The sequence below is a fragment of the Zongyangia acetica genome, from assembly GCF_038739695.1.
GTDB lineage: Bacteria > Bacillota > Clostridia > Oscillospirales > Ruminococcaceae > Zongyangia > Zongyangia gallinarum.
This window is the reverse complement of the sequence record NZ_JBBEWN010000001.1, coordinates 1-381,766: the sequence shown is the minus strand read 5'-3', so window position 1 is coordinate 381,766 and position 381,766 is coordinate 1. Positions and strand designations below refer to the sequence as shown.

Annotated in this window: 339 protein-coding genes, 11 tRNA genes, 4 pseudogenes, 2 riboswitches and 1 other annotated feature; of the genes and pseudogenes, 243 read left to right on the top strand and 111 right to left on the bottom strand. The window is 51.1% G+C overall.

Annotated elements, in window-relative coordinates; translation table 11 throughout:
* Positions 1-270, top strand: a 270-nt coding sequence (locus WGC32_RS01765) for a hypothetical protein (protein ID WP_342680483.1), incomplete at its 5' end; no start/stop codon positions are given.
* A 68-nt stretch (positions 271-338) separates the two neighbouring features.
* On the opposite strand, the gene WGC32_RS01760 is transcribed toward WGC32_RS01765, so the two are convergent.
* The 3 genes from WGC32_RS01760 to thrS all read right to left on the bottom strand — a co-directional run bounded on the left by WGC32_RS01760 (position 339) and on the right by thrS (position 3,173).
* The gene (locus WGC32_RS01760) at positions 339-758 is read right to left on the bottom strand and encodes a DUF5067 domain-containing protein (RefSeq protein WP_342680482.1); all 420 of its coding nucleotides are present in this window, start codon (positions 756-758) and stop codon (positions 339-341) included.
* Positions 759-962: 204 nt separating this feature from the next.
* Positions 963-1,038, bottom strand: a tRNA-Lys gene (locus tag WGC32_RS01755).
* A 191-nt stretch (positions 1,039-1,229) separates the two neighbouring features.
* Positions 1,230-3,173, bottom strand: a complete 1,944-nt coding sequence (thrS, locus tag WGC32_RS01750; RefSeq protein WP_342680481.1) for a threonine--tRNA ligase — start codon at positions 3,171-3,173, stop codon at positions 1,230-1,232.
* A gap of 774 nt (positions 3,174-3,947) precedes the next feature.
* On the opposite strand from thrS, the gene rny reads away from it, so the two are divergent.
* The 3 genes from rny to WGC32_RS01735 all read left to right on the top strand — a co-directional run bounded on the left by rny (position 3,948) and on the right by WGC32_RS01735 (position 6,723).
* Complete coding sequence (rny, locus tag WGC32_RS01745; protein ID WP_191482400.1) at positions 3,948-5,498, top strand: ribonuclease Y; 1,551 nt, start codon at positions 3,948-3,950, stop codon at positions 5,496-5,498.
* A 95-nt stretch (positions 5,499-5,593) separates the two neighbouring features.
* Positions 5,594-6,361 (top strand): TIGR00282 family metallophosphoesterase, encoded by a 768-nt coding sequence (locus WGC32_RS01740; protein ID WP_342680480.1) that lies wholly within the window; start codon positions 5,594-5,596, stop codon positions 6,359-6,361.
* Between the two features lie 101 nt (positions 6,362-6,462).
* Positions 6,463-6,723 (top strand): stage V sporulation protein S, encoded by a 261-nt coding sequence (locus WGC32_RS01735; RefSeq protein WP_191482402.1) that lies wholly within the window; start codon positions 6,463-6,465, stop codon positions 6,721-6,723.
* Positions 6,724-6,830: 107 nt separating this feature from the next.
* Here WGC32_RS01735 and WGC32_RS01730 read toward each other — a convergent pair whose 3' ends face one another.
* Complete coding sequence (locus WGC32_RS01730; RefSeq protein WP_191510385.1) at positions 6,831-7,736, bottom strand: hypothetical protein; 906 nt, start codon at positions 7,734-7,736, stop codon at positions 6,831-6,833.
* Positions 7,737-7,975: 239 nt separating this feature from the next.
* On the opposite strand from WGC32_RS01730, the gene WGC32_RS01725 reads away from it, so the two are divergent.
* Genes WGC32_RS01725 through recG form a run of 3 tightly spaced genes read left to right on the top strand, consistent with a single transcriptional unit; the run spans position 7,976 to position 12,111 of the window.
* Complete coding sequence (locus tag WGC32_RS01725) at positions 7,976-8,329, top strand: Asp23/Gls24 family envelope stress response protein (protein ID WP_191482404.1); 354 nt, start codon at positions 7,976-7,978, stop codon at positions 8,327-8,329.
* A gap of 48 nt (positions 8,330-8,377) precedes the next feature.
* The gene (locus WGC32_RS01720) at positions 8,378-10,027 is read left to right on the top strand and encodes a DAK2 domain-containing protein (protein ID WP_342680479.1); all 1,650 of its coding nucleotides are present in this window, start codon (positions 8,378-8,380) and stop codon (positions 10,025-10,027) included.
* A 59-nt stretch (positions 10,028-10,086) separates the two neighbouring features.
* Positions 10,087-12,111 carry an ATP-dependent DNA helicase RecG gene (gene recG, locus WGC32_RS01715; RefSeq protein ID WP_342680478.1) on the top strand — a complete coding sequence of 675 codons (2,025 nt, stop codon included), beginning with the start codon at positions 10,087-10,089 and terminating at the stop codon, positions 12,109-12,111.
* A gap of 50 nt (positions 12,112-12,161) precedes the next feature.
* On the opposite strand, the gene WGC32_RS01710 is transcribed toward recG, so the two are convergent.
* The 3 genes from WGC32_RS01710 to WGC32_RS01700 form a co-directional block, all read right to left on the bottom strand.
* Complete coding sequence (locus WGC32_RS01710) at positions 12,162-12,506, bottom strand: TIGR04076 family protein (protein WP_342680477.1); 345 nt, start codon at positions 12,504-12,506, stop codon at positions 12,162-12,164.
* 66 nt (positions 12,507-12,572) lie between these two features.
* On the bottom strand, positions 12,573-14,075 hold the full coding sequence (locus WGC32_RS01705; RefSeq protein ID WP_342680476.1) for a recombinase family protein: 1,503 nt from the start codon (positions 14,073-14,075) through the stop codon (positions 12,573-12,575).
* Between the two features lie 238 nt (positions 14,076-14,313).
* A complete protein-coding gene (locus WGC32_RS01700) occupies positions 14,314-14,718 on the bottom strand; it encodes a hypothetical protein (RefSeq protein WP_342680475.1) in 405 nt (134 codons plus the stop codon).
* Here WGC32_RS01700 and WGC32_RS01695 point away from each other — a divergent pair.
* From WGC32_RS01695 to WGC32_RS01650, 10 genes are all read left to right on the top strand, one after another.
* Positions 14,695-15,711 (top strand): DUF6076 domain-containing protein, encoded by a 1,017-nt coding sequence (locus WGC32_RS01695; RefSeq protein WP_342680474.1) that lies wholly within the window; start codon positions 14,695-14,697, stop codon positions 15,709-15,711. The two genes, WGC32_RS01700 and WGC32_RS01695, sit on opposite strands and share 24 nt — an antisense overlap.
* Before the next feature lie 317 nt (positions 15,712-16,028).
* A complete protein-coding gene (locus tag WGC32_RS01690) occupies positions 16,029-16,541 on the top strand; it encodes a hypothetical protein (RefSeq protein ID WP_342680473.1) in 513 nt (170 codons plus the stop codon).
* 19 nt (positions 16,542-16,560) lie between these two features.
* A complete protein-coding gene (locus WGC32_RS01685; protein ID WP_342680472.1) occupies positions 16,561-17,376 on the top strand; it encodes a class I SAM-dependent methyltransferase in 816 nt (271 codons plus the stop codon).
* A gap of 14 nt (positions 17,377-17,390) precedes the next feature.
* Positions 17,391-18,050 (top strand): L-2-amino-thiazoline-4-carboxylic acid hydrolase, encoded by a 660-nt coding sequence (locus WGC32_RS01680; protein WP_044993466.1) that lies wholly within the window; start codon positions 17,391-17,393, stop codon positions 18,048-18,050.
* A 15-nt stretch (positions 18,051-18,065) separates the two neighbouring features.
* Positions 18,066-19,010: an alpha/beta fold hydrolase gene (locus WGC32_RS01675; protein ID WP_342680471.1), complete on the top strand. Its 945-nt coding sequence runs from the start codon at positions 18,066-18,068 to the stop codon at positions 19,008-19,010.
* An 18-nt stretch (positions 19,011-19,028) separates the two neighbouring features.
* The gene (locus WGC32_RS01670) at positions 19,029-19,637 is read left to right on the top strand and encodes a TetR/AcrR family transcriptional regulator (protein ID WP_342680470.1); all 609 of its coding nucleotides are present in this window, start codon (positions 19,029-19,031) and stop codon (positions 19,635-19,637) included.
* 87 nt (positions 19,638-19,724) lie between these two features.
* The gene (locus WGC32_RS01665) at positions 19,725-21,887 is read left to right on the top strand and encodes an ATP-binding cassette domain-containing protein (RefSeq protein WP_342680469.1); all 2,163 of its coding nucleotides are present in this window, start codon (positions 19,725-19,727) and stop codon (positions 21,885-21,887) included.
* A 52-nt stretch (positions 21,888-21,939) separates the two neighbouring features.
* Positions 21,940-22,515 carry an MptD family putative ECF transporter S component gene (locus WGC32_RS01660; protein ID WP_342680468.1) on the top strand — a complete coding sequence of 192 codons (576 nt, stop codon included), beginning with the start codon at positions 21,940-21,942 and terminating at the stop codon, positions 22,513-22,515.
* A gap of 21 nt (positions 22,516-22,536) precedes the next feature.
* Positions 22,537-24,294 (top strand): ABC transporter ATP-binding protein, encoded by a 1,758-nt coding sequence (locus tag WGC32_RS01655; protein WP_342680467.1) that lies wholly within the window; start codon positions 22,537-22,539, stop codon positions 24,292-24,294.
* Positions 24,294-26,027, top strand: coding sequence for an ABC transporter ATP-binding protein (locus WGC32_RS01650; RefSeq protein WP_342680466.1), 1,734 nt, complete (start codon positions 24,294-24,296; stop codon positions 26,025-26,027). Before WGC32_RS01655 ends, WGC32_RS01650 begins: the two co-directional genes overlap by 1 nt.
* Before the next feature lie 102 nt (positions 26,028-26,129).
* Here WGC32_RS01650 and WGC32_RS15075 read toward each other — a convergent pair.
* The 7 genes and pseudogenes from WGC32_RS15075 to WGC32_RS01620 form a co-directional block, all read right to left on the bottom strand.
* Positions 26,130-26,558: pseudogene (locus WGC32_RS15075) on the bottom strand (L-2-amino-thiazoline-4-carboxylic acid hydrolase); the annotation flags it as partial.
* A 4-nt stretch (positions 26,559-26,562) separates the two neighbouring features.
* Positions 26,563-26,937 (bottom strand): class I SAM-dependent methyltransferase, encoded by a 375-nt coding sequence (locus WGC32_RS01645; RefSeq protein ID WP_342680465.1) that lies wholly within the window; start codon positions 26,935-26,937, stop codon positions 26,563-26,565.
* Positions 26,938-26,981: 44 nt separating this feature from the next.
* A complete protein-coding gene (locus WGC32_RS01640) occupies positions 26,982-27,887 on the bottom strand; it encodes an alpha/beta hydrolase (RefSeq protein WP_342680464.1) in 906 nt (301 codons plus the stop codon).
* Between the two features lie 12 nt (positions 27,888-27,899).
* Positions 27,900-28,505 carry a class I SAM-dependent methyltransferase gene (locus tag WGC32_RS01635; protein ID WP_342680463.1) on the bottom strand — a complete coding sequence of 202 codons (606 nt, stop codon included), beginning with the start codon at positions 28,503-28,505 and terminating at the stop codon, positions 27,900-27,902.
* 4 nt (positions 28,506-28,509) lie between these two features.
* Entirely contained in the window at positions 28,510-29,124 is a 615-nt protein-coding gene (locus WGC32_RS01630; protein ID WP_342680462.1) for a class I SAM-dependent methyltransferase, read from the bottom strand.
* Positions 29,125-29,234: 110 nt separating this feature from the next.
* Positions 29,235-29,813, bottom strand: a complete 579-nt coding sequence (locus tag WGC32_RS01625; protein WP_342680461.1) for a TetR/AcrR family transcriptional regulator — start codon at positions 29,811-29,813, stop codon at positions 29,235-29,237.
* A gap of 400 nt (positions 29,814-30,213) precedes the next feature.
* Entirely contained in the window at positions 30,214-30,900 is a 687-nt protein-coding gene (locus WGC32_RS01620; RefSeq protein WP_342680460.1) for a hypothetical protein, read from the bottom strand.
* Between the two features lie 53 nt (positions 30,901-30,953).
* Here WGC32_RS01620 and rhuM point away from each other — a divergent pair.
* Positions 30,954-31,259 (top strand): annotated as a pseudogene (rhuM, locus tag WGC32_RS01615) (RhuM family protein); the annotation flags it as partial.
* 48 nt (positions 31,260-31,307) lie between these two features.
* Here the strand turns inward: rhuM and WGC32_RS01610 are convergent.
* Together WGC32_RS01610 and WGC32_RS01605 are read right to left on the bottom strand one after the other, a co-directional pair.
* A complete protein-coding gene (locus WGC32_RS01610) occupies positions 31,308-31,679 on the bottom strand; it encodes a TnpV protein (protein WP_342680459.1) in 372 nt (123 codons plus the stop codon).
* Between the two features lie 183 nt (positions 31,680-31,862).
* On the bottom strand, positions 31,863-32,813 hold the full coding sequence (locus WGC32_RS01605; protein ID WP_278518009.1) for a helix-turn-helix domain-containing protein: 951 nt from the start codon (positions 32,811-32,813) through the stop codon (positions 31,863-31,865).
* A gap of 274 nt (positions 32,814-33,087) precedes the next feature.
* On the opposite strand from WGC32_RS01605, the gene WGC32_RS01600 reads away from it, so the two are divergent.
* The 7 genes from WGC32_RS01600 to WGC32_RS01570 are packed head-to-tail and all read left to right on the top strand — an operon-like array spanning position 33,088 to position 40,249.
* A complete protein-coding gene (locus tag WGC32_RS01600; RefSeq protein WP_342680458.1) occupies positions 33,088-34,896 on the top strand; it encodes an ABC transporter ATP-binding protein in 1,809 nt (602 codons plus the stop codon).
* 1 nt (position 34,897) lies between these two features.
* Entirely contained in the window at positions 34,898-36,658 is a 1,761-nt protein-coding gene (locus tag WGC32_RS01595; RefSeq protein ID WP_342680457.1) for an ABC transporter ATP-binding protein, read from the top strand.
* Positions 36,655-37,266, top strand: coding sequence for an MptD family putative ECF transporter S component (locus WGC32_RS01590; protein WP_342680456.1), 612 nt, complete (start codon positions 36,655-36,657; stop codon positions 37,264-37,266). Before WGC32_RS01595 ends, WGC32_RS01590 begins: the two co-directional genes overlap by 4 nt.
* A complete protein-coding gene (locus WGC32_RS01585; protein WP_342680455.1) occupies positions 37,266-37,997 on the top strand; it encodes an energy-coupling factor transporter transmembrane component T family protein in 732 nt (243 codons plus the stop codon). The genes WGC32_RS01590 and WGC32_RS01585 overlap by 1 nt, the downstream gene beginning before the upstream one ends.
* Positions 37,994-39,427: an ABC transporter ATP-binding protein gene (locus WGC32_RS01580; RefSeq protein WP_342680454.1), complete on the top strand. Its 1,434-nt coding sequence runs from the start codon at positions 37,994-37,996 to the stop codon at positions 39,425-39,427. The genes WGC32_RS01585 and WGC32_RS01580 overlap by 4 nt, the downstream gene beginning before the upstream one ends.
* Positions 39,428-39,443: 16 nt before the next feature.
* Positions 39,444-39,824, top strand: coding sequence for a metal-dependent transcriptional regulator (locus tag WGC32_RS01575; protein ID WP_342680453.1), 381 nt, complete (start codon positions 39,444-39,446; stop codon positions 39,822-39,824).
* Between the two features lie 5 nt (positions 39,825-39,829).
* The gene (locus WGC32_RS01570) at positions 39,830-40,249 is read left to right on the top strand and encodes a winged helix-turn-helix domain-containing protein (RefSeq protein ID WP_342680493.1); all 420 of its coding nucleotides are present in this window, start codon (positions 39,830-39,832) and stop codon (positions 40,247-40,249) included.
* Positions 40,250-40,379: 130 nt separating this feature from the next.
* Here the strand turns inward: WGC32_RS01570 and WGC32_RS01565 are convergent.
* Positions 40,380-40,456: transfer RNA gene (locus WGC32_RS01565), tRNA-Val, on the bottom strand.
* A 164-nt stretch (positions 40,457-40,620) separates the two neighbouring features.
* On the opposite strand from WGC32_RS01565, the gene WGC32_RS01560 reads away from it, so the two are divergent.
* The 7 genes from WGC32_RS01560 to WGC32_RS01530 all read left to right on the top strand — a co-directional run bounded on the left by WGC32_RS01560 (position 40,621) and on the right by WGC32_RS01530 (position 48,677).
* Entirely contained in the window at positions 40,621-41,313 is a 693-nt protein-coding gene (locus tag WGC32_RS01560; RefSeq protein ID WP_191509914.1) for a response regulator, read from the top strand.
* Positions 41,310-42,311: a sensor histidine kinase gene (locus WGC32_RS01555; RefSeq protein ID WP_342680452.1), complete on the top strand. Its 1,002-nt coding sequence runs from the start codon at positions 41,310-41,312 to the stop codon at positions 42,309-42,311. The genes WGC32_RS01560 and WGC32_RS01555 overlap by 4 nt, the downstream gene beginning before the upstream one ends.
* 104 nt (positions 42,312-42,415) lie before the next feature.
* Positions 42,416-43,099, top strand: coding sequence for an ATP-binding cassette domain-containing protein (locus WGC32_RS01550; protein ID WP_191482409.1), 684 nt, complete (start codon positions 42,416-42,418; stop codon positions 43,097-43,099).
* Positions 43,096-45,759, top strand: a complete 2,664-nt coding sequence (locus tag WGC32_RS01545; RefSeq protein WP_342680451.1) for an ABC transporter permease — start codon at positions 43,096-43,098, stop codon at positions 45,757-45,759. The genes WGC32_RS01550 and WGC32_RS01545 overlap by 4 nt, the downstream gene beginning before the upstream one ends.
* Positions 45,760-45,915: 156 nt before the next feature.
* Complete coding sequence (locus WGC32_RS01540) at positions 45,916-46,458, top strand: isochorismatase family protein (RefSeq protein ID WP_191482411.1); 543 nt, start codon at positions 45,916-45,918, stop codon at positions 46,456-46,458.
* Entirely contained in the window at positions 46,455-47,894 is a 1,440-nt protein-coding gene (locus WGC32_RS01535; protein ID WP_342680450.1) for a nicotinate phosphoribosyltransferase, read from the top strand. Before WGC32_RS01540 ends, WGC32_RS01535 begins: the two co-directional genes overlap by 4 nt.
* 126 nt (positions 47,895-48,020) lie before the next feature.
* Positions 48,021-48,677: an SGNH/GDSL hydrolase family protein gene (locus tag WGC32_RS01530; protein ID WP_342680449.1), complete on the top strand. Its 657-nt coding sequence runs from the start codon at positions 48,021-48,023 to the stop codon at positions 48,675-48,677.
* Positions 48,678-48,729: 52 nt separating this feature from the next.
* On the opposite strand, the gene WGC32_RS01525 is transcribed toward WGC32_RS01530, so the two are convergent.
* Genes WGC32_RS01525 through WGC32_RS01515 form a run of 3 tightly spaced genes read right to left on the bottom strand, consistent with a single transcriptional unit; the run spans position 48,730 to position 51,674 of the window.
* Positions 48,730-49,695 carry a carbohydrate kinase family protein gene (locus WGC32_RS01525; RefSeq protein ID WP_342680448.1) on the bottom strand — a complete coding sequence of 322 codons (966 nt, stop codon included), beginning with the start codon at positions 49,693-49,695 and terminating at the stop codon, positions 48,730-48,732.
* A gap of 30 nt (positions 49,696-49,725) precedes the next feature.
* A complete protein-coding gene (locus WGC32_RS01520) occupies positions 49,726-50,679 on the bottom strand; it encodes a carbohydrate kinase family protein (protein WP_342680447.1) in 954 nt (317 codons plus the stop codon).
* Between the two features lie 26 nt (positions 50,680-50,705).
* Positions 50,706-51,674, bottom strand: a complete 969-nt coding sequence (locus WGC32_RS01515) for a carbohydrate kinase family protein (RefSeq protein ID WP_342680446.1) — start codon at positions 51,672-51,674, stop codon at positions 50,706-50,708.
* A 310-nt stretch (positions 51,675-51,984) separates the two neighbouring features.
* Here WGC32_RS01515 and WGC32_RS01510 point away from each other — a divergent pair, with 310 nt between their 5' ends.
* The 16 genes and pseudogenes from WGC32_RS01510 (at position 51,985) to WGC32_RS01435 (ending at position 72,189) form a co-directional block, all read left to right on the top strand.
* Positions 51,985-52,482 carry a nitroreductase family protein gene (locus tag WGC32_RS01510; RefSeq protein WP_191482417.1) on the top strand — a complete coding sequence of 166 codons (498 nt, stop codon included), beginning with the start codon at positions 51,985-51,987 and terminating at the stop codon, positions 52,480-52,482.
* Between the two features lie 160 nt (positions 52,483-52,642).
* Positions 52,643-53,986 (top strand): hypothetical protein, encoded by a 1,344-nt coding sequence (locus WGC32_RS01505; protein ID WP_191482418.1) that lies wholly within the window; start codon positions 52,643-52,645, stop codon positions 53,984-53,986.
* 32 nt (positions 53,987-54,018) lie between these two features.
* Positions 54,019-54,711, top strand: coding sequence for a response regulator (locus WGC32_RS01500; RefSeq protein WP_191482419.1), 693 nt, complete (start codon positions 54,019-54,021; stop codon positions 54,709-54,711).
* A gap of 38 nt (positions 54,712-54,749) precedes the next feature.
* Positions 54,750-56,231, top strand: coding sequence for a sensor histidine kinase (locus WGC32_RS01495; protein WP_342680445.1), 1,482 nt, complete (start codon positions 54,750-54,752; stop codon positions 56,229-56,231).
* Between the two features lie 67 nt (positions 56,232-56,298).
* Positions 56,299-57,231 carry a DUF1385 domain-containing protein gene (locus tag WGC32_RS01490; RefSeq protein ID WP_342680444.1) on the top strand — a complete coding sequence of 311 codons (933 nt, stop codon included), beginning with the start codon at positions 56,299-56,301 and terminating at the stop codon, positions 57,229-57,231.
* Positions 57,232-57,252: 21 nt separating this feature from the next.
* Positions 57,253-58,113, top strand: a complete 861-nt coding sequence (gene prmC / locus WGC32_RS01485; RefSeq protein WP_342680443.1) for a peptide chain release factor N(5)-glutamine methyltransferase — start codon at positions 57,253-57,255, stop codon at positions 58,111-58,113.
* Positions 58,114-58,240: 127 nt separating this feature from the next.
* On the top strand, positions 58,241-59,371 hold the full coding sequence (recA, locus tag WGC32_RS01480; protein ID WP_342680442.1) for a recombinase RecA: 1,131 nt from the start codon (positions 58,241-58,243) through the stop codon (positions 59,369-59,371).
* A gap of 36 nt (positions 59,372-59,407) precedes the next feature.
* Positions 59,408-60,025: a RecX family transcriptional regulator gene (locus WGC32_RS01475; RefSeq protein WP_191482423.1), complete on the top strand. Its 618-nt coding sequence runs from the start codon at positions 59,408-59,410 to the stop codon at positions 60,023-60,025.
* A gap of 64 nt (positions 60,026-60,089) precedes the next feature.
* Positions 60,090-61,424 (top strand): 30S ribosomal protein S12 methylthiotransferase RimO, encoded by a 1,335-nt coding sequence (gene rimO / locus WGC32_RS01470; protein ID WP_342680441.1) that lies wholly within the window; start codon positions 60,090-60,092, stop codon positions 61,422-61,424.
* 16 nt (positions 61,425-61,440) lie between these two features.
* Complete coding sequence (pgsA, locus tag WGC32_RS01465) at positions 61,441-62,004, top strand: CDP-diacylglycerol--glycerol-3-phosphate 3-phosphatidyltransferase (protein WP_342680440.1); 564 nt, start codon at positions 61,441-61,443, stop codon at positions 62,002-62,004.
* 321 nt (positions 62,005-62,325) lie between these two features.
* A pseudogene (gene cysE, locus WGC32_RS01460) lies at positions 62,326-62,826 on the top strand (serine O-acetyltransferase); the annotation flags it as partial.
* A 213-nt stretch (positions 62,827-63,039) separates the two neighbouring features.
* Positions 63,040-64,434 (top strand): cysteine--tRNA ligase, encoded by a 1,395-nt coding sequence (gene cysS / locus WGC32_RS01455; protein ID WP_342680492.1) that lies wholly within the window; start codon positions 63,040-63,042, stop codon positions 64,432-64,434.
* A gap of 192 nt (positions 64,435-64,626) precedes the next feature.
* Complete coding sequence (locus WGC32_RS01450) at positions 64,627-65,718, top strand: hypothetical protein (protein ID WP_342680439.1); 1,092 nt, start codon at positions 64,627-64,629, stop codon at positions 65,716-65,718.
* Positions 65,719-65,872: 154 nt separating this feature from the next.
* Entirely contained in the window at positions 65,873-66,274 is a 402-nt protein-coding gene (locus WGC32_RS01445) for a PH domain-containing protein (RefSeq protein ID WP_342680438.1), read from the top strand.
* 110 nt (positions 66,275-66,384) lie between these two features.
* Positions 66,385-67,332 carry a hexose kinase gene (locus WGC32_RS01440; protein ID WP_191510004.1) on the top strand — a complete coding sequence of 316 codons (948 nt, stop codon included), beginning with the start codon at positions 66,385-66,387 and terminating at the stop codon, positions 67,330-67,332.
* A gap of 345 nt (positions 67,333-67,677) precedes the next feature.
* Positions 67,678-72,189, top strand: coding sequence for a GH32 C-terminal domain-containing protein (locus WGC32_RS01435; RefSeq protein WP_342680437.1), 4,512 nt, complete (start codon positions 67,678-67,680; stop codon positions 72,187-72,189).
* Positions 72,190-72,313: 124 nt separating this feature from the next.
* Here WGC32_RS01435 and WGC32_RS01430 read toward each other — a convergent pair.
* Positions 72,314-72,389: transfer RNA gene (locus WGC32_RS01430), tRNA-Val, on the bottom strand.
* A gap of 305 nt (positions 72,390-72,694) precedes the next feature.
* Here WGC32_RS01430 and ruvC point away from each other — a divergent pair.
* From ruvC to WGC32_RS01345, 17 genes are all read left to right on the top strand, one after another.
* Positions 72,695-73,198 (top strand): crossover junction endodeoxyribonuclease RuvC, encoded by a 504-nt coding sequence (gene ruvC / locus WGC32_RS01425; RefSeq protein ID WP_342680436.1) that lies wholly within the window; start codon positions 72,695-72,697, stop codon positions 73,196-73,198.
* 20 nt (positions 73,199-73,218) lie between these two features.
* Positions 73,219-73,818 (top strand): Holliday junction branch migration protein RuvA, encoded by a 600-nt coding sequence (gene ruvA / locus WGC32_RS01420; RefSeq protein ID WP_342680435.1) that lies wholly within the window; start codon positions 73,219-73,221, stop codon positions 73,816-73,818.
* A gap of 83 nt (positions 73,819-73,901) precedes the next feature.
* Positions 73,902-74,948 carry a Holliday junction branch migration DNA helicase RuvB gene (gene ruvB / locus WGC32_RS01415; RefSeq protein ID WP_191482432.1) on the top strand — a complete coding sequence of 349 codons (1,047 nt, stop codon included), beginning with the start codon at positions 73,902-73,904 and terminating at the stop codon, positions 74,946-74,948.
* A 17-nt stretch (positions 74,949-74,965) separates the two neighbouring features.
* Positions 74,966-76,315 carry a phosphoglucosamine mutase gene (gene glmM / locus WGC32_RS01410; protein ID WP_191482433.1) on the top strand — a complete coding sequence of 450 codons (1,350 nt, stop codon included), beginning with the start codon at positions 74,966-74,968 and terminating at the stop codon, positions 76,313-76,315.
* Complete coding sequence (locus tag WGC32_RS01405) at positions 76,316-77,182, top strand: class I SAM-dependent methyltransferase (protein ID WP_342680434.1); 867 nt, start codon at positions 76,316-76,318, stop codon at positions 77,180-77,182.
* Positions 77,183-77,241: 59 nt separating this feature from the next.
* Entirely contained in the window at positions 77,242-78,084 is an 843-nt protein-coding gene (locus WGC32_RS01400; RefSeq protein ID WP_462933606.1) for an energy-coupling factor transporter ATPase, read from the top strand.
* Between the two features lie 4 nt (positions 78,085-78,088).
* Entirely contained in the window at positions 78,089-78,973 is an 885-nt protein-coding gene (locus tag WGC32_RS01395; protein WP_191510002.1) for an energy-coupling factor transporter ATPase, read from the top strand.
* Positions 78,966-79,778: a CbiQ family ECF transporter T component gene (locus WGC32_RS01390; protein ID WP_191482436.1), complete on the top strand. Its 813-nt coding sequence runs from the start codon at positions 78,966-78,968 to the stop codon at positions 79,776-79,778. The genes WGC32_RS01395 and WGC32_RS01390 overlap by 8 nt, the downstream gene beginning before the upstream one ends.
* A gap of 11 nt (positions 79,779-79,789) precedes the next feature.
* On the top strand, positions 79,790-80,542 hold the full coding sequence (gene truA / locus WGC32_RS01385) for a tRNA pseudouridine(38-40) synthase TruA (protein ID WP_342680433.1): 753 nt from the start codon (positions 79,790-79,792) through the stop codon (positions 80,540-80,542).
* Positions 80,543-80,587: 45 nt separating this feature from the next.
* Entirely contained in the window at positions 80,588-81,742 is a 1,155-nt protein-coding gene (locus WGC32_RS01380) for a DUF5711 family protein (protein WP_342680432.1), read from the top strand.
* A gap of 163 nt (positions 81,743-81,905) precedes the next feature.
* Positions 81,906-82,598 carry a CvpA family protein gene (locus WGC32_RS01375; protein ID WP_342680431.1) on the top strand — a complete coding sequence of 231 codons (693 nt, stop codon included), beginning with the start codon at positions 81,906-81,908 and terminating at the stop codon, positions 82,596-82,598.
* Positions 82,599-82,697: 99 nt separating this feature from the next.
* The gene (locus WGC32_RS01370) at positions 82,698-84,971 is read left to right on the top strand and encodes an ATP-dependent Clp protease ATP-binding subunit (protein WP_342680430.1); all 2,274 of its coding nucleotides are present in this window, start codon (positions 82,698-82,700) and stop codon (positions 84,969-84,971) included.
* A gap of 118 nt (positions 84,972-85,089) precedes the next feature.
* A tRNA-Gly gene (locus WGC32_RS01365) sits at positions 85,090-85,163 on the top strand.
* 65 nt (positions 85,164-85,228) lie between these two features.
* Positions 85,229-85,305 (top strand) — tRNA-Arg (locus WGC32_RS01360).
* A 4-nt stretch (positions 85,306-85,309) separates the two neighbouring features.
* Positions 85,310-85,386 (top strand) — tRNA-His (locus WGC32_RS01355).
* A 62-nt stretch (positions 85,387-85,448) separates the two neighbouring features.
* Positions 85,449-85,524: transfer RNA gene (locus WGC32_RS01350), tRNA-Gln, on the top strand.
* A gap of 434 nt (positions 85,525-85,958) precedes the next feature.
* On the top strand, positions 85,959-86,732 hold the full coding sequence (locus WGC32_RS01345) for an AIM24 family protein (RefSeq protein ID WP_342680429.1): 774 nt from the start codon (positions 85,959-85,961) through the stop codon (positions 86,730-86,732).
* 124 nt (positions 86,733-86,856) lie between these two features.
* On the opposite strand, the gene WGC32_RS01340 is transcribed toward WGC32_RS01345, so the two are convergent.
* The gene (locus WGC32_RS01340) at positions 86,857-90,801 is read right to left on the bottom strand and encodes a GH32 C-terminal domain-containing protein (RefSeq protein WP_342680428.1); all 3,945 of its coding nucleotides are present in this window, start codon (positions 90,799-90,801) and stop codon (positions 86,857-86,859) included.
* Positions 90,802-91,045: 244 nt separating this feature from the next.
* Here WGC32_RS01340 and WGC32_RS01335 point away from each other — a divergent pair, with 244 nt between their 5' ends.
* The 3 genes from WGC32_RS01335 to feoB all read left to right on the top strand — a co-directional run bounded on the left by WGC32_RS01335 (position 91,046) and on the right by feoB (position 93,840).
* The gene (locus WGC32_RS01335) at positions 91,046-91,354 is read left to right on the top strand and encodes an MGMT family protein (protein WP_342680427.1); all 309 of its coding nucleotides are present in this window, start codon (positions 91,046-91,048) and stop codon (positions 91,352-91,354) included.
* A 219-nt stretch (positions 91,355-91,573) separates the two neighbouring features.
* On the top strand, positions 91,574-91,804 hold the full coding sequence (locus WGC32_RS01330; RefSeq protein ID WP_224771546.1) for a FeoA family protein: 231 nt from the start codon (positions 91,574-91,576) through the stop codon (positions 91,802-91,804).
* 11 nt (positions 91,805-91,815) lie between these two features.
* Entirely contained in the window at positions 91,816-93,840 is a 2,025-nt protein-coding gene (feoB, locus tag WGC32_RS01325; RefSeq protein WP_342680426.1) for a ferrous iron transport protein B, read from the top strand.
* 30 nt (positions 93,841-93,870) lie between these two features.
* Here the strand turns inward: feoB and WGC32_RS01320 are convergent, their stop codons facing one another.
* Positions 93,871-94,119, bottom strand: a complete 249-nt coding sequence (locus WGC32_RS01320) for an AbrB/MazE/SpoVT family DNA-binding domain-containing protein (RefSeq protein WP_342680425.1) — start codon at positions 94,117-94,119, stop codon at positions 93,871-93,873.
* 118 nt (positions 94,120-94,237) lie between these two features.
* Between WGC32_RS01320 and WGC32_RS01315 the strand changes: the two genes are divergently transcribed.
* Complete coding sequence (locus WGC32_RS01315) at positions 94,238-94,486, top strand: helix-turn-helix domain-containing protein (protein WP_191509671.1); 249 nt, start codon at positions 94,238-94,240, stop codon at positions 94,484-94,486.
* Positions 94,487-94,521: 35 nt separating this feature from the next.
* Here the strand turns inward: WGC32_RS01315 and WGC32_RS01310 are convergent, their stop codons facing one another.
* Positions 94,522-94,860: a hypothetical protein gene (locus tag WGC32_RS01310; protein ID WP_191481665.1), complete on the bottom strand. Its 339-nt coding sequence runs from the start codon at positions 94,858-94,860 to the stop codon at positions 94,522-94,524.
* 193 nt (positions 94,861-95,053) lie between these two features.
* On the opposite strand from WGC32_RS01310, the gene spoIVB reads away from it, so the two are divergent.
* The 29 genes from spoIVB to rpsU all read left to right on the top strand — a co-directional run bounded on the left by spoIVB (position 95,054) and on the right by rpsU (position 128,634).
* Positions 95,054-96,298 (top strand): SpoIVB peptidase, encoded by a 1,245-nt coding sequence (gene spoIVB / locus WGC32_RS01305; RefSeq protein ID WP_342680424.1) that lies wholly within the window; start codon positions 95,054-95,056, stop codon positions 96,296-96,298.
* Positions 96,299-96,445: 147 nt separating this feature from the next.
* Positions 96,446-97,228, top strand: a complete 783-nt coding sequence (spo0A, locus tag WGC32_RS01300; protein ID WP_342680423.1) for a sporulation transcription factor Spo0A — start codon at positions 96,446-96,448, stop codon at positions 97,226-97,228.
* 208 nt (positions 97,229-97,436) lie between these two features.
* On the top strand, positions 97,437-98,111 hold the full coding sequence (locus tag WGC32_RS01295) for a P-loop NTPase (protein WP_342680422.1): 675 nt from the start codon (positions 97,437-97,439) through the stop codon (positions 98,109-98,111).
* A 71-nt stretch (positions 98,112-98,182) separates the two neighbouring features.
* On the top strand, positions 98,183-98,389 hold the full coding sequence (locus WGC32_RS01290) for a 4Fe-4S binding protein (RefSeq protein ID WP_191481662.1): 207 nt from the start codon (positions 98,183-98,185) through the stop codon (positions 98,387-98,389).
* A gap of 9 nt (positions 98,390-98,398) precedes the next feature.
* Entirely contained in the window at positions 98,399-99,460 is a 1,062-nt protein-coding gene (locus WGC32_RS01285) for a 3-methyl-2-oxobutanoate dehydrogenase subunit VorB (protein WP_191481661.1), read from the top strand.
* Positions 99,460-100,212 carry a thiamine pyrophosphate-dependent enzyme gene (locus WGC32_RS01280; RefSeq protein ID WP_191481660.1) on the top strand — a complete coding sequence of 251 codons (753 nt, stop codon included), beginning with the start codon at positions 99,460-99,462 and terminating at the stop codon, positions 100,210-100,212. Before WGC32_RS01285 ends, WGC32_RS01280 begins: the two co-directional genes overlap by 1 nt.
* Positions 100,212-100,745, top strand: coding sequence for a 2-oxoacid:acceptor oxidoreductase family protein (locus tag WGC32_RS01275; protein WP_191481659.1), 534 nt, complete (start codon positions 100,212-100,214; stop codon positions 100,743-100,745). Before WGC32_RS01280 ends, WGC32_RS01275 begins: the two co-directional genes overlap by 1 nt.
* 125 nt (positions 100,746-100,870) lie before the next feature.
* On the top strand, positions 100,871-104,209 hold the full coding sequence (locus WGC32_RS01270; RefSeq protein WP_342680421.1) for a PD-(D/E)XK nuclease family protein: 3,339 nt from the start codon (positions 100,871-100,873) through the stop codon (positions 104,207-104,209).
* A gap of 3 nt (positions 104,210-104,212) precedes the next feature.
* Positions 104,213-107,731, top strand: a complete 3,519-nt coding sequence (addA, locus tag WGC32_RS01265; protein WP_342680420.1) for a helicase-exonuclease AddAB subunit AddA — start codon at positions 104,213-104,215, stop codon at positions 107,729-107,731.
* A 231-nt stretch (positions 107,732-107,962) separates the two neighbouring features.
* Positions 107,963-108,487 carry a translation initiation factor IF-3 gene (gene infC, locus WGC32_RS01260; protein WP_224771543.1) on the top strand — a complete coding sequence of 175 codons (525 nt, stop codon included), beginning with the start codon at positions 107,963-107,965 and terminating at the stop codon, positions 108,485-108,487.
* An 18-nt stretch (positions 108,488-108,505) separates the two neighbouring features.
* On the top strand, positions 108,506-108,703 hold the full coding sequence (gene rpmI, locus WGC32_RS01255) for a 50S ribosomal protein L35 (RefSeq protein WP_191481655.1): 198 nt from the start codon (positions 108,506-108,508) through the stop codon (positions 108,701-108,703).
* 101 nt (positions 108,704-108,804) lie between these two features.
* Positions 108,805-109,158, top strand: a complete 354-nt coding sequence (gene rplT, locus WGC32_RS01250; protein ID WP_191481654.1) for a 50S ribosomal protein L20 — start codon at positions 108,805-108,807, stop codon at positions 109,156-109,158.
* Between the two features lie 75 nt (positions 109,159-109,233).
* Positions 109,234-110,022, top strand: a complete 789-nt coding sequence (locus WGC32_RS01245) for a TrmH family RNA methyltransferase (protein ID WP_342680419.1) — start codon at positions 109,234-109,236, stop codon at positions 110,020-110,022.
* 38 nt (positions 110,023-110,060) lie between these two features.
* Entirely contained in the window at positions 110,061-111,326 is a 1,266-nt protein-coding gene (dprA, locus tag WGC32_RS01240) for a DNA-processing protein DprA (RefSeq protein ID WP_342680418.1), read from the top strand.
* An 89-nt stretch (positions 111,327-111,415) separates the two neighbouring features.
* A complete protein-coding gene (gene topA / locus WGC32_RS01235; protein WP_191481651.1) occupies positions 111,416-113,497 on the top strand; it encodes a type I DNA topoisomerase in 2,082 nt (693 codons plus the stop codon).
* Positions 113,497-114,825, top strand: a complete 1,329-nt coding sequence (trmFO, locus tag WGC32_RS01230; RefSeq protein ID WP_342680417.1) for a methylenetetrahydrofolate--tRNA-(uracil(54)-C(5))-methyltransferase (FADH(2)-oxidizing) TrmFO — start codon at positions 113,497-113,499, stop codon at positions 114,823-114,825. Before topA ends, trmFO begins: the two co-directional genes overlap by 1 nt.
* Before the next feature lie 92 nt (positions 114,826-114,917).
* On the top strand, positions 114,918-115,922 hold the full coding sequence (gene plsX / locus WGC32_RS01225) for a phosphate acyltransferase PlsX (RefSeq protein WP_342680416.1): 1,005 nt from the start codon (positions 114,918-114,920) through the stop codon (positions 115,920-115,922).
* 17 nt (positions 115,923-115,939) lie between these two features.
* Positions 115,940-116,620, top strand: coding sequence for a ribonuclease III (gene rnc / locus WGC32_RS01220; RefSeq protein WP_191481648.1), 681 nt, complete (start codon positions 115,940-115,942; stop codon positions 116,618-116,620).
* Positions 116,617-117,621, top strand: coding sequence for an elongator complex protein 3 (locus WGC32_RS01215; RefSeq protein WP_342680415.1), 1,005 nt, complete (start codon positions 116,617-116,619; stop codon positions 117,619-117,621). The genes rnc and WGC32_RS01215 overlap by 4 nt, the downstream gene beginning before the upstream one ends.
* A gap of 6 nt (positions 117,622-117,627) precedes the next feature.
* A complete protein-coding gene (gene smc / locus WGC32_RS01210; protein WP_342680414.1) occupies positions 117,628-121,203 on the top strand; it encodes a chromosome segregation protein SMC in 3,576 nt (1,191 codons plus the stop codon).
* A 22-nt stretch (positions 121,204-121,225) separates the two neighbouring features.
* Positions 121,226-122,146: a signal recognition particle-docking protein FtsY gene (ftsY, locus tag WGC32_RS01205; protein WP_191481645.1), complete on the top strand. Its 921-nt coding sequence runs from the start codon at positions 121,226-121,228 to the stop codon at positions 122,144-122,146.
* Positions 122,143-122,730: an XTP/dITP diphosphatase gene (locus WGC32_RS01200; protein WP_342680413.1), complete on the top strand. Its 588-nt coding sequence runs from the start codon at positions 122,143-122,145 to the stop codon at positions 122,728-122,730. The genes ftsY and WGC32_RS01200 overlap by 4 nt, the downstream gene beginning before the upstream one ends.
* A gap of 58 nt (positions 122,731-122,788) precedes the next feature.
* Positions 122,789-123,079 (top strand): YhbY family RNA-binding protein, encoded by a 291-nt coding sequence (locus tag WGC32_RS01195; protein ID WP_191481643.1) that lies wholly within the window; start codon positions 122,789-122,791, stop codon positions 123,077-123,079.
* 27 nt (positions 123,080-123,106) lie between these two features.
* Positions 123,107-123,712, top strand: a complete 606-nt coding sequence (gene nadD / locus WGC32_RS01190) for a nicotinate (nicotinamide) nucleotide adenylyltransferase (protein ID WP_191509684.1) — start codon at positions 123,107-123,109, stop codon at positions 123,710-123,712.
* Entirely contained in the window at positions 123,702-124,292 is a 591-nt protein-coding gene (gene yqeK / locus WGC32_RS01185) for a bis(5'-nucleosyl)-tetraphosphatase (symmetrical) YqeK (RefSeq protein WP_191481641.1), read from the top strand. Before nadD ends, yqeK begins: the two co-directional genes overlap by 11 nt.
* Entirely contained in the window at positions 124,289-125,458 is a 1,170-nt protein-coding gene (locus WGC32_RS01180; RefSeq protein ID WP_342680412.1) for an LCP family protein, read from the top strand. The genes yqeK and WGC32_RS01180 overlap by 4 nt, the downstream gene beginning before the upstream one ends.
* Before the next feature lie 25 nt (positions 125,459-125,483).
* Positions 125,484-125,840 (top strand): ribosome silencing factor, encoded by a 357-nt coding sequence (rsfS, locus tag WGC32_RS01175; RefSeq protein ID WP_191481639.1) that lies wholly within the window; start codon positions 125,484-125,486, stop codon positions 125,838-125,840.
* 81 nt (positions 125,841-125,921) lie between these two features.
* A complete protein-coding gene (leuS, locus tag WGC32_RS01170) occupies positions 125,922-128,327 on the top strand; it encodes a leucine--tRNA ligase (protein ID WP_342680411.1) in 2,406 nt (801 codons plus the stop codon).
* A 130-nt stretch (positions 128,328-128,457) separates the two neighbouring features.
* Positions 128,458-128,634 carry a 30S ribosomal protein S21 gene (gene rpsU, locus WGC32_RS01165; RefSeq protein ID WP_191481637.1) on the top strand — a complete coding sequence of 59 codons (177 nt, stop codon included), beginning with the start codon at positions 128,458-128,460 and terminating at the stop codon, positions 128,632-128,634.
* Between the two features lie 117 nt (positions 128,635-128,751).
* On the opposite strand, the gene WGC32_RS01160 is transcribed toward rpsU, so the two are convergent.
* The 5 genes from WGC32_RS01160 to WGC32_RS01140 form a co-directional block, all read right to left on the bottom strand.
* Positions 128,752-128,964, bottom strand: a complete 213-nt coding sequence (locus tag WGC32_RS01160; RefSeq protein ID WP_191481636.1) for a hypothetical protein — start codon at positions 128,962-128,964, stop codon at positions 128,752-128,754.
* Positions 128,965-129,008: 44 nt separating this feature from the next.
* Complete coding sequence (locus WGC32_RS01155) at positions 129,009-129,989, bottom strand: biotin--[acetyl-CoA-carboxylase] ligase (RefSeq protein WP_342680410.1); 981 nt, start codon at positions 129,987-129,989, stop codon at positions 129,009-129,011.
* A gap of 103 nt (positions 129,990-130,092) precedes the next feature.
* Positions 130,093-130,920, bottom strand: a complete 828-nt coding sequence (locus tag WGC32_RS01150) for a phosphatase PAP2 family protein (RefSeq protein ID WP_342680409.1) — start codon at positions 130,918-130,920, stop codon at positions 130,093-130,095.
* 84 nt (positions 130,921-131,004) lie between these two features.
* The gene (locus tag WGC32_RS01145) at positions 131,005-131,985 is read right to left on the bottom strand and encodes a hypothetical protein (RefSeq protein WP_342680408.1); all 981 of its coding nucleotides are present in this window, start codon (positions 131,983-131,985) and stop codon (positions 131,005-131,007) included.
* A gap of 163 nt (positions 131,986-132,148) precedes the next feature.
* The gene (locus WGC32_RS01140) at positions 132,149-133,012 is read right to left on the bottom strand and encodes an endonuclease/exonuclease/phosphatase family protein (protein ID WP_342680407.1); all 864 of its coding nucleotides are present in this window, start codon (positions 133,010-133,012) and stop codon (positions 132,149-132,151) included.
* A 358-nt stretch (positions 133,013-133,370) separates the two neighbouring features.
* Between WGC32_RS01140 and WGC32_RS01135 the strand changes: the two genes are divergently transcribed.
* From WGC32_RS01135 to WGC32_RS01120, 4 genes are all read left to right on the top strand, one after another.
* The gene (locus tag WGC32_RS01135) at positions 133,371-134,342 is read left to right on the top strand and encodes an aldo/keto reductase (RefSeq protein ID WP_342680406.1); all 972 of its coding nucleotides are present in this window, start codon (positions 133,371-133,373) and stop codon (positions 134,340-134,342) included.
* On the top strand, positions 134,332-134,949 hold the full coding sequence (locus WGC32_RS01130; protein ID WP_342680405.1) for a GNAT family N-acetyltransferase: 618 nt from the start codon (positions 134,332-134,334) through the stop codon (positions 134,947-134,949). Before WGC32_RS01135 ends, WGC32_RS01130 begins: the two co-directional genes overlap by 11 nt.
* 342 nt (positions 134,950-135,291) lie before the next feature.
* Positions 135,292-135,960: a response regulator transcription factor gene (locus WGC32_RS01125; RefSeq protein ID WP_342680404.1), complete on the top strand. Its 669-nt coding sequence runs from the start codon at positions 135,292-135,294 to the stop codon at positions 135,958-135,960.
* Positions 135,947-137,476 carry a HAMP domain-containing sensor histidine kinase gene (locus WGC32_RS01120; RefSeq protein WP_342680403.1) on the top strand — a complete coding sequence of 510 codons (1,530 nt, stop codon included), beginning with the start codon at positions 135,947-135,949 and terminating at the stop codon, positions 137,474-137,476. Before WGC32_RS01125 ends, WGC32_RS01120 begins: the two co-directional genes overlap by 14 nt.
* Before the next feature lie 33 nt (positions 137,477-137,509).
* Here WGC32_RS01120 and pflA read toward each other — a convergent pair whose 3' ends face one another.
* Positions 137,510-138,232, bottom strand: a complete 723-nt coding sequence (gene pflA, locus WGC32_RS01115) for a pyruvate formate-lyase-activating protein (RefSeq protein WP_342680402.1) — start codon at positions 138,230-138,232, stop codon at positions 137,510-137,512.
* A 3-nt stretch (positions 138,233-138,235) separates the two neighbouring features.
* Positions 138,236-140,467 carry a formate C-acetyltransferase gene (gene pflB / locus WGC32_RS01110; RefSeq protein WP_342680401.1) on the bottom strand — a complete coding sequence of 744 codons (2,232 nt, stop codon included), beginning with the start codon at positions 140,465-140,467 and terminating at the stop codon, positions 138,236-138,238.
* Between the two features lie 89 nt (positions 140,468-140,556).
* A riboswitch (ZMP/ZTP riboswitch) is annotated at positions 140,557-140,639 on the bottom strand.
* Between the two features lie 101 nt (positions 140,640-140,740).
* Here pflB and WGC32_RS01105 point away from each other — a divergent pair.
* The 7 genes from WGC32_RS01105 (at position 140,741) to WGC32_RS01075 (ending at position 147,713) form a co-directional block, all read left to right on the top strand.
* A complete protein-coding gene (locus WGC32_RS01105; protein ID WP_342680400.1) occupies positions 140,741-141,418 on the top strand; it encodes a lipase family protein in 678 nt (225 codons plus the stop codon).
* Positions 141,419-141,491: 73 nt separating this feature from the next.
* A complete protein-coding gene (locus WGC32_RS01100) occupies positions 141,492-142,382 on the top strand; it encodes an endonuclease Q family protein (protein WP_342680399.1) in 891 nt (296 codons plus the stop codon).
* Positions 142,358-144,706, top strand: a complete 2,349-nt coding sequence (locus WGC32_RS01095; protein WP_342680398.1) for a UvrD-helicase domain-containing protein — start codon at positions 142,358-142,360, stop codon at positions 144,704-144,706. Before WGC32_RS01100 ends, WGC32_RS01095 begins: the two co-directional genes overlap by 25 nt.
* Positions 144,707-144,827: 121 nt before the next feature.
* Positions 144,828-145,262, top strand: coding sequence for a Fur family transcriptional regulator (locus tag WGC32_RS01090; RefSeq protein ID WP_342680397.1), 435 nt, complete (start codon positions 144,828-144,830; stop codon positions 145,260-145,262).
* A complete protein-coding gene (locus tag WGC32_RS01085; RefSeq protein WP_342680396.1) occupies positions 145,252-146,184 on the top strand; it encodes a metal ABC transporter substrate-binding protein in 933 nt (310 codons plus the stop codon). Before WGC32_RS01090 ends, WGC32_RS01085 begins: the two co-directional genes overlap by 11 nt.
* The gene (locus tag WGC32_RS01080) at positions 146,185-146,892 is read left to right on the top strand and encodes a metal ABC transporter ATP-binding protein (protein ID WP_342680395.1); all 708 of its coding nucleotides are present in this window, start codon (positions 146,185-146,187) and stop codon (positions 146,890-146,892) included.
* The gene (locus WGC32_RS01075; RefSeq protein ID WP_342680394.1) at positions 146,889-147,713 is read left to right on the top strand and encodes a metal ABC transporter permease; all 825 of its coding nucleotides are present in this window, start codon (positions 146,889-146,891) and stop codon (positions 147,711-147,713) included. The genes WGC32_RS01080 and WGC32_RS01075 overlap by 4 nt, the downstream gene beginning before the upstream one ends.
* Positions 147,714-147,776: 63 nt before the next feature.
* Here WGC32_RS01075 and WGC32_RS01070 read toward each other — a convergent pair whose 3' ends face one another.
* Positions 147,777-148,325, bottom strand: a complete 549-nt coding sequence (locus WGC32_RS01070; RefSeq protein ID WP_342680393.1) for a hypothetical protein — start codon at positions 148,323-148,325, stop codon at positions 147,777-147,779.
* Between the two features lie 239 nt (positions 148,326-148,564).
* Between WGC32_RS01070 and WGC32_RS01065 the strand changes: the two genes are divergently transcribed.
* The 13 genes from WGC32_RS01065 (at position 148,565) to WGC32_RS01005 (ending at position 166,630) form a co-directional block, all read left to right on the top strand.
* Positions 148,565-149,083, top strand: a complete 519-nt coding sequence (locus WGC32_RS01065; protein WP_342680392.1) for a DUF4358 domain-containing protein — start codon at positions 148,565-148,567, stop codon at positions 149,081-149,083.
* A gap of 192 nt (positions 149,084-149,275) precedes the next feature.
* Positions 149,276-150,649: an MBOAT family protein gene (locus WGC32_RS01060; RefSeq protein WP_191481619.1), complete on the top strand. Its 1,374-nt coding sequence runs from the start codon at positions 149,276-149,278 to the stop codon at positions 150,647-150,649.
* Positions 150,650-150,669: 20 nt separating this feature from the next.
* Positions 150,670-151,827 (top strand): DHHW family protein, encoded by a 1,158-nt coding sequence (locus WGC32_RS01055; protein ID WP_342680391.1) that lies wholly within the window; start codon positions 150,670-150,672, stop codon positions 151,825-151,827.
* Between the two features lie 119 nt (positions 151,828-151,946).
* Entirely contained in the window at positions 151,947-153,872 is a 1,926-nt protein-coding gene (locus tag WGC32_RS01050; RefSeq protein ID WP_342680390.1) for an ABC-F family ATP-binding cassette domain-containing protein, read from the top strand.
* 34 nt (positions 153,873-153,906) lie between these two features.
* Positions 153,907-155,115, top strand: coding sequence for an AI-2E family transporter (locus WGC32_RS01045; protein WP_191509604.1), 1,209 nt, complete (start codon positions 153,907-153,909; stop codon positions 155,113-155,115).
* A 335-nt stretch (positions 155,116-155,450) separates the two neighbouring features.
* Positions 155,451-156,275, top strand: coding sequence for a tyrosine-type recombinase/integrase (locus tag WGC32_RS01040; RefSeq protein WP_342680389.1), 825 nt, complete (start codon positions 155,451-155,453; stop codon positions 156,273-156,275).
* A 505-nt stretch (positions 156,276-156,780) separates the two neighbouring features.
* Positions 156,781-157,305: a hypothetical protein gene (locus tag WGC32_RS01035; RefSeq protein WP_191509606.1), complete on the top strand. Its 525-nt coding sequence runs from the start codon at positions 156,781-156,783 to the stop codon at positions 157,303-157,305.
* Between the two features lie 13 nt (positions 157,306-157,318).
* Positions 157,319-157,903, top strand: coding sequence for a signal peptidase I (gene lepB, locus WGC32_RS01030; RefSeq protein WP_191481613.1), 585 nt, complete (start codon positions 157,319-157,321; stop codon positions 157,901-157,903).
* Between the two features lie 22 nt (positions 157,904-157,925).
* Entirely contained in the window at positions 157,926-162,572 is a 4,647-nt protein-coding gene (locus tag WGC32_RS01025) for a Cna B-type domain-containing protein (RefSeq protein WP_342680388.1), read from the top strand.
* 49 nt (positions 162,573-162,621) lie between these two features.
* The gene (locus tag WGC32_RS01020; RefSeq protein ID WP_342680387.1) at positions 162,622-164,166 is read left to right on the top strand and encodes a SpaH/EbpB family LPXTG-anchored major pilin; all 1,545 of its coding nucleotides are present in this window, start codon (positions 162,622-162,624) and stop codon (positions 164,164-164,166) included.
* Between the two features lie 71 nt (positions 164,167-164,237).
* On the top strand, positions 164,238-165,077 hold the full coding sequence (locus WGC32_RS01015; protein WP_342680386.1) for a class C sortase: 840 nt from the start codon (positions 164,238-164,240) through the stop codon (positions 165,075-165,077).
* 22 nt (positions 165,078-165,099) lie between these two features.
* A complete protein-coding gene (locus WGC32_RS01010) occupies positions 165,100-166,044 on the top strand; it encodes a Cna B-type domain-containing protein (protein WP_342680385.1) in 945 nt (314 codons plus the stop codon).
* A complete protein-coding gene (locus WGC32_RS01005; RefSeq protein WP_342680384.1) occupies positions 166,034-166,630 on the top strand; it encodes a sortase in 597 nt (198 codons plus the stop codon). Before WGC32_RS01010 ends, WGC32_RS01005 begins: the two co-directional genes overlap by 11 nt.
* Before the next feature lie 156 nt (positions 166,631-166,786).
* Here WGC32_RS01005 and WGC32_RS01000 read toward each other — a convergent pair whose 3' ends face one another.
* The 5 genes from WGC32_RS01000 to WGC32_RS00980 form a co-directional block, all read right to left on the bottom strand.
* Positions 166,787-167,290: a superoxide dismutase family protein gene (locus tag WGC32_RS01000; RefSeq protein WP_342680383.1), complete on the bottom strand. Its 504-nt coding sequence runs from the start codon at positions 167,288-167,290 to the stop codon at positions 166,787-166,789.
* Between the two features lie 92 nt (positions 167,291-167,382).
* Positions 167,383-169,221: an ABC transporter ATP-binding protein gene (locus WGC32_RS00995; RefSeq protein WP_342680382.1), complete on the bottom strand. Its 1,839-nt coding sequence runs from the start codon at positions 169,219-169,221 to the stop codon at positions 167,383-167,385.
* Complete coding sequence (locus WGC32_RS00990) at positions 169,196-170,950, bottom strand: ABC transporter ATP-binding protein (RefSeq protein ID WP_342680381.1); 1,755 nt, start codon at positions 170,948-170,950, stop codon at positions 169,196-169,198. The genes WGC32_RS00995 and WGC32_RS00990 overlap by 26 nt, the downstream gene beginning before the upstream one ends.
* On the bottom strand, positions 170,950-171,381 hold the full coding sequence (locus tag WGC32_RS00985) for a MarR family winged helix-turn-helix transcriptional regulator (RefSeq protein ID WP_342680380.1): 432 nt from the start codon (positions 171,379-171,381) through the stop codon (positions 170,950-170,952). The genes WGC32_RS00990 and WGC32_RS00985 overlap by 1 nt, the downstream gene beginning before the upstream one ends.
* Before the next feature lie 202 nt (positions 171,382-171,583).
* Entirely contained in the window at positions 171,584-176,164 is a 4,581-nt protein-coding gene (locus WGC32_RS00980) for a GH32 C-terminal domain-containing protein (protein ID WP_342680379.1), read from the bottom strand.
* Positions 176,165-176,619: 455 nt separating this feature from the next.
* Here WGC32_RS00980 and WGC32_RS00975 point away from each other — a divergent pair, with 455 nt between their 5' ends.
* From WGC32_RS00975 to WGC32_RS00965, 3 genes are all read left to right on the top strand, one after another.
* Entirely contained in the window at positions 176,620-178,515 is a 1,896-nt protein-coding gene (locus tag WGC32_RS00975) for a sensor domain-containing diguanylate cyclase (protein ID WP_342680378.1), read from the top strand.
* A gap of 482 nt (positions 178,516-178,997) precedes the next feature.
* Positions 178,998-182,966 (top strand): GH32 C-terminal domain-containing protein, encoded by a 3,969-nt coding sequence (locus WGC32_RS00970; protein ID WP_342680377.1) that lies wholly within the window; start codon positions 178,998-179,000, stop codon positions 182,964-182,966.
* Positions 182,861-184,150 (top strand): cadherin-like beta sandwich domain-containing protein, encoded by a 1,290-nt coding sequence (locus WGC32_RS00965; protein WP_342680376.1) that lies wholly within the window; start codon positions 182,861-182,863, stop codon positions 184,148-184,150. Before WGC32_RS00970 ends, WGC32_RS00965 begins: the two co-directional genes overlap by 106 nt.
* A gap of 171 nt (positions 184,151-184,321) precedes the next feature.
* On the opposite strand, the gene WGC32_RS00960 is transcribed toward WGC32_RS00965, so the two are convergent.
* Positions 184,322-184,395: transfer RNA gene (locus WGC32_RS00960), tRNA-Gly, on the bottom strand.
* Between the two features lie 190 nt (positions 184,396-184,585).
* On the opposite strand from WGC32_RS00960, the gene WGC32_RS00955 reads away from it, so the two are divergent.
* Together WGC32_RS00955 and WGC32_RS00950 are read left to right on the top strand one after the other, a co-directional pair.
* Positions 184,586-186,322, top strand: coding sequence for an ABC transporter ATP-binding protein (locus tag WGC32_RS00955; protein WP_342680375.1), 1,737 nt, complete (start codon positions 184,586-184,588; stop codon positions 186,320-186,322).
* On the top strand, positions 186,319-188,058 hold the full coding sequence (locus tag WGC32_RS00950) for an ABC transporter ATP-binding protein (protein WP_342680374.1): 1,740 nt from the start codon (positions 186,319-186,321) through the stop codon (positions 188,056-188,058). Before WGC32_RS00955 ends, WGC32_RS00950 begins: the two co-directional genes overlap by 4 nt.
* A 203-nt stretch (positions 188,059-188,261) precedes the next feature.
* On the opposite strand, the gene WGC32_RS00945 is transcribed toward WGC32_RS00950, so the two are convergent.
* The 4 genes from WGC32_RS00945 to WGC32_RS00930 all read right to left on the bottom strand — a co-directional run bounded on the left by WGC32_RS00945 (position 188,262) and on the right by WGC32_RS00930 (position 191,524).
* On the bottom strand, positions 188,262-188,642 hold the full coding sequence (locus WGC32_RS00945) for a zinc ribbon domain-containing protein (protein ID WP_342680373.1): 381 nt from the start codon (positions 188,640-188,642) through the stop codon (positions 188,262-188,264).
* Between the two features lie 307 nt (positions 188,643-188,949).
* Positions 188,950-189,025: transfer RNA gene (locus WGC32_RS00940), tRNA-Ala, on the bottom strand.
* A gap of 155 nt (positions 189,026-189,180) precedes the next feature.
* Positions 189,181-190,809 carry a hypothetical protein gene (locus WGC32_RS00935; protein WP_342680372.1) on the bottom strand — a complete coding sequence of 543 codons (1,629 nt, stop codon included), beginning with the start codon at positions 190,807-190,809 and terminating at the stop codon, positions 189,181-189,183.
* Entirely contained in the window at positions 190,796-191,524 is a 729-nt protein-coding gene (locus WGC32_RS00930) for an ABC transporter ATP-binding protein (protein ID WP_342680371.1), read from the bottom strand. The genes WGC32_RS00935 and WGC32_RS00930 overlap by 14 nt, the downstream gene beginning before the upstream one ends.
* 297 nt (positions 191,525-191,821) lie before the next feature.
* Between WGC32_RS00930 and WGC32_RS00925 the strand changes: the two genes are divergently transcribed.
* Together WGC32_RS00925 and WGC32_RS00920 are read left to right on the top strand one after the other, a co-directional pair.
* On the top strand, positions 191,822-193,282 hold the full coding sequence (locus tag WGC32_RS00925) for an NADP-dependent glyceraldehyde-3-phosphate dehydrogenase (RefSeq protein WP_342680370.1): 1,461 nt from the start codon (positions 191,822-191,824) through the stop codon (positions 193,280-193,282).
* A 126-nt stretch (positions 193,283-193,408) separates the two neighbouring features.
* The gene (locus WGC32_RS00920; RefSeq protein WP_224771615.1) at positions 193,409-193,819 is read left to right on the top strand and encodes a DUF1622 domain-containing protein; all 411 of its coding nucleotides are present in this window, start codon (positions 193,409-193,411) and stop codon (positions 193,817-193,819) included.
* A gap of 95 nt (positions 193,820-193,914) precedes the next feature.
* Here WGC32_RS00920 and WGC32_RS00915 read toward each other — a convergent pair whose 3' ends face one another.
* On the bottom strand, positions 193,915-194,703 hold the full coding sequence (locus WGC32_RS00915; protein ID WP_342680369.1) for an HAD-IIA family hydrolase: 789 nt from the start codon (positions 194,701-194,703) through the stop codon (positions 193,915-193,917).
* A 133-nt stretch (positions 194,704-194,836) separates the two neighbouring features.
* Between WGC32_RS00915 and WGC32_RS00910 the strand changes: the two genes are divergently transcribed.
* Together WGC32_RS00910 and WGC32_RS00905 are read left to right on the top strand one after the other, a co-directional pair.
* Entirely contained in the window at positions 194,837-196,942 is a 2,106-nt protein-coding gene (locus WGC32_RS00910; RefSeq protein ID WP_342680368.1) for an ATP-dependent helicase, read from the top strand.
* Between the two features lie 11 nt (positions 196,943-196,953).
* Positions 196,954-197,583 (top strand): trimeric intracellular cation channel family protein, encoded by a 630-nt coding sequence (locus WGC32_RS00905; RefSeq protein WP_224771614.1) that lies wholly within the window; start codon positions 196,954-196,956, stop codon positions 197,581-197,583.
* Here WGC32_RS00905 and WGC32_RS00900 read toward each other — a convergent pair.
* From WGC32_RS00900 to WGC32_RS00890, 3 genes are all read right to left on the bottom strand, one after another.
* A complete protein-coding gene (locus WGC32_RS00900) occupies positions 197,573-197,890 on the bottom strand; it encodes a hypothetical protein (RefSeq protein ID WP_342680367.1) in 318 nt (105 codons plus the stop codon). The two genes, WGC32_RS00905 and WGC32_RS00900, sit on opposite strands and share 11 nt — an antisense overlap.
* A 127-nt stretch (positions 197,891-198,017) precedes the next feature.
* Positions 198,018-198,653, bottom strand: coding sequence for an ImmA/IrrE family metallo-endopeptidase (locus WGC32_RS00895; protein WP_342680366.1), 636 nt, complete (start codon positions 198,651-198,653; stop codon positions 198,018-198,020).
* A 24-nt stretch (positions 198,654-198,677) separates the two neighbouring features.
* Entirely contained in the window at positions 198,678-199,193 is a 516-nt protein-coding gene (locus WGC32_RS00890; protein WP_342680365.1) for a helix-turn-helix domain-containing protein, read from the bottom strand.
* A gap of 160 nt (positions 199,194-199,353) precedes the next feature.
* Between WGC32_RS00890 and WGC32_RS00885 the strand changes: the two genes are divergently transcribed.
* Positions 199,354-199,584, top strand: coding sequence for a helix-turn-helix domain-containing protein (locus WGC32_RS00885; protein WP_342680364.1), 231 nt, complete (start codon positions 199,354-199,356; stop codon positions 199,582-199,584).
* Positions 199,585-199,724: 140 nt separating this feature from the next.
* Here WGC32_RS00885 and WGC32_RS00880 read toward each other — a convergent pair whose 3' ends face one another.
* Both WGC32_RS00880 and WGC32_RS00875 read right to left on the bottom strand, forming a co-directional pair.
* Positions 199,725-200,006, bottom strand: a complete 282-nt coding sequence (locus tag WGC32_RS00880) for a hypothetical protein (protein ID WP_342680363.1) — start codon at positions 200,004-200,006, stop codon at positions 199,725-199,727.
* 214 nt (positions 200,007-200,220) lie between these two features.
* On the bottom strand, positions 200,221-200,670 hold the full coding sequence (locus WGC32_RS00875; RefSeq protein ID WP_342680362.1) for a metal-dependent transcriptional regulator: 450 nt from the start codon (positions 200,668-200,670) through the stop codon (positions 200,221-200,223).
* Between the two features lie 157 nt (positions 200,671-200,827).
* On the opposite strand from WGC32_RS00875, the gene WGC32_RS00870 reads away from it, so the two are divergent.
* From WGC32_RS00870 to WGC32_RS00830, 9 genes and pseudogenes are all read left to right on the top strand, one after another.
* On the top strand, positions 200,828-201,067 hold the full coding sequence (locus WGC32_RS00870) for a FeoA domain-containing protein (RefSeq protein WP_191482746.1): 240 nt from the start codon (positions 200,828-200,830) through the stop codon (positions 201,065-201,067).
* Positions 201,068-201,137: 70 nt separating this feature from the next.
* A complete protein-coding gene (locus tag WGC32_RS00865) occupies positions 201,138-202,370 on the top strand; it encodes a FeoB small GTPase domain-containing protein (protein WP_342680361.1) in 1,233 nt (410 codons plus the stop codon).
* A gap of 214 nt (positions 202,371-202,584) precedes the next feature.
* Complete coding sequence (locus tag WGC32_RS00860; RefSeq protein WP_342680360.1) at positions 202,585-204,069, top strand: recombinase family protein; 1,485 nt, start codon at positions 202,585-202,587, stop codon at positions 204,067-204,069.
* A gap of 292 nt (positions 204,070-204,361) precedes the next feature.
* Complete coding sequence (locus tag WGC32_RS00855) at positions 204,362-205,318, top strand: tyrosine-type recombinase/integrase (protein ID WP_342680359.1); 957 nt, start codon at positions 204,362-204,364, stop codon at positions 205,316-205,318.
* Between the two features lie 177 nt (positions 205,319-205,495).
* Positions 205,496-209,518 carry a S8 family peptidase gene (locus WGC32_RS00850; protein WP_342680358.1) on the top strand — a complete coding sequence of 1,341 codons (4,023 nt, stop codon included), beginning with the start codon at positions 205,496-205,498 and terminating at the stop codon, positions 209,516-209,518.
* A 638-nt stretch (positions 209,519-210,156) separates the two neighbouring features.
* Complete coding sequence (locus WGC32_RS00845) at positions 210,157-210,789, top strand: hypothetical protein (protein WP_342680357.1); 633 nt, start codon at positions 210,157-210,159, stop codon at positions 210,787-210,789.
* A gap of 101 nt (positions 210,790-210,890) precedes the next feature.
* Positions 210,891-212,189: a type IV secretory system conjugative DNA transfer family protein gene (locus tag WGC32_RS00840; RefSeq protein ID WP_342680356.1), complete on the top strand. Its 1,299-nt coding sequence runs from the start codon at positions 210,891-210,893 to the stop codon at positions 212,187-212,189.
* A gap of 17 nt (positions 212,190-212,206) precedes the next feature.
* Positions 212,207-213,094 carry a M48 family metalloprotease gene (locus WGC32_RS00835; RefSeq protein WP_342680355.1) on the top strand — a complete coding sequence of 296 codons (888 nt, stop codon included), beginning with the start codon at positions 212,207-212,209 and terminating at the stop codon, positions 213,092-213,094.
* Between the two features lie 292 nt (positions 213,095-213,386).
* Positions 213,387-214,358 (top strand): annotated as a pseudogene (locus WGC32_RS00830) (nucleoside recognition domain-containing protein); the annotation flags it as partial.
* A gap of 170 nt (positions 214,359-214,528) precedes the next feature.
* Here WGC32_RS00830 and WGC32_RS00825 read toward each other — a convergent pair.
* From WGC32_RS00825 to deoC, 3 genes are all read right to left on the bottom strand, one after another.
* Positions 214,529-215,185, bottom strand: a complete 657-nt coding sequence (locus WGC32_RS00825; protein WP_342680354.1) for an Ltp family lipoprotein — start codon at positions 215,183-215,185, stop codon at positions 214,529-214,531.
* 794 nt (positions 215,186-215,979) lie between these two features.
* A complete protein-coding gene (gene xylB / locus WGC32_RS00820) occupies positions 215,980-217,500 on the bottom strand; it encodes a xylulokinase (RefSeq protein ID WP_342680353.1) in 1,521 nt (506 codons plus the stop codon).
* 21 nt (positions 217,501-217,521) lie between these two features.
* On the bottom strand, positions 217,522-218,214 hold the full coding sequence (gene deoC, locus WGC32_RS00815) for a deoxyribose-phosphate aldolase (RefSeq protein ID WP_342680352.1): 693 nt from the start codon (positions 218,212-218,214) through the stop codon (positions 217,522-217,524).
* A 341-nt stretch (positions 218,215-218,555) separates the two neighbouring features.
* Between deoC and WGC32_RS00810 the strand changes: the two genes are divergently transcribed.
* The 11 genes from WGC32_RS00810 to WGC32_RS00760 all read left to right on the top strand — a co-directional run bounded on the left by WGC32_RS00810 (position 218,556) and on the right by WGC32_RS00760 (position 230,500).
* The gene (locus WGC32_RS00810) at positions 218,556-219,314 is read left to right on the top strand and encodes a GntR family transcriptional regulator (protein WP_342680351.1); all 759 of its coding nucleotides are present in this window, start codon (positions 218,556-218,558) and stop codon (positions 219,312-219,314) included.
* Between the two features lie 344 nt (positions 219,315-219,658).
* Complete coding sequence (locus tag WGC32_RS00805) at positions 219,659-220,867, top strand: hypothetical protein (protein WP_191482148.1); 1,209 nt, start codon at positions 219,659-219,661, stop codon at positions 220,865-220,867.
* 34 nt (positions 220,868-220,901) lie between these two features.
* Positions 220,902-221,765, top strand: a complete 864-nt coding sequence (locus WGC32_RS00800; RefSeq protein WP_342680350.1) for a sugar phosphate isomerase/epimerase family protein — start codon at positions 220,902-220,904, stop codon at positions 221,763-221,765.
* 162 nt (positions 221,766-221,927) lie between these two features.
* A complete protein-coding gene (cls, locus tag WGC32_RS00795) occupies positions 221,928-223,463 on the top strand; it encodes a cardiolipin synthase (RefSeq protein ID WP_342680490.1) in 1,536 nt (511 codons plus the stop codon).
* A gap of 227 nt (positions 223,464-223,690) precedes the next feature.
* Positions 223,691-225,991, top strand: a complete 2,301-nt coding sequence (locus tag WGC32_RS00790) for an ATP-dependent helicase (protein ID WP_462933608.1) — start codon at positions 223,691-223,693, stop codon at positions 225,989-225,991.
* A 34-nt stretch (positions 225,992-226,025) separates the two neighbouring features.
* Complete coding sequence (gene thyX / locus WGC32_RS00785; protein WP_342680348.1) at positions 226,026-226,802, top strand: FAD-dependent thymidylate synthase; 777 nt, start codon at positions 226,026-226,028, stop codon at positions 226,800-226,802.
* 12 nt (positions 226,803-226,814) lie between these two features.
* Complete coding sequence (locus tag WGC32_RS00780; protein ID WP_342680347.1) at positions 226,815-227,492, top strand: dTMP kinase; 678 nt, start codon at positions 226,815-226,817, stop codon at positions 227,490-227,492.
* A complete protein-coding gene (locus WGC32_RS00775; RefSeq protein ID WP_191509820.1) occupies positions 227,486-228,376 on the top strand; it encodes a phosphatidylglycerol lysyltransferase domain-containing protein in 891 nt (296 codons plus the stop codon). Before WGC32_RS00780 ends, WGC32_RS00775 begins: the two co-directional genes overlap by 7 nt.
* Before the next feature lie 18 nt (positions 228,377-228,394).
* Positions 228,395-229,312 (top strand): GNAT family N-acetyltransferase, encoded by a 918-nt coding sequence (locus WGC32_RS00770; RefSeq protein ID WP_342680346.1) that lies wholly within the window; start codon positions 228,395-228,397, stop codon positions 229,310-229,312.
* A gap of 22 nt (positions 229,313-229,334) precedes the next feature.
* Complete coding sequence (locus WGC32_RS00765) at positions 229,335-229,874, top strand: DJ-1 family glyoxalase III (RefSeq protein ID WP_191482154.1); 540 nt, start codon at positions 229,335-229,337, stop codon at positions 229,872-229,874.
* A complete protein-coding gene (locus WGC32_RS00760; RefSeq protein ID WP_342680345.1) occupies positions 229,865-230,500 on the top strand; it encodes a 5-formyltetrahydrofolate cyclo-ligase in 636 nt (211 codons plus the stop codon). The genes WGC32_RS00765 and WGC32_RS00760 overlap by 10 nt, the downstream gene beginning before the upstream one ends.
* Positions 230,501-230,611: 111 nt before the next feature.
* On the opposite strand, the gene WGC32_RS00755 is transcribed toward WGC32_RS00760, so the two are convergent.
* Entirely contained in the window at positions 230,612-230,740 is a 129-nt protein-coding gene (locus WGC32_RS00755) for a hypothetical protein (RefSeq protein WP_342680344.1), read from the bottom strand.
* Positions 230,741-230,921: 181 nt separating this feature from the next.
* Here WGC32_RS00755 and mltG point away from each other — a divergent pair, with 181 nt between their 5' ends.
* The 4 genes from mltG (at position 230,922) to WGC32_RS00735 (ending at position 234,841) form a co-directional block, all read left to right on the top strand.
* The gene (mltG, locus tag WGC32_RS00750) at positions 230,922-232,421 is read left to right on the top strand and encodes an endolytic transglycosylase MltG (RefSeq protein WP_342680343.1); all 1,500 of its coding nucleotides are present in this window, start codon (positions 230,922-230,924) and stop codon (positions 232,419-232,421) included.
* 62 nt (positions 232,422-232,483) lie between these two features.
* Positions 232,484-233,716: a peptidase U32 family protein gene (locus tag WGC32_RS00745; protein WP_342680342.1), complete on the top strand. Its 1,233-nt coding sequence runs from the start codon at positions 232,484-232,486 to the stop codon at positions 233,714-233,716.
* Between the two features lie 218 nt (positions 233,717-233,934).
* Positions 233,935-234,366, top strand: coding sequence for a MarR family transcriptional regulator (locus WGC32_RS00740; protein ID WP_191509816.1), 432 nt, complete (start codon positions 233,935-233,937; stop codon positions 234,364-234,366).
* Between the two features lie 28 nt (positions 234,367-234,394).
* Positions 234,395-234,841: an RNHCP domain-containing protein gene (locus WGC32_RS00735; RefSeq protein WP_342680341.1), complete on the top strand. Its 447-nt coding sequence runs from the start codon at positions 234,395-234,397 to the stop codon at positions 234,839-234,841.
* A gap of 109 nt (positions 234,842-234,950) precedes the next feature.
* Here the strand turns inward: WGC32_RS00735 and WGC32_RS00730 are convergent, their stop codons facing one another.
* From WGC32_RS00730 to WGC32_RS00710, 5 genes are all read right to left on the bottom strand, one after another.
* Positions 234,951-235,343 carry a UbiA prenyltransferase family protein gene (locus WGC32_RS00730; RefSeq protein ID WP_191482160.1) on the bottom strand — a complete coding sequence of 131 codons (393 nt, stop codon included), beginning with the start codon at positions 235,341-235,343 and terminating at the stop codon, positions 234,951-234,953.
* Positions 235,344-235,404: 61 nt separating this feature from the next.
* Positions 235,405-237,222, bottom strand: a complete 1,818-nt coding sequence (gene ftsH, locus WGC32_RS00725) for an ATP-dependent zinc metalloprotease FtsH (protein WP_342680340.1) — start codon at positions 237,220-237,222, stop codon at positions 235,405-235,407.
* Positions 237,223-237,249: 27 nt separating this feature from the next.
* Positions 237,250-237,714, bottom strand: coding sequence for a MarR family winged helix-turn-helix transcriptional regulator (locus WGC32_RS00720; RefSeq protein WP_342680339.1), 465 nt, complete (start codon positions 237,712-237,714; stop codon positions 237,250-237,252).
* Positions 237,715-238,002: 288 nt separating this feature from the next.
* Positions 238,003-238,326 (bottom strand): hypothetical protein, encoded by a 324-nt coding sequence (locus WGC32_RS00715; RefSeq protein WP_342680338.1) that lies wholly within the window; start codon positions 238,324-238,326, stop codon positions 238,003-238,005.
* Positions 238,326-238,676, bottom strand: coding sequence for a hypothetical protein (locus tag WGC32_RS00710; RefSeq protein ID WP_342680337.1), 351 nt, complete (start codon positions 238,674-238,676; stop codon positions 238,326-238,328). Before WGC32_RS00710 ends, WGC32_RS00715 begins: the two co-directional genes overlap by 1 nt.
* Positions 238,677-238,756: 80 nt before the next feature.
* Between WGC32_RS00710 and WGC32_RS00705 the strand changes: the two genes are divergently transcribed.
* Entirely contained in the window at positions 238,757-238,963 is a 207-nt protein-coding gene (locus WGC32_RS00705) for a helix-turn-helix domain-containing protein (protein ID WP_342680336.1), read from the top strand.
* 148 nt (positions 238,964-239,111) lie between these two features.
* On the opposite strand, the gene WGC32_RS00700 is transcribed toward WGC32_RS00705, so the two are convergent.
* Positions 239,112-240,059 carry a 2-hydroxyacid dehydrogenase gene (locus WGC32_RS00700; RefSeq protein ID WP_342680335.1) on the bottom strand — a complete coding sequence of 316 codons (948 nt, stop codon included), beginning with the start codon at positions 240,057-240,059 and terminating at the stop codon, positions 239,112-239,114.
* Positions 240,060-240,241: 182 nt separating this feature from the next.
* Between WGC32_RS00700 and WGC32_RS00695 the strand changes: the two genes are divergently transcribed.
* Positions 240,242-240,442: a hypothetical protein gene (locus WGC32_RS00695; protein ID WP_342680334.1), complete on the top strand. Its 201-nt coding sequence runs from the start codon at positions 240,242-240,244 to the stop codon at positions 240,440-240,442.
* 10 nt (positions 240,443-240,452) lie between these two features.
* Here the strand turns inward: WGC32_RS00695 and WGC32_RS00690 are convergent, their stop codons facing one another.
* Positions 240,453-240,968: an HD domain-containing protein gene (locus WGC32_RS00690; protein ID WP_191509812.1), complete on the bottom strand. Its 516-nt coding sequence runs from the start codon at positions 240,966-240,968 to the stop codon at positions 240,453-240,455.
* Positions 240,969-241,213: 245 nt separating this feature from the next.
* Between WGC32_RS00690 and WGC32_RS00685 the strand changes: the two genes are divergently transcribed.
* Positions 241,214-242,545 carry a CNNM domain-containing protein gene (locus WGC32_RS00685; RefSeq protein ID WP_191482168.1) on the top strand — a complete coding sequence of 444 codons (1,332 nt, stop codon included), beginning with the start codon at positions 241,214-241,216 and terminating at the stop codon, positions 242,543-242,545.
* A 51-nt stretch (positions 242,546-242,596) separates the two neighbouring features.
* Here WGC32_RS00685 and WGC32_RS00680 read toward each other — a convergent pair whose 3' ends face one another.
* The 18 genes from WGC32_RS00680 to glmS all read right to left on the bottom strand — a co-directional run bounded on the left by WGC32_RS00680 (position 242,597) and on the right by glmS (position 261,859).
* On the bottom strand, positions 242,597-242,920 hold the full coding sequence (locus WGC32_RS00680) for an AzlD domain-containing protein (protein WP_191509811.1): 324 nt from the start codon (positions 242,918-242,920) through the stop codon (positions 242,597-242,599).
* A complete protein-coding gene (locus WGC32_RS00675; RefSeq protein ID WP_342680333.1) occupies positions 242,920-243,633 on the bottom strand; it encodes an AzlC family ABC transporter permease in 714 nt (237 codons plus the stop codon). Before WGC32_RS00675 ends, WGC32_RS00680 begins: the two co-directional genes overlap by 1 nt.
* Positions 243,634-243,646: 13 nt before the next feature.
* On the bottom strand, positions 243,647-244,771 hold the full coding sequence (mutY, locus tag WGC32_RS00670; RefSeq protein ID WP_342680332.1) for an A/G-specific adenine glycosylase: 1,125 nt from the start codon (positions 244,769-244,771) through the stop codon (positions 243,647-243,649).
* Entirely contained in the window at positions 244,768-245,340 is a 573-nt protein-coding gene (locus WGC32_RS00665) for an NUDIX hydrolase (protein WP_224771579.1), read from the bottom strand. Before WGC32_RS00665 ends, mutY begins: the two co-directional genes overlap by 4 nt.
* 172 nt (positions 245,341-245,512) lie before the next feature.
* Positions 245,513-246,748, bottom strand: coding sequence for a phenylacetate--CoA ligase family protein (locus tag WGC32_RS00660; RefSeq protein ID WP_342680331.1), 1,236 nt, complete (start codon positions 246,746-246,748; stop codon positions 245,513-245,515).
* A gap of 4 nt (positions 246,749-246,752) precedes the next feature.
* The gene (locus WGC32_RS00655) at positions 246,753-247,343 is read right to left on the bottom strand and encodes a 2-oxoacid:acceptor oxidoreductase family protein (protein ID WP_191482173.1); all 591 of its coding nucleotides are present in this window, start codon (positions 247,341-247,343) and stop codon (positions 246,753-246,755) included.
* Positions 247,340-249,151: an indolepyruvate ferredoxin oxidoreductase subunit alpha gene (gene iorA / locus WGC32_RS00650; RefSeq protein ID WP_342680330.1), complete on the bottom strand. Its 1,812-nt coding sequence runs from the start codon at positions 249,149-249,151 to the stop codon at positions 247,340-247,342. Before iorA (WGC32_RS00650) ends, WGC32_RS00655 begins: the two co-directional genes overlap by 4 nt.
* Before the next feature lie 176 nt (positions 249,152-249,327).
* Positions 249,328-250,227 carry a DMT family transporter gene (locus WGC32_RS00645; protein WP_342680329.1) on the bottom strand — a complete coding sequence of 300 codons (900 nt, stop codon included), beginning with the start codon at positions 250,225-250,227 and terminating at the stop codon, positions 249,328-249,330.
* 145 nt (positions 250,228-250,372) lie between these two features.
* Positions 250,373-251,512, bottom strand: a complete 1,140-nt coding sequence (locus WGC32_RS00640; RefSeq protein ID WP_342680328.1) for a bifunctional chorismate mutase/prephenate dehydratase — start codon at positions 251,510-251,512, stop codon at positions 250,373-250,375.
* A 3-nt stretch (positions 251,513-251,515) separates the two neighbouring features.
* On the bottom strand, positions 251,516-252,628 hold the full coding sequence (gene aroC / locus WGC32_RS00635; protein ID WP_342680327.1) for a chorismate synthase: 1,113 nt from the start codon (positions 252,626-252,628) through the stop codon (positions 251,516-251,518).
* Positions 252,612-253,865: a 3-phosphoshikimate 1-carboxyvinyltransferase gene (aroA, locus tag WGC32_RS00630; protein ID WP_342680326.1), complete on the bottom strand. Its 1,254-nt coding sequence runs from the start codon at positions 253,863-253,865 to the stop codon at positions 252,612-252,614. The genes aroC and aroA overlap by 17 nt, the downstream gene beginning before the upstream one ends.
* A 2-nt stretch (positions 253,866-253,867) precedes the next feature.
* On the bottom strand, positions 253,868-254,923 hold the full coding sequence (aroB, locus tag WGC32_RS00625) for a 3-dehydroquinate synthase (RefSeq protein ID WP_342680325.1): 1,056 nt from the start codon (positions 254,921-254,923) through the stop codon (positions 253,868-253,870).
* Positions 254,920-255,747 (bottom strand): prephenate dehydrogenase, encoded by an 828-nt coding sequence (locus tag WGC32_RS00620; protein ID WP_342680324.1) that lies wholly within the window; start codon positions 255,745-255,747, stop codon positions 254,920-254,922. The genes aroB and WGC32_RS00620 overlap by 4 nt, the downstream gene beginning before the upstream one ends.
* Positions 255,748-255,749: 2 nt before the next feature.
* Positions 255,750-256,763 carry a 3-deoxy-7-phosphoheptulonate synthase gene (aroF, locus tag WGC32_RS00615; protein WP_191482181.1) on the bottom strand — a complete coding sequence of 338 codons (1,014 nt, stop codon included), beginning with the start codon at positions 256,761-256,763 and terminating at the stop codon, positions 255,750-255,752.
* A gap of 346 nt (positions 256,764-257,109) precedes the next feature.
* On the bottom strand, positions 257,110-257,541 hold the full coding sequence (locus tag WGC32_RS00610) for a hypothetical protein (protein WP_342680323.1): 432 nt from the start codon (positions 257,539-257,541) through the stop codon (positions 257,110-257,112).
* Between the two features lie 3 nt (positions 257,542-257,544).
* Entirely contained in the window at positions 257,545-257,898 is a 354-nt protein-coding gene (locus WGC32_RS00605) for a PqqD family protein (protein ID WP_342680322.1), read from the bottom strand.
* Positions 257,899-257,947: 49 nt separating this feature from the next.
* Positions 257,948-259,903: an OPT family oligopeptide transporter gene (locus WGC32_RS00600; protein ID WP_342680321.1), complete on the bottom strand. Its 1,956-nt coding sequence runs from the start codon at positions 259,901-259,903 to the stop codon at positions 257,948-257,950.
* A 132-nt stretch (positions 259,904-260,035) separates the two neighbouring features.
* On the bottom strand, positions 260,036-261,859 hold the full coding sequence (glmS, locus tag WGC32_RS00595; RefSeq protein WP_191482185.1) for a glutamine--fructose-6-phosphate transaminase (isomerizing): 1,824 nt from the start codon (positions 261,857-261,859) through the stop codon (positions 260,036-260,038).
* Between the two features lie 95 nt (positions 261,860-261,954).
* Here glmS and WGC32_RS00590 point away from each other — a divergent pair, with 95 nt between their 5' ends.
* Entirely contained in the window at positions 261,955-262,338 is a 384-nt protein-coding gene (locus tag WGC32_RS00590; protein ID WP_342680320.1) for a hypothetical protein, read from the top strand.
* A gap of 94 nt (positions 262,339-262,432) precedes the next feature.
* Here the strand turns inward: WGC32_RS00590 and WGC32_RS00585 are convergent, their stop codons facing one another.
* The 4 genes from WGC32_RS00585 to WGC32_RS00570 form a co-directional block, all read right to left on the bottom strand.
* Positions 262,433-263,512 carry a prenyltransferase/squalene oxidase repeat-containing protein gene (locus WGC32_RS00585; protein ID WP_342680319.1) on the bottom strand — a complete coding sequence of 360 codons (1,080 nt, stop codon included), beginning with the start codon at positions 263,510-263,512 and terminating at the stop codon, positions 262,433-262,435.
* 64 nt (positions 263,513-263,576) lie between these two features.
* Positions 263,577-264,119 (bottom strand): hypothetical protein, encoded by a 543-nt coding sequence (locus WGC32_RS00580; RefSeq protein WP_191482187.1) that lies wholly within the window; start codon positions 264,117-264,119, stop codon positions 263,577-263,579.
* Positions 264,120-264,150: 31 nt separating this feature from the next.
* Positions 264,151-264,783, bottom strand: a complete 633-nt coding sequence (locus tag WGC32_RS00575) for a DnaJ domain-containing protein (protein ID WP_191482188.1) — start codon at positions 264,781-264,783, stop codon at positions 264,151-264,153.
* A complete protein-coding gene (locus WGC32_RS00570; protein ID WP_342680318.1) occupies positions 264,767-265,753 on the bottom strand; it encodes a DUF5685 family protein in 987 nt (328 codons plus the stop codon). Before WGC32_RS00570 ends, WGC32_RS00575 begins: the two co-directional genes overlap by 17 nt.
* Before the next feature lie 186 nt (positions 265,754-265,939).
* Here WGC32_RS00570 and WGC32_RS00565 point away from each other — a divergent pair, with 186 nt between their 5' ends.
* From WGC32_RS00565 to WGC32_RS00530, 8 genes are all read left to right on the top strand, one after another.
* Positions 265,940-266,518 (top strand): manganese efflux pump MntP, encoded by a 579-nt coding sequence (locus tag WGC32_RS00565; RefSeq protein WP_342680317.1) that lies wholly within the window; start codon positions 265,940-265,942, stop codon positions 266,516-266,518.
* Positions 266,519-266,740: 222 nt separating this feature from the next.
* Entirely contained in the window at positions 266,741-268,225 is a 1,485-nt protein-coding gene (locus tag WGC32_RS00560; RefSeq protein ID WP_342680316.1) for a sodium:solute symporter family protein, read from the top strand.
* Positions 268,226-268,409: 184 nt separating this feature from the next.
* Positions 268,410-269,723 carry a phenylacetate--CoA ligase family protein gene (locus WGC32_RS00555; protein WP_462933605.1) on the top strand — a complete coding sequence of 438 codons (1,314 nt, stop codon included), beginning with the start codon at positions 268,410-268,412 and terminating at the stop codon, positions 269,721-269,723.
* A gap of 1 nt (position 269,724) precedes the next feature.
* The gene (gene iorA, locus WGC32_RS00550) at positions 269,725-271,464 is read left to right on the top strand and encodes an indolepyruvate ferredoxin oxidoreductase subunit alpha (RefSeq protein WP_342680315.1); all 1,740 of its coding nucleotides are present in this window, start codon (positions 269,725-269,727) and stop codon (positions 271,462-271,464) included.
* 1 nt (position 271,465) lies between these two features.
* Positions 271,466-272,056: an indolepyruvate oxidoreductase subunit beta gene (locus WGC32_RS00545; protein WP_342680314.1), complete on the top strand. Its 591-nt coding sequence runs from the start codon at positions 271,466-271,468 to the stop codon at positions 272,054-272,056.
* A 91-nt stretch (positions 272,057-272,147) separates the two neighbouring features.
* Positions 272,148-272,570 (top strand): ACT domain-containing protein, encoded by a 423-nt coding sequence (locus WGC32_RS00540; protein WP_342680313.1) that lies wholly within the window; start codon positions 272,148-272,150, stop codon positions 272,568-272,570.
* 229 nt (positions 272,571-272,799) lie between these two features.
* Positions 272,800-272,985, top strand: coding sequence for a hypothetical protein (locus WGC32_RS00535; RefSeq protein ID WP_342680312.1), 186 nt, complete (start codon positions 272,800-272,802; stop codon positions 272,983-272,985).
* 4 nt (positions 272,986-272,989) lie between these two features.
* Complete coding sequence (locus WGC32_RS00530) at positions 272,990-273,385, top strand: TnpV protein (RefSeq protein WP_177940573.1); 396 nt, start codon at positions 272,990-272,992, stop codon at positions 273,383-273,385.
* Here the strand turns inward: WGC32_RS00530 and WGC32_RS00525 are convergent.
* Positions 273,286-273,531 (bottom strand): TetR-like C-terminal domain-containing protein, encoded by a 246-nt coding sequence (locus tag WGC32_RS00525; RefSeq protein WP_342680489.1) that lies wholly within the window; start codon positions 273,529-273,531, stop codon positions 273,286-273,288. The genes WGC32_RS00530 and WGC32_RS00525 overlap by 100 nt on opposite strands.
* A gap of 317 nt (positions 273,532-273,848) precedes the next feature.
* Between WGC32_RS00525 and WGC32_RS00520 the strand changes: the two genes are divergently transcribed.
* From WGC32_RS00520 to WGC32_RS00485, 8 genes are all read left to right on the top strand, one after another.
* Positions 273,849-276,587: a cation-translocating P-type ATPase gene (locus tag WGC32_RS00520; RefSeq protein ID WP_342680311.1), complete on the top strand. Its 2,739-nt coding sequence runs from the start codon at positions 273,849-273,851 to the stop codon at positions 276,585-276,587.
* A gap of 5 nt (positions 276,588-276,592) precedes the next feature.
* Positions 276,593-277,240: a potassium channel family protein gene (locus WGC32_RS00515; RefSeq protein ID WP_342680310.1), complete on the top strand. Its 648-nt coding sequence runs from the start codon at positions 276,593-276,595 to the stop codon at positions 277,238-277,240.
* Between the two features lie 21 nt (positions 277,241-277,261).
* Positions 277,262-277,933 (top strand): NAD-binding protein, encoded by a 672-nt coding sequence (locus tag WGC32_RS00510; RefSeq protein WP_177940576.1) that lies wholly within the window; start codon positions 277,262-277,264, stop codon positions 277,931-277,933.
* Positions 277,934-278,898: 965 nt separating this feature from the next.
* Entirely contained in the window at positions 278,899-279,201 is a 303-nt protein-coding gene (locus WGC32_RS00505; RefSeq protein WP_177940577.1) for a plasmid mobilization protein, read from the top strand.
* 25 nt (positions 279,202-279,226) lie between these two features.
* Positions 279,227-280,555, top strand: a complete 1,329-nt coding sequence (locus WGC32_RS00500) for a relaxase/mobilization nuclease domain-containing protein (RefSeq protein WP_342680309.1) — start codon at positions 279,227-279,229, stop codon at positions 280,553-280,555.
* A complete protein-coding gene (locus tag WGC32_RS00495; protein WP_177940579.1) occupies positions 280,552-281,436 on the top strand; it encodes a ParB/RepB/Spo0J family partition protein in 885 nt (294 codons plus the stop codon). The genes WGC32_RS00500 and WGC32_RS00495 overlap by 4 nt, the downstream gene beginning before the upstream one ends.
* 9 nt (positions 281,437-281,445) lie before the next feature.
* Positions 281,446-281,724 (top strand): hypothetical protein, encoded by a 279-nt coding sequence (locus WGC32_RS00490; protein ID WP_177940580.1) that lies wholly within the window; start codon positions 281,446-281,448, stop codon positions 281,722-281,724.
* 84 nt (positions 281,725-281,808) lie between these two features.
* Entirely contained in the window at positions 281,809-283,512 is a 1,704-nt protein-coding gene (locus WGC32_RS00485; protein ID WP_342680308.1) for a recombinase family protein, read from the top strand.
* A gap of 107 nt (positions 283,513-283,619) precedes the next feature.
* Here WGC32_RS00485 and WGC32_RS00480 read toward each other — a convergent pair whose 3' ends face one another.
* Together WGC32_RS00480 and WGC32_RS00475 are read right to left on the bottom strand one after the other, a co-directional pair.
* Positions 283,620-285,341, bottom strand: coding sequence for a B12-binding domain-containing radical SAM protein (locus WGC32_RS00480; RefSeq protein ID WP_342680307.1), 1,722 nt, complete (start codon positions 285,339-285,341; stop codon positions 283,620-283,622).
* Between the two features lie 44 nt (positions 285,342-285,385).
* The gene (locus WGC32_RS00475) at positions 285,386-285,958 is read right to left on the bottom strand and encodes an HDIG domain-containing metalloprotein (protein ID WP_191510524.1); all 573 of its coding nucleotides are present in this window, start codon (positions 285,956-285,958) and stop codon (positions 285,386-285,388) included.
* A gap of 152 nt (positions 285,959-286,110) precedes the next feature.
* Between WGC32_RS00475 and WGC32_RS00470 the strand changes: the two genes are divergently transcribed.
* Positions 286,111-286,932 carry a putative ABC transporter permease gene (locus tag WGC32_RS00470; RefSeq protein WP_342680306.1) on the top strand — a complete coding sequence of 274 codons (822 nt, stop codon included), beginning with the start codon at positions 286,111-286,113 and terminating at the stop codon, positions 286,930-286,932.
* A 101-nt stretch (positions 286,933-287,033) separates the two neighbouring features.
* Here WGC32_RS00470 and WGC32_RS00465 read toward each other — a convergent pair whose 3' ends face one another.
* Complete coding sequence (locus tag WGC32_RS00465; RefSeq protein ID WP_342680305.1) at positions 287,034-287,912, bottom strand: GDSL-type esterase/lipase family protein; 879 nt, start codon at positions 287,910-287,912, stop codon at positions 287,034-287,036.
* A gap of 242 nt (positions 287,913-288,154) precedes the next feature.
* Between WGC32_RS00465 and WGC32_RS00460 the strand changes: the two genes are divergently transcribed.
* Positions 288,155-288,766: a manganese efflux pump gene (locus WGC32_RS00460; RefSeq protein WP_342680488.1), complete on the top strand. Its 612-nt coding sequence runs from the start codon at positions 288,155-288,157 to the stop codon at positions 288,764-288,766.
* Positions 288,767-288,825: 59 nt separating this feature from the next.
* Here WGC32_RS00460 and WGC32_RS00455 read toward each other — a convergent pair whose 3' ends face one another.
* Positions 288,826-289,419: a DUF1836 domain-containing protein gene (locus tag WGC32_RS00455; RefSeq protein ID WP_342680304.1), complete on the bottom strand. Its 594-nt coding sequence runs from the start codon at positions 289,417-289,419 to the stop codon at positions 288,826-288,828.
* Positions 289,420-289,573: 154 nt separating this feature from the next.
* Between WGC32_RS00455 and trhA the strand changes: the two genes are divergently transcribed.
* A complete protein-coding gene (trhA, locus tag WGC32_RS00450) occupies positions 289,574-290,224 on the top strand; it encodes a PAQR family membrane homeostasis protein TrhA (protein WP_342680303.1) in 651 nt (216 codons plus the stop codon).
* A gap of 57 nt (positions 290,225-290,281) precedes the next feature.
* On the opposite strand, the gene WGC32_RS00445 is transcribed toward trhA, so the two are convergent.
* Complete coding sequence (locus tag WGC32_RS00445) at positions 290,282-291,052, bottom strand: YdcF family protein (RefSeq protein ID WP_342680302.1); 771 nt, start codon at positions 291,050-291,052, stop codon at positions 290,282-290,284.
* A 13-nt stretch (positions 291,053-291,065) separates the two neighbouring features.
* On the bottom strand, positions 291,066-291,401 hold the full coding sequence (locus WGC32_RS00440) for a hypothetical protein (protein WP_342680301.1): 336 nt from the start codon (positions 291,399-291,401) through the stop codon (positions 291,066-291,068).
* Positions 291,402-291,667: 266 nt separating this feature from the next.
* Between WGC32_RS00440 and WGC32_RS00435 the strand changes: the two genes are divergently transcribed.
* The 20 genes from WGC32_RS00435 to WGC32_RS00340 all read left to right on the top strand — a co-directional run bounded on the left by WGC32_RS00435 (position 291,668) and on the right by WGC32_RS00340 (position 314,936).
* Positions 291,668-292,144: a TspO/MBR family protein gene (locus tag WGC32_RS00435; protein ID WP_342680300.1), complete on the top strand. Its 477-nt coding sequence runs from the start codon at positions 291,668-291,670 to the stop codon at positions 292,142-292,144.
* A gap of 603 nt (positions 292,145-292,747) precedes the next feature.
* Positions 292,748-293,248: a 5-(carboxyamino)imidazole ribonucleotide mutase gene (purE, locus tag WGC32_RS00430; RefSeq protein ID WP_191481750.1), complete on the top strand. Its 501-nt coding sequence runs from the start codon at positions 292,748-292,750 to the stop codon at positions 293,246-293,248.
* 48 nt (positions 293,249-293,296) lie between these two features.
* On the top strand, positions 293,297-294,007 hold the full coding sequence (purC, locus tag WGC32_RS00425; RefSeq protein WP_191481751.1) for a phosphoribosylaminoimidazolesuccinocarboxamide synthase: 711 nt from the start codon (positions 293,297-293,299) through the stop codon (positions 294,005-294,007).
* 16 nt (positions 294,008-294,023) lie between these two features.
* A complete protein-coding gene (gene purF, locus WGC32_RS00420) occupies positions 294,024-295,466 on the top strand; it encodes an amidophosphoribosyltransferase (protein WP_462933604.1) in 1,443 nt (480 codons plus the stop codon).
* A 27-nt stretch (positions 295,467-295,493) separates the two neighbouring features.
* Entirely contained in the window at positions 295,494-296,525 is a 1,032-nt protein-coding gene (gene purM, locus WGC32_RS00415; protein WP_191481753.1) for a phosphoribosylformylglycinamidine cyclo-ligase, read from the top strand.
* Positions 296,526-296,599: 74 nt separating this feature from the next.
* Complete coding sequence (purN, locus tag WGC32_RS00410; RefSeq protein ID WP_342680298.1) at positions 296,600-297,226, top strand: phosphoribosylglycinamide formyltransferase; 627 nt, start codon at positions 296,600-296,602, stop codon at positions 297,224-297,226.
* On the top strand, positions 297,223-298,770 hold the full coding sequence (gene purH, locus WGC32_RS00405; protein WP_342680297.1) for a bifunctional phosphoribosylaminoimidazolecarboxamide formyltransferase/IMP cyclohydrolase: 1,548 nt from the start codon (positions 297,223-297,225) through the stop codon (positions 298,768-298,770). The genes purN and purH overlap by 4 nt, the downstream gene beginning before the upstream one ends.
* 111 nt (positions 298,771-298,881) lie before the next feature.
* The gene (purD, locus tag WGC32_RS00400) at positions 298,882-300,150 is read left to right on the top strand and encodes a phosphoribosylamine--glycine ligase (protein WP_342680487.1); all 1,269 of its coding nucleotides are present in this window, start codon (positions 298,882-298,884) and stop codon (positions 300,148-300,150) included.
* Between the two features lie 53 nt (positions 300,151-300,203).
* Positions 300,204-300,701: a flavodoxin family protein gene (locus WGC32_RS00395; RefSeq protein WP_342680296.1), complete on the top strand. Its 498-nt coding sequence runs from the start codon at positions 300,204-300,206 to the stop codon at positions 300,699-300,701.
* Complete coding sequence (locus WGC32_RS00390; protein ID WP_191481757.1) at positions 300,701-301,174, top strand: pyridoxamine 5'-phosphate oxidase family protein; 474 nt, start codon at positions 300,701-300,703, stop codon at positions 301,172-301,174. Before WGC32_RS00395 ends, WGC32_RS00390 begins: the two co-directional genes overlap by 1 nt.
* Positions 301,175-301,296: 122 nt before the next feature.
* Positions 301,297-302,901 carry a peptidoglycan D,D-transpeptidase FtsI family protein gene (locus WGC32_RS00385; protein WP_342680295.1) on the top strand — a complete coding sequence of 535 codons (1,605 nt, stop codon included), beginning with the start codon at positions 301,297-301,299 and terminating at the stop codon, positions 302,899-302,901.
* A gap of 127 nt (positions 302,902-303,028) precedes the next feature.
* Positions 303,029-303,904: a DegV family protein gene (locus tag WGC32_RS00380; protein ID WP_342680294.1), complete on the top strand. Its 876-nt coding sequence runs from the start codon at positions 303,029-303,031 to the stop codon at positions 303,902-303,904.
* A gap of 227 nt (positions 303,905-304,131) precedes the next feature.
* Complete coding sequence (locus WGC32_RS00375; protein ID WP_342680293.1) at positions 304,132-305,910, top strand: ABC-F family ATP-binding cassette domain-containing protein; 1,779 nt, start codon at positions 304,132-304,134, stop codon at positions 305,908-305,910.
* Positions 305,911-306,093: 183 nt separating this feature from the next.
* Entirely contained in the window at positions 306,094-307,353 is a 1,260-nt protein-coding gene (locus WGC32_RS00370; protein WP_342680292.1) for a glycosyltransferase family 2 protein, read from the top strand.
* A gap of 183 nt (positions 307,354-307,536) precedes the next feature.
* The gene (locus tag WGC32_RS00365; RefSeq protein WP_462933607.1) at positions 307,537-308,949 is read left to right on the top strand and encodes a DEAD/DEAH box helicase; all 1,413 of its coding nucleotides are present in this window, start codon (positions 307,537-307,539) and stop codon (positions 308,947-308,949) included.
* A 21-nt stretch (positions 308,950-308,970) separates the two neighbouring features.
* Positions 308,971-310,554, top strand: a complete 1,584-nt coding sequence (locus WGC32_RS00360; protein ID WP_342680290.1) for an ABC-F family ATP-binding cassette domain-containing protein — start codon at positions 308,971-308,973, stop codon at positions 310,552-310,554.
* 126 nt (positions 310,555-310,680) lie between these two features.
* A complete protein-coding gene (locus WGC32_RS00355; RefSeq protein WP_191510224.1) occupies positions 310,681-311,433 on the top strand; it encodes an alpha/beta fold hydrolase in 753 nt (250 codons plus the stop codon).
* Between the two features lie 69 nt (positions 311,434-311,502).
* Positions 311,503-312,252, top strand: coding sequence for a YebC/PmpR family DNA-binding transcriptional regulator (locus WGC32_RS00350; protein WP_191481764.1), 750 nt, complete (start codon positions 311,503-311,505; stop codon positions 312,250-312,252).
* Positions 312,253-312,554: 302 nt separating this feature from the next.
* On the top strand, positions 312,555-314,252 hold the full coding sequence (locus WGC32_RS00345; protein ID WP_342680289.1) for a PASTA domain-containing protein: 1,698 nt from the start codon (positions 312,555-312,557) through the stop codon (positions 314,250-314,252).
* A 45-nt stretch (positions 314,253-314,297) separates the two neighbouring features.
* Positions 314,298-314,936 (top strand): GntR family transcriptional regulator, encoded by a 639-nt coding sequence (locus tag WGC32_RS00340; RefSeq protein WP_191481766.1) that lies wholly within the window; start codon positions 314,298-314,300, stop codon positions 314,934-314,936.
* Between the two features lie 89 nt (positions 314,937-315,025).
* Here WGC32_RS00340 and rpsR read toward each other — a convergent pair whose 3' ends face one another.
* From rpsR to WGC32_RS00315, 5 genes are all read right to left on the bottom strand, one after another.
* Positions 315,026-315,268, bottom strand: a complete 243-nt coding sequence (gene rpsR / locus WGC32_RS00335; protein WP_191481767.1) for a 30S ribosomal protein S18 — start codon at positions 315,266-315,268, stop codon at positions 315,026-315,028.
* A 38-nt stretch (positions 315,269-315,306) separates the two neighbouring features.
* Positions 315,307-315,753: a single-stranded DNA-binding protein gene (locus WGC32_RS00330; protein ID WP_342680288.1), complete on the bottom strand. Its 447-nt coding sequence runs from the start codon at positions 315,751-315,753 to the stop codon at positions 315,307-315,309.
* Between the two features lie 14 nt (positions 315,754-315,767).
* Positions 315,768-316,061 (bottom strand): 30S ribosomal protein S6, encoded by a 294-nt coding sequence (gene rpsF, locus WGC32_RS00325; protein WP_191481769.1) that lies wholly within the window; start codon positions 316,059-316,061, stop codon positions 315,768-315,770.
* A 117-nt stretch (positions 316,062-316,178) separates the two neighbouring features.
* Entirely contained in the window at positions 316,179-317,048 is an 870-nt protein-coding gene (gene galU / locus WGC32_RS00320; RefSeq protein WP_191481770.1) for a UTP--glucose-1-phosphate uridylyltransferase GalU, read from the bottom strand.
* A 101-nt stretch (positions 317,049-317,149) separates the two neighbouring features.
* Positions 317,150-318,106 carry an RING finger protein gene (locus WGC32_RS00315; protein WP_342680287.1) on the bottom strand — a complete coding sequence of 319 codons (957 nt, stop codon included), beginning with the start codon at positions 318,104-318,106 and terminating at the stop codon, positions 317,150-317,152.
* A gap of 323 nt (positions 318,107-318,429) precedes the next feature.
* Between WGC32_RS00315 and prfB the strand changes: the two genes are divergently transcribed.
* Complete coding sequence (gene prfB, locus WGC32_RS00310; RefSeq protein ID WP_342680486.1) at positions 318,430-319,545, top strand: peptide chain release factor 2; 1,116 nt, start codon at positions 318,430-318,432, stop codon at positions 319,543-319,545.
* Positions 319,546-319,616: 71 nt separating this feature from the next.
* Here the strand turns inward: prfB and catA are convergent, their stop codons facing one another.
* From catA to WGC32_RS00295, 3 genes are all read right to left on the bottom strand, one after another.
* Positions 319,617-320,258, bottom strand: a complete 642-nt coding sequence (gene catA / locus WGC32_RS00305; RefSeq protein WP_342680286.1) for a type A chloramphenicol O-acetyltransferase — start codon at positions 320,256-320,258, stop codon at positions 319,617-319,619.
* Between the two features lie 69 nt (positions 320,259-320,327).
* Complete coding sequence (locus WGC32_RS00300; RefSeq protein ID WP_342680285.1) at positions 320,328-321,314, bottom strand: ATP-binding protein; 987 nt, start codon at positions 321,312-321,314, stop codon at positions 320,328-320,330.
* Positions 321,315-321,337: 23 nt separating this feature from the next.
* Complete coding sequence (locus WGC32_RS00295) at positions 321,338-322,345, bottom strand: DnaD domain protein (protein WP_342680284.1); 1,008 nt, start codon at positions 322,343-322,345, stop codon at positions 321,338-321,340.
* A gap of 190 nt (positions 322,346-322,535) precedes the next feature.
* On the opposite strand from WGC32_RS00295, the gene WGC32_RS00290 reads away from it, so the two are divergent.
* The 3 genes from WGC32_RS00290 to WGC32_RS00280 all read left to right on the top strand — a co-directional run bounded on the left by WGC32_RS00290 (position 322,536) and on the right by WGC32_RS00280 (position 324,048).
* Positions 322,536-322,611 (top strand) — tRNA-Gly (locus tag WGC32_RS00290).
* 203 nt (positions 322,612-322,814) lie between these two features.
* On the top strand, positions 322,815-323,660 hold the full coding sequence (locus WGC32_RS00285; protein ID WP_342680283.1) for a PHP domain-containing protein: 846 nt from the start codon (positions 322,815-322,817) through the stop codon (positions 323,658-323,660).
* Positions 323,661-323,790: 130 nt separating this feature from the next.
* Positions 323,791-324,048, top strand: coding sequence for a TIGR03905 family TSCPD domain-containing protein (locus tag WGC32_RS00280; RefSeq protein WP_342680282.1), 258 nt, complete (start codon positions 323,791-323,793; stop codon positions 324,046-324,048).
* Between the two features lie 20 nt (positions 324,049-324,068).
* Here the strand turns inward: WGC32_RS00280 and WGC32_RS00275 are convergent, their stop codons facing one another.
* On the bottom strand, positions 324,069-325,715 hold the full coding sequence (locus WGC32_RS00275) for a hypothetical protein (RefSeq protein ID WP_342680281.1): 1,647 nt from the start codon (positions 325,713-325,715) through the stop codon (positions 324,069-324,071).
* A 324-nt stretch (positions 325,716-326,039) separates the two neighbouring features.
* On the opposite strand from WGC32_RS00275, the gene cbiD reads away from it, so the two are divergent.
* The 23 genes from cbiD to WGC32_RS00160 all read left to right on the top strand — a co-directional run bounded on the left by cbiD (position 326,040) and on the right by WGC32_RS00160 (position 348,873).
* Positions 326,040-327,185 (top strand): cobalt-precorrin-5B (C(1))-methyltransferase CbiD, encoded by a 1,146-nt coding sequence (gene cbiD / locus WGC32_RS00270; protein WP_342680280.1) that lies wholly within the window; start codon positions 326,040-326,042, stop codon positions 327,183-327,185.
* Entirely contained in the window at positions 327,182-327,880 is a 699-nt protein-coding gene (gene cobI / locus WGC32_RS00265; RefSeq protein WP_342680279.1) for a precorrin-2 C(20)-methyltransferase, read from the top strand. The genes cbiD and cobI overlap by 4 nt, the downstream gene beginning before the upstream one ends.
* Positions 327,881-328,636: a precorrin-4 C(11)-methyltransferase gene (gene cobM, locus WGC32_RS00260; protein ID WP_191510157.1), complete on the top strand. Its 756-nt coding sequence runs from the start codon at positions 327,881-327,883 to the stop codon at positions 328,634-328,636.
* A complete protein-coding gene (locus WGC32_RS00255; protein WP_342680278.1) occupies positions 328,633-329,676 on the top strand; it encodes a cobalt-precorrin 5A hydrolase in 1,044 nt (347 codons plus the stop codon). Before cobM ends, WGC32_RS00255 begins: the two co-directional genes overlap by 4 nt.
* 4 nt (positions 329,677-329,680) lie before the next feature.
* A complete protein-coding gene (gene cobJ, locus WGC32_RS00250; protein ID WP_191481782.1) occupies positions 329,681-330,424 on the top strand; it encodes a precorrin-3B C(17)-methyltransferase in 744 nt (247 codons plus the stop codon).
* Between the two features lie 3 nt (positions 330,425-330,427).
* On the top strand, positions 330,428-331,192 hold the full coding sequence (gene cobK, locus WGC32_RS00245) for a precorrin-6A reductase (RefSeq protein ID WP_342680277.1): 765 nt from the start codon (positions 330,428-330,430) through the stop codon (positions 331,190-331,192).
* Entirely contained in the window at positions 331,189-332,406 is a 1,218-nt protein-coding gene (gene cbiE / locus WGC32_RS00240) for a precorrin-6y C5,15-methyltransferase (decarboxylating) subunit CbiE (protein ID WP_342680276.1), read from the top strand. Before cobK ends, cbiE begins: the two co-directional genes overlap by 4 nt.
* Positions 332,407-332,420: 14 nt before the next feature.
* On the top strand, positions 332,421-333,794 hold the full coding sequence (locus WGC32_RS00235; protein WP_342680275.1) for a cobyrinate a,c-diamide synthase: 1,374 nt from the start codon (positions 332,421-332,423) through the stop codon (positions 333,792-333,794).
* A complete protein-coding gene (gene cobT, locus WGC32_RS00230; protein ID WP_342680274.1) occupies positions 333,791-334,852 on the top strand; it encodes a nicotinate-nucleotide--dimethylbenzimidazole phosphoribosyltransferase in 1,062 nt (353 codons plus the stop codon). The genes WGC32_RS00235 and cobT overlap by 4 nt, the downstream gene beginning before the upstream one ends.
* Before the next feature lie 9 nt (positions 334,853-334,861).
* Positions 334,862-335,389: a bifunctional adenosylcobinamide kinase/adenosylcobinamide-phosphate guanylyltransferase gene (locus tag WGC32_RS00225; protein WP_342680273.1), complete on the top strand. Its 528-nt coding sequence runs from the start codon at positions 334,862-334,864 to the stop codon at positions 335,387-335,389.
* Positions 335,386-336,150, top strand: a complete 765-nt coding sequence (locus WGC32_RS00220; RefSeq protein ID WP_342680272.1) for an adenosylcobinamide-GDP ribazoletransferase — start codon at positions 335,386-335,388, stop codon at positions 336,148-336,150. Before WGC32_RS00225 ends, WGC32_RS00220 begins: the two co-directional genes overlap by 4 nt.
* Positions 336,151-336,163: 13 nt before the next feature.
* On the top strand, positions 336,164-336,556 hold the full coding sequence (locus tag WGC32_RS00215; RefSeq protein ID WP_342680271.1) for a bifunctional adenosylcobinamide kinase/adenosylcobinamide-phosphate guanylyltransferase: 393 nt from the start codon (positions 336,164-336,166) through the stop codon (positions 336,554-336,556).
* The gene (locus WGC32_RS00210) at positions 336,553-337,164 is read left to right on the top strand and encodes a histidine phosphatase family protein (RefSeq protein WP_342680270.1); all 612 of its coding nucleotides are present in this window, start codon (positions 336,553-336,555) and stop codon (positions 337,162-337,164) included. Before WGC32_RS00215 ends, WGC32_RS00210 begins: the two co-directional genes overlap by 4 nt.
* The gene (gene cbiB / locus WGC32_RS00205; protein ID WP_342680269.1) at positions 337,158-338,135 is read left to right on the top strand and encodes an adenosylcobinamide-phosphate synthase CbiB; all 978 of its coding nucleotides are present in this window, start codon (positions 337,158-337,160) and stop codon (positions 338,133-338,135) included. Before WGC32_RS00210 ends, cbiB begins: the two co-directional genes overlap by 7 nt.
* Positions 338,135-339,196: a threonine-phosphate decarboxylase CobD gene (gene cobD, locus WGC32_RS00200; RefSeq protein ID WP_342680268.1), complete on the top strand. Its 1,062-nt coding sequence runs from the start codon at positions 338,135-338,137 to the stop codon at positions 339,194-339,196. The genes cbiB and cobD overlap by 1 nt, the downstream gene beginning before the upstream one ends.
* A gap of 18 nt (positions 339,197-339,214) precedes the next feature.
* On the top strand, positions 339,215-340,303 hold the full coding sequence (locus tag WGC32_RS00195) for a hypothetical protein (RefSeq protein WP_342680267.1): 1,089 nt from the start codon (positions 339,215-339,217) through the stop codon (positions 340,301-340,303).
* A gap of 4 nt (positions 340,304-340,307) precedes the next feature.
* Entirely contained in the window at positions 340,308-341,816 is a 1,509-nt protein-coding gene (locus WGC32_RS00190) for a cobyric acid synthase (RefSeq protein WP_342680266.1), read from the top strand.
* On the top strand, positions 341,813-342,448 hold the full coding sequence (locus tag WGC32_RS00185; RefSeq protein ID WP_342680265.1) for a precorrin-8X methylmutase: 636 nt from the start codon (positions 341,813-341,815) through the stop codon (positions 342,446-342,448). Before WGC32_RS00190 ends, WGC32_RS00185 begins: the two co-directional genes overlap by 4 nt.
* 60 nt (positions 342,449-342,508) lie before the next feature.
* Positions 342,509-342,677, top strand: a riboswitch (cobalamin riboswitch).
* A 186-nt stretch (positions 342,678-342,863) separates the two neighbouring features.
* Positions 342,864-343,961: a FecCD family ABC transporter permease gene (locus WGC32_RS00180; protein ID WP_342680264.1), complete on the top strand. Its 1,098-nt coding sequence runs from the start codon at positions 342,864-342,866 to the stop codon at positions 343,959-343,961.
* The gene (locus WGC32_RS00175; RefSeq protein WP_342680263.1) at positions 343,961-344,734 is read left to right on the top strand and encodes an ABC transporter ATP-binding protein; all 774 of its coding nucleotides are present in this window, start codon (positions 343,961-343,963) and stop codon (positions 344,732-344,734) included. The genes WGC32_RS00180 and WGC32_RS00175 overlap by 1 nt, the downstream gene beginning before the upstream one ends.
* A gap of 32 nt (positions 344,735-344,766) precedes the next feature.
* Complete coding sequence (locus WGC32_RS00170; RefSeq protein ID WP_342680262.1) at positions 344,767-345,711, top strand: sirohydrochlorin cobaltochelatase; 945 nt, start codon at positions 344,767-344,769, stop codon at positions 345,709-345,711.
* 31 nt (positions 345,712-345,742) lie between these two features.
* Positions 345,743-347,221, top strand: a complete 1,479-nt coding sequence (locus WGC32_RS00165; protein ID WP_342680261.1) for an ABC transporter substrate-binding protein — start codon at positions 345,743-345,745, stop codon at positions 347,219-347,221.
* A 110-nt stretch (positions 347,222-347,331) separates the two neighbouring features.
* On the top strand, positions 347,332-348,873 hold the full coding sequence (locus WGC32_RS00160; protein ID WP_342680260.1) for an MATE family efflux transporter: 1,542 nt from the start codon (positions 347,332-347,334) through the stop codon (positions 348,871-348,873).
* Positions 348,874-348,996: 123 nt separating this feature from the next.
* On the opposite strand, the gene WGC32_RS00155 is transcribed toward WGC32_RS00160, so the two are convergent.
* The 3 genes from WGC32_RS00155 to WGC32_RS00145 form a co-directional block, all read right to left on the bottom strand.
* The gene (locus WGC32_RS00155) at positions 348,997-349,734 is read right to left on the bottom strand and encodes an N-acetylmuramoyl-L-alanine amidase (RefSeq protein ID WP_342680259.1); all 738 of its coding nucleotides are present in this window, start codon (positions 349,732-349,734) and stop codon (positions 348,997-348,999) included.
* A 147-nt stretch (positions 349,735-349,881) separates the two neighbouring features.
* On the bottom strand, positions 349,882-350,055 hold the full coding sequence (locus tag WGC32_RS00150) for a DUF1540 domain-containing protein (RefSeq protein WP_342680258.1): 174 nt from the start codon (positions 350,053-350,055) through the stop codon (positions 349,882-349,884).
* A gap of 142 nt (positions 350,056-350,197) precedes the next feature.
* A complete protein-coding gene (locus WGC32_RS00145) occupies positions 350,198-350,680 on the bottom strand; it encodes a hypothetical protein (RefSeq protein WP_342680257.1) in 483 nt (160 codons plus the stop codon).
* 177 nt (positions 350,681-350,857) lie between these two features.
* Between WGC32_RS00145 and WGC32_RS00140 the strand changes: the two genes are divergently transcribed.
* Positions 350,858-351,730, top strand: coding sequence for a glycoside hydrolase family 25 protein (locus WGC32_RS00140; protein ID WP_342680256.1), 873 nt, complete (start codon positions 350,858-350,860; stop codon positions 351,728-351,730).
* Between the two features lie 34 nt (positions 351,731-351,764).
* Here WGC32_RS00140 and WGC32_RS00135 read toward each other — a convergent pair whose 3' ends face one another.
* Positions 351,765-351,947, bottom strand: a complete 183-nt coding sequence (locus WGC32_RS00135) for a hypothetical protein (RefSeq protein ID WP_191481815.1) — start codon at positions 351,945-351,947, stop codon at positions 351,765-351,767.
* 198 nt (positions 351,948-352,145) lie between these two features.
* On the opposite strand from WGC32_RS00135, the gene WGC32_RS00130 reads away from it, so the two are divergent.
* Both WGC32_RS00130 and WGC32_RS00125 read left to right on the top strand, forming a co-directional pair.
* A tRNA-Pro gene (locus WGC32_RS00130) sits at positions 352,146-352,222 on the top strand.
* Between the two features lie 160 nt (positions 352,223-352,382).
* Positions 352,383-353,735 (top strand): DUF4417 domain-containing protein, encoded by a 1,353-nt coding sequence (locus WGC32_RS00125; RefSeq protein WP_342680255.1) that lies wholly within the window; start codon positions 352,383-352,385, stop codon positions 353,733-353,735.
* Positions 353,736-353,955: 220 nt separating this feature from the next.
* Here WGC32_RS00125 and WGC32_RS00120 read toward each other — a convergent pair whose 3' ends face one another.
* Positions 353,956-355,095 (bottom strand): AI-2E family transporter, encoded by a 1,140-nt coding sequence (locus tag WGC32_RS00120; protein ID WP_342680254.1) that lies wholly within the window; start codon positions 355,093-355,095, stop codon positions 353,956-353,958.
* Positions 355,096-355,580: 485 nt separating this feature from the next.
* Here WGC32_RS00120 and dhaS point away from each other — a divergent pair, with 485 nt between their 5' ends.
* Positions 355,581-356,168: a dihydroxyacetone kinase transcriptional activator DhaS gene (gene dhaS, locus WGC32_RS00115; RefSeq protein WP_342680253.1), complete on the top strand. Its 588-nt coding sequence runs from the start codon at positions 355,581-355,583 to the stop codon at positions 356,166-356,168.
* A gap of 101 nt (positions 356,169-356,269) precedes the next feature.
* Here dhaS and WGC32_RS00110 read toward each other — a convergent pair whose 3' ends face one another.
* The 4 genes from WGC32_RS00110 to WGC32_RS00095 all read right to left on the bottom strand — a co-directional run bounded on the left by WGC32_RS00110 (position 356,270) and on the right by WGC32_RS00095 (position 360,703).
* Complete coding sequence (locus WGC32_RS00110; protein ID WP_342680252.1) at positions 356,270-357,667, bottom strand: MATE family efflux transporter; 1,398 nt, start codon at positions 357,665-357,667, stop codon at positions 356,270-356,272.
* Positions 357,664-358,113, bottom strand: coding sequence for a MarR family winged helix-turn-helix transcriptional regulator (locus tag WGC32_RS00105; RefSeq protein WP_342680251.1), 450 nt, complete (start codon positions 358,111-358,113; stop codon positions 357,664-357,666). The genes WGC32_RS00110 and WGC32_RS00105 overlap by 4 nt, the downstream gene beginning before the upstream one ends.
* Before the next feature lie 326 nt (positions 358,114-358,439).
* Positions 358,440-359,405: a metallophosphoesterase gene (locus tag WGC32_RS00100; RefSeq protein ID WP_342680250.1), complete on the bottom strand. Its 966-nt coding sequence runs from the start codon at positions 359,403-359,405 to the stop codon at positions 358,440-358,442.
* 239 nt (positions 359,406-359,644) lie between these two features.
* The gene (locus WGC32_RS00095; RefSeq protein WP_342680249.1) at positions 359,645-360,703 is read right to left on the bottom strand and encodes a hypothetical protein; all 1,059 of its coding nucleotides are present in this window, start codon (positions 360,701-360,703) and stop codon (positions 359,645-359,647) included.
* A gap of 242 nt (positions 360,704-360,945) precedes the next feature.
* Between WGC32_RS00095 and WGC32_RS00090 the strand changes: the two genes are divergently transcribed.
* From WGC32_RS00090 to WGC32_RS00080, 3 genes are all read left to right on the top strand, one after another.
* Entirely contained in the window at positions 360,946-362,328 is a 1,383-nt protein-coding gene (locus tag WGC32_RS00090; protein WP_342680248.1) for a radical SAM protein, read from the top strand.
* A 229-nt stretch (positions 362,329-362,557) separates the two neighbouring features.
* Positions 362,558-364,048 carry a hypothetical protein gene (locus tag WGC32_RS00085; RefSeq protein WP_342680247.1) on the top strand — a complete coding sequence of 497 codons (1,491 nt, stop codon included), beginning with the start codon at positions 362,558-362,560 and terminating at the stop codon, positions 364,046-364,048.
* 89 nt (positions 364,049-364,137) lie between these two features.
* Positions 364,138-364,392 (top strand): hypothetical protein, encoded by a 255-nt coding sequence (locus WGC32_RS00080; protein WP_342680246.1) that lies wholly within the window; start codon positions 364,138-364,140, stop codon positions 364,390-364,392.
* Between the two features lie 45 nt (positions 364,393-364,437).
* On the opposite strand, the gene WGC32_RS00075 is transcribed toward WGC32_RS00080, so the two are convergent.
* Positions 364,438-365,367 (bottom strand): zinc dependent phospholipase C family protein, encoded by a 930-nt coding sequence (locus WGC32_RS00075; protein WP_342680245.1) that lies wholly within the window; start codon positions 365,365-365,367, stop codon positions 364,438-364,440.
* A gap of 240 nt (positions 365,368-365,607) precedes the next feature.
* Here WGC32_RS00075 and pap point away from each other — a divergent pair, with 240 nt between their 5' ends.
* Positions 365,608-367,098: a polyphosphate:AMP phosphotransferase gene (pap, locus tag WGC32_RS00070; RefSeq protein ID WP_191510378.1), complete on the top strand. Its 1,491-nt coding sequence runs from the start codon at positions 365,608-365,610 to the stop codon at positions 367,096-367,098.
* A gap of 36 nt (positions 367,099-367,134) precedes the next feature.
* Here pap and WGC32_RS00065 read toward each other — a convergent pair whose 3' ends face one another.
* Positions 367,135-368,799 (bottom strand): 2-isopropylmalate synthase, encoded by a 1,665-nt coding sequence (locus tag WGC32_RS00065; protein WP_342680244.1) that lies wholly within the window; start codon positions 368,797-368,799, stop codon positions 367,135-367,137.
* Between the two features lie 109 nt (positions 368,800-368,908).
* Positions 368,909-369,168: a binding site (T-box leader), on the bottom strand.
* A 54-nt stretch (positions 369,169-369,222) separates the two neighbouring features.
* Positions 369,223-369,879: an HAD family hydrolase gene (locus WGC32_RS00060; RefSeq protein WP_342680243.1), complete on the bottom strand. Its 657-nt coding sequence runs from the start codon at positions 369,877-369,879 to the stop codon at positions 369,223-369,225.
* Positions 369,880-370,032: 153 nt separating this feature from the next.
* On the opposite strand from WGC32_RS00060, the gene WGC32_RS00055 reads away from it, so the two are divergent.
* The 3 genes from WGC32_RS00055 (at position 370,033) to WGC32_RS00045 (ending at position 372,932) form a co-directional block, all read left to right on the top strand.
* Positions 370,033-370,617, top strand: coding sequence for a TIGR01440 family protein (locus tag WGC32_RS00055; RefSeq protein WP_462933603.1), 585 nt, complete (start codon positions 370,033-370,035; stop codon positions 370,615-370,617).
* Positions 370,618-370,903: 286 nt separating this feature from the next.
* Complete coding sequence (locus WGC32_RS00050) at positions 370,904-371,554, top strand: RICIN domain-containing protein (protein ID WP_191483090.1); 651 nt, start codon at positions 370,904-370,906, stop codon at positions 371,552-371,554.
* A 223-nt stretch (positions 371,555-371,777) separates the two neighbouring features.
* Complete coding sequence (locus WGC32_RS00045; RefSeq protein ID WP_191510381.1) at positions 371,778-372,932, top strand: iron-containing alcohol dehydrogenase; 1,155 nt, start codon at positions 371,778-371,780, stop codon at positions 372,930-372,932.
* Positions 372,933-372,979: 47 nt separating this feature from the next.
* Here WGC32_RS00045 and WGC32_RS00040 read toward each other — a convergent pair whose 3' ends face one another.
* The gene (locus WGC32_RS00040) at positions 372,980-373,615 is read right to left on the bottom strand and encodes a glycerol-3-phosphate acyltransferase (RefSeq protein WP_191483092.1); all 636 of its coding nucleotides are present in this window, start codon (positions 373,613-373,615) and stop codon (positions 372,980-372,982) included.
* Positions 373,616-373,625: 10 nt separating this feature from the next.
* Complete coding sequence (locus WGC32_RS00035) at positions 373,626-374,738, bottom strand: MGDG synthase family glycosyltransferase (protein ID WP_342680484.1); 1,113 nt, start codon at positions 374,736-374,738, stop codon at positions 373,626-373,628.
* A 136-nt stretch (positions 374,739-374,874) separates the two neighbouring features.
* Here WGC32_RS00035 and WGC32_RS00030 point away from each other — a divergent pair, with 136 nt between their 5' ends.
* The 6 genes from WGC32_RS00030 (at position 374,875) to WGC32_RS00005 (ending at position 381,554) form a co-directional block, all read left to right on the top strand.
* Complete coding sequence (locus WGC32_RS00030; RefSeq protein ID WP_342680242.1) at positions 374,875-376,509, top strand: PucR family transcriptional regulator; 1,635 nt, start codon at positions 374,875-374,877, stop codon at positions 376,507-376,509.
* A 175-nt stretch (positions 376,510-376,684) separates the two neighbouring features.
* Entirely contained in the window at positions 376,685-377,971 is a 1,287-nt protein-coding gene (locus WGC32_RS00025; RefSeq protein ID WP_342680241.1) for a cytosine permease, read from the top strand.
* 99 nt (positions 377,972-378,070) lie between these two features.
* Positions 378,071-378,892: a nitrilase-related carbon-nitrogen hydrolase gene (locus WGC32_RS00020; protein ID WP_191510502.1), complete on the top strand. Its 822-nt coding sequence runs from the start codon at positions 378,071-378,073 to the stop codon at positions 378,890-378,892.
* Positions 378,893-378,904: 12 nt separating this feature from the next.
* Positions 378,905-379,840, top strand: coding sequence for a DUF1177 domain-containing protein (locus WGC32_RS00015; protein WP_342680240.1), 936 nt, complete (start codon positions 378,905-378,907; stop codon positions 379,838-379,840).
* 86 nt (positions 379,841-379,926) lie between these two features.
* Positions 379,927-380,613 (top strand): AroM family protein, encoded by a 687-nt coding sequence (locus WGC32_RS00010; RefSeq protein WP_342680239.1) that lies wholly within the window; start codon positions 379,927-379,929, stop codon positions 380,611-380,613.
* Positions 380,610-381,554 (top strand): aminopeptidase, encoded by a 945-nt coding sequence (locus tag WGC32_RS00005; RefSeq protein WP_191483098.1) that lies wholly within the window; start codon positions 380,610-380,612, stop codon positions 381,552-381,554. Before WGC32_RS00010 ends, WGC32_RS00005 begins: the two co-directional genes overlap by 4 nt.
* Positions 381,555-381,766: the final 212 nt, after the last annotated feature.

Genomic DNA, 381,766 nt, shown 5'->3' with positions numbered 1-381,766 from the left:
GGAAAGATGGACGAGCAAGACCTGATCCAGAAGGCGAGAGAAAAGATCATGGAGATTGAGGCCCGTGCCAGGAGCAACACCCACCGCTTGGACGGCTTAGAAGCGTGGAAAGACGAAGCGGAGAGAAAACATGATGAATATGGCCAGAGGATCACCAAGACGGAGTCTGACGTGACCCATTTGACCAAGTCCATGTCGGCGCTGACCAAAGCCCTATGGGGTATTGCCAGCGCCATCCTGGTAGCCTGCGTTACATTCTTCATACGGTAATGAAAAAAGCCCTGTTCCCACCTCTGTAATAGAGGGAAGGAACAGGGCTTTCTTGTTTTCATAAAAAACTATAAGAGAAGTAGTTCTGGATCAAATTCTTTAGAAACATTTCCCCTAACGTAAGGCGGAGCGACGCTAAACTTAACAATCTCATCTTTTGTGTTGAGTTCAAAAGACATTTCCATAAGACAACTGGCACCGGGAGCAAGTGTTGTTGTTGTGTTTTCCTCATCTATATAGGTGCGTTTTAGCTCCTTTCCGCCTTGAGTGGCTTTGGTATGCAGATAGATTAGGTCTTGGTTTTCATCTGAAATATTAGTGATGTTGGTTCCTATGATAATAACGACTTGATCTAAAATGTTTTTCTCAATGCGAGCGGAACCAATGGAAATATCCAATCCACCCAGCTCTCCACTAGGCCCCTTTGAGCAAGAAGCAAGGCAAAGAATGCAGGATATCGCCAAAATAAGACTGATTATTTTCTTCATAAAAATCCCCTCCTTTTCCTTAAATTATACTAGTATTTGGATTTTAAATAAATGATTTGTCGAAATATTTGTGTAGAAAAAGGACAAGAAGATTTGTAGCGTATGACAAAATAAAAAGCAGGGACTTAATCCCTGCTAAAGATACAGCCGAACAAACCGTCGATAAAAATATAAACAACAGCATTGTTCGGACTGTGTGTGTTTTGGTGAGCCATCGGAGATTCGAACTCCGGACCCTTTGATTAAAAGTCAAATGCTCTGCCAGCTGAGCTAATGGCTCATCTCACCGCTATTCTGTTTTAGAACGCTTAATTATTATACCAATAAAAATTCCAAAAGTCAACACAAAATTTCAGTTTTTATTTTTATTTTTAAAGTGCCCAGAAAAGGGCATTCTTAGTATATACCGAAAAGAAAAAATAATAACAGGCCGGAAAAATTTCCGGCCTGTTATCGATAGAAATGCTTTTCTTATTTTGCTTTGGTCTCAATTTCCCGCTGCGCCATTTTAATGAAGATATCGGTGGGGATAGCGCCCAGGTCGCCTTCTTTTCTGGAACGGACAGAAACTGTACCGGCTTCCGCCTCCTTGTCGCCTACAATGAGCATGTAGGGAACCTTTTCCAGCTGTGCTTCCCGGATCTTGTAGCCGATTTTCTCGCTGCGTTCGTCTAACTCTACCCGCAGACCGGCAGCCCGCAGCTCCTTGAGGATCTCACGGCAGCGATCCAATTGCCGCTCACTGATCGGCAGGATTTTTGCCTGGACCGGAGAAAGCCACATGGGCAGAGCGCCTGCATATTTCTCCAGCAGCATGGCAATGGTCCGCTCATAGCAGCCTAAAGAAGTACGATGGATAATATAGGGATATTTCTGGGTATTATCTTTGTCGGTGTAGGTCATGTCGAACTGCTGCGCCAGCATCATATCGATCTGGATGGTGATGAGGGTATCCTCTTTGCCATGGACATTCTTGGTCTGAATATCCAACTTAGGACCGTAGAAGGCGGCTTCACCCTCAGCCTCGGTATAATCCAGCTCCAGATGATCCAGAATCTGACGCATAACAGACTGCGCCTCATTCCACATCTCGGGAGTTCCTTCGTATTTTTCACGATCGTTGGGATCCCATTTGGAGAAACGGTAGGTCAAATCATCGATAAGTCCCAGGTCGGTCATGACCTCTTTGACTAGTTTTAAGCAGTTTTTGAATTCTTCCTCCAACTGGTCAGGACGGACGATGAGATGGCCTTCAGAGATGGTGAACTGGCGCACACGGATAAGTCCGTGCATTTCTCCGGAGGCTTCATTGCGGAAGAGGGTGGAAGTTTCACCATAGCGCAGGGGCAGATCACGGTAAGAATGCTTCTCACTGAGGTAAATTTGGTACTGGAAGGGGCAGGTCATGGGACGCAGGGCATAAACCTCCTTGTCCTTTTCCTCGTCTCCCAGAACGAACATGCCGTCCTTATAGTGATCCCAGTGGCCGGAGAGCTTGTAAAGGTCAGATTTGGCCATATAGGGGGTTCTGGTCATAAGATAACCATATTCGTATTCTTCTTTATCTTGGATATAGCGGTTGAGGATTTGGAAGAGCTTGGCGCCTTTGGGCATCAGCAAGGGAAGTCCCTGGCCAATAATATCAGAAGTGGTAAAGTATTTCAGCTGGCGGCCAATAATGTTGTGATCCCTCTTTTTAGCCTCTTCTACAGCGGCCAGGTATTCTTCCAGTTGGCTTGCCTTGGGGAAGGCAGTGCCATAAACCCGGCAGAGCATGGGCAGATTGGAATCACCATGCCAATAGGCTCCGGTGGTGGAGGTCAATTTAAAGGCTTTGACCCGGGAGGTGTCCGGAAGATGGGGGCCTGCGCATAAGTCCACAAAGTCTCCCTGACGGAAAAAGCTGATGGGTTCCCCTTCAGAGGCGTGTTTTTCCACAAGCTCCACTTTATAGGGTTCGTTTGCTTGTTCCATCATCTTCTTGGCTTCGTCGGGGGAAAGCTCAAACCGCTCCAAAGGCAGAGCCTCCTTGACGATCTTTTTCATCTCCGCCTCGATTTTGACCAGATCTTCCTGAGAAAAGGGCTTTTCTACGTCGAAATCATAGTAAAAACCATTGTCAATGGCAGGACCGATGGCCAGTTTGGCTTCAGGGAAAAGGCGCTTGACCGCTTGTGCCAGGATGTGGGAAGCGGTGTGCCGGAAGGTCCATGCACCGTCTTTGTCATCGAAGGTAAGCAGTTCCAGCTTGCAGTCTTTGGTAAGAGGGGTGCGCAGGTCGGTGAGGACACCGTCTACATGGGCTGCGCAGCAGGCTTTGTAAAGGCCCGCGCCAAGACTTTTGGCAATTTCCATCGGCGTAATACCGGCGTCGAATTCTTTGACAACGTCGCCTTTGAGCATTACTTTGATCATTGTGATCCACTCCTTTTTCTATCTTTCCATGCATCATGATGTGTGAGGGTAACAAAAAAGCTTCATCCCAGTCTGAAATCTTCAGCAGGGATGAAGCTTGCGTATCATGTCGCGTCTCCACGGTTCCACCCAGTTTGCGCACCTTGCGGTACGCCACCTTAATTGAGCCGTAACGAGACTTCACGGCGCACTCGGAAAACCTGATGCGCATTCCAAGGGTGGTAATTTGCCCGCTCCCACTCAAAAGCGCTTGCAGCCGGTGACGCTCTCTCTCTCTGCCAGGGGAAATAGGGACAAACCTTCCTTATCAACATGTTGTTCTGTATATAGTTGTAATAAATTCTGAATAAAATAATATTAGCATGATCAAAAGCCAATGTCAACACTACAAATTTCTTGACATAGTGCCTGAGACGGATATAATATAAATATATAATGTATAAATTTGTACTTTTATACTTTTTGGTATTTTTTCCATACAAAAAGTGATATTTGTATCGTTTTTGTGTAGATTTTTTACGCAAAAAATAAAAGGTTTCCCGGTAGATCTCCGGGGACTTTCGGCGGATATGATCCGTAGAGAGTGGAGAACGTGTTTGCCTGTGAAGGATTTATCACAGGAGGAAGAAGAAGTCCGGCCGACGTATGATTCTTGGCGAGGCATGGCTGAAAAATTCACATGGTTCCGGTACTGCCCGGGAATTTGCAAACATTATACATTACAAAATTTTGATGATGAAAAATTTATTTGCAAAGGAGGTTCAATGTAGTTTCATGGATGTCATAACAATCATTGTATGCATTGTTGTTGCTGTTGTGGTTGGTGTTGCCGCCTTTTTCCTGGGCGTTACTTATAGACGCAAAGTTGCAGAAGCCGAGATCATGTCCGCGGAAGACGAGGCGAAACGGCTGGTTTCCGACGCGATAAAAGCAGCAGAAAGCAAGAAAAAAGAAGCTTTGGTGGAAGCCAAGGATGAGATTTACAAGATGCGTTCCGAGGCGGAAAAAGAGGTCAAGGACAGACGTTCAGAAGTCCAGCGTCAGGAGCGCCGTATCAATCAAAAGGAAGAAAACCTGGACCGGAAGCTGGAAAACTTCGAAAAAAAGGAAGAAGCCCTGCAGAAAAAGATCCAGGATGCCCAACATCGCCTGGAAGAGGCAGAAGAAGTCAAAAAGCGCCAGTTTGAAATGCTGGAGCGGATTTCTGGCTTCACTATTGAGCAGGCCAAAGAGTACCTGTTGCAGAACCTGGAAGACGAATTGGTACATGAGAAAGCTGTCCGCATTGATAATATGGAGTCTCAGCTTAAAGATGAGGCCGATCAAAAAGCGCGGGAAATTGTTTCCCTGGCCATTCAGCGTTGTGCAGCTGAGCATGTATCCGAGGCTACCGTGTCGGTAGTACCGCTGCCCAACGATGAGATGAAGGGCCGCATTATCGGCCGGGAAGGCCGCAATATCCGCGCTCTGGAAACCCTGACCGGCGTGGATCTCATTATCGACGATACTCCGGAAGCCATTACCCTTTCCAGTTTTGACCCGGTGCGGCGTGAAATCGCCCGCCTGTCTCTGGAAAAGCTTATTACAGACGGCCGCATTCATCCCACACGTATTGAGGAAATGGTGGAGAAATCCCGCAAGGAAGTGGAGGCCAAAATCAAACGGGACGGCGAACGTGCCGTTATGGAAACTGGCGTTCACAGCATCCATCCGGAGTTGGTCCGTTTGTTGGGCCGGATGCGTTACCGTACCAGCTATGGACAAAACGTGCTGGATCATTCTATTGAGGTTGCCTATATTGCCGGCATGATGGCGGCAGAGTTGGGGGCCGACGTGAATACAGCCCGACGTGCAGGACTGCTCCACGATATCGGAAAGGCGCTCAACCATGAGATGGAAGGCTCCCATGTGGATATCGGTGTGGACATCGCGAAGAAGTATAAGGAAAATAACGAGGTTATCCACGCTATCGCCGCCCATCATGGGGATGTGGAGGCCAAAACCATCGTGGCCTGCCTGGTACAGGCGGCTGATGCGATCAGCGCAGCCCGTCCTGGCGCGCGACGCGAGAATTTGGAAAATTATATCAAACGGCTTGAAAAACTAGAGGAAATCGCCAGCTCCTTTAACGGAGTTGAAAAATCCTATGCCATCCAGGCTGGCCGTGAGATTCGCATTATGGTCAAACCCGATGCTGTCAACGATGACCAGATGGTTCTGATGGCCCGGGAAATTGTGAAAAAGATTGAAAGTGAACTGGAATACCCTGGACAGATCAAGGTCAATGTGATCAGGGAAAACCGGGCAATCGAGTATGCGAAATAATTTGAGCAGGAAAGAGGGCCGGGTTTTCCAGCCCTCTTTTTATTTGACAATAAAGGCTGGGCTCGCAACCGGCATTCAAAAAGGTTGGGATAAACATGAGGATACTAGCGGTTGGTGATGTAGTCGGCAAAGCGGGCTGTGAGTTCTTCCGCTCCCAGATCAGCAGGTTGCGGCAGGAATATGCCTTGGATATGGTCATTGTCAATGGAGAGAATTCGGCGGAGGGAAATGGTATTACGACACCTTCGGCTAGATTTCTCTTTTCTTCCGGTGCTGATGTAATCACCACCGGAAACCATGCCCTGCGGCGCAAAGAGTGCTATGAAATTTATGAACGGCGGGACGGCGTAATCCGTCCGGCCAATTTCCACCCGGATGCCCCGGGAGAGGGCTACTACATTTTTGACGCTTTTCCTCATTCGGTGGCGGTCATCAACCTCTTGGGTCAGGTGTATATGGATGCGGTGGAGAGCCCTTTTGACTGCGTTGACAGGATTTTGGAGAAAATAGACACTCCCATTATTTTGGTGGATTTTCATGCAGAGGCCACGGCGGAGAAAATTGCCATGGCCTACCATTTAGACGGACGGGTGAGCGCTGTATTTGGCACCCATACCCATGTGCAGACAGCGGATGAGGCCATTTTCCCCAAAGGTACCGGCTATATTACCGACCTGGGGATGACCGGCCCGATTCACTCCGTTTTGGGTGTCAAACCCGAAATTGCGTTGTACAAAATGCGCACACATCTTCCCGTACGCTTCGAAAATGGAACTGATCCGTGCAAATTAGGCGGTGTAATTTTCGAAATTGATGAAAAAAACGGCAAAACAGACAAAATTTTTCGACTAAACATTCAATAATTAACGATTATTTCCTCGAACTCTTGCAATTTGCACGAAAATACGCTATTATTTAATTGCGGATTTGTATAACAGCTATAGCTACGGCAAGGGGGATTATTATGGAAATTCTTAAAGTTTCAGCAAGATCCATACCAAATTCAGTTGCAGGTGCGATAGCGGGTGTCATTCGTGAAAAAGGCGCGGTGGAAGTTCAGGCAGTTGGGGCTGGGGCTTCCAACCAGGCGGTCAAGGCGGTGGCAATTGCCAGGGGTTATTTGGCTCCCGCCGGAATCGATTTGATCTGTATTCCAGCTTTCGCCAATGTGGAAATTGATGGGGAAGAACGGACCGCCATGAAGCTTATTGTTGAGCCAAGGTAGGACGAAAGACCGAAAATCATCCTCTTGCAAGTGAAGAGAGCATCAAAAAAGAACAGAAAACAAGGGTGGGGAATCTTTGATTCCCCACCCTTATTTTATAAAACTTTTTATTGTTCTTTCATTTTTTCATTACGGATTGTCCGCATAGCGATGGCGACCTCCAGCGCCTCCTTGGCTTCCTGCAAGGCATCTGCCCCCAGTTTGACGCCAAAATAAAACTCCATCATGGCCAGCTGCTGCTGATAGAGCATCCCTTTGCCGCTGACAGTGGGAAGCCCCTGCCGTTTCGCTTCCTCCAGGAAATCGGTGGTGGGGTAGAGGACATCGGCCGCAATGCAGTTTTTAGGCAGGCGGGAGATAAAACCCAGGTGGGGGAACTGGCCCCAATGGGAGCCTCCTCCCAGACAGGTACATTGGACAGCCAGGGAGATTTCTGGGGCGACGGAGGAGAGAAACTCTTCGCTAAAGGGTCCAAAAGAGGTCTCCACACCGTAAATATTCCGGAGGGTGTCGGCGACATATTGTGCTTTTTCCAGGGTGCGGTTGACGATGGTAAACTTTTTAACCCCTCGGCTGCATAGGTCGGCGGCAATGGGGCCGGCGACCGCTCCGGCTCCGATAATCAATGCGTGCCGTCCGGAAATATCCCCCATCTCGTATTGAAGGGAGAGCCCCATTCCCGCTCCATCCAGCCCAACGCCGATAAGACGTCCATCGGCAATTTTGACGTGGTTGACACATTTAAAGGCACGGCTCGCCGGGTCGCATTCGTCCAGAAAGGGGATGATATCGGTTTTGTGGGGCATGGTCAGGTCAAAGCCTGCGGCATGGATAGTCTTGGCGGCTTTGACAAAATCGCCAAGGCCTCCTTTAGGTACGGGAACAGAAAGGTTGACAGCGTTGATATTGGCAAATTCATATAAGGCATTATGCAGATAGGTGGCACAGCATTGGTCCAACGGGTCTCCGATCTGGAACAAAATTTTGGTGTCCACATCGTATTTAAGACGCATGGTAAAACCTTCCTCTCTCATCAAGAATAATTTCTGCAAAAATCCTATATACAGAGCATACCTTCATTATAAGGCAGAATTTTTATAGGCACAAGGCGGAAAAAATAGATGAAATGGAAGAATTCTCCTGTGAGCAATTGATTTATCTGCAAAAAGTTGGTACAATATATAAGAATATTTCCGCAGTATTTTTATGAAAATTCCCCATCTGGAATCAAATGAAGTGAGGAGGGGCTTTTATGATCAAAATTGAGAATCATCTGGGAACCATTGAGATTTCCCAGGAGTTTATTGCCAATTTGGCAGGCAAAGCTGCTTCGGAATGCTTCGGCGTTGTGGGCATGGTCAACTCTACGCCATCCCAAGGGTTCCGCTCTCTGCTGAGCAAAAAAGACGCGCCGGACAAAGGAATTCGGATTCGCCAAAACGGCGGCAAATTGACCATTGATATGCATATCATCGTGACCTACGGACTGAATATTGCCGCGATTGTCAAAAGTATTGTCAATAAAGTCAGATATACTGTTGAGGATGCTACCGGATTGGATGTGCTCAAAGTCAACGTCTATGTCGACGGTATGAAGGCTGAATGACATTAGGGAGAGGAAATCGGACTGAATTTAAAGGGAGTGCTGATCACGGTGATAACAGGCCAGATATTTCGAGATGCATTGCTTTCGGCATCTAATCATATTGTCAATCAAAAACAGCAGGTGGATGAACTGAATGTATTTCCCGTGCCCGATGGGGACACAGGAACCAATATGTCCATGACCATCTCATCGGCAGCCAGGGAACTTGCGGTGATGGATCGTCCTGACGCCATTGGTGAGGTGGCCTCGGTGGCTTCTTCCGCCTTATTGCGGGGCGCGAGAGGGAACTCCGGCGTCATTTTGTCGCTGCTTTTCCGCGGCCTTTCCAAAGGTCTGCGCGGAAAGACGGAGGCCGACGGCCGGGATTTGGCCGCTGCGTTAGATCAGGGCGTCAAAGCGGCGTATAAAGCGGTGATGAAGCCAACGGAGGGAACCATTCTGACGGTGGCCCGGCTGGCTGCGGAACGGGCTGCCCAGGCGGCGGAGGAAAACGATGATCCGGTGTATGTATGGCAGGAAATATGTTCTGCGGCTGAGGACGCTCTGGCACAGACGCCGGAAATGCTTCCGGTATTGAAAAAAGCCGGTGTCGTGGATGCCGGCGGCCGGGGACTGGTGATCATCTTTGAGGGGATGATGAGCGTCTTCCGGGATGGCGTTATCATCCCTTCTAAGGAAGAGGAGAAAAAGACGTCCGCATCCAAGGCGGAAGCATCCAACGCCATTGGCGATTATGAAGGGGACATCACCTATACCTATTGTACAGAGTTTATCATCAGCAAAGAGAATCAGAATGAGCCTTTGGCGCTGCGGGCCTACCTGGAATCCATTGGCGATTGTGTGGTCGTAGTGGATGACGATGATATTATCAAAGTTCACGTCCACACCGACAATCCAGGAAAGGCATTGCAGCATGCCTTGGGCTATGGAATGCTTACCAATATTAAAATCGATAACATGCGTCTGCAATTTGCCGGCAAGAAGGCGGCCGCCAAAAAGGAACAGGAAGAGGACACCTATGTGGCGGTGGATCCTGATACTGAGTTTGGCTTTGTGGCGGTAGCGGTAGGAGATGGAGTCAGTCAGCTGTTTTCTGACCTAGGCGTCAATCAGGTGGTCAGCGGCGGCCAGACCATGAATCCCTCTACAGATGACATCCTCAAGGCCATCCATGCCACGCCGGCCAAGAATGTGTTTGTCCTGCCCAACAATAAAAATATTATCATGGCTGCGGAACAGACCATCAAGCTCGCAGATCGGAAGGTTTACGTGCTGCAGACCCGGACCATTCCTCAGGGTGTGGCCGCAATGCTGGCGTTTGACCCGGATTTGAATGTGTCAGACAACCAGATGACCATGATGAAGGCATACGAAAGGGTAGAGACAGGTCTGATTACCTTTGCGGCCCGGGATTCCGATTATGACGGCCACAATATCAAAAAGGGCGACCTGTTGGCTCTTGATAATGGAAAACTGGCCTTTACCGACAAGGATCTGAGCCATGCACTGATCAAACTGACCCGGGCCCTGCTCCATCGGGATTCCAGCTTTGTCACCCTCTACTACGGCGCTGATGTCTCCGATGAGCAAGCCGAGGAGGTGCTGGAAGCGCTGAAGGCCAAGCTTCCCGACGACATTGAGGTGACACTGATTAACGGCGGTCAGCCGGTGTATTACTACATGATTTCGGTGGAATAACCACTTTACCTATCAAAAGGAGGGGAAATCCCCTCCTTTTTTGCTCAAGGGGGGAAAGGATGCAACCGCATAAAGATATCCGCTATCTGAAGGGAGTGGGAGAAAAGCGGGCCAAGCTTTATGAGAAGCTGGGGATTACCGATCTTGCTACTCTGCTGGAACATTACCCACGATCCTATATCGATCTGACCCAGCCTGTCTCCATCGCTGGGGCGCCCCGAGAAGAGGCAGTTCCTGTCCGCGCCGCTGTAGTTTCCAAGACTGGGGAGCAGCGCATCCGCAGGGGCCTTTCCCTGTTCAAGGTGGTGGTCACCGATCACAGCAGCGACATGGTTATCACCTTTTTCAACACCAAGTTTACGGTGGAAGGGCTGAAAATCGGTGAGGAATACATTTTTTACGGCAAGGTAGAAGGGACTCTCACCAAGAGGACGATGGCCTCTCCCTTGATATTCCGCTTGGGAGAAGGGGAGGGCCTCATTCCCATCTATCCGCTGACCGAGGGGCTTTCCTCCAAACTTATCAGAGAAAATATCCGCCAGGCGCTGGATGAAACGAAAGGGATGCTGGAAGACCCTCTGACAAAAGACCTGCGGGAGAAATACCACCTTTGCCATAAATCCTACGCTGTCCAGAACATCCATTTTCCGCCAGACCGGGAGGCCATGGAGATTGCCAAAAACCGGCTGATCTTTGAGGAGCTTCTTTTTTGCCAGCTGGCCTTTCTGCAGGTGCGCAACCGCAACCGCAGGTTAAAGACCCGGCCCATGCAAGAGGTTTCTCTGGCGCCATTTTATGAGAGCCTGCCCTTCACCCTGACGGGAGCGCAGCGCCGGAGCATCGAAGAGGCCTGCCGGGATATGACCACAGGGGTGCCAATGAACCGGCTGGTCCAGGGAGACGTGGGCTCGGGCAAAACCATGGTAGCGGCGGCCTGCATCTATTTCGCGGCCAAAAACGGGGCTCAGTCGGCTTTGATGGCGCCGACAGAGATCCTGGCCCTCCAGCACTATGAGACCCTTGCTCCCGTACTGTCCGGCTTGGGGCTTGTGGCGGAGCTGCTCACCGGCTCCACCAAAGCGGCAAAACGCAGGGAGATTCAGGAGCAGCTCAAAGCAGGGGAAATCCACCTCTTGATCGGTACCCATGCCATCATCGAAGACACGGTGGAATTTCACCGGCTGGGACTGGTCATTACCGATGAGCAGCATCGGTTTGGCGTGGCCCAGCGGGTACGCCTTATGAATAAGGGGGATCATCCCCATGTACTGGTCATGTCCGCGACCCCCATTCCCCGGACACTGGCCCAGACGATCTACTGTGATCTGGATCTGTCCGTCATCGACGAACTGCCTCCAGGCCGGCAGAAGGTGCTGACCTATTGTATAGGTTCCGATAAGCGGATGCGGGCTTTTGGCTTCATCAAAAAACATCTGGATGCAGGGCGTCAAGCCTATATTGTATGTCCACTGGTGGAGGCCAACGGGGAAAGCGGGTTAAAACCAGCCACGGATTATGAAAAGCTTTTGGAGGAGCGCTATTTCAAAGGCTATCGGGTGGGGCTTCTCCATGGAAAGATGAAATCCAAGGAAAAAGAGGAGGCCATCACCCGGTTTAAAAACGGGGATATGCAGCTGCTGGTTTCTACTACTGTCGTGGAGGTGGGGGTGGATGTGCCCAATGCGGTGATTATGATGATCGAAAACGCAGAACGGTTCGGCCTGTCCCAGCTGCACCAGCTCCGCGGACGGGTGGGCCGCGGCAAAGATCAGTCTTACTGCATCCTGCTCAGTGACGCCAGGGGAGAGTTGACCCGCCGGCGGCTGGAAGTGATGTGCAAGACAAACGATGGCTTTGCCATTGCCAGGGAGGATCTGAATCTGAGAGGACCTGGCGATTTTTTCGGGGTGAGGCAGCATGGCCTTCCCACCCTAAAACTGGCCGACCTGCTCACCGACACCATAGTGCTTCAGAGAGCCCAGGAAGCCGCACGGGAAATCCTCTCTGCTGATCCAGACCTTTCCCTTCCGGAACATAAACCGCTGCTTTCCAAGGTGGAAAAGATGATGCGGGAAGTGGATTAAAAAGAAAAGCGCTTCGGATGACCGAAGCGCTTTTTTACTTTCCGATGGATTTACCGTACCGGCACATAGTCGATGGCGGATTCCTCATCCGTCGCCTCTAGCTTCATGATGACCGGACGCAGGCCGTCGTTACAGCTGCAGATGGCAACGCCAGGCTTTCTGATCCAGTCGCCGTAATAGAAAAGACCGTCTCCAGCGCCATGGGCCAGAGCGAATACATACTGATAGATGGCTTTCCAGGCCTCATCGCAAAAGCCGTCAGGCTTGGCGTAATCCGCATAAAAAATCTGGCCTTCCTTCATCATGGGACATGGGCCCAGCCCTTCCACGCCGTATTCCAGCGCCAACTGCTGATCCAAGGTGGTTTTGAGTATGGTGATCTTCACTTTCTTCATAAAAATTCCTCCCGCGGATGTCCAAAGATACCTGTGAATCCTATGGATAAGAAAAACACGCTTTCATCAAACGAGAAAGCGTGTTTTAACGCGGCAGATTGCCGCTGGTGGAGTACAGGACTTCAAATCCGAACCGAAAGCCGCAGAAACGTCCGCCAACGACACTGTTTGGGTTCCGTTTTTGTAATTGTAGGTGAAAACCAGCCGGTCGTCAAATACATAGATGCTGTTGAGAAAAATATCGATGATCTGCCGCTGGTATTCCTTGTTGCTTGGGTCGCCATATTTGAACCGGCTGATCCATTCGATAATGTCTTCCCGGCTGTATTTTGGCCTTTCCAGTTCTGCCTGTAAAATGCTGGCCTTCAAATCTTCCCGCAGCTTTTCCAGTTCCTCCAGCCGCTCTTTGGTACTGTTGGTCAGTATCCCTTGCTGAATGGCATTAAGCATATTCTCAATCCCACGGTTGGTGTCTGCAAGCTGTTTGCGCAGCAGAGGGAGAGTATTGTCCTCTGTGTTCTGCAATTCCACCAGCTTGTCCGCAATTTGGGCGATCAGTTCATCCTGAAAGACACGCTGTATTGTGTACTGTACAGCAATACACTCTATCCAGTCTTTCTTCACCGCTTTCTTGCGGCAGCCCAGCTTTCTCTTGGCTCCGCTGCATTTGTAATAGCGATAAATCGCACCTGTGTGGGATTTGCCGCTCTCGCCAATCATCATCCGCCCACAGTGGCCGCAAAACAGCTTGGTGGTCAACAGATATTCTTCCTCAGCCTTGGCCCTTGCCGGAGTCCTTTTGTTCTTTTCCACTCTCATCTGCACCCTTTCAAACAAATCCTTTGGGATAATACTCGGTACACCGTCAGGGATGATGATGTCTTTGTACCGATATTCTCCGATGTATTTCCGGTTACACAAGACACTGTGAAGGCTGTTGGGACGGAATGGCTTCTGTTTTTGCGTCAGGATATGCCGTTCATTCAGAGAAGTGATAATGCTGCGAACCGTTTCACCCTCTGCATATCTCTGGTAGATCTCCCGCACAATCGGGGCGGTCAATGGATCAATTCTGAGATGTTGGTCGTCGGTCAGTTGATAGCCGAGCGGAATCCCGCCGCCGTTGTTTTTTCCCTTCAACGCATTTTCCGTAAGGCCCCGGTTGATTTTCTGCGCCAGCTCCGCTGAATAGTATTCCGCCATTCCTTCCAACATAGATTCCAGAATAATGCCCTCCGGCCCATCGGATATGTTTTCCGTGGCAGATACCACCTTGACGCCGTTTCGTCGGAGCACGGCTTTGTAATGGGCGCTGTCGTAACGGTTACGGGCAAACCGATCCAGCTTCCACACCAGCACAGTGTCGAACAGTCCCTTTGCGCTGTCCTGCACCATCTTCTGAAATTCCGGGCGGTTGTCTGTTTTGGCCGACAGCGCCCGGTCAATGTAACTGCACAGAATCGTAATCCCGTTTTTATCGGCGTATTCTTTGCATTCCCGAAGCTGCCCTTCGATGCTTTCCTCCCGCTGATTGTCGCTGCTGTATCTGGCGTAAATCACCGCCTTCATCCACATCACCTCCGTTTGTCTGTTTTAAGGGGTTTGGGTTCTCCCAAGGTGCGTTTGGTGGATATCCAGACGCTATGCTTGCGAAACCAGTCACCGGCTGGAAAACCGTTTTCCCAGCACCACACACTACCACAACTGCTGCCAGAAAGCTATCACCAACCCATACAAATTCCGGCCTCAAATCTATCAAAAAAGTACCGGCTGGGAAAGAAAAACTCTCCCAGCCCGGCGGGAACTTTCAACTGTGCCGCTCCCTTTCTTCATGCCATTCTTTCAGCGTCTGTTTGCCTTGTTCGCTTTCAAAAAACGCCTGCATCTGGGGAAGCAATGTGCGGGCAAGGCTTTCCACCGCTGACTGTGGTATTGATCCTGCCTTATTTTCTAAAACTGCTCGATTACCGGACACCCCTCCTTTTCCGTAATACTCTTTTTCTTTCCCAGCTGGTAAGAGATTTGGGGTGGGAAGCGTCAGCTTGCCGCCCCCTGTAGTCCCCCTCCAAGTAGGAAAGATTGTATGCCGTAGTCTAACACGGGAAGCTTGCCATTTCAAGGTTTTTGCAGTATAATATAAGAAATCATAACTTGTAAAATTATAATTCCCATAAGAAAGAGAGAAGCCATGGAAGAATATCGCTTTGAACATAAAGAACCTTTGACTCAGCGAGTAGTCTTAGCGTTGAGAGTCAATACCAAACAGCTGAAGGAACATTTGTGGCTGGGAACAGAATACGAGGTAGGGACCGCTTTGCGTAGTTTGGATAAACCCTTGTATCTTGCCCAAACCCGCCCGCTGGGGGCGTTTTGGTGCGAGTTCGGGAAAAGCTCCGCCGAGGGCTGGACAGAAGCTGTTTGGGCCCTTTGTGAGGCACTGTCGGCGAGGAAAACGGTAGAGCGTGACGAGCAAGAGCAAAAGGCGGCAGAGCTTCTCTCCCGGCTGACCGTTGGAAATGCCGCCGCCCTGTATGCTGCCATTCAGATTTGGGAGATGTACCTGCGCTGCTGTCGAGGAAGGGACAAACATAAAGCGGAAGCAGCCCTGCGGGATTATGCGCAGCTGCTGATCTTGCCCTTTGGGGAATACTCGCCGGAGATGGCTAACTGGAAATGGGGAAAGACTGTCGTACCCGTGTGGAATGCTCGGGAAGACGCCAAGCTGGAGATTTGGTATCCCCATGGAGAAGTTCCCTTTGAATGTGCGGTGGTAAGCGGTTCCCTGCGGCCGGCTCTTATCTATTACCGACAGCGGATACTGGATGCCGGCATGGTCATGCGCACCTGCAACCAATGTGGGCGGGTGTTCTTCGCCCCGGATGCCCGCAGTAACTTGTGCAGTGAACGGTGCCGCAAGGCCAGTAAAAGGGCGGCAAGAAAGAGTTTTGACCGCAAATCCAAAGAGGCGGAGTATGAGCAGGCCTACAAGCGAGAGTATATGTTCTGGTACAACCGCGTCAAGAAGCTGGAAAAGAACCATGTCTCAAGGGAGCAATTGGAGAAAGCGCAAAGTGCGCTAAAACAATTCCGAAAGGAAGCTGGCCAGCGCAAAAAACAGATTCAGAACGGGGAGTTATCTACGGTACAATTTATGAACTGGATGATTGGGCAAGAGGCTATTATTCAGGAAATTTGCGGCGGGTAAGAGGAACAGACTATCCACATGGATAGCCTGTTCCCGTTTAAATGTATTGGATTTGGATGGTTGGATGGCCAGGTGGATAGCCATCCAGTCTGATTCTTTCCTTGCGTTACGGCACAAAATGGACGTGCAATCGGTCCAGGCTGTGCCGGTATAGAGTTCTCCTCTTTTTCGAATCCACATCTTGACCAGTTGCCTACGGCTAACTATAATAAAGAAAGAACTCCCCTCCCAGCGCAGTTAAGTGGGATGGCGGAATACTGGATACTAAGCGCATATTGGTTAGCGTATACTAACTTATAAGTGAAAGGGGGATGTATATGAACTGGATGCGCACCATCTTGGACGGGTTCGCCATGGCGGTCTATTTTAACCTGTTCGCCGCGGCGGTGGCGCTGTATAGGCCCCGGCTGATGTTTCCCTGCTATCCGCCCGCCATCATCAAGGCGGCAAAAGATCCGCCGACAAAGGCCGAAAACCGTTTTTACTGGCTTTGGATCTGCTTTGGGGAGTGGCTGCCCCTCCTTCTCTATGGTGCGGTCAGCACTGTGGAGGGCGAGACAACCGGCTTCTGGCGTTTGGCCCTGACGGGATATATCCAGTGGATGGTCGTCAATGTCTGTGATCTGCTTTTTCTGGACTTCTGGCTGATACAGAAAAAAGCAAAACGCCGTTTTATCATCTCAGGAACCGAAGGGCACCCAGGCTATGGGTTCAAAGCCTGGATGAAGGAATACGCTCTGCCGGAGCATCTGCTCCAGTGGCCGCTCTTGCTGTGCCCCCTCATGGCGGCGGCCCAGGCGGGATTGTGTCTGCTGCTGCAAAAAATTTGATAATAAGGAGATGGTTCAAATGAAGCAAAATCAAGTTCAGCAAAAAGAAATCCGCCTTGGGACGCATGGGGAACATTACGGGAGCTGGATGTCAAACCCTGTTTTCTATGTGATAGGCGCCCTTTTGGCGTTGTCTGTGGTACTGGCGGTACTGTCCTTTGCGGTGTTCCATATCACGGCGCTTGGTGTGGTGTTCGTGATTGCCGCAGTGATTCTGCTGGCGCTGCTCCTGTGGTGCGCCTGGATACGGCGGCAGTATGCCTTTGGGGGCGGCGGCATGATGGATCGGACCCACCTGGTTGTCCTCTCCCATCTTAATTTCGACGGCCAGGGCAGCCTCTTAGAGGTGGGCTGCGGCTCCGGGGCGCTGAGCATCCGGGCGGCGCTGACCTGGCCGGATGCTGAGGTCACCGGCATCGACTATTGGGGCGCGGCCTACGGCTACGGCCAGGCCATGTGCGAGAAAAACGCCGCAAGCGAGGGCGCGGCGGCCCGGTGCGTATTCAAGCATGGGGACGCGAACAAGCTGGATTTCCCTGATGAGAGTTTCGACGCCGTGGTGAGCAACTATGTCTACCACAATGTAATGGGTGCGGACAAGCAGGCTCTGCTGTTGGAGACCCTGCGGGTGCTGAAAAAAGGCGGCGTGTTCGCCCTCAACGATGAGATGAAGCCCCACATGTACGGGAACATGGAGGCCTTCGCCCAGGAACTGCGGGACATGGGATATGCGGATGTACGGCTCATCGACACGGCCCAGGAGGCTTTCGGTTCCCGCCGCCGGGCGGCCATGATGATGCTGGGCGACTCCCGGATGCTGGTGGGGCGGAAGTAAGACGGAGGTTTGTCATGAACTATACATATTGTGAAAGGCTGATGTGGGTTGCCATCGCTCCTGCCGCATTTCGGTATCTGGCAAGGCAGGAGTTGGGATGGGATATTTCTGCGTTGAAGCAGCTCTCTAAGCAGATTTACCGGCAAATGGTATCCCGTACCCCGGATATTGGCTCCATGATGGAAAACCCGTTGCGGGTCTGCCTGACTGGTGGAATTCTATGGCTGTCTATCTATAAGGCGGCAGAAGAAAAAATGAGTGAAAAGTGCTTTGAGGGCATGGTAAGTGCCAGTATGCGTTCTCCTCTGGTTGTGACCGCCTTCCGGGGCAAAGCCAAGACTGCATTTACATTGAAGGCTCAATATAAGCGAGCAGCGACTGCATCTTTGGCGGATGCAGATAGGAACCCCTTTCAGTGGAATGCCGAGGTCATCTTCGGCCGGGATGCAGAGGAATATACGATCCTTTACCACCAGTGCGGTCTGTGTGCCCTGGGCCGACAGGAGGGCCTTCCTCATCTGGTTCCCTATCTATGCGCTCTGGACACGATGTCCGTCGACTGGATGGGTGGGCGGCTCTACCGTACCAAAACGCTGGCTGCCGGCGGTGACTGCTGTGACTTTTATATCTGCAAAAAGGGTTCCCGTTGGGACAAAGAACGGCAGGGAAAATAGAAAAAGGAAGATTTGATGACGCTTGCAGAATTTCGCCGGACTTATCCCGCCGCCACCTTCACGGTCAGCAGCGGGAAACTCTTTACCTATCGCTACTATCAAAATCCCCAGGCCAAAGCCACGCTGGTCCTGCTCACGGGCGGCATTGGGCTGTCCGACCTGTTTTATAAGCACTTTGCCCGGTTCGCCAGGGATTTTTCGGTGCTGACCTTTGACTATCAGCTCCAGTTCGGGGACAACGGCGAGTTTGCCGATGCCGTGGCTGAACTACTCCGCCACCTGAAGGAAAAGGTCTGGCTGGTGGGACAGTCCCTGGGCGGCGTGGTGGCCCAGGTCATCGCCTCCCGCCACCCGGAAGTGGTGGAGGGGCTGGTCCTCTCCAACACCTGCTCGCTGTCCGGCAACATGAGCAAGGCCGGGTATCAGGATCTGATGAAGATAATCGAAAGCCAGCGGAAGTTCAAAAAATGGCTTGCCTTCCTGCCGTTTCCGCTCATCAAGCGGATGATGAGATGGGCGGTGATGAAAAAGAAAACCGATGGCTTTACAGCCCAGGAAAAGGCCGCTATGGAGGAACTGTGCGGCGCTATGATGGAACTGCTCACCAAGCCCTATGAACAGCACATGATCGACTTCCTCTGTGACGCAGAACACTACTTCGGCATGACCCGCGACGACTTTGCCCCGTGGGAGGGGCGGGTGCTGCTGATTTTGTCCGAGGACGACACCACCATCACCCCGGCCTGCCGGGAGGACCTGATCGCCCTGATGCCAAGTCCCACGGTGGTCACCGACCTGTGCGGCGGGCACCTGGCGCTGATGGTGCGGCTGGAACAGTATGCGGATCTGAGACGAGATTTGTCAAGGAGTGTTTTTGCAAAGCAGTGTGCAATTCGCATTGACAAGCAGCAAAAAGAACGCTATAATAATGTCGTTATCGATAATGATGTTATTATTTAGGCGCAGAGGAGTGAAGACATGGCCAATAGAGACCATTCCCTGGATGATGGGATCATTCAGGCTGCTTATTCGGAATTTCTTGCTTACGGCTTTCAGAAAGCCTCTCTGCACAAGATCGCCGAAAAAGCCGGTGTTACTACAGGGGCAATCTACACAAGATACAAGAATAAAGACGCGTTGTTTGCCAGTCTGCTTCAGGATTTTTTTGAGACGATGCAGGTTCTCTTTACCCCCGTCGCGGAAGAATACGAAAAAGCAAAGTGCAGCGCGCAGCCGGAGGATATCCTCCGCGCCATAAACGCCGAAGAACAGGTATATTTTCAACTGCTGACCGAGCACTGCAATGACTGCACTTTATTTTTCTGCCGCAGTGATGGCAGCTCCATGGAAACCGTGCTGCATAAACTAATGGATCAAAAAGCGGAACAAACGGTGGAATTCTTTTCGCATATCTATGGGAAAGCGCCAAATGCCGATGCGATCCGTCTTTTGATGGGCTCACAGTTCTGGCACTTCCGCCAGCTGCTGGATCAGCATATGGAGGAAGGCAGAATGCTTACCTGCTTACAGGCAGTCCTTGATTTCACCAACGCTGGCTGGCGGCAGCTATGCGATACCTTGCAATAAATCCGAAAAGTTAATTCGGACGGTCCATCCGTCCGTTTCTTACGACTGTTGGTTAGAGATGGCTAACTAATAAGAAAAGAGTTTGCGATGATAGATTTTGAATTTGAATTCCAATATGCGGAGGCAAAGCTGCCCATCCTCCGACAGGTCGGCGGCGGCATCCCGGCGGGACGCTGCGTGGTGCTCTGCGGAGGCAGCGGATGCGGAAAATCCACGCTGCTGCGGTGCATCAACGGACTGATACCGCAGTTTTATGAGGGAGAGCTAAAAGGCTTTTGCCGCCTGAACGGGCAGGACACCGCCGGGATGCGTATCGGCGAAATCGGCGAACTGGCCGCCTCGGTATTTCAGGATCCGCGAAGTCAGTTTTTTACCGTGAACAGTTCCAATGAAGTGGCCTTCGGTCTTGAAAATCACGGTCTGCCGCAAGATAAAATCCGACGGCGGGTAGATGAGGCCTTCCGGATCTTTCATCTGGAGCGGCTGAAGGATCGCAATGTCTACGAGTTGTCCAGCGGTGAACGGCAGCTCATCTCCATCTTGTCCGCGTGGGCAATGGACACAGATATTTTTCTGCTGGACGAACCCACGGCCAATCTGGACTTCGCAGCCACGCAGCAGTTAAAAGAGATTCTGCTTGCCCTGAAAAAGCAGGGCAAAACGCTGTTGCTCAGCGAGCACCGACTCTACTATCTTGCCGACATTGCCGACGAATTTTGGGTCATGGCAGACGGCGAGATCAAAGGAAAATATACTGCCGCAGAGACAAAGGCGTTCTCAGTGGAGCGGAGACAAACACTTTCTCTGCGCACGCTCGACCTTGCGGAGATCACCGTGCCGGAGAAAGAGCTGCTGCCGAAAACCGCGCCGACGGCGCTTGCCGTCTCAGATGTCCGCTATACATACGGCAGGAAGGCCGGAGATACCTTCTCTGGTGTCAGCTTTTCCGTCCATGAGCATGAGATCGTCGGCCTTGTGGGCGCAAACGGCTGCGGCAAAACGACTATCGGCAAGCTGATTGCAGGGCTTTACCGCCCCTCCGGCGGCAGGATAATGCTTTTCGGAAAGCCGCAAAATCCAGAGCAGCTGCAAAAGCAAGTGCTGTTCATCCTTCAGGAGGCGGAGTTCCAGTTCTTCACAGGCTCCGTCTTGCACGAGCTGCAATATGGACACAAGGTTACGCCGAAATTTGAGCAGAAGACGGATGCGCTTCTCAAACGCATGGATATGTGGGACTGCCGCGACCGGCATCCCTTCTCCCTCTCTGGCGGGCAGATGCAGCGTCTGACGCTGATGATGGCGTATTTATCCGACAAGCCAATCGTCATACTGGACGAGCCGACAGCAGGACAGGACGCGGAAAGTCTGGAGCGGTGCGCAGCGCTGATCCGGGAGATGCGGAAGGAAAAGACTGTTCTCATCATCACCCACGACCCTGAGCTAATTGCAGGTGCGTGTGACCGCTGCATTGGGCTGTCGGATGGGCATGCAGAAATAGAATTTCCCGTTCATTCGGAACGAGATTTGCAAGCGGTACGGCAATATATGGAGCGCTTCCATCTTTCCAATGCTCCTGCGAAAAAACAGCATAAAGAACGATTCCACCCGGCAACGAAGCTGCTTTACTGGCTGGCCCTGCTGGTCGTGATCTCCACATCCAACAACCACTTAGTTTATGCCGTATATACGGCACTGATCCTGCTGACCGCAGCGGACGGCTGGCTCGGAACGGCGCTGGCAGGCGGGATGAGCTTTGGGCTGCTGTGGGCGGCAAACGCTCTGCTGCCGGGCACGGTGTTTTCCTTTATGTTAGTGCTGTTCCCGCGCATCATCGCCATCGGCATTTCCATGCGGACGCTGATTGGACGAAATGAAGCCAGCCGCACCCTGGCAGCGCTGCGCAATCTGCACCTGCCGGAGCGATTTATCATGATCGTGGCAGTGATCTTCCGCTTTTTCCCGGTGCTGTCCGGGGATATGAAGCTGCTGCGGCAATCCATCCGCACCCGGGGCGTGTTCACATCGCCGCTTCAGAAGCTGCGAGCGCTGTCATCCTATATCGAAATACTGACCGTGCCGATGGCTTTGCGCGTTATCCGCATCGCCGAGACGCTGTCTGCCTCCGCCGAAACACGGGGCATCGACTTAACCCGCCGCAAAAGCAACTATCTGTCGCTTCGGTTTTCTGCGTGGGATGTTGTGTTCTGCGTCCTGCTGGCAGCATCGATCGCCGCCGGCCTTATCCTGTGATCGCCGTCTCTGCGACGTTCAACCATATTTCATTCAAAAAGGAGTCTTTACCATGAGTACTGCAAACCCCAATAAACTGAAAGTCAAGGACATCATCACCGTTGTCCTGCTGGCTCTGATCAATGTGGTCATTTTCTTCGCCAGCTCCGTCCTGTACGCAACGCCCATTACCATCATTCTGATGCCGGTATTTTTCGCCCTGCTGGAGGGCATCGTCTACTTCATCATCGGCACGAAGGTGAAAAAGCCCGGTGCGATCCTCATTTACAGCATTGTCCGCGCCATTATGGGCGGATACCTGCCGTACATCATCCTCTTTATTCTCTCCGGTGCCATTGCCGAGCTGCTGCTGTGGAAGATGGGCTACGGCAACGCGAAGGCGCTGACCGTCAGTTATGTCATCAATCAGGTGCTGGCCGCATTCGGCAGCACTATCATTCCCTACGCCATCGCAGCCAAGGCTATGACGGATCAGATGGTCACCGATGGCCGTCAGGACGCCATCCTTGCCGCATCCCAGATGCTGCAGTCCTGGGTGTCTGTGGCGCTGGTGGCCGGTGTGATCGTGGCGGCCTTTATCGGCGCAATGATCGGCAAGCGGATCGTGAAAAAGCATCTTGCTGCGTAATGCAGTCGAAAGGAGTTCACCATGAAAGAAATTGAGCCAAAGCGCTCCGCCGCCTCGTGGCTGGCAGAGCTGGCAAAAGGGCGGTACGGCGAGTACGCTTTGAGCGTCCTTACGGCGCTGCTGGGCGTCGCCTGCTCGCTTATTCCGTATTTCATCATCATTCGGCTCATCACCGCACTGGTAAACGGCACGGCGGAGCTGACGTACTGCCTGACGCTCTGCGCGTGGATGGCGGGCTTCTGGGTGCTGCGCTATGTGCTGCACAGCGTGTCCACCTCTCTCTCCCACCATGCGACGTTCCATGTGCTGGCCAATACCCGCGTCCGGCTGCTGGACAAGCTAGCGACGCTGCCGCTGGGTACGGTGCTGGATCGTTCCTCCGGCTCGTATAAGAACATCATCGTCGAGCGGGTCGATTCCATCGAAACCACCCTTGCCCACCTGCTGCCGGAGATGACCACCAACATCGTGGGGGCGCTGGCGGTACTGGTGCTGCTGTTCATGGAGGACTGGCGCATGGGCCTTTCCATGTTCATCGTCCTGCCGCTGGGCATTCTCTGCTTTATGTCCATGTTCAGCGGCTATCACGAGAAGTTTCAGCGCACGGTCACCGCGACAAAGACACTGAACGACACGGCTGTGGAATACATCAGCGGCATTGAGGTCATCAAGGCCTTCGGTCAGTCCAAAACCAGCTACGCAAAGTTTGTCTCTGCTGCAAAGGAAGGGGCAGACTGCTTCATCGACTGGATGCGGGGCAGCCTCTTCGGGCAGGTGGCGGGCATGGCGATATTTCCCTCTACGCTGCTTGGTATTTTACCGGTGGGCTGCCTTCTCTATATGCACGGCACACTGTCGGCGGAGACGTTTCTCGCGGTCATTGTTCTGTCCTTCGGCGTTATGCAGCCGCTGATCACCGCTTTTTCCTACACCGATGACATCGCGCAGGTGACGACCATCGTGGGTGAGGTGGCGGAGGTGCTGTCCGGCGAGGATATGCAGCGTCCGGAACGTGCGGAAAAGCTGCCTGCGGACAACGCCGTCGAGCTGAAAGATGTCCGCTTTGCCTATCACGACAAGGAGGTACTGCACGGAATCGATCTGCACATTGCCCCGGGGACGGTCAACGCATTGGTCGGGCCTTCCGGCAGTGGAAAATCCACCATCGCCCGGCTCATCGCCTCCCTTTGGGACGTGAAGGACGGCTCTATCGAGCTGGGCGGCGTGGACATCCGTACACTTCCGCTGGCAGAGTGCACGAAGCACATCGCCTATGTGTCGCAGGACAACTACCTCTTTGACCTTTCTGTCATGGACAATATCCGCATGGGCAGAAAGGGTGCGACCGATGCGGAGGTCATTGACGCCGCGAAGAAATGCGGCTGCCACGAGTTCATAATGGGGCTGGAGAACGGCTATCAGACCGTATGCGGTGCATCCGGCGGTCACCTGTCCGGCGGTGAGCGGCAGCGCATCTCCATTGCCCGTGCCATGCTGAAGGACGCGCCGATCGTCATTCTCGACGAGGCAACGTCCTATACAGACCCGGAAAACGAGGCGGTCATCCAGTCGGCACTGGGAAGGCTGGTGCGGGGCAAGACGCTGCTGGTCATTGCCCACCGGCTGTCCACCATTGCGGACGCCGATCAGATCATTGTTGTCAATCAAGGCAAGATCGAAGCCACCGGCACGCAGGCGGAGCTTCTTGCGTCCTGCCCCCTTTATCAAACCATGTGGGAGGCCCACATCAGCGTCAAAGACGACGGGGAGGTGGCGTAATGCTCAAGACACTGAAAAAATTTTTTGCCTTCTGCGGGGTGGACAACCGCAGGCTGTTTATAACATCTATCTGGCTGGGCGTGGTCAGCGCCATTTGCTCTGCCATGCGTATTCCGGCAGCCGCCATCGTCATTCAGGCGCTGCTGGAAAGGAACGTCACTATGGCAACTTTATGGACGAGCCTCGGCATTATCGTGATCTCATTGATCATTACGATTGCCATCAACATGAAGACTACCATGCTCCAGACCCGTGCGGGCTACCGCGCCTGCGCCAACAAACGCATCGAGATCGCCGAGCACCTGCGCTACCTGCCTATGGGCTGGTTCAATGACAACAGCCTCGGCGAGGTCACGTCCGTCACCACCAACACCATGGAAAACATGGCGAATGTGGCTACCCGCGTCGTCATGGTCACGACCCGCGGCTTTCTGACCTCCGGCATCATCGCAGCGATGATGTTCCTCTTTGACTGGCGTATGGGGCTGATCACACTGGCGGGACTGCTGCTGTTCTTCGCCGTCAACGCCGCCATGCAGCGGGCGGAGCAGACCCTTTCCCAGCGGAAGTTCAACGCCGACGAGCGCCTTGTGTCCAAGGTGCTGGAATATGTGCAGGGCATTTCCGAGGTCAAGAATTTTGACCTGACCCACGACTCTGCCACGCAGGTACACGGCGCTGTGGAGGAAGCCCGCAGGGCGTCCTTTGCTATGGAGATCCCGTCGGTGCTTTATATGCTGGCGCAGTTCGTCGTCAACAAGCTCACCGGTGTCGCCGTCTGCGCGGCCGCCATCGTCTTTTACTTCGGCGGTACCATGGAGCTGACAAACTGCCTTTTGATGCTGATCTGCTCGTTCATCCTCTTTGAGCAGCTGGATTCTGCCGGGAGCTTTTCGGCTTTGTTCCGCTCCATCGACATCGGCGTAGATAAGGCAAGCGCAATTCTGCGCGTAGAACCCATGGACATTGACGGGGAGGAGCTTTCGCCGGAACGGGAGGACATCACCCTGTCCCATGTGGATTTCTCCTATGACAGCAAGCCCATCCTGCACGATGTGTCCCTGACCATCCCGGAGAAAACCACCGTGGCCATCGTCGGTCCGTCCGGAAGTGGCAAGACCACGCTGTGCAATCTCATGGCGCGGTTCTGGGACGTGCAGGGCGGCAGCGTGCGCCTCGGCGGACGGGATGTGCGGGAGTACAGCTACGACAGCCTCATCCGCAATTTCTCCTTTGTGTTTCAGCGGGTCTATCTGTTCTCCGACACCATCGCCAACAATATCCGCTTTGGCAAGCCCGACGCCTCCATGGAGGAGGTGCAGGCCGCCGCGAAAAAAGCCCGCTGCTACGACTTTATCATGGCATTGCCGAACGGCTTTGACACCGTCATCGGCGAAGGCGGTGCTACGCTTTCGGGCGGCGAACGTCAGCGAATTTCCATTGCGCGCGCCATCATGAAGGACGCACCCATCATCATTCTGGACGAAGCCACCGCCAATGTCGACCCCGAAAATGAAAAGGAGCTGATGGAGGCCGTTGCGGAATTGACCCACGATAAGACGGTCATCATGATTGCTCACCGGCTGAAAACTGTGCAAAATGCTGACAGAATCTTCGTGGTCGATCACGGCGAGATCGTCCAGCAGGGCGCCCATGACGAGCTGGTGGCTGTGGACGGCCTTTACCGCCGCTTTGTGGTGGAACGCAAGCAGGCTGCCGGGTGGAAGGTCTGAAGCAGCACAATCTAAAAAATAAACGGAGAAGCTCATATCAGCCATTGGCCGATATGAGCTTCTCCGTTTATTTCTGTTTCCGGTAATAAAGTAGTCGCAATACTCTCCGCCATTCGCCAGCGTCTGTTTTCTGTGCAGCACGCCGTGCTGAAGCGTGATCATCACTTCATCAAGTTCGCAGAACAACGGCATGAGTTCGGAAACACCGAGTTTCTCCGCGTAAATGCAAATCGGGCAGCGGGTAATGCGGTAGTAACAGGCACCCTCATACGGCTGCCCGACAAAATCCACCTTGAAGGAGGTCGGGTATTTCGCTTCCTTTTCGGGCGTGTACCATTTGGCGTATTTGACAACGCTCTTTTTGTTCTCCGCCTTGCCCTTGTCGGTATTCAAGTCGGTCTTTGCAAAATACCACTTGATATGATAGAGTGAGCGGCGCATCATTTCCTGCACGGCCGTTGGTGGAATTTTCTTTTCGCTTGCCACATAGGGCGCAACGAAGGCAAGGGCGAACAACTCGTTGTATGCCATAGGGTTAGGAGAGTGCTCCCACATCTCCCTGCCGGAAGGTTACATTTTTCAGGTGCAGGCGGTCAGCCTTTTCCCGTGCCTGCCTCATCATATCGGGCGAATAATCGAGACAGGTAATGTCCGCCTCCGGCATAGTCTGATAAACCGGAATGGTCAGAATCCCTTTTCCCACCGGCACTTCCAGCAGCTTGCCGGAGAAATGCTCCGGAATACCGGACATTGCCTTTTCCAGATAGGCGTCGTTTTCCGCCTTGTTCATTGCCCACACCAAGCGGCACACCGCTTTCCCGCTCAGAGTAGAGCAGGTGATCATGCCGTCATAAAAACTGTTTCCGCCCGTCATTCGGTACGCACCGCGAATGGCTTCTTTTCGTTCCATGGCCTTCCCTCCGTGTTTCAATCATCACGCGCCCGTTTCCAGTCTCATCTCTTCAAAAAATCCACGATCTTTGCGAAGTCCTCCTTCGCTTCCTGAAAGATCGGCAGCATACAGTAGCAATGCACCATCTTCGGGCGGGCGGACACCGTATAGGGGACATTTGCCCGTTTGCAGGCTTCCTCAAAGTCCGGCAATGCGCCGTAGAGCACCTCGTCGGCAGAATAGAAGAAGTGAATATCGCCTACGCCGGTAAAATCTCCCCGTGAGCCGGAGAGCATATAGTCCGGCACATTCTCGCAGCCATGCCGCATGAACTTTTCCACCGTCACCATAAAGGCATAGTCGATGGAAACGTCCCGTTTATTGAGTGCCTGCATCCGCGCTCTTTCCGCATCGTTCCACGGCACCTCGCCGGGGGATACAACGACGATGTGTCTCGGCTGCGGCAGCGGCTCGGGCTGCGCGTTGTTGTGCGCCGCAATGCCAAGCGCCAGCGCACCGCCGGAGGAAAAGCCGCAGGTACTGACATTTCCGCCGCCGTACAGCGTAATCATTTTCCGGTAACATTCGTAAACCATCGCATAGGTTTCGGTGATACAGTGTTCCATGCAGAGCGGGTAAAACGGAAACCACACATCACAACCGGTCTCGCGGCAGAGCTTGCGCATCACAGGCAGGTCGCCCTTATCGGGGCCGATCACCATGCCGCCGCCAAAGAAATAGAGAATCGCGCGCTCGGACGGCTTCGGATGCTCTCGCACGATCAGGCAGGGAAAGCCGTTTACCGCGATCGTTTCATAATATGCCTTGCGGTCGGTGGGCGTAAAAACGCCACGATGCCGGTTTTGCTTTTCAATTTCCTTTCGCAGTGCATCCTCCGGCAAGGCGAACGCCTTTTTCGCGCCAGAGAGCTTGTATACGCTGCGTAAGATAGACGCAAAGATACTCATGATTCAGCCCCCTCATTTCCGCGCCGTAATGCAGAGCCAGCTTTTCTTTTTGTGTATCTGCACATCGTGAAAGCCTGCCTGCTCCAGATACGCCTTTAATTCAACGTCCTTATAGATGGTCATGCCGCCGATGATCGCCGTCCACTTCTTGTCCTTGTCCGTATCGCCGTTGCTCTCGTTGCAGATGAGAAATGTCCCGCCGGGCTTCAGCACCCGGTAAACCTCCCGGAAGCACTGCGGCAGATCGGGCCAGAAATAGACGGTTTCAAAGGCCGTTACCGCATCGAACCAGTCGCCTGCAAAGATCATATTCGCCACGCTGCCTTGCAGAACGGTGCAGCGGCCCACCGCTATGGCGGCCTCGTTGACCTTTTTGGATTTCTCCACACTGACGGGGGAATAGTCAATGCCCTTCACGATACCCTCCGGGCATTTTTTCAGAAGTCTCTTGATGTTCGCCCCTCCGCCGCAGCCGCAGTCCAGCACCTTGGCGTCCGGAGTAAGCTCCAAAAAGTGAAGTCCCCACCGTGCCACAGGACTGTGCCCCAGGTTCATCATGGCGACCATGATTTTCCCGCCAAGCCCCACAGGCTTTCTGGTGTTCTCAAAAAATGACATCTTATCACACCTCCGATTTCACACATTCCGCATAGGTCAGCGGGAAGGACGCCTTCAGAGCAGCGCTTTTCCGCACCGCCCAGCCGTTCTGCCGTAGGAAGCGCAGGTATTCCTCCCTCGTCCACTTGCTGTGGAGAGGGAAGCCCGCCAGCTTCATAAAAAAGGCCTTGACCATGCCGGAAAAAGAGTTTCCGGCATGGGTGAAGGTCGGCGCAATCAACACGCCGCCATCCTTCAGCACCCGGCGAATCTCGGCAAGGGCCTTCTCCGGCTGCGGCACGATGTGCAGTGCGTTGGACACGATCACCACGTCGAAGGACTCCTCCGCATAGGGCAGGCGGAACATATCCTGCACCGAAAAGTGCAGCTTGGCAGAGCGGTTATCCCGCTTCGCCTCGGCGATCATCTTCGCAGAGGCGTCCGTCGCCTCGATGTGTGCCGCCGCGTTCACGATGTTTTTTGCAATCAACCCTGTGCCGATGGCCAACTCCAGCACCGTCTTGGCTTTCACCTTCGGTCGGATCAGTTCATACATCTCGTCATATGCTGCCCGGTCCTTTCGCATAAAGCGGTCATACCGACCGGCATTTTTATCCCAGAAATTCTTGTGTTTTCGCATCGCTATCATTCCTTTCGACGTTAGATTCATCTAACCGATATGTGCGGTTGTCAGGTTAGATGATGCTAACCGTTGTGCCTTGAAAAAGCCGCATTTTTGCGGCCTTTCGCTTATTCAAATAACTCCCTGCAAGCACCGTACACCAGCGTTTCCAGCACCTGCGGGTACAATTCTCCGATTTGCTCCTTGTGGGAGACGGTCAAGATCAGTCCCCGTACCGTGGCGGCAGCCAAAGAGATGCCGCGATTCGGCACAAGGTCATATTTCTCCAAAAGCAGACGGATGTGCGTCTCGTCATCGTGGTAATGTTCCTTTTTGACGTCCTCCGGCAATCTCTGTAAAAGCAACTTGGCGTCATGTTCAATGAAAACCATGTCACCAGTATCAGACAGCCTCCGACAGACGGCAAGAACCGCCTTTGCCGCACGCTCCGACGGCGGCAAGTCGTTTGCTTCGCTCAGTGCATGGTCAGCCACTCCGTAAAGCTCGGAGTGAATGTTCTCCAAAACCGCGAAGAAAAGCATTTCCTTGGATTCGTAGAATTTATAGAACGAGCCCTTTGCAATGCCGACCGCCTTCGTCAGCTGCTCTACGGAGGTTTTCTTCATCCCCAGCGTGACAGCACAATGTCTCGTTTCCTTCAGCAACGCCTTGCGGAGCTGCTCAGTCTCGTAATCGGTAAAAGCCAAGGTCGCACCCTCCTTGAAATATGACCGTTTCGGTTCTTCTGGTCATATCATACCGCGCTTTTTTCTGGTTTGCAAGAGGTGCGGAGAAAAAATCACTAATCAAAAGGAGTGCAGCGTTGCAGAAAGAGACGCTGGAATTCCGGTAATCGTTGTCGCCGCGGTAAAAGAAACTATATCGTAAAAGGGCATCAGAGCGAAGCATCCAAACGCTGCGTTCTGATACCCATTTTGTTTCATATTGCACGGATGGATTGATTACAAGAAAAAAGTAGGAATTAACACAACATGAACCACATATAATATCTGCAATAATCTTCCTGTGGAACGATCTGCACAACGCTCGACGACGTGGCCCATGTATAGAGACGGCGACTCGTATGAGCCGCCGCCTTTTACGTGATTACCGCTCAGGGTCACTTCTTTTTCGTTTGCTGATTGAATTTCGATGCTGCTCCTGCCTTTTGTGAGCAATGAGTTGTCGCGCCTGCCGTTCTTCTGCATCCGCGCCAAGCAGGTGGGATGTTTCCTGCTTGGCGCTGAGCAGCATAATAAGAGAAGGCTTCTCGTGCATGGCATCCTCTAACTGCTGTTCTGCCGCCTTTTCCTGCGCAGGACGGATGACCTGCCGTGCTTTGTACAGCTCTACCGGGTCAAAATCCGCAGCCTGCGCTTTCAGCTCGGCATATTCAGTCAAAGCCTTATCCAGTTCAACGGAATATTTCTGTTCCCGCGTCTCCAGCTTTTTCAGGCAGGCCTCCATGGTGGCAATATCCTTGCGGAATGCCTCTGCGCCTGCATCTTCTGCATACTCAAATTTTTGCAAAAGGAGTGCCTTTTCGAAACGCAATTCCTCTAAATCTTCTGTCAGCTCGGCAATGCAGACAGCCAGCGCCTTGTGGCGTTTTACATGGTATATTGGCAATTCCTTTTTCTCGGCAACCAGTGTTTTGCGCTCTTTGCTTTTTGCCTTGATTTGCTGCACCAGACCGGTGTAACGCTCCAGTTCTGGCTTCCATACGGCAAGAGATTTTTGAATATGAGATTTGCCACTGCAAATGTGAGAGAGCTGATAACAGTAGATCAGCACACGGCTGCGCAGCTTCTCCAGCCCTTCTGCTATGGCAGGAACGGTGCGGGCAACTAGCGAAAAACTATTTGGATGAAACCGAGATGGGAAGCCTGAACGAAATTGTCACGATGTATCTTGATTATGCCGAGCGACAGGCACACCGTGGGAACATCATGTATATGCAGGATTGGGTCGCACGGCTGGATGCGTTTTTGCAGTTTAACGAGGAGGAAGTGCTGCATCATAAAGGAAAAGTGACAGCGGCCATTGCAAAAGCCTTTGCCGAGAGCGAATTTGAGAAATACCGTGTCATTCAGGATCGGCAGTATCAGAGTGATTTTGACCGACTTGTTGCCAGCACCGAGGACAAGGATTAAAACGCAGAAATACCCGTTATCGGCCATACAGCCGATAACGGGCATTTGTCATTCATATACAAGCTCGGTCAAAACGATTTCCTCGGCAAGGCTGCGGATGCTGTTCATGTGGCGCACCCATTCCATTTGGGCAGATGCTTTGAGTGTTTCGGTCACATCTTCCTGCTTCGCCATTGCAGAAACGATGATTTCCATACGCTCGTTGCAGGATTGGTCGATCTCCGCAAGATGCCGGTGCAGCGTTCCGCTTGTGAGCAGGTTTGTGTAGAGAATGGGGCGATGTTCTTTCAGATAGCTGCGGCGCATACGCCCGTATTTGCCAATCTGATATTCTGATTCATCTGGCAGGGAGAGGTTTGGAATGAGATAATCCCCCTCCTGACGGTAAGTGCCACCCATCTGCTCAAATATTGATTTCATATAAATCAGCTCCTTTTTGTGTTGATTTCCAGTGGTTATACGGACTTTTCTTCTCCTTTCCTACAACTGCTGTTCCATTCACCACAAATGAGCCGCAGTCATATGTATTAGGTGGGAGAAACCACCCTCTACATAGTAACTCTTGGTAACAAAATTTATTCTGGAGCGGACATAGTGCCGCTCCTATTTTTTCAACATATCCCGGACGGCCTGGGGCGTACTTCCAAACTTCTGCTGAAAAGCGTGATAGAAGTTGGATACGCCGTGGTATCCAATCGCCGCCGCTATCTCCTGCACCGTCATATTGCTCTGCTCTAAAAGTTCAAGGGCCTGTTCCATCCGCAGGGTGCGCACATACTCGCCGATGCTTTTTCCCTCTGTCAGCTGAAACGCCTTTTGGAGCTTGTTTTTATTCATGGCAACCCGTTTGCAAAGATCCAATATGGAGGGCATGTTGCGCAGATTGCTTCGGATGAATCGTTTGGATTCCGCAACGGCGGCGAGTTCCGCTTCACTCAGATAGACAGGCCGTGTGGTGGAATACCTGTGAACCAGTTCCAAAAGAAAGCCGGTTGCCGCCAGCCCCTGTCCACGCATCCAGATTTGGAAGGGCTCACCGATTAAGGGACACCGCTCGATCCTTTGGTAAATCGCCGTCAGTTCCGGGGAGTGGATTTCCCCGGAGCCGATGGAGCGTTTCGCATCCTCCCAAAAGCTGCCGTAGAGCTGCACGCCGTTTTCCCGAAAGAACTGTTCCTGAAAATACATGCCGTGGAACCGCAGACGCTGCCCTCCCATCAGTTTTAGGAAATGGGGCGCTGGGGAAGGGAAAACAAAGCAGCTGATTCCGGAAGTGGAATCTCGGGCGTCGGATTTTCGCATATAACTGACATAATGCCCTTCCTCATGGAAGCCGATGCCAAGGTATCGCTGCTGAATCTGGGAGCGGAAAATCGCATCTTCGGGCGGCGTAAAATCAACCGCAGCTACGCAAAAGCCATGGAGATCTCCCCAGAACCGGATGTATGAGTTGTCGGGAAAGGTGAAACAGGTTCCGTTTCCTACATCCATTTGCTTCGCCCCAAAGGAACCGTAAAAACGGAATGTTTCATCGATATTGCGTATGGTGACCATCGTATCATCTCCTTGCCGTGTGCTGAAATGGCACACGGTTTTCTGTTTTGGCACGAATTTTAGTTAGTTGATGCTAACCTATGCGTAGAATTATATCGGAGAAATGGTGTAAAATCAAGTGTTTTGCAGGGAGACGGATAGCGGAACGCTTATTTTGAGGCACTTGTGGCGCTATTGACGCAAAGGATTGCAGGCGGCATAATGAGTGTGGGTTAGCATAAACTAACCAATATATCTTTCTCCGCATACAAGAAGCGAGAGGGAAAGGAGAAGTATGGGAGATAAAAAGAAGAACACCGTATTCCGAGTGTTTCAAGCCGCACAGTGCGGTTCGGCAAAATATGTACTTGGGATGCTCTGCTCTGCGGTCAGCATTCTATGCACAGCAGTTCCCTTTTACACGGTCTATCGCATTGTGCGTATTTTCCTGGAGGCGTCGCTCCATCAGACATCGGTAGATTCCTCCCAGGCGTGGTTTTGGGTGGGAATGACGCTGGCAAGCATTGCGGCGGGCATTCTGCTGTCCATTGCGGGCAGTGTGATCTGCCACGCCTGTGCCTTCCGGGCGCTCTATGACCTGCGCATGCGCATCTTGGGCCATATGGGAAAACTGAACCTGGGCTTTTTTACCGGCGGGCAGTCCGGCGCTGTACAGAAGACCATGAGCGACAACATCGAGAAGATGGAGGGCATTATTGCCCACGACGTATCCAACCTTGTGGGTGCTGCGCTGCTGCTGATTTCGCTGGCTGTGCTGCTGTTTTCCATCAATGTGCCATTGACGCTTACCATTTTTGCCGCACTGGCAGCCGCTTTTATCATCCAGTTTTCGGCTTTCGGCGGAAAGCGTGGGCAGAAAATCTGGACGGAGCTGAACCAGTCCGCCACAGAGCTGGACGCGGCCTTTTCCGAATATGTGGCCGGCATGGAGGAGGAAAAAATCTTTGGCAGGCTGGAAGCGGCGGCCCGACGGCTTACCGGGTTGATTGAAAAGAACAGAAGCCACCTGATGGCCTACCTCAAGCGGGTCACCCCAATCTACGGGGCCTATAAGACCATCACCCTGTCTGTGCTGGCTTTCATTCTGATTGCCGGCTGTGTGTTGCTGTACCTGAACCCAGGGGATCACCAGCTGATGATGGATCTTCTCCTGTTCCTGATTGTGGGGCCGGCAGTGATCAGCCCGCTGATGGAGCTGGTGGAGTTCGGCGCAGAACTTCGGAACCTGTCCGTGCGGATGGACCAGATTGATGATGTGCTGAAGATGGAGCCGACAGGCGAGGGGCAGATAGACGCAGTGCCGGCCTGCCCTGCACTGTCTTTCCGGGATGTGAGCTTTTCCTATCAGAAAGCGGCGGACCCCTTGCGCCGCATGGCGCTGGACCATGTGAGCATGGAGATTCCAGCGGGCAGCTTTGTTGCGTTGGTGGGTCCCTCCGGCGGGGGCAAGTCCACGGCGGGGCAGCTGCTGGCCCGGTTTTGGGATGTGGAGAGCGGAAGCATCGCCATAGGCGGAACGGACATCCGGGACTATACCGCCCGGACACTGATGGACACTGTAGCCTTTGTATTTCAGGACACCTATATCTTCGCAGAGAGCGTCTATGACAATATCGCCATGCACCGTGATGTCAGCCGGGAGGCGGTGGAACAGGCGGCCAAAGCGGCCCGCTGCCACGAGTTTATTCTGTCCCTCCCGGACGGTTACAACACCCGGCTGGGGGACGGCGGGCACAAGCTGTCCGGCGGCGAGACCCAGCGCATCGCCATCGCCAGGGCGATTTTGAAAGACGCCCCCATTGTGGTGCTGGACGAGGCCATGGCCTTTGCCGACGCGGAAAACGAACTGGCGCTGCGGGAGGGCATGGCGGAGCTGCTCCAGGGCAAGACGGTTTTGATGATCGCCCACCGGCTCTACTCCATCCGGGATGCAGACTGTATTTATGTCCTGGACAGCGGGAGATTGGCCGAAAGCGGGACCCACCAGGAGCTTCTGGATAAAAATGGCTTGTATGCCCATCTTTGGGCTATTCAGAATGAGACGGAAGTCTGGCAGATGAAAGGAGGTGTTTCCCCTGCTTAATATGATACGGCAGTTTACTTTTCATAAGCCAAAGGAAATCCTCCAGCCCACGCTGTGGCTGTTCCTTTCCCAGGCGTGCAGCATGCTCCCGGCCATTCTGGCCTACATGGCTATCTACACTCTTGGCGAAGCGTTTGTGCCGCCCTATACCCTGGATCTGTTCCGGCTTATTACCCTGGCAGCCCTTGGCGTTGGGTGCTTTGTGCTGCAGTATATAGTTGAGCTGATTTCCTATTACTTCACCTACGGCAAGGCGTACCGGGATACGGCGGACAAGCGCATTGCCTACATACAAAAGCTGCGCCGGCAGCCATTGGGCTTCTTCTCAAGCAAGGAGTCCGGCGAACTGATAAGCTCCTTTTCAAACGACTTTGCCAATGTGGAGTACACGCTCTGCTACTGGCTGCCATACCCGCTGGGCGTTGGGGCGCTGCTTGCGATTTCCATTGTTTGGATCTGCGTATATGACTGGCGCATGGGGCTAGCCATGTTCGGTATGCTGCCCGTCTGTGCGCTGCTCATGTTGCTGGTTGCCAAGGTGAAGGAGAAGCACAGCGGCCGGGTCATGGAGGCAAAGGCCCACGCCGCTACACAGATCAACGAATATCTGCGGGGCATGAAGGACCTGAAAGCCTATCACCGTACCGGCGAGGGGTTTGACACCCTGAAAAAGGCAATGGGAAACCTGCGGGATGAATCCCTTAAGGACGAAGCCGTGGCGGGCAGTCTCAGCAACCTCTGCGCCTCCCTGGTGCGGTTCATCGTGCCGGTAACCGTGGCGGTGGGGATGTACCTGCTCCTGGGCGGGAGCCTTGGTATATTGGATTTTGCAGGCTTTCTTGTTCTGGCCACCAAACTGGTGGAGGCCGAGCTGATGCTGGTGGCCAGTATCTCGGCTCTCCGTGGGATGGCTCCCTCCGGCCGGCGGCTGGATGCGGTCATGACCACCCCGGAGCCCACGGGCGAGGCGGAAATTGGACACGGGGATGCATATATGTTTGAGAACGTGTCTTTCCGGTATGGGGAGGGATTGGATGTAATCCGGGACGTCTCCTTTGAAACGCCCGCCGGCTCCCTTACCGCCCTGGTGGGGCCTTCCGGCAGTGGGAAATCCACGCTGCTCCGGCTCATGGCCCGGTTTTGGGATTATCAGATGGGGCATATCCGCATGGAGAAAAGGGACATCCGGGAAATCCGGACAGACAGCCTGCTTGCCCAGATCTCCATGGTCATGCAGAACGCCTACCTGTTCCGCGGGACGATTCGGGAAAACCTCTGCTTCGGGAATGAGGGCATCAGTGAGGAACGAATGGTGGAGGCGTGCCGGAAAGCCTGCTGCCACGAATTTATCTCCACCCTGCCGGAGGGCTACGACACCATGGTCGGCGAAGGCGGTGCCACTTTATCCGGCGGTGAACGTCAGCGCATTTCCCTAGCTCGGGCACTTTTGAAGGATGTACCCATCCTGCTGCTGGACGAACCCACAGCTTCTCTGGACGCCGATAATGAGGCCATGGTGCAGCGGGCGCTGGATGAGATCGCCAAAGAGCGCACAGTTGTGATGATCGCCCACCGCCTGAAAACCGTCCGGGGCGCAGAGCAAATTCTCGTGCTGAAGGACGGAAAAATCATAGAACAAGGGATCCATGACCAGCTTGTCGAGGAAAATGGCCTCTATGCCCGGCTGTGGGGATTACAGAATCAAGCTGGAACTTATACATTTCAGTCAACTTTTCAGTCAACTAAGGAGGAAACAAAGTGAAACAATCTAAATTTTTAAGCCTGAAGGAATTCGTCATCGTGCTGCTCCTCGCCTGCGTGGAGACGGCCATTGGACTTGTGGTTACCATGCCCTTTGCGGCCAATCTCCAGCTTGTCTATTTTCTCGCCCCCGGGCTTGCCGGGCTGATCAACGGAATTATCTATGTCCTGATTATCAAGAAGTGCCCCAAAATAGGCACACAGTTTATTATCCCCGCCATCTATGGGCTGTACTTCCTGTTTACAGGAAGCGTGTACGTTTTCATCTTCTTTATTGTTTTAGCGGTTTTCAACGAGCTTATCATGCTTGGCGGCGGATATAGAAGCAAAATTCGCTCTGCCGTTCCTCATACGCTCACCTGGATGCTCAACGCCATGGGCAGCACCTTGACCATGCTGCTGTTCCGCGATAGTTTGGTGCAGAGCTATGTGTCCATGGGTATGGACGCAGTCAGTGCGGATGCCGCCATTGCATCCCTGGAGGGCTTCTGGCTGGCGCCGCAGAACATTGCCATAGCCCTGGTGGCTGCGGCGGCGCTGTCCATCGCCGGCTATGCGCTGGGGATGAAAATGCTGGGCAAACACTTTAAACCGGCTGGAATTGCGTAATGGGAGCCGAAAAGCGCAGGCGCTTTCAACCAGACCCCCGCACATGGCTGTTGCTCTGTCTGTTGGGGATTGCCGCTATTCTCGTGATCCGCTCTGAGATTGGGTGTCTGTGCCTGTTTCTGGCGTGCCTGCTTATCCACATGCTGGCAGGCAATGGCGGCAAAATCCTTCCCTACGGGCTGTATTACCTCATTTTTTATGGCATTGGCTGGTTGGGCGTGCATCTGATGGACAGCGGAGTCGCCTTTTCGGTCAGCTCCATGCTGTCCAGCATCGGCATCGTCAGCCGGAAGGTGCTGGTCCCCCTCTCCTTTGTAATCTGCCTGGCCGGGGAGCCCACCGGTTCCTTAATGGCGGCGCTGCAAAAACTGCATTTGCCAAAGGCTGCGGGGATCGGGACGGCAGTTGTACTGCGCTTCTTTCCGACAATCGCTGGGGAATACCGGGCCATCCGTTCTTCCCAGCGGTTCCGTGGGATTGGGGTAGGGGTGCTGCACACCCTGACCCATCTTCCCACTACGGTAGAGTATATTCTGATCCCGCTGATCCTTCGCACGACGAAGGTGGCGGAGGAGCTCTCCGCCTCTATGACAGTGCGGGGCGTACGGTTTTCCGGGGAGACGGTCAGCTACCGCTCCATCCGGTTTTGTTGGAAGGACGCTGCGCTTCTTGCCCTACTGCTTGCTGTCGCCTGTACAGTTCTGCTTCTGGAGAGGGGCGGTGTCCTTTGATTGAACTGAAAAATATTTCCTTTACCTATGAAAACAGCCGTGAGGGAGACAGCCAGTTGCGCCATGTGGATTTGCAAGTGGGGCGGGGCGAACTGGTGATCCTCGCCGGCCGGAGCGGATGCGGAAAAACCACCCTGACCCGTGTACTCAACGGGCTGTGCCCGCAGTTTTATCCGGGTGAACTTACCGGCAGCTATCTGCTGGATGGACAGGACGCCCTGAAAATGCCAGTTCACCAGCTTGGTACGATGGTGGGAAGCGTGTTCCAGGACCCCCGCAGCCAGTTTTTTACCACAAATACCACAGATGAGATCGTTCTTGGCATGGAGAATATTCCCATGGAGCAATCTGTGATGCAGCAGCGGGTGGAGGCTGTGTGTAGCCAGATGAACCTTCAGCGCCTGCTGGACCGGCGAATCTTCCCGCTTTCCAGCGGGGAGAAACAGCTGATTGCCATCGCTTCGGTTTGCACCATGGAACCCAAGGTCATCGTCATGGACGAGCCATCCGCCAACCTGGACAGTGACGCTATGGTGCGTTTGGGCGCCCTGCTGTACCGCTTGAAAGAGGCCGGGCATACCATCCTGCTCTCAGAGCACCGCTTTCATTATGTCTGCGACTCCTTTGACCGGCTGGTATTTATGGAGAATGGGGAGATTTCCGCCATTTACAGCCGCAGCGAGGCGCTTAGCCTGACAGAGGGGCAGCTGGCGGTCATGGGGCTGCGCCCCTTCCAGCCGCCCACTTTCCGGGTGGGCGGGGCATTTCTCTCCAAGCCGGAGGATGCATTTCAAGCATCTCAAATTTCCTGTATGCTGGACGGGCGGCAGATTTTAGAGGACGTCACCTTTTCGGCCCGAAGCGGCAGAATCCTCGCCATCGCCGGGCCCAATGGCGCCGGAAAATCTACGTTGTGCCGTACAATCACCGGACTATGCCGTGCCATGGGAACGGTTCAAATTGATGGAGCATATCTGAAACGAAAACGCCGCACCAAACAGTCCTTTTTCGTGCAGCAGGATGCCGACTACCAGCTCTATGCCCCCACTGTGGTAGACGAATTCCTGATTGGAAAAAGGGCGTCGCCGGAGCTCAGGCAGGCAGCTTTGGCAAGGCTGAACGAAATGGGTCTGGAGCCCTTTGCTGTCCGCCATCCGGCCTCCCTCTCGGGCGGGCAGAAGCAGCGGTTGCTGCTGGCGCTTGCGGCGGAGAGCGGCCGGGACCTCCTGGTCTTTGACGAGCCCACAAGCGGCCTGGACGGGTACAATATGCGCCTGACGGTAAAGCTGCTCCGGCAGCTTGCCGCAGCGGGAAAATGCCTGCTGCTGATTACCCACGACATGGACTTGATTGCAGCGGCCGCTGACTGCGTGCTTTATCTGGAGCAGGGCAAGCTGCGCTATCACCGCAATGTGCTGCGGGATAAATAAAAGAGAGGCGTAACCTATGGTCTTAACATCCTCTATGGAGAACTATTTAAAGGCGGTATTTACCTTGCGGCAGACTCACGGAAGGGTTCGCTGCATCCACATTGCGGAGCGGATGGATGTCACGCTTCCTTCTGTGAGCCGGGCTGTCAAAGAATTGGAGAAAATGGGACATGTAAGCCGGGATGAAGACGGTTCCGTCACACTTACGCCATCTGGAGAAAGAATTGCCGCAGAAATTTATGAGCGCCACCGCTTCTTCACGCAACGGTTAATTGCCGCAGGTGTGGACCCTGAAACGGCGGCAAAGGAGGCCTGCCATATGGAACATGGGGTCAGTGAGAATTCATTTGAAAAACTGAAGCAGACCATGGAAAGGCAGGATAAAAAGGTCCATTGAAAGTGATGCTTTTGTTCTTTGAGGACGGAGAAGAAGATATTGTCCTTAAAGTTCAAAATTTAATCCGCTCGGTCACGCGTATTGATTATATGGAAATGCCGCAGTTTGAAACGCAATCTACATCTTCTGCCCTGGAGATTCGTGAAAACCAACGCCGGGTATTCTGCTATGGCCAAGAGATTTTGCTCACGAAAACGGAGTACGAGATTCTCTTGTACTTGTATAAAAACGCAAACCATGTATTGACGCACGGGCAAATCTATGAGAGAGTTTGGCGTGAACCCGACTACGGCGAGGCAAGAAAACTGGTCAGTCACCATGTTCAAACAATTCGGCGCAAGTTAGGATGGGAAAAAGATAATCGGCATGCGCTTCGTTGTGTTCGGAATTTTGGATATGCGTTGGAAATATCGAAAAATGGTTAAACCGCAAGAAAGGCTCTTCATGCAGTCAAAAAGATTGCATAAAGAGTCTTTCTTATGGAATGACCTCTTTCATGATAAGAATAAATCCGAACCCATTGCCAACCGGCGCAAGGTTCGGATTTATTCGTTGTGGTGGAGACAGGGGGACTCGAACCCTCGACTTCTTGCGTGTGAAGCAAGCACTCTAACCAGCTGAGCTATGCCTCCGAATGCAAAAAATATTATACCAGATTTGGCCTCTCTTGTCCAGAATTTTATAGAAAGAAATTCCCAGGATCAAATCCTGCTTTGATTATGACAATTTTGTCATGCAACCTGAGCAAGTTTACAGTATAATAGGAAACAGTTCATTCTGGGAAGGCGGGGTAATGATGACGCGAATTTTAATGGTAGAGGATGACCGGATCATAGCGTCCGGACTGGAATACTCTCTGACAGAGGAAGGATATGAGGCCGTATGGTGCGCCAATGTCCAAGCGGCCAGGGAAGCGCTGGCGGGGCAGGAGATCGACCTCTGTCTCATCGATCTGACTCTTCCAGATGGCAGCGGCTATGAGGTCTGCCGGCTGGCCAAGGAGAAAGGGGACATTCCGGTGGTCTTTCTCACGGCTTGCGATGACGAGGTCAATGTGGTGATGGGGCTGGATATGGGGGCGGATGACTATGTCACCAAGCCCTTTCGGCTCCGGGAACTGATGAGCCGGATCAAATCGGTGCTGCGGCGGTATGGAAAGGCAGGGGCATCCTCCCCTGTCCTCACCTTTGGCAATCTGAGAATCAATACCATGGAAGCGAAAGTCTATAAAGAGGACGAGGAAGTGTTTCTGACAGCACTGGAATATCGGCTTCTTTTGACCTTTGTAGGGCATGTAGGACAGGTGCTTTCCCGCAACCAGCTGTTGGAAGGCATCTGGGATGTGGCGGGGGATTTTGTCAACGACAACACCCTGACGGTCTATATCAAGCGCCTTCGGGAAAAATTGGAGGACAATCCTCAGGAGCCCCGCCACATTATCACCATCCGGGGTCTGGGTTATAAATGGGAAGGGCAGGGAAACAAATGATCCGAAACAAAGAAATCAGGCGATTTGTCATCGCTTTTGCGCTCATCGGTATGGCCGGCACCCTTCTTGCCTGGGGCATCGCCCCCCTGGCCGGAATTGTCACGGCCCTTACCTATCTTCTGCTTTTGGCGGCAGCGGGGATTTTTACCGCTTGGCGGTATCGGGAGATTGCCCGCTTGTCAGAATACCTTCAGCGGGTGTGTTCCGGACAGAGCACCCTGGACATCCGGGACAGCGCCGAGGGGGAACTGAGCATTCTCAAAAACGATATTTACAAGATGACCTGTATGCTCTCGGAAAAGACGGAGTTGCTTCAAAAGGACAAACGATACCTTGCCGACGCCCTTTCTGATATTTCCCACCAACTGAAAACACCGCTGACCTCTATGATGGTCATGACCGACCTGCTCAGCGAGCCGAATCTTTCTCCGCAAAAACGGATGGAGTTTACTGAAAACATCCGCCGGCAGCTGGAGCGGATCGAGTGGTTGGTGACTGCCCTGCTGAAAATGTCTAAAATCGACGCTGGCGCCGTCCAGTTTAAACAGCAGCAGGTACAGGTAAGCCAGCTGATCCAACATGCCCTCTCCACCCTTTCGATCCCCATAGAGCTCCGGGAGATCGAGGTGAAAAACCATGTCAAAGAAGAGGATTATGTGGTCTGCGACTACAACTGGACTGGGGAGGCCCTGATCAATATCCTGAAAAACTGTGTGGAACACAGCCGCTCCGGCGGACATATCGGCATTGACGCAGAGGAAAATCCCCTTTACACCCAGATGCGGATCTGGGACGATGGGGAGGGAATTGCTCCTGAGGATCTGCCCCATATTTTCGAACGCTTTTACCGGGGTAAAAACGCAGGTGAGGAAAGCGTGGGGATTGGTCTGGCCATGGCTCGCAGTGTGATTGTGGCTCAGAATGGTCAGATTCAGGTGAAAAGCCATCCGGGAATCGGGACCTGCTTTACCATTCGTATTTACAAGCAGGTGGTATAGGGCAATAAGCCTAGGTGACAAAACTGTCACTTTAAAGTCACCGGAAAGTCATGGGCCCCTTTTATGATAAAGACATCAAGTCCGCAGTACAGGAGGAAAGAATTATGGAAATACTCAAAATCCAGAATCTGTCCAAGATTTACGGCGCCGGAGAGACGGCGGTCCGGGCGCTGGATGACGTGTCTTTTACGGTGGAAAAAGGGGAGTTTGTGGCTATCATCGGGCCTTCTGGCTCCGGAAAGTCCACCTTGCTGCACATTCTGGGCGGTGTGGACCGTCCCACCAGCGGCAAGGTCTATGTGGACGGCACCGATATCTACGCGCTGGACGAGACCAAGCTGGCGGTATTCCGCCGCAGGCAGATAGGGCTGATCTATCAGTTTTACAACCTGATTCCTGTTCTCAATGTAGAGGAAAATATCACACTGCCTCTGCTCTTAGACCAGCGGAAGGTGGACAAACAGCATCTGAACAGCCTGGTGCAGTCCCTGGGACTGCTTGGCAGGATGGGACATCTGCCCAACCAGCTTTCCGGCGGCCAGCAGCAGCGGGTCTCCATCGGCCGGGCCCTTATCAACAATCCGGCCATTATCCTGGCCGACGAGCCTACCGGCAATCTGGACAGCAAAAACAGCGCTGAAATCGTCTCCCTATTAAAAATGTTTAACAAGCGGTTTAACCAGACTTTGATGATCATCACCCACGATGAGCGTATTGCATTGCAGGCGGATCGAATCATCTCCATCGAGGATGGAAAGATTGCCAAGGATGAGGTGATCCGCAGATGAATATCGTCAATAGACTGACCCTGCGCAACCTCCGTCTCAACCGCAAACGGACCCTGGTTACCATCATCGGCATCATTATCTCCACTGCCATGATTACGGCGGTTGCCACCTTTGCGGTTTCCTTCATGGATTTGATGCAGCGCTCGGAGATTGCTTCCAGCGGCAACTGGCACCTGCTCTTTTCCGACATCAGCCGCGACCAGGCCACCCAGATCCAGGGACAGCTTAACAAGGGGGATCAGGTCCTTCTGTCCCGGGATGCGGGATGGTCTCTGCTGGAAGAAAGCCCTTCTCCTGGCCAAAAGCCTTATCTTTTGGTCAAAGAATATGACGAGCAGGCATTTGAAAATTATGGCGTCAACATTCTCAAAGGGCGCCTTCCGGAAAATGATAATGAAATCGTCATCACCCAGCAGATGGCCAATGATAGCCCTCTCTTTGCTGTAGGCAACCGGATTTCGGCCAATCTCTGTGACCGGATTATCCATCTGCCCCAAGGGGATAATGACATGGCCACCGAATACAAAGCTTCCGGATCTGAACCTTATTACGGCACCGTCAAACAGGAAGATGGAGTGTGGGAAGAGTTAGTACCCAAAAACATTCAGAAGGAATATACCATTGTGGGCATTATGGAGGATCCAGGCTGGATTTATGCCTCTTCGCCGGCTTATACGGTGCTGACACACCTGGATATAGACGCCCTTTCGTCAGAGGATACCCTCAATGGGGCGGTAACCTTTGCCAAAGTCGACAGCAGCATCTTTGAGAAAGGAGAATCCCTGAAAGAACTGCTAGGTGTTGAACCCTCCTATCACAGCGACCTGCTGGCCTATTACGGCGTTTTTGGCAGCAACGGACTGCAGACCAGTCTTTATTCGTTGATTGCCATCGTCATCGTTATTATTATCGTGGGCTCCATCTCTTTGATTTATAATGCCTTTGCCATCTCCGTATCAGAACGATCCCGCCAGTTAGGGATGCTGGCCAGTGTGGGAGCCACCAAAAAGCAAAAACGCAATTCTGTCCTGTTCGAAGGCGCTGTCATCGGCGGCATCAGTATCCCGTTGGGAATTCTGGCAGGTCTTGCCGGTATGGCGGTGACCTTCTGGTGCATCAGTCCCATATTGCAAAACCTGCTCAATGTCAGCGAATCGTTGCAGGTGAAAATATCCTGGAGCTCTATCCTGGCCGCCTGCCTTCTCTCGGTGGTCACCATCTTGATTTCCTGCTGGATTCCCGCCCGGCGGGCGTCCCGCATTACGCCGGTGGACGCCATCCGGCAGACGGCGGATATCGGCATCCGGGGAAAAGATGTAAAAACTTCCAAGCTGACCCGAAAAATCTTTGGGTTTGAGGCGGAATTGGGGCTGAAAAACCTCAAACGTAACCGCCGCCGCTATAAAGCAACCATATTTTCCCTTATCATCAGCGTGGTTTTGTTTCTGTCCGTTTCCACCTTCACCGCCGTACTCCAAAAGGCGTTTTCCTTTTCCGTCGATGGCGTCAACTATGATATGTCGGTATCCTGCTATTACGAGGACAAAAATGACATTGCGCCCTTCTTTGAAAAACTGGCACAGCTGGAAAAAATGGATACCTATGTGCAAAGTGATGAAGAGGGGATGCTGATTGCCTATGCCACAGAGGAACAGACCCCTTCTTTTATCAGCGGAGGACAATCGGCGGATGAAAAGGGGTATTATCCCTATTATCTGTCCCTGCGTTCTATGGGCGATGAATCTTTGGAGGAATATGCGCGCCAGGTCGGCGCAGATCTTTCCGCTTTGAAGGACCCTCAGCATCCTGCCGCTATTGTGGTGGACACCGTTCAGTACAACGACCCTGCGACAGGGAAGAAATCAGAGGGGAAATCCATCCTCCTGCGGGAAGGGGAAAGCCTGCCTCTCTATTATGATGCCGCGGATTACAACAACGTGGAGGGGGCTGAACCCGTCATGGAAAAGCTCACTGATCTGACAGTAGCCAAATTGACGGCGCAGCTGCCCATGGGAGCTTATAATCTTGGCAATAGCAATAGTCTCAATATAGTGGTCTCCCAGGAGGTCTTTGACAGCATTGTGGGGCAGATGAAAGAGGAAGCCTTTATTCGCCGCAGTACCACCGCTTATATTATCAGCAGTGACCCCATGGGCTTGCAGGATGACATCTATGACCTGGAGGCAGAGATGAATGCAGGGATCAATGTCAATAATCTGTATCAGACCCGGATCCAAGGAAAACAGATGCAGATGATTGTTTCGGTCTTTACCTATGGCTTTGTCATCCTGATTGTAGCCATCTGTGTGGCCAATATCTTCAACACCATTTCTACCAGCATCTCCCTCCGCCGCAGGGAATTTGCTATGCTCCAATCGGTGGGAATGACCCCCAAGGGGTTCAGTAAGATGCTCCGGTATGAAAGTATCTTTTATGGCCTCAAGGCTCTCCTTTATGGCCTGCCTATCAGCGCCGCCATTATGGTGCTCATGCACATATCCATGATGGAAGGATTCCAATTTGAGATGGTTATCCCCTGGCTGAGTGTTGCCATCGCCATTGTCGGTGTATTTTTGATTGTCGGGGTGACCATGCTCTATTCCAGCCATAAGGTGAAAAAGGAAAATATCATCGACGCTTTGCGAACTGAAAATCTCTAAAATTGCCTTATCAAAAGCGCCTGCCTATGTCATAGGGCAGGCGCTTTTGCGTCGACAAATGCTTGTCAAGGGGGGATAATCAGTGTATGATAGGAATAATAAAAGGGAAAAGGTAAGGAAAGTAGAGTTTCCCAAGGGAGAAAGAGGGAGAAGACGATGAAACGGGCACTGATTGTGGTGGATTATCAAAAAGATTTTGTCACCGGCAGCCTGGGCTTTCCAGGAGCTGAAAAATTAGAGGATCCCATTTGTCAAAAGATCACGGAGTATCGGGCGGGAGGAGATGAAATCATCTTTACCTTCGATACCCATGGAGAGGATTACCTTTCCACCCAGGAGGGGAGAAAGCTGCCGGTTGTCCATTGCCTCAAAGGTACCGATGGATGGCAGCTCTATGGCAGGGTGGCAGACCTTTGTAGCCCTCAGGACAGATGCTTTGAGAAGGTGACCTTTGGCTCTCTCGACCTGGCGGAGTATGTAAAAGAACAGAAATTTGACCAAATTGAATTGGTAGGGCTTGTGTCCAATATCTGCGTCATCTCCAATGCAGTTTTGTGCAAAGCGGCGGCACCGGAGGCAGAGATCCTGGTGGATGCTGGCTGTACCGGTTCCGGCATGGGGGAGATCCACCAAAAAGCATTAGATGTAATGGAAGGCCTGCAGATTACGGTCACCGGCCGCAAGGAGGAAGACAAATGAAGGATATGGACTATACACTGCTGTGCGATTTCTATGAACTGACCATGGGCAATGGATATCTGCTTTCGGGTATGGCGGATAGAATCAGCTATTTTGATGTATTTTTCCGTTCGGTGCCCGATGGGGGAGGCTTTGCCATTGCCGCGGGACTGGAGCAGGTCATCGATTACATCGAAAACCTTCACTTTGATGAGGAGGACATTGACTTTCTCCGCTCCAAAGGCGTGTTTGATGAGAAGTTCCTGGATTATCTGCGTCATTTCCGCTTTACTGGAGACATTTATGCTGTGCCGGAGGGAACACCGATTTTCCCTCGGGAGCCTATTTTGACGGTGCGGGCTCCTGCCATTGAGGCCCAGTTTGTTGAGACCTTCATTCTGCTCAGCCTTAACCACCAGTCCCTCATTGCCACCAAGGCCAACCGGATTGTCCGGGCAGCTGACGGACGGGCGGTCAGTGAATTCGGTTCCCGCCGGGCACAGGGACCGGACGGAGCGGTTCAGGGAGCCCGGGCAGCTTATATTGCCGGCTGTATTGGCAGTGCTTGCACCCTTTCTGACCGGATGTATGGTGTGCCGGCCAACGGCACAATGGCCCACTCCTGGGTGCAGATGTTTGACGATGAATACACTGCCTTTGAGACCTACTGCAAGCTCTATCCCCACAGCGCCACCCTGCTGGTGGATACCTATAACGTTCTTTCTTCCGGTGTCCCCAATGCCATTCGGGCTTTCCAGAATGTATTGCTGCCCCAGGGCATCCAAAACTGCGCCATCCGCATTGATTCGGGAGATATCACCTACCTGAGCAAAAAAGCCAGAAAAATGCTGGATGCCGCCGGGCTTACCCAGTGTAAGATTGTGGCCTCCAACTCCTTGGATGAGACCATTATTCGGGATATTCTCCTGCAAGGCGCCTGCGTGGATTCCTTTGGTGTCGGTGAGCGCCTTATTACCTCCAAAAGCGATCCGGTTTTCGGCGGTGTCTACAAGCTAGCGGCGGTAGAGGATGAAAAGGGCAATATTATTCCGAAGATCAAGATCAGCGAGAATGCGGCCAAAATCACCAACCCCCATTTCAAGAAGGTGTATCGCCTTTTTGAGCGGGAGTCGGGCAAGGCGGCGGCGGATTTGATCTGCCTACACGATGAAATCGTTGACGATACAAAGCCTTTGACAATTTTTGATCCCGACTTTACCTGGAAAAAGAAAACGCTGCGGGATTTTGTGGCCAAAGAACTGATGGTTCCCATCTTTAAAAATGGGGAAAAGGTCTATGACGCCCCGGATGTAGAGACCATCCGTGCCTATTGCGCCGAACAGATCGATACCCTCTGGGATGAGGTCAAACGGTTTGAAAATCCCCATAACTACTATGTGGACCTTTCTAAAAAGCTGTGGGACATTAAGCATGATCTTTTGGAGCAGAACAAATAAGACTTATTGTATGGACATTGTATACAAAAAACTGGGAGGAAGTTTTCCTCCCAGTTTTTTTTATAGCCATTGAGGGGAGAAAAAATTTGTGATAAAGTGGAAGAGAAAGAAAAGGAGGTAGATTGGATGAGAGATATCTTGTGCTATGGAGATTCTAATACATGGGGATACCGTCCCATGGACAAGAAACGCTACGATGTGCATACCAGGTGGCCGGGAGTCTTGCGGGATCTGTTGGGGCCGGAGTATCACGTCGTTGAAGAGGGCAACAATGGCCGGACTCCGGTCTGGGAAGATCCGGTGATGGAGGGCAAAGACGGTCTTGCCTATCTGGATCCCTGCCTGGCCAGTCACTATCCTCTGGATTTGGTCATCATCATGCTGGGCACCAATGCGGCCAAAGGACGTTTCAGCTGCAACGCCTGGGATATTGCCAAAGGGGTGGAGACCCTGGTCAAGCATGTGAAAAAGGCGGAATGTGGTCCTGACGGCGGCACTCCGGAAATCCTGATGATTGCCCCTCCTCTGATCGGATTTGTTCCCCCTGATCATCCCGGCACCCATGCGGGGTTGGAGTTTGGAATGGAGGCTGTGGAAAAGAGCAAGCTGTTTGCCCCTTATTACAAAGAGATTGCGGATGCAAATGGTGTCCATTACTTGGATGCGGCCCTTTATTGTGAGCCTTCCAAGGAGGATGGCCTTCATCTATATGCTGACAGCCACCGCCGTTTGGGAGAAGCTGTCTATCAAAAGGTACTGGAGATCTTCGGAGAGAAGAAATAAAATAAAGCAGCCGTTTGATACGGCTGCTTTTTTATGGGAAAGGTTTGGTCCTTTAATCCAAAGGCTGAATTCTGGCGGGATGATCTTTGAGGAATGCCACGGTTTCCTCTAAGGAACGAACACCGGAGTAGGTGCCGGAACCCTGGATGCAGAAGGCGGAGACGGCGCTGCCCAGCTGAGCGGCCTCCTGCAACGGCTTACCCATGGCCAATGCGGTGAGGGTACCGGTGCAGAAAGCATCACCGGCGCCTACGGTATCCAGGACGTTGACGTTTTCACAGGGGGAGACGATATAGGGCTCCTCCCCATATTTGGCGATGACCACACCGTGCTTACCCCATTTGATGACCATATCCCGGGTCCCTTTTTCCCGATAGATGCGGATCATTTCCCGAATATCCTCGGTGCCGGTCATGTAGCGGCACTCATCATAACTTGGCATAAACAGGTCGATATAGGGGAGAACCTTTTCAATTTTTTCCATCCATTTTCCCTGTAGATCCCACATAACATCCAAAACGGTGAATTTGCCCTTCTCCTTGCACTCTTTAAAGAAATCGGCGCATTCATAGTCGAACTGGCCCAGCATCATGTGGCCGGTGACAAAGACAATATCACTTTGATCGATGAAAGCGTCGGGAATATCGGCCCGGCGGAAGGCGTAGGCAGATTTGGGGCAGAGAACAGCATAGCGGTCGTTGACCTCAGTGTTGATATAAACAATGGAAACGGTGGTATCCACAGTGGGGTCCATAACGGCGTATTGCGTATCCACACCATGGTTCTTGAGCTCCTCGATGACAAAACGGCCCATGGGATCATCTCCCAGATGGCAGCACAGGGAGATATTTTCGCCGACACCAAGACGGCAGAAGTCGATGGAACTGTTGGCCGCGTTGCCTCCCACAAACTGTTTGATGGAATCGGTGGGGAAAATAGAACCCATCTCAGGATATTCGTTGACAGGAGAGGCTACGATGTCCACACAGGCCAAGCCGATGATGGCAATTTTTTTCATGAAAAATACCTTCTTTCTCTATGTTTTCTTTTATTTTATACTGGCTTTTTCCATGGCTGCCAGGATTTCCTCCATAGGCCGGATGCCGTTGTAGGTACCCTGAGCCCGAATGCAGTAGGAGGCCACCGCTTGGCCAAAGGCGACGGCATCTTTTAAGGGCATCCCCTTGGCAAGTCCGGCCAGAGTGCCGGCACAAGAGGAGTCGCCGGCACCGATGACGTCCACAATTTCTTCTGGATCACAGGGGAAGATGGGGACGCGGTAGGGCACACCATCCCCCTCCTTGACAATGGCGCCCTGGCTGCCCAGTTTAACCACTACATTTTTTGGGCCCAAACGATGGAGAACTTCCACCATGGCTTCAGGGTCCTTTTCCCCAATTAGCTCCACTACCTCGTCATAGCTTGGCATGAACAGATCAAGGTAGGGCAGAGCGTCGGCAATTTTGGGCATCCATATCCCTTCAAAATCCCACATGACATCCATAGCCACAAATTTCCCCAGCTCATGAGCCCGTTTGACGAATTGTCCGCATTGGGCGCCGTCGAATTTCTTCAGCTGGCACATACCGGCCATAAAAATGATGTCACTCTCCTGAAGGAGTTCCTCGGTGATATCACCTTGGTCAAAATGATCGTTGGACTCAGAGGTTGTCAGGCACCGTCTTTCTTTTTCCACCGGATCCAGGCAGACAATGGTGACGGCGCTGTCCACGTTGGTATCTAGGGTAACGCTGCTGGTATCTACTCCATGACGTGTCAGCTCTCCCATGACAAACTGTCCGAAAATATCGTCCCCCAGCCGGCAGGCGAGCCGGGCAGGCAGCCCTAACTTGGCCAAGTCCAGGGCAGCATTGGCGGCGCATCCCCCCACAAACATACGGATTTTGTCCACATGGTAAACGGTGTTGAGGGGCGGGAGACTAGTGACGGGTGTGGTAATGACGTCAATGGCGGTCATACCAATACAGGCAATCTTTTTCATGTATATTTTTTCTCCTTTGCTGTGTCTTAGTCTAAATAAGCGCTATAGGGTTTCATATTGCCGGAATTCATAGCGTAGAAGATCTGATCCAGGGATTTCACCCCGGCGTAGGTGCCGTAATCCTGAATGCAGAAGGCGGAGACGGCTTGTCCCAGGCTGGCAGCGTCCGAAAGGTTCATCCCTTTGGCAAGGCCGGTGAGGATACCGGCGCAGAAAGCGTCGCCGGCGCCGGTGGTATCTACAATGTTTTCTACATCCCAGGCGCTCATGCGGTAGGGTTCCTGATCCCCCTCCATGACGATGATGCCGTGACGGCCCAGCTTGATGATAACATTCTGGGGCCCAAAGGAACGGAGAACCTTGACCATTTCATAAGGATCGCTTTTATGAATCATCTGCTCCACCTCGTCAAAGCTTGGCATAAACAGATCCACATAGGGTAGCGCTTTCTTAAACTTGGGAAGCCACTGGTCATCGAGATCCCACAGAACATCCATGGCCACAAATTTTCCCATATCGTGAACCTTTTTGGCAAAGGATGTCAGTTGATCTCCATCGAATTTTTTTAACTGACAGATGCCGGTAAGAAAGATAATATCAGAGGAAGCGAGAAGTTCATCTGAGATGTCATCGGCACAGAAAAAGTCGTTGGATTGGGTGGAAAGGAGGCAGCGCCGGTTCTTTTCAGCCGGATCCAGACAGACAATGGAGGTAGCGGTTTCCGCCTCCTCATCGATGGTGACGCTTTGGGTATTGACACCGTAGCGGTCAAACTCCCCATGGACAAACCGGCCCAAGCTATCGCCGCCAATGCGGCAGGCCAGGCGCACGGGAACGCCGAGTTTGGCTAGGTCCAGAGCGGAGTTGGCGGCATTGCCACCTACATACATCTTGATGGTATCCACCCGTTTGCATTGTCCGATAGCGGGGAGCGCAGGAGCGGGATTGGTGATGATATCCACGGCTACCATGCCGATAGACGCAATCTTTTTCATAAAAAGACCTCCTTTGACCGATACAATGACAAGCCATCGTTGCGGCAGGGCTGAAAGCGGCCATTGGCCGCTTTCAGCGAAACTATTTCTCTTATAAATTATAGTGGAAAAAGAATTTTGCTTCAATATCAATATTTAATAAATAATCATGGGGAATTTTTCGTTCAAAACAATAGGGATTTGAAAAACACAGGAGAGTTGTTATATTAAAAATGATACTTGTGCACAAGGGATGGGTCATTGACTTTCTCATTTTTCAGGGGTAAGATGAAAAATGAGAACACACCGACAGCCAAAGGGAGGTATATTTATGCTGGACGCCATCAAAAACAGAAGAAGTATCCGCAAATACAAGAGCAAACCGGTTCCTCCGGAAATGGTGGAGGAGATTTTGCAGGCGGGATTTTATGCGCCTACCGGACGGGGTGTCAAGCCTTGGCACTTTGTGGTGGTGGACGATCCGGCTGTACTTCAGGAAATCATGAAGATCCATCCCTATATGGGGATGCTGAAAACAGCACCGATGGCCATTATTGTCTGCGGAGACACTGCTTTGTCTTCCGACCTCTGGACCGCCGACTGCGCGGCCGCGACGGAAAATATTCTGCTGCAGGCCTATGAACTGGGCCTCGGAACCTGTTGGTGCGGCATCGAGCCCAACGCCTCCCGGATGGAGGCTTTCAGCAAGCTGTTAGGGCTGCCTGAAAACGTGAAGGCATACAGCGGCATTGCCGTCGGCTTCCCGGATGAAGAGAAGCCTGTCCCAGACCGCTATGATGCAAAAGCGGTTCATAGAAACCATTGGTAAAAAGGAAAGCGCTGGTCTTACCAGCGCTTTTATCTATTCATAGATTGGAAAAGGTTTTGCCGAAATTTTCTGGTGGCATGAATTGGTAGACTGTGGTAAAATAAATACGCTGAATCCTTTTTGAGTATGATTTTTAAAGAAGGTTGAAAGGAGGGGAACTATGAAAATCAAATCGTTTGTTTGCCTGATGCTGGGTATGCTGATGGTGCTGTTCTCCTCCTGCGATAAGATACAGCCGGATGTGGAATCCCTGTTAAGTCCGCCGAAGCTGACCCAGGAGCAAAGAGAGATTTACGACGCCTTGGTGGAGACTGCTGTCAGCTCCTCAATCAAGCTCAAGTATCCTAAAGCGGGAGAATATCGTTCGGCTTTTGTTATGTATGACATTGATGATGACGGTGAGGAGGAAGCCATTGCCTTCTATGATCCCCAACAGGAGGATCCCAGTGTCCGCATCAAAATTCTGGACAAACAGAATGATGAATGGGTTTCCGTCTACGACAAAGCCAATGGCAGCGGCGGTGTGGACGTGGACCGGGTCATGTTTGAAAATGTGTCCAGTGTTGACCGCAAGGATATGATTATCGGTTGGAATCTGATTAACCGTGCCGAAAAGGGCGTGGGTATTTATTCCTATGAAGGGGAAAAGCTGGTGTCGGTTTATCCTGATGAGACAACCAGCGATGACATGGATACCTACTCTGAAATGGTGGTGGAGGATTTAAACGGTGACCTGCGCAAGGAACTGATCCTTCTGAAAAATTCCACCTCTACCCTGCGCAGCAGCGTTCGCACGGTAGGCTATCGACTGGGTAGGGTGCAGCCGCTGGTGGACCAGCCTTTGCGGGACGGCATCATGGGTTATTCCCAGATTGAGTCCACCTCTTTGGAAGGAGGCGGCGTCAAGCTTTACGCTGACGTTTATCTGGGAGAGAGCATGATGGGCACGGAAATGCTACAGGTGACGGCTGATGAAATCATCTATGAGACCCAGGAGGATGAAGTTTTCAACCTGACCATGCGGTCATCTGACCTGCCAAGCAGAGACGTCAACGAAGACGGCATCATTGAAGTGCCTTACAATACCCCCCTGCCCGGCTATGATAGTGAAGTGGAGGACGGCGCGCTCTATCTCACCCACTACAACCAGTGGGAGGAGGGGCAATGTATTGAAGTATTTTCGGCTGTCGTCAACCACGAAAATGGCTATATGTTTATTATGCCGCCCCAGTGGGTGGATCAGGTGACGGTGGTCACCACCTTTGTCTCCAACGAGTGGAAGTTTATTCGCTTTAACGAGACTTTGGAAAATGACAGTGACGCGTTGCTTTATATCAATGTCTATTCCGAAGACGAATACAAAGACAGAAATACCATCAGCCAGCGGACTTTGGTCGATACAAAGGGTATATTTGAGTATTATATGTACGTTCCGGAAAACGCGGATCCAGAGCTGGCCTTGACATTGGAGCAGGCTAGGGAGCAATTTCAGCTGCTGGTGTGATGCGTTGCCATGATAGATGAGGAGGTAACCATATGAAACGTATCTTAGTGGTAGAAGATGAAGACGTCATCCGGGATTTTGTGGTCATCAACCTCAAACGTTCCGGATATGATGTCACCGATGTATCCAACGGGGAGGATGCCCTGCGGGTATTTGATGAAAATGACGGCAATTTTGATGTTGCCCTTCTGGATATTATGATGCCGGGGATCGATGGATTTACCGTTTGCAAAGAAATCCGCAAGCGTTCCAACACCATCGGCATTATTATGCTTTCGGCAAAAACCCAGGAGATGGATAAGGTCAACGGTTTGATGCTGGGAGCTGATGACTATGTGACCAAGCCCTTTAGTCCCTCGGAGCTGGTGGCTCGGGTGGATGCCATCCATCGCAGGGTGACCATGGCCAACAAGACAGATGAAAGCTCCCTGATTGTATCCGGCCCCTTTGAGCTGAACATCAAGAGCCGGACCCTGAAAAAGAATAAAGAAAACATAGATCTGACCCAGGTGGAATTTCAGATCATGGAGCTTTTTATGCGCAACCCCGACGTGGCGCTAGACCGCAGTGAGATTCTCTCCAAGGTATGGGGCGAAAACTACTACGGCGATATTAAAATAGTGGATGTAAACATCCGGCGGCTTCGGATGAAGATTGAGGATGAGCCCTCCAGCCCTAAGCATCTGGTAACGGTGTGGGGCTATGGCTACAAATGGCAGGAATAGAGAGATAACGACAGGCAGCAGGGGAAAGGAGGGGGACCATGGCGGTTAAGAAAATTACCAGACGATGGTTTTTTAACAGTATGGCTGTTATTTTGGTTATCCTCCTTGCCATAGAAATTGTGTTTGCCGTAGGAATCCAGGGCTACTACTATAACGGCGTGGAACAGATTCTCACCACCCGTGCCACGGCTATGGGTAACCTTCTGGAGACCTATGCGCGGGATAGCGCCACCGATTTTGCCACCGAGGTGCGCAGCTATGTGGAAAACTATTCGGAGAAAGAGCTCATTGAACTGATGGCCATCAATGCCGACGGGGATATCGCCTTGACATCCTCTGGTTTTGAGCCGGATAATCGTTACTATATGCCTGATTATGAACAGGCTCTGAGTTCCTCCAACTCGATTGGCCACTTTCAGGGAACTGTTGACGGGGAGAATGTCATGGCGGTCACCGTTATGTCCCCGGTGAGCAATCAGGAATTTACGGCCATGCGCTTTGTGGTTTCCCTAGAGCAGGTGGATCAGCAGATTGTTCTTTTAATCGCGCTGGTGACCGCTGTTGCGGCGGTGATTATCTTTTTTGTCGTTCTTTCCAGCTCCTATTTTATTAATTCAATTGTCAATCCCGTGGGAGAAGTGGGCCAAGCGGCTCGCAAAATCGCCCATGGCGACTTTGACTACCGCCTGAAAAAGAAGAATGATGACGAGATCGGGGAACTGGTGGACGTCATCAACTATATGGCGGGGGAACTCTCCACTGCTGAGACCATGAAAAATGACTTTATCTCTTCAGTTTCCCATGAACTTCGTACGCCGCTGACTGCTATTAAGGGATGGGGCGAGACGCTGATGGCTGAGAGTGAGGATGAGACGATTGATCCCCAGACCATCCGCAAGGGGATGGGGGTCATTCTCAAAGAGACAGACCGGCTTTCCGGTATGGTGGAGGAGCTACTGGACTTCTCCCGGATGCAGTCGGGACGACTGAAACTGGTGATGAATAAGCTGGACCTGCTGGCAGAGCTTTCGGATGCGGTCCTCATGTTTACCGAGCGGGCCAAGCGGGAAGGCGTGGAGATCATTTATGATGAACCAGAGGAATTCTGGGTAATTTATGGGGACAAAAACCGGCTGCGTCAAGTTTTTGTGAACATTATCGACAACGCATTGAAATATTCGGATAATGGTGATAAGATTACAATCACCGCGACAGAATTTGAGCAGTTTGTCCATATCGACGTGGAGGATACCGGCTGTGGTATCAGCGCGGAGGATCTGCCTAAAATCAAAACAAAATTCTATAAAGGAAATTCTACTCGCCGGGGCTCCGGTATTGGGCTTGCCGTTGCTGATGAGATTATCCAGATGCATGGCGGTTCTATCAATATCACAAGCCGGGAAGGGGAGGGTACCTGCGTGACCATCAGCCTGCCGTTGATGACCAAAAAGGTACAGGCTTCCATTGATAAGATGGCGGAAGAGAATGTCCGTTCGGCAATAGATCAACGGCCAGAATAAAATAGATGTCCTGCGTCTGATGGTTCTAGGCCGCGCCTAAATGTTGAGAGAAGGAGCGTAAGCAATATTGGAGAAACGAAAAGACTTTAAGACATCCATTGGAGGGCAAGCACTCATTGAGGGTGTGATGATGAAAGGCGTAAAGCAAAGCTGCATGGCAGTGCGCACCCCCTCTGGAGAAATCGACGTGGAAACCTGGGATAATCCCGGACCTAAATGGTATAAGAAGATTCCAATTATCCGGGGAGTTATCAACTTTGTGGTCATGCTTATAGACGGATACAGGACCTTGATGAAATCCGCAGAGAAAGCCGGGTTCGATGATGTCGAATCGGAAAGCAAGTTCGACCAGTGGTTGACCCGGGTCTTTGGGGAAAAGCTGATGGGTGTCATTTCGGTGGTGGCCTTGATTTTAGGCGTTGCCTTGGCGTTGCTACTGTTTATCATTGTGCCGGCGTTTTTGACAAAATTATTGCAGCCTTATATTAGCTCCCGAATTGCCCTGTCCGCTATTGAAGGGGTGGTTAAGATTGCTATTTTTGTAATCTACCTAGCCCTGGTTTCCAGAATGGAGGATATCCACCGGGTATTTGAATATCACGGGGCAGAACACAAAACCATCTTCTGCTATGAGCACGGCAACGATCTGACGGTAGAAAATGTGTTGAAGGAAAAGCGCTTTCATCCCCGCTGCGGCACCAGTTTCCTGCTCATTGTCCTGATCCTCTCCATTTTGGTTTCTTCGGTGGTGACCTGGGACAGCCTGGTTCTGCGGGTGGTGCTGAAAATTGCCTGCCTGCCCCTGGTGGTAGGCATTGCCTATGAGATTATTAAATTTGCCGGCCGCCACGACAATATACTTACCCGGATTATTTCCGCGCCTGGCTTGTGGCTGCAGCGGCTGACAACTGCTGAGCCGGATGCATCCCAGGTGGAGGTAGCTTTGGCTTCTTTCCTGCCGGTTCTGCCCAAGGACGAAAGTGAAGACGACCGCTGGTAAATCCGGAAAGGCGGAAAATATTTGAATTTGAAGGCATATGCAAATCAGATAAAAAAGCAACTGGAAAACGCAGGGGTATCCTCCCCTGCGTTTGAGGTTGCTTTGCTTTTTGAAAAGGTGTTTTCCCTTTCCAGAACGCAATTGCTTAGTCCAGAGAGGGAAATAGATGAAAATCTGGAAGAGAACCGGGAAAAGATGACCCGACTGGAGGCGATGGTTTCCCGCAGAATGGAGGGTTATCCCCTCCAGTATCTTCTGGGAGAGTGGGAATTTTTTGGCCTTCCCTTTTGGGTGGGGGAGGGGGTACTGATCCCCCGGCCTGATACCGAAACAGTGGTGGAGCAAGCCCTGGCGCTGCTGAAGGGAAAAGAGGCCCCGCGCATCCTGGATCTTTGCAGCGGCAGTGGCTGTATTGCCATCGCCCTGGCCCATGAGCGGCCGGACAGCCGGGTGACGGCGGTGGAGCTTTCTGAGAAGGCGTTTTCCTATCTTGAGCGCAACCGGGAGAGAAACCAGGCTGTCAACCTGGCGGCGGTGCAGGGAGACGCCTTGGACACTGGATGTGTAGATGGGAAATTTGATCTTATTGTATCAAATCCGCCCTATATCCGTCCGGAGGAGATGGAAGCGCTGCAAAAAGAGGTGCAGTTTGAGCCAAAGATGGCGCTGAGAGCAGAGGAAGAGGGGCTTTTCTTCTATAAAAGAATCAGCCGATTGTGGAAAGGACGTATCCGGCCTGGGGGATATCTGCTCTTTGAAATCGGATGGAAGCAGGCAGCACAGGTCATGGAGATTCTCCGTCAGGAGGGTTTTATGCAGGTGGGCTGCGCGAAGGATTACGGAGGCAATGACCGGGCCGTATGGGGGAGGAGCAACCGCTGAGTTTGAGCGGCCAAAAGTGAAAATATGAGGAGAAACTTGTTGCACTCCTTATGAAAACAGGTTATAATAAATTAGATACGGGAACATATGCTCGAACATGAGATGTGGATCATTTTGGAGGTAGAATATGGCACTTGATAAACAGAAAGCGCTGGACACCGCACTGGGCCAGATCGAAAAGCAATTCGGCAAGGGCGCTGTCATGCGTCTGGGACAGAACAGTCACTTGAATGTAGAGGCCATTTCCACCGGCTCCATCTCCCTGGATGTGGCATTGGGTATCGGAGGTGTTCCTCGGGGCAGAATCGTGGAGATTTACGGCCCGGAAAGTTCCGGTAAAACCACAGTGGCCCTCCATGTGGTGGCCCAGGCCCAGAAGGAAGGCGGCATCGCGGCGTTTATCGACGTGGAGCATGCCCTAGATCCTGTTTATGCAAGTGCATTGGGAGTAGACATTGACTCCCTGCTGGTTTCTCAGCCGGATACCGGAGAGCAGGCGCTGGAAATCACCGAGGCGCTGGTGCGCTCCGGGGCCATTGACGTCATCGTGTTGGACTCGGTTGCCGCAATGGTACCCAGAGCTGAAATCGAGGGGGAGATGGGCGACTCCCATGTGGGACTTCAGGCAAGGCTGATGTCCCAGGCCCTGCGGAAACTGACCGGTGTCATCTCCAAATCCAACTGCGTGGCCATCTTTATCAACCAATTGCGTGAAAAGGTCGGCGTGGTCTATGGTAATCCGGAGGTTACTCCCGGTGGCCGTGCCCTGAAGTTTTACTCCTCGGTGCGGATGGAAGTGCGCCGGGTTGAGCAGCTCAAGGTAGGCTCCGAGGTCATCGGCAACCGGACCCGCTGCAAGGTGGTAAAAAATAAAGTAGCGCCTCCCTTTAAGGAGGCAGAATTTGATATTATGTATGGCCAGGGTATTTCCCATGAGGGAGAGCTCCTGGATCTGGCAGTGCGCCTGGACATCATCAACAAAAGTGGAGCCTGGTTCAGCTACCAGGGCGAGCGCTTGGGCCAGGGACGGGATAATGTGAAAAACTATCTGCGGGAGCATCCTGATTTTGCCGATGCGGTAGAAAAGGAAGTCCGGGCCAATGCGGATAAGTTGGGCGCGCCAGCCCGCAAGGGAAAGAAAACAGAGGCGGCGGCTCCAGCTCCGGCCAAGGAAGAGCCGGCAGCAGCCCCTGCCCCTGCGGCACCAGCGGCCAAGAAGAAAATGCCGGATATTGACATTGAGGTGGATGACGAATAAGGTGATCCCCCATTACATAGAAATGGATGAGCGTGGATGCTGATTACAGCCATTGAACCCTTTAAGGGAAGTAAATACAATATCTTTGTAGAAGGGGAATACGCTCTGACGGCAGACATTGAGATCATTGCTCAGATGGGGCTGAAAGCGGGAAAACAGGTCTCTCGGGAGGATCTGGATGAGATCCGTCGGAGGGGGGATAGCCGCCGGGCCCATGAGCGTGCCCTCTATCTCCTTTCTTTTCGCGCCCATTCCCGGAAGGAGCTGTCCGACAAGCTTCTGAAAAACTACGACGAGCAGACGGTGGAAGAGATCCTTGACCGTCTTACCGCGGCTGGCCTTCTAGATGACGCGGCATACGCTGAGCTGCGAGCCCGGGATTTGATCGAACGCAAGGACTACGGGGAAAAACGGGTGCGGCAGGAGCTGCGGATGCGTGGCATCGATGGAGACATCATTGACCAGGTGCTGCAAAACTGTGAAAAAGAGGATACCCAGGATCGTCTGCAATCCCTCATCGAGACAAAATACCGCCGAAAGCTATTGGAACCCAGGGGAAGGGAACGGGTAACAGCGGCCCTGCTCCGGCGCGGATATGCTTATGAGGAAATCCGCCGGGCTCTGAATGCCCTGGAAGAGGAGGAAGAGGATTAAAATATCCTCAAGAAAAAAGATTGGTTTTGTGCCGTCCGGTACAGGCCGGGAAGGCAAGGTGAATATGAAGGAAAAACAAAAAATAGGAATGGTTTCCCTGGGATGCACCAAAAACCAGGTGGACGCTGAGATGATGCTGGCGCTGATCGATCAGGGCGGCTTTGAAATCTGCGGAGATCCGGAACAGTGCGACGCCATTATTATCAATACCTGTGGTTTTATCGAGGACGCCAAACGGGAGTCCATTGAAAATATATTGGAATTTTGTAGAATGAAAGAAGAGGGGAAGGTCAAGGCTGTGGTGGTCACAGGATGCTTGGCCGAACGCTATCAGCAAGAGGTGGCAAAGGAAATCCCCGAAGCTGACGTGGTATTGGGCATCGGCGCCAATGGAGACATTGTCTCCGCCCTTCAGGCTGCCCTTGCCGGGAAGCAGGTCGCCCGATTCCCGGATAAAAAGGCACTGCCCCTAGAGGGGGACCGGGTGCTGACGACCAAGCCCTATACCGCCTATATTAAGATTGCAGAGGGCTGCGATAATTGCTGTACCTACTGCGCCATTCCCCTAATCCGCGGAGGCTTCCGCAGCCGCCGGATGCAGGATATTGTGGAAGAGGCAAAGGAACTGGCCCAGCGCGGGGTGAAGGAGCTCAACGTGGTGGCGCAGGATACCACCCGTTATGGCGTAGATCTATACGGTGCGCCAAAACTTGCCCGCCTGCTCCGTGAGCTATGTAAGATTGAAGGGCTCCATTGGATTCGGGTCCTGTATGGATATCCGGATCGGATTGATGACGAACTCATTGAGACGATAGCCAAGGAACCGAAAATCGTTAAATATATTGACGTACCTTTGCAGCATGCCAGCGGCAAGGTCCTGCGGGAGATGAACCGCCGGGGAGACCGGCAGTCCCTGACCCGGCTGATGGAAAAACTCAGGGCCAATATTCCAGGGATGGTTCTGCGCACCACATTGATTACCGGCTTTCCGGGGGAGAGCGAGGCGGATTTTGAAGAGCTTTGCTCCTTTGTGGAAGATATCCGCTTTGACCGTCTGGGTTGTTTCGCTTATTCGGCAGAGGAAGGGACGCCTGCTGGGGAGAGAACCGACCAGATTGATCCAGAAATCCGCCGGCGCCGGGCTGAGATCATCATGGAACGGCAGTACGCCATTATGGAAGAGAAAAACGCTGCCCAGATGGGCCGGAGCCTGGAGGTGCTCTGCGAGGGATATGACCCGCAGTCAGGGGTCTATGTAGGCCGCAGCTATATGGACGCGCCGGATATCGATTCCCAGATTTATTTTACAAGCGAACTCCCCTGTCAAGAGGGAGAGTTCTACCAGGTGACAATTGACAGTGCGCAAAATTATGATCTAATGGGCCATAGAGGCAGATGAGAAAGGTGGGAACCCCATGAATCTCCCCAACAAACTAACCATCCTGCGGGTGGCGATGATTCCTTTTTTTCTGGTATTCCTGCTGTTGGAAAGCATTCCCCACAATAATCTGTGGGCACTGATTGTTTTTATTCTGGCATCCCTGACCGATATGCTGGATGGAAAGATTGCCAGAAAACGCGGCCTTGTTACCGACTTTGGTAAGTTTATGGATCCGCTGGCAGATAAGCTTTTGGTCAATGCAGCCCTCATCTGTTTTATTGAAAAGGGGATGGCTTCTGCGGTGTTGGTGTTTATCATCATCGCCCGGGAGTTTTTGGTCACTTCCCTGCGGCTGATTGCCGCCGGCAAGGGAACGGTTATTGCCGCTGACATTTGGGGTAAGGTGAAGACAGTCAGCCAGATCATCGCTGTATGCCTGATGCTCTTTCTCCAGGAGCTGTTGGCGGATGGGTTGCTTCCTGCCGGTTTCCCGGTGGGATGGATCAACAGCGCCGCTATGTGGACTGTTGTTGTCTTCACCATTCTTTCCGGTTTTAACTATCTATGGAAAAACCGGTCCTGTATCACCACCAAATAGGAGACACTTGCAAAGACAGGTTCTTTGTGATACATTAGAGAACACAAGATAGGATGCTTTGATCAGGAGAAGTAATCTTTTCCGGGCAGCAGAGAGAGGGCTTGATACGCTGAGAGGGCCCTTTGCCGGCAGGGATGGATGAAATGCGCCTGTGAGCACAGGAAAGGGAAGGGCTGAAAGGCCTGTGTATCTTTCCTGCGTGGGCCCGCGTTAAGGGTTTAGAGTGAGAAATCGAAGTGGAACCGCGACAACCTGCCGCCTTCGTCTGGGTAATGCCAGACGAAGGCGGTTTTTGCATCATAAGAAAGGAGTTGACACTGGATGTTTGACAGACTGCGGGCGGATATCAACGCAGTAAAGCAACAGGATCCCGCTGCCCGAAGCAGCCTGGAAATCCTCCTTTTATATTCCGGCATTCATGCCATCATTGCCCATCGATTTTCCCATTTTTTCTACCGTCATAAACTTTTCTTTTTGGCCAGGTTAAATTCTCAACTTTCCCGGTTTTTCACCGGGATTGAGATCCATCCCGGCGCAAAAATCGGGAAAGGCGTCATGATCGATCACGGCTGCGGGGTGGTCATCGGTGAAACGGCGGAAGTGGGGGATGGATGCGCCATCTACCAGGGAGTAACCTTGGGCGGAACGGGCAAAGATAAAGGAAAACGCCACCCTACTTTGGGGAAAAACGTAATGGTGGGGGCCGGCGCCAAGGTATTAGGCCCCTTTAAAATCGGAGATAACGCCAAAATTGCCGCCGGTGCTGTAGTTTTAGAGGAAGTTCCGGCAAACTGCACTGCCGTGGGCGTACCTGCCCGGGTGGTGCGCAGAAAAGGGGTGAGGCCCCCGGTCCAGGAACTGGATCAGGTGCGGATTCCCGACCCGGTGGCACAGGAGCTGTGCAGGCTGCAGCTGACCATTGAGCGGTTGGAGATGCGCCTGAAACAGGTGGAGGCGGAAAACATCAGCCGCGCCGAACGAAAGAGCATTGAAAGATATGACCGGCATAAAGCCCATAGAAAGGAAAGAAAGACCATGAAAATTTTTAACACCCTTACACGGAAGAAAGAAGAATTCATTCCTCTCACCCCCGGCAAGGTGAAGATGTATGCCTGCGGACCTACGGTGTATAACTACATCCACATCGGCAACGCCCGGCCCATCTGCGTCTTTGACACCCTGCGCCGCTATCTGGAGTATCGGGGCTACGAGGTCACCTTTGTGCAGAATTTTACCGACGTAGACGACAAGCTTATCAAAAAAGCCAATGAAGAGGGTATCACCGTCAAAGAGGTAGCGGAGCGCTATATCAAAGAATACATCACCGACGCCGAAGGATTGGGCATCCGGCCGGCCACCTTCCATCCCCGCGCCACCGAAAATATGGATAAGATCATTGAGATTGTGAAAACTCTGGTGGACAAAGGATATGCTTATGAGGCAAATGGAGATGTCTACTTCCGCACCAAGAAGTTTGACGAATATGGCAAGCTGTCCCACATGCCGTTGGAGGAACTGGAATCCGGTGCCCGTATCGCAGTAGGCGAGCAGAAAGAAGACGCTATGGATTTCGCCCTCTGGAAGGCCGCTAAGGCAGGAGAGCCCGCCTGGGATTCTCCCTGGGGAAAGGGACGTCCGGGATGGCACATTGAGTGCACGGCTATGATTAACAACCTATTAGGCGATACCATCGACATCCACTGCGGCGGCCAGGATCTGATCTTCCCCCACCATGAAAACGAGATTGCCCAGTCGGAGTGCTGCACCGGCAAGGAATACGCCCGCTACTGGATGCACAACGGCTACATCAACGTGGATAACAGAAAAATGTCCAAATCCCTCAACAACTTCTTTACGGTCCGGGATGTAGCGGAGAAATACGGCTATGAGCCCATCAAATTCATGATGCTCCAAGCCCATTACCGCAGCCCCATCAACTACAGTGTGGAGGTCATTGAACAGTGCAAAGCGGCTTTGGAGCGGCTTTATAACTGCCGTGACAATCTGGATTTTATGCTGAAAAATGCTGCGGAAGAAACCAGGGACGGCGATGCAGACCGCAAAGCCGCTTTGGCGAAGCGCCGGGATCAATTTGTCACTGCTATGGATGACGATCTCAACACCGCCGACGGTATTGCCGCAGTGTTTGATCTGGTCAAAGATATCAACACGGCGTTGGCTGAACCTCAGTCTAGGGATTATATCCGCTATGCGGCTGGCCTCTTTGACGAACTGACCAATGTGCTGGGACTGGTTTATAACCGGAACAAGGAAAGCCTGGACAGTGAAATTGAGGCGCTCATTGAAAAAAGACAGCAGGCGCGGAAAAATAAAGACTTCAAAACAGCAGATGCCATCCGGGATGAGCTGAAGGCCAAGGGAATTATCCTGGAGGATACCCCCCAGGGAGTCAAATGGAGCAGGGCTTAAAACGATTTTGATAACCTGCCGTTTGAAAATATACATGTTACCAAAGATAGAATGCATTTTTTGGAAATTTCAGAGAATTTTTAATTCTGAAAAGAAAATAAGAAAAAGCGTTGAAAAACGATTTGATAAGAAATATAATAAAAGAAGGCAAGAGCTTTTGCCAGAAAAGAAAAATTTTAGGAGGAGATACCCATGAAAAAAGTATTAGCACTGATGCTGGCAGTTGTCATGTGCTTTGGCATGGCTTCTGTAGCCTTTGGTATCGACGTAACCCTGCCGATCCTGGGCGCGGGCACCTTCGGCGAGGATGGATGGGACATCGGCATGGAAGGTGAGGATGCCTTCTGGTTGAACGGTGGCATTCAGTATGTGGCTGGCAGCGAATTCTATGTGATCCCCGTGGTTGAAGATCCGGATACAGGAGAGGTAACCCCCTTCGTCATCACCGACGCGGAAGTTACCCAGGGTTCTACCACCGTGTACGAGCCTGCGTTCTTCTATGACAATGACGGCAACCTGCCTACCTATGTGTGGCTGGTCCAGATGAAGACCCAGGATATCGCTGCGGTCAAAGACTACGACATGGTTCTGCACATCGAAGGTACCTACACCACTGCTGCGGATGTGGATTACAATGTAGAGGGCGACATTGTTCTGACCGTAAAAGACACCGGTGTTATCGACGAGAACGACATCAACAAAGCAAGAATCGATGGCGACTTCGAAGTTGCTACCGAGGGCCGCTATGTTGTCTCCGCTGACGCTTTCGCAGCAATCAAATCCGGCGAGACCTTCAAATTCCCCTACAACGGCTATGCTCTGAACGTAGGCGCAGGCATCAGCAACGCACTGAACTTCCGCGCTTCCATCGAGAAGATCGATGCTATCGTTGAGAGATACGGCGAGGACAAAGTCCTGGGCGTAATCGACTTCAAAGATAAGAACGAGCTGCCTGTAGAGATCGGCGTAGAGATGGAGTGCACTGAGTACTCTTCCACTCACGTAACCAATCAGGCATACGTTTACAGAATCGAAGGCGACAAGCTGGTTCTGATCACCGACAAAGCAGAGTATGATGCAGCAAGAGACGTAGTGTCCTTCAGCACCAACAAGCTGGGCACACTGGTTATCTCCGCTGAGCCTCTGACTGATGCAGCAGATGCACCTGCTACCACCACTGAGAGCAAAGACAACCCCGGCACTGGCGCAAATGACGTCATCGGCCTGGCAGTTGCAGGCGCAGTAGTAGCAATGGCAGCTGGCTTCGTAGCACTGAAAAAATAATTGACGGAAGATAGATTCTGTCAATAGAAAAAGGGAGTACCATTAGGTACTCCCTTTTTTGTGTGATGGGATACAGAAAGCTAGGGGGATTGTTATTGCAATTCCCCCGGCGAATTGTTACAATAGGAATAACAAGTCTGGGGAGGGAACATGTGTGGATAAGCTAAACTTTATTTGGAAGGATCGCAAACGGATTTTAGGAATGCCCATTAGTTTTACAAAATATGCCATGAACGAAGATAGGCTCTTTGTGGAGAAGGGACTGCTCAATACCAATCAAGAGGAAGTGATCCTTTACCGGGTGCGGGATATTAGCCTTCACATTTCCCTGTTTCAGCGAATTTTCGGAGTGGGTTCTGTAGTTGTCCAGTCCTCTGACCGAAGCACACCGGTGCTTACCTTAAAAAATGTGAAGTCTCCGCGAGAGGTAAAAGAGATGCTCCATCAGCAGGTGGAAAAGGTGAAAATCCAGCGGCGGCTGCGCGTGGGCGAAGTTCTGGAGGATGATGGATATGGACGGGACCTGGATGGCGATGGAGAGATAGACGAACTTTAAAATGAAATGAGGACAACTGACCGATCTTCACCAATAAAAGCTGGGATGATTGTTCAAGTGGCTCAATATCAAATATTTCCGGCCAAGGGCTGGAGGATAGGAGAATTCCCATGAAGACAGAAAAGATTTTGACGGTAACCCTGAATCCCGCCATAGATGTCAATGTTTATGTGGACACATTGGACAAAGAGCGGGTCAATTTTGCTTATGACGAGCATTTTGATGCGGCTGGCAAGGGAACGAATGTATCCCGTGCACTGACCAAATGGGGCATTGACAATACAGCCCTCTTGGTCACTGGCAGGGACAACGCCAAGCAGTACTTTGATCGTCTGGCGGAAGAGAACATCAAATGCCTGGTGGTGTATAACGAAGGGAAAATTCGTGAAAACCTGAGCATTATTACCGACGACGGCAATCTGTTCAAGCTCAACCGGAAGGGATCTGACTTCACCGAGGAGAATTATCAGGAAGTGCTTGACAAGATGGATGAGTTTGGCCTTCAGGATGCCATTGTGGTTTTTGCCGGAAGTCTGCCGAAGATTGGGCTTTCCAAAGAAAAATTTATGGACATGATCCGATATGTACAGCAGAAAGGCGCGGTGGTGGCACTGGATACCACAGCGTTGACGGCTCAGCAGATTGTGGATCTAAAGCCCTGGATCATTAAGCCTAACCAGGAAGAGCTGGAGGATATGACGGGGAAAAAGGCATCCTCTTATGAGGACATTGTAGCCATTGCCAGGGAAATTATCGACAAAGGAATTGAAAATGTAGTGGTGAGCTTGGGCGCTGATGGACTGATCGGTATCAATAAAGATCAAGCAGTCAAAGTAGATGTACCAGACGTACCTGTGCGCTCCAACGTTGGGGCAGGGGATACCACCCTTTCCGGATTTATCGCCGCCATGTCTCGTGGAGACAGCTTTGCAGATGCGGTAAAATTCGCCGGCGCCTGTGGATCGGCGGCGGTAACAACCGAGGGTACCAATCCTCCTTCTAGCCAGGTGGTCCAGGAGATGTTGGATTTGGTTGTGGCAAAAGAACTTTCTTTGTAAGAATTCTATATGTAATAAAAAACAAGGGTATCTTGGGAACAGGATACCCTTTATTTTTATTTCTCCAAAGAAAAAAAGACGGGAGAAAAGCATATCAAGAGTCATTTAAATTTGTAAGAAATGTAAATGATAAAACTATATTTTTTACAAATAAATAAAAGTTTAATATACAAGTAAGATGACTATACAGACATTTGATTCGATTATTATGCAATTTCTATGAATTCTAGAAGTTATGTGTAATCTTATTGCAAAATAAGGGCTTTTGATGCTATTATAATAGTAAATTGCTTATTATTACCAAATAGGCAATCGGAGAAGAAAACTAGAAGGAGGAAAATGAAAATGAAGATCTTTGGTAGCAAGACAAAGCGGACAACCAAACGGTTGGCGGCTTTGTTCTTTGCGCTGATGGTGGCTTTTACCAGCGTAGTGCCGGTAATCGCTGCCGATCCCACCTCACTGGAAATCACCTTCCCCGCAGGGGATGGCTATACCGAGTCAGGTGGCGTTTATACCCTCAATAATACTGGAGGGAACAATACGATCCCCTCCAACGCATCGGCCAAGACCTTTGATTATTCTTTGGATATCAAGCTGCTGGATGCTGGTGGAGCGGCAACCGTGATTTTTGGCTATCAAGGCGGCCGGTTCCACGGCGTGGAATTTAAGCAGATTGCTGGCAAAATCGAAGTGACTTCCTTTGTGGACAATGATCCCAAGCATCCTCATCCCAAGAATTATATCTTCCAGGCTTTGAAGGTTGAGAATAAGGGAGATATTACAAAGGGCTATGTGCGTGTCCGGCTGACCATGGATGAAAAGAACAAGCTCACCGTCTATGTGGGAGATACCCCGGTAAAGGAGCACACCTTCGCGACGGTTAATGGCGAGGGAGTTGAAGGCATCGCTTACTATGGCGGCCAGCTGGGCATCATGACCCACAATGCCAGAGCAGAGTTCAAAGACCTGACAGCTACCACTACTGACGCCCCGGCGGAAGAGGGTAATTTTGTCACCAATCTGGGCGAGAACTGGCTGGCAGCCGGCGCAGGTCCCGCTACCTGGACTAAAACTGCCGTTGGTATGCAGGGCAACAATATGGGTGTTGGTGATACCTTCTATACCTCTAATACGTACATGTCCGCCAATTCCGCTTTTGTATTAGAAGCCGACATGCATCTGGAGGATGGTCAGGCGGCGGGTCTCACCTTCGGTATCCGGAGCCGTGAAACACCGGAGGCTACTTGGTACTGCGTCAACGTGGATAAGGTCTTGAAGATTACCAAGCTCTTCAAGAACACCGGCGGCGAGGATTGGAAAGTCGACCGTGCCCTGACAGATAAAGAGCTTAAAAAGAAGGACTTTAAGATCCGCATTGAATATCTGGGCGACGGACGGATGAACTTCTATCTGGACCGCGCCCTGGTAGGCAGCCAGCAGGAGAATGATTTTGCAGGCGGCTATATCGGAATTATGACATTCCAATCCAACGCCACCTTCAATAACGTCATGGTCCATGAGGCAACAAGCCCCAAACTGACAGCGCTGGAAGTCAAAGACGCGAAGCTCACTCCCGTGTTTGATGAGAAAACCTTCAGCTACAACGCCACTGTCCCCTTTGAGACAGAGAGCGTGGAAGTCAAAGCCACCGCTGCGGAGGGCTTCAACCTGTCCATCAACGACAAGGCAGCCAAAAACGATACTTATGTATCCGTTCCCTTGAAAGTGGGCACCAATGATGTGCTGGTGAAAGCCATTGACGACGTAACCGGCATTTCCAGCATTACCACCGTTTCCATTAAACGGGAGCAGGATCCGGCTTTCTTCTATACCGAACAGTGGAGACCCCAGTTCCACTATTCCCAGGAGATCGGCTGGTGCAATGACCCCAACGGTATGGTTTACTTCGATGGGGAATGGCACCTGTTCTATCAATACAATGAGCAGAAAACCTGGACCAGCATGCACTGGGGCCATGCGGTTTCCAAAGACCTGATTCATTGGGAAGAACTGCCCATCGCCCTGTATCCCGATGAAAACGGCGCCATCTTCTCCGGTTCCGCTGTGGTGGATAAGGAAAACACCACCCACTTCTTTGATGGCATCGAAGGCGGCGGCCTGGTGGCCATCTTCACTCATGACGGCGGCGGTCAGAAGCAGTCCCTTGCCTATTCCCTTGATAAAGGCCGTACCTGGATCAAATACAAAGACAATCCCGTCCTCACCTCGAAAGATGATCCTTGCAATGACGGTGCTTTCCGTGATCCCAAGGTCTTCTGGCATGAGGAGAGCAGAAAATGGATGATGGTCGTAGCGGGCGGACCCCTGCGCATCTATTCTTCTACCAACCTGATTGACTGGGAGGTTGAAAGCGTCTATAACCAGAATCAGGTCATCGATGGAAAACAGGTCAATAGTATCTATTCTGAGTGCCCTGATTTCTTCAAGCTAGAAGTTGGCGACACTGGTATCTACAAATGGGTATACAGTGGCGGCGGCCGCTACTATATGATCGGCGACTTTAGAGAAGTTGATGGGAAATGGTACTTTATCCCTGATACCAATGAGCAGTTTACCACCAACTACGCCCCCGACGCTTACGCGGCCCAGACCTACTTCGGCTGGGATGAGGGCGGCACTCCCGATGGCCGCCGGATCATGATCCAGTGGATGAGCAACTGGGCGTATGCCAACAACCTGGCCAACATCACCGATCCTTATAACAATGCCCAGACCATGATGTATGAGCTGACCCTGGAAGAGACTGCAAACGGCATCCGTCTGTTCCAGAACCCCATCAGCGAGTATGACTCCCTGCGCCAGGTGGACAAAGCCACCGAGATCAACACCACCCTGACCCCCGACGGGGAGAACCCGCTGGCGGGATTTAGCGGCGACCAGTACGAGATTGTGGCGGAATTCACCCCCACAGAGGATACCACCCAGGTGGGCTTCAAGCTGCGCACCGGCGGGGACCAGGAGACCCTGGTTTACTATAACCTGCAGGACGGCAGAATGTATATTGACCGCACCAAGTCTGGCAAAGACGGCGGCGGCGGATTCCTTGGCGTTTACAGCCAGCAGACATCCATGACCGAGGACGGCAAGATCCAGATGCGGATTTATGTAGACTGGTCCGCAGTGGAAGTCTTCGGCAACTACGGCGAGACCTTGGGCACAGCCCTGATCTTCCCCGATTATGCCAGCACCGGCGCCGAGGTTTACACCTTAGGCGGCGACGCCCAGGTGGAAGCAACCATCTATCCTCTGGACAGCATCTGGAGAGAGACCCCCGACACCCCGGCGGCTGCCACTGATGTAGTCGTCACCGACGGTTCCAAGGTGTATGCAGGTGAGACAGTAACCCTGAGCGCCAGAGTCCTGCCCGTCACCGCGGAGCAGAAGGTGGAGTGGGCTATCACCGACGGCGAAGGCCTGGTGGAGATCGTTTCCCAGACCAGCAATACCATCACCTTGAAAGGCGTTGCGGTAGGCGACGTCCAGGTGACAGCAACTGTACCCGGCACCGAGATTTCCGGCACCGGTACCTTGCAGGTCATTGAGCCCAACTTCAACACCAACCTGACCGGCTGGGAGACCACCGGCGGCACCTGGGCCATTGATGAAAACGGCTACTATGGTGTCGGCGGCGGCGACATGTTCACCGTGTCTAGCGAGTCCGTCACCGACTTTACCCTGACGGCGGACGTCACCCTGGAAGCCGGAGACGCCTTCGGCATCGTCTTCGGCGCGCAGGACGCCAATGCAGGCCAGGGTTCTTATGTCCTGAACTTTGACCTGTCCGATGGGGGCAACGGCCAGAAGTTCAGAATCTTCGAATTCCCCTATCGAGGCGCCGCGACCAGCGATGTAGCGATCAAGACTTTTGCTGAGCTGGGCTTTACTCCGGAGCGTGGAAGGACCTATCCTGTGGAGCTGACCGTCAAGGATGGCAAGATGAGCTTCACCTTTGATGGCAAAGAGGTCTTCAAGGATGTAGAAGATACCAATGACACCCAGTTCTACAGTGAGGGCCGTATCGGCTTTATGGGCTACAATGCTACTGTCCGGGCACAGAACTTCTTTGTAACCACCGATTCTCCCATCGAGTCCGTTGTGACGGTCATCGATCCTATCGAGCTGCTGGTTGGCTCTGCTGAGACAGCGCTGACCGACCGCCTGCCGGATACCGTTACGGTACAGCAGGAGGACGGCATCCGCAAGGATGTAGCAGTGACCTGGAATATTGACGACGTCAAGTTGGATGAGATCGGTGAATACACCGCAGTAGGAACCATCGATGGATTTGATACTCCCATCAATGTGAAAGTCATTGTGAAGGCAGAGAAAGTCATCGAGTCCCTGACACCGGAGGAAATCAACGTCTCCGCGGTGGAAGGTTCTACCGCAGAAGAAGTTTGGAACATGATCGACAAGAATGTCGTTGCCAACTACTCTGACGGCAGCACCGCCAACCTGGTAGTCTCCGACTGGGATTACAGCAACGTCAAGTTTGACGAGCCTGGCACCTATGTGGCAACCGGAACCCTGACCCTGGATGGCGAAGCGATCGAGATGACCATTGCGATCAATGTCACCATCACGGCAGAGGGCGAGGAGCCCGATCCCAATCCTGGCACCGACAAGCCGAGCATTCCTGGCTCTGATGAAGATCAGGTAGGCGGCGGCGACTGGAACTGGCCGTCTGGCAGTGGAAATGGTTCCGCCACCGGTTCCGGTTCCGGCGACAAAGAGAACCCGTCCTCCGGTGATCACAGCATGATCCCCGGCGCGCTGGCAGTCCTTGCCCTGAGCGCCGCTGGCGTTGTGGTTCTCACCCGCAAAAAGAAATAACCCGACGAGAAAAACCGCGACAATAAAAGGGCCGCTCTCCTGGTGAGAGCGGCCCTTTTTACGCGGTATTTCATTTTTAAGGCAAAAAATAATGCCGCCCCCGCTATTGCAGGAACAGCACCCCTGGTGGACGATGAGGAACTCGAATCCCCGACCTTCCGCACGTCAAGCGGAAGCTCTACCAGCTGAGCTAATCGTCCATATTTTCTGAAGATGTTTCATATTATATCTCAAAGTTTCTGAAAAATCAACATTTATACATAATTTTGACATATTTCATAAAAACAATCTTTAATCTAAGTCTGTTGATGATAATTTTGCCATAAACAGAGCGGATTATAAATTTATTCCACTGAAATAGTCGAGTTTTCTTTTGGTTTGTAACAAAGAAGTGAACATTTTTCTGTCTGCTTGCGAGGATTTTGATCCCATGGTATAATAATTTGAATATAATGTGTGGGGTATGCCTGAAAATAAGAAATAGAAACGAAATGGAGAAAAATAGATGATAGTGATGGGAATTGACCCGGGTTATGCCATTGTGGGTTACGGGGTTTTGGAATATCACCGTGGGAAATTCCGTACCTTGGGTTACGGCGCCATTACCACCCCCGCAGATATGCCCTTTGACTCCCGGCTGGAGGTCATTTATGATGAGCTGACCTATCTGCTCCACAAATACAAGCCGGAATCTATGGCGGTAGAGCAGCTGTTTTTTACCAGCAACCAGAAGACGGTCATCGCCGTGGGACAAGCTCGTGGAGTGATTGTCCTGGCGGGGAAAAAAGCCGGAGTCCCGATTTATGAGTATACGCCGCTACAGGTTAAGCAGTCGGTAGTAGGCTATGGCCGGGCAGTGAAAAAACAGGTGATGGAGATGACACGTGTCATGCTGGGCCTTGAAAAGGTGCCAAAGCCCGACGACACAGCGGATGCTCTGGCCATCGCCATCTGCCACGCTCACAGCGCTGGCTCCTTGCTGAATAAAGAAAAACTTCTGCAAAGATAGAAGGAAAGGAACGCATTTTTATGATCTATAGCCTCCGGGGCACAGTGGTTCACACCGAGCCCAATATGATCGTTGTGGAATGCGGCGGCGTAGGCTACCAGTGTTCCACCACCAATCAGACCATTGCAAAACTCCCCAAGGAGCAAAAGCAGGTGCTCATCTACACCTATCTCCAGGTCCGGGAAGATGCCGTGAACTTATTTGGATTTTATGACCTAAATGAGCTGAGCTGTTTTAAGATGCTCATCTCGGTTTCGGGTGTGGGCCCCAAAGCGGCATTGGCCATCCTTTCTGACTGCACTCCGGAGAAATTTGCATTGTGTGTAGCTTCTGGGGATTACAAGACTCTAACCCGTAGCCAGGGCATCGGCCCTAAAATTGCCCAGCGGATTGTGCTGGAACTTAAAGATAAGATCAGCAATGAGCAGCTGACCCAAGCAGTTTCTGAGGGACCAGTCAGTATCGATCTGGACGCCTCTAATGTTTCAGAGGCCATCGGCGCTTTGGTGGTGTTGGGTTACAGCCAGTCGGAAGCAGCAGCAGCGGTGGCCAAACTGGACGGCTCTCTGCCGGTGGAGGAACTGATCAAGGGAGCGCTGAAAAAGCTGGCTTTGGGGTAAAATATGCTTTTAGGACAGAAATACAGCGAAATGCATAGCATAGAAGGAAAAAGGGGAAGAAACCATTGATTAACGATTTTGAAATGGATTTCGAAAACCGGATTGTAGCTCCGGAAAACGTGGCAGAAGATAACGATATCGAAGCTTCTCTGCGCCCCAAAACACTCAGTGAATACATTGGTCAGGAAAAAGTCAAAGAAAACCTGACCGTGTTTATTGAAGCGGCCAAACGGCGGGGGGAAGCGCTGGACCACTGTCTGCTTTATGGACCTCCGGGCCTTGGCAAGACCACACTGTCGGCCATCATCGCCAACGAGATGAATGTAAACATCCGCATTACGTCGGGCCCAGCGGTGGAAAAACCGGGGGATTTGGCGGCGCTGCTGACCAATCTCAACGAAAATGATATCCTGTTTATCGATGAAATTCACCGTCTGCCCCGCACGGTAGAGGAAGTGCTCTATCCCGCCATGGAGGATTACGCCCTGGATATTATCATCGGTAAGGGGCCGTCGGCCCGTTCCATCCGCATCGACTTGCCTAAATTTACCTTGATCGGCGCCACCACCCGTGCGGGACAGTTGACATCCCCTCTTCGGGACCGGTTTGGCGTCATGATGCGTTTGGAACTTTACTCGCCGGAGGAACTGTCCCAGATCATCCTTCGCTCGGCGGGAATTTTGGAGGTTCCCTGTGATAAGGGCGGGGCTATTGAATTGGCCCGGCGCTCCAGGGGAACGCCTCGTATCGCCAACCGCTTTCTCAAGCGGGTCCGGGATTTCGCTCAGGTCATCGGAGATGGAACGATTACCAAAGAGATGGCGGCCCTGGCGCTGGATAAGCTGGAAGTGGATCCCTTGGGGTTGGATAGTATTGACAGACGGATGCTTACCACCATCATCCGCAACTATAACGGCGGCCCGGTGGGGCTGGATACCTTGGCGGCGGCCATCGGAGAAGAATCCATCACATTGGAAGATGTCTATGAGCCATACCTGATGCAGATCGGCTTTCTCAGCCGGACCCCTAGAGGGCGCTGTGCCACACAGCTTGCCTATGATCATCTGGGGCTAAAACGGCTGAGGCCGGAAGAGAACTATCAACAGATGAACTTAATCGACCTTGAATAAATTTGTGGAGGCAGAACATGGGAAAGATATTTGGTACAGACGGCGCCAGAGGGGTGGCCAACAAGGAACTAAGTTGTGAGCTTGCCATGAACATCGGACGGTGCGCGGCCACGGTATTGACCAGCCACACCCACCGCAAACCGAAAATTCTCATTGGTAAAGACACCCGTATTTCTTCTGATATGCTGGAAGCAGCATTGGTGGCCGGACTTTGTTCCGTAGGCGCCGATGTCATGCTCATCGGCGTGGTTCCCACCCCGGCGGTAGCTTATTTGGTGCAGGAGTATGAAGCGGATGCCGGCATTATGATTTCCGCCTCCCATAATCCGGTGGAATTTAACGGCATCAAGATTTTCAATGAAAATGGTTACAAGCTTTCCGACAGCATCGAAAACGAAATTGAGGCGATGCTGGAGCAGGGAGTGCCGGAGAAAATGCTGAAAACTGGCGGGGAGATTGGCTCAGTCATCCGGGTCAAAACCGCCACCAAGGATTATATTGACCATATCCGCTCTACGGTGGATGTGGATCTGACGGGCTTGACGGTGGCCATTGACTGCGCCAACGGAAGCGCCAGTACAACAGCCCAGACCCTGTTTACCTCCATGGGCGCTAACTGCATGATTATCAACGACGTGCCTGACGGGATCAATATCAACGACAACTGTGGGTCTACCCATATCGAGGTTTTGGCCCGGTATGTGGTGCAAAACGGCTGTGACGTAGGCGTAGCCTTTGACGGAGACGCGGATCGCTGTCTAGCGGTGGATGAGCACGGCGTCATTTTGGACGGCGACAAGCTGATGGCCATGTTTGCTCACGATATGAAGAAAAACGGCAGACTAAAAAATGATACGGTAGTCGCCACCGTTATGTCCAACCTGGGCTTTTTCAAATTCTGTGAAAAATATGACATCCACGCTGAGTCCACCAAGGTAGGAGACCGATACGTGCTGGAAAATATGCTGCTGGGCGGCCATAACCTGGGCGGCGAGCAGTCAGGCCATATTATTTTTCTCGACTATATGACCACCGGCGATGGGCAGCTTTCCGCCGCCCAGCTGCTCTGTCTGCTCAAAAAGAGCGGCGGCAATCTGTCGGATCTTTCGGAAATCATGGAGCGCTATCCCCAGACGCTGGTCAACGTTACAGTGGCAAACGACGCCAAGGAACGGCTGGATGGGGAAGAGACCATTTGGAACAAAATCAGAGCCTGTGAGCAGCAGCTGCAAGGCGACGGCAGAATCTTGGTCCGCTGCTCTGGGACCGAGCCCCTCATCCGGGTCATGGTAGAGGGTAAGGACGCCGAGACCATCGGCGCTATGGCGGCGGATATTGCTGAGACTATCAAGGAAAGACTGGGATAAATGAGGACAGCTGAGCACTGGAAGGACTATCAAATACTGGACACATCCGGAGGGGAAAAGCTGGAGCGATGGGGCAACGTGGTTCTCATCCGCCCGGATCCCCAGATTATTTGGAACACCCCCAAAGATCCTGGCCTTTGGAAGAAGGCCAACGCCCGCTATATCCGGAGTAGTTCCGGCGGCGGACATTGGGAAAACAGTCATATGCCGCAAAACGAGTGGAATATCTCCTATGGGGTGCTTCGTTTTCACATCCGGCCCACCGGCTTTAAACATACCGGCCTTTTTCCAGAACAGGCTGTCAACTGGGACTGGATGATGGATAAAATTGAGAGGGCAGGAAGGCCTATAAAGGTTCTCAATCTCTTCGCCTACACCGGCGGAGCCACCCTGGCCTGCGCTAAGGCGGGAGCCAGTGTCTGCCATGTGGATGCTTCCAAAGGGATGGTCAGCTGGGCCAGGGACAACGCCCGCCTCAGCGGCCTGGAGGACAGGCCCATCCGTTGGATTGTAGACGATTGTAAAAAGTTTGTAGAGCGGGAAATCCGTCGGGGCAACCGGTATGACGCGGTCATTATGGATCCGCCCTCCTACGGCCGGGGGCCGGGAGGAGAGGTGTGGAAGCTGGAAAGCGAGATTTACGGCCTGGTGGAGCTTTGCTCCCGGGTGCTCAGTGAACGCCCCCTCTTTTTCTTGCTTAACTCTTACACCACCGGCCTTTCGCCTTCGGTGATGCAGTATCTGCTGGGGGTAACGGTGCGAAACAAATTTGGAGGAGAGGTCAGCGCCGACGAGATCGGTCTGCCGGTGAAAAAATCAGGCTATGATCTGCCCTGTGGCTGCACAGCTATCTGGCAGTGTGAATAAAGGTGTAGAACTTGATTGCAGATGTGCCGGAAGCGGTGCGGAAATGGAGGTTAGTCCCGGTGGAAAACATCGTTACAATGCAGGATGTCTCCTATGCCTATACGGCGGAGGGGAACGCGGCTCCGGTGCTGGAGCATGTGAACCTGGACATCCCAAGAGGCCAGTTTTTGGCGGTGCTGGGCCACAATGGTTCGGGTAAATCGACGTTGGCAAAGCACCTTAACGCCATCCTTACCCCGTCGGAGGGGGTTGTCTATGTGGATGGCATTGACACCCGGCAGGAGGAGATGATCTACGAAATCCGGCAGAATGTGGGCATGGTGTTCCAGAACCCGGACAACCAGATTGTCGCCACCATTGTGGAAGAGGATGTGGCCTTTGCCCTGGAAAACCTGGGTGTGGAGCCGAAGGAGATGCGTCAAAGAGTAGACGACGCCCTCAAGGAAGTGGGAATGTACGAATACCGGGAGCATGCGCCTCATCAGCTCTCCGGCGGACAGAAGCAGCGGGTAGCCATTGCGGGTATTATCGCCATGCGTCCCGAGTGCATTGTGCTGGACGAGCCCACTGCTATGCTGGATCCCAAAGGCCGGCGGGAGGTCATCAAGACGGTGCGAAAGCTCAACCGGGATTTCGGCATCACGGTAGTACTCATTACCCATTACATGGATGAGGCGGCCAAGGCTGACCGGGTGGTGGTGATTGATAACGGCCACATGCTGTTGGATGATACCCCCAAAAATGTATTCTCCCATGTAGAACAGCTCAAGTCCGTTGGTTTGGACGTACCCCAATCCACCGAGCTTGTATATGAACTAAAAAAAGCGGGTTACCCCGTAGACAGCCATATCATCGACGAAGAGGAGTGCGTGGAACAGATTCTGCGCCTTTTGGAGGAATGAGAATTTGTCAGTCATCAAAACTGAGCATCTTACCTACACTTACAGCGCCGGTTCTCCCTTTGAAAAGGTAGCTGTCAGCGATGTCAACATCGAAATAGAAAAAGGGGAGCTTGTGGGCATTATCGGCCATACAGGCTCGGGCAAATCCACCCTGATCCAGCATCTTAACGGACTGCTCCGCCCCACTTCAGGCAAGATTTACATCGATGGGGAGGACATCTGGGAAAATCCCAAGGATATCCGCAGAATCCGCTTTAAGGTGGGGCTGGTTTTCCAATATCCGGAATACCAGCTGTTTGAGGAGACGGTTTACAAGGACATTGCCTATGGACCCCAGAATATCGGCCTTTCCGCGGAAGAAATCGACGAGCGGGTCCGGGAGGCGGCTATGTTTGTGGGCTTGAAGCCTACCACTTTAGAGAAATCACCCTTTGAGCTCTCCGGCGGACAGAAACGCCGGGTAGCCATTGCCGGAGTTATCGCCATGCGCCCGGAGGTGCTTATTCTGGACGAGCCCACGGCAGGACTGGATCCAAAGGGCCGGGATAAAATTCTAGGCCAGATCAAGGAATATCATGAGCAGCAGAAAAATTCGGTTCTGCTGGTTTCCCATAGTATGGAGGATGTGGCGAAGTACTGTTCTAAGGTGCTGGTCATGAACAAATCCAAAGTATTTATGTATGATACCATTCAAAATGTCTTCTCTCACACCGAGGAGTTATCCTCCATGGGGCTTGCGGTGCCTCAGGTTACCCGCATTTTCCACGCGCTCAAAGACCGCGGTGTGGATGTGAACCCCGACATCTTTACGGTAGAGGAAGGAAAGAGGGAGCTTTTGCAGCTGCTTTCCCGGCATCAGGCGGAGAAGGGAGGAAATGCCCGTGCTTAAGGACATCACCATTGGCCAGTATTACCCGGGCAAATCTCTCATCCATCGGATGGATCCCCGGATGAAGATTGTCATCACCTTCGCCTATATTATCATGCTATTCGTTGCCAAAAACGCTTGGAGCTTTTTGGTGGGCATTGGCTTTCTCGTCATCGCCTATGCCATTTCCGGCGTGCCTTGGAAGATGGCGTTGAAGGGCTTGAAGCCTATTATTCCCATTGTTATTTTCACCACCATCCTCAACATGTTTTTCATCGATGGAGATCCTTTGTGGCAATGGGGCTTTATCAAGATTACAGATAGAGGTATCTCCATGGCCATTATGATGGCCATCCGCATCTTCTGCCTGATTGCAGGAACCTCCCTGCTGACCTATACCACCTCTCCCATCGTTTTGACCGATGGATTGGAGCGACTCATGAGCCCGCTGAAAAAAATCAAGGTGCCGGTCCATGAGCTAGCCATGATGATGACCATTGCGCTGCGTTTTATTCCCACCCTGATCGAGGAGACGGACAAGATTATGAACGCACAGAAGGCCAGAGGCGCCGATTTGGAGTCAGGGAAGCTTCTCCAGCGGGTGAAGGCCCTGATCCCGGTGCTGATCCCTCTGTTTGTCTCAGCTTTCCGCCGGGCTGACGAGCTGGCGCTGGCTATGGAGTGCCGGTGTTACCGAGGCGGAGAGGGAAGAACCCGGCTGAAACAGCTGAAGTTACACAGCAGGGACATCGTTTCCGCCATATTTGTAGCGGTCTGCATCGGCGGAATCATCGCCCTTAACTATTTCTTCCCATCCCTATTCTAATGGAGAAAATGATGAGGAATCTGCTGATTACCATGGCCTACCGGGGAACGGCTTATCATGGCTCCCAGGTTCAGGACAATGCGCTGACGATAACAGAGGTCTTTCAGGACGCCCTGGAAAAGGTGGTAGGACGCCGGGAGGACATTAAATGCTGTTCCCGGCTGGACGCCGGCGTCCATGCCAATATGTTTTGCATCAGTTTCAAGACCCAGTGTTCCATTCCCTGCGAGGGCCTTTTGCGGGGGCTCAATTCCTGTCTGCCTGGGGATATGGCGGTCTGTGAGGCCAAGGAAGTTCCCCTTGATTTTCATGCCCGTTACAGCGCCAGGGGGAAGGAGTATATTTATAAGGTCCATAACACTATTGTAAGGGACCCTCTGATGGCGGGACTTGTCTGTGAATATCCTAAGCCTATCGATGAAAAGACGCTGCACGAGGCGGCCCAGGCCTTTGTAGGCTCCTACGATTTTTCCGCCTTCTGTAGTAGCGGCGGTTCGGTAAAGGATACGATCCGCACCATCCGGCGCTTTTCGGTATATCGGGAAGGGGACATGGTCCTCTTTGCCGTGGCGGGAGATGGATTTTTATATAACATGGTGCGGATTATGGTGGGCACCCTATTGGATGTTGCCGCAGGGAAAATTGCGGCGGATGATCTAACGTCGATTATTGCTTCCAAAGACCGCTCTCGGGCGGGAAAGACAGCCCCATCCTGCGGGCTGTACCTCAACCGGGTTTTTTATGATGAGATAGATTTAGGATAGTCTTATAAAAAGCAGTTACAACTTTTTGAGAAAGAAGGTGAGGAAATGGCAGAGGTACAGGATATTTCGGAAGTGCGGAAAAAATACAAAAAAAAGAGTATCGTCAAGCGAATCATCCTCATTGTGCTTATCTTTATTCTGGTGCTTGTGGCCCTTTCCTTTACCAATGAAACCGTGAGGACCAAGGTCAACGATTTCTTTTCTACAATATCGGCGGAATTTGGTGGAGGTAATGGCTTCCCTATCAGTTTGGCGGGCTCCACTCCATCGATGATGACCGCCTTCAGCAATGATCTGGGGGTTCTTACCGAGACAAACTTTTACGTCTATAATCAGAATGGCAAAGAGATCGGCAATATTCAGCACGGGTTTACCAATCCGAAGGTGGTCAATAACAGTTCCTTGAGCGCGGTATATGACAGGGGAGGGAAGAAACTGGTCCTCTCCTCAAAAACAAGGGAACTGATGAACCAGACCTATGAGTTTTCGATTTTGACTGCTGATCTGGCAAAGAACGGCTATTTGGCAGTGGCGACAACATCCCAGCGGTATACCTCCCAGATGACGGTCTATGACAGCAATCAGGAGGAAATCTTGACCTGGTATTCGGCGCAGAACCATATTGTCTCTCTCTCCGTTTTCGGCAACGGCAGCGGTGTTGTCATAGGAACCTTAGGAGGGGAAAGCGGAACGCTGAAGTCTTCCTTGGTCTTTTTGTCCTTTAGTGAAGAAGAACCCATTGCCACTCTGGATTTTCCGGGGGAATCCATCTATGCTGTGGACTATAAAGACGGCGGGCATATTTTTGTGGTCACCGACAAGGCAGTCCGGGTGATGAGCAGCACTGGAACAATCGAAGGACAATACGATTACGGCGCCACCAACCTGGTGAGCTTTTCTACAGAGGACAGCGAAAACATAGCCCTGGTGTTTGGAGACTACAACCAGTACCAGCAGGCCACCATCATCCTTATGGATCAAACGTGTAAAAAGGTAGGAGAGATCCATCTGGATGAGGCGGTCAAAGACATTTCCCTTTCTCATGATCGTTTGGCGGTTCTCCTTCAGCAGGAAGCTATTGTATACGACATGACAGGTACAGAAATACGGCGAGCTTCGGTGGAGCGAAGCTGTATCGGTATTCAGATGGCGGGTTCTTCTGTCTATGCTTCGCTGACAGGACGGATTGAAAAAGTCTGAGCAAAATGATGTAAAATACACCTAAATTGTAAACTTTTTTTGCTGTGCCTTGACGGATGAGATGAGGCGAGTAAAATGCTATATGTATGGTAAAGATAGATCAGTTTGCTTTCCTACCGTTAGGAAAAGCTGTGCTTTTTAGAGGCACTTTTGGAGGTCATACATGACAGAATGGATTCCATTACTCTATGACCTGTGCGTCGTTATACTGGTCATATATTTTATATCGATATCCGCCCGTCGTGGATTTGTCCGGACGGTTATTGAATTTATCGGATATCTGATTTCTTTTTTTATTGCGAATTTGGGTGCTAACGCGTTTTCTACAGTAATTTTTAATCATTTCCTCCGCCCTTCGGTGGTAGAAACGGTGGGAAACAAATTGACGGAGGCAGGGATTACCGATATTGCCGCTGATGTTCAGACGGTGCTATCCCAGGTGCCGGACGCGCTGGAAAAGTTTTTGGATGCCTTTGGCTCCGGGACGGATGTGCTGGCTGAATTAGAGGCATTGACCAATTCTACCCAGCCATTGCCGGAGGCCATTACTGATCATGTAGTGGCTCCTCTTGTAATCAGCATTGTGCAGCTGATTCTATTTATTGTGCTGATGTCCATTTGCTTATTCCTGGTACGCAAGTTTGCCTGGACCCTGAGCGGCCTGAGACGTATCCCAATCATCGGCCCTGCAAATACGTTGTTGGGCGGTATTGTTGGCGCCTTTGAAGGCCTTCTAACAGTTGTCCTGATTGCCAATCTGCTCAGCCTGATTATAGCGGCCACAGCAGGAGGCTTTGCATACCTTAACAACGATATTATGGAGCAGACAGTATTATTAAGACGATTCCTGATCTAAAAATCAGAAAAATAGACGGCTCTGAAGCAAAAACTGGGCGGGCTTCGGAGTTGATACCCTGGTAGGGAGAGAGAGCCTGGTGGAAGGTAGTGATGAACAATGTTATGTTCCAGATGTAAAAGAAGACCCGCAGTGGTGTTTATGACAAGGATGGAGGGTACTGAAACCATAAATGAGGGATTGTGCCTCAAATGTGCCAAAGAGCTTGGCATAAAACCAGTGGACGATATGATGAAACAAATGGGGATTACCGACGAAGAACTGGAGGATATGAGCAACCAGCTAATGGATATTATGGGAGACGAAGACAATGGCTTTGAGCCAGGCGGCTCCCAGACATTCCCCTTTTTGCAGAACCTCTTTGGAGACCAGGCGGCAAAGCAGCCGGAAAACCCGGGGGCGCCGGGACGTCAAAATCCGGCTCAGCCCAATGGAAAAACGGGGAAAAAAGAGAAAAAACGCAAATATTTGGACAATTACTGTGAGAATCTGACCCAAAAGGCCAAGGACGGCAAATTAGATCGGATCATCGGACGGGATCAGGAGATTTACCGGGTGGTGCAAATCCTCAACCGTCGGACCAAAAACAATCCCTGCCTGATCGGTGAGCCGGGCGTGGGAAAAACCGCCATTGCCGAGGGTATCGCCCTACGCATTGCCCAGGGCAATGTGCCGGCAAAACTGGCTGATAAGGAGATTCATCTGCTGGATCTGACCGCTTTGGTAGCGGGAACCCAGTTCCGGGGTCAGTTTGAGAGCAGGGTCAAGGGACTGGTAGACGAGGTGAAGGCCTGCGGCAACATTATCCTCTTTATTGATGAAGTTCATAACTTGGTAGGCGCCGGAGATTCAGAGGGTTCTATGAATGCGGCCAATATCCTGAAGCCTGCTCTCTCCCGGGGAGAGATCCAGGTCATCGGTGCCACCACCTTTAATGAATACCGCAAGTACATCGAAAAAGACAGCGCTTTGGAACGCCGTTTCCAGCCGGTGACTGTCAACGAACCCTCCATTGCCGATACCATTGAGGTGCTCAAAGGTGTCAAGGAGTATTATGAAAACTACCACCATGTCAAGGTGCCTGATTCCATTGTTCACTCCGCGGCAGTGCTTTCAGAGCGGTACATTAACGACCGTTATCTGCCTGATAAAGCCATTGACCTGTTGGATGAAGCTTGTTCCTGCGCCTCTCTGGCCAGCAAGGATCTGGCGGAGTATGACGGCCTTTCCAGAAAGCTGGCGGATCTCATTGTCAAACGGGAAGAGATCAATTCTGCTACCGACAGCGTGGACTACGAAAAATTGGCCGAAACCAAGGCGGACATCCTCCGGGTGGAAGCACGCAGGAACGAGCTGCAGGACAAGGTGGACGCTCTGACGGTGACCCAGGATGACCTAGCCAAGGTTATTGAGCTGTGGACGGGAATTCCCGCCAGCAAGATTCGGGAGAATGAACTGCGTCGTGTGGCGGGGCTAGAAGAAGCCCTTAAAAAGAAGATCATCGGCCAAGACGAGGCTGTGGAACTGGTAGCTGCTGCAGTGCGGCGCTCTAGAGTGCAGATCAGTCCCCGTAGGAGGCCGGCCTCCTTTATCTTTGTAGGCCCCACGGGCGTGGGAAAGACAGAACTTGTCAAAGTACTCTCACGAGAGTTATTTGATACAGCAGACCCCTTGATTCGTCTGGATATGAGCGAGTTTATGGAGAAGCACTCCGTTTCTAGAATTGTGGGCTCTCCTCCCGGATATGTGGGATATGACGAGGCAGGACAGCTGACAGAGAAGGTCCGCCGCCGTCCCTATTCCGTAGTGCTGTTTGATGAAATCGAGAAAGCCCATCCCGATGTGCTCAACATCCTGCTCCAGATCCTGGATGAGGGAAGGATTACCGACGCCCATGGCAGAACGGTATCTTTCGAAAACACAGTGTTGGTCATGACCTCCAACGCCGGCAGCAACCTGAAGGAAAATGCGCTGGGATTTAATAAGCAGCAGGACGAGGTGGCAAAGGACCGGGTAATGAAGGCGCTGGGCGATTTCCTGCGGCCGGAATTTTTGGGCCGTGTAGACGAAATCGTTGTGTTCCGCCAGCTCAATGAACAGGATTTTCAGAAGATCGCGGCGCTGTTGCTGGATGAGTTCAAAGAGCCAATGAAGGAAAAGGGTATCGAATTTGGCTACGATGAGGCGGCCCTTGCGCTGATTGCCCAGAAGGCTTACGGACATAAGAGCGGCGCCCGGGATATCCGCCGGATCATCCGCAAGGAAGTGGAGGATAAGATTGCACTGCTGTTGGTGGAAAAGGGAGAAGACAATGTTTCCCAGATTATGAAACTGACCGCAAAGGATGGGAAGTTTGAAATCCTCCAAGCGTAATGAAGAAAGAGCCGGATCGCAAGATCCGGCTCTTATTTTTCGTTTACCACTAGTTTTATATACAAAGCTATTGACAAAAGCATGTAAGGATGGTAAAATATAATCCGTCGCTAGATGAGCGGGTGTAGTTCAATGGTAGAATCCCAGCCTTCCAAGCTGGTCGCGTGGGTTCGATTCCCATCACCCGCTCCAAAATTTCCGTCACACAATAGATCGCGCTTCGGAAGATGTAATTGGGCGACGGGCATTTCAAAAATGCGCCAGTAGCTCAGCTGGATAGAGCAACTGCCTTCTAAGCAGTAGGCCAGGGGTTCGAGTCCCTTCTGGCGCGCCATGTGGTGGGTATAGCTCAGTTGGTTAGAGCGCCAGATTGTGGCTCTGGAGGTCGTGAGTTCGACTCTCATTACCCACCCCACTTTATAAATAAAAGGCGTAAGCCTTTTTTTTATATCATCATATCAATATTGATATGAATGTTGGGCTGTCGCCAAGCGGTAAGGCACCAGACTTTGACTCTGGCATCCCGTGGGTTCGAATCCCGCCAGCCCAGCCAAGAAAACCCCAATAAATCGCATGATGAAGCGGTTTATTGGGGTTTTCTATTTTGCCCAATTTTGAAAATAACGCTGTAATCGGGCCAATTACACCTCAAAAAGTCGTATAAGTGTCGTAGTAAGAATGAATCGAGCAGCCGGTTTATCTTAGCTGGAGACTCTTCCGCGGGGCCTCTACATTGCATATTTAATAGACATGCATTCTCGCTATGACATTACGAAAGGAAATCTCAGCGGTATTTGCGGGCCTTTATAATGTAGGTCATTGTCGGTGGTAGTATTAAAAGCAGAATTCCTTTACAAAGCTGCTTTCTTGATCATAAACTTTAATTTTAGTAAATTTTGCAGTAATATTTACACGATATATCTTGAAAATTATAAGAAATGACGGTATTATAAAAATAATATGAGAAATGATAAGGGGAGGCAGCATATGTACCGGATTTCTAATTTTACAGATAACGACGATGTCAGAGTTATTGCCCAAGAGGGTGCGTTTCAAGTAATTGAATATCAGCGGGATTTGAGTGTTACTCCTAGCTCTGCGATCACCGCTTACTACAGCGCCCAGATGAATGTGAGGAAGAGGCAGTTGATTTGTAATTTGGCCGAAGCACCAGTTACAATCCAGGCGGGGGCCATGCAGTGGATGCTGGGAGATGTCAACGCTACTACAGGGATTAAAAGCGTGGGGGATTTTCTAGGCAAGGCTGTTCGGGGCAAAGCCACTGGCGAGTCGGCAATTAAACCGGAGTATACCGGAAACGGTATTCTGGTGCTGGAGCCCACCTACAAACATCTTATTCTTATGAGTACAGCAGAATGGGGTGGTGGCGTGGTTCTGGATGACGGACTGTTTTTGGCCTGTGAATCTACCCTGCAACACAAAGCGGTTATGCGCTCCAATTTTTCCTCTGCATTAGCCGGTGGAGAAGGTTTGTTTAATCTAAGCCTTAATGGGAATGGCGTGTTTTGTATTGAATCAGATTGTCCCAAAGATGAACTGATTGAGATCACGCTACAAAACGATGTATTAAAAATAGATGGAAACTACGCCATCGCCTGGAGCAGAAGTTTGGAGTTTACGGTGGAGAGGTCTGGAAAGAGCTTAATTGGTTCTGCCGCCTCTGGAGAAGGGCTTGTGAATGTATATAGGGGTACAGGAAAAGTGCTAATGATGCCCACTGCTAAGATGCCAAATGTTTAGTATGAAATAAAAAACAAAAATTATCTGCATTAAGTGTATTATAAATGGAAGAATAAAAAAACAGGAGCTTTTGATTCAAAGCTCCTGTTTTTTTATTTTGTTTTCACTAGGCTTTGACTAGGGATTATTTTTTCTTGCGGGAGAGAACCACCGCAGCGCCAGCACTCAGGGCCAGGACTGCCAGTGCTCCAGCGATCATGCTGCTGTCGCCAGAAGACGGGTTCTCTTTGTCGCTGTTGCCAGAACCAGTTCCATTGGCGGAACCATTTCCACTGCCATCCGGCCAATCCCAGTCCCCGCCGCCTACCTGATCTTCGTCAGATCCAGGAATGCTGGGCTTGTCGGTGCCAGGTGTGGGTTCTGGCTCTTCCGGATCCGGTGTGCCGCCGGCTGCTTCACGGGTTATCACGATGGTGTAGGTCTTATCCCCTGCTACCACGGTAATAGCATTAGGTCCAACCTCCAGGGCAATATCCTCGGAGTAGGCGCCGGAGGCGACATCCTTGCCGTTGACGGTAACAGCGGTGTCACCGGTGTAGGTGGGCATGACCTTGACAGAAGAGACGGAGTTTGCCACGGTGGCGGTGTAGGAGAGGGTGTCCTTGTCAAAGGTAGGCTCCAAGGTGCCGGTGGAGAGTTCCAGGCCGCTCAGCTCGGTGGGAATGGGCGCCGGTTCCTTCCAGGCAGAGTTCATGGAATAGATGTTGAGGCTATCTACAGTAACGTTGCCGCCATTTGTGAAGAACTCCATGCCATTGCTTTCAGGATCAGGGAAGTAACAGGTCATGATGACTGCCTCACCGTCGTTGCCAAAGGCATCGATGACGGTGGTATCCACCAGGATGCGGAGTTTCACTTTGTTGCCCTCCATGGGGATCATTTCCATGACGGGTACGCCGTTGTAGCTCTTGCCGGAATTACTCTTATCCAGAACCAACTGCTGGTTTTGTACATCATATTTAACGATGGTTTCCTGTCCATTGCCCTGACGCAGCTTAAAGCCGAAATCGGTAACACCGTCACCCAGGGTGAATTCACCTTCAATGTCCAACAGTACGCCCTGTTTTCCATCCAGGATATTGGTGGAATCAGGGGTGACCTCTACGTTGGTGCCGGAATAGATCAGATCGCCGCGCAGGGATTTGATTTCCTCAATAGGATAGCTCATCAGACGGGGACCGTCCTCAGTGCTGACCAGAGTGGTTTCCAGAGGAATGCCCTGGTTACCATTCCAGGTCTTGTTGGGATCTACAGAAGTGCCAGTACCCTCCCGCAGCCAGCTGACGGAGAGGCGGCGGCCCTGTGCATCGTTAAAATAGGACTGGGTAGCATAAACCAGACCATCGCCCGGCTCTGCAAAATAGTCGGTACGGTACTGATGGCTGTCGCCGGTGTAGAGGATAGGATCTGTCTCAGCCTTGAAGGTGAGCTTGCCCTCTGCATCCTTGGTAATATTACCTACCATATAGAAGGAACCGGCAGCATTATACACCCATTTGATATTGTTTTCATCGCCGTCCAAAGCCAGAGGATAGAGATCCGGGCATTCCCAACCATAGAGAGGAGTGCCGTCTTTGAACTGGACATAGCTGTTGAAGGTCCAGTTCTTCAAATCGGGAGAGGTATAAAGGCCTACTCCAGTGGTAATCATGAGCCAGCAGCCACCATAGGGTTGCATAGCTTCGTCCTCATACCAGATCACCTTCGGATCTCCAACGCCATCAATGACAGCCTTGCCATCCTGGTATTTGGTCCAGGTGTAGCCATTGTCAGTGGAATAGGCCAGCATGACGCCGGAGCCCACCTTCTCATTGTTCATGGGAATTGCCACCATCCGGGCCTCGGGCGGGACGGATTCGTCGAAGAAGCCGGTGGTGTTGTAATAGTCGATGACACCGGAGCCGGACCACTTGGTACCATATTCATCAGGATAAAGAGCAACAGGCAGTTCAGTCCAATGGATCAGGTCCTTGGAAACCGCATGACCCCAACTCATATTCCCCCAGTTCATCCCATAGGGATTGTGCTGGTAAAACATATGATATTCGCCGGTTGCGGCATTATACATCAGACCATTGGGGTCGTTGATCCAGTTAAGCTGGGTGGAAAAATGGAACTGCGCGCGATAATCACCGTCATAGATGGTGTCCATATCCGGTGTGCGCTTAACGTTAACCGTAAAGCTCTTAGAGATACCGCTGGCGGCATCTTTCACGGTGATGCTAATGGTATTATAGCCAATGTTGAGAGGGATGTCAGCGGTTTCCACGCCGCTTTCCACGATCTGGGAATTGATGATGATCTGGAAGCCCTCTTCTGCAGCAGCTTTTACCCGGATAGATTCCATATCAGTGGGTACATCCGCGGTGTAGGTGGTGACCGCGTTGTCAAATTCCTCGTTGAGCTCCGCGCCCACCAGTTCCAGGCTGGTGAGAGCGGGCGTTTTTGCCTCATAGTAGTTGACATTGTTAAAGGTAACGTCGCCTAAGGAGGTCATAACGCCGAAGTAGCCGCCGGAGAAGTTTTCTTCCTTATAGGAGCCCACCAGGACGTTGTCCATGAGGAAATTCATGGTGCCGTCTTCCAGCAATTCCACCCGGACGTGATAGTTGGACTTGTTAATCTCGTCGGCGGTCAGGTTGCGGTAGACATCCCAATTCTGGGTGCCAGCCGTATTCTTGAAGAGCTTGGTGACATTACCCCATTTCTTGTCCACATTGACGCAGTACCATTTGGCATAGGGGTCATCAGGGTTTTCTACGCCAAAGACCAGCCCGCCGATGCCGTCGGCATTTTCAATGTGCATGTCCCCTTCAAACACGAAGGTAGAGCCGGCGGGGAGGCTGACATCCGACATGGAGAAGGTATCACCTGTGCCAATATTATTCCCACGATAGCCGGATTGAGTGATGGTCCAATTGTCAAATTCCTGCCAGCCGGTCAGATTGGAGACGAATTCAGCAGGGTCATTGTTCTGGAATTTGATATTGGCAAAGGTAGCCTCGGTCACGTAGGAGCATAGGCCCACATAGCCGCCGGCATAGGTGTCCTGCTTGGCGGTGATGACCAGCTCCCCGTTGACATAGGCCCTGAAGGTGCCGTCTGCCTCCACTTCCAGTTTCAGTTTGACGGGTTCGCCGGGGATAAGGCTAATGGGTACAATCTCATTGAGGCCGCCAGGCTGGTTCCAGGTGGACTCACAGAAGAGGCGGGCTTCGTTGCCGCCCCGGATGTGCAGGGCGTTCCAATTGAGGCCCAGATTGTCAGGAGAGGGGGTAGCGGCGCCGAAGAGAAGGCCCGCGGTGCTTCCTTCATCGAAGGTCATATCCGCTTCGAAGGTAAAGGCCTTCGCCCTCGTATCGGAGACCACATAGTTGTTGCCCTTATTGTTGTGGACAGTGACAGAACCATCCGCGTTGACGGTGCGGTCCCCGGACCAGCCGCTCAGGTCGCTTTCCACCGGGGGAACATACTCGTCCACCTGAGAGGAATAGGTGATATTTTCAAAGGTAGTATTGGTATACCAGTTGATGAAGCCGATCTGGACTTCCTGCATGTCCGGATAGTTGTAATCGATTAGGGCTTCGGCGCCATTGTTGACAAAGACACGGATGTTTTTGTCGGCGTCGACGGTCATCTTGAGATGAATCTTAGAATCCCGGATACCAGCGGGAAGAGCCGCAGTCTGCTCCTCCAAGTTCATGCCATAGTCGCTGAACAGGCGCAGCCCGCTGCCGTTGACATGCAGCGCAAACCATTGGCCATCGCCCCGCCGCAGGGCAAAGCCGCCGGTTTTGTCCCCATCCTGGAGGGTCATATCCGCTTCCAGGGTGAAAACGCTGGCCGTGGTATCGGAATACACGGTGACGTTGCCGCCGCTGACAAGGCTGAGGACACCGCTTCCCTCATCGTAGTTGTACTCCCCTGGGTTGCCTGTCCAGCCCCCCAGATCGCTTGGGGCGGCAAAGACGGTCAGCCCGGTGGGCAGGACCATCGTGGCCAAGATGGCCAACGCCAGAATAAACGAAAGAATTTTTACTTTCTTTCGCCTGCGGGTTGTTTGCATCATTGTAACACTCCTTCTTCTCTTTATTTATCAGAAATATTGCTATTTCTGCACATACTATCATATCAGCCTTGGATAAAAGATGCAATTCTGAAAAGATCAGTTTAAAATTACTGTAGAAATGCCTAATTTTTTTGTATGAAGTTTGTGTAGAATGAAGGGCTGGTGTATCAGAGAAAATAACGGTGAACCGTTGCCTTTTCATCAGATGGGAAGTATGATATGCTGATAAAAAGGGGGAGGGACTATGGATCAGCAAAAAAGCTTTGAAGAACAGGTCTACGATCTGGTGGCAGAAATCCCGCGGGGAAGGGTGTCTACTTATGGGCAGCTGGCATTCTTGCTGGGATTTCCCCGCCGCGCGCGGATGGTGGGACGGGCTTTGTCCCACGCGCCGGAGGAAAGGCAGCTTCCCTGCCACCGGGTGGTCAACTGCCAAGGACGGATGGTTCCCCATTGGCCGGAACAAAAGATGCTGTTGGAAGGGGAAGGAATAGAGTTTTTAAAAAATGGCTGTGTGAACCTAAAAAGATACCGGTGGAATCCCTGGGAATAGACGCATGCTTTTAACCGACACCTGTAGCCTGTGGGATTGTCCACTTTTCCAGTATGAGCAGAATGTAAGTCAAGAATATATATAAATATAGAAGAAAACGCCGCTGGGCCCTGTGGGAGGGAACAGCGGCGTTTTAATTTATAGGCCTATAGCAGGACTAATCCGGCCGGATAGTGCATACACATCAATGAGATGACAAGAAGAAAGGGGGGACGGGCTGTGTGGAGAAAAAAGACACTGGGCGATCTTCGCCCTGGCCAGAGCGGGACGGTTTTGCGGGTCGGCGGCCAGGGCGCCATTAAGCGGAAACTGGTGGACATGGGGATTACGCCGGGTGTGAAGATTGTGGTGCGGAAAAAGGCGCCGCTGGGGGATCCCATTGAGGTGGAACTTTGGGGCTTCGCCCTATTATTGCGCCGAGACGACGCGGTGAAAATCGAGATGGAGTAGGAGGGAAGGTCATGGGGCAGAGGAAAAGCCGGGTGGTGGCGCTGGTGGGCAATCCCAACTGCGGAAAGACCACCCTTTTTAACGCCCTCACCGGAAGCCGCCAGTATGTGGGGAACTGGCCGGGGGTCACGGTGGAAAAGAAGGAAGGTTCCATCAAAAACAGCTTCCTGCGGCTGATGGATCTGCCTGGCATCTACTCTCTGTCCCCTTACTCCTTGGAGGAGAAAATTGCACGGGATTATATTCTGGATGGACAGCCCGATCTTATCCTCAACATTGTGGACGGAACCAATATCCAGCGCAACCTCTACCTCAGCCTTCAGCTTCTGGAGCTGGGAATGCCCACCGTCATCGCTGTCAATATGATGGATGACGTCCGGGCCAAGGGGGATCAAATCCACTGCGACATTCTTTCCCGCAGGCTGGGGGTGCCAGTTCTCCCCATTTCCGCCCGGCGAGAGGAGAATCTACTGGAGCTCCAGCAAACCCTGGAGAAGCTTGCGCAGTCGGGAATTGACCCCAAGACAGAGATCCGCTATAACCGCCGGACGGAAAAGGCTTTGGGGGAGCTAAGGGAGGCCTTTTCCTCTGCCGGTACTCCGCTGGGGAAAGGAGCCCGGTTTTATCTTCCAAAGCTTCTGGAGGACGATAGGGAAATCCAGGACAGGCTGCAACTTTCCGCCTTGATGCGGGAAAGGCTCCAGGAAATCATCCGGCGGTATGAATCGGATGCCCTTTATGGAGACCGGGACACCTTGGTGGCCGATGCCCGCTATCAGGCCATTGAGACCCTTTGCGGGGAGGCGGTGGAGAGCAAGAGGCCCCCTGGCGCTCTGACCCTGTCCGACCGAATTGACCGGATTGCCACCGGACCCGTCTCTGCCTTCCCGGTCTTTTTGGGGATGATGTTCCTCATTTTTTCCACCACCTTCGGCCCGGTGGGGCGGACGCTGGGAATGGGGATGGAATGGCTGGTGACGGCTTTGTCGGCGGGGATGGGGGATATCCTCAAGAGCCTGGGCGCTTCTCCCTGGCTCCAAAGCCTGATTTTGGACGGAGCCGTAGCTGGTGTAGGCGCGGTGCTCTCCTTTCTTCCCCAAATCCTGCTGCTGTTTCTCTTCCTCTCCCTGTTGGAGGACAGCGGCTACATGGCTCGGGCCGCCTTTATTATGGATTGTCCGCTGCGGAAGCTGGGGCTCTCAGGCAAGTCCTTTATCCCCATGCTCATGGGGTTTGGATGCACCACCCCTGCGGTGATGGCAGCCCGCACCATAGAAAAGGAGAAGGAGCGGCGGATGACCATCATGCTGACCCCCTTTATGTCCTGCAGCGCGAGACTGCCCATCTATGCCGTATTTGCGGGGACGTTTTTCCCCTCCTGTGGAGGGGTTGTGATCTTTTCTATCTACCTTCTGGGGATGGCGGTGGCCGTCGTTTGCGGGCTGCTTTTGAAAAAGACGGTGTTTCGGGAGGATGATTCCGCCTTTGTTATGGAACTGCCGCCCTACCGCCTGCCGGCCTTGAAAACCATCGGGCTGCATCTTTGGGAAAGGTGCAGGGGATTTATCATCCGGGCCGGAACCCTGATCTTTCTCATGACCATCCTCGTTTGGCTGTTGCAGCACTTTGACTTTGGCCTGCATCCGGTGGAGGATATGTCGGAAAGTATGTTTGCCGTTATGGGCGGTATGCTGGCTCCCCTGATTTCCCCTTTGGGGTTTGGGTTCTGGCAGGCGGCGGTGGCCCTCCTCACCGGGCTGGTAGCCAAGGAAACGGTGGTTTCCTCCCTGATGCTGCTCTATGGCTGTAGCAACCAGGCGGCGCTTTCAGCCACCCTCTCCCAGGTGTTTACCCCCTTTTCCGCCTGCTCCTTTATGGCCTTTGTCCTATTGTATATGCCCTGTGTCTCCGCCTTTGCGGCCATCCGCAAGGAGATGAACTCCCTGGGCTGGGCGGCCGCTGCCGGGGCCCTTCAGATGGCGGCGGCCTATCTGGTCTCCCTGGGAATTTATCAGGTGGGAAGCCTGTTGCTGTAAATAAAAAAGAGGCGGAAATCCGCCTCTTTTTTATTTTGCGGCGTTGGCCGCGGCGATTTTTTTCATGCAGCTTTGACAGAGGGTGTGGCCGTCGATGTCGGAAAGGGCTTCCTCGCCGCCGCAGAGAACGCAGGCAGGGGAATATTTTTCCACAATGACGCGGTTTTGGTAGAGGGTGAGGACCGCTTCGCTGCCTTCAGAAAGCTGCAGTGCCTGGCGGTACTCTACGGGAAGGACAATGCGGCCGATCTCGTCGACCTTGCGGATGACGGGCATCATAGGATGACCTCCTTCGATTGTTTACAATATATACATATTTTAATTCTTATAAAGAATTATGTCAACGCTTCGAGACAATATAATTCCAAATAAGAATTAAAATGTGTGAGTTGTGGCTATGAAAAGTAGAAGATTGCCTTTAGGCGATAAAAATATAATTGGAGCCAAAGTTACAGAGTTGAGAAAGAAGCGTCGGATGACACAAAAAGAATTAATGGCTCAAATGCAAGTAAGAGGGGTAAATATTCCTTATTCCAGTTTGTCGAAGCTAGAAGGACAGACTCGAGCCGTAAACGATAAAGAGCTTATCGTGCTATGTGATATTTTTGGAGTTGATATGAATTTCTGGGCGGAAACAGAAGAATAAAGCCGGAGAAAGCAGCGCTTTCTCCGGCTTTTTGTTTATATGGGAATTACCCGAAAGGGCTTTTGTTTTTTGATGCAATGCAAAATGGTATTGCGGGTCCCGCGGGATTTTGTATCCCAGAAGGCCAGTACATAATCAGCGTAATCCACAATCTTTTCATTGCGTATGAGGGGCGCGATTTTTCCAAAGTTATGATAATCGGGGAGGAAACAGGTGAATTTCAGCCCCAGCTCTTTGGCCGCCAATTCCCCCAGGGAATCCACGCCCCGGGCGCCGCCGCTGACAATTTCGGTGGCGTCCTCCGGAATATAGGGCAGAATAAAATCCACTTGCAGATGTGCTAGACTGCGGGATCCGACCACGGCGACTTTCACAGACACAACCTCCAGGCAGCAGCGCGGGGCGCTGGATGATAAATTAACAAAATTGGGCTCTATTGGTGTTAATTTAATCATATCACCTTTTAAATCTAAAACAAGGTGAATTTGCCTGAAATATAAAATTGACATCTGGACAAATTAATACCGTCGGCTTTGCAGCGGCGAATTTTTTTGGGAGGTGTTAAAGTTGATAAAAAAACTGTCAAAATTTATTTTTGCGTTATCAGCCGTCATGGCCCTGGCCCTCACAGCCATGACGTTCTATAGTAAGTATGCTTTGCCGGATCAATTTTATGTATCCAAAGGACAATCTTTGCAGCTGGACCCCAAGTATTGGATAGAGGCGGTGTCCACCTCAAGCAGCCGGAGCGGCACATCCCAGGTGGACGCCAGTGAAAATGCTACCTACTCTATGGAACTGCGGTTGTTCGGGATGATCCCGGTCAAGCAGGTCCAGGTCAATGTGGTGGACCAGTCCGAAGTAGTGGTCTGCGGCACACCTTTTGGCATCAAGATGTTCACCGACGGCGTGCTGGTCATCGGCGCCAGCGATGTGATCTGCAACGGCAATTCTGTCAACCCGGCCGAAAACGCTGGAATTAAGGTGGGCGACGTCATCGTCAAGATGAATGGCGCCAAGGTCTATACCAATGAAGACGTGGGAAAAATCGTCGCGGGTAGTGAAGGGAAGAGCGTCTCGGTGACCTACCAGCGAAACGGGCAAACCCTCTATACCGATCTGTATCCCGCCCTCTCTGACGACGGGCAGGGGTATAAAGCGGGAATCTGGGTGCGGGATTCCACAGCGGGAATCGGCACCATGACCTTTTATGATCCCTCTGCCAAAGTGTTTGGCGGACTGGGACACGCCATCTGTGATGTAGATACAGGGAAAATCATGCCTCTTTCTTCCGGGGATATTGTAGGCGTCACCATTACCGGCGTTAAAAAGGGAGAAGCAGGTTCCCCAGGCGAGCTCAAAGGCGGCTTTGTGGAGAGCCAGCAGCTGGGTGAGCTATCCCTCAACGGGGAAACCGGCGTATACGGCATGATTGAGAACCCCTCCTTGATCCAGGGAACAGCCTTGCCGGTGGCATTTAAACAGGAGGTCAAGGCGGGGAAAGCTCAGATTATCACCACCTTAGATGGACAGAGCGCGGAAAAATTTGAGGTGATGATCGAAGAGGTCAATTACGACGACAACAATCCGACAAAAAATATGGTGGTCAAAATCACCGATCCCCAGCTTCTGTCAAAAACGGGGGGAATTGTACAAGGCATGAGCGGAAGTCCCATTATCCAGGATGGCAAGCTTATCGGCGCTGTCACCCACGTTTTTGTCAATGATCCGACAAAAGGCTACGGTATTTTTGCCGAAAATATGCTGTCCAGCGCTAAAAATGTTGAATTTTCTGCAACAAATGCCGCGTAAGAATTGACTTTAGCAGGCGAGAATCCTATAATAAAAATGGAACTAGAAATTTTTGGTAAAAATTTGCGCAATCCCCTTGCAATTATTGGAAAAATATGGTAATCTAGGGACATGAAAAAATTGGTTAGTAAAAAGGGAGATATGACAATGCAGATTAAGCTGAAAATTTTAATCGCAGACGACAGCAAGGACTTTATTAACCTTTGTAGCGCCGAGTTTCACAAATATGAGATCGAGGTGCTATCCACTGCCAAAGATGGCCAGAAAGTGGTGGACAACATCCTCAGCGAAGAGCCGGACGTTGTTCTCATGGATATTTTTATGCCCCAGCTGGACGCCCTGGAAGTGATGCAGAAAATTTCGGAACTGCCTCTTCCCAAACGGCCTATCTTTATGGTGATGTCCAGCTTTGACAACGAAAAGTTCGAGCGCCAAGTTTTGCAGGAGGGTGCGTCTTATTATTTTCTCAAGCCTTTTGATGTCAGTGTGATGGCAAAGCGGATTATGCAGATCGCTGGTCTTTCTACCGGATCCGCCGCTCCCTTGGTCAGCCACACGACGGCGCACAAGGAGCCGGATCTGGAGGTGATGGTCACCGAGATCATCCATCAAATCGGAGTTCCTGCTCACATCAAAGGCTACCATTATCTGAGAGAATCGATCATGTTGGCGGTGGAGAATCCGGACATCATCAATTCGGTGACCAAGCAGTTATATCCGTCGGTGGCTGTCAAGTTTGAGACAACCTCTTCCCGTGTAGAGCGCGCCATCCGTCATGCCATTGAGGTGGCTTGGGATCGGGGCGATGTGGATACCCTTAACTCCTATTTCGGTTACACCATCCACAACGGCAGAGGGAAGCCGACCAACTCTGAATTTATTGCCATGATCTCCGATAAGCTGCGGCTGAAACTGAAAAATGCCAACTGAGGAATCTTTTCCCAACATCCAGGCGCGTCTCGACATTGAGGCGCGCTTTTTTATTAAAGAACACCAAAAATGGGGAAAATTGTGTGAAGTATTTTTGCTACATCCCTGGCAGGGCATGAGTTGTTCCCATTTTGCAAAAGTGATATAATATAGGTTAAATCCTGCGCTTTTTCTTAGCGCAGGGTGGCTAAGAAAATGAGGTGAGTGTTTGGCACCGACTGGAAAAAAGCTCTACATCATTGTGGGACATTACGGCAGCGGCAAGACCAATTTTGCAGTCAATTTAGCGGTTGACCTGCAAAAGAGGGGAGAAAAGGTTGCCATCGCCGATATGGACATTGTCAATCCCTATTTCCGTTCTGCTGATTTTACCGAACTGTTCGGGAAATTAGGCGTTGACGTGGTCAATCCTCCTTTCGCAAACACCAATTTGGATATTCCCTCTGTTACAGCGGAAATCGACGGCCTGCTGGAGCGCCGGGACACTTCGGTGATCCTGGATATCGGCGGGGACGATGCAGGCGCCGCAGTGTTGGGCCGGTATTCCCAGAAGATCAAGGACCGGGGCGAGTATGAGTTATTATACGTCATCAACAAAAGCCGGTATTTGACCAGGGAAGCGGATGATACCATCCAGGTGCTTCGGGAAATTGAGGCCGCGTCAAGACTAAAGGCGACAGGGCTTGTGAACAATACCCATCTTTGTACCGAAACCACGCCGGAGACGGTGGAGCATGCCTTTGACTACGCCGATGAGATCGCGGAGAAGACGGGGCTTCCCATCCTTTATACCACAGTGCGGCGGGATTTATTGGAAAAAGTCGACCCAAAGGGGAGGACCTTATACCCTGTTGACATCTATGTGAAGACGCCGTGGCAATAACAGAAAATCAGGCGGTTTGAACCGCTTACATATATCATTAGGTCTTAGATAGAGAGGAATGTGAGCAAAGCATGGCAAAGATTACCGTCAACGAAAACAAATGTAAGGGCTGCGGGCTATGTGCCACAGCCTGCCCCAAAAAAATCATTGTCCTATCCAAGGACAGGCTCAATGCCAAGGGTTATCACCCGGCAGAGTGCATTGACTTTGAAAAATGTATTGGATGTGCAATGTGCGCGACCATGTGTCCGGATGTTGCCATCGTTGTGGAAAGGTAGGGAACAACATTGGCTGAAAGAGTACTCATGAAGGGCAACGAAGCACTGGGCGAAGCGGCAATGCGCGCCGGATGTCGTCACTTCTTCGGTTACCCCATCACCCCCCAGACAGAGCTTTCTGCGTATCTGTCCAAAATGATGCCCAAGGTAGGCGGCACCTTCCTTCAGGCAGAAAGTGAAATTGCTGCCATCAACATGGTGCTGGGCGCTGCCAGCGCCGGCGTTCGGGCGATGACCAGCTCTTCTTCCCCCGGCATCTCCCTGAAATGCGAAGGCATTTCCTACATAGCGGGCTCCGACCTGCCCTGCGTCATTGTCAACGTGCAGAGAGGCGGCCCGGGTCTGGGCGGCATCCAGCCCTCCCAGGCGGATTATTGGCAGGCCACCAGAGCTCCCGGCCACGGCGACCTCCACGCTATTGTTTTTGCCCCCTCCACCGTTCAGGAGATGGTGAATATCGTGTTCGAGGCCTTTGACAAGGCAGACGAATACCGTATGCCTGCGATGATCCTGGCAGACGGCATGCTGGGCCAGATGATGGAGCCGGTGGAATTCCCGGAGCTGAAGGCCCATACAGTGGAAAAGCCCTGGGCGACCAATGGCCATAAGGGCGAGAGAAAACACAATATCGTCAATTCCCTGTTCTTGCAGCCCCAGCAGCTGGAGGACAAGATCAGAGAGCGCTTTGAAAGATACGCAATCATTCAGGAGAAGGAAGCCAAGGCCGAGGAATATCTCACCGAGGACGCAGACATTGTCCTGGTTGCTTATGGTGCTTCTTCCCGTATTGCCAGAAGCGCGGTCAACTCCGCCCGTGCTGAAGGCATTAAAGCAGGACTCATCCGGCCCATTACCCTGTGGCCCTTCCCGGTGAAGAATATCCAGGCTGCCTGCAAGAGTGCGAAAGCATTTTTGGCAGTGGAGATGAGCATGGGCCAGATGGTGGACGATGTCCGCCTGGCTGTCAATGGTGAGCATCCGGTCCACTTCTTTGGACGGACCGGCGGTATCATCCCGTCGCCGGCAGAGGTCCTGGCAAAAATTGAAGAAATTTCAGGGGGTGCAAAATAATGGCTGTTGTTTTTGAAAAACCCCATGCCCTTGCGGATACCACCTTCCATTACTGCCCTGGATGTACCCACGGCATTATCCACCGTCTGGTGGCGGAGGTCATTGACGAGCTGGGTGTGGAAGGAAAGACCGTAGGCGTATGCCCGGTCGGCTGCTCTGTTATGGCGTACGATTATTTTAACTGCGATATGGTAGAAGCGGCCCATGGACGTGCTCCCGCTGTGGCCACCGGCCTCAAGCGCGCACTGCCTGACAACGTCATCTTCACCTATCAGGGCGATGGTGACCTGGCGGCCATCGGTACTGCGGAAACTGTCCACTCCGCAACCCGTGGTGAGAATATCACCATCATCTTTGTCAACAACGCCATTTATGGCATGACCGGCGGCCAGATGGCTCCCACCACCCTGCCCGGTCAGGTAACCCAGACCACCCCTTATGGCCGTGATACCAACACTGCCGGTTACCCGGTGCGGGTGTGCGAGATGCTCTCCACCCTGTCCGGCGTAGCGCTGGCACAGCGTGTGGCCGTGGATACGGTTCCCCACATCAACGAGGCGAAAAAGGCCATTAAAAAAGCATTCCAGAATCAGCTGGATAACAAGGGATTCTCGATTGTAGAGGTGCTTTCCACCTGCCCGACCAACTGGGGAATGACCCCCACTGAGGCCCTGCAGTGGCTGCGTGACAATATGATGCCCTATTATCCGCTGGGCGTCTATAAAGACGTGGAAGAGGGGGTAAAGAAATAATGGCAGGAATCAATATGGTTTTTGCAGGCTTCGGCGGACAGGGTATTCTGTTCGCGGGAAAGGTCTGCGCTTATAGCGGTTTGATGGAAGAGAAGGAAGTATCCTGGCTGCCCTCTTACGGACCGGAGATGCGCGGCGGTACTGCTAACTGCAGTGTCTGCATTTCTGACGAGCCCATTGGCTCTCCGCTGGTGCTCACACCTGATGCGCTGATTGCGATGAACATCCAGTCCTATGATAAATTTATCGATGCCGTTGTCCCCGGCGGCGTTGCTGTTATCGACAGCACCCTGGTGGACAAGAAAACCGAGCGGCAGGACATCAAGGCATTTTATGTGCCGGCCACCCAGATGGCCAATGACCTGCAGTTGCAGGGACTGGCCAACATCATCCTCTTGGGCAAACTGCTCAAGGAGACGGGTTTTGCCTCTTTAGAGGCGGTGGAAAAAGCAATCGCCAAATGCGTCCCTCCGAGAAAACAGCACCTGCTGGAGCCCAATATGCGGGCCATCAAGGCAGGCATGGAAGCATAATAGAACTCTCTCTGATAAAAATCCCCTCTGCTATGTGCAGAGGGGATTTTTTGGTGCTTGGGAGTCCGCTTTTCTTTATCCGGCGGATGTGATAAAATACAAGCAACTGGAAAGGAGGAAGGGCCATGCTGAGATTGCTGCTGGGGGTTTCGGGCACAGGGAAAACCACCTATCTGCTCCGAAAGGCAGAGGAAGCATCCCAACAGGGAAAGCGGGTCTTTTTTATTGTCCCGGAACAATATTCGTTTGAAACGGAAAAAGCGGTCACCACTTTTCTGGCGCAAGGCGGCGAAAAGATCGAAGCGGTCAGTTTTTCCCGGCTGTGTAATCTCATTTTCCGAGAGTATGGCGGGCTTTCAGGGGAAAGCCTGGATGACAGCGGCAGGACGATGCTCATGAGCATGGCGTTGGATCAGGTGAGGGATCACCTGTCTGTCTATGAGCGGCAGGCGGGGAACACCGCCTTCGCCTCCAAAGCCCTTTCCATGCTTGACGAGTTTAAAAACTCCTCGCTGGGTCCTGAAGAGGTGGAAGAACTGTCTCAAAGTCTGGAGGGAAGCCCCGTTGGGGAAAAGCTTTCCGACCTGTCGCTCATCTACAGTGCCTACGAGGCAATGCTGGAACGGGGACGCCATGACCCCAGGGATGATTTAATGCGGGCCCTTTCCTTGGTACAGGATACAGATTTCTTTTTAGACTCTGTGGTTATCCTAGACGCCTTTTTTTCCTTTCCAAAGGCAGAACTTGCCCTCATTCAGTGCGCGCTGCAAAAGGCGGAGGAGGTTTCTGTTTCCCTTTGCTGCGATTCACTTACCGGTACAGGGGCCAGGGCCTTTGATGTCTGTCGGGACACCGCCCGCCGGTTGATGAGGATGGCCAAGGAAAGCGGTTGTACAGTAGCGCCGCCGGTTCTGCTGACGGAAGTTTATCGTTATGAAAAGGCAACCCTTGGCCATGTAGCGGCCCAGTGCGCCTATGTCCCCGGGGAGAGGACCGGTCAAAATGACGGTTCTGTCCTGGTGGCGCAGGCGGGAAGCCGGTATGAGGAGGTGCGCTTCGCGGCGGCTACCATCCGCAAGCTTGTCCGGGAGAAAGGGCTGCGCTATCGGGATATTGTTGTCATCGCCAGGAGCCTGGAGGACTATCAGGCTTCCCTGGAAGATGTGTTTGCCCGCTACGACATCCCCTATTTTATGGATCAGCGGATTCAGGTGCAGTATATGCCGCTGATGAACCTGGTTACCTCCCTGGTGGACATAGCCCGAGGGAATTTTTCCACTGGGGATGTCATGCGGCATCTCAAAAGCTACCTTTTGGAGGTGGATTCTGACAGTATCTATGACCTGGAAGGCTACTGCTATACCTGGAACATTGACCGAAACGGCTGGCTTCAGGAATGGAAGCAAAATCCTTCCGGCATGCAGACCAGGATGACGGAAGAGGATGGGGAGAAGCTTGTCGCTCTGGAGGAGTTGAGAAAGACCATTGTGGGCCCTCTGTCCGCTTTTCGGGAAAAAACCCGCGGCAGCCTGGATGGAGAGGCTTTTGCCCGGGCCATCTTTGCCTATCTAGAGGAAACAGGGATACCGGGCAGGGTGGAAATGCTGGCAAAATCCTATGAGAGGGCGGGGGAGAAAAACAGAGCGGATGAGCTGTATGCCTGCTGGGAGGTGCTGATGGGCATCCTAGAGCAGTTTTCCGCCGTATTGGGGGGAAGGCAGCTAGGCCTTGCCCGGCTGGGAGAGATGCTCAGCCTTTCCATCGCCGGGAGCGACCTGGGACATATCCCCCAGACCCTGGATCAGGTGACCATCGGTGCGGCCGACCGCATCCGCCCCAGCGGCCCAAAGGTGACCTTGATTTTAGGGGCAAATGAGGGGGTGTTTCCCCTGAGCGCGCCGCCTCAGAGCTTGATTTCCCAGCCGGAGCGCCTGCTAATCAACCGGCTGGGGGAGCAGGTTTTTGAGACCTTGGAGGACCGCTTTTATAAGGAGTTTACCTATATTTATATGGCGGTGACATCGCCCTCCCAAAAGTTGGTCATTTCCTATCCTACCATGGATGAGGAGGGCAAACCCTTGTTCCCAGCCCCCTTTGTTCAGCAGATTTGCACCATGGTGGAAGGGCTTGCCCCTTTGCATATAGATCGGCTGCCAGCGTCTTATTTTGTAGAGAATCAGCGTTCGGCCATGGATATGTTGGCAGAACACCTGCGGGAGGATCTGCCCGGGACGATATCCCTGGCCAAGGCGGCAGCTAGGACGCAAAAAGAGATGGTAGAAAACCTCTTTTTCTTAGCGCAGAATAGGCCCTACGCGCTCCGGGAGGAAGCAAACGCCAGGGCTTTGCTGGGGAACAGGCTTAAACTGAGCCCCTCCCGGCTGGACCGGTATTATCACTGTCCCTTTCAGTATTTCTGCCAGGATATGCTGGGGCTCCGGCCCCGGAAAAAGGCGGAATTTTCCCCGATTCAGTCGGGCAGCGTCATCCATTTCGTGCTGGAGCAGATGGTGTCCCGCCATGGGGCCAGAGGGCTGCATCAGTTGACCCATGCCGCCCTCCGGGAGGAGTGTCAGCAATTGCTGGCCCAATACCTACAGACGGTATTCGGGGAGGGGGAAATTCCCAAACGGATGAGGTATCTCTTTTCCCGGCTGACCGATACCCTGACCCGGCTGCTCTCCCAGCTGGCCCGGGAGTTTGCCCAAAGCCAGTTTGAACCGGTGGATTTTGAGCTTCCTATCCGGGAATACGGAGAAAACAAGCCGGTGGAGCTTGTCTCTAAAACCGGGGAGCATATCCTGGTGGAGGGGATCATCGACCGGGTGGACATGGCGGTGGTCCGGGGGAAAAAATATGTCCGGGTGGTGGACTATAAATCCGGCGTCAAGCAGTTTTCCCTTTCGGATATTGCCTATGGGCTGAATATGCAGATGCTGATCTATCTGTTCTCCCTTTGGGAAAACGGCGCGGGGAAATATAAAGACTGTTATCCTGCCGGGGTTCTCTACATGCCGGCTAAAAGCGAGATCATCACCGCCGACCGCCATGCCACCCCGGAGCAGATGGAGCAGGAACACGCCAAGACCTTGAAGATGAACGGCCTTCTTCTGGAGGATGAAGAGGTGGTGGAGGCCATGGAGCCAGAGGTTCGGGGGGTATTTATCCCGGCGAAAAAGAAAAAGGACGGCACCTTTGACAAGCTGTCCTCCCTGGCCACCCTGGCCCGGTTAGGCAAGCTCAGCCGCCATGTCAACGATGAGATCATCCGCATGGCAGACGCCTTATGCCAGGGGAGGATTGGCGCTGATCCGGTGGAACAGGGAGGAATCCCTGCCTGTCACTGGTGCGACTTTCAGGCGGTATGCAAACATGAAGGGGGAGACGGAGCCCATCTTCTCCCCACCTTGGATAAAGAAACGTTCTATGCCCAGCTGGATGAACGATACGGAGAGGAGGAATAGGCCATGGCAGTCAATTGGACACCTATGCAGCACCTGGCGATTTCTTCTCAGGGAGGACCCTTGCTGGTTTCCGCCGCTGCTGGCAGCGGGAAGACAGCGGTGCTGGTGGAGCGGATCATCCGGAAAATTACGGATCCGGTGAGCCCGGTGGATGTGGACCGGCTGCTGGTGGTTACCTTCTCCAATGCGGCGGCGGCCCAGATGCGCGCCCGCATCGGGGCCAGGCTCAGTGAACTGCTCAGTGCAGACAGCAGCAACACCCAACTCCTTCGCCAGCAGACCCTGCTCTCCGGAGCCCACATCAGCACGGTTCACGCCTTCTGCCTGGAGCTCATCCGGCAGAACTTTATGCGGCTGGATCTCCCCGCCGATTTTCGGATTGGGGATGAATATGAGCTTTCCACCATCCGGGCGGATGTGTTGGAACAGCTGATGGAAAGCGCTTATGAAAGCGGAGGAGAAGCTTTTTATGACCTGGTGGAGCTTTTTTCCTCTACCAAAAATGACAGCCGCTTGCAGGCGATTATCGACCGCCTTTATGGCTTTTTGGTCTCCCATCCCTTTTATGAGGACTGGCTGGATCAAAAGCTGGCGGATTATGAAAACGCTCCGGCAGCGGGTGAAAGCATATGGGGGAGGATCATCCTTTCCTACGCCGGGGATACTGTGGAGCGGGCGAAACGGATCACCAAGGATTCCATCGCCCAGATGGCGGGGGATGAGGCCATGGAAAAGGCCTATCTTCCCGCATTTCAGGATGATTTGTATCAGTTGGAGGCCCTGTCCCAGGTGCTGGATGGCGGGGACTGGGATGCTGCTGTCAGCGCCCTTTCCCATTTTCAGTTTATGAAATTGGGGCAGTTGAGAAAGTATGAGAATACGGCTTTCAAGGATCAGGTGCAAAACGGGCGGAAGATGGTCAAAGAGAGTATTGCCTCCTTGCTCAGCCATCAGTTTTGCGCCAGTGAGGCCGAATATCAGGAGGATATTGCCTTTCTTCTGCCCCATATCCGGCTGTTGTTTGACCTAGTTAAGGATTTTGCCCGGCGTTTTTCCCAGGCAAAGCTACAAAAGAAGCTCATTGACTTTTCCGACATTGAGCAAATGTCCCTGCGCCTGCTGATGGAACGGGGAGAAAACGGTTACCAACAGACCGATACGGCAAGGGAGCTTTCCCAATCTTTCGATGAAATCCTGGTGGATGAATATCAGGACACCAACGAGATCCAGGACATGATTTTCCGCGCCCTTTCCCAGGGTGAGGAGAACCTCTTCATGGTAGGGGATGTTAAGCAGAGTATCTACCGATTCCGCCAGGCCATGCCAGAGCTTTTTCTGGAGAGGAAAAACCAATACGCCGACATTACCCAAGGGGTGCGGCCGGCAAAAATTCTGCTCCAGAACAACTTCCGCAGCCGGAAGGGGGTCACCGACGCCGTCAACTTCCTTTTTTCCCAGCTGATGAGCGAGCAGGCGGGAGAAATTGTCTACGATGAGGGGGAGGCCCTTTGGCCCAGCGCGCATTTTGAGAGCCCTGATGGGTTGCAGACCGAGCTGTGGGCCCTGGATCTTTCTTCCTGTGCTGACGCCAAAGAGCGGGCAGAAGCAGAAGCCGCTTATATCGCGGGGAAAATTGCAGCCATGCTGCGGGAGCAGGTTTTGGTGGAGGAAGGGGGAGAAATCCGCCCCTGCAGGGCGTCGGATTTCTGCATCCTCCTGCGTTCGCCCAAGGGCCGGGCGGAAGTTTACCGGGATGCCCTCCTCCGCGCCGGAATAGGCGCCGGATGCGACCTGAGCGGCGGATTTTTTCAGTCCAAGGAAATTCAGACCATCCTTTCCCTGCTGCGGGTGATCGACAATCCTCAAAACGATGTGGCGCTGGCCGCCGCCCTTCTCTCCCCGGCTCTGATGATGGACGCGGACGATTTGACCCGCATCCGGCTCTATGACCGAGGCTCTTCCTTTTATATAGCTTTGTGCAAAGGGGCCCAGGCGGGGGATGCCCAGTGCGGGAAAGCGCTTTCCCTTATCCAGCGGATGCGGGATTTTGGCATTGCCAACCCCATCTACCGGCTGGTACAGAAAATATACGATGAAACGGGGCTTATCTCTAAAATGATGGCCTATGAAAGCCCCAGACAGCGCCGGGACAACCTGCATTTGTTTGTGGACTACTGCCGCCGTTATGAAGCGGGAGGCTATCAGGGCCTGGGGGAGCTGCTGCGGCTATTGGATCGGATGATCGAGGAAGAAGACGATCTGCCTGGAGCCCAAAATCTGGGTGAGGGCGGGGATATGGTACGGATTATGAGCATCCATAAGTCCAAAGGGCTGGAATTTCCCGTGGTTATCCTGGCGGACACATCCCGCCAGTTTAATAAGTCCGATCTGAAAAGCGCGACACTGACCCATCCCCGTCTGGGCTTTTCCTGTGTCCGGCGGGATCTTGCTACCCTGAAGCAGTTTACCACCGTTCCCCATGAGGCGCTGAAGCTGGAAACCCTCCGGGCCCAGCTTTCTGAGGAGATGCGGGTGCTTTATGTGGCACTGACCAGGGCTAAGGAGCGGCTGATCCTGTCGGTGGGTCTCAAGGATATGGAGAAGAGCCTGGGCAGGTTGGGAGCTCTGCTGGGGGAAGAGGTTTCCATCCCTCCTAGCGCTGTTATGGGAGCAGGTTCCTATGGAGAGTGGATCCTCATGGGAGCGCTGCGCCATCCGGACGCGGACAAACTGAGATTGCTGGCGGGGCTCCCCAGCGGAAAAGCATTGGATATGAATGGGGGAAGCCCCTGGAAGGTAGAGGTCGTCCTGCCGGAAAACGAGGAACAGAGTATGGGAAAAGAAATATCCTATGAAAGCCGGGAGGATTCGGAGCTGACAAAACAGCTTCTCCTCCAGATGGATTTTTCTTATCCCTATGAAAAGGCGGTGCGCATTCCAACGAAACTCTCTGTTTCCCAGGTGGTCAAAGAGGGGCCGGGACATCGGTTTCTCCGCCGGCCCTCCTTTTTGCGCCACGATGAGCTTACCCCGGCCCAAAAGGGCAACGCCATCCACAAGTTTATGCAGTTTGCCGACTTTAAGGCAGCCAGCCGCAGCCCGGAGGAGGAAATTGCCCGGCTGGTAGAGCGCCAGTTTATCTCCCCACAGGAGGCCCAGTGGGTATCTCCCCAAAAGGTGAGCAGCTTTTTTGAAAGCGGGATAGGCAAGCGGATGCTGGCTTCCCCCCGACTTCTGCGGGAATACCGCTTTTTGGGGGAAGTCTCCGCTGAAATTGCCGGCGGGGAACCGGGAGAGGAGCCCATTTCCATTCAGGGAGTTATGGACTGTCTCTTCTTTGAGGGGGAGGAGATGGTCATTGTGGACTACAAGACCGACCAGGTCAAGGGGCCGGAGGAGCTTGTGGCGCGATACGCCGGCCAGCTGGCCCTGTATGAAGAAATCGCTCAGAAGGCGTTAGGGCATCCTGTCAAAGAAAAAATCCTCTATTCCTTTCATCTCGATGGGGAAATTCGGGTATAGCTTGGCTTTTATGCGAAAAACTGTTGACAGAATGGCAATGTTTTGCTAAGATAGTTAAGACAACAAAGTAGAACCGTCAATCCGTTCTCACCTTTTCGCGGCCTTGTAAAAGGCGGCAGCGCAGAAGGTCAATACCACTCGGCACAGGATATTTCTGTGCTTTGATTCGTGTATTGAGCGTGGATGGTTTGCCGTCCACGCTTTGTATTTTACTTTGGATTTTGGAGGTGCTTGACAATTAGCAACAAGGAACTGCAGATCAATGAGGAGATCAGGGACAAAGAAGTCAGGGTGATTGATGCCGACGGCAGCCAGCTGGGCATCCTTTCCGGCAGAGACGCGCAGCGTATTGCTTTGGAAAAGAACCTGGACCTTGTAAAAATCGCTCCCCAGGCGAAACCGCCTGTTTGCCGCATTATGGACTATGGCAAATACCGTTTTGAGCAGTCCAAGCGCGAGAAGGAAGCAAAGAAAAACCAGCGGGTCATTGAGATTAAAGAGGTGCGCCTCTCTCTGAACATTGACACCAATGATTTTAACACAAAGGTCAATCATGCACAGAAATTCCTGAAAGCCGGCAATAAGGTCAAAGTCTCCATTCGGTTCCGCGGACGCGAAATGGCTCACGCCCAGCTGGGCACCGGGATTATGCAGCGTTTTGCAGATGCTTGTAGCGAATTTGGAAGCGTTGAAAAGATGCCGAAGATTGAGGGACGCAGCATGACAATGTTCATTTCGTCCAAGCCCACAAAGTGATTTAGGAGGAACTATAAAATGCCTAAGATTAAAACACACACTGGTGCGAAAAAAAGGTTCAAACTGACCAAAAATGGTAAAGTGAAACGCGCCCATGCATTTAAATCCCATATCCTGAACAAAAAATCGACAAAACGCAAAAGAGGTCTGCGCAAAGCTACCTATGCTGACAAGACCAATATGAAGCAGATCAAGCTGCTGGTTCCCTACAAATAAGAGAACTGACGATCAAAACCAAAGATTGTCGCAAGACCTAAAAACGAAAGCGGATTGTCGAAACCGGCATCCTGCGCTTTACTATTGGAGGTAACGAAACTATGGCACGTATCAAAGGGGCAATGATGACCCGCAAGAGAAGAAAAAAAGTCCTCAAACTTGCCAAAGGCTACTATGGCGCAAAGAGCAGACTCTTTAAGACCGCAAAACAGGCGGTCATGAAATCCGGCAACTATGCCTATATCGGCCGCAAACAGAAAAAACGCAACTTCCGCAGCCTGTGGATCACCCGTATTTCTGCTGCTTGCCGCATGAATGGAATGAACTATTCCACCTTCATGAACGGTCTGAAAAAAGCCCAGATCAACCTCAACCGCAAAATGCTCTCTGAGATCGCTATCAATGATCCGGCTGCATTTACCGCACTGGTTGAAAAAGCAAAAGCTGCTCTCTAAGAGCTTTGGAATATGCCCGTGTCGGATGACCCGGGCATATTTTTTCATATGGAAGGCAGCCAAAGGAGGAAGAAGATGGACATCCTCACAAGCCGGGAAAATCCGACGGTGAAAAACCTGTGCAAGCTTTTGGCAAGCAAAAAGGCGCGGCGGGAACAGGGCCTTTTTGTAACGGAGGGCGTTAAGCTGTGTTTAGAGGCCTTTCATTCCGGCGTTTTGGTAAAGCAAATATTTTATACCCCGGAGAGCTTGGAAAAATATCCTGAAGAGATGAAGTATTTGCTTTGCCAAAGCCCCCATGCTACCCCCATTTCCACAGGGGTGGCCCAGAAAATATCCACCGCATCCACCCCGCAGGGGGTATTTTGTCTGTGCAATCTGCTTGACAACCAAAAAACCCTTGCTAAAATAAACAGTAACGGGAAATATCTGGCTTTATGCTCCCTGCAGGATCCGGGAAATATGGGCACTGTCATCCGCAGTGCGGAAGCGTTCGGCATTGATGGGCTGATTGTCACCGGGGATTGCCCCGATATCTACAGCCCGAAGGTGCTGCGCTCCACCATGGGCAGCGCCTTCCGCCTGCCCATTGCCGTGACCGATGACCTGCAGGATTTAACAGTCCGGATGCGGGCCGCTGGTGTCTCTGTATATGGCGCTGCCCTATCGGAGGACAGTGTTCCTTTGACTGGACTTCATTTCGACGGCGGTGCCCTTGTGCTTATCGGCAATGAGGGCAACGGCCTTTCAGCAAAGGAACAGGCGCTGTGCGATCAGAAGGTCATCATCCCCATGAAAGGCAGAGCCGAGTCCCTTAATGCGGCGGTGGCCGCAGCGGTATTTCTGTGGGAGATGACAAAATAGGCAAAACGATGCCGGAAAACGGCGGAGGAGGAAGACAGATGGTCTCCACTCGTTATTGGGTTTGGCTGCAGTGCTGCATCCACCAAGGCAGTGCTTTGATCTGTGACATTTTGGATGTGTATGGTGATCCCCAGCGCTTTTATGAGGCCGTGTCCTCCTGCGACCCGGATGCGGGTCTGAAGGAACTGACCAGCATCACCAATTCCCAGCTGCAAAAATGTAAAAATACGCCGCTGGACATAGCGGACAAGATTATATCCGACTGCCAGCGGGTGGGATGCGACATCCTCTGTTACGACGCCCCGGAATTTCCCGATCGCCTCCGCCACATCTATGCCCCGCCTGCTGTTTTGTACCAAAAGGGCACCCTTGCGGGGCTGGATCAGATCCCGGCCATTGCCATGGTGGGCACAAGAAAGATGACGCCCTATGGCAAGAAGGCGGCTGTGGACTTTGGCACCCAGCTGGCAAGAGCAGGGATTTGCGTCATCAGCGGTATGGCGGTGGGCGTGGACATTATGTCCATGAAAGCGGCCCTGAAGGCCGGCGGCTATGTGATTGGCGTGCTGGGCTGCGGCATTGATGTGAATTATCCAGCGGAAAACGCCAAAATGAAGGAACTTGTCTCCAAGTACGGCTGTATTGTGACCGAATATCCGCCGGGCACCGGCCCATGGAAAGGGAATTTCCCAGCCCGCAACCGGTTGATTTCCGGGCTTTCTCTAGGAACGCTGGTCATCCAGGCGCCAAAGCACAGCGGTTCCCTGATTACCGCCGATGACGCGCTGGAACAGGGCAAAGACCTGTTTGTGGTGCCAGCACCATTGTATGATCCAACGGTATCCGGCAATCTGCGGCTTTTGCGGGATGGCTGTATCCCTGCAACAGAACCTGCCGATGTCATAGATTTTTACCGCTTCCGGTATGAACGGGAGCTGCTACAGGAACAGAGAAAGAACAAGGCGCGATTGACGGGAGAGCCTCTTCCTGTTTTAGAGGAAGAGACAGACGCGCCCTTGAAGGAACAGGCGGAAATTGAGCCGGATCCTGAGTATAGCCCGAAGCTTTCTCAGCAAAATAGAAACAGCGGGCAGGATGTGACGGATTGTCACCGGCATTCCCAGGATCCCAAGGTTTCGGAAGAAGCGCTACAGGTTTACCGGGTGCTGAGCGAAGAACCTGTCCATATGGAAGAGATTGCCCAGACCTTGGGAATGCGAATTTCTCAGGTGCTCGGCGCTCTGACAGAGCTGGAAATTGCAGGGGCGGTACGATCCTATGCAGGACGTCGCTATGGAAAATGAGTGGAATGTTTGCCCAAAAGCATTTCCTCTGCATATAGATGGACGTGAAAGCGTCCGGTTTTTGAAAGTTTAGCAATTGGGAGGTTAGCATGTCGAATTTAGTCATTGTGGAGTCGCCGGCCAAGGCGAAAACCATTCAAAAATATCTGGGGAAGGACTATGATGTTGTGGCTTCTATGGGCCACATCCGGGACCTGCCCAAAAGCCGGCTGGGCGTGGATGTGGAGCATAATTTTGAGCCCCACTACATTGCCATCAAGGGAAAGGAAGAAATTATCCGCAACCTGAAGGCCAAGGCAAAAAAGAGTGACCATATCTATCTGGCCACCGACCCGGACCGGGAAGGGGAGGCTATTTCCTGGCATCTGGCCCATCTTTTGAAAATACCCACCGATGATGAAAACCGGGTGACCTTCAACGAGATCACCAAATCGGGAGTCCAGTCGGGGATGGAGCATCCGAGAAAGATTGACCAGGACCTGGTGGACGCTCAGCAGGCCCGCAGGATCCTCGACCGGATTGTAGGTTATAAGATTTCGCCCTTCCTGTGGAAAAAGATTAAGAGCGGCCTTTCCGCCGGCCGGGTTCAGTCGGTGGCGGTCCGGCTGATTGTAGACCGAGAAGAGGAAATCCGTGCCTTTAAGCCGGAAGAGTATTGGAGCATTGACGCCAAGCTTTCCGCGAAAGGCTCCCGCAAGGTGTTCGGAGCAAAGCTTCACTCCAAAGACGGAGAAAAGATAGAGATCAAAAATGAGGAGCAGGCCAACGCCATCCTGGCAGACCTGGAGGGCGCTCCCTTTGTGGTGGGCAGCGTCAAGAAAGGGGTCCGGAAAAAGACGCCGGCGCCTCCCTTTATCACCTCCACCCTGCAGCAGGAGGCCTCCCGCCGTCTGGGCTTCCAGGCCCGGCGGACCATGAAGGCGGCCCAGGAGCTCTACGAAGGCGTGGATGTGGAAGGCATGGGCCCCACCGGACTGATTACCTATATGAGAACCGACTCTCTGCGCATCTCCGATGAGGCTAGGGCAGAGGCAGAGACGTTCATCCTGGAAAAGTACGGCAAGCAGTATCTCCCCCAGACCCGCCGGGTCTATAAAACCAAAAGCTCGGCCCAGGATGCCCATGAGGCCATCCGGCCGGCTATGCCCTCTCTGACGCCGGACCGGGTAAAATCGAGCCTTTCCTCCGACCAGTATAAACTGTATAAACTCATCTGGGAACGTTTCATCGCCAGCCAGATGGCTACCGCGCTTCTCAATACCGTATCCGCTGACATCAACGCGAAAAACTATACTTTCAAGGCCTCGGGTTATTCGGTGAAGTTCGATGGTTTTACCGTGCTGTATGAAGAAAGCAAGGAGGAGGACAACGAGGAAAGCGGCGTTTTGCCGCCGCTGGTGGTGGGAGATCCTCTCAAGGTGAAATCCCTGGATGGCACCCAGCACTTTACCCAGCCGCCGCCACGGTATACAGAAGCTTCTATCATCAAAGCCCTGGAGGAAAATGAGATCGGACGCCCCAGCACCTACGCTCCTACCATCTCCACCATTCTGACCCGAGGTTATGTGGAGCGGGAGGGCAAGCAGCTCAAGCCTACAGCGTTAGGTGAGATCACCACCAAGGTGATGAGCGAGAACTTTGCCAACATCGTGGATGTGGCCTTCACCGCAAAGATGGAAAAGGATCTGGACCGGGTAGAATTGGGCAAGGCCGATTGGGTCAAGACCCTGGACCGGTTCTATAAAGATTTCGCCAAGACCCTGGAGACAGCGGAGAAGAATATGGACGGCACCAAGATCAAGGTGCCGGATGAGGAAACCGATGTGGTCTGTGAGCTGTGCGGCCGGAAGATGGTCATCAAAAACGGCAGATACGGCAAATTTTTGGCCTGCCCCGGATTCCCCGAATGCCGCAATACCAAAAAAATTGTCCAGGAAACTCCTGGCATCTGCCCGCTGTGCAAGGGAAAGATTTTGGCCAAGAAGTCGAAGAATGGCAAATCCTATTTTGGATGCGAGAATAACCCTAAGTGCTCCTTTATGACCTGGGATGAGCCTCTGGAAGAAAAGTGTCCGAAATGCGGTACCTCTTTATTTAAAAAGCGGGGCAAAAATGGGAAGATCTACTGCGGCAACGACACCTGCGACTATGAGCGGGGGCTGAAGGACTGATGACAGTATCGGTGATCGGCGCGGGCCTTGCTGGATGCGAAGCAGCCTGGCAGCTGGCCCGCCGCGGTTTTGATGTGCGGCTTTATGAGATGAAGCCGAAAAAGTTTTCTCCAGCCCACCACTATCCCGGCATGGCTGAGCTTGTCTGTTCCAATTCCCTCAAGGCTATGCGTCTGTCTTCTGCCGCAGGGCTGCTCAAGGAGGAGATGGAGCGGTTGGGTTCCCTCACCGTCCCCTGTGCTAAGGCATGTGCAGTGCCGGCAGGAGGGGCGTTAGCGGTGGATCGGGAGGCGTTTTCCGACCTGGTAACGGATAAAATCCGTGCCCAGGGAAATATTGATGTCATAGAGGAAGAGGTCACCTCCCTCCCCGATGGCCCTGTGGTGGTAGCGACGGGCCCCCTGACCTCCCAAAAGCTCTCGGAGCATATTAGGAGCCTTTTGGGAGAGGAATACCTTAGCTTTTTTGACGCAGCGGCCCCGATTGTTACAGCGGAAAGCCTGAATATGGAGCGCTGCTTCTTCGCCGCCCGATATGACCGCGGGGACGACGATTACATCAACTGCCCCTTTGACAAAGAGGAGTACGAGGCTTTTTATGGGGAACTGATCCGGGCGAAATCGGTGGAGCTGAAAGACTTTGAAAAAGACGGATTTAAAGTCTATGAGGGCTGTATGCCCATCGAGGTGCTGGCAAAACGGGGGCCGGACACCATCCGCTTTGGCCCTCTCAAACCGGTGGGCCTCCGGGATCCGAGGACCGGACACCGTCCCTGGGCGGTGGTTCAGCTGCGGCGGGAAAACGCCGCCGGCAGCCTCTATAACATCGTTGGTTTCCAGACAAACCTGCTTTTCCCGGAGCAAAAGCGGGTCTTTTCCATGATTCCGGGCCTTGAGCATGCGGAATTTGTCCGCTACGGCGTCATGCACCGCAATACCTTTTTGGATTCCCCGCGACTGTTGGATCAGCATTTCTGCCTAAAAAAAGAGCCGCGTATCTTTTTCGCCGGCCAGATGACAGGGGTGGAAGGGTATATGGAGTCGGCCATGTCCGGCATCCTGGCCGGGATCAACATGGCGCTGGCACTTGCGGAAAAAGCACCGCTGGAGCTTCCCTTTGACACCATGACCGGGGCGCTTTCCCGTTATATCAGCGATGAGAGCGTTAAGGATTTTCAACCCATGGGCGCCAATATGGGCCTGCTTCCCCCGCCCCTGCAGCGGGAGCGGGATAAGAATAAGCGTTACCTTCAGGTGGCGCAGAGGGCGCTGGAAAGCTTGGAGAAGGTGCTGGAGAGCCGAAAAGAGGATCTGGTCCTCAAAGGATGACAAAAGACAGCTGCCAATCAAGGCGGCACCTCCCCTGCGTTTTCGCGCGGGCGCTGGGGAGGGAAAAGGCCGCGCGGAGAAATGGAGTGCACATGAAAATCATAGTAGATGCTTTCGGCGGAGACAATGCGCCGCTGGAGGTAGTGAAAGGCTGTGCTTTGGCGGTACAGGAATACGGTATTCAAATTGTACTGACCGGTGACGAGGAGATCATCAAAAAGGTGTGCGCTGAGCATCATATTTCCCTACAGAGGATGGAAATCGTCCACGCTCCTGACGTAATTGCGGTGGAAGCGGATCCCACCAGTATTGTCAAAGAGCATGGAGAATCTTCTCTGGCCAAGGGGCTAAAGCTTCTCAGCGAAGGTGAAGGAGACGCTTTCGTAAGCGCTGGCTCCACCGGCGCACTGGTGGTGGGTTCCTCCTTGCTGGTCAAGCGCATCAAGGGAATCAAACGGGCGGCCTTGGCTCCTATTATTCCCTCCAACACCGGATGCTATATGCTGATGGACGCAGGCGCCAATCTGGAGTGCCGGCCGGAAATGCTCTTGCAGTTTGGGATTATGGGCAGCGCGTATATGAATAAGATCCTGAAGATTTCCTCCCCCCGGGTAGGGCTGCTCAATGTAGGGGCAGAGGACACCAAGGGCACCGATCTGCAAAAGGATGCCTTTGGCCTGCTCAAAAATGCGCCTTTGCACTTTACAGGCAACATTGAGCCCAGAGATATTCCCTTTGGGGAATGTGAAGTGGTGGTATGCGACGGTTTTTCCGGCAATATCGTCCTCAAGCTGACAGAGGGAATGGCTTCCGCCATGATGGGCAACATTAAGAATATCCTTTATAAGAACACCCTGACCAAGTTGGCGGCGGCCAGCATTAAAGGCGGGCTGATGGACTTTAAAAAGAGGATGGATTACACCGAGTACGGCGGGGCGCCTCTGATGGGCATTGCAAAGCCTGTCATCAAGGCCCACGGCAGCTCCAATGCCAATGCGTTTAAAAATGCCATCCGTCAGGCCAAGGAATTTGTGGAGCACGATGTGATCGGGGAGATTCAAAAATCCTTGGATGAACTGAAGAAAATGGAGCAGTAGTTGCGGGAGAGATAGGAATGAAAGAAAAAGAACTGGAAAAAGTCATTGGATATACCTTTTCAAATCCCAAATATCTGACCATAGCCCTTTCCCATACCTCTTATGTCAATGAGGTAAAACGAGGACTTGTGAGCAATGAACGTCAGGAGTTTTTAGGGGACGCGGTTCTCTCCATCGTGGTTTCTGACTATCTGTTCAAACATTATTCCCACCTGCCCGAAGGGGAGCTGACAAAGCTGCGGGCCTCCTTGGTTTGCGAGAAATCCCTGTGTGAATTTGCCCATATGATTGGCCTGGGCCAGTACCTGATGCTGGGCCGGGGAGAGGAGCAGATGGGCGGACGGGAACGCCCATCCATCCTGGCCGACGCCTTTGAGGCCCTTATTGCAGCCATCTATTTGGATGGAGGCATGGAACACGCGAAAAAGTTCATTCTGGGCTTTGTGAAAAAGCAGGTGGAAAAGGACAAAAAGGTCTTTTTCAAGGACTATAAAACGGCCCTGCAGGAGATCATCCAGCAAAATAGGGAGGAACAGCTGACTTATGTGCTGGTGGGGGAAAGCGGACCGGACCATGACAAGCACTTTTCGGTGGAGGTTCATCTCAATTCCAATGTTATCGGCAAGGGAGAGGGACGCAGCAAGAAAGACGCTGAACAGATGGCGGCCAAGGAAGCTCTGGAGCTCATGGGAGAATGAGGCACGCCAATGTCGCCTTTTTTATCCCGCACATTGGCTGTCCCCATCGGTGCAGCTTCTGTGACCAGCACGCCATTTCAGGAGCGATACAGGCTCCCAAACCAGAGGAAGTCAGGCGGGTCTGTGAACAAGCCCTGTCCGACCTAGGCAGGCGGGCTCAAAACAGCGAAATCGCCTTTTTTGGCGGCAGCTTTACCGCCATTGACCGCGGATATATGACTGCTTTGTTAGAGGCCGCCGCTCCCTTTGTGGGAAAGGATGGCTTTTCCGGCATCCGGGTTTCTACCCGCCCTGACGCTGTGGAGGCTGAGATCCTCTCCATCCTTAAAGATTACGGTGTTACCGCCATTGAGCTGGGAGCCCAGTCTATGGATGACGGGGTGCTTTCTAAAAACCAGCGGGGACATACGGCAGCCGATGTGGCAGCAGGAGCAGGGCGCATCCGGGAGATGGGCTTTTCTTTGGGGCTGCAGATGATGGTAGGGCTATATGGAGATACTCTCTCCGGCGCAGAGGAAACGGCAGAAAGACTGGCGGCCCTTCACCCTGATACAGTACGGATCTATCCTACCGTGATCCTTCGGGGAACGCAGCTGGCCCAGCTGTGGGATGAAGGCAGGTACCGGCTGCCGGATTTTGATGAGACGGTGAAACTTTGCGCCAGGCTCCTTCTTTTTTTCGAGGGACAGGGAATCCGGGTTATCCGGTTAGGCCTGCATGCCTCCCAGGAGATGGAAAATCACATGGTGGCGGGGCTTTACCATCCGGCCTTCCGGGAACTTTGTGAAAATGAAATCTATCTTGCCCATGCCCTGGAACAAATCAAAGCCCAGCGCCTCCCCCATGGAAAGCTTATTTTGTGGGTGGCGCCGGGGCATACATCCAAGATGGCGGGGCAAAAGAGAAAGAATTTAGAAATACTGACAGGGCTGGGCTATCAAACCAAGATAAAAGAGTGCCCCGGCCTTTTGGAATATGAGGTTAAAGCAGAGGGGAAGTGATCGAGTTTGCACCTGAAATCGCTGGAACTGCACGGATTTAAATCCTTTCCGGATAAAATCAAATTGACCTTCAACCGGGGGTTGACAGCGGTAGTGGGCCCCAACGGCAGTGGGAAGAGCAATATCAGCGACGCCATCCGCTGGGTCATGGGGGAGCAGTCCACCAAGAACCTGCGGGGAGCGAAGATGGAGGATGTCATCTTCGGCGGCACCCAGGCCAGAAAGCCCCAGGGATTTGCGCAGGTATCCCTTACCCTGGATAACACTGAGCGGGATGTGGACATCGACAGCGACGAGGTCACCATCACCCGTAAGCTCTACCGCAGCGGAGAAAGTGAATACCGCATCAATGGCAACAACGTCCGGCTGCGGGATATCCATGAATTGTTCATGGACACCGGCCTTGGCCGGGATGGCTACTCCATCATTGGCCAGGGAAAGATTGCGGAGATTATCTCCACCAAGAGCACCCAGCGCCGGGAAATTTTTGAGGAGGCGGCGGGAATCTCCAAATTCCGCTACAGGAAGGCAGAGGCGCAAAAACAACTGGATATGGCCTATGAGAACCTATTGCGGCTGCGGGACATTCTCTCCGAGCTGGAAGGACGGGTAGGCCCGTTGGAGATCCAGTCAAAGAAGGCCCAGGAGTTTCTGAAGCTGTCGGAGGAAAAGAAGGACATTGAAATCTCCTTGTGGAACCTCAATCTCAAGACCTTGACCCAGTCCATGAAGGACCAGGATGAAAAGATCCTCATTGCCCAGGGCCACTATGACGAGGTCCAGCGGGAAATTGATGGGCTGGAAAAGGAGATAGAGGCGCTTTTTGAAAGGGCACAGGCGGCGCTACTGGAAATTGATACAAGCAAAGCCCAGGCGCAGCAATTGCGGGATAAGATCGGGGAGGAGCGTTCCCAGATCGCGGTGCTGGAAAACGATATCCGGCACGCCCAGGCGGACATCGCCGCCCTTTCTGAAGCGGTGGCTTTGGGAGAAGAGGACAGCGAGACGTCCAGACAGGAGTTAGAAAATCAGACTGCCCGGATTGGGGAAAAGCAGGCTGCCCTGAGAAAGCAGCAGGAGAACTTCGAAAATAAGGCCGCGGAGCTCACCGGTTTGGATGACGAGCGGGAGCGTTTTTCACAGCAGATGCAGAAGCTGTCAGAACAGGTGGGACAGGCCCATCGGGATCTTTCCCGGACCCAGCTGGAGGAGGCTTCGTCCCGTTCCACCATGGAGGAATTGCAGGCGCGGATTACCAATGCCGCTTTGGCCAGAAAATCCAAGGAAGAGGAACTGGAGGATACCAAACGTCAGGAAGAGGACTGCCAGGGCGTTTTGGAAGGGGTGATCGAGGAACTGGACTCCTTAAAAAACGCGGTGGCAGGCTATGAATACAAGCTTTCTTCCCGTAGGGAAAAGCTGCAAGCAGAAAAGAGCGCGGCAGAAAAAAAACGGAACCAGCACCGGGACTTGACGGCCCGGATCAAGCTGCTGGAAGATTTGGAAAAAAATATGGAGGGGTTTTCCCATAGCGTCAAGTTCGTCATGAACAGGGCCCATTCCGGCCAGCTCCGGGGTGTGGTAGGGCCTGTATCCAGTGTTATCAGTGTGGGGCAGGGTTACACGGTGGCCATCGAGACGGTGTTGGGCGCAAGCCTCCAGAACATCATTGTAGAAAACGAACAGGTAGCCAAACGGGCCATCGGCCAACTTAAGGAAGCCAAGGCAGGCCGGACCACCTTTTACCCCTTGAGCACCATCAAGGGCAACCGCTTGCGGGAAACAGGACTTGCCGACCACACCGGCTTTGTGGCCCTAGCAGCGGATCTGGTCCAGTGCGATCAACGCTATCAGAATGTGGTGGACAACCTGCTCGGCCGCATTGTGGTGGTGGAGGAGCTGGATGACGCCGTGCGGATGGCGAAGGATTTCGGCCACCGGTTCCGCATTGTCACACTGGATGGACAGGTGGTCAATGTGGGCGGCTCCATGACCGGCGGCTCGGTGTCCAAAAATGTAGGTATTCTCAGCAGGAAAAGCGAGATCGAGACATTGGAGAAGCAGGCGGCTGCAATGGAGGCAGGCTTCCCAGCAATGGAGGCGTCCCTTTCCAAGTATCAGCAGGCGGTCAGCGAGCTGGAGGCTCAGCTCACCGCCGTACGCAGCGAGATTATTGCCCGGGGTGAGGACAAGGTTCGGCTGCAAGCCCAGCAAAGTGCTCTGCACACCCGATGCCAGCAGCTATCCTCGGACCTTGCGGCCATGGACAGCGACGACACCAGCCTGGCGGATACCATTGCCAAGCTCAAAGAGCGGCTGGCAGAGCTAGAACACAAGGAGACAGAACAAAAAGGAATTATTGCCGCCTTAGAACAAAGCCAGGAGGACACCTCAGGCAAGATGCAGGATCTGGAGCAGCGGCGGGAGACTCTCATGTCCCGGCTCAGCGAGATGCGCCTGGCTATTTTAGGCGAGGAAAAGGATATCCAGATGCTGGAGCAGTCTCTGGCCCAGATGCTGGAGCAGCGGGAGAGCAGAGAGGAACAGCGCCGTATCTCCAAGGAGAGGATCAAGGAAAAAGAGGCCTACATCCAGGAGATACATAAAAATATCCAGGACATTGAAGGAACCTGCTCCCAATTGCAGAGCCAGATCAAAGAGCTGGAAGCAAAGGTGGAAGTAAAAAATCGGGAACGGCAGCAAAATGAGATGCAGTCCACCCAGCTGCGCACCAAAGAGCGGGAGCTTTCGGTGACGAGAGAAAACCATGCAGGGGAGCTTGTCCGGCTGAAAGAGCGGGGAAGCGCGTTGCAGATCGAATATGACGGCATCATCGCCAAATTGTGGGACGAATATGAGCTCACCCGGTCGGAGGCCCAGTCCCTGGCAAAGGAGATTGACAAGCAGGTAGGCCAAAAACGCCTGTCCGAAATTCGCTCCCGGATCAAGGCCCTGGGTTCCGTCAACGTAGGGGCTATTGAGGAATATAAGGAAGTTTCGGAGCGCTATCAGTTTATGAAGGCGCAGATTGATGACGTGGAAAAATCCAGGGAGGAGCTGACACGGCTCATCGGTACGCTGACAGAGGACATGCGCCGTCAATTTACCAAAAGTTTTGAGGAGATTAACCGCAACTTCTCCCAGATATTCGTGGAGCTGTTCGGCGGAGGTAAGGCAAAGCTCAGCCTTGCCGATGAAAATGACGTGCTGGAATGCGGCATTGACATCTTTGTGCAGCCGCCGGGGAAGATTATCAAAAATCTGGCCGCCCTTTCCGGCGGAGAACAGGCATTTGTGGCGATTGCCATCTATTTCGCTATTCTCAAGGTCCGGCCCGCCCCCTTCTGTGTACTCGATGAGATTGAGGCGGCGTTGGATGACGTCAATGTGGCCAAGTACGCGGCCTATCTGCGGAGTATCTGCGACAGAACCCAGTTTATCCTCATCACCCACCGCAGGGGTACCATGGAAGAAGCGGATGTGCTCTATGGTGTTACCATGCAGGAGGAAGGCGTGTCCAAGCTGCTTTCCATCGACGTCAGCGAAATTGAGAATAAGCTGGGTATGAAGGCCAGCACTTAGCAAGAGGAAAGGAAGAATTGCCATGGGCTTTTTTGAAAAGATCAGCAAGGGACTGAAAAAGACAAAGGAGTCAGTCATCCGCCAGATGGATCAGATGTTTGGCTCTTTCACCAAGGTGGATGAGGAGCTCTTTGAAGAACTGGAAGAACTTCTGGTGATGGGTGATGTGGGGGTAAGAACCTCCGAGAAAATCTGCGACCAGCTCAGGGAAAAGGTAAAGGCGGAGAAGATCACCGATGCCGCCCAGGTCAAGGGCGCGCTCAAGGAGATCATCACCGAGATGCTTTCCGGCGGAGAGGAGCTTAACCTCCATTCCAAGCCGTCGGTGATTTTGGTCATCGGCGTCAACGGGGTAGGCAAGACCACCACCATCGGGAAGATGGCCGCCAACCTAAAGGACTCTGGAAAGAAGGTCCTCATGGTAGCGGCAGATACCTTCCGGGCTGCCGCCATCGATCAGTTGCAAATCTGGGCAGACCGGGCCGGAGTGGATATTGTCAAGCACGGCGAGGGTGCGGATCCGGCGGCTGTGGTCTATGACGGTATGCAGGCGGCCAAGGCCCGGGGTGTGGATGTGGTCATCTGCGACACGGCGGGCAGACTGCATAACAAGAAGAACCTGATGGATGAACTTGCTAAAATCTCCCGGGTTATCCACCGAGAGATCGGGGAGAATGATATGGAGGTTCTGCTGGTGCTGGATGCCACCACAGGCCAGAACGCGGTCAACCAGGCGCGTCAGTTTAAGGAGGCGGCAGGCCTTACTGGTATTGTGCTGACAAAACTGGACGGTACTGCCCGAGGCGGCGTGGTCATCTCGATCAAGGATGATTTGGGGATCCCCATCAAATATATCGGCGTGGGAGAGCAGATCGACGACCTGCAGCCCTTTGACGCCAAAGGATTTGTTGACGCTCTCTTTGATGAGGAGGAAACAGCATGAAGGTAGTGGTCGCCACCGGTAATATGGGCAAGCTCAAGGAATTTCAGCGGATCCTGGCCCCCTATGGAGTAGAGATTCTCTCTCAAAAAGAAGCGGGAGCGGACATTGAGGTGGAGGAGACTGGTACAACCTTTGAGGAAAACGCTTACCTCAAAGCGGCGGCCGTCTTTGCGGCAACCGGCATCCCGGCCATCGCCGATGACTCTGGCCTTGTCGTGGACGCCCTGGATGGAGCTCCCGGGGTTTATACCGCCCGGTATGCGGGCGAAGATGCCACCGACGACGAGAACATTCAGAAGCTGCTTTCCAATATGGAGGGGGTAAAGGAGCGTTCCGCCCGTTTTGTCTCCGTCATCTGCTATGTTTGGGACCAGGGAAAAAGCCTGACCACCCGCGGTGAGTGCGAGGGTACGGTTGGCTTTGAAAAAAGGGGAAATGGCGGTTTTGGCTACGACCCTATTTTTATGGTGGGGGAAAGAAGCTTTGCGGAGCTTTCCGCCAAGGAAAAAGATGATATCAGCCACAGAGGACGGGCTCTCCGCCAGTTTGTGGAGGAATTTGCCCAGCTGATGCGGCAAAAATAAAAGACTGACGGATCGACTATACGGCCTATCACAAATTGAAACAGAAGGAGTTTATCCATTGATTACCAGTAAACAAAGAGCCAAGCTCAGAAGCCTCGCAAACCCCATCGACACCATTTTACAGGTAGGCAAAGGCGGCATTGAAGAAAACCTGGTCATCCAGGTGGCCGATGCCTTAAAGGCTAGGGAGCTGATCAAAATGAGGGTGCTGGAAACGGCGCCGGTAGATGCCCGGGAAGCGGCCCAGATCCTGGCGGAAAAGACGAAATCCGATGTGGTGCAGGTCATCGGCACCCGTTTTGTGCTGTATAAGCGCAACGAAAAGAAACCGGTCATCGAGCTAAAATAGATAAAGTAAAAAAACGGGGGAAAGGATATGCGTATCGGCATTTTTGGGGGGACATTTAATCCTATCCACAAAGGGCATGTCCATATGGCCCGGGCTTTTTATCGAGAACTGGGTTTAGACCGGCTGCTGGTTATTCCCACCCATGTGCCGGTTCACAAGATGGCCGGCAATCTCATCAGCGGGGAGGAGCGGATGCAGCTTTGCCGGCTTGCTGTGCGGGATGACCCCAATTTTGAGGTCAGCGGTATTGAGGTGGAAAGCGAAGAAAAAAGCTATACCTATACGACGGTAAAAAAACTGCGGGCTCTGTATTCCACAGCTGAGTTTTTTCTGATTATGGGAAGCGATATGTTCCTTTCCTTTCACACCTGGTATCATTACCGGGATATTTTGCAGCAGGTAACCCTCTGCGCTGCAGCACGCAAAGATAAAGAACAGAATAACCTTGCCGCCTGTGCCCGGCAATTGACAGAAGAAGGTGGCAGATGCATTGTGCTGGATTTGGATGTGATTGAAATATCATCCACCCAGCTGCGGGAAAAAATCCGTCGGGGAGAAGATGTAAGCGGGTATCTAGACCCAGAGGTGGAAAGATATATCCGGGAAAAGAGGTTGTATCAAAATGGGACTTAAGACGGAAAATGAACAATATGTAAAACTTGCGAAAACAATGCTGGATGACTACAGGTACAACCATAGCCTCTGCGTCGCAAAAGAGGCGGTTCGCTTGGCAAAAAAGTACGGAGCAAACCCTAAAAATGCCTATATTGCGGGGATTTTGCACGATATTTTAAAAAATACGCCCCTTCCGGAGCAGTTGCAATGGATTAGAAAGTCTGGTATAATTTTTGACAACATTCAGCTGGCCTCTCCGCCCATTTGGCATGGGTTTGCGGCCAGCGTCTTCATCAAAGAAGAGCTTCATATTGAAGAAGAGGAGATTATCATGGCAGTCCGATATCATACTACCGGACGCGGTGGGATGTCCCTCATGGAAAAAGTGATTTATATGGCGGATATGACATCCGCTGACCGAAGCTATAAAGATGTCAATGCAATTAGAAAAATGGTGAACAAAAATCTGGATGAGGCTCTTTTTGAATCCATCCGGTTTTCTATATCAAATTTGTCAAAAAAACGGCTTCCCATTCCATTTGACACTGTCATGGCATACGACGAGCTTTGTGTCACACATCGGGAGGAATCAAATTGAACGATCTGAGAAAAAAGAGGAAAAAATCTGGTAGGAAAAAGACGGCGATTGCCGTCTGTATCCTTGCCGTTATCTGTGTTTTGGCAGTAGGCGCCGTTGCGCTAATGAAAAATTACCGTCCCTTTGAACAAAAACCTGAGACTACAGCTGACCCTAATGTCACCACCAGCAAGCCCTTGGAGAACTCTCCAGAGATTAAGGAGAAGAGTGTCAATGTGCTGGTATGTGGATTGGATGAGAGCGAAAGCCTCACCGACGTCATTATGCTGGTCAGCTTTGATATTGAGAACAAAAAGGCCCAGGTATTACAGATCCCTAGGGATTCTTTTGTAGGGGATGAGTATATCTCCTATAAGATTAATAGTGTCTATGGTCATCCTGACGCAGGTCAGACCAAAATTGGCGCTTTGATTGAGGTACTCAACGAGCAGTACAAGCTGCCTATCGACCATTATGTCACCGTCACCATTCCGGGCTTTAGGGACATTGTGGATTCCATGGGAGGAATTAAGATCAACATTCCTCAGCAGATTAACTATCTGCCAGGCAAGGTTCTCTATCCGGGGGAGCAGACCATCAACGGTGAGCAGGCAGAATGGTTTGTCCGCTACCGCGCCGGCTACGCCAATGCAGATATTGGCCGTATTGGCGCCCAAGAAATTTTTCTGCAGGCTCTGATGGATGCGGTCAAGGATAAGGGCCGCATGGAAATGGTGAGTATTCTGACCCAGAACATGGACAACATTACTACCGATATGTCCCTGTCCGAAATCATCGATTATGCCGGTGTGGGTTTTGAACTTAATTCCGATGATATTGAGTTCTATATAGTTCCCGGCGAGGGGGTCATGTACAATGGCTATGCCGTCTATGCGGTAGATGTTGAGGGTACGGCAGATATCCTCAATGAGCATTTTAGGGACTATACCGATAAAATTTCTGCTTCAGAGCTGGACATCCCGGAAGTGCCGCAGTACAATAATTATGAGGACTATAATACTGGCGATGGCAATGATAGTTATGGGTATGGAGATAACAGCCAAGGAGAAAGCGGCCAGGGAAGTTGGGACAATCAAACCGGTGAAGGAGATGGCTACTCTGAAAGCGACCCAGAGGAATCTGAAAGCTATGACAGTAGCAATGGCATTCCCTGGTGGAAAGCGTAGCCTAGCTGGATAAAGGAGGAACCAAATGGAACCTTTAGAGCTTACAAAAACAATCGCGAAAATCCTGGATAAGAAAAAGGCGTTGGACATTAAGGCGATTAAGATTAAAGACCTTTCTATTATCGCCGATTACTTTGTCATTGCCACTGGAACCAGTACCACACAGGTCAAATCCCTGGCGGATGAAGTGGAATACGAACTGACCAAGCTGGGACTGGAACCCAATAAGACAGAAGGATATCAGAGCTCCACATGGGTGGTACTTGATTACTATGATGTTATCGTCCATGTGTTCTGCGGGGAGCAGAGGGAATTTTATTCCTTGGAACGGTTGTGGGCCGATGGCCAGCCGGTAGATCTATCGGATGTTGTAACAGGATAACGTAAAGAAGGACAATTCCAGGTGTTCCGGAATTTTTCCGGAGCACCTGTCTGCGTAAAAATTACAAAGGAGTTGTAAAGGTTGAAATATGATTTTGCCAGCATAGAGAAAAAATGGCAGGACATTTGGGACAAGAACAATACATTCGCGGCCGTGAATGACTATACAAAGCCCAAATATTACGCTCTCGTGGAATTCCCCTATCCGTCGGGCCAGGGGCTGCATGTAGGCCATCCCCGCTCTTACACGGCGCTGGATATTGTGGCAAGAAAACGTCGGCTGCAAGGCTATAATGTGCTCTATCCTATGGGATGGGACGCTTTTGGTCTGCCTACCGAGAACTTTGCCATTAAAAATCACATCCATCCGGAAATTGTAACGAAAAATAACGTGGCTCGCTTTAAACAGCAGCTGAAGAGCCTGGGCCTCTCCTTTGACTGGAACCGGGAGATCAACACCACCGATCCCAATTATTATAAGTGGACCCAGTGGATCTTTATCCAGCTGTTCAAAAAGGGCCTTGCCTATAAAAAGGAAATGTCTGTTAACTGGTGCACCTCCTGCAAGGTGGTATTGGCCAATGAGGAGGTCGTGGGCGGCGTTTGCGAACGCTGCGGCGGCGAGGTCATCCATAAGGTGAAGAGCCAATGGATGCTGAAAATCACAGAATATGCCCAGCGGCTCATTGACGATCTGGATCTTGTGGACTATATGGACAAGATCAAGGTGAGCCAGAAAAACTGGATTGGCCGCTCCACCGGAGCGGAGGTAGAGTTCGGCACCACTGCCGGCGACATACTGAAGGTGTATACCACCCGGCCCGATACCCTGTTTGGCGCTACTTATATGGTCATTTCCCCCGAACACCCCTATTTGGAGCAGTGGGCGAATCGCATCTCCAATATGGAGGAAATCCGCGCTTATCAGGTGGAAGCGGCTAAAAAATCCGATTTTGAGAGGACCGAGGTAGTCAAGGAAAAGACCGGTGTGAAGATTCAAGGGGTCAAGGGCATTAATCCTGTTAACGGTAAGGAAATCCCTATCTTTGTCTCCGACTACGTACTGATGACCTACGGAACAGGAGCCATTATGGCTGTACCTGCCCACGACACCCGCGACTGGGAATTCGCCAAAAAGTTTGACCTGCCCATCATTGAGGTGGTCAAGGGCGGTGACGTGGAGAAGGAAGCCTTCACCGACTGCGAAACCGGCGTTATGGTCAACTCCGATTTCTTGAATGGACTGAGTGTAGAAGAGGCCAAAGAAAAGATAAAACAATGGCTGGAGGATAACGGCAAAGGCCATCCCAAGGTCAACTATAAGCTGCGCGACTGGGTTTTCTCCCGTCAGCGTTATTGGGGCGAGCCTATTCCTCTGGTCTACTGTGAAAAATGCGGCTGGGTGCCTCTGCCTGAATCGGAGCTGCCTCTGCGCCTCCCCGAGGTAGAGTCCTATGAGCCCACCGGCGACGGTGAATCCCCCTTGGCGGCCATGACCGACTGGGTCAACACCACCTGCCCCCACTGTGGCGGCCCGGCGAAACGTGAGACGGATACCATGCCTCAGTGGGCGGGTTCCTCCTGGTACTTCCTGCGGTATTGTGACCCTCACAATGATGAGGCTCTGGCCTCCAAAGAGGCGCTGGATTACTGGATGCCGGTAGACTGGTACAACGGTGGTATGGAGCACACCACCCTCCATCTGCTCTACTCCCGGTTCTGGAGCAAATTCCTCTATGACCTGGGGATTTTGAGCACACCGGAGCCCTATAAAAAGAGAACCAGCCATGGTATGATCTTAGGCGAAAACGGCGAGAAGATGAGCAAATCCAGGGGCAATGTGGTCAATCCCGACGACATTGTCAAGGAATACGGCGCGGATACCATGCGGCTGTATGAGATGTTCATCGGCGACTTTGAGAAGGCTGCTCCCTGGAGCTCTAGCTCTATCAAGGGCTGTAAGCGCTTTTTAGAGCGCATCTGGGCGCTGCAGGACTGCTTGGTGGAAGGGGATAGCTACCGTCCAGAGGTGGAAAGCGCCATGCATAAGACCATCAAGAAGGTATCCGAGGATATTGAAAATCTGAAGTTTAACACGGCAATTGCGGCGATGATGAGCCTGCTCAACGATATTTCCGATACCGGTGCTATCAATAGAGCCGAATACCGGGATCTGCTGATTATGCTTAACCCCTTTGCCCCCCATATGACAGAGGAGATTTGGCAGCTTCAAAACATGGGAGGCATGCTCAACGCCACCCAGTGGGTCAGCTATGATGAGGCTAAATGCAAGGACAGCACCATCGAAATCGCAGTGCAGGTTTGCGGAAAGATTCGGGCACGGATTACCATCCCCGCTGATACCGATAAGGATACGGTTCTCTCCCTTGCCAAGGAGAACGCTACGGTTCATTCCTTCATTGACGGGAAACAGATTGTCAAGGAAATCTATGTGCCGGGCAAGCTTGTCAACATCGTGGCCAAGTAATCTTGTTCAATTTGACTAAATCCACAGCGGTTAATTTACTTGACATGGGTAACTATGTTATTGTATAATATATGTTGTTACACTATTGTGTAAAAACTCCTGTCGCATGGCGGAGGGAGGGAATTAGTAAATGGCTGAAATTCGTATTAAAGATAATGAATCTCTTGACAGCGCTCTGAGACGGTTTAAGAGACAGTGCGCCAGAGCCGGCGTCTTGGCTGAGGTGCGCAAGAGAGAGCATTACGAGAAGCCTTCTGTCAAACGGAAAAAGAAGTCTGAAGCAGCACGCAAACGCAAATATAAATAAGCGGCGTGTCGCTCAAAAAGATGATGAAAGCGGGCAGTGTTGTCCGCTTTTTCATTTATACGGAAAAAAGGCCGAGAGAAAATTGCCTGTTTTCTCTCGGCCTTTTTATGTGCGATGTTATTTCCGGCGTTTCTGGATGGACTGAGGCTGCTTGCTTTTGTTTTTATTGAGGCTATGGAATATACTGAAAATCACGGCCAGAAGAAAAGATGTAATGCCCCACACGGCGGTATCAGTGTTTTTATCATATACATAGATGGCCATTAAGCAGACACAGGCCACACAGAAGATGATAGAAAGCCATTTAAAAAGCTGTGTTTTATTAATCATCGGTCCCCCTCCTTTCATCTTATACCAGGAAACACAAGTTTTTTTTAATCTGGGCGAATCGAAATTTCACCGGATTGTACAGAAGTTATACTGCCGTCTTCCCGCTGTACCAATAGTGCCCCATTGTCGGCGATATCCTTGGCTACAGCATGATATTCCCCTTGGGGCGATAGGACGTGGATCCGCTGCCCCAGCATACAGAGATGGCTCCGATAGCGGGAAAGAAGCTCTTTGGTTTCCCCTGTGGCGGAAAATACGTGATACCTGTCCCAGAATTCGTCTAGAATCGCCCCACATAACGCAGAGCGAGAAAGAGGAAGCTGGGTAACCTCCTCCAGCACAGCGGCTTTAGACGCTATTTCTGCGGGGAATTGGTCGCGTCCTCGAAAGTTTATCCCAATACCCACAGCGGCAAATTCCAATCCACCGCTTTCACCGTCCATGGAGGCCTCGGTGAGAATGCCGCTGAGCTTTCTGCCGTGGAATAAGATGTCGTTGACCCATTTAATGGAGAGGGTCACACCATACAGGCGTTGGACAGCGTCAATGACGCTCAAGGCGGCAATCATGGTAAGAAAAAGGATGCGTCCTGCTTCCATCTGGGGGCGGACCAAAATACTCATATAGAGCCCACCCTGAGGCGAGAGAAAACTGCGGCCCATCCGTCCGCGGCCGCCGGTCTGTTCTTCGGCGACCACCACAGTCCCTTCTGGAGCGCCCTCCATGGCCTGCTGCCGCAATAGGGAATTGGTGGATTTGACACTGGGAAAAACAGAAATCCGCTCTGCTGGATATGCCATTGAAGTACAGTCCGAAATTTTTTTAGGGGTCAGCAGGTCGGGATTCCCCAACAGGGCATAGCCATTGTTGGTTTTGCTACGGATATCATAACCCTCCGCACGCAATTGGCGGATTCCTTTCCAAATGGCGGAGCGGGTGACGCCTAACCGTGCGGCCAATTCCTCGCCGGAGATAAATTCACCGCCGGCGGAGTCCAGTATTTCCAGCAGAGTTTTTCTTTCCATAGGCGGCCTCCTTGCAGGTATGTTTTTATTATAGCTGCCGGCCTGGGGATTGGCAAGCGCTTTACCCTATAAAAAAGCCGTCCCGGCCGGGACGGCAAATCAACTAAAGGTGGAGTTTTGTGAAAATCAGGGGCCAGATACCCAGGCCAAAGAATGAGATACAGGTATATTCGATCAGTTGTACCGGGATACTATCCCCCAGAAGATCCAAAGTGAATTTGAGAACACCAAGGCATAAAGCACCCAGGAGAAAACGAAGTCCCTTCCGGAGGGCAGTTCCTTTAACAGAAAAATTGACATACCGCTCTTCAAACAGGACGCCTAATGCAAAGCCGAGATAAAGCCCCAGGCTCCGGACATAATGTCCCAGATCAGGGAGAAAGAGGCCGGTCAGAAGGGGAATCAATGTGACTCCAAAGAGCAGCAAACGGTTTTTAACCTTGCGATAGAGAAAATAAGAGAGGGCGGATAATACAATTCCAAGGAGCAGGCCGGCAATAACGTCCCTGGGCCAATGGACGCCGAGATAAAGTCGGGAAAGAGCCACCAGCAGGGAAAGGACGGCAGCGATGAGAAAGAGCCACCACTTTTTTATCCAGCAGGCAATAGAGAAGAAAAAGGTGGAAGAGGACTGGGTATGGCCGCTGGGGAAGGAGTAACCGTCCGCTGTTTCCACCCGTAGACTGCGGATCCCCTCCTCTCCAATAGGACGAGGCGCTTTGACCAACGACTTGATGATGCCGTTGACGCAAAGGGTGACACAAAGGCTATAGCATAGATATTTGCCCATCTCTTTATTAAATACCCAGTAGATAAGCGCCATCGCGACGATGATAAAAAGCTCCTCCCCCAGCATGGTGACGACTTGAAAGACATCGTCCAGAATGGGATGGGAAAAGGACTGAATCCATTTGATAATTTGAGCTTCCATAATTCTCCGATCTGTACCCAAGGTACGTTATGTTTCTAAAAAGAGATTGAAAAGACTAAGAACTCATGGACATTCTATAAGATATTATACAGGATGCAGCAGGAGGGTTTCTGTAGAAACGTTGTCCTGTTGGTAATCTCGGACCTCCCAGACAGAGAGGTCTGCGTCACCGTCTTGCTTTACCTGAGGGGCAAAACTGTAGAGGACCTCATACAGTCCTGTAGTTTGGGCAGGGATGCAGAAGGTCAGCGTATAGGTGTAATCGGTGGCCTGGGAGCTTGTCCGTCCGGAGACCTGGTCATAAGCGCGCACGGCTTCCGGCATCAGCATCAGGGTGCCCATTTCGTCAAATAGGGTATGGATTTCGTCATAGCCCTGGGCTTTGGGCAAAAATACAGTGAGGGAAACCTGGCCGGCTGCGCTGAGCTGGGTGGCTGTCACCAATCCATCACTGGACGGACAGTATTGCGGCATAAGATCCTGCATCTGCTGGGAAAGCGATGTGTGAAAGATCCGATTTCCTATACACAGTGTATATTCTTTCCCGGATACTACATCTTCAATCCTCCAAAAGTCAAAACAGTCCTGATAACCGTCGCCGGCAGCGAGGCGGTAATAAGGCTGCTGGGAGGAACCAGCTGACAAAGCAACCTGATAGGTGAGGATAGGCCTTCCCTCCTCGTCAAAATGAACCTGGCCTTTCTGGGATGAAGATGTTTCGGACTTGTGGAAAAAAGTGTCTTTAAGAGAATTGACGACTTCCATCTGGGAAAAATATTGAATGGTGTCTTGGAGAATTTGCCGGTTTTCCTCCAGATCCTTTGTCACAGCGTCCTCAAGGTCCACATCGATGTAGACCACATTGGATAAGGGAGAGGTTACCCTGGCATTCTCTATAGGATAGGTCTCTTTTAAATCACTGACAAAAAGATGACACATTTCATTGTCAAGCTGTGCTGGGTTGGTGGCAAAGGAATAGTTAATAAGTATGAGGGAGATGCCAATGAGAGGAATCGCTACCATGATAATTAAAATAGCGACAATCCATTTTCCGGTTTTTGTCATGGTGTTCCCCCCTGAAAAGACAACTTGACGGCTTTGCTGCCACAAAACCGTCATTTACCCAAATACTATAGCAAACAGGGGAGAGAAAGTCAAAAGGATATCCGCCATTTCCAGGCAGATATCCTTAAATTTACAAAATGTTTAAGAAGCAGTCGCAATTTATTTACGCCGACTTCTGAATGTCCTTCTGTTTCTTTTTGAGGGAAAGGGTGGCGATAACAGGATAGTGGTCAGAGGGATAACGGCCATCAATCATGCTGGTGTCAATTTTCACGTTTTCCACAGTAAAATCGTCGGTGACAAAGATATAATCGATGGGGCTTTTCCCCAGTTTCCCCTTAAAGCCATGGTAAGTATTCATAGGCTCTTCGTGATGTTTGTCAAAATAGGAATAAACATCCACAAAGCGAAGATCCGAGTAGCCGTGGGTGTTTTCCCGGAGCATCCGCACACATTTGCTGTTTCGCTTGGCGTTAAAGTCCCCCATGATGATGGTGGGCAGGGGATCCGTCTTGTTATATTCGTGGATATAGCGCAGGATGATTTCCACCCCCAACCTCCTGGCCAGGCCACAAACATGGTCAAAGTGGGTATTAAACACCCGGACACGCCTGTCCTCCATCCCTTTGAAATGGACCTCTGCCACTGTGCAGATACGGGGAAATACGGCGAAATAGGCACGGCTTCCCGGAATCTCAGGATGTTTGGAAAGCCAGATGGTTTTGTGGAATTCTACATTAGCATCCTCGTTGCGGATGATAATATCGGAGTGTTCGCTCTGCTTATTTTTGCTGCGTCCCCAGCCAAATACGCTGTAGCCTTTCAGCATCCGCTGCAAGTCTTCCCGCATGGCAGGCAGGGCCTCCTGTACACCGATGACGCTGGCCCCGGTGCGGCGGATGGCCTCTATGGCCAATTGCTTGCGATATTCCCAGCGGTTGAACTTATCGCTTCTGCTATCGGTGCGCAGGTTAAAGGACGCCACCTTAAAGCAGTCGCTGGGATAAAAAGAATTGGCTCGAATCAAATAAGGTCACCCCTGACAATTGTTTTTTCTTCCTCTGGTTTTCATCTATGGTGTTTAGGACCCGATTTCCTGTCAAAAACACAGAATCAAAGAGCCCCGGAATATACTTTTTATGATACAAGTTGCATTGCTTCTATGTTACCACACTTTATCGCTAGATAAAAGTACTAAACGCTTAAAGTTTTCTTAATTTATGTGTAAATTTATGAATATTTTTCACAAGTTTCTTTCGGAAATATTAATAGAATATCCAAATTGAGGGAGATTCTATAAAAAATAAAAAGACTTTCTTGTCCCTCCTGACGGATTGTTGTAAAATAAGGGAAAATAAGGCTAAAGGAAAAACGGAGGGATCTCTATGCGATATGCATCCATCACATCCGGCGATTTTACCCTGGATATGAGTAAGATTGTGTTGGGCACCATGATTTTCGGTACCCGGCTGACAGAAAAGGAATCCTTTGAGATGCTCGATTATTATGTGGCGCACGGAGGCAACTGTATCGATACAGCCAGGGCCTATGTCAACGACTATCCGGGCGGCGAAGGGCTGAGCGAAACCATCATCGGCCGCTGGCTGAAAAGCCGGGGCGCCAGGGAAAAGGTGATCCTTTCCACTAAAGGGGGACATCCTTCCGCTTATGATAAAAAGACCATCCGTTTGGCTAAGGAAGAGGTGGCAGCGGATCTGGAGGAAAGTTTGCGCAATCTAGGTGTGGACTGTGTGGACATTTACTGGCTGCACCGTGATGATCCCAGCCGGGATGTATCCTATATTATAGATTATCTGGATGAATTTGTGAAGGAAGGGAAGATCAAATTCCCGGCGGTGTCCAATTGGAGCGCTAAACGGATCGTCGAGGCAAACGCTTATGCGGCAAAGGCGGGAAAGACACCTATCGCCATGAGCCAGATCCAGTGGAGCCTGGCATCCACCACCAAGGAGCAGTATGGAGACCCCACCATGGAGACCATGACCAAGGAAGAATACCATTGGTACCGGGAGAGCGGCATGCCGGTCATGGCCTACTGCCCCCAGGCCAAGGGCTTTTTCTCCAAATATTTGACACTGGGGGAAGAGGGACTTAACGAAAAAGCCCGCAAGCGTTTCCTCAGTCCAGAAAATGTGGCCCGTGCCCAGCGGGTCAAGGCTTTTGGGGAGAAAAATGGGCTCTCTCCGGCAGCAGTGGCCCTTTCTTTCATCACCTCCAACCCTGTAGAGGGCTTTGCCATTGTGGGCTGCTCCAGCCTGGATCAGCTCAAGGACTCCATGTCTGGCGGGGACTTCGTCATCGCTCCGGAGGAGGAACGGGCTTTATATGGAGACTAATGCTGCAAGGGGCGACAGCGGTGGGGCCGGACGGATTTTCCGTTTGGCCAAGGAGGCGGATGCCGGGCGACTACGGGATATTTACCGCCCCTATGTTACAGATACGGCGGTAACTTTTGAATACGATGTGCCTTCGGTGGCGGAGTTTGCCAGCCGTATCCGGCATATATCGGCTCAATACCCTTATTTGGTTTGCGAAGAGCGGGGCGAGATTGCCGGATATGCCTATCTTTCCCCCTTTAGAGAGCGGGCGGCCTATGACTGGGATGTGGAGACCTCTGTCTATATTGAGGAGAGGTTTCAAAACCGGGGAATTGGCTCTGGTTTCTATGCCCGTCTCTTGGCCTTTGCTGAGGAGCTGGGCTACTACAACGCTTATGGGGTAGTCACCCTGCCCAACGCCGGAAGCTTGGCGCTGCACAGGGCTTTTGGCTTTGAAGATGCCGGGATCTGGCATCGGTGTGGGTACAAGCTGGGCCGGTGGCATGATGTCATCTGCCTGGAAAGGCATCTGGGGAATTTTGATAGGGAACCGGTGCCCCCGATTAGTATTGCGGCCCTTTCCGCAGAGAGATTACAGGAGATTTTAGGGAAAGGGGAAATTTAAAGCGCGTTTTTTCTCCAAATTCTTACAGGGTTCATGAGACCTTCATATGGAGGTCACATTCGCCTTTTATACTAAAACCAGCATCAAGAAAGATGCTTGCTAATAACTTCTTTTCATATTTCTTTCCTCTTTTCTTCTCTCTACTCTGGATGCCATCATCTTCCTTCGGATGGTATTCAGAAGAAAAATCGCCCTGTGCCCTGTGGTACGGGGCTTTTTTGACCCTGTGTGTGAATTTTCTTCAATTGGTTTTTCAGCCTATCTTCATGCAGCCGTCACACAGGCGGATTAAAATATTTCATTATATCAAAATAAAAACCAGAATAAATTTGGAGGGGACCTATGTATCGGATTCTTGTGGTGGACGATGAAGAGCGGATCCGCCAAATGATTAAAAAATATGCAAATTTTGAAGGCCATGAAGTGGTGGAAGCCGCCGATGGCATGGAAGCGGTAAAGCTCTGCAAAGAGCAGGATTTCGACATTGTGATTATGGATGTGATGATGCCGGAATTGGATGGGTTTTCCGCGTGCAGGGAGATCCGCAAATTTAAAAATGTACCTATGCTCATGCTTTCCGCCCGTGGGGAGGAATACGACAAGATCCACGGCTTTGAGCTTGGCATCGACGATTATGTGGTCAAGCCTTTCTCTCCCAAAGAACTGATGATGCGGGTCGCAGCCATCGTCAAACGCAGCAGCGGGGAGACCCAGAAGGAAGTCCTTTCCTTTGAGGGGCTGACGGTGGACTTCACCGGACGCCTTGTCTATGTGGACGGGGAGAAGGTGGACATGTCCCCCAAAGAGTACGATCTGTTTTTCTATATGGTGAAAAACCGTGGCATTGCACTGACTCGGGAAAAGCTCATCAGTGACGTGTGGGGCTATGACTTTTACGGCGATGACCGTACGCTGGACACCCATATTAAACTGCTGCGCAAAACACTGGGCCCATACAGCAAGTTTATTGTAACGTTGCGAGGGGTGGGATACCGCTTTGAAGTGGAATAAACTGCATCTAAAAAATAAGGTGAGCATCAAGTGGAAACTCTTTGGCTACCTTGTAGTATTTGTGGGTTTTATGTTGGTATTGCTGTGGCTGTTTCAAACTGTATTTCTGGAGAGCTTTTACAAGGCCATCAAGACCCAGAATATTAAGTCCACTGCGGAAAGCATTGTCCGCAACATTGACAACGACGATCTTGATTCACTGATAGAGAATCTATCCAAACGCAATGATACCTGCATCCGCATTGTGGATGAAAATTTTGCAAACCTTTATTCCTACGAATCCGTGGCAGAGTGTACCATTCATAAGATGAATGTGAAGGATCTCTCGGCTATGTATGAAAAGGCGGAGGAGGGCGGCGGAACGACCTTCGAGTTGATTTCTCAGGATCAGTGGAGTGAGGAATTTTGGATCAAGATGGAGAAAAAGGGCTGGGATGTACCGCCGCCCATGCGGACCAAGGTGGAAAATATGGTATATGCCCAGCTGGTGGAGCGATCGGACGGAGACACCGTCATGATCCTTCTCAACTCTACCATTACACCGGTCAACTCTACGGTGGAGACTTTGCGGGTACAGCTGATTTATGTCACCATCATTCTCCTGGTGCTCTGTGTAGGTCTGGCCCTGCTTCTCTCCCGGCAGATTTCCGAGCCTATTATCAAGATCAACCAGTCGGCGAAAGAACTGGCCAAGGGAAAATATGATACCACCTTCGCGGGGGGAGGATATCGGGAAATCTCCGAGTTGGGCGATACCCTCAACTATGCCGCCAAGGAGCTTTCCAAGGTGGAAGGGCTGCGCCGGGAGCTTATCGCCAACATCTCCCACGATCTGCGAACCCCGCTGACCATGATTACCGGCTATGCCGAGGTCATGCGGGATATCCCTGGGGAAAACACGCCGGAGAATATCCAGATCATCATTGACGAAGCAAAAAGGCTCACCAGCCTGGTCAACGACCTGATGGACATTTCCAAGTTGCAGTCGGGCACCATGACCTTGAGCCTTTCTGAGTTTAACATCACCCAGACGGTCCGGGAGATCATGACCCGCTATATGAAGCTGACAGAGCAGGAGGGCTATCACATCAAGTTTATTGCCGATGCCGAGGCGATGGTCATGGCAGATGAGCTGAAAATGTCCCAGGTGATCTATAATCTCATCAACAATGCCATCAACTACACCGGCCCGGATAAGACGGTGACCGTCTGCCAAAGCGTCCGGGAAGGCGCGGTGAAGCTGGAAATCATCGATACCGGTGACGGTATTGCCCAAGAGGAAATCCCCTATATTTGGGACCGGTATTACAAGGTGGATAAATCTCATAAACGGGCGGCCATTGGTACCGGTTTGGGCCTTTCTATTGTCAAAAACATCCTGGATCTCCACGGCGCGGCCTATGGGGTCATCAGCTCCATTGGCCAGGGGAGTATCTTCTGGTTTGAGCTGAAGACCACCTCGGAAGAGGAAAGGAAAATGCTTCCCTCCTCCGATAAGCATAAAGGCGGAAAGTAAATAAAAAACAGCCATCCGAGGATGGCTGTTTTTTTATTGCCCTAAAAGCGTCTGAAGACGGTTCAGCTTTTCCCGGGACATGGCAGGGGTGTCTTCCAGAGGGAAGGGCACCCCCATCGCCTTGTACTTTTCCAAGCAGAGCTTTTCAAAAGGGAGAAGCTCTATTTTCTCAAGGTTGGGATATTGTTTGCAAAAATCCGCCAGGGCCTTGATGTGGGAGGGAGCGTCGGTAAGACCGGGCACCACCACATGGCGGATCCAGATAGGAACCTGGAGCCTTTGGGTTAGGGCGAGAAACTCCTTGACTCTGGAAAAATCCCCCCCGCAATGGTCGCGATACCCCTTGTCCGAGAGAAATTTTACGTCTACCAGGGCCAGATCCGTATATTGCAGCACCTGTTCTGCCCGGTCGAGGCCTATGGCGCCGGAGGTATCCAAAACGGTGTGGATCCCCTCCTTTTGCAGGCGCTGAAATAGCGCAGACACAAAGTCCGGCTGAAGAAGGGGCTCACCGCCTGTAACGGTGACGCCTCCCAGCTCCCCGAAATAGGGGCGGCAGCGCAGCACCCGCTGGGCCACCTCCTCCACCGTACAAACCTGCCCGGCGGCGGGGTCCCAGGTGTCCGGGTTGTGACAGTAGATACACCGCAGGGGGCAGCCTTGCAAAAAGACAGTATACCGGATTCCTGGCCCATCCACCGCTCCCAGGGACTGAAAGGAATGAATGCGGCCGGTGATGATCTCATTCTCCTTCATGGATTAAAGCACCTCGTGGAAGGTGCGGGAGATGACCTCCCGCTGCTGTTCCCGGCTGAGTTTGTGGAAGTTGACGGCATATCCCGAAACCCGGATGGTCAGGTTGGGATATTTGTCAGGATGCTCATAGGCATCCATCAATGTTTCCCGGTTGAGGACGTTGACATTGATATGGTGGGCCATCTGGGCAAAATAGCCGTTTAAGATGACAACCAGGTTCTGATATTGATCTTCCTCCGTCCTTCCAAGGGCGGTGGGCACAATGGAAAAGGTGTTGGAGATGCCATCCCGGCAGACGTCATAGGAGAGCTTGGCCACCGAATTGAGAGCGGCCAGGGCTCCGTTTTTCTCCCGGCCGTGCATGGGATTGGCGCCAGGAGCAAAGGGTTCTCCCGCCTTGCGGCCATCGGGGGTGGAGCCGGTCTTTTTGCCGTAAACCACATTGGAGGTGATGGTCAGGATGGAAAGGGTAGGCTCCGCGTCCCGATAAAGAGGCGTTTTTTGCAGTTCACGATAAAATAGCTCCACCTGCTCCCGAGCGATGGAATCCACACGGTCGTCGTCGTTGCCAAAGGCGGGATAATCCCCCACCGTCTCAAAGTCGGTGATGAGGCCTGTTTCCGGATCCCGGATGCAGCGGACACGGGCGTATTTGATGGCGGAGAGGGAGTCGGCAAAGACGCTCATCCCTGCGATGCCAAAGGCCATATACCGATGGACCTTGGTATCATGAAGGGCCATTTGGGTCTTTTCATAGGCGTATTTATCGTGCATATAGTGGATGATATTCATGGTGTTGCAGTACATCCGGGCAAGCCAGGGCCGGTAAAAGTCCAAAAGCTCCATCACCTTGCCGTAATCCAGATATTCGCCCTCATAAGGGGAATGGACAGGCCCTACTTGCACCCCTTGCTTTTCGTCCCGGCCACCGTTGAGCGCCATGAGCAGCAGCTTTGCCAGGTTGGCCCGGGCGCCGAAAAACTGCATCTCTTTGCCCACCCGCATGGCGGAGACACAGCAGGCGATGGCATAGTCGTCGCCAAAGCGGGGGCGCATCAGGTCGTCGTTTTCATACTGGATGGCGTCGGTGTCACAGGAGACCTTGGCGCAGTAGCGCTGGAAGGGAGCGGGCAGGTCTTTAGACCAAAGCACCGTCAGATTGGGCTCGGCGGAGGAGCCAAGGTTGTAAAGGGTGTGGAGCACCCGGTAGGAATTTTTGGTCACCAGGGGCCGGCCGTCCTCTCCCATGCCGCCGATGGCTTCGGTGATCCACATGGGATCCCCCGCAAAGAGCTCGTTGTATTCCGGAGTGCGCAGGTGGCGGGCCATCCGCAGCTTCATGACAAAGTCATCCATGATCTCCTGAGCGCCGGACTCGTCCAGCACTCCATTTCTGAGATCCCGTTCAAAATAGATATCCAAAAAGGTAGAGGTCCGGCCCAGGCTCATAGCCGCGCCGTTTTGTTCCTTAATGGCGCCTAGATAGCCGAAATAGAGCCACTGAACCGCTTCCTTGGCCGTGGTGGCCGGCCCTGAGATGTCATAGCCGTACATGGCCGCCATCTCCTTGAGCTTTCCCAGGAAATTGATCTGCTGATAGAGCTCCTCCAGCTGGCGGATATGCTCCACATCCATATCCTCCAGCCCCAGATCGTGTTTGTCCCGCTGCTTCTCCTGGATGAGCCTGTCAATGCCATAGAGGGCGACCCGGCGGTAGTCGCCGATGATCCTGCCCCGCCCGTAGGCGTCGGGAAGCCCGGTGATCAGGCCGCAGTGACGGGCGGCTCTGGTTTCCTCATTATAGACCCGGAATACCCCGTCATTGTGGGTGGTGCGGTAGAGAAATTCATCCTCTACCTTCCGGGAGAGCTCGTATCCATAGGCTTTGCAGGCGTTGCGGGTCATTTTGAGCCCGCCGAAGGGATTGACTCCCCGTTTGAGGGGGCGGTCGGTTTGCAGTCCTACAATGATTTCTTCATTTTTGTCCAGGTATCCTGGTTTGTAGTTAAGCAGGGAAGTGACGGTCTGGGTATCGATATCCAGCACCCCGCCAAACTCCTGCTCCAGAGACATGAGGTTTTGCAGTTTGTGCATCAGCCTCTTGGTCCGTTCTGTAGCGGGAGCCAAAAAGTCCTCATTTCCGGTGTAAGGGGTGTAGTTTTTCTGGATAAAATCCCGGACGTCAATTTTTTCCTGCCATCTGCCAGGCACAAAGCCTTCCCAAGGTGTAGCCATATCAGTTTCCTCCCTGTTCTGATTCACTCGACACCGCCGGATGCGGCCCTTTTTCGCAGCGCAGACAATGAAAAAGGGCAACATCCTTGCGATGTTGCCCAGACGGTCGGCATGTGACAGATTTTCATTCCCTTGTGGTAAGCCCACTGATCCGTCAGTAATGAAAATCCCTTGATTTGCCCTTAGTATAACATCTGTTTTTCCCTTGTGTCAAGACGTGTTGATTGTCTCTCATTCCATGACACTTTCATAGACTAAGGGGAGGTGAATGCCATGAACAGAGAAGGTATACTCAACGCCCTGGAGCTTTCCGCCCTCTCCTATGGGGATATCCAGCCCTGTGAGCCGGGGGAGAAACTCATTGTCATCGACGACTGCCCTTCCGGGGTCCAATGCTATCTGCGAAAAAAGGAAAGACGCCTCTCTATCAGCTTCCGAGGCTCCGATTCCCCCAAGGACTGGGAGTCGGATTTTTCCTTCGGGAAAAAGACCATCCCCTATGATAACCAGGATACAAAAATCCGGGTTCATGAAGGCTTTTTGAGGGCCTATAAAAGCCCGGAGGTCCGAGAGAGAATCCACGGCCAGGTTTCGCAGGAGTTGATTCACATCTGCATCTGCGGGCACTCCTTTGGCGCTGCTCTGGCCATCCTGTGCGCAGTGGACCTGCAGTACTGTTTCCCTCATAAGGACATCCAGGTCATCACCTTCGGCTGCCCCCGGGTGGGAAACCGGGCTTTCCAAAGGTCCTTTGACAAGCGGGTGTTCAAGGCCATCCGTGTGGTCAACGGCAACGACATTGTCACCAAGCTTCCCTTTGCCTTTATGGGATACCGCCATGTGGGAGGATGCATCCATGTAGGGCCTCCCCGCATCTGGGGCGTGTACTCCTTGCGGCAGCACCGGATTCAGGACTATTACGGCTCTCTGCTGCAAAGGATGCTGGGTTAGGGCTTGGCTTTATTGCGCCGTCATAAAAAACAGGATATAATAAGGCTGACTTTAAGAATGAGGGTGAGAGCGGATGTATATTGCCGATTTACATATCCATTCCAAATACTCCAGGGCCACCAGCCGGGACTGTGTGCCGGAGCAGCTGGACCTTTGGGCCCGGCGGAAGGGAATTGACCTTCTGGGCACCGGGGATTTTACCCATCCGGCATGGAGAAAAGAGCTGGAGGAAAAGTTGATCCCCGCCGAAGAGGGACTTTACCGCCTGCGGGATGAACTGTGCCAACAACCGGCCGGTGTGGCCGGAGAGCCGCGTCAGCCCCGCTTTGTCCTTTCGGGGGAGATTAGCTCTATTTATAAGAAGAATGGCAAGGTGCGCAAGGTTCACAATGTCATCCTGCTCCCCAGCCTGGAGGCGGCGGATATCCTCGCCCACAAGCTGGAAGCCATCGGCAATATCCACTCCGATGGACGGCCTATCCTGGGGCTGGACAGCCGGGACCTGCTGGAAATTACCCTGGAGTCCTGCCCAGATGCTGTGTTCATCCCCGCCCATATCTGGACCCCTCATTTCTCCCTGTTTGGCGCATTTTCTGGATTTGACACCATAGAAGAATGTTTTGAGGACCTGACCCCCTATATCCATGCCTTAGAGACGGGACTTTCCTCCGACCCGCCTATGAACTGGCAGATTTCGGCCCTGGACGGCTATACATTGGTTTCCAACTCCGACGCCCATTCCCCGCAAAAGCTGGGAAGGGAGGCGAATCTTTTGGAGGGCCCCTTGTCCTATCCCGCCCTTTCCCATGCCATCCAGACTGGGGAGGGGTTTGCCGGCACCTTGGAATTTTTCCCGGAGGAGGGGAAATATCACTGGGACGGCCATCGCAACTGCGGCGTTTGCCTGGAACCGTCCCAGACCGATCAATATGAGGGCAGATGCCCTATCTGCGGGAAAAGCTGACCATAGGCGTACAGCATCGGGTGGACCAGCTTTCCGACCGGGAGAATGGCTACCGGCCGAAAGGCGCCAAGCCTTTTGAAAGCCTGGTTCCCCTGCCTGAGGTTATCGCCGCCTGCACTGGGGTATCCGCCGCCAGCAAGAAGACGGCGGCCCGCTATGAGCAGATGCTTCATGCTTTAGGAGATGAGTTTTACATCCTGCGGAAGGCGCCTATAGAGGATATCGAGCGGGCCGCTAGAAAGGGTGTGGCCGAAGGCATCCGGCGGCTGCGGGCTGGGCGGGTGGAGCGCAGCCCTGGCTTTGATGGGGAATACGGCAAAATTACCCTGCTCAGCCCCGACGAGATGGACATGCTGGCCGGGCAGACCTCCTTGTTCGGCAAGGAGGAAAAGTCCCTGAAAAAGACCCGGTCCCGGATTTCGGCTTCACAAAGGGAAAAGAAAACAGCACCGACTGTAGAGAAGGATGAAAATGCATCCGAAGACCTGCTCTCCGGGCTTAATGAGGAGCAGAGACAGGCGGTGACTGCCACAGAGCCTGCCGTAGCAGTCATCGCGGGGCCAGGGACGGGCAAGACAAAGACCCTCATTACCCGCATTGCCTATTTGGTGGAACAAATGGGGGTGCGCCCGGAACAGATCGGGGCGGTGACCTTCACCAATCAGGCCGCCGAAGAGATGCGGCAGCGGCTGGAAGCCCAATTTGGCGATAAAAAAAGGGTCAAAGCGATGACCATTGGCACCTTTCATTCCATCTGTCTCAAGATGCTGGGGAAAAGAGAGGGCGCTTTGCTGGATACTCCTGCGGCCCTGGAGACAGCGGCCCAGGTCATCCAGGAGATGGACCTGAAGATAAAGCCCTCCGCTTTTTTGCAGGAGGTATCCCGAAAGAAAAACGGAGTCCAAGGGGAGGAGGCTTTCAGCGAGGAAGCATTTGCCCGCTATCAGCAGCTTTTGGAGGAAGCCGGCGCCCTGGATTTTGATGACCTGCTCCTAGCGGGGCTGAAGCTGGCGGAGGAAAAGGGGAAAGGCTTTGACTATCTGCTGGTGGACGAGTTTCAGGACATCGCTCCTGTCCAGTATCAGCTGATCCGGCGGTGGAGCCAGGGAAGAAAGGGGCTGTTTGTCATCGGCGACCCGGATCAGTCCATCTACGGGTTCCGGGGCTCAGACGCCCGCTGCTTTGAACGCCTGCAGGAAGACATGAGCGGTCTGCGTACCATCCGGCTGCGGATCAATTACCGCAGCACTCCGCAGATTCTCCAAAGCGCACTAGCGGTCATTGAGGAAAACGGGGGTGAGCCCCGGCTGCTTCAGGCCCATGGCGCCGGGGAGAAGCGGGTGCGTCTGGTCACCTCCGAAAGCGAGCTGTCAGAGGGCATCTTCATCGCCAAGGAGATCGGCCGGATGGTGGGCGGCGTGGATATGCTGGACGCCGGAGCTCTTCTGTCGGAAGGTGAGGGGGAGGGAACACGCTCCTTCTCGGACATCGCCGTTTTATACCGGACCCATCATCAGTCCCGGGTGCTGGAAAGCTGTCTGCGCCATGAGGGCATCCCCTATATTGTCCATGGCCGGGAGGACTTCCTGGAGGAGGAAGGTGTCCGGGGCATCCTCTGCTTTTTCCGGTGGCTGACCCAGCCGCGGGATATGCTTTCCCTCAGGGGATGCCTGGGGCTTCTCTGGCATTGCCCGGAGGATTTGTGCCGCAGTGTAGGCGAAGCCTGGTCCCTCCTGGAAGGACAGGATACGGCGGAGAAGGTGACGCAGATACTCAGCCAATTTGAAAATACCGGCCTTCTGCGGGAATGGGGCCGGCTGGCCCAGGATTTTACGCCTCGGGTGAAGAAAGACAATCCCCGCAAGCTCATTGAGGCCCTGGCGGAAGAATGCGGCCTGGAAGGGAAAAAGCCGGTGGAAAAGCTGCAAAACATGGCGGTGTTTGATAAGACAATGGCGGCTTTTCTGGAAAATCTGGCCCTGGGTTCAGAAGGGGATTTGCGCCGCAGCCCTGTTAAGACCTATCACAGCGGCGCGGTGCGGCTGATGACCCTCCACGGCGCCAAGGGCTTGGAATTTCCCGTGGTGTTTTTAAGCGGCGTGAAAAAGGGAAGCATTCCCCTAGAGTCCCCGCGGCACCCGGTGGATATGGAGGAGGAGCGGCGCCTGTTTTATGTGGGGATGACACGGGCCAAAGAGGAACTGGTCCTGATGACCTCCCGGGAGCCTTCGGCATTTTTGAATTCTATTCCTGAACAGCTGCTCCAAAGGGAAAAGGATGGGGCAAAACGACAGCCCCCTATGAAGCAGCTGAGCTTTTTCTAAAAAGAGGAGACGGTTTTCCGTCTCCTCTTTTCATAGGGATGCGGTTGACAAAAATGGGGAAAAGAAATAAAATATGAAATTGAAAATCATTTTCATATTCGGGAGGATATGGACAGCTGTCATGAATATAAGCTATCGGACCCGGCAACGGGAAAGTATATGGAATTTTTTGCAGGAGAATAAAGACCGCCATGTGATGGTGGACGATGTGGTAGACTATCTGAAAAGCCAGGGTAACGGCGTGGGAAAATCCACAGTCTACCGCTATCTGGAAAAGCTGGTGGAAGAGGGGAAGGTCCGCAAATATTTTTTGGAAGAAGGAGCGGGAGCCTGCTTCCAGCTGGCTGGCGGAGACGAGAGCTGCTGTAAGCACTATCATCTCAAATGCGTCAGGTGCGGTGCGCTGCTCCATGTAGAATGCAGCTTTTTAGATCAGGTGCACGCCCATATCCTGCAGCAGCATCAGTTCCTGATCGACAGCCGCAAGACGGTGCTCTACGGTCTGTGCGAGCAGTGCAGGGAGACAGGGGAAGAGGAGAACCGGGATGAAGTTTAGAATCATTGCCTTGCTGCTGTGCCTTTGCCTTACAGCTGGGCTCATATCCGGCTGCGGCGCGCTGCCCTCCAAGGAGGATGACGCAAAGCTGCAGATTGTTACCACCCTATTTCCACAATATGATTTTGCCCGTCAGCTATGCGGGGACAGGGCGGAAATCACCCTGCTTCTGCCCCCTGGCGTAGAGAGCCATTCCTATGAGCCCACGCCGGCGGATATGATTAAAATCAATGAGGCGGATCTCTTTATCTATACCGGCCAGTATATGGAGCCCTGGGCGGAACAGATCATTGAGGGCCTGACAAGTGATGATGTCACGGTGGTGGATGCTTCCCAAGGAATCCAGCTGGATGCCTCTCATGAAGAGGACGAGGATGGAGATGGGCATGACCATGCCTATGACCCTCACATCTGGACCAGTCCGGTTTTGGCCCAGCAGATGGTCGCCAATATCGCTGACGCCCTGTGCGCGGAGGACCCAGAGGGGGAAGAAATCTACCGCCAACGGGAGGAAACTTATCAAAAACAGCTCCAAGAGCTGGATGAGAAATTTTCCACCATCATAAGCGAGGCATCCCGCAAAGAGATTGTCTTTGCCGGACGCTTTGCCTTCCACTATTTTGCTGAGCGGTATGGACTTACCTATGTGGCCGCCTTTGCCTCCTGTTCCCATGAAGGGGAGCCCAGCGCGAAGACCATTGCCCAAATGATCGACATCATCCGGGAGGAGCATATCCCGGTGGTATTTTACGAGGAGCTGACCGACCCCAAGGTAGCCAGATCCATCAGTGAAGAAACCGGCTGCGAAATGCTGCTGCTCCACTCCTGCCACAATGTTTCCAAACAGGATTTTGACAATGGGGTGACCTATCTATCCCTCATGGAACAAAACGCTGAAAATCTAAAGAAGGGGCTGAATTAAATGCCATTGATGGCCTGCCGCCATTTGACAATCTATTATGAAAACCAGTGTGCGGTCAAAGATGTAAGCTTTGACATAGAAGCCGGTGACTATATCTGTATCGTGGGGGAGAACGGATCGGGAAAAAGCAGTCTGGTCAAGGGGCTGTTGGGGCTGGTCCCTCTGCGGACGGGGAGCGTCACCTGCGGGGAGGGGCTCAGCCGAAACGCCATCGGCTATCTGCCTCAGCAGACGATGGTACAAAAGGACTTTCCGGCTTCTGTTTATGAAATCGTCCTATCCGGGTGCCTGAGCCGGCGGGGACTGCGGCCTTTTTACAGTGCTGGGGATAAAAAGAGGGCTCTGGAGAATCTGAAAAGCATGGGCATTCTGGAGCTGAAGAACAAATCCTATCGGGACCTTTCCGGAGGCCAACAGCAGCGGGTACTGCTGGCCCGGGCGCTGTGCGCCACCGATCAGATGCTGCTGCTGGATGAGCCGGTGACAGGGCTTGACCCCATCGCGACCACCGAACTGTATGATCTGATCGGCCGGATTAACAAAGAGCAGGGGGTTACAGTTATCATGGTGTCCCATGACTTTCATTACGCCGTAACCCATGCCGGGAAAATTCTTCACATGGATGAGGAGCTGCTTTTTTACGGTTCCACAGAGGAATACCTGCGCAGCGACGCCTACCGCAGGATGACAGGGAGGGTCGACCTATGATAGAACTACTCCGGCAACTGTTATCCTATGAATTTATTGTCCGGGCTTTGATTGTGGGAACTTTGGTCTCCATGTGCGCGGCTCTGCTGGGGGTCAGCCTGGTCCTCAAACGCTACTCCATGATTGGGGACGGTTTATCCCATGTGGGATTTGGCGCCCTTTCTATCGCCATGGCCCTCAACCTATCCCCCTTGCAGGTATCGATTCCCATTGTGGTGCTGGCGGCGTTTTTGCTGCTGCGCATCAGCGAAAACAGCAAAATCAAAGGGGATGCCGCCATTGCCCTGATCGCCAGCGGTTCCTTGGCTGTAGGCGTCATTGTTACCTCTTTGACCACCGGCATGAATACGGACGTCAACAGCTATATGTTTGGCAGCATCCTGGCCATGAGCCAAAGCGACGTATACCTGAGCGTGGGGCTCTCGATTGTGGTTTTGATCCTTTTTGTTCTTTTTTATAACAAACTTTTTGCCATTACCTTTGACGAAAACTTTGCGCTGGCAACCGGTACCAAGGTGGGCGCCTATAATACACTGCTGGCCCTTCTCACCGCCATCACCATTGTAGTCGGCATGCGGATCATGGGGGCGCTGCTCATCTCCAGCCTGGTAATCTTTCCGGCGCTGACCTCGATGCGGGTGTTTCAAAGCTTCAAAGGAGTGGTCATTTGCTCGGCTTTAGTTTCGGTGGTCTGCTTTGTCATCGGAATCTTGGGCTCCTTTGTCTTTTCCACCCCGGCGGGCGCCAGCGTAGTGGCGGCCAATATCCTGATGTTCGCACTGTTTTCCCTGGTGGGAGCTGTCAAAAAACGGACAGCATAAAAAAACAGCCGGCTTATGCCGGCTGTTCTGGAAGATACCGTTAGAAGGCGGCATCTTTTTTTATTAATAATTGCGGAATACCTCTTCAATGTCCTTGGCCTTGTAGATACTGCGGACCTCGAATGCGTCCTCATGGACGTCATAGATACATTCGTAAATATCAAGGTCCGCCCGCTGGTTTTTGATGACCATAATGTGAAATGCGTCATCCTCATGGGAATAATAGGCGCTGTAAGAAACATTGCCTTGCTGAATATATTGCTTTTCCATCAAAGGATAAAAATAGCCGTGTTTGCGCAGGACCAGTGTCCAGATCTGGCCATCGTCGTAGATGATCTGGCCGTTTTCATCGGTGGGAGCGTCAACATATAGCTCTAGGGAGGACTTGTCCCCGCCGGGGACCAAGGCAACTTCGCAGGAGCTTTCCAGGGTCAGCCCCTCAGTATAGGCCCAGCCTTTGATCTGCGGCCGAATGTACTGGGGAAGAACCACCTGTTCCGGAATTTTCTCCTCCGCCGCAGCTTTGCTGGAAACGGTGGAATAGAAGAAGAAAGCGCCTAGGATCAGAAGAACGCCCAAAAGGGGAGTTGACAAACGTTTCCATGTATTCATCCAAGGGTCGCCCCTTTCCTTTTAATTAAGATTAGCTAACTTTATTATAACGGTCCCTTCGGGCAAAAGCAATGAAAAAACAATAAAAATGAATAAAATATGAACTTTGAAAATAATGCAAGAAATAGTAAGAAATCAGACACTATGGATTTGGGCCTGCCATTCGCCTGTGTTTAAATGGGGGATAAAATTGGCATAATAAAAAAGAAGGCTCAAAAAGAAAGAGAAAGGATTATAAGATGAAAAGAATTTTTGTGATTTGTCTGGCTGCACTGCTGTGTATGACGATGTTTTCCGCATGCGCCAGCGGGGAGAATGGGAGCAGCGGCAGCGCTGTACAGGACGAGCTTGTCGAGGGAACTAAACTCAGCGATATTGTGGACAAAATCGACCAAGAAATCGGTATTGCCATGGCCGGAGAGGTAACCCAGGAGATGCTCAGCGACATGTACGGGATCGATGACACCATGGCAGAGGACTTCTATGGAAAATATGCCCAAGTTATGCCCGGTGTGGACGATGTAGTGATTGTCAAGGCCAAGGAGGGCAAGATCGAGGATGTCAAAGCCGCCCTGGAAAAAAGAAAAGAGGCGCGGATTGCCGAGCAATATCTACCCGACATGATCAGTAAGGCAGAAGCAGGCAAGGTGGTCACCAAAGGGGATTACGCGGCGTTATTAATCGTAGGTGATACCACGAAGGACATTTCCGAGGAAATCGACAAGGCCGAAGAGATATTTTTAAGCTTTTTTGCATAAATTGCAGCAAAAAGAGCCAAACTTTTTTACGTTAAGAAAATATTTAGGATTTTTTTTGCAGGCTAGCTTGAAATTTGACGGTGTTTCTGTTAGATTTAGAGCTAGCTTTTGCTTTTTGAAAGATTTTTCTTTCGGCGGAAAATACTTCCGATTGAGATAATAAGGCACTATATCGATGAGGGGGATGCATAAGTGGTATTCAGTAGCCTGCTGTTTTTGTTCCGGTTTTTACCGGTTGCATTTATTATTTACTACGCTGTGCCGTGGAAGCTGAAGAATCTCAGCCTTTTGCTTTTAAGCTTGTTTTTCTATTCTTGGGGTGAACCCAGATATTTCCCGGTGATGCTGGCCACCATTCTGGTCAATTATCTGGCGGCCTTGGGTATTGAAAAATTTGCGGAGAGAAAGGGCTTGCGAAGGGCCTGTTTTCTTATTGCTGTATTTTTCAGTCTAGGCATGCTCATCTTCTTTAAATATACCAATTTCTTTATCGAAAACCTTAACGGCTTATTGAATCTTTCCATCGGGACGCTGGAGCTGACCCTTCCTTTGGGAATCAGTTTTTATACCTTCCAGACCATGTCCTATACCATCGACGTTTATCGGGGGAAGGTCAAGGCTGAGCACAACATCATCGACCTGGGCGCCTTTGTAGTATTGTTCCCGCAGTTGATCGCCGGCCCCATCGTACTTTACACCGATATCAACAAAGAGCTTAAGAGCCGGAAAATCCGCCTGGCTCAGATTGAGGAAGGCGTGAAAATTTTCATCCTTGGCCTGGGGAAAAAGGTACTGATTGCCAACAATATCGGCGCCTTGTGGACAGAGGTGGAAACTTTGGGATTTGCTAATGTATCCACCCCGCTGGCATGGCTGGGAATCCTGGCCTTTGCCCTGCAAATCTTTTTTGACTTTAGCGGATATTCTACCATGGCCATCGGCCTTGGCAAGATGCTGGGCTTTGAGTTCCCTGAAAACTTTAACTATCCCTACATTGCCCGGAGCATTACCGACTTCTGGCGCCGGTGGCATATGACCCTTAGCTCCTGGTTCCGGGAGTATGTATACATCCCCCTGGGCGGTAACCGTAAGGGCAAAGCGCGGATGTATTTTAACCTTTTTGTGGTCTGGGCCTGTACCGGATTTTGGCATGGGGCCAACTGGAACTTTATTTTCTGGGGACTGTTTTTCTTTGTATTCCTGGCCATCGAGAAGGCGGGATTTTCGAATTTCTTGGACAAGCACCGGATTTTCTCCCATGTGTATGTGCTCTTTTTGCTCCTCATCTCTTGGAGCCTGTTCGCCATCACCGATTTGGGACAGCTGGGCACCTTCTTCACCAAGCTGTTCTCCTTTAGTGGCGGCATGGATTGGCTCTACTATCTGCGAAATTACGCAGTAACCATTGTTATCGCCTGCTTCTTATCCACCCCGTTGATTGCCAAGGTGTTTTCTAAGGTGGACGTCAACTGGATTAAAAATGCGATCTATCTGCTTATCTTCCTACTGTCGGTGGCTTATCTGGTGGATGCCACCTACAACCCATTTCTCTACTTTAGATTCTGATGAAAGGAGACTGATCTTCTATGGAAAAAATCAAACATTTACTTCGGCATCCCATGACTGTGATTTTCGGTCTCCTCATCGTTGGTATTTTTATCTGGGACAACTTCTATCCGGTCCGGGAATTTTCTGAGATGGAAAACAGGGTGTTGACACAAAAACCGGAATTTTCTATCAGAAGCCTGATGGCGGAAGGCGATCAGAGCTATACGATGAAATATGAAACCTATGTCAACGATCAGTTTGTCCTCCGCGATCAGTGGATCAGCCTGAAATCCCGGACAGAGTATCTATTGGGAAAGACGGAAAACAATGGGGTGGTCTATGGAAAGGATCACTATATGTTCGAGAAATACTTCGCCACCGATGAAGACCGTTTACAGAAAAACATCGGCTTTGTGGAGGAGTTTGGAAAGAAATACAGCGCGACCAATGAAATTACAGCGATGATTGTGCCCTATTCTTATGAGGTACTCAGTGATAAGGTGCCCAGTGGCCTTCATTTTGTTGATCAGGTAGCATGGACTGAGGAAATCTATGACCGTTTTTCCAAGAGTGGGATCTCCACCCTGGATGTTTACTCGGCCCTTTCCCAGCATAAAGATGAATATATCTATTACCGCACCGATCACCATTGGACGACCACAGGCGCCTACTATGCCTATCGGCAGTTCTGCGAAAGCCGGGGCCTGACACCGGTGGAACTGTCCGATTTGACAAAGCATGAGGTAGAGGATTTCTACGGTACCTTCTTTTCAAAATCTAAAGCGTTTAATACGGTGCCAGACACCATTGATTACTATGATTTTTCCACCTCTCAAGTAACCATTGACGGTGAAGAGGTAGAAGGTCTCTACAATTTGGATCAATTTGAGAAGCGGGATAAATACGGCGCTTTCCTACATGGCAACAATGGCTTGACCATCATGAAAAGTGGGGAACAGAACCGTTCTCAAAATAAAGAGAACCCCAGCCGTATCCTGGTCATCAAAGACAGCTTTGGCAATAGCTTTGTCCCCTTCCTACTTCAAAATTATGACGAGGTCTGGGCCATCGACCTACGGTATCTGGGAGAGGATTTGAGTACCATTATGGCTGAAAACCACTTTGACGATGTGCTTATCCTTTATGGTTTTGTGCCCTTTAGCAGCTATCCCAGTGTTTCAAAAATTACCTATTAAAAGAAAGGCTTCCTGCCCGGCGGGAAGCCTTTCTTTTAACGGCCGGTGGTTGTACTCCCTGAGAAAACAAGGTATAATAAACTACAACTATACTCAACAGAAAGAGAGAATATCCTTCCATGATCGTATCACTTCAGTCGGTGACCAAATACTTCGGTTCCGACCTGATTATAGAAGACTGTACAGAAAATATTGAGCCTGCGCAGCGCATTGGCATTATTGGCCCCAATGGAGCGGGAAAATCCACCCTCCTGCGGCTGATTACAGGGGAGCTTGCGACGGATGAAGGGGAAATCACCATCCAAAACGGGCTGCGTATCGGCTACCTGAAGCAGAATAGCGGCCTGGATAGGGACAATACCATCTATGAGGAGATGAAAAGTGCCTTTGCCGATGTGATCCAGATAGGGGAGCATCTGCGTCTGCTGGAGCAGGAAATGGCCAGGATTCCCCACGACGGGGAAGAATATGAAAAGATTGCCGCTATCTATGCCGGAGAGCAGGCCAAATTTGAGGCCCGGGATGGCTATCAGATGGATGTGGCCATCAAGACGGTGCTGGGAGGCATGGGCTTTGGCGCCGATGTCTATGACAGCATCATCGGCCGTCTTTCCGGCGGGGAAAAGACCCGGCTTGCCATCGCCAAGCTGCTTTTGGAAAAGCCGGAGCTGCTCATCCTGGATGAGCCCACCAACCATCTGGATTTTAAAACCCTGCAGTGGCTGGAAGAGTATCTGAAAGGCTACAAGGGAGCGGTGCTTATCGTCTCCCATGACCGGTATTTCCTCGATCAGCTGGTGGATACCATCTGGGAGGTCAGCGAATGCGAGGTGACCGGGTATCGGGGCAACTATACAGCCTATATACGGCAGCGGGATGAGCGGATCAAAAGGATGCAGAAGGAATACGAAATCCAGTCCCAGGTCATCGCGTCCATGCAGGACTATGTGGCCCGGAACATCACCCGGGCCAGCACCTCCAATATGGCAAAGAGCCGCCAGAAGGCTTTGGAACGGATGGAGCCGCTGAAGAAGCCGAAAACTTACCAGAAGCCGCCGAAAATCTTCTTCCGCTTTCCCAAGAATACCTCTAACGATGTATTGCTGGTCAAGGACCTGTCAGTGTCGGTGGGGGAGGGAGCGGCGAAACGTCTGCTGATTCCCAATGTGGAGCTGGACGTGAAAAAAGGGCAGAAAATTGCCATCATCGGCCCCAATGGCTGCGGAAAAACCACCCTGCTCAAGATGTTGATGGGCAAAATTCCCCATGATACCGGCAAGATCGAGTGGGGGAAAAACGTCCACATGGGTTACTATGACCAGGAAAACGCGGACATGAATCCTCAAAACACCGCCCTGGAAGAGGTTTGGCAGCGGTATCCCCGCATGGCGGAGCAGGAAGTGCGCAATGCTTTAGGATGCGTGCTCCTCACCGGGGAAAATGTCTACAAAAAGATCGGGGAGCTTTCCGGTGGTGAGCGGGCCAAGGTGGAGTTTGCCATCCTGCGGCTGCGGGAGAGCAATGTACTTCTGCTGGACGAACCTACCAACCATCTGGATTTGCAGACCAAAGAGGCCATTGAGGATGCCCTGCGTGAATTTGAGGGGGTCATCCTGCTCATTTCCCATGACCGGTATCTGCTCAACCGGGTACCGGATCAGATTCTGGATCTGAGCGGTGGCCGTGCCATCCTGTATAACGGGAACTTTGACGCCTATCTGGAGCAGAAGGCAGAGCTCCCGGAGGAAAGCATAAAAGTACCGCTGAAAGAAAGCGACTCACAGAATAAGCAATCTTTTTACAAAGGCAAGGAGCAGCGCCGGAAAGCCGCCATGCGCAAGGCAAGGCTCAAGGAGTTGGAGGAGGCCATTGGATCGGCAGAGGCTATGTGTGCCGAATTGGAACAGGCCATTGCGGATCCGGAGAACGCCAGCGATTACGAAAAGATCACCCAGCTTTGCAGCGATTTAGAAACGCGAAAACAGCAGCTAAACGACCTAAGTGATGAATGGATCCTCCTTTCAGAGGAAGCGGAGATGGTATAAGGCCGATCAAACTATATGAGGAAGAAGGATATGTATGAAACTTGAAAAGAACAATCGGTATTTTACGGTTTCCCTCTATGCTTTTCTGGTCATCGTGGCAAGTATTCTGTTTTTCCTTTTTCTGTTTAACATCAGCTATTTTCTGGGACTTTTGTCCAAGTTGATCGGCATCCTGCTTCCCTTTATTTATGGCTTTTCCATCGCGTACCTGCTCAACCCTCTGATGAAGTGGCTGGAAAACAAAGGGATCAAGAGGGTGTTCAAAGACAAACTGCGACCTAAATATCAGCGAATGCTCTCCATTCTTCTCACCTTTGTGGTCTTTTTTGCCGTGCTCGCCCTGCTGTTCTTCACCATTATCCCTGAGGTGGCAAACAGTATTTCCAACCTGACCCACAACATCTCCTCTTACGCGGCGCAGCTGGAGGACTTTGCCCAGAATACTTTGGTGGGGCTGCTGGGAGATGAGGAGGCGGCGACGGAATTGGTTCAAAATCTGGGCAGCATGATTGGCTCCGCAGAAGGAATTCTGGCTAAAGTTTATGAAGTTGTAACCGATGCCTTGCCCCATGTAGTAGGCTATACCATCCAGATTACCTCCGGCATTGTCCGGGCGGCCATCGGCTTTATTATCTCTGTTTATGTCCTTTATCATAAGGAGCGCTTTTTTGCCCAGGCAAAAAAGGCCATGTACGCGCTGATGAAAAAGGAACGGGTGGACTCCCTCATCCGCTTGGGACATAAGTCCAACGCCACTTTTAGCGGCTTTATTGCCGGGCAGATTCTGGATGCGCTGATCGTGGGCATTCTCTGTTTTGTTTTTATGAGTATCTTCCGTTTTCCCTATCCCATGCTCATCAGTGTCCTAGTGGCGGTGACCAACGTAATCCCCTATTTTGGTCCCTTTATTGGAGCTATTCCCAGCATTCTATTGGTGCTGATGATTAATCCTGTCCAAGCGTTTTGGTTTGCGATATTCATCCTGGCCCTACAGCAGTTTGACGGCAATGTCCTTTGTCCCAAGATTCTGGGCCAATCCATTGGGATTTCCGCCTTCTGGGTTATTTTTGCCCTGCTGTTGGCCGGCGGTATTTTCGGCTTTTTAGGGATGTTCATCGGCGTTCCCATCTTCGCCATCATCTACACCCTGGTACGCAGCTTTATTGAAGAACGGCTCACCAAAAAGAACCTTTCCACCGATACCCACGATTATGCCAGTGATGAAAATCCCATTCGGTTTTAGTATTGGGTTTGGGAGGTTCCACCCTTTCGAGGCTAGATATCCTCATGAAGGGACAATAAAAGCCGGCTTGCGATAAGTTTACGCAAAAACTCCGTGTCAATGGTTTTGCCATCGACACGGAGTTTTTTATGTTACGAAAGGCAAAAGACAGATGAAATCACAAAATCGGCTTATCCTGATCTACTGAAGTTTCACATCTTCGGGCGGCCATGCTTCATGCCGCTATGAGAAAACTGTTGGCGCCGGACTGACTGACGGCTGCCAGCCGAGAATAGATGATAAAATGAAGAAAGGAGTATACGGATTTTACATTAATCAATTGGGAGGATGATTAAATGGAAGAACAATTGAGCGATTACATGCGGTATCTGGAATGCGAGGAAAGGAGCCTGACGACGAGAAAGCAGTATCGAAGGGATATCATAAGCTTTTTTGCCTATCTGGGGAACCAGCAGATAACAAAGGAGATGGTGATTCAATATAAGAAAAAGCTACAGGAGGAATATAAACCGGTGAGTGTTAATGCGAAACTGGCGGCCCTCAATGGTTTCTTTTCTTTCATCGGAAATCCTCAGTTACGGGTCAAACAGCTGAAAATTCAAAAAAAGCCGTTTTGCTCCAGGGAAAAAGAACTGAGCAAAGCGGAGTACATACGTCTGGTGACAGCGGCGGAAAAGGAAGGGGATGAAAGGCTGGCGCTGATACTTCAAACAATCTGCAGCACCGGCATACGCGTATCGGAACTGCAGTTTATTACTGCGGAGACGGTAGCGTCTGGTGAAGCTGCCATCTGCCTCAAGGGGAAAAACCGTACCATTTTGATTGCAGGGAAACTGCGCAAAGCGCTGAAATGCTATTTGCGCCGCCGCGGAATTACCGCAGGTCCGGTGTTTATCACGCGGTCGGGCCGGCCCATGGATCGGTCGCATATCTGGAAAATGATGAAAGCCCTCTGTCAAAGAGCGGGGGTGCGGGAAGAAAAGGTCTTTCCCCATAATCTGAGGCATTTATTTGCCAGATGTTTTTACTCCATTGATAAAGATATTGCCCAGCTTGCGGATGTTCTGGGCCATTCCAGCATTAATACAACCCGGATTTATATTGCTTCCTCCGATTACGAACATCGGAAGAGAATTGACGCGCTGAATTTGGTCATATAAATTTTAACAAATATTAATGCCACATAATTCGCATTATGTGGCATTAATAGAACTAGAGAATTCCATTTACTAGCAATATATCAAAGTTCACGAAATCTGTCAACGCATTAGAATAGTTTTTTATATAAATCAGCGTATAAGAAAAGACTCTTCTCATAAAGTTTATAGAAAAGTCTGAAATCGTTCTATGTAGGTTTATTTCATATTTTATTGCAGTATTGCCCTTTTTCCCTCGTTAGTGATAAATTCATCATTAATTCGACATAATGCGAATTATGTGGATTCAATGTAAATAAAATAGGGACCTCATGAAAGTGAGAAAATGTGTTTAGCACCAAGAATAACTTACAAAATCGGACTTGCATTGCTGACAAATAAAGATGAGCTACTTTATAAAATGCTCGGGGAGAAGAAAACTATTGCATAAGTGTAAAGCACACGGCAGGTGTTTGGTCATATACTTTTTAGTATGGCCATAGGAATGAAAAGGAGGTGCGGTGAGATTATGACGGAAGATCAGCTGCATCGGCTCAGCCGAAAAGACCTTTTAGAGATGATGATTGCCCAGGAAAAAGAGATGGAAACCTTGAAAAAAGAATTGGACGAGGCAAGAAAAGCTTTGAAAAATAGGGAAATTGCCATTGACGAGGCCGGCTCTATTGCAGTTGCCGCCCTGCAAATTAACGGTATCTTTGAGGCGGCGCAGGCTGCCAGCCAGCAGTATATTGAAAACATTCAGAAGCTCAACGACAGGCAATCTGCTCTCTGCGCTGAGCGGGATGCGGACAGCAAGATAAGGTCTGAAAGACTGCTGAAAGAGACGGCGGAAAAGTGTCTTGCTATGGAAGCGGAAACCCGTCGAAAATGCCAGTCTGCTGAAGCGGAAAGCAGAGAGAAATGCGAGGCCATGGAAGCGGAAGCAAAAGAAAGGTCAGAAGCCTATTGGAAGGAAGTTGCCCAGCGCCTACAGTCTTTTTATGAAACCCATCAAGAACTGAAAAAACTGCTGAATTTTACAGCTGATACATAAATGGAGTACGGGTATGAAACGGAAACCAAATATGGTACCCCCTACAATACAACAGCTGGAAGCGGAACTGCAACGGGAGTCCTACCGGATGCGATATAAAAGGATGCTGCGCAGTACCGTTGCTATCCTGGTCGTTGTAGCAGCAGCTGCGGTGTTAGTGGCTACCTTTTTTCTCCCCATCTTCAGGATCTATGGCTCTTCCATGACACCAACATTGCGCAATGGGGATGTTGTTGCATCGCTTAGAGAAGATTCCTATGAGCGGGGGGACGTCATAGCATTTTACTATAACAATAAAATTTTGGTAAAACGGGTGGTCGGTCTGCCGGGAGAATGGATTGACATCAGTGACGACGGCAGCGTGTACATCGATGGAATACTTCTGGAGGAACCTTATCTGACAGAAAAGGTATTAGGTGAATGCAATATTGAGCTTCCCTATCAGGTGCCGGATGGACGGTATTTTGTTATGGGAGATCACCGCAGCGTCTCCAGCGACTCGAGAAATGTTGCGGTGGGGTGTGTTGCAGAAGAACAGATCGTAGGAAAATTAGTCTTTCGAATCTGGCCCTTCAGCCAACTGGGAACCATAGAATAATTTCGTGAAAGGGGGCGCGTCCATGGAATTCCATGATCAAGAGAAGAAGAATTATCCGCATAAGTATCGGGAAAATATTCATCGGCATTGGAAAAAGCTTGTCATCATTTTGGCAGCCTTGGTTGCCGTTGCAACGGCATCCCTGCTGATTCTGCCCGCCATTACCATGGAGCGGGGGGAAGAAACGCTCTATTGCCAGCAAAGCCTCCATGTCCATACAGAGGACTGCTATGATGCAAACGGAGACATCATTTGCGGATATGCGGATTTTGTAGTTCACACCCATGACAGCACCTGCTACAGCGATAGCGGCATGTTAATCTGTCCTTTGGAGGAAATTCAGGTACATGCTCATGACGAATCCTGCTATAGGGAGGTTCCTGTGCTGATTTGCGGCACGGAAGAAACAGAAGGGCATATCCATACAGACGCTTGCTATGAGAGCCAGGCAGAGACTACTTTGACTTGCCCCTTGGAAGAGAGAGAGGGACATACCCACGGAGCGGACTGTTACCAACAAGAGGATTGGATACTGGTTTGCGGCCTGGAAGAGTCGGAAAACCATACCCATACAGACGACTGCTATGAACACCAGGCAGGAGGGGATTTACTCTGTCCTTTGGAAGAAACAGAGGGACATACTCATAATGCATCCTGTTATCAACAAGGGGAGCCTGTATTGATCTGCGGCACGGAAGAGACAGAAGGCCATACCCATACAGACGCTTGCTATGAATATCATAAGGAGTTGGCTTGCGGCCAGGAGGAGATCCTTCTCCACACCCATGACGCCAGCTGCTTTGACGCAGACGGCCATTGGATTTGCGGAAAAATGCAGGTTCTGGAGCATATCCATGACCAAAGCTGTTTTCCCGTTGAAGATACCGCAACCGACATACCACAGGATGCGGACAGCTGGGCTACCGTCGATAAGCCCGGCTATAAAGCCAGAAGCGGACGGCTTGCCGCTACCCCCAACTCTGCGCAGACCGGCACAGACTTTGGACCATATATTACCCAGGTGGTTGTGTCCAAGGAGGTTGATGGGCAATGGGTGCCGGCCACAGAATTTACAAACGGTGATTCGGCCAAGGTGAACATCAGCTATTCTATTCCGGAAGGCATTGTGGGGCCGGATTCTAGAGTGATCTATTATCAGCTGCCAAGCGGTATCGGGCTGGATGAAGATGCCACTGGTCCCGCTACCATTGGCGATGAAGTTGTTGGAACCTATATCATCCATCAAAATGGGCTGATCGAGATTACCTTTGATACCCAATTTGCCGATGGTAAGCCGTTCACAGGAAAGCTGGAATTTCAGGGTACGGTGACGCTTACAGGAGGACAGGGGGAGGATGAGATTTTCTTTGGCGGGGATGGCGGATCAATTACAGTTGTGCCAAAGGAAGAAGAGACCGATCTTACCATTACAAAAATCGGCTACTATGATAAGGAGTTGAAGAAACTTGGCTATGCCATTGAAGTTTCCGCCCAGAATGGCTCGGATGGCCCTATAACCATCACCGATGCCCTTTTGCATCACCCTGATGATGGAATTGTGAATTATGATACGGACAGCATCCATATCATGAAGAAAGACGCCGCCGGGGCGCTAACGGAAATAACAGGGTTTGTTCCCGTTTTCCAACAGCAGACAGCTGGGGCGGCGGCTTCCTTCATCCTTACAGAGCTTCCCGCCCTTCAGGCTGGTGAAGCCTATATTCTCTATTATACTGCCACGCCTGATTTGGATAACAGCCGGGGGGAGGGAAATGGATACCTGGAATTTTCCAATAAGGCGACGGCTCAGGACAGCACCAATGACGCCGAGGCACAGATAAGCACAAAAGTCTCCCTATCTATGATAGCTAAAGAAGGAACTTACGATGCCCTGACCCGGAAAGTGAAATGGACCATCCTCATCAACGAAGATGGGCGGGACATCGGCGGTTACCAATTGGAGGATACTCTGACTTATACCGACAGCCAGGGCCAGACACATCAGCTGGGATTACCGGAATCTGTCACTTTGACCCGGCTTGAAGGCTGGAATCCAGCGGAGGAAAGCGTGATTTCCATCCCCTATACCTTCCCCGCTGGTACAAACTCCCGGTATATGGTGACCTATGAAACAGATCTGCCGGCTGGGGTACAGCCAGGGGAAAATATCACTTTCCATAACTGGGCCGGATTTGGCGAGTATGAGACGGAGGTAGATGTTGGTGTTACAATACCCGAACCGCTGGACTATAATGTGCAAAAGGGATTCTGGGGTTCCGCAGGGGATAACGGCGAATTATCATGGGGATCCCTGATTACATATCCTGCTGAAGGCGGGGATCTTTCCAACCTAATGTATGTGGACAGGATTGTTGAGGTGATGCAGGAAGATGGGACCTTCCTGGCCGACAGCCACTATACCACCCTTCGGCTTCTATACGATTCCCTTTATGTGAGCACCACCGATGGAACGCCACTTGTTTATGGCACCGATTTTGAGGTGTATGCGGTTGCGAAATCCAGCACGCCGGCCATTGAACAGATTGCATCCGCCGATTTTTGGCAGATCATCAACAATCTTCCATGGCAAACGATCACCAGTTTCGGGGAGGATGAGCCACTCACCCTGTTTGGAATTGCATTCAGTGAAAGCGCCTTGGAAAAAATTACAGGCCAGTCCATCATCATCGGTTACCACACCCAGGTGGCTCTGGATAAGATACCAAATGGTGTTGCTCTGCGAGCGGGAAATTATGCTAGGATACCGGATCATGAGGCATATGCATATGGTCAAGATGTCGTGGAGGAGCAGCTCAACAAACAGGTTAGCGCTACCGGGGTAGTGGAGGGGAGCAAAGATACCCATTCCTTTACCGATGATCCGTTGACCATTGACTATAGCCAGACAGATAGCCTGCTCCATTACCGGCTGCTGCTGCACCGTGTCAAATCGGTTCCCGATGCCGTCACTGTTACAGATACTCTTCCCAAGGGCACACAGCTGGTGGATGGCTCGGTAAAGCTCCGGCTGCATTCCGGCGAAAACCGAGATGACGATTATTGGGATGTGGAGGGGCAGGATTACTATCTATCGGTTGTGACCCAGGAACAGGACGATGGCACGACAACCGTAACCTTTACCATCACCCACCACCATGAGATGCCTGACGACGGGATCCTCGCGATCTATTACGACGTTTCCGTTGCCGGTGATCCTGCGTGGGAAGAGGGGGATACCCAGGTCTATGAAAACCATGCCCAGTGGGGCGACACAACAGATTCTACGACAACGACGGTCAAGCGGGTTACTCCCAATCTGGTAAAAACAGGGGAACAGCTGGTGCAGTATGATGAAGAGGGAAATCCCTCCTATTCTGACACGGTGCGTTATTACATTACCGTGAACACCCAGGGGGATGACCTAAACCCATATGCAGATACCCTCACTCTGGAGGATACCATGAGCACCCCAGCGGGGAGCGGGGCGGCATTACTGCCAGAGAGTGTAAAACTCTACCACTATCAGGCGGACGGGGAGGAAAATCATTACTGCGGCGAGTTAATCGATGGGACGCAGTATACAGTCAGTTACAATAGCGAGACCCATACCATTACGTTTACCCTACCGGATGCAACCCCCTGTGTCCTGGTCTATGACTATTCCATTGATCGAGGGACCGCGGCCGGAAATATTCAGATATCCAACAAGGTAACCCTCAGCGGCCGGTCAGAATCTTCCTCGGAAGCCGGCATCATCATGCAGGAGCAGTCATCATCCGCTACGGTCAACAAGGCCACAGTGACCATCTATAAACATGACAGCAAGAATGTAACCGCACTCCTGCCCGGGGCCGCATTTAAATTGGAGCGGTATGAATACAAAGACGGAAGCTATCAGTGGAATCAGACCTCTGTCACAGCAGTCGGTGGAAGCGGAGAGTTTATTACCGGTGACAGCGGTATGATCGTCCTGAACTTCTTGGAGGAGGAATCCCTTTACAATACCCTATACAGGCTGACAGAGCTGTCTGCGCCGGAGGGCTACCTGCCCAGTGACGAGCCTCAATACTTTGTATGGATGGAGCAGGGCGCTAATGAGGAACAGACGGTTGAAAAAATGCGGGGAAATGGGGCGTTAGACGGTATTTCTCCCGATGATATAGTCTTTATTCCTTTTTCTACCTCCGGAACCCTCTATGTGCCCAACGAACTAGATCAGTTGACGGTGACAAAGAAATGGCAGAATGAAAACGGGGAACCAATGGAAAATCCGCCGTCGGATAGCGTCAAGGTCACCCTTTACCAGTGGGATGCAGATGATCGCCAATCTGTTTATGCGCAGGTGGAACTGAAGGAAGAAAATGGGTGGTCTTATACCTGGAAAAATCTGCCCAGAGCGGATGACAATGGAGGGGAATACCGTTACACGGTGGAGGAGGAGCCTGTCGCCGGCTTTGACGCCACCTATTCAGAGAATAATGCTGACGGCATACAGACCGGCGTGATTGAGATTATCAATACAAAGGGGGAAGGCTATGTCCTACCCGAAACCGGCGGAATAGGCACCTATTTTTATACTGTGGGAGGATTGCTGCTGGTTGGCATATGCTGTGCGGGATGTGTCTATCTGCGCCGCAGGTACCGGAAGGGGGATGCCTCCTCAACATAGAACTGAGCAGACATCATGATTTGACAGAAAGAGGAAAGGGGCAACTTTGATGAAACCGACCAAGAAGCTGACAGCCATACTGCTGTCTTTGATGATGGCCTTGATGCTGGTGATACCGGCCTTCGCCGCCGGCGGCAACTATTCCATTACCATTGAAAATGAAGCGCAGGGCCATACCTATGAGGCATATCAAATTTTTTCCGGAGATCTGTCCAGCGACAGCGTCCTCTCCAACATCCAATGGGGAGATAGCGTCAACGGGGCGGCGCTGCTGGCAGCCTTGCAGACAGCGGATGCCGAGAAATACGGCAGCTGTGATTCGGCGGCCAAGGTGGCAGAAGCCCTGGGTGGCGGAGATGGGACGGAGGCGACAGCCGCGGATGCCGAAGCGTTCGCAAAGGTGGCGGAAGATTACCTCACCACGCCCAAAGGCAGTGCCGATACGCCAACAGGCGGCAATTACGTGATTTCCGGCCTACCTGCTGGATATTACCTTGTAAAAGATAAGGATAACAGCTTGGAAGGCAACCATGACGCCTATACCAATTACATTGTCCAGGTTGTGGAAAATGTTACCATGGCACCAAAGTCCGGAACGACCACCTCGGAAAAGAAGGTCAAGGACATCAATGATTCCCAAGGTCTTACCTACACAGACTGGCAGGACTCTGCCGACTATGACATAGGAGACCGGATTCCTTTCCAGCTGAAAGCCACCCTACCGGCAAATTATAGCACCTACAGCCAATATGCGCTGACCTTCCACGACACCGAGAGCGCGGGACTCTCCTTCCAAAGTGACAATGTAAAAGTATACATCGATGGCAAGTTGGTAGATGGGGGAAATTACACGGTTGTCACCGAAGGCCTAGGCGGCGGATTTACATTCGAGGTCAGGTTTGAGGACCTGAAGAAAATTACCGCTGCCGACGGGGTGCAGGCCGGCAACAACAGCGTGGTTACGGTGGAGTATGAGTCGGTGCTCAATGAAGGCGCCGTCATCGGTGGCGCCGGCAATCCCAATACAATGCATATTACCTACTCCAATAACCCCAACGGTGAGGGCAAAGGCAAAACCCCGGATGATACGGTCATCGTCTTTACCTATAAGGTCATTGTCGACAAGGTAAACCAGGAGAGGGAAGAATTGCCCGGCGCTGAGTTTACCTTGGAAAAGAAGATCGTAAATGGACAGGGGGAATCATGGGAGACCGTGGAGGTATTGGGGACAGACGGCAGTCTGACCACCTTTACCTTTGCCGGCTTGGACGATGGGGACTACCGGCTGTCCGAAACAAAAACGCCGGTGGGATACAATACCATTGAGCCCATTGAATTTACTGTGACGGCCCAACATGACATGACCTTGACCTCCCTTTCCGGCAATACTGTCACCGGGGAGATCGTCATGACGGCCAATTTGACCGAGGGCTCTCTGTCCGCGACCGTCGTCAACAACAAAGGAGCACAGCTGCCGGAAACCGGTGGCATGGGCACCACCCTTTTCTATGTGCTGGGCGGCGTGCTGGTCGTCGGTGCAGGAGTGCTGTTGGTTGTAAAAAGACGTGTGGGAACAGAAAATAAAGAAGAATAAAGATCTTTGAGACGCCGTCTGCTGCCGGGAAGCGCTCCTTCCCGGCAGCGCAGCGGTAAGGAGAGCCCTGTATGAAGAATGGAAGAGCCAAGAAAAACAAAAGATATTCCCTGCTCCTTCTTCTCGCCCTTCTTGTAGGGCTGTCCTTGCTGCTGTATCCGACCATCAGCAACTGTTGGAACAGCTTTCACCAGTCGAAGACGATTGCCACCTATGTGGAGGCTGTGGAGGAGATGGATGACAGCGACTATGAAGGTATGTGGAGAGAGGCGCAGGCCTATAATACCGCGTTGCCACGAGATCAGGGGCGCTTTCAACTGAGCGAAGAAGAAAAACAGGTCTATGAGGGATTGCTGCGCGTCTCCGATGATGGGATTATGGGCTATGTGGAGATCCCCAGCATCAATGTGGAGTTACCTATTTATCATGGGACGGATGAAGAGATATTGCAGATTGCTGTGGGGCATATCCAAGGTTCCTCATTACCGGTGGGCGGGCCCGGCACCCATTGTGTGATTTCGGGGCACAGAGGCCTTCCCTCCGCCAAACTGTTTACCGACCTAGACCAGCTGACAAAAGGGGACATTTTTATCCTTCATGTGCTGGATGAAACCCTGACCTATGAGGTGGATCAAATTCACATTGTTGAGCCGGATGATGTGTCCCTCCTCAGCATGGAAGAGGGAGAGGACCTATGCACATTGGTTACATGCACGCCCTATGGCGTCAACTCCCACCGGCTTCTGGTTCGGGGGCATCGTGTCGAAAATCAGCAAGACGCATTGACCACCTCCATAACGTCGGAGGCAGTACAGATTGATCCCATGCTGGTAGCCCCGATCGTGGCAGCCCCTATCCTGCTGATTTTTCTGCTGTGGGTCTTTTTCCGTCCCCGTTGGAAAGCACATTGAGCAATAGAGAGGTGAGAAATGGATGAAAGCTAACACATTCCGTCGACGTGTAACGGCGATTCTGTGCTCTCTGCTGGTAGGGCTCTCCTGGGCGGTTACAACTGTTTTTGCCGTTGACAATGGCGACATAGAGCAAAATGCATCCTTGACGGTGTATTTTGGAGAGAACGGGGAAGGTTTCGCGGATGTAGAATTTTCCATCTACCGGGTAGCTGAGATATCACAGGACGGCAGCTATACATTGACCGGCGACTTTAAAAACTATCCGGTCAACCTGGAGAACCTGACCAGCTCCGGATGGCGGGCGCTGGCCCAAACCCTAGACGCCTATGCCGCTCGGGACCATCTGCAGCCTTTGCAGGTCAAAAAGACCGGCCAGGATGGGCAGGTCGTATTTTCCGGGCTTTCAACTGGCTTGTATTTGGTCAAGGGAGAGCAATATGAGGAAGAAGGGAATATCTACACGCCGGAGGCGATGCTTGTATCCCTTCCCGCGCTTTCGGAAGACGGCGGCTGGAGCTACCACCAAAAGGTGTCCTGCAAATTTGACAGCACCGAAACTTCATCTGAGTTTGTCCAACGGAAGGTATGCAAGGTTTGGGAGGACAATGGGAATCAAGAAAGCCGGCCAAAGGAAATTTTGGTGCAGCTTTTGGAAAACGGCAGGGTAGTGGACACCGTAGTCCTAAACGAGGAGAACCACTGGCAGTATACATGGGAGAATTTAAAGGGCAGTTCCAAATGGCAGGTGGCGGAGGCCAAGACACCGGAGGGATATACCGTGTCTGTGGCCCAGGAAGGGAGTACCTTTATTATGACCAATACCTGTCCATCGGACACACCGTCGCGCCTCCCACAAACGGGCATGCTGTGGTGGCCTGTACCGCTGCTTGCCTGTGCCGGCCTGCTATTTGTGGTCATGGGATATATTCTAAGACGCAGACATGGAGAATCGGATGGAAGGTAAAAGAAAAAAGGGTGGAACTTGTCTGATCCTAGGAGGGCTGTTGTTGCTGGCGGCAGCCCTTTTTTTGACCGGCTATAACCTGTTGGATGAACACAGGGCCGGAACGGACGCGGAACACGCGCTTGAGGAGCTGTTGGTCCGGACACCGGAGACGAACCCCTCTGCAGAAGAGGGTGCGATAAATAGGAGCGTGATGGCCGCCACCGAGATTGAAGGGGAGGACTATATTGGTATTCTGGAAATACCTTCTCTGGAAATTGTCCTGCCGGTGATGGCGGAATGGAGCGATTCCAATCTGAAAATTGCCCCTTGCCGCTACCATGGTTCGGCCTATTCAGGGGACTTGGTCATCGCCGGCCACAATTACCGCACCCATTTCGGCGCCCTTGGCAGTCTAACTGCCGGCGCCCAGATCGTCTTTACCGATATAGGCGGAAACCGCTTTCTCTACGAGGTGGCAGAAATTGAAGTGCTTGGCGCTACCGATGTAGAAGGGCTGTTAAGCGGTGGGTGGGATTTAACCCTTTTTACCTGCAACTATGACGGCCGTGCTCGGGTGACTGTACGGTGCATCAGAGCTGATTGACAGGATCCGCTTCACAGATCAAACCCGGTATGGATCACGACGGTACAGATAGTTTTTAAAGAGAAAGGGCCCGACGCGGTTTCTGCCGCGTCGGACCCTTTTCAGAAGTGGCTGTTTTCCAGAAGGGGAGACTATCTAAACTGAGAAGCTTTTATGTCAGGCCCGTTTGATTTCACCGCAGGCGATTTTCATTCCTGCGTCGCCGGAAGGCTGGGTATGAAAATCGTCGGGGCTGCCGTGGATGATTACCGTCCGGCCGATAGCTTCAGCGGCTGTCAGGCGCTGGGTAAAAAAGGCGCTCCAGGCGTAACCGTTGTTGCCAAAGAGCGGAGGCATATCTCCCGCATGGCTGGGATGAGGGCAGTTGCCGGGATTTAGGTGAGACCCGGCGTTGGAAAAGGAATCCTCTGCATTTCCGGTGCAGGATCTTCCCTCGTGGATATGAAAGCCAAAGACCTTTTGGCCGCAGTTCCCTGTGCCGGTGGGCAGACCGAACACCTCCGCCACCACCAGGGTGCCGCCTCTGACTCCATAGAATGAGACTTTGCCGTGAAGATGGGGATAGGCCTTGCTTCCCCGGAGGCTGGCGTAGGATACGGGACGTCCTTTGATTATCTCAGCAGCGAACAGCTTGGTCCGCTGGGTCAATGGAAATATCATGACAAGCGCTCCTTTCCCTACAATGTACGGGGAAAGGGCCCTGGGGGTTCCAGCAGTCGGGGCATAAGCGGCCCAAAGGTCTTGGAGGGCAATCAGCTTAGCTCAAACATACCGTGATACAGCCGGTAATAGAAGCCCTTCTGGGCCAGAAGGTCATCATGGTCGCCCCGCTCCACAATCTTGCCGTGATCCAGCACCATGATCGCGTCCGCGTTGCGCACCGTACTCAGACGGTGGGCGATGACAAAGACGGTACGCCCCTTCATCAGCTGATCCATCCCCTTTTCAATGAGGGATTCGGTCCGGGTGTCGATGGAGGAGGTGGCCTCATCCAAAATGAGGACAGGGGGATCGGCTACCGCGGCCCGGGCAATGGCCAAAAGCTGCCGTTGCCCCTGGGAGAGGTTGGCCCCGTCGGAGGTCACCATGGTCTGATATCCATGGGGGAGGCGCCGGATAAAGCTGTCGGCGTTGGCAATGTGGGCCGCCCGTTCGATTTCTTCCTGGGTGGCGTCCAGCTTGCCGAAACGGATATTGTCGGCGATGGTGCCGGTAAAGAGGTGGGTATCCTGCAATACAATGCCAAGGGAGCGGCGAAGATCCGCCTTCTTGATATCCCGCACGTCAAAGCCGTCGTAGAGGATGGTCCCTTTTTGCACATCATAGAAGCGGTTGATCAGGTTGGTGATGGTGGTTTTTCCAGCGCCGGTGGAGCCTACAAAGGCGATTTTCTGGCCCGGCTTGGCATAGAGGCTGATGTTTTTGAGGATGAGCCGGTTTTCCTCATATCCGAAGTCCACATTCTGGAACCGGACATCCCCCTGCAGGGGAACTAGATTTCCGTCCTCCCTGCGCCAAGCCCATGTCCTGCGGGAGGAGCTGGCGGAGGAAGCTGGAGCCTGCTCTGTCTGGACCAGCTCCACCTTGCCGTCGTCTACCTCCGGTTTGCGGTCCATGACCTCAAAGACCCGCTCGGCACCGGCCAATGCCGCCAGGAGGAAGTTGCTTTGCTGGGTGAACTGGTTGATGGGGGCGGCGGCCTGGCGGACAAATACCAGATAACTGGCCAGGCTGCCCACGTCGGTCATCCCCTTCATGGCCATGATGCCGCCGAGGATGGAGACGATGGCATAGTTGACATAGGAGATGCTGACTACAGCGGGAATCATGGTGGCCGCGTAAGACTGGGCTCCGGTTCCAGCCTTGCGCAGGGCCTCATTTTTCTTCCGAAAGGTTTCCAGGTTGGCCTGCTCATGGTTAAAGACCTTGACCACCTTCTGTCCGCCCACCATTTCTTCAATATAGCCATCCAGCGCGCCTAGGCTGGCCTGCTGCTTGGCATAGTAGGCGCTGCTCCGTTTGCCGCTGAAGCGGATGTAAAGGAACATGGCGGCATAGCAGACCACCACGATGAGGGAGAGGCGCCAGTTGAGGATGAAAAGGATCACCAAGGTGCCCGCCATCTGGATAAAGCTCTGGATGGCCATGGCAAAGCTGTTGTTGAGAGCGTCGGAGATGGTGTCCACATCGTTGGTGAAATAACTCATGACGTCGCCGTGCTGCTGGCTGTCAAAGAACTTCAGCGGAAGCTTCTGCAGATGGGCAAATAGATCACGGCGGATATCAAACAGGATCTTTTGGGCCGCTTTCACCATGATTTGGGTATAACCGTAGGCGGTGAGTACACCGATGACATAGATGACAGCGGTAACGGCAACGCCCGCGACCAGAGTATGAAGATCTCCGGAGGCCAGATTGTTGACCACCGGCCGGATCATATAGGTGCCCAGCAGGTTGGCCATGGCGCTGATGGTGACCAAAAGCGCCACCCAGAACAGGAGCATCCGGTGTTTGCCCATATAGGATAGGAGGGATTCCACGGTATACCGCAGGTTCCGGGGCTTTTTAGCGTTGAGACGACGTGCTGCCATGGACCTGGCCTCCTTTCATCTGGGAATCGTAGATTTCCTGGTAGATGGGGTCCTCCGCCAGAAGCTGGGCATGGGTCCCCACCGCGTGGATGCCGCCATCCTCCATGATGACGATTTGATCGGTATCCATGACCGAGGTAACCCGCTGGGCAATAATGATCTTGGTCACGTCGGTGAGCTTAGCCAGCGCAGCGCGGATTTTGCCTTCGGTGGCGGTATCTACCGCGCTGGTGGAATCATCGAAGATAAGAACTTTGGGATGCTTGAGCAGGGTCCGAGCAATGCATAAACGCTGCTTTTGTCCGCCGGATACGTTGACACCGCCTTGTCCTAAGTCGGTGTCCAGCCCCTTGGGCATCCGCTGAAGAAATTCGTCGGCACAGGCGATCCGGCAGGCATCCCATAGGGTGGCGTCATCGGCGTTGGCGTCGCCCCATTGCAGGTTTTCCCGGATGGTACCGGAGAAGAGGACGTTCTTTTGCAGTACGATGCCTACAGCATCCCGCAGGGCATGCAGGTCATACTCCCGCACATCCCGGCCGCCTACTTTGACACTGCCGGAGGTGACGTCATAGAGCCGGGGGATGAGCTGGACCAGGGTGGTTTTGGCGGAACCTGTCCCCCCCAGGATCCCCACCGTCTGTCCCGCTTTGATATGAAGGGTTACGCCGGATAGGGCGCTTTCTTTAGCATCGGCGTTGTATTTGAAGGAGACCCCCTCAAAATCCACGCTGCCATCGGCCACCTCTGTTGCCCCGCCTTGGGGGGAGGAGAGATCCACCCTTTCATCCAGTACCTCACCGATGCGGTGGGCACTGGCCAGGGAACGGGTCAGGAGCAAAAACACATTGGAAATCATCATCAGGGAGTTCATCACCTGAAATACATAGCTGAGAAATCCGGTCAGATCGCCTACCTGAAGATGGGAAGATAGAATCATATTGCCGCCAAACCACATGATGAGGACAATTGACAGGTACATGATAAACTGGAATGCAGGCAGGTTGAGCACTGCGTAGTGAAAGGTCTTTTGGGTGGTATCCATCAGTACTTCATTGACCTGCTGGAACTTTTCCTCCTCATATTCGTCCCGCACAAAGGCCTTGACAGCCCGGATGGCGGTTAACCCCTCCTGCACCACGTTATTGAGCCGGTCCACTGCCTTTTGCATGATGCCGTACATGGGCGCCACCTTGCGCAGAATGAGGAAGAGGATAACGCCTAGGATGGGGGTGCCGACGACAAAGACAAGAGCCAACTGGGGATTCATCCAGAAAGAGAGGATTACCCCCATAATCAGCATGACAGGTCCTCTCACCATGGGCCGGAACCCTCCGTTGATGGCGTTTTGCAGCACAGTGACGTCGGTGGTCATTCGGGTGACCAGGGAAGAGGTTTCAAAGTGGTCCAGATTGGAAAAGGCGTAGTCCTGCACCCGTTCGTACTGGGCTTCCCGGATCCTCGCGCCCCATCCGAAGGAGGCCCGGGCGGCAAATCGGGCATACATGAGCCCTGTGATGAGGGAAAAGAGGGCGCAGATCCCCATCTGAATTCCCTTGTGGAGAATATAGGCGGTATCATGGTTCGTGACCCCTACATCAATGAGATCCGCCATGAGCAGAGGAATAAACAGCTCAAAAGCGGTTTCCACCACAATGAGCAGGGCGCCGATGACCATATCCTTTCGGTAGGGTCCCATATAGCGCAACAGACGCTTTAAGTCCGCCATTATTTTTCCTCCTTTTCTGCCCGGAAATTATGATATACCCGGGAGAGAAACGAAGCAAACTGTGTCCGCTCCTCCGGAGTAAAGCCCTGGAGCATAATGTCCTCTAGCTCCTGGCAGTGGCTCTTCCATATATGATAAGCCTCCCGCCCCTTGGCGGTTAGCTCCACTAGATTGCACCGGCGGTTGCTCTCGCTGGGACGGCGAGTGATCAGCCCGCTTTTTTCCATTGAATCCAGCATCCGGGATACCGCCGCGGAATCGATATCAAAATAATCGGCCAGTTGGCTTTGCCGGCAGGGGCCGTTGGATTCCAGATAGCCTAATATTTTGGGCTGGCCTACCTCCAGGCCGATGGCGGCCAGATAGGGACGCAGATAGTTGCGCTCCGCATGGGCCGCCCGGTATAAAAGCATGTGAAAGGTTTTTTCCATCTTGTTTCCCTCAATTCGATGACTTATCAGCTATTGATAAGTCAATTATATGTCCTGTTACTGATTTGTCAAGATGAAATATTCCATATTTTTGCCATCGTTTCAAAGCATTAGTTTTAGAAAGCGAAACTAAAAAGGAGAAAGGTCCCCTGTGATTACAAGGGACCTTTCTCCTTTTTGCTTTTATTTCAGGAATATTTTCTTATTTTTTCTTGCGGATGAGAACTACAGCAGCGCCAGCACTCAGTGCCAGGACTGCCAGTGCTCCAGCGATCATGCTGTGATCGCCAGAAGACGGGTTCTCTTTATCGCCAGAACCAGATCCGTTGGCGGAACCATTTCCACTGCCAGACGGCCAATCCCAGTCCCCGCCGCCTACCTGATCTTCATCAGATCCAGGAATGCTCGGCTTGTCAGTGCCAGGATTCTCCTGGCCGCCCTCTGCGGTGATGGTGACATTGATCGGGATGGTCATCTCGATCTCGTCGCCGTTCAGGGTCAGGGTGCCGGTTGCCACATAGGCGCCAGGCTCGTCAAACTTGACGTTGCTGTAATCCCAGTCGGAGACTACCAAGTTGGCGGTGCTGCCGTCAGAGTAGTTGGCAACGACATTCTTGTCGATCATGTTCCAAACTTTTTCTGCGGTAGAACCTTCCACCGCGGAGACGTTGATTTCCTCCGGTGTCAGGGACTCAATGAATTTCTCTGCCTGTACTACCACCTTGATGATAGCCGGGATATCTGTCCCCTCTACCGTACCGGTGATTTCGTATGTGCCAGCCTGGGTCAGGTCTACCTTGGAGGTATCCCATGCGGTGACATTGGCCAGAACTTTGGCGCCGGATTCCATTTCTACTGTAACCTGTGCGGGCAGGGTAGCTTCGATGTCCTCGATGGTGACGTCAGAGCCCAGCTGGACATTGATGTCATCCATGGGAGAAACTGCTACGATCTCGTCTTCCAGGGTCAGATAGACGTTGTTAAAGGTGGCGTTGGCACGATAGGTCAGCAAGCCTATATAACCGCCATTGTAATCGGGATCCTGCATCCTTGCCACTTCCACGTCATCCAGGTAAGCAACAAACTCAAATGTGCCATCATTATCCAAATCGTCATAGACGACCTTCATATGGAAGCTTTCCTGATTTCTCTGCTCCTCTGTCAGCTGATACGGCTGGGTGATGACTTCGCCTTGGCCGTTAACGTTCTTGAAGATTCTGCCGTGGCCTAAGTCTTTGGAGAGGTTGAAGCAATACCAGGTTGCAGGCGGATTGTTAATATCCTGAATACCAAAGACCAGGGAGGTATATTCTCCGGTTGTACCCTTGACGTCGGCTTCATAGGTAAACGGAACATTGGGAAGGATATTTTCAGACAGATAGAAGCTGTCGCCAACTCCTTCGTTTCTGCCTTCCATACCTTCGGGGCCCTTCACCCAGCTGCCTACGCCATTCGCCAGTTTGAGATTAGTAAGGTTGGTGTTGAAAACTTTCTTTGCGACCTTGACGGTGATTTCATCCTCAAGAGCGCCAGTATTGCTGGTGGCTTTGATGGTGTAATCGCCCTCGGTATCGGATTTCAGAACCACATAGGTGTCAGCTTCCTCTACGACGGTCAGGCCCTCGGGGATTTCCCAAGTGACGGACTTATCGGTAGCGGAAAGGGGCAGAATGGTGGACTGAACGGTAAATTCCTCGCCAGGCTCCGCAATCTCAGGTGCCTTCAGAGACAGGAACATGGGCTCGGTGCCGCTCTCACCATCTTCTGTGTACATGGATTTCATCTGCCAGATGTTCATCTCATCGATGGCAACATCGCCGCCTACGGTGAAGAACTCCATGCCGATGCTGTCAGGATCAGGATAGTATGCGTCGGCTATATCTGCGTCACCATAGTTACCGAATACCTCAATGACCGAAGTATCCACCAGGATACGCAGCTGGACTTTGCCGTTTTCCATGGGATGGAGGGTCCATTCCAGATTCGATCTGGCAGCTGGTCCAGATTGAGAGAAGTCCAGAAGCAGCTTATCAGTTTCTGTGTTGTATTTGACAACTGTCTCCTGGCCGTTGCCGGTGCGGAGTTTGAAGCCAAACTCTTTGGCAGTGCCCGGAGTGAAGGTGGCCTCTACATCATAGTACTGGCCGGTTGTATCCGCCAGGATATTCGGGGTATTTTCATCCACTACCGTATTTTCGGTGGAGAAGATAACGTCACCGCGATTGGCGTCGATTTCCTCTACCGGGTAAGCGGTCAGGTGATACTGATCGTCGATGATCTTCAGCCCGGTTTCACGCGGGATAGACTGAATAGCGTTCCAACGTTTGCCGTCAGGACCATAGTTGCCGAAGGGATTCCATTCCTGAATCCAGTGGACCATGATCTTCCGGTCTTTTCCAGCGCCATCGTTCAAGTAATGCTGGCCGGCATACAGAGAGGATGCGCCGCCTGCACCAGTCTGGATAAAGTCGGTGACATTGACAAAACGCCAGCCATCCTCGGTCTTCTTCAGGTCGCCTACAGCAAATACGTCGCTGGCGCCTACATAGACCCATTTTTCTTCATCGGTGCCTTCCACAGTCATCGGGAACATGGTGGGGCACTCAGACCATATATCATTTCCGCTGCCTGCGTCGTGTACAAAGGCCTGCTCATCTTTCCATGTCTTCAGGTCATGGGAAGAGAAGAGTCTTCCACGGCCGCCGGCTACGACCATGAGCCAGATGCCGCCGGCAGGCTCCTCGGGATCTTCCTGCCACCAAACCTTCGGGTCGCGGAAGTCGGCGCCATATATTCTGTGAGATTCGTCGATAACAGGATTGCCGTCATATTTGTTCCAGGTTACTCCGTGGTCCTTGGAGTAAGCTGTAGCAATGACCTGGCCCACAGGTCCCGCATGGTAGGTATAAAATGCTACCAGCTTGGACTCACCCGGCTTGTTATCGGTAAAGAAACCGGAGGTATTTTTGTCATCTACTACCGCGGAACCGGAGAAAATGGTGCCCAGTTCATCAGGCGCGATGGCAATGGGCATCTCTTGCCAGTGGACAAGGTCGGTGGACTGGGCATGTCCCCAGTTATAAAATCCGGGATAAACCAGGTTAAACTGGTAGTACATATGCCAGGTTCCGTTGCTGGGATCGTAAACCAATCCGTTGGGGTCATCCAGACAGCCGTTTTCAGCTGTATAATGGAACTGGGGACGATAGGGCTCGGCCGCCATGTAAGTTCCATCCGATTTTCTATTGGCTTTGATGACAGTACCCATAGAAACATCGCCCTTGGTGGCCATGATGGTGATGGTGGTGTCCCCTACCGGCAGGGAAATTTCTTGTCCTTCCCCGCTGGCAATGGCTTTCTCTTCCAACACAACGCCATCCGGGCCAACAGCGCTGATGGTCAGGCTTGTGCCCTCCTCAGCGGTGGGGGTGACGGTGATGGTCTCGTTATTTCTTCCGGCATAAAGATTGTAGTTGACAATACTGGGGTCAAACTCGGGGGAAAGAACGAGGTCTTCTCCGTCGATTTCCAATCCTGTCAGCGCGGGAGTTGTGTCATCTTCAATAGGAGTATAGTAAACATCCTGGAAGGTGAAATTTCCGTTAAAGTTGAGCAGGCACAAATATCCGCCGCTGTATTCATCATCGGTTCCCGCGTGTACAAGAACATCGTCGATATAGCAGTTGATCTTGTTGCCGATGGCAACCACCTTAATATGGCAGGTGGTGGGGGCTGGATCTCCCATGGGATACCGTGCAGTGATATCCGTACCGCCCGGGAAGCGGAACAAACGGGAACCAACATTCTGCCAGATATTAAAGACATAGGAACCATCCGCGGGTTTCTCGGGGTCCTGAACACGGAAAACCAAGGAGGCCGCATGTTCCCACAGATCGGGGTTATTATCGGTGATGGTAGCCTCAAAGATAAAGTTTTCGGCCTGGATTTTGCTCATCGCAAAATTGTCACCGCTGCCAGTAGCGACCAAACCATCTTCTGTCTTCACCCAGGAGCCGCTGAGATAATCAAGATCGCCCAGGTTGGTGTTGAAGTTGTCTTCTACTTCAGGTACATCAATATTGGCAGTTGCCTTTAAGTTTTTAAACTGGGCTTTGGCCTGCCAGCTCAGCAGTCCCAAATAACCGGGCTTGTAGGGAATACCGCTGCCAAAATCATGGGAGAGCGCTTGCTTCTCATTGATGTAGACTGTCAGCACATGATTTTTGCTCATAACCATCCGGACATTGACAAAATCTGATGTGAAATCAACGTTTGGAAACATGATGTTTGTAAACACCATGTTTCCAGGCCGTGGAAACTCGGGATCGTTGTCCACAAAGGATGAGATGTTCATCTGAGTTCCGTCCTGGCGCATATCCAGGCCGTGGAAACGATGGGTTCCATTATCATAGCCGAAAACCAAGGTTGCGGCATTCCCCTCCAACAGTTTTACATCCACCGAATATTCAAAAGAATCGGCGTAAGCTGTTGTAGAGGGAAGGGTGTTATTACCGTCATTGTTCGAAGGCTCTAATCTTTCCAGGGTATATACGCCGTCTTCTACGGTGTAATCTCCTTCCGGAAATTCAAACGTTAATTCTGTAGGTCCTTCTGGTTCTGCTGTAGGAGCTGCCTTGGCGGGAATTTCCGCTGCGGAGATTTCCGCCGGCGCCACATCAATCGCCATGGCCGGTATCATTCCGGTGAATACGCTGGTCACGACGAAAACCAAAGCGAACAGGAAAGCTCCGATGCGCTTCCCCTTGTGGTGTAGCTGTCTCAATTTTTCTTCCTCCCTTTTTGTCATTTTTATTTGCTTTATTAAAGCAAATAATTAAATAGATTATGTTTGATATTACTATTTTTTAAAATTTTGTGCAATACTTTTATAACTTGTTCTTAAAATTTGTAGGAACGTCTAATTTCTCAAAAGGAAAATTAAATATCATGACATTTAATTTTTTATAAATGTACATAATGTTACTAAAAAATATACAACTTCCATACTAAATATAGTAAGAGTTGTATATAAATAAAAGAAAAAACAAGATAATTAGTATAAACTAACTATAATATTTTTATGATATGATGCATTTGTTGAGAATGATCTTCAAATCAGTATAGGTAAAGAAAAGATAAATATAGGAATTTTTTCCATTTATTAAGGGGGAACTTGACAATATATAGAAAGTATATAAAATGAAAATATAGAAAAATGGTATAGATGGAGGAAAGAACATGGGGAGACGCTTTGTTCATTGGAAAGGGCCGGTGGCTGCAACACTAATTTTAGTTTTGTTTATTGCGGCTGCGAGCTTTATTGTGACGGGGCGGATCAATGAAGCAGAAGAAGCGGTGAGCTTTACACGCTTAGCAGAGGAAGCAGAGGAATTTGCTCATAGTTTAGAACTGAATGTAGATTCTGATCGGGAAAAACTTGGCCTTATAGCGGAGATGATGGCCTCCGATTTGAATGGGCTGGAGGAATTTTTACATTCTTACCGGAGCACAGGGACATTTTTTTCGCGCCTAGAATTGCTTTTGCCAGGTGATGAGGTTGTCACTTCCGATGGTACGCATGTCAATGTATCTGAACAGCTCTCATTTGAAAGGGAGGCTGCCTTAGGCGCCCATATTTCGGACCGGCAGTTGGACTTAAACGGTGAGGACTATGTTGTGCGCCATTTTGTGCCGGTGAAAAGCGAGAACGAAACAATTGCCATGCTCTATGGAGTGATCGAATTGGGAGATCTCGCAAGGAAGCTGCCCTATTCGCCTTACGGTGGAGAAGCGGCGGTGTATGTAATTGATGGAACAACGGGCGACTTTTTAATTGACACATGGCATGACGAGATGGGAAATATTTGGGATCTTGGGGAACGTCCTATGGCGGAGGGATATGACCATGAACGGCTGCGTCAAGGCCTTGTAGATGGGGAAAGCAACTACGTTGTTTTCCTGTCAAATACTACTGGAGAAAATCTGTATTTTTATTATACGCCACTAGAAATTAATCAATGGCGGGTAGCGCTTTCCGTCCCCGAGGCGTTGGTTTTTGCTGGGGCTCGGGATATCCGTCAAATGTTAAATTTCTTTCTTGTTATTGAAGGCCTGTTTTTCCTGGTATATATTTCTTGGCTGGTGTTTTATGTCCGCCGAGAGACGGGAGAAAAACAGCGACAACTGGATGCGCTCAATTACATCTATGATGTAGAGAAGCTACTTTTTAACGCCCATGAGCACCGAGAGAATATCATTCGTTCACTTGAAGTTATTGCGCAGATGCTTCCGGCAAAGCGTGTGGCATTCACTATGATGGGTGGGGACGGGCCCAGTTTGGATTATCTCTGGGAGGTAGGCGGAGAATCTATCCTGGGTCGAACATTGGTAGAAAAAGCTCAGGTGCTTGCCGATCGCTTTACTTCAGGGCATGGGGATATATCTGTACATACACCGCAGGAGGTCCGAGCAATACTGCCAGATGCGCCGGAAAAGATGGGGGATTTGGTGGCTATTCCTGTGGAGGACGCTGATGGTACCCTTCAAGGTATAATTTCTGCTGGCGGTTTGTCAAAGCAAACCGGATGTGCTACCATGCTCAGAAGTGTTGGATTTAGTTTTGCGATGCTTTGCGGAAACATGCGAACTTATCAGGAAATGCAGCGGCAGGGTGAGAGAGATACACTGACAGGGTTATATAATCGCAATCGTTATGAACTGGATTTACCTCGTATCGCTGCAGAATGCCGTGACGGAATTTGTTGCGCCTTTATTGATGCCAATGGTTTGCATGAGATGAATAATGACCGAGGACATGAGGCAGGTGACGATATGTTGCGGGCGATCGCTGAAGAAATTCGCAATCGTTTTGACTCCAAGCACGCTTATCGATTGGGTGGTGACGAATTTGTTATTTTCGCCGTTGACGAAGTAGAACCGAAAATTATCCATCACAGTCGAACTATGACTATTGCGCTAGAGCAAAAGGGATATCACATTTCTGTTGGGGTGGCGTGGATTTCGGCCCCTGTGAAGGATCTGGAAGCACTTGTCAAAGCGGCGGAGAAGCGGATGTACAAAGCCAAACAGAAATATTATAGCAATCCAGATCATGATCGTCGTGCAAGAAGATAAAAGGGAATGAGTAGGAGATACGGCGACTCTTCAGAGTAAAGGCCAACACATCGGGGGACGATGTGAAAGCACATTTCCCTGCCAAGTTAAAGGTGAAGCAGCTGGATAATGTCAGGAAAGTGGTGGAGTCTCGATTAGATGGACCTTTCTGTTCCCACGATGAATGTGGCAATAGCAAAAAAGAGAACCTGTATTCTGGTGACCACAGCGTGATCCCAGGAGCGCTGGTAGTCCTGGCACCGAGTGCGGGCGCCGCGGTTCTTCTCATCCGTAAAAGAAAATAATATATTTCTTAATGAATTAGAACAGCAGATCGGATAGGCAGGTGATCCATTCTATAGAAATATTTTGATAAAAATTTGATGCGCTAATTATTAAAAATAGAGAATATTTCTCTTCTTGTTGACAGAAATACGGTGATATTTTACAGTGACTTTGAGCCATCTTATGAGTGTGCTCATATTTGGACAGGAGGAGAAGAAATGTCGAGAAAGAAACGCTGGATGATGAAAAGCACAGCGGTGGTTCTGGCCGTTTGGATGGCGCTGGCCTCTTTGGTGGCGGGAACCCCGGTGTTCGCGGCGTTGGATGAAAACGACGCCGAAAAATGGAACACCAACCTGGGAACGATCCAGCCGGTGGGGTCGGAGCTGACCTATACCGACGACGGGTTGCTAGTGGAGCGGGGGAGCGACAATGACGCGGCTGCCATCAGCTCCACCCGTGTGGATGGATCGTTTGTGTTCGAAACGGACGTGACCTTCAAAAGGGGCAACGTGGTCAATTTGATCTTCGGGGCCCAGAATGGGGACAGCCTGGAGGACAGCCTGATTTTCAAGGTGGACAAGCGCGCGTCCGGGAATCAGGGGGAAACCAAGCTGTTTTATTTCAGCGAGCGGCTGGGCTGGCCGACAGTAGTAGGCAACAGCGGCCGTGAATTTGAGAGCAAGGACAGCTATCACCTCAAGGTAGTGGTAGATGGGAATACCTGCACCGGCTTTGTCGATGGGGTACCTGCCTGCTCCGGCGATATCAGCCAGTATTATCAAGGCGGTTTTTTGGGCGTTGGCACGGCTGAGGACGGCGACGCCGTTTTCCAAAACACCACCTTCCGGCAGCTGGAGGAAAGCGGCTGGCAGAGCGACCTGAAGGATATGGCTCCCTTGGCCGGAACCGAGGCCAGCCTGACAGCGGACGGATATCAGCTGGTTTGGAAGGATGGCGAAGGGGTCAACGACGCCATGGCCATCAGCGCCAACATCCCGCCCCAGAATTTTTCCTTTGCGTCGGATGTCATTTTTGAAGAAGGCAGCAACGTAGCCAACCTGATCATCGGCGTCAAGCGTCAAAACAGCGTTGACGGCGCGTTTGTCTATAAATTTGACCGTGCCAACCCAGATGAGACCAAGGTTTTTTATTTTGGAGGCGGTTTTGACCTAATCTGCAAGAATCAGAATGGCGAGTTTTACGAGCTGGGGAAGGACCGGTATACCATCAAGATTGAGGTATACGACAACACTTGCAGCATCTATGTCGATGGTGAGCTGGCAACGGTTGGGACGCTGCCGGATAGCTACCAGAATGGCCTTCTGGGCCTGGGCGCGGCGGAACACGGCACGGTGACCTTCCAGAATACCCGTGTCACCGAGCTGGAATTTGACGCAGGCGATCCGGATTCTTGGGTGACCGACTTTAACAAAGACCGCTTGACCATGCTGGGCGGCTATCTGAACTATGACGAAAATGGCGTGCGTGTCAACGCCACCGGCGAATCCTATCTGGTGAGCGATACCTACATGGGCCCGGATGATTCCTTTGTCTTTGAGACCGAGGTCAAGTATGTCGAGGGCGACTGCCTGGGGCTGATGTTCGGCGCAAAGACCAAGGATTCCAAAGATGACGCCTATATCTTTTACATGAACCGCACCGGCGGCGGTGGCAACTGGTGGGATCGGGACACCCGGTTCTGGAAATTTAACACGGGCGCCGGCGATACCCTCTTTAGCGACGACAGCGTCGGCGACCTGACTTCCACCGATTTGTTCGAGATGAACAAGGAGGACTACAAGCTCAAGATCGTTGTCAACAACGACTATTTCTTCGCCTATATTGATGGAAAACTGGTGCATCAGTTCTACCTGCCCAACTACCAGGGCGGCTATCTGGGAATGCGCATCGATGGAACCGCCTATTTCCAAAATACCAAGGTGACTAAAACCGACGCCGCGGAAATTGCGGAGATTTCGGACCTGCGGGTGGAAGGCCATAAACTGACTCCGGACTTCAGCAAGCTGGATAAAGAGTACAGCATCCTCGCGGTGGATCATGATGTGGAATCGGTGAAGATCGCCGCCACCTATACTGGCGAAAACGCGGTGCTGCTGATCAACGGCGAGGCGGCGCAGAGCGATCAGGCGGTAGAGGTGCCCCTTGCGGTGGGGCGGCAAATCATTCCGATTAAGCTAACCGACAGCAAGATGGGAACCGAGTATGAGGTGAGCATCTCCATCTACCGGAAGGAGTCCCCGGATCAGTTCAGGACAGAACCATGGCGGGATCAGTATCATTTCTCCCCCTTAGAGGGATGGATCAATGACCCCAACGGCTTGATTTATTACAATGACCAGTGGCATCTGTTCTATCAGCATATCCCCCTAACCACCGTCCATGACGACTACGCCAAGCACTGGGGACATGCGGTGTCAGACGACCTGGTGCATTGGGAGGAGCTGCCCGTCGCCCTGGCGCCGGACGAGCTGGGATCGATCTGGTCGGGAAGCACAGTGGATGACCCTGAGAACAAGTCCGGCCTGTTTTCGGGAAAGAGCCCCAATAACCTGCTGGCCTTCTTTACCCATATGAACGGATACCAGGTGCAGAGCGTGGCGTATTCGGAGGACGGCGGCGTGACCTGGAAGAAGTATGACAAGAACCCGATCCTGGAACAGGATGACGACCCGCTTCACGATGGGGCTTTCCGGGATCCCAACGTGTTCTGGTGCGAGCAGGCGGGCAAATACCTGATGGTGGTTGCCGGCGGCCCGCTGCGGATCTACTCCTCGGACAACCTGCTGGATTGGACCTTTGAAAGCGCGTATGGCGGCGCAGCCGAATACCGGCCGGCCGGCGTGGGATCGATTAATTCCGAATGCCCCGACCTGTTCCCAGTCCCGGTGGACGGGGATCCTGACAATGTGAAATGGGTCTACACCGGCGCGGGAGAATGGTATATCATCGGCGACCTGGAGCAGCAGGAGATCAACGGGAGGCTCAGCTGGTGCTTTGTGCCGGACGACGATTTTATGGACGAAAATGGAAACGTCCGGACCCAGCGGCTGACTATGGGCGGAACCGATTCCTACGCGGCTGTCAGCTTCAAAAAGGGCCCGGAAGGCCGGGTAGTGATGATCGGCTGGATGGCCAGCTGGGGCACAATTAAAAACGCCCCCACCGAGGGCTGGAACGGCACCTACACCCTGTGTTACGATATTTCGCTAAAGACGACTCCGGAGGGAATCCGCCTGTATCAGACCCCGGTGAAGGAGTATGAGAAACTAAGGCAGGAGCCTCTCTTTGATCAGGATGAGGTCGTCATTCAGGACGGCGGCTCGAATCCCCTCGAGGGGCTGCGGAGCGACCAGTTTGAGCTCATTGCCCACCTGGAGCCGGAGGAGAGTGTCACTGAGGTAGGCTTTAAGGTATTCCAGGGCACAGATCAGGAAATGGTGATCCGGTATAATCCCCAAAGCGGCGCCCTGACCCTGGATCGAAGCAGGGTACCCGGCTTTGGCGGAAGCTTCAGCCACAATCTGCGCAAGAATGAGGACGGTTCCGTGGATCTGCAGATCTTTGTGGACAAGGGCTCCGTGGAAGTCATTCCCAACGGCGGCCAGCTTTACGGTTCGGTTCTTGTGTTCCCCAACGCCGCGGGAATCGGTATGGAGGCCTATTCCGTGGGCGGCGATACCGCCGGCGATATCTCCATTTATCCCCTTTCCAGCATCTGGCGGGAAGAGACTGCCGGAGAGAGCGAGCCTTCCCAGGTTATTTTGAGCGCCGAAGAGGGCCAGAGCGTTTTGGTCGGGGAAGAGATGACCATTTATGCCCGGGTGATGCCCGACGCCGCGCCCCAGGCAGTTGAATGGAAGATAGAGGACGAGCAGGGCCTGGTGAAGATCCTCTCCCAAAATGATAATTCCATCACCCTGATGGCTGCGGCGGAAGGAGATTTTTCGGTGACCGCGTCTACCCAAGATGGGAAGGTTTCCGCAACAATCAACCTGAGCGCTATGGAAAACCCTTTTAAGACCAATCTCACCGGCTGGAGGGTTTCAGGCGGCGGGAATTGGACTTTGGTTCCCGAAGGATACCAGGGCGTCAGCATCAGCGGCGACGTGTTCACCATCGGGAGGAAACCTTTGATAATGGATTCCACATGGAATTTGACGTGACGGTGTTGGAGGGCACGGCTTTTGGTGTGATCTTTAATGCCGGCGATAATCCTGGCAGCGAATCTTATATGGTGAACTTTGACTTTGGCACAGATCAGATGGGGCAGCAGTTCCGCTGGACGGAGTTCCCCTATCAGGGCTCGGTGAGCGACCACGCGGTGGCTAAGTTTGACGATACCTACCGGCCGGAGATCGGCAAAGAGCACCATGTGGAGATCACCTTCCTGGATGGAAAATTGACCTATGTGATCGATGGGCACACCATCTTTGACCAGGTCCCCGACGACAGCTTAAAGTATACCGGGGGCCATATCGGGGTGATGGGCTATAAGAGCACCTCGATTGTCAATAACCTCTATGTCACAGCTCCCGGCGGTATCACCGGGCTGGAGCTGATTGCAGGCGAGGAAAATATTCAACTCGACATACAGAAAACAGAGCAGGAAGTCTCCGTCCCCTATGAAACTGATCAGATCCAGATCCAGGCCTTGGCTGACGACGGCGTGAGCCTGGCGGTCAACGGTGAGGCGGTCATGAACGGCAAGCCTTCCCAGGAAATTCCCCTTCAGGTGGGGAGAAATACGGTGACTGTGACCTCCAAATCCCTGGACGGCGAGCAGACCTATACCATCATAGTAAACCGCGATGAGCAGCCCCAGCCGGAGGAACCCTCTTTAGACGACGTAACCTTTGAGGATCCCTCGGTTTCCCTGGAGCCGACCTTTGATCCGGATGTCTTCCAGTACACAGCGTCCATTCCAAATACAGTGGAAAGCGTAATTCTCAGCTTTACCGGTGAGGTGAAAGTCACCCTCAACGGCGAAGTGTTCGCGGTGGGCCCGGATGGAAAAGTTCCCCTCTCTGTAGGAGAAAACATCATTGTGGTAACCGCTGGGGAGGATGTTTATACACTTGTGATTACCCGGGAGCAGCCGGGAGAGGTCACTGAACCTGAGGATCCCGATGAGCCCGGTACGCCTGGTACAGGGAATTCCATCGGCTCTGGGAATCAGAATTCCGGTTTCGAGTGGCCGGATAGCTGGTTTGACGGTTCCGGCGATACAGCCAACCCTTCCGGTGATAAAGAAAATCCCCAGTCTGGCGACGCAAGCCGCATCCCGGCGGCATTGGTGCTGCTGGCAGCAAGCGCAGGCGCGGTCCTCCTGATTAGACGGAAAAAATAGGCGTTCATCCGATCGCTGCATAAAAAGTGAATTCTCCTCCGGGGCCAAATAACCCTGGGGGAGAACTTTCTTTTTCCGGCTTTTTTGACCAAACAATGACCAAAACTAGATTTTGGCAAAAATAAAAAGGCCACAAACAGCTTGCATAAGCCATTTATAGCCTTTTCAGTATGGAGCGGGCAACGGGAATCGAACCCGCAACCTCAGCTTGGGAAGCTGATGTTTTACCACTAAACTATGCCCGCCGAATATCCTTATTTTATACCATTGGAAGAAAAAAGGCAAGAGGTATTTTCACAATGAAATTTTATGAGCAATGAAAGCACCCAAATCATTTGAAAAGATGGGGAAAATAATAAAACAAGAAAAACAATGGTTGAACCAGTTGAAATGTGGTAAAATCATAGGGAAATACAGATGAGATGGAATGATGGCATGAAAAAATTAGCGAGATACCTCCGGCATTTTAAGAAAGAGGTAATCCTGGGACCCTTTTTTAAACTGCTGGAAGCAATTTTTGAACTGATTGTCCCCCTTGTGATGGCAAAGATCATTGACGTGGGCGTCAAAAACGGGGACACCCAGTATGTTCTCATCATGGGCGGGGTCATGGTGGTACTGGGAATCGCAGGCCTTGGCTTTGCGCTGATCTGCCAATATTTTGCCGCCCGGGCGTCCCAGGGAGTCGGCACCCTCCTGCGCAATGACCTGTTTGCCCATATCCTTTCCTTCTCCCATGGAGAGGTGGATAGGTTCGGTACCCACTCCCTGATTACCCGCATCACCAATGACGTCAACCAGATCCAATTGGCGGTGGCCATGCTGATCCGTTTGGTAGTTCGCGCGCCCTTCTTGGTCATCGGCGCTGCGGTTATGGCCATGATGCTGGACCTACAGCTCTCCCTGGTCTTTCTGGCGGCGGCTCCGCTGGTTGCCCTGGCCCTCTATTTCGTTATGAGCCGGAGCATTCCCTTTTACCGCGTGATTCAGAAGAAGCTGGATCGTATCTCCCTCATCACCCGTGAAAACCTGGAGGGGGCCCGGGTGATCCGCGCTTTTTCCAAGCAGGAAGCGGAACAAAAGCGATTTGAGCAGGCCACGGAGGATGCGATGGACTCCTCGGTGAGGGTGGGGAAGATCTCGGCCTTATTAAATCCGCTGACCTTTGCCATTATGAACATTGCCATTGTGGCCATCATCTGGTTTGGGGGACTGCGGGTCAACGCCGGGTCCCTGAGCCAGGGGCAGATCATTGCCTTTGTCAACTATATGACCCAAATCCTTCTGGCCCTGGTGGTGGTAGCCAACCTGGTGGTCATCTTTACCAAAGCTTCCGCCAGCGCCGCCCGGATCAATGATGTGCTGGAGACCCAGCCTGCCATTGCGGACAGGGCACAGGACAGGATGCCAGCCCCGTATCATGGCCCTAAAATCCAGTTTCGGGACGTGTCTTTTTCCTATCCCGACGCGGAAGAAGCCTCCCTTTCCCATATTAGCGCGGAGATGCTGCCGGGGCAGACCATCGGCATCATTGGCGGCACCGGTTCTGGAAAGTCCACGCTGGTCAGCCTGATTCCCCGGTTTTATGATGTAACCCAAGGAGCTGTTTTGGTAGACGGGGTGGATGTGCGGGACTACCCCCTGGAGCGGCTGCGCCAGCAGATTGGCGTTGTGCCGCAGCAGGCGGTGCTTTTTTCCGGCACCTTGGAGGAAAATATGCGCTGGGGGAATGAGAACGCGACCCAAGAGCAGATCGCCAAAGCCCTGCGGGTGGCCCAGGCGGAGGAATTTGTATCCAAACTCCCCGACGGGTGGCAGACCAAGATCGCTCAGGGCGGCAAGAACCTGTCAGGAGGCCAGCGGCAACGGCTCACCATCGCCCGGGCGCTGGTGCGGGAGCCGGAAATCCTCATTTTGGATGACAGCGCCAGCGCTCTGGATTTTGCCACTGACGCGGCTCTGCGCAAATCCCTGCAGGAGGAAACCCAGGGCATGACGGTGATTATGGTATCCCAGCGGGCCCACACCATCCGCCAGGCAGATCAGATCATTGTCCTGGATGATGGAGAGGTGGCCGGGGTGGGCACCCACGATGAGCTTTTCCAGGGATGCGAAGCCTATCGGGAGATCGTCATCTCCCAGCAGAAAGAGAAGGAGGTGTCCGGCCGATGAAAGACAGTACCTGGAAGGTAGGGAAGCGGATCCTTTCCTATACCAAACCCTATGGCGGATACCTGGCCGGAGGCCTTGTCTGCGCTGTCATCAGCGTCCTGCTTTCCCTGTGGCTGCCCGTGCTCATCGGCAACGCTGTGGATCAGATCATAGGCCCTGGCCAGGTCCGGTTCTCGGCCATCTGGCCTATCCTGGTCAAAATGGGGGCGGCCATTGCGGTCAGCGCCCTCTTTTCCTGGATGATGACCGCCTGTACCAATACAGTATCCTACCGGACGGTGAAGGATATCCGGGACGACGCGTTTCAGAAGCTGTCCCGGGTTCCCCTGCGGGCCATTGACGGCCAGTCCCATGGGGATCTGATCGCTCGGGTGGTCACCGATACCGACATGATTTCCGATGGTCTGCTTCAGGGCTTTACCCAGCTTTTTAGCGGCGTCGTCACCATCCTGGGCACCCTGGGCTTTATGCTGTCGGTCAATGTCCACATCGCTTTGGTGGTGGTTGTCCTGACCCCGCTCTCCCTCTTTGTGGCCTCTTTTATTGCGCGGCGTTCCCACAAAATGTTCACGGCCCAGTCATCTGCCCGGGGAGAGATCACCGGCGTGGTGGAGGAGATGGTGGGCAACCAAAAGGTGGTGAAGGCCTTTGGCTATGAGCAGCGGGCCCAGAAACAGTTTGAAGAGATCAACAGCCGCCTCTACGACTGTGGGGTAAAGGCTCAGTTTTATTCCTCCCTGACCAATCCCTGTACCCGCTTTGTCAACGCCATGGTCTATGCCGCGGTGGGCATCTTCGGCGCCCTTTCCGCTATGGGCGGCAGCCTGAGCGTCGGACAGCTTTCCAGTTTCCTTTCCTATGCCAACCAATACACCAAGCCCTTTAATGAGATCACCGGCGTCATCACCGAGCTGCAGACCGCCTTTGCCTCGGCCAGAAGGGTATTCCACCTGCTGGATGAGGAAGCGGAGCCCCCAGATGCCGGCGGCAAGGTGCTGGAGCACTGCGACGGCCGGGTCAGTCTGGAGCATGTGGACTTTTCCTATCAGCCGGAAAAGCCGCTGATCCAGGACCTGAACCTCCAGGTCAGCCCCGGGCAGAAGATTGCCATCGTAGGCCCTACCGGCTGCGGCAAGACCACCATGATTAACCTCCTCATGCGCTTTTACGACCCGGATCAAGGGAAAATCTGGGTCAGCGGCCAGGATATCATGGGGCTGACCCGCCAGAGCCTCCGGGCCCAGTATGGCATGGTGCTGCAGGATTCCTGGCTCTTCAGCGGAACGGTAGCGGAGAACATCGCCTACGGCAGGCCCGACGCCTCCCGGGAGGAGATTGTGGCGGCGGCCAAAGCGGCCCACGCCCACGGCTTTATCCGCCGACTGCCCCAGGGCTACGATACCATGATCTCCGGAGAGGGGGAGAATATTTCCCAGGGCCAGCGCCAGCTTTTATGTATTGCCCGGATCATGCTGACCCACCCGCCCATGCTCATCCTGGATGAGGCTACCTCCTCCATCGATACCCGAACCGAGGCCCGGATCCAAAAGGCCTTTGAGGAGATGATGGAGGGACGCACCAGCTTTATTGTAGCTCATCGTCTTTCCACCATCCGGGAGGCGGATGTGATCCTGGTCATGCGGGACGGCCATATTGTGGAGATGGGGAACCATGAGCAGCTGCTTCAGAAAAATGGATTTTATGCGAAGCTATATAACAGCCAGTTTGCCCAATAGAGGGGTGGTTCTTTCATTCCCTCTGGATGTTGAAAAAGACCTGAAGCCAAAAATGCTTCAGGTCTTTTGTACTGTGCTGGCCTTTTGACAAGAGAGAACCCTTGCAGGCATCAGGCTGCTATGATGATCCCTACTACAAAAAGGGGCAAAAGCTCAAGAAGGCCGCGGCCGCTTGTAGCTGCCCTAAGGTCAGGATATGGATCTTAAGGGAGCTTTTTGCCGCAACGATTGCAGAATTCAAAGTCTTTCGCAACGGGAGCTCCACAATAGGGGCAGAAGTTATGATCGGCGCCATCTATTTGTTGCGTGGAGTTTTGCTGATCGCCGAAACGCTGGTTCAGCGGATCCGTTTCTTCGTCGGCGTCGGTAATATCATATGCGGAATAGCGGTTTTTTCTGGTAGCATTTTTAAAATTATAAACTGTTGTTACGACTGCGACACCGGTCCAAAGCACACCAAACATCGCAAATAGACCGTTTGCCTGGGCAGCCAGAACCGTCCAGAGAATGCCGAAGCCGATCATAAAAATTCCAACCACACCACCCATCATAGATGGACCTCTGCCAGGTTTTATACTTTTCATTTGATACCATCCTTTTCGGGGAATCATAAGGAACAATGTTATTGATCTATTATAGCATACATAACGCACCTGATAAATAGGAAGGCAAAGAGATAAAAGAAAAAACTGAGCCCGGAACGCCAGGCACGTCCAGGCCAGCTTGATGGTGTAATGCTATAAAATAGATGCCCACCACAAACGCGAGCAGCAAGGCAAAAGAAAAAGCCGAGCTTAGTGTAATGCTATAAAATAGATGCCCTCCACAAACGCGTGTAAGAAAGCTTCAAAAAAGAAAAACCTGCGATGCGCGACTTGCTCACCGCAGGTGTGGTGGAGACGAAGAGGATCGAACTCTCGACCTTACGGATGCGAACCGTACGCTCTCCCAGCTGAGCTACGCCCCCACACTTGTTTTGACCTAAATATTATACAACATCTTTTTCCGAAAGTAAAGAGGGAATTTTGTCTGGCTCCAGGCTTCAAGGCGTGAAAAAGGACGGCCGGAGAATATTCCTCCGGCCGTCCTTATGAAAAACAGTAGCCTTATCAATGAAAGAGGCTATTTTACCCGAAAGTTTTTCGGGGCCAATTGATAGACCAGGGTCAACGCAACGAGCATATACACCACAGTGGCCCCCAGAACAATGAAAGCAAAGCTGGAAGGTACAGCCTCAATCTGCAAGCACATGTAGCAGACGACATACACCACCATGTTGATGATATTAAACAGAGGGTTTTTCATATCCAGCTCGGTGGTATAGGGCTGGAATACATAATAAAGGAATAGATGGTGGACAGAAAAGAACAGGGAGAGGAAGATGATGCCCAGCATGAAGAAAATCATGTCCTGGATGGGCCAGTATACACCGCTGATGAAAACCAACCCTCCCACCGCTGCACAGATAGCGGCCGCCAGCACCAGGTTGAGCTGCACCACCTTCCAGAGCCGGATCTGGAAATTGAGGAGGATCGCCTTGCGCTCCCGGTAGTAGCTGTAGCGCAATAGGCTGATGTCGCAGTTGTAGAACATGGCCCTGCAGATCCGCTCCCCGATGGAAGCAAAGTACATGACAAAGCAGAAGACGGGGAGAAGCTGGGAAAGAATCTGAGAAAAGGCAGGGCGGAAGGAGGGAATAAGCAGAAGCGCCGCGCCGCAGCCCACAAAGAGGACGGCGACGATCATCAGCCGCCGATAGAGGGGCAGGGTCAGCATCCGGCGGTGGCGTTCAAAGAAGATGGCGTTGAGATAGCGGTAGCCCTTCTTGTTCTGAAATTTACCTGTGCCCAGGTTTTCCCCAGTGAAGTCCTCATCCCGGAGCTTCACATCCCGGAAGCGGTTCTGGTTGGCGGTCGCCTTGGGATCCACCAGGAGCTTGTCGCGGATGAGGATGTCTCTGGCGGCTTCCCGATAGCCGGGATAGCGGATGATATACCGAAGGGACGCAAGGCCCAGGGCGATGGGAACCAGCACAAAGGGAAAGCCGATGATCCACCGGTCGACGCCGAAGGTGAAGCCCATCCCTGTGGGAATATAGGCCAGCGCCGCCCCCAGCAGCAAAACCACGGTGATGATGGCATAGCTGGTGGTGAGCACCCGCCCGGTTTTGCGGTAGATCAGAAGCTGCAGAGCTTCCCCCATCAGGCGGAAAGCTGGGAAGGAAATCGCCATGCAGAGAATCTGTACCCAGCTGCATCCACACAGGATCCCTCCCACAATGATGCAGGGCAGGAACAGAACAAATTCCGACAGATGATAGAATAGGACCATGGACAGGGTGTAGTCCTGGGGGTCCATCCCCACCAGACGGATGCAGATGTATTTATTGGGCTTATTTTCCAGAGCCTTGGGCGCCTGGACAGCGCCGGCTAGAAAGCTGAGAAAGAAGAAGATGTGAACGAACATAGCCCCGCGGGCAGCGGGATCCGCGTCTTCCGCCATCAGGAAGAGAGGGAACGCCACCATCAGCCCGATATAGGCCGCTTTGCAGAAAAAGCGGTAGACGGTGTAAAGAAGGGCGGCCACGATAGCCAGGCCCTGTTTGAGCTCGGTCTGGGCATAAAGCCCGTCGGGAACGGCTTTTCCAATCAGCGGCAGCCGCTTGATGTAATAGATCAACCGATTGGCCATGGATACGGTGCTGATATGGAAGACGCTGATCAGGGTGTTTTTCATCTTACTGCTGTTCATGGTCATCCTCATCTTTCAAGATCTCAATAATTTTCTCCTCAAACTCCTTGCTGTGGAGCATGGAGCTGTCCACCGGTTCCAGCTGTCCGCCGCTGAGGACGACAATCTCGTCACACAGGTCGGTGGCAAGCTGAAGGATATGGGTGGAAAAGATGAGGATATGATCCTTTTTAATATCCCGCAGCAGCTTCTTCATCTCCAGCGCCACCACCACGTCGAAGGAGGTCAGCGGCTCATCCAGCAGCATAACCGGCGGACTTGTGATGATATAGCAGAGCATCTGCACCTTGTTTTTCATGCCGTGGGAATAGCCCTTAATCAGCCGGTGCCGGTCCTCAGGCTCAATCTTTACAAGATCAAAGTATTCGTCGATGGTTTTGGGATTCTTGATTTTATCCCGGTTGATGTCGGTGTAAAATTTCAGAAACTCATAACCGGTGAGAAAATCCGGCAGAATCGGCGTGGCAAAGACATAGCCGATGTCCTCCGGCAGCAGGGGCTTTCTCTCATCGCCCTGCACAAGGTACGCCTGGCCGCCCTCCGGGGTCAGATCCCCGCTCAGGCAGTTGAAGAGGGTGGTTTTACCCGATCCGTTGCGGCCCAGCAGGCCGTAGATCTTCCCCTTTTCAAAGGTGAAGGACGCCCCCTTAAGGACTTCTTTCTCCCCGAAAGACTTCCGGATTCCCTCCAATATCACATGGGTCTGATTTTCCATCAATGAAACCATCCTTTTGTTAGAATTTAGTGGAACAAAGCAATCAAATTCTATCATATTCCCCAGGGGAGTACAACGCGGAAAAACAGTCGATTTTCTTACATTTTAGGGCAAGGAAGGGCCCGTGGTTAGGGGAGCTTTGGGGAGGCTTTATTTTTTCTCTCCGCCGGGCCCGCACCAGCCGGCGCGCATATTTTTACAGCGGTCTTTGCCGTGAAAATCTCCCCATTTTCTGTTAATAGGCAAGGTTTTGCAAATACTAGGGGTAGATTCTGAGAGAAAGGTTGCTGTTTTTTTATGTTTCAAAGGCTACAGGAAGGACATCCTGTCTATGGAAACCTAATGGGAGGAAGATGGATCACCTCCCAGTCGGGAAAATTTATCGATATCCATTCCCCGGTGGATGGATCCCTGGTGGGGAAGATCCCCGCCATGACCCAGGAGGAGGTGGCCGCCTCCATCCAGGATACCAAAACCCACCTGAAGGAGTGGGCAGCCATGCCGGTCTTTGAACGGGCCAACATCCTCCACAGGGCGGCTACCCTTTTGGAAGAGCGGGCCAAGGAGCTGGCGGAGATCCTGGTCATGGAGATTGCCAAGGATCGGAAATCCGCCCTTTCCGAGGTGACGCGGACCGCCGACCTGCTGCGCTACACCGCCGATATGGGCAAGAGCCTGGAGGGACAGGCCATGAGCGGGGAGAACTTCCCCGGCGGCTCCCCGGACAAAATCTCCTTTGTCACCCGGGTGCCGCTGGGAACGGTGCTGGCCATCTCCCCCTTTAACTACCCGGTCAACCTCTCCGCCTCCAAGATCGGCCCGGCCCTCATCGGCGGCAACGCAGTTTTGCTCAAGCCCGCCACCCAGGGGGCAATCAGCGCCCTGCATCTGGCAAAGATCATTCAGGAGGCGGGGCTGCCCGACGGCATCCTCAACACAGTCACCGGCAGGGGAAGCCAACTGGGAGACTTTATCGTCACCCAGGAGGGCATCGACTTTATTAATTTTACCGGCAGCACCGAGGTGGGAATGCGGATTTCTCAGCTTTCCGCCATGCGGCCGCTGCTCATGGAGCTGGGCGGCAAGGACGCCGCCATCGTCTTGGAGGACGCGGATCTGGACTTTGCGGCGGAGAACATCGTTTCAGGCGCCTATTCCTATTCGGGGCAGCGCTGTACGGCGGTTAAGCGGATTCTGGCCACCGATCAGGTGGCGGACGATCTGGTGGAGAAGCTCAAAAAGAGGATCGAGGCGCTGCCGGTGGGGGATCCCAGGGATAATGCCGTCATCACCCCGCTGATCAGCGAGCGGGCGGCGGAATCCGCCCAGGAGCTCATTGAGGACGCCCTGGACAAAGGGGCCAAGCTTGTCACCGGCGGCCAGCGGGAAAAAAACCTGCTGACCCCCACCCTGCTGGACTTTGTCACCGCCGAGATGGACGTGGCCTGGGAGGAGCCCTTTGCGCCGGTGCTGCCGGTGATCCGGGTGAAGGATGTGGAGGACGCCATCCAGATTGCCAACCGTTCGGAATACGGCCTGCAGTCCTCGGTCTTTACCCACAATATCGATCAGGCCTTCTATGTGGCCCGGCGTCTGGAGGTGGGGACAGTCCAGATCAACAATAAGACCGAGCGCGGCCCGGATCACTTTCCATTTTTGGGGGTAAAGGCTTCGGGAATGGGGACCCAGGGGGTGCGCTACTCGATTGAGGCCATGACCCGCCCGAAGGTGATCGCCCTCAACCTGCAAAATCCATGAAAACTTGAGTTTATTGTTCCCATGAGGGAATTTTTGCTTGTGTAAAAACCCAGGACTTTGTATAATAGGGGCAGAAAGAACAGGAAGCATCCGGCTGTCCGGGTGTAGCGCGGGGAGGAATGGGATGTGGAAGCGGTACACAACTTGCTCAACAACATTGTAGACGTAGCCATTATGCTCTTTGAATTTATGGGTGTGGTTGTCATCATTGCCTCCGGCATCCGAGGGATTATCAGCTATATCCGCCACGATCCCCTGACCCGGCTCAACCTGGCCAAGGGCATGGCCATGGGCCTGGAATTCAAGCTGGGCAGCGAGATCCTGCGCACCGTGGTAGTCCGGGATTTTTCTGAGATTCTCACGGTGGCGGGCATCATCGCCCTGCGGGCTGCCCTGACCTTCCTCATCCACTGGGAAATCCGCAACGAGGAGGCGGATAACCGTTTGGCGGAATCAGAACGGCGTCAGTGGCAGGCCGCCAAGGGGGAAACAGAGAGGGAAAAGCCCGACGGGCAGCGGGAAGATCAACAAAAATAAAAAGAGCGGGGATCCGGCGGAAAACCGGATCCCCGCTTTTGGCTTTAATAGCCGATTTTGTATATAGATGCGCCTGATGGCTGGTGCGGCGGCTCCTACCGGAGATGGGCGGCTAGGTCTCCCAGATCCTCGAAGATATAGTCGGGCTGGATGTCGCTTTTCTCCACATCCTCCCGGGTTGTCTCCCCTGAGAGGACCAGGATGGAGGTGATGCCGCCGTTGGCGCCCATGGCGATGTCGGTGTAAAGCCGGTCCCCCACCATGGCAATCTGCTCCCGGGGGAGCCCGACCTTGTCCAGCACAGCGTCCACAATCTCTTTATGGGGCTTGCCGATGACCTTGGGCAGGACGCCGGTGGAGGCTTCCACAAAGGCGATGGTGGCGCCGATGTCCGGCATAAACCCAGTCTCAATGGGGCAGTTAAAGTCGGGGTGGGTGGCAATATAGGGGATGCCGGCCCGGACATAGTCACACAGCTTCCACAGTTTTTGGTAGGTCAGCCCCGTGTCAAAGCCAAGCACCGCCAGATCGGGCTCCTCTTCCACCAGCTGGACGCCCGCCCTTTCAAATTCCCGGGTCAGGGAGTCGGTGCCCACCAGATAGACCCTCTTGCCGGGGAAATGCTGGTTGAGGTAGATGGTGGTGGCCTCTCCCGAGGTAAAGATCCGCTGGGGAGCTACCTCAAAGCCCATCCGCCGCAGTTTCTCCTGGTAGGCAAACCGGTCTTTGGAGGAATTGTTGGTCAGAAACATAAACTCCCGGCCGGTTTCCTCCACCTTCTTGACAAAGGTATAGGAGCAATCAAAGATCTGATTGCCCAGATAAAAGGTGCCGTCCATATCCAAAAGAAACATGCGGATATTTTGCAGCTTCTCTATCTCCATGGCTTCTCCTCTTTCCTGTTATACTTCAGTTTTGTCCCATCATACCGCCTGGAGGGAAGGCTTGTCAACCCTTTCCAAGGAGGCCGGGATGTGGTAGGATAAAGACAGCAAAGGACAAGGGGGAAATCGGCAGATGGAGGAACAGGCGCTCTTTGATTATCTCAAAGAGAATTTCCAGATCCAGCTCAGCGCCCAGCAGAGGGCGGCGGTAGTGGCCGGCGGCAGGCCGGTGCTCCTGCTGGCAGTGCCGGGAGCGGGCAAGACCACGGTACTTGTCACCCATGTGGCCCATATGATCGCCTGCCGTGGCATCCGGCCGGCGGAAATCTTGACCCTTACCTTTAACAAAGAGGCCGCGCGGGACATGGGAGAGCGGTTCCAACGGCTTTTCGGCAGCCTTCTCTCCCTGCCCCGGTTCCAGACCATCCACAGCTTCTGCTACCGGGTGGTGATGAATAAATGCCGCCGGGACCGTCTCCGGCCGCCACGGCTTTTGGAGACGGTGCTGGGACAGAAGGTCAACCGCTTGTTTGTCGAACTGTTCCGGAAATATCAAGGGCTGAGCCCCACCCAGGAGGAGATCGAGGACGTCCGGCAGGCCATTGGCTATGTAAAAAACATGATGCTGGAGGAAGACCAGGTTCGGGAGCTTTCGGTCTGCGACCATTTCTGGGAGATCTATCAGGGATATGAGCGGTACAAGCGGGAGACTGGGCTGATGGATTTCGACGACATGTTAACCCTGGCCTACGAATACCTGTCCACCGACGGGAAGCTGCTTGAGAGTGTGCAGGGGCATTACCGGTACATCAACGTGGATGAGGCCCAGGATACCTCCAAGATTCAGCATGAGATCATCGGGATGCTGGCCGCCCGGAGCCGTCAGCTTTTCATGGTGGGGGACGAGGATCAGAGCATCTACGGCTTCCGGGGAGCTTTCCCCCAAGCGCTGCTGCGCTTTTCCCAGGACTATCCTGACGGGGAGATCCTCAAGATGGAGCGCAATTTCCGCTCCACCGATGCCATCATCCGGGATGCTTCGGCGCTGATCTCTCACAACCAGGACCGCTATGACAAACAGATGCACGGCGTGCGGGGAGAGGGGATGCCGGTGGAGCATCAGCTTGTCCGGAATCTGCAGGAGCAGTACCGGTATGTGATGGATCAGGCCAAAGCCCTCGCCCCCGGTAGAACCATGGCGGTGCTCTACCGCAACAACGATTCCGCCATCCCCCTTGTCGACCTGATGGATCGGGAGGGGATGGGCTTTCGACTGCGCTCCGGGTCTGTGAACCCTATGGATAACCCGGTCACCGCCGACGTAATGGCGTTTTTAAGCCTCAGCGCCGACCCGTCGGATCTGCGGGCTTTTTCCCGGGTGTTTTTCAAGACCTCCTGCTATCTGACCAAGGAGGTCTATGCCTTTGTCAAACATAACCACCGTCCCGGCGCCGACATTTTCCAGATCCTCCGGGATGCCCCCTACCAGGGCAGGTGGGAGGATATAAAATCCCTTTCGGAAAGGATCAGGATGCTCAAGCTAATGCGGCCGGCAGATATGGTGGACAGTATCCTGTGGGACGTAGGCTACGAGCGGTACCTTAACCGGATCACCCGGTCGGGAAGCCGGTATGAGACCATGATGTATAAGGTGGACATGCTCCGGTCCCTGGCCTCCGGATATCGGGACGTCTATGCCTTTGCCCAGCGCATTGAGGACTTTGGAGCCCTGTGCAGGGAGAAAAACCGGGCGGTGAGCAATTTGACCCTTTCCACCGCCCACGCCAGCAAGGGGCTGGAATTTGATCAGGTCATCCTCATCGACCTGCTGGAGGGGCGTTTCCCCTCGGACGTAGCCATCCAAAGCCATGTAGAGGGCGTCGGAGACGCCTTGGAAGAGGAAACCAGGCTCTTTTATGTGGCCATGACCCGGGCAAAGGACCGGCTTGTCCTCATGGTCAGCGACGAGATTTCCCAGAAAAACAGCAAGGTCTCCCGCTTTGTAGAGATGAGCCGGCGCCCAGCGGCCAAAGAGAAGATCAAACCGGCTCCACAGCCCCGTTCATCGGAAGCCTTTCCCCAGCTGTCCGGGGGAGAAAGGGTGCGGCATCCCCTTTTCGGGGAGGGGACGGTGCTTTCGGTGTCCGACAAGCGGATCGAAGTCCGGTTTGGGGAGGAGATCCGCCAGCTGGACATGGATATGTGTGTCAAAATGCGTCTGCTGACGCTTTGCAGGTAGAGGTGGAATATATGCAGATCAATTTCATCAGCATTCTGGAGTATATCGGCATCATATCTTTTGCCGCGTCGGGAGCCTATGTGGCCATGGGCAAGCGGATGGATATTTTCGGCGTCCTTGTGGTGGCTACGGTGACAGCCTTGGGCGGTGGCATACTGCGGGATGTTATTATGGACGTGGGAGTCCCCATCTTTTTCCGAAGCTATGTGAGCATCCTTCTGGTCCTGATGACAGCCGCCGCCGTCATGCTTCTAGGGGACAGGCTCCGGACCCTGCTCCTGATCCCCCTTTTTGATACATTAGGCCTGGCGGTGTTCGCCATTGACACAGGGGTGAAAGCCATCCAGTCGGGCTATAGCCTGACTGAATTTGCCTTTGTCTCGGTCATCACCGCCGTAGGCGGTGGGGTGCTGCGGGATCTATTGTGCCAGCGGGTGCCGGTGATCCTCCGGCGGGAAATCTATGCGCTGGCAGCCCTTTTGGGCACGGTGGTTCTCTGGTTCCTCCATCCCTATATCGGGCTGATGCCCGCGGCATACCTCTCGATGGGCCTGATTGTAGCGGTGCGCCTGGTGTGCGCCTATTTTAAGATAAACCTACCCATTGCAAAACTCAAAAAATCCAAGCAGGCTAATCGATGATTTCGATGGTGGCCCCCCGGTTGATAGCCCGCTGGCTGAGCATGGAACGCAGGTTGGTGGTGGTCAGGGAAAAGAGATTGACCAGGGTTTCCAGATCCCGGCGGGTCTTATCCTTGCCCAGACTTAGGGCCAGGATGGAGGCAAGGCCCACAATGTCCTCCTCTGACATACGGAGTTTGCTCTTGCGGGTGGGCCGGTTGGCGTTATCGGGGTCTCTGGGAGCGTTGGCTGCGGCGCGGTCAGCGGCTCGTCGCAGCCGTTGCTTTTCCCCTGACGCCACGTAGGAGATGCCGTTGTCTTCCGCCATGCAATCGCCCCCTTTCCCTTCAGTATATGAGAAAGTCCCTCAAAAGGCCCCAGGCTTCCAGGCAGTGGACGGACAAAACAGAAATCCCCTCTGATACGGAAAAGGAAAACCGTAGCAGAGGGGATTTTTAGGGGATGTTGGAGGTGTTTTCTTGAAAAATATCGAGGCCGCTGTCCTTCTTTTTAGCCTTTTGGGCAATATAGGCGGTGATGAAAGGCTCAAACTGGAGAAACAGCCGCAGATCATCCCGGGAGACGATGGCGCTGCGCTGGCGGCGGAAAGCCTCCAGCTCCGCAAAACGGTAGTCTGCAGCCTCATGGGAAAAGCCGGTCAGCTCCCTGAGCTCTCTCCGGGAACTGACGCCGCAGAAGTGGAGAACCACCAGCGGCCCCAGAATTTCCTTGGCCAGCTGATCGGCCTCCCGCTCCATCGGGTCCTTTTTTCCAGCGGGGGAGGGGAAGAGAGGGCCGCGCTTTTTAGGATGGTAGTGGAGCAGGATATGGGACAGTTCATGAGCCAGGGTCCAGCGGATCCGGCCCGGATCGTTGAGCTCATTGTAAAAGACGGTCAGCCTACCGTCGATGGGGAAGGTCATCCCATCCGGCCCAAAGCGGCCCAGCAGATAGGAAAGGCTTTTTCCGGCGGCCTGACTGTACTGGCCATAGGTCAGCACCGGAACCTTCATGGCCGCCAGCAGGGAGAGGGGAGAGACGGGCAGGGAATGGACGTCTGCCCGTTGAAATAGTTCCAGGGAAGGATGCATACCGAACGGCTCCTCTCGTGTGGCTTAGTCGTTGTTACCATTGCCATCCGAGAAGAACATCCTGCTGATTTTCTCCGCATCCCTTCTGTCTTCTTCGCTGATGCCGGAGACGCCGCCTCGGGCCGCAATCGGCGCGTCGGCGGCAGGGTGAAGGAGAGAGAGGGAGGAAAGCTTTTGGCTTGTGCTTTTGGAGGTGGGAATGGCGCCGCCTCCGGTCTCGCAGTAGGATAGCTGGGAGGCGGTGGCCGCGTTGACGGTGGCCTTCCCCCGGTCGTCCAGCCGCCGGAAGTTGAGAATCAGGCGGCTTTCCTCCTCGTCCAGCTCCAGGGCCGGCTGACGGATGTCGGTGCGGCAGAGCAGGTAGTCGGTGGAGACATTGAGCATGTTGGCCATCTCACAGAGCAGAGAATAGGCCGGCTCCCTGGCGTCAGCTTCATAGTTGCGGTAGGTGTTATAGGGCAGACCCAGCTTTTGTGAGAGCTGCTGCCGGGAATATCCCTGCTCCTCCCGCAGTTGGATGAGTCTTTGTCCAAATGTCATAGGAACGCACTTCCTTTCTTGTTGTCTTTATTATACCTCATCTATTTTCGTATTGCAATATTAAAATTTCTGTTTTGAAATATTTTTTTAAAAACCTCTTGATTTTTATTCGTAATGAGTTATAATAAAAGCGAACAAAAAACAGAATGGAGGAAATATAATGACGATATTTAAAAATATGGAACGGATGAGAATAGAACATAATATGACAAGGGAGGCCCTGGCCCGTAAGCTGGGCGTCACCCCTGCCCGGCTGCGCAGATGGGAAATCGGCAGAGAGCCCATCCCGTCGGACAGGCTTATCGCCATGGCGGATCTGTTTGGGTGCAGTATTGATTTCCTGCTTGGACGCAGCAGCCGGATGGAGTATGTGATCAGTTTCGCGTCGTGACCACATTCCAGCGTAACTGATAGAGAACAGATTCCCCATAATCACACACACAAACACAGGAGGGTCCAGCTGAGCGGAATCCTCCTGTATTTGGTTAGAGGCGAAGGATGCGGAAAAATCACAGGCGGCCGGGGAAAGAGTCAGTCCGGGGTTGCCAGGCCATCGATATACAGTCCCATGAATCTTTTGGAGGAGGGAGGCAGCTTTCCGGCGCATTCATCCCGGCGCAGGGAGGTGACCATCAGGGATTCTCCTGGGGGAAGATAGCCGCAAAGCCTTTCCCGGATCCCCAGCGCCGTATACCGGGAACAGAGAAGAAAACAGCCAGGGAAGGATTGAAGCACCTCCCCCAGCCGGTCCAGCTGGGAAAAGAAATCCATCGGTTCCTCCCCGCGGAGGGAAACACAGACAAGGTAGAGCATCCTGCCCCTCCTTTGACGGAAAATCTGGGGCGGATAAGGAACTTCTGCCGCAGAGAAAGAAGGTTATTTCCCCAAGTTTTGCGGCTTATTCCGGGCCCCTGTTGGATATTTTTCGGAAATTTCCGGTTTTTATGCGGGATAAAAGCAGCGGGGAGGGAGAAACGGCGCCTATTTCGAAGAAATCAGAAAGAAAACGAACACAAAAGCCCTCCGGCTATCTGCCGGAGGGCTTATTTTGAGGAAAATCCCCTTTTTGAAGAAAGCAAACTAGTTTTTCCAGGTTGTAGATGGTGGACTCCTGAAAGAAATGTTCCATCTGCTCCACCTGTTCGGTTTCGTCCTCGGTGTGGTTGAGTAGGCACAGAAAGGTGTGGAGAACCTCATGGCGGTGGAGAAGATAGCGGCCCAATTTCCAGCCCCTTTCGGTGGGCTTGACAATGCCATATTTTTCGGAATCCACATAGCCCAGCTCTTTGAGGCTGCCCACCATCTTAGAAGCGGAGGAGGGGCGCACCCCCAGGGCTAAAGCCAGATGGTTGATGCGGGCATAGCCTTCCTGCTGGGCAGAGCGGCAGATCATTTCCAGATAGTCCTCCATAGCGTCGGTGATCTCCCGGTGGTCCCGGAGCTTGTATCCTTTCAGGGTGCGGTATTCATGATTCATGGGCTCCTCCAAAAAGTTGTGGCAACCGCCGGGGGACGGGAATAAATTAGTACAAGGAAATAGAGTTTCCCTTCCCTAAATCTCACAATCATTCGTCCCCTGGCAACAGGGGATCACAATGGATATATTCTCATTTTATGAACAGGAGTATGACAATATGAATGAACATCGCGTCACCCTCAATGGAATCCAGGAGGGGCAGTCGGCACGGGTAAGCTGCCTTCTCTCCACCGGGAGCATGCGCCGCAGGCTCCAGGACATCGGTCTGATTGAGGGAACCAATATCACCTGCCTACAAAAAAGCCCGGCGGGGGATCCGGTGGCCTACTTAATCCGCGGCGCCGTCATTGCGCTGCGTTCTGAGGACTCCTCTCAGGTGGTAGTCCAATACAGTTAAAGTCGAAGGGTACAGAGATAGCGCGGATGGGTGGATCATCCGCGCTTTTGTGTGAATGGAGGGCGAGCATATGGGCTTGACAGCAAAGTCCACCGGCCTTGGCGCCGTGGACCGGGGGCTGACCATCGAGCGGGCAGAGATCGACGATCAAGTGGTGGCGCTGGCGGGAAACCCCAATGTGGGGAAGAGCACGGTTTTCAACGAGCTGACGGGGCTCAGGCAGCATACAGGAAATTGGCCGGGAAAAACGGTGACCAATGCCCAGGGCAGGGCTGTACATAAGGGAAAGGGATATATCCTGGTGGATATTCCTGGCACCTACTCCTTGCTGGCCCACTCCGCTGAAGAGGAGGTGGCCAGAGATTTCATCTGCTTCGGGGAGCCGGATGCGGTGGTGGTAGTCTGCGACGCCACCTGTCTGGAGCGGAACATGAACCTGGTACTCCAAACCTTGGAGATTACCGATCGGGTGGTAGTCTGTGTCAACCTGATGGATGAGGCGCGGCGCAAAAATATCCGCATCGACTGCGGTCAGCTCGCCGAAAACCTGGGGATCCCGGTAGTGGGAGCCAGCGCCCGCAGCCGAAAGGGCCTGACCGAGCTGATGGATCAGGTGGAGGCGACAGTCTCCCAAAAGGAACGGCGGGAAACGGTGAAAGTCCGCTATACCAAGCCCATTGAGGATGCCATCGCCCTACTGGAGCCTGTTGTGGCGGAGAAGCTGGGAAAAAGGCTGAATGCCCGATGGATTTCCCTGAAGCTTCTGGATCAGGAGCCTTCGCTGGTTCAAAGCTTGACGGAATATTTAGAAGAAGATCTGCGGGAAGATCCCCTTGTGGCGGAAAAATTAGAGGAGGCAAGGGAAAGGTTAAGAAGAAGCGGGATTTCCCCGGAAAAGATGAAGGACGACATTGTCTCCTGCCTGGTGATGACAGCGGAACACGTATGCGGCGATGTGGTATCCTTTGGACGGAGCAATTACAGCGCTTGGGACCGGAGGCTGGATAAGATCCTGACCAGCCGATGGACGGGAATTCCGGTGATGCTTCTGCTGTTGGCGGCCATTTTCTGGCTGACCATTACCGGCGCCAACTATCCCTCCCAGTGGTTATCCGACGGACTTTTTTGGTTGGGAGACCGGTTGGGGGATTTTCTGCTGTGGTGCGGTGCTCCCAGCTGGCTGTATGGGGCTCTGATTCAGGGAGTCTATCGGGTGTTGGCGTGGGTAGTCTCGGTGATGCTGCCGCCGATAACCAGATTCAAGAAAAACCTAACAGTATATTTTCTCTTGGAAATCGGATGAAACCGCTTGGTATTTGTCATATTATCCCATACGAATAATATAATTAAACATATTTCAATTATAGGGGTGAATCATGACAGATAATAAGAAAAAAATAGTGCTACCAAAGAATTTACAGGCAAAAATGTTAGAATTCTTTTTAAAAACATCTATTCCAAGAAAGAAGGAAAAAAATAAATCCTCTATCTAAAATCAGGGATAGGAGCGATTTATTATGGTGGAAACAGGGATTTATGTAAGGGTGTCAACAGAAGAGCAGGCAAAAGAAGGATATTCGATACGAGCTCAGATACAAAAATTAAAAGACTATTCCAGAATTAAGGAATGGAATGTCTATAAGGTCTATGCTGATGAAGGAATAAGCGGGAAAAATATAAAAGACCGACCGGCAATTGTTGAATTAATTGATGACTTAAAAAATGGAAGAATCAATAATGTTCTAGTCTTTAAAATTGATCGTTTGACACGCAATACCGCAGATTTAATTTATCTAATTAATCTCTTCAATCAGTATGATTGCGGCTTTAACTCATTAAGTGAGAGCATTGATACAAAAACTGCCAATGGGCGCATGTTCATAAAGATTATTGGTATTTTTGCAGAATTCGAAAGAGAAAATATAATTGAAAGGACTAAAATTGGTTTTGAAAGAAAAGTGAGAGAAGGATATACCCTAGCGACTAGAACAATGAGCTATGGATATGATAGGAGTATTGGAGAAAAAATACAAACTGTCAATGAAGCCGAGGCAAGCATAGTCAGGGAGGTATTTGACATGTTTGTTAATAGACAAATGTCATGTTTTGAAATTGCGAAAGAATTAAATGACAGAAAGATTCCTACAAAAGAAAACGCTGTTTGGTACACTAGAACGATAAAAAATATGCTTACTAACTGCAATTATATAGGAAGGGTCAGGTACTCTACAAAAGATAAAAAGAGAAGTTTTGAGACAGATGGAGTACATAAACCGATTGTATCGAAAGAATTATATGAAGAGGCTCAAGAATTAATAAAAAAAATATCGGTAAAAAGTTATACAAAGCGACCAAAAGAAGATAGCTATTTTCTAGGTGTCTTATATTGCGGAAAATGTGGCGGGAAAATGGTATCGCACAATAATTACCTGAAACATAAAGATGGGGATATGGTCATACAAGTGGACTATCGTTGCCGAAATTACATCAAAAAAACTTGCGACGCAAGCAATGTCACCCATAAAAAGGTGGAAGAAGCCTTTAAGGCCTATATAGAACACATTGAAGATTTTGAAATATCCGACTGTGTTGACATAGCGGGGGAACAAGAACGACAAAAGCAAAACGCCGATTTATTAGAAGGGCTTCACAAACGATTAAAAGCGATGGAGCAAAAGGGAAAGGAAGCGGCAGCTTCCTATATTGCTGGAAGCATTGCCTTGAGAGACTACTCAGAAATAAAAGAATTAATAGAAAAAGAAAAGGGGCTTTTGATCACAAAAATACAAGAAATAGAAAAAAACGAGTTTAAAGAAAAGGAAGAGAAGATTAAGAAAGAAGATATTATCACAAATTTAAAAGAGAATTGGGATCTATTGACCAAATCAGAAAAGAGACAGTTTTTAGTAAAGTTTGTCGATAAGATAATCGTATCTAGCAAAAAGACCAGTGCTAAAAGCCGCATAGTTCGTATTGAAGATGTTCAATTCCATACTTTTTAAAGAAAAACCGTACGGGACTTTTTAGTCCCGTACGGTTTTTGTTACTCATACATATATTTAAAATAAAGCATCAAACTTCTTTTAGCAGTTTTTAATAAAATAACAATCAAATGAATATAATTAAATAAAGTGACATCATTTTCTAAGAATTTCCGAAAGCTGCTATCTTTCGGAAAATAATTTAGTCTTTAAACTATTGACTTAATTCTATAAAATATATCAAAATTAGTCAAGATTTTTAGCGAAAAATAATTTGGTAAATTTCCAAATTTCAGAAAGGAATGATGAGAATATGAGCAAAAAGTCTCAGATGAAAGTAAATGATCTAATCCCTTTATGGCTTAATAACCTTGAAGTTTCAGTAAAGCCATCCACTTTTTCTACATATCAGGTCATTTTAAAAAATCATATCATTGGTACAATCGGTAAATTAAAAATAGAAGAATTAAACAAGCAGGCAATCGACCAATTCATTATTCAGCAATATAATAATGGAAGAGCAGATGGCGCAGGGGGATTATCTGCAAAAACCATTCTGAATATTTCAACAATTCTAACCTCTATCCTAAAATTCGCCTATGAGAATAAGTATGTCCAGTTTTACCCTTTTTCCCCTGTAAAACCCCGACAAGATATGCGTGAGATAGAAATTCTTACACAGACCGAGCAGAGACATCTCGAAGAATATATCTATAATCACCTCGATTATAAAATAGTGGGGATTTTGCTGTGCCTTTATACAGGCATACGAATCGGCGAATTATGTGCCTTACGTGTAAACGACATTGATTGGGAAAATGGGATTCTAAAAATAAATAAAAGTATGCAGAGGATTAAAAATATAGATCAGAATTCTGCTAATAAAACGAAAATTATTATAGATACCCCAAAATCGGGAAAACCGAGATATATTCCGTTGCCTACAGCTATCGTGGACATTCTTATATCTTTATATAAAGAAAGTTCGCCTGATTGTTATATCCTTTCAGGAAATCATAGGTATATTGAACCTAGGTCATACACAAACATTTTCAAGAAATGTTTAAAAGAATGCAATATAAGAGAAATTAACTTTCATGCGTTACGACATACTTTTGCTACTAGATGTATTGAGGCTGAATTTGATATAAAGACATTAAGTGAAATATTAGGTCATTCAGATGTCCGCATTACACTTAGCACCTACGTACATTCATCCTACCATTTAAAATGCAAGTATATGAAAAGCCTAAAATTAATGTGCGGATAATCTAATTTTTTACAGGGGTGGGGTGGAATTTTTATTGCAAAAAAGATTGATAAAATGGGGATTTTGAGATTATTTTCCGAAAGATAGCAGCTTTCGGAAAATAATAGCTATCACAGGCATTAGTATATCCTAATTAAATGTCTTTTGTGTGAAGTGGAAAAAACAGGAGGGGTTTTTGTGAAAAAAATAGTTGGTTTATTTTTAAGTATCATATTGATATTCACTTTTTGTTCTTTAACTGTATTGGCCTCAACAGTGCAAGAAGATGGAATCGAAGTTGAAATCACGACAGATAAAGAAGAGTACGAAGAGGGCGAATCGATTTCTGTTACAATCAGCGCAACTAATCAGAATGACTCCAATATAACGGATGTAAAAATTGAAAGTATTACTCCGAATGGGTTTAAACTAGCCGACGAGGCTAGCTCGTCAATCAGCAAGGAATCTTTAGGCTCTGGTGAGACGTTAATGCTGAAAACTACATATGAAGCTGAAAAATCCACGTCTGGCAATGAAAACACGGAGGGAGATGAAAACCCTCCTATTGGCGGCGGTGACTCGTCCAACACAGGATTAACGAATTCTACAGTGTCCAATCAGGCTAATCAGAATGAAATTGCAATGCAAACTTCCGATAAAGAGTCTCCAAATACAGGGGATACTAATTATTTCGGTATAGTTTTTGTTGCCTTTTTGATTAGCGTGACGGCTATTGTTGTCGTATCCGTTAAAATGAAGAAGGCAAAAAGAATCCTTTCCCTTATTCTGTGTATCGCGATTGCTGGGAGCGTTCTGCCTAATTTGCAGATTCATGCATTGGAAGGCAACAAAGACATCGAATATAGTTATATCAACCTTTCAAAATATATTACAGTTAACAATAAGCCAGTCCCATTACCGGCGGTCGTAAGCTATGTCTTGGATAACACTACAGATGATAACGACGAATATGAAGAAATTCCAGAAGGAGGATATACTCCGAAAGAAGAGAACATCGTCTATACAAATAAAGAAAAAACGTATGGCTATGTCAACAACATGGTGTTTATCTTCTTTAACGAGAATTTGCCAGAAGCGGAAAGGCGTGCAATTTGCGAAAGTATCGACGGAAAGATTATAGGTTCCAATAAATCCCTTGACCAATATAAAGTAGAAATTCCTCCTAGAGATGAAAAAGGACTGCAAGAATTATGTGAACAGTTGGAAGATATGGATGGTGTAATAACAGCAACATATGATCTTATTGGTCTTACTGTCGGTGCTGTATCCTCTATTCCAAATGACACATGGAAAGATGAAGTTAATGGAATCAACGGTGTTATATGGGATGAAAATAATCCTGATGGATTGAACTGGTGGTTAGAGGCGACGTATGTGCCTTCCGCATGGAATTATAGTCAATATTTTCACCATATGAAAATCGGCGTTGCCGATAATGGATTTGATATAGGTCACGAGGACTTAAATATAACAGTTTTAAACGAACAGGAAAACACAATAAATGACCATGGCACACATGTAGCGGGAATTATAGGCGCAACGCCGAATAATGGGCGTGGAATCACGGGAATTGTCCGGAATGCCGATTTGTTAGGATATGATGTATTTCCTGGCTCATCAGAAAAAACAAATTCAGATGAGACAATGGATGGGATTGATAAATTACTAGAGCAAGGAGCTAAGGTGATAAACTACTCACTCTATCAGGAAAATAATGGTTTAACTTCGGACAAAATATATAAACGAGGATATGAGCAAGCAAAATATATTGCACAGTTCCTGCATAAATTTGGACCTAACTTTATCATTGTGACTATTGCTGGTAATGGAAATGAAAACAACATAGGTATAGATACTAAAAATGCTAATGGTTTTGCAGGTATCAATGATAATATCATAGATCGTGTGCAACAGGCTTACGATGATGAATTTGGAACAGGTGAATATTTCTCTAAAGACGAGTTTTACGATTCCTTTATGATTGTCGGCGCCGTGGATAAGAAAAAAACATCTGATGGCGAATATCAATTGACGACATTCTCTAATTACGGAGACGCCGTAACCGTTTGCGCTCCCGGGCAAGATGTTTTTAGTACTATTGTAACTGGTGGTGAGGATGGCTCTTATGGTAATAGGCCTGGAACATCCATGGCCGCTCCCATTGTCAGCGGTATAACTTCTATGGTTTGGGCTGTCAATCCTGATTTTACCCCTTCGGTTGTAAAGGATATTGTTACAAGCACAGCAACAACAAAGGTAAATAGCCGGAACAGTGGTGACCCTAGGCCTACTTATCCGATGGTGAATGCTAAGGCCGCCGTAGAAAAGGCAATACAGGTATCAGACGATTATAACCCAAATTCTGATTACGGTACAATTTACGGACAGGTCTGTGAAGCGGAAACTGGCAATCCACTTGAAGCTACAATCGAGATTTATTCTTCTGATGAACTTTATCAGACCATTACCAGTTCAGCAGAAACAGGTGATTTCTCTGTTTCACTGCCTGCCGGTACCTATGAATTGAAGTTCTCAAAGGACTGGTATAAAGTCGAAAAATATTTTGATGAATATGCCATAACTGTGCCTCTTGAAGAAGGAGGATTGTACATATTATCCGACCCCATAGAGATGACAAAGATGGTACCTACCTTCACGGGAAGAGTAATAGATGCCAAAACAGAAAAGCAGCTGGAAGGGGTCATAGTTTCTCTCAAAGGTATTGACAAAGATGACCAGGATGTAACTATAGTTGCGAGTCAGACCCAAGAAGATGGAACGTTTAATTTAACTGTACCCAAGGATAATATGGCTGATATAACAGCGCTTCGATTCACAAAAGATGGATACGATGAATACATATCTCCTATAACACCCAATTCTAGCGAAAATGTCGATATTGGAACTGTGTTTTTAAGTCCAAGTCCCTCTACCAGCATTTTCGGAAAAGTAGTAGACTCTGAAACACAGAGCTCTCTTGACGGTGTTGAAGTTTCTCTAAATGGAATTGACGAAAACGAGAACGAAATTGTTGTATCTACGGCTACTACATCCACAGATGGTAAATTCAATTTAGACGTTCCATCAGGCAATACAGCAAAGTTAACCAGCATAAGCTTTAAAAAAGACAGATATGAAGATTATCTATATTCTTTAGAATCTTTCGACAATGAATCAATGGATATTGGAACTATCTATCTAAAGCTTTCTGAATCCACTGGTGATATTATTTATATATCAACACCTGAACAATTTAATGATATCAGAAAAAATTTAGATGCACATTATGTTCTATTAAATGATATCGATTTAGCTGACTTTACTTTTTGGGCGCCAATTGGAACATCTACCAATCCATTCACCGGTATATTAGATGGCAATGGATACAATATAACCGGTTTTACAATTTCAGGTTCCTCAACTGGCTTCGATTTAAGTGAAGAAATTGATTCTAAAGGACATACTGAATATTGTGGTGCCGCGATTTTTGGAACCGTTTCTGACGGAGCAAAAATTAAAAACCTTAATGTTAAAAATGCATCGATTTCCTGTGATTCCAGTTATTCAACAACATGTCACGCAGTTCTAGTTGGAAAGTTATTTGGCAGTGAATCTGCCAAAACAACTTTAGAAAATTGCAGTGTCAGTGGTAATATGACTATAAACTCAACTGGTGGTTATATAGGTGGCATTGTTGGTTATTCAAATGAATACGCAGAAATAATCAATTGCCAAAACTACTGTGATATAGACACATATGTGCAACTATCTGATTGTCTTCAGTTATATGCCGGCGGTATATTAGGCGGCGGATGGGGTTCATATCCTAACATCGAACATTGCTATAATGAAGGAAATATAGAAGCTTTAATTGATGTTATAGATCATAGTTGGGCTGCAGAGATGGCAGTAGACGGATTATTAAAACAGTCTACCGGAGTTGGCGGTATAGCTGGTAATTCGATTAATATTAAGAACTGCTGCAATGTTGCAACTCGTCTACAACTTCAATCAGATGTACCTGTAGGGCAATGTGGCCGTATAGCAAGTACTTATGATACTAGACACCAAAATTGTGTATCTTTTAAGTATACTATTGTAAATGGGCAATTTGTGACCAGCACAGACCCAACAAGTATTCACGGTAAAGATATGGACACAGTAGAAGAGGTAGAAGATTGGTATAACAGCTTCAATTAATCTATTCTAGTAAAAACAATGGAGAACGCTGGATTAATAATCCAGCGTTCTTATATTTTAGAATGTAGCTTCAGCCGTGCAAAAAGTGTTCTTTCTTAAGAAGAACACTTTTTACAATTCAAGTAAAATCACAAAAGCCTGCAAGTGCCAATATACACATAAAAAATGTTGTCTGTGCGTGCGGGGTCTCGTCTTTACAACCCGAGACCCCGCACGCACATCATGGGAAGACATTTTTTCTTTTTATGTGTATATGCACTAGCAGATTTTATACGTATAAAGTGCCAAAGTAAAAACATAGAACAAACATAATAAAAATTAATCGATAATGAATGAAAAATAAAGAGAATAGGATATAGTTTGAAAGACAGGTTATATAAAAGCGGTTTGCATGTTGTTTTTTCTGACGGGATTGTAAAAAGCCAATCAACAAACAAACGATTTAAAGTAGAAAAAGAAAAGAAATCGTTTGTTTTAAGTCTTACGACCACAAAACAACAGCAATATAGATATTTGTACTATGGACAAGTAATATGATAAAACCGTTTTTACATAAAAGCTCCAAAACAGTCATATATTTCCCAAAAGATGCATATTCTGTTTTTAGAAAATACAATAAAGGGTTATAACGGTGTCACATGGCTGGGATAAGAGTTGTATCAAGGGATTATACGATTTTAAAAGAGGTTGAACGCTGGAGGATTATCACTGGAAAACAGATAGGTAAGATTGCAGGGTTCTCCAGTCAGAGAGCTTGCGACAAAAGATTAGCCAAGCTTCAAAAGATAGACCTACTGGAACGAGAAAAAATTTTGTATGGACTTCCGGGATTTTATCACCTTACCCCCAAAGGAAAAGCTTTATTAGGAATCAGAAACCGAAAGGAATCTATTCGCATCGATCAGATTCATCATGATATGACCGTTTTGGATACTGCAATTTTCTTTCATTATAGGTATGACATCCCCTACGAAAATATGGTATCAGAAAAAGAGCTACATAAAAAGGATGGATTTGGAAATAGAAGGCACTGTCCTGATTTTATCTTTACCAAGGACGAAAGGAATTATTGTGTTGAAATTGAATTGTCTTTAAAATCTAAAGCAAGATTTGAGAAAAACGTTGTAGATAACTTCAAAAATTACGAAAGACAATTTTGGATTATTCCAGATTTGCATTCAAAGATTTATCAATTTCTTAAAGAGATGAATTCCAAGTACCCTAATATAAAAGTGTTGGAAAGGACGGAGATACAAATAGATGAATATTGAAACAGTATTAAATGGAGTTGAAAACTTTAAAGAATTAATTTTTGTTTTCATTTTATCAGTTGTAGGCCTTATTATCCGGTAATGAGGTACGAAAGAGTCGAATGATAAAGAAATATTTTAATTTTTGGAAGACGCTAAAAAAGGCAAATAACGCCCATAATCTTTCAGATTCTCCAAAAACAGAAGATGGGACGCTGATAGGCTACAACCATCAACGTAAAATTTTTATTCCGGATACCTGTAAACATTGTTTTGTCTGTGGTACGACAGGAAGCGGAAAGACGGTGGCGCTTTCCAATTTTATTGTACATGCCGCAGAAAATGAATATCCCATGCTCATTATTGATGGAAAAGGAGATATAGGAAAAAATTCCATTCTTGAGATCACCCAACGCATTTGTAAGGGACAAAAATTATATGTCATTTCGCTATCTGATCCAATCCATTCAGATAAATATAATCCTTTTAAAAATGCCAGTCCAACAGCCTGTAAAGATATGCTTATTAACATGACAGAATGGTCAGAACCTCATTATAAGTTTAATACAGAAAGATATCTGCAAAAGCTGATAGTTCTCTTGCAGCAAAATGAAATACCGCTTTCCTTTCAAAGCATTATTCAATCTATGCCAGTAGAAAGATTTAATATCTTAAGCAGTAATCTTTTAAAGAATGACATTATCAGTAAGGAGGAACATATTACAAATTTAGAAATCTCTGATACATGCGGAAAGATTGCCCAAGGAGCTGCGGCTAGATTTAGTACAATTGCGGAAAGTGAATTAGGTAGCATTTTCGAAGAAGATGGAATCGATATTTACACCGCTATTCAGGAAAAAGCAGTTATTTTATTTATTTTAAATCCGCTTATCTATCCCGAATTATCGCCATTATTTGGGAAATTACTTCTTATAGACGCTAAGCAAGCTATCAGCAAATGTTTTACGCATAGGCCACAAAGAGCCTTTTATATTTTTGACGAGATTAATACTTATGCCTCCCCTACCCTAATTGATCTTATTAATAAGTCAAGAAGTGCAAATATTACTGCAATTCTGGCAACCCAAAGCCTTTCAGACTTAGACTATGCCGTAAACGAATCGTTTAAAGAACAAATTATCGAAAATACAAACAATTATCTTATTTTGCGTCAGAATAGCGCAATTAATTCTGAAAATTGGGCAAATATACTGGGAACAAGGACTACAATGGATGTAACCTATCAATTGCAGCAAAACAGTAACTTTTCTACTTCTGACACAGGTTTAGGAAGTGCAAGAAGGGTCAGAGAATTTTTATATCATCCAGATGAAATCAAAGGGTTAAAGACAGGAAAGGGTATTTTTATGTCAAAGGACAATAATCTACATTGTTTGCTTGACATTCATAAACCGTTTTAAAGAAGGTGAATATAACAGTGAAAAAGACGGGTGGTTTCCTAAGGTCAAACTGGGCATATTTGATATGGTTCGCTTTATATTTTAGTTTCACTGTAATCATACTGGAATTGTTTGTAAATGATTTAAAAATTACATTGCTTTATTCTTGTTTGCTTTATATAGCGTCTGTCGGGATAGCCTTGTCTCCAATGGGCGAATCAATAGCCAGAATTTTAGAAAATGCTAGGCCGCTGCGGACACAAAATGAAATGAATTACCTTTATCCAATTTTTCAGGAAGTATATCAAGAAGCGCTGAAATGCACCCCTACATTAAATAAGGATATACAACTGTACATGTCAGATAGCATGATTATTAATGCGTATGCTCTTGGCAGGAAAACGGTTATATTAACTGCTGGGGCAATTGAAGTTTTTAGCGCAGAGGAACTAAAGGGAATTTTGTCCCATGAATTAGGACACCACGCTAATGGAGATACAAAGGCTCTATTGATAAAAGTAGTAGGAAACGCGATTTTCACAATTGCCGTTTTTGTATTACAGATTTTGCTAGCATTTATTAACAGCATAACTTTTTCTGTTGCCGGCAAAAACATTGTGCTGCTGGTGGTGGCTTTTATCGTTTATATCTTTAAAATGTTGATAGACGTATTTGTTTTTCTATTCCTTTCCTTAGGCGAGATCATTATTGCTTTTAATAGCCGGTATAGTGAGCTTTTAGCTGACAAATATGCCTACCATACTGGGTATGGACAGGAATTGATTAACGCCCTTTATATCTTAAGTAAAATTAGTTTGCCGTCAAAAATGAGTTTGACAGATAAATTAAAATCTAGCCATCCACATATAACGGCACGGATTTCCCAATTGGTACAGTTTTATCATAATGGTTTGGTTCATTTATGACATATGAAGGCTATTTTCACTTAATCGAGTACATGTAACACAATACCGGCGTGACAGTGTTTTCTGTCACGCCGGTATTGTGTTACATAAGATAAAAAGCTGAAAATAGCAAAACTGAAAAATGTTTATATTTTAACTTATTACAACAAAATTTTCATTGAATATTGAAAAATATTAAAATAAATTGTATAATTTGGATAAAGATAAAGGGTTTTGTTTTTCTCTTTTTCACATTGTAGTTTTATGTTCTGCGATGATGGAAATATATGGAAGGTTTTTCCTAAATCTGGTTATGGCAATCTTTTTTCCCCTGTTTACTCTGCTAGAGGATTCCGGCTATCTGCCGCGGGTGGCTTTTAATCTGGACCAATACTTTAAAAAAGCCGCCGCCTGTGGAAAGCAGGCGTTGACGATATGCATGGGATTTGGATGTAATGCGGCGGGAATTGTGGGATGCCGGATCATCGATTCGCCCAGGGAGCGGCTTATTGCCACCATTACCAACAATTTTGTTCCCTGTAATGGCCGTTTTCCTACCCTTATTGCCATTATCACCATGTTTTTTGCGGGGAGTTTTGGAGGTGCCTTCCAGTCGATATTTTCTACCCTGATGCTCACAGCAGTTATCCTACTGGGAATCATGATGACTCTATTTATCTCTAAGCTGCTGTCTAAGACTATTTTAAAAGGGGTGCCATCCTCTTTCACTCTAGAGTTGCCACCCTACCGTCGCCCCCAGATTGGCAAAGTTATCGTCCGGTCCATTTTTGACAGAACCTTATTTGTATTGGGCCGTGCGGCTGCTGTAGCAGCTCCGGCAGGGCTGATCATCTGGTTGATGGCAAATATTGTGGTGGGGGATATGAGTCTCCTTGCACATTGTGCCGGATTCTTGGACCCCTTTGCCCGACTGCTGGGGTTGGATGGAGTTATTTTGATGGCGTTCATTCTGGGCTTCCCTGCCAATGAGATCGTGGTGCCCATTATCATCATGGCCTATATGTCTACAGGGCAGATCACGGAATATGAGAGCTTGAGCCAACTGCATACATTGCTGGTAGACCATGGCTGGACATGGGTAACAGCCGTATCCACCATGCTTTTTTCATTGATGCATTGGCCCTGCTCCACTACCTGCATGACCATCCGCAAGGAGACCCAGAGTGCCAAATGGACGGCAATATCCATGCTGATCCCCACCGGAGCAGGAATGATCGCCTGTTTTCTCTTTACCAGTATCGTGCGACTGCTGGGACTGGCATAAACAAAAAGGGATGAGGCGAATGCCCCATCCCTTAAAGATATTCTGTTGTGTAAAACAAAATGGCATGAGGACAGAGCCTCGAATGATTGGCAATACACAGCTACTAACCCTCCGCTTTACCAATTGCTGCCTTATGTTGGTAGCCTAGCGCGAGGATATGACCTTATAGATTAATAGCCGTTTTGGCTAGCACCATAAGCCGCCTGTTCTGAAGTAAATCCCTCATATTCCAGCTGACCGATCAATTCTTCCCGAGAGAATGACATGATCTCAAGATAAGAGGCGGCGGATTTTGCAGCCTGTTCATTCCAATCTGCACCGCAGTTATCAGCTCCGTATGTAGCTTGTTCAGTGGTGAATTTCTCATATTCCAACTGTTCAATGAGACCAGCATAGGAAAAAGCACTGACCTCCAGATAGTTCTGCGCTGACAGCAATGCTTGCTCATTCCAGTCAGCTCCACAGTTGTCTGCGCCGTAGGTTGCTTCTTCGGTGGTATATCCCTCATACTCTAATTGACCAATCAATCCCTCGTAGGAAAAAGCCATAAAACGAAGATAGTTCTCGGCCTGCTCCAGTGCATTCGCCTCTCCTGTTGTTGCGTCATTAGCAGGAGGGTTAACGGCGGACTCGGTCTCAGGAGCTGGAGAGGTGGTCGGTGCCGTGGTTGAGACGCTTTGAGAGCTTGAAGAAGACTGCGATGCTATGCTAGAAGAATCGCCATTTGTTTTTTGGCCGTTATTGCCGATGGTTCCGCCGATGATAGCGAGAATGACAACTGCAATGATGGCCCAAAACCACCATTTTTTGTAAATCGGGGTTTTCATAGAAATCCTCCTCCTACCGACATGGCGAGAGAAATAATGAAATGAATAGTAGAATATTGATGAATTTTGTCGGAAATTTAAATATAATATATTTCGATAGGAGAGCGAATCGCCCCCTATCCTTGAAGCCACCTTGGTGTTGCGGCATCAGATGGCTTCTTCATTTGTAGCACAAAATTATATTAATGGGAAGATTAATTTTCAAATTTTGTAGAAAAAGCCAAAAGTATAGTGCTCTTCTTGACAATTTGACGAGAATTTATAGTTGATTGATGCGCAATTTTATGTAATAAACTATGGAGAACATCCTCTCAGATAGCGAAATGTCATGTGAATTTTGGTAAAACCTCTGGGACTGCGAAAAACCGATTTGCACTTTGCTTCCGTCAAAATCACAAGGTGGGGAAAATAAAAAAATGTACAAAAGAAAAAGCGTACCCAAAAGGATACGCTGTGTCAGAAAGCGGTAAGTGCAATGGCAATGACTGCCAAACCGATGGCAACAACCGCCAGCATTTGAAGTACAAAGCCGAGACAACCACCGCGATAATGGCGATGTGGCGGCAGTGGTGGCGGATGATGTCCTCGAAACCCCATGAGAGGAGGTGGGCGATGACCACGCAGCCTCATAGGCGGTGGGCGATGCCCTCTCGGGTCTCCTGGAGAGAAACCGGTTCTTGAGGCATTATATAACCACTCTTTTCGTGGCTTTTTAGCCAGTAAGAAAATCCCCGCCAATCTTGTTTCAGAAGGCGGGGACTTTCTTTGTCTTTTGGGTGAAATAAAGCCTCTAGCTAAAAGGCGGCCAGTTTTTCATAGACGCCGGTCAAGCCTTCATAGCACTGGTCAAATATGGGCTTGAGTGAATCATATACTTTGGAATTTTCCTCAATGGGATGCTGGACAGATTCGATGGTTAGGAATTTGTCGATGACATCGAAGTTATCGAAGGCACCTACTCCTACGCCGCCGGTGATGGCGGCGCCCATGGAGGTAGCCTCCTCCAGCACGTTAGGCTTTTGAATGTCACAGCGGTACATGTCGGCGAAAATTTGCCGCCAGGCCCGGCTTTTGGCACCGCCGCCGATGAGGGTCATCTCGTCGATGCGGACCCCCTTCTTTTTAAAGCAGTCCATGACGACCCCCAGGTTCAGGGCGACGCCCTCCTGAACGGCTCGGACGATATCGTCCTTGGTGTGCTCCATGGTCAGCCCCACAAAGGCGCCACGGGCGTGAGGATTCCAGCGGGGGCTGCGCTCGCCGATGAGATAGGGCAGGAAGAGGAGCCCTTTGGCGCCTACAGGGGAACGGTTGGTCTCCTGCTCTAAGATGTCGTAGGGGGATACCTGCTGCTGCTCCGCCAATACGCCCTCATACTGGCAGAGGGTGTTTTTCAGCCAGCTCATAGAGCCGCCGCCGCACTGCATGGTACCGGTGGGGAGGACATAGCCCGGGACAATATGGGCCCAGGTAAAGGTGCGCATTTCCTCGTCGTAGACAGGCTCCTTTGTGGTGATGGAAATCCAGGAGGAGGTGCCCATACAGCTGTGAGCAATACCCTCCTTGACACAGCCGGTGCCCACAGCGGCGCAGACCCCATCCCCGCCGCCGCAGACCACCGGAGTTCCTTCCAGAAGGCCGCACTCCTGAGCCGCCTGATGGGTGACGGTGCCGGCAATGTCGGTAGAGGCGAGCAGCTGAGGGAGCTTTTCCTTATCCAAGCCCATGACATCGATGAGTTGGTCGGACCAGACCCGCCGGCCCAGATCCATCAGACAGGTGGAGGAGGCGTCGGTGTATTCGGTGACAAACTCCCCGGTAAGCTTGAGAAGGATATAGTCCTTGGCATTGAGCATCTTATAGGTTTTCCGATAGAGATCCGGCTCATTATTTTTGACCCACATCAGCTTCTGCCCGCCGTAGGAGGGACTGATCCGGTGGCCGGTAATGCGGTAGAAATCCTGATCGCTGATTCCCGCCCGGATCTGTTCCATCTCTTTGGTGGAGCGCATGTCCGCCCAGATGAGGGATTCCCGCAGGGGATTGCCTCTGTCATCTACGCACAGGCATCCCATCATTTGTCCGCTGAAGGAAACAGCGGCGATTTCTTTGACATCAATGGATGAGACAAGATTTTTGGTGGTGACGCAGACCGCCTTCCACCAGTCGTCGGGATTTTGTTCCACCCAGTTGGCATGGCTGACATGGGTGTCATAGGAATAGATCTGGCTTCCCACCAGCTTCCCCTCGGTGGTATAAAGGGTGGCCTTGTTGCCGGAGGTGCCCAGATCATGGGCTAATAGGTACTGGGGCATATGACGACTCTCCTCTCGGGATTACTTTTCCAGGGACGCTTTGTAGGCTTCGGTAATGGCTACGGAACTGGAGCTTCCGATGCGCTCGGCGCCAGCCTCCACCAGGGCCAGGCAGGTTTCCAGATCCCGGATGCCGCCAGCGGCCTTGACCTTGACCAGATCCCCTACGGTTTCCTTCATCAGCCGGACGTCCTCCACAGTGGCGCCGCCGGTACCAAAGCCGGTAGAGGTCTTGATGAAATCAGGTTGTACCTCTTTGGCGATGAGGGCCGCGGTTTTGATCTCTTCTTTGGTAAGATAGCAGTTTTCAAAGATCACCTTGGAGATGACATTGTGTTTGCGGCACAAAGAAACGATGGCCTGCATCTCCTCTTTGATGTAGTCGGTGTTGCCCATCTTCAGTTGGCCGATGTTGAGGACATAATCGATCTCATCGGCGCCGTTGTGGATGGCATCCTCAGTTTCAGCCAGTTTCACCGGAATGGTGGTCTGGCCCAGGGGAAAGCTGATGGCAGCGCCTACATGGACATCGGTGCCTTTAAGATACTCTTTGCACAGTTTGGTTTGGCAGGAGTTGATGGCCACCATCCGAAAACCGTAATCAGCCGCTTCCTTGCACAGCTTTTCAAAATCGCTGTCCACGGCAAAGGCCTTCAGATTGGTGTGGTCGAATAGCTTGGCAAACTGTGCTACAGTCAATTTTTCTTGGTTCATGATTTTACTCCGTTCTGCCGCTGTCTGCGGCTATGAATTTCTCTCGCCAATCCCCCAAAGCTGGACAGAAAGGAAGAAATGTGATAATGTAATTACATTATAGAACCCAGTGAGGCCATTGTCAAGGGGAGAAAGGGAAAAATATCCCTATCCTATGAAAAAATGTAGATTTTTATAGAAGGTTACCGTTTAATTTTTAAGAGCTTTCAAAGGCAAGTTGGTAGAAACTACTGTGTTTTGTGAGTGTTTATAGAGAGAGACACGCAAAATTGTGGAAAAAATTCATTGCGCTGGGCGAGAATATGTGCTAACATAATTTCATATATAAAGGAGGGATGGCTGTGCTGGAAAATGGTATGGAAGAATTTAAATTAGATCGGAACACGCCAGTGCCGCTTTACTACCAGCTTAAGCAATATCTGATTGGACAGATTCGCAGTGGAAAGCTCAAGGTAGGAGATATGCTCCCCACCGAATTCGAACTGTGTGAGAAATTCGGGGTGAGCCGCCCCACGGTACGCCAGGCCATGAGCGAGATGGTGGCGGAGGGCTACCTCTATCGCCACAAGGGCAAAGGCACCTTTGTTTCCAAGCCCAAGCTGGAAGGAAGGTTCTTCCAAAAGCTGCAAAGCTATAATGTGGAGATGACCCAGAAGGGGCTGGAGCCTGCCACCGAGGTCCTCAACCTCAAGACGGTGACGGCCAATGACGAAGTCTGTGTCAATCTAGGGCTGCCGGAAGATTCCCTCTGTATCCTACTGGAGCGGCTGCGCTTTGCTGACGGAGAGCCTATGGTCTATTTGGAGACCTTTATGCCCTATGAGCGCTTTAAAAGTCTCTTACAGGTGGATTTTTCCACCCTCAATCTCTACCAGGAGCTGGAGGAGCGCTTTCATATCAAGATTTACCGGGCCCACCGGGTGCTGGAGGCGCTGGCAGCCAATGAGATGGAGGCAAAGCTTTTGCAGATTCAGCCGGGGGAACCGGTGTGCTTTGTCACTACAGTGGCTTACACCAAGACGGAAGAAGCGGTGGAATATTCCCGGGCCAGATACCGGGGAGACCGAAATAAATTCAGCATCGATCTTTATACAGAATAGAAAAAGCGCGGGCATTTGCCTGCGCTTTTTTGCGTAGTTGGCACCAAAGATTCCGGGACAAAATTATGCAAATGCACGGGAATTGTCATCTTGTCTTCTGAAAGTCACTGGTTGTCTGCTGGATTCTATGGAAAATAGATGTAGAGACAACTTGTTTTTTGTGGAAAATTCATGTGAGAGTCTGATGAATATTCTGATTGGATCCATTGGAGTTTTGTTGACATCGACGGAAGGGTTTGCTAAAATGGAAATAAATTATGGAGATTGCCAGTTTCGGCACGCAGAGCGCAAAGGAACTGCCGAATGCTCTTTTATCAAATTTTGATATTCAGAGGAGGTTTACCATGGACAAAGCGGCAAGAATCAGGAAAGCGTTTGCGGACGGGGAAGGCGTCATCAGGATGGTGCCCAACTTCGTTCCGAGAAGTTTTAACCAGCCGGGCAGAAGGCTCAAGCTCCACCCGGATGATTACTATGCAAAGGGTATGGATCGGGGAGCGATCACCGAGCGGTGGTTTTCTTCCGTTTGCCCAGCGGCCAATGGCCCTCTGGCTCCAGAGGACGAAGGACTCAGCTATGTATCCCTGTCTGAGGACAAGGAGGACAAGATCCTCTTTAAGGATTTCATCGCGGAGCTAAAAGAGGAGATCATTGGTAAGGCTCTCTATGATGAATATGGAACCTTCCCTATGTACGCGAAATTCTTTGACAACAACGGGCCCTTGTTCCACCATATCCATCCGGCGGAGGAGACCGTCCGCGCGGTGGGCAACCACCAGAAGCCGGAGGCTTATTATTTCTCGCCCCAGATGAATAACCACATGGGCACCGCTCCCTATACATATTTTGGCTTTGACCCCGAGGTAACCAAGGAGGAGGTCAAAGAGCGCCTGCTTCAGTTCAGAACCAGGGACAACAAGATTACCGAGCTCTCCCGTGCTTACCGGGTCCAGCTGGGTACCGGCTGGTATACACCGCCTGGTGTCATCCATGCGCCGGCCTCTGTCTGCACCTATGAGCCCCAGTGGAACGCCGACTGCAACGTGGTCATGGAAAACGTCACCGCTGGAGAGGTCAACAAATACGATTCCCTCTGTCAGCAGTGCCCGGAGGATAAGAAAGAGGACATTGACTACATCATGAATTTCCTGGATTGGGAGAAGAATGTGGACCCGGATTACCGCAAGCATTATTTCCGCGCCCCCATCACCATCCACGAGGATGATGTCTATGTCGACAAATGGGTTTGCTATGCCAACCCCTATGTGGCGGCCAAGGAACTGACCATCCTGCCCGGCCAGTCGGCATTGATCCAGGACGACGCCTGCTATGGATGCATCCTGGTTCAGGGCCACGGCAAATTCGGAAAGTATGACTGTGAGGCGCCGACCATGATCCGCTACGGAGATCTGACCTCTGATGAATTCTTTGTCAGCGAGGCCGCGGCCAAGAAGGGTGTGCTCATTGTCAATGAGAGCAAGTTTGACCCCCTGGTCATCCTCAAGCATTTTGGCCCCAACAATTCCGGCCCCAAAGAGGTTCCCGAGAAATAATTTGACGATTTTCACTTTGTGAGGAGGAAAACAAATGGCGTACTTTAAATTCGGCGTAGATTCCTTTATCTGGACCGAGGTATTCTCTACCAAGGACCTGTGGATTATCCAAAAGGCCAAGGATCTGGGCTTTGAGGTCATCGACTTTGCCATCGCCCATCCTGAGACCTTCCCGTTAGAAGAAGTAAAGAAAGAACTGGACCGCGTCGGCATTGAATGTGTTACCACCACCACTTTGGATGACGCGAGAAACCCCATTTCCCCCGATCCGGCCATCCGGGCGGCGGCGGTCAAGTCCATGAAGCTGCTGGTGGATATCAACTATGCCCTGGGTTCCAAGGTGCTGGGCGGTGTCAACTACGCCTCTTGGGGCTATCTGACCAAGAAGCCCAGAACCCAGCAGGAGTGGGATTGGTCTGTGGAGTGCATGAGAGAAGTAGGGGAATACGCCAAATCCAAGGGCGATCTGAACATCTGTGTTGAGTGCGTCAACCGTTTTGAGACCCATTTCCTCAACATTGCCGAGGACGCGGTGAAATACTGCAAAGATGTAGGCACCGGCAACATCAAGGTACATCTGGACTGCTTCCATATGATCCGTGAGGAGACCAGCTTCCGGGATGCTGTTCTGACCTGCGGCAAAGAATATCTGGGCTATGTCCACGTCTGTGAGTCCAACCGGGGCATTCCGGGCACCGGACTTGTTCCCTTCAAGGAGTTCTTTGAGGCGGTCAAAGAGGTGGGCTATGACGGCCCGCTGGTCATCGAGTCCTTTGATCCCAGCTTTGAGGAGCTCAACGGCAACTGCGCCATCTGGAGAAAGCTGGCGGAGTCCGGCGAGCAGCTGGCTGTGGAAGGCTTGGCCAACCTGAAAAAAATCGCGGCCACTGTGGAATAGAAAAATTACATGGAAAAAACAACCGTCGGAAGATTCCGGCGGTTGTTTGTTTTTTGAAGAAATTCTGTTATAATGAAAAATAGATCCCTTTCGTAGAGTGGAGAAAAAGAATAAAGGTAGGGTGAAATTGTGTCACATGACGAGAAAAAGAGCATGAGCCTCATCAAAAGGCTGTTTAAGCTGATCTTCAGCCGGATGGTCTTGGTGGGCCTTTTGCTGGTGCTCCAGGTCGCGGTCCTGGTGGGCGGGATTGCCTTCCTCAGCAGTTATTTTTTCTATGTTTACGCGTTTTTCTGGCTGTTGAGCCTGGGTGTTGTCATATGGCTGCTCAGTCAGAAGGACAACCCCTCCTTTAAGTTAGCATGGACCATCCTTATCCTGTTGCTGCCTGTTTTTGGCGGGCTTTTCTATATTATCTGCGGCGTGAACCGTCCCACCCGGAAGTTTGCCCGGCAGATGAACGATATCTGCAAGCAGACCAATCCCCTCATGGTCCAGGAGCCGGAGATTCTGGAAGAGTTGGAAGCCCAGGACAAAGAGATTGCCCTTCAGTCCCACTACATTGCAGATTACGCTTCCTACCCGGTGTATAAAAACACCGAGACAGAATACCTTTCCCCGGGAGAGGTAAAGTTCGAGCGGTTGAAGGAAGAACTCCAAAAGGCGAAACACTATATCTTTTTGGAATACTTTATTATTGAAGAAGGCATCATGTGGAACAGTGTTTTGGACATTCTGCGAGAGAAGGCGGCCCAGGGGCTGGACGTCCGGGTGATGTATGACGACATCGGCAGTATCCAGACACTGCCCTATAAATATGACGAGAAGCTCAGAAAGATGGGGATCAAGGCCAAGGTATTCAACCCCTTTACCCCCTCTCTTTCCATTAAAATGAATAACCGGGATCACCGGAAGATTGTGGTCATCGACGGCCACACCGGCTTCACCGGGGGCATCAATCTGGCGGATGAATACATCAACGCCTATCCAAAGCACGGACATTGGAAGGACGCCTCCATCATGATCCGGGGGGAAGCGGTGTGGAACCTGACAGTCATGTTCCTTCAGGCCTGGAATTTCCAGCAACGGGAAGACCAGGATTTTGAGGGTTTTAAGCCGAGAATCCATTGGGACGATGAGTTCCCTGACGACGGCTATGTCCAGCCCTATGGGGATAGCCCCATGGATGGGGAGACGGTGGGCGAGTCGGTGTATATGAACATCATCAACCATGCCAGGGACTATGTGTACATCAACACCCCCTATCTCATTGTGGACAATGAACTGAACACCTGTCTGTCCCTGGCGGCCAAAAACGGTATTGATGTACGGATTGTAACCCCTCACATCCCAGACAAATGGTATGTGCATTTGCTGACGCGGGCCTACTATAAACAGCTGATCCGGGCGGGGGTCAAAATTTATGAATACACCCCAGGCTTTATCCATTCAAAGACCTTTGTCAGCGACGACGTACTGGCGACGGTGGGCACCATCAACCTGGATTTCCGCAGCCTGTATATGCATTTTGAATGCGGCGTGTGGATGTACAAATGCCAGGCGGTAATGCAGGTTAAGAAGGATTACCTCGAAACCCTGGAGGTGTGCCAGCCGATTACCCTGGAGGACTGCAATCGGATCAATCTGGCCCAGCGCTTTATCCGGGGCCTGTTGCGGCTGTTCGCGCCGCTGATGTAAGAGCTGGGTATCTGCGTCATAATCTCAACGAGAAAAAAGGAGCGGTAGGTCTACCGCTCCCTTTTTTACGGGTTTGTGAATTTTGCGGCAACACTTCAGAAATTGCAGGTTTTATGTTATAATACAACAGATATGTCGATTGGGAAAAGAAAGGAACTTTTTTTGTGAGCCAATTGGAAAAAGACAACCAACTAAAAAAACAAGCGCTGGAACGGGTTTTTTCCCGGATGAATGAACGGCAGAAAAAAGCGGTATTCCGCATTGATGGGCCTGTCCTCATCCTGGCGGGAGCGGGCAGCGGTAAGACCACCGTCCTTGTCAACCGCATCGCCAACATGGTCCGGTTTGGGGATGCTTACAGCGCGCCCAATTTTGAGGAATACAGCCCGGAACAGCGGGCTTTTTTACAGGGCTTCATTGACGGGAAGGAGTCCGATCTGGATGCCCTTTCGGCCATTCTGGCCCATCGGCCGGTGCGCCCTTGGAATATTCTGGCCATCACCTTCACCAACAAGGCGGCGGGGGAGTTAAAATCCCGGCTCGCCTCTATGCTGGGGGAGGACGCCCAGGATATCGGGGCGGGCACCTTCCACAGCGCCTGTGTACGGATCCTTCGGCGGGAGATTGACCGGCTGGGATATAAGAGCAGCTTCACCATCTATGACACCGACGATTCCCTTCGTGTCATCAAGGATTGCCTGAAGGATTTAAATATCAGCGATAAGAACTTTGCCCCCAAGGGGATTTTGGGGCAGATCAGCCGGAGCAAGGATACCATGACCACACCGGCGGAGTTTACAAAGCAGGCGGGAAGCGATTACCGGCTGGCCACCATCGCCAAGGTCTATGAGCTGTATCAGAAGCGGCTGAAAGACGCCAACGCGGTGGACTTTGACGACATTATCTGTTTGACTGTCCAGCTCTTTGAAGAGAATGAGGATGTTTTGGAATACTACCAAAACCGGTATAAATACATCCTGGTGGATGAATATCAGGACACCAACCACGCCCAGTACAGATTGGTCAGCCTCCTGGCCCAGAAGCGGCAGAACATCTGCGTGGTAGGCGACGACGACCAGAGTATCTATAAGTTCAGAGGCGCGGATATTGAGAACATCCTCAGCTTTGAAAATCAGTTTCCGGGAGCGCTGGTCATCCGGCTGGAACAAAACTACCGCAGCACCCAGAACATCCTGGATGCGGCCAATGAGGTTATCCAGAACAACACCGCCCGCAAGGGGAAAAACCTGTGGACCGACAGCGGCGCCGGCGATAAAATTTGCGTCCGGCGGCTTTACAGCGAGGCGGAGGAGGCCCAGTTTGTAGCGGATACCATCCTTTCTGACGTCGCAAACGGCCAGAGGTATTCCGACCATGCCGTGTTATATCGAATGAACGCGCAGTCCAACAGCGTGGAAAAGACCTTGGTCAAGTCCGCCATCCCTTACCGCATCATCGGCGGCCTCCGCTTCTACGAGCGCAAGGAGGTCAAGGATATGGTGGCCTATCTCAGCGTCATCAACAATCCAGCCGACACGGTGCGCTTAAACCGCATCATCAACGAGCCCAAGCGGGGCATCGGCGCGGCCACTGTGGCGGCGGCTCAGCAGATCGCCCTGCAAACGGGAAACAGCCTTTTTGATATCTTTGCCACGGCGGATGAATATGCCGCCCTCTCCCGGAAAGCGGCGGGGCTGCGGTCTTTTGCCGCCATGATCCAGGAGCTTTCCGAAACGGCCCTGTCTGGGGAACTGTGCGACCTCTTTGACGAGGTCATGGAACAGACCGGTTACCGGCTTATGCTTACCGCCCAGGGGGATGAGGGAAGAACCCGGCTGGAAAACGTGGAGGAGCTTCGCTCCAACATTGTCAGATACTGTGAAGAAAATGAGGAGCCTACCCTCTCCGGCTTTTTGGAGGAGATTTCCCTCTATACCGATATCGACAACTTTGACCCCGACGAGGACAGCGTGGTGCTCATGACCATGCACTCGGCCAAGGGCCTGGAGTTTCGCAACGTCTTTCTCATCGGCATGGAGGAGGGCATCTTCCCGGGAATGCAGTCGATCTACAACCCGGCAGAGGTGGAGGAGGAGCGCAGGCTGGCCTATGTGGGGATTACCCGGGCCAAGGAGCACCTGTATATAACAAGCGCCTCTCAGCGGATGATTTTTGGCTCCACTGCCCGCAACCGCCCCTCCCGCTTTATCGGGGAGATCCCCAAAAATCTCTGTGATTTTGAGGACAAGACCATCATCACCAGGCCTGTCCAGGAGACAAAGCCCTTCAGAAAACCCGGCATCCAGGACGGGGTGCGCAGCTCCATCGGCATCGGCGGGGCGGGGAAGCCCATGCAGAAGGGCCAGACCGGATTTGGGCCCGGGGACGGGGTGCGCCACAAGGTTTTTGGCGACGGCATCGTCCTGTCAGCGGTACCTATGGGCAACGACCGGTTGTTAGAGATCGCCTTTGACAAGGTGGGTACCAAGAAAATTATGGAAAATTTTGCTCGTTTGGAAAAAATATAGCGGCTTCTGCCGCCTATCCCAAGGAGGGGATCTAATGGCTTATGTAACACTGCTGGCATACACTCCGATGCCGGAAAAGATTGTGGCCTCGGCGGCCAAGCTCTGCTATGCCGCCAGTTCCATCGAGACGGTGATGGATCACCTGGATGAAAAAAAGACCTCTGATTTTGTGCAGATGCTTGCAGAGCTGGGCCATGAAAGCCCGATCGAGCACGCATCCTTCACCTTTGGCATTCAAAATGTATCCCGGGCTCTATTGGCACAGATTACACGGCACCGGATTGCATCTTTTTCGGTACAGAGCCAAAGATATGTAAAGGAAAATCACTTTGAGTTTGTCACCCCGCCGGAAATCGCGGCCGATCCGGAGGCGGCGCGGATTTTTAAGGATTCTATGGACCGCGCCCTGGAAGATTACCTGCGTCTTGCCGATATCCTGCAGCGGCGCCACGCAAAGGAGCTGATGGAGCAGGGCATCGACGAAAAAACCGCGCAGGCACGGGCGGAGAAGATGGCCATTGAGGATGCGCGGTTTGTGCTCCCCAACGCCTGTGACACCAAGATGATCGTCACCATGAACGCCCGGAGCCTGCAAAACTTTTTCCGCCACCGCTGCTGCAACCGGGCCCAATGGGAGATTCGGGAGGTAGCGCAGCAGATGCTGGCCCTGTGCAAGGAGGTAGCGCCCACCCTCTTTGGGAAAGCGGGCCCTTCCTGTGTAGCCGGCCCCTGTCCCGAGGGGAAAATGTCCTGCGGAAAGATGGCCCAGATGCGGGAAAAATACCTGGGAAAGACGACGGAACAAGGCTGAGGAGGCAGAGAGTTGGGAAGCTTAATCGTTATTGACGGCCTGGACGGCAGCGGAAAGGCAACCCAGACCTCCCTTTTGTATGAGGAGCTGTGGGGAAAAGGCAGAGATGTCAAAAAGATCTCCTTCCCCAATTATGATGATCCCTCCTCGGCCCTCATCAAAATGTATCTGGGCGGGGAGCTTGCGGAAAACGCCGACGGGGTCAACGCCTTCGCGGCCTCCAGCTTTTATGCGGTGGACCGCTATGCCAGCTTTAAGCGCTTTTGGGAAAATGATTACCGCAGGGAGGGGAGCATCATCCTGGCCGACCGGTATGTCAGCTCCAACGCCATCCATCAGATGGCCAAGCTGCCTCGGGATCAGTGGGATAGCTTTCTCGCCTGGCTGGATGATTACGAATTTGAAAAGCTGGGGCTGCCCCGGCCCGACCTGGTGCTCTACCTGGATATGGATCCCGATACCTCCAAAAGGCTGCTGGCCCGGCGGTATGACGGGGACGAAAACAAAAAAGACATTCACGAGAAGGATTTTTCCTACCTGCTGCGGTGCCGGGAAAGCGCCATGTATGCGGCAGAAAGGCAGGGCTGGAAGATGATCTCCTGCTGCGATGGGGGAGAGCCACTGCCGGTGCAGGTGATCCACGAAAAATTGATGCAGACATTGCGGAAGGAACTGAAAACTTTATGGTAGATTTCAAGGATATAGAACTCAAGGATAAAGCTTGGATTGATCCGCTTTTAAAGATGTCGGATTTCAAAGGTTCGGAATATGTGTTCAGCAACAACTACAACTGGAAGGACATCTATCACATCCAGGTGGCCCAGGTGGGCGGATATTATTGTGTCCGCTCCGGCATTGAGGAGAGAAGCTATCTCTATCCCTCCGGAAGCGGGGATATTGCCCCTGTCATCGAGGCGCTGATACAGGACGCCAAGGAGCGGGAATGCCCTTTTCAGATGCATGGCATTGTCAAGGAAAATGTAGCGCTGCTGGAAACCCTCTTTCCGGGTCGGTTCGCCTTTGAGGAATACCGGGACGGGTTTGACTATATTTACAATACAGTGGATCTTGCCACCCTTTCGGGGAAAAAATACCACGGCAAGCGCAACCACATCACCAAATTTAAGCAAAATCATCCCGACTGGGTTTATGAACCCATCACCGCCGAAAACATCGAGGAATGTCGGGCTATGAATAAAATCTGGTGCGAAAAGCAGGGGAACTGCAATGATCCCAGCCTGAAACAGGAGCTTTGCGCTGTCAAAAAAGCCTTGGATCATTTCTTCGACGAGGGACTAAAGGGAGGCCTTATCCGCACCAAGGAGGAAGGAATAGTCGCCTATTCCATCGGCGCGCCTCTTTCCAGCGATACCTTCATTGTCCATATTGAGAAGGCTTTCGCGGAGGTGCAGGGAGCCTATCCCATCATCAACCAGGAATTTGTACGTCACAACTGTATGGACTATAAGTATGTCAACCGGGAGGACGACGTGGGAGACGAGGGCTTGCGAAAGGCCAAGCTCTCCTATAAACCGGCCATCCTTCTGGAAAAATACACCGCGACCCTCAAATAAAGAAAGGGGGAACCCTTGATGATCCAGTTTGCGGAGAAAAGTATGGTGCCGGCCCTCAAAGAGATTTGGCGCCGGTGCTTTGGCGATGAAGAAGGGTATATCTCCCTTTACTTTGACCGCCGTTTCCGTCCGGAGGAGACCTTGGTCTATCTCAACCATGGCCTTCCGGTGGGAATGCTGGCTATGCTGCCCTGCGAAATTGTCACGGATAGGGGCACCGTTGCCTCCCGGTATGTCTATGGGGTGGCCACCCTGCCGGAGTATCAGGGCCGGGGATATTCCAGCGCCCTGCTGGAGTATGCCCATCGCTGGATGAGAAAGCATGAGATATTGGTATCGGTGCTGGTGCCGGCGGAAGAGAGCCTCTTCCAGTTCTACCGCAAGCGGGGATATCTCCCCACCTTCTCGGTGCGGCAGGTGCGGCTCTCCCGAGAGGAGATTCTTCATCTGGCGCAGCAGGGACCGGCGCTGCAAAAGCCATTGACCTTGGAAGAGGTGACGGCCAAGGAGTTTTACGCCCTGCGGGAGGAGTTTTTCGGCTATCAGGGGCTGTTTGTCCGGTGGGATGAGCAGGCGCTTTCTTATGTGATGGAGGAAAACCAGTTCCAAGAGGGAAAAATATTAAGATTTTCTACAGACTATGGACATGGTTATGTGGTATGTTATAAAATAAAAAATAAGATTGCCGTCAAGGAATGCGGCGCTAGGGATGAGACGATGGTCTGCCGCGCCCTGCTCAGCGCCTTTGACGAGGATTTGTTTGAACTGCGGCTGGCCGCTGACAGCCCTCTTTTTATGGGCTTGGGGGAAAAGCGGGAGTTCGCCGCGGCGGTATATCTGGGAGAGGTACAGGATCGGGGACTGCTGTCCCTGTCAGAGCGGCTGACCGGCCGGGAGCTTCTGGATGCTCCCTATTGCAACTTGGTGTTGGACTAGATAACCGATGGGAGGGACTTTTGTGATCTATGTATTTTTGGCAAATGGTTTTGAGGAGACGGAGGCAATTGCCCCCATTGACATTCTGCGCCGGGCGGAGCTGGATGTGAAAATCGTAGGGGTGGAAAGCGACGTCATCGTCGGCTCCCACGGTATTGCGGTGGGCTGCGATGCTACCGTGACCGATATAGACGGAAAAGATCTTGAGATGATCGTGCTCCCCGGCGGCATGCCGGGTACCCTGAATCTGGAAAAATCCCCGGGGGTACAAAGCTGCATTGACTACGCGGTAGAGCATAATCTGTATATTGGCGCCATCTGCGCGGCGCCGTCCATTCTGGGCCACAAGGGCCTGCTGGCGGGTAAGGAAGCTATCTGCTTCCCCGGCTATGAGCAGGAGTTGACTGGGGCCAGAATAAGCGAAAAAAGCGTATGTGTCGACGGAAAGATCATCACAGCCAAAGGCGCTGGCGTGGCCGTCGACTTTGGCCTTGCCCTGGTCGCCTGTCTGAAAGGGGAAGAGCGGGCCAAGATCCTGGGAGAGTCTCTCCAATGCAGGTAAAGGGCGACATCCGCCAGTATAAGCGCCAGCTGCGGGATAGTGTCAAGCAGAAGCGCCGGGACATGGATCCCCAGCTGAAAAAGGAAAAGGACCAGAAGATCAAGGAACGGGTCCAGGCCCTTTATCAATATAAACAGGCCAAGCAGATTTTCTGTTATGTATCCACCCCCATTGAGGTGGACACCAAAGCCCTGATCCAGGAGGCTCTTCGTCACGGCAAGCGGGTGGCTGTGCCCAGATGCACCGACCCGGAGCACAGTGTCATGGAATTTTTCTATATCTCCTCCCTGGATGATCTTGCCCCCGGCACCTTCGGGGTGCTGGAACCAGACCCAGAGCGGGCTGTGAAGGTCACCGATTTTTCCAGAGCGCTGAGCATTGTGCCCGGCCTTTGCTTTGATTATAACGGCTATCGCCTGGGATATGGCAAGGGCTATTACGACCGATTTTTATCCGCCCATCCGGGCCCTCGGGTGGGAATTGTATACAGTGAATTTGTCAAATACCGGCTTTATCACGGCCGCTATGACGTCTCTATGGATTTAATTGTCACCGACCGGTATCTCCGTGCCACGGCAAAGAGGGGTAAACCTTCCCAGCCGGGGAATAATAAGATGAAATCATAAAAATCCCGGCAAGGCAAAAGCCCTTGTATGGCAATACAAGGGCTTTTGGTCGGGATACGGTGATGTTCGCTTATGTTTTTTTCGGGGCCGGACGCCCCCATCAGTGGATGACTAGCAGCCGCAGTTATTACCGCAACCGCAATCGTTGCCGCTGAAGGTGCTGCCGCCGCAACCGCCACAGCAGCAGAGCAGGATGATGATCAAAAGAATGATCCATGTACAACCGTTGTTTCCACACATAATGTTGTCACCTCTTTGTGTTGATTTGCTTTATACTATGTAAAAAAACAAAAGCTGGTTACAGCTTTTCTGAAAAATTTTTTCTTATTGCCAATGTTGCCAGATATGGGCTTGGCTGTGTACGGATGCCAAGCATCCGCACCGACAGATGCAGAGACCAAGGGTAAGGAGGTGGAGTAATTTGGACAATCGCGACGATTTTGAAGAACTGATGAAAAGGTTCAAGGCAGACAGCGATGACCAGAATCCACAGGACCAAGCAAAAGAAGACGGCTTTACCTTCCAAAGCGGAAGCAGTTTAGATAAGCCGGATGATCTGCCCCTGTTCCAGGAGGAATACAGCGGGCCCAAAAATCCAGAGCCGCCCAAGCATGAGTTTAAGCTGAATATCACCGACCGGGAGTATTATGAAATTCCTGATCCTGGCGCCGGCCCTGGGGTAAGCCATCGGACAAAAAGCGGTGGCAACCCTCCTCCCAGGACGCCTGAAAGAGGAAGCTCTCCGGCTCCTGGAAGAGGAAACCGGCCAACAGGAGGGAACGACGCCAAAAAATCCAAGCTGCGGCGCCGCTTTGAAAGACTGGGCCGGACAGCCAGGGTTTTGATTTACATTGGATTTGTCATGGGAATTTCCCTTTTTATGTCCTATTTCATCTTGCAGGGCGCCAATGATCTGTTTGGCTTTAACAAGCAGGATGTACAGGTGGAGATCACAGTGCCGGAGGGTTCCAGCGTCTCCGATGTGGCCCGGATCCTCAAGGAGAATGGGGTCATCAGTGAACCGACCATCTTCACCCTCTATTCTCAGTCGAGGAACGATGAAGGTGAGGAAACGGAGTTTGTCCCCGGCACCTATGTACTCAATCCCAAAATGTCCTATGATGAGATCATCATCACCCTTACCGCCGGATTGTCGGATGACGCCATTGTGGAAGTTACCTTCCCCGAAGGTCTCACAGCCCATGATATTGCCGATCTGCTGGAGGAAAATGGGGTCTGCTCGGCGGATGAATTTATCACCGCCCTCAACGAACACGATTATTCCCGATTTGAGTTTGTGGCCAATATTCCACCCAGCGAAAACCGCTACCTTAAGCTGGAAGGCTATATTTTCCCTGATACCTACGAATTCTATGTGGGAGAAAATGTAGACTCGGTGGTCAGCAAATTCCTACGGGCCTTTGATGCAAACTGGACCAGTGAGCTTTCCAACCGCGCTGAGGAGCTGGGGATGACCATGGATGAGGTGGTCACCTTGGCGTCCATTATCCAGCGGGAATCCAGTGAAGTGGAAGAGATGAACATGGTTTCCGGCGTCTTCCACAACCGCCTGAATAACCAGGATACCTATCCGCTCCTGCAATCCGACGTCACCATCAACTATGTTGAAACGGATATCAAGCCTTATCTCCAGGTGGCGGATCAGGAGATGTACGACAGCTATAACACCTATGTGTGCACCGGACTTCCGGTGGGACCAATCTGCAGCCCGGGTGTAGCAGCTATGAAGGCGGCTGTTTATCCGGAAAGCACAAATTACTTCTACTTCGTCACCGATTCCGAAGGCACCTATTACTATGCGGCGACCTTGGATGAGCATTTGAGAAATATAGCGACCGCCAGTCAGGTGGGCGACGGCAAGACCAACGGCATCGCCACCCAGGACGAAGAGAATGGCTAAAAGGCAGCCGCCGCTTGTAAGAAAAGCGGCGGCTGTTTGGAGTTGAGAAAAGGGGAAAGCATATGGCCATCCAAAAGAAAATACCGGAGGTGCTGGCGCCTGCGGGGGACTTTGAGCGGCTGGTGGCAGCGCTCACCTTTGGCGCTGACGCCGTTTATCTGGGAGGAAAAGAATTCGGTATGAGGGCAACGCCTCAAAACTTTGACCGGCAGCAGATGGAGCAGGCGGTAGAGCTTGCCCACAGCAAAGGTGTGCCGGTCTATGTGACCTGCAATACCCTTCCCTCCAATGATGAAATCCAGCGGCTGCCGGACTATCTGCATTTTTTAGCGGATATTGGAGTAGACGCCCTCATTGTGGCGGATATTGGGGTGCTTATGCTCTGCAAAAGAGAGATACCGGAGATGGAAATCCATATGTCCACCCAGACCGGTATCGTCAACTATCTCACCGCCAATGAGCTTTATCGGCTGGGAGTCAAACGGGTGGTTCTGGCCCGGGAGCTGAGTCTGGACGCCATCCGGGAAATCCGGGAAAAGACGCCGCCGGATCTAGAAATTGAGGCGTTTGTCCACGGCGCCATGTGCATGTCCTTTTCGGGAAGATGCCTGCTCTCCAGCTACATGACCCACCGGGATGCCAACCGGGGGGCCTGCGCCCAGCCCTGCCGCTGGGGCTACTATCTGATGGAGGAGAAGCGGCCAGGTGAATACTATAAGCTGGAGGAGGACGAGAAGGGGAGCTATATCCTCAACGCCAAGGACCTGTGTATGATTGAGCATATCGACAAACTGGTCCAAGCGGGAATCACCTCCTTAAAAATTGAAGGAAGAGCCAAATCTGCTTATTATGTATCGGTGGTGACCAATGCTTACCGCTGTGCGGTGGATCAGTATCTGCGGGATCCTGCCCATTTCCAGCTGGATAGCTGGCTTTTGGAAGAGGTCAAGAAGGTCAGCCACCGCCAGTATTCCACCGGCTTCTATTTCGGAAGGCCGGAACAGGGACAGTATTATGAGAATGGGGGCTATATCCGCTCCTTTGATGTCATTGGCGTTGTCCGCCGGTGGGAGGATGGCGTCCTCTATGGAGAGCAGCGCAACAAATTCGGTGAGGGAGACTGGATTGAGGTGCTGCCGCCGAGGAATCGGGCAGAGCGGCTGCAGGTCCGGGAGCTGAAAAATGGAGCCGGGGAGCCTATTGATTCCGCACCCCATGCGGCGATGGAATTTTCCTTTGCCTGTGAAAGACCTTTCCCTCCAGGGTCCATCTTAAGGAAGAAGGTTGCGGTCTAGCCAAAAAGATGGAGCTATGGAGAAAGCTTGATAAAATTACAGGAAAACAACTGCGAAGAAGCGCCCGAATTGCACCGGGCGCTTCTTTTTGTATCAAACAGAAGAAACACGGTAGTTTTAAAAGAATAGGAGAACCAGAAAGTTTGGGGCAATCTATTGACATATGTACGAAATCGGATATAATATATATGTACGAAATCATACAAGGAGATGAAAGGATGCATTATCTCAAGGCGGGACAGTATACCTATTTGGCGGGGGAAATCAATGCGCTCTACCACGAGGCAGCCGTAAAGATGAATATTTCGGATAGCGTACAGAATATTTTATATGTCATATGTGAAAAAGGGACCAACTGCTTACAGAGCGAAATCAGCAGATTAACCGGCATCAGCAGACAGACGATTAATTCCGCCATCAGGAAGCTGGAAAAAGAAGAAATTGTATACCTTGCGCAGGGCAAGGGAAGGAATACCGTGGTCTGTTTGACGGAGAAGGGAAAAACCTATGCGGCGGAAAAGATTCAGCCGCTCTTTGAAATTGAAAATAAAATTTGGAAAGAGTGGACAGAAGACGAACAACAGGAATACCTGCGGCTGACCCAAAAATATCGAGATGGATTAAAAAAATATCTTGCCACCATGTTGTAGCATGGGGCATCCAAGGAGCAATGACCCAATGAATCGAGAGAATAAGAGAAAATCATTTGAGAAGGGCTATTACAAGACCCATGCCTGTAACGATACTTTCACCTGCAAAGTATGCGGCCGGCCGGTGGTGGCAGCCGGAGCAGGCAGCGACCATCGCAACCACTGTCCCAACTGCCTGAGCAGCCTGCATCTGGATATTGAACCCGGCGACCGGGAGGCTGACTGCGGCGGCATTATGGATCCAGTGGGTGTATGGGTGAGAAAAAATGGGGAATGGGCAATTATACACCGCTGCCGGCGGTGCGGACATTTGAGCTCCAACCGGGTGGCGGCGGATGACAATCCGATGAAGCTGATGTCCATTGCCGTGAAGCCGCTATCCCAGCCGCCGTTCCCATTAGAGCGCATCGAAGAGCTGACTGCCCTCATGGGCGGCGATGGATGCTTATACCGTGTAAAAAATGATAGCCTTTAACCCAATCCAGGAGTTAACAGAGAAAGCGGTCCACGCCATAAAAGGCATGGACCGCTTTTTCATGTATTTTGCCCATGAGCTGTTATGCTGATGGGGCAAAGGTTCCGTATCAGGTTTTCTTGACAAAGGTTTTCCCGCATTTGGGACAACTGATTTCAATCTTTCCCTTTCCTCTCGGCACCCGCAGGGTCTGTTTACACTGAGGGCACTTGTAGTAGCGATGGGTTTTGCTATCCATGGCCCGGTTTTTCCGGACGGAGAACCAATGACCGATGGGACGCCAGAATTTAAGAAATGCCTCGTTTTCCCTGTAACGTCTTTCATGGTTGCGGGAAAGCATTCGATAAAAACAGAGGATCAGGGGGATATAGGCCAAAAAGTAGAGAACCGGCCACCGAAGCAGCTGCCCTAGGATGGAAAGAATGATAAACAAGATCATCAGGGCGAAGGAAAGGGCGTCGGAACCATGGCGGCCATAAAGAAAGTTGCGCAGCCAATTCATTGTGAGAAACCTCCTTTTCAATCGTCGGGAGAACAAAATGAGAAGTACCGTTTAGCAGTCTCTACTTTTTCAGGATCGTCATGAACTCTTCTCCGGTGATAGTTTCTTTTTCCAGAAGATAATGCGCCAGCTCATGAAGCTTGTCGATGTTATCCTTGAGGATTCCGATTGCCTTTTCGTGGGCGCTTTTAATGAGTGCTAGGACCTCTTCATCAATTTTGGCAGAGGTTTCGGGAGAGCATGCAAGGGAAGCGTCTCCGCCAAGATATTGGTTGTCGACGGTTTCCAGGGCCATCATGTCAAATTTCTTGCTCATGCCCAGGCGGGTCACCATGGAGCGGGCCAACTTGGTAGCCTGTTCAATATCGTTGGAGGCGCCGGAAGTAAAGGTGCCAAAGATCAGCTCCTCCGCAGCCCGGCCTCCGGTAAAGGTGGCGATTTTGTTGAAAGCCTCCTCCTTGGAGAGAAGGGCGCGCTCCGTGTCATCTACCTGCATGGTATAACCCAGAGCGCCAGAGGTGCGGGGCACAATGGTAATTTTATGAACAGGAGCAGAATCGGTTTGGAGGGCGGCAACCAAAGCGTGTCCGATTTCGTGGTAGGAGACGATCTCCTTCTCTCTTGGAGAGATGACAGCATTTTTGCGCTGGTAGCCGGCGATGACCACTTCGACGCTTTCCTCCAGGTCGCTTTGGCAGACAGCTTTGCGTCCGCATTTCACCGCCCGGAGTGCCGCCTCATTGACGATATTAGCAAGCTCCGCGCCGGAGGCGCCGGAAGTAGCGCGGGCAATGGCGTTGTAATCAATGTTTCCATCTGTTTTGACCTTGGCGGCATGAACCTTCAAAATAGCTTCACGCCCCTGAAGGTCGGGCAGTTCCACCGGGATGCGGCGGTCAAAACGGCCTGGGCGGAGCAGGGCCTTATCCAGCGTCTCGGGCCGGTTGGTGGCGGCGAGGATGACAACACCCTTTCTGCCGTCAAAGCCATCCATTTCGGTAAGCAGCTGGTTAAGGGTCTGTTCCCGCTCATCATTTCCGCCAATCCCCATAGCGCCGTCTCTTTTTTTACCGATGGTGTCGATTTCGTCGATAAAGACGATACAGGGAGCTTTTTCCTGGGCCTGTTTGAACAGGTCGCGGACCTTCGCGGCACCCATACCTACAAACATTTCCACGAATTCCGAGCCGGAAATGGAGAAAAAGGGAACCTTGGCTTCACCGGCCACAGCTTGGGCCAATAGGGTTTTACCGGTTCCCGGAGGGCCTACCAGCAATGCGCCTTTGGGAAGGCTTGCACCAATATCAGCATATTTCTGAGGATTGTGGAGAAAATCCACAATTTCAGTCAGTGCCTCTTTTGCCTCATCCTGACCGGCCACATCGGCAAAGGTTTTTCCGGTTTGCGCTGATACATAGATTTTGGCATTGCTCTTGCCAAAGGTCATGGCATTTTGTCCGCCTACCTTTTTTTGTAGGGAACGCATGAGCAAGATGCCGATACCGAAGAAGATCAGGGTGGGAAGGATCCAGCTCAAGAGGAAGGAGAGCAGGGGAGAGCTTTCCTGGGGAATAACCTTTCCAAATTCTACGCCGGCATCAAATAGGGTTTGGGTGAGATCGGGATCATCCATTCGGCCGGTGACATAATAGTTGTCCCTGCCATTTTCGTCCGGAACGATAAAGGCGATCTGTGTATCACTGACTTCCGCCTTGGTCACCTGATGATTTTGTACCTGGGTTAAGAATGTGCTGTAATCCACTTCGGTGATTTGGGTGGAAAACATGGGGAAGACAAGGGCATTCAGAAAGATAAGAACTACCAGGGCAATACAAGCATAGTAGATCAGTGGTTTTTTAGGGGTTTTCTGCTCCTGCATGCTGTTTCCTCCTTTGTAAGGGAATATTTACTGCTGCTCACTGTCTTTCAGGACGGCTGAGAGCCGTTCCATTAGTTGATTGAGGCTTTCCAATCCGGAAACTATGGCCTGCATCTCTTCCTTCGGCTCCTTTTCCATCACAGGGGAAAATTTGACGCGGAGAGAATCCTCAATGGCCTGGACAGTGGCATGACCCTTTGGGGTCAAATGGAGGCTGACCACCCGTTCATCCTGGGTATCACGGATGCGGGAAAGGAAGCCTTCCTTTTCCAGCCGCTTGCACATGGAAGAAGCGTTGGCGCTGGCAACACCCAAAGAGTGGGCCAATGTGCCGATGCTGCCCACGGCGCCGTCCCGGACAGTGAGTAGGGTGCGAAACTGCAGCATGGTAAGCCCGTGTTCTTCGCTGATCCGCAGGAAAGTATTGTTGACATTTTCATTGATGCTGCGCATCAGATCCCATACCTTGTCTTTGAAGACCAGTACATCCATAGTAAGCCTCCTATTCAGTTATTTGCTATATTATATATAACGTAAATATAATAGAGGAAGAACAGCCCCCAATCAAGAGAGATTTTATGAACATTTTGCATCCATACTATTTAGAAAAGAAAAGCAAAGGCAAAAGCAATCAAAGACAGCAGAGGACATTGCAAAATAGCGAAGATGAATGCTTGGATGATCAAAATAAGCCTCCAAACCAATTAAGTTTGGAGGCTCATTTGAGATTATGACATGAAAGCTAAAACCAACAAAAAGGGGGCCGACTTCTATTGCTTTTTAAAAAGCTTGTTTGATCTTCTCAATTAATTTTAACAGCTGCTTCTTGGGGATGGCCCCAACAACGCCATTTAAGTCCATTTCTCCGCCGCCCACGCTGCCGATGCCGACCTGTACCCAGGCGGAGAGCTGGATTTGCCCAGGACCATATTCTACCTTTACAAATTTCATGGCCGTCAGCATCCCGACCCCATTTTTCCACACATTTTCACCGGTTTTGATCACCTGGGGATGGTAACCATTACCTTGTAAGATAGATTCTACCTTTTTCTGCGCTTCTTCAAAGCTGCACTGATAGGGAATGGTGAAAGTAGATCTCGCCATTATGATTCCTCCTCGCTTTTTATCATAGAATAACCGCATCTGGGGCATATCTCTGTCCCAGATGTAATGTTTAATCCGCATTGGGGGCAGATCCCCGCCATCTGGTTGCCAGGCCCCATCCGTTCCAGCTGCCGGAGTTTATCCTGGTTATTCTTTCGGATGACAGCGAAAATGATCACCAGAATACCGGCAAGAAGCATGGCAATGGAAAGAAAGAACAGACATAGAATGGTCAATTCATGGCTTGTGAAAGGGCTTCTATAGCTGTAGCGGATATCGTTGGCGATATAATTCCAGAACCCAAACGTGCCTCCCAAGCCAAAAGCAGACAGAAGAATTCCCCAAATCATTGAACTACCTCCTTTATATATACCGAAACGGGATAATAAAATAATACCATTTTGGGATAATGATGTCAAGGAGTATGCGTATGTTTAGACTAAAAGAACTTCGAAAGAGCAGACAAATTTCCCAGCTAAAACTTGGAATGGATTTAAACATGGCTCAGAACACAATTAGCCGCTATGAAAATGAGGAGAGAGAAGCAGATTACAAAACCCTCATTTTATTCGCCGATTACTTCGACGTTTCCATTGACTACCTGCTGGGACGGACAGAAAATCCTAACCGAAACTGATCGGCCGCTGTAGCTTTCTCCTTAAAAGGGAATCAGGAGCGGTCAGGAAAAAAGCTATCCATGCAGAAATATTGATGCGTGGATAGCTTTTTTTATTCTGGAGGCGCGCTGTTAGCATCTTTCAAGGGGAAGTAAATACGAATTCGCTTTAAAGAACAATATTTTGCTGTTTTCCGGCGGCCCATCGGAGGATATTGTCAAAGACAATCTGTGCCCGCGCCACCATGGATTCCTGGGATGCAAAGGCCACATGGGGAGTGACGATGGTATTTTTGCTGTGTAGCAGAGGATGGGATGGATCGAGAGGAGGCTCGTCCTCAAAGACGTCGATGCCGGCTCCGGCGATAGCACCATTGTTCAGAGCATCGGCCAAAGCGGCAGAATCTACCACAGGACCCCTGGCCGCATTAATGAGAAGCGCCGAGGGCTTCATCATGGCGATCTTCTCTTTGTTGATCAGATGACGGGAGCTGTCGTTGAGGGGGCAGTGGAGGGAAACAATATCCGATTGGGATAGGAGCTCCTCCAAAGAAACATACTCCACCAAGCCCTGGGCAGCTTCCTTGGGACGGGGGGCATAGGCAATGATCCGGCAACCAAAGGCCTTGCAGAGCTGAGCGGTGCGAAGGCCGATAGCGCCGGTTCCAACGATTCCTACGGTCTTTCCGGCTAGTTCTCGGCCGACTAAGCCATCTTTTGTCTTGCCCTGCCGGCAGCGGGCATCTACCTGAGGAACGTTCCGCAGCAGGGAAAGCATCATGCAGAGGGTAAGTTCTGCCACCGCCTGGGTGGAATAACCCGCAGCATTGCTGACGGCAACCCCCATTTCCTTGGCTGCGGCTAAATCCACATGGTCAACACCGGTGAAAGCCACATCGATGAACCGAAGGTGTTTGCAGGCCCGGATGACCTCGCCGGTTAAAGGCATGTTGGCGATCATGATCACATCGGCATCTTTTGCGCGCTGTATCTGCACCTGAGGATCTGTATCTTTGGGGTATGCGGCGAAGGTATGTCCGGCCTCCAGCAGAGGCTTGGCATATGAATGCAGTATCTCTTCAGAAATCCCCAAAGGCTCTAATAAAACAATATGCATCAAGTCAGCATCCTTTCCTCGTTTCCTATCCCCAGTGTAACATATTGCCAATTCTCCTGCAATATTAAGATCGGAGGCTGACGCTTGGTTTATGCCGGTGCTGCTGCGCGGAGAAAAGCGGGGAAATGTGCCGTCGTAATGGGCGCTGGTTTGTGGTATACTAAACAAAGAGGTGAGCGCGTGTGGAGAGAAAATGCTGGGAGTGCCAATACTTTTATGCTGATGACCGGGGGAGTGCCTACCGCCGGCCTCCCTGCTTCTTCTGCCGAAGGAAGGGCGGCTTTTACAGCCGCAACTATAAGATTGGGGAGAAGACCCGCATTGGAAGGGAGGATCCGGCCTGTCCGGATTTTCAGTTCCGAAAGGATCCGCAGGAAAGATAAAATAAAATCCTCACGGATTTTCAGCTTTAGGAGGGAAGAGGTCGTCCAGCAAACGTTTTCCGGTTTTGGTCCGGAAATATTTACTGCGGATATGATCAATCTGCTCCGGGGTCATTTTCTCCTCATCGCAGTTGACGAGGAAGTCGGCTTCGATTAAAATCTGATAGTCCATGCCATCAATGGCAGAATAGGTATGATGATGCCCGATAAGATAACAGACCCGCTGGATCAGTTCCTCAGAGACCGCGTATTTTTTTAGCAATTTTTCGGCAATAGGAGGCCCTTCCAGCTCCTGATAATGACCGGCGCTAGAGCCGTACTTCTCCTTGGAGATAGGAATGCCTATGTCGTGAAGAACCGCCGCCGTTTCCAGAATCAGCCGGGTTTCTTTGTCCAACCCTTCCAGAATGCCAATGGTCCGGGCATAGGAGAATACCTTGAGGAAATGGTTGATGTGTTTGGGAGAACCCTTGTCATAGTCAGCCATTTCCTGGATAATGTTGCTGATAAAAATAGAACGCTTCATAAAATACCCCCTAAGTTCACGTTTTTTTACCATTATATCCTTTCTGGATGAGAGGCGCAAGCACCATAAAGGCGCGCTGCCGGGTGAGGTTTTTCTGGAAGGCAAAAATCAAAAGTAGCGGGCGACAATAGAGCGCTTTGGCCCAAAGCGGCCCAAAGCGGCTGTTTTTTGCCCTTAGGGGCATTTGACGAATGGGGGAAAAACAGATATAGTATATTCAATTTATGTGAAAAAGGAGATGTCTTATGGAACCCGACGGAAGTTTGTGGCTCTACATTGTATTACTGATTATACTCATTGGCACCAACGCTTTTTTTGCTATGGCGGAAATCGCCATTATTTCCCTCAATGACAATAAACTGAAGCATCAGGCGGGAGAGGGGAACAAAAAGGCAGAGATCCTGCTGCGGCTGACAGGGGAGCCTTCCCGATTTTTGGCTACCATCCAGGTAGGCGTTACCCTTTCCGGCTTCCTGGCATCGGCTGTGGCGGCAGACACCTTTGCGGAATACATTGTCTATGCTTTCCGCAACGTGCCGGTATCCCCGGCGCTGGTGCAGTTGGTCTCTATTATTGTAATTACGATTATTCTTTCGTATATCACCCTAATCTTCGGCGAACTTGTGCCCAAACGGCTGGCAATGGCCAGCAGTGAGAAGATTTCCTTCGCCATCGCACGGCCTTTGGCGGTGATCTATAAGGTGGAAAAGCCCTTTGTAGCGCTTCTATCTGCCTCCACCAACGGGGTGCTGCGTTTGTTTGGGATCGATCCCAATGAAAAGCCGGAAGAGGCCACCGAGGAAGAGATCCGGATGATGGTGGATGTGGGCAAGGAAAACGGCAACATCGAAGAGAGCGAGAAAGAGATGATCGATAATATCTTCGAGTTCGATGACCGGACGGCAGGGGATATTATGACCCACCGCACCGAAATGACGGCGGTAGAGGTGGAAACCTCTATAGAAAAGTTGGTGGAGGAAGCCACCAGCTCCGGTCATTCCCGTATCCCGGTGTTTGAAGAGGATATGGATGACATCGTTGGCGTGGTCTATGTCAAGGATTTGCTCCACTACCTTAGCTGCAGTGAGGCGTTCTCTTTAAAAGATGTGATGAGAAAGCCTATGTTTGTACCGGAGACTATCTCCTGTGCGGAACTGTTTACCCAGCTCAAAGCGGAAAAGATGCAGTTTGCCATTGTGGTGGATGAATACGGCGGCACCTCTGGCGTAGTCACCATGGAGGACGTGGTGGAATCTGTCATGGGCAGTATCCAGGACGAATACGACGAGGAAGAGGAGGATATCTCCAAGCTCTCAGACAATGTTTTTACCATTGACGGGACCACTGATATTGAAGAGGTGGAACGGCTCTTTGAGATCAAGATTGATGACGAAGATGACTACGACACCATCGGTGGCTATATTACCGGTCAGTTGGGCCGTATTCCGGAGGAGAACGAGCATCCCTCCGTCACTGTAGGCGGGGTAGAATTCACGGTGCTAAGCATGTCAGAGCGCCGGGTAGATAAGATCCGTGCTGAGAGAAAAACACCTAAACCAGAATCGACAATGGCATAAAGAAAAAATAAAAGCCGGCAAGCAGCCGGCTTTTTTCTTTTTTTGGAAGATTTAGGCGATCCACAGCCTCATGGCAAGCTCCACCAAAAACACGGTGCCACAGGCGGACATGGCCACGGTGAGCAGCCCCTTTTCCCGGATGGCCAGCACGATGGCCACGGCAAATCCGGCTAAGGCAGACCAAAGGGAACCGGTGGAAGAAAGGATAGCCGGAAAGGTCATGGCGCCTAAAACGGCGTAGGGAACATAAAATAAAAAGGACTTGATAAATTTGCTCTCGATTTTTTTGCGGAAGATGGCCAGAGGCAGCATGCGGATAAGATAGGTGACCCCTGCCATCACCAGGACATAGAGTAAAAAGCGGGGAATATCCATTACTCAGCCTCCTCTACCGGGAAAAATTTTGCGCCGAAGGCGGCGGCTAGGATGGTACAGATAATGATAACAAATCCGCTGGAAATATTTTTGAGCAGGGGAAGCCAAGCAAACAGGCAGCTGAGAACGACCGAGATCGCAAGGACAATCCGCACAGATTTGAGATGTTTTGCCGGCGGCACAATGATGGCGATAAACATGCCGTAGATAGCGATCCCCAGCGCTGTCCGGATGGAAGTGGGAAGGATGGTGCTGGCGGCGGCGCCAATGAGGGTGCCCAAGGTCCAGCCAAGGTAGGGGGCGGTGATCAGCCCCGCCATATACCGCTTGCCCACCGTCCCCTTTTGTCCGGAGGAGACGGCAAAGATTTCGTCGGTATTGCCAAAGGCGATGAGACAGCGCTCAAAGGTGGTAACCGTCTTGTCCAGCTTCTGGGAGAGGGAGAGGGACATGAGGGCATACCGCAGATTGATGATGAACTGGGTCAGCGCCATCTCTACTATTGGTGCGCCGGAGACAATGAGCGAGAGCCCGGCAAACTGGCCTGCTGAGGTCAGGTTGGTCATGGAGATGAGGACAGCGGCCCAGACCGGCAGCCCCATGGAGACGGCCATCATGCCAAAGGTAAAGGAGACGGACAGATATCCCAGTCCAATGGGGATTCCGTCCCGGAATCCCTTGGCATAACTATTGATGAGAGTTGGATGCTCCAACAAAATCTTCCTTTCATGGGTTTGATGGGGCCGTGGATGACGGCCTGATAAGTCCCGGCAGCAACCGGGCAAAAGAGGCAAAAGCTCCGGGAAGAGCATATTGCTCGGCTAGTTCCTCTAGGGAGACCCACACCCAGCCTTCTGGCAGGACGTCGGCCTGACAGTGGACGGCCAATCCCTCCATTTCCCAAACGCGGTGGGTGAAGATATGGCGGGCGGAGGGAAGGGGTTTCATTTCTCCAGCTTGGATACCGGATGTTGCTAACATGTCCTTCATTTCATTGACGTCATGATGCCCTTCCCAGTGGGGAAGCTCCCACATTCCCGCCAGTAGACCGGAGGCAGGCCGGCGGCGCAGGGCTACTTTTCCATCATAAATCAAGACGCAGACCGTTTTTTCCTCCGTTTTTGGCGGTTTTTTAGCGGCTTTTACCGGGAGTTCCTCCGTCCTCCCCTGTAAAAAGCCTTCACATACCCCCTGCAGCGGGCAGAGAAGGCATCGGGGTGGGGTGTTGGGGAGGCAGATCATAGCGCCTAGCTCCATAAGGGCCTGGTTAAAATCCCCTACCCGCTCCCGGGGCAGGATGGCGGAGATGGCCTGGGCCATGGCTTTTTTGACGTTTTCCTTGGAAATATCTTCCCGGCTGCACAGGACGCGGGAGGCCACCCGCAGCACATTGCCGTCTACAGCGGGCACCGGAATGCCAAAGGCGATGGAGGCGATGGCTCCCGCTGTATAATCCCCGATGCCGGGCAGGGCGCGCAGCGCGTCAAAATCGGCGGGCAGGGCCCCTCCATAGCGCTCCACCACCTGGATGGCGGCCTTTTTCAGGTTGCGGACCCGATTATAGTAGCCCAAACCCTCCCAGAGCTTGAGAAGTTGATCCTCCGGAGCCTGCGCCAGGCTTTGGATGGTGGGAAGAGCGGTCAAAAACCGGTCGAAATAGGGCTTGACCGCCTCCACCCGGGTCTGCTGGAGCATGATTTCAGAAACCCAGACATGGTAGGGCTGTGGATCGGAGCGCCAGGGCAGGACCCGGGCGCTTTGATCGTACCAGGCGAGCAGTGGAGAGGGGATCAGGGAAAGTCCCTTCTGCCAAGCCGGCAGAAGGTTGCGAAGAGAGGATGTATCTTTCATTGACATGATTCCTTTTTGAGCTTTTTTGCCCGGGAGATGAGTTTCTCATAAATGGGGATCATACATGCTTCCCCTGACGCATGGGCCACCTCCTTGAGAGGAAACCAGGCTACACCGCTGTTTTCCTCCGGACAGACGATGGGAGTCTCTTCTTCCGCCACCAGCAAAAAGGAAGGGCATAGATGAAGATGGGCGCTGACATACTCTCCCTTTTTGATATGTCCGAAGACAGGCAGTACATCCAAAGAGGCAATCTGCGGAGAGAGAAGCCGTGCCCTTAGGCCGGTTTCCTCCCAGGCCTCCTGCAGGGCCACTTCTGCGAAGTCGGAATTTCCGTCTGCGTGTCCTCCAGTCCAACTCCAAGTGTGATAGATGTTGTGGTGGACAAGAAGGACCTTGTCCAAAGGGGGGTTAAAAACCAGTCCGGAGGGGGTGAAATGGGCGTGAAGGCACTGGCGGAGAAGCAAGAAGTCAGGATCAGGTTCGGCGAGCTGAAGCATGAGACGCTGATCCCCCGCTTCCTGCTCACAGGAGGGGACAAAATCCCGAATCAGTTGCAGATAAGACAATGATAAAACTTCCTTTCTCAGATGTGAGAAAACTCACAGGCACGATCTTCATTATATCTCAAATCGGTGCCCGACGCCATGTTTTTTTGAAAAAGGACAAAAAACTCTCCATAACGCAAAAGACGGATATTCCCTCGGGAATATCCGTCTTGTTAGAAGATACAAAACAGACTCAGTAACGGTTGTCGAAGATGCGGGTGGATTTTTTTTCGCTGCGGGGAAGGTCTCCGATTTCCACCGGTTTGCAGGCGATGGAAATGCCGATCTTCTCTTTAAAACGGAACTTGATGGTGCGCTCCAGAGCGGCTTTGTCCACCTCGGGATTTGCCTCCACAAAGAGGGTCAGGATATCCCGGCCGCCCAGGTGGTCGATCATGACCTGATATTCGCTGGAAGCGCCTTCGATGGTGCTTAAAAGCTCGTCAATCTGGCTGGGGAAGATGTTGACCCCCTTGACCTTAATCATGTCGTCGGTACGGCCGATGAGGGTGTCGATGCGGGGATAGGGCAGGCCGCACTGACATTCCCCAGGCAAAAAGCGGGTGAGGTCATGGGTCCGGTACCGAATGAGAGGAGCCCCCTCTTTGCGCAGGGTGGTGATGACAAGCTCTCCAATGGCTCCATCGGGAAGAATTTCCCCTGTCTTGGGGTCCACAATCTCGCAGTAGATATAGTCGTCCCAGTAATGCATGCCGCATTCGTAGTCGCAGCTCATGCCGATGCCGGGGCCATAGACCTCGGTCAAGCCGTAGATATCATAGAGCTTGACGCCCAATTCGGCGGCAATGCGCTTTCTCATCTTTTCGCCCCACCGCTCGGAACCGATGATGCCCTTGGTCAGGTGAATCTGATCGGTGATCCCCCGTTTGGCGATTTCCTCCGCCAGAAGCAGGGCATAGGAGGAGGTGGCGCAAAGTACAGTAGCTTTCAAATCCTGCATCATCCGCAGCTGTTTGTCGGTGTTGCCCGGCCCCATGGGGATGACCATAGACCCCAAAAGCTCAGCTCCGGCCTGAAAGCCGATGCCTGCCGTCCACAGTCCATAGCCCGGGGTGATCTGGATCCGGTCTAAGGGGGTGACCCCCGCCGTCTCATAGCAGCGCTTGAACATCATGGCCCAGTCCTCTACATCCTTGCGGGTGTAGGGGATGATGACCGGCGTCCCGGTGGTGCCGGAGGAGGAATGGATACGGACAATCTCACTGTCAGGCACCGCCTGCAATCCCAGTGGATAGGCTTCCCGCAGATCGCCTTTCCAGGAAAAGGGAAGCTTTTCAAAGTCCTCCTGGGACTGGATGGCGTCGATATCAATCCCCTCAAATTTCTTTTGATAGAACCCGCCGGGGATAGCGGTCAGTTTTTTTAGCTGCTTTTTAATCAGTTCGAACTGGAACTCTTTCATTTTCATGGCGTTATTCTCCTACTCTGGCCTGGGCTCCGGCGCGGAGGGCCTGTAAATTCATGGGAATCAGCTTTTCAGGAAGGCGCTTTTTCAGAGCCCCTTCTATTTCTTCTGGAGTAAGGCCCAGCTTGCCGGTGGCGGCAGCAGCGCCCAACAGGGCAGTGTTGAGAACCTTAGCGCTGCCGCATTCCCGGCAGATGGCTTCGGTATCCACCACGACTACATTCCCTACCTTTTGACGGAGAAAGTCCAGCATATCCTGGGCGCGGTAATCGGTGCCGCCCAAAGCGGCGGTGACAGGCTTTACCTCCTTGGCGCTGACCACCACGGCTCCGCCCTCTTTCAGATAGGGCAGGCAGCGGACTGCTTCCGCAGGTTCAAACCCCAGGATCAGGTCCGCTCCCTTTATGGGGATCATGGGAGAGTGGATTTCCTCCCCGATGCGGACATGGCTGACCACGCAGCCGCCCCGCTGGGCCATGCCGATGGTCTCGGCGGTGCGGGCGGAGAGACCCTTTTCCATGGCGGCCTGGGCGATGAGTTTGGAGGCGAGGATGGTTCCCTGACCTCCTACGCCGGAGAGCATGATGCTGACATTCATTTGCGGTCACCTCCTGTCAGGGTGATGGCGCCGCAGGGACATACCTGGGCACAGATGGAACAGCCATAGCACAAGGATGGCTCAATGGCCGCCTTCTTTTCCTGCCAGACGAGAGCGGGACATCCCAGTTCCCGGATGCATTTTTTGCAGCCGATGCACTTGGCCGGGTCCACAGTGTAGCCAGGGGAGGGCTTTGTGACGGCGATGCAGGGGGAGCGGAAGATGACGGCGGAAACGCCTTTGACCTTGACGGCGTTTTGTACCGCCTCCACTGCGGCGGCAAGATCCAGAGGATCGACGGTGACCACCGATTTGACCCCGATGGCCTTTAGCACTGCGGGGATGCTGACAGCAGCGGAAACTTCGCCCATCATGGTGCGTCCGGTGCCGGGATGAGGCTGATGACCGGTCATAGCAGTGGTGGAATTGTCTAGCACAATGAGGACGATATCGGTCTGATTATAAACAGCGTTGACCACCCCGGTGATGCCGGAGGCAAAGAAGGTGGAGTCGCCGATAAAAGCGAAATTGACAGTGTCCGGTTCTACCCGGTGGATGCCCTGGGCGATGGTAACGCCGGCGCCCATGCAAAGGCAGGTGTCCACCATATCCAGGGGCATGGCGTTGCCCAGGGTATAGCAGCCGATATCCCCGGAAAACACGGCCTTTTTGCCCTTCATGGCCTGCTTCACTGCATAGAAAGAAGCGCGGTGAGGACATCCGGCGCAGAGGACCGGAGGCCGGACAGGCAATGGGGGGAGTTCTTCTGGCGCAGGAGCGGACAGGGTCACCCCGAAAAAGGCGGAGATGGAAGCTTTCACCGATTCTACAGTGTTTTCACCGGCGGATTTGACGTCACCGGTGAGCTTACCCTTAATCTGTACATCCAGATGGTGTTTGCCGCAAAGGTAGACAAGCTCCCGCTCGATGACCGGATCCAGCTCCTCTAGGACCAGCACCTGATCCAGCCCCTCCAGAAACCGCAGAGCCATAGATTCGGGGAAGGGATGGGGGGTTCCTACCTTCAGAAGCCGTACGTCGACATCACCCAGAGTCTCCTTTACATACTCATAGCTGATACCGCCGGCGGCGATGCCGTACCGGCTGTGGGAAGAGGCCTTTTGCGCCTCCTCCATCCGGTTAAAGGGGCTATGGGAGAGTTCTTCTCCCATCTGGGGCAGGGTGACTTCAATCTCTCCATGGCGCTGGAAGGAAAGCCGGGGGAAGATAACCCACTTGGGGTCTTTGACAAAGCCCTCCGGCTTTTTCCGAGGAAGCGGCTCCTGTATCTCGATGGAGGCACAGCCATGGCAAACCCGGGTGGTGGGGCGCAGGAATACCGGCGTGTGGTATTTCTCCGAGAGCTCGAAGGCGTCCCGCACCATGGCGTAGGCCTCCTCCGGAGAGCTGGGGTCAAAGACCGGCAGCTTGGAAAACCGGGCAAAGTGACGGGTGTCCTGCTCGGTTTGGGAGGAGATGGGGCCAGGGTCGTCGGCCACAACAATAACCATGCCGCCTTTGACGCCGATATAGGCTAAGCTCATCAGCGGGTCGGAGGCGACATTGAGCCCCACCTGCTTCATGGTGACCATGGTTCGAGCACCTGCATAAGCGGCGCCGGCGGCGGCTTCCATGGCGGCTTTTTCATTGACGGACCATTCTACGTAAATGTCGCCGGGATTGTGTTTGGCGACGGTTTCTAATATTTCAGTTGAGGGCGTTCCGGGATAACCGGACACAAAGCTGACCCCTGCGCCGATGGCGGCAAGGCCGATCGCTTCGTTGCCCATCAGGAATTGCTTTTCCAAATTGGTATCCTCCCCATCCAAAGTGATCTATGTGCTATTATACACGCAATTGCGGGCCCTTTCAACAAAAAAGCCCCCGGAGAGAGGACTTTTGGAAAAAGATGGGCGCCGGTACAGGGCTTTCTTCCATGAAAAAGAAGGCATCCGCCCTGGCAGAGCGGATGCGATATTACAAACTAAGACTCTTTTTGAGCGGCCCGGGCATTGGAAATGCTGTAAAGGGAGATAACCAACATGACCAGGATGGCGCCGTAGAGGGCGTATTTGCCGGGCATTTCCCCCACAATGAGAAAAACCCAAATAGGGGTGAGGATGGGCTCGATCATGGTGGCAATGGAGGCGTTGAGAGCGCTGCAATGCTGAATGGCCAGCCCATAGAGGATATAAGGAATCCCCAGATGGACGCTGCCCATCATGATGACGGCGACAGTGCCCAGGGCGGTAAAGTGGGGCGGATAAATAAAGAAAAAGGGAATGCCGATGATGGTGGAGAAGAGGCAGCCCCAGAAGACGATGTGCAGGGGATTTACCTTGGCGCGGTTGTTGTAGATAAAGGAGATGGCAAAGAGGATGCCGCCGCAGATGCCAAGGATATTGCCCAAAAGGCTGCCGGCTTCCACCTTGTCAATGAAAAACAGGGCCACGCCCAGGATGGAAAAGATAACCACCAGGATATCCTTGCCCCGGGCCTTCTGTTTAAAGAAGATCACCGAGATGAGCAGGACATAAACAGGGCTCATGTACTGGAGGATGATGGCGTTGGCAGCGGTGGTCAGGCTCAGGGCGCAGACCGTTACCGTCATGACCGAGGCCAGAATCACTCCGCCGATGATGGCTTCCTTCTGGACGGAAATTTTGATTTTTTTGATGGCAAAATAGACTAAAATCGAAAGAACCGCGAAAATACCCCGGGCGGAATTGATGACGATGGGATGAAAATCCACCAGTTTAATCCAGGTGCCGGCAAAGCTCCACATAGCGGCGCAGATTACCAGCATGAGGGTAGCCTGACCCTGGCCCATGGTTTTTTGTTGCGGTAGTTGTGTGATGGTTGCTGACATGATACACTCCCCCATTTTATAAAACTCCTGTTTCAGTATAACAGAAATCTTTCCTTTCTCCTATCCATCAAAAGCGCTAAAAATATAGGGGAATTTTTTGCCAGCCACCTTTTCGCTAAAAAAACAGGCCCGGAACTATCAGAGATCCAGGCCTGTGAAACTATAGGCTCTCATGAAAATTGCCCAGGAAAGAGAAGTATTCCAGCTGGCTTTCCAGCTGCCCCAGCAGGGAGATCACCTTTTCATCCAGGATGGAACCTTCGAAATCAAAGTAGAACATAAACTCGAAATCCCTTCCGGGAATGGGGCGGGACTCCAGCTTGGTCAGATTGAGCCCTAAAACCGCAAAGCGGGTGATGATGTGGTATAGGGAACCGGCCTGATGGGGTAAAACCAGGCTGAGGCTGATCTTATCGGCGTCCCCGGTGCGGACAAAATCCCGGGTGATGATGATAAAGCGGGTGAAGTTAAAGTCGTTGTCCTGGACGCTTTCTTTCAGAATATGCAGCCCGTAAAGCTGGGCCGTCTCTTTGGAGGAGATGGCGGCCAAGGTATCGTCAGAGGAATGGGCCACAAACTCCGCCGCCGCCGCGGTGTTGGAGAATACTTCCGGGGACATGTTGGGATATTGGGAGAAAAGGCCGAGACACTGGTTGATCCCCTGTTCATGGGAATAGACCTTGGTGACCTTTTGAAGGGGGATAGGCCCCTTGGCCACCAGGCAATGGTCAATGCGAAGCTTTAGCGCCGCGGCAATGTAAAAGTTGTGTTTTTTCATCAGGTCATAGACGGCGCTGACACTGCCGGCGGAGGAATTTTCGATGGGCAGGACACCGTATTCGATCTCGCCGGATTCCACCGCGTCAAAGACATCCCCAAAGTGGGGATAAAAACGCAGGTCCGGCTGGGCAAACATCCGGCGCGCGGCAATAGAAGAATAGGCCCCCATGACCCCCTGGCATCCCACCTTGGCTTTCTGGGGAAGGACAAATTCCTCTTTGGCCCCCTCCCGCAGGGAGACCAGCTTGGAGTCGGCAGGAAGGTTCTGGGAATACTGGCTGGACTTGCTCAGATCCATCAGGGTGGTGAAAAGGACACGGCTTGCTCCTGCCAGCTTCGGGCCGGCAAGCTGGGCTACCCGGTCCAGCACCTGCTCCTCCCGTCCGCTGGCCAGCACCGGCACATGGTGCTCCCGCTTGTAGGCGGCTACCCCGTCTACAAGCTCCATCCGCTTTTGAAAGAGGGAGACGATCTGGCTGTCCACCTCGTCAATTTGGGTGCGAAGTTCTGTCAAATCCATGGTTTATCTGCCGCCTTTCTCTGTCAAATCCAGGGTAGGCGCCATATAGGCGTCCAATAACGCAATGGCCAACGCTGCTTCCACGCAGGGGACTGCCCTGGGGACAATGCAGGGATCGTGGCGGCCGGTGATGGAAAGGGTGGTGTTTTCCTCTTTGATGAAATCCACCGTCTGCTGCTCAGCGCCGATGGAGGCGGTGGGCTTCACCGCCACCCGGAAAATCAGAGGCATGCCGGAGGAAATGCCGCCCAGGATGCCGCCGTGGTTGTTGGTCCTTGTTTTAATCTGCCCATTCTCATCGATATAGAAAGGATCGTTGTGCTCTTTTCCCGTCATGCCGGCGCAGTCAAAGCCGCTTCCAAATTCAATGCCTTTGATGGCGGGGATGCCGAATGCGATCCGGGAGATAACGTTTTCCAGCCCGTCAAACATAGGGGAGCCAAGCCCTGCTTTGACGCCTACGGCGCAGCACTCAATGGTGCCGCCCACCGAATCCAGATCCAGACGGGCTTTTTCTACCGCTTCCAGCATTTTGAGCTTGACAGGGTTCACAGTGACGGGGAAATCAGCGGCGGTGACAGCCTGCAGATCTTCTGGAGTAATGCCCACCGGGTCAAAGGCGTTGTCCCAGACTCCGCCTAAAGAGAGAATGTGGGCGCCGATGGTGACCCCAAGCTGCTCCAGGGCCTGAAGGGCCACAGCGCCTGCGAAGCACAGGGGGGCTGTCAGCCGGCCGGAAAAGTGTCCGCCGCCCCGGTAGTCATTCTGGCCGTGATAGCGCAGATAACCGGTGTAGTCGGCGTGTCCCGGCCGGGCCTTGGACTGCATCTGTTTGTAATCCTGGGAGCGGGTATCGGTGTTGGAGATCACCGCGCACAGGGGGGTGCCGGTGGTGTGCCCCTCAAAGAGGCCGGACACCACCTGGGGGATGTCCGCCTCCCGCCGGGCGGTGGAGTAGGTCTCTTTTTTAGGCGCCCGCCGGGCCATGAAGGCACCGACTTTATCCATATCGATGGGGATGCCGGCGGGGAGGTTATCGATGACCACGCCAATCTGTGCGCTGTGGGACTCCCCAAAGATAGAAATTTTCAGGTTTTGATCAATCATGGATGACATGGCAGTTCCCTCCTAGTTTTGCAAATTCCTCAAAAAATGTGCCAAAAGATTTTTGGGTTGCCTGGGCTCCCCGGATTACCACGGGATTTTTACAGCGCAGGGCCGCAATGGCCATAGCCATGACGATGCGGTGGTCATTGTAGCCGTCTACAGCGCCGCCTTCCAGAGAGTTTCTGCCGGTGATGACCAGGCGGTCGGCATGTTCTTTGACCCTGCCACCCAGTTTTCCCAGGCAATCGGCTACAGCGGCCAGGCGGTCGCTTTCCTTGAGCCGGAGCCGGCCGGCGTTATAGATGGTGGTCGTCCCCTGGCAGAAAGCCGCGGTGACCGCCAGAATGGGAACCAGATCCGGGATTTGGGAAGCATCGATGTCGATGGCGTGAAGCTGCCCAGCGGCTACACGCACATGATTGTCCCCCTCCTCTACCATAGCGCCCATCTGGGCCAATAGAGGAAAGATTTCCCTATCCCCCTGGAGGGAGCCGTGATCCAGCCCAAAGGTGGTTACATCACCGGTCAAGGCCCCGCCGCAGGCAAAGAAGGCGGCGCCGGAATAGTCCCCTTCCACGACACAGCTTTTGGGGGAAAAGCGCTGGTTCCCCGGAACCTGATAGCCGTCATCCTGCTCCTCCACCAGAACGCCAAAGTCAGCCAGCGCTTTCACGGTCAAATCCACATAGGGTTTGGATTCTAATGGGGTGGTCAGGATAATTTCGCTGTCCCCCGAAAGCAGGGGCAGGGCGAAGAGCAGCCCGGAGATATACTGGGAGCTGATGTTGCCGGGCAGATGAAATTTCCCCGGGGACAGCCTGCCGCTGAGGGAAAGGGGGAGGCTGTCGGAAGAACAGCGGACTCCATGACGGGAGAGAGCACGGGTCAAAACATCGATGGGCCGGCTGGGAAGCCTGCCCCGGCCGGTAAAGGTACAGGAAAGGCCAAGAGCGGAGGCCACGGGAAGGAGAAAGCGCAGGGTGGAGCCGGACTCATTACAGTCGATGACAGGCTCCTTGGCGGGAGAAAAACCGGTAAAAGTAACTGTGTTTTCCCCCTTTTTTAGGGAAAACCCCATGGCAGACAGGGCATCCACCGTGGCGGTGATGTCCGCCGACCAGCTGAGGTTGGAGACAGTACCGCCGCCGGAAAGGGCGCCGCAGATGAGGCTACGGTGTCCCATGCTTTTGGAGGGCACTGCGGTGGTACTCCCATGCAGGGAGGAGGAGCTGATACATACATCCATAGCTATCCTTCCACCCCCATAAACTTTGCAAGTCCTGCCAGGGACATTTTTTCTACGCTGGCCTTGCCAATCCGATCCAGGACTATGAGGTTGAGGGTATCTCCGTCCATCTTTTTGTCACTGCCGCACATGCCGCAGAGGGTTTTGGTGTCCAGGGGAACGCTGACGGGAAGGCCATAGCTTTCCAGGGTAGCGCGGACAGCGGCCGCATCTTCCGGCTTGATGAGACCCTGAGCGGCGCAGGCATCACAGATGAGGGCCATGCCCACCGCCACGGCGTGGCCGTGGGTAATGCCGGTGTAGTGGTAGGATTTTTCAATGGCATGGCCTAGGGTGTGGCCAAAGTTGAGAATCATCCTGAGTCCGGTGTCATATTCATCCTGCTCCACCACCTCTTTTTTGATCTCGATACAGCGGTAGACCACGTCGAAGAGGTGTTCCTCCAAAAGGTGCTGGCGGAAGAGATCAAAAAGATGCTCATCATAAATCAGCCCGTATTTGACAGCTTCCGCCGTGCCGTCGGCGAAGGTTTCTTGGGGCAGGGTGGAGAGGGTGTTAATATCACAGAGGACCAGGCTGGGCTGCCAGAAAGCGCCTACCAGGTTTTTCCCTCCGGGGATGTCCACACCGGTTTTGCCGCCTACAGAAGAGTCAATCTGGGCTAAAAAGGTGGTGGGGATTTGGATAAACTTGATCCCCCTGAGATAACAGGCGGCGGCAAAACCGGCCAAATCCCCCACCACGCCGCCGCCTAGGGCAACTAAAAGGTCGGAGCGGGTAAAATGCTTTTCTGTGAGAAAATCAAAGATCTGGGAGACGGTGGATAGGGTTTTGGAGGGCTCTCCATTTGGAAAAATGAACTGAGAAACTTCAAAACCCGCCTCCTCCAGAGATTTTGCCACCGCCCCGCCGTAGAGGGGAAAGACAATATCATCGGAGATGACGCATACCCGTTTGGGTTGGCAGACCGACCGGAGGTAGGAACCGGTATCCGGGAGAAGGTTTCTCCCGATGAGGATGTCATAATTCCGGGAAGCGTTTATATGAATCTTTCTCATTGGTCACATTCCTCCTTGATGATTCTTCCCTCTTTGAGCAGGCCGCGCAGGGACGATTTGTCCCCCTGCGCCAATGCTTCCCGGTATTTTTTCAGGTTTTCCATGAGGGTGTCCACCTCAAAGAGGAGGCTGTCACGGTTGAGGAGGAACAGATCGCTCCACATTTCCTCGTTGAGCTTGGCCACCCGGGAAAGGTCCTTGTAGCTGCCGGCGGAAAAGCCGTTATGTCTAGAGCAGCTGGGGCTTTTGACATAGGCGTTGGAGATGATATGGGGCAGCTGGGAGGTAAAAGCAATGATCCGGTCGTGGTCCTCTGGGGTGGTGACCACGAAATCAGTAAAACCGATGGAACGGACCAGGCTTTCTAAGCTCTCCACAGCCGAGCGGGGAGCGTCCAAGGGGGTGACAATGTAACTTGCCCCCACAAAAAGGCTTTCCACCGAACCCTTGTAGCCGCAAATTTCCCGCCCTGCCATGGGATGGGAGGGAAGGTAGATGAAGGGGAGGGGAATATCCTTAAGACTGTTTACTACATAGCTTTTGACGCCGCAGATATCGGCGACAATACTCCCCTTCTGAAAGCACTGTAGGTTTCCTTTGATAAACTCCACTGTTTGTACGGGAAACAGGCAGATAAAGGACACAGCGCATTCCTTGAGAAACTCCGGCGTTTCATAAACCTCGTCCACCGCCCCGTCCCGCTTCGCGCTGGCCCGGACTTCAGGGTCCAAATCCAGGCCCAGCACCGTGTGATCGGTGTAGCGTTTCAGCGCCTTGGCCAGGGATGCGCCCATCAGGCCCAGGCCTACGATTCCTATTTTCATGCTTACCCCATCTTTCTGCCGGTGTAGGCGACCAGGTTGCGCAGAGGCACCATCATTTCATCAAACTGATCGGGAGTCAGGCTCTGGGGCCCGTCGGAAAGGGCTTTGGCGGGATTGTTGTGCACCTCAATGATAAGGCCGTCGGCGCCGCAGACCACCGCCGCTTTGGAGAGGGGTTCTACCAGCCAGGTGATGCCGGTGGCGTGGCTGGGGTCCACCACTACGGGAAGGTGGGATTTCTGTTTCAGGATGGGAACGGCAGAGATATCCAGGGTGTTTCTGGTGAAGGTCTCAAAGGTGCGGATACCCCGTTCGCAGAGAATCACGTTGGGGTTGCCGCCTGCCATAATATATTCGGCGCTCATGAGCAGCTCTTCCAGGGTGTTAGCCAGTCCACGCTTGAGGAGGATCGGCTTTTTGGACTTGCCCAGCTCCTTGAGCAGCTCAAAGTTCTGCATGTTCCGGGCGCCTACCTGAATCACATCCACATCGTTAAAGAGATCCAGATGGGCGATACTCATGATCTCGGTGACAATGGGCATGCCGGTCTCTTTTTTGGCTTCCAGCAGGTACTCAATGCCTTCAGCCCGCAGCCCCTGGAAGGCATAGGGGGAGGTGCGGGGCTTGAAAGCTCCGCCCCGGAGCATAGTAGCTCCTGCCGCTTTGACCCGGCGGGCTACCTCCAGGATCTGCGCCTCGCTTTCCACCGAGCAGGGGCCGGAGATAACATGGAATTCATCCCCGCCCAGCTTGCGCCCGTTGATATCGATGACCGTATTGTCCGGATGGAATTTCCGGTTGGCGTTTTTATAGGGTTCCTGCACCCGGGTGACGTTTTCCACAATATCCACCGCGCGGATGGAATCAATGTCGATTTTGGAAGTATCGCCAACCAGCCCTAGAATGGTGGTGTGGGAGCCTTTGATGATGCTGGCTTTCACCCCCATCAGTTCCAGCCAGCCCAAAAGCTGGTCAACCTTTTTTTCTTCCGCGTGTTCTTTGAGAATGACTACCATAATTTTTACCCCCGTCTCAGTTTGATTTGCAGCGTTTGAGGAGAAAGAAAAAAACCGGTGCTTTTGTCACCAAAAGCACCGGTATGTTTTCATCCGTTTCGTATCCAGGATTTTATCCCATCTACACAGCAATTGGCAACATCTTTTTTTCCAAAGCAAAAAAACCTGCGCTAAAATAAAAGCCCAAGTTCATAAAGAAGAAAAAGAATTTCTTTGTCATTGCTTTGATAGAAGCAGCCATTTGCGTACCTCGAACATTCTGAAAGTTTCTTTGTGTATGATATTAAACGCTTCTCTGCCGTTTGTCAAGAAAATCGGTGGATTTTTATCAAAGCTCCTTGGATTTTTAGCGGTTTTCGCTCAAAGTTTTCCCATATTTTCTGGTTTTACCATGTAAAAAGTGGAGAAAAGACGAAACGCGGGAGGGGCTTGCCAGGGAATAATATTGCGTTTGATTGTCATATTGGATCAAAAGAAGCCCCCTCTCCACCATATTTTGCAGCAGGATCTGGGCAAAGGTTCCGGCATCCTGCACCGAAAGCCGGTTTTTGCTGTAAAACAAGGAGACGGAAAGCCCCTGCAGCCGCCTTTCCAACTGGGAACGGGTTTGTTTTCCCCCGCGGGCGATGTCCTTCATGGCAACCCGCTGCCCCTTGTGCCAGAGGCTATTGATGAGCTCTCCTTCCTGCCGCTGGCTTTTTATGAGTCCCCAGGTATAAAGGACAGCGGTGACACCGGCAAAGAGAAGGATATAAAAGGAAATCCGCCCGATTTCCATTATCTACGCCTCCTTCAGCGAAACAAAGAGGTTTTCTTTTAATATTTGGAAATATCTGGCCACACGGCTTGAGGCCGGCTGGACCTGGTCGCCAAACTCATCCTCCAAAAGCTGTGTGATTTCGGCGATGGTCCTGTGCCCGTCGATACAATTCCAGATAAAGCTGCCGTATTGATCCAGGGAGATTTTGCTGATGCGGGATGTTTTGGCGAGTTTCTGGGCCAGCATAGCGTAAAAGCCCCGATGCTCCACCATGACAGTCACCGTTTTGTCCTCCTCATCAAGATAACTGGGAAAATCGGGGTTTTTCTCCGGGATGAAATCCAGAAAATTTTTCTTTGCTTTCTTCAAAGCCATATCTGTCACATCCTTTTTCCAAATGGAAGTTCACCGCTGTAATACAGCGTTATAAATGGCGGCCGGCTGTTTTTTTAGGACGATGCCACAGGGTGAATTTAAGCATCATCAGGATCAGCAGGGCAAAGAAGAGGAGCCCACCGATGTTGCCCAGGGTAAAGCCGGGGAAAATCCTATCCAGCTTGATGAAGTCGCCGAGGGAACCCACAGCCTCCCCCATGGGGATGATAGCGAATACAGCCAGAAGGATGCCGATGATTCCCTCTCCTGCAATCATACCGGAGGTAAAAAGGATGCCGCGGCTTATGGTATCCTTTTTTGCCTGTTCTTCCGCTTCGGTGCGGGCCTTTTTCCGTTCAAAGAACCATCGAACTATCCCTCCGGCCATGATGCCGGCATTGAGATGGATGGGCAGATAAAGGCCTACAGCAAAGGGCAGCACCGGGATACCGAGAATCTGCGCGACAAGGGCGATGCCGGCCCCTGCGATGACCAGTACCCAGGGAAGGTTGGCATTCATGACCCCCTCCACCACCATCTTGGCCAGCATGGCCTGCGGGGCGGGCAATTCGGCGGAGCCGTATCCCCAAGCCATGTGGAGCAGGGAGAGGACACCGCCGATGGCAACGGCAGAGGCGAGAACACCGATAAATTCCGCGTATTGTTGTTTCCGGGGCGTAGCGCCGAGAATATAACCGGTTTTCAGATCCTGGGAGGCGTCACCGGCGATGGCGGCCACAATACAGATAACGGCGCCAATGGTAATGGCGCCGGTCATGCCTTCCCGCCCTGCCATGCCGGTAGATTTGAGAATTAAGGTGGCGATAAGCAGGGTAGCGATGGTCATACCGGATACAGGGTTATTGCTGCTGCCTACTAACCCCACCAGCCGGGATGATACGGTAGCAAAGAAAAAACCGAAAATGACCACGATCAATGCGCCAACAATATTGACGGGGATGGCGGGCAGCAGCCAGATGATAAGCGCCACAGCGATGATGGCGAATATAATGACCTGCATGGGAAGATCCTGGTCGGTTCTTAAGCTGCTTTTGGCCCCTGCCCGGCTCCCCTTCAGGCCCTGGATGGCATGGCGAAAGGTATCCACGATGGTGGGCAGGGATTTGATCAGGCTGATGATGCCGCCCATGGCGACAGCGCCCGCGCCGATATAGCGGACATAATTTGCCCACAGCTGGTTGGAGGACATTGTGCTGATGGGGATGGTGGAAGGGAACATGGTCATATCCCCGCCAAAAAGGCTGATGAGGGGCATGAGAACCAACCAGGAAATGACGCCGCCGGCAAACATGTAGGAAGAAATCTTCGGACCGCAGATGTAGCCGACCCCCAGCAGGGCGGGCAGGGCGTCGATGCCGACGCCGGCGCCGCGGTAGGCGGGAATTTCATAGTGAACCTGGCTGGGAAAGAGTCCCAGGCCCTCCGACAGAAATTTATATCCCGCGGCAACGCCCAGCCCAGCAAAGACGGTGGAGGCTTTGCTCCCGCCTTCTTCTCCGGCCAGCAGTACCTCCGCGCAGGCCTGTCCCTCGGGGAAGGGAAGAACGCCATGCTCTTTGACGATGATAGCTTTCCTGAGAGGGATCATAAATACAACGCCCAAAACGCCGCCGCACAGGGCGATGACGGTAATGGTAAGCAGGGAGGGAGAGCCCTCTCCCCACTCCTGCATCCACATAAATAGAGCGGGCAGGGTGAAGATGGCACCGGCAGCCAGAGATTCACCGGAGGATCCGATGGTCTGAACAATGTTATTTTCCAGGACCGAGTCCTTGCGGAGAATGACCCGGATGACACCCATAGAGATCACCGCCGCCGGAACAGAGGCGGAGACGGTCAACCCTACCCGCAGTACCAGATAGGCATTGGCGGCCCCAAAGATGACAGCCAGAAGAATCCCCAGAATTACAGAGGTTGCGGTGAACTCCGGCACAATCTTGTCCGCGGGGATGAAGGGCTTGAAATGGTTGGAGGATTGATCCATAAGCATGGCTCCTTTATGTGGAAATTACTTTCTTATCATTTTGACCGTAGCACGGGGAAATATACCATTTTCACCGGAAAAAACCATGAGAAAAGCCCCTGGGCAGATGCCCAGGGGCTTTGGTTTAGATATTTATTCCACGGTAACAGATTTGGCAAGATTTCTCGGTTTATCCACATCGCATCCCCGGAGGATGGAGGTGTAATAGGCCAAAAGCTGCAGGGGAGCAACCGCCAAAAGGGGCATAAAGATTTCCTCCACCGTGGGTAGCTTGATTACGTAATCGGCAATTTGTGAGGTGTTCTCGCAGCTGTCGCCGCAGATGAGAATCACGCATCCGCCTCTGGATTTCACCTCTTTGATATTGCTGGCCATCTTGTCAAACAGGCTTTTCTGGGTAGCCAAGGCGATGACGGGGGTGCCCTCCACGATCAGGGAGATGGGGCCGTGTTTGAGTTCCCCGGCCGCGTAAGCCTCACTGTGGATATAGGTGATTTCCTTGAGCTTGAGGGAGCCCTCCATGGAAAGAGCGTAGTCCAGTCCCCGGCCCAGATAGAAAAGATCATGAGCATTCTGGAACTTAGACGCAAAGTATTGGAAGCGTTGCCCATCTTTCAGGATATCGGCCATATGGCTTTCTACTGACAATAGATTTTTGGTGTACTCTCTGGCAAAGGCCTCGTCGGCATGGCCCCGGAGCATAGCAAACTTGATAGCCAACAGGTACATGACGGAAATCTGCACCGTATAGGCCTTGGTGCTGGCCACCGCGATTTCGGGCCCAGCCCAGGTATAGATGACGGCGTCCGCCTCCCGGGCGATAGAGGAGCCGACCACATTGACAATGCCAAGGACAAAGACGCCTTGTTTCTTTGCAAGACGAAGGGCAGCTAGGGTGTCGGCGGTTTCTCCGGACTGGGAGACAATGACCATCAGATCGGTATCTTTGTTGAGAATGGGATTTTTATACCGGAATTCCGAGGCGATTTCTACAGTGACAGGGAGCCTTGCCAGACGTTCGATGAGATATTGTCCCACATAGCCGGAATACATGGCAGTGCCACAGGCCACCACCACAATCCGTTCAAAGCGCTTAAGATCCTCGTCGCTGATGTTGTCGCAATCGAAATTAGGAAGCCCATCCACAATGCGAGGGGAAACTGTGTTGTGAAAAGCGGTGGGTTGCTCATGGATTTCCTTGAGCATAAAGTGGGGATAGCCGCCTTTCTGCGCGGCCTCCAGATCCCAGGTGGCGGTCTGAACCTGTTTTTCCACCTTGTTGCCGTAAATATCGGTAATCTCCACCTGATCTCTGGTCAGGACGGCGATTTCTCCTTCCTCCAACAGGTAGTAATCCCGGGTATGACCCAGGATGGCGGGGATATCTGACGCGATAAAGTTTTCCTCCCGGCCCAGGCCGATGATGAGGGGACTGTCCTTGCGTACGGCATAGATCCGGTCGCTGAAGTCCTTGAAAATGATGCCCAGAGCATAGGAACCCTCCAGCCGCAGCACTGCTTCCCGAATGGCCTCCAGGGGATCGCCGTGATAGAAGGAGTCAATCAGATTGACGACCACCTCTGTATCGGTCTCAGACTGGAAGGAATAGCCTTCGGATATCAGCATCTGGCGCAGGGGAAGGTAGTTTTCGATGATGCCGTTATGGACCAAGGATACATTTTTGCTGGAATGGGGATGGGAGTTGACATCAGAAGGCTCCCCATGGGTTGCCCAGCGGGTATGGCCGATGCCGCAGATGCCTTCTGGCTTTCCTACAGAAGCCATCTTCTGTTCCAGATCGGCCAGACGGCCCTTGGATTTTACAACTTCGATCCCATCCTGGGTAAAGACGGCCACACCGGCTGAGTCATATCCCCGGTATTCCAATTTTTTCAGGCCGTCAACTAAAATATCTGATGCGTTTTGATCGCCAATATAACCAACGATTCCGCACATAAAAACCTCCATCGCCGCGGCGTTAAGGCATATCAAATGGACAGACTACGCCCCAGAACCACGGTTGCCGCAGTAAGGCCGCGGCGCGCCAATTGATGGGAAAAATGCTTTTTCCCTCATCTGTGTTTCGCCAAGCGGGGAGAAACACAGGAAAAACCAGACCCTTTGTCGCTCAAAGAGCCAAAACAATTTGTATTTTATACAATAACCAAGTTTTATCTTTTGATGCCCCATTGGGGCTGGATACAGACTGCCCTTTTGTCCCGGAGTTGCCGCCGGGGTTTGTAGACAGCATGACGGCTGGATATCCGCAGCCGGGGAGGCATCCGCCGAACCTTCGATCTTCCTCCCGCCTCGTTAACGCACAGGTCAGCCGCCTGTGGTGCATGGCGCTTTCAACAAACTCTAAAACGAACCTCCTTCCAAGGAATTTTCCTTTGGCTGGATTTCACACCCCTTTCCAAGAAAATGGCGTATAGCAGAAGAAACCTTTACCTACTATACACCAGTATTATATGATAATGATACGAAATTTGCCAGCTTTCGCAGTAGTTTCATCTAAAAATTCGCAAATTATTCATTTTTATCTGGGTCAGTTTTTTCAATTTTATCACTTTTTACCTTGGCCCTTTTGGCGTCGATTTTCCTTCCAAGGCGCCGGGAGAGCAGCAGCAATATATAGACAATGGCAATCATACCGATGGTCATCAAGATAAAGCTGCCATAGGTTTTAAGAGCGCTAGGCTGGTAAGGGGTAAGCTCTATATCGGTAAAATCCAGAACAGCCTGGCCGGAGCGGACAGATTCCAGGGCATAAAGGGCCCACAGGGAAGACGTCGTATCGCTTTTTTCCCCAGAGATACGGCAAAAGCCGTTGTCTTCGTTTTGGTAAGAGAACAGACTGTCCAGAAGGGTCCGCCCTTCTTTGACAAACCGTTCATCTTGAATGGAGCTGCCTGCCGCATACAGGGCGGCCACCGTGGTGCTCAAAGAAGTGGAGGTCTCCTCCCCAGCGGTGGAGAGAAAGCTCCCGTCAGCCTGTATGGCTCCGGAAAGATATTCTACGGCAGCTGCGAGAACTGCTTCATTCCCCTTGGGAGCGAGAGCGAGGATAGCCAGAGCAGTGCTTTCCGGGTCGCTCATGGCGTTTTCCGTCTGGCCGAAACCGCCGTCCTCCCGCTGAAGGGAGAGGAGGGTTTGTTCCATTTCTTCCGGAGTCATGGCGCCTTCAGCGGATGAAGAAAAGTCGCCGCTGTTTAAAGCGATGAGGGCGAGGGAAAGATCCCGAGGGCTTTTGTTTTGGAGCAGGGAGGAGGTACAAAGCAGGTCAATGAGATTAACCCCTGCACAGTCCCTGGGATCGGTGCCGGAGGCGGTGAGAGCCAGGATATAGTTGGAAATCCCGGCAATATCAGTAGAATCCTCCGCAACTTGGCCCGCGTTGTTGCGCAGGGAACGTATAGCGCCTTGATCCGGTTCTTCACCGGCAATGCGGGCGGCAATGACCTGATCTACAGGCTCCCCCTGGCGCTCCAAGTAGGAAAACACTTGGGTAACCGAATTGTCCAAGTAGTGGGCGGCTGTAGCAGGTAGGGGCAAAAGTAAGGAAAAAATAAGCAGAAAAGCGGTAAAGACCAGTGAGCCTCGGCGCATGATAATCCCCTTTCTCTCATAAAGAAAGCCCTCCATTAGAGGGCTTTTATCTCATGATCTTGTGTTATTTTATCTTTCGCAGGAATTTGGGCCGGAACCAATGAATGTACATGGAGATGACCCGTGTCAGGGCAAAATCGTAGATGACAAACACCACATTGCCCAGAGCAAGAAGAACAAGGACGGAATACTTGCCAAAGTCTCCGAAGGATTCCAGCACCTCTGAAATACCCATGACATTGATGACAAAAAGGTATCCCAGAACAATACAGGCATTAAAGGTCAGCAGTTTTACCACCCACTCCAGAATCCGGTTGGGAATCCGGCGCTCGATGATGCCTTTGATAATCGGATAGTGGCCGAAAAAGCAGATGAACATAATGGCCGCTTCCCGGTCGGGGGTCATGAAGATGGAGAGAATGGACACCGCCACATAGACGATGAGTGCCTGTGTGGAACCGAATTCCACCACCATGGCCACCAGAATGAGGCCGGCCAGGGCGGGAAGGGCATAGGTGGCAAAGGGGAAGAGCCCTGTCATGAACATGAGCATGATGCAAAGCCCGGTAATCATACCACCCAGCGCAATTTTGGTGCTGCGTTTCATCGCGTATTGAGCCTTCCTTCGTTTCTTGTTGTTAACAGCAGGAGATCAGGTCGCCGCCCATGCATTCGCAGCAGCAGTCGGCGCAGATTAAGCCGCTGCACATATCACAGGAGGAACAGCCGCCGGCATTTTGGTTGGTACGATAGCCGCCGGGTGTGCTGCGGCTGTAGCCGGTGGCACGTTGGCTTCCCATCTGATTGAGGGCCGCCCGATACTCAGGATTGCCAGGGTTCATGGCTACTGCCCGGTTAAAGTAACTGTATGCCTGATCCAGCCAGCCCCGGGAATAAAAGATACTTCCCTTGAGAAAATACCACTCGGCGTCCCGAGAGTCGGTGGGGGTACCCTCCAGGATTTCCTCAGCGTCGCTGATGCGACCCTGTTGAATCATCTGGCGCACGTCTCCAAAGCGGGAGTTGCCATAAGCGCCCTGATAGCCACCATTGTAGCCGCCATAGCCGCCCTGATTTCCCGCCTTGCGGGAAGCTTGGATCTGGTCATAGGCCTCATTGATTTCTTTCATCTTTTCTGCGGCCAGATCTCCCAACGGATTGTTGACATAGTTGTCCGGATGATATTTCCGGGCCAGTTCACGATAGGCTGCTTTGATTTCCTCGTCGGTGGCATTGGGAGAAACACCCAGCACCTTATAAGGATCGCTCATTTTTTTTGCTCCTTTTTGTTCGTATTTGATTCATTGTATCTGCAAATCCAAGATAGATAACATTGTCAAAGATTGGTTGAAAACGGTTGACCTCCAATAGCGCATAAGCGGTTCCGATTTCTGCTGCGGTTAGGTTCAAGGAACCTTTAGCTTCCTGCACCACTTCATTTATCTTTTCCGTCTCCCCGGCTTTTATATGATGGGCCAAAAGAAAAGGATTATAATTCCCCTCTTTCAGGTCATCGTCTATGTCGTCCAACGCGTCGATGAGATAGATCCACCGCCCCAATAGATAGCCAAATCGATCCAGAATACGACGCTGCCGGTCATCCCGCGCCATATAAACACAGATACGGGATAAAAATTCGGCGGTGGGGTGGGCGGCCTCATCCACATTGCCGCAGCCGGCGGATTCCAAAGCGCGCTGACGGTCCACAGCCTGTTTCATGATCTCATCGATTTCGGGCAGTTTTGCCGCCGCTTTCTTCCAGGCATTTTTTATAAAGGGAAGCAGGAGGTAATTGCGGAACCGGCCCCAAAACCCACTGTCCAGGATGTCGTCCCGCACCTTATAATAGAGCATAATCATAGCGACTTGGGCGGAAAACTCCAAAGAGGGATTGGACAGACAGCAGTTTTTCTTTTTCAGGGGATTGGCAAAACAGCGCTGCTGTTCGATTTGGGGGCATTGGTCCTGAAGGGCCATATCCAGCATGGCGAGGAATGCAAAATCGTAGTTGAGGGTAAAACGGGCAAAATACCCAAAGCTGTGGCCCAACTGCTTGCACAGCCCGCAATAAACGGACTTATAAAGCTCAAACTCTTTGATTTTCAGCTCTGGCTTACAGGGCCTGACATATCCAAACAAAACCGCACCGTCTCCCGCCCATCTCAATGATAACGCCTGCTCGACAGTACCCATTATTTTACACGAACAGACGGCGAAAAGCAATGAAAAAAGTGTAAACATAAGCTTTCCCGCTATGAGTGGTATAGAAAAAGGAAAAAACTACTATGAATGTGTTGAGACAAAAATAATGGATAGCGTATAAGAAAATAGATGTTTTCCTGGAAAACCTTTGACATAGGCAGAATTATCCTCTATAATCTTAATATTTCGACGCTACCTAAAGAATCACAGGAAGAGGGATGTCCATTGAGTCTTCTTACATTGTTTTTACTGGCGCTAGGGCTATCCATGGACGCGTTTGCGGTTTCCATCTCCAACGGCCTTTGTTACAAGAACCTGAAAGGCCCTATGGTGGTTTGGATGGCCCTTTCTTACGGGATTTTTCAGGCACTGATGCCCCTGATCGGCTATGCTCTGGGTTCCACCTTCAGCGGCCTCATTGAATCGGTGGATCACTGGATCGCGTTTATTCTGCTGGGCTTTATTGGAGGTAAAATGGTGGTAGAGGCCATCGCTGAGTTGCGAAATCCCCAGGAGGACTCATGTCCCACGGGTAAGATACTGACGGTGAAAACTTTACTGCTGCAATCTATCGCCACCAGTATTGACGCCCTGGCAGTGGGAATCAGCCTAGCTCTCATGCGGGTCAATCTGATCCTGTCGGTCACCTTTATTGGAACGGTGACCTTTGTCTGCTGTCTGATCGGCGGCATCATCGGGAGAAAGCTGGGAGGCGCTCTCAAGCAGAAAGCAGAAATTTTCGGCGGGATTGTTCTGGTTCTCATCGGCGTTAAGATCCTCATCGAGCACCTCACCGGAATGTAGCAGGATTTTTATGCCCATCCCTTGGAACATCTCGATTTTTTAGATAATCTTACTGAAAAAGTGAAAAGTTTTTTTACGTCAAAGCAGGGAAGTTTCCCTGCTTTTTTGTTGACTTTTGCGAGTTAAAGCGATATACTGTCACAGGATGCTTTAATGGATAGACGCGTTAAAGCAATAGAGAGGAGCGGAAGAGGCCGCCGGGATAAAAGGAGAGAAAGATATATGACAGTATGGGTTATACTGGCCATCTATGTGGTTTTGATGGCAGCAACCGGCTTTATCAGCTTTAAAAAAGCGGATACGCTGACCGGGTTTGTAGTAGGATCCCGAAGCGCGGGGCCATGGTTTTCGGCCTTTGGCTTTGGAACTACCTATTTTTCAGCGGTAATCTTTATCGGATATGCAGGCCGTTCTGGCTTCGACTATGGGCTGTTTGCCATCCTCATCGGCATTGGAAATGCGATCCTGGGCTCCTGGTTGGCCTGGAAGGTGCTGGCCAACCGGACCCGGGAGGTCACTCGGCGGCTCAAAATCAAGAGCATGCCCCAGTTCTTTGAAAAACGCTATTTTTCCCGGAATATGAAGCTTTACGCGGCGATCATTGTCTTTATCTTTATGACCCCCTACTCCGCCAGCGTCTATTCAGGGCTGAGCTATCTGTGCGAGAGCGTACTCCATGTGCCCTATCAGATTGCCATGGCAGCCATTGCTGTAGTCTCGGGAATATATCTCGTGCTGGGCGGATATTTTGCCACACTGCTGGCTGATTTTATCCAGGGTATCATCATGCTGGTAGGGGTGGCGGCCATGCTCTTTTTTGTCAGTGAAAGCGAGCAGGTAGGGGGCTTTGCCAGCGGCGTAACGAAGGTCTGGGAAAGCATGTGCGCCCAGTCGGATGTGCTCTTTACCCCGCAGACGGCGCTTTCGGTGATCTGTCTGATCCTGCTGACCAGCGTGGGAAGCTGGGGGATGCCGCAGATGGTTCATAAGTTTTACGGCATCAAAAACGAGGACGGCGTCAAAAAGGGAACGGTGATTTCCACCTTGTTTGCCCTGATTATCGCGGGCGGCGCCTATTATATCGGTTCACTTTCCCGGATCTTTTTCACAGAGGTTCCGACCTTGGATGGAAAGGCCAACTATGACCTGATTGTTCCGCAAATCTTAACCCAGACTTTGCCGGTGATTCTTTTGGGGGTTGTATTGGTTTTGGTGGTTTCAGCTTCCGTATCCACCCTTTCCGGCATTACCCTGACCTCCTGCTCCACCATTTCTATGGATTTGGTGGCTGACCGGGTCTCAAAATTTGCTGAAGACAAGGCCAAAACCCTGACCTTAACCCGGGTTCTCTGTGCGGTCTTTATTCTTGTCTCTTATCTGATCGCCTCATTTAAGACGCCGATTTTAACATTGATGTCTTTTTCCTGGGGCACCATCTCCGGCGCGTTTTTAGCTCCATATATGTTGGGCCTTTATTGGAAGGGCATGAACCGGGCGGGCGCTTGGTGCGGTATGATCACCGGGCCGGTGGTCTCCTTAGGACTCGCGTTGCTCAGTGGCTTTAATTCTGCCTATGCTACCATCTTCGGCGTTGCGGCTATGGCGGTTTCCTTTCTGGCCTGTTGGATCGGCAGTCTTGTGGCGGCAAAGATGGGCAAGGTACAGGATAACAGCCACTTTTACGACAAGGCATACTTTGTAAAATAATGGTTTTCCTTTTGGAATATGACAAGTGAAGAGAGCGGCAGATTGCCGCTCTCTCCTTGCGCGTTAGGGGAACAAATGTGATCTACAATCGGATTTTTGAAAAAATAGCGCAGATTCCATAGCTTTATTGGGATTTTTGCGGTATAATAAATTTTATGTTGATTGATACGGGGAGTGATATTCTGTGTTCTGGCAGAAGGACTTGGAAACCATGGACAGAGCCAGTATCGAAAAGATACAATTAGAACGGCTCCAAAGAATTGTAAAATATTGTTATGATAATGTGCCGTTTTATCATGAGCGGCTGGAAAAAGCGGGGGCTACCCCTGATAAAATCAAATGTCTTCAGGATGTGGAGAGGATTCCCTTTACCACCAAGGAAGATATTCGTGACAACTATCCCTTTGGGCTCTTTGCGGTTCCTATGAAAAAGGTGGTGCGGATTCACGCATCTTCTGGAACTACCGGCAAGCCCACCGTAGTAGGTTACACGAAAAACGATCTTGATATGTGGTCCGACCTAATGGCGCGGCTTATTGTAGCAGCTGGCGGAAGAGAGGATGATATCGCCCAGGTTGCTTTTGGCTACGGCCTGTTTACCGGCGCGTTGGGGCTGCATTATGGCCTGGAGCGTATTGGCGCCACCGTAGTGCCCACCTCTTCAGGAAACACCGAAAAAAATATTATGCTGATGCACGACTTTGGAACCACCACCCTCATCAGCACCCCCTCCTATGCCCTCTATATGGCAGAGGTGGCCCGGGATATGGGCTATAAAAAGGAGGACTTCAAGATGCGCCTGGGCCTGTTTGGGTCTGAGGGCTCTACGGTGGAGATGCGCAACGCCATCGAGGATGCCTGGGGTATCTTCGCCACCGATAACTACGGCATGAGCGAGCTGATGGGCCCTGGCGTTTCCGGCGAATGTGAGCGCCGGGAGGGGCTGCACATCAACGAGGACTACTTCCTGCCCGAGATCATCGATCCCCATACAGGGGAGACCAAGGCCAAGGGGGATACCGGTGAACTTGTTATCACCACCTTGGGAAAAGAGGCCTTCCCGCTGCTTCGTTACCGCACCAAGGATATCACCCGGATCAATTACGAGCCCTGTGAGTGCGGCAGGACCTTTGCCCGGATGGAAAAAGTCATGGGCCGCACCGATGATATGCTGAAAATCCGGGGTGTCAATGTGTTCCCCACCCAGATTGAAAGTGTAATTGTGGGTATGAAGGGAATCAGCCCCAACTATCAGATCGTGGTCACCCGGGAAGGGTTTATGGATAAGCTGGAAATCAACGTAGAGCTGGTGGACGAGACCCTGTTGGAGCGCTTTGCGGAGCTGGAGAACCTACAGCACACCATCAAGGAAAAGCTGCGCTCGGTGTTGGGACTAGATGCCAAGGTTAACCTGGTTCAGCCCAAGCAGCTGGAACGTTTTGCGGGTAAGGCAAAGCGTGTCATTGATCTGAGAAACCAACCGAAGGAGGAAAAATAAATTGAAACAGTTAATGCTGGGAAACGACGCAGTGGCCAGGGGACTTTATGAGTCCGGCTGTACCGTCGTCTCAAGTTATCCCGGTACGCCCAGTACCGAAATTACAGAAGCAGTTGCTACATACCCGGAGGTCTATGCCGAGTGGGCGCCCAATGAAAAGGTGGCCACAGAGGTTGCCATCGGCGCCTCCATCGGCGGCGCTAGATCCTTCTGCGCCATGAAGCATGTGGGCCTCAATGTGGCGGCGGACCCGTTGTTTACCTCTACCTATACAGGGGTCAACGGCGGGCTGATTATTGCGGTCGCCGATGACCCAGGCATGCATTCCTCCCAGAACGAACAGGATTCCCGCCATTACGCCATCGCGGCAAAACTCCCCATGGTGGAACCTGCCGACTCCCAGGAGTGCAAGGACTTTGTCAAGGCTGCCTATGAGATTTCTGAGAAATATGACACACCGGTGCTCTTCCGCCTTTCCACCCGCATTTCCCACTCCCAGAGTGCTGTGGAGCTTTTGGAGCGGGAAGAGGTGCCGCTCAAAGAATATAAAAAGGACCCGGCCAAATATGTCATGGCGCCGGCCAATGCCAAAAAACGCCATGTAGTGGTAGAAGAGCGGATGCAGGCGCTGAAAGAACTGGCTGAGACCACAGGACTCAACCGGGTTGAAGACGCGGACAGCGATATCGGCATCATCACCTCCGGTATTTCCTATCAGTACACCAAGGAAGCGGTAGGGGACAAAGCCGGCGTCTTAAAGCTTGGACTTGTCAACCCGCTGCCGGTGAAACTGATTGAGGAATTTGTGAAAAAATATAAAACCATCTATGTGGCGGAAGAACTGGATCCCATCATCGAGACCCATGTCAAATGTCTGGGCATCTCCTGCCACGGCAAGGACGTGTTCCCTCTCATCGGGGAGCTTTCCCAGCGCATTGTGGCCAAGGTCCTGCTCGGGAAGGAAAATCCCTTCGACACCTTCGAAGAGGATGTGCCTATCCGCCCGCCGGTCATGTGTCCTGGCTGTCCTCACAGAGGGGTATTCTATGTGCTGCATAAACTGGGCGTCATGGTCAGCGGCGACATCGGCTGCTACACCCTAGGCGCTTCCGCGCCTCTCTTCGCGGTGGATTCCACCGTTTGCATGGGCGCTTCCATCTCCGGGCTTCACGGTTTTAACAAGGCCAGGGGCATCGACAGCGCCAAAAATTCGGTGGCGGTCATCGGAGATTCCACCTTTATGCACTCCGGCATCACCGGACTGATCGACATCACCTACAATGAGGGCGTTTCCACCGTCATCGTTATGGATAACTCCATTACCGGCATGACCGGCCATCAGCAGAATCCCACCACCGGCAAGACCCTAAAGGGGGACATTGTGGAAAAGGTGAGCATTGAAAAAATCTGCGAGGCCGCCGGTGTTAAGAGAATCCGGGTGGTGGATCCCTTTGACATGAAGGAAACAGAGCGGGTCATTAAAGAGGAACTGGCCGCGGAGGAGCCGTCGGTCATCATCACCCGCCGTCCCTGCGCGCTGCTTAAATATGTCAAGCACGAAAAACCCTTGATTGTGGATAGAGATAAGTGCAAAAGCTGCAAGATGTGCCTGAAGATTGGATGTCCGGCCATCAGCATCCAGGACGGCAAAGCCTCCATCGACGAGACACTTTGTGTGGGATGCAATCTCTGCAAATCCCTGTGTCCCTTTGATGCGATCCAGAGCGGGGAGGAGAAATAACATGAGTGAAAGCAAAAGCATTATGATTGTCGGCGTCGGCGGGCAGGGCTCCCTGCTGGCCAGCCGGATTTTAGGCAATGTGCTGCTCAGCCAGGGCTATGACGTCAAGGTGTCGGAGGTCCATGGCATGAGCCAGCGGGGTGGCAGCGTAGTCACCTATGTCAAATATTCCGAGGGTAAGGTCTATTCTCCCATTGTAGAGTTGGGAGAGGCCGATGCCATCATCTCCTTTGAGGTGCTGGAAGCGGCCCGGTATGTTTCCTATCTCAAAAAAGGCGGCAAGATCATTGTCAGCGACCAGCAGATTGATCCCATGCCGGTGATCACCGGAGCGGCCCAGTATCCGGCGGACATTGTCAAGAAGATCAGAGATAAGGGCATCCATATCCTGGATCTGGATGCGCTCAGCCTGGCTAAGGAGGTCGGCAATGCCAAAGCGGCCAATGTGGTGCTGATGGGCGCGCTTTCCAACATCATGGACTTTGATGAGCAGGTCTGGCTGGATGCGGTTCGTGCCTGTGTACCTCAGAAATTCCTGGAGCTCAACCTCAAGGCTTTTGACCTGGGCAGAAAGGCCCACTTTGCGGAGTAGGCTGGCGGAAAATTACCGGAAAGCGGGTACCATATCCCGCCAGAGTATGGTATAATAAAGGTAAGAAAATACCTTGTGGGGAGGGATCTTTGTGGTTGTCAAACAGCTATCCGTGTTTATTGAGAATAAGTCGGGTCGGTTGGTGCAGATCACCGAAATCCTCGGCAAAAATCAGATAGATATCCGGGCGGTATCCATTGCGGATACCACTAGCTTCGGTATCCTGCGTTTGATCGTAGACGATCCGGACCGGGCCAAAATTGTGTTGCGGGAAGCGGGATTCACCGTTTCCATCACCGAAGTCATCGCCATCTCCATTGAAGATGAGCCAGGCGGACTTTCCAAGGCGCTTCGGGTTCTTTCCAACGCTCAAATCAGCGTGGAGTATATGTATGCCTTTTTAAGCCGGGAGGATAAAACCGCTTATGTGATCTTTCGGGTAGAGGACAATGACGAAGCAGTTCAGGCCCTCCGAAAAGAGGGTATAGTTTGTCTTTCTTCTGAGGATATTTAAAACCAACCAGCGAAAATAAATAAAAAGGGTACGGCCAATGCTAACGCCACATAAGGCAGTAATTTAAAACAACATTGAAATATACTTTACGGGCAATAGCAAAGGCAAGAGACAGCGTAGAAGGCAAAAATGCTTTTTACGCTGTCTTTCTTTATGTTCAAAAATAAAATCGCACATTCGTCAAGCAAAAACTTCCTTGCTACAATGTAGGCGAGGGAGGTAAGCAGATATGCGAAATCAAAAATATTACATAGCGATTGATGAAAGTGAACGGAGAATTATTCTAAATGCTCTTAATGCGCTGCGGAACAAATTACTTGCACAAGACAGATATACGGACGCAGTAGATGATGTTCTAATCAAAGTAGTCAACGCACCTATTAAGAAATTCAAGATAAAGATGGCGGAGGTTTAAGGTTATGGAAAAAACAATATTTGAGCAGATGGGCGGCACATATACTCAGCAAGGCGATTGCTATTTGCCAAATCTCGTCTTACCCACCGAAAAAGAAACAAGACCTATTGGAGTATGGGGGCAACGGCATTTACGGTATCTGAAAGAATGCCATAGGATTACATACGCTAATCTTCTCACAAGCGGCAAACTGAATAGCTATCTTGTTGATATTGATGAGCGGGCAGAGAATATGTTTCTTCGGTTGGTAAAGCAGATGGCAGAGCACGAGGGTGTGACCGAGCGGCTAAAGGCGGAAAATCAAATGGAGTGGGTTGGACAGATAAATAACATTCGAATTTGTGCAACAGAAATTGTCAACCAAGTGATTATTTTTGGACAAATGACCGCACTAAAATAGCGGTCTAATTCTGCTGGCGTCTGCTTCATACAACTTTTTATCCACCATAAAACCATTTCTACAAAGTTACCGGAAACATGATTGATAAGAAAATCCAGCCGTATGTCTTTATTGTGTTTCCGATTTTGTTTGACAAAGTCACGGATTATATAAAGTAAAAAAACTGTGAATTCTTAAGGGATTAACTTGACTTTTTCTCCTCATGATTTTATACTAAAAAAGATTAGAATTGGTATTTTTATTTCCTAATAGAGCCATATTATATTGCACTTTTTATTGGGAACGACAAGATCACGTTATATTTATGGATGTTTGTCTTCTTGATTAGCAAGGCTCCGGACAAATTACCGGAATCATTTTTTTACAATATGAAGGGAATTATGGTGAAAGCGATATGGACAGCCAAACTCCAGACATAAAAGAAAAAATACTTTTCACAAGTCCAGCGGAAGCCTGTCACCTGATGGGTTCCAATATGCGGGGCCTCTCGCAAGAGGAAGCGGACAAGCGCTTAGAACAATACGGAAAAAATGAATTAGCGCAAAAGAAGCAGACCAGCATGCTGAAAAAGTTTTTGGCAAACTTTACTAGCTTGATGGCATTGCTTTTGTGGGCCGGCGGCGTTATGGCAATACTTTCCGGCGCATTAGAGTTGGGGATTGCCATTTTCTGCGTCAATCTGATCAATGGCCTTTTCTCCTTTTTTCAGGAATTTAAGGCGGAAAAGGCGACCAACGCCCTGCAAAAGATGCTGCCCGCTTACGCTCGAGTAATCCGGGATGGCGAAGAGAAAAAAATACTGGCAACAGAAATTGTCCCCGGAGACATTATGGTTCTGGAAGAAGGCGACCGCATCAGCGCCGACGCCCGAATTCTTCAAAGCAATGATTTCCGTGCCGACCAGTCAACGCTTACCGGAGAGAGCAATCCTATCCGTAAAAGCAGCGATGCTTTACAACAGGAATGCAGTTATTTGGAAGCGGAAAACATGGTGTTTTCCGGCACGTCAGCGGCGGCGGGTACCTGCCGTGTGCTGGTTGTATCAACCGGTATGGACAGTGAATTTGGGAAAATTGCAAACCTGACGCAAAATACAGAAAAAAGCCTTTCGCCTTTGCAAAAGGAACTAAATGTCCTGACTAAACAAATCGCCTTGATTGCTTTCAGTATTGGCCTTATCTTTTTCCTGATTGCGGTATTTTTAGTAAAAGACCCGTGGATGGAATCATTTCTTTTTGCGCTGGGAATGATCGTGGCATTTATCCCGGAAGGGCTGTTGCCGGCGGTAACGCTATCTTTGGCTTTAGCGGTACAGAAAATGGCTAAAGAGCACGCACTGGTCAAGAAATTGTCTTCTGTAGAAACATTGGGATGTACCAATGTCATCTGTTCGGATAAAACCGGTACCCTTACGCAGAATGAAATGACGGTCAATCACCTGTGGAACCTGCGTGCAGAAATGACGGTAAGCGGAGAGGGATATGCCCCGCAAGGGGAAATTCGGGATGGCGATATTGTAGTAACGGCGCAAAACAGCAACGCATTAAGGCTTTTGCTCAGTGGCGCTGCGTTGTGTTCTAACGCCAAATTGCTTCCCCCGGAGGAGGGAAAAGAACGCTACACGGTGCTGGGCGACCCGACGGAGGCGTGTCTTGGCGTTGTTGCCCAAAAAGGCGGCATTGACCTGGATACACTGAATCAGACGTTTCCGCGTGTCATGGAGCTGCCTTTTGATTCCCGCAGAAAGCGCATGACAACTATCCATCAGCTCAGAGAACCTTTTGAAGGAAGCAATCGAATCGCATTTGTAAAAGGTGCTCCCAAAGAGGTTATGGAACTGTGCCAACGCTGTTATGATGGTTCTTCTTCCCGCCCGATGAAGGAGGAAGACCGGCAGCGCATCATGCAGGCAAATGATACTTACGCCCGGGATGGTTTGCGTGTCCTGGCAGTGGCCTATCGTCCGTTACGCAGAGACGATGAAACGCTTCCTGAATCGATTCGTGAATATACTCCTGAAAATGTAGAAGAGAATTTAACCTTTCTTGGGCTTGTGGCGATGCAAGATCCGCCACGCAGTGAGGTAAAAGAAGCGGTTCGCCTGTGCCGCAGTGCGGGTATCAAAATCATTATGATTACCGGTGACTATGGATTGACTGCCGAGAGTATAGCCCGCAAAATTGGCATCATCCAGAGCCCTGATGCCAAGGTAATATCGGGCGTGGAACTGGCCGAGATGGATGATACTGTGCTGAAGGAAGTGCTAAAAGGCGAGGTTGTTTTTGCCCGCATGGCGCCCGAACAAAAATACCGCATTGTCTGCGCTTTGCAGGAGATGGGCAACATTGTCGCAGTAACAGGCGACGGCGTGAACGACTCTCCCGCTCTGAAAAAGGCGGATATCGGTATTGCCATGGGAATTACCGGAACGGATGTCGCCAAGGAAGCTGCCGATATGATTCTGAGCGATGACAACTTTGCTACGATTGTCCGGGCGATTGAAGAAGGCAGAACGGTTTACAATAACATCCGGAAATTTCTTCGATATATTTTCGACAGCAATACGCCGGAAGCCGCAGCACCCACTTTATATCTGCTTTCCGGCGGTATGATTCCCGTGCCGCTAACTGTACTTCAAATTCTGACCATTGATATTGGTACGGATATGGTGCCTGCGCTTGGCTTGGGCGCTGAGCATGCAGAAGCAAGTGTGATGCAGCAACCGCCGCGCTCCACCAAAGAGCGGTTGCTCAATAAGAATGTTGTTTTAGTCGGATTCATCTGGTATGGACTGCTTGGCACACTCTTTTCTGTGGGTGGTTATTTCCTTGCCAACTTCCTGAACGGCTGGCCGGGTATACCACTGGCTGCGGAGGGGACGCACGGTTATGCCGAGGCCACAACGATGATGCTGGCCGGTGTGGTCTTCGCACAGATGGGAATGGCCATGAACAACCGAACGGATTATGAATCGGTCTTTAAAAGAAAGCTGTTCAGTAATCATTATATCAATGCCGGCTTAGTGATAGAGGTAGTGATTCTGCTTGCGCTGATGTATATTCCGTTCTTGAGCGGAATTTTCAATACGGCGCCGATTTCCTGGATTGAGTGGCTTTACTTAATTTGTATCCCGTTTATTGTGTTTGGCATTGAGGAAGCAAGAAAGAAATTACTGCGTGTACGCCGAGCGAAAAGGAGTTGAAAGCAATGAAAGCATTAGTTATAGGATGTGGAAAATTTGGTGTCCGGGTGTCGGAATATTTGGCACGAAAAAACCATGATGTCATCGTCATAGATAATAGCCCGGAAACATTCCTGGCTTTGAGCGAGGAATTTACAGGACGAACAATCTGCGGAGTCGGATATGACAAAGACGTGTTGGAACAGGCGGGAATTGCTTCGGCGGATGTAGTGATTGGCTGTACCAGCAGCGATTCGCTGAATGCAGTGGTTGCTAACATTGCGAAAAATGTATTTCATGTTCCCACAGTTATCGCTCGTATGTATGACCCTATACGGGCGAGAATGTTTGAATCCATGGGGATATATACAGTATCCATTACCCGCCTTGGACTGGATAATGTCATGGAATACCTTGAAGGAAACAGAAGCTGGCGTGTCATTCGCAAATTGGGAAACGATGTCCAGCTTGTAAAGGTACGAATTCCTGCCAGCTTGGAGGGGAAAAAGTATTCCGAGTTTGATGTGGCAGGAAAGATAAGTCTGATTGCTGTAGAACGTCATGGACGATCCTTTGTGCCGGAAAGAGATATGTGTTGCGAATATAACGATATCTTGTATTTGTCGGTTTGTTCAGATTGCATGGAGCGGGCCAGGGATATGTTGCAATTATAAAGTGGAAAGGAGCGGTGTACGATGAATGTGATTATTGTTGGCGGCGGCCAAGTCGGAGGATATATCGCTGGATTGCTAATAGAAAACGGAAACAATGCTATCGTCATTGAAAATAAAGAAAAGGCCCTTCAGGCATTAAAGAAAAACGGCCTAAAAAAAGAAAATGTCCTGACAGGCGATGGAACGGACGCTCTGTTGCTGGAAAAAGCCGGAGTGCGCAGATGTAACGCCTTGGTTTGTACTACGGGCAATGATGAAACTAATTTGGCCGTGGCAATGATGGCAAAATTTGAATACGATGTGCCAAAGGTAATTGCGAGAGTTAATAATCCCAAAAACGCATGGCTTTTTAATGCAGGTATGGGTGTGGATGTAAAGATCAATCAGGCCGACATGATCGGTCATATGATTGCAGATGAAATGAACTATCAGTCCATTATGACCTTGATGCGGCTGTCCAAAGGCGACTACTCGATTGTCCGTATCCATGTCGACTATCATTCTCCGAATGTCAATAAAACCATCGCTGAGATCAAACTTCCTTCGCACGCCCTCTTGATTGCTATTTATGAAGATGATGCGATGCTTATTCCCCATGGTGAAACCGTTATTCGTGCCGGCCAGTATATTCTGGCTTTTGCAGACGAGGCGGCCGTGGAGGAACTGAACCGGATATTTGGTGCGAAAGAGTAGAAAACATCATTTTATCGGAGGGATATTTTCTGCGATCTTCTTTCTTAGTCGCAATAAATTAGATTATGAAGGAACGAATATAGCCGCATTGATGCGGCTAGGGTAAAATGGAGGAAATGATCCTGTAACGCTTTCAAATGCAAAATGGAGGGGTAAGGTGTTTATACCTTATCCCTCAAAGTTTATGCTTTAGAAATGGCTTGAAATCAGGCTTTTTCAACCTCTAATTTTCGATTCTTATATGTTGTAATTAGAGGTTTTAACGACATTATAAAATGTGAATCGGTTTCCATTTCACTACGCAAGGCATAAAACAAAATAGTATCTCCGCTTTTTTGAAAAATATTCAAAAACTTATTCAGGAAGTATTGACAAACATTTGTTCTGTGGTGTATAATAAAAAAATATCAAAAGAGAGCGACAACTGAATATCTTTCTTCACAGATTTGGGATGACGGCTGTGAGCCGGATAATGCCTGCGGTATGCTAAGAGAAAATGCCGCCGCTTCTGAAACTGCTTTGGACTGTCGGCAGTAAGAAAAGCGTAAAGGACAGTTTCGACTTTGAATTTCAAAGCCGGTTACATGAATGTGAAGCCACTACCGCAAGGGATAAGTTTATCCTTTTGGCGGTAAGTCGGTACGCATTTGTGTGCCGGCTTTTTTTGTTACCCGAAAGCCGGTTACAACTGAATGACCGGCTGGATGGGATATGATTTTGCCAAGACCTCTTGTGTGAGCAGAGAGAGCGAAACAACGCTGCGGTGAGACTCCGGGGCAGGAATAGAAAAACGACATTCAGGCAGACCGGCAAAACACCCACGGGAAAGACAGCAGAGATGTCGTATGCTGTAACAAGCAGGGAAACTGTATTGACAGTTTCCCTCCCAATCGGCTTTGAGAGCCGATTTCACTTTAGGGGGCACCCCTAATACCCCTTGAAAAATCAAAGAAAGGACTGATGTTATGAACGAAGTTAAAAATAAAAATCTGTTTATCCGTGTCAGCGAAAAAGAGAAAAATATGATTGAGCATAACGCTGAAAGGTGCGGTCTCTCTGTATCAGAATATCTCAGGCAGCGAGCTTTGGGATATATGCCGAGAGCTGTTTTACCCGAAATATTCTTCTCTTTCAATGATAAATTAGATGAGCTTTGTGTGGTATGCGAAGGCAAAATCTCAGCAGACACGGAAGAAAAAATTATCTCTTTGATTGATGAGATAACCGCCGAACTTATCTTACCGCAAAAGGAAAGGATAGTGGTATGATGTGGCGACAACGGGATACTGGCCTGTGAAAAGCAGGCTGAAGGAAGTGATCGACTATGCGGAAAACCCCGATAAAACCATCGACAAAAGGTATGTGGACAGCGATCTCTACGCCGCCTTGCAGTATGTTTCCAATGATAGAAAGACCGATGAGCGTATGCATGTCAGCGGTATCAACTGCAACGCTAAAAGAGCCTATGAGCGTATGACAGCAACAAAAAAGCGCTTCGGTAAAACAGGGGGCAATGTGGCGTATCACGGGTATCAGAGCTTTCAGACGGGAGAAGTAACTCCCGAAGAAGCACACAAAATCGGCTTGGAAACCGCAAGGCGTATGTGGGGCAAGGAATATGAAATTGTTGTTACCACCCATCTCAATACCGATAATCTCCATAACCATTTTGTGGTAAACTCCGTATCCTTTAAGACCGGCAGGAAGTTTGAAAACCATATCTCCGATCACCACAGGCTCCGTGAAATCTCCGACGCCGTATGTCTGGAATACGGCAAAAGCATTTTAAAAGAAGCTGAATTTTATGGCGGGAAGAAAAAGGAATACCGGCTGAAGCAGAGCGGCGGTGTGTCGCACCGTGAACTGTTAAAGGCGGATATTGACACCGCTCTTGCCCAGTCCACCAACTTCAAAGCCTTTGAGATACGCCTCAAAGATATGGGCTACGAGATACGGCGTGACGAACACTTTGCCCACTATTCTGTCAAAGCGCCGAGCTGGCAGAGGGCAGTCCGCTTAGACCGCTTGGGCAAGGAATATATGCCTGCCGCTATCCGTGAACGACTCTTGGATAATCAACGATATGTCGGCTATGTTCCGTTCCATAAGCCGAAATATACACCGCTGCTTCTGCTTGAAATCGAGTACCGCAAAATGAAAAAGATGGACGGCATACAGGTATTGTTTGAACTGATTATCGAATTATGCAAGCTGATCACAGGCAACAATATTGCTCCTGCCGCTCCCCGCCTGCTTTCGCCCGAAATGCGGCGGGAGGTTGCCAAACTGGATAAAACCCTTGAAGAATACAGATTCCTGTGCGAGAAGCAGATTGATTCTCCGCAGGAGCTTGCCTTTTTTATCAGCGAAACACGGGCGCAAATCTCCGCTTTGGAAAAGGAAAGGCAGTCAATATATAACCGAAACCGCCATAAGAAAAGCGAATCGCTGAACACCGAAGCGAGGGATATTACCGCAAAAATCAAGCCTTTGCGAAAAGAACTGTCCATCGCACGGGCAATTCTCGAAAAGATACCGAGATTTGAAAAACTGCTCGAAACCGAGCGGCAGATGGAAATTGCCGTAACAATGAAGCACAAAGAAAGAAGGTATGAACGATGATAAATACAATCAACCCGCCGAAGAAAAAGGCGGCGAATATCGGGGTGGATAAGCTCCGCACCTTTGAGGGACATCCCTTTCAGGTGCTGGACGATGAGGATATGGAGGTGCTGACCGAAAGTATCAAAGAACAAGGCATACTTTGTCCGCTGATCGTCCGCCCGATTGAAAATACGGACGAATATGAAGTGGTTAGCGGACACCGCAGACTACACGCCGCTATAAAAGCAGGACTTTCCGAAGTGCCTGTTTTGATCTATCCCCTTGACCGAAACGAAGCGATGATTGCGGTGGTAGACAGCAATCTCCACCGTGAACGGATACTCCCAAGCGAAAAAGCTTTTGCTTACAAAATGAAAATGGAGGCAATGAAAGCACAGGGCAAACGCACGGACTTAACTTTATCGCAAGTTGCGACAAAGTCGGATACCGCCGCCGAAATCGGCAAGGAACAAGGCGAAAGCCGAAATAAAGTATTCCGATATATCCGCTTAACCCACCTCATTCCCGAACTGCTCCAAAAGGTAGACGAGGGCGGGATTGCGCTCAGCCCCGCCGTTGAGCTTTCCTATCTGTCCGAAGAACAGCAGAAAATCCTGCTGGACGCTATGCGCCTGAACGATTGCACCCCTTCTCACGCACAGAGTATCCGTATGAAGAAAGCGGCGCAGCAGGGTACGCTTTCTTTGGAAAGTATCTATGAGATTATGTCCGAGGAAAAAGCAAATCAGACCGAGCGTATCAGCTTTAAGGTGCAGGATTTAAAGGCATTTTTCCCGAAGAATTACACGCAGAAACAAATGACCGATACCATTTTAAAACTGCTGTACGACTACAACAGAAAATTGGAACGAAGCCGTAGAAGCCGGGACGAAAGGTAAGGTGGAGATATGAAGAAAATAGATATTTATTCGAATAACGAAGTCATATATGCTCTGCCGCCTGAGCCGATAGACGGAAACGAGCCGGTTTGTCTTGTGGATTATATGCTGCCCCGCAGCAAGGAACGCACTCTTGATTACAGCAGGATGCGCCGTTTTGGGGAGGATAATTTCAAGCTGAAGATCGGTGGGACAATCTATGAAATCTCTACGCACTTTAATCCGAAAGGCAGACAATGCGTTATGGAACAATTCAAGGAACTGATCCTGTCCGAAAAGCTGATTTAACAGTCACACAGTAGAAAAAGGCAACAGGGTATAGTAGGATCAATATGCCTTTGCTATGCCCTGTTGTCGGAAAGGAGAAAACGAATGATGACAACAGCAACGAAATTAAACGGGCAGGCAGATGAAAAAATCACGGCGCTTTACTGCCGCTTATCCGTGGATGATGACAACAAGGACGAGGAGTCGAACTCCATCACCAACCAAAAACAGATTTTGCAGGACTACGCCCGAAAAGAGGGATACACCAACACCATGTTTTTCGTGGACGACGGCGTATCGGGTACAACCTTCCAAAGACCAAATTTTATGCGTATGGAGCGTATGGCAGAGAACGGAAAAATCGGCACAATCATCGTGAAAGACCTCTCCCGCTTCGGGCGTGAGCAGGTGGAAATGGGCAGGCTGACGCAGGTAGTGTATCCGTCGCTGGGCATTCGCTTTATCGCCATACAGGAGCGAGTAGATACCCTGACCGGAGACGGCGTGGAAATGATGCCCTTTCACAATATTTTCAACGAGTGGTATGCGGCGCAGACCTCTAAGAAAATCCGTGCGGTATGGCAGTCCAAAGCGGATAACGGCAAACGGGTATCTTCTTCTGTTCCGTTTGGGTACAGGAAAGACCCGAATGATAAAGAGAAATGGCTGATTGATGAGCCAGCCGCCGAAGTGGTACGCAAAATCTATGCTTTCTGCCTTGCAGGGCGTGGCCCATCTCAGATTGCAAGACAGTTGGAAAAAGAGAAAATTCTTGTTCCCTCTGCTTATTACGAAAGTGTCGGCAGATCACACGCACAAAAAGTACCGGCTAATCCGTACTGTTGGGATCAGAAAACCGTTGTCGGTATTCTTGAAAACAGGCAGTACACGGGCTGTGCGGTGAATTTCAAGACCACCACCGTCAGCTACAAGGTGCATAAAACCGTCTACAAGCCAGCGGAGGAACATCAGATCATTCCGGATATGCAGGAACCGATTATCTCAGAGGAGCAATGGTTAAGGGTGCAAGAACTCCGCAAACACCGCCGCAGACCGACAGCTACGGGCAGAACAAGCCTGTTTTCGGGATTGGTGTACTGCCCCGACTGCGGCGCAAAGCTGCATTTCTGTGCTGCTAAGAGCCTGAAACGCAATCAGGAATTTTGGAGATGTTCCAACTACAAGGACGGCAGAGGAGCTTGCAAAATCCACTATATCCGAGATGTTGTGCTTGAAAAGATTGTGTTTGAAGCCATCAGCGGTTTAGCGGATTTCGTGAAGTGCCACGAAACGGTATTTCTGTATATGCTGGCGAAGAAAACCAACGCTATGCGGCAGAAAGAACACAAAAAACTCCAACAGACAGTGGAACAGGGTACAAGGAGAATTGCCGAAATCGACAGGCTGATTGAAAAGGTGTTCGAGCAGAACGCAAGCGGCATACTCTCCGATGAGCGCTTTTCCAAAATGCTCCAAAGCTACGAAAAAGAGCAGAAAGCCTTAATACAGGAGGTTGCCGACAGTCAAAAGGCATTACAGGAAGCGAAGCAGAAGGTTACAGATTTAAGGCTGCTGCTCCGTACCCTGCGTGAACTGACGGATATTACGGAGCTTACCCCAACGCTTGTAAACGCATTGATTGAGCGGATCGAAGTACACAACAATGACAAGTCAAGTGGCCACTGTTTTGTAAAGGTGGATATTTATTTTACGGCGGCGGGAATGATCGATATTCCTACCGAACAGGAAATCCTTGCTATGATGAAGGAAATACGGGAAAACCCGCAGGACTTCCGCTTTGTAGCATAACAAAAGAATACGGTGCAACCCATTTTACTGAGTTACACCGTACCCCTACATAAAAACTTCCTTATCTGGCGTTGGCTAACGGTCGTACCCTTTTTATTATATTGGGTTTATAAAGAAATAGGAGTCGCTGTACTGTCCTGGAGCCTGGTTTTACATCGATAATCAAAAAGGTAGGCGGTGTCCTGCCGGATTTCTGGATGCAGCGGATCAAAGGGAAATACCTCCAGATGGGTGATCCGGGCGATCTGCCGGGGGTCCAGTCCCTCGTAGGAGGGAAGATAGCGCCGGATTTGGACAGGATCCCGGTAAAAGGATGAAATCCGGTCTCGGTAGCGGGAGAAGAGAGACTCCTGTCCGCATTGGGGCAGCTTTTTGGCGTTCTCATGGGAATAGAGGTCGAATTTCATCAGCCAGGGGAGATCGTCATCCGGACCCAAGCAGTCACGGACGAAGCCATTGAGGATGTCATAGAGGGATTCTTTGGAATGAGAAATACTGTCATACCCTTGACCTGCCCAATAAGTGCTGAGAGACTCAAAGAAACAAAAGGGGGAAGGGAAATAGGAAAGGGCATGAGAAAGACTTAGCTGAAACCGGCCGGAATTGTAATAGCGCTCCACCATGTCCTCCACACCTTTGAGGCGAATCAGATCGGAAAAGGAGAGGTCTGGAGTAGAGAGCACCTCATAAGGGGGCTGGGAGGAGCAAATGAGCCCCAATTCCTCCCGGCGCTGATCCAGCCCGCTGCCGCGCAGCAGTTTGAGAAAGCCCAGCTGCAGCTGCTGGGGGTGCAGGGCAAAAACCTCGTCAAAGGATTTCCCAAAGGTAGAAAAATTCTCCAGAGGCAGCCCGGCGATGAGGTCCAGATGCTGATGGATATTCCCAAGCTCCGCCACCTGCCGGACCCGGTGAAAAATCTTTTCTACCCGGTGGCTGCGGTGGATGGCCCGCAACGTGGGCGCAAAGGTGGATTGAACGCCAATTTCAAACTGGAATAGGCCGGGACGGGCTTTCCTCAGCAGGGTGATATCCTCGTCCTGGAGCAAATCGGCGGAAAGCTCAAAATGAAAGTTGGTCACCCCGTTGTCCCGCTCTATCAGATAGCGCCAGATAGGGCGGTAGTAGGAAGGACGGCAGTTAAAGGTACGGTCTACAAATTTGACCTGAGGCACCTGCTGGGAGAGAAATAGGTCTAGCTCGGCCCGTATTTTTTCAAAGGATTTTGTCCGCAGAGCCTTGTCCTCCCCAGAGAGACAGTACTGGCAGTCAAAAGGACAGCCCCGGCATCCTTCATAGTAGAGAATTTGATGGGAAAGCTGTTCTAAGTTTTCGTAGGGAAAGGGCAGTTCATCCATAGAAAGAAAGGGAGCGGCGGCGTTTTGCCGGATGCCCTGGCAAGATCGCCAAATGAGATTGGGAACATCATTCAACTGGGTTCCAGATTCCAGCGCTTCCAATAGGGCCAGATACCCGATTTCGCCTTCGCCCGCCAGAATGTAGTCGGCATCGGGCAGGGTAGAGAGCAAGGTGCTGGACCCAAAGGAGACTTCCGGGCCGCCCAGGATGATTTTGGTTTGGGGAAGCACCTTCCGAAGATCGGGCAACAGCGAGGTGACAACGCCGATATTCCAGATGTAGCAGGAAAATGCCAGAGTATCCGGTGCTTGGCGATAGATTTCCTCCAGCAGATAAGAGCTTTGCTGATTGATGGTAAATTCCAGAAAATCAACATCAAGGGAGGAACACTGTTTTACATAACCTTTGAGATAGCGGACCGCCAAACAGGTGTGGATATATTTTGCGTTGATGGCCACGAGAAGATGCTTCATAGAGGAGATTTCCTTTCCACAGTGTATACAGCGCAGGGATGGGACTATAGGTTGCCTTTCAGCCCGATGGCATCGGCTACCTCGCGCATGCCGAGGATGGTGTGTTCAATGACATAGTCCAGCTCCCAGCCCAGCATTTCTGCGCCCTGGAGGATAACCTCACGATTGACGCCGGCGGCAAATCCCTTGGTTTTCATCTTCTTTTTTACGGATTTGACCTCCATATCCAGCACGGAACGGGAGGGCCGCATAAGGGCGCAGGCGGTGATAAGTCCGGTGAGCTCATCCACTGTGTAGAGGACTTTTTCCATCTGGGATTCCGGTTTGATGTCGCAGCACATGCCGTATCCATGGCTGGCAACCGCGCGGATGATTTCCTCGTCTACACCGCGCTCCCGCAAAATTTCCTGGACTTTGATACAATGCTGCTCTGGGTATTGGTCGTAGTCCAAATCATGGAGGAGCCCCACGATGCCCCACGTTTCCACATCTCCGTTTTCCAATGTGGCAAAATGACGCATGACTCCCTCTACACTGAGAGCATGGGTGATGAGATGTTCAGTTTTGGTGTATTCCTTGAGAAGCTGGAAGGCCTCGTTTCTAGTCAGGGTTGCCATGAGAAAGACTCCTTTACAATTTATGATAAAATGATTCCTCTACAATGTAGCTCAATTTTTGGACGCTGTCAATGGAACGGCTGTATGGAGAAGGTTGACGATGGCGGGAAATCGTTGTAAGATGTCTCTATGCTTGGGGAAGGAGGATATTTATGCTCATAGCAATGCGGTATTTTCTAGTGTTTATTCTCTACAGTTTTCTCGGATGGAGCTGTGAGGTGGTTTACTGCTCGATTCCGGCTAAAAAGTTTATTAACCGCGGCTTTTTGGCAGGGCCGGTCTGTCCTATCTATGGAGTTGGAGCTTTGCTGGTGGTTCATCTTTTAACACCGGTGGCAGAAAACCCAGTGGCGATTTTTGTATGCGGCGCTGTGCTCACCAGCGCGTTGGAGTATGCCACCTCCTTTTTGCTGGAGAAACTGTTTCACACCAAGCTGTGGGATTACTCTCAGAGGAAGTGGAATATCCACGGCAGAGTTTGCCTGTTGAATTCCAGCCTTTTTGGCCTTATGTCCCTGCTGGTGATGGATTTTATCCATCCGTTGACCCTGCGGATTGTGGGAGCGCTGAGCGATATCTGGCTAATTATCGCCAGCAGCATCCTGTTTGTCCTTTTCCTTGCCGATACGATTACCACCGTGCGCACCATGCTGCTGATGAATAAGAAGCTGGAGAAGATCCATGAGACATTGGACGAAATGAGGGAGAAGCTCAGCGACCTTGGATGGGAGCAAAACCTGCTGGCGCGGGAAAGAATTGACGAGTGGCTCTCTCAAAAACAGGCGCTCAGCGACGAAATCCGCAAAAGACTGGAGGGGTATCGGGACAAAATCCGGCAGACAGCCCTGTCGAAAAGACTGGGGCAGCGCCGTATTTTGAAAGCGTTCCCCACCATGAAATCCCCCCTGCATTCAGAGGCTTTACAGAATCTGCGGGATGCGCTGATGAACCTCAAGGACAAAAAGAAAAAATAGGGGATATATACATCGCTGACAAGGTGGTTGCAGGCTTTCTGAGATGATGAAGAAAAAGGCCCTGACGTGGATCATCCACGCCAGGGCCTTTTTGTATCTTTTTATGAGTTGCTGTCCTGAGAAGAAATTTCCACCGCGTGACATTTAAGATAATCCATCCAAATTTCATAATGAGATACGCCGAAATGCATGCCGTCGTTGGGGCTTGCCTCGTCCGGAAGGGCGCCGGTTTCATCTTTGAAGCTTTCTGCCACATTCAGATAGTAGGCTTCTTTTTCACCGGCCAGCTCCATAATGGCTGCGTTGTATTCATCAATTTTATCGTTGCTCAGTTCTGGGCTTGCAGCTTCCTTTGCCTGGGTGACCGGCAAGATGGACTGCAGGTAGATGATGCTGTCCGGATGCTGCGCTTTAACCGCATCGATAAACTCGCCATAAAGCTCCATCATCGTCTCTTTGCCGATAAATTCGACGCCATTAGAACCCAGCATAATATAGATCTTTTTGGGATGATAAGCGCTCATAGCCTGCAAAATGGTAACGGAAGAACCGTCGGCCAGCTCGATGTCGGGGGTGGTCATGATGGTATTGGGATTGATACCGGTGGAGGCCACCACAGTGGCATTGGGCATCACGCCATAAAGTTCAATGCCGGTGGTAATAGAATCCCCTACAAACATGGCGTCGTCAAAATAGCTGTCGTCCACCTGAGGCGTTTCTGGAATCGGCTGGCCAAAGGCATAGACCGGCTGAGGTTGTGATTGGGACTGTGACAGAGATTCCGTCGCGGAAGAGGAGCTCTCATCAGTGATGGGAGGGGTAGTTTGTATGGAAGCAGATGAACTGGATTGATTTGCCAAACTGGGTTCATCCGATTGGTTGAGCCAGAGCATGACCACCACAATTATACCTGCCAATAGGATCAGTCCTAAGGACAAAAGGATGAGAACAAGGGGCGACTGCTTACGTTTGCCGTACATGAAGAAATCTCCTTCCGTTTTGCCCAAGCTTTTGGCATGATTGCCAGGCGGACAAAAACCGTCTTCTATTATACATCTTCTTTCCTAAAGAAGAAACCCCCTCTGAGAATTTTTGACAAGATCTGATAAGACGGCCTAGATCCTTCGGAGAACAAGCACACAAATGCGATCGAGGAATAAAATGATACAGCGGCAATTTTGCCGGCCGCCGCTGCGGAAAGGGTGTGTTTTCCTTGGTTCCCATGCTTTTTCTGGTTCTGGCGCTTTCCATTGACGCGTTGATTGCGAGCTTGGCCTATGGCGCCAACAATATCCACATTGCCCTGGCGCCTGCCGCTGTCATCAGCGGGGTGGGGACAGCCTGCTTGGGACTTTCTCTATTGGCCGGCGGGATTATCCGACAGGCAGTCCCTCCCGCCGTCTGCTCCGGCATTAGCTTTGGGATGCTGTTTCTTGTAGGGCTTGTCACCCTCTTTGAAGGATTATTCAAAAACTATCTGCGCCGCCGTCGGGGCGCCAAGCAGGTGAGCTTTGAAATGCAGGGTATCCGGTTTGTATTGGATGTCTTCCTGGATGAGACAAAGGCCGATTCCGATGATTCCAAGGATCTAAACGTCCGGGAATCCCTCTATCTGGCGGCGGCGCTGTCGGTGGATTCCCTGGCCAGCGGGTTGGGCAGCGGGCTGAGCGATATCCCCATTTTTCTGACCATCGCCATCTACGCTGTGATCCAGTTCATTGTTGTGTTGGCGGGCTTTCATCTGGGAAAGAGATTGCGTGGAAAAACGACGCCTGACCTTTCTCCTCTGAGCGGTATCTTGCTGATGATCGTAGCTTCTACCCGGCTTTTTTGAGCCATTGCCGTATAGAAAAAACGCCCCGTGGCAAGATACAATTGCCGCGGGGCGAGAGGCTACTTGTCTTTATTTTTCTTTCCCTGGTCATCCTCAAAATAGACGTCGATGATCCTCTCGGCCGCAATGCGCAGAAGGTTGGACATACTGCACAGGGAAAGGACAATTTCATAGAGGTCACACCGGTTTTCCACCGCGTTTTTTTCTACGGTGGCGTCAAAGGCCTGGATCAGTTGAACACGTTGTTCCTTCTTGGACGCGAGAAACCGCTCGTAGAGTTTGGGCAGCGTCTCCTTTTCGGATAATCCCTGCTGACGCAATTCTTCCCCCACACCCTGGGTGAGACGTTGGATATCAGCGATGGAAAGGGTCTGCTTCAGATTATAGATGAAAAGCATCTGCAAAATATGCTCTTTGCTGTATTTTTTGCCCTTGATTGGCTGAAGGATACCTGCCTTGCTGTAGTTATTGATCATGGTTTTGGTCAGCAGCTTATCTTCCTCCCGCCGTTTGTTTCCACTGAGCTTTTCCTCAAAGACGGTGATGACCTGGTCCATATATAAATCTAGATTGGGAATATCATCGGGTTGGACGTCTGTGGTTTCAATAGACTTTGCCAGGATCTCCTTGACGGTTTGGCTGGTAATCTCCATGTTCCTTCTCCTCCACTTGATACCTTGATTTTTATTATATATGAATATGGTGTGAATTTCAATAAAAAACACTTGATTTTATCGGATAATATAGTATTATATAGTTATAAATATAGTTTTAAAAACTATATATTGAAATGGAGGTGTCTTTATTATGTCGTATTGGAATTTAAACGCACGGGATCCCATTAGCAGCATGACCCACTTCTGGGGCGCTGTGATATCCTTGGCGGGAACGCTGATTCTGGCCATCCAGCTGCTCAGCGGGGGAGCAGGTGAAAAAAAGACGGTATCGGTCATGATATTTGGCACCTCTTTGGTAGCGCTGTACGCATGCAGCAGCCTCTATCATTTTGTGAAAACTACTCCGGCCCGTACCCTCCGGCTTCGGAAATTGGATCATGCCATGATTTACGTCCTCATCGCCGGCACCTATACGCCAATCCTCCTCAACTATCTCCAGGGGGAAAAAGCCCTGTGGATGACAGCGCTCATCTGGATCATCGGGCTGGCGGGAGTGACGCTGATGCTTTTGTGGTTTTCTATGCCGCGCTGGTTGTCCACCCTGTTTTATCTGGCAATGGGATGGTTTTTGGTCTATGACCTGGACGCCCTTCGGTCCATGGAACCTGGTGCTATCGCGCTGCTGGTGATCGGTGGAATCTTTTACACGGCAGGCGGGATCATCTATGCGCTAAAAAAGCCAAACATATTGCAGCATCTAGGGTTCCACGAGATTTTCCATATTTTTGTCCTATTGGGCAGTGCCTTCCATTTCCTTGCCATCTCCCTTTATGTAATATGATTTCCTCAAACAAGGAGGGACGGGGCCCCGTCCCTCCTTGTTTGAGGTTAAGGCGGTTTAAAACAGATACATTTCCACAATTCCAAAAACTTCCCGCAGCCAGTAGCAGGGGGTTAGCGCCCATGGAGGCTGAGAAGGAAGAGCAGTGGGAGTCAAACCATTTTGTCTGGCCCGCTCCATAGCCCGGAACATGTGAAAATCGTCGGTGACAATGACGACATCTTCGCTGAGACCTTCGGATCGGATCAGCTGGGCGCTGAAAAGGAGATTTTCCTCGGTGTCGGTGGAAGCTTCTTCTTTTAGAATGCGGTCCGGTGAAATTCCATGGGAGACAAGATATTCTGCCATAACATAGGCCTCGGTGTAGTCCTCATTTTCCCCCTGGCCTCCGGCTACAATACAACGGGCCTGAGGATGGGCCTGCAGGTAAGCGACTGCCTTATCCAGCCGTCCAGCCAACATTTGGGAGGGAGAATCGCCTTGGATCAGGCATCCAAGAACGATAACGGTGTTGTCTCCCTCCTGAGGAGGGGTGAAGTAGGCGGCTTTGGCCATAACGGTGAAAAATCCGGCCAAGCAGAGGATACCAGCCAAGCAAACACCACAGCCTATAGAAAAAAGCCGTTTGGCCCAAAGTTTTGACGTATGACGATACCAATTCCACAAGGAATGCCAGAAGATACCGATGAAGATGAAAAAAAGCCCTGCCGCCAACAGCAGGAGCGCACCGAGATTAAAAATATGATAAAAACAGATGGGAATCAGAGAAAAAAGAAGACAAAGTATCCCGGCCAGGAAAAGAAAAGAGGGAATGATCTTTTTTTTCATAAAAGCTCCTTTGCTAACGGAGAAGCATTTGGAGGAAGAACCAGCACAGTGCGCCGTCTAAAGCGATGGCGAAAAAGACATAAAGGAATTTTTGCCACAGATTGGCCAGTTTTCCCTTAAGAATGACAATGGCAAGCAGGCAAAGGACGAGAGCGCCTGCAAAAAATAGGTAGGTGATATCGTTGGCGCTGACACCGGGAATCACAGAATCAGCTGGTGCAGGGCCAAAGCCCGGCTCAATTAAATAGGAAAAGAGGGGATAATACAGAGCGAAGAGCACAGGAGGGATCCAGGCGGGCAGGGATAAAATGAGGATGTCTTTGCTGTGCGACTGTTTTGAAATCTTCATTTCTGCCTGCCTTTCCCAATTGCCAAGTCAATCATGTTTTTCCTAATTTTTGTTTGTCGTTTGAAACTTCAAATTCGTCATAAGGTTATATTCATTATAGCAAGTAGCGGAGAAAAAGACAATTTGCCAAAGCGCTGAAACTTTCCTTTAAAAACTGGCAGATCTATGCTGTATCTTCTGGTATAGAGTGGAGAGAGAAAGCATATCTTTTTTGTATTCGGTAACAATATAGAAAGTCAACAGATAGAAAGAAAGGAATCGCGATGATGGCAAAACATTTTCGGTGGGGGATTTTTTTATTACTGGTTTTGATCACCTTGGGAGGAGGTACGGCTATTGGTATGCTGACCGATCCGGCAGCGGCCTATGGCGAGTTTATCCAGCCGCCCCTGTCCCCGCCTAACTGGGTCTTCCCGGTGGTATGGAGCATTTTGTATCTTCTCATGGCTCTTGCGGCCACCTTGGTGGTAGGCAGCAACGCATCAGGGGAAGCAAAACGGAATGCTCTGCTATGGTATGGGGTGAATCTTCTCCTCAACTTTTCCTGGACGCCTGTATTTTTTGGCCTTAAGCAGCCTCTGGCGGCTTTTGTCGTCCTGCTGTTGCTTATCATGGTGACCGTGATCGTTCTGGTCTCCTTCTATAAAATCAGACCGGCAGCCGGATATCTGCTCATCCCATATTTGGCGTGGCTGATATTCGCCGGATATCTCAATTTTGGTATTTATCTACTCAACCGTTAAAAGAAGCCCTAGGTTCCGACCTGGGGCTTCTTTTGTATAGAAAACAGTATGACATAAAGCGAGCAAGAAAATCAAAACGGGAGTGAGCTGTTATAAACACTATGGCCAGAAAGAGGTACTCAGCTAGTGGTAGATGAAGAAAGGCAGAGACGTCTATCATATTACGAAATCATGAGAAAGACACAAATCGTGGAGGTAGTTCATTTATCGATCGATAGTGAATTAATTTTGCAGGAATAAAATAGAAAGCATGCAAAGATAAAGGCATTTGGACTGAAAAGTAAAGAATATGTAAAAATTGACCGATTGCTTCTGCTATCGGGGAAGAATTCCCATTCATTTTTGACAATTGCTTTTCCGGCTGTCATCGTTTATGATTAGAAGTATATTGAATATGAGCGGGGTATTGTGATGGTACTAACAGCAATTTTCAATAGAATATTTGCGAGTGGTGTGGGCAGGATGTATCAAATGGCGGAAATGCACCTGATTCCCTCGGGACCCCGTGTGCCAATGAGCGGAAAACTGTAATCATAAGGGCTACGTGCAACCTCTGCACGTAGCCTTTTTACGTGAAAATCAATGAAGTAAGGAGATTGTGTGATGGCAAAAAAAGTTGCACTTATTATGGGAAGTGACAGCGATTTCCCGGTTTTAAAAGGTTGCGTAACAAAGCTGAAAAGCTTTGGTGTAGAAGTGGAGGTCCATGTAATGAGCGCCCACCGCACGCCGGAGTTGGCCTGTTCCTTTGCAGCGAAGGCGCGGGATAATGGCTTTGGTGTTATCATCGCGGCGGCTGGCAAAGCAGCCCATCTGGCTGGAGTATTGGCGGCGCATACAACATTGCCGGTTATCGGGATACCGGTCAAGTCCTCTACCCTGGATGGATTGGACGCTCTTTTGGCTACAGTGCAGATGCCTTCTGGTATCCCAGTAGCTACTGTGGCTATTGACGGCGCGGAAAATGCTGCTATTTTGGCTCTGCAGATGTTAGGCATTGAGGACGAAAAGATTGCGGATCAGCTTTCTGCTATGAAAAAAGATATGGTGGAAAAGGTGATCGAGAAGGATAAAAAACTCCAGGCACAGCTTGGTGAGCTATGATTGAGAACCACAAAACAACGGTTAATAATTGAACGGGAGGATATCAAGATGAAAAAAATGGAACAGCTTTATGAGGGTAAGGCAAAAAAGGTATTCGCCACCGACGATCCCAATCTGGTAATTGTAGATTACAAGGACGATGCAACTGCGTTTAACGGCCAGAAAAAAGGAACTATCCACGACAAGGGGATTATCAACAACCGGGTAACCAATCATCTGATGAAGATGCTGGAAACCAAGGGGATTCCCACCCATTTTGTGGAGGAGATTTCTGACCGGGAAACCGTTGTCAAAAGGGTGAAAATCATCCCCTTGGAGGTCATTGTTCGTAATATTGCTGCCGGTTCCCTTTCCAAGCGGCTGGGAATCCCGGAGGGGAAAAAGTTGGCCAAGACTGTTCTGGAGTATAGCTACAAGGATGATGAGCTGGGCGACCCGATGATCAATGATTATCACGTGTTCGCCATGGAACTGGCCACTCCGGAGGAGCTGAAGCTTATCGCTGATTACTCCTTTAAGATCAATGAGATCCTTTCTGATTATCTGAAAGATCTCAACATTGAGCTGATTGACTTCAAGCTGGAATTCGGCAAGACCAATGACGGCACCATTGTACTGGCCGATGAAATTTCTCCTGATACCTGCCGTTTCTGGGATAGCGTTACCGGTGAGAAGCTGGATAAAGACCGTTTCCGCAGAGATTTGGGCAATGTGGAAGGAGCTTATCAGGAGATTATGAAACGCCTGTTGGGTGAATAATCTGAGAAACTAGAACATGGGAGGAACCTCTGTGCTTAATAAACTCAATGAAGAATGCGGTGTATTTGGCATCTATGATAGAGATGGTCACGATGTTGCGTCGTTGACGTATATCGCCCTGTATGCTTTGCAGCACCGTGGCCAGGAAAGCTGTGGAATTGCTGTCAATGATGACGGCGTCATCACTGCCCACAAAGACGTGGGTCTGGTGCCTGACGTCTTTAACAAAGATGTTCTTGCCAAGCTGGGACAGGGACAAATGGCCGTGGGACATGTCCGGTATTCCACCATGGGAACAGCGAGCCGCAGCAACGCGCAGCCACTTTACATTCGCCACATCAAAGGTCCTATGGTACTGGCCCATAATGGCAGCTTGGTCAACGCCAGACAGCTGCGGGAGGAATTGGAGCTGGGAGGCGCTATTTTCCATAGCACCAATGATAGTGAAGTCATCGCCTATATGATTACAAAAGAGCGGTTGACCTGCGGATCCATCGAAGAAGCCGTGGAGCGGGCGATGAAGCGCATCAAAGGCGCTTACAGTCTGGTCATTATGTCCCCGACCAAGTTGATCGCAGCCCGCGATCCCAATGGGTTCCGTCCGCTTTGTATCGGCAAACTGGATAATTCTACCATATTCGCTTCTGAAAGCTGTGCGTTGGATAGCCTGGGCGCCAAATTTATCCGGGATATTGAACCGGGTGAAATCGTGGTGGTGGATAAGGACGGAGAGCGCAGCATCAAGACCCACTGTGGCCATAAGTGCAATATGTGCGTATTTGAATATGTTTATATTGCCCGTCCTGATTCTGTCATCGAGGGAAGCAGTGTTCATGAAGCGCGGCAGCGGGCTGGATCTTACCTTGCCCTGCGTCATCCAGTGCAGGCGGATGTTGTTATCGGTGTGCCTGATTCGGGCTTGGATGCCGCCTTGGGATTTGCCAAGCAGTCCGGTATCCCCTATGGCGTAGGATTTATCAAGAACCGTTATGTGGGCAGAACCTTTATCCAACCCACCCAGACGCAGCGGGAGAACGCAGTGCGGATTAAACTGAATGCTTTGGAGGCCACCGTCCGGGGAAAACGGGTAGTGTTGGTGGATGATTCCATCGTCCGCGGTACTACCAGCGCGCGGATTGTCGATCTGCTGAAAGAAGCGGGCGCTACGGAAGTGCATATGCGGGTATCTTCCCCGCCGTTCCGTCATCCCTGTTATTTTGGTGTGGACGTGGACAGCCGTGACAAGCTCTTGGCATGTAAGATGGATGAAGAACAGATGGCCAAACATATTGGAGTTGACAGTTTAGGATTCCTGACGGTGGAAGACGTCCAGAAGATTGCCGGAATCCCCGACAGTGAATTCTGTGTGGGATGCTTTACCGGAAACTATCCCATCGAGGTTCCTTCGGAAATGCCCAAGGATAAATTTGAGACAAAGCTGAGTGAAAAGAAAAAATAAAAAGGCAAACAGGGGAGTTGGTCGATAATGAATAGCTACAGCGACAGCTATAAGGCGGCCGGTGTTGACGTAACAGCCGGATACAAAGCAGTAGAACTGATGAAGGAACATGTAGCCAAAACCATGACCTCTGGCGTACTTTCGGGCTTGGGAGGCTTTGGTGGACTTTTCGAGCTGGATCTTTCCGAGACAAAACACCCGGTGTTGGTAGCGGGAACTGATGGTGTTGGCACCAAGCTGAAAATCGCATTTTTGCTGGATAAACATGATACTGTAGGAATTGATTGCGTGGCCATGTGCGTCAACGACATTGTATGTTCTGGTGCTAAGCCACAGATTTTCCTTGACTATGTGGCTGTGGGCAAAAATGTGCCAGAACGGGTGGCACAGATTGTCTCTGGCGTGGCAGAGGGCTGCGTTCAGGCAGGATGCGCCCTGATCGGCGGAGAAACGGCGGAGATGCCGGGCTTCTATCCCGAAGATGAATACGACCTAGCAGGATTTGCGGTAGGTGTTGTAGACAAAGAAAAGATTTTGGATCAAAACACGATGGAAGAGGGGGATGTCATCGTCGCCCTAGCCTCCAGTGGTGTGCACTCCAACGGCTTTTCTTTGGTGCGCAAAGTATTCAACGTAGAGAAAAATGATCTTACCATGTACAGCGACGAGCTGGGCATGACCTTGGGAGAGGCGTTGCTGACTCCCACCAAAATCTATGTTAAGCCTGTGCTCAAGCTGATGGAATCTGTATCTGTCCGCGCTATCGCCCATATTACCGGCGGTGGGTTCTACGAGAATATTCCCCGTTGCCTAAAGCCGGGAATGATGGCGTCAATTGACAGTGCCAGCCTGCGCATCCTTCCCATCTTCAAGATGATCCAGACGGTGGGGCAGATTCCGATGCGCGACATGTATAACACCTTTAATATGGGTGTAGGCATGTGTGTCATCGTACCGAAAGATCAGGCTGACAAAGCAGTAGAAATCCTTACTTCCTGCGGAGAGACGGCTTATATTATTGGCCAGGTCAAAGCAGGCGAGGGAATTGAAATCAAATAGAGGAATTTTGGCCGCTTGACTATTCTTGGGAAGCGGCCATCTTCTCCAATAGAATGGGAAGGAAGAGACAGCGGATGCAGAAAATCGCCGTATTGGTCTCGGGGGGCGGAACCAATTTACAGGCTATCTTGGATGCGCAGGATTCTGGCATCATCCGAGATGGAAGAGTGGCGTTGGTTCTCTCTAGCAGCCCGAAGGCTTACGCGTTGGAGCGGGCGCGAAACCACGGGATTGAGACCGCAGTAGTTTCAAGAAAAGAATATCCTGACCCTGTGGACTACGGAAGAAAGGCAATCGAGATCCTGGACGCCCATGAAATTGATCTTGTGGTGTTGGCCGGATTTTTGTCGATCCTATCGAAAGAAGTGACTGACGCCTATCGGGATAGAATTATCAATGTTCATCCCGCCCTGATTCCCTCTTTTTGTGGGGATGGCTACTATGGCTTGCGGGTACATCAGGCGGCGCTGGATTATGGAGTCAAGGTGACGGGAGCAACCGTCCACTTTGTCAATGAGGTCACCGATGGGGGAAAGATCATTCTACAGAAGGCGGTAGAGGTCAAGGATGGAGATACACCGGAAACCTTGCAACGCCGGGTAATGGAAGAAGCGGAATGGGAACTGCTCCCCAAGGCAGTGCAAATGCTTTGCCAGCAGTTTGAACAGGGAAAAAATAAGGAGAAAGGATGTTTGCAATGAAGAAGAGAGCGATTCTCAGTGTTTCTGATAAGACTGGAATTGTAGAATTTGCCAAGGAGCTGGAAGCTCTGGGCTATGAAGTGGTTTCCACCGGCGGCACAGCAAAAGTGCTGCGGGAGAATGGGGTTCAGGTGACAGGTGTATCCGACATCACCGGTTTTCCCGAGTGCCTGGATGGCCGTGTAAAAACTCTGCATCCTATGGTGCATGCTGGCATTTTGGCCATGCGCTCCAATCCAGAGCATATGCGCCAGGTAGAAGAATTAGGGGTTACCCTCATTGACGTAGTCGCCATTAATCTCTATCCCTTCAAGCAGACAATCCTGAAACCGGGCGTACAGCTGGAAGAGGCCATTGAAAACATCGACATCGGCGGCCCCACCATGATCCGTGCAGCCGCAAAGAATTGGCAAGATGTGGCCGTTGTGGTAGATCCGGCGGATTACAAGACGGTAATCGATGGCCTTAAAGCTGGAGGCATCTCCAAAGAGACCAAGTTTGAGTTGGCATATAAGGTGTTTGAGCACACTGCCTCCTATGACGCCATGATCTGCAATTATCTGCGTGGCCAGCTGGGCAAGGATAACCTTCCCGATACCCTGACCATGACCTTTGAGAAGGTACAGCAGATGCGCTATGGCGAGAATCCTCATCAGAAGGCTGCTTTCTACAAAGAGATTGGCAACCGCGACAATGTGCTTTCCTCTGCCAAACAGCTCCATGGAAAAGAGCTTTCTTATAACAATATTAACGACGCTAACGGTGCTCTGGATGTCATCAAGGAGTTTGGCTATGATGTGCCCTGTGCAGTAGGGGTCAAGCATGCAAATCCCTGCGGTGTTGGCTTGGGCAGCACCATTCTGGAGGCTTATCAAAAGGCCTATGAGGCAGATCCGGTTTCCATTTTCGGCGGTATTGTCGCCCTCAACCGGGAGGTAGACGAGGCCACCGCTACAGAACTGGCGAAGATTTTCCTGGAGATCATCATTGCTCCCTCCTTCTCCAAAGAAGCCCTGGAAATCCTGACCAAGAAAAAGAATATCCGGCTTTTGGAGCTTGAGGGGCTTGCAAAACCCAATACTCCCGACATGATGGACATGAAGAAGGTCGCTGGCGGTCTTTTGGTTCAGGAAATCGATACCCAGCTGTATATTCCTGAGAACTTGAAGGTGGTTACCGACCGCGCTCCCACAGAAGAAGAGATGAAAGATCTGCTCTTCGGGTGGAGAGTTGTCAAACATACCAAGTCCAACGCCATTGTCTTGGCCAAAGGAGATCAGACTGTCGGTGTAGGACCGGGGCAGACCAACCGGATTACTGCTTTGGAACTGGCCATTAAATACGGCGGGGACAAGGTCAAGGGTTCTGTGATGGCGTCTGACGCCTTCTTCCCCTTCTCTGACTGTGTGGAAGCTGCTGAAAAGGCCGGTATTACCGCTATTATTCAGCCGGGTGGTTCCATCCGCGACCAGGAGAGCATTGACGCCTGCAACAAGGCGGGAATCGCCATGGTCTTTACAGGAATGCGCCATTTTAAACACTAAAATTTTCCTGGAGAATAAATTTTAATGGGCCGCTCTTCCAGAAAGGCGGCAAAAGTGGCAGAGGAAGCAGGCCAGCAGGCATTTTCCACTGCCGCAGAAATGGAGGTTGCGATGAAAGTTCTAATCGTGGGCTCAGGCGGTCGTGAGCATGCCATTGCGCTGAAACTGAAACAGTCTCCCAAGGTAACGGAGCTATACTGTTGTCCCTCCAATGCAGGGATCAATCAGATTGCCACCCCGGTGCCGGTAAAGGCCACCGATATTGACGGAGTTGTAAAATTTGCCAAGGCCAACCACATGGACATGGTGGTAGTGGCTCCCGATGATCCATTGGTGCTTGGCATGGTAGACGCCCTCAATCAGGAGGGAATTAAGACCTTTGGCCCTAGGGGTGAAGCGGCTCTCATTGAGGGCAGCAAGGTATTTTCTAAAAACCTGATGAAGAAGTATCATATTCCTACGGCGGCTTATGAGGTGTTTTACGACGCCAAAAGCGCCATTGATTATATCAAGGAGAGAAACGAGTTTCCCGTTGTCATCAAGGCCGATGGACTGGCTCTGGGCAAGGGCGTGATTATTGCCGAAGATCTGACCCAGGCTATGGATGGCGTCCATTCCATTATGGAGGACAAAATCTTCGGGGAATCGGGCAATCAGGTGGTAGTTGAGGAATATCTTACCGGACCAGAGGTGTCGGTTTTGGCATTTACCGATTCTAAGACAATGGTGCCGATGGTTTCTTCTATGGATCACAAGCGTATTGGGGACGGGGATACCGGCCCGAATACGGGAGGAATGGGGACCATTGCTCCCAATCCTTACTACACCCCTGAAATGGCCAAGCGGTGTATGGAGGAGATCTTCCTTCCCACCATGGCGGCAATGAACAAGGAGGGGCGGCCATTCAAGGGATGCCTCTACTTCGGCCTTATGCTGACCCCCAAGGGCCCCTATGTCATTGAATATAACTGCCGGTTTGGAGATCCAGAAACCCAGGTCGTTCTCCCCTTGCTGAAAACGGACCTGTACGAAATTTTTGACGCCATTTACGAGGAACGTCTCAGCGAAATCGATGTCCAGTGGGAAGACAAAGCCTCCGCTTGCGTCATCATGGCTTCTGGAGGCTACCCCAAAAAGTATGAGACCGGTAAAGAGATCTCTGGTTTGGAAGATGTGGCAGCCATGAAGGTTATTACGGTTTACCACGCCGGCACGGCGCTAAAGGACGGAAAAATCGTCACAGCCGGCGGTCGGGTGCTGGGTGTTACTGCGGTAGGGGATGACCTGAAACAGGCGCTTGCCAAGGCCTACGACGCGGTAGGGCACATCCACTTTGACGCTGCCCATTATCGTAAGGATATTGGTACTGTCAAGAGATAGGAAAAACGGATGGAACCGGAAGGTTCCATCCGTTTTTAAGAGGAGGAGCAACTATGAAACTATCTATACTCTATTATAGCAAAACAGGGAGAACCCGTGACACTGCCTTGGCAATCCAGCGGGGAGCTGAGAAAATCGAGGGAATGGAAGCAAAAGCCTTTCCATTGGATGAAATCGATGAAGATTTTTTGAAGGAAAGCAGGGCGGTAGTATTTGGAACACCAACCTATTTGGCCAACACCTGTTGGCAGATCAAAAAATGGTTTGATGAATCCTCAAAATACAAGCTGGAAGGAAAGCTGGGAGCCGCCTATGCTACAGCCGACTATGTCCAGGGCGGTGCCGATACAGCAATTATGAATATAGTGGGTCATATGCTGGTCAAAGGAATGATGGTTTATTCTGGCGGCTCTGCCCTGGGCCAGCCCTATCTGCATCTGGGCGCCGTCATTGTAAAGGATCGTATGGAAACCGGATTATCCCAGGCGGAGATCTTCGGGGAACGGATTGCAAAGAAGGCGGCGGATTTATTTGCAGAGGGAGTAGATTGATGAGAAGAAAAGAGCGGGAAGTGACGGATCTTACACGGATCCGTGAAATCTTAGAAGAATGCGAGGTATGCCATCTGGGCCTTGTGGAGGATGGAAAAGCCTATGTAGTTCCTCTTAATTTTGGCTATACCCTGGAAGATGGAAAGCTGTCTTTATATTTTCACAGCGCGGCTAGTGGAAGAAAGGTCGAGATCCTAAGAAAGAACCCCATGGTGGCTTTTTCGATTGACCGGTCATATCATTTGATTACAGGCCCTCGAGGCTGCGATTATAGCATGACCTATGCCAGTATTATGGGGGAAGGAAGGGTGCAGCTGATTGAAAAGAGGGAAGAAAAGCGGAAGATGCTTTTCAACCTGATGAAAAAATTTCATGGAGAGCACCTGCCTTTGGAAGAAAAACATATTGATGCTGTTTTGATGCTAAAACTGGAGGTGGATTCTTTTACCGCCAAACAGTATGTAACCCAGTGATGCATCAGATATCCCTAAAATAGCGGCGATGGCCGCTATTTTTTTGCACTTTTTTGAATAAAAATATTTTCCACAGGAAAGGGCAAAATAAATGTTAGGTTATTTTCAAAGGAGGATCTTTCATGTGGAAAAGAGTAGTGGGAATTCTCTCTGTCATGGTGCTGATCTTCAGTCTCATTTTCTTTCGTGTGTTTTCTCTTTCAGTGCAGGATACGCTGGCCATGGCGGCTGACAATCAGAGCTCCTACCGAATGGATGTAACCACAGCCCGGGGAATGTTCTACGACATCAACATGGAGCCTTTAGTCAACACGGCGGTAGATCATATTGCTGCGGTCATCCCGACGCCGGAGTCGATTACCGCTCTGACAAGCCTTCTCAGAGGGGAAAAGCGAGATTATGTCGTGGAAAAAAGTGAGGATTACAAGCCGTTTACGGTCAACCTAGGATCGTTGGATATCAACAACGAGAATATTACTTTATTTGACCAACCCAACCGCTATGGATCCGAACACTTATGTCAACATGTCATCGGTTATCTGGATGCTGAAGGCCACGGCGTAGACGGATTGGAACGAGTATTTGACGATGTTTTAAGCGAGAGCACCAAGAGAGTGTCTGTACGGTATCAGGTGAATGCGCTAGGGCAGGCATTGACAGGCGGTCAGCTAGAGGTCATTGAAGAAGGCAACAACCAAAAGGGAGTAGTTCTCACCATAGACAAGGATATCCAGCGCATTGCAGAGACAGCGGCCCGAAAGGGTATTGAAAAAGGCGCTGTGGTGGTGATGGATACAGCCACTGGGGAGATCAAAGCATTGGTCAGTGTTCCGGATTATGACCCGGAGGATGTGGGGGCCTCTCTCGACAATGAAAAAGGGCCGCTTATCAACCGAACCATGACCCCCTACAATGTTGGTTCAACCTTTAAGCTGCTGGTTTGTGCCGCAGCGCTTGAGCAGGGCATTTCTCCCGATACCACCTATGAATGCCAGGGGGCAATCGATATTCAGGGACAGATTTTCCACTGCCATGATCTGTCTGGACATGGCTACTCTGACATGAATCGGGCGGTGGAAGTTTCCTGTAATCCCTACTTTATCCAATTGGCGCTCCAGGTAGGATATGATGACATCGGTAAAATGGCCGATGCCATTGGTTTCGGCAAGGAGGATATCCTTTACACCGATTATGCATCAGCGGCTGGGCATATGACCACCAAAGAGGAGATACTCAATGACGCTACCCTAGCGAATCTGGGATTTGGCCAGGGTACCCTGATGGCTACGCCCATACAGATTGCAAAGCTCATCAGCACCATTGCCAACGGCGGCTATGCAGTGACGCCAAGCCTCATTAAAGGCATTACAGATGATCAGGGGGGGGAGTTGGTAGAGACCATTGACATTCTGGAGCCTACCCCGGTTATGAGCAAGAAAACAGCAGGGGTTGTACAAAATTTTATGATCAATGTAATAGACAGCGGAAGTGGGAAGAAGGCAAAGCCGAAGCATTGTGTGGCGGGAGGTAAAACGGCATCCGCCCAGACTGGGATGTTTAAAGATGGAGAAGAACTCATCCACGCTTGGTTTTCCGGATTTTGTGATGTGGGTGAACATCGATATGCTATTGTAGTGCTTTGTGAGGAAAAGGAATCTGGTGGGGATTATGCGGCGCCAGTCTTTAAAGAAATTGTGGATTCTATGGAAATAAACCAAAAAGGATAATCAATTTTGTTATCTTCGCTACAATTCCAGCCCATTTTCGAAAATAGACAATTTTGCTTGAATTTATGTGTAAAATATAGTATAATTTTAACATATTGACTATGTTTTATGAAACGAGGTGGGGATAATGCCAGATACAAAAGGGTATCTCATTACAACAGATAACAATGCGGATCTTCCAGACTGGTATATTGAAGAAAATCATTTAGGGGTTACCTATTTTACCTATGCGCTGGATGATATTTCGTACCGTGGTGATGATCCCACAATGGGTATTCACGATTTCTATGACAAAATGCGCAGCGGCTCTCTGGCGAAAACCCAACAGATTAATCCAGATCAGGCCATGGATTTCTTCCGCAAATATGTGAAAGAAGGTTATGACCTGGTGCATATTTGTTTCTCTTCCGGACTGAGCGGCACTTTTAACAACATGTGTATCGCCAGAGATGACCTTCTGGAAGAGTTCCCGGACCGCAGAATTGTGGTAGTGGATTCCCTCTGTGCCTCAATGGGCCAGGGGCTTCTGGTTCATAAGGCGCTTCAGCTGCAGAAGGAGGGAAAGAGCCTAGACGAAGTGGTCGCGTGGCTAGAGGAGAACAAGCTTCACCTGTGCCACAATTTTACGGTGGAAGATTTGAAATATCTCCATCGGGGCGGACGAATCTCCAAGACTACTGCAGTTGTGGGAACGGTGTTGGGAATTAAGCCGGTTTTGCATGTAGACAACGCGGGAAAGCTGGTCGCCGAAGGAAAAATTCGTGGCCGTAAGCAGTCTTTGATCGCTTTGGTTGACAACATGGAGAAGAAATTAGGCAATTATCAAAATGATGTGGTCTTTATTTCCCATGGCGACAGTGAGGAAGACGCCCTCTTTGTCAAAGAACTGGTGCAAAAAAGATTCGGCATCAATGAGTTTATCCTGGGGAATATTAGCCCCATCATCGGCGCTCATTCAGGGCCTGGGACGGTGGCACTTTTCTTTATGGGAGAAATCAGATAAAAAGAATGGATCAAAAGCGGCTGTTTTTGCAGCCGCTTCCTTTTGTTTTGATGAGGAAAAGAGAGCGCCTTTCAGATGGTATTCCCAAAGTGATTCTGTGTGCCCATTGGTGTCTGGCGGATACAGTATTTTATTGTGTCTAAAATCAAGGGATACCGCGACTTCAATTGACCACAATTTAGGGATGGGATATAATAACCACAGATAAAAAAGCGGGAGTAGAAACCATGACAATTCTCACAGCAGAACATATTGAAAAAAGTTATAGCGAAAGACCCCTTCTCCACGACGTTTCCTTTGGTGTAGAGGAAGGGGAGAAAATCGGCATCATTGGTGTCAACGGCACTGGTAAGTCTACCCTACTAAAGATAATTGCAGGGGTAGAGGAACCCGACCAGGGCTTTGTGACAAAAGCCGGAGGTATCCAGGTGGGGTATCTGCCGCAGAATCCGGAGTTTCCAGAAGGGACGACTGTTTTACAGCAGGTGAAAGCGGGAGCGGCGCTGACGCAGCAGGAATCCCAGGAATATGAATATAAGGCAATTTTAAAGAAGCTAGGCATCGATAATTTCGATGCGCCGATTAACACCCTGTCTGGCGGTCAAAAGAAGAGGGTGGCTATGGCTGCGGCGCTGGCCAGCCAGTCCCAATTGCTGATTTTAGACGAGCCTACCAACCATATTGATAGCAGTATGGTCCAATGGTTGGAAGATTATCTTGCCCGTTACAAGGGAGCCCTGCTTATGGTCACCCATGACAGGTATTTTCTCGATAGGGTGACGACCAGACTGCTGGAAATCGATAGGGGACAGCTCTACCAGTACGAGGGCAATTATGCCCGCTATCTGGAGCTGAAATCCCAGCGAGAAGAAATGGCACAGGCAACGGAGAGAAAAAGACAGAGCCTGTTAAAAAAGGAACTTGCGTGGATACAGCGGGGGGCAAGGGCTCGTGGAACCAAGGCCCAATTCCGGGTGGACCGATTTCATGAACTGAGCCAGCAACAGGTGGATTTGGAGAGGCAGACGATGGAGATGTCATCGGTCAGCAGCCGTCTAGGAAAAAAGATCATTGAGATTTCCGGTATCACCAAGACGATGGGAGGGAGGACTCTCTTCCAAGATTTTTCCTATCAGCTTCTACGGGACGACCGTATCGGCGTCATCGGACCCAATGGGTGTGGAAAATCCACACTGCTCAAGGTGATGGTGGGCCTATTACAGCCGGATAGCGGCCGGGTGGAGATCGGAGAAACGGTCAAGATCGGATATTTCTCGCAGGAATGTGAGGAGATGGATCTTTCCCTGCGGGCCATCGATTATATCCGCCAGCTTGGAGAGCGGGTGAAGACGGTGGAAGGGGATCTTTCCGCCAGCCAGATGATGGAGCGCTTTTTATTTGACTCCACATTGCAGTACACAACAATCGGGCGCCTTTCCGGTGGTGAAAGGAGAAGACTATATCTTTTGGGAATCCTGATTACAGCGCCCAATGTTTTGCTGTTGGATGAACCGACCAATGACCTGGATATCCAGACGCTCTCTATACTAGAAGATTATCTGGAAGAATTTCAGGGAGCGGTACTCACTGTATCTCATGACCGATATTTCTTGGATAAGGTGTGCGATCATATTTTCGCCTTTGAAGATGGGAAAATTCAGAGATACTTAGGGGGCTATACCGATTACCAGCAGACGCACCAGGAGGTCTTGAAAACCCGGGAAAAGCCCGCGGACAGAGAACCGGGTACAGGGAAAAAGGTCAAGACAGAAAAGCTGAAATTCACCTATAAGGAGCAAAAGGAATACGAAACCATCGATGGGGAGATTGCGGCGTTAGAACAGCAGATCTCTGAAGTGGAGCAGGCGCTGGGAAAGCAGACCAGTGATTTTACCCGGCTACAGGAGCTTTTAGAGCAAAGGGAGAAACTTAGTCAAACACTATCGGAAAAAATGGAGCGATGGGTCTATCTGCAGGAGCTGGCGGAGAAGATTTCAGCCCAGTAGAAGGCAAGACGGGATTGATAGAGAAAAAATAGAATATGAAATTCATGTAAAATTAAGACTTCCTTAAGATAAAGTAAGAGAAACTTCATTGTTTTTATCGAAATGATGTCCTATGATGAAAAATAAGGAAACCAAAAGAACCCTCCATAGAAAACTGATGAGGGTGGAGAGGGGACATCTGAAATGCTTGCAGTTATCCGTGGTGTCAACCTGGCACTTTGTATTTTTTTCACTGTTTGTTACTCGTATCAAATCTTATATGCTATTTTGGGTATTTTTCTTCAACCCAAGAAATATCAGGCAAAGAAGGATCATCGTTTTGCCGTGGTGATTCCAGCCCGCAATGAGCGTTCGGTTATACCTGCGTTGATTGCCAGCATCAAGAAACAAAATTATCCTCAAAAGCTGATTGATATCTTTGTCATTGCAGATAACTGTACCGATGACACGGCGCAGGTGGCCCGTCAGTCCGGGGCAAAGGTCTATGAGCGGTTTAACCGCCAGTTGGTAGGTAAGGGCTATGCTCTGGACTACCTTTTTCACCGAATGAAAGATGACGGGCTTTGTGATCAATATGAGGGATTTTTCATCTTTGATGCAGACAATCTTCTGGATGAAAACTATATCCGGGAGATGAACAAGGTATTTGACAATGGATATAAAGTGATTACCAGCTATCGCAACTCCAAAAACTATGACTCTAACTGGATTTCCGCCGGATATTCCCTATGGTTTTTGCGGGAGGCAAAATACCTAAACCATGTGCGGATGCGTCTGCATACCAGTTGCGCAATTTCGGGTACAGGCTTTCTTGTACACCGTGAGATTATCGAAAGAAACAATGGCTGGAAGCACTACCTGCTCACCGAAGATATTGAGTTTACAGTGGACAGTGTGCTGCATGGAGAGAAAATCGGATATTGTGCCAATGCCAAGCTGTTTGACGAGCAGCCCATCTCTTTTCGCCAGTCCTGGAACCAACGGCTGCGTTGGACCAAAGGCAACTACCAGGTCTTTGGCCGGTATGGAAGGAAGCTAGCGGTGGGAGCTTTGGCGAAGAGAAGCTTTTCCTGCTATGATATGATGATGAATGTCTCTCCTGCTATGTTTGTCACCTTTGCCAGTATCCTGTTTAACGGCATTTTCTGTATGGTCGGTATCTTTAATATCAATGTTACCCCCCAAATCATTCCAGCTACCCTGATTTCTATCCTGGGTTCCTGCCTGAACCTTTATCTGATTGCCTTTCTTATGGGAACATTGACCACGCTTACCGAGTGGAAAGAAATTCATGCTCACCCAATAATGAAAATCCTATATCTTTTTACCTTCCCAATTTTCATGATGACCTACATCCCCATTGCGGTTTGTGCCCTGTTTCAAAAGATTACTTGGAAACCCATCGAGCATACAGTTGTTAAGTCCATCGAGGATTTTCAGTAAGATAATATCCGGCGAACACCCGCTTCATGTTAGGCGGGTGTTTTTTATTTCTACAGGAATTATATCCAAATAGAAGATTTGTTTTTTGTGTAAAATGTGGTATACTTAATATATTCTTTGATAAGTTAGCATCCATATATAGATGTGGAATATTTGGTATGAGAAAGATAGGTAACCATATTGATTAGTTTTGAACAATTGCATTTACTTCCTCCGCTGTTGCGGGCGATCAAGGAGGAGGGCTATCAAATCCCCACGCCAATTCAGTCTCAGGCAATCCCTAGTGCCCTGGAAGGGCGGGATATTCTAGGCTGCGCGCAGACCGGGACCGGGAAGACGGCGGCGTTCGCTCTACCTATTTTGCAGAGATTGGAGCATTACCAAAGGGATGGGGGAAAGCGGCCGATTCGAGGGTTGATTTTGACGCCGACCAGGGAATTGGCTTTGCAGATTGAGGAGAGTTTTGGCGCCTATGGCCGGCATATGAACCTGCGTCATGCTGTAGTATTTGGAGGAGTATCCCAGGCGCCGCAGGTGGAAGCGCTGCGCAGGGGCGTAGATATTCTGGCAGCCACGCCTGGACGTCTGTGGGACCTCATGAACCAAGGGCATATCAGGTTAGATAGGGTGGAGATTTTCGTACTGGATGAAGCTGACCGCATGTTGGATATGGGATTTGTCAACGATGTCAAGCGGATTGTGGCAAAACTTCCCCAGAAGAAGCAGACCCTGTTCTTCTCGGCGACTATGCCGCCAGAGATTATGGAACTGGTCGATTCTTTACTCAGGGATCCGATGAAGGTCGAAGTGACGCCTCAATCTTCTACAGTGGATCTGATTGACCAGTCAGTTTACTTTGTGGATAAGAAGAACAAACGCCGACTATTGATTCACCTGTTGCAAAGACCTGAAGTGACCTCTGCGCTGGTATTTACCAGGACCAAACATGGTGCCGACCGGGTTACCAGGGAATTGGGCAGAGCGAATATCAAGGCTCAGGCCATCCACGGCGATAAGTCTCAGAATGCCAGACAGCGGGCTCTGCAGAACTTTAAAAGCGGCCGCATTCAAGTATTGGTTGCTACCGATATTGCCGCGCGCGGCATCGACGTAGAAGAGATTTCCCATGTTTTTAACTATGACCTGCCCAATATTCCGGAGACTTATGTCCATAGGATCGGCCGGACCGGCCGGGCAGGGACGCGGGGAACGGCTATCTCCTTTTGTGATGGGGATGAAAAGGCTTATCTTGCGGACATTGAAAAGATCATTGGTAAGCAGGTGCCAGTAGCAGAAGAGCATCCCTATCCTATGCAGATTTTGGGAGCGCCTCAGCACCAGCAGGTAGAAAAGAAAGAGCCACGGGGAAAAGAAAGTTCATCACATAAAAGGAGACCTTCTGAAAATAGAAATCATACCAAGCAAAAGAAGGCTGCCCTACCACAGGAAGCAAAGAAGCCGGGAAGCTCTGGGCAGAAATCACAGCATCCCCACCGCAGTAAGCAAAGAGAACGGCGGAACAATCGAATTCCGAAGAATTTCGCTGCGGGCATCACCACCCGCCCCAATCCTTGGGGCGATATTTTTTCAAAATAATACAAGCAAAGGATGGTTCGATTGATCACAGTAACCGACGTCGGCTTGCAATACGGCGGACAAAAGCTTTTTGACCATGTTAACCTAAAATTTACTCCAGGTAACTGCTATGGTGTTATCGGCGCCAACGGAGCAGGCAAGTCCACCTTTTTGAAGATCCTCTCAGGAGAGATTGAACCCAACAGCGGCAGTGTGGAAATCCCGGAAAACACCCGTATGTCAGTGCTCAAACAGGATCACTTTCAGTATGACAGCTTTCCGGTGATGGATACCGTCATCATGGGAAATCCCCGGCTCTATGAAATCATGAAAGAAAAAGAAGCCCTTTACATGAAGGAGGATTTTACAGAAGAGGACGGGGAAAAGGCTTCTGAGTTGGAAGGGGAATTCGCAGAAATGGGGGGCTGGGAAGCGGAAACGGAAGCCGCTCAGATCCTCCAGGGGCTGGGAATTTCCTCCGAAGAGCATACAGCCATGATGTCAAGCCTAAAAGATAGCCAAAAAGTTAAGGTGTTATTAGCCCAGGCGCTGTTTGGCCATCCAGAGATTATCCTGTTGGACGAGCCTACCAACCATTTAGACGTCAAATCCGTTAACTGGCTGGAGGATTTTTTGCTGGACTTTGTAGGTACAGTCATTGTAGTGTCCCATGACCGGCATTTTCTCAATACGGTATGTACACACATTGTGGATGTGGATTATAACAAAATCAAAATGTATGTGGGCAACTATGATTTCTGGTATGAATCCAGCCGTCTGATTCAACAGATGATGCGGGATCAAAATAAGAAAAACGAGGAAAAAATTAAGGAACTACAGACCTTTATCCAGTGCTTTTCCGCCAACAAATCCAAATCAAGGCAGGCGACTTCCCGCAAAAAACTGTTGGATAAGCTGACGGTAGAGGAGTTGCCGGCTTCTTCCCGCCGGTACCCTTGGGTTTCCTTTCAGCCGGAGCGGGAGCTGGGAAAAGAGATCCTGGAGGTCAATGACCTTTCAAAAACCATTGACGGCGTCCAGGTATTAAACCGGGTTTCCTTCCGGCTTAACCGTACTGATAAGGTGGCTTTTATCGGGGATGAACAGGCGGCTACCGCTTTGTTTAAAATCCTAACTGAAGAGATACAACCAGATGCAGGAAGCTTTAAGTGGGGGATCAGTACGTCCCAGTCCTATTTCCCCAAGGATAATTCCGTCTTTTTTAATGACTGCGATCTCAATCTCATTGACTGGATGCGCCAATATTCCTCTGACGAACATGAAAGCTATGTCCGTGGATTTTTGGGCAGGATGCTTTTTTCAGGGGATGAGCCGCTTAAGCCCGCAAAGGTATTGTCGGGCGGGGAAAAGGTGCGTTGCATGCTGTCCCGTATGATGCTGTCCGGCGCTAATGTGTTGATTTTTGATCAGCCTACCAACCATCTGGATCTGGAATCCATTACGGCGCTGAACAATGGGATGATGGATTTTCCTGGAGTGATCTTATTTGCCTCCCACGATCACCAGTTGATCCAGACAATCGCCAATCGAATTATTGAATTTACCCCCGACGGTATTATTGACCGTATGTCCACTTATGACGAATATCTGGAATATCGGGGCTGAGTTTTGAGATGAAAAACCGCATTTATTGCGGTTTTTTTACTTTTTCCTCCCTCGTGTTGACTTTTTTCTAACTTCATATTATGCTAATAAAAGCGACATAAATGATATATATATGGGGAGAATATCATGCTTTTCAAAGAGTTCGAGAATCCAGAAAAACCGGTTGTAGTATTGTTGCATGGCGGTGGATTATCCACCTGGGAATGGCAGCCCCATATTGAGGTGTTACAAAAGGATTTTGCCGTAGTGGCAGTTACAATTGACGGCCACGGGGAGGATGCGGAACACCCTTTTATTTCTATTGAAGATAGTGCGGATAAGCTGATTTCCTATATTGATGATAAATATCATGGGCAAGTGTTTGGAATCTGTGGATTTTGCTTGGGCGGACAGATCGCTGTTCAGGCATTGTCCCTTCGTCCGGATTTGGCTCGATGTGTAGTGTTGGAAAGCGTCAACATTGCAAGCAGTGAAAAAAGAGCTGCTAGGAGCATTAAAATGATGCACACATGCTATCCTCTGCTGCAGCAGCGTTGGTTTGCAAAGCTCCAGTCCGGGCAATATCAGGTGGCAAAGGAAAATGCCGATGACTTTTACAACAATGTCAATGGAATGCTAGTAGAAAGCTTGGAAAATGTTTATCGGTCCAGCCTGACCTTTGCACTGCCACCTCAATATAAAAACAACACGGCGAAGGCCCTCGTTTTATGTGGGACCAAAGAAAAGTCTTCCATGCAGGAATCGGCACGGCTGCTCTCCAGCGCTAAGGTGGACAGCATGCTGAAAATGATTGAAAAGGCCCGTCATGGCTTTAGTATGAAGTCTCCGGAAGAGTATTTAGAGATTGTATCCCGCTTTTTCCGGACAGTTAGATCATAAAAACATTGAAAAGGCTCACCGGATATGATAAAATATTTTGTAATGCTTTTTTGAAAGGACGAGAGGCGGATGTCAGGACATTCCAAGTGGAGTAATATCAAAAGGAAAAAAGAAAAAACCGACAGCCAGCGTGCCAAGATCTTCACCAAGATCGGCAGAGAGATCAGTGTGGCGGTCAAAGAGGCGGGACCTGACCCCGATAGCAATGGAAAATTGAGGGATTTGATTGCCAAGGCTAAATCTAATAATGTTCCCAACGACAACATTGAACGTATCATTAAAAAAGCTGCTGGCGGCGGCGAAAAGAATGATTATATTAATATTACTTATGAGGGTTATGGCCCCAGCGGCGTGGCTGTCATTGTAGAGGCTTTGACCGATAACCGCAATCGTACGGCAGGAGATCTTCGCCACTACTTTGACAAGTTTGGCGGCAATCTGGGCCAGACCGGCTGTGTCTCCTTTATGTTTTCTCAAAAAGGTGTCATCGTGATTGATAATGAAGACAACCAGCTGGACGAAGAAAAGGTCATGGAGGACTGCTTTGATGCAGGCGCTGTAGATTTTAGCTTTGAAGAGGATACGGTTGAAATTTTTGCCGATCCCAATGAATTGCGGAATGTGAGAGAGGCACTTGAGAAAAAAGGCTACTCCTTCCTCTCTGCTGAAGTTGAGATGATCCCCTCCACCTATACGAGGATTGATGATCCTGATCAAATGACAAAGATGCAGCGATTGCTGGAACATCTCGATGATAACGACGATGTGCAGAATGTTTGGCACAACTGGGAAAATGAAGACGAGATGGCAGAAGAATAAAATCAGAGAAAAAGCCGGAACGGTTATGCCGTTCCGGCTTTTTGTAACTATACTGTAAATCGAAGGACTAAAAGATCAACAAACTTTGACGGAGATGTGAAAAAACGGTAGATTATCAGCTTCATAACTTGCATGAATTGAAAAAACAAGGTATGATATAACTAGATAGATGTGCAATTACCCAATTTTTTTATTGGATGAATAAAAATAAAAGATAAAATACACTAGAAATTGAAGTGCAATTGTTATAGCCGGCAAAAGCCGGAGTTGCCGCGATGAAAGTAATCGGGAGTGATAGAGGAATGAACAACAACCAACTGACCCTTTGTCCTAACTGCCAGAATATTTTAGACGAGACTGGGCACTGTAGTGAATGCGGATACACTTCTAATGAGCGACTTTCCCCCTTGGTGAGTGGATTTCTACTCAAGGATCGTTACATTATTCAGGAGGTAAGAGACAGCAACCCAGAAGGTTTTACATATGTAGGACATGATAATGATACAGACACAACGGTCATCATTCGGGAATATTTGCCTGCAAATCTCTGTAAAAGAAATCTGGACGACGGAATTGTAGTAGTGACACAAGGTAAAGATGCGCAATATAAAGCTCTTATGATGGATTTTATCGATCTAAATAAGGGCCTTAAAAAACTCAATGGCATGGAATGTATTGTGCCCATGCTAGATTTATTTGGTCAAAACAATACGGCATACGCGGTTTACCAGCAGATAAAGACGATTACTTTAGATGAATTGGTGACCCGGGCCGGGGGAAAAATTAAATGGGAGCAAATCAGCCAGCAGATCATAATCTTGCTCAATACCCTTTCGGCGGTCCATGAACTGGGCATCATCCATCGGGGATTCTCGCCAGAAAATATCCTGATTGACCCATCAGGGAACCTTTGGATCCGTTCTTTCTGTACAGCATCGGCAAGAACAGAGGGCAGCGAACTGGGAGCCCAGCTTTATAAGGGCTATAGCGCTCCGGAGCAGTATTCCCTCAATGGGTGGCAAGGAACCTGGACGGACATCTATGCCATTGCTGCGGTAATCTACCGGTCTATTACGGGGATTATCCCTCCACCTTCCACTGATTATGAAAAAATGCAACGGCTTCCCTCCGCTATGGACGTGGATTTTGACATACCTTCCCATGTATCCGACGCTTTGGCGGAAGCAATGGTAGCTGATACCGATCGGCGAATTCAGACTGTGGAAGGGTTTGTGGCTAAATTAACAGGCAAGGTGGGAATATCCGATACCTGTGTGTATGATACCAAAACCTATGTGAAACCAGAAACAAAGGAAACACAAATTTCTGAGAAAAAACAAATTAAAAAGCGTAATCACAAATATACGCTTATTACAGCGTTGGTGACAGGTGTCATTCTCCTCGCCATTGCCGGTACAGTATTTTGGCAGATTTTTCAGGCTAGAAGAAATCCGGGGTCGGACACTAGCACATCTCAGAGTTCAGACGGCACATCTGCCTCAGGGGAAAATGAGCCATTGACGGTGCCCAATTTGGTCGGTTCCTTTATCGAGACTGTGAAGTTAAATAAGAATGTGACGGATTATTTTAACCTTGATATTAAGGAAGCCTATAGTGAGGATTTTCCGGAGGGCGTTATTTTTGCCCAGGATCCTGATGAAGGGGAGACGGTTCTGGGTCAACGTGGTACTATTACGGTAACAGTGAGCAAAGGTTCTGAAATGGTCAAGATGCCCAATATTGTCGGTTATACTCAGGAACTTGCAGAGCGCACCTTGACAGATTTGGGAATTAAATATGAGATTGTACCGGTCTACGACGACACGCTGGAAGATGGCAAAGTAGCCCGCACCGATAAAGAAGTCGGGGAAGAAATCAGCAAAGACACGGACACTGTCATGATATTTATCAAAGCGGAAGGGTACGAGTCCCCCTCTGGGTCGGAAGGTGAATCCGCCTCCAGTAATCCGTATACAAAGCCATGGTGGAAGGTTGACTAAGATTTTCATTGTGTGAAACAAATAAAAGTCTGGAGTGTTATAAGCTTGGGAAGTATCAAAAAAATTGTTGCGCCTGCTTACCAGAGAATTGCCGTGGATATTGCAAATAGCATTGCGGATGGAAAATACACAGTAGGGCAGCGTATTTCGGGTAGAACGACCTTGGCAAGCCATTACGGCGTATCCCCGGAGACGATACGGAAAGCAGTGTGTATTCTGCAGGATGTTGGAGTTCTCAGCGTTACACAAGGAAGCGGCATTGAGATCCTTTCCTTGGAAAATACCATTGAATTTATTGAGCAATACCAGAAGATACAGACTATTCGGGATATCCGGAGAAGCATTTACCAGTGGTCGAAAAACCAGAAAACTCAGCAGGAGGAATTGCTGGATAATGTCGAGCAATTGTTAAGCCTTACAGAACGATATGATGAGGTTAATCCCTTTACCCCTTTTCGATTTCATATTACCCAGGGGATGCAAAATGTAGGAAAGACCAGTTCTGACCTGATGTTCTGGCAGAATACGGGTGCCACCATTATTGCAATTAAGCGCGGGGTGGACATTATCTTGTCGCCGGGTCCCTATGCGGTTTTTCACCTGAACGACATTATCTATTTTATTGGGGAAAAAGAATGTTATGAACGGGTAAAAAAATTGTTTATGCCTGAAAAGGATGGATAAAAAGATGCCTGGTCAAGAAAGGCCAGGCATCTTTTTTTGTTTGCGCGGAAAAGTAAAAAGGCCTGTGTGTAGTACACAGGCCTTTTTTATTAGTCGCTGATGTAGGGGAGCAGTGCAAGATGACGTGCACGTTTGATAGCAACGGTCAGCTGACGCTGATGGCGTGCACAGGTACCGGTGACTCTGCGAGGAACAATTTTCGCTCTCTCAGACAGATATCTTCTCAGCTTCGGCACATCTTTATAATCGATTTGTTCAACTTTGTTGACACAGAATTCGCAAACTTTTTTGCGGCCTTTTCTGCCACGATTTGGTCTGTCAGTTCTTTCCACGGTACATAACCTCCTTTAAGAATAGGATTTACACAAAATTAGAACGGAAGATCATCGCCGAGATCAATCTCTTCGAAATCATCCATGTTGCCGCTCTCAAAAGAAACGGGAGCACCAGTCTGAGACTGTACAGGCTCGCCCGAAGCGGCTGGAGAGGCACCAGATGCATTTTTGCCTTCTACAAAGCTGACATTGTCGGCAAGAACTTCAAAGCGACGGCGCTTATTGCCATCTTTGTCAGTGTAATTAGAAACCTGAATTCTGCCGTCAATGGCGATGGCATTACCTTTGTGGAAATAGCGGCAGACAAACTCTGCAGTACTCCTCCAGGCGACGATATCGATAAAATCCGTTTGACGCTCCGCATTCTTGCTGTAAGGACGATTCACAGCGACAGTGAAGGATGTTACAGCAATATTATTAGGAGTGTGGCGAAGTTCAGGATCCGCGGTGATTCTTCCAACAAGGATCGCTTTATTCAGCATAGTTGATGCACCCCTTATTTGTCCTCTTTGCTGACAATCAGTGTACGAAGTACGCCGTCAGTAATTTTGTAGATACGGTCCAGCTCAGCGGGGAACTGAGAGTCTGCGGTGAAATTGATCAGATAATAATATCCCTCAGTTTCATCATTGATCTCATAAGCGAGTCTGCGCTTGCCCCACTCCTCTACGGAGTCGATTGTACCGTGCTCCGCAATCAGATTGGAGAACTTGTCTACCAAAGCTTTGACGCCTTCTTCACCCAATTTTGTGTTCAGTACCATGACGGTTTCGTATTTGGCATTTGCCATCTCTAAAACACCTCCTTTTGGACTTGTGGCCATGTCACAAAGACAGAGCAAGGATATACCGTTTTATTGACGGTAACATTAAAATTATACCATGAAACAAATCTTTGTCAAGAAATGTCACAGATTTTTTGCAATGTTTTTCAGATATTCCCGGAAGTCGTCTCCTACCTCTTTGTGAGTCAGACCTACTTCCACAGTGGCCTGGAGAATGCCCAGCTTGCTGCCCATGTCATATCGTGTGCCAGTATAGGCAACACCAATCATGCTCTCCCGGTTAGCTAGCACCCGCATAGCATCGGTCAGCTGTATTTCGTTGCCGGCACCGGGCTTAGTATTTTCCAGGATGTCAAAGATAGAGGGAGGAAGGATACACCGGCCCAGAATGGCAAAATTGGACATAATCTGATCGGGTTTGGGCTTTTCAATCATATCTGTTACCTTGTAATAATTGTCGTGAAGAGGGGAGGTATCCAGGGTGCAATATTTATGGAGAAGCTCGGTAGCAACCTCTTTGATACCGACGATACCCATGCCGTATTCCTCATAGGCCCGGCATAGCTGCCCACAGGCGGGATCCTCACCAATGATGACATCGTCCCCATAGAGCACGGCAAAGGGCTCATCCCCTACAAAGGATTTCGCACAGTAAACGGCATGGCCCAATCCCTTGGTTTCCTTCTGGCGCAGATAACGGATTTCAGCCATGTTGGCAATGTCGATCATCTGCTGACAGACTTCGGTGCGCCCGGCATTGAGCAGTTTTTGCTCCAACTCGGGAGAACGATCAAAATGATCCTCCATTGTAGATTTGCCACGGCTTGTGATGATCAGAATTTCCTCGATTCCGGATTTGACGGCTTCCTCCACGATGTACTGGATCGCCGGCTTGTCCACAATGGGAAGCATTTCCTTAGGGATGGATTTGGTGGCGGGCAGTACCCGTGTGCCAAGACCTGCCGCCGGAATGACAGCCTTTCTTACCTTCATAAAAACCTCCTGAACCGCAAATAATCGCGGCCGCCGTTCTCTGTGGCAACGGCATACCGATTTCAGACACAAAAGTGCCTTTCATAAATGGGCAAAACCCATTACATCAACATTTGATAGGACGCGGCCATGTAGCTAAAGAAGAACAGGACCAAAATGATCACGATGATTGCGCGGCTGACACCACCCATGGAAGACAAGGCTGCCTTGACATCGGTATGTCCCAATCGCTTTTCGTGTTCTTTGATTTTTTTGATTTTGCGTATCGCAAAATATTTGTAAATTTTGGTGCCGAACATACCAAGCAAAATACTCATACCGAAAAAAACAATTCGGGAAATATTATACCACATGTTCAGTGAAGTAGATTCCAGGGTAAGAATAGAAGTTAAATTCGTTGTTGCTGCGGTCATAAAGTACTGGACATATTCTCTTACGACCAGGATAGAGGGGACAAGGCAAGCCACATATACTGCCATAAACAGGGCGCCCAGGAGATACATTTTTCGATAGAAGAAATAGATGAAATGGAAAAAGCAAGCCGACCAACTCCAACAGAAGGAACGAGTTTTGTCAGCAAGAGCCTTAAAGCGGGGCAGGTAATAGTGGGAATTCTCCCGGACATATGCCGCCACCTCTGCTGCGCTTACACCGTCGATGTCCGCATCGGGATGGACGCCACCCAAAGGGGACATCGACGCATACATATTCTGATAAGGGTTGGCGCCAGGATATTGCTGCTGTTCCTGGGCATGGAGATTATATCCGCATTTAACACAGAAAAGGGCCTCCTTGGGATTTTCTGTCTGGCACATAGGACAACGTACCATTTCATGGGATGCATCAGATTCCGGCCCAGAAGCAGCACCATGATCCGAAGTATAGGGACGCTCCCACTGATATCCCTGCCCGTGATTTTCTTCAAATGCGCAGTGCCCCAGTTTTTGGTAGCATTCCCGATGATGGGGTGTTCCGCAGATAGGGCATACAACAATATCGTCAGCCAGTTCAAACTTTTTTTTGCAAACAGGACATTCTATTCCCACAAAATTTGCCAAGATACGTCCTCCTTTGTATGAGAATACCATGGAAAACATGATACAATCTTATTGTACAGAAAACATGTGAATAATTCTAGAAAAGAAAGAAATTTTTCTGGGTAATTTAAGGAACAATGCCATGATCAGGTGCAACCATGTTCCGCACGTTTTTTCATTGCCCCTATTATAAACGATATGAAGAAAAAAGCCAAGACGAATGACCACTACCAGGGGATTTTCTTTACTTTTCATAGGAAATCCACTATAATAAGAATATTCTGTATTCCCACAAAATCAAGAGATTCTGAAGAACGGGGCAGAGAAAGGAATCACACGGCATGCTGTTGGAATTTGAGGAATTAAAGCAGGCCCTGACAGAGTTGCGGCCTGAGATTGACAATTTAAAGGAAGCCATCAATTACGACGCAAAGAAAGCGGAACTTCAGGAGCTGGAAGAGCGGGCCCAGGATCCTTATTTCTGGAATGATGCTGAGGGTTCCCAGAAGGTAATGCAGAGAACCAAGGTGGTTAAAAACACAGTAGAGGGGTATGAAGCCCTTTGCACAGGTTATGACGACATCATGACGATTATTGACATAGCCGCCGAAGAAAATGATGATTCCCTTTATGGGGAGGCAAAGGAAGCGTTTGATAAACTTTCCGCCGATGTAGAACAGCAAAAATTGTCCACCCTCCTTTCGGGAGAATATGATGACAAAAACGCGATTCTTACCTTTCATGCGGGAGCAGGTGGTACCGAAGCCCAGGACTGGGCACAGATGCTTTACCGGATGTATACCCGATGGGCAGAACGTCATGGATTTAAATATAAGATCTTGGACTATCTGGATGGCGAGGAAGCTGGAATTAAAAGCGCATCTATCTTGATTGAGGGCATCAATGCTTACGGTTATCTCCGCTCGGAAAACGGAGTGCATCGTCTGGTCCGGGTTTCTCCCTTTGACGCGTCAGGCCGGAGACACACTTCTTTTGCGTCTCTGGAGGTTATGCCCGAAATTGGAGAAGACTCCAATGTGGAGATTCGGGATGAGGACATCAAGGTGGATACCTACCGCAGTTCTGGCGCCGGAGGGCAGCATGTTAACAAGACAGAGTCTGCGATCCGTATTACCCATCTGCCTACGGGTATTGTGGTAGCCTGTCAAAATGAGCGCAGCCAGCATCAGAACCGGGAAGTGGCTATGAAAATGCTGATTTCCAAGCTGATTCAAATTAAGGAACAGGCCCATTTGGAGCGGATTGAGGATATCAAAGGAGAACAGATGCAAATTGGCTGGGGATCTCAGATCCGTTCTTATGTGTTTATGCCCTACACCCTGGTCAAAGACCACCGCACCAATTATGAGTCAGGCAACATCAATGCGGTGATGGATGGTGACCTTGATGGCTTTATTAACGCTTATCTCAAGGCCAAAAGTTTGGGACAAATCGATTAAGCCAATGACAAAAAGCAGCCGAAACGGCTGCTTTTTTTGATGAAAAGGCTACGGTATGTTGAATCTGAATTCTAAAGGGAAAGGTCATCGAGTGAATGCAGGAGCTCCTGGACTTCATTGACAAAACGACCTGCATGAAAACCGTCGCATACGGCATGGTGTACTTGTAGGGCCAGGGGAAGGTAGGTGTGGTTTTTCTGGCTGAAGAAACGTCCCAAGGTAAAGATGGGGAGGAGATAGTCGTTGCTTTTTGGCAGGTGCAGGTGAAAGCTCTCAAAGGTCACCCAGGGTATCATGGAGACAGTAAAGACATTTTCCGGCATATTCGGCTTGGCGATAAATCCTTCTCTATCTCCATAACATGCAATGTCTTCCTGATATCGTTTTAAAAACTCCTGATAATCGCCGCAATATTCTGTCCAGATGTTGGAAAATGTCTCCGTCTGCTGATGAAAAATAGTATAAGAAGGGAAAACTACGTCATAAAAACCTAGCTCGCCATGGCTGTTTATGGCCGTGCGGAATTCTTCATGGCAATTTACAACTTTTGAAAGAACAAATAGCATGGTAGGGTAGAGTTTTAGCTTGCGCTCTCGCAGCGCGGAAATATCCAGATTTGCCGTCATACTGTAGCTACAGGGAACATGGGAATGATAATGATCGTAATATTCACTTCGCGACCAGGTGGACTTTTCTATTTTGTTCCATTTCATTTGTTCTCGACCTTCTGCTTTACGGATTCTTTGGGGAAATACGGGAAGAAAGAAGCTTCCCGACAGAAATTACTGCCTTTTTAACTGACGGATATCGTTGCCATAGAAATTGAGCACACTATAGGTTCCCATCAGCCGGGATACGATTCGTTCGGTATACCGACCTCGGAGCTCGGAAAGTGTCAGATTGGTATTGATAATGGTGGGCTTACCGCCGAGGATTCGGGAATTAATAATATTATAGATGGCGGAAACCGTAAATTGGGTAGCAAATTCAGCACCCAGATCATCCAGAATCAGCAGATCTGCGTCGCAGACCATAGAAAAAGTATCTCCATTGTCGTTGACAGCTCTGGCAAAGTGTTCCCGTTCTATCTTGCTGAGAAGATTCTGGGCGCTCATGTAGATGACACCAAATCCTTGTTCCAGCACCGCGGAAGCAATGGAAAGAGATAAATGGGTTTTGCCCAGCCCCGTTTTCCCTTGCATAAGAATGGAATGAGAGGCCAAAGAAAATCTGGAAGCATAACGCTGGCAATACTGTAGAATCTCTCCCATTCTCTGACGAGGATTAATTCCCAAGGCAGGATCGATCTGATCAGGATAATAATCCAGTCGGAAGGTGGAAAAAGAGCAGTTATTTAAAGCACTCTGTTCACACAAAGACTCGTGGGCCAATTTTTTGAGCAGGTTTTGGAGGCAGGAACACATCCGGCTGCCTACATAACCACGGTCTTTGCATTTTTCACAGGTATAAATCACATCGGTGTAATTAACCGGCAGTCCGGCATGACGTAAAAGGGCGGCCCTTTTTTCCTGGAGGGATAAGTTTTTTTGCCGCAATCCTTCGATGAGCTCGCCGACATTTTGATTTTCATCCAAAACCGCCCGGGCCACAGAAAGGGCGGTGGAAGAAAGTTGCCGGTCTATAGCGGCTACTTGAGGGATTTTTGCATAAACTTCCTGACGGTGCTCTTGCGCCGTATCCTGAGCGCCACGCCGCCTCTGCTCCAGCACATCAAAAGCTTTCTTTTGAATTTCTTTGCTATATCCCAAAGCGATTGCCCTCCTATTTTTCTTTAGTCAATTTGCAGCATTTTGCTTCCACTGCGCTCGAATTCCTCCAAATCGAAAGAAGCGTCGTCTTTTTTCACCGTTTGAGCCGGGGAGACCTCTCCCGCCGCCTGGGCTGGATCGGTAAAGCCCTTTTCAAACCAGGATTTTAGGATGGAATTAATATAGGGAAAAGAAAGCTTAGAGGTGCGATCTACCGCCCGTTCATATGCCAGCTTGATCATCCGGATATCAAAGTGAAATTCATTGGTCCAGCGGGAGATATATTCCTTTTCCCTGGCTGATAGATTTCGCTGATAAATGCCAAAAGCAGATTTGACCTGTCCTTCCATCTCGTAAGCATGGGTCATTTCCGTAATGTAACGTTCTGCCTTTTCATGGGTATCGATTCCCCGGTCGGCCCAGCGGATGGCTTCTTTTTCAATAAAGCGCATGCTGGTTTTTCCGATGCTTCTGCAAAATTCCAGCACCATGAGGATGATATCCACAGGAAGCCCGGCCCAATCATAGAGATAGACAAGGGTTGATGTATCTGAGGGAGTAAGAAGCCCCCCCAGCCGGTTCTGAGCCTCGGAGAGGAGAAACTGAATTTCCGGATGATCGTGGGCCCGTTTGGCTGCCTCCGCTGCGGAAGGTTTGACATGGGATGTTGTGATAAGGGATACATTGGAGGAGATAGGTTTCACAATCTTCTCAGGAACGGAGGATACAGAAGAATCTGAGTCGCTTTTTTGAGGAGCTGAGTCAGATTGTTTGATCGGGAAGAGAGCGTTTTCGTCCCAATTGAGGACGCCCACATCCACCCAATAGCGGATAGCTTCTAAAATGTCGTCGTCGGTTAAGCCTAAGGTATCGGCGATTTTCCCCGTATCTATGTAAGTGCCTCCATGGCGAAGGATAATCAAAAGTGTTTTAAGAGCAGTTGGGCCGCAGAGTTTGAGATGCTTATCAACAATATCACAAGGAACCGCAAAAACACTGTTCCAGGCGCCGAGATTTACCGAGAGTTTCATGTATTTCCTCCATAGGGTCAGAATAGCATTACCAAAGTGAGATATAATAGAGCTACCCGCACGGATAGCTCTGCTGCATCCATTATACCATAAAAGAAAATAAGAGGGAGAATGGGAATGAAAAAAATTCTAGAAAAAAGAGGTTGACTTTTTGCTAATATATTGCTATAATTATCAAGCACTCAAAAATGCGGGTTTAGCTCATCTGGTAGAGCGCCACCTTGCCAAGGTGGAGGTAGCGAGTTCGAGCCTCGTAACCCGCTCCAATTTATCTAAAAAGCGTCGTGAATCACGACGCTTTTTGTGTTATATAACGAGATTGTATGGGCGATAGTTGCGAAGAAAATACAAAATGGTGTATAATATTACTTATCAATGATAAAGGACAGCGGGGGAATGGCACTTTGTAGGTAGATAGAAGCCACTGCGCGGAGAATAGCCGTGTGGAAATCGGGAAGGATGATTTGGAATGATCGGTGATTTACACTGCCACAGCAAGCTTTCAGACAGTTCCATGGGTTTGGAGAGTTTGTTGTTTTATGCCAAGCGGATGGGACTTGACTTCATCGCAGTAACTGACCATGATACCTTGGCGGGGACAACCCGGGCAGCCGTGATCGGAAAGCGGGTAGGCATCGGGGTGATCCCCGGCGTAGAAATGTCCTGCGTAGACAAGGCACGGGGTAGAAAAGTCCATATGCTCTGCTATTTGCCAGCTAAGCCAGACCGGTTGGAGGGAATGCTGGGTAAAGTGATTGCCAGTCGGACCAAGGCGGGGCAGCGAATGGTGGAAAAGGTGATGCGGTATTATCCGGTGACCCTTGACCATATTGCCAAATATTATGCACCCAGCAAGAGTATTTACAAACAACACATTATGAATGCTCTCTTTGATCTGGGCTATTGTGACGGCATCTATGGAGAACTGTATAACCACCTTTTTGATCCCAAAACCGGGCTCTGCTATGAAAAGGTAGAATATCCTGACGTGCATGAAACGCTGGACCTCATTCACCAGTCCGGCGGCATTGCTGTATTGGCGCATCCTAGAGTCTATAACAGTTTTGATTTGATGGAGGAACTGGCGGGAAAAAAGTTGATCGATGGGATTGAAGCGAGCCATCCGAAAAATCAGCCAGGGGATTATGAGCGCATTGTGGATTTGGCAGATCATTTTGATCTCATCACAACAGGGGGAACAGATTTTCATGGAATGTACAATTCCCGGCCTAACCCTCTTTGCACCTGTGTCACCCAACAGGAGTCCTTGGACCGGTTATTTCAGTTAAGTGATAAGCTCAAAGCAAAAGAATAAAAGTGATCGATTTCCAGCCGCAGTAGCGGCTGGGACTATTTTTTGCCTGGTGAATTTTAAGATCTTTTATTACCTGCCAAGGCAAGCGATAAAGAAAAGACAGCAAGAATTTGAAAAAGGAGTTGCATTTATGCAGATGAAGTTTAGACCGCGGGGTGTCTGTTCCCGTGAGATCCAGTTGGAGTTAGATGAGAATCAGGTGATCCGTACCTGTAATTTTATAGGGGGATGCCATGGAAACACACAGGGAATTTCCCGTTTGGTCGAAGGCCGCCCGGCGAAAGAGGTCATTCAGGCGCTTTCTGGAATTCGGTGCGGCATGAAGAAGACCTCCTGTCCGGATCAGCTTTCCATTGCATTGCAGCAAATGCTTGATGAAGAAAAATAATCCACAAGCTTTTTGATTTTTTATTGGGTAAACTCTAGATTGTCAAAGGTGACCGCCGAATAGATACCGCCTTCGCCGGCTTCATCTGCTGTATACTCTAATACAACACTATCCCCCTCCCTGGTCAGGGCAAGTTCTTCGCTCAGATCTGCGGGAACTAGGAAGATCTGGTCTAAATGTTCTTCTAAAATCACCTTATAGACGGTAGAAGACCCGTCAAATTCTGAGGCAATTCTCAGCACCTTACCCCGAGCTTCCTCCTTTTCCTCTGTGGCATCCAAGGAGGCTGAGCCGCTGGAGTTTCTCAGCGTTTGTTCATAGTCCTGCACCGTGGCGCTGATAGTTTCCCCTACGCCGACAACGGTATAATCGGTGACGCTGACCATGGCATATTGTTTGACAAGCCCCGCGTTATCCTTCAGGGTCATGAAGTAGGTCGGTTCCCCATCAATGTTGATAATGAGCGGGAAGGAAGCTTGATAGGCTAAGTGTTGCACCTTACCTTCCGCCGACTGTTGGGCCGCTGTTTCGGTAGCACCCGCCATTTGGTAAAGATGCGACTCTTTGGTCACCATATCCACCATGATAAAGCCGATGGCGCTGTCATCTCCTCCAACACTGGTTAATCCAGTAAAGAGATAGCATCTGCCCTCGTTGTATACGATGATATGACCTTCGGAGGTGCGGAATTTATCCTTGTTAGCAAAGTTAAAGATACCATGAACATATTCGCCCTGGTTGTCGATCTGGGTGATGACAAAATCCTCCGGCTGCACCCGATCCACCCATGCAGGGACATTATCAATGCTGTAGTGATTTAGTTGACCGGTGGTGGCGTTCATAACGATAACGCCAGTGGCCTCGGGCAAGCTGAAAAACCGTTTGTTCTGATAAGTGGTAGCCACCCAATAGGGATTTCCGTCGTCATCCAATTCAAAAGAATAGTCGGTGATACCGGTAAAAAGGGCCCCACTAAAGCGCAATTTACGGTGGAGGTTTTGCAAAAGATAGGCGTTGGGCTGGTATTTGATCTTGTGCCCTTCTACATATTCCACATCCGTCATACTGGTGGCTGAAACAACAATATAGCCAGGGGTTCCTTCCAGGTTGGTGATCCATTTAAAGAAGCCTGAATGTTGGAGGGGAACCACCCAAACCAGCCTACCATCCACCATCTGGATGGTAGGCTCTCCTAGCACCACCTGGCTGCCCAAAGCGGGGCGTTCCCCCAATTTCTTATCCGCCAGCTTGGTTGCCAGGTCCACATCCACAATAGGAATTTGATCAGTATCCACCGCCTGCATGTCCGACTCGAATATTCTTGTTTCCGGCGTTCCCAGTTGATCCCGGAAAGCCGAAACATTAAATAGAACAGAAGAGGCAATAGTGCAGATCAGTAGCAGCACCCAAGGTGCAGCCGTAATCAAGATCGCCTTTTTGGGGAAATGAAAATTCGGCACCACATTAAGAGGTCTCTCCTGGGTTGGCTTTTCAAGTTTGATGACGCCGAACTTCATGATAACGGCGGCTAGAATATAAATCGTGATGACTACACAGTAGAATAAAGCGCCGTCAAAATAAAGTGGATTCAGTACGGGCGCTTGTATAAACACATAAAGAGCAATGAGCAAAGTAATGATGCTGTAGACAATTACTTTCTTCTTCAAAATGATTCCCGCCTTTCTGTTTCTGGGCTACAATGGTCTGTTTCGTCATTATAACATAAAACGATGAGGGAATCTGTATTTTTTGGTTTTTTTATAAAATTTTAAAAGAGTCCACAAAGAAGGAAGAATCTTTATAATAACCGGATCCAGTTTTGAGGCCTATCTCATCCTTGACAGGTACGCCCAATTCTATTACACTAAAAATAATCATGTACTGAAACCGTCCGTGTGGCAGAGAGAGGGAAGATGGGCGGAAATCCCACGCCGCTTTGGGCAACATTCGGTTGTCCGGAGCGGTTGTTTTGTTTTACAGGAGTTGTAGCCGTGGCAAAAGTGGACCATTACATCTATAAAAATCAAAAAAAACTGCGCTGCGGCTATACTACCGGCTCCTGCGCTGCGGCAGCGGCTAAAGCTGCCGTCCGCATGCTGCTCACAGGGGAAGAGGTCCGCCAGGTCAAGCTGGAAACGCCCAAAGGCATCCTTCTTTATCTGGAGATTGAGGAGGCCAGTAGAACGCCGGAGCAGGCTTCCTGCGCCGTGCGCAAGGACGGCGGGGATGATATAGACGCCACCCACGGGATGCTGATCTTCGCTACCGCCGTCAGGCTAGAGAAACCGGATGTTTTGATTGATGGGGGCAAAGGTATTGGCCGGGTCACCCGCCCGGGACTTGCTTGTCCAGTGGGGAAGCCGGCTATCAATCCAGTGCCTCGGAGGATGATTGCGGAATCTGTCAGACAGGAATGTGCCGCGGCGGGCTATGACGGCGGCATCCGGGTGGAGATATGGGCGCCCCAGGGGGAGGCGGTGGCAAAGCGCACCTATAATCCTAGACTGGGCATTGTCGGAGGCATCTCCATTCTCGGCACCAGCGGCATTGTGGAGCCGATGAGCGACAGCGCCCTTGTTGCCACAATCGAAGCGGAGCTTTCTATGTCCCGGGCGGCAGGCTATCAGAGCATTGTGTTGACCCCTGGCAACTATGGGGTGGATTTTATCGAAGGCCATACAAAAATTGACGATGCCCGGGTAATCAAGTGCAGCAATTTTATCGGGGAGGCGCTGGACCTGGCTGCCCAGATGGGATTTCGAAATCTACTGCTCATCGGGCACATAGGAAAGCTCATCAAGGTGGCGGGCGGCATCATGAATACCCATTCCCATGTGGCTGATGGCCGTCTGGAAATCCTGACCGCCCATGGGGCCCTGTGTGGCGGGGGCACCGGGACAGCGGCAAAACTGATGGAATGCACGACTACAGATCAAGCGGTGGAGATACTGCGCCAAGCGGGTCTCATGGAAAAGACCATGGCAAGCGTCATGGAAAGGATGAGCCTGCACCTTTCGGCACGGGCCGGGGAAAAGATGCAGGTGGAAGCAGTGATGTTTTCAAATAGGTTCGGTGTTTTGGGGAAGACCAAAGGCGCCGATCAGCTATTATCGCAGATGGAGGGCACGCAGAGATGACAAAAGGCATCCTTTATGGTGTGGGCGCAGGGCCGGGAGATCCGGAACTTATGACAGTCAAGGCGGTCAGGACGGTGGAGCGCTGTCCGGTGATTGCTTTGCCCCAGTCGGGACGGGGGGAATGTACCGCCTATGAAATTGCCAAAGAGGCGGTGCCAGCACTGGAAAAAAAGGAAAAACTATTGCTCTCTATGCCGATGACCCGGGACCAGGATACGCTGCTGGAGAGCTGGCGGGAAGCTGCTGATCAAATTGCCAGAAAGCTGGATTTGGGCCAAGATGTGGCATTTCTCACCCTAGGGGATCCTGCTGTCTACTCTACCTATCTTTATCTTCACCGGCTGGTGGAGAAGATGGGCTATGAAGCTCGGATGATCCCTGGCGTCCCCTCCTTCTGCGCGGCTGCGGCCCGGCTGGGCTGGGGGCTCTGCGAAAACCGCCAGCCATTGCACATTCTGCCGGCCTCTTACGACGGAACAGAAGAGGCCCTTTCCCTGCCGGGGACCAAGGTGCTGATGAAAGCGGGGAGCTGCGCTGCAGAAGTTATGGATGCATTGGGGAAAAGGGGGCTGCGCTCCCGGACAGGGCTGGTAGTCAACTGTGGCATGGCGGGAGAAAAGGCCTATCAGAGCCTGGAAACAACACCAGAAGAACAGGGATATTTTTCTTTATATATTGTCAAGGAGGAAGAATAGATGGTACATTTTGTAGGAGCAGGGCCCGGCGCTGTGGATCTCATCACTGTGCGGGGGGCCCAATTGCTTTCCCAGGCGGATGTGGTCATCTATGCTGGCTCTCTGGTCAATCCCGACCTGCTCTCTTATGTAAAAGAGGGATGTGAAATCCACAACAGCGCCGGAATGACCCTGGAGGAGACCTTTTCCGTCATCTGTCAGGCGGAACAGGCGGGAAAAATGACGGTGCGTCTGCACACGGGAGACCCCAGTCTCTACGGGGCCATCGGGGAGCAAATGGCTTTGCTGCGCCAGGAGGGGATTCCCTTTGATGTGACGCCGGGGGTCAGCTCCTTTTGCGGGGCGGCGGCGGCGCTGCCCGCAGAATATACCCTGCCCGGCGTCTCTCAATCGGTGGTGATCACCCGGATGGCCGGACGTACTCCGGTGCCAGAGCGGGAGAGTGTGGCCTCCTTTGCGGCCCACGGTGCCACCATGGTGGTTTTTCTCAGTACAGGACTATTACCCCAGCTGCGCCAAGAGCTTTTGTCCGGCGGCTATGCTCCGGACACGCCGGCGGCCATTGTTTACAAAGCCACCTGGCCGGATGAAAAGGTCATCCGGGGCAGGGTGGATCAACTTCCTCAGATGGCGGAGGAAAACGGCATCACCAAGACAGCGCTGATTCTGGTGGGCGGCTTTTTAGAAGAGGACTTTCAGCGTTCCAAGCTCTATGATCCGGCCTTTGGCCATGAATTCCGGGAGGCCGCCCGATGAAGCTGTCTCTCATCGCCTTTACCTCCCGGGGAGCGGCCCTAGGGGAAAGCATTTGCCAAGGCCTTGACCAAAGCGGCCATGAATGCCAGGGCTTTCTCAAGATGAAAAATAGGCCGCCGGAAAGCCGGCTTTCCCCGGTAAATATCCCCTGCAGCCAATGGGCGGGGGAGATGTTCCATCAGGTCCAAGGGCTTATTTTCATAGGCGCCTGCGGCATCGCGGTGCGGGCCATCGCCCCTTGGGTAGCAGATAAGTCAGCTGATCCAGCGGTGGTGGCGGTGGATGAAAGCGGACGCTTTTCCATCGCCCTGCTCAGCGGACATCTAGGCGGCGCCAATCAGTTGGCCCGGCAGGTGGCCGGGATTACAGGGGGCATACCCGTCATCACCACAGCTACGGATCTCCGGGGTGTTTTTTCGGTAGATAGCTGGGCCCAAAGCCAGGGACTGGCCATCGGGAGCCTTTCGGCGGCTAAAGCTGTATCGGCAGCTTTGCTGGCGGGAGAAACGGTGGGATTTCGCAGCGATTTTCCGGTTTTGTCCCCTTTGCCTTCAGGCCTTGTGGAGAGTAAAAGCGGCCCTCTTGGCATCCATATCACCCTGCGAAGGGAAGAAGCTCCCTTTGGGCAGACCTTGACCTTGGTGCCCAGGGCGGTGACTCTGGGGATCGGGTGCCGGAGAGGGACGCCGGCCTCCGCCATCGAAAGGCTGGCGGCCCAGGCATTGGAGGAAGCCGGGATATCCTGGCTTTGTGTCGAGAAGGTCTGCTCCATTGCCCAAAAGGCAGATGAAGGGGGAATTTTAGAGTTCTGTGGACGCCGGAATCTCCCCTTTTCCACCTTTTCCGCCGCCGAACTCATGGCGCTGAAGGGGGACTTTACCCCATCGGCCTTTGTTGAGAAGACGGTAGGGGCGGACAATGTCTGTGAGCGGGCGGCAGTCAAAGGCAGCGGCGGCAGGCTGTTCATCCAAAAACGGAGCTGTGACGGCGTTACGGTAGCCGCCGCCATCCGGGACATTCAAATTACCTTTGAGGAGTAAATCAATGAAAATATCGGTAGTGGGCATGGGCCCAGGCAGTGAAAAAAAGATGACGCTGGAGGCCATGGACGCTTTGGAAGAATGCGATGCCATTGCGGGATACAGCGTGTATGTGAATCTAATCAAAGATCGTTTCCCCGGCAAGGAGATCATCACCACCCCCATGCGCCGGGAGGAGGAGCGATGCCGTCTGGCGGTAGAAGCGGCTCTCTCCGGAAAACATGTGGTTATGGTGTCCAGCGGGGACGCTGGGGTGTATGGCATGGCGGCGCTGATTTATGAGGTGGCCCAGGACTATGACCCCATTGAAATCCAGGTGGTGCCCGGCGTTACGGCGGCTTGCAGCGGCGCCGCTCTGCTGGGAGCGCCGCTGACCCAGGACTTTGCCGTTATCAGCCTCAGCGATCTGCTCACCCCCTGGGAAAAAATCGAAAAGCGCCTGTCCTTTGCGGCCCAGGCGGATTTTGTCCTCTGCCTTTATAACCCGGCCAGCCATCTGCGGCCTGACTATCTGCAAAGGGCGTGCGATATTCTTTTGCGCTACCAGAAGCCGGAAACGGTCTGCGGTTTGGTGCAAAACATCGGCCGCCCTGGGGAACGGGCCCAGATCCTGACCCTGGAGCAGCTGAGAAACGCCGAGGCCGATATGTTCACCACCGTGTTTGTGGGCAGTTCCACCACCCGGGTAGTGGAGGGCAGGATGGTGACCCCCCGGGGTTATTTGCAGCGGGAAGGAAAGGAAGGCTAAGAAATGGCAGGGATACTCTTGTTTGGCGGCACAGAGGAAGGACATCGGCTGGCAGAAGAACTCTGCCGCCGTGGAGCACAGGTCACAGTCAGTGTGGCCACCGGCTATGGGCGGGAGCTGCTACGGGATGTCCCCTGTACCCGGATTCTTGCCGGACGGCTGTGTGAAGAGGAGATGATAACCCTTCTGGGAGAGAATGATTTTTTCTGTGTCATTGACGCGACCCATCCCTATGCTGTCGAGGTATCCCGAAGGATTCAAAACGCCTGCCAAAAGACAGAGACCCCCTGTCTGCGGCTGCTCCGCGAGGATGTGGAGATGCCCGGCTCTTTGGAGGTGGCAACGGCTGAAGAGGCAGCCCGGCATCTGGAAGAAACCCAAGGCAATATCCTGCTGACCACTGGAACCAAAGAGCTGCCGGCCTTTGCAAAGATTCCCCGCCAGCGGCTTTATCTGCGCGCGCTGCCAAGCGCAGAAGCGCTGGCGTCCGCCCGGGAGGCGAATCTGGAGCCCAGCCATCTTTTTCTGATGCAGGGCCCCTTTTCCACAGAGCTCAACGCCGCGGTGATGAAAAGCTGGGATATTCGTATTTTGGTGACCAAGCGCTCGGGCAAAGCCGGGGGCTTCCCTGAAAAAATGGAAGCGGCCCGGCAAACGGGAGCACAAACTGTGGTCATCGGCCGTCCCTCGCGGGAGCGGGGGCTCAGTTGGGATGAGCTGATGGCGGTGCTGGAGGAAAGAAAATGGATCGGGGAGGAAGCAAGATGAAACGCCGTATTTATCTCATCGGCATAGGAATGGGCCGCCCTGAGAATATGACTACGGAAGCCCGTATGGCTTTGGAGCACAGCCAGTGCATCATTGGGGCAAAGCGGCTGATCGATTCCTTGGAAGGCTTCACAGCGCCGAAAATAAGGGCTGCCCTTACCGACGAGGTGTGTGCTGCCATAGCGGAGAACCCGCAGTTCGACCCGGTTTCGGTGGTTTTTTCGGGGGATATCGGTTTTTACAGCGGTGCAGATGCCCTGCGCAAACGGATGGGAGAAGAGTATGCGCTCATCTCTTTGTGCGGCATCAGCAGCCCCGTCTATTTCTGCGGCAAATTGGGGCTTCCCTGGCAGGATGTGCATCTGGTCAGCGCCCACGGAAGGCAGGCAAATCCGGTGGGGGAGGTGCTCTGCCATGAAAGAGTGCTTTTTCTCACCGGCGGCCGCTGGAGGGCACAGGATATCTGTCGGGAACTTGTGAATTGGAAACTGGGCCAGTGCAAAATTTGGGTGGGAGAGCGGCTTTCCTATCCCGAGGAAAGGATAACAGCAGGCAGGGCCCAGGAGCTGGCTGACCGGGAGTTTGACCCTTTGGCGGTCTTACTGGCCCAGTGGGAGGGCACAAAGCCGGTCAAAACTGTGCCAGGGCTGCCGGATGAGTTTTTCCTCCGGGGCAGCGTGCCCATGACAAAGTCAGAGGTGCGCAGTATCTGCCTGTCCAAGCTGCGGATAGCGCCCGGAGATATTGTCTACGATATCGGCGCCGGCACCGGTTCGGTGGCCGTGGAATGCGCTATGGCGGCGCCCATGGGGTTTGTCTACGCGGTGGAGAAAAATCCGGAGGGCATCTCCCTCATTCGGCAAAACCGGGAAAAGTCGGGGACATGGAACCTCAAAGCTGTGGAGGGGACAGCGCCCCAGGCGCTCAGCGGGCTGCCCACCCCTGACAAGGCTTTTATCGGAGGCAGCGGCGGCAATCTGAAAGAAATCCTGATCCTTTTACAGGAGAAAAATCCTGAGGTCAGGGTGGTTTTGACCGCCATCACCTTAGAGACGGTGGGCAAAGCTCTAAAAGCTTTGGCAGAGCTTCCCTTTGATGAGGCGGAGATTGTGCAGATAGGCGTTAGTAAGGCCAAAAAGGCGGGAAATTCTCACATGATGATGGGGCAGAACCCCGTGTTTGTCATCACAGCCCAGGGCCTGGCTCATCCATGAAAGGAGGCAGGACGATGCAGGTCAAACGGATTCCTAGAATCATGATCGCGGCGGCTTCCAGCGGGTCAGGAAAGACCACCCTAACCTGTGGACTGCTGCAGGTTCTTTTGTCCCGGGGACTTTCTGTCTCCTCCTTCAAATGCGGGCCCGATTACATTGATCCCATGTTTCACCGCAAGGTCATCGGCGCAACCTCGGGCAATCTGGACCTGTTTCTCCTGGGGAAAGCAGGGGTAAAACGGTGCCTGGGAGAAAATGGAGGGGAAACCGACGTCGCTGTGCTGGAAGGCGTCATGGGCTATTATGACGGCATAGGGCTTACTACCCGCTCCAGCAGCTATGAGGTGGCCCGTGTGACGAAAACCCCGGTGATCCTGCTCGTTGACTGCAAGGGGATGTCCCTTTCGGTGGCGGCCCTGGTGTCGGGCTTTGCAAGATTTCGGGAGGACAGCGGCATCGTAGGAGTGATCTTGAACCGCCTGTCCCCAGCGCTGTATCCCCAGCTCAAGGACGAGGTGGAAAGGGAGACCGGTGTGGCGGTTTTGGGCTATCTGCCAAAGCTTGCGGACTGTGCCCTCGAGAGCCGGCACCTGGGCCTTGTCACCGCCGACGAGGTGGAGAACCTGCGGGAAAAGCTGGTTTGCCTGGGCGAAGCTCTTTCCCAGACGGTGGATGTAAAAGCCATCCTGCAACTGGCGGCCCAGGCCCCGCCCCTTTGCTGGGAGGAAATCCCCCAAGCGTTGGCGGCGCCGGTCTCCATTGGGGTGGCAAGGGACAGGGCCTTTTGCTTTTACTATGAAGACGCCTTGGATTGCCTGGCTCGGATGGGGGCGAAATTGGTCCCCTTTTCTCCCCTGGAGGATAAAGCCCTGCCCCAGGGAATCAGCGGGTTCATCCTAGGCGGGGGATATCCGGAGCTTTATGCCCAGAAGCTTTCTCAAAACGCCTCTATGCGGGAAAGCATCCGCCATGCGATAGAAAATGGCATGCCCTGTATTGCCGAGTGCGGAGGCTTTCTCTATCTGGGAGAGTCGCTGACCGGAGAGGACGGGGAGGAATATCCTATGGCGGGGGTTCTCCCCGGCCGAGGCTTTCCCACGGGACGGCTGCGGCGGTTTGGCTATCAGACTTTGGTTTCCCATGAGGACAGCCTGCTGCTGGGGAAGGGAGAATCCCTTCCGGCGCATGAGTTTCACTACTATGACAGCACTGATAATGGCCGGGGCTGTACGGCCTATAAGGCATCCCGGCAGGCAAGCTGGGAGTGTATTCACGTCTCCGACACCCTGTTTGCCGGGTTTCCCCACATCCACCTAGGCGGAAATCCGGATACAGCCCGACGCTTTTTGAAAAGATGCGCTGCATTTGAAAAGAGGAGCAAGATATGATGTTAGAACAGACCCTGAAACAGATTACACCCTTGGATGAAAAGGCCATGTCAGCGGCCAGGCGTCGGTGGGATAGTATTGCAAAGCCACTGCACAGTTTAGGGCTTTTGGAAGACGCCGTAGTGAAGATCGCCGGCATGACGGGCAGCGCCCGGATCGAGCTTCAAAAGCGTGGCGTCATCGTCATGTGCGGGGACAACGGCGTAGTGGAAGAAGGGGTCACCCAGACGGATAGCTCGGTGACGGCCATCGTCACCGAGAATATGTGTACCGGCCAGACCAGTGTCTGCAAGATGGCCAAAGCGGCAGGCGCTCAGGTGTTTCCTGTAGATATCGGTGTCAGCCGGCCGGTGGAGGGCCAGGGACTCATCCAGGCCAAGGTGATGGCGGGGACCCATAACATGACCCAAGGCCCTGCCATGACGAGAGCCCAGGCGGCACAAGCTGTCGAGACCGGTATCCGATTGGCAAAGGAATGCGGTGCAGATGGCTACCGCATCCTGGCCACAGGAGAGATGGGAATCGGCAACACCACTACCAGCGCCGCAGTGGCATCGGTGCTGCTGCAACGCCCTGTAGAAGAGATGACCGGCCGGGGAGCAGGGCTTTCCGACCAGGGGCTGCGTAGAAAAAAGGATACAATTCGCCGGGCTATCGCCCTCAACCATCCCGATCCCAGCGACCCTCTGGATGTTCTTGCTAAGGTAGGAGGGCTGGATCTGGCAGGACTTTGCGGCGTATTCTTAGGGGGAGCGGCCTGCCGTATCCCCGTGCTTATCGACGGATTTATTTCTGGGGTGGCCGCCCTTGCGGCGGCGAAGCTTTGCCCGGACGCCGCCGGCTATATGCTGGCCTCCCATGTCTCCAAGGAACCGGCGGCCCATCTGGTACTGGAAGAACTGGGGCTTTTCCCCTTCCTTACCGCGAACATGTGCTTGGGAGAGGGAACCGGCGCTGTGGCGGCTCTGCCCATCCTGGATATGGCCCTGGCCGTGTATGAGGGGATGAGCACCTTTGAGGACATTGCGGTGGAGGCTTATCAGCCTTTATCCGAGTAGGAGGAAACTATGCTGACCATGATCATTGGCGGCGCCGGAAGCGGAAAATCTCAGTATGGGGAGGAGCTGCTTCAAAACTGCGGCTGCGAAAGAAAAATTTACATCGCCACCATGCTGCCCACAGGGGAGGAAAGCCAACAGCGGATCCTGCGCCACCGGGCCCAGCGGGCGGGAAAAGGTTTTGAAACTATAGAGTGCTTTACCTCGCTGGCAAAACTTCGCCTTCCAGCAGGGTGCGGGGCGCTGTTAGAGTGCGTGGGGAATCTGGCGGCCAATGAGCTCTACTCCCCCCAGGGCGCGGGGAATCTGGCGGCAGAGGCCATCACATCTGGGGTGGAAAACCTTTGCCGCCAGGCAAAAGAGGTTATAGTGGTCACAAACGATGTCTTTTCTGACGGAATCGACTATGATGAGGGTACCGAAGCCTATCTGCGGGTGATGTCCCAGGTCCATGCCTGGCTGGCCCGGCGGGCCGATCAGGTGGCAGAGGTCGTCTGCGGTATCCCCATCATCCACAAGGGAGGGGAGAAACGGTGAAGAATCTTTGGGACTGTTTGGTGGTGGCATTTTCCACCTACAGCGCCATCCCCATGCCCCAGGTTCAGTGGAGCCAGAGAAATATGCGCTACGCCATGTGCTTTTTCCCTCTCATCGGACTCATTATCGGGGCGCTGCTTTTGGGATGGGCACAGCTTCGGAACCTGGTAGGCATCGGTCCTCTGCTTTTTGGCGCAGTGGCCACAGTGCTGCCCCTTCTCGTCACAGGGGGCATCCACCTCGACGGCTTTTGCGATACCTGTGACGCCTTAGGTTCCCACCAGCCTCGAGAAAAGAAGCTGGAAATCCTCAAAGACTCCCATGCGGGGGCCTTTGCCCTCATGGGCTGCGGCGCCTACCTGCTCCTCTCCCTAGGGCTGTGGAGCGAGATGGAGATGTGTTTTCCCCAGCTTGGCGTCATGGCTTTGGGATTTGTCCTGTCCCGGTGCCTCAGCGGGCTTTCGGTGGTCACCTTCCCCTGCGCGAGTCGGGGATTGCTGGCGGCGTTTTCCCAAAGCGCCCAGAAGAAAAGGGTGGCGGCGGTGATGCTCTGCCTGATCGTTCTCTGCGCTGCCGGCATGCTTTTGCTGGATCCCTTAACAGGCGCATTGGCACTACTCGGCAGCGGCGGATGCTTTCTTTATTATTTTGTGATGAGCCGCCGTCAGTTTGGCGGCATTACCGGGGACCTTGCAGGCTATTTTTTGCAGCTTTGCGAAATTGTGATATTAGCGGCGGTGATCATCGCCCAAAAGCTCTGAAGGAGGAAGTGGAATGCGTCTGATTGTGGGAGGCAGGGGCCAGGGAAAGCGGGCTTATGCCCTTCAGCTTGTCGGCTGCGGGGAAGAGGATGTAGTGGATGGGGGAGACTGCTCCCTTCAGGATATCTGCCGCTGCCGGATTTTTGACGGGCTTCACCGGTGGGTGCGCCGGGAGCTGGAAGCAGGACGGGATCCGTGGCCGGCACTTGTGGAAGCTATGGAGAGCAATCCGGATATGGTCATCCTCTGCGATGAAGTTGGCTGCGGAATTGTGCCCATAGAACCTTTCCAGCGCCAGTGGCGGGAGGAAACCGGACGGATTTGCTGTAAGCTGGCCCAGCAGGCCCGGCAGGTACAGCGGGTATACTGTGGCATTGCCACCACCCTCAAGGAGGAGAAGCGTTGAACATCTATTTTTTGCGCCATGGGATGACCCAAGGCAATCTGGAAAGACGATATATCGGGCGCACTGACGAGCCTTTGTGCGAGCAAGGCAGGCTGTTGGCACAGGGGCTTGGAGTCAGGCTGGGAAAAAGCGGCGTACAGGAGGTTTGGACAAGTCCCCTCCTCCGCTGCCGCGAGACAGCCTCTCTTGTCTTTCCGGGGCAGAATCAGCGGGTAGAAAATGACTTCCGGGAATGCGATTTCGGGGAGTTTGAGTATAAAAACTACGAAGAACTCAAAGAAAATCCTCGATATCAGAGATGGCTTTCCTCTGGAGGGGCTCTGCCCTTTCCCGGCGGGGAGAGCAGGGAAGACTTTTGCGCCCGCTGCCGCAGGGCTTTTTCCAGAGCGGTGGAGACGCTTCAGACAAGGGGGATTGAGCGAGCGGCATTTGTGGTTCACGGCGGCACCATCATGGCCATCCTCTCCGGGTTTGGACAGCCGAGACAGGATTATTACCACTGGCAGGTGGAAAACTGCGGCGGTTATCTGGTGGAGCTTGGCCGGGGAGGGCTGGTGGCAGAAGGCTGCCGGATTGTAGAAAAAATCGGGGAGGAAAGGCCATGGTGATTTCCCTCTACGCCCTGTGTTTGGGCTTTTTGTTGGACTTGATCTTTGGCGACCCCCACTGGCTGCCTCACCCGGTGCGGTTGATGGGAAGGGCGATCTCGGGCCTGGAAAAGGCCCTCCGACCTCGGTTTCCGGATACACCCCAGGGCAGAAGAAGCTCCGGCAGGGTTATGGTCATACTGGTGCTGCTTATTTTTACTGCGGCCCCTCTGGTCATTCTCCTCCTGTGCCAGCGGATTTCTCCCTTTTTACGCCTGGCGGTGGAGACGGTGATGTGCTATCAGCTTTTGGCCGCCAGAAGTCTGCGGGACGAGAGTATGAAGGTGTATGACGCCCTTTGCCAAGACGACCTTTCTCTGGCCAGAGAGAAAGTTTCTATGATCGTGGGGCGGGATACCCAGAAGCTCAGCCGGGAGCAGGTGGCAAAGGCGGCGGTAGAGACGGTGGCAGAAAACACCTCTGACGGGGTGGTGGCGCCTCTGTTTTACATGGCTATCGGGGGCGGTGTCCTGGGATTTTTCTACAAAGCGGCCAACACGATGGATTCGATGGTGGGCTACAGAAATGAGCGGTACGAGGACTTTGGCCGGGCGGCGGCCAAACTGGACGATATTGTCAACTTTATCCCATCCCGGCTGTCGGCTCTTTTGATGATAATAGCGGCGGTACTGCCCGGCTACTCGGCCAAAGACGGATGGAAAATTTGGAGAAGGGACCGCTTCCAGCATAAAAGCCCCAACAGCGCCCAAACGGAATCGGTGTGTGCCGGTGCGCTTGGGGTGCAGCTGGCGGGGGACGCTTCCTATTTTGGCGTCCTGGTCAGAAAGCCCACCATCGGGGATCCCCTGCGGCCTGTGGAGACCCAGGATATCCGGCGGGCCAACAGGCTGATGCTAACGACAGCGATTCTTTCCCTGCTGTTTTTGGGCGGGGCCAAGGCGCTGCTGATCTTGGCTACAGGAGGATTTTAATGAAAACGATGATCCACGGCGGGGATATCTATTCGGCCAGAGAGCGATTTTCAGGGGAGATCTTAGACTTTTCCGCCAATATTAACCCCTTGGGGATGCCGGTTTCGGCAGTGGCGGCGGCAAAGAAAGCAATCGAGGAATGTGAACATTATCCTGACCCCCTGTGCCGGACTCTGACATCCGCCATCAGTGAAAAAGAAGGGGTATTCTCCTCTCAGGTGATCTGCGGCAACGGAGCGGCGGATCTGATTTTCCGGGCTGTGCTGGCATTGCATCCCCGGCGGGCATTGCTTCTGGCCCCTTCTTTTGCCGAGTACGCCCAAGCGCTGGCTGTCGTAGGGTGTGAAACATCCTGCCATTTTTTGCGGGAGCAGGATGGCTTTTCCCTCACCGCGGAGATTCTTCCCAAGCTGACCGCCGGCATCGACCTTCTCTTTCTCTGCAACCCCAATAATCCCACTGGGGAGGTCATCGAGCCTTCCCTGTTGGAAAAGATTCTCCGAAGGTGCCGGGAACAGGATATTTTTGTGGTGCTGGATGAGTGCTTCTGCGATTTCTTGGAGGAACCTGAAATTTACACCCAGGTGGGACAGCTTGCCCAGTACCCCAATCTTCTCATTCTCAAGGCCTTTACCAAGATTTATGCCATGGCTGGACTGCGGCTGGGATACGCCCTGTGCGGGGAGAAGATATGCCGGGCTATGGAGCGATGCGCCCAGCCGTGGAGCGTCAGCATCCCGGCCCAGGCGGCGGGTCTGGCTGCTCTGGAGGAAAAGGATTATCTGATCCGGACAAAAGAGCTTATCCGTACCCAGAGAAAGAGCTTAAAAGAGGGAATTGCCTCCCTTGGATGGCAGGTCTATGGCTCCAAAGCCAATTTCGTCTTCTTTAGAGCTCCGGGACAGGGAAATCTCAAAGCCCGACTGGAGGAGAAAGGCATTTTGATCCGTGGATGCGGCAATTATCCGGGCTTGGATGAAAGCTATTACCGGGTGGCGGTACGCTCGCCCCGGGAAAACCAGATGCTGCTGGCGGCGCTGAAAGAACAGGCGCAAAACTAGAGAAAAGGAGGGGATATCTTGGGCGCGGTCATGGTCATTGTAGACGGCATGGGGGATATTCCCTCTTTTTATCCGCCGGAGCTTGTCCAGATGGGAAAGCGGGGGGCTTACGGCGCCTTTTGCACCTGCCCTCAGGGCTTTTCTGTGGACACCCTTCCCTGCGTTTTGACCCTGCTGGGAGTTTCATCTTCCCGTATCCCCCAGGGCCGTGGGGCGCTGGAGGCAGCCGCCCGAGACATCCCTCTCTCGCAGGGAGAAGCGGCTTTCCGCTGCAACCTGGTAACGCTGGATGGGGAGGGACGCCTTGCCTCTTCCTGCGGGGAAGGGCTGACGGCAGCGGAGAAAAGGCGGGCTTTTACTATGGCAGCACCGATTTTCCGAGAGGCTGGGATGCAGTTTTTCCCCTTGGAGGATTACCGGGCTCTGGCGATTGTGAAAGCGGATCCGCGGGAGCTGAAGAACATCCGTACCTATCGCCCCCACGCACATTTGGGAGAGCCGCTGTCCGCCCTGTTGCCCAGAGGAGGGGGACTGGCGGAGCGTCTCGCCGTTTGCGGAGCCAAAAGCCAAAAGGCGCTGGCCCCTCTGGGCCATGCGGCGGTCCTCCCCTGGGATGGAGCGGGCGCTCCCAGCCTTCCTCGATTTTCTTCCCTCCACGGCTTAAAAGGGGCGGCTGTTTGTCGCACCGATGTGGTGCAGGGGCTGGCAAAGGCGATGCAAATGGATCTGTTTGTCCCAAGCCACGCCACAGGGGATGTAGACACCGACCTGGCGGAAAAAGCCGGTATGGCAGCCCGGCTGTCTGAAGCGTATGATTTTGTTCTGCTCCATCTCAACGGAGCGGACGAGGCCTCCCACCGGAGAAACCGGGAGGAAAAGGAAAAATTTCTCCGCCGGGTAGGGAAGCAGGTAGTTAGTCCCCTCCTCCTGCGAGAAGAACTGCCGCTGCTGGTCTGTTCGGACCACAGTACCATGGCTGCCACAGGGGAGCATAGGTCTCACCCACAGCCCTTTTTCCTGCGAAAAATGGGGGTCAAAGGAAACTTAGGGCTGCTCTCGGGAAAAAGGGCTGTAGAGCTTGTGACAGAGCAAAGGAAAGGGGAATGAACGAGTGGCGAAAGCGATTATGATCCAAGGAACCATGTCCAATGCCGGAAAAAGCCTGGTGGCGGCGGGGCTTTGCCGTGTGTTTCATCAGGCAGGATACCGGGTGGCGCCCTTTAAGTCTCAAAACATGGCCCTCAATTCCTTTATCACTGCGGAGGGGCTGGAAATGGGAAGAGCCCAGGTGATGCAGGCCCAGGCGGCGGGAATAGAGCCGTCGGTGCTGATGAATCCCATCCTTCTCAAGCCCACCGGGGAGATGGGTTCTCAGGTAATTGTAGGAGGCAAGCCGGTGGGCAACATGACGGCGGCGGAATACTACCAGCGTAAGAAAGAGATGATACCCGCCATTTTACAGGCCTATCACGCCTTAGAAAGGGAATATGACATCCTTGTCCTGGAAGGGGCTGGAAGTCCAGCGGAAATTAACCTGAAAGCCGACGACATTGTCAATATGGGGATGGCCAAAATGGCCAAAGCGCCGGTGCTGTTGGTGGGCGACATCGACCGGGGCGGCGTTTTCGCCTCCCTGGTGGGCACCATGCAGCTGTTGGAGCCGGAGGAAAAGAAGCTTGTCAAAGGCGTTATCATCAACAAATTCCGGGGGGATAAGGAGATTTTAAAGCCCGGTCTTGTAATGCTGGAGGATTTGATCCATCGCCCGGTTGTAGGGGTGCTGCCCTATCTGCATCTGGATATTGACGACGAGGACAGCCTCTCCCAGCGGCTGGAGAACAAGGAGCAGGGGCTCATCGACATTGTGGTGATCCGCCTGCCCCGGATCTCCAACTTTACCGATTTCGGCTCCTTAGAGCGTATCCACGGTGTACAGGTGCGCTATATAGACAAGGTACAGCAGCTGGGTAATCCCGACGCTGTGATCCTCCCAGGCACCAAAAACACCATGGAGGATCTCCTCTGGATGCGGCAGAACGGCTTGGAGGCGGCTGTGAAAAAATTCGCTCAGAGGGGAGGAATTGTGTTTGGCATTTGTGGCGGCTATCAGATGCTGGGACAAACCCTAAGCGATCCCCACGAGGTGGAATATGGCGGGCAGATGTACGGCATGGGCCTGCTCCCCATGACCACCGTCTTTGGAAGAGAAAAGGTACGCACCCAGGTGCAGGGCCGTTTGCTGCGGGTGCATGGCCCTCTAGAGGCGTTGAGCGGCTGCCCGGTGGAGGGCTATGAAATTCACATAGGCCAAAGTGAGGTGCCGTGGCTTCGGGCTCTGTGCCGGATTGAGAGATGCAACGGGGAAAAGGCGGAGAAAACCGACGGCTGTTCTTCCGGATCGGTTTATGGCACCTATCTCCATGGCTTCTTTGACCGGACAGAGGTGGCCAGCGCTTTTGTGGGAGCCCTCTGCCGCAGAAAAGGACTGCCGGCAGAGACAACGGTCATGGACACAGCGGCTTATCGGGAACAGCAGTATGACCTGCTGGCCGATGCGATCCGCGAGAATTTGGATATGAAGTGCATCTATGATATCCTGGAAAAGGGGATAGAAGAATGAATTTAGAAATGGAGCATGTGCTGCCGCAGGACATCGAGCGGCGCAGCATGGAGATCATCGCCCAGGAGCTGGGAGACAGATGGTTGGATGACGCAAACGCCGATGTCATCAAACGGGTGATTCACACCACGGCAGATTTTGACTACGCGGATACCCTTTGTTTTTCTCCATCGGCGGTAGAAAAGGCAAGAGCGGCCCTGCAACGGGGCGCGGACATTGTCACCGACACCCAGATGGCCAAAGCTGGCATCAATAAACAGCGCTTAGGGGACCTGGGCGGACAGGTTCACTGTTTTATGTCTGATGAGGATGTGGCAAAGGCCGCCAAGGAGCAGGGAACGACCCGCGCCGTCGCCAGTATGGATAAGGCCCTTTCCCTTCAAAAGCCGCTGATTTTCGCCATCGGCAACGCGCCCACAGCCCTCATCCGCCTGTATGAGCATATCCAGGAGGAACGTATCCGGCCGGAGCTTGTCATCGGCGTGCCGGTAGGCTTTGTCAACGTGGTCTACGCCAAAGAATTAATTATGCAGGCGGATGTCCCCTTTATTGTGGCCCGGGGCAGAAAGGGCGGCAGCAATGTAGCCGCCGCCATCGTCAATGCCCTGCTCTATGGCATGGGAAAAAGATAGAGGATTTTTCTTGTAAGTTTCATATAAACATGCTATGATGTAGACATACATCGATAATTTCATAGGAAAAACGACAAAAGCGAATGGGAAGTCGGGTGTAAGTCCCGCACAGTCGCCGCTGCTGTAACTGTCCGCCATCGGGGTCCGCTATGATGCCACTGGAGTAATCTCTGGGAAGGCGCAGGCTCTGGACAGAAGTCAGAAGACCGGCTTTTGTTTGTTTGGAAGAATCTTTCGGTGAAAAAGAGCCTGCCAGTTTTTAAAATCAAAGCCTGCCCCCTTGGATAGGCTTATCTTCTGGTGTCCTGCTTTTCATGGAAGCAGGGCTTTTTTATTGCAAAAAGCCTTGGGATGCCGGCGCATGGGGGAGATGGCTTTGTGGGGAAATTAAGACACAGCGAGCGGGGTTATTTGCATGAAAAAGAATCAGACAAACCAAAAGCCCGGCGGCTTGGAGGAGGACAGCATCCGGAGCTATCGGACAAAAAGACGGCGCTGTCTTGTGATCGGCGCCCTGCTTCTGGCGGCTATTTTGCTGCTTTTGGTGGCATTTGTAGGGATGGGAGCCATGAACCTGGGATTTGCTGAGACCTGGGACATCCTCTTGGGGAAAATTACAGGAGATGCCGGACGTCTGGCAGTTCATGGAGCCAACGAGGTAGCCGTTGTCTGGGAAATCCGGCTGCCCAGGATCTTATGCGGTATTCTGGTGGGCATGGGTCTTTCGGTGGCGGGGGTGATTTTTCAGTCCCTGCTGCGCAATCCTTTGGCCGACCCCTACACGCTGGGCGTCTCCACCGGGGCGGCTTTTGGAGCGTCTCTGGCCATTCTGCTGGCCCTTACCGCGGGCATTGTTGTTTCCACCACAGCCATGGCTTTTCTTTTTGCTTTTCTCACCCTTGTGGTGGTCATCCTCATCTCCAAGAAAGGGGGAGGGATCGCTTCTTCCAACCTCATTATCGCCGGAATCATTGTCAGCGCTATCCTCTCTTCCGGGCTGAGCTTTATGAAGATGGTGGCCGGCGAGGATGTCAGCGCCATCGTTTTCTGGCTCATGGGGAGCCTTGCCTCCCGGGAATGGGGAGATGTGGCCATTGTAGCGCCGGTGGTGCTGTTGGGAAGCCTCATTGCCTTTGGGTTTGCCGGGGATCTTAATGTGATGGTGCTGGGTGATAAGAGTGCCCGGAATTTGGGGGTCAACACCGGCCGGATCCGGCTGCTCTACCTCATTTTAGGCTCCTGTATTACGGCGGCCTGTGTCGCAGTCAGCGGCATTATCGGCTTTGTCGGGTTGGTGGTGCCCCATATGCTCCGCTTCTGGCTGACGTCGGATAACCGCCTTCTGCTGCCCCTTTCAGGGCTATTGGGAGGGTTGCTGCTTTCGGTCGCGGATAATGCCACCCGGCTTCTCTCGGTCAGTGAGGTGCCGGTGGGAGTTCTCACCACCCTCATCGGCGGCCCGTTTTTTATCTATGTCTTTATCAAACGGCGGGGCGGACAGGGGGTGTTCTGATGACGCAGACGGAAAAAGAGCTGCTGCGGGCCCAAGAGATCAGCTTCTCCTATGGGGAACGGCAGGTGCTTTGGGACATTAGCTTTTCGGTGGAGTCCGGGCAGTATGTGTCTCTTATCGGGCCTAACGGCAGCGGAAAAAGCACCCTCTTTGAGATCCTGTGCGGCAACCGCCGGGCCCAAGAGGGAAATGCCTACTACAAGGGGCGGGATATCTATGAAATGGATATCCGGGGCAGAGCGCGTCATTTGGCGGTCATCCATCAGAATGAGGGCATCAGTTTCCCTTACACCTGCATGGAAATGGTCCTTTTGGGGCTGCATCCCCACAGGGCCCGATTTGAGCGGATGGACGACCAATCCCTGCGGCAGGTGACAGAAATCATGGAGCGCACCGGCACCCTCCCCTTTGCGGAGAAGCTGGTGACCCAGCTGTCTGGGGGAGAGATGCAGCGGGTGGCGCTGGCCCGGGCATTGGCGCAGCGCCCCAGGCTTCTTTTGATGGATGAGGCCATGTCCGACATGGATATCAGCGTCAAGATGCAGATGATGGCGCTGATTAAAAACTTGGTACGGACAGAAGGCTTGACGGTGATCGGCATCCATCATGACCTCAATCTGGCTTACCGCTATAGCGACCGGGTACTGGCGCTGCGGGAGGGCCATCTGGTGGCCCAGGGAAAGCCGGTGGAAGTGATGACGGAATCGTTTTTCCAACAGGTATTTGATGTACAAGCCGAAGTGTATCCGGGAAAGGGCTTCTTTATTTTATAGATGAAAGCCCCATGACAAGAAAGGAAAGAACAATGAAAAAGTTAGCACTGATTTTGATGAGCCTGCTTGTGTGCCTCGTGCTATTTGCAGGATGCGGGAGCCAAGACGAATCCACCAGTAATGCGGCGGGAGATAGTAGCAGTTCTTCCTCCCAGGAAAATGGGAGCAGCGAGGCGGTACAAAAGGGTGACCCGGATAAAAAGGCGATTTTGGTGGTCAGCTTCGGCACCAGCTATAACGATACCAGGGAAAAGACCATCGGTGCCATCGAGCAGGAAATTGCCGACGCTTTCCCTGACTATGAAGTGCGGCGGGCTTTCACCAGCCAGACCATCATCGATAAGCTCGGTGAGCGGGACGGCCTGGAAATCGACAATGTGACCGGGGCTATGGAGCGCCTTGTGGACGACGGTTTTGGCACCGTTATCTGCCAGCCCACCCATGTGATGAATGGGCTGGAATACGACGACATGGTGGCGGAGGTCAGCGCCTTTGCCGGCAATTTTGAGACCCTTAAATTCGGCACGCCGCTGCTTAACTCCGCTGAGGATTACCAGTTGGTGGCGCAGGCGTTGGTGAAAAATGTCCCCACAAGTGAGGATGATGAGGCGGTAGTCCTCATGGGCCATGGTACGGAACATTTTGCCAACGCCGCCTATGCCGCTTTGGACTATACGCTTAAGGATCAGGGCAACAGCCAGTATATTGTGGGCACAGTGGAATCCTATCCGGGACTGGAGCAGGTGCAAAAGCAGGTAGAGGCGCTGGGGGCAAAAAAGGTAATCTTGGCGCCGCTGATGATCGTGGCGGGAGATCACGCCACCAACGACATGGCCAGCGATGAAGAGGGTTCCTGGAAGATGGAGTTTAAAAAGGCGGGCTATGAGGTGGATATTGTCCTCAAGGGTCTGGGTGAATATCCTGAAATCAGGGAAATCTATGTCAGCCACGTCCAGCAGGCCATCGATGAGGAATAATTTTGTATTCTAACAGCAGATAGGAGAACTTATGAGACATCTTTTCAAAAAGGGTTTGGCAGTGCTCTTAGCGGCGGTTTTGTCCTTTGGAGTTCTGACAAGCTGCGGCACAGATCAAACATCAGGGGAAACCTCCCAGACCTCCGCTTCCCAGCAGGGCGGGGCGGCGGCCATCAGCTTTACCGATGACGAGGGGCGGGAGATCCGGCTGGATCAGCCCTGTGAGAGGATCATCTCCCTTTACAGCGCCCATACAGAAAACCTGTTTTCCCTAGGTGCGGGAGAAAAGGTCATCGGTGTCAATGATACCTCTGTTTATCCTCCGGAAGCGGCGTTTCTGGACGTTTACGATTATGAGTCGGATCCGGAAAAGGTCATCGCCGCCCAGCCGGATCTGGTGCTGATCCGCCCCTTTATTACGAACAAAGCCCCTGATTTTGTCAAAGCGATTGAGAATGCGGGAATCACGGTAGTTTCCCTTTATCCCGAAAGTTTTGACCTGTTCGATGAATATATCACCCATTTGGGCGCCTTGGTAGGGGAAGAGGAGACGGCCAAGGAGAAGCTGGAGGAATTTCATCAAAACTTGGACGAGATTACCCAGCTGACCTCCACTGTCACCCAGAAGCAGAAGGTGTTTTTTGAGTCCACCGAGGTGAATTTGCGCACCATTACCCCGGATTCCATGCCGGCTCACGCCATCGCCCTGGCAGGCGGGGAGAATGTGGCCCAGGATGTAGAGCCTGTGAAGGAGGGCAGCTCCATCGCCCCCTTCGGAGAGGAGCGCATCCTCTCCTTGGCGGATGAAATCGACGTTTATGTCTCCCAGAGCGGCGCCATGAACGCAGGGGGAACGGTCCATAGCATCTCCATCCGCCCGGGATTTGACACCATCAAGGCGGTGAAGGATGGCCGAGTTTACCTAATCAATGAGAAGATCATTTCCTCCCCTACCTTCCGCTTTTATAAAGGGGTGCGGGAGCTGGCGCGGTATCTCTATCCCGAGGTGATGGATAGCCTGGAAGATTATGAGACAGATCAGCCCGCTACCCGGCGGGATCTGGCCAACATTATGGTCAAAGCAGCCCATCTGCCCATCTATGTGACCTCCTCACGGTACTATCAGCAGGAGCATAAGGGCCATACCTATGGGCTCTTTGAAGATGTGGAGTGGACCGACCCGGATTTTGACGCCATAGAAACGGTCGTGGTTTCTGGCTATTTGGACTGGGAGAAGGACGGGGAAAAGGAATATTTTCGTCCGGAGGATCCGGTGACCCGGGAGGAGCTGGCCCAGGCGATTTTCCTCATGGGGGACTTTGAGGGGAAGGACGCAACGCCCATCCAGGATTTGGAGGAGTGTGAAAACCAGAACATCGTCCAGATTATGGTGGATAACGGTGTGTTTGCGCTGGCTGACGGCAACTTTGAACCCCAGCGCACAGTGACCCAGCAGGAAATTGTAGACGCCTTTTCCAAAGCGGGCCCGCTGGCCCAGGGAGAAGAATAAAATAGAGAGGGCAGGCTCAGATTTTTTGGGAGCCTGCCCTCTTTGCTTCATAACGGCTGACAGCTTTTCATATATTTCTACAAGGAAAATAAGGAGATACGGTGAAATATATGAAAAGACTCCGGGCTTTTTTGCTCAACGGCCTGATTCTAACCATTACATCGCTGCTGATGAGCAGCATTAGCGTCTGGTTTAATGTCTATTTGGGGAATAAAATCGGCAATGAGATGATGGGCGTCTTTCAGCTGATTATGTCGGTGTACGGCTTTTCCATCACCTTGGCGACAGGAGGCATCAATCTGGCCACTACCCGGCTGGTGGCAGAGGAGATGGGGAGAAGCGCACATCCAAACCTCAAAAAAATCCTGCGCAAATGCCTTCTCTACAGTATTAGTTTTGGCACGGTGACGGCGGTTTTGCTCTATCAGCTGGCGCCCGCCATTGGGCTGCAGATGCTCCAAAACGATCAGACCGTCCTGCCGCTGAAAACCCTGGCCATCAGCCTGCCCTGTATTGCCATGTCCTCGGTGCTTTCCGGCTATTTCACTGCGGTGCGGCGGGTGGTGAAAAACGCTTCCATCCGCATTGCCGAGCAGTTTGTCAAGATTTTCCTCACCATTGTGGGCTTGACGGTGCTCTCCCCCGGCGGGCTGGAGCAGACCTGTCTGTGCATGGTCTGGGCTGGCGTCATCTCGGAAATTTTCTCCTTCCTCTTCTCCTTTATTATGTACCAGATGGACGCCAGAAGGTATAAAAAGTGTGATCGGGCATCCCAGGGCATCACCCGCCGGATGTTCGGCATCGCTTTGCCGGTGGCCATGAGCGCCAATCTGCGCTCCGGCATCCTGACGGTGAAAAATCTGTTGGTTCCCATCCAGCTGCGGAAGTTCGGCGTCTCGGAGAGCGAAGCCTATGCGGCCTTCGGCGCCATCCACGGGATTGTGCTGCCGGTGATCCTGTTTCCCTCCGCCTTTTTATTCTCTTTTTGCGACCTGATCGTCCCGGAGCTGGCCGAATGCTTTGCCGTAGCCGACAACCTCAAGGACAATATCCGGATTAACTACATGGTGACCCGTATGTCCCAGATGACCCTGCTTTTCTCCATGGGAGTAGCAGGCATCATGTTCTGCTTTTCCACCCAGGTGGGAGAGCTGATCTCCAGCAGCGATGAAATCGGCCTTTATGCCGATTATATCCGGCTGTTTGCCCTGATCATCCCCATCATGTACTTTGATCACGCGGTGGACGCCATGCTCAAGGGACTGGATGAGCAGCGAAGTTCCATGCGCTATAATATTATCGACTCCACCGGGACCCTGATTCTGGTCTGGTTTCTCCTGCCGGTTTCGGGAATTCAGGGCTATGTCTTTGTCCTTTACATGAGCGAGATTATCAACTTTGCCCTGAGCCTTCACAGGCTCATCAAGGTAACGAGCTTCCGGGTCAATCTCGCGGATACCATCTTAAAGCCCGCTTTGTGCATCGGCTTGGCTGTAGCTTTGCCGGCTTTGGGCATCCAGCTTATGCCGTCTTTGGATGCGCCCATCTTCCTCATCGCGTCTTCCGCCTTTTTGTACCTGATTTTGCTGTGCGTCACCGGCTGTCTGACGCCGGAGGACATCAAATGGCTCAAAAGCATCTTTGCCAAGTGATTCGCTCAGAAAAAAACTCTCTGTCAGCCGCTGGAAAGGGTGGTTTCGGCAGGACCTGCGCATTGCAAAATACGAAAAGCAGCAATGAAAAGCAGCCTTCCTTTTTCGGGAAGGCTGCTTTTCCTATACTTTCACATAGTTTGCGTTGGCGAAACCGGTAACCCCGTTATAATTAACACTGTACCAGTCCTTCCAGCGGCCGTAGACAGTGATGGGATTGCCGTTATAGGCGTGGGCCACCACCTGGGAAGAGGTGGTGGGACGGGAACGGATGTTGAGGGATCCCTGACCCACCGAAACAGTGCCCTGGCGGACGGGCCCAGGGGCGATAAAGGGGAGGCCAAAGTATTCTGTCAGAGAGAGGACCACATTCCGGGCGATGGCATTGATGTTATTTTTAATCCAATTGGCGTCCTCCACATTGTCGTGATAGGCAAATTCGATGAGCACAGCCGGGGCCTTGGTTTTGGTCACCTCGCCTAAGCTGGTTGTGGTCAAAGCCCGGACCCGGTCAGGCAGGGGATAGATGGCTTTTAAATTCTTGGCGATAATTTCGGCGGCCTTTTTGCCGTAGACGCTGCCCGGCGCATAGTAGACTTCCGCGCCCCGGACATTTCCTGCGTTAGCGGCAGGGGCGGCGTTGGAATGCAGCGCCACATGCAGATCGTAGTTGCCGGCGTTGGAGGCTCGGATAGAGGAGGCGGCGGTCATGTCTGGGGTGTTGCGGGTGAAGGCGATGCCGCTGGCACGCAGATAGGGTTCCATGGCATCGGCCACCAAATTCATGTAATACTCCTCTGTGCCTCCGGTGACATAGGGGTTCCACTCCTGGGTGGAAGGGCTTAGATAGATGCTGGGCATGGGTATCGCTCCTTTTGGCAGAATTTTGGATCATTCGGTGGTTTATAAACGCGGATACCCTATTTTATGTAAAAAAACCGACGGGGTGAAAATAAAAAGAAAAGGACCCCGTCAGGGGTCCCAGAGGAGGGAGAGATACAGTGAAAGTTACTGTTTCAGCTGAAAGGATTTGCAATCGGTGCACTGATCCTCTGTAGGATTCATCTCATGGGTACCAATGGTAACACAGTCAAGAGAGCAGTAGTTCTGCTGCTGGCAGTGATGCGCGCACTGCTGCACGGTACATTTAATGCTTTCGTTTGCCTGAAATTGGTTATTCATATTGACGGCCTCCTTAAATTTGCTTATGCTGGGATCAAAGGAAATGCCTCAAAGAGACTTCTCCTTTCCATTCCAGCTCTCCTTTATTCTGCCCATTGGCACCATACTCTATGCATATACCGCAAAAAAGCGGAAAACAATTTTAGGATAGGCCGGAGGGAGGGAGACCTGAAATCCGCAGAACAGACAGGGATACACTTATCGACTCCTCTTGGCCCTCAAACTGAAAAGGCGATTGACTGCAAAGCTGCAAAACACAAGGGAGACAGGAGGGAAAGATCGCCTGCCCTGTTAAGGATAGGCTGTCATCCCCCGACTTATGGACGGATGTGCGGGAACCGGGCAGTATTTTTCCGTCTAGGGTTAGGGAAAACACGGTATCGATTTGAAGGTGTGAGGGAAGATTTACTATATAGTCTGCGCGGTAGATACCGGGTGTCTGGAGCTGGATGGAGCCGTTATGATGGGATATTTCCGGAGAGACACAACCACTTTTGTCAAAGCGTATCGCTTCTTGGGGAGTTTCAATGGACAGGCCGCCAGTTTTATAGAAGTATCCATAATGATTTTTTTCTGAATCCCGCAGCCTGTTTACAATCTCCTCGATAAATTCAAACAGGGTCATTGGAACACTTTCTTTCCCGGGGACGAAAAAACGACCCCAATTGCAGATGGATTCCTTATAATGTATGCCCAGCCTACTGTATGGGTGACAGTTGTCCTCACCAAGTAGATGGAAAATGCATAGTGATAAAGGGGGAGAGACACTCAAGATCATACCCCCAGAAAGGAAGGGAAGAAAATGATACAGGGAATTGATGTTTCGAAATACCAGGGAAATATCCTCTGGAAAGACGTCAAAGCGGCGGGAATACAATTTGCCATGATCCGGACAACATTGCGCCGTACCGATGGCATTTTAGCTACAGATACAACAGCGCTAGCAAACATTACCGGAGCGCAGGCCGCAGGTGTCCCTGCGGGCGCCTATCATTATACACGGGCTAAAAACCAGGCGGAGGCGATGGAGGAAGCGAAATACCTGCTTTCTGTCATCCGACCCTATCGGCTGGAATATCCAGTGGCCTTGGATATAGAGGATAACGCCATGATAAACCTGGGAAAGGAGACGCTGACCAATATCGCCGCGGCTTTTCTCAAGACGGTGCAGGATGCCGGATATTATGTCATGCTCTATTCCAATAAATATTGGCTGACCAGTATTCTTGACGTAAGCAAGCTCAGTCAATATGATGTGTGGCTCGCTCAATATAATTCCGTTGTGACCTATGATGGTCCCTATGGCATGTGGCAATATACGTCTGGTGGCCGTGTTCAGGGGATTTCCACCGATGTGGACATGGATTATGCCTATCAGGACTATGCGCAGATTATCAAAGGCGCAGGGCTCAATGGGTTCCCCAAGCCCATCGAGCCCCAGGAACCCAATGTGCCAGAGGAGCCTGAAGGGCCGGAGACACCGGAGGAACCGAATGTGCCCGAAGCGCCCACTGTGCCCGAAGAACCAAATACCCCGGAAGAGCCTACCGAGCCCGAAGATCCCAATCTTCCGGACCAACCTGCACCAGAAGCCAACTGGCTGTCCCGCATTTGGCAGGCGGTTAAAAATGGCTTCAAGAAAATATATCGGTGGATCAAGGGATTATTGAAATGATGATAAAAAGCGGGGCTTTTGCCCCGCTTTTTATCTACTGCTGTGTTTGGGTCAGATTCTGAGCGCATTGCTGCAGCTCATTTAGGTTGCTGAATTTTGCTCCAGACTGCTTGATGTTTTCCTGGACATATTTGGGCAGCGTATTGAAATACTGCTGCATCTGAGGATCGTTTTCCAGAGCATTGATCTGCTGATTCATCTTTAAAGGATTTTGCATAAGAAACTCCTTTCTGCCCATTTTTTGCTGCGGGATATCATTAATGTTATGATTCCAATTATGTACAGAAATAAACTAGTAAAATTATGGATAAAATATCAACTTTATAATGTAAATTAACATTTCAAAAAAATCAAAATTTTTCTCAAATTTTACTTGCTTTTTTCAGGAGGATCATATATAATATTAAAGGTAATTCCGGGTGTAGCGCAGCTTGGTAGCGCGCTTGAATGGGGTTCAAGAGGCCGCAGGTTCGACTCCTGTCACTCGGACCAAAAAAAGACCGAGAAATGGCGAGGATAAGCCGTTTGTCGGTCTTTTCTTATTACCAATTTGTAAATTTTCTCATGTCGTTGCACAGAAATGTGCAACTTTCGTTGTTTGGGAACCTGTATGTAGAAGGATTTGTTCCTTACTACATACAGGAGGTTCCATATGACCGAAGAAAACTACAACTACCGAACCAGTCAGACGTTGCTTCGCAACCAGTTTCCCGGCAAAGGAAAGTTAAAAATACCCATCATTCCTAAGTTCCAAGAAGAGCCCGGAGACTTTGATGATCTTTTGTTAATCGGTTTTGACAAAACCCACTTGGAGGACCAGCATCACCCTGACCGCATGGTACACTTCTTCCTATATGACTATCGCTTTGAACGGGTCTGGAAGAACCCGGACAATGACATCGAAAAGCTGTCCCGCTACCGTGCGGTGCTGTCGCCGGATTTCAGTATGTACCTGGAGATGGCGCCTGTCATGCAGCTTTACAATGTATTTCGCAATCGCTGGTGCGGCGCTTACTGGGCTTCCAAAGGGATTCGTGTGATTCCTACCGTCAACTGGGGTGATGAATCCACGTTTGATTTCTGCTTTGAGGGGATCGAAAAAGCCAGCGTGGTGGCGGTTTCTACCTATATGGCGTCCGAACATGACAACCGTCAGAATCAAAAAGAGTGGTTCATGGCTGGCTACAACGAGATGATGCGGCGCATCGAGCCGGAGAAGATCATCTGTTATAACACACCGTTCCCCGAGATGCAGGGAAATATTATTTATGTGGACTATGAGCGCAGCTCCTGGCGGCACATGAACTATGAATGTAGTTTCCATCGCGAAGATTTAGATGCCTTTAAAATTAATAGCGGATCAAGCGGGAATCGTAATACAATAGAGCCATACTTAATTGGAAAAGGCGGAGGAAGCGCCTATGGTGGGAAATGGAGACCAAACCCGAATAAGCCACAGGACCAGCGATTTTTAGGAAGTCCTGGTGAAATCAAAACGACTGTAATGAAGAATGGTGAAACATTCAAAACAAAAATCGGTGATAGCGGCAGAGCAGAAATAGAGCGTCACGAAACAGATCATGGTCGGAGCGATAAGCATTCAAATCCACACGACCATAGAATCAATTGGAATAATCCTGATGAACATCCAGAGCCGGGATCCCCCATCAATTATCCTAATGGTGCTCCCGAGTTCAAACAATACCGGAGGCTGTTTTCTATGGAAAAAATGATCGTCATTCCAGATGGAAGTTTGAATTTTGAAACGATCAGTGAGTTCAAGCGCAGTTTACATTGGGGCGGCGAAATTGAGTTTGTCTGGAAGGGTATCACTTACGGCGTGATTCGGTATGGCACAAATAACAAAATTACCATTTATGTGGCGAACAGACCTGAAACCGAGAAAGTCTGTGAAACTGCAGATGATGCATTAGAGTATATGGTTGGAGAAGATCGTCTGCGGGATGTGATCACGAAGGTAAAAGTGATTTCTCGTACTGTATAAGATAAAACCTCCTGCTGACGGCCTGCAAACCATTGACACAACTGGATTTCTTTAAGTCTTATAATTACACTCGGACCAAAAAAAGACCGATGAATGGCGAAGATAAGCCGTTGATCGGTCTTTTCTTTTTTGTGAAAAATGAGTGGGAAATAGAGAAAAAGATTTCTATTATGCATCCTATTACGTATCGGATTAGAGACTATCTGTGATCTTTTCTGTTTTATTGCATTTGAACGCTCAGTTCATTTTTGTTTTTACTGTTGTCTTCTTCACGCCTTTTTACGTCTCTTTTTAGTACCTGATAAATGACGGTGGTAGCAGGAACCGCCAACAGCATCCCCCATATTCCGAATAATCCGCCGCCTACCGTAATGCCGACGAGGACCCAAAGACCTGGCAGGCCGATTTTGCGCCCAACAACTCTCGGATAGATAAGATTTCCTTCTACCTGTTGAAGAACGATCAAGAATATGAGGAAAATCAACGCTTTTGCAGGAGAAATAAACAGCAAGAGAATTACACCAACGGCTCCTCCGATGTATGCTCCGAGCATGGGGATCAAAGCAGTAACAGCAATGACTGAACTGATCAGGGCTGCATAATCCAGCTGTAGAATCATCATGCCGATAAAGCAGAGGACACCTAGAATGACAGCTTCTTTGCATTGTCCGGCCACGTAGTCACCAAAGACCTGGGCAACAATCTGGTAGAGTCTGCCAAAAAAAGAATGGGTGCGTTTGGGCAGATATACTTTCAATGTCCGCCGCAGCTGTTTCAGTAGTTGATCCTTACCACTTAGAAGATAGACTGACAATACAATGGAGATAAAACCGGTGATTACTCCGGATATGAGGCTGCCGGTTACCTCAATGATCTGGGGGATCATCTCTTCGATAGCATTGGACAGTGTTCCCAGATAGCGGCTGACCGTATCGATCAGAGCACTTAAATCCACCGGCGGGAGATTCAGCTGCTCGGTGAATCCGTTGAGTGCTGCCTGCGCATCTAATAGATACTGATCAGCACTTCCTGCAAATAGGGATAAATTTCGGATGAGTTCCGGTACCACCAGACAGATCAGCAGGATAATTGCGCCGAAAGCCAGTATATATACAGTAATAATCGCCAGTATCCGCGATATTCGAGAATTTAGCCCCCATCGCTTGCCATACAGCTGGCAAAACCACTCATAGGGACGGTTGAGGACAAAAGCAATGATAATGCCTATAAAAAATGGGGTCAAAAGCTGGAGAAAGATACTGATTCCGCTGATGATCTTTTCAAAATGCACAGCGATCAACACCAGCCCGATGGTAAAGGATATTAGCAATAGATAGGTCTTCAGTGTTTTCTTATCCATACGTCCCTCCTTTTATGATGTGAGATACAACATCTTAATGCTGATGACTTATCAGGTTACAGGCCATAGAGAGCTTTTTGGACCTGTTTCTGTTTTTATCTAGGCTTTACAAAAGATTGCTCGAGATTAATTCTCTTTTTCGTCTCGATGATTTATTCTCCACCGTATATTGCAAAAGCTGAGGGTAGGCCTGTGACCTGCCAAGCCCCTTTTCTAGAGGAACATCAAGAGTGGGCAGAATGGGGTGTCAACAAAGATTCCTCCTGCCGTATGTTAATGTTATTATTTTATCAGCCCACCGGTGCCCTGTCATTGGACAAAAGGCCATCCTGTTACACTTTTTCCCGCTTTTAAAAAAGTGTTACTTTTTGGGACACTTAGACGAATCTGTCCCAAAAGCAGAGAGGGGAAAAACGGTTTTTTTGTTGATTCTCTCGGGCTTTTATGATATATTGACATAATAAATATGGACAGGAGGTGGGCTTTTGCCGGATTCGAATATCACCAAGCGGGTGCTGGCAGCCGCTCTGAAGGAGTTGATGGAGACAAAGTCCTTCTCCAAGATCAGTGTCAGCGATATCTGTGCGGCCTGTGATATGAACCGTAAAAGCTTTTACTATCATTTTAAGGATAAATATGACCTGGTCAACTGGATTTATTATACGGAATGTGTGGCTGTGCTGAAAGAAAAGGGGTACAATACGGGATGGGAATTGCTAGAGGATCTTTGCGCCTATTTTTATGATAACCGCAGTTTCTACCGCAAGACGCTCAGTGTAGATGGACAAAATTCCTTTTCAGAATACTTCCGTGACATTGTGGATTCAGATATGGAGAAAATCTTCGGACGGGACGACGCGCTTGCATTTTATGTAAATTTTTATGCGGATGCCTTCCTGTGCGCCATCAAACGATGGCTGCTGGATAAAGACTGTATGCCGGCAAAGGAGTTTACCCAGCTGTTGAAAAACTGCCTGCTGCGGACCTCAGACACGATACTTCAGAAGCTTTCAGACGAACCGGAAGAAAAAATAAAAAAAGCAAGTAGTAAAGGGAAAGAGCTGTCTCGATGATGAGACAGCTCTTTCCCTTTATGAATCATTTGTTTAAAGCGATGCTTTTTAACTGGCTACTTTTCTTAGATGATATCTCCGACTGGCAGCAGACAACCTTCTTAGCCTTGTCGCAGTGCTTTTTTGTCATCCGAAGGCCCGGATATTTGTTTTAAAGCTTTCCGGAATTGGAAAGTAAAGAGTACGATGGTGAAAGAAACAGCTAAGAAATCTGCAACTGGCTCTGCCATATAAACAGCGGTGGTTTTATCGGCAGAAAAGATCAGGGGCATGATATAAATTAATGGGATCAGCAGAATAAATTTCCGCATGACCGCCACCAAAATAGATGCCTTGGCGTTACCAAGTGAGGTGAAGGTCATCTGACAGGAAACCTGAATACCAAACAGAAGCAGGCAGGCCATATAGATTCGCAAAGCGGTTTTGGTAAAAGCAATCAGTGGCTGGGAATCGGTAAACATAGCGGCAAATGCTTGGGGGAAGACCATGACACAGGCCCATAACAGGGTAGAGTAGACGAGGCTGGCCTTCAGTAACAATTTAAAGGCAGCCTTTACCCGATCAGGATTGCGTGCACCGTAATTGTAGCTGATGATGGGCTGTGCTCCCTGTCCCAATCCTTGCAGCGGCAGCATAGCAAACTGCATGACACTGGTCAGAATGGTCATGGCGCCAACGGCAATATCACTGCCATAACGCAGCAGGGAGGAGTTGAAGCAGATGGAAATGACGCTTTCACTGGCCTGCATGATAAAGGTTGACAAGCCCAAAGCCAGGCTGGGGAGGACGATTTTTCTCTCCAGCCTAAAATTCTTCTTGCGGAGTTTTAAATGGGTCTTTTTACCGCAGAGGAAAAGGAGCACCCATACACAGGACATTGCCTGGGAAATGATGGTTGCCCAGGCGGCACCCGCAACACCCATATGAAAACCAAAAATAAAGATGGGGTCGAGAATAATATTGGCCACTGCGCCGATCAGTACCGAAAGCATACCAGTTTTAGCAAAGCCCTGCGCAGTAATGAAAGCGTTCATTCCCAAAGTCATCTGGACGAAAAGGGTACCCATGGCGTAGATATTCATGTATTCGACGCCATATGCAATGGTGTTTTCGCTGGCTCCAAAGGCCATGAGAAAATCCCGGTTCCAAATCAGCAGCGCCGCTGTTAGAACGACAGAAATAATGAGCTGTACGACAAAGCAGTTGCCCATTGTCCTTTCTGCTGCATCGTGATCACCTCTTCCCATATGGATAGAGGCTCTAGGCGCGCCGCCATATCCCGCAAAGGCGGCGAATGCTGTTACAATCATAATCAAAGGCATACAAACGCCAACACCGGTCAGCGCCATGTCGCCAATCTTCGGAATATGGCCAATGTAAATGCGGTCAACAATGTTGTACAGCATATTGATGATTTGCGCTGTTACGGTGGGAAGGGCCAATTTTAAAAGAAGTCTGCCTACCGGTTCCTTTCCCAGAAAATCTTTCTCTTCTGTCATATGATTTCTCCTCTTTCCCCAACTATTTTTGTATTCTCAGCAATTCGCTCGTTAAATTTTGCAAATTGTTTTATTTCTTCTTCGGTGAAGCCCCGGAAGATTTGTTTTAGAAACTCCTTCCGCACAGCTTCAATTTCATGGGTAATGGGCGCGGATTTGGATGTCAGAGACAGATGGATCCTTCTCCGGTCCTCCGTATCCTGCCGGCGCTGCAACAGAGATTTCTGTATGAGACTTTCCACCGCCTGAGATACATTGCTTTTTGAGAGCATCCGAAACTCAACAATATCTGCGGCGGTATCTCGGCCGGGATGATTGAAAAGGAAGCTGATGATGGTGACTTCGATGGGCGCCAGACCATGCCGATCGCAGACAGGTTTCAGCATGCTGTCATACAGCTTGATGATCCGCCGAATGTTGGATAAAAGCGTATTTGTCCGGTGCATGCGGTAAGTCCCTCCCCATTCATGGTTTTTAATAGTACAGTTTTTTATAGAACTGTTTTTACAACAAACTATTTTATCTCAAAATCCAAATGAGTCAAGCCAAAAGCCATGCTCCCTCAAAATGTTTACATTTAGTTCATAAAAATACACCTACAAAAGAAAGCCATGCCGATGGTTTTCGACCTTTCTACGGTGCCCTTGCGGATAGGTGGTTTTGCCGGTGTTGCCGCCTCATTATAAAAGGTTGGCCAACGGAGAGCAAGGCCAACCTTTTGTGTTTTTCTATGTTGCTGCTCGGATTTTTTCGTGGGTCCAGCAGCCTGCATTTACAATTTTAAGTCGATTTCTACTATTTCGCTATTGGTTCCTAAACGTACCGGCAGCTGGAAATATCCTGTTCCTGCTGAAACGACAGTCTGGGCTTCCCCTAGGGCTGCATGTCCGTAAAAATGATTTTTTTCATAGGCTAGCCGGGTCAAGAAGGTCAGAGGAAACATCTGCCCACGATGCGTGTGGCCGCATAAAATGAGTTTTGCTCCATTTTCTATGGCCTCATCAATGCCATCTGGATTGTGGTCCAAAACAATGAGCGGCTTTTGCTCTGGTTTTTTGCGCAATAATTCACTGAGGGGAGTACGAACCTCTGAATATTGTTTGTAATGGAGCAGGTCGTTTCGCCCCACCAAGGTAAAAAAGGGAAAGGGAAGGAGTTCGTTATATAGCAGCCGGATATTCGCTTTTTGAAAAAAACACCGCATCTTTTCATCGGAATAGGCCGGATCATGGTTGCCCAATACCGCATAAACGCCGTCCTTGGTCTGAAGGGTCCCGAGTACCGCCCCAACCGCGTCAGGAGATCCGCATTCTTCCGCATAACCGTTGTTAAAGATGTCTCCTGTGATTACCACCATATCGGGGGAAAGGCTGTTGACTTTGTCGACTACTTTTTTTATATATCCTAGGCCGACAAAGGCCCCGATGTGCAAATCGCTGAGCAAAATCATGCGGTAATCTTTTTTGCCTTCTCCCAAGCGCACGTCATAACGAACTGTTTTGAGACGCCGGGCATGAACCATTCCGTAGGCCACAAGGCCCAGGCTGATTCCAGTGGCGAAACACCAGGAAATTGCGAACACCACCGAATTCTTATGAAAAAAGAAGACCGCCACTGCGGCAGCATCGCAGATCAAAAGGATGAGGACAAAGTAAAACAGAAAACAGAACAGGCTCCCCTCCAGACGTATCCAAAACCGGCGGATCGGAGGAAAAGCCCGCTGCGATGGAAAAACCATGAGAGGAAAAACAGAAGGAGATAGAATACCGCAACTGCTCCGTAAATATGTAGGCCCCACAGCTGCCATACAGCATTTTCGGTGCGGAAAGCAGTATAAACAGTGGTAAATAGCAGGAACAGAACAAGGCATACAGAGAAAAATTTTTCTGATATATACTGGCTGAGTTTTGATTTCATGGCATTGATTTCCTTCTCAAATATGGCGGGAGCAGCTGACAGCGGAGGACCGCCTTATTTTTATTTTCTTGCGAGATGAACCATGCTTTGCTGAGACAGCAGGGGCCCTAGCTTTTTTGAGGTGATTTGCAGAATCTCTTCCAGCGGATGGAAGAAGATATTGTACTGCTTGTCTTGCCGCAAACCTTCATGGGTGCGCAAGTTCCCATCCTCATCGAATCCCACCATACACTCTCCGTCAGAAATAATTCTGTCGATCCTCAGTGTATCGTATTTGATATCCATGAAAATCAGCGGATACCGCTGTTGATCACGAACATCTGTCACATATTGATAAACTTCCTGCTCCAACTGGGACGAACAGGCAAAATCCGCACGCAGAAAGGCAAACGCCGGATGAGACGGAACGACAGAACGCAGCCATTGCCCACTGAGAATATTTTGCTTATCCTGCTCCGTATAACGCCGATTCACTGCATAAAGCAGTCTCGCGTCCCGAAGCTTTTGACAGGCAGACGCCATATCCTCATCGGCATAGATGGAAATCATGACATTTTTGACCTCTTTTATTTTGTTGATAAAAGAAGGGGTGATCTGATGTCCATGGAGGAAGAGAATAAAAGCGCAGTCCGCTTCTTTTTTGATGATGGGGAGTACCTGCTCAGCATCCCCGGTGACATAGAAAAGATAGGTATAGATCCCCAATTTCATTGCCTGCTGCAACAGAGAAGGATAGAAATCCGGCTGTGTTTCCAGCTTTTCTTGGTTAATAAATACATGCAGAGCCCAGGGAATGTTGAACTTTTTTTCATCCTCAATATCCCGGATCACCACGGCGCCTTTTGTACAGCTGTTATAGCCCAGATTGACGCCAAAGGTGGCGATAATATCATGATCCACCGTTGCGGAAAGGTCTTTGACAAGATCATAATATGCGCTTTGCTGATCCTGCAACATCTTCTGCGCCTGCTTTAGTAAGTTTGTTTGGAATCTTCCATGGGAGAATTGCAGCCCCAGGTCGATGAGATTGCGCGTCATACGTTTTGGTGATTGCTGTATATTTTTTAGTGTTCTGCGGATCGCCGATTCCACCAATACCCTAGTCATGTCTTTCTTCATGGGAGGCAACACCTTTCCTGCAAATCAGTTTGCTCAGAAAATTATATATTATAAAGATACTCGATTTCTAGTGTGAAAAAAAGGGACAAAAGGATAAAATTGTCCAAAAAGGTAACACTTCTGCAGTTTGTCTCATTTTTTCCCACCGAGCTTTATCTGTCCCATGACATCTGTCCATTCCTCTTTTATAATAGGCCTCAAGATTGAAACCCAAAAAGGAATTCAGAAAGGGACGAATCGGCATGAGCGAGAAAAATATGAAAGAAAATCTCCAGGCCTTTGCTGTTAAAAAGGTGCTGCATTATATGGATGAAGATCCGGACAAGAGCCTGCCAAAGCTGTTAGACTGGGCAGATAAATTTGATAAAGAGAACCTCTTTGTCGGTCAGCGCAAGGTTTTCCACGATATTATCGAGCATCCCGATAATAACTGGTACCGTTTAATCAAAAGTCTGTGGAGCGATATTGATCCTGGAGTACGGAGAACCTTCTTTGAAAACTTTATTGTGCATACCGCACTCATCGGCAGTGTACGGCAGGAAAAAGCGATGGAAGAACATGGCTGCAATATTCCCTGGGCAGTGCTGATGGACCCCACTTCCGCCTGCAACCTTCACTGCACCGGCTGCTGGGCGGCAGAATACGGGAATAAGCTCAACATGAGCTATGAAACACTCGACAGCATTATCCATCAGGGCACTGAAATCGGCACCTTTATGTACATATTCTCTGGCGGCGAGCCACTGGTCCGCAAGGATGATATCATCCGGCTTTGCGAGGCGCATCCAGACTGTATGTTCCTAGCCTTCACCAATGGCACCCTGATCGATGAGAAATTTGCAGACGAAATGCTGCGGGTCAAGAATTTCATACCGGCCATCAGCGTGGAAGGCTTTGAGGAGGCCACCGATTCCCGCCGGGGCAAAGGCACCTATCAGGCCGTTATGAAGGCGATGGATATCCTGCGGGAGAAAAAGCTGGCCTTTGGCGCATCCTGCTGCTATACCAGCCAAAATGTAGGGTCCCTCAGTTCTGAAGAATACATCGATCATTTGGTTGCCAAAGGCGCCAAATTCGCTTGGTTTTTCCACTATATGCCGGTGGGCAACGATGCGGTACCCGAATTGCTGCCCAGCCCGGAGCAGCGGGAAACCATGGTGCATCGTATCCGGGAATACCGGAATACCAAGCCGATTTTTACCATCGACTTTCAAAACGACGGAGAATTTGTACAGGGATGCATTGCCGGCGGCCGCCGGTATCTGCACATCAATGCCAATGGCGATATTGAGCCCTGTGCTTTTATCCACTATTCTGATTCCAGCGTCTATGACAAGACACTGCTGGAGGCATTGAAGTCCCCGTTGTTTATGGCTTACCACCATGGACAGCCTTTTAACGGCAATATGCTGCGGCCCTGCCCCATGCTGGAAAATCCGGAATGTCTGCGGTCCATGGTGCAGGATTCCGACGCCCACTCCACCGACATGCAGTCGCCGGAGGATGTGGAAAATCTGTATCAGAAATGTAAGCCATATGCGGAAAACTGGGTAGCTACTGCTGATAAGCTGTGGGCATGTTCTCATAGCTGCGCAGGTTGCCAGAGCCATCAGGCAAATGACTAGACAATACCTAATCCCTCTCTTCTTACTAGCCGTCTGCACCTTCTTGTGCAGACGGCTTTTGTATAGAATGCGGTTATATGGAAGCTGGCAGCACTCGGTATCTCTTTGGCAGGTGTCCACAAAACCGAGGGTGAGGCCGCTGGCAACCAAAAATCATATGCCCCGGCTGAGGGCCGATAACGGAAAAATGTGCTATAATACGACCATGGAGAGGTGAGGGGTGGTCAGGATGGGATATGAAATCGGGGATACATTTGAAACGAGACATGGCAAAATGACGGTGGTGGACAGCCTGCGCATCCAAGGGAAGAACGGGGTGCTCCGCAAATACTACATGCTGCGGTGCGAAAAGGGCCACCAGTATCCGGTGGGGGAAAGCTACCTGAAGGCGGGCAGGCTGGTCACCTGTAAAAAATGCAACCATCCCACTATCGCCGAAAGGGATCCGGAGTTTGCCAAGTGGTTTGTAGACAGTTCGATTCCCCGGGAAAAATCACCCTACACCCATTTGAAAGCGGATTTTTACTGTCCGGAATGCGGCAAGATTGTCAAGGGAAAGAATATCAACAACGTGTATCAAAGGCGGCGGGTGCAATGCCCTTATTGCGGGGACGGCATCAGCTATCCAGAACGATATATTCATGCGCTGCTCACCCAGATGCAGATCCCGTTCGTACGCCAGTATACCGTAAAATTTCAGGAAAACGGTCGGAAAACCCACTATAAATACGACTTCTACGATCAGGAAAGAAATATTTTTATCGAGACCCATGGGGCCCAGCATTTTGTGCCGCATGTGTTTGAAAGGGTGGGAAGAGCCTCCCTGGAGAAGATCCAGCAAAGGGACCACGAGAAACGAAGGATGGCGGTAGAACAGCTGGGGATTGGATACATCGATTTGGACTGTAGAAAATCAGATCCGGATTGGATGAAAGCAGAGGTAATGAAAAAGCTTTCCTTTTATCCGCTGGAAACGGTGGACTGGAAAAGGGTGCAAAGGGAGACCAACAGCTCCATTACGCTGCAGCTCATCGCGCTGTGTCAGCAGGGATATACCCAAAAACAGGCGGGAGAGATTGTCCATCTGCACCAAGGAACCGTGTGCCAAAAACTGCAACAGGCGAAGGAGGATGGCTTGTTTGACGGGATAACACCCCGTCTCCTCCGCACCGAGGAAAACAAACGGCGCAAGGAGGAGAAAAAAGACCGTTTTGCAGAGGAGTTAGAGCGGAGAGAGGAACAGAAAAGAAAAATAGAAGAGCGGAGGATTGAAAAGAAGAAGGCGGGCCAGCTTCTCAAGCACAACGAATTGGTCGAGGCCATTCGCGGCAAAGGGCTGGACTTCGCTGTCCTGGACGATTATGTCAGCACCCGTACAAGGCTGCGTTTTCTCTGTGGAAAGTGCGGACAGGAATTTTTGCGCACGCCGACTACCATCCTCAAGGATATGGCCTGTCCCTACTGCAAAAAGCTGGAAGAAATCAGACAAAGAGCTCGGGAAAAATATGGGGAATCCTATGAGATTTTGGGCCTTATAAGGATATTCGGACGCCCATCGCCATTCATCACCGGACGTGTGGAACCACCTATTATAAACTGCCTCCGGACCTTTTCAAGACGGGATGCCCTACCTGCGGTAAGAAAGAGCGGTCCCTCCACACCTCCCAGACCAGAATCCGCAAAGGACTGGAGAAGTTTAAGGCCCTGCTGCCCCTCATAGAAGCCAGAGGATACACTTTTGTAGGAGAAGAATGCCGGGGGCTAGGGAAGACCAACGCCTTTTTATGCAGCCATTGTGGGGAGATATGGATGACCACGGCCAATCACATCATCAGCGGCCTGGACCATATCTGCACCAGCCCCTGCAAAAAGAAAACCCAGGAGGAGTTTTTGAAACAGGTGGAGGACCTGGTGGGAGGAGAATACAGTGTGCTGACCGAATATACAAATGCGTTTACGCCGGTAAAAATCCGGCACAACCTCTGTGGCCATGAATACATGGTGGCGCCTGCCCATTTCACCAGCACAGGCAGGCGATGCCCCGTTTGCTCCAGGAAAAAATAAGATGGACCGGAAGGTATCTTCCGGTCCATATTTTGATTTTTATCTTTATCTTTCAGATGGCCGCCCATGATCAAAGCTATCCATAGGAACGTCCTCGAACAGAGATCCCGCCCGGAGGTGAGCGGTGGCCTCACCGAGCAGGGAGACGGCCTCAGGCACCGCCTTGTCAAAGAGCTCCTGAAAGGTTTCATGGCTGATCTGCTCCGGCCGGTTGAGATGATGCCAGGAAAGCCGGGCCTTGTTGGCGGCGTCAAAGGGCGGAATTTCCGGCTTGCGCATGGCGGTGACCATGCTTCCATGGACGAGGACGCGATCTACAAAGGAGGCGATACCCTGATGGCAGCGTTTGGAATCGAGCAGGAATTCTTCGCACCACAAGGCGTCGTCAAAGGCGCGGACAATATCCTGCTTTTTGATCTGTTCCCCCATGGTTTCCCAGATGACCCTTTTTAACATCGAAGCCACATTTTCATGAACCCGGCGGTTTTGCAGGCCGAAAAATAGAGGGAAATTTTGCACCCGGATTCCCAGACGCTCCCGGCACATGATGGTATCCAAGGCGCTTTCAATCTGATGGTGTAGGCCCTTTTTCTCGAAAGGAGCGGTGAAGGGGGAACGTTTCTCCACCATAGCGTAGACATAGGGATGGGCGGAGCGGTCTAATACATAGTGGGTGAGAAATCCCATAAAGTAAGCAAGGCACCTAGTCCCTTCTGGGGTGCCCTGCCGTGGGCGCAGATAGCGGAGAAAGGCATTGAGCAGGGGAGGAACCGGGGCCTGATGCATTCGTACACCGGTTTGAATGACCTTGTTGAAAGGGTTTAGATAAGCCCGGCGGAAGAAAAGCAGATCCGGCCCCTGGGTCCCCCAGTCATAGGCAGCGCGATGCTGCCGCAATATTTTTTCCAGCGGTTCCCCGCAAAGCTGCTGGCATACGGCGTCACCAAACAGCCAGTGTGTCACATAGGCCGGCATAGGTTCATCCTCCCCATCACCATGTTTTTCTTATTGTACCATGAATTTTTGAAAAAATTTTATCCATCTTGCCGTATCAAGAAGTTTTCAGCGCCTATTGTGCGTTTTGCATAGACTTTTCCCCGGATTTCCTCCAAAAATGATGGTGAAATCAGACAAAAATTATTTGAATTCTATTAAAAAATCAGATATAATAAACATAATTCAATAACGTATCGCAAAAGATTGGGGGGGAGCTTCATGCTTGAAAAAGTGGATTTAAAAAAGATGATGATGAAAGAGGAATATAAGCAGGTGGCCGAGGGACTGAAGGCGCGGCTTTCTGTCCTTCAGCAGAGCATCAAGGCCAATAAGCTGCCGGTGATCATCCTTTTTGAAGGATGGGGCGCTTCGGGAAAGGGAAGCAGGATTGCTGACATGATCCTCAATCTGGATCCCCGGTATTTCAAGGTGACCTCTTTTATTGAGGCGGACAGCGCTGAGCGGCGCAAGCCCCTTTTGTGGAGATACTGGGAAAAGATCCCCGCCCAGGGCCAGATCGCTGTCTTTGACCGGAGCTGGTACCAGGACATCTCGGTGGCAAAACTGGAACAGGACGTGGACGATGGGGAAATTGCCCGGCGGACCGAAAGCATCAAGACCTTTGAACGCCAGCTGGCTGACGACGGCTGCCTGATTATCAAGTTTTTCCTGCACATCAGCAAAAAAGATCAAAAACAGCGCTTTGAAAACCTGCTGTCTTCCAAAAATACGGCCTGGCAGGTGACAGATCGGGACTTAAAACGCAACAAGCACTACGATGAATACTATGAGGTGCTGGATCAGATGCTGACCAACACCAACACCGACTATGCGCCTTGGCATGTCATTTCCAGCCATGACAAAAACAGCTGCATGGCGGATATTTATACCATCCTGGTCTCCTCCATCGAAAAGGCCATCGCTCAGAAAAGGGAGGAATACAAGCCTCTCCCGCCAGAAAGCCCTGTGATCCTCTCGCCTAAGTTTACCCTGGTGGAGATGCCCAAGCTTCAGGATATTGACCTTAACCGGACATTATCAGAGGAAACCTATAAAGAGCAGCTGAAAAAACAGCAGGCGAAGCTTTCCGTCCTCCACAACAAGATCTATAAAAAACGGATACCGGTCATCGTCGCCTATGAGGGATGGGATGCGGCAGGCAAGGGAGGTAATATCCGCCGGGTGGCGGCAGCCTTGGATCCACGGGGCTATGAGGCGATCCCCATCGCCGCGCCCACAAAGGATGAGCTGGCTCATCACTATTTGTGGCGGTTCTGGACACGACTGCCCAAGACAGGGCATATTGCCATCTTTGACCGGACCTGGTACGGCCGTGTCATGGTAGAGCGCCTGGAAGGATTCTGCACCAGTGAGGAATGGCATCGGGCCTACCAGGAGATCAATGAGTTTGAGAAGGAACTCTATGATTGGGGCGCGGTTATCGTCAAGTTCTGGCTCCACATTGACCAGGATGAACAGCTGCGGAGGTTTACCGAGCGGCAGAACACCCCGGAAAAGCAGTGGAAGATCACCGAGGAGGACTGGCGCAACCGGGAAAAATGGCCCCAATATGAGGTGGCGGTCAACGATATGCTGCGGTATACCTCCACCGATTTTGCCCCTTGGAACATCATTGAGTCCAATGACAAGAAGTTTGCCAGGATCAAGGCCCTGCGGACACTGATCCATGCCATTGAGCTGAGACTGTAATGAAGAAGGCCGCCTTCTGAGAAAGGCGGCCTTTTATTAATGGGCTTTAAGCATGTTGTCGATGGCGCTGATCAGGGCTTTGACAGAAGCGGTGATAATATCGTTGTGGACGCCTACGCCCCAATAGGGTTGATTATCCTTGTCGACAATGCCCACATAAGCGGCTGCGCGGGATTTGGAGCTGGTTTCCAGCGCGTGCTCTTTATAGGTGACCAGGGTGTAATCGATCCCAAGCCCCTTCTGCAGGGCGGCGCTGACCGCATCCAGGCGGCCGTTGCCCCATGCCTTAAACTCCTGGGGCACCCCTCTGACAGCCACCGCCACTGTGGCCTCAAAGTCATCGGGATGGATAAAGTGGGCGCTGTGGAAGGTAACAGGGGAATCCATATTGACAAAGGACTGCATGAAGATGCCATAGATCTCCTCGGGCTTGAGTTCCTTGTGCTGATGGTCGGAGACACCTTTGATCTGGTAGCCGAAGCACTCCCGCATCTTCTTGGGCATGTCGAAGCCGTACTTCTGCTCCAGCAGATAGCCGATGCCGCCCTTGCCCGACTGGCTGTTAATACGGATGACGTCGCCGTCATACTGCCGGCCGATATCCTTGGGGTCGATGAGCAGGTAGGGGACATTCCAGTGATCGCATTGTTTTTCTTCCCGCCACTTTATGCCCTTGGCAATGGCGTCCTGATGGGAGCCGGAGAAGGCCGCAAAGACCAGTTTGCCGCCGTAGGGCTGACGGTCATAGACCTTCATCCCTGTGGTTTCCTCATAGACCGAGGCTACCTCCGGCATATTGCTCAGATCCAGACCAGGGTCAACGCCTTGGGAGTACATGTTCAGCGCCAAGGTGATAATGTCCACATTACCGGTGCGCTCGCCGTTGCCGAAGAGGGTGCCCTCCACCCGCTCGCCGCCGGCCAGTACGCCCATTTCAGCGTCGGCTACAGCGCAGCCCCGGTCGTTGTGGGGGTGCAGAGACAAAATCACATTTTCCCGGTACTTCAGGTGCCGGCTGATATACTCTATCTGGCTGGCATAGACATGGGGCATAGAGAGGGATACTGTTGAAGGCAGGTTGATAATCACCTTATTTTCTGAGGTGGGCTGCCAGACATCCAGCACCTGGTTGCAGATATCCAGGGCAAATTCCATTTCGGTGCCGGTAAAGCTTTCAGGGGAATATTCGAACTGGAAGTCGCCCTCCATCTCAGCGGCATACTTTTGCAGAAGCTTTGCCCCCGAGACGGCGATATCGATAATCTCTTCCTTGCTCTTTTGAAAGACCTGTTCCCGCTGGGCCACCGAGGTGGAGTTATAAAGATGGACGATGGCCCGCTTGGCCCCCTGGAGGGACTGGAAGGTCTTCTGGATAATGTGCTCCCGGGATTGGGTGAGTACCTGGATGACCACATCATCGGGGATCAGATTCTGCTCAATCAGGGTGCGGACAAATTCATATTCTGTCTCAGAAGCCGCCGGGAACCCTACCTCGATTTCCTTAAAGCCGATTTTGACCAAGAACTTGAAAAATTCCAGCTTTTCTTCCAGGCTCATGGGGACCACCAGGGCCTGGTTGCCATCCCGCAGGTCTACGCTGCACCAGGCAGGCGCCTTTTGAATGTATTCCTTCTCTGTCCAGTCCATACATGATTCTGGAGGCATAAAATAACCTCTGGTGTACTTTTCTACATTTTTCATACCATAACTCCCTTTCCGGCTGTGGCCAGCCTGCGCGTTTTCTCCGTATCGTCTGATGTGCGGGCCGTTATGTACGCTGTTTTCGGCAATAAAAAAAGTCTTTCATCTCCATCGAGACGAAAGACTTACATCTTACGCGGTACCACTCGGTTTTATGCCCTGGGGCATACCCTTCATCAGATACGGGCTTTCTTTTCAAAAAACCTTATATCCTCCTGCTGTAACGGTCAGGCTCCGGCTCCACCTACTCTTTTCATTTCAGCGAGCTGCTCGGAGGTGAGTTCAGACCATCTTTTCTGCCGCCTTACACCAACCGGCGGCTCTCTGAAAGAAAAGGGAGATCCTACTATTCCTCTTCTGCGCATTTCATGTATTGCTTATATTATACTCCACAGCCTGGGACTTGTCAATTCTTTTTTTATTTTACAGCAGCTGCCGGATGGAGTCCACAAAGGCGTCAGCCATGGATAGATCCTGTTCTCCAGCGGAGGGGTTGCGAAATGCCACGCAGAAGGCCCCCGACGCTTTAGCCGCCAGCATCCCGTAGTGGCTGTCTTCCACGGCGCCGCATTCCTCAGGCCGGACCCCCAGATCCTTCATCGCTTTGAGATAAACGGCGGGATTGGGCTTGGAATGTCCCACCTGATCGGCCCCTGCCAGGGCGTCGAAATAACTGGTAATGCCAAGGGCGGCGAGAGTGTCCCGGATAACCCCAATGGCGGAAGAAGAGGCAAGTCCAATAGCAATTTCTTCCCGGCGCAGCTGCTGCAAAAGCTCAACGACCCCATCGATGGGGGGCAGATTTGTTGCAGAGTGAAAGAAAGCGTGAAGTCTGTCCACATAACCGCGGATGTAGGATTCCGCGGATCCTGTGAGATGATAGCGTGAAATGGCCCACTCCCAAAAGGTGACCTCATCCTTGCCGATGAAAGGGGTAAACTCCTCCCAGGTCAGAGAAAAGCCCAAAGGGGCACAGAAATCACCCAGCACCTGAAAATGGATGGGTTCCGAATCGATGAGCACCCCATCCATATCAAAAACAACGGCCTTGCATCCCTTTTTTTGAAACAAGCTCCCCATAAACGTCCTCGCTTTGCTGTAGATTTTACACTGTTCATTATACAAGATGCCGTGAACATTGGGCAGATGGCAATATAGCCAAAGATTTCTCACAAGGGAAAAGACAAGTTAGCGCAACTCCAATCATTTACAGAAAAACCAAAGAGGGGTATAATGAGACAAGCAAAACTAAAGGAAGTGGAAAGCATGTTGTCGGATATAAAAGCCCAGGCCAGGACCGCGATAGAGGAACTGGTGGAGGGCGCAAAGCTGCAAAAGGGCCAGATTGTGGTGGTGGGCTGCTCCTCCAGCGAGATCGGCGGACAGAAGATCGGCTCTGATAGCCATGTAGATTTGGCAGCGGCGGTTTTTGAGGAAATTTATGATGTGGTGAAGGCCCACGACCTCTATCTGGCGGCCCAGTGCTGTGAGCACCTTAACCGTGCGCTGATCGTGGAAGAGGAATGCGCCAAGGCATACGGCCTGGACATCGTCAATGTGGTACCGCAGCCCAAAGCGGGAGGCTCCTTTGCCACCGCGGCTTATGCCCATTTCTCCCATCCGGTGGCGGTGGAGCATCTAAAGGCCCACGCCGGACTGGATATCGGCGGCACCCTCATCGGCATGCATCTGAGGGAAGTGGCGGTGCCCCTGCGCATCAGCATCCAGTATATTGGCAAAGCCCATATTCTTTTAGCCCGGACACGTCCAAAATTTATCGGCGGTATCCGCGCCCACTATGACGAAGCTCTTCTGTAGTATCGCCATTGTCAAGAGAACAAGGGGAGAAAAGGGCTGTCCTTGCTGAAGAACTCTGCTTTTTCGCTGTTTTCCCGCATTTTTCCTCCCTTTGTTTTTTCAAAAGCTGAGATGATCGTTGTTGTGAACGCACAGCATTTTTCCCTCATTGTGGAGTATTTTTGGTCAAATATAAGCGAAATGATTTCTTTTTTAACTGGAAATATCAGTAAGATTGACATTGAAAGTTGAAATGATATAATAAATATAAGCGTTTTCAGAATTTTTTAGTGAAGGAGCGTTTTATATGAGGGCAAAAAAGAATATTGCCTTGGATACATATTATACACTGATCTCTAAGGAGAGCGGCAAGGCGATACAAGCGACAGCGGATGAAAAGGTGGTCATGTTTGCCGCTTCTGGTGAGGACAGCCAGCAGTGGAAGCTGGAAGGCAATGATGAATACTATAAGATGATCAACAAAGCCACCGGCAAAGCCCTGGATGCCACCCTTTCCGGTACAGACAACGGCGTTCGGATCTGCCAATTTGACAGCGCGGATGCGGATAATCAGCTTTGGGCTTTGGAGGAAAGCGTTGACGGCAGCTACAAGATCAAAAGCAAGGTATCGGGCAAATGCATTGACGTGGTGGATATGTCCAAAGAGGACGGCGCCCTCCTGCAGATTTGGGAGGATGTAGACGGTGACAACCAGCGCTGGATGCTGCAAGAAGTAGCGGTAAAAAAGACTGGAACCACCAAAACTGCAAAGAAACCAGCGGCAAAAACGGCATCCAAGCCCGCTGCAAAAAAGACGGCGGCCAAAACATCCAAGACGGCAAAGGCTCCGGCAAAATCGACGGCCAAGAAGGCTGCCAAGGCAGAGAAACCGCAAAAGGCAGCTGCCGCCGCAAAAACGCCCAATAAGGCATCCCAGAAGAAATCAACTGAAAAATAAATGCTTTTGCGCCCCCTCCCTGGAGGGGGCCTTTTTGTTTCAAAAGTGCTAAAGATATCCCTATCATTTTATCAACGTTTGACCATATAAGAGAAAAAGAGAAAGAATTTTCTCTTTTTTCTATCAGCTTATTGACTTTTTCTCCTGGATTTCTATAATTATTCTTGAAAAGTCATATAAATATCACCTAAATATACCAACATAGAAGTCAGGAGTGTTGATTATGTCTCATGTATTTATCACCCCATCCCAGATTTTGAGCGGCGCCGGCGCCCTGGAGGATGCGGCGTCAACGATTGCCGGCCTGGGGAAAAAGGCATTGATTGTCACCGACAGCGTGATGGTAAAGCTGGGCAATGTGAAAAAGGTCACCGATGTCCTGGATGGCTGTGCAACAGCGTACGCTATTTATGACGGCATCAACAGTGAGCCTACAGATAAGATGATTGAAACCGGCCTGTCCCAGTATCAAAAAGAAAGATGCGATTTTCTCATCGCCGTAGGCGGAGGAAGCCCTATGGATTCTATGAAGGCCATTGCCATGCTCTCGGCAGGAGGCGGACGGATCACTGAGTATATGGGGAAAAATGTCACCTTCGCCCTGGCGCCGATGGTGGCCATTCCCACCACAGCGGGAACCGGCTCGGAAGCTACCCAGTTTACCATTATTACCGATACAGAAAACGATGTGAAAATGCTCCTAAAAGGGCCCAGCCTTATGCCGGACCTTGCCATTATTGACCCGCAGTTTACAATGACCGCGCCGGCCAAGATTACAGCGGCCACCGGTATGGATGCCTTGACCCATGCGGTAGAGGCATTTACCTCCAAGAAAGCCCAGCCGCTTTCCGACACCTTTGCGGTTTCTGCGGTGCAGAGAATCTTTGCGAATTTACTGACCGCATTCCGCCAGCCGGACAATGAGACGGCCCGCACCGAAATGGCATTGGCAGCCCTAGAGGCCGGCATTGCCTTTAACAACTCTTCTGTCACCATTGTCCACGGCATGAGCCGTCCCATTGGCGCCTTATTCCACGTAGCCCACGGCATTTCCAATGCCATGCTGTTAGAGACCTGCCTATCTTATGTAGTGGATGGCGCGCTGGATCGCTTTGCCTTCCTGGCAAAGGCGTGCCACATCGTCGATGAAGCTGCCGATAACGAGACAGCGGCCAGGGCGCTGATTGACAGGATTGCAAAATTGGCGAAGGATTTGGAAATCCCCACCCTGGAGGAATACGGCATCGACCGGGATGCGTTTTATAAAGCGATTCCCAAGATGGCGCAGGATGCCTTTGCCAGCGGCAGTCCCTCCAACACCCGAAAGAACATCACTCCAGCGGATATGGAGATGCTTTATGACCGGCTTTGGAAGTAAATAAAAAAATAAAGGGCAACCGGCTTGTCAGCCGGTTGCCCTTTTGGTTAGTTGGCGTGTTTGGGAAATTTCCGCCTTCCGAACAAAGAAATCTGGACCTGGGACAGGGTGAACTCCCGAGGGAACAGATGCTTTGCCAAAACGATGGCGGAGATGATGACGCCGCCCACAGCGAAGGAACGGATGGGAACTACAAAAACGCAGGAGAGAAGAAAACAAAGGAAGGAAGCAATGACCCGGCAGCTGTGGGGGCGGATGGTGACCCCGATGGAGAAAAAGATAAAGACGCCGGCCAGATACCAGACCATATTGCTGTAAAGGCAGAGGGAAAGGAGCACGCCAAAGGAGGTGGCGATGGCCTTCCCGCCGTGAAAACGGGCAAAGGGGGAAAAGGCATGTCCCAATACAGGGGCAGCCATCACCAGGGCAAAGGGGAAACGATGAAAATCCAAGCTGGTCAGGGCGAGAAAGACAGGGAAAAAGCCTTTCGCCATGTCAAGGAGCAGACAGATCAGCCCCATGACAGGCCCCACCAACTTAAAAACGTTGGCGGTTCCCGGATTGTGGTCGTCGCTGTCCTCCACGATGTCCACTTTGGAGAAAAGACGGGGAAGGAGAGCGCTGTAAAGAATGCTGCCAGAGAAAAACCCGGCAACAATATAAAACAGGAAAATCCAGATCATATGGCCTCCTTTACTGCCCCGCCAACTGCTGGGCGAGATCGCAAATCTGGCTTGCGGCACGGGGATTGGTATGGTTTCGCTGGGCATGGAGCATTTGGCCAAGAACCTGGGGGTCGGTAGTGACCCGCTGGGCAAAATCCAGCTGGCGCTGGATATCCTCATCATAGAAAGACATGCCCCGTGAGGAAAAGAACTGCGCGTTTCTAGTTTCGCAGCCCGGGATCGGGCTTGTGTGTATCAAAGGGATATTTTTGACAGCCGCCTCGGTGCTGGTGAGCCCCCCTGGTTTTGTAAATATGACGTCGCAGGCATCCATATAACGGCTGACCTCATTGGTGAAGGGGATGGCGCGGACGTTGCTGCGGCCTTCAAATTGCTTTTGCAGCTTGGCCAGCAGTGTTTCATGCCTGCCGCATAAAATGGCGACAAATACCCCGTCTCCATGACGCTGCAGGATAGCTTCGGTCATTTCTCCCAGCTTTCCAAAGCCCATACTGCCGGACATGAGCAGATAGACCGGTTTATCCTGGGGCAGTTCCAGCAGCCGCCTGGCGTATTTCTTGTCTCCTTTCTGGCAGAAACACTCCCGTACAGGGATGCCATAGGGCAGCAGCTTTTCCCGCGGCAGGCCCTTTTCGGCGAATTCACCGATCAGATCCTTATGCGGCAGGGTATACCTGTCCAGCTCCGTCTCTTCCCAGAAGGGGATGCAGGTATAGTCGGTGGCAATGGCAATGGTGCGCGCGCGTAGCCGCCCCTCACGCTTGAGGCTGGTCAACACTTCCGCCGGGAAAAGGTGGGAGGTGATAACCACATCGAAAGCATGCTGAGAAAGATACTCGTCAATGGCATGGCGATAAAGCCGATTCATGAAATAGACGGGAGATTTGCGGCGGTTATTGCTGATGGCTCCGCCGGCGGCATATAAAAAGTGGAACACACCGGGCAAACGGGTGGATCCTACATAGCAGCTGGAAACTACTTTGGAGGTGCGTTTTCCAGCCAAGGACAGCGCATCTACGAATTCACAGGGAATCTGCCGTTTTTGCAGCTTTTCAAAGACTGCTCTGGCGGCCGCGTTGTGGCCTTCCCCGGTATTACAGGAAAGAACAAGGACTTTGATGAAAACCTCCTCCTTTACAATCGACTAAAAATATGAAATACTATTTATAGTATACCACAACTTGTCAGAAAAAGGAATTTTCTTTTAAGAAATCAAAATATAAACTAAGAGTACTTTGCAGAAAAGAGGGGAAAAAATGGAAATGACCGTTGCGCAGGCGCTGACGGTGGGAGCCTTAGCGCAATGCAAGCTTATCGGCGGAGCACAGGGAGTTCAGAAGAAGATCAGCTGGGTGGATACCATGGAAGTCCCCAATATTTCCCCATGGCTAAAAAAGAACGAACTGTTGATTACCACTGGGTACGCGATTAAAAACGACACGGATGCATTAACAGGGCTCATTGAGGATCTTTACCGTGTGCAGGCGGCGGGCTTAGCCATCAAAACGCGTTTTTTGGGAAGCATTTCAGAGGATACCATTGCCTTGGCTGACAGGCTCCAAGTACCCTTGATTGAAATTCCTCCCGACATTCCCTTTATTGATATTACCCACCCTCTGATGAAAGCTTTGGTGGATGAGCACAATAACAAGCTGGAATTTTCAGAGTTGATGAATGCCAAATTTATGGAACTGGAACTGAATTCCGGTGGCTTTGAGGAAATCGCCCAGATGCTTTCCAATCTAATCAGCCAGCCGGTTATCATCACAACCCCCAATTTCGAAGTGCTTTCTCAAAGTGGCGCCCAGGGACGTTTTGCACCGGCGGAGCTATTTGCGCCGGATGCCGATGGCTCCTTACGACTCATCGCGCAGCTGACAGATCAGGTGCAGGGGGGAGATATTACCCGCCAGTTGAAAGGTCCGGCAGGTATTCGTCTTCTTTCGCGCAGCGCGATTGTGAAAAAGCAGATCTGCGGATATATTTTTGTCGTCTATATGGAGCGGTTCCCTGATGACATGCAGCTGATTGCCCTTAACCATGCGGCCACGAGTTTGGCCTTGGAGTTTGCAAAGCTGCAGGTTCTGGAAGACAATACCCGGATCATGGATTCTAACCTGTTTATCGATCTGATGACGGGCAATATTAAACTTGCCGATGAGGCGGATTATCGCGCTCAGATGCTTCGCTGGCCCGGTGTACCGCTGCGTATTGCGGTGGCTGATATAGACGATTTCGAAGCGGCCAGCCTTCATCTACAGGAAGAAGATATCCAGCAGCTAAAAGAGGGGATTAGCAGTGCCATCAAAAAACACATGGCGAGTCGGGGAGTGCACTGCAACGTCATTACCAAAAGCGATAGCTTCACCTGCTTGATGAGCGATGTCTATCACAAACAGCAGCTCTTCGAGGCGTTCCAGGAAATCCATGGACGCATCAGAGAGAAGTTTGGCATGAATTTGACGATCGGCATTTCCGAGACCTGCCGGGAATACATAGAGATTCCATCCTTTTATGAAGAAGCGCGAGACGCCATTGCCATCGGCAGGATGCCAAATATCCGACGGACAGTGGTGGACATTAAGGATGTGCGTTTGGAACAGGCATTGATGAAAACAGCTGATTCTCCCTATTTTCGACGCTTCGTAGAAAGTACCATATGGGAGCTGCAAGAATTCGATCGAAAAAATAAAACTAGGCTGCTGGTAACCCTGGAGACCTTGGTGAAAAATATGGGAGCAAGGAATAAAACGGCGGAAGAACTGTTTTTGCATCGAAATACCCTGTCGAACAGAATTAAAAAGATAGAGAAAATTACCGGCTACAATCTCTCAAAAAATGAGAATTTATTTAATCTTGGCCTGGCGTTAAAAATGCGATATTTTTTGTGAATGTGCATGATGCACATGAATTGTGTTTTTTTTCATTCGCAGTGAACATCGACACCAATATTTCTCCATGCTATACTTTATTTACTCCATATGTGGGAGATGTACATCTGTTTTTGTAGAAAAGACAAAAATTGTATGGAGTATATGCAGTATTGCAAATGAGGAGGGAATGGTTATGGCAGTAGAACAAATACTAAACGATTATGCCAGAACGGCTGTCCCCGCAGATCAGAGGAAAGGCTGGATCTCCATGGGATGTATCTGGGCAGGCGTGGGCATTAGTCTGGGCCTGATTGTTACCGGTGGAACCTTGGGAGACGGATTGACTTTCCAGCATGCGTTATTGGCAGCTTTTATTGGCGGTGCAGTCCTTGCCCTGGTGACATCACTGTGCGGGATTGTTGGCGCGAAAACTGGTTTTTCCACAGCTATGGTCAGTCAGTTTACCTTTGGAAAAGCCGCAATTATCATCATTGCAGTGATCCAGGCTTTCGGATCTTTCGGATGGTTTGGCGTGCAATTAGGACTTTTTGGAGACACAGCAGCCACCACATGGGAAATGGTCTTTCACCAATCAGTTTCTCCGCTTCTCTGTATTGTGATCGGCGGCATTTTGATGATCTTATCTTCTACCTTTGGATATAAGGCGCAAGATATTCTGAGTAAAGTGGCAGTACCACTTCTTATGATCCTTCTTCTGGCATCGCTGTGGAAGGTCGTTTCTGGCATGTCCTTGACAGAAATTTGGAACATGCGTGGTTCAGGTGAACCCATTACCATCGGCTACGGTGTCTCGGTGGCAGTGGCATCCTTCATTGTAGGTGCGGTTGTAGCGCCGGATGTCTCCCGATATGCAAAATCTCCGAAACATACAGTGGGCGCGGCTGTCATGGCTTTCGCCATTGTGGTTCCCATCATGATGCTCATCGGCGTTATCACCTGCCAGGCCACGGGCGAATGGGATATTGTACAGATTATGCTCAAATTAGGCTGGGGTATCATTGCTCTTATTATCTTACTTATCGCCCAGTGGAACTCTAATGACAACAATCTGTATTGCTCTACCCTTGGTTTTTCAGTTGTCTTTAAGAAAATGAAGAAATACCAGCTCAACGCTTTGTCGGGATTAATCGGTATTATTTTGGCGCTGACCGGTATCTATCAGAATTTCACAACCTTTCTCAATTATCTGGGCGTTTTGATTCCTCCAATGGGTGGAGTAATCATTGCAGACTATTATTTCTTCAACTCTCAGTACTATGAGGAAAAATACATTGATAGATTAAGAAAAGTCAATATCCCGGCTTGTACCGCCTGGATTATTGGATCTATTGTGTCTTATTTGACGACCTATACACCCATTACCCTGACTACAGCTCCTGCGATTGATGGCATGATCGTCAGCTTTATCGTCCATTTTGTATGGATGAAGGTGAAAAGACAAAATCCGCTTGTAGACTAATTTATTCCGAAAGTCGACCATTTTGAAAAACGGGTGTCCACCGTGAGAATTCACTGTGTGAGCCCGTTTTCTCACGAAGGAGAAAAGAGGTATGCAAAGATGCGCAAGATGACACTGGGACTGGTGCAGATGGACTGCAAAATGATGGATAAAGCGGCCAATGTAGAAAAGGCCATCGCTTATATGGAAGAAGCGGCCGAGAAAAACGTGGATCTTATCTGTTTCCCAGAGATGTTCTCTACCGGCTATAGCCCGGACATTATCGGCAAACGTTATGGCGAGCTGGCAGAGGATCCGGAAGGGGAGACCTTCCAGAAGCTGGCGGCATACGCGAAAAAGCTTCATATGTATGTGGTAGCTCCCATCGTCCTCAACAGTGATATCCCCGGCGTGCTCTACAACGGACTGATTGTCATCGACCGAGAGGGCAAGCTAATGGGCACCTACAACAAGACCCATTTATGGGCTGGAGAGCGCTATTATTTCCGTCCAGGCTATGAGTATCCTGTTTTTGAGATGGATTTCGGCAAGGTGGGGATGATGATCTGCTATGACGGCGGATTCCCGGAAGTGGCCAGAATCCTGACCCTCAACGGTGCGGAGTTAATTCTCTGCCCCTCTGCTTTCCCCATCTGGGACAAGGATATGTGGGATATCTATTTTATGTCCCGTTCCCTGGAAAATGCCTGCTTTGTGGCCGGCATTAACCGGGTAGGTGTAGAGGGCAACTGCAGCATGTTTGGAGATAACAAGGTCTTTAATCCTCGCGGCAAGCTGTTGGCCGAGGCTGGCGTGGATACCGAGGAATTGCTGGTCTGTACGATTGATCTGGATGAGGTGGCCGACTACAGAGAAAAAGAGGTCATTTATCTCAAGGACCGCCGTCCTACATCCTATGGCCGCCTGACCGAAGAATACTAAGGGAGGAAAAATATGCTCATCAAACAGCTTATTGAGCTTTACGATCTGCTGGATGCGGCTGACGCCAGCGGGGAGAAGGCGATGGCCTACCTTAAAGGTATTGCACCTGACTGCAATGTAGAGGTTTATCCTCTGGAGGGTCCTCAGGGAAAGACAGATATGATTAAGGTGCGGATTCCAGGCCGGTGTGGCAAGTCCTCCGGAGGAGACGCTCCCACCATCGGACTGCTTGGCCGCCTGGGAGGGCTAGGCGCCCGCCCGGAGCGGATCGGCTTTGTCTCCGATGGGGACGGCGCGCTGATCGCGTTGTCGCTGGCGGCAAAGCTTTTGGATATGCAGAAAAAAGGGGATGTGCTGGAGGGGGATGTGTTCATCTCCACGCATATCTGCCCTAACGCGCCGACCCAGCCCCATAAGCCGGTGCCTTTTATGGGTTCGCCGGTGGAGATGGCCCAGGTGAATCGGGAGGAAGTGACCCCGGAACTGGACGCCATTTTGTGTGTGGATACCACCAAAGGCAACCGGATTATCAACCATCGGGGATTTGCCATTTCTCCGACGGTGAAAGAGGGATATATCCTCAAAGTGAGCGAATCTCTGCTGGATATCATGGAGATTACCACAGGCCAGCTGCCCCAAGTATTTGCGCTCTCCACCCAGGATATCACCCCCTATGGCAATGGGCTGTATCATCTCAACAGCATCCTACAGCCCTGTACGGCTACAGATGCTCCAGTGGTAGGGGTGGCCATTACAGCGCAGACAACCGTTCCCGGCTGCGCTACCGGTGCTAGCCACCTCACCGATATAGAGGAAGCAGCCCGATTTATGCTGGAGGTTGCAAAAGCCTACGGCAGGGGAGATTGCAGTTTTTATGACCCAGAGGAGTTTGATAGTATAGTAAAGCTTTACGGGTCTATGAAACATTTGCAAACCAAGGGGAAATAGGCGCCAGACTCGATTTTTATGTGAAAAGAAAGACAGGCCGGGAGTCCTCCCGGCCTGTTTGGGCTCAATGGAAAAGAGGGAGAACTATGATTAAAGTTGGAGCAATTACCGTAGGACAGTCTCCGAGAGTCGATGTGACAGACGATATCCTCCCAATTTTAGGGGACGATATCCAGCTGATACAGGCTGGGGCGCTGGATCATATGACGCCAGAGCAGCTGCGGGCCATCGAGCCGCAGCAGGGGGATTATGTCTTGGTTTCCCGGCTGAAAGATGGCACCAGCGTCCGCTTTGCCGAACGGCATATTCTACCCCGGCTGCAAGAGGCCATCGACACCTTGACAGCCCAAGGTGTGCAGATGATTCTCATGCTCTGTACAGGGGAATTTCCACCGCAGCTACAGGCGCAGGTCCCCTTGATTTATCCCTGCCGGCTGCTGGACGGATTGGTGCCCGCTCTGGCGCGGCGCGGAAAAATCGGCGTGGTAGTACCGGATATTTCCCAAAAAGAACAGAATATTCGGCGGTGGGATGGCATTGCCAAGGAAGTCCATGTAGTAGCGGCGTCTCCCTACGCTGATATGGAGGGGATCCAGTCCGCTGCGGAAAAGCTCCGCGAGCTGGATGTTGACCTGCTTATCTTGGACTGCATCGGCTATACGGTGAAGATGAAACGGATTTTTCACCAGGCGACGGGGAAGCCGGTTCTGCTGCCCCGAACAGTACTGGCACGGGTGGTAAGAGAATTGGCCGGTGAGGAGGAAGCGCTATGACACTGCTGGAGAGATCAAAAAAAATCCTGGCAGATTGTATGGGAATACGGCCAGGGGAACAGGTGCTCATTGTGACCGATGATGGGAAGGAAAACATCGGACGAGTTCTCTACCAGGCTGCAAGGGAGATGGGCGCAGAGGCATTGCTTATGCAGATGCTCCCCCGGGAGGTATCGGGACAGGAACCTCCGGCGGCGGTGGCGCAAGCCATGAAAAGCGCCGATGTGGTGCTGGTTCCCACCGCTCAGTCCCTCACCCATACGAATGCCCGGATTCAGGCGGTGAAGGCCGGCGCTCGGATCGCCACCATGCCGGACATCACCGAGGAGATGTTTCAGCGAGGGGCGATATGCGCTGACTATGGAGAAGTGGAACGTCTGACCCTGAGGATAACAGACCTTTTGACCCAAGCAAAAAGCGCCACCATTGTCAAGGAGGGGCATACCCTGCGGCTGAACTTAGACGGCAGAAAGGGAATTGCCAGCACCGGTGTTTATAAGCAGCCGGGCCAAGCAGGGAACCTGCCCTCCGGAGAAGCCTATATTGCGCCCCGGGAGGACGCCTGTGACGGAGAGATGCTCATTGATGGCTCTATGGTAGGCATCGGCCGATTGGAGGAGCCGCTGTATGTGGAGATCTCTGGCGGCAAGCTGCGGCGGATCTCGGGAAAACAGAGTGAAAAGGTGGCCTTCTTAACCGAAGATGAACACAGCGCCACCCTTGGCGAACTGGGAATCGGAACCAACCGAGGCGCTGTTCTCTGCGGTCAGATTTTGGAGGACGAGAAGATTTATGGCACCGTCCACATCGCCTTTGGAACCAATACCTCCTTTGGCGGCACCAACAAAGCGGACTGCCATTTGGACGGAGTTATCCTCAAGCCGGACCTATATTTGGATGACAAATTGATCTTAAAGGGCGGGGAATTCGTTTTTGAATAGAAAAAGAACCCCTGTGGCGCCCGGTTCAAAAAGGCGATTTTCTTGTCTCCCATGAGAATAAAAAAGCTGTAGAAAATTTTCTACAGCTTTTTATTATGCTTTAGCAAAGAAGCCCCAGCGGTAAGTCGCTGGGGCTTCAAAAACCGCCGGCTATGCCGGTGGGAGTTTAGAGCTTAAGCAAGAAGCAACGTCCAAGCTGCTATAATGGAGAA

Bases quoted from the DNA above. Each gene is read 5' to 3' on its own strand.
- WGC32_RS00480 (WP_342680307.1), bottom strand. From the start codon at position 285,341: ATGAAGCATCTTCTCGTGGCCATCAACGCAAAATATATCCACACCTGT.
- pgsA (WP_342680440.1), top strand. From the start codon at position 61,441: ATGAATCTCCCCAACAAACTAACCATCCTGCGGGTGGCGATGATTCCT.
- WGC32_RS01275 (WP_191481659.1), top strand. From the start codon at position 100,212: ATGGCAGGAATCAATATGGTTTTTGCAGGCTTCGGCGGACAGGGTATT.
- WGC32_RS00720 (WP_342680339.1), bottom strand. From the start codon at position 237,714: ATGGATGTACTGGTCTTCAAAGACAAGGTATGGGATCTGATGCGCAGC.
- trmFO (WP_342680417.1), top strand. From the start codon at position 113,497: ATGACAGTATCGGTGATCGGCGCGGGCCTTGCTGGATGCGAAGCAGCC.
- rplT (WP_191481654.1), top strand. From the start codon at position 108,805: ATGGCACGTATCAAAGGGGCAATGATGACCCGCAAGAGAAGAAAAAAA.
- WGC32_RS00680 (WP_191509811.1), bottom strand. From the start codon at position 242,920: ATGGATATTCCCCGCTTTTTACTCTATGTCCTGGTGATGGCAGGGGTC.
- WGC32_RS00645 (WP_342680329.1), bottom strand. From the start codon at position 250,227: ATGGGGGAGTGTATCATGTCAGCAACCATCACACAACTACCGCAACAA.
- WGC32_RS01020 (WP_342680387.1), top strand. From the start codon at position 162,622: ATGAAACCGACCAAGAAGCTGACAGCCATACTGCTGTCTTTGATGATG.
- WGC32_RS00155 (WP_342680259.1), bottom strand. From the start codon at position 349,734: ATGCCCAGCATCTATCTAAGCCCTTCCACCCAGGAGTGGAACCCCTAT.
- WGC32_RS01630 (WP_342680462.1), bottom strand. From the start codon at position 29,124: ATGCGAAAACACAAGAATTTCTGGGATAAAAATGCCGGTCGGTATGAC.
- rpsF (WP_191481769.1), bottom strand. From the start codon at position 316,061: ATGGCAAATGCCAAATACGAAACCGTCATGGTACTGAACACAAAATTG.
- galU (WP_191481770.1), bottom strand. From the start codon at position 317,048: ATGAAGGTAAGAAAGGCTGTCATTCCGGCGGCAGGTCTTGGCACACGG.
- trhA (WP_342680303.1), top strand. From the start codon at position 289,574: ATGTCGTATTGGAATTTAAACGCACGGGATCCCATTAGCAGCATGACC.
- WGC32_RS00380 (WP_342680294.1), top strand. From the start codon at position 303,029: ATGCCAGATACAAAAGGGTATCTCATTACAACAGATAACAATGCGGAT.
- WGC32_RS01055 (WP_342680391.1), top strand. From the start codon at position 150,670: ATGGAAAAAATCAAACATTTACTTCGGCATCCCATGACTGTGATTTTC.
- WGC32_RS00865 (WP_342680361.1), top strand. From the start codon at position 201,138: ATGGGCTTGACAGCAAAGTCCACCGGCCTTGGCGCCGTGGACCGGGGG.
- WGC32_RS01515 (WP_342680446.1), bottom strand. From the start codon at position 51,674: ATGAAAAAGATTGCGTCTATCGGCATGGTAGCCGTGGATATCATCACC.
- WGC32_RS01130 (WP_342680405.1), top strand. From the start codon at position 134,332: ATGGAGACTAATGCTGCAAGGGGCGACAGCGGTGGGGCCGGACGGATT.
- WGC32_RS00100 (WP_342680250.1), bottom strand. From the start codon at position 359,405: ATGGTTTTTCCATCGCAGCGGGCTTTTCCTCCGATCCGCCGGTTTTGG.
- WGC32_RS00925 (WP_342680370.1), top strand. From the start codon at position 191,822: ATGTTTCAAAGGCTACAGGAAGGACATCCTGTCTATGGAAACCTAATG.
- glmS (WP_191482185.1), bottom strand. From the start codon at position 261,859: ATGTGCGGAATCGTTGGTTATATTGGCGATCAAAACGCATCAGATATT.
- WGC32_RS00020 (WP_191510502.1), top strand. From the start codon at position 378,071: ATGCGCAAGATGACACTGGGACTGGTGCAGATGGACTGCAAAATGATG.
- WGC32_RS00010 (WP_342680239.1), top strand. From the start codon at position 379,927: ATGATTAAAGTTGGAGCAATTACCGTAGGACAGTCTCCGAGAGTCGAT.
- WGC32_RS00090 (WP_342680248.1), top strand. From the start codon at position 360,946: ATGAGCGAGAAAAATATGAAAGAAAATCTCCAGGCCTTTGCTGTTAAA.
- WGC32_RS00945 (WP_342680373.1), bottom strand. From the start codon at position 188,642: ATGAAAAGTATAAAACCTGGCAGAGGTCCATCTATGATGGGTGGTGTG.
- WGC32_RS00685 (WP_191482168.1), top strand. From the start codon at position 241,214: ATGGAACCCGACGGAAGTTTGTGGCTCTACATTGTATTACTGATTATA.
- WGC32_RS00040 (WP_191483092.1), bottom strand. From the start codon at position 373,615: ATGATCTGGATTTTCCTGTTTTATATTGTTGCCGGGTTTTTCTCTGGC.
- aroB (WP_342680325.1), bottom strand. From the start codon at position 254,923: ATGAGAAAGATTCATATAAACGCTTCCCGGAATTATGACATCCTCATC.
- WGC32_RS01010 (WP_342680385.1), top strand. From the start codon at position 165,100: ATGAAAGCTAACACATTCCGTCGACGTGTAACGGCGATTCTGTGCTCT.
- WGC32_RS01660 (WP_342680468.1), top strand. From the start codon at position 21,940: ATGAGTACTGCAAACCCCAATAAACTGAAAGTCAAGGACATCATCACC.
- WGC32_RS00860 (WP_342680360.1), top strand. From the start codon at position 202,585: ATGGTGGAAACAGGGATTTATGTAAGGGTGTCAACAGAAGAGCAGGCA.
- WGC32_RS00180 (WP_342680264.1), top strand. From the start codon at position 342,864: ATGAAAAAGAATCAGACAAACCAAAAGCCCGGCGGCTTGGAGGAGGAC.
- WGC32_RS01475 (WP_191482423.1), top strand. From the start codon at position 59,408: ATGCTGATTACAGCCATTGAACCCTTTAAGGGAAGTAAATACAATATC.
- WGC32_RS00085 (WP_342680247.1), top strand. From the start codon at position 362,558: ATGGGATATGAAATCGGGGATACATTTGAAACGAGACATGGCAAAATG.
- WGC32_RS00530 (WP_177940573.1), top strand. From the start codon at position 272,990: ATGGAAAAAACAATATTTGAGCAGATGGGCGGCACATATACTCAGCAA.
- cysS (WP_342680492.1), top strand. From the start codon at position 63,040: ATGAAAATTTTTAACACCCTTACACGGAAGAAAGAAGAATTCATTCCT.
- WGC32_RS00435 (WP_342680300.1), top strand. From the start codon at position 291,668: ATGGCAAAACATTTTCGGTGGGGGATTTTTTTATTACTGGTTTTGATC.
- WGC32_RS00935 (WP_342680372.1), bottom strand. From the start codon at position 190,809: ATGAACAGCAGTAAGATGAAAAACACCCTGATCAGCGTCTTCCATATC.
- WGC32_RS00370 (WP_342680292.1), top strand. From the start codon at position 306,094: ATGCTTGCAGTTATCCGTGGTGTCAACCTGGCACTTTGTATTTTTTTC.
- WGC32_RS00165 (WP_342680261.1), top strand. From the start codon at position 345,743: ATGAGACATCTTTTCAAAAAGGGTTTGGCAGTGCTCTTAGCGGCGGTT.
- WGC32_RS01345 (WP_342680429.1), top strand. From the start codon at position 85,959: ATGTACCGGATTTCTAATTTTACAGATAACGACGATGTCAGAGTTATT.
- WGC32_RS00045 (WP_191510381.1), top strand. From the start codon at position 371,778: ATGTCTCATGTATTTATCACCCCATCCCAGATTTTGAGCGGCGCCGGC.
- WGC32_RS00280 (WP_342680282.1), top strand. From the start codon at position 323,791: ATGCAGATGAAGTTTAGACCGCGGGGTGTCTGTTCCCGTGAGATCCAG.
- WGC32_RS01340 (WP_342680428.1), bottom strand. From the start codon at position 90,801: ATGATGCAAACAACCCGCAGGCGAAAGAAAGTAAAAATTCTTTCGTTT.
- ruvA (WP_342680435.1), top strand. From the start codon at position 73,219: ATGATCTATAGCCTCCGGGGCACAGTGGTTCACACCGAGCCCAATATG.
- WGC32_RS00535 (WP_342680312.1), top strand. From the start codon at position 272,800: ATGCGAAATCAAAAATATTACATAGCGATTGATGAAAGTGAACGGAGA.
- WGC32_RS00895 (WP_342680366.1), bottom strand. From the start codon at position 198,653: ATGCATCCTTCCCTGGAACTATTTCAACGGGCAGACGTCCATTCCCTG.
- WGC32_RS01290 (WP_191481662.1), top strand. From the start codon at position 98,183: ATGGCAAAGATTACCGTCAACGAAAACAAATGTAAGGGCTGCGGGCTA.
- WGC32_RS00120 (WP_342680254.1), bottom strand. From the start codon at position 355,095: ATGGATAAGAAAACACTGAAGACCTATCTATTGCTAATATCCTTTACC.
- WGC32_RS01090 (WP_342680397.1), top strand. From the start codon at position 144,828: ATGAATATAAGCTATCGGACCCGGCAACGGGAAAGTATATGGAATTTT.
- WGC32_RS00800 (WP_342680350.1), top strand. From the start codon at position 220,902: ATGGCGTACTTTAAATTCGGCGTAGATTCCTTTATCTGGACCGAGGTA.
- WGC32_RS01705 (WP_342680476.1), bottom strand. From the start codon at position 14,075: ATGAAGGCGGTGATTTACGCCAGATACAGCAGCGACAATCAGCGGGAG.
- cobJ (WP_191481782.1), top strand. From the start codon at position 329,681: ATGAAAATATCGGTAGTGGGCATGGGCCCAGGCAGTGAAAAAAAGATG.
- WGC32_RS01080 (WP_342680395.1), top strand. From the start codon at position 146,185: ATGCCATTGATGGCCTGCCGCCATTTGACAATCTATTATGAAAACCAG.
- WGC32_RS00510 (WP_177940576.1), top strand. From the start codon at position 277,262: ATGAATGTGATTATTGTTGGCGGCGGCCAAGTCGGAGGATATATCGCT.
- WGC32_RS00770 (WP_342680346.1), top strand. From the start codon at position 228,395: ATGATCCAGTTTGCGGAGAAAAGTATGGTGCCGGCCCTCAAAGAGATT.
- WGC32_RS00905 (WP_224771614.1), top strand. From the start codon at position 196,954: ATGCAGATCAATTTCATCAGCATTCTGGAGTATATCGGCATCATATCT.
- WGC32_RS00395 (WP_342680296.1), top strand. From the start codon at position 300,204: ATGAAACTATCTATACTCTATTATAGCAAAACAGGGAGAACCCGTGAC.
- WGC32_RS01605 (WP_278518009.1), bottom strand. From the start codon at position 32,813: ATGGTCACCATACGCAATATCGATGAAACATTCCGTTTTTACGGTTCC.
- WGC32_RS01730 (WP_191510385.1), bottom strand. From the start codon at position 7,736: ATGCGTCTTAAATACGATGTGGACACCAAAATTTTGTTCCAGATCGGA.
- WGC32_RS01635 (WP_342680463.1), bottom strand. From the start codon at position 28,505: ATGTCATTTTTTGAGAACACCAGAAAGCCTGTGGGGCTTGGCGGGAAA.
- ftsY (WP_191481645.1), top strand. From the start codon at position 121,226: ATGGGCTTTTTTGAAAAGATCAGCAAGGGACTGAAAAAGACAAAGGAG.
- WGC32_RS00640 (WP_342680328.1), bottom strand. From the start codon at position 251,512: ATGGATTTGACAGAACTTCGCACCCAAATTGACGAGGTGGACAGCCAG.
- WGC32_RS00355 (WP_191510224.1), top strand. From the start codon at position 310,681: ATGCTTTTCAAAGAGTTCGAGAATCCAGAAAAACCGGTTGTAGTATTG.
- WGC32_RS01095 (WP_342680398.1), top strand. From the start codon at position 142,358: ATGCCCTATCTGCGGGAAAAGCTGACCATAGGCGTACAGCATCGGGTG.
- WGC32_RS00855 (WP_342680359.1), top strand. From the start codon at position 204,362: ATGAGCAAAAAGTCTCAGATGAAAGTAAATGATCTAATCCCTTTATGG.
- WGC32_RS00760 (WP_342680345.1), top strand. From the start codon at position 229,865: ATGCAGGTAAAGGGCGACATCCGCCAGTATAAGCGCCAGCTGCGGGAT.
- WGC32_RS01600 (WP_342680458.1), top strand. From the start codon at position 33,088: ATGGGAGATAAAAAGAAGAACACCGTATTCCGAGTGTTTCAAGCCGCA.
- WGC32_RS01650 (WP_342680466.1), top strand. From the start codon at position 24,294: ATGCTCAAGACACTGAAAAAATTTTTTGCCTTCTGCGGGGTGGACAAC.
- WGC32_RS00140 (WP_342680256.1), top strand. From the start codon at position 350,858: ATGATACAGGGAATTGATGTTTCGAAATACCAGGGAAATATCCTCTGG.
- WGC32_RS00505 (WP_177940577.1), top strand. From the start codon at position 278,899: ATGAACGAAGTTAAAAATAAAAATCTGTTTATCCGTGTCAGCGAAAAA.
- WGC32_RS01725 (WP_191482404.1), top strand. From the start codon at position 7,976: ATGATCAAAATTGAGAATCATCTGGGAACCATTGAGATTTCCCAGGAG.
- WGC32_RS00910 (WP_342680368.1), top strand. From the start codon at position 194,837: ATGGAGGAACAGGCGCTCTTTGATTATCTCAAAGAGAATTTCCAGATC.
- WGC32_RS01595 (WP_342680457.1), top strand. From the start codon at position 34,898: ATGATACGGCAGTTTACTTTTCATAAGCCAAAGGAAATCCTCCAGCCC.
- WGC32_RS00885 (WP_342680364.1), top strand. From the start codon at position 199,354: ATGACGATATTTAAAAATATGGAACGGATGAGAATAGAACATAATATG.
- WGC32_RS00215 (WP_342680271.1), top strand. From the start codon at position 336,164: ATGCGTCTGATTGTGGGAGGCAGGGGCCAGGGAAAGCGGGCTTATGCC.
- WGC32_RS00485 (WP_342680308.1), top strand. From the start codon at position 281,809: ATGATGACAACAGCAACGAAATTAAACGGGCAGGCAGATGAAAAAATC.
- purF (WP_462933604.1), top strand. From the start codon at position 294,024: ATGGGAGGAACCTCTGTGCTTAATAAACTCAATGAAGAATGCGGTGTA.
- WGC32_RS00520 (WP_342680311.1), top strand. From the start codon at position 273,849: ATGGGTTCCAATATGCGGGGCCTCTCGCAAGAGGAAGCGGACAAGCGC.
- pflA (WP_342680402.1), bottom strand. From the start codon at position 138,232: ATGAAGGAGAATGAGATCATCACCGGCCGCATTCATTCCTTTCAGTCC.
- WGC32_RS00255 (WP_342680278.1), top strand. From the start codon at position 328,633: ATGAAGCTGTCTCTCATCGCCTTTACCTCCCGGGGAGCGGCCCTAGGG.
- WGC32_RS01050 (WP_342680390.1), top strand. From the start codon at position 151,947: ATGATCGTATCACTTCAGTCGGTGACCAAATACTTCGGTTCCGACCTG.
- WGC32_RS00790 (WP_462933608.1), top strand. From the start codon at position 223,691: ATGAATGAACGGCAGAAAAAAGCGGTATTCCGCATTGATGGGCCTGTC.
- WGC32_RS00445 (WP_342680302.1), bottom strand. From the start codon at position 291,052: ATGAAAAAAAAGATCATTCCCTCTTTTCTTTTCCTGGCCGGGATACTT.
- WGC32_RS01135 (WP_342680406.1), top strand. From the start codon at position 133,371: ATGCGATATGCATCCATCACATCCGGCGATTTTACCCTGGATATGAGT.
- dprA (WP_342680418.1), top strand. From the start codon at position 110,061: ATGGTCTCCACTCGTTATTGGGTTTGGCTGCAGTGCTGCATCCACCAA.
- WGC32_RS00475 (WP_191510524.1), bottom strand. From the start codon at position 285,958: ATGGCAACCCTGACTAGAAACGAGGCCTTCCAGCTTCTCAAGGAATAC.
- WGC32_RS00730 (WP_191482160.1), bottom strand. From the start codon at position 235,343: ATGAATTGGCTGCGCAACTTTCTTTATGGCCGCCATGGTTCCGACGCC.
- WGC32_RS00285 (WP_342680283.1), top strand. From the start codon at position 322,815: ATGATCGGTGATTTACACTGCCACAGCAAGCTTTCAGACAGTTCCATG.
- WGC32_RS01665 (WP_342680469.1), top strand. From the start codon at position 19,725: ATGATAGATTTTGAATTTGAATTCCAATATGCGGAGGCAAAGCTGCCC.
- WGC32_RS01065 (WP_342680392.1), top strand. From the start codon at position 148,565: ATGAAAAGAATTTTTGTGATTTGTCTGGCTGCACTGCTGTGTATGACG.
- WGC32_RS00515 (WP_342680310.1), top strand. From the start codon at position 276,593: ATGAAAGCATTAGTTATAGGATGTGGAAAATTTGGTGTCCGGGTGTCG.
- WGC32_RS00095 (WP_342680249.1), bottom strand. From the start codon at position 360,703: ATGAAGAAAGACATGACTAGGGTATTGGTGGAATCGGCGATCCGCAGA.
- aroA (WP_342680326.1), bottom strand. From the start codon at position 253,865: ATGGATGTATGTATCAGCTCCTCCTCCCTGCATGGGAGTACCACCGCA.
- WGC32_RS01015 (WP_342680386.1), top strand. From the start codon at position 164,238: ATGAAGAATGGAAGAGCCAAGAAAAACAAAAGATATTCCCTGCTCCTT.
- WGC32_RS01380 (WP_342680432.1), top strand. From the start codon at position 80,588: ATGGCAGAGGTACAGGATATTTCGGAAGTGCGGAAAAAATACAAAAAA.
- WGC32_RS00235 (WP_342680275.1), top strand. From the start codon at position 332,421: ATGCAGGTCAAACGGATTCCTAGAATCATGATCGCGGCGGCTTCCAGC.
- WGC32_RS00955 (WP_342680375.1), top strand. From the start codon at position 184,586: ATGAAAAAATTAGCGAGATACCTCCGGCATTTTAAGAAAGAGGTAATC.
- WGC32_RS00075 (WP_342680245.1), bottom strand. From the start codon at position 365,367: ATGCCGGCCTATGTGACACACTGGCTGTTTGGTGACGCCGTATGCCAG.
- WGC32_RS01530 (WP_342680449.1), top strand. From the start codon at position 48,021: ATGAGAGATATCTTGTGCTATGGAGATTCTAATACATGGGGATACCGT.
- deoC (WP_342680352.1), bottom strand. From the start codon at position 218,214: ATGAACCAAGAAAAATTGACTGTAGCACAGTTTGCCAAGCTATTCGAC.
- WGC32_RS01040 (WP_342680389.1), top strand. From the start codon at position 155,451: ATGGAAGAACAATTGAGCGATTACATGCGGTATCTGGAATGCGAGGAA.
- WGC32_RS00915 (WP_342680369.1), bottom strand. From the start codon at position 194,703: ATGGAGATAGAGAAGCTGCAAAATATCCGCATGTTTCTTTTGGATATG.
- WGC32_RS00590 (WP_342680320.1), top strand. From the start codon at position 261,955: ATGGGAAAAATGCTTTTTCCCTCATCTGTGTTTCGCCAAGCGGGGAGA.
- WGC32_RS00690 (WP_191509812.1), bottom strand. From the start codon at position 240,968: ATGAAGCGTTCTATTTTTATCAGCAACATTATCCAGGAAATGGCTGAC.
- WGC32_RS01025 (WP_342680388.1), top strand. From the start codon at position 157,926: ATGGAATTCCATGATCAAGAGAAGAAGAATTATCCGCATAAGTATCGG.
- pap (WP_191510378.1), top strand. From the start codon at position 365,608: ATGCTTGAAAAAGTGGATTTAAAAAAGATGATGATGAAAGAGGAATAT.
- WGC32_RS01685 (WP_342680472.1), top strand. From the start codon at position 16,561: ATGAAGCAAAATCAAGTTCAGCAAAAAGAAATCCGCCTTGGGACGCAT.
- WGC32_RS00660 (WP_342680331.1), bottom strand. From the start codon at position 246,748: ATGAAAATGAAAGAGTTCCAGTTCGAACTGATTAAAAAGCAGCTAAAA.
- cobT (WP_342680274.1), top strand. From the start codon at position 333,791: ATGATGTTAGAACAGACCCTGAAACAGATTACACCCTTGGATGAAAAG.
- cbiE (WP_342680276.1), top strand. From the start codon at position 331,189: ATGAAACGCCGTATTTATCTCATCGGCATAGGAATGGGCCGCCCTGAG.
- plsX (WP_342680416.1), top strand. From the start codon at position 114,918: ATGAAAATCATAGTAGATGCTTTCGGCGGAGACAATGCGCCGCTGGAG.
- WGC32_RS01610 (WP_342680459.1), bottom strand. From the start codon at position 31,679: ATGAAATCAATATTTGAGCAGATGGGTGGCACTTACCGTCAGGAGGGG.
- WGC32_RS01435 (WP_342680437.1), top strand. From the start codon at position 67,678: ATGAAGATCTTTGGTAGCAAGACAAAGCGGACAACCAAACGGTTGGCG.
- WGC32_RS00620 (WP_342680324.1), bottom strand. From the start codon at position 255,747: ATGAAAATAGGAATCGTAGGCCTGGGCCTGATGGGCGCATCCCTGGCC.
- WGC32_RS00655 (WP_191482173.1), bottom strand. From the start codon at position 247,343: ATGAATGTCAGCATCATGCTCTCCGGCGTAGGAGGTCAGGGAACCATC.
- WGC32_RS00950 (WP_342680374.1), top strand. From the start codon at position 186,319: ATGAAAGACAGTACCTGGAAGGTAGGGAAGCGGATCCTTTCCTATACC.
- ftsH (WP_342680340.1), bottom strand. From the start codon at position 237,222: ATGCAGGAGCAGAAAACCCCTAAAAAACCACTGATCTACTATGCTTGT.
- WGC32_RS00160 (WP_342680260.1), top strand. From the start codon at position 347,332: ATGAAAAGACTCCGGGCTTTTTTGCTCAACGGCCTGATTCTAACCATT.
- WGC32_RS01670 (WP_342680470.1), top strand. From the start codon at position 19,029: ATGGCCAATAGAGACCATTCCCTGGATGATGGGATCATTCAGGCTGCT.
- WGC32_RS00225 (WP_342680273.1), top strand. From the start codon at position 334,862: ATGCTGACCATGATCATTGGCGGCGCCGGAAGCGGAAAATCTCAGTAT.
- feoB (WP_342680426.1), top strand. From the start codon at position 91,816: ATGGGGCAGAGGAAAAGCCGGGTGGTGGCGCTGGTGGGCAATCCCAAC.
- WGC32_RS00995 (WP_342680382.1), bottom strand. From the start codon at position 169,221: ATGGCAGCACGTCGTCTCAACGCTAAAAAGCCCCGGAACCTGCGGTAT.
- WGC32_RS00845 (WP_342680357.1), top strand. From the start codon at position 210,157: ATGGCTGGGATAAGAGTTGTATCAAGGGATTATACGATTTTAAAAGAG.
- purE (WP_191481750.1), top strand. From the start codon at position 292,748: ATGGCAAAAAAAGTTGCACTTATTATGGGAAGTGACAGCGATTTCCCG.
- WGC32_RS00025 (WP_342680241.1), top strand. From the start codon at position 376,685: ATGGCAGTAGAACAAATACTAAACGATTATGCCAGAACGGCTGTCCCC.
- catA (WP_342680286.1), bottom strand. From the start codon at position 320,258: ATGAAATGGAACAAAATAGAAAAGTCCACCTGGTCGCGAAGTGAATAT.
- WGC32_RS00755 (WP_342680344.1), bottom strand. From the start codon at position 230,740: ATGTGTGGAAACAACGGTTGTACATGGATCATTCTTTTGATCATCATC.
- WGC32_RS01075 (WP_342680394.1), top strand. From the start codon at position 146,889: ATGATAGAACTACTCCGGCAACTGTTATCCTATGAATTTATTGTCCGG.
- WGC32_RS01035 (WP_191509606.1), top strand. From the start codon at position 156,781: ATGACGGAAGATCAGCTGCATCGGCTCAGCCGAAAAGACCTTTTAGAG.
- WGC32_RS01000 (WP_342680383.1), bottom strand. From the start codon at position 167,290: ATGATATTTCCATTGACCCAGCGGACCAAGCTGTTCGCTGCTGAGATA.
- WGC32_RS01740 (WP_342680480.1), top strand. From the start codon at position 5,594: ATGAGGATACTAGCGGTTGGTGATGTAGTCGGCAAAGCGGGCTGTGAG.
- WGC32_RS00455 (WP_342680304.1), bottom strand. From the start codon at position 289,419: ATGGAGATTACCAGCCAAACCGTCAAGGAGATCCTGGCAAAGTCTATT.
- recA (WP_342680442.1), top strand. From the start codon at position 58,241: ATGGCACTTGATAAACAGAAAGCGCTGGACACCGCACTGGGCCAGATC.
- WGC32_RS01125 (WP_342680404.1), top strand. From the start codon at position 135,292: ATGTATCGGATTCTTGTGGTGGACGATGAAGAGCGGATCCGCCAAATG.
- WGC32_RS00600 (WP_342680321.1), bottom strand. From the start codon at position 259,903: ATGGATCAATCCTCCAACCATTTCAAGCCCTTCATCCCCGCGGACAAG.
- WGC32_RS00350 (WP_191481764.1), top strand. From the start codon at position 311,503: ATGTCAGGACATTCCAAGTGGAGTAATATCAAAAGGAAAAAAGAAAAA.
- WGC32_RS00570 (WP_342680318.1), bottom strand. From the start codon at position 265,753: ATGTTTACACTTTTTTCATTGCTTTTCGCCGTCTGTTCGTGTAAAATA.
- WGC32_RS00870 (WP_191482746.1), top strand. From the start codon at position 200,828: ATGAATGAACATCGCGTCACCCTCAATGGAATCCAGGAGGGGCAGTCG.
- WGC32_RS00545 (WP_342680314.1), top strand. From the start codon at position 271,466: ATGAGTGAAAGCAAAAGCATTATGATTGTCGGCGTCGGCGGGCAGGGC.
- cbiB (WP_342680269.1), top strand. From the start codon at position 337,158: ATGGTGATTTCCCTCTACGCCCTGTGTTTGGGCTTTTTGTTGGACTTG.
- WGC32_RS01680 (WP_044993466.1), top strand. From the start codon at position 17,391: ATGAACTATACATATTGTGAAAGGCTGATGTGGGTTGCCATCGCTCCT.
- mutY (WP_342680332.1), bottom strand. From the start codon at position 244,771: ATGAAAGATACATCCTCTCTTCGCAACCTTCTGCCGGCTTGGCAGAAG.
- WGC32_RS00005 (WP_191483098.1), top strand. From the start codon at position 380,610: ATGACACTGCTGGAGAGATCAAAAAAAATCCTGGCAGATTGTATGGGA.
- WGC32_RS01440 (WP_191510004.1), top strand. From the start codon at position 66,385: ATGAAGACAGAAAAGATTTTGACGGTAACCCTGAATCCCGCCATAGAT.
- WGC32_RS01155 (WP_342680410.1), bottom strand. From the start codon at position 129,989: ATGGAAAGAAAAACTCTGCTGGAAATACTGGACTCCGCCGGCGGTGAA.
- WGC32_RS01450 (WP_342680439.1), top strand. From the start codon at position 64,627: ATGAAAAAAGTATTAGCACTGATGCTGGCAGTTGTCATGTGCTTTGGC.
- WGC32_RS01375 (WP_342680431.1), top strand. From the start codon at position 81,906: ATGACAGAATGGATTCCATTACTCTATGACCTGTGCGTCGTTATACTG.
- WGC32_RS00470 (WP_342680306.1), top strand. From the start codon at position 286,111: ATGCTCATAGCAATGCGGTATTTTCTAGTGTTTATTCTCTACAGTTTT.
- WGC32_RS00605 (WP_342680322.1), bottom strand. From the start codon at position 257,898: ATGGCTTTGAAGAAAGCAAAGAAAAATTTTCTGGATTTCATCCCGGAG.
- aroC (WP_342680327.1), bottom strand. From the start codon at position 252,628: ATGTCATCCATGATTGATCAAAACCTGAAAATTTCTATCTTTGGGGAG.
- WGC32_RS00585 (WP_342680319.1), bottom strand. From the start codon at position 263,512: ATGCGCCGAGGCTCACTGGTCTTTACCGCTTTTCTGCTTATTTTTTCC.
- WGC32_RS00030 (WP_342680242.1), top strand. From the start codon at position 374,875: ATGGAAATGACCGTTGCGCAGGCGCTGACGGTGGGAGCCTTAGCGCAA.
- rny (WP_191482400.1), top strand. From the start codon at position 3,948: ATGGATGTCATAACAATCATTGTATGCATTGTTGTTGCTGTTGTGGTT.
- WGC32_RS00015 (WP_342680240.1), top strand. From the start codon at position 378,905: ATGCTCATCAAACAGCTTATTGAGCTTTACGATCTGCTGGATGCGGCT.
- rimO (WP_342680441.1), top strand. From the start codon at position 60,090: ATGAAGGAAAAACAAAAAATAGGAATGGTTTCCCTGGGATGCACCAAA.
- aroF (WP_191482181.1), bottom strand. From the start codon at position 256,763: ATGGTAGTCATTCTCAAAGAACACGCGGAAGAAAAAAAGGTTGACCAG.
- WGC32_RS00740 (WP_191509816.1), top strand. From the start codon at position 233,935: ATGCATTATCTCAAGGCGGGACAGTATACCTATTTGGCGGGGGAAATC.
- WGC32_RS00575 (WP_191482188.1), bottom strand. From the start codon at position 264,783: ATGAGCGATCCTTATAAGGTGCTGGGTGTTTCTCCCAATGCCACCGAC.
- nadD (WP_191509684.1), top strand. From the start codon at position 123,107: ATGCGTATCGGCATTTTTGGGGGGACATTTAATCCTATCCACAAAGGG.
- WGC32_RS01150 (WP_342680409.1), bottom strand. From the start codon at position 130,920: ATGGAAGCTCAAATTATCAAATGGATTCAGTCCTTTTCCCATCCCATT.
- xylB (WP_342680353.1), bottom strand. From the start codon at position 217,500: ATGCCCCAGTACCTATTAGCCCATGATCTGGGCACCTCCGGCAACAAG.
- lepB (WP_191481613.1), top strand. From the start codon at position 157,319: ATGAAACGGAAACCAAATATGGTACCCCCTACAATACAACAGCTGGAA.
- WGC32_RS00375 (WP_342680293.1), top strand. From the start codon at position 304,132: ATGACAATTCTCACAGCAGAACATATTGAAAAAAGTTATAGCGAAAGA.
- WGC32_RS01270 (WP_342680421.1), top strand. From the start codon at position 100,871: ATGCTGAGATTGCTGCTGGGGGTTTCGGGCACAGGGAAAACCACCTAT.
- WGC32_RS01560 (WP_191509914.1), top strand. From the start codon at position 40,621: ATGACGCGAATTTTAATGGTAGAGGATGACCGGATCATAGCGTCCGGA.
- pflB (WP_342680401.1), bottom strand. From the start codon at position 140,467: ATGGCTACACCTTGGGAAGGCTTTGTGCCTGGCAGATGGCAGGAAAAA.
- WGC32_RS00705 (WP_342680336.1), top strand. From the start codon at position 238,757: ATGTTTAGACTAAAAGAACTTCGAAAGAGCAGACAAATTTCCCAGCTA.
- WGC32_RS01370 (WP_342680430.1), top strand. From the start codon at position 82,698: ATGTTATGTTCCAGATGTAAAAGAAGACCCGCAGTGGTGTTTATGACA.
- WGC32_RS01735 (WP_191482402.1), top strand. From the start codon at position 6,463: ATGGAAATTCTTAAAGTTTCAGCAAGATCCATACCAAATTCAGTTGCA.
- WGC32_RS00145 (WP_342680257.1), bottom strand. From the start codon at position 350,680: ATGACCCTGTTTGAATTTATCGAGGAGATTGTAAACAGGCTGCGGGAT.
- WGC32_RS00185 (WP_342680265.1), top strand. From the start codon at position 341,813: ATGAATTTAGAAATGGAGCATGTGCTGCCGCAGGACATCGAGCGGCGC.
- WGC32_RS01005 (WP_342680384.1), top strand. From the start codon at position 166,034: ATGGAAGGTAAAAGAAAAAAGGGTGGAACTTGTCTGATCCTAGGAGGG.
- WGC32_RS00715 (WP_342680338.1), bottom strand. From the start codon at position 238,326: ATGGCGAGATCTACTTTCACCATTCCCTATCAGTGCAGCTTTGAAGAA.
- WGC32_RS01145 (WP_342680408.1), bottom strand. From the start codon at position 131,985: ATGACAAAAACCGGAAAATGGATTGTCGCTATTTTAATTATCATGGTA.
- WGC32_RS01535 (WP_342680450.1), top strand. From the start codon at position 46,455: ATGAAGGATATGGACTATACACTGCTGTGCGATTTCTATGAACTGACC.
- WGC32_RS00560 (WP_342680316.1), top strand. From the start codon at position 266,741: ATGACAGTATGGGTTATACTGGCCATCTATGTGGTTTTGATGGCAGCA.
- WGC32_RS00080 (WP_342680246.1), top strand. From the start codon at position 364,138: ATGACCACGGCCAATCACATCATCAGCGGCCTGGACCATATCTGCACC.
- WGC32_RS00745 (WP_342680342.1), top strand. From the start codon at position 232,484: ATGGCCATCCAAAAGAAAATACCGGAGGTGCTGGCGCCTGCGGGGGAC.
- WGC32_RS00440 (WP_342680301.1), bottom strand. From the start codon at position 291,401: ATGAAGATTTCAAAACAGTCGCACAGCAAAGACATCCTCATTTTATCC.
- WGC32_RS00710 (WP_342680337.1), bottom strand. From the start codon at position 238,676: ATGATTTGGGGAATTCTTCTGTCTGCTTTTGGCTTGGGAGGCACGTTT.
- rpsU (WP_191481637.1), top strand. From the start codon at position 128,458: ATGGCTGAAATTCGTATTAAAGATAATGAATCTCTTGACAGCGCTCTG.
- thrS (WP_342680481.1), bottom strand. From the start codon at position 3,173: ATGATCAAAGTAATGCTCAAAGGCGACGTTGTCAAAGAATTCGACGCC.
- WGC32_RS00970 (WP_342680377.1), top strand. From the start codon at position 178,998: ATGTCGAGAAAGAAACGCTGGATGATGAAAAGCACAGCGGTGGTTCTG.
- purC (WP_191481751.1), top strand. From the start codon at position 293,297: ATGAAAAAAATGGAACAGCTTTATGAGGGTAAGGCAAAAAAGGTATTC.
- WGC32_RS00390 (WP_191481757.1), top strand. From the start codon at position 300,701: ATGAGAAGAAAAGAGCGGGAAGTGACGGATCTTACACGGATCCGTGAA.
- WGC32_RS00050 (WP_191483090.1), top strand. From the start codon at position 370,904: ATGAGGGCAAAAAAGAATATTGCCTTGGATACATATTATACACTGATC.
- WGC32_RS01505 (WP_191482418.1), top strand. From the start codon at position 52,643: ATGAAAATCAAATCGTTTGTTTGCCTGATGCTGGGTATGCTGATGGTG.
- WGC32_RS00880 (WP_342680363.1), bottom strand. From the start codon at position 200,006: ATGCTCTACCTTGTCTGTGTTTCCCTCCGCGGGGAGGAACCGATGGAT.
- WGC32_RS00460 (WP_342680488.1), top strand. From the start codon at position 288,155: ATGCTTTTTCTGGTTCTGGCGCTTTCCATTGACGCGTTGATTGCGAGC.
- WGC32_RS00105 (WP_342680251.1), bottom strand. From the start codon at position 358,113: ATGCACCGGACAAATACGCTTTTATCCAACATTCGGCGGATCATCAAG.
- WGC32_RS00490 (WP_177940580.1), top strand. From the start codon at position 281,446: ATGAAGAAAATAGATATTTATTCGAATAACGAAGTCATATATGCTCTG.
- WGC32_RS01315 (WP_191509671.1), top strand. From the start codon at position 94,238: ATGAAAAGTAGAAGATTGCCTTTAGGCGATAAAAATATAATTGGAGCC.
- cobM (WP_191510157.1), top strand. From the start codon at position 327,881: ATGGTACATTTTGTAGGAGCAGGGCCCGGCGCTGTGGATCTCATCACT.
- WGC32_RS00150 (WP_342680258.1), bottom strand. From the start codon at position 350,055: ATGAATAACCAATTTCAGGCAAACGAAAGCATTAAATGTACCGTGCAG.
- WGC32_RS00345 (WP_342680289.1), top strand. From the start codon at position 312,555: ATGAACAACAACCAACTGACCCTTTGTCCTAACTGCCAGAATATTTTA.
- WGC32_RS01520 (WP_342680447.1), bottom strand. From the start codon at position 50,679: ATGAAAAAGATTGCCTGTATTGGTATGACCGCCATTGACGTCATTACC.
- WGC32_RS01550 (WP_191482409.1), top strand. From the start codon at position 42,416: ATGGAAATACTCAAAATCCAGAATCTGTCCAAGATTTACGGCGCCGGA.
- WGC32_RS00055 (WP_462933603.1), top strand. From the start codon at position 370,033: ATGAGACAAGCAAAACTAAAGGAAGTGGAAAGCATGTTGTCGGATATA.
- thyX (WP_342680348.1), top strand. From the start codon at position 226,026: ATGGCTTATGTAACACTGCTGGCATACACTCCGATGCCGGAAAAGATT.
- WGC32_RS01510 (WP_191482417.1), top strand. From the start codon at position 51,985: ATGCTGGACGCCATCAAAAACAGAAGAAGTATCCGCAAATACAAGAGC.
- WGC32_RS00890 (WP_342680365.1), bottom strand. From the start codon at position 199,193: ATGACATTTGGACAAAGACTCATCCAACTGCGGGAGGAGCAGGGATAT.
- WGC32_RS00110 (WP_342680252.1), bottom strand. From the start codon at position 357,667: ATGACAGAAGAGAAAGATTTTCTGGGAAAGGAACCGGTAGGCAGACTT.
- WGC32_RS01570 (WP_342680493.1), top strand. From the start codon at position 39,830: ATGCTTTTGTTCTTTGAGGACGGAGAAGAAGATATTGTCCTTAAAGTT.
- WGC32_RS01575 (WP_342680453.1), top strand. From the start codon at position 39,444: ATGGTCTTAACATCCTCTATGGAGAACTATTTAAAGGCGGTATTTACC.
- WGC32_RS00135 (WP_191481815.1), bottom strand. From the start codon at position 351,947: ATGCAAAATCCTTTAAAGATGAATCAGCAGATCAATGCTCTGGAAAAC.
- WGC32_RS01525 (WP_342680448.1), bottom strand. From the start codon at position 49,695: ATGAAAAAAATTGCCATCATCGGCTTGGCCTGTGTGGACATCGTAGCC.
- WGC32_RS01760 (WP_342680482.1), bottom strand. From the start codon at position 758: ATGAAGAAAATAATCAGTCTTATTTTGGCGATATCCTGCATTCTTTGC.
- cobK (WP_342680277.1), top strand. From the start codon at position 330,428: ATGGCAGGGATACTCTTGTTTGGCGGCACAGAGGAAGGACATCGGCTG.
- WGC32_RS01700 (WP_342680475.1), bottom strand. From the start codon at position 14,718: ATGTTCAAAGCGATATTCTTCCATGGCTTCTCTCTTTCTTATGGGAAT.
- WGC32_RS00975 (WP_342680378.1), top strand. From the start codon at position 176,620: ATGGGGAGACGCTTTGTTCATTGGAAAGGGCCGGTGGCTGCAACACTA.
- WGC32_RS00985 (WP_342680380.1), bottom strand. From the start codon at position 171,381: ATGGAAAAAACCTTTCACATGCTTTTATACCGGGCGGCCCATGCGGAG.
- WGC32_RS01245 (WP_342680419.1), top strand. From the start codon at position 109,234: ATGGACATCCTCACAAGCCGGGAAAATCCGACGGTGAAAAACCTGTGC.
- WGC32_RS00125 (WP_342680255.1), top strand. From the start codon at position 352,383: ATGACCGAAGAAAACTACAACTACCGAACCAGTCAGACGTTGCTTCGC.
- purN (WP_342680298.1), top strand. From the start codon at position 296,600: ATGCAGAAAATCGCCGTATTGGTCTCGGGGGGCGGAACCAATTTACAG.
- WGC32_RS00840 (WP_342680356.1), top strand. From the start codon at position 210,891: ATGATAAAGAAATATTTTAATTTTTGGAAGACGCTAAAAAAGGCAAAT.
- WGC32_RS00330 (WP_342680288.1), bottom strand. From the start codon at position 315,753: ATGCTGAATAAAGCGATCCTTGTTGGAAGAATCACCGCGGATCCTGAA.
- WGC32_RS01545 (WP_342680451.1), top strand. From the start codon at position 43,096: ATGAATATCGTCAATAGACTGACCCTGCGCAACCTCCGTCTCAACCGC.
- truA (WP_342680433.1), top strand. From the start codon at position 79,790: ATGAGGAATCTGCTGATTACCATGGCCTACCGGGGAACGGCTTATCAT.
- cobD (WP_342680268.1), top strand. From the start codon at position 338,135: ATGAAAACGATGATCCACGGCGGGGATATCTATTCGGCCAGAGAGCGA.
- WGC32_RS01405 (WP_342680434.1), top strand. From the start codon at position 76,316: ATGAGGACAGCTGAGCACTGGAAGGACTATCAAATACTGGACACATCC.
- WGC32_RS01215 (WP_342680415.1), top strand. From the start codon at position 116,617: ATGAGGCACGCCAATGTCGCCTTTTTTATCCCGCACATTGGCTGTCCC.
- WGC32_RS00065 (WP_342680244.1), bottom strand. From the start codon at position 368,799: ATGAAAAATGTAGAAAAGTACACCAGAGGTTATTTTATGCCTCCAGAA.
- glmM (WP_191482433.1), top strand. From the start codon at position 74,966: ATGGGAAAGATATTTGGTACAGACGGCGCCAGAGGGGTGGCCAACAAG.
- WGC32_RS01070 (WP_342680393.1), bottom strand. From the start codon at position 148,325: ATGAATACATGGAAACGTTTGTCAACTCCCCTTTTGGGCGTTCTTCTG.
- addA (WP_342680420.1), top strand. From the start codon at position 104,213: ATGGCAGTCAATTGGACACCTATGCAGCACCTGGCGATTTCTTCTCAG.
- WGC32_RS00805 (WP_191482148.1), top strand. From the start codon at position 219,659: ATGGACAAAGCGGCAAGAATCAGGAAAGCGTTTGCGGACGGGGAAGGC.
- rnc (WP_191481648.1), top strand. From the start codon at position 115,940: ATGAAAGAAAAAGAACTGGAAAAAGTCATTGGATATACCTTTTCAAAT.
- purD (WP_342680487.1), top strand. From the start codon at position 298,882: ATGAAAGTTCTAATCGTGGGCTCAGGCGGTCGTGAGCATGCCATTGCG.
- WGC32_RS01690 (WP_342680473.1), top strand. From the start codon at position 16,029: ATGAACTGGATGCGCACCATCTTGGACGGGTTCGCCATGGCGGTCTAT.
- ruvC (WP_342680436.1), top strand. From the start codon at position 72,695: ATGATAGTGATGGGAATTGACCCGGGTTATGCCATTGTGGGTTACGGG.
- WGC32_RS01100 (WP_342680399.1), top strand. From the start codon at position 141,492: ATGTATATTGCCGATTTACATATCCATTCCAAATACTCCAGGGCCACC.
- WGC32_RS00930 (WP_342680371.1), bottom strand. From the start codon at position 191,524: ATGGAAAATCAGACCCATGTGATATTGGAGGGAATCCGGAAGTCTTTC.
- WGC32_RS01500 (WP_191482419.1), top strand. From the start codon at position 54,019: ATGAAACGTATCTTAGTGGTAGAAGATGAAGACGTCATCCGGGATTTT.
- WGC32_RS01645 (WP_342680465.1), bottom strand. From the start codon at position 26,937: ATGGAACGAAAAGAAGCCATTCGCGGTGCGTACCGAATGACGGGCGGA.
- WGC32_RS01495 (WP_342680445.1), top strand. From the start codon at position 54,750: ATGGCGGTTAAGAAAATTACCAGACGATGGTTTTTTAACAGTATGGCT.
- WGC32_RS01320 (WP_342680425.1), bottom strand. From the start codon at position 94,119: ATGATGCCCGTCATCCGCAAGGTCGACGAGATCGGCCGCATTGTCCTT.
- WGC32_RS01640 (WP_342680464.1), bottom strand. From the start codon at position 27,887: ATGAGTATCTTTGCGTCTATCTTACGCAGCGTATACAAGCTCTCTGGC.
- WGC32_RS00465 (WP_342680305.1), bottom strand. From the start codon at position 287,912: ATGTACGGCAAACGTAAGCAGTCGCCCCTTGTTCTCATCCTTTTGTCC.
- WGC32_RS00735 (WP_342680341.1), top strand. From the start codon at position 234,395: ATGAATCGAGAGAATAAGAGAAAATCATTTGAGAAGGGCTATTACAAG.
- WGC32_RS01200 (WP_342680413.1), top strand. From the start codon at position 122,143: ATGAAGGTAGTGGTCGCCACCGGTAATATGGGCAAGCTCAAGGAATTT.
- WGC32_RS00175 (WP_342680263.1), top strand. From the start codon at position 343,961: ATGACGCAGACGGAAAAAGAGCTGCTGCGGGCCCAAGAGATCAGCTTC.
- WGC32_RS00580 (WP_191482187.1), bottom strand. From the start codon at position 264,119: ATGAAACGCAGCACCAAAATTGCGCTGGGTGGTATGATTACCGGGCTT.
- purH (WP_342680297.1), top strand. From the start codon at position 297,223: ATGAAGAAGAGAGCGATTCTCAGTGTTTCTGATAAGACTGGAATTGTA.
- WGC32_RS00700 (WP_342680335.1), bottom strand. From the start codon at position 240,059: ATGCATATTGTTTTATTAGAGCCTTTGGGGATTTCTGAAGAGATACTG.
- WGC32_RS00495 (WP_177940579.1), top strand. From the start codon at position 280,552: ATGATAAATACAATCAACCCGCCGAAGAAAAAGGCGGCGAATATCGGG.
- WGC32_RS00900 (WP_342680367.1), bottom strand. From the start codon at position 197,890: ATGGCGGAAGACAACGGCATCTCCTACGTGGCGTCAGGGGAAAAGCAA.
- WGC32_RS01710 (WP_342680477.1), bottom strand. From the start codon at position 12,506: ATGAAGAAAGTGAAGATCACCATACTCAAAACCACCTTGGATCAGCAG.
- WGC32_RS00775 (WP_191509820.1), top strand. From the start codon at position 227,486: ATGGTAGATTTCAAGGATATAGAACTCAAGGATAAAGCTTGGATTGAT.
- WGC32_RS01335 (WP_342680427.1), top strand. From the start codon at position 91,046: ATGGATCAGCAAAAAAGCTTTGAAGAACAGGTCTACGATCTGGTGGCA.
- WGC32_RS01045 (WP_191509604.1), top strand. From the start codon at position 153,907: ATGAAACTTGAAAAGAACAATCGGTATTTTACGGTTTCCCTCTATGCT.
- ruvB (WP_191482432.1), top strand. From the start codon at position 73,902: ATGGATTTCGAAAACCGGATTGTAGCTCCGGAAAACGTGGCAGAAGAT.
- WGC32_RS01160 (WP_191481636.1), bottom strand. From the start codon at position 128,964: ATGATTAATAAAACACAGCTTTTTAAATGGCTTTCTATCATCTTCTGT.
- yqeK (WP_191481641.1), top strand. From the start codon at position 123,702: ATGGGACTTAAGACGGAAAATGAACAATATGTAAAACTTGCGAAAACA.
- WGC32_RS01695 (WP_342680474.1), top strand. From the start codon at position 14,695: ATGGAAGAATATCGCTTTGAACATAAAGAACCTTTGACTCAGCGAGTA.
- WGC32_RS01540 (WP_191482411.1), top strand. From the start codon at position 45,916: ATGAAACGGGCACTGATTGTGGTGGATTATCAAAAAGATTTTGTCACC.
- WGC32_RS00825 (WP_342680354.1), bottom strand. From the start codon at position 215,185: ATGAAAACCCCGATTTACAAAAAATGGTGGTTTTGGGCCATCATTGCA.
- WGC32_RS00875 (WP_342680362.1), bottom strand. From the start codon at position 200,670: ATGAATCATGAATACCGCACCCTGAAAGGATACAAGCTCCGGGACCAC.
- topA (WP_191481651.1), top strand. From the start codon at position 111,416: ATGTCGAATTTAGTCATTGTGGAGTCGCCGGCCAAGGCGAAAACCATT.
- cobI (WP_342680279.1), top strand. From the start codon at position 327,182: ATGACAAAAGGCATCCTTTATGGTGTGGGCGCAGGGCCGGGAGATCCG.
- WGC32_RS00170 (WP_342680262.1), top strand. From the start codon at position 344,767: ATGAAAAAGTTAGCACTGATTTTGATGAGCCTGCTTGTGTGCCTCGTG.
- recG (WP_342680478.1), top strand. From the start codon at position 10,087: ATGCAACCGCATAAAGATATCCGCTATCTGAAGGGAGTGGGAGAAAAG.
- WGC32_RS00060 (WP_342680243.1), bottom strand. From the start codon at position 369,879: ATGGGGAGCTTGTTTCAAAAAAAGGGATGCAAGGCCGTTGTTTTTGAT.
- WGC32_RS01085 (WP_342680396.1), top strand. From the start codon at position 145,252: ATGAAGTTTAGAATCATTGCCTTGCTGCTGTGCCTTTGCCTTACAGCT.
- WGC32_RS00990 (WP_342680381.1), bottom strand. From the start codon at position 170,950: ATGGCGGACTTAAAGCGTCTGTTGCGCTATATGGGACCCTACCGAAAG.
- WGC32_RS01585 (WP_342680455.1), top strand. From the start codon at position 37,266: ATGGGAGCCGAAAAGCGCAGGCGCTTTCAACCAGACCCCCGCACATGG.
- WGC32_RS01105 (WP_342680400.1), top strand. From the start codon at position 140,741: ATGAACAGAGAAGGTATACTCAACGCCCTGGAGCTTTCCGCCCTCTCC.
- WGC32_RS01655 (WP_342680467.1), top strand. From the start codon at position 22,537: ATGAAAGAAATTGAGCCAAAGCGCTCCGCCGCCTCGTGGCTGGCAGAG.
- WGC32_RS01555 (WP_342680452.1), top strand. From the start codon at position 41,310: ATGATCCGAAACAAAGAAATCAGGCGATTTGTCATCGCTTTTGCGCTC.
- WGC32_RS00610 (WP_342680323.1), bottom strand. From the start codon at position 257,541: ATGGAAATCGGGCGGATTTCCTTTTATATCCTTCTCTTTGCCGGTGTC.
- purM (WP_191481753.1), top strand. From the start codon at position 295,494: ATGAATAGCTACAGCGACAGCTATAAGGCGGCCGGTGTTGACGTAACA.
- WGC32_RS01280 (WP_191481660.1), top strand. From the start codon at position 99,460: ATGGCTGTTGTTTTTGAAAAACCCCATGCCCTTGCGGATACCACCTTC.
- rpmI (WP_191481655.1), top strand. From the start codon at position 108,506: ATGCCTAAGATTAAAACACACACTGGTGCGAAAAAAAGGTTCAAACTG.
- WGC32_RS01675 (WP_342680471.1), top strand. From the start codon at position 18,066: ATGACGCTTGCAGAATTTCGCCGGACTTATCCCGCCGCCACCTTCACG.
- rsfS (WP_191481639.1), top strand. From the start codon at position 125,484: ATGGAACCTTTAGAGCTTACAAAAACAATCGCGAAAATCCTGGATAAG.
- spo0A (WP_342680423.1), top strand. From the start codon at position 96,446: ATGCAGATTAAGCTGAAAATTTTAATCGCAGACGACAGCAAGGACTTT.
- WGC32_RS00385 (WP_342680295.1), top strand. From the start codon at position 301,297: ATGTGGAAAAGAGTAGTGGGAATTCTCTCTGTCATGGTGCTGATCTTC.
- WGC32_RS00295 (WP_342680284.1), bottom strand. From the start codon at position 322,345: ATGAAACTCTCGGTAAATCTCGGCGCCTGGAACAGTGTTTTTGCGGTT.